Genomic DNA, 425,444 nt, shown 5'->3' with positions numbered 1-425,444 from the left:
GACATGAACACTCCTTTGGCACAGTGTGCCTCTTTTTAGGAATGTCCGCAGTAACGGGGTAGAACCCGATCCTAAGTGATTGCTTTCTGCATAACGGCAGGCGGTCGATTTGCTCGGAGTAAGATATGTGCTCCCATACCTTAAGTTGAACCCGCCACCGGTGACTCGTTGCTCCAACATTGGCCGTACAACGAAAGAGTTTAAGTCCCACCACTCGGTGGAGTTTTGAATATTGTCCAAAGCGCGTGCCAAATTGGCCAAAATCTCCGCGTCAAAAAGCTTCGGGTCACGGAACCCGCCAAGACCATGCTTTCTGATTTGGGCTAAGAAGTAGCTAGACGTACCGTGGTACAGAGGCAATTCCAGTCGCCCCCTCTCATCAATCATAGGGTACCAACCTTTATTGTCTAACGCTTTTGTTCAACTGCGATCTTTTTGCAGTGAAGCAGAGACAAGGGCTTCAGGTGAAGGGCCTTCAGGCCTGTGACGAACTGCAACTATTGATTAGGGTAGTCTAGCTCAGCACAAAATTCTTGATCAAGCGTTTAAAGCGCTTTATTGTGTTTGAAGGCCTTGATGAGGAGAAAAGCCATGCGCACCATAGAAATTGATAACGAGCTGTACATCCACATTGCCAGCCAGACCTTGGAAATCGGTGAATCTGCAAACAGCATACTCCGCCGCATCCTCGGCCTATCCAATGATGCACAAGGGGGTTCAGCCCCCCGACACCATGAACTTGCTCAAGCCCTTGAGCACCCGAGTTTGGAGTTTAAGACTGCTGTAGATCAGTTTCTCTTCATTTTAGGTGAAGCATATAAAATTAAACCCGATACGTTTGATCACATACTGGAGATCCAGGGGCGGGAGCGAAAATACTTTTCACGGAGCAGAGAGGAAATTGAGAAGTCGGGAAACAGTACGCAACCCAAGCAAATCCCAGGCACTGACTATTGGGTAATGACAAACTCTCCGAATCGGCAGAAAAAAAGTATGCTGAGGGAGGCATTGCTGGCAATTGGAATGAGTAAAGGCGCTGCGGGGGCGGCTGCCCAAAGCTTGCCTTTCTAGCCCTCATGCTTGCAGCATGCGCGCCCTTGGAGCTGAGCTGAAAGCGCAATAGAAAGTGCGTCGCCGTGCCTGCATTGGTTAGATGTCTGGTTGAAAATAGTAGCGGCCCTTGCCCAAAAGCTCTTCAACTATGAAATGAACAATGCGCATCTCATCCAATCCATTCGTCACTTTGAACTGCTCTAATTCCCGAGAGAAGTTCGGAATAAGGTTAACAAATTTCCAAATCGCGCTTTTTTTATCCAGCGTTCGCATGGGATTCGAGAAGATGAGATTAAACGACCTCCTCCAATCCCAGTGATCCAGCAGCTTGTCCTTGGTTTTGTAGCCATGATGGCGGTGATAGGTATTTGTCAGCACCACCACGTCAACGTTGTTGTATTCGGATGGAGGATAATATGACTGCGGAGTAAATAACCCTTGTAAGCCATACATATAGAAAAACCACTTTTGTACGTCCATCCGATCAGAGCAGCATACGACCAATACATTCAGCTCCGCTTCGTCTGTGTCTTCTGCAAATTTCCCGCTGGCAGACAACAAAAAATCCTTGAGCTTGTTATCCATATGTTGCTGCTTGATTAGCGGCTTGTGAGGGTCAGCATTTGGGTTGTTCCGAGAATCAAACACCTCGTTCTGAAGTTTCTCAACTATCGAAGCGTAGTCATCGATTCTTCCGAACGCCCCGGCCTGGAAGGCATTCTGACCATCGATGGTATGTTTCATTGAGTAATCTGGACATTTAACTTCCAAATTGAACTTAATGCCACTGTGCGAAAACGCGCAATCGACGTTCTTCGGTGGCTTAGTCTCTTTTTCGTAGACAAACGACTCGGGAAACATTTCCGCCAGTGTTGCGGAGATCGCCGTCTCACAAGCAGCTTGCAAATATTTCGGTTCATCGAATGCGATTCCGGCAGTCTGAAGGTCGGCCTCAAGTGCATGCTGTTGCTTCTTGGTCAAGAAAGGAGCTAACGTATCCAATGCATCCACAAGCCCTGACAAATAGTTTTCTGATTCAGGCCCATTTAAATAATCATTATTGGGGTTGGTTACTGTCACTAGCAATTCCTACTCGCAAAGACGTTTAACGCTTGCAGCGTGCGCACCCACGGACTGGAGCCGAGAATGCAGCGTAGAGGGTGTCGCCCTGCCTGAACCTGTTAAGGTTAGTCTACCCGAAGCCTTGTTTCGTGTTTCTTTATGCACCAGAGGGCTATATATACCATGCCATCTTCGACTACCTTTTCTTGGTGAACGAATTCATGGCCGCATCTCCTTCCATTTAAAAGCTTTTGGCACTTTGATGCTTGACTGGACACCTTCGGATTAAAGTGACTCCATATAGAAAATAAAAGTGCAGCTAGTGCGATGGCTTCTGCAACACCAAACCCCATTGATATGGCTGTGCTATGGATTTGTTCGTATGAAGGCTTTAACCGCGAAGCAGAGCTAGACTTGGAGGCAATAGCACGACCCACCATAAATTCTTGGCTGCCTCTGCCACTTTGCCCTTTCCTCGCTACACGTCGATATCGCCTTCTAACTTGCAGAGCTAGTCTTTCAAGGTCTCTTTGACCTATTTTTATTTGTTCGTGCTTTTTTTCCATATAAGTAAACACTTCCTGAGCCTAACGAGGCTGTAGAAAAACTCCCGCCCCTTTGTCCGATTGTGCTCCTACGTAAAATCTGGAAGCGTTTTCAATCAACGAGTGCTCCAGATTTTAAGAATAGGGCCTGTTTTTAGCTCATTTGTTGATCAATATCGGGTCGAGATAGACCTTCGAGCCAGGCGAAAAAGCATCTATTGGCTGGGTGAAGGCGGTACAATCTGCTAAATCGCTGCCGGGCTTTTTCTCACCAAATTTATGGAAAGACTTATCAAGAGTTAGCTTTAAGTTACGTGCAGACGTACGCCCTGAGTTGTAAATCGTCAGATAGAAAATCGGGTTGTCAGCCTCCAGCTTTGGTGCCACTGTAATCTACGGGCGATTCATGGCTTCATGCTGTTCCTGCATCACATCAACAACAGGCTTATTTGCCTTCAAGATATGATAGGTAGCCCAAGCGTAGAAGCCAGTAATAACTACCAGAGCGGCTGTGAGAATTTCTATAATAGGCAAGTTCTCTAATGATTCCATCATCATGTCCTAACAGGTATTGGGTGTCATTCTCCGGCATGCTAGGGACCTGACCGCCTCGTGACTACGGAAAATTATTGAAACTGTTATCTGCTAAAAATTGCGTAAAACCGTAGCTTAGCTAAGCACCCCCTAAACTGCCATGTAATCATTTTACTTCCATGATCTGCCGGGGTGTGGTTGGCGTTGCTTGGTCCTGCTAATAAACCGCTGAACCTTTTCTCGTTGAAATCCTGGGGAACCGATTTTGAATCTCACCTTAGATTGGTAACTTCGGGTTTAAGCCGTTCCTCATACAGTCATAAAGACATTTAATTCAACAAGTTAAAACTGCCAGACATCATGAGATCGGATATCAGTCTCGAATTGGATTGACAGGTCAAAAGACTCCTCTCGCTGAAAAAACCTTTGACCTGTGAGTAGCTCACAGGTTTTAGGCTACTCTTATAGTTCAATCCATTACTCGTAATTGGGTGCCAATCGTGAATGTCGGGAACGCCGTTCCCGATACTCACTTGATTAACAATTTTGCTGGTCGTCTGAATTATGAAAGTTAAAGAGATCGCTATGGGTGCCGGGGTTAACCCCGATACCGTCCGGTTTTACACCCGGGAAGGGTTGCTGAAACCTGCGAGGAATCCGGACAACAATTACCAGTTGTACGATGCGGAAGATTTGCGCCGGCTTCGGTTTGCCCGCAAGGCACGGCAACTTGGCTTTTCGCTCCCGGAGATCCGGCAGATTCTGGAGCAGGCGGAGGACGATCATTCCCCCTGCCCCATGGTCCGGGACGTTTTCCAGCAGCGGCTGGCCGAGGTGGAGCGTGAAATTGCCGAGCTGCAGCAGCTTCGCAATCGTATGAACGCGGCGCTTTCTGCCTGGCAGGACATGCCGGATGGCACGCCGGACGGACACACGATCTGCCAGCTTATCGAACACTGGGACGAGGCCGTCCCGGAAACAGGCAAAAAGGAGTGATGCGCCATGAATGAGCACACCAGGTTACATCCGGCGCTGTCGATTTCCGGCGCCTCCTGTCAGGGTTGCGTTCGCAAGATTCGTGGCGCTCTGGAGCCGTTGACCGGCAGTGGCGACCGGGTTGAGGTGAATCTGGACGAGCAGACGGTTGCTTTGCCAGACGGCATTGATACCGGCGAAGCGGCCCGTATTGTCACGGAGGCCGGTTACCCCGCTTCGCCTCTGACCGCGTCAGAGTCTTCGGCCAATGGTCCGGTTCCGCAGAGTGACCACTGCCATGACGGTAAAGATCAGGACCAGACCGAAACCCGGGCGAAACAGGAAACGGGTAAAACCGGAGCTGCGAGTGACGGCGACCAGATTCATCTGGCGGTAACCGGTGCCACCTGTGCCTCCTGTGTGAACACAATTGAAAAGGCACTGAAGTCGGTGGATGGCATCACCGGTGCCCATATGAATCTGGCGGACAATACCGCCACGGCCACCGGGCATGCTGATCCGCAGACGCTGATTGCAGCAGTGGAAAGTGCTGGTTACGGCGCCAGCGTGATCCACGACCCCGATGCGGCGGATGATCGCAAGCAGGAAGAGGACCGCAAGCAGTACAAGACTCTGCTGGTGAAGATGGCGATCAGCCTGAGCCTGGGTCTGGGTCTGATGATCTGGGGCATGGGTTTCAACACCATGATGGTTACCCCGGATAACCAGATGACCTGGATTATCCTGGGCCTTGTTACCCTGGGGGTAATGGTTGCCACCGGCGGTCACTTTTACACCGGCGCCTGGAAGGCCTTCCGTCATCATAACGCCAATATGGACACCCTGATTGCCCTGGGCACGGGCACTGCCTGGGCCTACTCCATTGTGGTGGCCAGCGTTCCCGATGCATTGCCGGAAATGGCGCGGCACGTGTATTTTGAGGCCTCGGCGATGATTATCGGCCTGATCAACCTGGGCCAGGCCCTGGAACTTCGTGCCAAGGGCAAAACCTCGGAGGCGGTGAGACGGCTGCTGGATCTGCGGGCAAAAACAGCCCGGGTTATCCGTGACGGCGAGGAGCAGGACCTGCCGGTGGAACAGGTCCAGGCTGGCGATCATATCCGCGTCCGCCCCGGGGAAAAACTCCCGGTGGACGGGGAAATCACCGAGGGTAAAACCCGCATTGATGAAAGCATGCTTACCGGTGAGCCCATGCCCGTTAGCAAGGGCGAGGGCGACGAGGTCTCCGCCGGTACCCTGAATACCCACGGCTCGATCATCTACAGGGCCACCCGCGTGGGCAGCGAAACCGCCCTCGCCCAGATCATCCGTCTGGTCAAGAAAGCCCAGGGCTCCAAGCCCGCTATCGGGCGCCTGGCGGACAAGATTTCTGCGGTGTTCGTCCCCACGGTGATGCTGATTGCCGTGGTGTCTGCCCTGGTCTGGTACAACATCGGGCCGGAGCCGGCGGTGGTTCACATGATGGTGGCCGCCACCACGGTGTTGATCATCGCCTGCCCCTGCGCCCTGGGCCTGGCTACCCCCATGTCGGTCATGGTGGGTGTCGGCAAGGCGGCGGAATACGGCGCGCTTATCCGCCAGGGTGACGCCTTGCAGACCGCCGGCAAGCTTGACCTGGTCATACTCGATAAAACCGGCACGATTACTGAAGGCCACCCCGCCGTCACCCGTTTCCATGCCACCGACGACAACACCGGCAGATTGCTGGCCCTGGCGGCGGGCCTGGAACAGCACTCGGAACACCCCCTGGCCGAAGCCATTATGGCAAAGGCCAAAGATGAAGATGCCAGCCCGGAAAATGTCACCGGATTTGAAGCACTCAACGGCAAGGGTGTGAAGGGCGAGCTTGACGGTCAAGCGGTGCGCCTGGGCAATCGCCGCTGGCTGGAAAGCGAGGGCGTGGATCTGAAAGCACTTCAGCAGGAAGCGGATGCCATCACCTCCGAAGCCGGAACCCCCCTGTTCCTGGCCCTGGGCAGTGAGGCCGTGGGCGTGATCGGTGTTGCCGATGCCGTCAAGCAGGATTCCGAGGACGCCATCCGCCGCCTGCACGATGCCGGCATACGGGTGATGATGGTCACCGGCGACGTGGACGCCACTGCCAGCGCCATTGCCCGAAAAACCGGGATCGACGATTACCGCGCCGAGGTATTGCCGGAAGACAAGGCCACCATCGTCAGTGAAATGCGCGGCAAGGGCTACACCGTGGCAATGGTAGGCGATGGTATCAACGATGCACCTGCGCTGGCTGCTGCTGATGTCGGTTTTGCCATTGGCACCGGGACCGATGTCGCCATCGAAAGCGCCGGCATCACCCTGATGCGCGGCTCACTTCATGGTGTGGCCGATGCCATTGAGATATCCCGGGCTACCGTTCGTAATATCCACCAGAATCTGTTTGGTGCTTTTATATACAACTCCCTGGGTATACCGGTGGCAGCCGGGCTGTTATACCCTGTCTGGGGAATGTTGATGAGCCCGATACTGGCCGGCGCCGCCATGTCGCTGTCCTCGGTTACGGTGGTCACCAATGCCAACCGGCTGCGGTTTTTCAGAACCAGCAATAACGCCGGCAAGAGGGGGAACCAATGAGTACACTTCTGGTCAATGCCGGAGGACTGATCCTGATGGCCGCCATCGTCTGGTGGTTCTGGCTGTCGCCCTCCGACGGTAACAAAGCGGACAACGAGCATAACCAACATCACTGAGGTAACGTCATGAAAAAACACATGCTGGCCCTGGGCCTCGTCGCCACCGTTGGTTTGAACGGCCAATTGCAGGCCGGGGAAGAGCTCAAGGACATCCACGTCTACAAGTCCCCCACCTGCGGCTGTTGCACCGACTGGGTGGACCACCTGGAAGACAATGGTTTCAAGGTAGAAGTCACGGAAACCAACAACCTCAATCCCATCAAGATCGATGCCGGCCTTACATCGTCGCTGGCGAGCTGCCATACCGCGTTTGTCGGTGACTACGTGATCGAGGGCCACGTGCCTGCCAACGATATTCACCGCCTGATCGCCGAGGCCCCGAAGGCGAAGGGCCTGGCGGTACCGGGCATGCCGGTAGGCTCACCGGGAATGGAGATGGGCGACCGCAAGGATCGTTACCAGGTGCTGATGTTTAACGAGAGCGGTCAGACCAGGGTGTTTTCAGAGCACAACTAGACTTTACTTCGCCCCGAGATCATCCCGGCCGAGGAATCGAGCCGGGAGATTAACCACGTGTAACAGGTCTGACTCATACCGCCATAACCGGTATACTCCCCCGCAACATTCAAATTTTATCCAGTCAGGTTCTGTTCATGTTAAACGCCGACGCCCTCACCCAGTTGCGCCAGCTGAAGTCCGATATTGAAGAAAACAAGGTGGTGTTTCCCGGCACTGTCAAAGCCACCAACGGGCGTTTCGGCTTCGTAGCACTGGATGAAGGCAGGGATGTGTTCCTGCCGCCGGAAGAGATGCAGAAAGTCCTGCCCGGAGACCGGGTTACCGTTACCGAGCAGGAAGGCGACAAAGGCAAGACCCAGGGCGTGGTGGACGAACTGCTGGAAACAAGCCTGGACACCTTTGTGGGCCGCTATCTTGTTCGGGGCAAAGGCCACTTTGTAGTACCCGAGACGCCAGGCATCAACCGCTGGATCTTCATTCCACCGAAAGAGCGCCAGAACGCCGAGCCTGACGACTACATCTACTGTCGCATCCACAAACACCCCATCAGCGATGGCAAGGGCCAGGCGAAGATCCTGAAAGTGATTGGCAAGGCCGGGCAGACCGGCATCGAGCGCGCTTTCACAGTTGCCACTTTCGACTTGCCGGATACCTGGCCGGAAGCTGTTAACCAACAGGCCGATGCACTGGACGAGTCCGTGATTGAAGCCAGGGGCGAGGGCCGGGAAGACCGTACTGACCAGCCCTATGTCACCATCGACAGTCCCGGCACCCAGGACATGGACGATGCCCTGCTGGCCGAGCCCAACGTCACTGGCTGGAAACTCTCCATTGCCATCGCTGACCCCACTGCGGTGGTTGAGCCGGGCAGCCCCGCCGAGCAAGAAGCCTTCCGCCGGGCTACCGCCATCTATTTCCCCGGCGAACCGCTGCCCATGCTTCCGGATACCCTCAGCACCCGCCTGTGCTCGCTGATGCCGGACGTCAGACGCCTGGCGCTGGTCTGCGACCTGCAGGTAAACAACGACGGCAGTCTTGGCGAATACAGCTTCCACCGGGCGGTGATCCGCTCTCACGGCAAACTCAGCTACGAACTGGTCTCCAACCTGATCGAAGGCCGGGAAGCCGAGGACGTAAACGCACTGGCGGACGACGTTTCCAACAGCCTCGACCAGCTCCACCAGGCCGCCACCGCGCTTCGAAAGTGGCGCAACGAGCATGCGCTGGTGAACGGCGACCGCCCGGAATTCCGCCTGCGCCTCGATGAAAACCGCCGGGTGCGCCTGATCGAACCGTCCGTGCAGAACGAGGCCCACCGCCTGGTGGAGGAATGCATGATCGCCGCCAACCGCTGTGCCGCCGACTTCCTCGGCCAGCAGGAAAAGGGCCTCTTCATTCAGCACCCAGGCCTGCGGGACGACCGGGCCGACAATGTTCGGGCCCTGCTGGAAGGTTACGCCCCTGATCTCGCCGGAGTGGACGCCACCAGTGCAGAAGGCTTCCGCGACCTGATGAAACAGACGGAAGGCCTGGACTCGGAGGTGCCGGTCAAGGCCATCATTTCGCGCCAGCTTGCCCGTGCTGAGCTGTCGTTTACACCGGCACCCCACCAGGGCATGGGCCTGGCCGCCTACACCACGTTTACCTCACCACTGCGCAAGTTCAGCGACTTCCATGTGCATCGGCTGATCAAATCGATTCTGTGGCAGGAGCCAGTGAGTGAACTGAACGAGGCACAGCTGGCGGAACTGCAGTTGACCCAGTTCCGGGCGCGACAGGCCGCCAACAGCCTGGAAAGCTGGCTGAAGAGCGACTTCGCCCGCACCCTGGGCGAGGAAACCATGACCGGCGTTATCAGCCGCACTACTCCCTCGGGCTTTTTCGTGCGACTGGACGCCAACGGGCTGGAGGGATTTGTCAGCTGCAAGACCCTCGATGGCAAGTTCAGCTTCGATCCGATAACCCTGCGCCTGGTTCACAACAAGAATGGCCGCATGTTCCAGCTTGAGCAGCCCGTGACCGTTACCTTTGCCGGCGTCGATGACGAGCGCAAACAGATCCTGTTCAACCTGACGGAAACGCCGGCTGACGCCCCGGCGGCGGGCAAGGAATCTGACACCAAAGGCGATGCTTGAAAATCCGGCTTCGGAGCACCAACGTATTACCAGGGAACGCCCTGTTACCGTGGAGGTGAATCCGGATGCCTATCAGCCCGACTGAATTCCTCAAGAAGTACGGCTTCGAGGAGGAAGAAGAGGAGCGGGACCACAGCCTGCGCCACAACGCCATGGAGCATGCCAGGCGCTTGAAGCGCCCCCATGCCGGCACGCCTCATGACTGGGAAGAGTGGGAGCGTTACAAGAAAGAACACCCCGATGAGGTTGACGATGAGGAGGAGCAGAGCTGATACAGCTAGCTCTGCTCCAGCATCCTCGACAGGCGTTCATCTTTCGCCCGCCACTGTTCCGCCAGCCAGTTCTTGACGTTTCTGCGATGCTCCGCATCAGTGGCGTAGTCCCGGCCCTTGAGGTGATCCGGAATCGGGAAAGTATCGATCTCGATTTTCACTTCGCTGACCCTGCCACACATGAAATCCCAGAAGCTGGGTGCACCACCCGGATAGGCAATGGTCACATCCACCAGGGTGTCGATGGTGTCTCCCATGGCATCCAGCACAAAGGCTGCACCGCCTGCCTTGGGGGTCAGCAGATGGGTGTATTTTGATTTCTGCTGGTCATGCTTGGCCTGGGTAAACCGGGTGCCCTCCACAAAGTTCATGATGCTCACCGGGGTATAGCGGAACTTTTCGCACGCCTGACGGGTCGCTTTGAGGTCTTCACCGCGCTTTTCCGGGTGCTTGATCAGGTACTCGCGGCTATAGCGTTTCATGAACGGGAAATCCAGCCCCCACCATGCCAGGCCGATCACCGGCACCCAGATCAGCTGTTGCTTGAGAAAGAACTTGAGAAACGGCGCCCGGCGGTTGAATACCCGCTGCATGGCAAAAATGTCGACCCAGCTCTGGTGATTACTGAGCACCAGATACCAGCTTTCCCGTTTGAGTTTTTCAGCACCGTGTACGGTCCATTTGGTGCCATGGGTAAGCTTCATCCAGCCGGTGTTGCAGGCCACCCAGGACTCGGAGATCCAGATAATGGCTTTGGTGCAGAGCACGCGGAAGCCCTGGTGCGGGATGATGAGTTTGAAAATGGCCGGAATATAGAGGAGCAGGCACCAGAACAAGGTGTTGAGTCCCAGCAGGATGGAGCTGAGTACGCCGATGACCGGGGCTGGCAGAAAGCTGAGCATGGTTGTCCTGTTGTTGGTTTTATTGCGATGGCCAAATGATACCAATGGTTGGCGCGTTTGGGCAGTGGCCTGAAGTGACCGGTTTGCCATAGGTGATGGACGTTCTTGCCATAACCACGCGCTACCAGAGGTCAGAGTCCGGCCAGCGTATCAGGCAACTCCGATAAACTGCGAACCACCGCATTCGGCTGAATCCCCCAGTCCTCGAACACCTTACCGGCATCCCTCTGCACCCAGATGGCCATTAGCCCCGCTGCCCGGGCCCCGATCACATCCCAGGCATTGCTGGACACCAGGCACAGCGGCTGATCCATCGCCCCCGTCGCCCTTCGGGCATAGGCATACACCGCCGGATCCGGCTTGAAACTTTTTATGTCATCCACCGACACCAGCCCGTCAAACATCACCAGCAGATCGTTGTGCCCCAACACCTTCTTCAGAGCCGGGTAGGTACCGTTGGAGAACGCATACATCCGATAATGCCCCTCAAGGGACTTCAGCGCCGGCAAAGAATCCTCGAACGCCGGCAGGGACAGATAATCCCCCATCAGCTCATCCTCACGCTCCGCGCTCAGCTCAAGCCCATGACTCGCCATCGCATACCGCAGCGCCTGGCGGGTACAGGCGCCAAAATCCTCATACATCCGCATCAGGCCCTTGCGAAAGGAAAACTCCAGCTGCTTCTCCCGCCATTGGGAGCTCACCGATTCCGCAACCTCTCCCGCGTCCGGGGCCAGCAATTCGGCCATACCCATCGGGTCTACCAGGGTTCCGTACACATCAAACGCCAGTATCGGCTTCATCGGGCTCTCCTTTGTTATCCACTCAGCTTCACTACATCGTAAACCAAGCGACACCATGTTTTGAATGCTCACTCAAACTATTGGGCAAAAGGACCTCATACGCAAACCCCGTCCATACCGGCGCAGGAAAAACCCTGGTTCGTGGAGTACACTGCCATTCATGAACTCCATTGATACGTTTAACCTTGACATCCGCGCCCTCCGCACCTTCATCGCCGTGCTGGACGAAGGCAGTGTATCCCGGGCTGCCATACGCCTAGGCGTGAGCCAGTCGGCCGTCAGCCACACCCTGGACCGCCTGCGCGAGGCCCTGGGGGATGCCCTGTTCGTGAAATCCGGCCGCGGTATTGTGCCCACCCGCTACGCCATCCAGGCCGGGCCCCATATCCGCCAGATACTTGACGACCTCCATTCCCTGTCTTCCGGCCCGCCATTCACCCCGACAAGCGCCGAATTCACCTTCACCATCGCCGCCAACGACTACCAGCGCGATCTGCTGTTACCCGGCCTACTGTCGGTACTCCGGCGGCAGGCCCCCGGCATCCGCCTGCAGGTCATCCCCTCGGGCATACCCACCGCCGACATGCTGCGCAAGGACCTGTGCGACCTGATTGTTTCACCCCATGCCCCGGAAGCTACAGATATCATGCAGCGAGGACTGATGGCCGATCACATGGTGGTTTTTTACGACCCGGCTCACCGGCAGGCACCTGAATCCCTGGCGGATTACCTGAAAGCGGACCATATCGGCATCCTGTTCGGCACCGGTGAGAAAACGGCGTTTGAAGACTCTCTGTCGGCTCGTGGCCTGACCCGCCGAACGGCCGTCACCGTGTCCAACTTCTCTGGCCTGCCGGGCTTCCTGCGCGGAACCGACATGCTGGCGACGGCACCAAAGCGCATGAGTGAGCACTTACTAAAGGACTTTGCCTCGACGCCCCTGCCATTCGACTACAAACCCTTCACGCTGCTAATGCTCTGGCATAAACGCAACCAGAACGACCCCGCCCACCGCTGGATCCGCAACCACGTCAATGGCGTGGCAGCGACAATGAACGATCTCAACAGCTAACTCATCTGTGTTGTTCATACGTTGTATGAAACAGACGGCCGTTATCAGGGCCAGGTTAGTGCGTAGACTTGAACCATTGTTTCAGGAAGCGGCGGCGGATACGTCCTTCTGAAACCGTGCGGAGCCATGGATGGCGGAGCCGAGCGTACAGGGATGTATTCACAGCGTGTTTCAGAAGGACGTATCCGCCGCCGCGTTTCGAAAGTTATGTTCGAGAGCTACGCAGGAAAGAAGATGCTCGCATTAACCAGTGTATGGACAACGATATTATTGGCAGCCGCTGTCGCCCTCGGGCCGCTGGCGATTGATATGTATCTGCCGGCGTTGCCAAGTATGGGAGAGTCCCTGTCAGCCGGTACCGGGCAGGTTCAGCTTACGCTGAGCGTCTACATGGCAGGTTTTGCTCTGGCCCAGCTGGTCTGTGGTCCCCTCGCCGACCGTTTCGGGCGCAAGCCGATCATCATCGGTGGCTTTCTGCTGTTTGCGGTTGCCAGTGTTATCTGTGCCCTGGCCACCAACATTGAAACGCTGATCCTGTCCCGCTTCCTGCAGGCCCTCGGCGGCTCCGCCGGGCCTGTACTGGGCCGGGCGGCAGTGCGGGATATCTACTCCCCAAGGGATGCGGCGAAGATCATGGCCATTCTCGCCAGCATCATGGCCGTGGCACCAGCCATCGCACCCACCCTCGGCGGATTCATGGTGGTCGGACTGGGATGGCAGTCCATTTTCCTGGCGCTGGCTGGCTATGCCCTGGTGATGGCCGTGGTAATCGCGGTGGGCATTCCCGAGCCAATGCGTCCGGAGCACCGGCAGTCCCTGCGCATCGGCAGTCTGTGGAAAAACTACCGGGCAATTGGCTCTGACGTCAGTTTCCTGGGATACACCCTGACCAATTCCCTGACCTTCGCCGGTCTCTTTGCATTCCTTTCCGGATCATCGTTTGTGCTGATCGATTTCCTGGGAGTGAAGCCACAGCACTTTGGCCTGTTCTTCGCCTGTATCGTGGCCGGTTACATCGGCGGTAACCTGACTGCCATTCGCCTTGGCCGCCGCCTGGTGCCAGACCAGATTCTGGTCAGGGGTCTGTTGGTCTCGGTGGCCGGTGGCGGGCTGATGGCCGCCCTGTCGATGACGCAGGTCTACAACGTCTGGGCCGTGATCCTGCCCCAGTCCCTATTCATGATTGGCGTTGGCATGGTGCTGCCCCAGACCATGGCCGGCGCCCTGGCCAATTTCCCCAGCATGGCCGGCTCCGCCTCTGCACTTTTCGGCTTTACCCAGATGCTGGTGGCAGCCACCATCGGCATGCTGGTAGGGCACTTCCACGACGGCACCTCCCTGGTGATGGCGGCTACCATCGCCATTTGTTCCACCGCAGCCCTGGCCAGCTACCTGCTGCTGGTCCAGCGACATCCGGCACCCGGATTCGAGCCGGCCTGACACCGATTAATCGGGCGAATGGATGAAAAAGCATCCAAAATGAACTACACAGAGTAAGTTGTTTTGAAACAAATCCATCCGGCCAGAAACAGGGAGTTCCAAATGAGCAACGTAACACTCGGCGGCGATCCGATTACCGTCAGCGGCACCTTACCGCAAACAGGCGACACCGCCCCCGACTTCACGCTGACCACACAGGGCCTGGAAGACGTCACCCTCGACAAGTGGGCGGGCAAACGCAAGGTTCTGAATATCGTCCCCAGTGTCGACACCCCAACCTGTGCCACCTCCACCCGCAAATTCAACGAAAAAGCCAGCAGCCTGGACAACACCGTGGTGCTGGTTATCTCCGCCGATCTTCCATTCGCTGCCGGCCGTTTCTGTGGCGCCGAGGGCCTCGAGAACGTGATCACACTGTCCAGTTTCCGCAACTACAGCTTCCAGCAGGATTATGGCGTTGCCATTCAGGACGGACCGCTGGCCGGCCTGTGTGCCCGCGCAGTGGTGGTTCTGGATGAGGACAACAAGGTCCTGCACAGCGAACTGGTGGGGGATATCAAGGATGAGCCGGATTACGAGGCGGCACTTTCGGCGCTTTAATTTTCTGATCCGTTGAGGTTTGCTGTCGGATTACGGCCCGCCTGGGCCTGATCCGGCCTTCAAACTCACACCCCCTCCCCACCAGCCAAACCTGCTAGACTCTCGCCCCAGTTAAAACGCCAGGAACCAAAACCCCAACGTGACCAACGCCGACTCCAAAGCCAGCCTGCCGCGCCAGTTGTTTACCATGACCTGGCCCATGCTCTTCGGCGTGCTGTCGTTGATGACTTTTCAACTGGTAGACAGTGCCTTTATCGGCCAGCTCGGTCGGGACCCGCTGGCAGCCCTGGGCTTCACCCTGCCCATGCAACAGCTGATCATCGGACTGCAGGTGGGCCTGGGCATCGCCACCACTGCCATTATTTCCCGCACTCTGGGCGCAGGCGACCAGCTTCGAGCCGAGCGCCTGGGCGGCCTGGTGGTCACCGTGGGCGCAATTCTGGTGATGATTCTTTGCATTGCCATGTGGCTGCTGCAGACCCAGATCATGGCCGCCCTTGGCGCCGAACAGAGCCTGTTGCCGCTGATTCGCACCTACTGGATACCCTGGCTGCTCTCCGCCTGGACCGGGGCAATGCTCTATTTCGGCTACAGCGTGTGTCGTTCCCACGGCGACACCAAACTGCCAGGCTACATGATGGTGGCCACCAGCCTTGCCAATATTGCCCTCGACCCGCTTTACATCTTTGTTTTCGGCTGGGGTCTGCCCGGCGCCGCACTGGCCACGGTTACCGCGTTCGGTATTGGCTGCCTGTTCATCTACCCCAAACTGCTCCGTTGCGGCTGGTTGCGATTTGACCTGAAGCAGCTGGCCCTGGGCAAGGCACTCAGGCAGCTGAACGCCATTATGGCTCCTGCCATGGTCAGCCAGCTGATGCCGCCCGTTTCCGCCATGGTGGCCACTGCCCTGGTGGCCGGATTCGGATCAGCGGCGGTAGCCGCTTGGGGCCTGGGTACGCGCCTGGAGTTTTTCTCCATCGTGGTGGTACTGGCGTTGACCATGTCCATGCCACCCATGGTGGGGCGCATGCTGGGCGCCGGCGAACTGGGGCAGATCCGCAAACTCGTCCGGCTTGCCGTCCGCTTCGTGGTGGTCTGGCAACTGGCCATCGGCCTGATCTGGCTGATGGCCTCGGGGCTGGTATCGGAACTGTTCACCAGCGACCGGGAAGTAAGTGATGTGCTCGGCAGCTACCTCGTTCGCGTACCCCTAAGCTACAGCGGACTGGGCGTCTGCATGTTGATGGTATCGGTTTGCAATGCCCTCGGTCTGGCGATGCGGGCCCTGCTGGTTTCCACTCTTCGCCTGTTTCTGTGTTTTCTGCCTTTTCTCTGGTTCGGTGCACAGATTGGCGGCATCAATGGGCTGATGACCGGTGCCTTAGCTGGTAACCTGTTGGCCGGTGTCATGGCGTATGCTTTTTACCGCCAGGGCATCCGCAAACTGACGGCTCTGCACGCCGATTCTTGACTTATAAGAATGAAAAAATCTCAAAGATTGGCTATAGATGAAAAATGCTAATAAGCTGAATGCTTTGAAGAACTCACTCCTGACCGGCTGAATTCCGTTATGGACATTGGGCTTCTCGTCTTTTTGCCCGTACTGGGAGCGATTGCTTCGTTCCTATCAAGACTGAAGCGGCCCGGCCCGGATCACGTGCAGACCCACGCGCTGGTTGCGCTGATCGCCCCGGCCATCTGCCTGCTGCTTCTGCTCAGCTATCTTCCCCGGATCCAGACCGGCGAAGCCCTCGTCTATTCCCTGTCCTGGGTGCCCGCCATCGGCCTTGAACTGGCCTTCCGGCTGGACGGTCTGAGCTGGCTGTTTGCCACGCTGATTACCGGCATCGGCTGCCTGATCATTGTCTACGCCCGTTACTATTTTGCCGGCAAGGACACGGCAGGCCGCTTCTTCGTACTGATCCAGCTGTTCATGACTGCGATGCTGGGCATTGTGCTGTCGGAGAATCTGCTGTTCATGCTGATCTTCTGGGAGCTGACCAGTCTGGTGTCGTTCCTGTTGATCGGTTTTACCTGGTCCAGCCGCAATGCCCGCCGGGGTGCACGCATGTCGCTGGTAATCACCGGCGGAGGTGGCCTGGCCTTACTAGGCGGCATTCTGCTGCTGGGACAGATTGTTGGCAGCTACCAGATCAGCGATGTGCTGGCCGCGACCGATGTCATCGTCAGCGATGATCGCTACCCACTGACGCTGTCGCTGATTCTGCTGGGAGCCTTCACCAAGTCGGCCCAGGCCCCCTTCCACCTCTGGCTGCCCCACGCCATGGCGGCGCCAACGCCGGTGTCTGCCTACCTGCATTCCGCCACCATGGTGAAAGCCGGCCTGTTCCTGATGGCCCGCCTACATCCGGCCATGGGCGACACTGAACTCTGGTTCGGCCTGATTACCATTACCGGCATGGTCACTCTGATGGTCGGCGCCTTCGTCGCGATGTTCATGCACGACATCAAGGGCCTGCTGGCCTATTCGACCATTTCCCATCTGGGGCTGATCACTCTGCTGATAGGCATGGGCAGCGAGATGGCCATGGCGGCGGCCCTGTTCCACCTGACCACCCACGCCCTGTTCAAAGCCCCCCTGTTCATGATGGCCGGTATCGTTGACCAGGCCACAGGCAGCCGGGATATGCGCAACATCAACGGTTTGTGGCGAACCATGCCGATACTGATGCTGATCACCGCCGTGCCGGCGGCGGCCATGGCGGGCCTGCCACTGATGAGCGGCTACCTCAGCAAAAAGATGCTGTTTTCGGAGAGCCTTCTGGTCACCGCGCCCCACTGGGCCAATACCCTGATTCCGGCGTGGGTCACCGTCGCTGCCCTGTTTTCCGTGGCCTATTCCGTGCGCATTTTCCACAACGTGTTTTTCAACGGCCAACCGGTGGATCTGCCCCACTGGCCTCCCCGCAAGAAGCCATTCGGCATGCTGGTACCACTGTTTATCCTTGCGGCTGCCTCCCTGCTGATGGGTCTGGCACCGCAAGCCACCTACGACAGTGTGATTCACCTGGCGGTGATGGCTACTTCAATGAGCCATCTGCCGCTGTATGACTTTTCCGCCCTGTCGGGTGCCCAGGTGCCTGCCATGATGAGCATGATTGCGATGGTTGGTGGCATCGTGTTCTACCTTGCCCGCGGCCCCCTGGTTGCCATCCACCGCCAGTTACCGGAGGTGGATGCCAAGAATATCTTTGAGCAGATCATGCAGCAGTGCATCCGCTTCGCCCAGTCACTGGTCTACCGCCTGGAAAACGGTTCATTGCAGCGCTACCTGGCCTTTATTCTGGTCGCCGCCATCGCTCCTGCGCTGTGGATGCTCAGCGGTTACAGTGGCTGGCGAGGCCCGTCCGAACTGACCGACCTGAATGCCATGGTGGTGTTCGGTGCGGTTATCCTCTGCCTGTCAGCCATCGGCGTTGCACTGTTCCACCACCAGCGCCTGCCGGCGCTACTTCTGCTGTCGGTCACCGGCCTGTTTGTCACCCTGGCTTTCGCCCAGTTCTCAGCGCCGGACCTGGCACTCACCCAGTTGTCCGTTGAAGTCATGGCGGTGGTGATCATGATGCTGGCGCTGTCTTTCCTGCCCCAGACCTCACCCCGTGAATCCGGCGCCGGCCGAATCGTCCGCGACCTGAGCCTGGCCGGGCTGGCCGGAACCGGCGTGGGACTGCTTGCCTACGCGGTGCTGACCCGGCCGGCGGATACCATCTCGGGGTACTTCCTCGCCAACAGCGTTCCCGGTGGGGGTGGAACCAACGTGGTCAACGTTATTCTGGTGGACTTCCGCGGTTTTGACACGCTGGGGGAAATCACCGTGCTTGGCATTGCCGCTGTTGCCGTATTCGCGTTTACCCGGGACCTGCACCTGAAGGAACGGGTGGCCAGTGCCGGCACCGCAAAAGGCTTCGCCGAGCCCCACCCGATAATCCTGCAGATGGTCTCCCGTATGGCCCTGCCCATCGCCCTGCTGGTGTCCGCCTACATTTTCCTGCGCGGTCACAACATGCCCGGCGGCGGTTTTATCGCCGGGCTGGTGACCGCCGTTGCCCTCACGTTGCAGTACATGGCCGGTGGCCTGGTGTGGGCACAGGAGCGGATGCTCACCCATTTCCGCCCATTGATTGGAGCCGGCCTGCTGATTGCAACCGCTACCGGCCTGGGAAGCTGGGTGGTGGGTTACCCTTTCCTCACCTCGGCCTTCAGCCACATGGACTGGCCACTGATTGGCGAATTCGAACTGGCAACAGCGTTACTGTTTGACCTGGGGGTCTACACCACCGTGGTCGGGGCCACGCTGCTGATCCTGGCAAACCTCGGCAAACTGATGACCGTGGCCGGGCCCGGCCGGGAGGTTGGCTGATGGAACTGGTGATAGCCATTACCCTGGGCGTGCTGACCAGCACCGGCGTGTACCTGATACTCCGGGCACGCACCTTTTCGGTCGTGCTGGGCCTGACGCTGTTATCCCACGGCGTAAACCTGTTCCTGTTCAGCATGGGCCGGCTGACCACAGCCTCCCCGGCGGTGGTTGGACTGGTAAGCGACCCTACCGACCCACTTCCCCAGGCACTGGTACTCACGGCGATTGTCATCAGCTTTTCGATGACGGCCTTTGTGGTGGTACTGGCCCTGAAAGCGGCCGTGGAGCTGCGCAGTGATCACGTGGATGGCGAAGATCCGAACGAGGACCGCCAATGAACCACCTGATGATCCTGCCCGTGGTGATACCTTTGCTGACCGGCGCCTTCCTGCTGGTTATGTACCGCTACAATATCGGCCGCCAGCGCTCACTGGGCATTGGCTCCTGCCTGTTGCTGGTGGTCTTCGGGATCTGGGCGGTGCTCCAGGCCGGTGTCGCGGACTATACGCTGTACCGCCTGGGTAACTGGGCACCGCCCTTCGGGATCGTGCTGGTGCTGGACCGGCTCAGTGCCGTGATGTTGCTGCTGACGGCCCTGCTGAGCCTGTTTTGCGTACTCTATGCCAGTCGCGGCTCTGATCGGGAAGGCTCCCACTTCCACGCCCTGATGCAGTTCCAGCTTATGGGCATCAATGGCGCCTTCCTCACCGGCGATCTGTTCAACCTGTTTGTGTTTTTCGAGGTTTTGCTGATCGCCTCCTACGCGCTGTTACTCCACGGTGGTGGCCGGGCCCGCAGCCGGGCGGGCCTGCACTACGTGATCATCAATCTGGCCGGCTCGGCTCTGTTCCTGCTGGCGCTGGGTATTCTTTACGGTCTCACGGGCACTCTCAACATGGCTGACCTGGCCCACAGGATTGCCAACGCCCCGGAGGCAGACCTGCCGCTGCTGAAAGCGGCCTCGCTCCTGCTGATGGTGGTGTTCGGCATCAAGGCCGCCCTGCTGCCATTGCTGTTCTGGCTACCAAGGGCCTACTCCGCTGCCAGTGCGCCGGTCGCTGCCCTGTTCGCCATCATGACCAAGGTGGGGTTTTACGCCATGGTGCGAGTGTTTCTCGTGGTTTTCGGTCTCGATGACGGGGCGCCCGCCAACGGCACTGTCATGGCATGGCTCTGGCCAACGGCGCTGATCACACTGGCGCTTGGGGCCATAGGCGTACTGGGTGCTGCCAGCCTGCGGACACTGACGGCCTACATGGTGATCGTGTCCGTGGGCATACTGATGGCGACCCTCTCGCGCAACGACGAGCAACTGCTTGCCGCCAGTCTTTTCTACCTGCTGCACAGTACCTGTATGACGGCGGTGTTCTTCCTGCTGGCAGATCTGATCGGGCACTATCGCGACGACGGTTACGACCGTTTCTCGATCATCTCACCCCTGGCCCACCGCTGGGTTCTGGGCACTGTATTTCTGGTGGCCGCCGTCAGCATGGCCAGCCTGCCACCCTTCAGCGGGTTCGTCAGCAAGGCGTGGATTCTGCAGTCATCCCTGCAATTACCAGGGTATCTCTGGCTGTGGGCTGCCATCCTGATTTCCGGCCTGCTGATCATCGCCGCCCTCAGCAGGGCCGGCTCAGGCTGGTTCTGGCGGCCCCAGGAGCACTCGGCCACCCACGCCCGCACCGTCGCCAAAACCCGGGGGCTGGATCATGCCCGCACTGCCACCGTCTGTGTGATGGTTGCCATCAGTTTCTCTCTTGCGCTTTTCGCCCAACCGGTCATGGACTACCTGGAGGCCGCGGCAAAACTTGTTTACCAGCCGTCCGGCTACGTGAATGCGGTGCTGGGCGATTACATCCGCCAGGGCGGGGAGGTGGCTGAATGACCCGTCGCGAATTCTGGCTGCCAAGGCCGCTATTCTCGCTGTTTTTGGCGGTGCTATGGTTATTGATGGTCAACAGTTTTTCGGTGGCGCACATGCTGCTCGGGCTGGCCCTGGGCCTGTTCATCCCCTTTATAACCCGGGCATTCTGGCCGGAGCAGGCGAAAGTGCGCTATCTGCTGCCTCTGCTCAGATACTTTCTGGTGTTGATGGTCGATATAGTGCGCTCAAACCTGATCGTGGCAAAACGTATCCTCTGGTACCCCAATCAACTGACGCCGGGTTTCGTTACCTACCCCCTGGAGCTCGATGACGATTTTGCCATCACCATTCTGGCGAGCACCATCTCCCTGACACCGGGCACGGTGACGGCTCATTACGACAGCGACGCCGGGACCCTGCTGATTCACTCCCTGCATGTTACCGACGAGGATGAACTGGTGTCCCAGATCAAGGAACGCTACGAACGGCCATTAAAGGAGATCTTCCAGTGATTGGTACCGTGATTCCGGTCGTGATCGGCGTGTTCTGTATCGCTGTGCTTCTCAACCTCTACCGGCTGGCCATCGGGCCTGATATTGTCGACCGGATCCTTGCCCTGGATACCCTGATGATCAACAGCATTGCGTTGATCGTACTGGCAGACATCCAGATGTCCCTGGGCATTCTGTTCGAGGCGGCCCTGCTGATTGCGCTGATGGGGTTCGTCGGCACCGTAGCCATGACCAAGTACCTGCTGAGGGGGGATGTGATCGAATGAATGGTTCCGAGATGCCGCTGCTGCTGGAGCTGATAATCACTTTCTTCCTGGTAACCGGTGCCATCGTGGCGCTGATCGGTTCCATTGGTCTGGCGCGCCTGAAGGATGTCTACATGCGCCTGCATGGCCCCACCAAGGCCAGCACCCTTGGCGTGGGCTGTATTCTGGTAGCCTCGTTGCTGTATTTCAGTTTTCTGAAAGGCGGACTGTCGGTGCACGAGGCGCTGGTCGCCCTGTTCCTGTTCGTGACCGCACCGGTCAGCGCCCACATGATGGCCAAGGCGGCGCTGCACCGGAAACTGAAGTGTTCTCCCCGGACCCGCAAGGGACCGCCGGATCAGTGACCGGCAAATCGTGCCCGGAAGCTCTCCGGCATGGGCACAACAGATTTGCGCTGATAGTTGAAGAATACGAAGCCGTATTTGGCCAGGGCCACTGGCTGCCCGCTTTCAGCCTTGGTGACCCGAAACACGAAATCGCCACCATATTTGTTGAAGTCCACTAACCCCACCTCAAACCTCAGCATCTCCGGAAAGAAGGACTCGGATTGGTACATGGTCGCCAGGTCGGTGACGATGATGCCCACGCCGTCTTTATCGGCCTCCTGAACGCCATAGTTCACCAGAAACTGGGCCCTGGCTTCGGACAGCATGGAGATGAGGGCATCGTTGCCCAGGTGGTTGGCACCGTTGATATCGGTGATGCGAACCGGCATCTTGGTTTCAAAATAAAAGGCATCATCCGGAAAAGAGAGCTTGATACGGGCCAAAGTTGGATTCCTGTCTGGAGAAGTTGCAGCTGCAGCCAATGATACTTGGTTGTTATCCTCCCTTCACGCGAGACAGTTTGCCTGACATTGGTTATCTTGGTAGCCAGGCTCCGGCGCTTTCAGGCTTTGGGAGCGGCGGAGATGGGGAGAGGTCTTTCAAAACACGCTCAAGCACATCCCTGTGGCGCTTGAGCTCCGCCATCCATGGCTACGCACAGTTTTGAAAGAACTCTCCCAATCCCCGCTTCAAACTTTAACGCGCACCTGAATCACTAAAATAAATCAACGGACATTCTATGGATATTCGCCCTGCTGCAACGCTGGTTCTGACAAAAGATACTGCCAATGGTCTGAAGGTACTGTTGCTGCAACGAACCTGGGAAGCCGTCTTCATGCCCGGATTCTTTGTCTTTCCCGGTGGCTCTATCGACGAGCAGGATATAAAAGGACGTGCACATGCCATAGGCCGTGGCGATACAGATATCAGTCAGACCATGAGCCTGGACGAAGGCGGAGCTGACTATATGCTGGCGGCGGTCAGGGAGTGTTTTGAAGAAGCCGGCATTCTGGTGGCGCAGGACCAGGATGATCGAGAAGTAACGACCGGGCACCCGGTTCATCAGGACCGGATGGCGTTATTCAGGGGTGAATTGACGCTGTCGGAGGTTTGCCAGCGGCACAAGTTGACGATTCCGCTGGACCGGCTGGCCTATCTGGGGCACTGGATTACCCCTCCGGGGCCGCCCCGCCGGTTTGATACCCGGTTTTTCGTAGCGGTGTCGCCGGAAAATCAGCTGGCCAGCCATGACGGAGTGGAGACCATTGATAATGTCTGGCTGAGCCCTGCAGAAGCACTGGAAGATCATCGCAGCGGGCGGCGTCTATTGGGCCTGCCCACTATCCGTACGCTGCGGGTGCTGAGCGATTTCGACACCACCGGAGAGGTGATGCGTTACGCCCACGCCAATCCGCCCGAGCCGTACCCCAGCAAGTCATGGCCGGCGCTCAAGAAGGGCAGGCCGGTGCTGCTGGAACCGGGAGCACCGGCCTATGACGAAGCCGCCAAGCTGGACCCGGAAGGCGAAGGCTCGACCCATGCCGAGATTGTTCCCGGTGAGCCGGTGGAAGTGGCCGCCGGTGTCGTGCGGCTGACAGCGCCTAATCCGGGGATGATGACCGGCCCGGGCACCAACACCTATGTGCTGGGCCACAAACGTTTTACAGTGCTGGACCCAGGGCCGGACAACCCGGCCCACATTGAACGGATCCTGGAACTCACCGGCGGGGCGATCGATCAGGTGGTGGTTACCCACACCCATCAGGATCATTCACCCGGCACTGTGGCACTGAAAGCCAGAACCGGGTGCCGGGTTTATGGCCAGCCGGCACCGGCCGGTGCCGCCCAGGACCCGACCTTTGCGCCAGACGAGGAACCTGTCCACGGAGATGTGATCAAAACCGACGCAGGCTCGCTGAAAGTGCTTCACACCCCGGGCCATGCCTCCAACCACCTGTGTTACCTCCTCCTGGAACAGGAGCTGCTGTTTTCAGGGGATCATGTCATGCAGGGCTCCACGGTGGTGATCAATCCCCCGGACGGCGACATGAAGGCCTACCTTGAATCGCTCTATGAGCTGCTGGACGAACCAGTACGTTTCATTGCCCCGGCACACGGCTTTCTGATGGGGCACCCGGAAGCGGTTGTTGATTACCTCATTACCCATCGCCTCGCGCGCGAGCACAAGGTGGCCCGGGTTCTGAAAAGCCAGACCAGAACCACTCTGAAGGATCTCACAGCGGAAGCGTACGATGACGTGCCGGGCGCTCTTCACGGGGTGGCTGCACGCTCGGCGCTGGCCCATCTGTTGAAGCTGGAAACGGAGGGAAGGGCGGCCAGGGAGGGCGAGACCTGGCATGCCACATCGCACACCTGAGCCCAGGCCTGCTCTCAATTGTCTCTCATGGCATGGCTCCATCCGGGGCCATGCTATTTCTTGGCGATAATCCACACCGCGTGAACAATGCCGGGAATGTAGCCGAGAAGGGTCAACAGGATGTTGATCCAGAAGTGCTTGCCTATCCCTACCTGTAAAAAAACACCCAACGGCGGTAACAAAATCGCAATCAGAACTCGCAAAAGATCCATAGAGTTAACTCCCTTTCAGACGTATAACAGGTACAGAACCGTAACAGGCGTCCTGTAGACTCCACCAATAGGTCATTTTGCGGAAATACACAAAAACTTCATGAAAACGGCATTAAACCTTTGTCACAGCGGTATTCAGGGAACTTAGCGGCCATTATCCTTGTCCCGTCCTGCCAATACCGGACACCTGGCCCCGAATGGCCGTCAACCTGAGAGAAATTATGCTGTACCGCTGGCTGACACCACTGTTCCGCGCTGGCCTGATACCCGCACTCTGCGGCAGCCTTGTAGCCCTGCCGACTGCCCATGCAGAACAAACTGACAGCTCTGTGAAACAGGACATCCTCATTGCAGAACTTGCCGAGGACGAAAATGTCGAGGACGTCGAGCAGTCCGAACCGCTGCAGTTACTGGAACCGCAAGCGCCTGCAGAACAGCCTGTATCGCAGGAAGAAGCGTCCATCCTGTCGCTACTGGGCTCAGAGGTGCCGCCCGGAACCGCCACACGGCTGTCGTGGTCACCGGCTATCCAGGGAGCCGGCCTGTCCCAGCCAACCCCCGTGCTGGTGGTCAACGGCGCCAAGCCGGGCCCCACCCTGTGCCTGACCGGGGCTGTTCACGGCGATGAGCTTAACGGCATCGAGATCATTCGTCGCACCGTCTATGACCTGGAGCCGGCCAAACTCTCAGGGCGCGTTATCGGAGTTCCCATAGTCAATCTGCCGGGCTTTCAGCAGGGCAGCCGCTACCTGCCCGACCGCCGCGACCTTAACCGGCATTTCCCCGGCAGCGCCGACGGCAGCCTGGCCGACCGGATTGCCCACTCGCTGTTCGAAAACGTGATTCGTCATTGCGACATGCTGGTGGACATCCACACCGGCTCCCTCAAGCGCACCAACCTGCCCCAGCTGCGCGCCGACATGAACAATCCCGATGTGGCGGAGCTGACCCGCGGGTTCGACCGCATGGCGGTGGTTCACAGCACCGGTAGCAGCGGCATGCTCCGGTTTGCCGCCATTGACGCCGGCATCCGCGCTGTCACCATGGAAGCGGGCGAGTCCCTGAGAATCCAGGAGCACCAGATCAAGGCCGGGGTCAACAGCCTGACCAGCCTGATGGACAGGCAGGGCATGATTTCAAGAATGTTTGTCTGGGGGGACCCGGAGCCGGTGTATTACAACTCTGAATGGGTACGGGCCGAACATGGCGGCATCCTGTTCAGTGAGACCAAACTGGGCGACAAGGTCGACGAGGGTGAAATCCTGGGCTACGTGTCCGATCCCATCACCAACGCCCAGCACACGATAAAAGCCAGCAGCAACGGTCGGGTCATCGGAATGGCCGTGGATCAGGTTGTCATGGCGGGTTTCGCCGCCTACCACGTAGGTACGGAGGCAGAAGTGCCCGCAGAGTAGTATCCTGTCGGGCTCCTGAAATACTTCAGGAATCCGACAGGAGTCCGCGTGTCTTCAGAAACCTCGAAACCACCTCTGTGGCTGGCCTATATCGGCCTTGTCCTGACGCCCCTGTTCTGGGCAGGCAATGCGGTTGTTGCCAAGGGCGTGGTGGGCGAGATTCCGCCGCTGTCCATGTCCTTCTGGCGATGGGTTATCGCCCTGGCAATCCTGCTGCCGTTCGGCTTGCCCGGCGTCTGGCGCCAGCGCCAGACCATTCGACAGCACTGGCTGTCAATGCTGGCACTGGCCACTTTCAGCGTCGCCGCCTTCAACTCCCTGCTCTATTTTGCCGCAGTTACCACCACGGCCACCAATATCGCGCTGATAAACGCCACCATTCCCATCATGGTCGCATTACTGGCGTGGCTGCTGTTGGGTGACCGCACCCGTCCGGTGCAGGCACTGGGTATCGCACTGGCAGTGCTGGGCATTGTAGCGGTGGTCGCCCGCGGGGATCTTTCGGTACTTACCGGCCTGCAGGCACAACCGGGCGACCTGATCATGGTACTGGCGGTGTTCAGCTGGGGTCTGTTTTCAGTGCTGCTTCGCCGCCAGGCCGTGCCGCTGCCGCCGCTGACGTTCCTGACCGTCCAGATTGCCTGCGGCACGATGGTGATCCTGCCGTTCTACCTGGCGGACCTGCTGTTTTTCTCCGGCGGGTTCGACCTCAACCGGCAAACCGCATTGCCGATGATGTATTTTGCCATCTTCCCGGGCATTCTGGCGTACGGTTTCTGGAACCACGGCGTGCACCGGGTCGGGCCGGCAAGAGCGGCCATCTTCATGTACCTGACCCCGGTGTTCGCGTCGGTGATGGCAGGGATTTTCCTGGGCGAGCGGCTCGGGCTTTCCCACATTATTGGCGGCCTGCTGATCCTCGCCGGTCTTTTTCTGGCTACCCGCACCACCGGGCTTCGCCGCAAACACCGCTGGACCGGTGGAGAAAATTAACCCGGCAGTGTCGCCATCGCCTGCCGGATCTGTTCAAGGGCGGTCTCCAGCACCCGCCGCGGGCAACCAATATTCATGCGCATGAACCCCCTGCCGGCTTCGCCGAAGGTGATTCCCGGGTTCATTCCGACGCCCGCGCGGTGCACAAAGAACTGTTTCAGTTCCGGGTCAGTCATCCCCAGGGAGCAACAATCCAGCCATAACAGATAGGTGCCCTCAGGCTCTGTTACCCGAATGCCGGGCAGGTGTCGCTGAACATAGTCGATCACGAAATCACGATTACCCTGCAGGTAGGCCATGAGTTGCTCAAGCCAGGCACCACCGTTCCGGTAACCGGCCTCGAAACCGGCGATGCTGAAGGGATTACACTGGTTCATGTGCATGCCATCGAAAACAGTTTGCAGTGCCTTGCGATGGGATTCGTTGGCCACCACCAGCGCCGACAGCCCCAGCCCCGGCATATTGAAGGTTTTGCTGGGTGCCACAGCGGTAACCAGGGCATCATCCGGGCCGGCCAGGCGCGCCAGTACATGATGGCCAGGCCTGTCCGGGTACACCAGGTCACAGTGGATCTCATCCGCCAGCACCATCAGATTATGGCGCCGGGCAATCGCCAGCACCGCCCTGAGCTCGGCTTCGCTCCACACCCGTCCCACCGGATTGTGGGGCGAACACAGCAACAGTACCCGGGCATCGTCCCGCGCCGCGCAAGCCTCAAGGTGTTCCAGGTTCATCCGATAGCGGCCATCCACCCGTTCAAGCGGATTTTCGATCGCTGCGCGGCCGGTTTTCTGAACGGCGCTGAAAAAGGGAGGGTAGACCGGTGGCTGGATAATGACGCCCTCGCCCTCCTCGGCAAACGCCAGTGCCGCGGCGTAGAGTGAAGGCACCACGCCCGGAGCCATCAGGATCCAGTCCCGCTCGATGGTCCAGCCATGATGGATTTCGAACCAGTCGATGATGGCCGCGTACAGGCTCTCCGGAAACAGCGTGTAGCCATAAACCGGATGCCCGGCCCTTTTCTCCAGCGCCTGCGTAACCGCCTCCGGCGCCGGGAAATCCATATCTGCCACCCAGAGGGGGATCACATCCTCGCGGCCGAATACCGCCTTGCGGGCATCGAACTTTACCGAGCAGGTATTTTCCCGCGGAAGGAGCCTGTCAAAGGAATCTGGCACGAAGGGCCTCCATGATGACGTCAACAAAAAGGTAATGAGTGCTGTCGTCATTCTGGGGCAGGAGTGTTAACAGCCGCAACCGCAGGGCCCATCTTTGGTCGCAAGGATGCAGGTTTTGCTTGCCCGTTACCGCCAATAATTGCGAACCTACCGGATTATTTGTGCATCCCGGTGCTTTTTCGGAGCCAATACATGCTTGCCCAGATCCTGTCCACGATGTTGCCGGTTTTCCTGATTGCCGGTTGCGGCGCGCTTTATGGCCGCTACCGCAGTCCCGATATCCAGGGCCTGAACACCCTGAATATGGAGCTGTTCGTACCCATGCTGGTGTTCGCGGTGCTGGCAGACCAGAAGGCGCCGCTGCAGGAATATACCAGCCTGGCGCTCGCGGCGACGGTGGTCGTTCTGGGGTCCGGGATTATTCTCTATCCCCTGGCCAGGGTTCTGAAGCTGAACATCAAGACCTTCCTGCCACCGATGATGTTCAACAATTCAGGCAACATGGGCCTTCCGGTGCTGGTGTTCGCGTTCGGGGACGCGGCCCTGCCGGCTGCCATCGTGCTGTTCATTGTTGAGATGCTGCTGCATTTTTCCGTGGGCCTCTACATGCTGGACCCACACACCTCCATTCTCAGGCGACTGCGCCTGCCCATCGTGTTTGCCAGTATCGCGGGCCTGGTGGTGAACGTCAGCGGGGTTCCCCTGCCCGAATGGTTCCTGGAAACCCTCAACATGCTCGGTGGCGTTTGCATTCCGCTGATGCTGTTTGCCCTGGGCGTACGCATGCTGGATGTGGATTTCAGCGACTGGAAACTGGGCATGCTGGGCGCCATTGCCTGCCCCGTCTCGGGCCTGCTCCTGGCCTGGCCAATGGTCGCGATTCTGGACCTGCCCGGCCTTCAGGTGGCGGCCCTGTGGGTCTTCGCCGCATTACCGCCAGCGGTGCTCAACTACATGGTAGCGGAGCAGTACCGGCAGCAGCCCCACAAGGTGGCGTCGCTGGTGCTGATCGGCAACCTTGGAAGCCTGGTGGTTATGCCCATTGTGCTCGGACTGGTGTTTGCTGCCGGCTATGTCTGAAACCGTTGCGGTCGTACGCGCTTCCCGCCCCAATTTTCTGGTGCTCGCCCCGCTGTGTGCGGGGCTTGGCGTTGCCGTGGCCTGGCAGCAGGGTGAGGCCCCCGCGTTACTGGATACCCTCCTGGTACTGATAGGGGCCGTGCTGGCCCACACGGCGGTGAATCTACTCAATGAATACGAGGACTTTACCTCGGGGCTGGACCTGATCACCCGGCGCACCCCGTTTTCCGGTGGCAGTGGGGCGCTTCCGGAGATACCCTCAGCCGCAAAACGGGTTCTGATCGCCGCTCTGGGCACACTGGCACTGGTGGTCGGCATCGGCCTGTACTTTCTCTGGCTCCGGGGGCTACCGATGCTGGTCCTCGGTGCCGGCGGCGTTGTGCTGGTCTTGACCTACACCCGCTGGATTACCCGCTCGCCTGCCATCTGCCTGGTTGCTCCGGGGCTGGGCTTCGGCCCGGTGATGATTCTGGGCAGCCTGATCGCCCTGGACGCCCGCCTGGATACGGCGGCGCTCGTCGTTTCCCTGATCGTATTGCTGCTGGTGAGCGAACTGCTGCTGATCAACCAGATACCGGATGCCGACGCAGACCGTAAAGTCGGACGCCGGCATCTGGTCATTACCGTGGGGAAACCGACCGCCGCCCGTCTCGCCGGCAGCCTGTTACTGGCCGCTTATGGCGTACTCACAGCGGGGGTGTTGACTGGTGGGTTACCCGGGTGGAGCGCCCTTGCACTGGCACCGCTGCCGGCAGCCCTGTGGATAAATCTCAGGCTGCCGGCCGCGGTCACCCACCCTCAACAACTTAATACCCTTCTGGGGCTAAACGTTGCGGTACTGCTGGCAACCCTGGCGTTACTGGTACTGGGTATCAGCCTTTAAGCCGGAATACGCTGACCCGCCCGCTCAACTGCTCAGCCAGTGTGGCAAGATCGCGGCTGGCGCCGGCGACCTGCTCGGAACCGGCGGACGTTTCCACGGTAGAGTCGTGAATACGGCTGATGTTGCGGTTTACTTCCTCGGCAACACTGCTCTGCTCCTCCGCTGCGCTGGCGATCTGGGCATTCATGTCATTGATCTCACTCACTTCCTGGCGGATCTGCGTCAGTGCCTGTTGGGCGGAACGGGTCTTCTCCACGGTGGTTTTGGCCAGGTCGCGACTGGTCTCCATCACGTCCGCTGCTTCCGCGGCGCCGGTCTGCAGTTTGCCGATCATCTCCTGGATTTCACGGGTGGAGTCCTGGGTACGGGTCGCCAGTGAGCGCACCTCGTCGGCCACTACCGCAAAGCCACGACCATGGGTACCCGCCCGGGCCGCTTCGATGGCCGCGTTCAGGGCCAGCAGATTGGTCTGCTCAGCGATGGCGTTGATCACTTCAATGATCTTTTCAATATTCGCGCTGTCGTCGGATACCCGGTGCACGGTCACCGCCGCTTTCTCGAGGGTGTCTGCCAGCTCTCCGATAGAAGCGGCTGTTTCCTGGACCACCCGGTTACCGGTTTCCACCTCCTGATCCGCCTTGCCAGTCGCTGTTGCCGCACTGGAGGCAAATCCCGCCACTTCGTTTACCGTAGCCGCCATCTGGTTGATGGCGGTTGCCATCTGCTCGGCTTCTTCGGACTGGATGCGAATCTGGCGGTTGTTGTTGTCGGACGTGGACAACAGTTCCGAGGAGCTTCTGGACAGTTCCATTGCCGACTGACGGACCTCGCTGATAATTCCGGCGAGCTGTTCCACCGTATCCCTGAGTGCGCCCATGACGCTGTCGGGATACCTGGTCTGAATATCCTGGTCGAGTATACCGTCCGAGAGCCGGCGGATGGCATCGGCGACCTCTTCAGGCTCCGCACCCAGGGTAGAGCGTATCTTGCGGATAATAAGCACCGCCACGACAATGCTCAGCAACACGGCAAAACCGGTGACCAGGAAAATCACTCTGTTGAAGTTGCCCGCGGCATCCCGCACCGCATCCACGTTGGTGGTAATAAACGCTTCCTGGTGATCGATAAACGCGTTTATGCGGTCGAGCCAGGTGGTGTAGGCGGGCGAAACTTCCTCCAGCAGAAATTCCTGCGCTTCATCAATACGGCCATCCTGGCGGATGTTGAGCAACTTCTCGGTCAGCGCCAGGGTGGTGCGCTCAATGGCCTTGATGTCCGCCAACAGATCCTTTTCACGGTCGGTGGCTCCGGCGGACCGGAACAGCTGGTCCATGGGTCTGGCAGACTCCACGTAGAAATCCTTCAGGCGCTGGATATCCTGGAGGTGTGTCCTGAGGGCACGGTCGTCCCGCACCAGGACCGCATCGCGAATCGCAATGGCCCGGTCGTGAACGCTGCCGCGGAAGTTGATGGCGTAACGCTGCTTTACGGCAGCGTCATCGCCCACTTCAGTGAGAGTCGTGTCGATGAAACCAACCCGGTGATTACCGATAAGACTGACGAGAACCATCAGGGAAAGAATAAGGCCAAAACCCAGGGCGAGTCGTTTGGCGACAGTGAGTCTGTTGAACATGATCTACTCCGGCTGCTCATAACCATAAATCGAATCTTTGTATTCCGAGATCCTGCAAAATCGGATCAATAGATCAGATCGTCAACCGTAATCTTTAACAATTATTTTCATTGCTACATACCGTTACATTCTGCAGCAATTGCCTACCATAACCGGCGGATACGCTTGCAACAGCCCGGGCTTTCGCCGAAGGTAAGGCTATTCAGGTTGAATTTCATTTCGATACGGAGATCCGCCCATGAGTGTTCTGCTTCTCCTCCTCAGTGCGCTGGTACTGATCTACCTCGGCATCGGCGGCACCACCGCCGCCACAGTCCTGGTAATCGCAACGGTTGTCGGTCTTTTCCAGGATGGCTGGCACATCCTCAGTATTCTGTTCGGTGGCGGCCTTCTGGCCCTGAGCCTGGTACTGCTGATACCGGGAGACATACGGCGCGAGAAGTTGAGTGCGCCGCTTCTTGGCTGGGTGCGAGGCAGGCTGCCCAAGCTCTCCGACACCGAGGAGGAGGCCCTCCGTTCGGGCTCTGTGGACTGGGACGGGGAACTGTTTTCCGGCCAGCCCGAGTGGTCAAAGTTACTGGACGCAAAACCCGCTCATCTATCCAGTGAGGAGCAGGCCTTTCTCGACGGGCCGGTGGAAAAACTCTGCGACATGCTGGATGACTGGAAAATCACCCACGAAGACTACGACCTGCCCAACAAGGTCTGGACGTTCATTCGTGAGAACGGTTTCTTTGGTCTGATGATCCCCAAAGAACAGGGCGGCAAAGGCTTCTCACACACCGCGCATTCCGAAATCGTGATGAAGATTTCCACTCGCAGCGTGTCCGCCGCCGTCACTGTCATGGTGCCCAACTCCCTCGGCCCGGGGGAGCTGTTGATGGAGTACGGCACCGATGCCCAGAAAGAACATTACCTGCCGCGACTTTCCAGCGGCGAGGAAATCCCCTGTTTTGCACTGACCTCCCCGGTGGCCGGTTCCGACGCCGGTGCCATTCCGGACAAAGGCATCGTCTGCAAGGGTCAGTGGGATGGCAAGGAAGTGCTGGGGCTGAAAGTTACCTGGAACAAGCGCTACATTACCCTGGCGCCGGTTGCCACACTGATTGGACTGGCCATCAAGGTGTACGACCGGGACAGGCTGCTGGGTGACTCCGATGAGATCGGGGTGACCTGTGTGATGATTCCCCAGGACCTGGAAGGCGTTCACTCCGGTGCCCGTCACCTGCCCATGAATACCGTGTTCATGAATGGCCCCACCTGGGGCAATGACGTCTTCATCCCCATGGACCAGGTTATCGGCGGCCAGGACATGCTTGGCAAGGGCTGGAAGATGCTGCTGGAATGCCTGTCCATCGGCCGTTCCATCTCGCTGCCGGCCCTGGGCACCGGCGCCGGCAAGGTCGCCAGCCTGGCCACCGGCTCCTACGCCCTGACCAGGGAACAGTTTGGCCGTTCCATCAGCCAGTTCGAGGGGGTTCAGGAAGCCCTTGAGCCGATCGCCGGTTACACCTACATGATGGACGCCGCGCGATTACTCACCTCCGGCATGCTGGACCGGGGCGTGCGCCCCTCCGTGCCTTCAGCGGTGCTCAAGTACCGCAATACCGACCTGATGCGGATTGTAATCAACCACGCCATGGACGTGGTGGCCGGCCGGGGCGTGATTACCGGGCCCCGCAACTTCCTCGCCCGTGCCTACCAGGCAGTGCCCATCGGCATCACCGTTGAAGGCGCCAATATCCTCACCCGCAGCCTGATGGTGTTTGGCCAGGGGGCAATTCGCTGCCACCCGTTCATTGTCGAAGAAATCGAAGCGGCAGGCATGGAAGACAAGAAGGCGGCGGTCGAGAAATTCGATGGCATCTTCTACCGCCATATCGCCCACACCACCCGCAATGCCCTGCGATCATTGGTACTCGCCCTGACCGGCGGCTTGCTGGAACCGGTTCCGCGCCAGGGCAACATCCAGTCCAGCTATCGTCAGCTGGCCCGGTTTTCGGCCGCCTTTGCACTGATGACGGATGTCACTCTGCTCACCGTTGGCGGCGGCCTCAAGGCCCGCCAGCGCCTGTCCGGGCGGATGGCAGACTGCCTGGTACACCTGTATTACGCCACCGCGGTCATCAAGCAATGGCACGAGGAAGGCTACCCGGACGACCAGCGCCCTCTGGTGGACTGGTGCCTGCAAACCAGCCTGCGGGATCTCAAGACGTCCATGCGCGAACTGATCATCAACTTCCCGGTGCCTCTGCTGCGCTGGCCGATGCGGATACTGGTGTTCCCACTGGGCGCTACCGGCCTGAACGGACCCAGTGACACGCTGGGCGCGGAAGTTGCCGCCAGTATCGTCAAGGACACGCCCCTGCGCCAGCGCATCAGTCGTGGCAGCTACGTCAATACCGATCCGGAAGACCCGCTGGGTCGCGTGCTGAACGCCTACCGGCTGGCCAACGAAACTCGCGACATGCGCGCGCGCCTCCACGAAGCCCTTCGTAACCGTGATGAAGACGAGCTGGGCGGCATTGATCTGCTGATGGGACATCAGCGCAAGGAACTGGTGGACTGGGCCTGTGATCAGGGTGTTGTGAAGAAGGAAGAATGCGACAAGCTCCTGGAAGCCCTGGAGGCCCTCTACGACGTCATCCGCGTGGACGCGTTTGATGCCGATGGCCTGAAAGCGCTGTCGCGATGCGCCAAGGGCAAGCGTAAAGTCGTGGAGCGTCCCCCCAGAGAAGAAGAGTAATCTCTTTCAGCCGGACCCGGTTCACCGGGTTCGGCTGTCATCCCGCCTCAATCTTAGCCCCACGCCACGCCATTATTGCTTTCACCTTTTACCGCAATTGCCAAATCCTATGAAAACAGCCCCGCAAAGCACTTTTTCTCAAGAACTTTTAGTTATAAAATAGGTTTTAGTTATTTCATTTAAGAATATATAGATATTCCGGCAGGCTATATGAAACTTCAATTCAGCCAGGTCACCAAGTCCTTCGGCGATCTGAATGTGATCAGGCAATTCGATACCACCATCCGCAACGGCGAGATCGTTGCCCTGGTAGGCCCATCCGGTTGCGGAAAATCCACGCTGTTACACATGCTGGCCGGACTTCAGCAGCCTTCTACGGGTGCCCTGACTGCGGACGGCGCCTCGGTAGCCAGGCCCTCACCTGAACGCACGCTGGTGTTCCAGGAACACGCCCTATACCCGTGGATGACCCTGCTGGACAACGTGGCCCTGGCGCTGGAGTTCCAGGACAAACCCCGCGCCACGTCCCTGTCAGAGGCGCGTAAATGGTTGTCACGGGTCAGGCTTGTGGGTTTTGAAGACTATTACCCCCATCAGGTTTCCGGGGGCATGCGGCAGCGTTGTGCCCTGGCCCGGGCCTTTATTGCCCGCCCCAAGGTACTGCTGCTGGACGAGCCTTTCGGTGCCCTGGATGCGCTGACCCGGATGACCCTGCAAAGCGTCCTCAAGGATCTGATCGAGGAAGAGCGACCCACTGTGGTTCTGGTCACCCATGATGTGGATGAAGCCCTCTATCTGGCAGACCGGGTGCTGGTTTTCAGCCAGCGCCCGGCCACCGTCCTCAAGGAAGTTGAACTGGGGCATATTCCCAAAACCCACGACCTGTCCGCTTTTGCCGATGTCCGTCGGGAAGTACTGAACCTGCTGGGCATTGACACTGACGAACACCAACCCAAAGATTCTCAAGGAGAAACAGCATGAAACGCTCTTTAATGGCTCCCCTGCTTGCCTTGCTGCTGGGCCTGGCTGTCGCCGGCCCGACAACGGCAGCAGAAGAATTCCGCGTCGGTTATGTCCGGGTCATGGACGATGCCCAGGCCATGCTGGCCTACGAAGCGGGCCTGTATGAGAAGTATGGCCTGGACGCACAGCTGATCGAATTTACCTCGGGCACTGATCTGATCAAGGGGATTGTCGGCGGCCAGCTGGATATCGGCGTACTCGGCTTCTCCAACGCCTTTACCTGGGCTTCCAAGGGGGCAGATCTGAAAATCGTCGGCGGGGCCCAGCGCGGTTATCACTCCCTGCTGGTGCGCGAGGACTCCGGCATTGAGTCGGTTGAGGATCTCGAGGGCAAGAGCCTGGCGTCCCAGAAACAGGGCAGCACTGCAGACATCGTGCTCAAGGGCGTGATGCTGGCCAATGCCGGACTGGAACCGTCGGATCTGAATATCATGGGCGTTGCCCCTTCCGTGGCCGTGCAGTCACTGGTCGGTGGCCGCGTGGATGCCGCCTTCCTGTTCGAGCCCTATGACCGTATTGCGCAGCTGGTGGCGCCGGTCAAACAGATCTACGAGATTGGTGAAGTCTGGCCTTTCCCCTGCATGGTGGTGATCACCTCCGGCGAAACCCTGAAAAACCGCAAGGAGGTGCTCTGGTCAGCCCTGGATGCTCAGCGCGAAGCCATAGATATGCTTGAGAGCAGCCCCGAGAAGGCAGCGCCCTATATCACCGACTACTTTATCCGCGAGCCGGTCGTAAAGTCCCGCAATCAGGGCGACGTGCCCAGCGAACAGGTGATCACCGAAGCCATCAAGACCAACGATTTCAGTGCCAAGCTGACCGAGGATGATATCGGCCGCATGCGGGAACTGGCGGCCATCATGCAGGAACAGGGCATTCTTCAGGTGGAAGGCGAGTTTGATGTCGATGCCCTGCTGGACCTGTCCTGGCAGCAGGCGCGTGAGCTCTAGGCATGAGTAGCACTCAGCCAACCGGCGTTGCCAGCAAACGGGCCTATGTGGCCGCTATCGCCATCATCCTGTTTTTCTGGCAGGTGGCGGCCTGGTTCCTGCCGGACTTCCTGATGCCGGATGTACCGGTGGCCCTGCAGCGTTTGTGGGAGGAACTGAACAGCGGCGACTTCTACGAGGGACTTGGCAACAGCATGAGCCGCCTCGGTATCGGCTACGGGGCCGCTCTGTTCTTTGGCATTGTTCTGGGGCTGGTAGGGGGCACCCTCGACATGGTGCGTAGCACCCTGAAGGCCGCCATCATTATCCTGCAATCCATCCCGTCCATTGCCTGGGTGCCGCTGTTCCTGATCCTGATGGGCTTCGGCAACCTGCCGATCATTGTGGTGGTGGCCATCGGCGCGTTCTTCCCCACCGCCCTGAGCGTGATGAATGCTACCGAGAGCGTCGAGAAAGTGCATATCTCGGCCGCGCGAGTGATGGGTGCATCAAAGATGCAGATGCTCAGGCGGGTCTACTTTCCGGCGGTGACCCCGGAGCTGATCACCGGCGCCCAGCTGGCCTTCGGCAATGCCTGGCGCGCTCTGATCTCGGCCGAGATGATCGTCGGCTTTAGCGCCGGCCTGGGCAAATCCCTGGCCTATTCCGGCGAGATTGCGGACATGACCGGAGTGATGACCAACATCCTAGTGATTGCGATACTGGCTGCGGTGATTGACCAGGTGATCCTTGAACGCATCAAGCACAGGCTGCTTCGTTACCAGTATCTCTGACACTCACTCCGCCCTGAGACCACCCCGAATGGCCTCATCCACCAGCCAACGGCGCAAAATCTGGATTCCCCGCTCGCGCCGGCGGCTGGTTTTCCAGGCAAAGTAGAACTTGTCACCGGTCATCACCGAGTGGCTGGGCAAGCGGACAAAGTCCCCCGAATCCTTGCGCGTGCTGAGCATGTAATCATTGGTCAGCGCGATCCCCTGATGAAAGCGCGCCGCCTCCAGCGCCAGCAACATATGACTGAAATGCTGGATCCGCGCCGTGCCGGGAATGGCCTGATCCACTCCGCGATACCAGGCCTCCCAGTCACCGGCCGCCTTGTCGAAAATACTGTGGGTGGAAAGCAGCGGAAACCGGGACACTTCCTCCGGTGACAACTCCGGCTCATCCCGCCCCTCGATTTCTGAATCCCGCCCCAGCTCCCGCCGGATCCGCTGCCAGTAATCCTGGCTGCACACCGGAAACAGCCGTTCGATGTACAGCAATTCATAGCTGAACGCCGCCGACGCCGGCTTGATGGTAATAAAACAGTCCGCGACCCGATCCGACAACACCGGATTCTCACTGCTCATTTCCAGCGACAGCTCCAGCTGCGGGTGCTCCCGCTGCAAATCCGGCAACCGCGGCACCAGCCAGCGCACCGCAAACGAACTGAACACTGAAAGCCGCAACCGCGACTCCTCATGCCCCAGCAACTGCTCACTCACCCGCTCAATCTGCAACAACGCCGTACCGATGCCATCCAGATACTGCCGCCCCTCGTCAGTCAGTGCCAGCGTTCGGCCACTGCGCCAGAACAGCTTCTCACCCAGGTAGGTCTCCAACTGCTTGATCTGATGACTGACCGCACTCTGACTCACAGCCAGCTCTTCGGCGGCCAGCGAAAAACTGTTCAACCGGGCAACGGCCTCAAAGACGGGCAGGGATTTCAGGGGTGGAAGCTTCATTATCTATTTTTCTAATACCGATGGATTAAAGATCATTTTATCGGATATTAGCACACCGATAGAATGCCATCACAGCATTCAGGGAGCCGGGTGGGTAGGCCTCTCCGAAACCGTGCGGAGCCATGGATGGCGGAGCCCGAGCCGAACAGGGACGTCTTGAGGCGTGTTTCGGAGAGGCCTACCCGCCCGGCGAATGCACCGAAGCTAGATATCAAAGAGTTCAAGGGGAGTCGTATGTCAGGCAAAACCGTAAACAGTGCAATCCTTCTGCTGGTGATCGGCAACGCCATGGCCATCATATCTGACGTCTTTATCAAACTGATGGAACCCGGCGCCCCCATCTTCCAGTTTGCCTTCCTGCGCTGCGTCATCACCCTGCTGCTGTTGCTGCCCCTGGCCGGACAGCTCAACAGGAAGCACCTGTTCACCGGATTCAGAATCCATGCCGTGCGGGCGCATATCCATCTGGCAGGCCTGCTATGCATGGTGGTTGCCCTGGCCAACCTGCCACTGGCCACTGCCAACGCCGTCTTCTACGCCGCCCCTATCCTGGTCATGGTGCTGTCCACCATTGTATTCCGGGAAAAACTGACACCGTTGAGCGTCATCGCCGTATTCAGCGGCTTCGCCGGCATTGTCGTTATCCTGCGGCCGGTCGAGTTCAACTGGGCGGCCATCGCTGCTCTGGCAGCGGCCCTTACTCTGTCCATCAACGCCGTCATGGTACGCAAGCTGCCCAAAGAGCAGACCACAGTGCATAAACTGCTGCTGAACTACCTGCTGATCATCCCCGCCGCCGGTGCCCTGGCCATCTGGGAAGGCGCCGCCTGGGACAACTCGATACTTGTCAGTGCGCTGGGTTCGGCCCTGTTTATCCTGGGCTACAACATCACCGTATTGCTGGCCTACAAACAGGTCGATGCCAACCAGGTCACCAGCGCCGAATACACCGGGCTGATCTGGGCGGTTGGCATTGGCTGGATCTGGTTCTCGGAAGTGCCGGACCTGTGGTTCCTGGCCGGCAGCACCATGATCGTGGTGCCCCTGATTCTGATCGGCCTGCAGCAACACCGGCGCCGCTCAAGGGCGCCGGCCAGAAACTTTAATCCGGATACTCAGCGGGTCACATCGATGAGCAGCTGAGCACCCTGCTCTGCGGGATGATAGCCACTGTCGTATCCACGATATCACCGGGTGATGTCAGGTGAAGCGGGGGCGCTTTGCACTTCTTTTACTCTGGTAATGAGCGTCTTTACACTTGTCTGCGCCGGTTGACCCTTTCCAGTGGCGTCAACGCAGGTGAGACTCCAGCTCAAAGACATGAGGGTCGTGATCGCCAAGGGCCCTGAGCGCCTCCGCCAGTTTCAGCAGGTATTCGCTATTGGGACCACTGGGGCCTGACGATCGCGCAATCTGGCGGGCAATATCGACGGAAGGGGCTGGCCCCAGAAAGGCGGCGTTTTCCGCAGTAGCGATGTAGACAAGGCCCTCGGCGCTGCTGTCGTCGTGAAAAACCATGGGGGTGCTGAATCGCAGGTAACCGTTCTTTTCCCTTATATCCAGGTGCTCGAACACCTCCGGTGATACCCGATAGGCCATACCCTTGCAAAGGGCACCAGGCTGTTCGATCAGGGTCACCACCCGGCCCGGGGCTTCCGGAGTACCGCGATGATCATGGGAGCCCTGCCAGAAACGCCGCGCCCAGCCCTCAATGGTCGCCGGGCGCTGCTCGATAAACGGGAAATCCACCTTGTAGATCAGCGAGCCGTAACCGAACAGCCAGACCGAAGACAGGCCCTCGAAGTTCTGACGCAGGCGGTTGTGTTCAACGGTTGTTATGGTCATCAGCCTCGATCATCCCCGAAATTACTCAAACAGACGCCATGAATCCGGCTATCCCCGTCAACACGATCTCCGCCGCCATGGCAGACAGAATAAGACCACTGATCTTGGAAAGAATGTTTAACCCGGTCTTGCCCAGGACTTTTTCCAGGTAACCGGACAGGTGAAGCAGTACCGCCAGTATGACCAGCCCTGACACCAGCCCGAGCAGGCCTCCAAGCACCTCCGATACGCTGCTCAACTCGGCACCGTAAACCAGAATAGCACCAATGGTGGCGGGGCCGATCATCACCGGTATCGCCAAGGGCACTACGGCGATATCGTCACGGTCCTCGTCCGGCAGCCCGGTGGCGTGGTTGCGGGTACCACTGGTAACCAGGCTGATGGCCGTCAGGAACAGCAGGCTTCCGGCACCGATCCGGAATGAGTTCAGGGTAATGCCAATGGCACTGAACAGTACCGGGCCGGCAAAGAACAGTATCAGCCCCAGGATCAGCGCCGAGACAGTGGAGCGGCGGATAATCGAGCTCTTTTCGGCCGCCGGCAGGCCCCGGGTCAGAGCCAGGAACATGGTCACCACAAAGAACGGTGCCAGCAGGAACAGGAAACGGATCGTGCTGCTGATATAGGTACTGACAAACGCTTCAAACATTCAGAGTATCCGGCCAGGAGTGAAAAACGGTACAGCATAGCGGCAGCGGCACCCGGGTGCCGTACGGAAGTGAACCTATGCTAACGCTTGACGCTGGGCTTGCGGGGTTTCCGTGGCTTTACCGGTTTAGCGGGTTTTCCCGGCCGCGGGGGCTTGCCGCGTTTGCCGGCCGGTTTTCCCGGGGCTCCCCCCTTTCCATTCCTGCCACCGGCCCCCTGGGGCGGCTTACCCAATTTTTTGCCCGGCTTTTTAGCCGCCGGTTTCTTCGTTTCACTGCGGGTGTCCGGACTGACATCCGATGACGAGTCCCGGATCATCTCAAACAGGCCAGCCAACTCCTTCTCACCCAGGTCACGCCACTCGCCCACCGGCAGGCCCTTCAGGCTGATGTTCATGATGCGCACGCGCTCGAGTCTGGTGACGTCGTAATCGAAGAATTCGCACATGCGGCGGATCTGCCGGTTCAGGCCCTGCACCAGGGTGATTCGGAACACGAAACGGGAGACCTTCTCCACCCTGCAGCGTTTGGTGACCGTGCCCAGGATCGGCACACCGGCGCTCATGCCCTGGACAAACTCTGCCGTCACCGGCTTGTTGACAGTCACCAGGTATTCTTTCTCATGGTTGTTGCCGGCCCGCAGGATCTTGTTGACCAGGTCGCCGTTGCTGGTGAGGAAAATCAGCCCCTGGGAGTCCTTGTCGAGGCGGCCTATGGGGAAGATCCGCTCACCGTGGCCGACGTGATTGACGATGTTCCGGGGTTCCGCCGGGTCGGTGGTGCTGACCACGCCCACGGGCTTGTTCAGGGCGATGAAGATCAGGTCTTCCTCGTCCCGGGGTTCGATCAGCTGGCCGTTAACGGTAACCCTGTCCCCCGGAAGGACCTGATCCCCCACCTGGGCAGCTTTACCATTGATAGCGACGTTGCCGTTCTCGATATAACGGTCCGCCTCCCGCCGGGAACACATGCCACTCTCGCTGATGTATTTGTTGAGGCGGGTAGAGTTTTTACCGGGCATGGGGTTCCTATTCGGTTCGGTGGCTGGCCAGGGTCTATGCTGCATGCGGGGATACATAACTGAAACGCTTGCGATACTGCTCCATGGTACAACCTACCGTGCGTTTGAACAGCCTCCGGAATGAACTGGCGTCTTCGTAACCCACGCTCCAGATAATACGCGCCGTCTGTTCACGGCTGGATTCCAGCAGGTGCTTGGCCGCTTCGATTCGCAAATGCTGAAGATAGCCAATGGGCGTTTCCCCGGTCGCCTCCTTGAAGCGGCGCTTGAAGGTGCGTGTGCCAAGGCCGGCCACCGCAGCCACCTCATCAATGGTGATAGAGTCGGCATAATGCCGTTCAAGCCAGCTTTGTGCCTTGCGGATGGCATCATCCTGGTGGGCTTTCTGGCTGTAGAACGCCATGTAAGGCGTCTGTTCCGTTCGACGGCCGTCCAGTACCAGCATCTTGCTGCAGGCCAGGGCAATGGCCGGCGAAGCAAAACGCTCCACCAGGTAAATGCACAGGTCCACAAACGCCGTAGCGCCGCCGGCACAGATGATCTGGCCGTTGTCCACCAGCAGTTGGTCCTCTTCCAGGCGCAGGTGCGGGTATCGGCGACGGAACATCGGCGCTGCCCGCCAGTGGGTAGTGGCCACCTGATCATCCAGCAGCCCCGCCTCCGCCAGTACAAAACTGCCGGTACAGACACTGGCAATGACTGCCTCTCGGTCCAATGCTTCCCGCAGCCAGCCGTACAGTGGTTTTGCTGGCGCCAGGGTGCGCTCAAGGTGTTCCGCCCCGACGGCTGCCTCCACAGAGGACCCAACCACAATCAGATCGGCCCGAAAGTCGCCCCGGCGTATGGTCGGCGTTACCACAGCGCCGCTGTAACCACGAACGGGTTCGTTGTCTACCGTTACCACCTGGCAATTGAACAGGGGTTCACTGTGCCCGACGGGAGCACGGCCACAGAAATTGGCCACAGTAAAGAAATCCATCACGCCGTGCACGCCTGAGGCATGGCAGTTGGGCAAGGCAACGATCGCAATATTGAACACGGATTTGGCCCTTTTGGCATTTTATATGTCAAATATGCCACTCCTGCTGGCAAGCCGCAAGTCCTAATCTGAACCTGTCATCCACCAATGCAGGAAGAAGGACTTTCACCATGACCTCACAACTGAACACTCAATCAGCAAGCTTTCAACAGCCCGTCGCTCGCGTGGCTCCACGCAGTGGCGGGTTTTCAGCCACCCGGCTGGCGCTCCAGCTGTATGGCAGGGTGTCACCCCGCAAAGCCGGCAGGCTGGTCAATCGCATGGCATTCAGGCCATCCCGCCTGCCCCTGCCGATACGTTATGAATACCTGCTGGACAGCGCCGACAGCTATACCCAGCTCCAGTCTGGTGCCCGCACCATCCCGGTTTACTCCTGGGGCCAGGGACCAGCCATTCTTGGCGTCCATGGCTGGGCCGGAGCCGCCATCCAGTTTGGCGCCTGGGTAAACCCCCTGGTGGAAGCGGGCTATCGCGTGGTGCTGTACGACGCCCCGGCCCACGGCCGCGCCCAGGGCGACAGCACCGACCTGTTTGAAATGGCCGAAGTCACGGCCAGGGTGGCGGCCAGTGTTGGCCGGGTTCACGGAGTTCTCGCGCATTCCATTGGTTCCATTACCATTGCCCGGGCCATCGCGGATGGCCTGCAGGCTGACTACGTGGCGATGCTGGCTCCTCCGTTAAGCCTTCGCGCGGTCATGGACAACCTGGGGCGGCAACTGGGGCTGAGCCGGGACGTTCTGGCGGTCCATCTTGAACTGATGGAAGAGCGTTTTGGCAAATCTGTCTGGGAGCAACTGGACCTGGAAGTCCTATCCCGCTCTCTCACCCAACGGGGTCTGATCGTGATCGATGACGACGACACCTCGATCTCACCCGATGAAAGCGACAAGGTCTACAACAACTGGGAGACCGCCAAGGTGCTGCGCACCCGTGGCCTGGGCCATCATCGACTGCTGTGGAGTCCCATGGTTGTGGCAACCGTGCTGCGGGATCTGGGCCGGCCGGCGAACACTGTCTGATTGCGCCGGCCTTTCCGGACGTTTATGGTTTTGCACCAGTACCACTGACAGACACGGAGTCCCGCAATGCACCTGTCCGACCCGAAACAGCAACAAACGCCCCGGGGCCGATTCGCCTGGCGGGAGGGCGGCAACCCCGAAGGCCAGCCGCTGATAATGATCCACGGCTGGCCGGAAAGCTCCTACTGCTGGGAGCATGTTGCTGCACACCTGAAACCGGGGTTTCGCATCATTGCCCCGGACCTGCGGGGGCTGGGCGACAGTGAACGCACCCCGGAGGTGGAACCTTACCGCAAACAGGAAATGGCGCAGGATGTGATCAGCCTGCTGGACACCCTGGGCATTGGAGACTTCCAGCTCGTGGGCCATGACTGGGGCGGCATTGTCGCCCAGGAAGTGGCCCTGGCCGAACCCCAGCGGGTACGGCGGATGGTGATCATGAACATTGCCATCATCAACAATCTGAAGGGCAATCAGGAAGTAATCGAAAAGGTCCGCTCCGGCAGTGGTGCCGCCTACTGGTACCAGCACTTCATGCAAACGCCGGGGCTGCCCGAGGCGATGATTCCCGGTGCCGAAAAAACCTGGCTGGGGCATTTCCTGCGTACCTGGAGCGACGAGCCCTTCCCACAGGACGCCTTCGACGAATACCTGCGTACCTTCCGAACTCCGGGCACCGCCGGCACCAGCTCCAACTTCTACCGGACCTTTCCCGACGACGCCAGACGCTGGGCGACAACGGCAGCCCATCGCTGGCCAATGCCCTCCATGTACATCTACGGCAACAAAGACAGGGTGATTATTCCGGAGTACCTCAACCACATCGAGGAATGTTTTGAGTCTTTACGTGTAGAACAGGTCGAAGCCGGGCATTTTCTGCAGGAAGAACAGCCGGCACTGGTGGCGGGCTACCTCAACGACTTCCTGAAGGCAGACTGAAGACTAGCGGGATCGGCTGACGTAGACCCAGTTGGTGCCTACATTGTCGCAGACAAGGATGTCGCGATTGATGAATGTGCACAGGGAAAGGTCGTCCGGCACCTCGTCGTGATAGCGGGACTTTACCGCCAGGTGCTTTTTGTCCTGCTTGAGCAGCGTAAAGGTCCGCTCCATGCGCCGGGCGAAGTCGACGCCACCGTCTTCCATGGTGTGGAAGGCGTTATGGAACGCGGTAAAACTCATGGTGTTGGCGCCCAGGCCAATATTCACCATTTTGGGGATGTACCGATCGTAGGCGTCGGACAGGTAACGCCGCACCGCTTCCTCGTCATTGCGGTTGCCCTCGAATGAACTCAACCCAAGGCGGTTATCCGGTTCCAGAACCCCATTCGCCAGCTTATTGTTGGACTGGTTGATCGCCAGCTCAAAACGGCGTCCTGGGCAGGAAATTCTTTGGCCTTCGAGGCGGCAATCCGCCAGCTGACCGCTGTCTGCCGGTGGATTGTCCTCCGGCTCAGCCACCTCGGGCTCTGGGTCAGCTTGCTCAGACTGAGTTCTGGAGTCAGCCGTTGCTGAAGTACCGGGCTGCGGCACTTCCAGGCCCAGACGCCCGGCAGGGCGACGTAACAGCAGCGCCTGGACCTGTGGATCGTTGCGCTTGAAATCCGTTGGCGACGGCAACCCGGCGCCCTGGCCTTCGCTGACGACGGTGCAGTAAAGCGCTTCCAGTTCGGTTTTCGCGTCTTCCACGCAGGCGTCATGGGCGGATGCGGCAAAGGCAGAACCCACGCAAGCGCCCATCACCGCCAGCGCCAGCCGTCTAATTGTCATCACGCTGCCCCAGGGCCAGGCGCGCCATCAGGTCTTCCACCCGGCGGATGGTCTCGGCGTCGCCCTTCTTGCCCGTGAGCACCACCTGGGAGCCGATGGTCGCCACGTACATCAGCAGAGACAGGTCCCGTATCCGCTGGGGGTCACTGCTCAGACGCTCATACAGCTCACAGTTCTGGTTGATACGGGCCTCATCCACCTCGGTGACCAGATCAGCGGCATAGTCGTTGCGGCGGGCAAAGTCCCGTACCGCCAGCTCCACCTGCAGGCGGCGGATGTTACGGGAGGCATCCGTGAGCAGGAGCTCGAGAATCTGCCGCAGCTCGGTTTCCACATCCCCGCCTTTGGGCTTCCAGTACTGCAGTTCATGAAGGCGCCGGTCTCGCCAGCGATCGAGAAAGCTGACCACCAGGTCCTCATGGTCCTTGAAGTGCCAGTAGAAACTGCCACGGGTAACGCCAAGTTTTTTCGACAGCGTCAGCACCCGCAAGTGGCCGAAACCGCCAGCAGCCACTTCCCCGGCGGCGGCGTCCAGCCAGTCGTCACGGGTCAGTTGCGCTTTTACCGGTGTCTTGCGTGGTCTGGTCTGTCGGGCGTCAGTCATTCGGTGGTCGGATCCTGCTGCTGGCGGTTTTGGAAACCTGCGGGTGCATTCTACATGAACAGGAGTCACGAATTTGAAACCGTTGACCCTGCCCAAAACATACATTAGTGTATGGATCAACAATACACCAGTGTATGGAGATTTCAACGCGAGTCTTCATACCGACGATCAACCCGATTCCAGATCAGGGAGCTGCCCAATGAGTACCGCCCACTATGATGTCAACGGCAATATCGCCGTCATCCGACTCGACAATCCGCCCGTCAATGGCCTGGCCCTGGCCCTGCGCCAGGGCATTGTGAACGGCATCCGTACGGCGGAAGCCGATGACGCCGTGAAGGCCGTTGTATTGATCGGTTCCGACCGTGCTTTCTCCGGCGGCGCCGACATCAGCGAGTTCGGCAGCGACAAAGCCTCCGCCGAACCCAACCTGAACACCGTGATCAACTACGTGGAAACCAGCCGCAAGCCGGTAATCGCGGCCATCAGCGGTGCCTGCATGGGTGGGGGCCTGGAACTGGCCCTGGGTTGCCATTACCGCATAGCCAAACCCGATGCCCAGATTGCCCTGCCGGAAGTGAAACTGGGCCTGCTGCCCGGTGCCGGTGGCACCCAGCGCCTGCCCCGGGTGATCGGCGCCGAACACGCCCTGAACATGATTGTGTCCGGCAGTGTCGTACCTGCCAAACAGTTCAAGGGCAGCGCGCTGTTTGACGAGATTGTTGACGGCGAACTGCTGGATGCGGCCATTGCCTTCGCCACCAAGGTGGTCAGCGAAAACCTGCCGCTGAAAAAAGTGCGTGACCTGAAAGCGAAGCACCCCAACCCGGAAGGCTTCTTCATGTTCACCCAGAACACCGTCGGCGCCATGGCCAAGAACTACCCCGCCCCGCTGAAGTGTGTTGAAGCCGTGAAGGCTGCGGTGACCATGCCGTTCGACAAGGGCATGGAAGTGGAGCGCGAAGCCTTCGTAAACCTGATGCAGACACCGGAATCCCGCGCCCTGCGCCACGCCTTCTTCTCCGAGCGCCTGACCAGCAAGATTGCTGATGTGCCCTCCGATACTCCGGTTCGCGACATCAAGTCCGTGGGTGTTATCGGTGGCGGCACCATGGGTACCGGCATCAGCATCAACTTCCTCAACGCTGGCATTCCCGTGACCCTGGTGGAAATGAAGCAGGAAGGCCTGGACCGTGGTGTTGAGGCCATCCGCAAAGTCTACGAAGGCCGCGTGAAGAAAGGCCGCATGAGCGAAGACGACGCCAAGGCCAAAATGGCACTGCTCACGCCGTCACTGAGCTATGACGACCTGAGCAATGCGGACCTGGTGATCGAAGCCGTGTTCGAGGAAATGGGCGTGAAGCAGTCCGTGTTCGAGAAGCTGGATGAGGTCTGCAAGTCAGGCGCTATCCTGGCCTCCAACACCTCCACCCTGGATCTCAACAAGATCGCCAGCTTCACCAAACGCCCGGAAGACGTCATCGGCCTGCACTTCTTCAGCCCGGCCAACATCATGAAGCTGCTGGAAGTGGTTCGCGGCGAAAAAACCGCCAAGGACGTACTGGCCACCGCCATGAAACTGGCCAAGGCAATCAAGAAGACCGCCGTGGTTTCCGGTGTGTGCGACGGCTTTATCGGCAACCGCATGATCAACAAGTACCAGCGCGAAGCCCTGCTTATGCTGGAAGAAGGCGCCAGCGTGCAACAGATCGACAAGGCCATCGAGAAGTTCGGCTTTGCCATGGGCCCGCTGCGTATGGCTGACCTGGCCGGCGGCGACATCGGCTGGGCCATCCGCAAGCGCCAGTATGAAGAAAACCCGGAGATGGTGAAGATGGTCGTCGCAGACCGCCTTTGCGAAATGGGCCGCTACGGCCAGAAAACCGGCGCCGGTTTCTACCGCTACGAGCCGGGCAACCGCAACGCCCTGCATGATCCGGAAGTGGACAAGGTGGTGGACGACGTCCGCGCCGAGCTGGGCATTACTCCGCGCAAGATCAGCAACCAGGAAATCGTCGAGCGTTGTGTTTACGCCCTGGTGAACGAAGGCGCGCAGATTCTCGACGAAGGCATCGCCCAGCGCGCCTCCGACATCGACATGGTGTACCTGACCGGTTACGGCTTCCCCGTGTTCCGCGGCGGCCCCATGCATTACGCCGAAGAAGTCGGACTGCCCAACGTGGTTCGCGCCATGCAGGCCTTTACCGAAGACCGCCACACCCAGCCAGGTTTCTGGGAGCCCGCAGCGCTGCTGGCCAAGCGCGCTGAGGAAGGCAAGGGTTTCGATAGCAAATAACCGGTCCACGAATTTATTCGGAGAATTATTATGTCCAATGATGTTGTCATCGTATCCACCGCCCGCACGCCCCTGGCCAAATCCTGGCGCGGCGGCCTGAACATGACCCACGGCGCTACCTTGGCTGGTCACGCCATCCAACACGCGGTTGAGCGTTCAAAAGTCGATCCCAACGAAATCGAAGACGTGCTGATGGGCTGCGCCCTGCCCGAAGGCTCCACCGGTAACGACGTCGCCCGCATGGGCGCGATCCGCGCGGGCCTGCCAGTCTCCGTTGCTGGCGCCACCATCAACCGCTTCTGTTCTTCCGGCCTGCAGGCCATTGCAATGGCAGCCCACCACATTGCCGTGGACCGGGTGCCGGTGATGGTTGCCGGTGGTGTTGAGTCCATCTCCACCGTCCAGGCCAACGTTAACCAGAACTACTTCATGGAACCCTGGCTGGCGAAGAACAAGCCGGAGCTGTACTGGTCCATGCTGGACACCGCCGAAACCGTGGCCAAGCGCTACGGCATCAAGAAAGAAGACATGGACGAATACGGCGTCCGCAGCCAGAACCTGGCCACCAAGGGCCGTGAAGAAGGCAAGTTCGACGACGAAATCGTGCCCATTACCACCACCATGGGCGTCGCCGACAAGGCCACCGGCCAGCTCAGCAGCCAGGAAGTCACCGTCAGCCAGGACGAAGGCATCCGCCCCGACACCAACCTGGAAGGCGTCAGCAAGATCCGCTCGGCAATGGAAGGCGGCGTAGTCACTGCCGGCAACGCCAGCCAGTTCTCCGACGGTGCTTCTGCATGCGTGCTGATGGACAGCAAAATCGCCGAACAGCGCGGTGCCACCCCGCTGGGCATCTTCCGCGGATTCGCCGTGGCCGGTTGTGAGCCCGACGAAATGGGCATCGGCCCGGTGTTCGCGGTTCCCAAGCTGCTCAAGCGTGCCGGCCTGACCGTCGACGACATCGGCCTGTGGGAACTCAACGAAGCCTTCGCCGTTCAGGTCCTCTACTGCCAGCGCAAACTGGGCATCCCCATGGACCGCCTGAACGTCAACGGCGGCGCCATCGCCGTCGGCCACCCCTACGGCACCACCGGTTCCCGCCTGGTCGGCCACGCCCTCATCGAAGGCAAGCGCCGTGGTGTTAAATACGTCGTCGTTACTATGTGCGTCGGTACCGGTATGGGTGCTGCCGGGTTGTTTGAGGTGGCCTAAAGCTCTGTTTGCCTATTGCTTGGGTGGAGGCACCTGTTGGGTAGGGGGCTCCAAAACGCGCTCCTTCGGCACGTCCATGTGACGCTCGAGCTCCGCCATCCATGGCTCCGCACGGTTTTGGAGCCCCCTACCCAACAGCCGCCCATAGCTTTGTGCAATGGCCAACAGGTGCAACTTTTGAATGCTGTGCCGCGACCGCTTCTTGCAATTCGCAACGGCAGGCACGCTCAGACTCGAAGTGCCGGGCGGGGAAACCCTTTCAAAACTGTACGGAGCCATGGATGGCGGAGTCCAAGCGTCACATGGATGTGCCGAAGGAGCGTGTTTTGAAAGGGTTTCCCCGCCCGGCACAACCAACAAGAGCCGCAGGCCCGGCAGTAATGACCAGCAGGCAGCTCCAAAAACCATTTACCTCAGCCACCAGACAAGAGGTGCAACATGGACCTGAATTACACCCCCGAACAAGAAGCGTTCCGCGCTGAAGTTCGCCAGTTTCTTGATGAAAACCTGCCAGACGACATTCGCGAACGGGTGCAGAAACGTTTGCGCCCGGACAAGGCGATGACCGAACGCTGGCAGAAAATTCTGTTTGATAAGGGCTGGGGCGCTTCCACCTGGCCGAAAGAGTTTGGCGGCACGGGCTGGAGCCCGGTTGAGCAGATCATTTTCGAGGAAGAGTGTGCCCTTGCCGGTGCACCCCGCCAGCTGGATTTCGGGCTGCGTATGGTCGCGCCCGTCATCATGACATTCGGCAACGAAGCGCAGAAAAAACGTTTCCTGCCGGGCATTCTCAGCGGTGAAGACTGGTGGTGCCAAGGCTATTCTGAACCCGGTGCCGGTTCGGATCTGGCCTCACTGCGTACTTCGGCCAAGCTTGAAGGTGACCATTACGTCGTCAACGGCCAGAAAACCTGGACCACCCTGGGACAGCATGCGGACTGGATTTTCTGTCTGGTGCGGACCAGCAATGAAGGCAAGCCGCAACAGGGAATTTCGTTCCTGCTGATTGACATGAACACCCCGGGCATCGAAGTGAAGCCCATCATCATGCTGGACGGGGAGCATGAGATAAACGAGGTTTACTTCGACAATGTGAAGGTGCCTGCCGAGAACCTCGTCGGAGAGGAAAACAAGGGCTGGACCTACGCCAAGTTCCTGCTGGGTCACGAACGTACCGGCCTGGCCAATGTGGGCCAGTGGAAAGCCATGATGAAGCGCCTGAAAGAGGTGGCCTGTCAGGAGCAGGACGGCCAGCGGCCGCTGATTGAGAACACCCGTTTCCGTGACCGGCTGGCGCAGCTGGATGCCGAACTGCGGGCCCTTGAGCTGACGGTATTGCGGGTGCTGACCGACAAGCGTGGCCCCGGGCCCCAGGCGTCGATTCTCAAAATCCGCGGTACCGAAATCGGCCAGCAGCTGTTTGAAATGCTGATGGAGGCGGGCGGCCAGGATTCCATTGCCCATATTCCCGAAGCACTGGAACTGGATTACAACGGCCCACGCACAGGCTCGATAGACGCAACCCCCTCTGCCGGGGATTACTTCAATATGCGCAAGCTGTCGATCTTCGGCGGGTCCAACGAAATCCAGCGCAATATCATTGCCCAACTCGTGCTCGGTCTGTAACGAGCCATCAGCCCCAAGGGTTTGGAGAGACATTTATGAATTTTGATCTGACCGAAGAACAGCAAATGCTCAACGATTCCTTGCGCCGCTTCGTGACCAACGAGTACGGCTTTGAAAAGCGCGGGGAGATTATCAGCTCCGGGGCCGGCATCGACCGGGCCACCTGGGCGAATTTTGCCGAGATGGGCCTGCTCGGGTTCACATTTCCGGAGGACTTTGACGGCCTGGGCGGCAACGCCATCGACACCATGGTGGTCATGGAAAATTTTGGCCGCGGACTGGTGGTGGAACCCTACCTGGCAACGGTGGTACTGGCCGGCGGTCTGATCCGGGATGCCGGTAACGATGCCCAGAAGGCCGACATCCTGCCGGGTATCGCCAGCGGTGAACGGCTGCTGGCTCTGGCACACAGTGAACCCGGCGCCCGCTACAACCTCCGCCATGTGCAGACCACTGCCCGCAAGGACGGCGACCATTTCCTGATCAGCGGCCAGAAAACCGCTGTGCTGCATGGCGCTCAGGCCAATCAGCTGATCGTATCCGCGCGCACCAGTGGCAGCGTGAATGATGAATCCGGCTTGTCGCTGTTCCTGGTGGATCGCGGCGCGAAAGGCGTCAAAGTCGACGACTTTGCCACCCATGACGGCCACCGCACCGCCGAGATCAGCTTTAACAACGTCACGGTCAGTGCCGACAACCTGGTCGGCACCATTGATAACGCTTTCCCGGCCATCGAAAAAGCGGTGGATCTGGGCATCGCAGCCCTGTGTGCGGAAGCGGTTGGGGCCATGGAGGCCATGAACGCCGCCACACTGGAATACATCAAGACCCGCAAGCAGTTCGGGGTTCCCATCGGCAAGTTCCAGGTACTGCAGCACCGCATGGCAGACATGTTCATCCACACCGAACAGGCCAAGACCATGGCCATCCTGGCCGCCAGCGAAGCCGACTCCGATGACCACACCAGCCGCCGAGAAGCCATTTCCATGGCCAAGACCCTGGTCGGCCAGTGGGCCCGTTATGTAGGCCAGCAAGGGGTGCAGCTGCATGGCGGTATGGGCGTAACCGACGAGATGTTCGCCGCCCACCTGTTCAAGCGCCTGACCCTGATCAACCTGCTGTTCGGTGATGCCGATCACCACCTGGCACAGGTCAGTGACGGCCTGCTGGCAAAGACTGCCTGAACCCTCAAGGAGAGCACCATGAGCGTAAAACAACTACTGGATCTGACCGGTAAGGTCGCTTTCATAACCGGCGGCTCACGCGGCCTGGGCCTGCAGATGGCCGAAGCCCTGGGCGAGCTGGGCGCCAGAATTGCCATCAGCGCCCGCAAGCAGCATGAACTGGACGACGCCAAAGCCCACCTCGAAAGCCAGGGGGTTGAGGTGGTAACGATCGCTGCCGACATGTCCGACCTTGAAGGTATTCCTGCCGTGGTGGACCAGGTGGTCAGCCAGCTGGGTGATATCGATATCCTGGTCAACAACGCCGGCGCTACCTGGGGGGCACCGGCGGAAGACTACCCGGCAGAAGGCTGGATGAAGGTGATGAACCTCAACGTGAACGCCGCGTTCTTCCTCACCCAGGCCGTGGGCAAGCGCTGCATGATTCCCCGCAACACCGGCAAGGTGATCAACATCGCCTCCATCGCGGGCCTGTCCGGCAACCCGGAAGGCATGAAAACCATTGCCTACAACACCAGCAAGGGTGCCATGGTGAATTTCACCCGCGCGCTAGCGTCCGAGTGGGGCCATCACAACATCAATGTGAACGCCCTCTGCCCGGGCTTCTTCCCGTCGAAGATGTCCCAGGGCCTGCTGGATGCCCAGGGGGAGAAAATGCTGGAGCGCATTCCACTGAACCGCTTTGGCGGCGAGGAGGATCTCAAGGGCGCGGCGGTGTTGCTGGCCTCGGAAGCCGGCCGGCATATTACCGGGCAGTGCCTGGCTGTGGATGGCGGTACACTGGTTAGTTAAATGCGCTCGCTTCGCCTGCTAGAGACACTGACTCACCTGTTCCAGGTCCAGGTTGCCGCCGGTGATGACCAGCACCGTGGTCTTCTCGGGTTCTGGCGGAACCTGGTTTTCGAGCAATGCCGCAAGGCCGACGCTGGCGCCGGGCTCGACATAGAGCCGGGCCTCGGTGAGCAGGCGCCGCGTGGCTTCCTGGATACCCGTTTCGGAAACCGTGACAATCCGGTCCACCACCTGGCGGGAGGCGGCGTAGGTGCACTCCCCGACCACCGCCGGTGCCAGGCTGGCGGCCCAGGTTTTCACTGAATCCAGGCTCGCGCCGGCATCCTGGTGTTGCCAGGCGTTGAACATGGTGGCGGCACCGTCCGGCTCCACGCCGATCAGCTCGATTTCCGATCGCTGCGCCCTGAGGGCCAATCCCAGACCGGAAATCAGCCCTCCGCCGCCAATGGGGCACAGCACCCGATCCACATCCGGCTGCTGGCGCAGCAACTCCAGACCAACGGTGCCCTGCCCGGCCATGATGCGGACATCGTTGTAGGGGTGTACCAGGGTCAGCTCTTTGTCATCCCGCATTTCATGACACAGGGCCACCGCCTGCTGGATGCTGCCGTGAACAATCACCTCGGCGCCCAGCGCCCGGGTGCGCTCGATCTTCAGCGGGCTGGAGCCCTCGGGCATCACGACCGTGAGCGGCACCTCCTGCATGGCCGCCGCCCAGGCCAGAGCGATGGCGTGATTACCGGCAGACACCGTCACCAGTCCGGCCCTGAGTTCACCTTCACTGGCGGTCAGCAACCAGTTCAGAGCGCCACGGGCCTTGAAACTGCCGGTGCGCTGCAGACTCTCGCACTTCAGCCCCAGCGGCTGGTCCATGGCCGCATCCAGGTCAGGCACCTGTAACAGCGGCGTTTCGCCCAGTTGCGGCCGAATGCGCTGCTCTGCCGCCCGGATCCGGGACGCATCGGGTAGGGTTGGATTGATCATGGTTCGCTCCCTCTCTTCCCTTTATCAAACCATGACGCTATCCGTGCTGACGATCAAGTAGCCCCCGGCGACCTCCACGTAAATAACAGCTGCATGTTGGTCCGACCTTCCATTTTCTGTCATGCCCGGGCAGATCTGGCAACTTGCACTAGTATGTAGTTATCCAGACAACTGGTTCATCTGGCAATCCGGAGGACGCGCCAACCATGAAAATCGGTATCCCCAGAGAAATCTTCACGGATGAGCGGAGGGTTGCGGCAACGCCGCCCTCCGTTCACAAACTCATTGGTCTCGGTTACGAGGTAACGGTTGAAGGCGGCGCCGGTGAGGCGGCCAATTATGCGGACGAGGCCTACGAGAAAGTGGGTGCAACCATCGCCACCGACACCACTTCCCTGTGGCAGGAAGCGGACTTCATTCTCAAGGTGCGCGCGCCCATGGAAAATCCCGCCCTGGGCCACCACGAAGTGGATCTGATGAAGGAGGGGGCGTTTCTGGTCAGCTACATCTGGCCGGCGCAGAATCCGGACTTGCTGGAAAAGCTGGCAGCCAGGAAAATCACCTCCTTCGCCATCGACAGTCTGCCCCGCATCAGTCGAGCCCAGAAGATGGATGCCCTGAGCGCCATGGCCAACATTGCCGGCTATCGGGCGGTGATCGAGGCGGCCAATAACTTCGGGCGTTTCTTTACCGGCCAGGTAACGGCGGCGGGCAAGGTGCCACCGGCAAAGATCATGGTGATCGGTGCCGGCGTGGCGGGCCTGGCTGCGATTGGCGCTGCCAACAGCATGGGCGCCATCGTGCGGGCCTTCGATACCCGGCTGGAGGTCAAGGAACAGGTCGAGAGCATGGGCGCCGAATTTCTGGTGCTTGATTTCGACAACGAGGAAGGCAGCGGCAGCGGTGGCTACGCCAAGCAGATGAGCGATGAGTTCATCAAGGCGGAAATGGCGCTGTTTGCTGAGCAGGCCCGGGAGGTGGATATCATCATCACCACCGCGCTTATTCCCGGCAAGCCGGCTCCGAAACTGATCACCGCCGAGATGGTGAAATCCATGAAGCCCGGCAGCGTGATTGTGGATCTGGCCTCAGAGCGGGGCGGCAACTGCGAACTGACCGAGCCCGGGAAGGTGGCCCATCACCACGGTGTCACGCTGATCGGCTATACCGACCTGCCCAGCCGCATGGCCAAGGTGGCCAGCGATCTCTACGCCACCAACCTGGTGCATCTGCTCACGGAACTGACTCCGGAGAAAGACGGCAAGCCCTTTGTCAATATGGAAGACGATGTGATCCGCGGCCTGACGGTAGTGCAGGACAATAATATTACCTGGCCGCCACCCCAGCCGGAGGCTCCAGTCAGTACCGCACCACCGCCAGGCACCGAGGAACCCTCGGCCGCAGACAAAGCGGCCGCCAAGAAAGTGGCCGACCGTCGCGCCCTGATCGGCAAGGGCGTGCTGTTTGCCGTAACCGCCCTGGCGCTCTACGGCGTCGGTGCCTACGCGCCGGAGAGCTTCCTGCAACACTTTACCGTGTTTGTGCTGGCCTGCTTTATCGGCTGGCAGGTGATCTGGAACGTGACCCCATCCCTGCACACTCCCCTGATGAGCGTGACCAACGCCATAAGCGGCATCATTGTCATCGGTGCCATTCTGCATCTGGCCCAGGCGGAGAACCTTGCCGTCGGCATCATGGCTTTTGTCGCGGTGCTGATTGCCAGTATCAACGTTGGGGGTGGCTTCCGGGTCACCCATCGCATGCTCAAAATGTTCCGCAGGTAGGAGACGCCCGATATGAGTTCAGGACTGGTGAGCGTGGCCTACGTGGTCGCAAGTATCTGTTTTATCCTCAGCCTGGGTGGCCTTAGCCACCAGGAATCCGCACGACGCGGTAACCTCTATGGCGTTGCCGGCATCATTATCGCGGTGGGTGCCACACTCGCCAGCGTGGGTGACGGCGGCACGACAGCCATCGTAATTGCCGTGCTGCTGGGCGCCGGCATCGGTATACCCATCGCCAACAAGGTGGAAATGACCCAGATGCCACAGCTCGTCGCCCTGCTCCACAGCTTTGTGGGCCTGGCGGCGGTGCTGGTGGGCTTCTCCGGCTATATCGAACCGCTGATTGCAACCACCGGCGCGGAACACACCATCAAATTGGTGGAGGTGTTTGTGGGCGTCTTTATCGGTGCGGTGACCTTTACCGGGTCCCTGGTGGCCTGCGGCAAGCTCGATGGCCGCATCGACAGCAAAGCGCTCACGTTGCCGGCGCGCCACGAGATGAACATGCTGGCGGTCATTCTCTGCGTGCTGCTGGGGTACTGGTTCCTGGGCACGGACAGCATGTCATCAGGCGTAACAGCGCTGGTGCTGATGGCCCTCATTGCGGCGATACTGGGCATTCACCTGATCATGGCCATCGGTGGTGCCGACATGCCGGTGGTGGTGTCCATGCTCAACAGCTACTCGGGTTGGGCCGCGGCGTCCATCGGCTTCATGCTGGGCAATGATCTGCTGATTGTCGTTGGTGCCCTGGTCGGCAGCAGCGGTGCCATTCTCAGCTACATCATGTGCAAGGCCATGAACCGCTCTTTCATCAGCGTGATTCTTGGCGGTTTTGGCCAGACTACCAGCAGTGCCAGCGCGGCGGACTCTGACCAGTCCGTCCACGAATCCAGTGTGGATGATGTCTGCGAGGAACTGCGCAACGCCGACTCGGTGATTATTGTGCCGGGTTACGGCATGGCGGTGGCACAGGCCCAGAACGGCGTCAGCGACATGACCAGGATACTGCGTGAGCGGGGCGTGAACGTGCGTTTCGGCATCCACCCGGTGGCGGGCCGCCTGCCCGGGCACATGAACGTGCTGCTGGCGGAAGCCCACGTGCCCTACGACATCGTGCTGGAAATGGACGAGATCAACGCCGATTTTCCGGAAACCGACGTGGTGCTGGTGATTGGCGCCAATGACACTGTGAACCCGGCGGCGGCCGAAGATCCCGGTAGCCCCATTGCCGGCATGCCGGTGCTGGAGGTATGGAAAGCCCGGCAGGTGGTTGTCCTCAAGCGGGGCATGGCCACCGGTTATTCCGGTGTCGAGAACCCGCTGTTCTTCAAGGACAACACCCGCATGCTGTTCGGCGATGCCAGGGAAAGCATCGACAAGCTGGTCGGGGGGTTACGGGCCTGAAGGCTCAGGCCTCCTGGGCGAAGAATCGCTCAATCTGCCGGGCATGGCTCTGGCCATCCCGGTAGCCCAGTTCGATCAGGCCACGGCAGAAACGTTTTTCGAATAGCAGGAAGCTGGCCAGGTTGGCACTGGAAAACGGTGCGGATTCCGACGCGCCGGTGAGCCGTCTTAACACCAGCGGCATGGCATCCACATACTTCATGGCCAGCTCGTTGATAGGCTCGGATGGGGATATTTCCAGAATGTCCACCGGGCTCAGGTCGAGCCCGGATTCCTGCAGCCGCTCCTGCGGTATCAGTTCCAGTAACTGGTTAATCAGCCGCAGACGGTCGATGTCGTAATCCATGGTATCCAGGAACATGCCGTTAAACACGTGAGCCAGCACCTGGGTCAGTGTGGGCATCCCGGCGTTGTCCGGCCGCACCGGCGGACACATGGCGTTGGCACTGACGCCGATCACCAGCACCTTGCGCGCGCCCAGCCGGAGCGCGGGGCTTATGTGCGCCATCTGCCGGGTAATGCCGTCACCGAAGTACTCGTGGTTGATTTTCACCGGTGCAAACAGGGTGGGAATGGCCGCAGACGCCATGATGTGATCCAGCCCCAACTCAGTACGCCTGCCACCGCGCTGACCGACAGACCAGTCCTCCAGCCCTTCAGCTCCCTCAAAGAAGCAGACATTCTGGCCGGTGGCGTAGCCGCAGGCATTCAGGCCGACCGCATCGATATGGCCCTCCTCAATGGTCTTGCGGATGCTCTGCAGGTCAATCTCCTGCTCCAGCAACTCCCGTAATGGTGAGTTATCCAGAAAAGACGATGGCCCATTTGCGATCGGTTGGCTGATGAGCTTGCGGGCGACACTGCTGAAACTGCGCATCAGACTGATGGTGTCGGCCCTGAACACCCGCCCCATGCTCAGTTCAGACCAGACCTTTTCCAGATGATCTATGTTGTGGCGGAACAGCCCGCGGTTACCAGCCACTGCCATGGCATTGATGGCGCCGGAAGAGGTGCCGACGATGACATCAAACGGGTGGCTCCAGTCGGGATACATATCGGCAATGGCCCGCAGCACGCCTACCTGGTAGGCCGCTCGCGCGCCGCCCCCGGTCAGAATTACACCGATCTTTGCCATGACCGGTTTCCGCTTTGTGCAGCGCCCGCCATCACGCCTGCTTTATCCTGTGCTTGCGCCTGCTGGCGAACGGATTATTAAAGCTGGAATCCTGCCCCTGTAATCTGGCTTCGGGGTGATTCTTGGTCATCAGTTCCTTGACTTTGGGGACGTGTTTTTTGGGAGCATCTACCATAATCAGGTACTTGCCCGCCTCGATATCGTCATGGAAGGGTTCAATGCGATAGTTTTCACCCTGAATGCCACCAAAACCACCGACCCAGCCGCCGGCAACAACGATAAAGATGAACAACGCTATCCAGGCAGCGCCGGGCATTGCCACGATGTTCAGCAGGGCCAGCGGAAGTATGAAAGCAAGGGCCAGGATAAATCCGACGATGGCGCCACGTTCCACGTATCGGGGCAGGTCGGTGCGATCCACAATGGAGGCCGTGTGCAGCTGGTGGGTATAGAGCCCGGCCTCATCCTTGCTGACAATATGGAAGCGCCAGTCGGTAACCCCATGCTCATGCAGGTCGTCGGAGATCTCCTTGGCACTGTCAATCGAAGAGACCAGATAGAATAGACGTATCATGGTGTTTCTCCTTTTTGTCGCCCATCGATTGGGGCGTTCCTATTATCACACCCTAGTCCAGAATCTCCGTTTTTACGCAATCTGGGCCAGCATCACCGGGCCCGCCAGTGCAATGCCCCAGGCAAACAGGGCAAGAAACCCGTCCTTGGAAATCATCGCCAGGCCGAAAGCCATCAGCGCCAGGCCGGCAATACTGGCGCTGAAGGGCACAATCTCGGTTGCCGGCATAAACATACCAATGACCAGGCACGCCAGCGCCATCACATAGAGCCCGAAACCCTTGACCAACGGGGCCAGTCGCGGACGTATCAGGCGATCAATGCGCCGGGCCGGCGGCCGCAGCATTTCCAGCCCCTGCACCAGCTTGGCGCGGGGAATCTGGCGCTGGACCAGCCAGCCCGGCAGCCAGAAGTGTTTTCGACCCAACAGAACCTGCCCGAGCGTCAACATGGTCAGCAAGCCCATCAGAGTCGGCATTCCTGGCACACCACTCAGGGGCGTGACGAGGATCAGTCCCACCAGAAGCACGATCGGACCAAAGCTCCTGCGCCCCACTGAGTCCATCATTTCCCCGATGGAAACGACAGACTGGCCTTCAGTGCCCGCTTCAATCCGGTCCAGCAGCTCTTCTATATCGGCCGGATCACGGTCATCGTCCATAGCCACTGGCTCCGGATGCTCCGAATTTTATTCGGTGGTGTTATACACATAGGAAGAAACGGTTCCATCCTGATTGAACCTTACGACCAGATCCGTGGTTTCAGCATCACCAAAGGCGGACCAGCGGTACTTGCCATAAGTCCAGGTGCGTTTGCCGTCTTCAACGCCGGTGCGCCAGGGCTCGCCGAACATCTCCTGAATCTCCGTGCGGGTGGTTTCACCTATCTCAATGGCGTCCACATTGTGGGTTGCGAAGTCCTGGCCCACGGTGGCACAGCCTGCCAGGGCCAATGACAGGGCCAGCAGAGCAATGGCGGATAAAGACGTGACAGTTCGCATGATGTATTCCTTCTATTGTTTATCAGTACAGCAATCATACGGGTTTTGTACAAAGGTTTAATTACAGCACCGACAGACACGACAAAGCCCCGGCGCTGGCCGGGGCTCATTGTCACCGCATCCTCCGCTCAGTAAAGCTTGGTCAGTGACTTTCTGGCAAATGCTTCAACTTCAGCCGTGCGACCTTCCTTTACTTTCACCAGCCATTCCGGGTCCTGCAACAGCGCTCGGCCGACAGCAATCAGTTCGAACTCGTTGTTATTCATGCGCTCGACAAGCTCGTCGATACCCGATTGCTCGACCGCTTCCTTCTTGCTGGCGAAGGTGCCGCTGATAAAATCTTCCGTCAGGCCCACACTCCCCACTGACATGGTCGGCTTGCCGGACAGCTTCTGGGTCCAGCCGGCGAGGTTGAGACTGGAACCCTCAAACTCCGGCTCCCAGAAACGGCGGGTGGAGGCATGGAAGATATCAACGCCGGCTTCCACCAGAGGCGTCAGGAACTGCTCCAGCTCTGCCGGCGTATTGACCAGCCTGGCCTCGTAATCCTGCTGCTTCCATTGTGAGAAGCGCAGCATGATGGGGAAATCCGGGCCCACGCGAAAGCGTACAGCCTCGATGATTTCCACCACGAAGCGCAGACGGTTTTCCATGCTGCCGCCGTACTCGTCGTCGCGCTGGTTGGTGCCTTCCCACAAAAACTGGTCCAGCAGGTAACCGTGGGCACCGTGAATCTCAACGCCGTCAAATCCGAGGGCCCTGGCATCCTGGGCGGCATCGGCAAAGGCATTGACCACGTCGGCAATGTCTTCAACACTCATGGCCTTGCCATTGGGCTTCCCCGGTGCGAAAAGACCGGAGGGGCTGTAACCCGGCACGCTCGGATCCGGCTCTATGCCCTCCTTACGCACCGCGCCCACATGCCACAACTGGGGGAAGATAGCGCCGCCCGCTTCATGAACTGCATCCACCACCTCTTTCCAGCCAGCAAGGGCTTTATCGCCGTGGAAAAAGGGCACGTTCGGGTAGCCGTTGGCAGCCGGGTGATTCACCGTGGTGCCTTCGGTAATCAGGAGCCCGACGCCACCTTCAGCCCGGCGGCGGTAATAGTCGACGACGTCCTGGCCCGGGGCATTGCCCGGGGAGAAATTGCGGGTCATCGGGGCCATGGCCACGCGGTTACGCAGGGTCAGATTGTGGATTTCAAAGGGCTCAAACAGGGGGCCAAGGTTCATACTCATTATAGATCGCAACCTCACTAATCTGGTTTCTTTAAGCAACCTTATTCAATCTGGTTTTACAATGCAACCCTATTAGGTACACTGCCAGGCATGGCCAGAAAACGTTTTGATGATTCAAGCTGCTCCGTCGCCCGTGCCCTGAATGAAGTGGGGGACTGGTGGTCCCTGCTGGTGGTGCTCCACGCCATGTATGGCACCCGCCGCTTCGTGGACTTCCAGCAGGAGCTGGGTATTGCCCGCAATATTCTGTGCGACCGGCTGGCACGGCTGGTGGATAACCAGGTACTGAAGAAGGTGGACGTTGGCGAGCACGGTTCGCGTTTCGAATACCGGCTGACGGAAAAAGGCCGCGACCTCTTCCCCATCGTGATTGCCCTGCGCCAGTGGGGTGACAAATGGAACCCGGCACCGGACCAGGAGCCTCTGGACCTGCGGGACCGCCTGACCGGGCGCACCATCCGCCCGATGGAAGTTCAGGATGCCGACGGCAAACCGCTTACCGTGCGTGATGTGTTTGTACCGGAAGGTGAGACCGCCACTGAGGACAGGTTACCAGGCAACAGAAATAAAGCCGGCTGACAAGCTGTAGAACTACCCCCTTCTCGCATTTTCTTGAGTTGAATCAATCCGCCGGTGAACTCGGTCGTCCGGGCTCGCTGCACTTGCGCTATGTCAAGTTCCCGATCTCCGTAAACATTAACCTGTAGTCATCGATTATTCAGGTTCAAGGAGAAGGATATGTCCCGTACATTCAAGCTTGGCGTTCTCGCTGCCGCTGTTATGGCCGTTGCCCCTGCTGCGCAGGCGTTTGAGGCTGGCGATTTTATTCTGCGTGCTGGTGTGGCGCACGTGGCGCCGGATGATTCCAGTGATGTAATTACAGCCGGAGGTTCACCTCTAGCACCAGATGCTCGGGTAGGCGTGGACTCAAACTCGCAACTGGGGATTCGTGCAACCTACATGTTTACTAGCAATCTCGGCGTTGGTCTGTTGGCAGCTACGCCTTTCAAACACGATATCCGTGGAGAGGGTGACATTGCATCGCTCGGCAAAGTAGCAGAGACCAAGCACTTACCACCGACGCTGACGCTTCAGTATTTCCCAATGAATAGCACTTCCTCCATACAACCATATGTCGGTGTAGGTGTGAATTACACAACCTTCTTCGAGGAAAAAACTGCCGGCGCTCTTGAGGGGCTCGACATTGAACTGGACGACAGTGTCGGCGTTGCAGCTGAGATCGGTCTGGATTACATGCTCAGTGAGCAGTTCGGCTTGAATGCCGCTATCTGGTGGGCGGACATTGATACCGAAGCAGATATCGAAACTCTCGACACGTTTGACGTAGAAATCGATCCCATGGTCTACATGGTAGGCTTCAGCTACAAGTTCTGATCAACGTAAACGCCAAAAACCTCACCTTAGTGAGGTTTTTGGATGGTACGTCCTCCAGTGCGGGGCCTTCGGGCCCCGCTTTTTTATGGAGAAAGCCGGATCAGGCGGTTTCGCGCTGGGGCGAGCGCCTTGCCTGGCCACCGTTGCCGTTCTGGCTACGGCCACCACTGCGGCCAGCGGGCTTGCCGCCAAAGCTGCGACCGTTACCGGCCGGTTTGCCATTACCACCGCCGTTACCATTGCGATTACGGGCGCGGCTTGGATCCGGCTTGCCCTTGGGCTTCAGCGGCAGGTTGTTGGTCGGCTCAAAGCCTTCCACCGATTTACGCGGCAACTGCTTCTTGAGCAGCTTTTCGATACCCGCCAGCATCGAACCCTCATCGGCACTGACCAGCGACAACGCGTGACCACTCTCACCGGCGCGGCCGGTACGGCCGATACGGTGCACATAATCTTCCGGCACGTTGGGCAACTCGAAGTTCACCACCTGGGGCAGCTGCTTGATGTCCAGGCCACGGGCCGCGATATCGGTTGCCACCAGAACACGCACTTCGCCCTGTTTGAAGTCGGCCAGGGCACGGGTGCGGGCACCCTGTGACTTGTTGCCGTGGATCGCCGCTGCGGTAATACCGTCGCGCTCCAGCTTCTGGGTCAGGCGGTTGGCACCGTGCTTGGTACGGGTAAACACCAGTACCTGCTCCCAGGCGTTATCACGCACCAGCTTGCTCAACAGGGCGGTTTTCTGGCTCTGATCCACCGGGTAGACAGACTGTATGATGCTCTCGGCAGCCGTATTGCGGGCCGCTACTTCCACCTGAACCGGGTTATCCAGCAGGCCCTCTGCCAGGGTACGGATTTCCTTGGAGAAGGTGGCGGAGAACAGCAGGTTCTGGCGCTTGGCCGGCAGCAGCGCAAGAATCTTGCGGATGTCGCGGATGAAGCCCATATCCAGCATGCGGTCAGCTTCGTCAAGCACCAGGATTTCCACTTCATTGAAGTGCACGGCGTTCTGCTGGTGAAGATCCATCAGGCGGCCGGGCGTTGCCACCAGCACGTCCAGACCCTTGCGCAGCTTCATCATCTGGGGATTGATTTTCACCCCACCGAAAACCACGGCGGACTTGGTGGGCATGTAACGGCTGTACAGGGCCACACTGTCGTGTACCTGGGCCGCCAGCTCACGGGTAGGTGCCAGTATCAGCACGCGCGGGCCTTTGCCGGTACGGGGGTTTTCGGCCAGGCGCTGCAGCAACGGCAGGGTGAACCCGGCGGTTTTACCGGTGCCGGTCTGGGCAGCAGCCATCACGTCCCTGCCGGAAAGTACCGCGGGAATGGCTTTCGCCTGAATAGGAGACGGGGTTTCATAACCCTGGTCGGTGGTAGCACGGACCAGTTGCTCGGACAGACCGAGTGAAGAAAAACTCATATTGGATAACTCTTGATTGTTCTGCCTCCACGAACACCGTTCTTGGCGAATGCGGGCAGATACCATGAAGATTCATGGAATAAAAAACGACTACGGCCACACACCGTTAACGGGGTGACGTCCTCTGGCAGGTCGTATGGATAATTCGCAAGATGGCCGAAGCCGTGAACTGCGGAGTCCTTAGAGGCAGGATGCAGGCACGGTATCAGAGGGCCCGTGAAATAGCTATAGGTGCTTTTCAGTAGGAAGCTTTTTAATTTTTGGCAACCTTTGCCAGGTCAGGGAACTCTCATCCATGCCGTCGGTCACTAGCCGCCATACAGCCATCAAACATCCACCCGCTAACGGGAGAAACCTTGCTCAGTGTAGGCGTTGGTCCATTCAGTCTTTCCATTGGGCACCTGTTGCTGGTAATGGCTTTTATCGTTGCCCTGGTCGTGGGGGCATTGGCCGGTCGCCGGGAAAATCTCCCGATATCCGGCGCACTGGCGGATATTTTCCTCGCCGCCATGGTGGGCGCCCGCATCGGCTTCGTGGTCCGTTACTTTGAATACTATGAGAACGACTGGCTGGGCATCATCGACATTCGCGATGGCGGCTTCGATGTGGTGTCGGGGCTGGTTGTGGCACTGCTATTCACCGGCTACCTGCTCTGGCGACGCACCAACATCCGCCGGCCCCTGGGAATCGCCGTGGCCGCCGGCCTGATGACCTGGGGGTTCACCGCCGGCGTTATTGCCCTGATCGAGGACCAGACCCAGGGCCTGCCCGAGGTTGCGCTGACCGACCTGAACGAACAACCGGTCAGTCTGGACGCCCTGACCCGGGGCCAGCCGACAGTGGTAAACCTCTGGGCCACCTGGTGCCCTCCCTGCATTCGCGAAATGCCAGTACTGGAAGACGCCCAGGGCCGCTACCCCGGGGTCAACTTTGTCTTTGCCAACCAGGGTGAACATCCGGAAACCATCAACCGGTTCCTGACGGAGCAGAACCTGGCCCTGGAGCATGTGCTCAGCGATCGCCAGGGCGGCTTCGGCCGCGCCGTTGGCAGCCAGGGCCTGCCAACCACACTGTTCTACAGCGCCCAGGGCAAGCTGGTGGACAGTCACATGGGTGAACTCTCCAAAGCCAGCCTGGCCAGTGGCCTTGAACGTTTCGACGCCAGCCATCTCGAACCATCACCATCAAAGGAGGAAACATCACGATGACCCTGCTCCCACTGCAACGCCTGTTCTACGGCACACTGTTGTCCACCACCGTTATTGCCGCCGGTGCTCATGCTGAAGACCGCCCGCAAGCCATCCAGCAACTTGAAGAGCGCGGCGTGGAGGTCATGGAAAGCTTTGCAGCACCCGGCGGCATGACCGGCTACGTGGGCCAGATGCAGGGTCGCTCCCTGGCTTTCTACCTGACGCCGGATGGCAATCATGTGATTGTCGGCACCTTGATGGATGAGGATGGCAACAACCTCAGCCAGGCCAGTATCGACGAGCTGGTCATGGGCCCCAAATTCGAAAACGCGTGGGCCGACATTGAAGACAGCCACTGGGTCCGGGAAGGCGCCAAAGAGGCGGACACCGTCATTTACACCTTTACCGATCCCAACTGCCCCTACTGCAATCGCTTCCATGACCAGGCCCGGCCCTGGATCGAAGCGGGCGAGGTACAGTTACGGCACATCATGGTCGGTATACTTGCCGAAGACAGCCTGACCAAAGCAGCCACCATTCTCGGCAGCGAGGATCCCGAAAAGGCGATGCATGAGCATCAGACGTCTTTCGAACAGGGTGGGATCGAGGTAGACCGCGAGCATGTGAGTGCAGCTCATCTCGAGGTAAAAGCCAATAACAGCCTGATGCAGGAGCTGGGCCTGCAGGCAACGCCCAGCACCCTTTACCGGGAAGAAAACGGGAAGATCACCATGGTACAGGGCCTTCCCAATCCACAGGCACTGGAACGCATGATGGGACCTCGCCCCTGATGGCCCGTTGCTGTCCCGCCAGCAGGAATGGCGGGGCTCACTCGGTGGCCGCTTTGGCAAAGCCGGCCAGCGCACCCTCCACTTTCCCGATGGCCTCGTCACACCCCTCAATATCATGGCGTTGCCTGAGGTACTCGGGGTCGTTATAGCCCAGCCAGACCTGCCCCTCGCTGTCTTCCCATATCAGCGCTTTCTGGGGCAGATCAATGGCGACACTCTGGGCGCACTGCATCAACGGCGTACCCACCCTGGGGTTGCCAAAAATCACCACCTCCGTGGGCCGCAACTCCAGACCGGCCTTGTCGGCCCCCTCGGCATGGTTGATCCGGTTCATTACCGTCATGCCCTTGTCTCTCAGCACGGTTTCCAGTTTGTCCGCCGTCGCCTCGGCACTGTAACTGCTTTTGACAACCACCATGCCTTCTGCTGCTATTAAAGACAGCGGCAGAGTCAGCACTGCTACTGCTACCAGACGCCTGAATCCTGAAAACATGAGTGCCTCTCCCTGATGGATAACCTCCATTCAGCATAGGCCAGTATGACGTGCACTGCCTGTGCGACTGGGGGTATAGTGATACGAATTCGTTACAGGTCCGTAACATAGGACACTAACCCGGGTTACAAGAGGTCCTCAATGACACATAAAATCGGCGGCGTACTGCTTCCATTTTGCTTTGTCATCGTCGGTTGCAGCCAAGGTGATGCCAACTCCATGAACAGTGCCGAAGCTGCAGAATTACTGGCACCGCCGGATGAAACCGGCGTACTGGAGGTTGCTACCCGCAATGGGTCCACCACCTATTATCTCGACCGCCACGAGAACCCCGCAGGCCCCGAACACAGCCTGATTACGCGTTTTGCCAGAAGTAAGGGGTGGGACGTCAATTGGACCATGCACGAGTCGACGTCGGCGGTGCTCCAGGCACTGGAGTCTGGACAGACCCACATTGCCGCAGCCGGGCTCACTCACCTGCCATCCAGAACGGGACAGTTCATCCGTGGCCCGGCCCATACGGAAGTTACTGAGCAGCTGGTCTGTCACCGGGAGATGCGGCCGATGCCACGCAAGCCTGAAAGCATGGCCGGTGTCGGAATTACGGTGACCGCGGACTCCAGCTACGTGGAAACACTCAACCGGCTGGCCGCTGACCACGACGGCATCGAATTCAGCGAGGACGCAGACCGCACCACTGAAATATTGTTGTCTGCCGTGGCTGAAAAGTCGATTGACTGCACGGTGGCCGACTCCAACATCGTCCAGGTGATCCGCCGACATTTTCCTCACCTTGAAGTGGCGATGAACCTGAATACCGGCAATAATCTGGGCTGGTATCTTCCCGCCGGTTACGACGACCTGGCGGGCGCCGCCCGGGAGTGGATGAACAGCAACGCCGGCGACCAGGCCATCGGCGACATGGAAAGCCGATACTACGCTTACATCGGTGAGTTTGATTTCGTCGACCTGAGAGCACTGAACCGTCGTATTGAGGATCGGCTGCCAATTTTTCTCCACCGGTTTTTTGAGGCCGAAGCCACCACCGGCATGCCAGCTGATCTTCTGGCGGCGCTTTCCTACCAGGAATCCCACTGGGACCCGACTGCGGTGTCACCCACCGGCGTGCGCGGTATCATGATGCTGACCCGGAACACGGCGCAGTCTCTGGGCGTGACCAACCGCCTGGATCCGGCAGCTGCCATTGACGGTGGTGCCCGCTATCTGGCCGACCGCCACCGCCGCCTGCCCGACACCATTCCCGAGCCGGATCGCACTTTCCTGGCACTGGCCAGCTACAACATCGGCCGCGGACATTTGCTCGACGCCCGTCAACTGGCGCGGGAGCTGGGCAAGAACCCGGACTCCTGGGATGACATGAAAGAAGTGTTGCCACTGAAGGCCGACAAGCGTTACTACCCGAGCACCCGTTACGGATATGCCCGCGGCTACGAGCCGGTGCACTATGTACAACGCATCCGTAACTACCGCGATGTCATCAGTGCAACGCTGGAGTAACCGTTGCCCTAGTAGATTTTTTCAGCGCCCTCGGGCCGCGTCTTGAAGCGTTTGTGCAACCACAGATACTGATCCGGCTGTTCGCGAATGGTGTCTTCAATGTAGCGACTCCAGGCCTCAGTGTCTTTTTGTTTGTCGGTGCCAAAACCTTCCTGGATGGGTGAGCAGATGACCCGGTAGCGCCCGTCCGGCATCCGCAGGTGGCTCACGAAGATCACCGAGGCACCGGATACCCTGGCAATGTAGCTGGGTGAGGTGATGCAGCCGGCGTCTGTTCCGAAAAACGGCACGAACAGCTCAGTCTTCTTACCAAAATCCTGGTCGCAGGCAAACCAGACTTCACCGCCTTTTTTCAGGAAAGACACCAGCGGGCGCAGCTCACGCTTGGTGAAGGGGCGGATACCGAAATGGCGCCGGCGACCGTTTTCAATCATGCGGTTGATGACCGGGTTATTGTTGGGTCGGTACATGTAGCCCGGCTTTTTCAGGTGGCAGGCAATCAGCGGCAGGGCAAAGTCAAAAATGCTGTAGTGGCCACCAATCAGCAGTACCCCCCTGCCCCGTGCCTGGGCCTCTCGCAAATGCTCCAGCCCGTGGACTTCGGCCTCTTCGCAGTACCGCGACATGTCCCGCCACCAGGCATGGACGCTCTCCAGAAAACCACGGGTACAGGCAACAAAATTGTCCTGCACCAGCTGCTCACGGGCGGCCTGGTCGAGGTCGGGAAAGCAGGTGGCAATGTTGGTGTTGGCCACTTTGGCCCGGGATTTCAGCTTGCCCTCCAGAAAACAGCCGAGCCGACGGCCCAGGCGCTGTTTGGCCGTCATCGGTAGCAGGGAGAGCAAATAAAGCGCAAATACCAGAAGCCAGGAGGGCCAGAACGCCGGGTGCCACAAGGGCCTGCTCTTCCTGTTTTTGCTGCCGGACATACATCATTGCCTATTCAAAACCCAGTGCGGAGCCTGCCACAGAACACTGATAAAGTGTACTTCAAACGTGAGCAAAAACGTTCTGCTCCGCCTCAGGAACCAAACAGGGCCGACTTCAGCGGCTGGAAAAAACCGGTCGGTGGCGCGGTGGTTTCCACCGGGCGAGTGCCGTCAAATTCCAGATACCCGTCTTCAATAGGATCAAACCTGAGGGTTTTCACGTCTGCCAGATAATTCTGGGTGACTTTCCAGGGGCCGTGGGAGCCCTGGCGCGGCAGGCGATCATCCGCTCGGCGTATATACCCGGAATCAAGCCCCCCCATCACTGTGCCCTCTCCCCGGCTGTCGCCGGTATCTCTGGGCACACAGACGCGTTTACCGTGAGCGTCCATATGGTTCAGCAGGCGACACAGGTATTCGGCGGCAATATCCACTTTCAGGGTCCAGGAGATATTGGTGTAACCGAAGAGCATACCGGCGTTCGGCACACCCTCGACCATCACGTTCTTGTAGACAAGCTTGTCCCGCAAAACCACCGGGTGGCCATCAACCACCAGGTCCATGCCGCCAAGCATCTGGATATCCAGCCCGGTGGCCGGAATGATGATATCGGCCTCCAGCTCCTGGCCGGATTTCAGGCGGACACCCTGCTCCGTAAAGCGCTCAATATGATCCGTCACCACCGAGGCCTTGCCGGAGCGGAGCGCTGTGAACAGGTCGCCGTCCTTGACCACGCACAGCCGCTGGTCCCACGGATTGTAGGTGGGTGAGAAGTGGCGCATATCGGCCTTGCCATCGAGTTTCCGGCGCACCAGGCGCAGCATCAGCCGGCGCATGATTCCCGGATTCCTGCGCGAACGGTTGTACAGAAAACGGGCAACCGCCACGTTCCTCGCCCGGGTCAGTCGGTAAGCGGTTGTTGCTGAAAACAGTCTCTGGAACAACATCGCCAGCCTGTCGTTGGACGGCAGGGGTATCAGGTAGGAAGGCGAGCGCTGCAACATGGTTACGTGTTCGGCCTCTTCCGCCATGGTGGGTACCAGGGTTACGGCCGTGGCGCCGCTGCCAATAACCACCACGCGTTTGCCCTCATAGTTCAGGTGTTCCGGCCAGTGCTGGGGATGCACGATCCGGCCCTTGAAGTCACTCTCCGCGGGGAAGTCCGGCTTGTAGCCGGCGTCATAATTGTAATAACCCGTGCAACCAATCATGAAACTGGCGGTAAAGGTCAGGGTTTCACCGGTTGCCTCTTTTTCGGTCGTCAGCGTCCAGCGCTTGTCGGTGCCGGACCATTCCGCCCGCTTGACCGCCACACCATACTGGATATGTTTCTCAACATCGTTTTCCGCGGCGGTTTCACCCAGATAGCGCTTGATGGACGGACCGTCAGCGAGGACCTTGCCACTGGTCCAGGGGCGGAAGCTGTAACCGAAGGTGTACATGTCGGAATCGGAACGGATACCGGGGTAACGGAAAAGATCCCAGGTGCCACCGAGAGAATCCCGGCGCTCAAGAATGGTGAACGACTTGCCCGGGCACTCCCGCTTGAGATGACAGGCCATACCAATGCCGGAAACACCGGCGCCGACGATCAGCACGTCGACATGTTGTTCGCTCATAGATACCCCGATTTACTTTCTACTTATTATTTTGCCAGGGCCATTTCCCAGACATCTCCACTTCCAGGGTCAGGCTCAGGAACGTACGTATCAGTACAACGATGGCCAGAACCCCGATGGTTTCAAAGGTCAACTCCACTGCAACCGTGTAGATAATGTCCGATGCAATGAGAAGTTCAAGCCCAAGCAGAATGCCACGACCCAGTGATTGACGCAGTTCCTGGTAAACGGACTCACTCTCCTCCTTTTTCAGCATCCTGGTTGCAGCGTTGTACAACGCATAGAGCGCAAACAGGGTAATCGTAGCGATGCCGATGGTTTCAATTATCGCGGCGAACCAGGCGGCTACAGGCGCTATAAAGTCAATCACACTGGCCACTTACAGGCCGGCGGCCGGTAGTTTTTCAGGGCCGACACCAGCGCTTGCGGCTGTTGTTCCACGATCAACATGTCTGCGTATTCCGGTTTCAGGAAACCGGCACCGGACATCTTGCTGATGAAGGCCAGCAGTTCATCGTAGTAGCCGTTGACATTATAGAAGGCGCAGGGCTTGTTGTGATAGCCGAGCTGGCCCCAGGTCCAGGCTTCGAAGATCTCATCCATGGTGCCCGGGCCTCCGGGCAGTGCCACGAAGGCATCAGCCATGTCGGCCATCAATGCCTTGCGCTCGTGCATGGAAGCCACCACATCCAGCCGCGTCAGGCCCTGGTGGGCCAGTTCACGGTCACGCAGGGATTCCGGGATGACGCCGTACACCTCGCGACCGCCGGCCAAAACCGCATCAGCGACCACGCCCATCAGCCCTACCTTGCCGCCCCCGAACACCAGGTCGATGTCCTGGCTCGCCATGTATTGGCCGAACACCTCGGCCGCGTCGGCAAAACGTTCATCAATGCCCCGGCTGGAGCCACAGAAGACGGCAATTTTCATGACTGATTCCCATGACTGGATTCGTTGTTTGCTGCTATGGGTCATATACTGTCAGATACCGGCGAGGAAGTGCCAGCGTTACGCACCTCAACAATAAACCAGGAATGACCAAGGGCCATCGCCATCAAGCTATTCAACACCCTCAAGAGCCGGCTGATGCTTCTGTTCGGCGGACTGATTCTGGCAACCACTGCCCTCGGGACCTGGCTGATTTCCAGCCTTGCCGTTGAGGAACTGCGTAAATCCACCAGCCAGAACCTGCAGGAAGTGGCCGTACAGCTGCGCGACAAGATCGAAATAGACCTCCACGAGCGCTACAGCGATCTCAGCATTGCCGCGGCGGTTACCACCCAGACCCTTGAGGGCAACCAGTCAGTCAATGTGACCTCGATCCTGAATGCACTTCAGGACAATTTTCCCAGCTATGCCTGGATCGGGCTGGTATCTGCCGAAGGCACCGTGCTTTCCAGCACCGGCAATCTGCTCGAGGGGGTGGATGTTTCCGAACGCCCCTGGTTCCGTGAAGCCTCAAAGGGCCCTTACCTGGGCGACGCCCACCCCGCGTTACTGCTGGAATCGAAGCTGGACAACCCATCAGCAAGCCCGTTGCGGTTTGTAGATGTTGCCGTGCCGCTTTATCGCAACGATGAAACCTTGATGGGCGTCCTCGGTGCCCATCTCTACCTGCACTGGGTGGCATCCGTGGGCGAGTCACTGCTGGCTCCCCTGCAGGAGCGATTGCAGGTCGAACTGATGGTGGCGGATCGCAATGGCAGGGTCCTGATCGGGCCAAGAGACACCATTGGCACTGAAATATCCGGCCCCCTGGCCGACGCAGCAGCGGGAAAACCCACCTCCGGCTACCTCACGGACACGATGACCGCCAGTAGCGACCCTGATGATCAGGAACGCTATCTGATCGGGTTCAGCCGCCTGCGTGATCGCGACGAGTACACCAGTTTCGACTGGCTGGTGCTGGTCAGGAAGCCGACGGACGAGGCGTTTGCCCCGGCCAATGAATTACGCCTGACACTGGTTGCAACAGGTTTTCTGGTGTCCCTGCTGCTGCTTCTGTCAGCCGCTGTTGCGGCTCGCTGGACAACCCGCCCCCTGCTGCGAATGACCGAAGAAGCCAGAAACCTGGACCCGGAGCAGCCCTCCACGCTGATCAGACAGAGAGACGACTACGAGGAGGTGAGCACGCTGTCTTCCACGCTAAGGAACCTGATCCTCAAACTTACCGCGAAAACCCGGGAGATGAACGAACTCAACACCACCCTCGAGCATCGTGTGGAAGAGCGCACCCGTGAACTGGAGGACGCCAATGCCCTGCTGGAGGACGAGATTGTCCAGCGCGATGCCATGCGGCGGGAGCGGGAAACACTGATCCGCCAGCTGGAAGAAACCGTGCGCACCGATGCTCTTACCGGCCTCAATAACCGCCGGCACTATTTCGAACTGGGAAAAACGGCGGTCAAAAAGGCGGTCCGTTCAGGCAGGCCCCTGTCGGCCATCATGTTCGACGCCGATTATTTCAAGAAAGTGAACGACAGCTATGGCCACGGGGTCGGCGACAAGGCGCTGGTGCATCTCAGCCAACTGGCGGCGGAGGCCCTCAGGGACATTGACGTACTTGCCCGCGTAGGCGGTGAGGAATTTGCCGTTCTGCTGGAAAATACCGATGAGCAGAGTGCGGCCGAGGTGGCCGAACGCCTCAGAAGCACCATCGAAGATCACCCGCTGCCACTGGAGAGGGGCCGGCTGACCTTGACCATCAGCGCGGGCGTTGCCACCTTCCTGCCGGACAACTCCGATGACCTGGATACCCTGCTGCTCTACGCGGACAAGGCGCTTTACCAGGCCAAGACCGGTGGGCGCAACCGGGTTTTCCGGTATTCGGACATCCAGCAGGCAAACAGCAACTGACTTACTGATATCAACACGGGTTACCTATTCATGAAGACTGTGTTTTCACCGTTACACCACCGCCGTACCGCAATGACCGAGCTGGACGGCGGTATCCTGATCGCGCCCCATGAAAAGCCATCACGGGCCGAAACCATACTCGCCCGGGTAAACCAGGAACAACTGGGAGACGTCCTCCCGGCGCAGGAGTTCGGCCTGGGCCCGGTACTGCGCGTCCATACCCGGAACTACGTGGACTTCCTCAACAACAGCTGGGCCGACTGGACCGCCGCGGGCAAACCCGGGGAGGCCATTCCCGCGGTATGGCCCGGCCGTGGCATGAGGCATCGGGTACCGAAGGACATTGACGGCCGCCTGGGCTATTACAGCTTTGCCGCCGAAACCTCCATCACCGAAGGCACCTGGGACGCCGCCCGCGCCTCGGCCAACGTAGCGCTGACCGCCCAGGCGCTGGTGGCCAACGGCGAGCCCGCCGCCTTCGCACTGTGCCGCCCACCCGGTCACCACGCCCATACTGACCTGTTTGGCGGCTACTGCTTCTTCAACAATGCCGCCCTGTCCGCGCAGGCGTTTCGTGACCAGGGCGCCAGACGGGTAGCGGTGCTGGATGTGGACTTTCACCACGGCAATGGCACCCAGAGTATTTTCTACCGGCGTGACGATGTGATGACCATCAGCCTGCACGGCGACCCGGACCTGGTGTTTCCCCACTTCCTGGGGTTCGAAGATGAAAGCGGGGAAGGCCCCGGTGAGGGCTTCAACCTCAACCTGGTATACCCACCCGGCACGCCTTTTTCGGTCTGGCGGGAGGGACTGGAAACCGCCTGTGCCAGGGTCAAAGCCTATCAGCCTGACGCCCTGGTCATTGCCCTGGGCGTGGACACCTTCGAGGACGACCCGATTTCCTTTTTCAAACTGACGTCGGCGGACTACCTGCTGCTTGGAGAGCGCCTGGGAAAACTGAACCTGCCTACCCTGTTTACCATGGAAGGTGGATACGATGTGGACGCCATCGGCGTCAACGTGGTGAACGTGCTGAAGGGATTTGAAGCCACCCGGCTATGAACCGGGCTCTTTCAGGTTTTCAAAAGCTTCCGGATAACGGCGCTTCATCCGGGCAAGCCGGAAGATGGTAATGAAGTTGGTCACCACCACCATGCCCTCCGCCAGGGTGCCACCCACCGAGCCGATAACGATGTTATTCAGCATCCAGGCAATGGCCGCGGCCGCCAGCATCAACCGCATGGGAATGCCCCTGAGCATGAACATGCCCACGGTGCCAAAGATGGCGGCCGCAACGGCGAAGTAATCCACCGGGCTACGCCAGGTCAGTGCGGCCGCCACCAGGTTCACTGCCAACACCGCCAGCATTACCTGCCAGTTGCCGAGATAGCGGCGGGCCAGCAGGATACGGCCGATTACCAGCAGGCTCAGAACGGCCGCCGTCCAGCTGCCAAACAGGGCAAACTGCAGCGCAAAGGCTACGTTCGCGGAAATCAGCAGCACCATCAGGCGGTCATCCCGCTTGCTGGCAAAGCCGACAATGCAGAAACCCAGCGCAATCAGGCTGACCGCCTGGCCCGCCATGTTGGTATAGCTCATTCCCTCAAGCATGGCGAACCATCGGCAACATCAGGGGATGCCCTGGCAGTGCCCGGATCACCGTCTGCGATAATCCGGGTCGGTCCAGCAAAGCGGCAGGGACTCCCCGGACGGGAAGTTCAGGCCGGCTTTTGCAAATTCCTCTGCATCCTGAGCCTCCTCACCAAAGTGCAGGCTGCCCTTCACTGTCGATTCATTGGGATCAAACAGCGCTTTGGTATCCAGCACTTCAATCATGTGTCCGGTCGACTTTTCGGCGAGAAACATAAGTACCTCCCGGATTTCCCTGATGGTGTGTGAAGCGAGCTAGCTCGCGAACTCAATCTTCCTGAAGTCGAGTGTATTCTCTTTGGGCGAGGCTTGAATACCCATAACCTCGGAGCGACGCTTGACGACAATGTAGACGAAGCAGCTGAAATACAACGCTATCACCAGAGCACCTACCCACTGTATGCGAAGGAAATCAAGCTGGAACAGCATGGTCAGACCACACATCGCAATCAGGTTCCCTAACCAGTATCGACCCTGACCGAACCGTTGCGCGGTCAGGTTCAGATTATCGGTGTAAAGCCGGATCAGCGAATCCAGGGAGTTGATCACCATCAGAATGCCCACGGTGATCATCGCAATGTTGATGAACGCTGCGATCTCCAGGCCCTCGGCATGATAGTGATACAACACCGAAAACCAGGTGGCAATGGCAACAGACGGAAATACCAGCATGGCAATCATCAGTTGCCAGGTGCGCAGACCGCTTACGAACCGTGCAGTGAACTGGCCGATCATGATGCTCCAGGAGAACCACCAGAACAGGTAAAACTCGTGGTAGTCGTTCAACGGCAACATGAACTGGTGCAGGTTGGTGAAGTATTCACCAATCAGCCCCGCCGTTCCCAGGAAATCCCCCACACTGCCGCTATCGGTCAGGAATGCACGGCCCCACATCACTGCGATCAGGGCGATAAACAGCCAGCTCGAGCCCACGCTGAGTATCTTTACATATTTGATTTTACTGCTCGAATACACTGCCGCCGCAATCGCCAGAAAGACGATCAGGTAGAAAGTGGGAACCACGGTTTCGCCATCGCCGATCTCCGGCAGGTACCAGGGCAGGTTGACTAGCAACAGGAAGGCAGTGAAGGCACAGGTGCCGATAATCACCGCATTGTTGACCACTCTCACCAGGGGGATATCAAAAAACTTCACCCGTGGCTCAATCACGCAGAAATAGAAGCAGGTGAGGAAGTAAAAGCCCCAGATCAGGAAGGCCCAGAACCCGAACTCGATAGCGAGCGGGTTGGCAAAGCCGTATTCCGGACTTTCCGCCAGATTGCCATAGCCGGCAAATTCCGTCAGCGGGAACATGATCAGGCCCACATCGAGGCCAGAGGTAAACAGAATGGCAATGAAGGTGAACGTTCGCACCGGCGTCACGCCAATAACTTTGAGGTTCCACCATTTGAACAGGATCAGCGCGATGGCTGCGAAGGTGAAAATCAGGCCTGTGGATAGCCAGAGTGTCATACACACCTCCGGCTACAGGATAAGGTGATTACATCGGACAACATGGGTGTTCCTCCTCTACTTTGAAGCAGGTGCTCATTCGAATCGGACACAAACCCCCGCGTTGACGGGTCAACACTTAACTATCGCGCGCTCAGGACGGTGCGTTTTCCGCAGCCGCAGCGACGATAGGTAAGTCCTGATGGTTTGCATAAAAAAACCGGCGGCCATTGCGCCACCGGGATACGGTCAGGCGATCGCGCGTCTGGCCCCTCCGGGGCGCTGGCGATCACGCCAATGCTCGTCCATCTCCACGGGGGCAGTGGACGGATCCAGTGGCGCCAGGCCACGAATAAGGTCAGCGGCACGCTCCGCCACCATGATGGTGGGCGCATTGAGATTGCCGTTGGGAATGGTTGGGAAGATGGACGAGTCCACCACCCGTAGGCCGCTCACGCCATGAACCCGGGTATCCGGGCCCACCACGGCCTGATCGTCCACCCCCATCTTGCAGGTGCAGGAGGGGTGGTAGGCGCTTTCTACCGCCTGTCGGACAAAGGCGTCGATTTCCTGGTCACTCTGCACATCGACACCGGGCTGGATTTCCGGGCCGCGGAAGCGATCCATGGCGGGCTGGCTGATTATTTCGCGGGTCAGGCGCACGCAGTCGCGAAAACCCTCCCGGTCATCTTCATGCTGCAGGTAATTGAACAGGATGCGCGGCGGTTGGCGCGGGTTATCTGACTGCACATAAACCGAGCCCCGGCTGCGGGGCTTGTTATGACCGATATGCAACTGGAAACCGTCGCCGCTGAAAGCTTCCTTGCCGTCGTACCGCATGGCCGCCGGCAGGAAGTGATACTGCAGGTCCGGCCACTCTACGCCGGCCTTGGAGCGGATAAAGCCGCAGGATTCGAAATGGTTAGTGGCTCCCAGGCCATCCTTCTTCAACAGCCAGCGAACACCGATCTTGAGCTTGTTCCACCAGTCAAGCTTGCCATTAAGAGAGACCGGCTCTTTGCAGCGGAACTGGAAGTAGAACTCCAGGTGATCCTGCAGGTTGCCACCAACGCCGGGCAACTCGTGATCGACCGGAATACCCGCCTGCTCCAGCACCTCACGGTTACCAATGCCCGAGAGCTGCAACAGATGGGGCGAACCGATGGAGCCGGCGCTGAGGATCACTTCTTCTGAAGCCTTCACATCCACCAGCTTGCCATCTTTCTCGTAACGCACGCCAGTGGCCTGCTTGCCCTCCAGTAACACCTTGTGAACCAGCGCATGGGTGACCACCGTCAGATTGTCCCGCGCCATGGCGGGCCGAAGGTAGGCATTGGCGGTGGACCAGCGACGGCCATTCTTGACCGTCATGTGCATGGCACCAAAGCCTTCCTGGCGCGCGCCGTTATAATCATCGGTGGCAAAATAACCGGCATCCACACCGGCATCCACAAAGGCCCTGTAGAGCGGGTTCTGCATGTTGTTGCCGTTATTCACGCCCAGCGGACCCTGGTCGCCCCGGTACTCATCACCGCCAAAAGCCCAGGTTTCGGCCTTCTTGAAATAGGGCAGGCAGTGGCGGTAATCCCAGCCATCGGCGCCCTGTTGCTGCCACTCGTCAAAGTCACGGGCATGGCCGCGCACGTAAACCATACCGTTAATGGAAGACGAACCGCCCAGCACCTTGCCCCGGGGGCAGTGCATGCGGCGGTTGTCCAGGTAAGGTTCCGGCTCGGTCTCGAACTGCCAGGCGTATTTTTTGGTGTTCATGGGGATGGACAGCGCGGTGGGCATCTGGATGAAGATGCTCTTGTCGCTGCCCCCGGTCTCAAGCAGCAACACCCGGTGGCGGCCACCCTCGGTAAGCCGGTTGGCCAGCACACAACCGGCAGACCCGGCCCCGACAATGATGTAATCGTAATTTGCTTCTTTCATACGCAGCTCCGAGCAGCCCGGTCAGAACGGGCTGTCTATGTCCTCCATTCCCACGTACACCGCTTTCAGCTGCGTGTAGTGGTCGAGTGTGACGCGGCCGTTTTCACGGCCAATACCCGAGAGTTTGTATCCACCCACCGGCATTTCCGCTGGCGACGCACCGTAGCTGTTGATCCAGCAGATGCCCGCCTGAATGCGGTGAATAACCCGATGGGCGCGACGGATGTCGTTGGTAAACACACCCGCGGCCAGACCGGTGTCCGTGTTATTGGCCCGATCAATAACTTCCTCTTCACCGGAAAAGGTCAGCACCGACATCACCGGGCCGAAGATTTCCTCACGGCAGATGGTCATGTCATCGGTGCAATCGGTGAAGATGGTGGGTTCCACGAAATAACCACCGGGGGCGGATTCCGGCTTTGCAGCCTTGCCACCGTGGCTGAGAGTGGCGCCCTCGGCGATACCTTTCTCGATGTAGTCCAGAACCAGCTGCTGGTGTTTGCCGGAGATCAGTGCCCCGAAGTTGGTGTCAGGATCTGTCGGATCGCCCATGCGGATGTTGTTCAGCGTACGCTTCAGCAGCCGGTCCATGAATTCCGGGTAGATGGCTTCGTGCACGAACACCCGGGTGCCGTTGGTGCATATCTCCCCCTGGGTATAAAAGTTGCCCAGCATGGCGGCGGATACGGCGTTGTCGATATCCGCATCGTCAAAGATAATCAGCGGGGATTTACCGCCCAGCTCCATGGTGACGTCTTTCAGGGTGGAGGCGGCGGCCGTCATGACTTTCCTGCCGGTGCCCACTTCCCCGGTAAACGACACCTTGGCAATGGCCGGATGATGGGTCAGCCAGGCGCCCACCTCACCATCACCCTGAACCACGTTAAACACGCCCGCAGGCACACCGGCTTCGGTGAAAATCTCCGCCAGCTTCAGTGCGCCCATCGGGGTTTCCTCGGAGGGCTTGAAGATCATGCTGTTGCCGGTGGCCAGCGCCGGAGCCGATTTCCAGCAGGCAATCTGCAGCGGGTAGTTCCAGGCACCGATTCCGGCACACACGCCCAGGGGCTCCCGGCGGGTGTAGTAAAAATCACCGCCAAGATCCTGCTGGTTACCCTCAACCGACGCCGCCAGGCCGGCAAAATACTCCAGGGTATCGCAGCCAGTGACCACGTCGACCACCTGGGCTTCCTGCCAGGGTTTGCCGGTATCCTTTACTTCCAGGGCGGCCAACTCATCATTGCGTTCCCGCAGCAATGCCACGGCACGCTGGAGAATGCGTCCACGCTGGGCACCGGTCATTGCCGACCAGATCTTGAAGCCGGCCTGGGCACTGTCGATGGCGGCCTTGCGGATACTGTCATCGGCTATTTCCATTTCATAGATCACCTCGCCCGTGGCGGGATTGACCACCGGGAAGGTTTCGCCGGACTCGTTGGCCATGGGTTGGCCATGGATGAAGTTCTGATAACGGGGCAATGCAGTCATAGGGTTCAGACCTGAGCTGGTGAATTCGTTGTCGGGTTGAGCGCGTTCAATGCAAACCGCTTGCACAGGGTCTCGGCGGCGGCGAAGCCTTCCTGCGGATCCGTGCTCAAGGCACTGCGCAGCCAGAAACCGTCAATCATTGCCGCCACCTGGCGAGCGGCTTCGGTGGCGGCCTGTTGCGGCAACCGTCGGGCAAAGGCGTAACGCAGATTGCTGTAAAGCCTGGCATTGTTTATCTGCTGTAGCCGCTGCAAGCCGGGCTCGTGCATGGAGCGGGACCAGAAGCTGAGCCAGGTTTTTGCGGTCAGTTCGGAGCGCTGGAACTCGGAGAAATTGGCTTCCACAATGCACTGCAGGCGCTGCTCCGGAGAGCCATCGGTGCGGGCCATTCGCTCCCGCAATTCCCTACCGAGCTGGCCCAGCAGATAGCGAAGCGCCGCCTCGATCAGCCCCTGCTTGCCGCCGAAATAATGGCTGATGATGCCGGACGACATGCCAGCGCGGCGGCTGATGGAAATTATCGTGGTGTGCTGCAAACCCAGTTCGGCAATGGATGCCATGGTGGCATCGATCAGTTGCTGCTTTCGGGTGTCCTTTACTCCGACAATCGGCATCGTGGTTTTGACTCAATCTTTATTAATTGAACGTTCAATTAAAATAAAGTGTACAGAATGAAGTAGCCCTGTTCAACCCTGGGGCGTCCACCATAAAAAAAGCCCCGCTATCCGGAAACCGGACAACGGGGCTGAAAACACGAACTGTTGGTTAGGGGTCAGCCGTGTGTGAGCCTGTTTTCAGGCGGTGGTTCAGGCCGCCTTTTCGTCGCTCTCGCTGTCATCAGCCGAGTTGCGGATCAGGAAGTCAAAGGCGCTCAGGGCGGCCTTCGAGCCATCACCCATGGAAATCACGATCTGCTTGTAGGGCACCGTGGTGGCATCGCCGGCGGCAAAAATACCCGGGATGGAGGTTTCACCGCGTTCATCAACAATGATTTCACCGTGCTGGCTCAGCTCGATCGATCCCTTCAGCCATTCGGTGTTGGGGATCAGGCCAATCTGGATGAACACACCTTCCAGGGCAACATGGTGCTCTTCGCTGCTGTTCCGGTCCTTGTAGTTCAGACCACTGACTTTACCGTTCTCGCCCACGACTTCGGTGGTCTGGGCGGAGGTCAGGATTTCCACGTTCTTCAGGCTACGCAGCTTCTTCTGGAGTACCTCATCCGCCTTCAGTTCGGCGGCGAATTCCAGCAGGGTAACGTGGCCGACGATGCCAGCCAGATCGATGGCCGCTTCCACGCCGGAGTTACCACCCCCAACGACCGCTACCCGCTTGCCCTTGAACAACGGCCCGTCACAGTGCGGGCAGTAGGCGACGCCCTTGTTGCGGTATTCTTCTTCGCCCGGCACACCCAGTTGGCGCCAGCGTGCGCCGGTGGACAGAATCAGCGTGCGCGCCTTCAGAGAGGCACCGTTAGCCAGGCTGACCTCGTGCAGACCGCCCCGGCTGGACGCCGGGATCAGTTTCTCGGCGCGCTGCAGGTTCATGATGTCGACGTCGTATTCCTTGACGTGCTGCTCCATGGCCGCCACCAGCTTGGGGCCCTCGGTGTAAGGCACGGAAATCAGGTTTTCGATACCCATGGTGTCCGCCACCTGGCCACCGAAGCGCTCGGCGGCAATACCGGTGGAGATGCCCTTACGCGCTGCGTAGATGGCGGCTGCGGAACCTGCCGGGCCACCACCGATAACCAGCACTTCGAACGGGTCCTTGTGCTTCAGTTTCTCGGCTTCGCGCGCTTCCGCACCGGTATCCACCTTGGCGATAATCTGCTCCAGGGTCATACGGCCCTGGCCGAACGGCTTACCATTCATGTATACGCTGGGCACGGCCATGACCTCGCGCTGCTCTACTTCGTCCTGGAACAGGGCACCATCGATTGCGGTGTGCTTGATCCGCGGATTGAGAACGCTCATCAGGTTCAGGGCCTGAACCACGTCGGGACAGTTCTGGCACGACAGGGAGAAATAGGTTTCAAACTCGAACTCACCATCGAGGTCTTTCACCTGTTCGATCACCTCCTGGCTGACCTTGGGGGGATGACCACCGACCTGCAGAAGCGCCAAAACCAGGGAGGTGAATTCGTGACCCATGGGAATAGCGGCGAATCTGACACCGATATCACTACCTACCCGGTTAATCGCGAAAGACGGACGACGCACGTCTGCGGAGTCTTCCGTGCGCAGGCTGATCTTGTCTGACATTGGCTCGATTTCGTCCAGCAGTTGCTTCAGTTCCTGGGACTTACTGCTGTCGTCATAGGCTGCGACCAGCTCAATCGGCTGTTGCAGCTTTTCCATATAGGCTTTTAATTGCTCCTTGATACCGGCGTCCAACATGCTTTTTCTTCCCCTCAGGATATCGTAAAACTGAATTTACAAACTCAGATAGAGTCGTGAATCGAATATGCCAGCACAATACGGGCAAGCCAGGCAGAGCTCAAATTAATTGATCCAAAGTATTTGATAGGCCTTTGCTATTCGACTCGGAAAATCAACCAGATAGAAATGAAGAAGGCCCGCATCGCGGGCCTTCTTACCGGCTTCACTGTTGCTGAAACCTTAGATCTTGCCGACCAGGTCCAGTGACGGAGTCAGCGTCGCCTCGCCCTCTTTCCATTTGGCCGGGCAGACTTCGCCAGGATGGGCGCGAACGTACTGCGCCGCTTTTACCTTGCGCATCAGATCGTCCGCGTCACGGCCGATACCTTCGGCAGTGATTTCCATGGCCTGGATAACGCCATCCGGATCGATCAGGAAGGTTGCGCGATCTGCAAGACCCTGGCCTTCGCGCATCACACCGAAGTTATTGGTGATGGTGCCGGTCTGGTCGCCAACCATGAAGTAGTTGATCTTGCCGATGGTCTCGGAGCTGCTGTGCCACGCTTTGTGGGTGAAGTGGGTGTCAGTGGACACGGAGAATACTTCCACGCCCAGCTTCTGCAGCTCTTCGTACTTGTCGGCAACATCGCCCAGCTCGGTCGGGCATACAAAGGTGAAGTCGGCCGGATAGAAGAAAAATACAGACCACTTACCTTTTACGTCGGCTTCGGAAATTTCAACAAACTCACCCTGTTTGAAAGCAGTGGCGTTGAACGGCTTAATTTCGCTGTTAACAATACCCATTAAAGATATCTCCAGTTGGTTAGTTGAGGCAATGGCTAACTTGAGTCGGCTAAGATATTGATCCGACCACAAATACGCAAATTGATTGTTTTTAGTTGTGCGATAGGTAACTTCTATTGCGGTTCCAGGTGCGGACTAGAGCCGGCCCCTCCTGTCAGAGCTATCCGGCCATCATAGCCCTATCGTGGCAAAAAACTACCCCGCCAGCGATTCCAGGAAGTAACTGTACAGACCAATACCGATCAATACGTTAAACGGAAACGTCACTCCGAGTGAGGCCAGCATGGCCAGGCCGATATCGGCTTCAGGAATGGCGTGTCGCACCGCCACCGGCGCCGCAATGTAGGAGGCACTGGCCGTGAGCGCCCCCAGAATCACAATGGTGCCAGGTTCAAGCCCGAGCCATAGTCCGGTTGCCAGACCCGGCAGGGAGAGAATCGGCGGCATGCACAGGGCAAAGGCAATCAGCCGCCAGTGTCGGAGCTGAATCTTGCGCAGAGTCTCTGCTGCCACCAGCCCCATCTCCAGCAGGAACAGTGAGAGCACCAGGGAGAAGGCGCCTGTCAGCGGCGCGGTGACGCCATCGCCCTGGTCCGGCCCGTAAAGAATGCCGATCACCACGCCGCCAACCAGCAGAACCACACTGCGGTTGGTCAGGGTTTCCTGCCATAAGGGTGTACCCGTGCTGCTCGTTTGCGCCGCCCCCTGGGTATAACGCCGGTACAGCCACATTCCGGTAAGAATTGCCGGCAGCTCCAGCAGCACCAGGTACAGGGTAACCTGTCCGCCCGTGGCCAGCCCGCGAGATTCCACCCAGGCCAGCGCCACCGCAAAGGTACCCGCACTGACAGAGCCATAATGGGCACAAAAACTGGCAGCATCCGCCACACTCAACCGAACCAGGTGCCGTAGCATCGGAAACAGTACCAGGGGTATGGCAAAGCCCAGCGCCATAATGGCCAGTATTTCGGTAACAAGCCCCCAGTGAAGGTTGCCATACAGGGCCATACCGCCCTTGAGACCAATGGTCAGCATCAGCAGAAGGCTGAGGATATCGTATGCGGCCTTGGGGATTGTCAGATCTGAGCGAAGGGTTCCCGCGATCACTCCAAGCAGGAAGAACATCACGATGATGTCGGGCATGAATCAAAAACTCCGGTACGAAAAAGGGCCCCGCAGGGCCCTTGAACGTACAGTCGAAGCGTCGGTTTCGGCTACGCGGTACCCACCTGTTGTGAGGTAGGCCGGAACAGAATCGGGTTCGCCTGCTGGTTCGATGCAACCGGTTTGCTGACCGGGGCCTCTGCTACTTCAAACACATGATAGGCCTCAGGACCGAAGGGGTCGAGTGCAGTGTCCAGGTGCTGGTAACTGACGGGGACGGGATCGCCCGAATACACCACGACAAATTGCCGTTCCACCATGGGAATGGCGACGTTCAATGGTTGTTCCACCCAAAGGTAAACACCTTTCTGGGACACAAGGTATTCGCAGCGAACCACGCGGTACCCCTCCCGCAACTTCAGCGTATTGGGTTCTTTGCCCATCTCGAGACGGAACTTGTGAATCGTTTTCATGGCCTGCTCTCCTACTGTGGAACACCCTGCCATCATCCACAAATTATAAATCGAAAGGAATGCAGTTTTTTCTGGTTTATTGTTCGGTTTTTTCGATCTTATCGTCAAGCTCCGGTCGCTCCTTCAATAGCTCCGCCACGGCCGAATTATGGCTGCCCCTGGCCCGCGTCACCGCGTACAGGGTGTCCCTGACCTCGTGGATTCTGGCCACATGCACCACCTGGTACTGGCGACAGACTTCATCATGGATCGCAGTCGGTGCTGCAAAATAACCCAGGCCCTCGCGGCCGAATACCTTGATCAGGGCACTGTCATCCACCTCTGCCACCACTTTCACCCGAATGTTCTGGCTGGAAAACCAGTTCATCAACGCGCTGAAGTAGGGGGCATCAAGAGAAGTCGCCAGAAACGGTTGCCGGTCAAGGCTGGCGGGAAAATCCACCGACAAGTGAGCGGCAAGCTCCGGAGCGGCAAACAGCGACATGGAAGAGCTTGCCAGCCGGTAGCTGCGGAAATGGCTGGCCTCGCCCGACGCCGGCTCACGGTCAGTGAGCACAATATCCAGCTCGCGCTGGCCAAGGCGTTTCAACAGTTCGGTGGTGTCACCGGTACGGCAGCTCAGCCGCACTTCGCGGGAAAGGGACAGGGCAGGCGCGGTCAGATGATAGGCAATCAGCTTGTGAATCGAGGCGGCGATGCCGACCGACAGACTCAGGGGCCTGTTCTCCGGTGGTTGCTGAAGCACATCGGTCAGCGCCTGGGCGGTCTGGAACATATCGTCGGCGTAACCGAAAACGGTTCGCCCGAAATCGGTCAGTTGCAGCGCCCGATTGGCGCGCCGGAAAAGGGCATTGCCCAGAACAGACTCGAAGGTAGCAAGCTGGCCGCTGAGGGTCTGCGGTGTCAGCTCAAGACTCTCTGCCGCCCGGACAATGGAGCCCTCACGGGCGATCACCCAGAAATAATAAAGGTGGCGAAGGTTCAGGTTACCCATCTCTGACATCACTCATTGTTTCCGGATATTTATTATCACAGTTGGCGCTTCCCATCCGCGACAGCTTTTTCAAAGCCACCAGGGCTGTTTGCCCGGTTTGCGAGTTACAACAATGGCGTCGAACAACACGGATGCTTCGGCCACCAATTCAGGGATCAGATTGCTGATGCCCTGGACTCAGCCGCCTCGAACAAGCTGTCTACCGTCAACGCCAGCAGGCCAATCAGAATTGCTCCCTGAAGCACATACGCGGTATTACCGTTCACCAGCCCGGCGACCACCGGGTCACCCAGGGTCCGGGCACCGATGGTTGAACCAATGGCAGCCGTTGCAATGTTGATTGTCACCGACGTACGGATGCCCGCCACAATGACCCGGCCTGCCAACGGCAGCTCCACCTGCAAGAGTACTCGCAACGGCGACATCCCCATGCCAAGCGCCGCCTGTTTGACGGTCGCATCTACTCCCTGGAGGCCGGCCAGGGTATTACGCAGGATAGGCAACAGGCCATACAGGATCAGCGCCAAAAGAATAGGCGCTTCACCGAAGCCGAGGACAGGCACGGCCAGTGCCAGAACCGCCACCGGGGGGAAGGTCTGGCCAATGGATGCAATCTGGCTGACCAGGGGCAGAAAATCCCGGCCGGAGGGGCGGGTGGCAAAGATCCCGCCGGCAACGGCGACAAGCGTGCCGATACAGGCAGAAATCAGAACCAGAAGGATGTGGTTCTGGAGCAAAGACAGAAAGCTTTCCCGCTCATAGATCACCTGTTGTTTATCTGGCTGCACCCACTCGTACAGTGGCTCCAGAACCGACATTCCGGCGCTCAGCCCGCACAGCAGAGTTGCCAGCATCAGGGGAGGCAGCCAGGCTCGCATCACGCGCCTGCCTGAAAAATGCGTTCCCGGGTGACCACCCCGGTCTTCGCGCCATCGCCATTGAATACCGGCAATTCGCCGCTGTCCTGCCAGAGCATCACCGACAGGGCCAGACGCAGGCTGTCGTCTTCCTGAACCCCCTCCTCCCCTGGTTCCGGAATGGCTGCCTGTGGATAGCGCTGCATCAGGTCCCCGACCCGGCGCAGGCTCATCAGTTTCAGGCCGCGATCCTGCTTGCCAACCAGGCTCTCAACAAAGTCGGAAGCAGGCCGGCGCAGAATGTTTTCGGGCGTATCGTGCTGAATGATGCGCCCCTGATCCATCACCGCGATCCGGGTCGCCAGCTTCAGGGCTTCGTCGATATCGTGGGTCACAAACACCGTAGTCTTGCGGACCTGCCGCTGGATCCGCAGCATCTCCAGCTGAAGGTTTTCCCGCGTGATCGCATCCAGAGCGCCAAACGGCTCATCCATCAGCAGGATGTTGGGGTCTGCGGCGAGGGCGCGGGCGACCCCCACCCGCTGGGCCTGGCCGCCGGACAGCTGTTGGGGGTATTTTTCCGCGTGAATGGCGGGGTCCAGACCCAGCAGGGTCAGCAACTCCTGAACCCGCTCGTCAATCCTTTGCCGGGGCCATTTCAGCAACTCGGGCACCATGGCGACGTTGCGGGCAACCGTCCAGTGCGGGAAAAGCCCGGTGCCCTGAATGACGTATCCCATGTTCAGCCTGAGCTGCTCCGGGTTCATGGTGGTAATGTTCTCACCATCCACCAGAATCTCGCCGGCGCTGAGGGGCAGCAGGCGGTTGACCATCCTCAGCGTGGTGGACTTGCCACAGCCGGAACTGCCCACCAATACGCACACCTCACCGGTCTCGATGGTCAGGCTAATACGGTCCACAGCCACGGACGTTCCGAAGCGGCAAGTGACATTCTTCAGTTCAATCATCCGGACACATCCTGTTCCCCGTCATGCCGTCGCCGGTGTTGGCCGCAGGCTGGCCGCCAGCATCGAAAGCAAGGCATCCGCCAGCAGTGCCAGTGCAATGGTAGGCAACGCACCGAGCAATACCAGATCCATCGCCGCCTGCCCCAGGCCCTGAAAAATAAAGCTGCCGAACCCACCGGCACCAATCAGCGCCGCCACCGCCGTCAGGCCAATCGCCTGAATCGTGGTGATGCGAACGCCCTCGACAATCACCGGCAGCGCCAGTGGCAGCTTGAGCCTGAAAAACAGCTGGCGCTCATTCATGCCCATGCCCCGCCCGGCATCCGCCAGACTTTCAGGCACTTCTGTCAGCGCCACATATGTGTTGCGCACCATGGGCAACAGGCTGTAGGCCACCAAGGCCAGCATCGCCGGCGCCCAGCCAATGCCACGGATGCCCAGCGCCTGCAGAACCGGATAGGCCTCCACCAGAGCGCTCAACGGCGCGATCAGCAGGCCAAACACCGCCAGGCTGGGAATCGTCTGGAGAAAGCTGACAACGGACAGAACGGGACGGCGCCAGGCCACGCTGCGGATCATCTGCAATGCCAGTACAAAGGCCAGGCCGGCACTGATGGTCACGGCTCCCAATGCAAGAGCGAGGTGCGTCCAGAGAGCCTGCTCAAACTTGTCCGGCCGTGCATTAAACTCCCGCACCAGCGACAGACTCTCCAGGCCATCCCCCTGGAACAGCCATACCCAGCTTCCGCAAATCACCGCCACAACGATTAACTGAAGACCTCGCCCACTTCCCAGGCGCCCAAAAATTTCGATCAGCATGAGCGATAGGAAAAACAGCAGGCACCAGAAGCCTGAACCTATAGACGAGCGCGCATAGGGCGAGTTTTCAGGTAGATGCCGGGCAGCGAACACTTCCAGCAAAAGCGGCAGGGTTGCCAGCGAAGCACTCACCAGTATCAGCAGAGAGACATAGCGGAAACGCAGTGGCAACAGGGCAATAAGCAGACAACCTGAAAGTGCTGCGGTTACCAGCATGGCCCCTGGCCAGCCGATGGCAGACAACAGCCCATGGCCGGTACCCGGGACAATTCGGTTGGGCAGTATCGTGCCCAGATTCAGAACCCAGACCAGCACCAGGGCAGACAGTGCCAGCACTGACACTACACGGTTGGGCGGGGAAAGATCAGACGTGGACCAGGTGCTCGACAAATCTTAATTCCTGGCCAGGGAGTCCAGATAATCACGAGCGACGGTTTCCGCCGGCACGCCGTTCACCGCAACCTGGCCATTCAGACGTTGAAGCGTCTCCAGATCAAGAGTTTCGAACACCGGATCAAGCGCGTCCCGAATTCCGGGGTAGTCTTGCAGGACCTCTGCCCGAACAATCGGCGCAGGCTGGTAGACGGGCTGGACGCCGGCTGTATCTTCCATCACTTTCAGATCCAGCGCGCCAAGGCCACCATCAGTGCCATACGTCATCGCACCGTTAACATCGTTATCGTTCAGAGCGGCTGCCCGCAGCGTCGCCGCCGTGTTGCCACCGGACAGGATCAGCAGCTGATCAGCATCCAGCTTGAAGCCGTAAGCCTCCTGGAAAGCCGGAAGGGCACTGGCGGACTCAACAAACTCGGCACTGGCGGCGAACTTGAAAACTCCGCCGCCATTCAGATAGGCCGCCAGGTCGTTCAGCGTGTTCAGGTTGTGCTCCCGCGCCAGGTCCCCCCGCACGCTCATGGCCCAGGTGTTGTTTGCCTGTGCAGGCTTCAACCAGACAATGTTGTGCGAGTCCTGATCCAGCTTCGCCGCCTGCTCATAGGCTTTGTCCGCGTTTTTCCAGATATCCCGATCAGCCTGATCATGAAAAAAGGCGGCGTTACCGGTGTATTCCGGATAAATGTCGATCTCCCCGGCCTTGATGGCTTTCCTGACGATACTGGTACCGCCCAACTGGAGCCGGTTTTCCACCGGAATGCCTGCGGCTTTCAGAGACTGCAGCACTATCTGGCCAAGCACCGCGCCTTCGGTATCTATCTTGGAAGACACCACCACCGGATCCGCAGCCGCGGCGGGGCCCGACAACGCCAATACACAACATACCGCTAGGCCGCGGAAAAGGGAGCTAATAGACACAGCCATTCCTCTCTGTAATTGTCGATGGGCATTATCCAGTCTATGGCATGGACTCACGAGGGCAAGGAAGAATTGGCCTTTTAAGGTGGTTACCCGGTTAACAGCTGGCGGTCCGTGGCTCTCTGGGCGGGCACCGACCAGACAGCCTGTTTTTTTTCCTGAAGTCACTGTGCAGCCGATTTTTTTGCTGATAACACCTAAGGCGCGTTGCGTTCGGATGGATCCGTCTTGAAAGCCCTTACCAGCTTATACGGATCAACCTGCGCTCGATATTCCTTTGCCGCCAGCTCATTGAGCTCCGGGGGTGCCTCGGCAACGCGAACACCCAGGCGGGCTGGCTTTGGAGGCGTGCTATCACGCACGGTGCCCAGGAAAAGCAAGAATTTCATATAAGGCCTCTTCACATAGTTACCTGCATCATGGCGGCGGACGTAAAGCGTCCCGCCAGGCGTTCATCGCTTCCAGCCTACTGCGCATACGGCGAACATGGCTTCCTTCCCAGTAAAGCTGACGACAGGTGACACAGGCCCATACCGCCTCGTTACTCACCCCGCGCACCCCCGGGCGAAAGAGCTGTTTCTCCCGCTCGCTGGCCGGGTGCAGTGGGGTGTTGCAGTTTTTACAGCGGCTGAAGGGGGCCAGGCACCAATCCAGATCCAGCCGGAGAGTCAGTTCCTTCAGCCGGGCCTCATCATCCCCACCCGGCAGATACAGCACATAGAATGGCGCACAGACAAACTCCCGCAGGTCCGCGTCGGCGGTAACCAGCCATCGCTGCTCCGCGCGGGAGCAGTCCACCAGGTGCCTGTCTGGCGAGCCCGGGGTGGGCAAGGCGGTGTCATATCCGGCAACCCGCAGCCATTGCGCCACGTTGATCAACATTTCATCGCACAAAAAGCGCAACGGCGACAGCGGACACAGGCTCCCTTCGATCAACTTCATACCTTGCTCGCCCGCCACTGACCGGCTACCACTCCAGTTGTGCCCCGGTCTGGTACTCGATCACCCGGGTTTCAAAAAAGTTCTTCTCCTTGCGCATGGTAGCCTGCTCATCCAGCCAGGGCGACACGTTCTTCGCCCCCGGGAACGGCTCTTCCAGGCCCACGGTCCTGGCACGGCGGTTGGCGACAAAACGGAACTGCTCGCTGTGGTAGTCGGCGGAATAGCCAAGGATCGGGTCCCGCAGGATGTAATTGGCGTAGGCGACTTCGGCGGCTTCGGATTCGTCCCACATCTCCCTGACTGCTTTGGGGTCCAGGGTGATGTTTTCCTCTTCCAGGATCTGGTTCACCACCTTCAGGCCGAAGGAGAAGTGCATGGCTTCGTCCCGCAGGATGTATTGCAGCTGTTCGCCGGTCCCGCGCATCAGGCCCCGGCGCTGCAGGGCGAAGATAGGGCTGAAGCCGTTGTAGAACCAGGTACCCTCGAACACCGCCGCAAAGAACAGATAGGACATGATGAATTCCTGCAGGTCGTCCCGGTTGCGCAGGTTCAAGTCGGAGCGCATGGCCGCATCCAGGCGGCGGTTGGCCATCTGGATCTTGCCATTGATGGCCGGCACCACGCGGTAGCGGTTGTAGATTTCACTCTGGTCCAGGTTCAGGGTTTCGATGCAGTGCTGGTAGGCCCAGGTGTGCATGGCTTCCTCATACACCTGCCGCGCCTGGTAGATCTGCAGCTCCGGGGCGCTCATTTTCTCCATCACGGCCAGACCGATGTTGCGCATGGCCAGGATGTCGGAGGTGGTCAGGTACGCCAGCACGTTTTCATAGACGTGCTTTTCCGCCGGGTTCAGGCGGTGGTGATAGTCATGAACGTCCTGAGCCATGTTCACATCCAGTGGCGTCCAGTGATTCTTGTTGGCGTTCATGAAGTACTCCCAGGCCCAGGGGTACTTGAAGGGTGCCAGCTGGTTGATGTCGGTGTCGCCGTTGATCACCCGCTTGTCATCAACTTTGACGGGGGCCGGGCCTGCTGTCGTGGCGGCTTTGGTTTGGATGGTTGGTTCGTCGTTCCAGTTGAGCATGGTTTTATCTCCTCAATTATTGGCAGGCTTCGCAATCCGGCTCGTCGATACTGCACACCTGCGGCTGTGGCGCCGTCACCGGGGCGGATTTCTCGGCGCCCGTGGCACCCAGGGAGCGCAGGTAATAGGTGGTCTTCAGGCCGCGTTCCCAGGCCAGCTGGTACAGACCGTCCAGTTTCCTGCCACTGGGTTCGGCCATGTACAGGTTCAGGCTCTGGGCCTGGTCCAGCCATTTCTGGCGGCGGGCGGCGGCTTCCACCAGCCAGCGGGCGTCGATTTCAAAGGCGGTGGCGTAGCGGGCCTTGAGTTCGGTCGGAATGCGGTCGATCTGCTGCACACTGCCATCAAAGTATTTGAGGTCGTTGACCATGACGTTGTCCCAGAGCCCTGCAGCCTTGAGATCGCGGACCAGCGAAGGATTCACCACGGTGAACTCACCGGACAGGTTCGATTTGACGAACAGGTTCTGGTACGCCGGTTCGATGGACTGGGACACGCCCACAATGTTGGAGATGGTCGCCGTGGGCGCGATGGCCATGACGTTGCTGTTGCGCATGCCATGCTTTGCGATCAGCTCACGCACCGGGGTCCAGTCCAGGTGGCTGTTGGTATTCACCGACAGGTCCCCGTCCCGCCGGTTTTCCTTCAGCAGGCTGATGGAATCGAGCGGCAGGATGCCCTGCTGCCAGAGAGACCCCTCGTAGCTCTCGTAAGCGCCGCGTTCACTGGCCAGCGTGGCGGAGGCGCGGATGGCAAAGTAACTGATCTGTTCCATGGACAGGTCGGCAAACTCCACCGCTTCCGCGCTGGTGTAGGGCAGGTTGAGTTTATAGAGCGCGTCCTGAAAGCCCATCAGGCCGAGGCCCACCGGGCGGTGCTTGACGTTGGAGTTTCTCGCCTGGGGCACCGCGTAATAGTTGATGTCGACCACGTTATCGAGCATGCGCACTGCTGTGTTCACGGTCCGTTCCAGCCGCTGCACGTCCAGTTCACCATCGCGGATATGCGCCGCCAGGTTGATGGAGCCCAGATTGCACACGGCGATTTCATCGACGCTGGTGTTTAGGGTGATTTCGGTACATAGATTGGAGCTGTGCACCACGCCCCGATGCTGCTGTGGTGAGCGCAGGTTACAGGGGTCCTTGAAGGTGATCCAGGGGTGGCCGGTTTCGAACAGCACGGTGAGCATCTTGCGCCAGAGCTGCTTGGCCGGGATTTTCTTGAACAGCTTGATCCTGCCCTGCTCGGCCAGCGCTTCGTAATACCCGTAACGCTCACGGAAGGCGTTGCCGTACAGGTCGTGCAGATCCGGCGCATCGCTGGGGGAGAACAGGGTCCAGTCTTTATCCTCGCGCATGCGCTCGATCAGCAGGTCCGGCACCCAGTTGGCGGTGTTCATGTCATGGGTGCGCCGGCGTTCGTCCCCGGTGTTCTTGCGCAGCTCCAGGAACTCCTCGATGTCCAGGTGCCAGCTTTCCAGGTAGGCGCACACCGCGCCCTTGCGCTTGCCGCCCTGATTCACCGCCACGGCAGTGTCGTTCACCACTTTCAGAAATGGCACGACGCCCTGGCTGCTGCCGTTGGTCCCCTTGATATGGGCGCCCATGGCCCGCACCGGTGTCCAGTCGTTGCCCAGGCCGCCGGCCCACTTCGAAAGCATGGCGTTGTCGCGGATAGCGCCGTAGATGCCTTCCAGATCGTCCTGCACGGTGGTGAGATAACAGGATGAAAGCTGGGAATGCCGGGTGCCACTGTTGAACAGGGTGGGCGTGGACGCCATATAATCGAAGGACGACAACAGGTCATAAAATTCGACGGCGCGGGCATCGGGATCGTCCTCCTTCAGGGCCAGACCCATGGCCACCCGCATGAAAAAGACCTGGGGTAACTCCAGGCGATCGCCCTTCCAGTTGATGAAGTACCGGTCGTACAGGGTCTGCAGGCCAAGGAAACCGAACTGGTAGTCCCTTTCAGGCTTGAGGTGGGCGCCCAGTCGTTCCAGATCGAATGCCGCCATTGCTTCGTCGAGCAGCTCGTGGCGAATACCCTGGTGAATGAGCGCACCCAGGGCCCGGGGATACACCTCCGCCAGCGGCAGGTTGAGGGGCAAGGCCAGGGCGGTCGCGGTTTCCAGCCGCAGCTGTTCCAGCAACAGGCGTGCGGTTACCGCACTGTAGTCCGGCTCCTGCTCGATGCGGCCGCGGGCCGTCATGATCAGGGCGGACAGAACCTCTTCTTCGGCAATACCGTCGTAAAGATTGCGCAACGCGCCTTCTACGAGGGTCTCACCGTTGATGCCCTCAAGTCCCCGGCTGGCGTGTTCCACCTGAGCTTTCATCAGCCCCACGTCCAGTGGCGCCAATTCGCCGCTGGCTTTCTTGACCGTCAGCGTGGGATGGGCTTCCACCGGCGCCTTACTGGCTCTCTCCTGGGCATGAGCTTCCCGGTAGAGCACGTAGGCGCGTGCAACCTTCTGTTCCCCGGCCCGCATCAGCGCCAGCTCCACCTGGTCCTGAATGTCTTCGATGTGAACCTTGCCGCCGGCCTTCAGGCGGCGGCTGATAGCCTGGGTGACCTGCCGGGTGACTCGCTCCACGGCGTCATGAATGCGGGCGGATCCGGCGGCGTCATCGCCTTCGACGGCAAGAAACGCTCTGGTAACCGCAACACTGATCTTGGCGGCATCAAATCCCACCAGGGTGCCGCTGCGTTTGATAACCTGCAGGGAGTCGGTAGCGGTTGGCCGGGAGGCCGGGTGTTGCTGGGGCTCGTCCAGAGTGGCTGTGGACATGTCGGTTCTCCTGAATACGCGTTGTGTTCCATGTCCTTCGCGCAGGCAGAGAGAATCGGAGACACCACCGTAGCGCCAGGTCGGCACCATTGACGGGGTGATGTCATTCCGGTCTGCTCACCTTATACGCGAAGGTGCAGTTGTCATCCCTGGCAGGTCTTCGGACTCAGGGGCGTGAACCATCTGGTTCGGCCTTGCGTGGCGACTTCCCGGTGCTAGCCAGTGTCTTTGTGCCTCGCTTGTTCCCCAATACCGCTGCGCGTCAGCTCCGGAGTCTCACCGGATTCCCGGTACCATTTTCAAAACGTCGTCAAAGGCGTTATCACGCATGATGACCGTTGCTAAGTGATTTACCTTTAATCACCATATCTGGTACCTAACCAAGGATAAAAACACTATATACAGTAAAGCCAATCACAACAAGGCACTTTTTGGCCGGTTGCCGGTCACTAACCGCAACCATGGGAGAGCATCATGAATCACGCACTGAACGGTTTACTGGCATCGCTGATCCTGCCCATTCTGGCTGTACCGGCCCAGGCGGATAATGACGATGACTCACTGGTCCGGGCCTTCTCCGCCATGACCTCCCTGGAAGACGGCTGGGAGCCATTGGAGTTTCCGAAGATCGACCGCCACAGCCGCTACCGGTTGGTGCAGGACAACGGCGAACAGGTCGTCAAGGCTACCACCGATAACAGCGCTTCCGGGCTGATTGCACGGGTGTCAGTGGAGCCCGGGGAATCACTGATTCTGCGATGGCGCTGGAAGGTATCCAATGTGTTCGAACAGGGTGACGCCCGCACAAAGGAGGGTGACGACTACCCCGCCCGGATCTACGTCGCCTTCGAGTTCGAGCCTGAGGAAGCCGGTTTCTTCGAGCGCGCCAAACGCAAGACCGTGGAAGTTCTGTTCGGCGAGGAACTGCCCGGCAACGCCCTGAACTATATCTGGGCCAATCGGTTGCCGGTTGGAGAAATCGTTGTTAATCCTTTTACCGACACCACGATGATGGTGGCGGTGAACTCCGGGGAGAGCAACAGCGGTGAGTGGGTGACCGTGGAGCGGGACATTGTTGCGGACTACAAAGAAGCCTTTGGCCGTACACCCCCGAAGCTGGCGGGCGTTGCCATCATGTCGGATTCCGACAACACCGGGGAATCCGCTACCGCCTGGTACGGCGATATCCAGTTGCTCAAGCCCTAAAGCAGATCGGCCAGTCCCGGAAGCTGAAACCCCTTGCTGAACGTCCGCGGCTCGGGAACCTCACCGCGTTCTGCAAGCCGCAGGTAGGCATCGTCAAAGGCGTCACGCAACTGGCTGCTTCGCGGATTCGCCAGCGAGAAAATCCAGGCCGTGTTCCGGATCCGCACGGGATACTCGCGAACCCCCTGGACGGGAAACTCCTCCAGTACCGCCTTCACCGGCTCCTGATAATCCAACAGGTAGTCGCCCCGGCCGCGGCTCAGCATAGCCACCGCCGCCCGGTGATTGGGGGCTTCGGTTACCGCTATGCCGGCAGTCTGCTCGAGACGCTCGGCCAGGCCGCCATAGGTGTAGCCAGAGATCAGGATCAGGGTTTTGTCCCTGAGATCATTGAAGTGCGAAACCGGCTGCTGCTGCTCCATTCCAAAGGCGCTGAGCTGGATTGGCATCGGGCTTACAAAGGTCTCCAGCACTTCCCCCTCAAGGGCAGGCACATCGGTTAATCCGGGCCAGACGTCGATACCCCCGGTGCGCAGATAGAAATAGGCGCGGGTTACCGGCAGATACTCGAACTCCAGATCAAACCCTGCTTCCTCCGCCACACGGCGGGTCAGCTCGATAAAGACGCCTTCGGCACGACCATTTTCAGCCTGGTAAGTCAGCGGGGCCGCATCCATGTACCCGACTTTTACAGAGTCGCGAATTTGCTGGGCCTGACCGGGGCCGGCAAGCGTGAGGATAACGACAAGGAAAACAGTGAGTCCACGAGCGTTAAAACCATGCTCGCAACACCAAAAAATACGGAACACTCGGGTCAGAACTCTGGGGGTTATAGTCATTGTTGCCATCAGCGCCCAAAACTACCAGTTTACACCAGATAGATAACACTGAGCAGACCCACTGTGCCCATGACAATAGTATAGGGGAACGCCATGATCACCATGCGCCCGTAGGACAAACGCACTAACGGGGCAATGGCAGACGTCAGCAGGAACAGGAATGCTGCCTGGCCATTGGGGGTGGCCACGCTGGGCAGGTTGGTGCCGGTATTGATGGCGATCGCCAGTTCCTGGAAATGCGCGTAGTCGATACTGCCGGCGTCCAGGGCCTGTTTGATCTCACTGATATAGACCGTGGCCACGAACACATTATCACTGATCATCGACAGCAGTCCGTTGGCGATAAAGAACATCCCCGGCTGCTGGTCCTTTGGCAGGCTGAGTACAAAATCAATGATCGGCTTGAACAGGTGCTGTTCGTGAATGACCGCAACGATGGCAAAGAACACCACCAGCAGGGAGGTGAAAGGCAGGGATTCCTGGAACGCCTTGCCAATCTGGTGCTCGTCGGTCACACCGGTGAAGGAGGTGATCAGGATAATCACCAGCAGACCAATCAACCCCACCTCTGCCAGGTGAAACGCCAGGCCGATAACCAGTATCAGGGCAGCCAGCGCCTGCACCCACAGCGCAGCCTGGTCCGCCTTGGTACGCTTGACACGTTCGTTGTCGGCGAACTCTTCCAGCACCCGGCGAACCGGTTTCGGCAGGCGGGCCCCGTAACCGAACCAGCGCAGCTTTTCCAGCAACCAGCAGGTGGTCAGGCCGGCGACCAGCACCGGCAGGCTTACCGGCGCCATATGCAGGAAGAAGCTGGCAAAATCCCAGCCTACTACCTTCGCTATCAGCAGGTTCTGGGGCTCACCCACCATGGTGGCCACGCCGCCAAGGGCGGTACCGATGGCGCCATGCATCAGCAGACTGCGCAGAAAGGCCCGGAATTTATCCAGATCCTCCCGGTGCAGTTCGATCACCTGCTCGTCACTGTTGGCGTTATGATCCGCGTGCTGATAGCCCTTGCCGGATGCCACTTTGTGGTACACCGAGTAGAAGCCCACGGCAACGCTGATAATCACCGCGGTTACCGTCAACGCATCCAGAAACGCTGACAGCAGTGCCGCCGCCGCGCAGAAAAGCAGTGACAGCGCCGACTTGGAGCGCACGCCCACCAGTATCTGGGTGAATGTCACCAGCAGCAGCTCTTTCATGAAATAGATGCCGGCCACCATGAACATCAGCAGCAGGATAACCGGGAAGTTGACCAGTACTTCGTGATACACCGCGTCAGCCGTTGTCATGCCTACCAGCAACGCCTCGATGGCGAGCAGGCCTCCCGGCAGCAGGGGATAGCACTTCAGGGCCATGGCCAGGGTAAAGATGAATTCGCCCACCAGAACCCAGCCGGCTACCGCTGGCCCCAGAGTCCAGACAATCAGCGGATTGGCAATCAGAAAAAGGATAATGACCTGTTTGTACCAACTGGGCGCATTACCCAGGAAGTTGTGGGCAAATCCGGAGAGAACGGTCTTGGGCATTGCGGGAGTCTTCTGAGTTAACGGGCGGACGGCAGTATAATGGAACCGGCCGCTATCTTCCTTGATATTTGCGTACCCGGTAATCCATCGAAGGTACCGGGTACGTTACTATTTGGTGCTACCCGCTACCGGAAGGCGTGGCCCTGAGACTAACTGTCAACGGCGTCAGCCACCATCTCTGCGGTGATCGCCGACAGGGTCCAGCCCAGATGGCCGTGCCCGGTGTTATAGAACACCGTCGGCAGCCGGCCCGGCCCGACCCGAGGCATCATGTTGGGCAGCATCGGGCGCAGCCCTGCCCAGGGCACCACGCGCCGGGTACTGACCCCCGGGAAACACTGCTCCACCCAGCGGGTGAGGGGGCGGATCCGGTCATCCCGGATATCGCGATTATACCCACTGAATTCCGCGGTACCGGCGACACGGAAACGGTCATCGCCCAGCCGGCTGGTCACGATCTTGGTGGCATCGTCCAGCAGGCTGACGGTCGGTGCCGCTCCCCGCGAGGCTTCGTCGTCCAGCTCGACGGTGATGGAATAGCCTTTGACCGGGTAAATGTTGACGCGGTCACCCAGCTTCGCCGCCAAGTCGCGGCTGCCTACCCCGGCGCAGATCACAACGCCATCAAAGGTGTCGCGGGTTTGCTCCTCACCATCATGGGACGTTACCCACGCATGGGTCTCGTCGGCACTGAGCTCGGTCACCGAGTGGCCGTAACAGGTCTTGACGCCAAGGCGCTGGATCGCCTCTGCCAGACCACTGGTGAACTTGTGGATATCGCCGGTTGAATCACTTTCGGTAAAAAAACCACCGTAATAGCTGCCGGCCAGGGTGGGTTCGATAGAACGCATTTCATCGGGGGTAACCGCCCTGCGCTCCAGGCCTCCGGCGGCCAGCAGTTTCGAAACGTTGGCAGCGTGGTCAAAGCCGGCCTTGTCGCGATAGATATGCAGGATGCCCTGTTTTTTCAGGTCGAAGTCGATACCTTCCTCCTGCGCCCACGCAAACAGGTGGTCACGGGCGGCAATCGCCAAACGGGCGGTCTCGGTGGTGTTTTTCTCATACTGGGGAATGGCCGCGATAAATTCCGCGAACCAGCTGAGCTTGTGCCAGGAAGGTTGCGGGTTGACCAGGAGCGGCGCATCGCGCCGGAACATCCACTTCATGCCCTTGGTTATGGTCTGCCAGTTGTTCCAGACCTCGGCGTTGGAGGCGGACAACTGGCCGCCGTTGGCAAATGACGTTTCCATTGCCGCGTAACGGTGCTTTTCGTAAACGGTGACATCAAGGCCGCGTTTGGCCAGAGTATAGGCTGTGGTGATACCGGTGATACCACCGCCGATAACTGCAATTCGCTTCATAGCAATCTCCAGGGAGCGTCCAGGGTTTCCTCTCTACACAACGCGGTAGAAAGCACCCCTTCCGTCACTGGACCTGAGAGATTCACGTGTCGATTTAGGGAAACCGACCGCTTGCTCCTTCGGTGTGCCAACAGACGCGGTCGTCGACAACTCTTCGGAAAGTCTTCGCGCTAGCGGTCCTTTTGCCTGAGAGTTTCCGGGGCAGTTGCTCCTTCGGCGCCGGGTACACAGTTGGGTGACCCGGTCTCTCCCGCTAGCGCGTCTGAATTGCCATTAATGGCATTCTGTTTGAGAACATAGCAAAGCTGTGAGGATTTGAACACTCCCACCCTGGCCTGCTATTCGACAGTAACACTCTTCGCCAGGTTACGGGGCTGGTCCACATCGGTACCTTTCAACACGGCCACGTGATACGACAACAGCTGTAAGGGCACCGTATAGACAATAGGCGAGGTGATAGGATGCACCGACGGCAGCGACATCACGTGAAGGCCTTCCTGTGCCTTCACATCCGCTGCCTGGTCGGCAAAGACAAACAACTCGCCACCCCTGGCGCGGACTTCCTCCAGGTTGGACTTCAGTTTCTCCAGCAGTTCGTTGTTCGGAGCCACCGTGACCACCGGCATGTCACCGTCCACCAGCGCCAGGGGGCCGTGCTTGAGTTCACCGGCCGGGTAGGCTTCGGCATGAATGTAGGAGATTTCCTTCAGTTTCAGTGCACCCTCGAGTGCCACCGGGAACATCGCGCCGCGGCCCAGGAACAGGCTGTGGAACTTGTCCATGAAGGATTTCGACAGTTCGACGATCTCGGCATCCAGTGCCAGTACCTGTTCCACCTGCCCGGGAATCAGGCGAATGGCTTCGACAATTTCCGCCTCCCGTGCTTCTTCCAGGCCATTATGACGGGCCAGCGCCAGGGTGAAAATCAGCAGTGCCGTTAGCTGGGTGGTGAACGCCTTGGTGGACGCCACACCGATCTCGGGGCCGGCCTGGGTCATGATCACAAGATCCGATTCCCGCACCAGGGAACTGCCCGGCACGTTGCAGATGGCCATGGCGGCACGGAAACCGGCCTTCTTGGCCTGACGCAGGGCCGCCAGGGTATCGGCGGTTTCCCCCGACTGGGAGATGCACAGAAACAGGGTATCGGGCTGGATAACGTGTTTGCGGTAGCGGAATTCGGAGGCGACTTCCACGGAACAGGGCACCCCGGCCAGGTCCTCAATCCAGTAGCGCGCCACCATGCCGGCGTGGTAACTGGTACCGCAGGCAATGATCTGGACGTGACGGACATTTTCCAGCAGGTTGCCGGCCTGGGTACCCAGTGCCTGCTCCAGCACGCGGGTGTTGGTTATGCGGCCTTCCGTGGTGGCACGGATAACCCGCGGCTGCTCGTGAATCTCCTTGAGCATGAAATGGCGGTACTCGCCTTTTTCGGCGGCGTCGGAGCTGTGCTCGAAACGGGTGATCGCCCGCTCTACCCGTTGTTTGTCGCGGTCATGAATCTCGATACGGTCGCGGCGGATATCGGCAATATCGCCCTCTTCCAGGAACATGAAGCGGTCAGTCACCGGCAGCAGCGCGAGCTGGTCGGACGCAATAAAATTCTCGCCAATGCCCACACCCACCACCAGCGGGCTGCCTTCACGGCAAACCACCATGTGATCCGGCTCATCGGCATGGATTACAGCCAGGGCAAAAGCGCCCCGCAGGCGCTCGATTGCCGTGCTGACCGCCTGGTACAGGGTCTTGCTTATCCGGTACTGTTTTTCAATGAGGTGGACAACCACTTCGGTGTCCGTCTGGGAGGTGAATTCAAAGCCATCGGCTTTCAGCTCTTCCCGCAGTTCCTGGTAATTCTCGATAATCCCGTTGTGGACAATGGCCAGCTGTTCGCCGGACATATGCGGGTGAGCGTTGACCTGTGAAGGCTCGCCGTGGGTAGCCCAACGGGTATGGGCAATACCGGCTACGCCTTCCAGGCCTTCCCCGGAAATAGCCTCGGCCAGCGCGGCAACCTTACCCACTTCCCGCGCCCGGTTGATGGCATGATTGCGGTCAATGACCGCCATCCCGGCTGAGTCGTAACCCCGGTATTCCAGGCGGCGCAGTCCCTCCAGCAAAATACCCTGAACATCCCTTTCCGACACTGCCCCTACAATTCCACACATATAGCTGTCACCTGTTGCGAATGTATCCAAGCCCGTCCAGGCTTTTGAATCAGTCTTTTTTGACCGGGCGTTCCCAGTTATCGATATTACGCTGGCGCCCACGGGCAACAGCGAGCTCACCGGTCGCCACGTCACGGGTGATGGTGGAGCCGGCACCAACGGTGACATTGTCTGCTAATGACACCGGTGCGACCAGGGAGGTATTGGAACCCACGAACACACCGTCTCCCAACACCGTCTGGTACTTGTTCACCCCATCATAATTGCAGGTAATGGTTCCTGCACCCACATTCACGTTACGTCCCAGTATGGCGTCGCCCACATAACTGAGGTGATTGATCTTGCTACCCTCGCCAACCTCGGCCTTCTTGGTTTCCACAAAGTTGCCCACCTTGGTGCTGTCAGCCAGCCGGGTGCCGGGGCGCAGGCGCGCAAAGGGGCCTACCTGAGCGCCGCTGCCGATAGTCGTGCCATCAACCACTGAATTGGCCTCGATACGGCTGCCGGCGCCAATCGTGGCATCGCGGATCACGCAGTTGGGGCCAATGCTGACGTTATCGGCAAGGGCGACGTTGCCCTCGAATACCGCGTTGATATCGATCAACACATCCTCGCCTATGGTCAGGTTTCCGCGCACGTCGATCCTGGCAGGATCCGCCAGGGTGGCGCCTTCGGTCATCAGGCGATTGGCTTGCTGACGCTGATACCAGCGCTCCAGCTCTGCCAGTTGCAGGCGGTTGTTGACGCCTTGCACCTCGTATTCATTGGCCGGCTGCGCCACGGATATTGCCATACCTCTGTCAGCCGCCATGGCGATGATATCCGTGAGGTAGTATTCACCCTGGGCGTTGCTGTTGGAGAGCTGCGGTAGCCAGTCCTTGAGATGGCGGGCGGAAACCGCAAGGATGCCGGTATTGACCTCGGTAATGGCCTTCTGCTGCTCTGTGGCGTCTTTCTGCTCCACGATTGCCGTCACCTTGCCCGCCTCATCCCGGAGAATGCGGCCGTATCCGTCGGGATTCTCAAGCGTCACGGTCAGTAATCCAAGTGAGTCCTCACTGACCTGCTCCACCAGAGCCTCGAGGGTTTCCGGCCGGGTCAACGGCACGTCACCGTAAAGAATCAGAACCCGGGCATCATCCGGCAGCGCCGGCAACGCCTGAGCCACCGCATGACCGGTACCCAGCTGCTGCTGCTGCAATGCCCATTGCACGTCCGCAGCGGGGGTGATGGCCTTGACCGCTTCCGCCCCATGCCCGATGACCCCGTGAATGCCGGCGGCTCCCAGTTTACGGGCGGTGTCCATGACGTGGTGAAGCATGGGTTTTCCGGCAATGCGGTGAAGGACCTTGGGCAGGGCGGATTTCATGCGTGAGCCCTGGCCGGCGGCCAGAATTACAACGTGCAGGGATGTCATAGGTGTGCCAGGCTCCATGCTGGTGGCGGGTTTGCAGGTATTGAACAAAAAAAGCCGCCTCCCTGGCAAATGGCACGCCGGAAAGCTTTCCGGGGGCCATCTGTTTCAGGATGCGGCTCTTGTCAGGCGAAGATCTGCCGATACGCTGGTTCCGGGGGTAACCGGCCTCAGCGAACGTTCTTGCGCAGCTTCTGTATCGTCCGCAACTGGGCGGCAGCTTCTGCCAGCTCGGCTGCGGCACGGGAGTACTCAAACTCGCCTGTCTTGTTCGCCAGTGCCTTTTCAGCTTCTTTCTGGGCTTCCTGTGCCGCTGCCTCGTCCACATCCTTGGCGCGAATAGCGGTGTCAGCCATCAGGGTCACGAGGTTGGGCTGCACTTCCAGGTAGCCACCTGATACGTACAGGATTTCCTCTTTCCCGTCCTGCTTGATGATCCGTACTGCCCCGGGCTTGAGCTCGGTCAGCAGCGGAGCATGGCCCAGCTGTATACCCATTTCACCCTCGGTGCCGGTAGCGATCAGCATCTCTACCAGCCCGGAGTAAATTTTTTCCTCGGCACTTACGACGTCACAATGTACGGTCATAGCCATATTAGATGCCTCTTGGGTCTGAAAGGGAAGGAAGCCTTACTTCTTGCTTTCCTTCTCTTTCATTGCCTTCGCCTTCTCGATCACTTCCTCGATACCGCCGCACATGTAGAAAGCCTGCTCAGGCATTTCATCATATTCACCGTTGAGGATACCTTCGAAGCTGGCAATGGTCTCTTTCAGAGACACGTATTTACCCGGAGAACCGGTAAATACCTCGGCAACGTGGAACGGCTGGGACAGGAAACGCTCGATCTTACGGGCGCGGGATACGGTCAGCTTGTCTTCTTCCGACAGCTCGTCCATGCCCAGAATCGCAATGATGTCTTTCAGTTCTTTATAGCGCTGCAGTACGTTCTGTACGCCGCGGGCAACGTCATAGTGCTGCTCGCCGATTACCAGGGGATCAAGCTGGCGCGAGGTGGAGTCGAGCGGATCGATCGCCGGGTAAATACCCTTGGAAGCGATGTCACGGCTCAGTACCACGGTAGCGTCAAGGTGCGAGAAGGTGGTCGCTGGCGACGGGTCTGTCAGGTCGTCCGCCGGTACATAGACCGCCTGGATAGACGTGATGGAGCCGGTCTTGGTGGAGGTAATACGCTCCTGCAGCTCACCCATTTCCTGGGCCAGGGTCGGCTGATAACCTACCGCGGAAGGCATACGGCCCAGCAGTGCGGATACCTCGGTACCGGCCAGGGTGTAACGGTAGATGTTGTCCACGAACAACAGTACGTCACGGCCTTCGTCACGGAACTTCTCGGCCATGGTCAGGCCGGTCAGTGCTACACGTAGACGGTTTCCGGGAGGCTCGTTCATCTGCCCGTAAACCATGGCAACCTTGTCCAGTACGTTGGAGTCCTTCATCTCGTAGTAGAAGTCGTTACCCTCACGGGTACGCTCACCTACACCGGCGAATACGGACAGACCGGAGTGCTCTTTGGCGATGTTGTTGATAAGTTCCATCATGTTGACGGTCTTACCAACACCGGCGCCGCCGAACAGGCCAACCTTACCACCCTTGGCGAACGGGCAGATCAGGTCGATAACCTTGATGCCGGTTTCCAGCAGGTCGGCAGAGGCTGCCTGGTCTGCATAGCTCGGTGCCTTGCGGTGGATCGCCCAACGCTCTTCTTCACCAATCTCGCCCTGTTCGTCGATAGGACGACCCAGTACGTCCATGATACGACCCAGAGTCTGGGTGCCCACGGGTACCGAAATCGGCTTGCCGGTGTTGTCTGCTTTCAGGCCACGCTTGAGGCCTTCTGTGCTGCCCATTGCGATGGTACGTACAATGCCGTCGCCCAGCTGTTGCTGAACTTCCAGAGTTGTCTCACCACCTTCAAGCAGCAGTGCGTCGTAAACGCCCGGAACGGAGTCACGTGGAAATTCCACGTCGATAACCGCGCCTATGATCTGAACGATATGTCCGCTACTCATGCTCGGTTCCTCGTTATCTTGATAGTCAATAAAACCAGTAGGATTGTGCGCCGGATCAGACCGAAGCTGCGCCGCTCACAATCTCCGAAATTTCTTGCGTAATGGCTGCCTGACGAGCCTTGTTGTACGCCAGCTGGAGTTCGTTAATGATTTCGCCGGCGTTATCTGTCGCGCTCTTCATGGCAATCATTCGAGCGGCCTGCTCACAGGCAAGATTCTCCACCACGCCCTGATAGACCTGGGACTCGATATAGCGTGGCAACAACCCATCCAGGATGGGCCGGGAATCCGGCTCGTAGATGTAATCCCACTGGTGACCGATTTCTTCATCATTGCCTTCCGGCAGTGGCAGAAGCTGCTCTGCGACAGGCTGCTGGGTCATGGTGTTCACGAACTCGTTATAGATCACGTAAAGGCGATCAATCTTGCCTTCCTCAAACGAATCCAGCATGACCTTGACGTTACCGATCAGCTTCTCAGCACTCGGGCTGTCACCGATATGAGTCAGCGCCGCAACCACGTTTCCGCCGTAGCTGCGGAAAAATGACGCACCCTTTTGCCCGATGGCGCAGATATCAGTCTCTACACCCTTTTCTTTCCATGCACGCATTTCACGGACGAGGAGCTTGAACGCGTTGGTGTTCAGACCACCACAGAGCCCCCGATCCGAGGACACCACGATGTAACCGACACGCTTGACGTCACGCTCTTTCATGAACGGATGCACGTAATCCTTGTTGGATTTGGCAATATGTCCAATTGCCTGACGCATCTTTTCCGCATAGGGCCGGGTGGCCTTCATGCGATCCTGAGCCTTGCGCATTTTACTCGCAGCCACCATTTCCATGGCGCTGGTGATCTTCTGCGTGCTCTTGATGCTTCCGATCTGGTTACGTATTTCTTTTCCGACGGCCATAAGTCACTGCCTTTTCAAGTTAGACACTCATGTGGACCAACGGGGCCCGCCGCAGCAGGCCCCGGGCTTACCAGCTTTGAGTGGTCTTGAATTTCTCCAGAGCAGCTTTCAGGCTGGCGGCAATGTCGTCATTGTACTTGCCTTCTTCACCGATCTTGTCGAGCACGTCTTTCTGTTCGGCACGCATCCAGTCAAGCAGTTGCGCTTCGAATTTAACGACGTTATTGACTTCGACATCATCCAGGAAGCCTTCGTTAGCTGCGAACAGTACGGTGCCCATTTCCGCAACGGTCATGGGGCTGTACTGGTTCTGCTTCATCAGCTCGGTTACGCGCTGACCGTGTTCCAGCTGGTTCCGGGTCGCTTCGTCCAGGTCTGATGCAAACTGCGCGAATGCCGCCAGTTCACGGTACTGGGCGAGGGCCAGACGGATGTTACCGCCGAGCTTCTTCATGATCTTGGTCTGGGCAGAGCCACCAACCCGGGATACGGAGATACCGGCGTTCATCGCCGGACGGATACCGGAGTTGAACAGGTTGGTTTCCAGGAAGATCTGACCGTCGGTGATGGAGATCACGTTGGTCGGTACGAACGCGGAAACGTCACCAGCCTGGGTTTCAATGATCGGCAACGCGGTCAATGAACCGGTCTTGCCCTTCACTTCACCGTTGGTCAGCTTTTCAACTTCGTCGGCGTTAATCCGGGAAGCGCGCTCCAGCAAGCGGGAGTGCAGGTAGAATACATCACCCGGGTAGGCTTCACGGCCTGGCGGACGACGCAGCAGCAGGGAGATCTGGCGGTAGGCCACAGCCTGCTTGGACAGATCGTCATAGATGATCAGCGCGTCTTCGCCACGGTCGCGGAAGTACTCGCCCATGGAGGTACCGGAATACGGAGCCAGGAACTGCATCGCAGCAGGATCGGCAGCGCCGGCAGCCACCACGATGGTGTGGTCCATAGCGCCGTGTTCTTCCAGCTTGCGCACAACGCCGGCGATGGAAGACTGCTTCTGACCAATGGCCACGTAGATACACTTGATGCCGGTGTGCTTCTGATTGATGATCGCGTCGATAGCAACGGCGGTTTTACCAATCTGACGGTCACCGATAATCAGCTCACGCTGGCCACGACCGATCGGCACCATGGTGTCGATGGCTTTGAGGCCGGTCTGTACCGGTTCATCGACGGACTGACGCGCGATAACGCCCGGTGCCACCTTCTCGACCGGAGCGGTGAGGGTGTTACCCAGCTCGCCCTTGCCATCGATGGTGTTACCCAGACCGTCAACAACGCGTCCGAGCAGTTCCGGGCCAACCGGAACTTCCAGGATGCGACCGGTACAACGGACTTTCTGGCCCTCGGCCAGATCTTCGTAATCACCCAGTACCACCGAACCAACGGAGTCCCGCTCCAGGTTCAGTGCCATACCGTAGATGCCGTTGGCGAACTCGATCATCTCGCCGTACATAACATCGGCCAGACCGTGAATCCGCACGATACCGTCGGAAACTGAGAGGATTGTGCCTTCGTTCTTTGCTTCCGAAGAGATATCGAGCTTTTCGATTCTCTTCTTGATGATGTCACTGATCTCGGATGGATTCAGTTGCTGCATGCCTTTGTCCTCAAACCTTGTGCTGAAATCAGGAGCCCACGGCGTTGGCCATTTTTGCCAACTTGCCACGAACCGAAGCGTCGATAACCAGGTCGCCCGTACGTATAACCACCCCGCCAATCAGCGACTGATCAACCGAGGATTCAAGTTCGACCTTGCGCTCCAGTTTCCTGGACAGGGCGTCGATCAATTTCTGCTGCTGCTCGGCTGTCATTTCGAACGCTGTGCTCACCTGCATCTTCACCGTGCGTTCAAGATCAGCTCGGTAGAGGCTGAACAGCTCAGATATGGCTGGCAGCAGGGCAAGACGATTGTTTTCAGCAAGAATAGACAGGAAGTTACTGAGCGCCTCGGGAAGCTGCTCTTCAAAACAGTCAGCGAGAAGCTGTGCCTTGCGTTGCTCAGCCAGGCCGGGTTTGGCCAGGATGACCTTTACCTGTTCGTTGGCCGCAACCTGAGCCGCGAAAGCCAGGGCCTGATCCCACAGATCAATGGCGTCCTGGTCCTTCGCAGCATCAAAAACGGCTTTCGCGTAGGGTCGGGCTAACGTAGTCAGTTCTGCCATGATGACCCTCGCTTAGAGTTCCGCGGCCAGCTTGTCCAGCATCTCGCTGTGAGCTTTGGCGTCTACAGAGGTTTCCAGGATCTTCTCGGCACCGGCAATGGCAATAGCTGCCACTTCTGCCCTGAGTGCATCACGAGCCTGAACACGCTCCTGTTGAATTTCCGCCCGGGCCTGTTCAATGATTTTCTCGCCTTCTTTGCGAGCATCATCCTTGGAGGCCTCAACGATCTGGGCGGCACGCTTGTTAGCCTGGTCAATCAGAGCTGCAGATTCTTCTTTCGCTTTCTGCATTTCCTTGGAGGCTTTTTCCTGCGCAAGTTCCAGATCGAGGGAAGCCCGATCTGCGGCAGAGAGGCCGTCGGCAATTTTCTTCTGGCGCGCACTCATGGCCTCGGTAATCGGAGGCCATACATATTTGACGCAGAACCAGACGAAAATAGCGAAGGCAATCGTTTGCCCTATTAACGTAAGGTTTATATTCACGGCGGTGTACCTCTTGCTATTCGTTGCGTCCCGGTGTCCGTAGAGCGGGGCGCGGTCTCAGTCTTGGAGAACGACACCCGACTCTTTCGGCTGATTAACCAGCTACAACGAAGATCAGGTACATCGCGATACCAACACCGATCATGGGAACGGCGTCGAGCAGACCGGCCATGATGAAAGCCTTGGTTTGAAGCTGGTTGCCAAGTTCTGGCTGGCGAGCAGTAGACTCAAGCAGCTTGCCACCGAGCAGACCGAAACCAATACCAGCGCCCAGGGCACCCAGTCCGATGATCAGTGCTGCTGCAATAAATACCATTTCCATTGAAGACTCCTCAGTTTTCTCAGATAGTTAAGGGTTTATTTTCGGGTATCAGTGATCTTCGTGCGCAGCGCTGAGGTAAACCACAGCCAGCGTTGTAAAGATAAAGGCCTGCAGCGTAATTACCAACAGGTGGAAGATGGCCCAGGGTACGTTCAGGGACCACTGGATCCACAATGGTAACAGTGCAATCAGGATGAATATGACCTCACCGGCGTACATGTTACCGAACAGACGCAGTGCCAGGCTGATCGGCTTGATGATCAGCGCCAGCAGCTCGAGCACGAGGTTGAACGGTACCAGGGACCAGTGATTGAACGGTGTGAATGACAGCTCCTTGGCGAAACCGCCGGCGCCTTTAACCTTGAAGCTGTAGAACAGAATCAGCAGGAATACGCCGAGCGCGATGCCAAAGGTACCGTTGGGATCCGTTGTCGGCACGATCTTGAAGTATTCCAGCCCCATTGCATGGGCGATGGAAGGTATGTAGTCCACCGGGATCAGCTTCAGACTGTTCATCAGGAAGATCCACACGAACAGGGTCAGGGCCAGTGGCGCAATCAGCGGGTTCCTGCCATGGAAAACGTCGCGCACGATGTTCTGTATGAACTCTACCGTCATTTCGACGAAGTTCTGCAGACCCGAGGGTGTGTCGGTTGTCGCTCTTTTGGCCACGAACCGGAACAGGCCCAGGAAAAGCACACCCATGGCGATCGACCAGCCCATGGTGTCTACGTGGACCGCCATGAAACCCATATCCATCGCTTCCTGCCCGGTGCGGGCCATGGTCCAGGTTGCTTCCTCAACGACGGTGCCGTCGGCACGCTCGTAGCCTTCCGGCAACTTGCCGTAGGTCAGGTTCGTTAGGTGGTGTTTTATATACTCTACTGGGGTACCAGCTGCCATACTGTTCTCGTCCAGTCATCGCTGTGGTTGTGGCCGGATGAACCAACGCAGAAGCGGGCTCAGCGCAACCATCACAGCAAAAGTGAATAACAGAGCCGGCACATGTACAGGCTCCATCAAGATGAAAACGGCCGCAAAAAAGACGGCGGTCAGGGCCAGCTTGACGGTTTCAGCCCTGAACATGTTGCCCACCACCAGGTGCGCATTCCGCGCTCCCTCAAACCGGTACATCCGGTGGGCAAAGTACGCGTTTGGTATGACATATATAAGACCGCCGACAAACGCGGAATAACCAGCCAAACGACTTTCTGTATACCAGGCAAGGCTCAATACAACAATGAGCCCCGTTTCAATTGCCAGCCACTGTAGAAACGGCAACCGGTTAATACGCTTTCTGGTCGGGGACATGGAACCAGCCTGAAAAATGGTCATGCGTACGTGAAACCTGCTTCCTGTCACACCCTGCCCGGAGTTTATGCAAGCGCGCGAAATTATATGTGTTAACCGGTGGCTGTTCAACCGGGCGGTCACGAAAATTTGGTGGAAAAATAGCCAGTTTTCCCGGTAGTTCGCATCAATATCACACAGGTTGTGTTTTTAAACAATTCATATCACGACATGTGGTGTTTTTAGGCCAAACCACTACTTTGGCACTATCGACCAATGATACTACTTGATGTGCCCAAGGATGCCATCGAGCTCATCCAGTGAGGTGTACTGGATCACCAACTTGCCTTTTCCGCGCTGGCCGTGATCAATGGATACTCGCGCACCAAGCCGTTCTGCCAGGTCATCCTGCAGTGCCCGTATATTCGGGTCCAGCTCGCCCCGGGTTTTCCGGTCACCCGGGGTTTCCTGCTGCACCCGGCGAACCAGCGCCTCGGTCTGGCGAACGGAGAGGGATTTGGCCACCACCTGTTTCGCCACCTGCATCTGCTGTTCGGGCTGCAATGTGAGCATCGCCCGCCCATGGCCCATTTCCAGGTCTCCGTGTTCCAGCATCAACCTCACATCTTCAGACAGGCTGATCAGGCGCAACAGGTTGGTGATGGTGGTACGGGACTTGCCCACGGCTTCCGCCACCTGTGTCTGGGTCAGGTCGAATTCATCCTGCAGGCGCTGCAGCGCGAAGGCTTCTTCTATAGGGTTGAGGTTTTCGCGCTGGATATTCTCGATCAGCGCCATGGCAATGGCTGCATCATCCGGGACGTCACGGATGATGGCGGGGATGCGGTCAAGTTCCGCCATCTGGGTGGCGCGCCAGCGGCGCTCGCCGGCAATCAGCTCAAAGCGGCCTTCGGCAACCGGGCGCACCACGACCGGCTGCATTACGCCCTGCTGACGAATGGAGTCCGCCAGTTCCTGCAGGGCTGCCGGGTCCATGTCCCGGCGGGGCTGGAACCGGCCACGCTGGATGAGGTCGATGGGAACGTCCCGCAGTTCGCCGTCGTGGTCCTTCAGTTCCTGGTCCAGGTTGACCCTGGAGCCCTGCAACAGAGCGCCCAGTCCGCGCTCACCCAGTCCTCGTTTCTTCGCCGCCATGGTGTTTGTCATTCTTCCCGATGAAAAATCTGTGTGCAAAGGAGAGGTAGTTTACACGGCAACCGCCGCGGATGTCTTTTGTGAACCATGCCGGCGCACCATTTCGCCCGCCAGCGCCAGGTAAGCAATCGCACCCTTGGAAGTCCGATCGTATTTCAGGGCCGGCAGGCCATAACTGGGGGCCTCCGCCAGGCGCACGTTACGGGGAATCACCGCCTTGTAGACCTTGTCGCCGAAGAACTCGTTGAGCTGACCGGAGACATCCAGGGTCAGACTGTTGCGGGGGTCGTACATGGTGCGCAGTATGCCTTCGACCTGCAGGTCCGGATTAACGGTTTCCTGAATCTGCTCAACCGTGTTCATCAATGCCGCCAGACCCTCCAGCGCGTAGTACTCGCACTGCATGGGGATCAGTACCGTATCCGCCGCCGAAAGTGCATTGACGGTCAGCAGGCTGAGTGACGGTGGGCAATCAATGAGGATGTAGTCGTAATTTTCCCGCACCTTGTTGAGCGCCAGCCGCAGCCGATGCTCGCGGCCGATCTCGTTCATCAGCTCCACTTCCGCGGCCGTCAGGTCTCCGTTGGAGGGCAGGATGTCAAAGCCGGACGCTTCTGCCCGGAAGATGACTTCTGCGGCGGTGGCGCGCTTGGTGAGCATGTCATAGCCGGAGCGCTCGAGGGCATTCTTGTCGACCCCGCTGCCCATGGTGGCGTTGCCCTGTGGATCCATGTCCACCAGCAACACACGGCGCTTGGTTGCAGCCAGGGAGGCGGCCAGGTTGACGCAGGTGGTGGTTTTGCCAACACCGCCTTTCTGATTGGTCACTGCAATCACACGCGCCATGACTAGCCTCCTGTGGTGAAATTCTGATGACTGGAATCGCGGGCGATCACCAGCAGATGGCGGTCGCCATCCGAGCCGGGTACCGATAACGAGTGCCGGGACCTTACCTGCCAGCCCGCAGGCAGGGCAGCTACCTCATCATCCGGAAACTGGCCTTTCATGGCAAGGAACTCGCCCTCATCCGCAAGCAGATGTCCACACCAGGTGACCAGATTGTCCAGTGCTGTGAACGCGCGGCTGGTGATCTGCCGATACTGAATGGACGGATCACAGCTTTCGGCCCGACCATGGATCACAGCCACGTTCTGCAGGCCCAGCTCCAGCACGCACTGGGTCAGGAAGCGGGTTTTCTTGCTGTTGCTGTCCAGAAGTGTAAATCGCCTATCGGGCAAGGCAATGGCCAGGGGAATACCTGGCAGTCCACCACCGGCACCCACATCCAGCAGATGATCGGCAGTGACAAACGGCAGGATGCTGAGGCTGTCCAGCAGCTGGCGCGAGACCATTTCCCCCGGCTCCCGCACCGCGGTGAGGTTATAGGCCCGGTTCCACTTGTTAAGCAGGGTCAGAAACGCCAGCAGCTGTTGCTGACTGGCATTATCCAGTTCCAGATCCAGCCCGGCCAGCCCTTCGCAGAGTTGGCGCTGCCACAGTGCGTCGCTCATGAGTCCACTCAGGCAGATTGCTTGCGCAACAGGTCGCGCTTCTTGAGATGCACCAGCACCTGGGAAATCGCCGCCGGAGTCACACCCTGAATGCGTGAGGCCTGGGCCACGGTTTCCGGCCGGACCTCCTTGAGCTTCTGCCTGATCTCGTTGGACAGGCCGCCAATGGCATCGAAATCAATGTCGTCCGGCAGGCGGGTATTCTCGTTCCGGCGCAGGCGTTCTATTTCGTCGGTCTGACGGGAAATATAGCCCTCGTACTTGATCTCGATTTCCACCTGATCCGCAACAATGGGATCGTCGGCGATACCCTCTGCCATCTGTACAATGTGGCTGTAATTGATCTCCGGGCGCCGCAGCAGTTCCGCCAGGGTCTGGTCACGATTCATCGGCTGGCGCAGAAAGCCGTTGGCGGCCTCGCCGCCGGGCGTGCCCGGATGGATACGGGTGGTTTCCAGGCGCTTGCGCTCGGCGGCGATGGCTTCGCGCTTGGTATTGAAGGCCTGCCAGCGCTGGTCATCCACAAGTCCGAGCTTGTGGCCGGTTTCGGTCAGACGCAGGTCGGCGTTGTCTTCCCGCAGGATCAGCCGGTATTCGGCACGGCTGGTAAACATGCGGTAGGGCTCGGAAGTACCAATGGTGATCAGGTCATCGACCAGTACGCCGAGATAGGCCTCGTCACGACGGGGATACCATTCGTCCCGCTCCTGGGCGCGCAGCGCGGCGTTGATACCCGCCAGCAGGCCCTGGGCACCGGCTTCTTCGTAGCCGGTGGTGCCATTGATCTGGCCGGCAAAGTACAGACCCTGGATAAACTTGGTTTCCAGGGTATGACGCAGGTCCTGGGGGTTCAGGAAATCGTATTCGATGGCATAGCCCGGGCGAGTGATGTGAGCATTCTCGAAACCGGGAATGGTGCGCACGGCCGCCAGCTGGATATCAAACGGCAGGCTGGTGGAAATACCATTGGGATACAGCTCGTTGGTAGTCAGCCCCTCCGGCTCCACAAAAATCTGGTGCGAATCCTTGTCCGCAAAGCGGTTGACCTTGTCCTCAATGGACGGGCAGTAACGCGGACCGATGCCCTCGATATTGCCGGCAAACATCGGGGAACGGTCAAAGCCGCTGCGGATAATATCGTGAGTCTGCTCGGTGGTGCGGGTGACATAGCAGCACACCTGCTCGGGATGCTGGTCGCGGGAACCCAGGAACGACATCACCGGGGCCGGGTCATCCCCCCACTGCTCCTGCATCACGGAAAAATCCACGCTGCGGGCATCAATACGGGGCGGGGTACCGGTTTTCAGGCGCCCGACATTGAACGGCAGCTCTCGCAGACGCTGGGCCAGGGCATTGGCGGGTGCGTCGCCGGCACGACCACCGGAGTGCTGCTGCATGCCAATGTGGATTACACCACCAAGGAAGGTGCCTGTGGTCAGCACCACCGTCGGTGCCCGGAAACGGATGCCGGACTGGGTCACCACACCGGTAATGCGCTCGCCTTCCACGATCAGGTCGTCGGCGGCCTGCTGGAACAGGGTCAGGTTGGGCTGGTTTTCCAGAATTTCGCGAATGGCTGCCTTGTACAGCACCCGGTCTGCCTGGGCGCGGGTAGCGCGAACCGCCGGGCCCTTGCGGGAATTGAGCACGCGAAACTGGATACCGGCCTTGTCGGTCGCCATGGCCATGGCACCGCCGAGGGCATCGATTTCCTTCACCAGGTGGCTTTTGCCAATGCCGCCAATCGCCGGATTACAGGACATCTGGCCGAGGGTTTCAATATTGTGGGTCAGCAGCAGGGTCCGGGAACCCATGCGTGCAGCCGCCAGCGCGGCTTCAGTGCCGGCATGGCCACCACCAATGACAATCACATCGAAACGGGTCGGATAATCCACTACATCACCTCGGCAAACGGCCTATCAGAAAAATTCTGGGTATAAAAAAACAGCCTGAAAATCAGGGCGGGGAGTATAACGCCTCAACCGGTAAATTGCAGTCAGAATGTGCAAATTTTAACCAGAATGAATCAACCGGCAAAACCCGGGCGCGCCAGCGGAATGCCAAAAAACGTCTTACGCCGGGTTTCGCAGGTTTTCTCGTCGCTAAATTCGACAGATTTCAGCGGTTTGCGATCTTCTTCTGACAAACTTTTCAAGAAAGTTATCCACATTTTCGGAGCGCTTCAAGAGGCTTGATATAGCTGTTAACAAATTGTTTTTAAATCTTTTTTTTAGTTTTATTCAAAGCTTATCCGAAGGTTATCCCATAATTTATCCACAGCTTTCACCAACTGCGGAGGGTCACTATCAGAACTGATCCATTTCTTTTGATTGCGGCGCGGCGACCACACCGCGGCCACCGGCGGACTGAGCGGCCTGTTTCTCGAGTTCCAGACTCACCGCATTACTGGACTTGGCAAATCGCGCCAGCAGGTTGTAGAGCACGGGAACGATGAACAGGGTCAGGGTGGTGGCAAAGACCAGCCCGCCGAGGATAACAATGCCGATGGAAGCGCGGCTTTCAGCACCGGCACCGGTTGCCAGCACCAGAGGCACTGCCCCGAAAACTGTTGAGATAGTGGTCATCAGAACCGGCCGGAAACGCAGGATCGCCCCTTCCAGGATGGCATCATAGACATCGTAGCCCTTGTCCCGTAGCTGGTTGGCAAACTCCACAATCAATATCCCGTTCTTGGCCATCAATCCCAGCAGCATGATGATGCCTATCTGGCTGTAGATGTTCAGCGTGATACCGGAGAAAAACAGGGCGTAGAGCGCACCGGTCACCGCCAGGGGTACCGAAAGCATGATGATCATCGGGTGAATCCAGCTTTCAAACTGCGCAGCGAGCACCAGGAAAACGATCACGAACGCCAGGCCGAATGTCACATAGATCGCCGCGGAGGAATCCTGGAACTCACGGCTCAGGCCCTTGTAACTGACCCTGGCCTCCGGTGGCAGGTTATCCACAGCAAGGTTATTGAGATAGGTCAGTGCCGAACCCAGATCGTAGCCATCCTCCAGCGACCCGCTGATAACCACTGCCGGCAAGCGGTCGATGCGACGCAGGTCCGGGTTGGCACCCACCTCTTCAATGGTGACCAGGGCTTCCAGGGGAATCAGGTCACCACCCTGTCGTGGCCGCAGGAACACGCGGCCGAGATCGTTGGGCGTGGCCCGGTCAATGTCCGCCGCCTGCACGATGACATCGTACTCTCTGCCGCGGTCCAGATAGGTGGTTACCTGGCGGGACGCCAGCATGGTCTGCAGGGTCAGGCCCACGTCTTCCACCGTCACATCGAGGTCTGCGGCACGTTCCCGATCGATGGTGACGTTCAGCTCCGGGCGGGTCAGCTCAAAGTCGGTTTCCAGGCTGAGGAGGTCGGGGTTTTCTTTGGCCCGTTCGACAATTTCCTCGCTCCAGGCCTGCACCGATTCGTAATCCGGACCACCAATGACAAATTCCACCGGCTGATTGAACCCACGCTGGCCCAGGCCCGGCGGATTCACCGCCACCGATCGCACGCCGGGAACACTCGCCAGTTTGCCACGCAGCTCGCTGGTGATTTCCTGCTGCTTGATGTCCCGCTCCTCCCAGGGCGCCAGGCCCATGATTATGAAGGCACTATCCGCCTCGTTGCGGAAACCGACGATCGAGAGTATGCGGTTGGCACTGCCGTCTTGCAGGTAAGGCAGCAACTGCTCCTCGGCCTTGAGAACATGATGGTCGGTGTACTCCACCGTGGAACCACGAGGGGCACTGGTAGGCATGATGATGACACCGCGGTCTTCGGTAGGGGCGAGCTCCTGGGGCAGTTTCGGGAACACCACCACCGCCATGATCAGCCCCACCACACCAAGACCCAGCAACAGGCCGGGCTGGCGCAGGGAGAATCGCAGCATGCGGGCGTAACCATTGGTGAGCCCGTTGAGGGCCCGTTCGCTGGCTGCCCACAGGCGATGCCCTTCTTCGGTTTCAGGGCTGTGCTTCAGCCATTTGGAACACAGCATGGGCGTCAATGTCAGTGCCACGATGCTGGACACCACCACCGCCGCCGCCAACGTAAAGCCGAACTCCGCAAACAGGCGACCCACATTGCCGCCCATGAAAGAGATTGGCACAAAGACCGCAATCAGCGTCAGGGTGGTGGCGATGACCGCAAACGCCACCTGCCGGGCACCGCGGTAAGCCGCCAACAATGGCGGCTCGCCGTCGTCAATACGCCGCTGGATGTTCTCCAGCATCACGATGGCGTCGTCCACCACCAGACCGATGGCAAGAATCACCGCCAGCAGGGTCAGCACGTTGATGGAAAACCCGAGGGCACCCAGGCCGATGAACGCACCGATTACCGCCACCGGTATGGTCACGGCAGGAATCAGAGTCGCCCGCCAGGAACGCAGGAACATGAAAATAACGAGGATGACCAGTGAAACCGCAATCGCCAGGGTGAAGACGACTTCCTTGATCGACGCACGGATAAAAATCGATTCGTCGTAGCTTTCAGCGATGTTGACTTCCGGGGGCAGGGTCTTGCGGATTTTATCCAGCTCAACCTGAACCAGATCCGAAACGGCAACCGTATTGGATTTGGATTGCCGTATGACACCCAGGCCCACCGCGGTCTGCCCGTTAAAGCGCAGACGGCTGGTGTCGGACTCGACCCCCATCTGCACATTGGCAACTTCGCCAAGCCTGAGCAGATCGTTACCGTCACGACGAATAACCAGCTGGCGGAATTCATCGACACCGCTGAGCCGGCCTTTGGCGCGTACGGTGAAATCCCGGGTGGAGGATTCCACCGAACCCGCTGGAAGCTCTACGTTATTCGACCTGAGGGCCTGTTCCACCTCGGCCACTGTCATGTCCCTGGAAGCCAGTTTTTCACGATCCAGCCAGACGCGAATGGCATAGCGCCGCTCGCCACCGATGCGGACATCCGCTACGCCATCAAGAACCGACAGACGGTCAACCAGAACCCTTTCGGCAAAATCACTAAGCTCGGCGCTGTCCCAGACGTCACTCCGTAACGACAGCCACATCATTGGCCGTGCATCGGAATCGGCTTTTTGCACCACCGGTGAGTCGGCTTCTTCGGGCAACTCGCTGGCAATCCGGGCTACCGCGTCGCGGACGTCATTGGCGGCGATATCCACATTGCGCGAGGTATTGAATTCAATGGAGGTGCGGGATTCGCCCTGTTCCGTGCTGGACTCGATGGAGCGAATACCCTCGATACCGCTGATGGCTCCCTCGATCACCTGGGTAATCTGGGTATCCACCACTTCTGCGGCGGCGCCGGTGTAGTCGGTGGAAATGGAAACCACCGGTGGGTCAATATCCGGGTATTCCCGCACAGGAAGGCCAAGAAGGGCAGCGAGACCGAACACCAGGATCAGCAGACTGATGACGGTGGCGAAAACCGGCCGCTTTATGGAAATGTCCGAGAGGATCACGGATCAGGACTCCCGGGAACTGAGAAAGCGGTTGTCCGGAATTGCCGTGTCGTCATCCACCACATCGATGCGATCGCCACTGCTGAGCCGGTCCTGGCCGGTGACAATCACTCGGTCCTCCAGCGACAGCCCAGCGGAGACCTCCACCCGACCCGGGGACCTGGAACCCAGGGACACGGATATCCGACGGGCGACCCCATCCTCGGCAACGAAAACATACTTGTCGTCACCGCGAATCATGACCGCCTGCTCGGGGATGACCAGCGCCTCCCGCTCCCGCAGGGTCAGGTTTGCGGACATGAACTGCCCCGGCCGCAACTTGCCATCGGGGTTGTCAATAATCGCCCGCACCGGCAGTGTGCGGCTGAGTTCATTGATGCGGGTGCCAAGTTCCGCCAGTTCCCCCTGAAACTCCTCATCGGGATAGGCCGGCGACGCGCCACGCACCCTCTGTCCCATTCCGACCTGGCCCAGGAAACGCTCCGGAATCGAGAAGCCCAGTTCCATACGGTCGGTTGAATCCAGGGTGGTTACGGAGGTTCCGGAGCTCAGGTAGGCACCAAGGCTGATATCACTGAGTCCGATCACGCCTTCAAAAGGCGCTTCAATACGGTGGTTATCGAGACGGGTGCGGGCCGACGCGCGCTGGGCCTCGGCCACATTCACCGCGGTGCGGAGCTCATCGACCTGGGACTGGGAGATACTGTTGTTGGTCTGCAGGCGTCGCGCCCGCTCGTACTGGCGACGGGCGTCAGCCAGTGTGGCCTCCGCAATCTGCAGGTCCGCCCGGGCCTGGCGGTCGTCCAGGCGCAGTAGCAACTCGCCGCGGCTGACCCGCTTGCCACTGACCAGGTTCATCTCTACCACGCGGCCACTCAATTCCGTGGTCAACTCCACCTGGTCGAGTGCCCGCAGGTTACCGACGGCGTTAACGGAGTCGCGTACCACCTCCATGCTCGGGCTGATCGCATTGACCTTGCTCGCCGGGCGCTGCCTCTGCGCGTTCTCTGAGTCCTCCTGGGCAAAGTACTGCCAGGAAAAAGCGCCTCCGGCTGCCAGTGCGACAAGTACCAGTGCAATCAGCCATTGCTTGACCATAATTGACTCAATAAGTTTTTTGGTTGTCTATCGCCACTGGTACCCGGATACCCCGCGGTTACTTCCTGCTGATCACCAGCACGATTTCACCCACTTGTATCCCCCATTTGCTCATGGTGGTCTGGTTGATCAGGGTGTCGGGCGTGATCAGGTACATCCAGTCATCCATGCGCACATCAATGGTGCCATCACCGTATGCCACCCGCAGAACATAGTTCATGTGGATGGCGTTACCCTGCCAGCGCATGGTGCCAGGCTCCACCACATCCCCGGCATCTGCATGAAGGGCGCCGTTGTCTGGTGTCAGTGTCCAGACCCGGGTTTGCACCTCGCCGTCATCAAACCGGAACTCCTCATCCAGCGTGCCGACACCCTCGTCGTCCCAGCTGGCGGAAATATCCGCGTCAAAGGTACGAATGACTTCGCCGGAAAAATCCTTGACCATCCCCCGCGCGGAAAGTTCTCCGGTAAAGAATTCCTGGGGCGTCAATACCGGTTCGCGGTCCTGATAGTCTTCCAGCGCAGGTCCGGCACAACCAGCAAGCAGGGCTGTGGATAACAATAAACAGAGATAGCGGGGCAAACCAGTGATGGTCTTCAATGCGACGGAACTTTGCATGACTTTTACACTCTCAGGACGGTTCAAGAACGGCATTTCGCCCTGAACATACGCCAGAAGCAACGGTACCGATCATTGACGCGTCCGGCCCCGAAACAGGTCAGCTGTTATACAAGCGCCTCCGGCATGCCGAAATAGTCTCCCTGGGAAAAGTCGATGCCCAATTCCCGGACGCGGTCCTGAACGGACTCATTGTGGACGAATTCGGCAACGGTGCGGATGTTGAGGCTGCGGGCAAACTGGACAATGCCGCGGGTAACCAGAAATGCGGTGTGATCCTGGTCGAGGTTTCGGATCAGGCTGCCATCGATTTTAATGTAATCAACATTCAGGCTCAGCAGGTGGGCGAAGTTGGAGTAGCCGGTGCCGAAATCATCTATGGCAATATGACAGCCGAAGGGTTTTACCTGTTCGATAAAATTATGAATTTCTTCGTAATTGGTGATGCCGTCGGATTCCAGAATCTCGAAAATCACCCGGTTGCCAATGTCGTAACGATCCAGCGCCTGCAGAATTCTGGTCACTGTCTCCGGATCAGCGATGTCGCCGTAGGAGAGATTGATCGAAAACTCCTCCTTGCGGCTGGAGAAGCGGGCGAAACACTTATCAATCATCAGCACCGTTATCCTGCGGTTCAGACGCAACCGGTCGGCAATCTTGACGAACTGGCCGGCACTCATCACACGTCCATCCGGCTCCACCATCCGCACCAGACACTCGTACTTGGTAACACGCTGCAACTGATTATCGTAAATCGGCTGGAACCAGGGCATCAGGCGATCATCGTCAATCGCCGCCTTCAGCCGGTTGGCCCAGTAAAGGTTGGCTTCGTAATTTTCCTCAACTCCCACCGACGGGTCATACAGCAGGTGATGACGGTTCTGCTCCCGTGCCTGCAGCACTGCCACCTTGGCCTGGCTGACCAGTTGATCGGCCGACTCCCCGGGTTTGCGGTCTCTCCGCATTGCCATTCCAATGCTGACATCCACCGTCAGTGGCTGCTGCTGCCAATAGATCCGTTCTCCGTTAACGAGGTGGCGTATCTGCACCGCCAACTCCCCGATAGCCTGCTCATCAAACAAGGGGGCAAGGATTGCGAATTCGTCACCGGGTAAGCGGTATACCCCCAGCGACTCCGGCACCTGATCACCGGCAAAGGCGGTCAACCGCTTCGCAACGGCCAGCAAAACATGGTCGCCGCAGACATTGCCGAACAGGCTGTTTATTTCGTTAAAACGGTCCAGATTGATAATCAGCAGCGAGGCATCATCCGGCGTCTGTAAATCCTGCAACAGGCGGATGCGGTTGGGCAATCCGGTGAGGTCATCGGTGTAGGAGGCGCGCAGTTCCCGGATCAGCTGGATAATCCGATACAGCAGATAGAGGCTGAGAAACAGTATCGCAGAGACCGTACCCACCAGGACGCGCTGGTTAGTCTGCTTCATGGGACGCAATCCCGCATTGATTTCATCCACTGGCACGCCCGCACCATAGATCATGCCTCCGGCGGTGGCGGCATAATACAGTTCGTAGTCATCGTCCCCCACCGTGAGCGTGCGGGTGGCAAGTGCGCCGGTTGGGGACCGTCCATCGGTACTACCGGAAAGCTCCAGTGTGAGAATCTCATCCATCAATGCCTGTTCCTTCCCGACATCCTCATCCTTGCCAAAGCTCGACAGGTTGCGGTTGTTGCGGTCGTTAAGGAAGGTGAAACTGTGTTCCGTGACCGTAATATTGCTGACAACATCAATCATCCGGTCCGCTGTCCAGGTGGTGGTTGCCATGCCAAGCAGGTTTTTCCGACGGTCATACATCGGGCTTGCCAGGGTCAGTACTGGCCGTTCGGTGTTGACATCGTAATAGATTGGCGACCAGTAGACTTTATCCGCGGTGTCAGGGCCCGGAGTCCATTCCGGTCCCAGGGTATGGCTGAACCATGGCGCATCCCGGTAGCTACTGAAACGGTTATCGACATCGAGCCGTTCCAGTTCCTGTTCATCCGGGCTGTATATAAAGTAGGGCATATAACTGATAGCGGGCCCGGAAAAAACACCGGGCTGGAACCACAGGCCGCCGCCGAGAGCTCCGTCAAAATTCTGCAAATGGTCTTTGAGGGCGTCCTCCAGAGGAGTGCGGAGATAGGAACTGTCGGGTCCAGAGTCCCTGTTTTCTGTTATTGCGTGAAAGCTTTCTCCCACGTTTGCCAGGGTAGTGGTGTAACCGGCCAGGGTTGAGTGGTGCGCGTTAATACGCATCAAGCCGGCACTGACGACTTCATGAATCTGCTGGCGTCGAAGTTCTGACAGTGCATCCCGGGAGTAATTGATGTTCAGAGTGGACAACAGAAACATACCGGCCACAAACACCAGTACCAGCATGCCCAACAACCACATCACGGACTGCCGTGAAGGCGGAGTTTTGCGGTTGGTCGGAAGGCGGGTCAACTTTCCCGGCATGAATGGCTTTCCTTGGGCGAATCAAACTGAGGTGTTCAAAGGTTTCCCCCCCGGGCTTACTTGCCAATACAGAAGCTGCTGAAGATCTTACCGAGCAACTCGTCCGGTGTCATGGCACCGGTAATCTCCCCCAAGGCATCCTGGGCAGCGCGCAGGTCTTCCGCCAGTAACTCACCGGCGCCAAAGCCCTGTAACTGACCTTCCCCCTGCAGCATGAAATCCCGGGCACGTTCCAGGGCATCCAGATGACGGCGCCGGGCGATAAAGCCCCCCTCGGTGGTGCTGGCAAAACCCATGCACAGCTTCAGGTGATCCCGCAGAACTTCAAGCCCGTCGGCGGATCTGGCGGCAATACGAATGACCGGGGCTGCCTGCGGGTGCTGTTGTTCGATGCCCACGGGCTCACCGGTCAGGTCCACCTTGTTGCGGATAACCGTGAGCGGGGCACCTTGAGGCAGCTGATCTATAAAATCCGGCCATAATCGCTGGGGCTCGGTTTCCGGTGTGGTAGTGGCATCCACCATCAGCAGAATACGGTCCGCCTGACGGATTTCTTCCCAGGCCCGGGCGATACCTATCTGTTCCACTTCATCAGGGCTGTCCCGCAGGCCGGCGGTATCGATAATATGCAGTGGCATCCCGTCAATATGGATGTGTTCCCGCAGAACATCCCGGGTAGTGCCCTCAACAGCGGTCACAATGGCTGCCTCACGCCCTGCCAGGGCATTAAGCAGGCTGGATTTACCGGCATTTGGACGACCGGCAATGACCACCTTCATGCCATCCCGGAGAATCGTCCCTTGCTGGGCCTCGGCAAGGATAATCTGCAGATCCTGAATGATCGCCTGCAGGTCGTTGGCGACCTTACCGTCCGCAAGAAAATCGATTTCCTCTTCGGGAAAGTCAATGGCGGCTTCAACATAGATCCGGAGGTGGGTAACCGATTCCACCAGCGCATCAATCCGGCGGGAAAAAACGCCCTGTAATGAGCGGACCGCACAGCGCGCAGCCTGCTCTGAGCTGCTTTCGATCAGGTCGGCGATGGCCTCCGCCTGGGCCAGATCCAGTTTGTCGTTGAGGAACGCTCTTTCGGAAAATTCTCCCGGTCTGGCAAGACGGGCACCCAGCTCACACACGGTCCTCAACAACAGGTCCAGAATGACAGTACCGCCATGGCCCTGGAGCTCAAAGACGTCTTCGCCGGTAAAAGAGTGGGGGTTGGGGAAAAACAGACCTATGCCTTCATCGATCAGCTCACTGCTGGTATCCACGAACGGGCCATAGTGGGCATAACGGGGTCGGGGCTGGAAACCCAGCATCTGGCGAGCAATGTCAGCTGCAGCGGGGCCGGATACGCGTACGATACCGACACCGGCCTGGCCCGGCGCCGTGGCAATGGCAGCGATGGTGTCGGTAGCATGGAACATGATTGATTCCCCCTGAAACAGCAGAGGCTCCCGGTAGGAGCCTCTGCAACGACTGGTCTGAATTGTACCCGGTCAGCTCTTCTTGTTGGCCATTTCCGCTTCAATCTTGCGGGTGATGTACCACTGCTGACTGATGGACAGAATGTTGTTAACCAGCCAGTACAGTACCAGACCCGCCGGGAACCAGAGGAAGAATACGGTAAACACCAGCGGCATCAGCTTCATTATCTTGGCCTGCATCGGGTCCGGCGGCGTCGGGTTCAGGCTCATCTGCAGCATCATGCTCGCACCCATCAGGATCGGCAGGATGAAGTAGGGGTCCATTACCGACAGGTCGTGGATCCACAGCATGAACGGTGCATGGCGCAGCTGAACGCTCTCGAACAGAACCCAGTACAGGGAAATGAACACCGGCATCTGCACCAGTATGGGCAGGCAGCCACCAAGGGGATTGATCTTTTCCCGCTTGTACAGCGCCATCATCTCCTGGGACATTCGCTGGCGGTCGTCGCCGTAGAGTTCTTTCAGCCGCGTCAACTGTGGTGCAACCGCGCGCATTCTGGCCATGGAACGGTAACTGGTGGCTGAAAGTTTGAAGAACACTGCCTTCACCAGGACCGTCAACAGGATGATCGCGACACCCCAGTTGCCTACCAGTCCGTAGAACCAGTCGAGGATCAGGAACAGCGGTAACGCAATGAAGAACAGGAAGCCGAAATCGACGGTCCGGTCCAGGTTGGGGGCCACGCCTTCCAGGCGTTCAATGATTTTCGGGCCTACGTAGGCACGGGCCGAGACTTCCGCAGTTTCTCCCGGCGCAACCTGAGTGGCGGGATAGACAAACCCCATGACGTGCAGCGGTCCCCGCTGGGTGGACTGGAACTGGGCTGACTGACCCCGTTCCGGTATCCATGCGGAGAGAAAATAATGCTGGAGAAAGGCAAGCCAGCCGTTGGTAACCGACTGGTTGACAGGATCTTCCTTCAGATCATCAAAATCGTATTTTTCGTAAGGGTCCTCAGGGGTACTGACAACCATGCCCAGAAACGCCCTGATACCCAGGCTGTTCTGGGCCGTGGGATCGGGTGCCTCATCCCTGACAATCTTGCCCGTCATGTTGGCCTGCCAGACCTCGTCTGACTGGTTATTGATCAGATAGCGAACATCAATCTCATAGCTGTCGCGGCCAAACTGGTACTGTTTGGTGATCTCAACGTCATTGTCGGTGGTGTAAGTCAGGTTGACAGTGAGTGAGTCCTCACTTTCCTCTAACTCGTACTCTGTTGCGGAGGTGTTGTATACCGGTGCACTGCCGTTGCGCTTGCTGTCAATGCCGTCCCGACCGATGAGACCGCTTTCCATGATGTAGGTGCGTCTGTTGGTATTGGTCAGAATCCGCAGGGATGCCTTGCTGTCCAGCGACCGGTCGTACTTGAGCAGGGCGCTCTCGATCAGGTTGCCGCCCACCCGGTCTATCTTCAGTTCGTAGACGTCGGTGCGCACGGTAATCAGCTGGTCGCTGACATCCGCTGACCTGTTTTGGGTGCTGCCGATAGCCTGGCTCTCGCCTTCCGGTGTGGTGAACTCTTCACTGGCGGACTGGGAGTTGCCCTGGGAGTCTTCGGGCAGCGTCATGTTGTCGCTATCACCGGATGAAGCGGCCGAACGGGTGGTTTGCTCGGCAACCTGCTCTGTTTGGGGCTGGTTATAGTCTTCGTTCCAGGCAAGCACCATCATGTAACTGACAATGGCCAGGCCGGCAAATAATACAACGCGTTGAATATCCATAAACTTACTGTTTGGTCGGGTTAGTGTTATGGGTTTGGCTGGCCGGCCCGCAGCAGGTGGTAGGCCTAACCTCTCTGCAGACTTCAGTGCCCGGAACGGGATCATACCCGCCTTTTGCCCAGGGATGACACCTTAGAAGACGTTTCATCGCAAGAAAAAGGCCTTTAACAGCGCCATGGGTAGTAATGGCGTCGATCGCATACTGGGAACAGGTCGGGTAGTGACGGCAGTGACTGGCCATCATGGGGCTGATGGCGTACTGGTAGACACGGATGGGAAGGAGCAACAGTTTGCGCATTAACCCGTTCCTTTGCCGTTACCGGTGTGTTCCGATGAGGAGGATGTCTGGAGCTGGCGGTTTTTCTTTCTGAGACGTGACCAGAGCTCCGTCAGGGTAGCATTGAGCGTTGGATTATCAAGCTCGGTCAGGCCCCGTCGCCCGAGTACCACAATATCCAGGGCGGGATATTCTGTCTGGTGCCTGAAAGTTTCCCGAACCCTGCGTTTAACGCGATTGCGCTGTACCGCATGCTTGAGATTCTTCTTTGAAAAAACCAGGCCGATCCTGGCGTGTCCCAGAGTATTGGGTGTCGCCAGGATCAGAAAATTCCGGTGTGGAACCCTGATCTGAACGTCATCGAAGACTTTACCGTAATCCGCCGGTTTTAGCAGCCGGGACGATTTTGGAAAGGTCAAAGCCTTCATCAGGCGGTCAATGTCTTACGCAGACAGACGGGCACGGCCCTTGGCACGACGGCGGGAGATAACCTTGCGGCCATTCGCAGTTGCCATGCGGGCACGGAAACCGTGAACGCGCTTACGCTTCAGTACGCTTGGTTGAAACGTTCTTTTCATGGTGTCGATCTCACATTGCAGGTATTTGAAATTCAATGATTGACTGGAAAATGAACAGCCAAAACAGGAGCGGCATTCTATGCAATGTGGCCAAGGAATTCAATGCTTATTGACGGGCTCATTTTCTGAGGGGGACCGGGGCCCGGACGGGCTCATCAGTAATAACTGTAATAGGTCTTTTTTAATCTCTTTAAGGATTACTACTACTGTTATTAGGCAAGGCATTTTCGGGGGATAAGCCAATAATATCGTTATAAATTAGCCAGATAGAAGATTGACAAAGCAGTTGACAAGGGGCCCTGAGGTCTGTGGATAACCGTGGCAGGAAATGTGGGTAAGATGGGTTGCTGGTATGGAGTCCATTTATCCACCAGCCGTCGGGGGTTTGTGCACAGGGTTGGGAGCGGGTTGCTAACAGGGTGTGTGTATAACTGGTATTGATATTGTTTTCTGTACACAAGCCTGTAGGTAAGTCTGTAACAAATTGAAAAAAAAGAATATAAATTTCCACAGCCTGTTTATTAAATGCTTTAGACCCTTTCACTTGGAGGGTGCTCAGGTTAGAATCCTTGGTCATCTCTTTCGTCGGGTCATGGAGATCCGTTACGAGACATTTCTGAGGCATCGGAGGCAAGACTGTCGTGCCGAACAATATCTGGCATCAGTGTCTGGAAGTACTCCGGGACGAGTTTCCCGCCCAGCAATTCAACACCTGGCTGAGGCCCTTGCAGTCCGATCACCGCGAGGGACGGCTGATGCTGTTTGCGCCCAATCGCTTCGTGATGGACTGGGTGAACGAGAAATACCTCAGACGAATTGAAGAAGTACTGAAAGACCTTCACGGTGGCCAGGCCCCGCTGGTGAACATGAAAGTGGGTTCCGCGCCCAAAACCGCGGATCTGGTGATTCGATCAGAAACGGCGGCTAACGGAGCGGCGTCCGAGCAGGAAAATGCCAGTGCGGTGACGGAGGAGGAAAAGGGTATTGCGGCGACGGCAAACCCGCGCCGGGCGAAGCCCGGAAACACCGATAGTCGGCGCGCTGTTCAGGTGGACGGGGATATCAAGCATCAGAGCTTTCTGAACGAGGGCTTTACCTTTGATACCTTTGTGGAGGGTAAATCCAACCAGCTCGCCAGGGCAGCCTCGATGCAGGTCGCGGAAAACCCCGGTGGTGCCTACAACCCGTTGTTTCTTTATGGTGGGGTGGGTCTTGGTAAAACCCACCTGATGCATGCCATCGGCAACGATATTGTCCGTCGCAATCCAAGAGCAAAGGTGGCGTATCTGCGCTCTGAACGTTTTGTTGCGGATATGGTCAAGGCGCTGCAGTTGAACGCCATTAACGAATTTAAACGGTATTACCGGTCGGTAGACGCCCTGTTAATCGATGACATCCAGTTTTTTGCCCGCAAGGAACGCTCCCAGGAAGAGTTCTTTCATACCTTCAACGCGCTGCTGGAAGGCGGTCAGCAGGTTATTGTTACCTGTGACCGGTTCCCGAAAGAAATTGTGGACATGGAAGAGCGGCTCAAGTCACGGTTTGGCTGGGGGCTGCAAGTCATGGTTGAGCCACCGGAGCTGGAAACCCGGGTTGCGATCCTGATGAAAAAGGCTGAACAGGTAAATGTGAAACTCAGTAGTGAGGCCGCCTTTTTTATTGCCCAGAAAATCCGTTCTAATGTGCGAGAGCTGGAAGGGGCGCTGCGTTTGGTGATAGCGAATGCTCACTTTACGGGTTCGGAAATTACCCCGCCGTTTATTCGGGAAAGTCTCAAGGACCTGCTGGCGCTGCATGAAAAGCAGGTCAGTATCGACAATATCCAGCGCACAGTGGCGGAGTACTACAAGATCAAGGTGTCTGATCTGCTGTCAAAGCGACGCACCCGCACGATCACGCGGCCAAGGCAGGTTGCCATGTCTCTTGCCAAGGAACTGACCAATCACAGTCTGCCGGAAATCGGCGATGCGTTTGGTGGCCGGGATCACACCACGGTGCTGCATGCCTGTAAGAAGATTGTGGAGCTTCGGGAAACAGATCCGGGTATCCGCGAGGATTATCAGAACTTTATGCGGTTGCTCACAACCTGAGCGGGTTCTGTGAAAAACCAATAAACATTCACCTTCCAATAAAAGAATGCTGAGTGCCATGAAACTGACGATCAGCCGAGAATCCCTGCTTACCCCGCTGCAATCCATTGCCGGGGTGGTAGAGCGAAAACAGACAATGCCGGTACTGTCCAACGTATTGCTGGTAGCGGAAGACAATACCCTGACCCTGACCGGGACCAACATGGAAGTGGAGCTGGTAGGCCGCGTCTCACCGGTCCACGTTGATCAGCCGGGGCGGATCACCGTACCGGCCAGGAAGCTGTCCGATATCTGCCGGGCGCTCGGCGACCAGGCGCCAATCGAGTTGGCACTGGAAGGTGATCGCCTGCATTTGCGGTGTGGCGCGAGCCATTTCACGCTGTCGACCCTGCCTGCTGAGCATTTTCCGAACGTAGAGGACGAGGCAGAAAGCTTCCGGCTTGAGCTTCCCCAGAAAGAACTCAGCCGCATGTTCGATGCAACGGCCTTTGCCATGGCGCAACAGGATGTCCGTTATTATCTCAACGGCCTGCTGCTGGAAGTGGACAAGGATCATGTCCGCACCGTCGCCACCGACGGCCATCGTCTTGCCATGGCGCATTTCGACCTGCCAACCGGATGTGCCGAGCCCCGTCAGGTGATTGTCCCCCGCAAGGGTGTGCTCGAGTTGTCACGGCTGCTGGATGACGTGGAAACGCCGGTGACCCTGGTGATCGGCGATAACCACCTGCGTGCTACGGTCGGTTCCTACACTTTCACCTCCAAGCTCATAGAGGGCAAGTTCCCGGACTACAACCGGGTGATTCCCCGCGGTGGTGACAAGATTGTACTGGCGGACAGGGCCACGCTTAAAAACACGTTGCAGCGCGCCGGTATCCTGTCCCATGAAAATATCCGGGGCGTTCGCCTGAACCTGGCGCCGAATGAGCTGCAGGTGTTTGCCAACAACCCGGATCAGGAGCAGGCCGAGGATGCATTGCCCGTGGAGTACCAGGGGGAATCACTGCAGATCGGGTTTAACGTGGGCTATCTGGTGGATGTCATGAATGCGCTGGAGGAGGAGCAGGTGAAGATTACCCTTGCCAATCCTAACAGTAGTGCACTGATAGAAGCCCCCAATGACAACCGCTGCCTTTATGTTGTAATGCCCATGCGGCTTTGAACCTGAACGGCAACGTCCACATCGAATTGAAACGAAGGATGGAAACAGAATGGGAAGGGTAACGAACAGTCTCAAGGGTGCCTTTCGAATCGGCCAGACGTTGTCTGTACTGGGGCGCGCTGGCACCAACTGGGTTCGTGGCGACCGTCCGCCGGCACCGCGCCTGCTCAGGCAGACCTTTGAATCTCTGGGAGCCACCTATATCAAGCTCGGCCAGTTCATTGCCAGTTCCCCGACCTTCTTTCCGAAGGAATACGTGGAGGAGTTTCAGTATTGTCTGGACCGGACGCCCAACCTCCCCTTCGGCGTGATCAGGAAGATTATCAGGGATGAGCTCGGTCGCCCCATCGAGGAAGTCTATTCCGACATTGATCCGGTGGCCCTGGCGTCCGCCTCCATTGCACAGGTTCACGCTGCAAAGCTGGTTACCGGAGAGGATGTGGTGATCAAGGTGCAGAAACCCGGAGTGGAAAATATTCTGCTCACGGACCTGAACTTTTTGTATCTGTCCGCGAGAATTCTGGAAGTCCTGGCTCCCAAACTGTCCTGGACATCGTTGTCCGGAATCGTTGAGGAAATCCAGCGCACCATGATGGAAGAGTGCGACTTCATAAAGGAAGCCAATAATCTCAAGGTATTCCGTGAGTTTCTGTTGAACACTCACAATGAAGACGCCACGGTGCCACTGGTGTATGAAAGCTGCAGTACCCGACGGATTCTTACCATGGAACGATTCCACGGGGTTCCGCTTACGGATCTGGAGAGCATTCGTGGTTACGCACGGGACCCGGAGCGAACCCTGATTACCGCCATGAATACCTGGTTTTCCAGCTTGACCCAGTGCGAATTTTTCCACGCCGACGTTCACGCGGGCAACCTGATGGTGCTCAAGGACGGTCGCGTCGGATTCATCGATTTCGGTATTGTCGGACGAATCCGTCCGGATACCTGGCAGGCGGTCAGCGATTTCATATCCGCGGTAATGGTCGGCAACTTTGATGGCATGGCGGATGCGATGATCCGTATCGGTATCACCCATCAGAAGGTTGAGGCCAGCGAACTGGCGAATGACCTTCGCCGCCTGTACCAGCAGATGGATACGATGGTGCCGGACGAGGTGCCGTACCAACCGGAACAGGCGGAGGATGACGTCAATAATATCCTGATGGATATGGTGCGGATTGGTGAAAGTCACGGGCTTCATTTCCCACGGGAGTTCGCATTGTTGCTGAAACAGTTTCTGTACTTTGACCGCTACGTTCACATACTCGCACCCGAGATGGACGTCTTCATGGACGAGCGGCTGAACATGCTGCACTGATCGCGTTCATCCACAGGGTTTTGTACACTGGGGCAGCGTCGCTGATTGGGCACGCTGCCTTTTTTGTTCCCGTCTCCCAAGGCTGTCAACTTATCGTGACTTATGGCGCTCGTTAAACTTCAAACGGAAAATTTCCGCAACCTTGGGCACGGGCCGGTCAGTTTCACTCCCTCCATGAATCTCTTATATGGTGAAAATGGAAGCGGTAAAACCAGCGTATTGGAAGCGATTGGATACCTCGGCCTGGGTCGATCGTTTCGCGTCAGCCGCCACCAGGCGGTTGTCAGTCACGGCGAGAAAAAACTGACGGTGTTTGGTGGGCTGGATGAGGGAATGTCCGCGGCTCCTTCTTCTATGCCTGGTGAACTCCGCCACCGGGTGGGAATTTCCCGTGATGTGGCAGCGAAAGAAACCATATTGCGGGTTGATGGCGAGGCGGTCCGCAACCTGTCATCGTTGGCGCAACACCTTCCCGTGTCCGTTATCGATCCCGGGGTGTTTGATATTGTGGCGGGCAGCCCCGGTAAACGGCGCCAGTTTCTGGACTGGGCAGTGTTCCACGTGGAACCTTCTTTCGCTTCAGTGTGGCAACAGTGCCAAAGAGTCACATCACAGCGGAATCAAATCCTCAGAACTGGTAGAATAGACGACGCTCTGATGAAGGTGTGGGACTCTCAGTACACCGAGTTGGCAGAGCGTCTGACGAGAGCACGTAAAGAGACCTTCGGACTGTTCACGGCCGCCTTTGATAGTCTGCTGGGCGAGATTGAGGCGCCCTGGGTAGACGGGCTCAGGCTCGATTTTTATGCGGGCTGGGATTCCTCGCAATCACTGTTTGATGTGCTGAAAATCCATAGGGAACAGGAACAGAAGATGGGCCATACACTGTATGGTCCGAATCGCGCCGATATAAGGCTGCGGTTCCAGGGACGCCCGGTGTCCGAAACGTTTTCCCGGGGTCAACAGAAAACACTCGTCATATTGATGAAGATTGCTCAGGGCATGGTGCTGAGTGATCTCGGTAAACAGGTCACCTTTCTGCTGGACGATATCAATGCAGAACTGGATGTGGGACATCGGGCCATGCTTGCGCAGAAGCTCCATGAATTACGGTGTCAGGTTTTTCTGACCTCGATCGAGCCTCCCCGACCCACAGAACTTTGGCAGAACACCCTGCCGGACTACAGATTGTTCCACGTGGAACATGGAAAATTGACGGAAGAACAGATTTAGTCGCGGATGAACCATCTTGATTCCTCTCCCGCAGAGGCAATGGTATCAGGCCGGGAAATTACCCCCTTCAGGAGTGTCTAATGAGCGAATCGATTTACAATTCCTCCAGTATCAAGGTATTGAAAGGACTGGACGCGGTGCGGAAACGGCCCGGCATGTACATTGGTGATACCGATGACGGCACCGGCCTGCACCACATGGTCTTTGAGTTGGTGGATAACTCTATTGATGAGGCGCTCGCCGGGCACTGTTCTGAAATCGGCGTGATCATTCACGCGGACGAGTCGGTTACCGTAAAGGACAACGGCCGGGGTATACCGGTGGATCTTCACGAGGAAGAGGGTGTCTCCGCTGCCGAAGTCATCATGACGGTTCTTCATGCCGGTGGTAAGTTTGATGACAATAGCTATAAGGTTTCCGGCGGCCTGCACGGTGTCGGTGTCTCCGTGGTGAACGCCCTGTCCTCTTCCCTTACCCTGACCATTCGTCGTGATGGCAAGGTGTATGAGCAGGTCTACAATGGTGGTGTACCAAAGGCACCGCTGGGAATTGTCGGTGATACCGATGCCAGCGGTACCAAGGTTCATTTCATTCCTTCCCCGGAAACATTCACCAGTATCGAATTTCATTGGGACATTCTTGCCAAGCGGTTGCGGGAACTGGCGTTCCTGAACAGCGGTGTACGCATCCGCCTCCAGGACGAGCGCTCCGGCAAAGAGGAAGTGTTCGAGTATGAGGGTGGGCTGCGGGCCTTTGTTGAACACCTGAATTCCAACAAAACACCCATCAACCGGGTATTTCACTTCATCAAGGAGCGGGAAGACGGCATCGTGGTGGAAGTCGCGATGCAGTGGAACGATGCTTTCCAGGAAAACATCTACACGTTTACCAACAATATCCCCCAGCGGGATGGCGGTACCCATCTGGCAGGCTTCCGCGCCGCCCTGACCCGGTCACTGAATAACTACATCGAGCATGAAGGCCTGGGCAAGAAAGCAAAGGTCAGCACTTCCGGCGACGACGCCCGGGAAGGCCTGACCGCTATCATCAGCGTGAAAGTGCCCGACCCCAAGTTCTCCTCACAGACCAAGGACAAACTGGTTTCTTCCGAGGTGAAAACGGCGGTCGAGCAGGAGCTGTACCAGTCATTCGCCAGTTTCCTGCAGGAGCAGCCCAACGAAGCAAGGCTGATCGTTAACAAGATGATCGACGCTGCCCGCGCTCGTGAGGCGGCCCGCAAGGCAAGGGACATGACCCGCCGCAAGGGCGCCCTGGACATCGCTGGCCTGCCGGGCAAACTGGCAGACTGCCAGGAAAAGGACCCCGCTCTTTCCGAACTGTTCATTGTGGAGGGTGACTCGGCCGGCGGCAGCGCCAAGCAGGGTCGTGACCGTAAAACCCAGGCCATTCTGCCACTCAAGGGTAAAATCCTGAACGTGGAGAAAGCCCGCTTTGACAAGATGCTGTCGTCCGTGGAAGTCGGCACGCTGATCACGGCCCTGGGTTGTGGCATTGGCCGCGAGGAATTCAATCCGGAAAAACTCCGTTACCATTCCCTCATTATCATGACCGACGCGGACGTGGATGGCTCTCACATCCGTACCCTACTGCTGACTTTCCTGTTTCGCCAGATGCGGGAAATTATCGAGCGCGGCCATGTGTTCATCGCCATGCCGCCGCTTTACAAGGTCAAGCGCGGCAAACAGGAACAGTACCTGAAGGATGAAAAAGCCAAGGAAGCGTACCTGACCCAGACAGCCCTGGAGGGTGCCCAGCTCTACGTAAACCCGGAAGCTCCGGCCATCAAGGATTCCGCACTGGAAACCATGGTCAAGGATTACCAGTCGGTGATGGCGATGATCGATCGCCTGTCCCGGGCCTATCCTGCCAAGGTTCTTCAGCAGATGCTGGATAACGTGACCCTCAAGCCGGAAGATCTCAAAGAAGAGGAATCCGTGGCGCGCTGGGTGGCCCGCCTTGGTGATGGCCTGCAGCTGGATACCCGCACAGGCACCAAGTACACCTTCTCGGTGGAAAAGGATACGGAACGTAACCTGTACCTGCCGAAGGTGGTGATTTACGTGCATGGCATTCCCCATAACCACGTTTTCAGCCATGAATTCTTTGAGTCTTCCTCGTACCGCGCCATTGCCCGCATGGGCGAAACCCTCGACGGCCTGGTGGAAGAAGGTGCCTATATCCAGCGCGGTGAGCGCAAGCAGACCATACTGTCCTTCGCCGGAGCCCTAGACTGGTTGATGAAGGAAGCCCAGCGTGGGCTGAACATCCAGCGCTATAAGGGACTGGGTGAGATGAACCCGGACCAGCTCTGGGAAACCACCATGGACCCGGAAACACGTCGCATGATGAAAGTGACGATCGAGGATGCCTTCGCAGCCGACCAGATCTTCACGACATTGATGGGCGACGATGTGGAGCCGCGGCGGTTGTTCATCCAGAACAACGCCCTGCAGGTAACTAACCTGGATATCTGATGCTGTCACCGGGCCGATCTGAAGGCGTGTCCCGGGTATTCAGCCAGATATGAAAAAGGCGACCAGATGGTCGCCTTTTTCATTATAATTCAATAACCTGGTGCGCTTCCGCCAGGCTGTTACTGGTCCTGGCCCCCGGAGGGGGTGTCTGACGACTTGCGTTCCTGCTGGGCTGCCAGATGCGGTGCCATAACCTCTTCCAGGGTATAACCGGTGAGCCGGCGAATTGAGCGCCACAAATAGTAGAAGATGGCGATCATCATGATCATTGAGGGGATGGCTATCATTGGATAACTCACCAGGGTCATTCGCCCCAGTTCCTCGTTGAAGGCCTGGGTGCCGGAGGGACTGGTGACAATCCATTTGGCCAGCACGAAATTCATGATGGAGGAGAACAGGAACGTCAGGCTGAAGAAGTAGCTGGCCTTGAGTAGCCGCTCCTCAAACTCGGCTTCGCTTCCCCGCTCCTTCAGAACCGCCTGGATTTTGTCCACATCCAGTACCGTGGGGTTGTACAGCAGTGTCTTAACCAGCGGATACCGGGTTCTGGTGGATAGAAGAACGGCAATGCCAATCACCGCTGGAACGGCCGCTTCCTTGATGGCAAGCCAGCCGGCGTCCAGCGCCAGCAGCCCGATGCCACCGGTAAGGCCCACACTGATCACCCCAAGCACCGCAATAAAGTTGTACTTGCGGTAGCGCACCAACTCGAACAGGCCCCAACCCAGAGGGAATGCCAGCCCGATGACCAGGGCCATTACATTTCCCAGGTATTCGTCACCGCTGAGCTTCATCAGAATGACGGAGGGGATAATGATACTGACGAGCAGGTCTACCCATGGCCTGGGCTTGTGCGTCGGTCTTGATTGAGCTTCCGGGGGAGTCATAGATCAGCCTGATGGTTCGGGGAAGTGGTATCGGTGATTAATCAGCATACCGAAAAAGTCGTGAACCAGTATACGATGAAACCCTCAGTAACCGAAGGCACGTGGGACTGGTCCGGAAGCCATTTCCGGTTTATTGTCGGTTGAGGTTAGCTGTCATCTAACTGCAACACTTGCCAAACCGGGATCGGTTAAGCTGGCAGCCGGTATTTTGCCAGGGCTTCAGGAGGGAGCATGAAGATCATTGCGTTTTACAGTCTCAAAGGCGGTGTCGGTAAAACCGCGGCGGCTGTGAATATTGCCTATCTGGCCAGCCAGGCCGGAATCCGCACCCTGTTATGGGACCTGGACCCACAGGGGGCTGCGAGCTGGTACCTGGCCGGAACTGACGACATCAAGGGCCGTAAACTGGCCGCACTGATGGACGGCAAAACCCCGATCGGTAAATTCATCCGCGACAGTGGCTACCCCAACCTGGACTTCATACCCGCCCACAACAGCTTCCGTAACCTTGACGTGCGGCTGGACAAGGATGACAGCAACAACACCCTCAAGAACTGGCTGGCACCCCTGTCGGAGGAAACCAGTCTGGTGGTGCTGGACTGCCCGCCGTCCATGTCACGGCTGTCCGAACAGGTGCTGAAAACGGCTGACGGGGTGTTTGTGCCGGTGGTGCCCACCTGGCTCGCGCTCAACAGCTGGCACCAGCTCCAGGCGTTCGCCAAAGACAAGAAGCTCAAGCCCGGCCGCCTGCACCCCTTCTTTTCCATGGTGGACCGACGCAAGAACCTGCACAGGGACATGGTGATCAATCGCAAACAGCATCTTGAAGGGGGGCTGAATGCCATTGTTCCCAATGCCAGCGTTGTCGAGAAAATGGGGGAAAGGGGTCAGCCGGTCGAGTTGATTGACCACGCGTCGGCCGCTGCCGGCGCCTACCGCCGATTATGGAAGGAAATCCGCAAACTGCTTTAATCCGTCTGGGCATAAAAAAACGCTGGTCAGCTTAAAACTGACCAGCGTTTTTGTTGGCGCCGGCAGGCCAATCACTGGCCCTGCCCGCAAGCTTCGTCCTAGCCGAGCTCTTGCAACGCCTGCTCGACGATAGCAAGGCCTTCCTCGAGAACATTGTCCTCGATGGTCACCGGCATCAGGAAGCGAATGGTGTTGCCATACATGCCGCAGCTGAGCAGGATCAGGCCGTTTTCCTTGGCTTTCTTGGTCACTGCCGCCGCGAAATCCGCTCTTGGTTCCTTGCTGGTCTTGTCAGTCACCAGCTCAATGGCAGCCATGGGACCCAGGTTGCGCACGTTGTCCACATGGGGGAACTGCTCCTGCCACTGGTCAAAGCGCTTGCGCAGGGTGTCACCCAGGCGCTGGCTCTTGCCCAGGATATCCTCGTCTTCAAACACCTCCAGAACCGCCAGGGCTGCGGCACAGGCGGTCGGGCTGCCGGTGTAGGTACCACCCAGGGAGTTGGGGCCGGAGGCATCCATGTGCTTGTCGGTACCCACAATGGCAGAGATGGGCATGCCATCGGCCATGCTTTTGGCCATGGTCATCATGTCCGGCTCAACACCGCTGTGCTCAATGGCAAACATTTTGCCGGTACGGCCGAAACCGCTCTGGACTTCGTCAACGATCATCAGGATGCCGTGCTCGTCACAGATTTCGCGAATGGCCTTGAGGAAGCTTGGCGATGCCGCATAGAAACCGCCCTCGCCCAGCACGGCCTCGATTACGATGGCCGCGGTGTCCTTGCCAGGGGAGTCCGCTTTCATGGTCATCTTCAGGCCGCGAATGGCTTCGTCTTCGGTAACACCGTGATACGGCACCGGATAAGGCGCACGGAAAACGGTACCCGGCATCGGGCCGAAGTCCGTCTGGTAGGGAGCTGCCTTGCCGTTCATGGCCATGGTGTAGAGGGTACGGCCATGATAGCCGCCATCAAAACAGATCACGTTGCTGCGGCCGGTAGCGGCACGGGCGATCTTGACGGCGTTCTCGAGCGCCTCAGCACCACTGTTGGCCAGCATGACCTTGGCATGCCCCCGCACCGGTACGATGCCACTGAGCTTCTCAGCGAGCTTCACATAGCCCTCATAGGGCATGACTGTCTGGCAGGTGTGCATCAGCTTGTCCAGCTGCGCTTTCACCGCCTCGACCACTTTCGGGTGACGATGGCCGATATTCAGTACACCGATGCCGCCGGCGAAGTCGATCATCCGCTTGCCATCGGCATCCCAGAGTTCGGCATTGGTCGCGTGGTCGGCAAACTGCTCATTGGGACTGGCCGCACCGGCCGCGACATAACGTTCTTTAAGTGCCTGCAATTCTTTATTCGTCACTTTGCTCTCCTCGAATTCGGTTTCGTCCTGTAAGCATACACGAAATGACGGCCCGGTTTGAGAACCCGGCGCTGATGTTTCTACGTATTCCCGTCCGGGTTGTCTTCCCGGAACTGGAGTTCCGCCAACCGCCGGTACAGCGGATTCCGTGCAACCAGGTCGTCGTGAGTACCAATATCCTGGAGAATGCCGGCCTCCAGTACAATAATACGATCGGCGTGCCTCACGGTCGCCAGACGGTGTGCAATTACCAGCGTGGTGCGGTCAGACATCAGCCCCGGCATTGCCTGCTGTATCAGGTGCTCGCTCTCCGCATCCAGAGCGCTGGTGGCCTCGTCCAATAACAGTATAGGCGCATCCGCGAGCAAAGCCCGGGCAATTGCCAGCCTTTGTTTCTGCCCCCCGGACAGCCCCAACCCCGTGTCACCCAGGGGCGTCTGGTAACCCTGGGGCAGTCGGCGGATGAATTCGTCGGCATGGGCAATGCGGGCCGCTTCCATCATCGCTTCGTCACTGGCCTCGGGGCGCGCATAGCGAATGTTGTCGGCAATGGTGCCATGGAACAGGGCGGGGTTCTGGGGCACCAGGGCAAAGCATTCGCGCAGCGCCTCCAGCGCCACCTGGCGGCTGTCGGTCCCGTCGATCAGAATCTGCCCGGTGTCCGGGTCGTAGAACCTCAGCAGCAGATCAAACAGTGTGGACTTGCCAGCTCCGGAAGGCCCGACCAGCGCCACGGTTTCGCCGGCATGAATGGTCAGTGAAAGATCTTTGAGGACCTTGATGTCCGGCCGCGAGGGGTAGGAAAAGCTCAGGTTGCTGATCTCGATATCGCCACGAATCGCCTCTGGCAGAGTTTGCGTGGCCACAGCTTCCATGCGGATTTCACTGGGGGTCTGCAGTAACTCGAAAATGCGCGCGGCGGCCCCGGCGGCCCGCTGCAACTCCCCGATGACCTCGCTGATGGCGCCGGCCGCAAGCCCGACCAGCAGACTGTAGAACACAAACGCCGCCAGTTCGCCGGGACTGGTGCGCCCGGAAATCACATCCAGCCCCCCAATCCAGATCACCACGCCAATGGCGCCCATCACCAGGGTGATGGCGATGGTGGTCAGCCAGGCCCGCTGACGAATCCGGATCCGCGCAATATCGAACGCGTTTTCCGCCACCCCGGCAAAGAAACGGCGGTCGTGGGGCTGGTGATTGAACGCCTGCACGGTTTTAATCTGGGTGAGGTTCTCGCCTACATAACTGCCCACCTCCGCCACCCGGTCCTGGCTCAACCTGGAAAGTTGTCTGACACGACGCCCGTAGACCAGGATCGGAATGATCACCAGTGGAAAGCCCAGGATGATAATGCTGGCCAGCTTGGCGTTGGTCACGAACAGCAGTACCAGCCCGCCCACCAGCATCAGCGTATTGCGCAGGGCAATGGACACGGTGGAACCGATCACCGACTGCAGCACGGTGGTGTCCGCGGTAAAGCGGGACTGAATCTCCAGGCTGCGGTTTTTCTCATAGAAGCCGGGGTGAAGGTCAATCAGGTGGTTGAACACCTGCTTGCGAATATCGGCGACCACCCTCTCGCCAATCCAGGACACCAGGTAGAAGCGGGCAAAGGAACCGATCGCCAGCCCGAGAACCAGCACAAAAAACAGCCCCACCGCCCGCGACAGCATGGCCGGCGACTGCGTTGCCAGACCCTGATCGACCAGAATTCTCAGGCCCTGCCCAAGTCCAAGTGTGATCCCGGCCGTAAATACCAGAGCCACAAGGGCACCGGCGACGGCCCTACGGTAAGGACTGATGAAATCGACAACCAGCTTCAGAGCCTTGCGGTGACGGGTGTTGATGATGTGCCTCCTGATTGGCGGTGCTGTAAACTCTGGCAACCATACGCTGATAGCCGATGATGAGACCTATCATACATCCGGGCAGAGCACACATGGGTGGCCCCCAACCCAGGAGTTATTCTCGACAGTGAGAGCCTACGCCGACAACGATTATCCCGCGGATCACAAACCCAACTGGAAAGTGATTTCCGGTCTCTGGCCCTATCTGGCGGAATTCCGTGGCCGTGTCGTTCTGGCATTGGCCTTTCTGGTTATTTCCAAACTGGCCACGGTCGCGACACCGGTAGCCCTGAAGTACATCGTCGATTACCTGGACCAGAACCGCGGTGGCGAGGTGCTGCTATGGATTCCGGTGCTGCTGGTCGTTGCCTACGGCCTGCTGCGTTTTGGCAGCACCCTGTTCAGCGAACTGCGGGACGCGGTGTTTGCCAGGGTAGCGGAAAGAGCCATGCGGCGGGTATCGCTGCGGGTTTTCGAGCATCTGCACAACCGCGAGCTGGCGTTTCATCTGGACCGCAAGACCGGTGGCCTGGCGCGGGATATCGAGCGGGGTACCAACGGCATCAGCTTCCTGCTGCGGTTCACCCTGTTCAACATCGTGCCCACGCTGCTGGAAATCCTGTTGGTGGCCGGCATTCTTTTCGTGGTGTTCAACGTCGGTTACGTGCTGGCGATCCTGGTGGCCGTGGTGGTGTACGTGGTGTTTTCCATCAAGGTGACCGAGTGGCGCACCAGGTTCGTACGGGAAGCGAATTCCCGGGACAACCAGTCCAATTCCCGGGCGGTGGACAGTCTGCTGAACTACGAGACGGTGAAGTATTTCAACAACGAGCGTTTCGAAGCGCGGATGTACGACCAGAACCTGGACGACTGGGAGCAGGCCCGGCTGAAGAACCGGTTGTCGCTGGCGGCCCTGAACTCAGGCCAGGCCCTGATCATCGGCCTGGCGATGATTGTCATCATGGCCATGGCGGTGCGGGAAGCGGCGATTGGCGAGATTACCCTGGGTGATTTCACCATGATCAACGCCTACCTGCTGCAGCTGTTCATTCCGTTGAACGCCCTGGGGTTTGTGTACCGGGAAATCCGCCAGGCCCTGGTGAATGTAGAGCGGTTGTTCGGATTGCTGGGGGACGAGCCGGGGATTGAGGATGCGCCCGATGCCAAAGCCCTGGTGGTGAGCAAGGGTGAGGTCTGTTTCGACCATGTGCACTTTGCCTATCGGCAGGATCGCCAGATCCTGCGGGACGTCAGTTTCGCCATCCCCGCCGGGCACACGGTGGCAGTCGTGGGCGCCAGCGGGGCGGGCAAGTCTACCCTCGCCCGCCTGCTGTTCCGCTTCTACGATGTGGATCAGGGCAGCATTACCATTGATGGGCAGGATATTCGCACGGTCACCCAGGACAGCCTGCGCGCTGCCATTGGCGTGGTGCCCCAGGATACGGTGCTGTTCAACGACACCCTGTACCGCAACCTCGCCTATGGCCGGCCCGAGGCTACCGAGGAGGAGGTTTACCGGGCCGCTCGCATGGCGCACCTGGAGGACTTTATCCACAGCCTGCCGGATGGGTACCAGACCCAGGTCGGCGAGCGCGGCCTGAAACTTTCCGGGGGCGAGAAACAGCGGGTAGCGATAGCCCGGGTAATCCTCAAGAACCCACCGGTGCTGATTCTGGATGAGGCAACCTCGTCCCTGGATTCCCTGTCCGAACAGGCAATTCTGGGGGCGTTAAAGGAAGTCAGCCGCCAGCGCACCTCGCTGGTTATCGCCCATCGCCTGTCCACGACCCGGGATGCCGACACCATTCTGGTGATGGACGGGGGACGCATTGTCGAAAGTGGCCATCACACCGAATTGCTGGCGCTTGATGGCCACTACGCTCACCTGTGGGCACAGCAACATCGACGTGGTGACGAGTGATGTCGCCGGTTTTTTTGTTAACGGGAGCAGTCTTATGTGGACGTTGATAACGGGTGCCGGCTCCGGCATCGGAAGGGCACTGGCGCTGGAGCTGTCAAATCAGGGCCATGATCTCATTCTGTCCGGTCGAACGGTGTCAAAACTGGAAGACGTTGCCGGTGAAGTCAGCAAGCATTCGCCCCAGTGCAAGGTGATCACCCTGATTGCGGATTTTTCCGACCCCACCAGTACCCGTAATCTGGCAAATCAGGTGCGCAACGCGGTCGACCAACTTTCGGCTTTCGTCTACTGCGCCGGTGTTGGCGAGCCAGCCGCGGATTTCGCCAGCCTGGATCTGATTGATTTCCAGGAAGCCCTTGCGGTCAACGTCTCCGCGCCGATGCTGCTGACCCAGTCGTTGTTGCCAGTGCTGACGGGGCATGATCCGGCCGCCAGAATCGTGATGATCGGTGCGGGCATGGATACCCAGGCACAGCCGGGCACTGGCAGCTACGGAGTCAGCAAAATGGCCCTGAGGAGGCTGGTACAACAGCTGTCTGTGGAATTCGGGACAATGCCGCAGGGGCCGGTGATCAGTCTGTTCCAGCCGGGTCTGGTTGACACCCCGGGCATCAGGCACCATGTCGACAAGGCCGCCGGGCTGGGGCTGCCACATGCCCAGTGGCTCAGGGACAGGCTTGATAACGGCGAGTGCCTGACAGCCGAGCAGGCAGCCAGCGCTCTGGCGTTCACCCTCAGCCAGCAGACGCCCGAAAGCGACTTTCAGGGAGCGGTGTATAACGGCCGGGATCTGGTGGATTCGCTGTCGTTCGCCGGCAGTTAACGGGGCAGGGTCTTCCCGTTAAAACCGCAAGGGGCTACAGCGGCACCTTCATGGTTTCGGAGCCGCTGTCGGGCATCCCTATCATTTCATCGGTCCCGGTCGGCGGAAGCACCTCGGTGTTGTCCACGTGATAGTCATGGAAAAATTCCTTGACGGCGCTGGCGCCGGTAAACATCACCACCTTGTCGTGGGAATCGGTCAGCACATAGCCCTGGTCGTCGAGATAGAAGCGGGCCATGTAGTAGCGCCCCTCCATGGAAACGATCTCCAGCAGGGAAATGGTGTCGTGTTTGTGGGATTTCAGCTCGCCGGTGGTCATATGCATTGGAAATCTCTCTGTCTTCTGTTGTGTTCGTATTCAAGTCTACGCAACCAGTGTTCAAACAGGTCAATAAACGGACAGATATGAGCAGGCTTGAATTGATCCGATATCTCCACACCCTCCGGAATCAGGCCATTCCCCGATGCATACATGTACAAGGCCATCCTGTTCCCAGATGCAAACCGGCAAGCGTTGATGAAAATGATCTGGCCGGAAAAACACAGTGCTCGGCGCTGAGCAGGAATCTACTACTCGCGGCCGTTCGTATTGTTTAAAATATGATCAGATCGAGGGCGTTGCCATGGGCCAGAACAGTGTAAGCACCGGAATTTTGGGTACCACCAGGAAAAGGGTCACCGCGATTCTTTTGGCTGCTATGGCGCTGTTCGTGCTCTGGTCCTCCCAGCCACTGGCTGGCGATAAGGATGAAGAAATCCGCGATACCATACTCCGCCAGATCGAAGCGTTTGCCAATGACGACCAGGAACAGGCCTGGGCCTACGCTTCCGAGGGTATCAAGCGCCGCTTCGGATCCTCCCAGGTGTTCATTGATATGGTTCGTGAAGCCTACCCTGCCGTGCACAGCGCCACCGCCATCGAGTTTACCGAACGCGTGCCCCACGGCAGCTTTGAAATCCAGGTGGTGAAACTTCAGGGCCCCGAGGGCAAACGCTGGGATGCCTATTACCGCATGGTGATGACGGACGGCGCCTGGAAGATAGCGGGCGTCCGCCTGGAGCCTGCCGAGCTCGGTATCTGAGGCGGATAGAGGGTTCCGAGGCGGTTACGCCAGGTGGCGGCCGCCGTCCAGGGAAAGGGTCCGGCCGGTGATATAGGGATTGTCGAGTATAAACTGGATGGTTTTTACCGCCACCGACTCCCCGGGTTCGATTGCCAGCAACGATTTTTTCAGCGCTTTCTCCCGATAGTCGCCACTGTCCCCCGGGTTGAACATGATCAGCGACGGCGCAACACTGTTGACCTTCACCCGCGGTGCCAGCAATCGTGAGAAAGACAGGGTCAGATTGGCCATGGCAGCCTTACTGGCGGCATAGGCAATATGTTTGGCGCTGCCCTTCTCCACCACGTAATCCGTCATATGAACAATGTCAGCCGGTGAGTCGCCGTTCTCCAGCAGACTACGACACGCCAGATTGATCCGGTAGGGGGTCATGGCGTGAATCTGCATCATCGCGTTCATCACGTCCGCCGGCTCGGAGTCATCGCTTTCCGGCAGCCAGTCCGAGGCGTTGTGGATGATCGCCCTCAGGTCATCGGTTTTTTTCCTGAGCGCCTCGATAAATTCATCGACACCTTCATTGTTGGCAAAATCCGCGTGAATGCAGGTGGCACCGGCTTTCTGTAACGCGTCCACGGCCGGGCGATAGCTGCGGTAGCTGGCGATAACCGGCTGCCCCTGCTCGAGGCAGGCTTTTGCAAAAGCCAGACCGATGCGCTGGCCGGCACCGGTAATCAGAATGGGTGAGTTCATGACGTTCTCCTTTCATCGAAGCTGGTTCCCTCCTGGCGGACGGGACACTGGCAATACGCTGCCGCTGCCCGCGCGGGTCATCGGCAGCGGCGGCACACGTGCAAAAGTTGGGGAGAACGGATCAGGCGGAAGGATGTTTCCGTAACGAGGATTCCAGATTCTTGCTTCCGGTAATATCCACCAGGGTGATCACCACGCCATCGATCACATTGTCCAGCCTGCGGTAGGGTATGATCCTGACCGAGAACCAGCGGCCATCGGTGGTGGTAATCTGCTTTTCGTTGACCGCCAGGGTGTCCAGGGTCTTGCGGGCGTCTTCCTGCAGCTCCGGGTAACGCAGGCTGGTGGTCAGGTCGCTCAACGGGCGGCCGATGTCGCTTTCCCGCAGGCTGATGATGGATGCGGCCCGCTCCGTGTAGCGCCGCACGTTCAGCTCCTGGTCCAGGAACAGAACCGCGATCTCGATGCTGTTGAGCACGTTCTGCATATCGCTCTGGGCCAGCGCAAGGTCATCCAGCTTGGTTTGCAGCTCGGTGTTGATGGTTTGCAGTTCTTCATTCATCGACTGCATTTCTTCTTTCGAGGTTGTCAGTTCCTCATTGGCAGACTGCAGCTCCTCGTTGGTGGACTGCAGCTCCTCGTTGGACGCCTGCAGTTCTTCCCGGGTATGTTTTGCCTGCTTCTGGAGGCTCTCGATTTCCTTCTGGTATCGATGGATTTCCGCAGCGTAGTCCGATTTAGAGGCCGAGGCAGGTTTGCGTTGCGGGGAAGCCTCCTTTTGTGGCGCATCGCGGAATACCACCATGGTCATGCCCTTGAGGGCGTCGGGTTCGCGAAGGGCCTGAATGGTGACATCAACGGCCTGGGTGCCGGAGCCGGTCTGAACCGGAAGACCCGCCAGTTCAACCGATTCTGACTGCTCCGAGGCCTTGCGCAGAGCAGTATACAGGGGCTCACGCAGACCCTTCCGGGCCATGGCATGGATGTTCCAATTGGCTTTGCCCGCTGCCGGTTCCAGGTACTTGCCGGTACGCCCGCTGATATAAACGATATCCGCATCCGCGTTGAGCACCACGGCCGCCGGAGCATAGACTTGCAACAGCACGTTATCCGCGGCGGATTGCAGGCTGTCGGTAGCCTCCGGTGGAGGCATCTGGCTGGATCTCACGGAGTGCTCCTTATGCATGCTGGACATCGTTGGGAAGGATCTTAACAGGAAGTCATAGTGGCGGTCGGATTGGAAGGGTTTGCTTCGGTACAGCCGCAGTTTGGGTTTGAGCGGTGCGAACAGATGATTCAGCCGGCCGATGGTTTCTGAGGTGCCCAGCATCAGTAGTCCGTTGTGCCGAAGGCTGTAATGGAACAGGGGCAGAATCCGCCGCTGCAGTGCCACGTCAAAATAAATCAGCAGGTTGCGGCAGCTGATCATATCCAGCCTGGTGAAGGGAGGATCAAGAATCACATCGTGGGTAGCAAACAGCACCTTGTCCCGTATCAATGGCCGCACCTGGTAATAATGCTCGTGTCTGGTGAAAAACCGCGCCAGCCGGGCCTCCGACACGGTGTCTGCAATGGTCAGGGGGTATTGCCCGCGCCGGGCCACGGTAATGGCTTCCGGGCTGATGTCGGAGGCAAAAATCTGCAGGTTCAGCTCCCGCCCAGGATGGGTGGCCTCCTGCGCCTCTGTATATGCCATGGCCAGCGAATAGGCCTCTTCCCCGGTTGAGCAGCCCACCACCCAGGCTCGCAGCATGTGTTCCGTCGATTGTTCGGTGAGCTGTTCCGGCAGGGCTGTTGCAATCAGGCAGTCCCAGGTGTCGGGGTCGCGGAAAAACTGGGTGACGCCGATCAGCAGTTCCCGGAACAACAGCTGAACTTCCTGCTTGTTGGCCGCCAGATAACGGGTGTAATCGGCCAGATCCGATAGCCCGTGGATGGCCATGCGGCGCTCGATCCGCCGATTGAGGGTCGAGGGTTTGTACAGCGAAAAGTCGTGGCGGGTGTGCTTCTGTAGCAACTGGAGGACCGAGTCCAGCTGTGTCAGAGATCTGAGAGCCTGACGGTCGTGATGGGGGCTTTTACCGGGCTCGGGAACACGGCGGACATACGTCAGGATGCGATTCGGTATTTCACCCGCCGGCGCCACAATATCCGCGCAGCCTGACGCTATGGCGCTTTTGGGCATGGCGTCAAACTGGGCCGAGTCCGGCGTTTCCACAATGGTCAGCCCGCCGGTGGCCTTGATGGCCTGCAGGCCCAAAGTACCATCAGAGCCCATGCCGGAGAGCACGACAGCAATGGCCCGCTCGTTCTGGGCGCTGGCCAGGGATGAAAACAGCACATTGATGGGCAGCCGCAGGCCCCGGGTTTCCGCAGGCTGCTCCAGCTTCAGGATCCCGTCAAGCACTCGCAGCTCACGGTTCGGCGGGATCACATAAACCGAATTCGTGTGGATGGGCATGTTCTGCCCGGCTTCGTGTACCGGCATGTCGGTATAGCGTTGCAGGAGTTCCGGCAGCAGCGCCTTCTGGGTCGGGTCCAGGTGCTGGACCACCAGAAACGCCATACCGGTATCGCAAGGGGTATTGCGGAAAAACTCTTCGAAGGACGCCAGCCCGCCAGCGGAGGCGCCAATGCCCACGATACGCATCAGAAGCTGGCGGAGTGAATCGAGACTTCAGTGAGTATCATCAGCACGCTGTCCCCGGAAGCGGTCGGCCTGGTGCGCACCGTCAGCCAACGCTGATCCGCAAGTTCAACGGAACCGTCTGCTGCCCCGCGCTCCGTGCAGTTCCTGAGCAGTGTGTTTACGGCAGCTTGCTGGCCGGACGCCAGAAGTGTCGTCAGGGTTCTGCCCGCAAGACTCATGACGGACTCATCAAAAAGCACACCCGCGGCTTCGTTGCCCTCGATAATCGCACCGTCATTGGCCAGGATCAGGTAGGCTGCGGGCGCCTGCTCATAGAGCGACCGGTAATGGGCCAGCTCCTCACTGAGTTCCTGTTCGTTGGCCTGAAGCTGTTCATACAGAAGATCAAGCTCGACCTGATAGGTCTGCAGCTCATGAAGCAGTTTGAGGGCGTCGCCAGCAGATTCAGGCCTGGCGGCACGCTCGTACAACAGCTGAAGTGCACTCACGCTGAGGCTGCCGCCGTGGTTGCGCGGTGGCACACCGTGCTCGATCAGGTCCCTGGCGCTTTGACGTAGCCGTTCATGACCCTCGACCGTCGGGTATCCGTGCCTGTTACCCATCCTGCCTCCTTAAAGATGCCTTGCAGAAGCGCCGCTTAAAACAGGCGCACAAATTACGTCAATTGAGTCTACGCCACCTTGGAACACCCGAATAGCAAGATTCTGCCGTTTTTCAAAAGCCTCACCTGTTGTGTGCGTTACCGAACAGAAGGACTGTTGGTTGAAGTCTATTGTCTTTGTAACAGAGTGTTGTCGGGTTGTTGAGGCTCGCACAACGTCAGATTGAAGGTTTTTCTAAAAAAAGGGAATAGAACCTGCTGCGAAATAGCGACTTTTTCCTTGACAGCGGATACCGAAGCCAGCGTGCAGAGGCTCACGGTATCCCGCTGGGTGATGCGTTACCCCTGGGTATTCTGGTGACGGATCGGGATGGCAAGTGCCTCTACAGCAACAAGGCCTACCGCAAACTCTGCGGCTGGGCCGACGACGAGCTGACCGGCTCGCACTGGAGTGCGGTCATTCACCCGGACGACCATGAAAAAACGGTTCAGCACTGGAACGCCGCGTTGCTTGGGCAGGTGTCCTTCATGTGTGAAGCGCGTTTGCAGAGTTCGGATGGCGAGGTGATCTGGACCCGCCGCAACGCGGCGCTGATGACCGATAACCTGCCCAACCTGGGCTATGTGCACACCATCGAGGATATCAGCAGCTACAAGGCCCATGAGAGGGGCCGCAAACAGGCCGAGGACCAGCTGTTTGAGGAAAAGGAGCGGGCACAGGTGACCCTGGACTGTATTGGCGATGCGGTATTGAGCACCGATATTGACGGCCGTATTGTCTATATGAATGGCGTCGCAGAGACACTGACCGGATTCAGCCGCGAGGAGGCCATCGGACGGCCCTTGAACGAGGTTTTCCAGGTGATGGATGCTGATACCCACCAGCCCGTGGCCGATCCCGCCCAGCGTGCCATTCAGTCTGACAGCATTGTGGCTCTGGAAGCTGACGCATTGTTGGTGGCTAAAGACGGCGTGGCGCTGGCGATTGAGGACTCGGCGGCGCCGATACGCAACCGCTATGGGGTGATTACCGGAGCCGTGATTGTATTCCACGATGCCCGCTTCTCCCGGGAAACCACCACCCGCATGGAGTACCTGGCACACCACGATGCGCTGACCGGCCTCCACAACCGCAACGCTTTTTACGAGCGGTTCGAGCAGTCCCGGGCTCTGGCAAGGCGGCATGACAAACAGATGGGCCTGCTGTTCATTGACCTCGACGGTTTCAAGGGTATCAATGACGTGCTCGGCCATGACAGCGGCGACCGGCTGCTGGTTGAACTGGCCCGTAAACTGAAGGCGTGCGTCAGGACAACGGATACCGTCTGCCGCTACGGTGGCGATGAGTTCGTGGTGTTGTTAAGCGAAATCGCCCAGCCAGATCACGCCTTCGCCGTTGCCGACAAAATACGTGAAACCGTTGCAGAGCCGGTGGTTATCGGTGGCCAGGGGATGACTCTTCAGCTCAGCATTGGCGTGAGCGTGTATCCCGATCATGGCGAGACCATCGATGAGTTGCTGAAAAAAGCGGATATGGCCATGTACCGGGCCAAGGAGCTGAATCAGAAGCCTGCCGCAGGGCACTCGGCGCCGCGGCTTGTGAGCCGATAGACAGTCCGTGGTTCAGTAACTGGAATAGCCTGTGGTCAGGCGCTCGGTTTCCCGCCTGACCACGCCGTAGCACTCACAGCTGAGGGCCTCGAGGCCCGGGCGGTCCAGCACGGTAATGTGGCCGCGATGATATTCGATTATCCCCAGCTTCTGCAGTTTGCTGGCAGCTTCGGTAACACCCTCACGACGCACACCCAGCATGTTGGCAATCAGCTCCTGGGTCATGGTCAGCTCGTTGCTCTGCAAGCGGTCGAGGGATAACAGCAGCCACCGGCACAGCTGCTGGTCAATGGAATGATGGCGGTTACACACCGCCGTCTGGGACATCTGGGTGATCAGCGCCTGGGTATAGCGCAGTGTCAGCACCCGCACCTCGGGACTGTTGTCGAATTCGGTCTTGAGTTCCTCGGCCGGCATCCGGTAAGCGAACCCTCTGCTTTGCACGACCGTTCTGCTGGGGGTACTGTCCACCCCCATGAATACCGCGATACCGGCCATACCCTCGTTGCCCACCACGGAAATTTCGGCGGACGAGCCGTTCGTCATGACATAAAGCAGCGACACGATGGAGTTGGTGGGGAAATAGACAAACTCGATGGACTGGTCGGATTCGTAAATCACGTCGCCGAGCTTCATTTCGATCAGTTTGAGGCGCGGGAAAATCCGCGCCTTGGCACTGGCCGGCAATGCGGCCAGAAGACGATTCTGTTCGTAGGAGACTGATGAATCGGTCAAGGCCACCTCCCTGGCGGAGCCACCGTTAATCGGTGCAACACGCTAACATAAAACATGCATCCGGGTTGAGACAATATCAGAATGGCCGAAATCTTCTAATGCCTGAACATTAAGAAGGGGTAATGGGAGTGAACGGCTCGAGACTGTTGGATCGATTGTTCCAGGTAAAATTTTCTGCCCATTCCAGGGCGTTTTCCAGCGGTACTGGCCTGCTGTAGAAAAAGCCCTGCCCCAACTGGCATCCGAGCTCTATCAGTTTAGCTTCCACCGCAGCCGATTCAATGCCCTCCGCGACGAGGCGGCGCTGAAAGCTCTGTGACAGGCTGACAATGGCACTTACGATCATCGAGTTGTCGTTGTTGTCCAGCATGTCCATGACGAAGGACTTGTCGATCTTGATCTCCTGGGCCGGCAGGCGGCGGAAAAGGTCCAGGGAGGAGTAGCCGGTGCCGAAATCATCCAGTGAAATATCCACCCCCAGCTCGCGGCAGGCCCGGAGGTTATCCAGCACCTTGTCGGTATCATCCAGGGCAGTGGTCTCGAGAACTTCCAGAATCAGGCGGGAGCGGATGTCGCGGGGCGCATCGCCCAGGGCACTGGCAAGGTCGTCCCGGAAATCGGGACCGAGAAAGTGGGAAGGGCTGAGGTTCACACTCAGGGTGTAGGGCAGCCGCTTTTCTGCAAACTCCCGCAGGCGCTCTATCGCTTCGCGAATAACAAAGTTTCCGACACTGCGGGCGTACTCCGTGTACTCGATGTGGTCCAGGAAATGGACGGGGCCCAGCAGACCCTTGTCCGGATGGTTCCAGCGGATCAGTGCCTCGAAGCCCTCGAGGCGACGTTGGGTCAGATGAATTTTCGGCTGGTAATGAAGCTCAAGCTGGCCAGAGCTGAGGGCATCGCCGATCTGTTCGATAACCTTTACCCGCTGTTTGCGGGAAAAATGGGAATCCAGGTCAAACAGCGTGTAGCTGTTCTTGCCGCTCTCCTTGGCCGCATACATGGCCTGGTCGGCATGGCGTATCAGCAGGTCGGCATCGGCGTCGTCGTGCGGGTAGACAGTGACGCCCATACTGCCGGATATCTGGAGTATGTGGTGTTTGTAACTGATGGGCTTGCCGATGGACTCCAGCAAGCGCGCGTACACCCGCTCGTCGTCGACATCCCGCAGAATGGCGACGAATTCGTCGCCTCCGAGCCGGGCCACGACATCGTGTAGCCGCACATTCGACAGCAGGCGCTCGGCCACGGACCTGAGCACGGCGTCGCCCACCGCATGGCCGAGCTCGTCGTTGATGTCCTTGAAGCCGTCCAGGTCAATAAAGCAGACAGAAACCAGGCCGTTTCGTGAATTGGCCTCGTGCAGTTCCTGTTCAAACAGCTCTGTCAGCCGGCGCCGGTTGGGCAGGCCGGTGAGGACATCGTAGTTCGCCGCCTGTTCCAGACTTTTCTGATGGTCGCGTTTCTCCTGATAGAGCTGTTTGCGCTCTATCAGGTTGCCCACGGTCTGCAGCAGTGGTTCCAGTTCCTCGGCCAGCCTTGGGGTGAAGCCACCTATCCGATTGGCAAGGCCGATCAGGCCAATTTCCTCGTCGCCGGAAAACACCGGTATACCGATATAGGAGGTGATGGGAGGGTGGCCATCAGGCAGCCCGCCACTGCGGGGGTCGGCGGCGAGGTCGCTGGAGATGATAACATCGCCGGTTACCATGGGCTGGCCCATGAGGTTATCCAGGCGATCGAAAATCAGGCCCCGTCTCTCCACTTCCTGGTAGAGCGCCTGGGTTTCCGGGCTCCAGGCGATATTGGTGATCGCGCCGATCTTGAGGTAGGGCGTCTGATCGTCACGTCGAAGCACTTCACCGATAAATCCGAACTGGCTTCCGGTCAGTGCCAACAGGTCGCTGAGCATCTGCTCGAACGCCTCGCGTTCATTGTCGCTGGTCAGGAAAACGTTCTGTGCCCGGTGTATGGCCCGGCTGAGATGTGACACGCGCACATATTCCTGATCGTCTGCCGCCAGAAAGGAGTGCTCCAGCTCATCCTCGATAATGCTCGACAGACTGCGCAGTATATCCAGGTCAATACCGGTAAATTGCCGGGGTTTATCATCAATAATGCAGAGGGTGCCTATTTTGAAACCACTGGGCTCGCGGACGGGCATGCCGGCGTAGAAGCGGATAAACGGCTTGCCGGTAACCAGGGGATTGGTGTTGAAACGCGGGTCCGCAGTGGCGTCCTCCACCACCAGGGCCTTGTCCTGCTGGATGGCGTAGTCGCAGAAGGCAATGGAACGGGGTGTTTCCGAGACATCCAGGCCCTGGCGGGATTTAAACCATTGGCGGTCTTCATCCAGTACTGAAAACAGGGCGGTCTTTACGCGGTAATGCTGTTTAGCAATTCTCGTCAGCCGTTCGAAGCGCTCCTCCGGCGGGGTGTCGAGAATACCCAGGCGCTCAAGCGCGGCGAGCCTGCGTTTTTCGATGTTCGTGGTGGTCATCTACCAGTCTCCGTCATAGCGCCGCATCACCCTGAAGTGCCGGTGAGTTCTTGAATGTCGCTCACTATCCTCTTGCACTAGACTGAAGGCAAAACAATAACCGGGAAATGTCCATGACAAAACGCAATTTCTGGGGCTGGGGTAACGAAGACAGCGCATTCAATGACCGTCAGATCAGCCAGTTGCGCCAGATGGTCGGCATGCAGTTTGGAAACTTGGAACTGACCTGTCAGGAGCCGCCGGTTCTGGCAGATCTGGCTATGCCGGAACCGCGGTTGCAGGTTCCTCAATCCCTGGCGCCAATGATGTCAACGGACCGGCGGGACCGGGCCAGCCACACCTACGGCAAATCATTCCGGGACATTGTGCGGGGCCTGGATGGGGATTACCGCTGCGCCCCGGACCTGATCGCCCGTCCCTCCACTGAACAGGAACTTCTAGACGTACTGGACTATGCCAGCCGCAGTGGCGCTGCGGTGATTCCCTACGGCGGCGGTTCCAGCGTGGTGGGCGGTACCGAACCGCGCTATGAGGGCGACTGGGCAGGCACGGTTACCGTTGATATGGAGCATTTCAACCGCATTATTGAAGTGGATCAACGCTCCCGCGCGGCCCATATCGAAGGTGGCATCTATGGACCGGCCCTTGAAGATGGCCTGCGGCCCCACGGCTATACCCTGCGGCATTTTCCCCAGTCATTCGAGTTCTCGACCTTGGGCGGGTGGATCGCCACCCGCTCCGGCGGCCATTTTGCCACGCTTTACACCCACATCGATGACCTGGTGGAATCCACCCGGTTGGTGACCCCCAGAGGCGCCCTGGAAACCCGGCGGTTGCCCGGTTCAGGGGCGGGGCCTTCGCCGGACCGGCTGGTCCTGGGCTCCGAGGGTACGCTCGGTTTTGTGACCTCTGCCTGGATGCGCTTGCAGGCGAGGCCGGAATTCCGGGCCACCCGCACCATCCATTTTGGCGATTTCCTTGCCGGCGCGGACGCGGTTTGCAGGCTCTCCCAGTCCGGTCTTTTTCCCACCAATTGCCGGCTCATCGATGCCCGGGAAGCCATGATTAACGGCATTGGAAGTGGAGGTAAGCACTTACTGATAATCGGCTTCGAATCTGCCGATCATCCGCTGGACGCGTGGATGCAGCGGGCCCTGGAAATCGTCGCTGAGGCGGGCGGAGTGGTTCAGGCCAACCGGGAACAGACGCCGGACAAGGACCAGGCCGGCGACTGGCGCCAGCAGTTTATCCGCGCCCCCTACATGCGGGACGCCCTGATCCGCCTGGGACTGGTGGCGGAAACCTTCGAAACCGCCATAACCTGGGACAGGTTCGAAGAGTTCCACCGGGGCGTCATGGAAACCGTAAACAGGGTGACCCGGGAGATCTGCGGCAAGGCGTTGGTCACCTGTCGCTTCACCCATGTCTACCCCGATGGCCCGGCGCCCTACTACACCGTAATCGCGCCGGGCCGGCGCGGCGACCAGGTGAAACAGTGGGACGACATCAAGCTGGCGGTGATGGAAACCCTGATCGACCTGGGCGGCACTGTTACTCATCACCACGCCGTGGGCCGTGATCATCGCCCGGGCTATGACCGCCAGAGGCCGGAGCTGTTTGCGGAGGTGTTGCGAGGGACAAAGCAGACACTGGATCCCGGGGGGATGCTGAATCCGGGAGTGTTGATATAAGGGTGTCTGAAGGACAAAAGATACGGGAAAGACTCAGATAGGATCTGGTCGGCGTGGCAGGATTCGAACCTGCGACCCCTTCGTCCCGAACGAAGTGCGCTACCAAGCTGCGCCACACGCCGATCAACGGCCGGTATTATACGGATTAAGTGGTTATTTACCAGCCCCCTCTCGCATTCCCGTCAGCCGGCGGTCGGCAGTACCGAGATGTCCGCCACCCGCAGGAACAGGTTCCGCAGCAGGTTGAGCATGGCCAGGCGGTTGTTGCGCACGGCCTCGTCGTCGGCCATGACCATCACTTCATCAAAGAAGTTGTCCACCGGTTCCCGCAGGCTGGCCAGGGAGCTCAGCGCCGTGGCGTAGTCGCCCTTCTCGAACAGTGGCAGCACCTTTTCGGCCTGCTGGCGGATCTGTTCTGCCAGGGCGATTTCCGCCTTGTCCTGCAGCAGGTCGGTATCGATGGTTTCACCAATGCTGTCGCCACCCTGCTTGGTGAGGATGTTGGACACCCGCTTGTTGGCTCCGGCCAGGGCCAGGGATTCCGGGAGCTGGCGGAAGGCTTCCACGGCTTTCACGCGGCGGTCGAAGTCCAGCGGGCGTGTGGGACGGCGGGCATGCACGGCCAGGTAGACCTCGGCATTGATCCCCTGCTCTTCATAGTGGGCGCGGAAACGCTCCAGCATGTAGTCCACCACCGTGTCAGCGACGTTGGCCTCGGTCATGCTGTTGTGCTCCGCTTCTGCCCATTCGCACAGGGTCTGCAGGTCCAGCGGCAGTTCCCGTTCGATGATGATGCGCAGAACACCCAGGGACGCGCGACGCAGGCCGAAGGGGTCGCGGGTGCCGGACGGTGGCTGGTCGATGCCGAACAGGCCCACCAGGGAATCAATACGGTCAGCGATAGCCACGGCACAGCCGGTCAGTGTGGCAGGCAGGTCGTCGCCGGCAAAGCGTGGCATGTACTGTTCGTTCAGCGCGCTGGCCACGTCTTCGTGTTCACCGTCATTGGCGGCGTAGTACTGGCCCATGATGCCCTGAAGATCGGTGAACTCCAGCACCATCTCGGTGACCAGGTCGGTCTTGGCCAGCATGGCGGCGCGCTCCGCCAGCAGCGGATTGCTGCCGATGGCGCCGGCGATTTTCCTCGCCAGGGCGGCAACCCGCACGGACTTGTCGTAGAGGCTGCCAAGCTTGTCCTGGAACACGATCGGCTTGAGCTGCTCGATACGGTCTTCCAGCCGGGTCTTGCGATCGGTGTCGTAGAAGAAGGCGGCATCCGCCAGGCGTGGGCGGATAACCTTCTCGTTACCGGAGATCACCTGGCTGGGATCCTTGCTCTCCAGATTGGCCACGGTGATGAACAGCGGGAGCATTTTGCCGTCTGCCGAGACCACGTGGAAATACTTCTGGTGTTCCTTCATCGAGGAAATCAGCGCCTCGGCGGGCACATCGAGGAAGCGTTCCTCGAAGCGCCCCATCAGCGGTACCGGCCATTCGTTGAGGGCGGTGACTTCGTCCAGCAGGTCTTCATCGATCACTGCCTGGCCGCCGGCTTCGTGTCTGGCGATGGTATTGACGCCGTCGCGAATCTGCTCGCGGCGCTCGGCGAAATCGGCAATCACGTAGCCTTCCTGGCGCAATACCACTTCGTAGTCACCGGGAGTGGGCACAATCAGCGACTTGGGGCAGTGGAACCGGTGGCCACGGGTCTTATTGCCCGGCGTCAGCCCCATGATCGGGGATTCGATCACCTTGTTGCCGAACAGCATGATGGCCCAGTGGACCGGCCGCACGAATTCAGTGCGGTGGGCACCCCAGCGCATGCGTTTGGGGATGGGCAGCGCGGCCAGGGACTGGTCCACCAGTTCCGGCATCAGCTCTACGGAGGGGCGGCCCTGCTCAATGGTGCGGTAGATCACCCAGGCACCCTTGTCAGTTTCCAGGGTATCGAGCTGGTCTGGCGTCACCCCCAGGGAGGTGGCGAAGCCGGTCAGGGCCCGGGTAGGGTTGCCGGAGTCGTCGAAGGCGGCTTTTACTGCCGGGCCGCGTTTCTCCACGGGTTTGTCGGGCTGTGCGTCTTCCAGGTTACGAACCCGCACCGCAAGCCGACGTGGCGCGGCAAAGGCCTCAACCTTGCCAAAGCGGATACCGGCCTCTTCCAGGCCTTTGGTAATGCCGCGGGTGAACGCGTCAGACAGCGGCTTGAGTGCCTTGGGGGGCAGCTCTTCGGTGCCCAGTTCGACCAGAAAATCCTGTGTTGCCATGATTATGCGTTTCCCTTTTCCTGCTGAGCTTTTTTCGCTTTCTTGCCCTTGCTGCCTTTCTCATCGGCGGCGTCGGCTGCGGCCAGTACTTCCTTGCGCAACGCTTCCGGTGCGAGCGGAAAGCCAAGCTTGCGGCGGCTGTCGAAATACGCCTGGGCCACGGCACGGGCCAGGGTGCGAACCCGCAGGATGAACCGCTGGCGCTCGGTCACAGAAATGGCGTGCCGCGCATCCAGCAGGTTGAAAGTGTGGGAGGCCTTGAGTACCTGTTCGTAAGCCGGCAGTGCGAGGCCGGCGTCGATCAGCCGGGCGCTCTCACGCTCATGGACATCAAAGCTGTGGAACAGGAATTCGGTATCGGCGTGCTCGAAGTTGTAGGTGGACATCTCCACCTCCTGCTGGTGGAACACGTCACCGTAGGTGACCACGCCATCCGGGCCTTCTGTCCACACCAGGTCATAGACGCTGTCGACACCCTGCAGGTACATGGCAATGCGCTCAAGGCCGTAGGTGAGCTCGCCGGTCACCGGGAAGCATTCCAGGCCTCCGACCTGCTGGAAGTAGGTGAACTGGGTGACTTCCATGCCGTTGAGCCAGATTTCCCAGCCCAGGCCCCAGGCGCCAAGTGTCGGTGACTCCCAGTTGTCTTCCACGAAGCGGATGTCGTGCACCAGTGGATCCAGGCCCAGTGCCTTCAGGGAGTCCAGGTACAGTTCCTGGATGTTGTCCGGAGACGGCTTGAGGACTACCTGGAACTGGTAGTAATGCTGCAGACGGTTGGGGTTCTCGCCGTAGCGGCCATCGGTTGGGCGGCGGCTGGGCTGAACGTAGGCGGCATTCCAGGTTTCCGGGCCGATGGAGCGCAGGAAGGTGGCCGGGTGAAAAGTGCCGGCTCCCACTTCCATGTCCAGGGGCTGGAGTACCACGCAGCCATGCTGCGCCCAGAAATTCTGCAGGGCGAGAATCAGGCCCTGGAAGGTTTTGATATCCGGCGTATTTGCGGAAGTTGCCTTGTCTGTCACGACGTTTGCCTGCTGGTCAGTCTGTGTGTGGCGCCCCGGCATCTGGCCGGGGCACTCTGAAAAAAGGGGCATTATACGCCTGCGAATCGCGTATTTCTAAGTTCGGTTCGAATGCCTGCTGTTGTGCTAGAAGAAGGTCAGCCCCACCTGGAAAAGTTTTTCCACATCCCGTATCCGGGTCTTGTCGACCAGGAACAGGATGACGTGGTCATCAGGCTGTATGCGCAGGTGGTCATGGGCGATGAGAACCTCGTTGTGGCGGACAATGGCGCCGATGGTGGTGCCTTCCGGCAGATTGATCTCATCGAGGCGTTTTCCCACCACCTTGGAGGAGCGGTGGTCGCCGTGAGCGATGGCTTCAATGGCCTCCGCCGCGCCTCTGCGCAGTGAGTGAACGTTTACTACGTCGCCTCGCCGGACGTGTGTGAGCAGGCTGCCGATGGTGGTTTGCTGGGGCGAGATGGCGACATCAATGTCGCCGCCCTGGATCAGATCCACGTAATCGGGGTTGTTGATCAGGGTCAGCACCTTGCGGGCGCCCAGGCGCTTGGCCAGCAGCGAGGCCATGATGTTGGCTTCGTCATCGTTGGTGACGGCGCAGAATACGTCGGTGTTCTCGATATTTTCTTCCAGCAGTATGTCCTTGTTGGCGGCGTTGCCCTCCAGGACCACGGTCTTGCGAAGATTTTCGGACAGCATCACGCAACGTTCGTGGTCGCGCTCCAGCAGCTTGACCTGGAAGCGGGATTCCAGGGTGTGGGCCAGGCGTTGCCCGATGTTGCCGCCGCCACAGATGAAAATGCGCTTGTAAGGCTTCTCCAGGGGCTGCAGTTCACTCATCACCGAACGGATGTGATCCGAGGCGGCAATGAAGAACACTTCGTCGCCGTCTTCGATAACGGTATCGCCCCGGGGCATGATGGCCCGGCCTTTGCGGAAGATCGCGGCAACCCGTGTCTCGATTTTGGGCATGTGTGTGCGCAGGTAGGACAGCTCGTGTCCCACTAATGGCCCGCCCTCTGTTGCGCGAATGGCGACCAGCTGGGTCAGCCCCTTGGAGAATTCCAGCACCTGCAGCGCGCCCGGATACTCGATCAACCGGGTAATGTGTTTGGTGACCAGGTGTTCGGGGCTGATCAGCACGTCGATAGGGAAGCCCCGCAGGCTGTCCAGGTCCTTTTTCTGTTCGCGCTGGTAGAACAGGCCCGGTTTTGCCAGATAGGCATTGGCCCTTACCCGGCAGATCGTGGTGGGTGTTTTGTACAGCAGCTTGGAGACCTGGCAGGCCACCATGTTGACTTCATCACTGTTGGTGACGGCGATTAGCATGTCGGCGTCTTCCGCGCCCGCCTGTCGCAACACGTTTGGAAACGATGCCTTGCCCTGGACGGTACGGATATCGAGGCGGTCCTGAAGCTCCCGCAGGCGGGCGCTGTCGCTGTCGATCACGGTAATGTCGTTGGCCTCGTTGGCCAGGTTTTCTGCGAGGGTTCCGCCGACCTGCCCGGCGCCGAGAATCAGGATTTTCATGGTTCAGGTTTCTCCAGCACGGCGTAAAAGAAGCCATCGTGGCTTTCAGCATCTGGCAGCAGCTGGCGGCCGGTTTCCATGTCACGGCCCCACAGCACCTCCGGCTCCACCAGCACGGCATCGCTCTGCTGCTTGAGGAATCGACGGATTATACGGTGATTTTCCTGTGGGAACACCGAGCACGTGGCATAGACCAGGCGTCCGCCCGGCGCGAGTACCTGCCACATGGCCCCCAGCAGGCCCAGCTGGATGCTGGCCAACGGCACAATGTCCGACTCCCGCCGCAGCAGCTTGATGTCCGGATGCCGGCGTATCACGCCGGTGGCGCTGCAGGGCACATCCAGCAGGATACGGTCGAACGGCCGCTGGTCCCACCACTGGTCAATATCCGCCGCATCCGCCTGTTTCAGGGTGGCGACCAGATCCAGCCGTTCCAGGTTTTCCTCGACCCGGGGCAGGCGGTCAGCGGATTCGTCGATGGCAACCACTTCCTCCAGGTCGGCGCAGCTTTCAAGGATGGCGCAGGTTTTGCCCCCCGGTGCCGCACAGGCATCCAGCACGCGCTGGCCGGGCGCCAGGTCCATGAGGGTGGTACAGAGCTGGGCCGCTTCGTCCTGCACACTGACCGCGCCATCGGCAAACCAGGGCAGGCGGTCCACCGGCACGGGCGATGCCAGCTGGATGCCAAAAGGTGCAAACACCGTGGCGGCAGCGTCGATGCCGGCGTCTGCCAGCAGCTGAAGGTAGTCATCGCGGCTGAAGCGGCGGGCATTTACCCGCAGGGTCATGGGCGCCTGGGCGTTGTTGGCATCAAGAATGGCCTGCCAGTCATCGGGCCAGTTGTGGCGCAATTTTTCCAGTATCCAGCGGGGATGGCTGAAGCGCGCGCTGTCGTCAGGCCAGGCCGGCTCGCCCTCCCGCTCTGCGGCTCTTAAGACGCCGTTAACCAGGCCAGTCAGGTGAGGCTTGTCGAGGCCGCGGCAGGCTTCCACGGTTTCATTCAACACCGCGTAACTGGCCTGTTGGCTGAAGCGAAGCTGGAACAGGGCAACCAGCATCAGGTGGTGCACTATCCGGTCCGGTTTGCGCAGTGGCTTTTTCAGGCGCGCCTGCAGTTCGGCATCGAGCCGGTGAAACCAGCGGCAGGTGCCGTAGCACAGCGCCTGAAGTTGCGGGCGTTCGTTGTCGGCGACGTCATTCAGGGCCGGAGGCAGGCATTGGGTCAGCGACTGGCCATTTTCCACGGATTGCAGAACACGGGCGGCCACGGCCCGCATTGGCTGACCCCGGTCATTCATTCAGTGCAGCTCCTGGCCGGGCATCAGTATCTCCTTGCCACCGTTGATCAGATCGTTGGCCGATTGCGGGCGGGATCCTGACAACTGCAGCCGGGTGATTCTCAGCGACTCAAGACCACAGGCAATGTCGATGCCTTCGCGGCTGCGGCGGATAACGGTGCCGGGGTGCCGGTCACTGGTATCTTCCAGAACCTCGGCCTGGTGGATGCGTATGCGCAGGTCGTCCAGATCGGTGTAGGTCCCTGGCCAGGGATTAAAGGCACGGATCAGCCGGCTGATAGAGGGTGCGTCCAGGGTCCAGTCGATGTGGCCTTCTTCTTTACTCAGCTTGCTGGCGTAGCAGGCCCGGGCGTCATTCTGGGCTTCGCCACGCAGCTCGCCTTTTTCCAGGTGCTCCAGCGCTTTCACGATCGCGTCACCACCGAGATCGGCGAGACGGTCATGGAGGCTGCCGCCGGTATCGTCTTCGGTAATGGGAGTAATGGCCTTCAGCAGCATGTCACCGGTGTCCAGGCCGGCGTCCATCTGCATGATGGTGATGCCGGTCTCATGGTCACCGGCGGCAATAGCCCGCTGGATCGGGGCAGCGCCGCGCCAGCGGGGTAACAGCGAAGCGTGGATGTTCAGGCAGCCGTGGCGGGGAATATCGAGAACCGCCTGGGGCAGGATCAGCCCGTAGGCCGCCACGATCATGACGTCGGCATCCAGCGCCCGCAGCTCTTCCTGCGCCTCATGGGTTTTCAGGGACGGGGGCTGAAACACGGGAATATTGGCGTCCAGGGCCACCTGTTTGACCGGGCCGGGTGTCAGCTTGCGGCCACGGCCGGCGGGGCGGTCAGGCTGGGAGTAGACACCAACGACCTGGTGGCGGGTTGCAAGCAGGGCTTTCAGGGCGCTGGCTGCAAAATCGGGGGTGCCGGCAAAAACAAGTCGCAAGGGTATCGTTCCATGGTCCGTTGAATACGAAAAGACCGGGTTTGCACCCGGTCCCGATTGACGCTGTCCTGGCGGACTCAGGCACTTTTCTTGTGGAGCTTTTCCAGTTTCTTGCGAATCCGGGTGCGCTTCAGTGAACTCAGGTAATCCACAAACAGCTTACCATTGAGGTGGTCCATTTCGTGCTGGATGCACACCGCCAGCAGTCCACGGGCTTCCAGTTCATACGGGTTGCCGTCGCGGTCGATGGCCCTGATCATGCAGTGCTCGATTCGCGAAACGTCCTCGTAAAAGCCCGGCACGGACAGGCAGCCTTCCTGCATCTCTTCAAGCTCGCCATCGAGCACGTCCACCTGCGGGTTAATGAATACCCGCGGATCGCTCCTGTCATCGGACAGGTCCATCACAATGACCTGCTGGTGCACGTTGACCTGGGTGGCCGCGAGGCCAATACCGGGCGCATCGTACATGGTCTCAAACATGTCGTCGATCAGCTTGCGGGTCTCGTCGGTTACCTCATCCACAGGCTTGGCAATGGTGCGCAAGCGGGGGTCAGGGTATTCGAGAATATCTAGTATCATGGCGCTCGTACTTTTGGTCTCTGTGTCTGGTTGCCACCGTTATCTTTTGTAACGGTGTGAATGCTGTCTCCGAAATGCGACAGCGTACTGCGCATTTTTCCATCCCGTGGCTATTATGATCGGGATGAAAGAGCCAGTTTCAACGGGTTACTGCTCTTGAAAACACTATTATCCCTCAATTCGCTCATTGAGTACAAACTGATCAGTTGATAGTTAAAAGCTCTTGACCGTTACGTAGAATTTACTGGAAGAACAAAAGATAACATCACAATTTGCGAGACATCTTCTATAGTAGTGGTATAAAAGGCCCGCTACCGGCTGCATACCAAGAACAGAATCCAACGATTCAAGGCACGCGATCAAGGACTTAAATAATGAGGAAACTGCTGTACGCTCTGGCAGCAAGCATGTTGCTGCTAACCTCCTGGGCCCAGGCCGCCCCGGATCTGAGGTCCGATCATCCCGAGCGTTACACTGTCGTTAAGGGTGACACCCTGTGGGATATTTCCGCACGTTTTCTGAATAACCCCTGGTACTGGCCGGAAATCTGGCATGTGAATCCACAGGTCCAGAACCCTCACCTGATTTACCCCGGCGATGAACTGGCCCTAGTCTATATCGATGGTAAGCCCCGAGTCACCAAGGTTTCCAGTGACCGCGTGGTGAAACTGTCACCCAAGGTTCGCTCCGAGGCAATCGATACGCCGATTCCCGCCATACCGCTGGACGCTATCAGCAGTTTCCTCTCGGATACCCGGATTGTTGACGTGGAGGAGCTGAACGGGGCCCCTTACGTCCTTGAAGGCGAGGATGGCCGCATCATCATGGGTGCCGGTGACCGCATTTACGCCCGTGGTCAGAAGCCTGCCAACAACGTGGGTATTTTCCGGCGCAGCAAGGAGTTCCGCGATCCTCAAACAGGTGAGTTCCTGGGTCTGGAAGCGCGCAGCATTGCCCGTGGAGAGGTCGTTGCGGAAAACAGCGATGTACTGACCCTCAGCCTGAAAAAGTCCAACGAAGAAGTGCGAATCGGCGACCGCCTGCTGGTGGGTGAAGACCGTCGGATCACCACCAGCTTTGTGCCCAGCTCACCGGACAGTGATATCGAAGGCGAGATGATTTCGGTTGAAGGCGGCGTTAGCCAGATTGGCCAGTACGATGTGGTTGCCATCAACCGCGGCGACCGTGAAGGCCTGGAGGCCGGCAACGTCATGGCGGTATTGAAGGCCGGCAACCTGGTGCGGGATCCGGTTACCAATGAAACCATTGAGCTGCCCTCTGAGCGTGCCGGCCTGCTGATGATCTTCCAGACCTATGAAAAGATGAGCTATGGTCTGGTTCTGCAGGCTACGCGCCCGCTGTCGGTTGGTGACAAGGTGACCAACCCCTGATGGCCTGACGGTCGACGCAGTAGGATGCCCGTCAAAGACGATGTTGATTAAAAAGGAGCCGCTTCGCCGGCTCCTTTTTAATGGCATAATTCGAACCGGCTTCGCCAGGAAGGCGAGCCCCGTGACCCGTTTCTGATCCATGGAAGGATGCGCCATGCCCGCAACGACCTCTGCCCGCCCCAAGCCGGACCTGTTCCAGTCGCAAACCGGATTCTGGTTGCTGCTGTCCTGCCTGCCCAAATTCGGCGCCCGCCGCCAGCAGGCCATACTCGAACAGTTTGCGGATTTTCAGGTGTTACTGACCGGTAATTCCGCCACATTGAAATCACTGGGGTTGGCGGCGGAAGCTATCGAAGCCCTGGACGCCTGGCGTCGGCAGAATACCGCCCACCCAGTGGTTGCCGAAGCAGAGACCCTTTATCGGGATTGCGCGAGAACCGGAACCGATATTCTGACCCTGGCAGATGCGGATTACCCTGAGCCGTTGAAGCATATCCAGGATCCACCACTGGTGCTGTATCTGCGTGGTGACCGGACTCTTCTGGGGCGGGAGCAGATCGGTATTGTTGGCAGCCGCAATGCGACCCGGGCCGGACTGGAACATGCCCGCTCCTTCGCTGCCGCACTGGGCAGAAAAGGGCTGCTGGTGACCAGTGGATTGGCTCTGGGTGTGGATGGCGCTGCCCACTCCGGGGCCCTGGATGCCGGCTTTGCAACCGTGGCCGTCATTGGCAACGGCGTTGACCGGCCCTACCCCTATCGCCACCGCACCCTCAGTGCACGCATCGCCGCGGAAGGCGTTATTGTTTCTGAGTACCCGCCGGGCACGGCTGCCAAGGCGGGCCATTTCCCCCGGCGAAACCGGATTATCAGCGGCCTGAGTCGGGGTATCCTGGTGGTGGAAGCAGGGCTGAGGAGCGGCTCGCTGATCACCGCGCGTCTGGCGCTGGAACAGGGACGGGAGGTCTTTGCCATTCCCGGTTCCGTGCATAACCCCCTGGCCCGTGGCTGCCACGAGCTGATCCGCCAGGGGGCAAAACTGGTGGAGACGGTTGACGACATCTGTGAGGAACTGGGCACCTGGTGGAGCGACCAGGGTCCGGGGGAAGCGACCGACACGGCATCGCGGAAGAAACCGGAAAACCCGGGATTGGCGGCACTGGAGCCGCGGGAAATCGCGGTTCTGGAGGCTTTAGGGTATGATCTGCAATCAACCGATGACTTATGTTCAGTGACAGGCCTCCCCGCCGACCAGCTGATGCAGTCGCTGCTGCTTCTGGAGCTCCAGGGGCTGGTGGATGCTGCACCGGGAGGGTTCCAGCGGATTGCCTGAGCTGTATCAGTGACCTGATGATCCCATGAAAACACCACAGCAACCCCTGTCTGACTGGCACCTTCATTGCGCCCGCCGCACCCTGCTTGGTGGCGGCGTTATTGCCTATCCCACCGAAGCGGTCTGGGGCCTGGGCTGCGACCCCTGGAACGCGGAAGCCGTTGACTGCATTCTTGAACTCAAACAGCGGCCGGTCGAAAAAGGGGTGATCCTTGTGGCCGCCTCGGTCGATCAGGTAGGTTTCCTGCTGGAGCCGTTGCCGCGGGAGCTGCAGGACAAGGCCATGGCCTATTGGCCCGGCCCGGTGACCTGCCTGTTACCGGATGTGCGGAAGCAGATCCCGGATCAGGTAAGAGGACGGCACAGCTCCATTGCGGTGCGTGTCAGTGATCACCCGGTGGTGCGTGCTTTGTGCGAAACTGCTGGCTTCCCGCTGGTATCGACCTCCTGCAACCCCGCCGGCCGTCAGCCGGCACGAACCTCCTGGCAGGTGCGCCGGTACTTCGAGGGGCAGCTGGACTGGCTGGTGCCGGGAGCATTGGGCGGTAATCGTCAACCCAGCCGTATCATTGATATTGTCAGCGGAAAACAACTGCGTTAGGAGACCCCATGCCACAGCAACCCGACAGCAACGCGGTCAAACAGTACCTGCTTGCACTGCAGGAAAGTATTTGCCAACGGCTGGCCGCGGTGGATGGCAAGGGCCGTTTTGACACCGACACCTGGGACCGGCCGGAAGGTGGCGGTGGCGTCAGCCGCGTGATTACCGACGGTGACGTTTTCGAGAAAGGTGGGGTCAATTTCTCCCACGTCATGGGCGATACCATGCCGGCTTCGGCCACCGCCCACCGGCCGCATCTGGCGGGCGCGCCCTGGCAGGCCATGGGCGTGTCCCTGGTGCTGCACCCCTTCAATCCCTACGTTCCCACGTCCCATGCCAACGTACGGTTCTTTGTGGCGACCCCGGCAAATGCCGAGCCGGTGTACTGGTTTGGCGGTGGTTATGATCTCACCCCCTACTACGGCTTCGATGAGGACTGCGTGCACTGGCATCGGGTTGCAAAGGCGGCCTGCGACCCTTTCGGTGAGCAGATGTATCGCGATTACAAGCACTGGTGCGATGACTACTTCTACCTCAAGCACCGGGACGAGCCCCGGGGCGTGGGCGGCCTGTTTTTCGATGACCACAACACCGGCGACTTTAACCGGGATTTCGCCCTGATGCAGTCTGTGGGCGACAGTTTCATCGAGGCCTACGAACCGATTGTGCAGCGTCGCAAGGCGCTCCCCTGGGGCGACCGTGAACGTGATTTCCAGCTTTATCGCCGGGGCCGTTACGTGGAATTCAACCTGGTCTACGACCGCGGCACCCTGTTTGGCCTGCAGTCCGGGGGCCGTACCGAATCCATTCTGATGTCATTACCCCCGCTGGTGCGCTGGGAGTACAGTTATGTGCCGCAGCCGGGCTCGGAAGAGGCGCGGCTGACAGAGCATTTTCTTACTGGAAAGGACTGGCTGGAGGTTGCCAATGAACAATGATCTGTACGCGGTGGTGGGCAACCCCATCAGCCACAGTAAATCCCCCCGTATTCACAACCTGTTTGCCAGCCAGACTGGCGAACAGCTGGAATACACCGCGATCCAGGCGCCGGAAGACGATTTTGCCGGCACGGCCACCGGCTTCTTCCAGCGTGGCGGCAAGGGGCTGAACGTGACAGTGCCTTTCAAGCAGGAGGCCTGGGAGCTGGCGGACCGGCGTACCGAACGGGCGCAACTGGCCGGTGCTGCCAACACCCTGTACCAGGACCGTGAGGGGTTACTGATTGCTGATAACACCGATGGCAAGGGCCTGGTGACCGACCTGACGGCCAATCATGGAATCAGCCTGGCGGGCAGGCGTATCCTGGTGCTGGGCGCTGGCGGTGCCGTGCGTGGCGTGCTGGGGCCGATACTGGCGGAGAAGCCCGCGGCCCTGGTCATTGCCAACCGCACGGTCGCGAAAGCCGAAGCACTGGTTACGCTGTTTGCAGCCGTGGCCGGCGATACCTCCCTGGACGCCTGCGGGTTCGAGCAGCCGTGTGAGCCCTTCGATATCATTATCAACGGCACCAGTGCCAGCCTGCAGGGTGACCTGCCACCGGTGTCCGCAAATGTGATCGGTGCCGACACGGTCATCTACGACATGATGTATTCTCTGCAGACCACCACGTTCAATCAGTGGGCGCTGGACCAGGGGGCTACGCGGGTATTTGACGGCCTGGGCATGCTGGTCGAGCAGGCGGCTGAGTCGTTCCGGCTATGGCGTGGCGTCAGCCCGGATACCCGGCCGGTGATCGACGAATTGCGCAACGACTGAGCTCAGGTCGGGCGCATGGACTATGCTCAGCAGGTGTATACGGTTCTCGGAGTCTTTCTGAAGTTCTGGATTAAAGGTCGCTGATGGATATTCTCACCCTTGTCGGGCTGGTGGCAGGCGTATTGATTGTTCTGCTCGCCATGCTGGCCAATGCCTCGATACTCACCTTTTTCAACCTGCCCGGGCTGGCGATCGTGCTGGGCGGCACCTTTGCCGTTACCCTGATCAAGTTTCGCCTCTCGTCCGTGATGAGCGCGTTCCGGCTGGCGTTCGCCGCCGCGTTCACCGACAGGGTGGAGCGGCCGGCGGAACTGATCCGCGAAGTGGGCGCGCTGGCGCAAGTGGTGCGAAAGGAGGGCATTCTGGGCCTGGAGAACCACACCACCAACAACGAATTCCTGCGCAAGGCCATCAACCTGTGCGTGGACGGCCACCCACCGGAGCTGGTCGAGGAGGCGCTGGCCCAGGAAACCCAGCAGACGGCAGAGCGCTACGAAGTGTCGGAGAGGGTGTTCCGGGGTATCGGTGAATCCGCTCCCGCCATCGGCATGCTGGGTACCCTGGTGGGGCTGGTACAGATGCTCAACACACTGGATGATCCGTCGTCCATTGGCCCGGCCATGGCCATTGCCCTGTTGACCACGCTTTACGGTGCCTTTATCGCCCAGCTGATTGCCCTGCCTCTGGCGGACAAGCTCCAGCTCAAGGCCGAAGATGAGTCCCGCAATCAGTTGCTGATAACCACGTCCATACGCAACATCATGCGGGGCGAGAACCCCCGGGTAATGACCGAATTGCTGTCTTCCTTTGTAACGCCTGAGCAGCGCACCGGCCTTGCACCGGAGCGGGAGGCGTAAATCTTGATGGTGCGTCAGCCAGTCAGAAAGAAAAAACACGGCCGGGGCTCCCCGGCCTGGATTGTCACCTTTGCCGACCTGGCCACTCTGCTGCTGACCTTCTTTATTCTGCTGCTGTCGTTCGCCGAGATGGATATTGAGAAATACCGTGCCATGGCCAATTCCATGGCGGTGGCCTTTGGCAGCAACCAGGTCATTGGCGACGATATCGGCGGCTCTCCCCTGACACTGATCGAGTCGGACACGGTGTCGCTACCGGAACCCTCCGAAAGCGCGATCGACGAACCGGAATTCATTGATGAGCGCGCTGCGGGTGAGGCTCCCACCCGGATTCCCCCGGGTGTCATTGACCTGGCCAGCCGCATGATTCAGGAGCTGGAAGCGGAAGTCGCCTCTGAGGCACTGACCATCAATTACGATGAAAACCGGGTAGTCATCCGCTTCTCGGAGGAAGCCACCTTCCGTTCCGGTGACGCCGCCATCAAACCGGAAATGATCCCCATCATCGAGCGTGTAGTGGATGTGCTGTCGGGCTGTACCGGTGACCTTCTTGTGTCCGGCTACAGCGATGATCGCCCCATATCCAGCGGCCGCTACCGTTCCAACTGGGATCTGTCCGCTGCCCGCGCCGTTTCTGTTGTCCACGAGCTGGTGCTGAACCGTCAGGTGCCGGCGGATCGGGTGGTGGCTGCGGGCCGTGCCGAAACCAATCCCCTGGTGCCCAACGACAGCGAGGAAAACCGCGCAAAAAACCGGCGGGTAGAGATTGCCATTCGGGACCCGGAATGTGATGACAGCATTGATACCGACCGGCTGCCGGTGGAAATCATGCCGTAACAGCGCCTTATGCTTGCGGGACAGCTTCTCATAGTCAATTCAACTAACTCCCCCGGGTTCAGATCCCTATACTGTGCAGCCCCAACTGGATACATTTGCTGATTCAATTTGTCGATACAAAAGGGCCAGAGAGATTATGAGCGGACCAGACAAGCCGAAAGTCATTGGTGAGGAATGGAGCGATGAGCGGGTCAAGAGTTTTCTGGCGATTACGCCCTATGACAGCACTATCAACGCTGACTTCAATGCCCTGATCAAAGCCTACCAGGCCATGATTGCCGAGGATTTCGAGCGTTTTGTCGGTTTCTTTGTGGAAGCGGGGCGGGATCTGAATGCGGTGGATGAGAATGGCGAGACCATCCTCGATCTGGTTTCCCGGCACCGCCGGAGCACCGCCTATGCAGACATACTCAGGAAGGCGGGTGCAAAAACAACGGCAGAAACCGGCAGCTGAGCCCGGTTTCTGCCGTTGCCAGGCTGGCCGGTTTACTGAACGTCCACCTCAATGGCCTTGGGTTCAGCCGGCTCGGCCTTGGTCAGGGTCAGTGACAGGACACCATCCTTGAACCTGGCCTGGATGCTGTTTTCATCCACGTTTTCCGGCAGCGTAAACCGACGCAGGAAACTACCGTAGAAACGCTCGATGCGGTGGTGCTTTTTATCGTCGGTTTCCTCCTCCTGCTTGCGCTCGCCGCGGATGCTCAGAACACCGTCCTCCACGGTGACTTTCACGTCGTCCTTGGACATGCCCGGTAGTTCAGCCTCAATATTGAAGGCTTCTGCGGTTTCCTTGATATCCACGGCCGGGGCCCAGTCGCTGCGACTGAACAGGTCCTTGCCTTCCCGTTCTCCGCCGCGGCCCAGGCCAAGCAGCCGGTTGTAACGGTTCATAAGGTCATCCAGTTCATTGACCGGATTCCAGCGGGTTATATTAGCCATACGAAACTCCTCCTACGAATCTGAAATCACACGTTGATATCAGCTTCGCTCCCGGAACAGCTCCATACCGACGGCGCCAGCCGGATGGTTTTCCGTGAACGTCTGCTACTTCCCAATGTAGGATCGTCTGCTCAGTTTTCAATAGTCCCGGTGGCAGAAATTTCCATGGCATCGGGGGGTGCGCCCGCACTAAACTGTTGCTGGAGGAAGGGCCGGAAACGGGCCATGGCCGGGCCGCCCTGATCTTCGTCGGGTTGCGTACCCCAGCTGAACCCGGGCAGGGTGCTGTTGGTCACAAAGGGTTCCAGCAGTTCCCGGTCGCCGCTGATGATGTGCACAACCACATCACGGCTGGCATTGTCGCCGGTGATCAGCGGTGCTGCCTGATGATCACCCAGCAGGACCAGTAGCGTCTTGCGGTCGACGTGGCGGGTTGCGTACCCGGTGGCCACGTTAAGGGCGTAATCCAGCGCCCGGGCGTAGTGCTCACGCACCCGTTCCGGATCACGCCACAGGCTGGCCGGAGCCTCGCCGCTGTCCCGCCACTGGTTGAAGGTCTCGCCGTCGCCGATGCTGTCCCAGTCCGCAAGAACCGGCAGCACCGGTACCCAGGGAGCATGGCTGCTTATCAGTGCCAGTTCGGCAAACAGCGGGCTACGGGCCTGGTCTCGAATCCGGCGCTGAAACCAGGACCAGGTGTACTGATCCGGCATGGTGACCCAGTTCAGAGGCGGGCCCCGGTAGTCCATGGTGTTGGCGTCGTAGATCCGGTCATAGCCAAACGCCCGGCCCTCAGGCCAGGGCTCAGTAATGGCCGGCATCACGGCCACGGTATCGTGGCCGGTGCTATCCAGGTCGTTTATCAGAGTGGGAAAGCCGCTGGCCAGGAAGATCTCGTAGTCCAGCTGGGTATTGATCCATTGACCACTGAGCAGGGTGGTGTGGGCCAGCCAGGACTGACCACCCTGGACCGGCGAGCGCAGCCGACCGGTCACAATGTGCAGGCCGGCAGCCCTGAGGTCTTGCTCCATCTGCTCCAGGCGAGCGCCTATCACCGGCCGGTAGCGCGGATCAGTAAGCGCCGAAATGCCATAGGATTCTATGAAGCCGAGGATCACATCGATATTCGCCAGCTCGGCCAGGGATGCGATCTCACCCGCCTCGGGGTTGTCTTCAAGGTATTGCCGGAAAGCTTGGGTCGCTTGATGGGTATCCGCTGCCAGCTGAACCTGAGTTGCTGTGAGCTGGGAGGCGCTCAATCCCACCGTGGACTGGGGAAACCACGATACCGCCACTGCCAGAGCACCTGCTAGTGCCACCCCCTGGCCTGCCCTGGCGGGCGTACCGGCGCCAAGCCGGGACAGCAGCCTGGCCACAAAGCCACCGAGAGCAAAAAAGACGATTGCCAGTACCAGCAGCACCACCAGTGACAGGCCGATCCCCAGATTGCTTTCCATCAGGTCAAACACCGAGCCGGCAACGCCCAGTTCCAGATAGAGATTGAAAGGCCGCCCGATGCTCTGTCGTACCAGCACATCGCTCAGGGCAAAGAAGGCCAGAATGGCATACAGGGCACCAACGGCCGCGGCAAGCAGCCCCTTGCCCCGCCCGCGCGGCAAAAGGGCAAACAGGCCGGCCAGTAGCAGTGCGTCAGCCGCAATCCACGGTATCCAGGGATAACGGGGAAGCAGCAGCGCCACAAACAGGGCGTTGAGAAGCAGCGTGGTGGCGATCAGTCGTTTCAAGTCGTTCTCCGATGGACAGCCGGGTGTAAGCGGTCAGTGAGGCGATCCGGTCTCCCCAATAGCTGTCCCGGTTAGCTTGCCAGGCAGCGGTGTGAAGGCTCGCAAGTGCCTGGCGGTCCCGGCATAGCAGGTTCAGTTGTCGGTTATCCAGTTGTTCCGGACCATGTTTCAGGCAATGCCCGATAATCGCTGCCGTTGACGGTTTATCCGGGCGGATCCTGGCCATCTGCCGGTGTAACGCATTCATGGGCGGCGACAGTATGGCCTGCTGAATGTTCGACAGGCCCCGGCTGTCCGGTAACAGCGGGATCTCGGCACCGGCGTTCTGAATCACTGGCAGTGGCTTGCGGCTCTCCGGTGTTGTCAGCAAGCCCGCGTTGGCAAAGGCAAGCCCTGAGGCCTGCCTCCCCAGCGCAACCGACGTCGGTGCAGCCATCAGCAGTGGCAGGATTACGGGAAGTGACCAGAGCATCAGCAGCGGCGAGCCGATCCAGACGGCCATGCCACACCAGCACAGTGCCAGTACCACACCGGTGCGGTGCTCACTGAGAGCGGCCGTCCAGCCGCTCTCTCGATGGCGGTTCTGCCCGGCCCAGTGTACCGGGAGATTGAGCAGCGCGCAGACGACCGAGCGGTTGTGGGCCAGCATTTTCACCGGGGCCAGCAGCAGGGAAACAAGGGTTTCGACAACCGCACTGATGATCAGCCTGCCGGTGCCTCCAAACAGCATGGATTGCCGGGTTGCCAGAATATCGGCAATGCCCAGAAGCCGCGGTAGAAACAGCAGGCCCAGAGTGCTCAGGCCGAGCCCGATCGCCAGGGGTGCACCGTCGACAAACGGGAAGGGTGCCGTGGTTTCCGGTTGCGCACCATGGCTGGCTGTGGTCATGGTCAGTAGCACGAACAGCAGCCACAGCGGGGAGGCGAGGTACGACATGATGCCGTTTACCAGCGCCATGCGATGGGCAAAACGGAGACCGGGCGCGGTTATCAGTAGCCAGAAATGCTGCAGGTTGCCCCGAGCCCAGCGGTGATCGCGGATGAGCTCATCTTCCAGGGTCGGGGGCGACTCTTCATAGCTTTGCTGCAAAGACGGCTCCAGCCACACTTCATAGCCGGCCCGGCCCATATAGGCGGCTTCGACGAAATCATGGCTGATGACCGGGCCACCGAAAAGACCTGGCCCGGTAAGCTTGCGCAGTCCGCAGTGTTTCATGAACGCATCCACGCGGACGATGGCATTGTGGCCCCAGTAGGCAGCATCTCCCATCTGGATGGCTGCAAGGCCGGAGGCAAACAGCGGTGAATAAACGCGGCTGGCAAACTGTTGCAGGCGGGCAAACAGGGTCTGGCTCCGCACCACGAGGGGGCTGGTCTGGATAATGCCCACACCTGGTTCCCGTTGCATCAGTTGCACCAGCCTGAGCAGGGTTTTTCCGCCCATGAGGCTGTCAGCATCCAGCACCACCATGTAACGATAGCGACGGCCCCAGCGGCGCAGAAAATCTGCAATATTGCCGCTTTTGTAGTTGAGGTTGACGGTTCGCCTGCGGTAGAACAGCCGGCCGCCGGCGTCCAGTTCCTGGCTCAGGGCGTGCCATGCCGCCTGCTCCGCAAGCCATACCTCGGGGTTGCGGGTATCGGAGAGAATATAGAAATCAAAATGCTGCAACCGCCCCTGGTGTTCCAGCTCCCGATAGACTGCCCGCAACCCTGCCAGGGTGCGCTCCACCGGCTCGTTGCAGACGGGAACAACGACAGCGGTGGGCGCAAGAGCGGTTGCGGCGAGGGATTCTTCGGTATGACGCCTGGCCAGGCTGTACCGGTCGCCGCCCTTCCGGCGGATCACAAAGCCAAAGATGGCGGTCCAGCAACCGACGGCGATCCAGCCGTGGAGCAGGGCAAAAAGACTTATCAGCAGCGCGTTTAAAAGATAACCGCTCTCGAGGGGCATGATCAGTGTCAAGGCAACAGCCGCCGCTGCCGTTTGGCCCAGCACCAGAGCCGCCAGCAGCGACCGTCGGAACCAGGCTGCCGGGCGCCAGCGTAGGGCTGGCAAATCCTCGCCGGCGCCCGATCCCTCCTCTTTTGCAGGCTGGTTATCGAGCATTGGGCCAGTAGCCAATGCTGCCCCGCTCCACCCTGGGTGCAGCTCGGGGGACACTGGAGGCAGGGATGTCGACATAGGCCGGTACCAGTTCCAGGGCGCGACCGATGTCATTACCCCTGCCCTCCGACACGACCGCCGATACCAGCGCCCTTGCCTGCCGCTGAAGCTCTGGAGACGGCGTTAGGCCGCAGGCGGACAGATACGCGAGAACCCTTTCAAACAGTGGTTGATGCTGTTGTGCGTTCATAACGATGCCTCTGATCAAAAGGTGAACAACAAAGGCAGATACGCTGGCACCGGCTGTTTCAGATTAGCCTGCCGGATTAAACCTCCTTCAGGTATTCATCTTTGAGCTTCACGTAGTTACTGGCGGTGTAGCGGAAGAAGGTCTTTTCATTATCCGTAAGCGCCCGCGCCTGACGGCAGGGTGAGCCCACGTACAGATAGCCGGACTCCAGGGTTTTGCCCGGTGGCACTAGACAACCGGCCGCAACAATGACCTCGTCCTCAACCACCGCGCCGTCCATAATGATGCACCCCATGCCCACCAGTACGCGGCTGCCAATGGTGCAGCCATGCAACAGTGCCTTGTGGCCGATGGTGACGTCGTCGCCAATAATCAGCGGCCAGCCGCCGGGGTTGAAGTCGCTGGCGTGGGTGATGTGCAACACCGACCCGTCCTGGACACTGCAGCGGTTGCCGATGCGAATCTTGTGCATGTCACCACGCACCACGGTCATCGGCCAGATAGAAACGTCGTCACCGGCAATTACGTCACCGATGACGACGGCACTGGGATCAATCCAGGCGCGTTCTCCAAATTGTGGCGTGTTACCCTTGTGTGTTCGTACATTCGACATTACATATACCTTATGGCGTTTATCCAGAGACTTGGGGCACCTGTGGGGAGGTCTTTCCAAAACTGTGCGGAGCCATGGATGGCGGAGCTCAAGCGTCACATGGATGTGCTTGAGCGTGTTTTGGAAAGGCCTCCCCACAGGTGCCTTATTCCGAAGTTTAGCACTCGAAGCTACCTCACAAATTAATGGCTGAGAAGAGGACTTATGAATAACCCGTTACTGACCGATGACCTGTTGCCGCGATTTGACCATGTTCGCACCGAACACATGGAGCCGGCAATTGACCAGATTCTCAGCGAAAACCGCATGAAAATCTCCCAGATAGCGCAGCAGGACGAGCCCACCTGGGCCACTCTCGCACAACCGATGCAGGCAACCGAGGATCGTCTTGAAAGAGCCTGGTCGGTGATTTCGCACCTGAACGGCGTGATGAACAATGACGATCTGCGCAAGGTGTACAAGAACTGCCTGGAAAAGCTCACCGAATACAGCACCGAGCTGAGCCAGAACGCCGCACTCTGCGACGCTTACAAGAAACTCGCAGCCAGTGACGAGTTTGAACAACTGAGCGAAGCCCAGCGCAAGTCGGTGGAAAATACCTTGCGGGATTTCCATCTCGGTGGTGTCGACCTGCCGGCGGAGAAGAAAAAGCAGTACGCGGACCTGTCCATGGAACTGTCGGAGTTGTCCAACCGCTTCAGCGATAACGTACTGGATGCTACCCAGCACTGGTTCAAGCACATTACCGACGTGGAAGAGCTGGCGGGTGTCCCCGAATCTGCATTGGACGGTGCCAGGCAGGCAGCGCAGCAGAGAGATCTTGATGGCTACGTCGTCACGCTGGATTTCCCAAGCTTTTATCCGGTCCTGACCTACTGCGAGAACCGGGAACTGCGGCGGGAAGTCTACGAGGCCTTTGTCACCCGTGCCTCCGATATGGGCCCGGATGCCGGGACCTGGGATAACACACCGGTGATGGCAGAGATTCTCAAGCGCCGTCACGCTATGGCAAAACTGCTTGGTTTCAATAACTATGCCGAGCGCTCCCTGGCCACCAAAATGGCGCGCAGCGTCGACGAAGTGCTGGACTTCCTCAACCAGCTGGCGGCCAAGTCGAAGCCCATGGCCGAGCGGGAATTTGCCGAACTGAAGGCGTTCGCCAGCGAAACCCACGCCATCGAAGACCTGCAAGCCTGGGACATTGGCTACTACAGCGAGAAGCTGCGTCACGACCGCTACGACATTTCCCCGGAAACCCTGCGACCATGGTTCCCGGTGGACAAAGTGGTGCCCGGCCTGTTTGCCGTTGCCGAGAAGCTGTTCGACGTGCAGATCGAGGCCAAACCCGAGGTTGAAACCTGGCATCCGGACGCCACTGCCTATTGCATCAGCCGTAACGGTGAGCCGCTGGCCTGGTTCTACCTTGACCTGTTTGCCCGCCAGGGCAAGCGTGGCGGCGCCTGGATGGCGGACTGCCGGGTACGCTGGCGCAACCTGCGCGGCCAGCTTCAGTTACCGGTGGCCTTCCTGACCTGTAACTTCACGCCACCGGTGAATGGCAAGCCGTCGTTGCTGACCCACGACGAAGTGACCACCCTGTTCCACGAATTCGGCCACGGCCTGCATCACATGCTGACCCAGGTGGATGTGCTGGACGTATCCGGTATCAATGGTGTGGCGTGGGACGCGGTGGAGTTGCCTTCCCAGTTCCTGGAAAACTGGTGCTGGAACCCCGATTCCCTGGCCCTGATCGCTTCCCATTATGAAACCGGCGAGCCGTTGGCAGAGGACCTGCTGCAGAAAATGCTGGCGGCCAAGAACTTCCAGTCCGGCATGGCCATGGTGCGGCAGCTGGAATTCTCGCTGTTCGACTTCCGCCTGCACGCGGAATTCACCGACGAAGCTCCCACCAACCCGCTGGAGATGCATCGCAAGGTGCGCAGTGAGATTGCAGTGGTGGAAGCACCGACGTTCAACCGCTTCCCCAACAGCTTCTCCCACATTTTCTCCGGCGGCTACGCGGCGGGTTATTACAGCTACAAGTGGGCGGAAGTACTGGCGGCGGATGCCTTCTCACTGTTCGAGGAGCGCGGCATTTTCGACCCGGAAACCGGCAAGGCGTTTTTGCAGAACATCCTTGAAAAAGGCGGCTCGCAGGAACCCATGGAGCTGTTCAAGGCCTTCCGCGGGCGCGAGCCGGCAGTGGATGCGTTATTGAAGCAGAACGGCATCACGGACGAGGCTGCGTGAGTTGAACGGAAACCGGGTTTGTCGGATTAGGCGAAGCCGACATCCGACAAAAAAAGTCCTACAGGCGGAGTAACCCATGCCTACCCCAAAACGCTTCATCGCCGGCGCTGTCTGCCCCCGCTGTGCGGAGATGGACAAGATCATGATGTTCACCACCGACGACGATGACCAGGTCCGCGAATGCGTGGCCTGCGGTTTCACCGACGCGGTGTCCGATGCGCCGCCATCGCCGGCCAATCCGGAACTGCAAACCCGCGTCAACAAGCGCAGCAACGAGGACGACCATACGGTCAAACAGGTGGTGTTCTTCTCTTCTAAGGACGACTGAGACTTTGGAGTTTGCCCTCCTATGCAGCCTGCGGTTTTTGGGGGCCTGGAGGGCGTCGTGGTGCTTTCTTCTGGGAAAAAGAACTCGCTTGCGCTCAGACACCTTTTTCCCGGCAGAAAGCACCCCAACACCCTCCGGTTTAAACCACAGGGATATCGCTTTGAGGGACAACCAAAAGTTATTTGTCCCTGGCGCTATCTTTGGAGTTAGTTCGTGAGGGGGCAGGGGGATTTTTACTCGCCAGAAATGGGTGTCTGAGCGCAGCGAGTTCCATTTCAAGAGCAAAAACTCCCCCTGCCCCCTCGCAGCCCCCAATCCTGGCAGGCTACAAGAGGGCCAGCTCCGAAGCTTAAAGAACCATAGCCGCCACCCAGCCAAAGCCCAGCAACGGCAGGTTGTAGTGGAGGAACGTCGGCACCACCGTATCCCAGATGTGGTTGTGCTGGCCGTCGACGTTGAGGCCGGCGGTGGGGCCAAGGGTGGAATCGGAGGCCGGGGAGCCGGCATCGCCCAGAGCGCCGGCGGTGCCTACCAGGGCCACGATGGCCAGGGGGCTGAAGCCGAGTTCCAGGGCCAGGGGTACGTACAGGGCTGCGATGATGGGGATGGTGGAAAAGGACGAGCCGATACCCATGGTGATCAGCAGGCCTACCACCAGCATCAACAATGCCGCCAGCGCCTTGTTGTCACCAATGGCAGCGACGGAGCCTTCCACCAGGGTGGTGATCTCGCCGGTTTCGCGCATCACTTCGGCAAAACCGGAAGCGGCGATCATGATGAAGCCGATCATCGCCAGCATTTTCATGCCCTCGGTAAACAGGTCATCGGCCTCTTTCCATTTGACCACGCCGGACAGGTTGAACAGGACAAAGCCTGCCAGTGCACCGAGAATCATCGAACCCAGCCACAGCTGCACCACAAACGCCGCCACGATGGCGACCAGGGCCATGAACAGTGTGCCGCCGTTGTATTTCACATCCACCCTTTCGGTGCGGGCGATGGCATCCATGTTGTAGTGCCGCTCGCCGCGGTAGCTGAAGAACACCGCCACCAGCAGGCCACAGAGCATGCCCAGAGCCGGCAGCGCCATGGCGGACATGACGTTGAGGCCGGTGGCGTCGATGCCGTTGTCACCCACGTTCGCCAGCAGAATCTCGTTCAGGTAGATACCGCCAAAGCCCACGGGCAGGAACATGTAAGGGGTGATCAGGCCGAAGGTGAGGACGCAGGCAACCAGGCGGCGGTCCATGTTCAGTTTTGCCATCACGTAGAGCAGCGGCGGCACCACCAGTGGAATGAAGGCGATATGGATCGGCAGGATATTCTGGGACGACATGGCAATGGCCAGTAACAGACCTATGATCAGCAGGCGGACACCGCCGGCGGCCTTGCCATCATCCTGTCGGCCCACCAGAGCCAGCGCTTTATCCGCCAACGCATGGGCGAGGCCGGATTTACCGATGGCAACGGCGAAGGCGCCAAGCGTGGCGTAGGCCAGGGCGACGGTGGCGCCACCCCCGAGGCCCTCGTTGAACGCGGCTATGGTGGCGTCCAGTGACAGGCCACTGATCAGGCCGCCGGCAACGGCGCCTATGATAAGAGCAACAACAACGTGGATGCGGCACAAGCTCAGGACGAGCATGATCGCTACCGCAGCAACAACGGCATTCATGGCAAACTCCGGGATGTCAGGAATGGCTTTTAGCGCCCTGAAGCAGGGGGCCGTTCAGGAAAGCGCGCTAATGTGCAGGAAACCGGTGCTGCAGTCAAAACTGTGATTACCGTTATTTGTCGCCCACGTAGGCAAACCGGGGTACCAGCTCGCCGGCCATTTCCACGGTTTCACGGAACATTGCCAATGGCCTTACCCACAGACTGTAATCGCCGTACAGGCAGCGGTAGACCACCATCTGCTCTTCAGTTTCACTGTGCCGGGCGACACCAAGGACTTCGTAATCCATGCCCTTGTAATGACGGTATCGGCCAGGGCGGAGTTCCGGTTTCTTGTCGGGCATTGTATGCTTCTCCACGCGTAGCATTTTACTACGTGTTTTTCAGGCGGACCTACTCCCCGTAAACGGATAGACTGACGCCGTTTGACCGCAGGGAGGCATCGCGACGGATTGTTGGCTTTTTCAGTCTAGTTGAGTTTTCCGGTTCCGGGTAAAGCGGCACCCGGACGGTGACCGGTTTTTAGCCTCAGTTTTTAAGCTTGTAACGACCCGGCCCGAGAAATATCAGTGCAACCGCGATAAACAGGAAGAAGCCCTGCAGCTCCAGTGCCCAGCCCCCATTGCTGCCCAGCGCCATCAGTTGCTGGCTGTGTACCAGGGCAATCGCCACCAGCATGTTGAATACAATCAGCAATGCGCCAATGCGGGTCTGGTAACCGAGAATGACCATCAGCGGTGCCAGCAACTCGCCGATAAACACGCCCCAGGCAAAGAATGCCGGTATGCCGTGGCTGACGAGTTGGCCCTCGATAAATCCGACCCCATGGAACAACTTTGCGACACCGTGAAATAGCAGCAGGCCACCCAGGGTAAGGCGGACAATCAGTTTTCCGAGGTCGGCATTTTCCAGCAACGTCTTTCTCCCGTCAGATCAGGTTTGTGGTTAGGCCGGCAAGCTTACCCGGTTTGTCGCCAGGCTCAAAGGTTGCGGATCTGCGGGTATAAAGGCACCAGTTTTTCGATCAGCCGGTTCTGGGCGCCCGTAGGGATGTCGTTTTCTTCCATGGCCAGAATCAGATTCTCGGCCAGGGCGTTGAACTGGGTCGCGGTCACGTTCATCTCCTCGTGGCTTTCACGCATGCCCCGACCGGAATAGGTGCAGGGGCCACCGCTGAGCTCGCACAGCTGATCGGTCAGGTTGGTATGGAACTGCCTGACGTCGATGCCCCGGAACTGCTCGTTAATCCGCGGGTCTTCGACAATCCGGTAGAGGAGGTCTTCCACAATGCTCGCGATGCCGGATCTTTCGCCGAGTTGGTGATAAAGAGAGTCCGGAGGGTCGCTGTTTTTACCCATTGACTGGCAACCGGCAAATGTCAGCATTGTTACCAGCACCATAGCGATGGCGGGATATCTCATGGGTTTCTCCGGGATTCTCAGAAGCTGGCCTGTAGCGAAAGGTAAGCCCCACGCTGGTCTTCCAGGGTGGCAATGTCCCCAAGGTTGACCAGAGCGGCAGTGACGGACAGGCGCCGGTCAGGCACCCAGGCGATGAACACATCCCACCAGTCGTCCTCGCTGGCGAAGCCCAGATTGTCCGGCTTTTGGCGATACTCGGTGCCCACCAGCCATTGCCGCGTGACAAACAGTCCAACACTGCCCTCAAGCAGGGCCTCGTAGCGGTCGTTACGGTCGCCGCCAAAGCCCAGCAGGCCACCCTGGTTGGCCCTGGTGCCACGGACGCTGGCGTTGACCAGCAGATTACGGTCCATTACCGCCGCGAAAAAGAGTTTGCTGCCACCGACATAAACATCGGTGCCGCTGTCGTCCCCGGCACCGATGGCCTCAGGCACGGTGAATGTGTGATTGCGTTTGTGCTGTAGACCGGCGGACCATTGCCCCCAGGGGCTGTAGAGCGCATCGCCAAAGAGCCTGACTTTGAGCCCGAAGACGTCCTGCACCAGCTCGTCTTCCTCAAGACCGAAGCCATCCTTGAGGGTGAAAACCAGGCTGTCCAGGTCCAGTGTCTGGCGTGCCAGGGAAAGTTCGATACGGTTTTTCCAGGTGATGCCGGCACCCGCCACCGCAAGCGTGTAATCATCGGTTTCGGCGCGGGACAGGGTGAGGGTGCCACCCCACTCCTCGTCACTGGCATAGCCGCCAAGCAGGGCCCACGGGGAAAGGCCGCCCCCGGCGGTTCCCTCGATGGAGGTGACGCCACCGGTTGCCCACAGCCGGCTACCGGTTTCTGCTGCCAGGTTGTTGGCTAGCAGCAATACCAGTAAGCCCGTGCTGATGGGTCTGATCATACCTGTCATGGGGTTGCTTCTCCTGGGTCTGTCAACTCATGCTGGCGGCTAGCCAGCGACTGTTCCGTGGCCTTGAGATCGGCTGCCGCGACCGGACGGCTGAGGAAGAAGCCCTGCCCCAGCTCACACCCCCAACGGCGCAGCAGATGCCAGCTTTCAAGGTTTTCGATTCCCTCAGCAACGACCCGTAATCCCAGTCCATGGGCCATATCGATGGTGGAACGGACGATCAGCTGATCCTGAGGTTCGGCGTCGAGTTGCAGGATAAAGGATTTGTCGATCTTCAACTCCTGCACCGGCAAGTTGCGCAGCTGCGAGAGCGAAGAGTAGCCAGTGCCGAAATCATCCACTGACAGTGTCACACCCAGCCGTCGCAGGCGTCGCAAGGTTTCCAGGGCGGTTTGCGGATCCTCCATAACCGCGCTTTCGGTAACTTCCAGGGTAATTCGGGACATCGGCAACTGCCACCGCGAGAAAGCTGCGGCCACATCCTCGGCCAGTTGCGGGCGGGAGAGGTCCAGGGCCGACAGATTGACGGCCACACCGATGTCCATTCCGGCGCTATGCCACTGGCTGGCGTCTTCGGCAACCCGGTGGAGAATGTGGCGGGTCAGGTCGGTGATCTGTCCTGACTGCTCCGCCAGGAAAATGAACTCCTCCGGCGAGATAAAACCCAGTTCCGGGTGAATCCACCGGACCAGGGCTTCAGCCTGATGACAGCGGGCGCCTTGCATGTCCAGTTTGGGCTGATAGTTCATGTGCAGGCCGTTGCTGGTTATGGCGGAATGCAGGTCGGAAATCAGTTGCAGTTCCCGGAGATGATTCTCGTCCCTTCCCGGCTGGTAATGGGTGATGGCCAGGCGGTTTTTGTGGGCCTGCTCAAAGGTGAGGTTGAGCCGCCGGCGAACCTGGTCGGTGTCGATGGCATCATCGGGAAGTTGCAGAGTGACCAGGGTACAGCGCAGGGAGAAAGGGGTATTGTCGATCATCAGCGGCGATTCCACGACATCCCGTAAGCGTGTGGCAAAAACCTCCAGGCTGGCGTCGGACTGATGTTCAGTGATCATCAGGAATTCACCACCGCCGGTTCTGGCCACGAAAGAACGCTCGGGCAGCTGTTCTTCAAGCCTTGCCGCGACGGCTCGCAGCACCTTGTCTCCGAACTCGAGCCCAAGCGTGTCGTTGACGTCCGACAGATCATTGAGGCGCAAGCCCATCAGGCTGCCTTGACGGCCAAGATCAAACTGTTCCCGTAGTCGTTCCAGGAAGGCGTTACGACTGGAGAGGCCGGTGATTTCGTCATGGCTGGCGGCATAACGTATCTGGTCTTCCCGATCCCGGAGTTTGGCGAGCATGTCCCCGAAAGCCTGTCGTAACTGGGCCAGTTCACCGCCGGCGCGAATACGCGGCGGCTTGGGGGTATGACCGTCGCCGATCGCTTTGGCGTAATCTGCCAGTTGCAGCACGGGTTTGCCCATGTTGCGGGCGATAAGCAGTGCAATCAGTGCCGCTAGGGCAAGGACGGTGCTGACCAGCAGCAGGATTTCCACAGCCCGGCGGTAATAGTTGCTGAGACTGGCATCGCGATTGATCAGCAACAGGAGCTGCAGGGACTGGGGCTTGCTCTTGGTAAGATCGATGATGCGGATGAAATAATGGGTACTTTCAACAAACCCTTGATCACCGGAAGCCGTGTTTACGGCGCGGGTCAATTCGTCCCGGCGAGCGGGGGCAGATTTGCCCGGTTCGGAGAGAAACTGTTCGCCACCCCCCGCCCCGGAGGTGGTCCTGAACAGAACCTCGGTTCCGCTGAGCCGTCCGATGATGTCGCTGACCTCCCCGTCAATCTGGAAACCGGCGATCAGCCAGGCTCTTAATCCGGGTGCTTCCACGGGGATGGCAAGCAGTTCAACGCCTTTGTCATCCAGAACGTGCATCTGACTGGCGAAGCCTGATTGCCGCACCCTTGAAAGCAGCTGGTCGGGCAGCGAGCCAGCGATCAGTGCCGGTGGCAGACTACCCGCTTCAGCCAGAACCTTGCCCTGGCGGCCAAGCAGCAGCGCGAAATCCGCCCCGACCCGCATTGCCTGATTCGCCAGGGCACTGTCTGCGGTCGGGCGGTCACCACTGGCGATGGCGGAACGGAAACCGAAGTCCCTGACCACCACGTCCAGCCGCGCCAGAATCAGGCTTGTCCGACGTTCCAGCACTTCCTCTGCAACCCGTTCGCCCAGATTCAGTTGTTCAAGGGCGCGGGCCTTCTCATCCTCGAAGAGGTAGAGCATCAGCAGCGCACCAATGCTCAGGCTGACAACCGCAACCAGGGCAACCATGGCGGTTACCAGGCGCCCGCGGAACCCGATCCGGGAGGCTATAGCCATCAAATCTCCCGGAACCGTTCTTGCAGAGCGTCGAGCCGGTCGCCGCCAGTCGGTTCTGCCGACAGCTCGACGGACAGGCTGAGTGGACCGGACTGGCTTGGATCGATAGCGAATCGCGTCATGCGGGTGTTGTCCGCCAAGCGTGGGTGCCAGACCAGCAGCCGGTCACCGGCCTCCTTGCCTGCTGGTGGCGGGAATTCGACCGTTAGCCGTCCCTGCCCGTCGGTATGTCCTGAGGGTTCGTTGTCGGTCACCAGGATAAAGGCCTGCATGCGGTCGTGTATGTTGCAGCCGATTTCCACGACACCGACCTGGTCGAAGGTAACCGGCTCGGCGGGTCGACCGGCGTAGAGCTCTATATCGAAAGTCTTTGCCGGCGAAAATGAGTAAACATGATGCTGGGTGTTGTCCTGGTTGGGGAAATCCACCTTCGAATTGCGCGGGATAACCAGCGTGTGTGGTCGGAATTCGCGGCCCTTCTGCACAATTTCGGCCTGGAGGGGATCAATCCCCGGTCGGCTTTCCACAATCACCACCGCATCGGCGACCGGCTGCCCTGTGGTTGCGTCGGTGAGTTCCAGGGTCAGCCTCCTGGCCTCGGCGCTTTCGACATTCTCTGACATGGGGCCAAGAATGCCGGCCAGTGCCAGGGATAAAACGACTGTCAGTCTGTACATCGGTTTGAATCGTCCACATCGTTACTGCTGCCGCTATCTGCCGCTAAAGTCCCGCACCCAACGACAAACGAATATGGTTACGCACCAACAGGTTCTCCCAGTAATGTTTCATCCAGTCCCAGGCAGCGTTTCTAGTCTGTTCTACGAACGGATCCAGGTTCAGTTCGTAATAATCCGGCGAGCCGGCAATCTGCAGCACGGTAACGGTGATTGACTGATCCAGCTCATTGGCAAAGGGTTCGCCAATGAGCTGGTGGGCCAGCAGGTTGGCCCGCGTTGCCTCCACATCCACCAGTTCGCTGGCCCGGGTGGAGCGGTTGTTCTCGTACATCTCTTCCATCAGGCGGTGGCAGAGGTAGGCCCGAATCAACAGGCCGTCGAGGCCATCATACCGCACCAGAAGCACGGATGGTCGAGTAAAATAGCCGATGGCAGCTTCCACAAACGGTGCGAACTGCTCGGCTTTGCCGGCTTCCCGGGCACAGGCCTCGACGCATTCTATCAGCCTCGGGGCCATTTCAATGTATTCGACAGCAAACTGGAACAGGCAGGTGGCAGGCTGATAGCCCTCAATGGTGATTTTGGCAGGCAATGACGACGCCCTTTCCCGCATCTGCTCAAGAAAGGTGCCGGAGCGGGCTTCCTGCCTGCGTGCCTGGTCAATGATGTCGAGAACAACCTTTGGTGTCATTTCAGGAGATGCCGGTCTCTGAACGGAATGGGGTCGCAAGGCGCCTCCCGTTATACGCATGAGGGTCGTCAGGGGCACTGGGAAGCGGCTGGCCACCGCAACATGCCTGCCTTTTCCCACAAGTGTAGACGAGTTTTGGCAGGCTGCTGTGGCGTCCATACTAAAACCTGGGGGGGAGGCTGGTTGCCGGGCAGTGTTCTTCCGTTATTGTTCCGAAAACCAGCGATCATGTCGCGAATGGCTGACAAAAAGCAGGCCCATGGTGATGGCGCGGGCCAGCATCAGGCAAATCAGGGAGAACCAGAGGCCGTGGTTGCCCCAGCCCGTGGTCAGCCACCACACCGGCAGAAATACGACCAATGCGGAAAACAGCATGGTGTTCTGCATGTCCCGGGTGCGGGTGGCACCAATGAAAACGCCGTCCAGCAGAAATCCCCAGACTGAAGCCAGGGGCAGCATCCACAGCCAGGGTAAATAGCGCCAGGCAGTGGTGCGCACTTCCTCAATGCCGGTCAGCAGGCTGATCAGGAAGCGTCCGCCGAGCACAAAGGCCACCGTGAACAGTATCGAGCCCCACAGGGACCAGCGAAAGGCAACTTGGAATACTTGGCGGAACTGTTGCCGGCTGCTTTTACCGACGGCCTCCCCGATCAGTGCCTCCGCGGCATTGGCAAAGCCATCCAGGCCATTGGAAATCACCAGCAGAAAAGTGATCAGTACCGCATTGGCGGCCAGGATGGTGTCACCCTGCCTGGCACCCTGGGCGGTAAAGAACGCCAGCACCAGAAGCAGGGCGATTGTGCGCACCATGATGTAACGGTTGACCCGCAGGATCTTCAGGTAGTCGTTCAGGTGGCCGAACAGTGCACGGCTGAAGCCCTGGCCCGCCGGCATCCGCAACAGCACCATGCGGAAACCGATGGCCGCTGCCGAATATTCGGCCAGCACGGTGGCCATGGCAACGCCACGGCTGTTCCAGCCGAAGCCGTTGACGAACAGAATGTCCAGAACAATATTGAGGCCGTTTGCCACGATCAGCATGACCATCGGCCCTTTGGGCAGCTGGGTACCGATGAGCCAGCCCACGAGGGTGTACTGGCAGAGAACGGCCGGGGCACTCCAGATCCGTATGCTGGCGTATTCCTCGGCAAGCGCGGCCACGCGCTCACTGGGGTTCATCAGCTCCAGGCCCAGCCGGATCAGGGGCTGGTGAAACAGGATCAGCAACAGGCCAATACCGATAGCCAGCAAAACCGAGCGCAGCAACAGAGCGATCTGCGCGAATTCATCCCGCTGACCCCAGGCCTGGGCTGCCAGGCCCGTCGTGCCCATGCGCATGAAGCCAAAAGTCCAGTACAGAATGCTGAACAGATTTGCGCCCACGGCAACGGCTCCCAGGTATTCCGGACTCTCCAGATGACCCAGCACCGCGGTATCCACCAGCCCCAGAAGGGGAACGGTGAGATTCGTGAGCATCAGTGGCCAGGCCAGGGCCCATAGCCGGCGATCTGTGGTGGCGAGATGGGGAGGTGAGTTAACGGAAATGAAAAAAGTTCCTTTTCGGCTTCATTAATGTCTACACGGACTTTCGCATTATTTTGATCTGTGTCTATACTTGACCGTGAATTATCCATAGCAGATTTCCACTCTGACCCGAATGGTGTGTGCGAGCACGGTTCGAAAAGAGGGATTGGACGCAAAATCCGACAAGAATAACACTCTGTGGAGACACAGTATTATGCGCGTGCACGCTAAGCGGGCAGGTGTCCTATTGGGCGGACTTATGGCGCCAGCGTTGTCCACAGCGGACTGGACGCTGAACATGAGTCCCGGGGTCACCGGTACCAGTAACGATATTTTCAGCCTTCACATGACCATTCTCTGGATCTGCGTCGTTATTGGCGCTGGGGTCTTCGGGGTCATGTTCTGGTCAATTTTTGCTCACAGGAAGTCTTCGGGTCGAAAACCGGCCAACTTCCACGAGAATACGCTCGTCGAAATTCTTTGGACCATCATTCCGCTGGTCATTCTTGTGGTAATGGCCATTCCTGCTACTGCCACCCTTGTGGATATGTACGATACCAGTGAGGCTGATGTCGATATCAAGGTCACTGGTTATCAGTGGCGCTGGAAATACGACTATATCGACGATGATTTCGGGTATTTCTCCAATATCAGTACCAGCGACGACGAGATCTACAACCGCACCGACAAATCCGAGAACTATCTCCTTGATGTGGACAACCCGATGGTGGTTCCCGTGGGGGCCAAGGTCCGTCTGCTGGTGACTGCCAACGATGTCATCCACTCCTGGTGGGTACCTGCGTTCGGCGTGAAAAAGGACGCCATTCCGGGTTTTGTTAACGAGACCTGGACCCGGGTTGATGAGCCGGGCATCTATCGTGGCCAGTGCACTGAGTTATGTGGTGTAAAACACGGCTTCATGCCGGTTGTGGTCAAAGCGGTTCCCCAGGATGAATACGATGACTGGGTGGCAGAACAAAAGGAAGCCGCCCAGCGTGAACGTGAACTCACCGAGAAAGACTGGACTCTGGAAGAGCTGATGGTTCGCGGTGAGAAGGCCTATGCCAGTGCTTGTGCAGCCTGTCACCAGGCCGATGGCAGCGGCGCGCCTCCCGCGTTTCCGGCCCTCAAGGGGAGCCAGATTGCCCTGGAAGATATGGATGCGCACCTGGATGTGGTTGTTAACGGTGTGTCCGGAACGGCGATGCAGGCCTTCGGGGGCCAGCTTAGCGAGGTAGATCTGGCGGCAGTTATTACCTATGAGCGTAACGCCTGGGGTAACGACACCGGTGAGATGGTGACGCCGAAAGAAGTATTTGAGTACAAGAACCAGGAATGATGGACCGGGCAGGCTAGAACGACTGTTAAGGCTGCCCCGTCCAAGTTCGCCAGACTAATGACATCACCAGCCAGAACAATATGGCGGTAACGGGGGTTTTTCATGAGTGCGGTTGCAGATACCCACGCCCAGGACGATCATCACCACGGCCCCGCGAAGGGCATTACACGGTGGCTGCTGACGACCAATCACAAGGATATCGGGTCCATGTACCTGATATTCAGTTTCACCATGTTCCTGCTTGGCGGGGCCATGGCCATGGTTATCAGGGCCGAGCTGTTCCAGCCGGGCCTGCAGATAGTCGAGCCGGAATTCTTTAACCAGATGACGACCATGCATGGTCTCATCATGGTCTTTGGCGCCGTCATGCCCGCCTTCGTTGGCCTGGCCAACTGGATGATACCACTGATGGTGGGTGCCCCGGACATGGCGCTGCCACGGATGAACAACTGGAGTTTCTGGCTGCTGCCCTGCGCCTTCCTGATCCTGGTCTCCACGTTGTTCATGCAGGGCGGGGCGCCAAACTTCGGCTGGACCTTCTACGCGCCACTGTCGACCACCTACGGTCCACCGAGCACCACCTTCTTCATCTTCGCCGTTCACATCATGGGTGTGTCGTCGATCATGGGTGCCATCAACGTGATTGCCACCATCCTGAACATGCGGGCACCGGGCATGACTCTGATGAAAATGCCCCTGTTCGTATGGACTTGGCTGATCACCGCCTTCCTGCTGATCGCGGTAATGCCGGTTCTGGCTGGCGTGGTCACTATGATGCTGATGGACATCAACTTCGGCACCAGTTTCTTTGATGCCTCCGGCGGCGGCGATCCGGTCCTGTTCCAGCACGTGTTCTGGTTCTTCGGACATCCCGAGGTTTACATCATGATTCTGCCGGCCTTCGGCGCGGTATCCCATATCATTCCGGCGTTCTCCCGTAAGCCGCTGTTTGGCTACGCGTCCATGGTCTATGCGGTGGGCGCTATCGCGTTGCTGTCGTTCGTGGTCTGGGCTCACCACATGTTTACTGTCGGTATTCCCATCGCCGGCCAGTTGTTCTTCATGTACGCAACCATGCTGATTGCCGTGCCCACCGGGGTGAAGGTGTTCAACTGGGTGGCCACCATGTTCCGTGGTTCGCTGACGTTCGAGGCGCCCATGCTTTTTGCGGTTGCCTTCGTCATCCTGTTTACCATCGGCGGCTTCTCCGGCCTGATGCTGGCCATTGCACCGGCCGACTTCCAGTACCATGACACCTACTTCGTGGTCGCCCACTTTCACTATGTGCTGGTGCCAGGTGCCATCTTCGGTATCTTTGCCTCGGCTTACTTCTGGCTGCCCAAGTGGACAGGGCACATGTACGACGAAACCCTGGCCAAGACCCATTTCTGGCTGTCTTTCGTGGGCATGAACCTCGCCTTCTTCCCAATGCACTTCCTCGGCCTGGCGGGTATGCCGCGACGCATTCCTGATTACGCACTGCAGTTTGCCGACTTCAACATGGTATCCAGTATCGGTGCCTTCATGTTCGGTGCTACCCAGATACTATTCCTGGTTATCGTGGTCAAATGCGTGAGAGGTGGCGAGAAGGCCCCTGCCAACCCATGGGATGGTGCAGAGGGCCTGGAGTGGACGGTGCCTTCTCCGGCGCCCTATCACACTTTCTCGACGCCGCCGGAAGTGAAGTGAAGCTGGGCCTGACTGGCAATTACAATAAACGATAACGGATAAGCCATCGGAGATTGTCATGGCGGAAAACCAGACGTACTACGTTCCAGAACAGAGCAAGTGGCCGATTGTGGCCACCGTGGGCCTGGGGGTCACCCTCTATGGAACCGCCTCTATCATGGTGAACAGCAACCAGGGTGAAAGCACCACCGGCGCCTGGCTGATGTTCTTTGTGGGCGCCGCCATCATGACCTATATGCTGTTCGGATGGTTCGGCGCTGTCATCAAGGAGAGCCGGTCGGGATTATACAGCCCACAAATGGATCGCTCTTTTCGGTGGGGAATGAGCTGGTTCATTTTCTCGGAAGTGATGTTTTTTGCAGCCTTTTTCGGGGCCCTGTTTTATACCCGTGTGTTTGCGGTGCCCTGGCTCGGCGGTGAGGGTGATCGCGGTAGCTCGAACATGCTTTGGGAGGGCTTCCAGGCCACATGGCCACTGATCAATACGCCCAACCCCGAGGCCTATCCACCGCCGGAAGGTACGATAGGCCCTTGGGGCCTGCCGCTGATTAACACCATTCTGCTGGTCACGTCGTCCTTCACAGTGACGGTTGCCCATCATGCATTGAAGGAAGACAACCGCAAAAAGGTCAAGACCTGGCTCGCTACCACCATTGCTCTGGCTCTGGTTTTCGTGTGTGTCCAGGGGTACGAATACGTTCACGCCTATCAAGACCTGGGTCTGACACTTCAGTCAGGCATCTATGGCAGTACTTTCTTCATGCTGACGGGCTTTCACGGCGCCCACGTGATCTTGGGCACCTTGATGCTGGTGATCATGCTAGTACGCATACAGAAGGGTCATTTCACGGGTGACAATCACTTCGGGTTTGAAGCCACGTCCTGGTACTGGCATTTTGTGGACGTGGTTTGGCTCGGACTCTTCGTTTTTGTCTATGTAATCTGAATGTAGTGGTCAGCAGTGATCAGGAGTGATCAGGGGGTCGGATTCAGGGTCAGGCCCCCTTGCCACAGTGAAATCAGGATCACGGCCAGCAGCATCACGCTCAGTGCGACCCGCAATGCCAGGGAATTCAGGACACGGTTCGTCTTCCCGCCATCCTTGATCAGGAAAAACAGCCCGCTGAACAGGCTCACCAGAACCGCCAGCATAAGTACGACAATGAGAACCTTCAGCATGAAAAATCCTGTTTACGGGAATATTGGTCAAGAAACCACTATAGCAGAGCATGTCTGATCCGGCTGATCAATCCCGCCGGCGTTGGCACTTTGATTGGCGGCTGTTGCTGTTCGCCGGGCTGTTCCTGCCCCTGCTTGTTGGCCTCGGGGTGTGGCAACTGGACAGGGCCCAGGAAAAGAAGGCGCAACTGGCCCAATGGCAGCAGGAGGCAGGCAGCCTTGACTGGGAACAACTGCAGGCCTCCGGCCTGAGAGCCGGTCAGCCAGTTCGAATTTCCGGCCGTTATGGCAAGACTTCGTGGCTGCTCGACAATCGCACCCGTGATGGTGCACCGGGGTACGAGGTGCTGACGATGTTCCTTCCTGAACAGGGCCGGCCGGTGGTGGTGAACCGTGGCTGGATTCAGGCCCCCAGGAGACGGGACCAACTGCCGCAAATCAGCCGGCCTGAAGGTGAGGTCCGCCTGCAGGGACGCCTGAGCGAGTTTCCTGAGCCGCCGGTGCTGAAGGACGTGTCACCAAACGATGGCGACTGGCCGCGCAGAATACAGTCTCTCGCCCACCAACAGGCGCGGGAGCTTGAGACTGAGGTGGTCGGCCTTGTGCTGAGGCTTGCCGGCCCGGAGCAGCCCGGCGCCTATCGTGCAGACTGGGCGCCGGACAGGATGGGGCCACAGACTCATTACGGATACGCATTGCAATGGTTTTCACTGGCCGCAGCACTGGTTATATTGACGGTGGTAGCGAGTTATCGCAAAACAGGAGCCAACAACGACAATGACAACGGCTGAGAAAATGGATCAGAATGAAAAGGAAGAGTCGATTTCCCCAGAGAAGGTCCGCCGCGGCCGGCGAACAGCACTGCTGCTCTTTGCCATCGGCTTTGGCCCGATGATTTTCGCCACCATCATGTACTACACCGGCTGGATGAACCCGACCGGGCACAGTAACAATGGCGAATTGATACAGCCCCCGGCGCCAGTAAGCCAGATGCAGATGGAAGGCGCGGACGGTCAACCTCTTGCCGATCGTTTCGGCCCCGAGGCGTCCGATCCGGAATGGATGATGATGGTGGTCTCAGGCGACTGCACCGCGAACTGCGAGGAGCTGCTGTATCGTGCCCGTCAGGTCAATATTGCCCTCGGCAAGAATGCCAACCGGGTCAACCGGTCTGCCTGGCTGGGCTCCGTGCCAGAGGACCTGTCTGCGCGCTGGGATGATGAATATCGTTCGATGGAACGCCTGACGGTTTCCGGGGATCGATCTCCCCAATGGCCAGCGGGTATCACGCCCGATCAGGAACCCCGTATTCTGCTGGTAGACCCCTTCGGTAATGTCATTCTGCATTATGGTACCGAGCACACTGGCAAAGACATGCTGAAAGACCTCAAGCATCTGCTGAAACTGTCCCAGATTGGTTAATGGTTATTGCCAGGAGATCCAGCGGTGAACGACATCCGGAACAACTCATCCCGTCATGCCCGCACCCTTGCGCGCTGGTCCCTGCTGGCGAGTCTGCTGGCAGTGGTTGTTATCATGCTCGGTGCCTGGACCCGGCTTGTGGACGCCGGCCTTGGATGCCCTGACTGGCCTGGCTGCTATGGGTTCCTGACCGTGCCCCAGGATGAGGCGCGGATGGCCATTGCCAATGCAAGGTTCCCCGATACCCCGGTAGAAGTAGAGAAAGGCTGGCCGGAGATGATCCACCGTTACGCCGCCGGTATTCTCGGGCTGGTCGTCTTCGGCATGGCCGGATTTGCCTTCCGGCACCGTCGTGAAGGATTACCCTATCGGTTGCCCCTGTTTATCGCCTTTTTCATTGTGCTTCAGGGCGCGTTCGGCATGTGGACAGTTACCCTGAAACTCTGGCCCCAGGTGGTTGCCCTGCACCTGCTGGGGGGCTTTACCACGCTGAGCATGCTTGTCCTGCTGACGCTCCGGCTGCGTGGAACACGACAACAGGCTGATGCGGAGCCCGCGCCTGCCGGACGGAACCGTTTCCGGCCCTGGCTGTATGGTGGCCTCGCGCTGGTGGTCATGCAGATAGCCCTGGGCGCCTGGACCGCCGCCAATTATGCCGCGGTAGCCTGTACTGACCTGCCCACCTGCCAGGGTGAGTGGTGGCCTGCCGACATGGACTTCGCACACGGGTTTGATGTGACCCAACACGTGGGCCCGAACTATCTTGGGGGTCAGCTGACGGCGGACGGACGGGTTGCCATTCATGTTACCCATCGCCTTGGGGCCGTGATTGTACTTGCGTACTTCACGGTGTTTCTGGCATTACTGTGGCGCAGAACCAGACACACACCCATGGTCCGGCATGTGCAGCTGGTAGCCGTGGTGCTGGCAGCGCAGATCGTGCTGGGTCTGGCGAACGTCGTGTTTCACATTCCCCTATCGGTGGCGGTGGCGCACAATGCAATGGGTGCGGGACTGCTGCTGGCAGTAATCAACCTGCTCTGGCGTTTTCACCGGCAGGGTCTGCCGCAGCCAGCGGGCGTAACACATACAACAACAATTGAACGAGAGGTGACGGCATGAGCGAGCGTATTGAGGCGCTGCCGGCGCAGGGCACGACCAGCGGATCCGGTTCCGCAATGATTTCCTGGCGTGACTTTCTGGAGCTGACCAAGCCCACAGTCGTGGCGATGATGATTCTCACCTCGGTCATTGGCATGCTGCTGGCCACTCCGGGCGTGCCGGGCTGGGAGGTGCTGCTCTATGGCAACCTTGGTATTGCCCTGCTGGCGGGCGCAGCTGCCGTGGTGAACCACGTGGTGGACCAGAAAATTGATACGGTGATGGCCCGCACCCGCAAGCGGCCCGTTGCCACCGGAAAGATTTCTCCTCTCGACGCATTGACGTTTGCGACCGTGCTGGCGGTAACCGGCATGGTGGTTCTGCTCTGGCAGGTGAATGCCCTCACCGCCTGGCTTACCCTGGCTTCCCTGGTCGGGTATGCCGGCGTCTATACCCTGTTTCTCAAACGCATGACGCCCCAGAACATCGTGATTGGCGGCCTGGCCGGGGCCATGCCGCCCTTACTGGGCTGGACAGCGGTCACCGGCCAGATTGAAGGGCATGGCCTGTTGCTGGTGCTGATCATCTTTGCCTGGACTCCGCCGCATTTCTGGGCGCTGGCGATCCACCGCAAGGAAGAATACGCCAAGGCAGGTATTCCGATGTTGCCGGTTACCCACGGCAACAAGTACACCGAGCTCCATATCCTGCTGTATACGCTGATGCTGCTTGCGGTAAGCCTGCTGCCGTTTGTTACCGGCATGTCGGGAATGATTTACCTGGTCGGGGCACTGGGGCTTGGTCTGCGGTTCCTGCAATACGCCGTGCGCCTGCTCAGGGGCGATGATCGCCGGGTAGCACTGAACACCTTCAAATACTCCATCACCTACCTGATGGCACTTTTTGTGGTGTTGCTTGTCGATCACTTTGTATATTTCTGATTGCTGATTTACCGGAGATTTCATGGACCGTTCGATTCGCCTGACGCTGATCACCCTGCTGCTGGTTATCATGTTGATCTTCGGTCTGGTGGTCGGTCGTCAGGTGCTGGTGATTGGCAACGAGGAGCCCGCTCCGGCTCCGGAGCTCAGTGAGATCAACGCCTACGTCTACGAGCAGGGCCGTGAGCTTGCCAATTTCGAACTGGTCGACGAACACGGCAAAACGGTGACCCGGGAAAGCTTGCGCGGACAGTGGACGTTTGCCTTTGTAGGCTACACCAACTGCCCGGATATCTGCCCTGCCGCCATGGCAAGCCTGCGCAGAACCAATAACCTGCTGCCTGACCATCTGCCCCAGCCGGAATTTCTGCTTATCACCGCCGATCCTGAGCACGATACGCCAGAAAAACTGCGGGATTACGTGGGTTTTTTCGGGGATGACTTTCACGGCCTGACCGGCGACATAGAAACTCTGAGGGCGCTGGCTCGCAGCATGAATGCGGTGTTCTCGCACCGGCAGGTGGACGGTGAGCTGCTGGTGGACCACAGTGGTCATTTTACCCTGATCAATCCGGAAGGCGAAATGACGGCCGTGCTGCAACCGCCCCACAACCCTGAAAACCTGGTCAAGGCTTACGAAAAGATTTACCAGTGGGCCCGGGCCAATCATCCGCGGGCCTCACAATCCTGATGGGTCGACGGGCTGCGCCTTAAGTCACACTGACTTCCTGCTTTCGATGGCTTAAACTGCACGGTTTTCGCCAGAGGCCCTGTCATGCCGAATTCCAGCCAGTCCTCTACAGCTCCCCGGGAAATCTTCGCGGTGCTGGCCGCAGGGGCCATCCTGTTGTTGGTAACCCACGGCCTGGGCCGCTTTATCTACACGCCTTTGCTGCCCTACCTCGTGGACGATGGCCAGATTACAGCCGCCCAGGGAGCTTCGGTGGCCACCTGGAACTATCTTGGCTATCTGCTGGGCGCCCTGCTGGCCATCCGGTGGCATACCATCAGTCATATCCGAATACTGTTACCGACCGCCCTGGTGGTGCATCTGCTGACGACCCTGGCCATGGCGCAGACCGATCATCTGGCGGTCATGGCCACCGCGCGCCTGTTCAATGGAGTCGCCAACGGCATTGTATTTGTACAGGCGCCAGCCCTGATCCTGGAATGGCTGGTGCGACGCAACCGGGTCACCCTCAGTGGGCATATGTACATCGGCGTGGGCCTGGGCCTGCTGTTGTCCAGTGGTCTCGTCAGCTTCAGTGCAGGCTGGCTGGAAGGCAGTGAGCGCTGGTGGCCTGCATTGATCCTGTCAGTTCCCCTGGCCTGGTGGGCTACCGCGCGCTTGCTCAGACTCGAGGTGCCCGTGCAGGGTGAGGGCAAGAAGGGCGAAGGTAAAAAAGCCCCGGCAAAGTCTCCGTTGTTTGACCGCGCCAGCATACCCCTGTTTCTCTCCTATGCCGGCGCCGGGCTGGGCTACATCCTGCCCATGACCTTCCTGCCCTTGCTTGCCAAGGATCAGTTGCCTGCCGGGCACTGGTTACTGGACGGCGCCTGGTTCGTGGCTGCGGTGGTCACGATATTTTCGCCAGCGCTGTGGAACCGTCTTGGCGCAAAACTGGGTGATTTACCGGCGTTAAGGCTGAACTTCATCATCCAGCTTGCCGGCGTACTGGCAGCCGTGATCCTGCCCGGTGCAATTGGCCTGGTTCTCTGCGCGGTTCTGGTTGGCATTACTTTCGTAGGCACGGTGATGCTTACCCAGCGCATAGGTCGCGCCCTGCATCCCCACCAGGGCCCACGACTGTCGGCGGCGATGGTATCGCTGTATGGGTTCACCCAGATGGCCGGTCCCTGGCTCACCAAGCAATGGCTGGAAGCGGGCGGAACCCTGACCACGGCCTTTGGTATCGGGGTTGCGGCGCTGGCATTTGGTCTGGTGTTTCTGTTTTTTGTTCCGGCACCTGGCACGTGGCAGCCCTCTCAAGACTGACAGTTTCGGGGGCAGGAGCGGGGTGGCGGGATTATTTTCCCTGGGAATGGAACTCGCTGCGCTCAGACACCCATTCCTGGCGGAAAATAATCCCACCACCCCACTCTCAGGTAACTGGCAGTTGTCGCGACGATCAAGATAGGGGCATGATTCCCCCGTGCAACACAGAGCCAGACCGTAGTACGCTCTCTCGAAACCACCGGGTTACCTAAGGGCGTGGGGGCGTTTGTTTTTCAAGTGGAAAATGAACTCGCTTCGCTCAAACACCATTTTCTGTTTGAAAAACAAACGCCCCCACGCCCTTAGGTAACCCGACCAGTCTTGACCAAAGCCAAAAGCAAAAAAAAGCCAAACAATGCTCCCAATCAACCAGATAATTCCGGATCTCCTGCAAACACTGGAGTCCGAAACAACGGTCCTGCTCCAGGCCCCGCCGGGTGCCGGTAAAACCACCAGGGTGCCGCTGGCGTTATTGGAGGCACCGTGGCGGCAGGGTCGCAGGATTCTGATGCTGGAACCGAGACGGCTGGCGGCCCGGTCGGCGGCACGGTATATGGCCGGCCAGATGGGGGAGAAACCGGGCCAGACGGTGGGTTATCGGACGCGGCTGGATACGCGGGTGAGTTCGGCTACTGTGATCGAGGTGGTAACGGAAGGGATTCTGACGCGGTTGATCCAGAACGACCCGGCATTGGAGGCCTACGCTGCGGTTATTTTCGACGAATTTCATGAACGTTCGCTTCAGGCTGACCTTGGCCTGGCGCTGGTGCGGGAATCCCGTCAGGCGTTGCGGGAGGATCTGCGGGTGATCGTGATGTCGGCTACGCTGGATACCGCACCCATTGCCCGTTTGCTGGGTGATGTCCCGGTGCTGACCAGTGAGGGCCGGGCGTTTCCGGTAGAGGTGGCTTACCGGCCGTTGCCGCGCAATGGCCGGGTGGTGGATCAGGTGGTGGCAGTGATTCACGAAGCGCTGGCGGATCAGCGCGGGTCGCTGCTGGTGTTCCTGCCCGGTGCCGGGGAGATCCGCCGGGTGGAGAGGCAGCTTCAGGGGCAGGTGGCTGGTGATGTGATACTGGCACCGCTCTACGGCAACCTGAAGAATGAAGAACAGGACCGGGCCATTTCACCGGCCCCCGCGGGTCATCGCAAGGTGGTATTGGCCACCGCCATTGCCGAATCCAGCCTGACCATCGAGGGCATACGGGTGGTCATCGACAGTGGCCAGCAGCGCCGGGCGCTGTTCGATGCCAATAGTGGCATGACGCGACTGGTGACCGGTTGGGTGTCAAAGGCCTCGGCGGAACAGCGCAAGGGCCGGGCCGGCCGGATTGAGCCCGGTGTCTGTTACCGGCTTTGGAGCGAGGCCGCTCAGTTTGGCCTGGCGGAATTTACCCCGCCGGAAATACAACAGGCGGATCTCGCCCCTCTGGTGCTGGAACTGGCGCAATGGGGTGCCCGGTCCCCGGCGCAGCTGGACTGGATCGATCCGCCTCCGGCAGCGCACTGGCAGCAGGCGGTAGAGTTGCTGCAATGGCTGGACATGCTGAATGCCGACGGTGCTATCACCGGACATGGCAAGACGGTTCGGGATATGGGGGTGCATCCCCGACTGGCCCATATGATCCTCCGGGGCTGTGAGATCGGCCATGGTTACCTTGCGGCAGAGCTTGCGGCTTTGCTGGAGGAGCGGGACCTGGCCGGTCGGTCGGCCGGGGCTGATATGCAGGAACGGGTCCGGATACTGCGGGGCGAGGGCCCCAAACACGGTGTTGATGCCGGCAGGGTGCAGGCCATTGCCAGGGCTGTGTCGCGACTGGCTGGTAATCTGCAGCGGCCGCGCGCGATACCAACGGATGACGAGGTGGGCCGCCTGCTTGCCCTGGCCTACCCGGACCGGGTGGCCCGCAGGCGGCCCGGTGACGCTCCCAGGTATCAGCTCAGTAACGGCAGGGGCGCCGCGCTTCGGGACGGCGACGCACTGGCGCGACACCCATGGCTGGCGACGGCGGAACTGGATGGCAAGGCCAGGGAGGCTACAATCTATCTCGCGGCACCGGTCGATCCTGCGCTGCTGGAACAGGACCTGGCGAATCACATCCATGAAGAGGACGAAGCGGTCTGGGACGACAGGCGTGGCACGGTGGTTGCCCGCCGCGTCAGAAAGCTGGGACAGCTGGTGCTGGAAGAAACCGCCTTGCCGGCGCCATCCCCGGAACTGATGCAACAGGGGCTGCTGGCGGCCGTGCGCAAAAAAGGCCTCAATAGCCTGCCCTGGACGCCAGCCGCGGAACAGTGGGTGGCCAGGGTTGGCCTGCTGTCCCGATGCTTTCCCGAGGACTGGCCGGTTATCCATGAGCGTTGGCTGGCAGACAACCTGGAAACCTGGCTCGGGCCGTTCCTGGCGGGAATGAACCGCTGGACTGACCTGAACAAGCTTAACCTGGCCCAGGCCCTTGCGGGCCTGCTGGATTACCGGCAACAGCAGGCGCTGGAAGATCTGGCGCCGACACGCCTGACCATCCCGGCCGGCCAGTCCGTGACGCTGGATTACACCGCAGACAACGGGCCGGTACTGGCCGCCAAGCTCCAGGCTCTATTCGGCTGGACCAGCACCCCCACTGTTGCCGGCGGCCGGGTGCCGGTGGTTATCCACCTGCTGTCCCCCGCGCAGCGCCCCCTGGCGGTCACCGCGGATCTCGCCAGCTTCTGGCGCAATGCCTACCCGGAGGTGCGCAAGGACATGCGCGGCCGCTACCCGAAACACCCCTGGCCGGAAGATCCGCTTACCGCCGAGGCGAGTCAGCGAACTAAAAAACGCCCTGCTCGTTGATCCTGCCCGTCACCAGGGATGCCGGTATGGTTTCGAAATAGATGTTCCGTGGTGTAATCCAGTCACCCGCTGGCGCGTGTAATTCGCTGACCGGCATTTCTTCAAGAGACACGTCACTGGTGGCCTGATCGCTGTGCCTGAAGCTGTCTCCCAGCACCCAGAAAGGCTTGTGGTGGGCACGGGCAGCCAGGGCGAGCAGGCGGGTTCCACTCTTGTTGACGAAATGCCCATCCGCCAGCCAGGTATCGCAACCGCTGACCACCACATCCGCCCGGGGAACAAACAGCGCCATCTGGGCATCGGTAATGAGGGTGACCGGCACGCCAAGATCGTCAAGCGCCAGTGCCAGCTGGTGTCCCTCCATGCCGGGACTGCTCTGGGTGCAGATGACACAAAACCGGTGCTGCTCCCTGGCGAGCAAACGGAACAGCCCCAACACCGCTGAGCTGGCGCTGTGGGTCATGATCACGGCATTGGCGGGAATCTGCTGACGCGCGTGCTCAGCGATGGCGATACTGGCGTTTTCCAGCTCGCGGGTGACCTGGTCAACCGACGCCAGTGGGGTGTCACCATCCTCCAGCGCCGATTCCACCCTTGCCATGGCGTTGCCAATCACGATCATGCTGGGGCGAGCTTTACGGAGCTCCGCGAGCAGACCCTTAAGTTCCTCCGCGGCGGGATCTGTCGCCTCCACACAGGCCGCCAGCTCCCTGAGTGTATTCAGTGCCAGCTCAGTGGCGCCGGATTGGTGATCGTCCCGGAGCCTGTTCAGGAGTTTCTTTGCACTGTCGTCAAAACCGGCCATTGTCGCCACTCCCTGCCGTTCAAAACCCAAGGGTAGCAGCGAGCGCACCGGTTGTCCGCGGAGCTCAGTCAATCACCGTGCGGCTGGTTTCCAGGTAGCTTTCACCGTAGTTGGTAACCCCCTGGGAATCGGCGCTTTCTGAGGCCAGGTGGACTTCTTCCAGGGTAACCGCGAGCTGATCAAACTCCTTGTTAATGACACCAAGCGCATTTTCCAGGGTATAAGTGAGCTGATGAACTTCGTTCATGGCCTCCGGAGTCAGTTCTCCTTCCAGGATCTTCTCCAGCTTCTTGTTGTACTCCGAGAAATTGGCCACAGCTTCTTGCAGATTGGCTGACTCCTTGCCTTCGAAGTGCTCAACGTCATCGGCAAACGAGGCCAACGGCAAAGCCAGGACAGCACAGGTAAACAGCGCCATGGTTTGTTTTCTCATAACGTTCTCTCCTATTCGATATCACTAATGATAATAGTTCGCGTTCAAGGTTAGGGTAAGTTTGTTCTGGTGGCAATGATTTCTGTCAGTTTTTACTTTGGGCATTTGGCATTTGGCATTGGCTTGGGGCAAGACTGGGGATTTTGGTGGGGATTGGGGTGGTAGGGGTATTTTATTTTTCAATAAAGAAAATGGTGTCTGAGCGAAGCGAGTTCATTTTCATTTGAAAAATTAAACACCCCCATAGCCGTCCCCCAACCCATCAAGTCTTAACAGCCCAATAAATATTGCAACAAAGAAAAACCCGTATAAAATGCGACCAACTCAACCACGCACCGACCCACATGAAACTGGTTTCCTTCGATATTTTCCGCACCCTGGGTTTCCCGGACACCAAAATCCTCAAGCCCGAACAGTTCCTGGCCCACAAGGAACTCCTCAAAGAAGCAGACTGGGTTCTGTTTCCGGAGTACTGGCAGTTGAACGCGCTGGTTTACGGTCTTAAGTGCCGAGTGTTCCCCAGCCTTGCCAGTTACCGCATCGGCCACGACAAGGTCGAGATGACCCGCGCCTTCCAGGTGGTAGCTCCGGAGCACACCCCGTGGACATTGATTGAGGCCAACGGCCCCGAGGAACGACAGGCGGTTTGGGATGCCATGGTGCTGCCGTTCGTGGCCAAGTTACCGAAGGCGAGTATGGGCGAAGGGGTCTGGCTGATCGAGAACCGGGCCGATTGGCAGCGTTACTGTGAGCGGACCAGTGTTCTATATGCCCAGGAATACCTGCCGATTGACCGGGATGTGCGGGTGGTGATTGTCGGGGACCAGGTGGTGTCTGCCTACTGGCGGACGCAGGCGGACCAGGGGTTCTACAATAACGTGTCCCAGGGCGGACGCATTGATAACGGACCGGTGCCGCCGGTGGTAACGGATCTGGCGTTGCGGCTGGCACGGGACCTCGGTGTGGATCATGCCGGTTTCGACATTGCCCTGGTGGAAGGTCACCCCTACGTACTGGAGTTCAACCGGTTGTTCGGAAACCAGGGGCTGGGGAAAGGCAGTGATCTGAAAACGGCGATTCTGGACTACCTGCAGCAACACGCCGAGCCGGAAGATCCTGACGGGCCCACCGGGCCGGCGCCATTATGGCCGATAGCGGTGTGATTCCGGCTTGCGTTTCTGTCTCGCCATAGCGGCTGGGATTTATGGGTAGATATGCTCATATCCGGGCCTGAGGAAAAGCCCGATGATCGCGCAAAATCACCGGGGACCACCATCCATGACCGAGTCTGCCAACGCCATCATCGCTGATTACTACGACGCCGAGACCTTTGCCCGTATCAAGGCGTTTGCCGATACCAGGGAAACGCCCTGCGTAGTCATCGACACCGCCACCATCGACCGTCAGTACGACGAACTGGTGGAAGGCTTTCCCTATGCCAACGTCTACTATGCGGTAAAGGCCAACCCGGCCCCGCAGGTATTGACGATGTTGCGCGACAAGGGGGCCAGCTTTGATATTGCCTCTGTGTATGAACTCGAAAAAGTCATGGGCCTCGGTGTGACCGGTGAGCGCATCAGCTACGGCAACACCATCAAGAAAGCCAGGGACATCCGCACGTTCTATGAAAAGGGCGTGCGCCTGTTTGCTACTGACTCCGAAGCAGACCTGCGCAACATCGCCAAGGCGGCGCCGGGTTCGAGGGTGTATGTGCGTATCCTCACCGAAGGCACCCTGACGGCTGACTGGCCCCTGTCACGCAAGTTCGGCTGCCAGACCGACATGGCCATGGACCTGCTGATCCTGGCCCGCGACCTGGGCCTGGTGCCTTACGGTGTTTCGTTTCACGTGGGTTCCCAGCAACGGGAAATCGGCGCCTGGGATGCGGCTCTGGGCAAGGTCAAGGTGATTTTCGAGCGCCTGAAGGAAGAAGACGGCATCGAGCTGAAGATGATCAACATGGGCGGTGGTTTCCCGGCCAACTACATCACCCGTACCAACGACCTGAAAACCTACGCCGAGGAAATTCACCGTTTCCTGCGTGAGGATTTCGGGGATACCCTGCCTGAAATTATCATCGAGCCCGGCCGTTCCCTGATTTCAAATGCGGGCGTTCTGATCAGCGAAGTGGTACTGATTTCAAGGAAGTCGCGCACGGCATTGCATCGCTGGGTATTCACCGATGTAGGTAAATTCGGTGGCCTGATCGAGACTCTGGACGAGTCCATCAAGTTCCCGATTTACACTGAAAAATCCGGTGAAGGCGAAGACTGTGTGATCGCCGGTCCAACCTGTGACAGTGCAGACATTATGTACGAGCATCACAAGTACCCGCTGCCATTGAACCTGGCCATTGGTGACAGGATGTACTGGCTGTCTACAGGCGCCTACACAACGACCTACAGCGCCATAGAGTTCAACGGCTTCCCCCCGCTAAAGGATTATTATATCTAAGCCGGCGATAAGGACGTGGGGAGGGGGTAAGTTTTCCGCCAGAAATGGGTGTCTGAGCGCAGCGAGTTCCATTTCCAAGGAAAACTTACCCCCTCCCCGCGGCCCGGCAAAGCGTAGATCAATGGCACCAAAAAGGGTCAACCTTGGGCGTCGCTCTTTTGTCGTCTCAGGTCCAGGGTAAAGGTCAGCGGAAGGACCAGTAAGGAGTAGGCAATGATGAAGAATATGGCGTAGCGGGCGTCATTGCCCCAGTCAGCCAGTAATCCTCCGATCATTGGAACCGAAAAAGCCATCGTGTAGCCGACCAGAAAATTGCCCGCTGACAGTCGACCGGTTTCCCGGGATTCCACCAGTACCGGCGGTAATGCCACCAGTAAAATCAGCAGAATACCGGCTGTAAGACTCATAAAGGTCGCACTGGCGATGGCCCACCAGCCGGTAAAAAACAGTGTGCCAACTGTGCCAATAATGCTACAGCTGGCGGTCACGATAATGGGAAATTTCCGGCCCACCCAGTATCTGGCCATTTTCAACATTATCAGGGACGCGATCACCTGGGCAAAGTTGTACCAGAACAGGGCATCCGCCAGCATTTCAAAGTTGCCCTGCTGTTCCAGAAGATTGCCCATATAGGCGTTGAGGCCGAAGAACATGGAGCCGGACAGGCCCAGTAAGAGGCCGATTCTCAGGGTGAGCGGGTTTTTCCAGTCCGGTAACCATGAAGGTTTTCGTACCGGCCGTGACATTTCCCGCCGCGGCAGGAACAGGGCTGCGGCTACCAGTAAGCCGGGCAGGGACCAGGCCAGCAGAGTGGCTCGCCAGCTGTCATCCATTAATGGCATCAGCACCGGCAGGGTGATGCCGGCGCCGATGAATTCGCCCATCAGCATGCCGTTCATGTAGATGGCGGAGCCGATGGCGAGGTGATGCGGTTCCAGCCACCTCGGCAACAGGGCAGGCAGGGAGGGCTGCATCATCGCAATCCCCAGGCCCATGACGGCGCTGGTCAGCATCAGGGTGACGGTGTCCGGGGAGAGCCCGCGACCGGCGGAGCCTGCAACCATGATCACCATCGCCAGCGCCAGGGTATTCCTCGGCCCCATCCGTGCGATTGCCAGGGAGCCGGGCATGGAGCCGACGGCCAGCATCAGGATCGGCAGGGTGGTGAGTGCCCCCGTCAGCGCCTGGGAGAGCCCGAGTTCATCGCTGATAAACGGGGCCAGGGGCGGTGCCACCAGCACCGGTATGCGAAGGTAAACACCCGCCAGCCAAAGCAACACCGCCACCGGGAGCAGTTTGGCTGCCGGTGGCGGTGTTGTGTCCTGTGAAGCGTCAGCCACGGAGGCCGGGCTTAAACGTCGCTGGTGTCCAGAATGTAAGCGCCGTCCTTGTCATGGACTTCACGACCGGTGACGGGTGGGTTGAAGGCGCAGATCAGGCGCATGTCTTCGGTACCGCCGCGGAGCGTGTGGGGGTCGTTCTTGTCCAGAGCGTACAGGGTACCGTCGGAAATCTCGTGGGTTTCCCCCGTCGCCTTATCGAGAATGGTGCCGTTGCCGGCGACGCAGTAAACCGCTTCCAGATGGTTTTTATACCAGAGATTCAGTTCGGCCCCTGCCGGGATAATGGTCTCGTGAAACGAAAAGCCCATACCATCCTTTTTAAGCAGCATGCGGCGGCTGGTCCAGCCCGGCCCGGTTACTTCGCGCTCGGTGCCGATGATGTCCTCAACTCTTACAATCTTCATACTTATCCCTCGTTGTTTATGGAGCAGTTCTACAGTATACACATCCCGGTCAGGTTCGGTTCAACCGCCAATTGTCGTAGGCACTCATGGCCTGCTCAATGGCAGCGGTCAATGCCAGCCGCGTCTTGTCATCCAGGGCGCGCTGTTTACGGCAACGTTCAAAGGCCCGGTGGATGACCTGGCGGTTGGCCCTGTCCAGGTGCTCCAGCCAGTGGTTGTCCGCCGGTGCCAGATCCAGAAGTTCGCGACCGGCGTGATTGCGATGGCTGATATGCCACCAGTGATTTATTGCTCTACCTAATACAACATAGCCGAATTGGCTGTCCTGTACAGGGCCGAAGGTGGCGGTTCGGAGCCCGTTGGCCAGTACCCCGGTGTTGAGCACCGGCAGTGTCAGCCGGTCACCGTAAAAATAGCTGCCCGCGGCGCCAATCAATCCGCCCACCAGTGCACCAGCGCCGAAGGAGTGCCCCAGGGTCAGTGCATCCACCCCGGCTCCGCCTACGGCGCCGGCCCCGAAGCCGGCGGTTGCCAGGTAGCGGCGGTTCACGCCCCAGGCCTTGCGACTGTCTTCGCTGAACAGGTCGTGCTCGCTGTGCCACTCAAGCTCCGCTTCCTGGCGCTCCACCCGGTGGTGCTCATAGAGTCTTTCGATGGCGATCCGCAGGTGCTGTTCGCGCTTTCTCTGGTGGTGGTACCAGCTGGTTCGCAGTTGCCCGGCCAGCTCTTCGTCGGAGAGTTCGCTGGTCTGGAGTGTGGTCAGTGTGCGCTTCTCACGGAACGACATCATGTCTTCCAGGGTACGGCCAATCAGAGCGGCTGCCTGGGCCAGGCGCTGCCGTCGCTGGGCCAAAAGGAAGGCCGTTGCCTGCTCCAGTGGCTGTTCCCAGTCCGGCTCCAGCTGGCCAAAGGCGCGTAAAAGACTGATATGTTGCTCAAACGGAGCACTAACTGCATCGAATTTGCGCACAACCTGGAAGAACTGGCCGAGCGCCCGTACCCAGGTGTCACTGTAATCATCCTCGCCAATGCTGTTGATCAGTGCCAGGCTCGGCCGTCCCGTCCAGCGCAGAATGGTCATTTCGGCCTCATGCTGGGCACTGTAGGGCACAGAGCCGTCAACCACGTAGATGATTCCTGCGCCCTCGGTCAGTGGTGTCAGCAATTCACACTCGTCCGTGAATCCGCCATCGTCACGGTGCTGTACCACGAATGCCCGAACTGTTTCTGCCCTGTCCGAAGCCGATACACTGTGGGCTTCCAGCCATTCCAGAACCCGGCGCGGGCGCTGGAAGCCGGGGGTATCCACCAGGGTGTACAGGGTCTTGCCATCCACCGTCAGCGGGTATTCCTGGCGCTGACGGGTAGTTCCGGGTTCCAGGGCGATGGCGATGGCATCGTTCTGGGACAGGGTGGCCACAATGCTGGATTTTCCCTTGTTGGGATGGCCAACCACGGCAAAAACGGGGGCGGTCATTGGCGGTACTCGTCTTGCAGGGCGCGGTGTATCCGGGTTTCCGGTGAGATCATTTGCGGCGTGCTGACAACGATGCGGCTGTCTGCGGATCTTTCCGCAAAGCGCAGCCATTGGCTGAGCTGGTGGTCCGGTGGTGGCTGGTCCGGCCCTGCGGCCATGGGCACCAGCGCAATAAGGGTGGTTGCCGGCCAGGCTTTGCGGGCCTCGCGCAGGAAGTCCGCCAGTTCACCGGTGGGTGGCTCCCAGCTGCGGGTGATCACCAGGGCAGCAGGATTGCTGGCAGCACCGGCCAGCACCTGTCGGGCTGTCTGGATGACGCCGTTGTCATGGGCCAGGGAGGCGTTGCCGCCTGCAGCAAGAAGGTCCCGGTATCCGGCTGCCAAAGCGTCAGGGAGTTCCGGTTCGCCGACACCTGCCCAGCGGATGAGAACCTGTCCCGCGGGCAGCGGGTGCAGTTGCGCCGAGGTGCTGACGTCTGGCTGGTCTGCGGCGTCATTATGGCGGTTGCCGGTATCCAGTGTCGGGGTTTCCATGCGGTATTGCAGGGCGATCATGCCCGGGTGCCTTGCCAGTTCCCGGCGCGCACGGATGCCGGGATGGATGGCCGCCACCGCCAGCAGTACCACCCGGGGCAGGATGACATAGGTGATCCACACCATGGTCACAAAGGGCCACCAACGGCCCCAGAGCGCGGGATTATCGGTGCCATCCGTCTGGTTGCGGAAAAAACGGGTGGCGTTGACCAGCTCCCTGTCCGGAAACGCTGCCGGCCACAGGTTCTGCCAGGGCGTGGCCAGTGTCGCCAGCAGTTCATAATAGCTGTCTGCGCCGGTGTTGAGGGTGGTGCTCCAGCCAAAGGCAAGATCCTGTATCACCACCAGCACAAGTAAGGTCCCCAGCCCGGCCACGCCAAACATCAGTCCCCCGGTGTGGGCGGCCCGGGCCATCAGCATGGGTTGCAGGGGGCGGAGCGCATCCGGAGGACTGCCGCGGAAAAGTTTCCTCAGCAGCCACTGCCAGGGCTGCCAGCCGGCAAAGGCCTGCACCGTGGTAATCGCAGCCAGCAGGCACTGCAGCAGCACGAACGCCAGAATGACAGTGAGGTTGATTCTCTGGCCGCCGTCGTAAAACAGCAGCCCCAGCATGGCCAGTACGCCAGTGATCAGGCCCGCAAGTGCAAAGCCTGTGGTCAGGTGCCGCCAGCGGCGCAAGGGGTCGTCGGCGGCCACTGGCACGCGCAGTCTGCGAACATGCTGGAGCCACCGATCCGGATCAGGTGTCAGGCTGTTATCACGGCAGTCCAGGGCGAAACGGCGGTCCCGCCGGTGGAGGAACGCCGGCGACTGGTCGCTGTCACGCCGGACCTGTCTGTCGAACTCCAATAATCGTCGAATGGCGCTGTCTGGCATTGATTATCCTGGTGATCCGGGCGGTGAGAGCTTCTCCGGAATGCTAGGATAAGGGTATCCCATAATTCGGTGCCAGACATACCATGACCAACCATCTCATGAACCTCCGTCATGTTCCCGATGACGAGGCCGACGAAATCCGTGAACTGTTTGAAGCACACGATGTGCCCTACTACGAAACCCCACCCAGCCGTTGGGGCATCAGTATGGGCGGTTTTTGGGTTCATGATGACGATGAGGCCCGCCGCGCCAGGGAGTTGCTGGAAAATTATCAGCGCGAGCGATGGCAGCGTCAGCGTGAGATCTACGAGCAGGACCTGGCGGCGGGGCGCACAGGCGGAATCTGGTATCGGTTGCGGCAGAAACCGGTCAAGACCATTGCAGCCTGCCTCGCTATTCTGGTCATTCTGGCGCTGAGCATCGCTCCTTTCCTATCACTCTGATGGTTACTCGCTGACTGTCACCCGCTGATTCCCGCCCTGATCGCTCCCCTGATTGGCCCTGCTGTGCCGAACCAGAAAGTCTGTGGCTTTTTCAACGGCGTTACCGGCAGTGAGGAAGCTGGTGATATGGCCGCGCAGATGCATCAGGTACAGTTCGCTCTCCACGCCATGATCGGTCAGGCTGGCGCGGAACTCCCTGGCCTGGCTGACGGGAACCAGCATGTCCTGTGCGCCGTGGAACAGAAAGAACGGCGGCGCGCCAGCGGTGACGTGGGTAATCGGAGAGGCAGCCCGGTAGATACCGGGAATGTCCTGCTGTTCGCCATCAAGAAACTGGCGGATCAGCTTTCCCGAACCGAAGGCTCGGAGATCGCTGGGCAACCCGCCGGCGACAACCGCCACGGGGCGGGCATGCTTCCCACCGTGGGGCTGGTTTAACGGGTGCCGGGATTCTGCGACCAGGGCCATCAGGCTGGCCAGGTGGGCGCCGGAGGAGAACCCGAACGCACTGATGGCATTCGGGTCCAGGTCGTAGGCGTCGGCATGGTTGTGAAGCCAGTTCATGGCCACCTGCAGATCATACAGCTGCGCCGGGAAGGTATGCTCCGGTGCAAACCGGTAGTCGATGTTCATCACTGCAAAACCGCGGGCTGCAAGGTGCTCGGCAATCCACGTCATATCTTCCCGGGAGCGCCTTTCCCAGCCACCGCCATGCACCAGCAACACAGCCGGCAAGGGCGTGTGGCTTCCGGGCAGGTAAAGATCCGCCTGCAGGGCCTGGGGCCAGCCGTCCGGCGTGAAGGTGATGGCGGTCCGGGTACTGAAGCTGGTTTCGGGCGCTGATACGGCCTGCTCCGGTGCGTTCTGGTGAGACGCGCAGGCGGCCAGCAGGAGCGCTACGACAATCGGGGCCAGCAAACGTGGGGGGCTCATCGGTTCTCCGTCAGATTGAATGTTTTGCCATGTTATTACGACCAGGGCACATCAGCGGATGCCAACGGCAAGTATATGTCCGGAAAGTCAGACGGTGTCCGGATAGCAATACAGATAGCTGAAACATCGCCATTACCCAGCCCGTCGTGCTCCCTACCCCTCTTCTGCAGGCCATTTATTGTCTGGTTATCCGGACCCCAGTCTTTCCGATTTCCGTGGTGCCTTAAAATTAAGCGTATTATCAATGCCTTGTCATTTTGGCACAGGATGCGCATTGACCGGATCGTGTTTATTGAGGATCAGGTGCGGATTCCGGACTGAGCCGTCAACGGGCGGGCCGGTTTAGCTCCCGGTCGGCATTATTTGCCCCCTTTCCGGGGGAACCATATACTTCGTCACTGCCCCCGGTTCGCCGGGCGCCATGGATATTGCCATGTTTAACATCCAACCCGGTGGTACAGGGTACATGACCGAGCTGTTTAGTGAGACCAACAGGAATGGCCTGACCAGGGACCTGATCGAAGCCGTGTTTCCCATGTTTGAGGAGGCCAGCGCCGGTGCAATTGCGGTGGATCGGGAAACCCGCATTACCTGGATCAACAGCAGTTACTCTCACCTGCTTGGCCTGGGAGACCCCAAGTCCGTCATTGGTAAGCTGGTCCGTCAGGTAATCCCCCAGACCCGTATGCCGGAGGTGGTGGAAACGGGCAAACCGCTGTTACTCGATATCATGGAGCACAATAACCAGCAGCTGGTGGTGACCCGGTTACCCTTCTATGACGACGATGGTCACATAATGGGTGCTGTGGCGTTTGTTCTCTACGATGACCTGCAACCGCTGACCCCGCTGGTGGCCAAGTACCGGCGCCTGCACCAGGATCTGGCGGCAGCCCGCAAGGCATTGGCCAAAAAGACGCGGGGAACCCGCTACAACCTTGCCGATTTTGTCGGCGCCAGCCCGGCAGCGCTGGAGGTCAAGCGACGGGCCCGGCTTGCGGCCGGCCGTGACATGCCCGTGTTGTTACTGGGTGAGACCGGCACGGGTAAGGAAGTGCTGGCGCAGGCGATCCATGCCGTATCAACGCGCGCAGAGAAGCCGTTTGTGGGGGTGAACGTTGCCGCCATCCCGGACAACCTGCTGGAAGCCGAGTTTTTTGGCGTTGCGCCAGGCGCTTATACCGGGGCTGACCGCCGCACCCGTGAAGGCAAATTCCAGCTGGCCGATGGCGGAACCCTCTTCCTTGACGAAGTCGGGGACATGCCGCTGCCGCTGCAGGCAAAACTGCTGCGAGCGCTGCAGGAGGGGGAAATCGAACCCCTGGGCTCAAACAAGATCGCGACGGTGGATGTGCGAGTTGTTGCCGCCACCAGCCGCAATCTGGAAACCATGATTGCCACCGGGGAGTTCCGCTCGGACCTGTACTATCGGCTGAACGTGCTGGAGATACCCATACCACCGCTTCGGGACAGACTGGCGGACCTGGGCGTCCTGTGCGAAGCCTTGCTGGGCGAGATATGCGACGGTCAGGAGATGAGAGGGGAGATCACCGATGCCGGTGTGGCTGCATTGGGTGGCTATGATTGGCCGGGCAATATTCGTGAACTGCGCAATGTTCTGGAACGGGCGATGACCATGGGCGAGGATGGCGGTTTACTGGACGCTGACGCCATTTTCAAGGTTTTGCCCCGCAGTGGCACTCGACCGGTTTCTTCGCTGGTTTCGCAGCCAGTCAGGCCCCTTGCAAAAACCCTGGCAGATGCAGAATCCCAGGCCATTGAAGAAGCGCTGGTAGTGAGCCGCGGCAACCGGACCCGCGCCGCCAAGTTACTGGGCATCTCACGCTCAGTGCTTTATGAAAAATTGGCCAGAATGTCCTGAAATCAGGACATGTGTCCAGTTATCAGTACAAACCGCTACGACTGACGTCTATAGTTGTCCGGGAGTCCGCACACTTTTTTGGGTTCTGTCTTTTTAAAAATTTTTATCTTGTTGATAAATATAATAAAAAAATGATTGGCATGGAGTCTGCTGACTCCCGGCCGCAGGACGTCAGAACAACGCAGAAAACAAGGCTGGCGCTTTCGTTGGACCCGAAAATATTTTTTTGTCCGTCTCGTTTCCTGCGATGTCTGACTACACTCAGATCAGGCCTGTCGGGAAAATCCCTGTTGGCCGAATACAACAACAATGCTAGGAGACTTGCAAATGAAACTCTTCAAGGCCCTTACCGGTATCGCCGGTGCGATCGCCCTGACTACCGGATCGGCTGTCGCAGATGACCTGCGCTGGAAAATGCCGGTCGCCTTCGCTACCAATCTGCCCGGCTTGGGTTCACCTGCCGCGTGGGTAGCTGACAACCTCAACACCGCTTCCGATGGCAGCATCCAGGTTCGCGTCTACGAGCCCGGCAAGCTGGTACCAGCTTTCGATATCCTGCAGTCGGTTTCCGATGGCAAGGTCTCGGCCGGTTATACCTGGATCGGTTACGACCAGGGTAAGGTACCTGCGATTCCCCTTTTCGCGGCTGTGCCCTTCGGCATGAAGCCGTGGGCCTATACAGCCTGGTATTACTACGGTGGCGGCCATGAGATGCTGCAGGAAGTCTACGCTAACAAGGGCTTCGATGTGCACGCTCAGCTATGCGGCATTATCGGGCCTGAAACAGCGGGCTGGTATGCGGAGCCGATTGAGACACTGGAAGACTATGAAGGCCTGAAGATTCGCTTCGCGGGACTGGGTGGCAAGGTTCTGGAAAAACTGGGAGCCTCCGTTACCATGATGCCTGGTGGTGAGCTCTACCAGGCGCTGGAGAAAGGCACCATCGATGCCACCGAATTCTCCATGCCGGCCATTGACCAGCTCCTCGGTTTCGACCAGGTGGTCAAGTACAATCTGTTTCCGGGCTGGCACCAGCAGTTCACAGCCCAGTACATGCTGATCAACCAGGAAGAGTGGGACGCAACCACCGACGCACAGAAAGCAATGGTTGAGGCCTCATGTACTGCGGCGACCACGCTTGGCCTGGCCGAGGGTGAATACAAGAACGGCAAGGTGCTGGCGGAATTCCAGGAACAGGGCGTCAATGCTGATCAGATTCCCCGTGATGTTCTCGAAGAGCTGAAAGCGGTCACCGACGAAGTAATGGAAGAAGAAGCCTCCAAGGATGCCGACTTCAAGCGAGTTTACGAAAGCCAGAACGAGTTCATGGAAACCTATAAGATTTGGGACGAGCGCGCCTACGTTCCGTCCGATCTTTAAGGTCTAGGGCTGCCTTCGAGACACCGGTTCTAGTACCGGTGTTTTCTGATCAAGTCTGGATGGCCCTTCGGGGCCATCCTTGTTTTATAAACGGCATTCTGAGCGAGGAACTGCTGTATGACGATGTCAGATAAAGACTTGCCGCAGAGTGAGCGGGCATCGGTTTCCGACGCCCAGGAATTTCTTCATCATCACACGGAATTACCTACCACCCGGGTCAGTCGGGGTGTGGATCTAGTGATTTCCGGGATTGGCAAAACCGCGTCCTGGATGTGGCTGATTGTCACTGGTGTGATCATTTATGCCGTGATTGGCCGCTATGCCTTTGACGTGGGTTCTGTGACGCTGGAAGAAGTCCAGTGGCACCTGGCTGGCACAGGCTGGTTGTTGGGCCTGGCCTATACGCTGGTGGTTGATGGTCACGTAAGAGTGGATGTGCTCCATGAACGCCTGTCCCTCAAGGGCCAGGCCTGGGTTGAGTTGTTTGGCCTGATCTTTCTGTTGCTACCGTTTCTCGGGCTGGCAGTCTGGGAAATGTTCCCCTACGCCTATAGCTCCTGGCAGCAGGGAGAAACCAGTCAGGCACCTGCCGGGCTTCCGTACCGCTGGGTTCTCAAGGGCATCGTGGCATTGTCGTTTTCTCTTCTGATTCTGGCTGCACTATCCCGTTTGCTGAAAGTTACCGCACTGCTTTTCGGCTTTCCGAAGCCAATCCGGGTCGAGTCCGGGAATAACAAGAAAGAGGATGTGTCCTGATGGAGCTTGAAACGCTATTTGTAATCGGCATGTTCCTCACCTTCGGGGCGCTGCTGATGACCGGCTATCCTGTCGCCTGGGTACTGGGTGGTACCGCCGTAATCTGGACTGTGATTGGCGTCATCGCGGTGGAAAACTTCGGTGCTAACCTCTGGTTCGATTATCAGTCTTCAATGGGCCTCGTCCCCGAGCGGATATGGGATGTCGTAAACAGCGAAACCCTTGTTGCTCTGCCCATGTTCATATTCATGGGTATCATGCTTGATCAGTCCGGCGTAGCCGAGCGGCTGATGAACGCCATGGTCAAACTCTTTGGCGCGGTTCGCGGTGGCTATGCGGTCACCGTGATTGTCATCGGCGTACTGCTGGCTGCCACCACCGGTATCATCGGTGCATCTGTTGTGCTTCTGGGCATGCTTTCCCTGCCGGTAATGATGGAGAACAAGTACGACAAGGGATTTGCCGTGGGCACTGCCTGCGCCACCGGCACCCTGGGGATCCTGATTCCCCCGTCCATCATGCTGGTGTTGATGGCAGATCGGCTGGCAGTACCGGAGGCGTCGGTGGGCGATCTGTTTATGGGGGCGTTCTTCCCCGGCCTGATGCTGGGCGCCATGTACGTGGCGTATGCCATTATCCGTCCCATGCTGCAGCCTCACATTGCTCCGGTGCCGGCAGGTACGGAGAAAGTATCCTGGAGTATTGTCTGGGAAGTGGCCAAAGCGGTGGTGCCTACAGCTGCACTGATTCTGGGTGTGCTTGGTTCCATCTTTGCCGGTATAGCCACGCCGACGGAGGCTTCCGGCGTTGGTGCCCTGGGCGCTCTGGTACTGGCCCTGATATCGGGCCGCCTGAACCTGAAAGTGCTCAACTCCTCGATGCAGCAGACAACCCGCACAGCGGCTTTCATTTTTGCCATTTTCCTCGGCGCAACGGCGTTCTCCGTTGTGTTGCGTGGTCTGGGCGGCGACCAGGTCATCGAGGACGCACTGCTGGGGCTGCCGTTCGGTCCCTATGGCGTGATACTGACCATTCTGTTTGCGGTATTCCTGCTTGGTTTCTTCCTGGACTGGGTTGAGATTACCTTGATTATCCTGCCGCTGGTGGCGCCGGTGGTGCAGACCCTGGGGTTTGACCTGGTGTGGTTCACCATCCTCTTCGCCATGTGTCTGCAGACATCGTTCCTGACGCCGCCGGTAGGCTTTGCCCTCTTCTATATCAAAGGTGTCGCGCCGCCGGAAATCAATGTGATGGACATCTACAAGGGTGTTATACCCTTCATCATCATTCAGCTGGTGGGACTGTCGATCGTCTTCCTGGTGCCCGAGATCGCGACCTGGCTGCCCGGTGTGGCTTACGACTAAGGAGATAATGAAATGCGTCTAGAAAACCGAGTAGCCCTGATTACAGGGGCGGGCCGCGGAATCGGCCGAGCTATTGCCGAACATTTCGCCCGCGAGGGGGCCAGAGTTGCCGTTGCTGATCTTGATCTGGCAGGAGCCCAGGAGGTAGCCGACGCCATTGAAGCAAATGGCGGAAGCGCCATGGCCCTGGCGATGGATGTGACCAATGAACAGGCCGTGGATGAGGGTGTCACTGCCATTGTGCAGCGCTGGGGCGGCCTTGATATTGCCCTTGCCAATGCCGGCATCCAGCACATCGACCCCCTGCACAAACTGGCTTTTGCCGACTGGAGCAAGGTGATGAGCGTCCATCTGGACGGTGCCTTCCTGGTGACCCGCGCCGCGCTTAACCAGATGTACGCCGGTGGCGGCGGTACCATCCTGTATATGGGTTCCGTGCATTCGCTGGAAGCCTCGCCGCTGAAGGCGCCCTACGTGGCGGCCAAACACGGCATGCTGGGATTGTGCCGGGCCGTGGCGAAGGAAGGGGCCGAGCACGGTGTTCGCAGTAACATCATCTGCCCAGGCTTCGTCCGCACGCCGCTGGTGGACAAGCAGATTCCCGAGCAGGCGAAGGAACTGGGTATTTCCGAGGAGGAGGTGATCAGCAAGGTGATGCTGAAAAACACGGTGGACGGCAAGTTCACCACCCTGGAGGATGTATCGGAGCTGGCAGTGCATCTGGCGGCCTTTCCCTCGGCGGCCCTGACCGGCCAATCCATTGTGGTCAGCCACGGCTGGCATATGCAGTAAGCAACAGGAGAGACGGATGAGCAACACAGAACAGTCACCGGTAGTCTGGTCTCCCTCGGAAGACACGCTGAAAAATTGCCAGATGGGGCGTTTCCAGACCTGGCTGGAGCAACAGGGGTTGGGCCCGTTTGCCGATTACCATGCCCTGCATCAGTGGTCGATTGATGATCTGGACACGTTCTGGCAGAAGGTCTGGGACTATTGCGGCCTGGTATGCGACACCCCGGCCGAAAAGGTGCTGGGCAAGCGTGAGATGCCCGGCGCCGAGTGGTTTCCGGGTATGAAACTCAATTTTGCCGCGAACCTGCTGCGGCTGGCCGAGGGTGACCACGCTGATCATGAAGCGGTCGTGGCCTATTGCGAAACGCGCCCGGTTTTGCGTCGTACCTATGCGCAACTGAAAGCCGATACCGGGGCGCTGGAAGCCTTCCTGCGCCAAAAGGGCATCAAGCAGGGTGACCGGGTCGCCGGCGTGGTTACCAACGGCTACGAAGCCCTGACCGGCATGCTGGCTGCCACCAGCCTTGGCGCGATCTGGAGTTCCGCGTCCCCGGATTTCGGCGTTGGCGCTATTCTGGACCGTTTTGGCCAGATCGAGCCTGCGGCGCTGATCGTGGTCAATGGCTACGGCTACGGCGGCAAGGTCTTCAGCCGCCAGCACGATTTTGCCAGCCTGATAGACGGGCTGCCAACACTGCGTTGTGTGGTCAGTATCGAACAACTGCCGGGCGAGCCTGCGATCGCCGGTGACAAGGTCACCCACTGGGACGATGCCCTCGCCGAGGGCGCGGGCCAGGCGCCTTCCTTCACCCCGCTGTCGCCGGATCACCCGGTGTATATCCTTTATTCCTCGGGTACCACCGGCAAGCCCAAGTGCATCGTCCACGGCAATGCCGGGCTGTTGGTCAATCACGCCAAGGAACTGATGCTCCATGGTGACGTGGGCCCGGATGACCGCTTCCTCTACTTCACCACCTGCGGCTGGATGATGTGGAACTGGCAGGCTTCGGCCCTGCTCACCGGCGCCGCCGTCATCACTGTCGACGGCTCCCCCGGTTACCCGGACCTCAACTACCTTTGGCAGGTGGTCGCCGACGAAAAAGTCACCCACTACGGCACCAGTGCCCGCTTTATTGCCGGCTGTCGCAAGGCCGAACTGGCCCCGGCGAAAACCCTGGACCTGAGCGCTTTGCGCGTGGTCTTTTCCACCGGTTCACCCTTGTTGCCGGAAGATTACGACTGGGTTTACAGCGATGGTTCCCCTGACGTGTTGCTGGGCTCTATCGCCGGCGGCACCGACATCTGCGGCTGCTTCGTGGGCTCCACCCCGCTGCTACCGGTACGCCGTGGGGAAATCCAGTGCCGTTTCCTGGGCGTTGACGCCGCAGCCTACGGTGATGATGGCAAACCGGTCAGCTCTGGTCGCGGTGAGCTGGTATGCCGACAGCCCCTGCCGTCCATGCCGGTGTGCTTCTGGGACGACCCCGGCAATGAGCGCTACCATGCCGCCTACTTCGATACCTTCCCCGGTGTCTGGGCTCACGGTGACTTCATCGAATTCACCGAACACAGCGGCGCCATTATATACGGCCGCTCCGATGCCACACTCAACCCCGGCGGCGTGAGAATCGGCACCGCTGAGATCTACCGCCAGGTGGAAACCGTGGCCGAGGTAAAAGACAGCCTGGTCGTCGGGCGGCAGATCGAGGGTGATGTGGAAGTGGTTTTGCTGGTAGTGCCGGCTGAGGGCGAGGCCCTTACCGACGAGCTCCAGAAAAACCTCAAAACCCGCATCCGCCAGGGCGCCAGCCCCCGCCACGTGCCGAAGCACATTATCGAGGTGCCGGACATTCCGTATACGCGCAGTGGCAAGAAGGTTGAACTGGCAGTGGCCCGGCTGATCAACGGTTCATCCAAAGCAGATAACCGCGATGCACTGGCGAATCCGGAGGCGTTGGACCGGATTGGCAAGTGCCTTGATGAGGCGGGATTGTTGCCGAAGGGGTGAGTCTGCCGAGCGCTGGAGGTGGGACCCACCTCCAGCGCGATACTCCCGAATCAAGCCGTGGCCTAAATGTCCGAAAGTTTCGTAAATTCCTGCCTTTTCATCGTTCTGTAAAGGGTTTTGGCGCATTTTTAGTCGGTTCTAATACTAAGATCGTAACCGGAAATCGCAAAAAAATGCTATCTTAGTAGCCCTATCAAAAGTTCCCGAATCAGTCATTGCTCAGGTCGGGCGTTCACAAGACACCTGACCCTGCCATGACCGTCCTGAACTCACTCAATAGCCTGAGGACGAAAATGACGTCATCCAAAGCAAAGATCATCTACACCCTGACGGACGAGGCCCCAGCCCTCGCGACCCGGTCACTGCTCCCTATTCTCGAAACCTACGCCAAGCCCGCGGGCATCGAATTTGAGACCAGCGATATTTCCCTCGCGGCGCGTATTCTGGCGTTGTTTCCCGATTACCTTGAGGAAGACCAGCGAGTTCCGGACGACCTCAAGGCACTGGGGGATTACACCAAGGATCCTGAAGCCAATATCATCAAGTTGCCCAACATCAGCGCCTCCATTCCTCAGTTGCGGGCGGCCGTTGAGGAGCTCAGAGAGCAGGGTTACAAGCTTCCCGAGTTCAAGGAAAACCCGCAGACCGACGAAGAAAAGGAAATCCACGCCCGTTACTCCAAAGTCCTGGGCAGTGCCGTTAACCCGGTATTGCGGGAAGGCAACTCAGACCGTCGCGCCCCGACAGCGGTGAAAGCGTTTGCCCGCAAACATCCCCACACCATGGGTGAGTGGAGCCCGGCGTCACGCACCCACGTGGCCCACATGCGCGGTGGCGATTTCTATTCCAACGAGCAGTCAGTAACCCTCGACAAGGCTACCACTGCTCGCATCGTCTTCGAGAATGCCAACGGCGAGCAGACCATACTGAAGAGCGAGTTGCCATTGCAGGATGGTGAAGTGCTGGACGGCATGTTCATGAGCTGCAAGGCCCTGCGCAAGTTCTTCGAAGACTGTATTGAAGACTGTGAGAAAACCGGCGTGATGTTCTCCCTGCACGTCAAGGCGACCATGATGAAGATCTCCCACCCGATCGTATTCGGTCACGCGGTGAAGATTTTCTACAAGGAGCTTTTTGACAAGTACGGCGAGCTTTTTGACGAACTGGGTGTTAACCCCAATAACGGTCTGTCCAGTGTGACCGAGAAGATCAAGCAGCTGCCGGAATCCAAGCAGGAGCAGATCCTGGAAGACCTGCACGCCTGTTACGAGCACCGCCCGGAAATTGCCATGGTGGACTCGGTGAAAGGCATTACCAACCTGCACGTGCCCAGTGATGTGATCGTGGATGCCTCCATGCCGGCGATGATCCGTAACTCCGGTAAGATGTGGGCCCGGGACAACAAGCTCAAGGACACCAAAGCGGTGATGCCGGAGAGCACCTACGCCACTATCTACCAGGAAGTGATCAACTTCTGCAAGACCCACGGCGCCTTTGATCCAACCACCATGGGCACCGTGCCCAACGTTGGTCTGATGGCCCAGAAGGCCGAAGAATACGGCTCCCACGACAAGACCTTTGAAATCAAGGAAGACGGTATCGTTCGTGTCATTGCCGAGGATGGCACCGTGCTGACCGAGCACAAGGTCGAGAAGGGTGATATCTGGCGCGCCTGCCAGACCAAGGACCTGCCGATCCGCGACTGGGTCAAGCTGGCGGTGAATCGTGCCCGTGCCACCGGCATGCCGGCGCTGTTCTGGCTGGACGACGAGCGCCCCCACGATGCTGAGTTGATCAAGAAAGTGGAAATGTACCTGAAGGAGCACGATACCGAAGGGCTGGAAATCCTTATCAAGTCTCCGGTACGCGCCATTCGCTGGACCATGGAGCGGCTGATCCGTGGCCTGGATACCATCTCGGTCACCGGCAACGTGCTGCGGGACTATCTCACCGACCTGTTCCCGATTCTGGAACTGGGCACCAGTGCCAAGATGCTCTCCATCGTGCCGCTGCTCAATGGCGGTGGTCTTTACGAGACCGGTGCCGGCGGTTCCGCACCGAAACATGTTCAGCAACTGCTGCAGGAAAACCACCTGCGCTGGGATTCGCTGGGTGAATTCCTGGCAACCGCGGTTTCCCTGGAAGAGCTGGGCGAAAAGCAAAGCAACGAGCGTGCCCGCTTGCTTGGCCTGACTCTGGACAAGGCCACCGAGCGCCTGCTGGAGAACAACCAGTCACCGTCGCGCAACACCGGTGAGCTGGACAACCGCGGCAGCCATTTTCATCTGGCGCGGTACTGGGCGGAAGAACTGGCAAGCCAGGACGACGACAAGGAACTGAAGGCCTTCTTCGAGAAGTTGTCAAAGCAACTTGAAGATAACAAGGACAAGATCCTGGAAGAAATGAGCGTGATCCAGGGTCATCCGGTCGACATCGGTGGTTACTACCATCCGCCGGCCGAGAAGGTCTGCAAGGTCATGCAGCCGAGCGAGACTTTTAACAAGATCCTGGCCGATGCCAAGGCCTCGGTGAAGTGATCCAGAGTTAGGCTGGCCGGGGGGCTTAACCCGGCTGACTAAAAACCGGACAGCTCGAAAGGGCTGTCCGGTTTTTTTTGGCTGCGCGCGGCGGGAACGTAAGGATTTGCAATGAAACCTCGACGCGTCGTTCCCCAGTGACTAACTTCAGGGTATGTCGTAATCTTTAAAGTTCTTTTGATGTGTGGACCACCAGGGACACAGCTGAAATCCGGGAATATAAGCTTCAATGGACACACTGAAAGGGCGTCACACGCCCCTGCGCCGATCCTTGTGGGCTGTCGGCGTCTATCTGCTGGCGGGCGGGTTATGGATTACCTTTTCGGATTATCTGGCCGGGCAATGGTTTCCCGATCCGGAAACGTTGAATCGGGTTCAGACCTACAAGGGCATACTGTTTGTTCTGGTAACGGCGCTGGTGCTGTTTCTGGCACTGATGCGGCAGTTCAGCAGCGACCGGACCATATTGTCACTGCATCACCATCAGCGTGAAGAAATTCGGGAGCTCAACCAATTCCGCGAAAGCGTGATAGAGCGGGCAAATGTCTGGATCAACGTGCTCGACCCCTCAGGCCGCATTGTGCTCTGGAATACGACCGCTGAGGAGATCACCGGTTACCGCCGTGAAGAGGTTCTCGATTCAGACCGGATCTGGCAGTGGCTGTATCCGGATGCCGATGACCGGGCAAGAAACCGTGCCCGGGCGGAGGAAATACTCCGGGATGAGGGCGAACTGGTCGGTTATGAGAGCTGTATTACCACCAGGGACGGGCGTCAGCGCCGGATATCCTGGAATGCCCGCAGCCTCAGGAATGAAAATGGCGAAAAAGTCGGTGCGATAGCGATTGGCCAGGATGTCACTGATCTTCGCGAGGCGGAAATGACCATCCGCCAGCGCGAACGCCAGCTGTCGACGCTTATGGATAATCTGCCGGGTATGGCATACCGGTGTCGCTACGATGACCATTGGACCATGCTGTTCGTGTCCAGTGGATGTCGTGAACTGACCGGATACGAGCCCGATGAGTTGGTGAACAACCACAGGGTCAGCTACGCCGAACTGATTGCCGATGGCGGTAATGGAGGTGTCCTGCGGGCGGTGGAGTCGGCGATTGGCAACGCCGAGTCGTTTTCCATCGAGTATGCCATTGATCGCAAGGATGGACGGCGTATATGGGTCTGGGAGCGGGGTAGAGCGGTTGAGGATAATGGTGATCTCGTGCTCGAAGGCATTATTCTTGATATTTCCGATCGCAAGAAGCTGGAGAACGAGCTATCGGAGCTGGCGACGCGTGATCCACTGACGGGTCTGTTTAACCGCCGTGAAATGACCCGGCTGCTGGATGAGGAAGTGGCGCGTGCCAAACGCTATGGTCGTGCCTTGTCGCTATTGTGGATCGACTTCGATCACTTCAAGGAGATTAACGATGAGTACGGCCATGCGGCCGGGGACTCGGTGTTGAAAGCCACCAGCGCACTGCTGGCGGACAGTGTCCGCAGCGTTGATGTGATCGGCCGTTTCGGAGGGGAGGAATTTGTTATTCTGCTGCCGGAAATGGATCGGGCGGAGGCATGGGAGACCGCCGAACGCCTCCGCACCCTGATCAGAGAAACCCCGCAGCCCCTGGGAGATGGCAGAACGGTGCCACTGACCATCAGCATCGGTGTGTCGGTGTTTCCGGATCATGGCACTGATTCACACACTCTCTGTGCCGAGGCCGACAGGGCGATGTACCAGGCCAAATCGAGCGGCCGCAACCGGGTGGTTCTGGCGCCCCTGGTCCAAGAAGCCCATAATCCGTAGTTAACTATCACAACCAGAGGTTAGCGATGAACCGACTTGCCCGCCGAGCCCTTCATACCTGTGCCGTCCCCAGTGACCTGGCCTCCGTTACCAGCCGTGATGTGGACGGTGAGCGGCCGGAACGGGTGGGTGTGAGCCCGGAAGTCGTCGAAGACATCTGGCGCAGCGTCGAGAAGCTATACCGCACCGGTGTGCATCCGGGGTTACAGTTGTCAGTCAGGCATCGGGGCGAGCCGATTCTGCATCGTGCTATCGGCCATGCCACGGGTAACGGGCCCGGCGATGGGCCCGGCGCGATAAAAGTGCCCATGACCACAGATACCCCCATCTGCTATTTTTCCGCCTCCAAGGCGGTGACCGCCCTGTTGATGCATATCCTGGCAGAGCAGGGACTGGTTAACCTGATGGACCCGGTGTCCTACTACTGTCCGGAGTTCGCCGGTGGCGGCAAGCGCACCATTACTGTCCACCAGATTCTTTCCCATCGCGGCGGTATTCCCGCGATTCCCCGGGAGACACCGATCGACGTGCTCTGGGACCGGGATGAAATCTGGCGGTTGTTGTGCGAGGCAAAACCGGTGGGAGTCGACGGTGCCAAGGTGGCTTACCATGCCATTACCGGCGGTTTCGTGTTGCAGCGGGTGCTGGAAAAAGTCACCGGCAACACGATCGAAGCCTTTATCGACCGTTATTTGCGCAAGCCCATGGGCATGCGCTGGTTTACCTATGGCATAGCCCCGGAACACGTCTCGGAGCTGGCCACTAACTACGCCACTGGCCCGACGCCGCGCTTTCCGGTGTCCTGGGTTGTCAATCGTGCCCTCGGTGGCGATATCCGCACCGTTGAGCGGGTGGTGAATGATCCTCGCTTCCAGGAGGCGGTGATTCCGGCCGGTAACCTGTGTGGAACGGCGGAGGAGATGGGTCGGTTTTTCCAGATGATGCTCAATGGGGGCGTCTGGAACGGCAAGCGGATCTGCAGCGAAATGACCGTCAGGCGGTGCGTTCAGCAATTTGGTTCATTGCAGATTGACCGTACCATGATGATCCCCATGCGCTTCAGCGCGGGCATGATGCTGGGTGGAAATCCCCTGGGCTTATGGGGGCAGAGCAGCCGTTATGCCTTTGGCCATGTGGGACTGATCAACAAATTATGTTGGGCAGATGCCGCCCGGGATATATCCGTGAGCCTGCTCAACACAGGCATACCGATTGTGGGGCACCATATTCCCGCCCTTGCCCGGTTCATCTACACCGTATGTGATCGTTTCCCCCTGATCCCGGAGAGTCAGAGACCCATGGTAGCCGCCTGAAAGGGACCTACATGGTGGCCAGCTGTGCCTCGAGAATGCCCAGTACTGATGACAGGATATCGCGGAAGTCTGTCAGTGTCTGGGTTCTCTGGATAACGTCTTCCCGGTTTTCGTCGAGCCGCTCCAGCTTGGGCACCACCCGTCGAATACCTTCGGTAATGACTTCGTAGGGGTAGTGGTGGTCCATGATGCTGAGCTTGTTCATCTCCGCCACTTCCTGGCTGAAGATACTGATGATGTCGTACAGCATGTCCTTGTGTTGAATGGAGCTGGCTTCCCAGTAGGCATCATCAAGCAGTTCCAGCAGGGAAAGGTATTCCCGCAGTGTATCGGCGACCGAGGCCTGGCTCATCGTTGTATTCCCCGCTTTTTGAATAGGCTCTGCAGGAAACTATAGCAGGGGTTCGTGCGTAAGGTCTTAGTGCAGTGTTGTGACACAGGGAAAACCTATGAAGTCCGATTCAATTTTATTGAACTTTGTCTGACAATTCTGCAGAATTGTTTCGAACCTCGCTAAAAAGTAAGGAAAAGAGGTTCAGATGTATCGATCATAGCTGCTCAGTGGAAGAGGACGATCATGGACAAACACGCCGATTTTCCGGAAGGGACTTTTCAGCCAAGGTCCGTAAATCTTGATCAGCATGACAGTGTTCGCTCCCATGTATGCCAGCAGATACGCTCGGAAGTGGAGCAGCTAGAACGCCGTATCGAAAGCCTGCGGCTGACCGATGCCCCCCATGCGGCGATCATGATTTCCACCTATGAGCGGATGATCGACCGCAAGAAGGGCTTTCTCAGGCACTGGAACATGCTGGGCAGCGCCAGTTACTGAGGGCGTTCTGTTATGCGACCTGCCGCGCAATCCAGGAGTTGTATTTAGTGGCAAGCGCCCTTACATAGCGGGCCTCAGCGTCGTTCATATCGCCCAGTACGCCTTTGAGGATCCAGCCCCTTTCGTACACGCCCAGTACCCGCTGTTCGTCATCTAGCTTGACCCGTTGATTCAGTTTCTTGCAGATCGCATCCAGCAGCGGCAGCTTTTCGGGGCGCCTGATAGGCCCCATGCGGCTGCTTGCCGGCTGGTTTGCTGCTTTTGTTGGATGTCTCTTCATGATCTTCTCCTTGTCATTTTGCGGCTGCAAAAACAAAACCCCGGAGCCTTGGGCAACCGGGGTTTTTGCGAAGAAGCTCGCCCGGTCGCTGCAATGGCTCCCGGGACTGAACCGAAAGCCGTCAGATAGTTTTCACCATGGTGTCGGTGCACATCCCGCTGTTACGGCGTGCGATGGTTTCAATCACTGGATGTTCCTGGTTCGTCGACATATCGTCTGGCTCTTTGCCGGTGCGACCCACCGGATCTTTGTGCTTCGGTACTTCATTCAGTGTATCTCTTGCGCAAGGCTTTGCAAGAGGCCTAGTGCTTCGGCAAACCCCTACAGACGCGTCCGGAAGAACTGCCTACCATTCGCCTCGTCACGTGTTTTACGTTGTGCAATCCTCCGGTGCCCACCTTTTGTATGTGGCGCACTGTTTGGATCTCTCCTTTATACGCAGCCCAATGGGCTGCGTTTTTTTTGCTATTGTGGAAACTTCGTAGCCACTACTTCGTACAGACGTTGCGGTGATTTCCGGCGATAATTCGCACACTAATCAATAGTTATTATCGCCAAATCCAGAGGTTGAAACCGAAGCAGATGTCCGACGAAAATGGATCAGCACAAGCCAGATTCCAGACCCATGCCATTGTAGAAGTCGTTTTGCTGCTGGTATTGCTTGCCTACATGGGCCTTGCCCAGAGCCGAATGGTGGGAGACGACTTTGCCTTTACCGTTGTTGGCGCCGCGCTGATGGCGCTGGTGACCTACTGGACGCTAAGCACACTGCGGGACGGGCTGGAAGTGATTGCCATCAGAGTCGACCGCTCAAAGCACTGAACCGGACGCCAGCACCTGAATTTTCTCCCAGGTCTTGTGCAGGATCAGGGCATCGTTGGCAGCCCGGTGTACCGGTAGTCCCAGCCGGCTGATCACCTGCTGTCGCGACGATGTCCATAGCCTCACCTGATTGGCGTCCAGCAGCATGGAGATGGACTCCAGCTGGAACTCTGCACGGATATTGGCGGCGCGAAACAGCCGGTGTAACCAGAAACTGTCGAACGTCCAGGCGTCACAGAATACCGGCCCTGAAAGCAGGCGGTTGAGGCTGGCTGCCACCTCGGAAACCGGGATGCCTTCCTGCTCCAGGGTTTGCCGGGTGATACCATGAATTTTTTCCGCACTCTCCGACCAGTCCTGCCACAACACATGAGGCTGAATCAGCCAGCTATGCAAGGCGCCGTCAGGTAAGCAGATACCGACCTCAATGGGGTAACTTGCGATCAGGTCAAGACTGGATGCCTCGAAGTCAATAAACGCTGGGCTGGATTCGGTTATCATTCCGTCAGATTTTTGTTAGTGAGCCGTGTCGTGAGTTTACCCGCCCACTCCCGTAGACGCGAACCCATGATGACATTCCACTGTTACAATATGTCCACGGGTGTTAGCTCACCCACGTTTAAAACCCCTGAAGGCCCCGAGGGCCTCGGGAACTGGACCGGGATTCCCTGATGACCGATACCGTTGTTGTGATTTACTCCGGGGGCATGGACTCCTTCACCCTGCTCCATCTTGCCCGTGCTCGCGGGTACTGGGTTCATGCCCTGTCGTTTGATTATGGGCAGCGCCATGTACGCGAGCTGGAGTGCGCAAGGGACGTGTGCGCCGAGCTGGGTATTCCCCATAAGGTGATCGATATACGCGCCCTTGCCGAGGTTATGTCCGGATCCGCGTTGACCGATAACGTGGCTGTGCCTGAGGGTCACTACGAAGAAGAGAGCATGAAAGCCACTGTTGTACCCAATCGCAACATGATCCTGTTATCGCTGGCCACCGGCTATGCGGTGACTGCGGGGGCTGAGGCGGTCTGGTATGGCGCCCATGGCGGGGATCACGCGATCTATCCTGACTGCCGGCCCGAGTTTGTGCAAAAGATGGACGCGGTTTGCCGGGTCGCCAATTATCAGCCGGTGGGCATCGACGCGCCGTTCATGGGGTCTGACAAGGGCGCCATTCTTGCGGAAGGCGTGAAGCTGGGGCTCGATTACTCCCGGACCTGGACATGCTACAACGGGCGCGACAAGGCCTGTGGCCGTTGCGGCTCCTGTGTGGAGCGTCTCGAGGCCTTTGCTGAAAATGGCCTGACAGACCCGCTCCCTTACGAGGTGGCACGCTGATGTATCGGGTGAAAGAGGCCTTCTACACGCTGCAGGGGGAAGGTGCGCAGGCCGGCCGTGCGGCGGTGTTCTGCCGTTTCAGCAAATGTAATCTCTGGACCGGACGGGAAAAGGACCGGGCCAGTGCGGTATGCAATTTCTGTGATACGGATTTTGTCGGAACCGACGGCCAGAATGGTGGCCGGTTCGAGACCGCGGACGCGCTGGCAGCCCATATCCGCAGCCTTTGGCCGGACGCCCCGGGTCAGCCTTATGTGGTCTGTACGGGCGGCGAGCCGCTGCTGCAACTGGATGAAACGCTGATCGATGCGTTCCACCGGGCCGGCTTCGAAGTGGGCGTGGAGACCAACGGCACGCTTCCAGCGCCCGTCGGCATCGACTGGCTGTGTGTCAGTCCCAAGGCGGACGCGCCGGTGGTGCTGCGTCAGTGCGATGAACTCAAACTGGTCTATCCGCAGCCGTTGGCGATGCCCGACCGTTTCACCGATATTCAGGCCAGCCACTATTTTCTTTCCCCCATGGCTTCACCGACTGTTGCAGAAGCCGACTCCGATCCCGTGAAACAGAGTAATACCCGTAAGGCGACGGATTACTGCCTGGCCCATCCGCAGTGGCGGTTGACCCTGCAGATGCACAAGATTATCGGCATCGACTGATCCCCCGGGAGAGATTACAGGGCCAGGTCGGTAATCACCGGATCGTGATCTGATGAGCGCCAGGGCTGGTTTTCAGGTACCGGGATCGGACCCTGGTAGCCCAGCGCCCGGGGCTCGTCGGCATTGATCGACCAGATGCTGGCGCCGACAACGCTCCCGGCCAGCCCTTCCGACGCCAGGCTGTAATCAAGGGTGCCGCCCCTGCCCTGGTAGCGATAACTGGTCTGTTCGCAGCTGGTTTTGCTGCAGTCATGGAATAGCCGGACGGCATTGGTGTATCCCGCCTCAGCCATCAGCTGCAGGGGGAGTTCCCGGGCATAGCTGTTCAGATCGCCAGTGACCAGCGTACCTGCCAGATTCCCGGGTCGTGGCAGTGTCTCAATCCATCGGAGGATGGCCCGGGTTGCCTGCTCACGGCTGTGGCTGTAGCAGCCCTGGCCATCGTGCCGGTTACGGTCAGGGCCTTTGGCGCCGCGACAGGCTTTGGATTTCAGGTGAGGTGCGACAATTCTCAGGGCGCGCTCACTGCCCGGTTGCCGGAATACCTGGGCAACGGGTGGCCGGCCCCGGTGGCTGAAAGGCACTGAGCTCAGGCGGCTGGCCTTGCCCTGGGCTGTTACCCGATCACGGCGGTACAGCAGGTCGCTGCGAATGGCATCGCTGCCGGTCTGGCTGTCGGCCTTTACGTAACGCCAGTGCTCACCCAGGGCATCGGCCAGGTCTGCTATCGCACTGTCACGGCCGTAGCCATCGTTTTCCACTTCTGTTACCGCAATGATGTCGGGGTCAGGCGCCCTTAGTGCGCTTGCCAGCCGGGCCAGCTGCCGTTCGAACTGTTGGCGGGATTTCGCTCCCCGAGGTGCCGGGAAGCCGCCGCCCTGGCCGTTGCCATTGAACAGGTTACCCAGATTCAGGGTGACCACTCTGAGCGTTGAGCGTTCTTTTGGAGCTGAGGGCTCTTCAGAAGCGGAGGGCTCTGGCCGTTGCGGTGGAGCTGGCCGGGGGTTTGCGCTCTGGAACGCGGGAGGCGACAGGGGTTGCAGGCGCCAGGCGTCGAAGCGGAAATCCAGTACTCCGGACAGCTGGCTTACGCGATCACCGGTGCGAACAGTATGGTTGGCCGAGAGGTTTCCCGTGGGCCAGGGTACTGGCCGCGGATCCCGCGTCCCTTTGCCGTCATCAAGCAGCAGCCGGTTTCGCTGCTGGAACTGGAAAAGTGCCTCGGCAGCCGCCCCGGGCGCCATGAATTCCGTCGGTATGGTCTGGTCGCCGGCGGCCAGTGTCAGTTCGCCGTAGCGCGCCAGGTTGTAGTGATCAATCACCGTCAGGTTACCCGCCATGGTAACCCGCATATTCTCGAGGTGTTCTGGTGGTTGGTTGTCAGGCCAAGGCAGCGTGACGGGGACCGGTGCCGGTGGGTTTCCAGTGCCGCATACCACCAGGGTGGTAATCTCGGTGAGCTCGGTCAGGCCGTGAAATTCTTTCACCCGACCCGACACGCGCACCCGCTCTCCGCGGCTGCCGGTAGCACGGCTGGTGTAGACAAACAGGGCTTCGGAGGTGTTCGGGTTGTCGTCGGTCTCGTGATCGGACTGTTGCAGGTAAAACCCATGGAATCCGTCTTTGTGACGGGCGTCCATGGTAATCACACCTTCTACGGTGACTGCCTGGCCGGCAAGGGGCGAGTCGGTGCCCTCGCCCTGGACCCGGGAAATGGCCGTCGCGGCATCACCGCAGGCCCCTGCGGTGGCCATACCGGGTAGCCAAAGCAGCAAGGCAGAGATGAGGAGCTTTTGAATGGATGCACGGAATCTGGTCACCCGCGCAGTCTAGCAGAGGCCGGCCACCGCTTTAATAGCCCGTTCGCGGGCGGACTCGGCGATGCCGAGCTGCTCTTCGTTGGCCAGCTCCAGTTGTTGCACCATCGGATCGGGATGCTGACTGTCGGCACCGAGCCCAAGGCGCGACAGCAGGTAGGGAGCCAGGGCTGCCCGGGTGGTGAATTCCAGGCGGTCATCCGTCATGCCGTAATCGGCAGCTATGATCTCCTGCTGAGCCTTGTTCAAACGGCTGTCCGGTACCATAACCAGGGCAATCTGGCGGTTCCAGTCGTCATCATGCTGGCTGGTATGGCGGCTGCGCTGGCGGATGGTTTCCGGTTTGCCGCGGAAGCGACTGAGAGCAAAGTCACGGAACTCACGGTTGGAGTCGCACCAGGCGCGCAGATGCCAGCTCTGGCCCACGCAGACAAGCGTGTGGGGCTCAAGGGTGCGTTGTGAAATCCCGGCCGGGCTGAGCGAGGCGTAGTCAGCTTTCATTACCCTGCCATGCCGGGTGGCGGTGACCGCTGCCCGCATGACCTCCGGTTTAACAACCCGCTGCGGGTCCCGGACAATGGTGCTGTCCGGCAGGCTGATGTTCAGTGATTCAAAGGTGTCGCTGAGGCTTTTCTGTCGCGCCAGCAGATCCTGGTATTCGCTGGCATGCCCGGCAGTAACCACGGGGCTGAATTCCGGGGAGGGCACGTAGCCTTTCAGGTGGCGATCGTAAACCAGATTATCTGGCGCCAGTTCTCGCAGGTAAGTGTTGATGTCCTTGGAGGCCTGCTGACGCCCGATGCCAAAGCTGTGGCAAATGTGGTTGGTGGTGAGCCGTCCTTCCCAGAGGGCGATGATTTCAATCAGCCGGTAGCGAAGCAACAGATCCCACCGAATGGGCCAGTCCGTTTTTTTCATAACCAGGCGCTCATGGTTGGCGTGGATTGCATGAGTTGAGAGACTCGCGGGTTAAAATAGGCAGCAAAATAAACGACTTCATGTTAACCCTTCAGCTCGCCTGCGTGTGTTACGTCACCTTAATGTAAAATAATGTTAAATCCGGTAACTGAAGCGTTGCAAGTGGTATTTCAGGTTTCGGCAAATGCCTAGTGGCGTGATTGTCACAGCCCTGCTTTAATTCACGGTTCGGCAATGTTCCGGCGTTGCTGCTATTTTCTGCACACCTGTAACCACCTTTTTCACATTCGCCGGAGCCCGTCTGATGACCCGCATGGTCACCTCACTGTCAGCGCTTATCCTCAGTATAGTCCTGTTGGTCAGTGGCAACGCTTTTTTAATGACGCTGCTGGGTGTCCGCCTGAGTATTGAAGCGGTTTCACCTGATATTATCGGCTGGATCCTGGTGTGCTATTCCATTGGCTTCGTCCTGGGTACGCTCTACGTGCACCACATCATCGGACGCGTCGGGCATATTCGGGCGTTTGCGGTGTTTGCGGCCATGGCAGCGGTGTGTGCGCTGCTGTATCCCATGGCTGTGTCAGAACTTTTCTGGGCACTGCTGCGCGCGCTTTCCGGTTTCAGTGTGGCCGGCGTCCTGGTGGTTATCGAAAGCTGGTTCAGCAGCCGCGCCACCAATGCCAACCGTGGCGCGTTGTTTGCCATCTACCAGATTGTTTTCTACCTGTCCGCAGCCGGTGGTCAGTTGCTGATCAATGTCGGCGAGCCTTCCTCATTCATTCCATTCTCGCTGGCTGCTGTGCTACTGACCCTGGCCCTGGTGCCATTGTCACTGACACGGATGGATGCGCCGGTGATCGAGCAGCATGGGCGCCTGTCATTCTTCACGCTTGCCAGGGAGTCGTTTACCGGGGTGTCCGGGGCGCTTGTCTGTGGTGTGATGATCGGTTCCTTCTATGCGCTGGGCCCGGTATACGCCACGCTGGTTGGCCTGGAGGTCAGCCGGGTGTCCACTTTCATGGCCAGCGCCATCGTTGCAGCGATGATTCTGGCATGGCCCCTGGGGCTGGTTTGTGATCGCTTTGATCGTCGCCGGGTGATGTTCTGGGTTGCCGTGATGGCAGGTCTGTCGGCGGTGACCGTTGGTGTCTTCGGTGCCGAGCGGATGTGGCTATTGACCCTGATGGTCGGACTTTTTACGGGCTTGTCCGCCACGCTTTACCCGATAGCAGTGGCCATTACCAATGATCGGATGGAAAGCAACCGCATTGTCTCCGCCAGTGCCACTTTGTTGCTGAGCTATGGCGTAGGCAGTGTTGTCGGGCCTGTGGTAATGGCGCAGTTGGTAAATGTGCTGGGTCCCCAGGGGCTGTTTTTCGGCAATGCCGGGTTCCTGGCGGTGCTGGCGGTGATTACCAGTTATCGGATTAGCCATACCGATGATGTGCCGGTGGCGGATCAGGAGCACTTTATTCCTGCCATGCCGGAATCCTCTGTTGTACTGACGGAAATGGATCCGCGGAACGAGGAGTTCCAGGAGTCTCCGGAAGTAGTGGAAATGCAGGAAGAGCAGCGCCACACAGGCTGATCATCGCGGGCTCTCGGTTTTCCCCGATTTTGTTCGTCTTGCGCATCTGTTTTTATTTTAATGGTTAGCTTACTATTGGTAACACTATTCATCACAACGATGTTAAACAGTGGTATCCGTTACAACCGTAAGCCGTCGATATCCTTTACTGGAGTTGCAGACCATGAGAGATCAGTTTCCCTTTGCCGTAGCCAGGGTAACCCGGCGCTGGCGCAAGTTGCTGGACGAGCGCCTTAAAGATCTGGGTGTGACCCAGGCCCGCTGGACCACCATGGTCTATCTGCAAAAAGGCGGCGAAGGTTTGACCCAGCGCGAACTCGCCCGCCTGATGGCGATTGAAAACCCGACACTGGTGCGACTGCTCGACAGCCTGGAGCAGCAGGGCCTGATCGAGCGCCGCCCCTGCCCGAACGACCGCCGTGCCCGGCGCCTCCACCTGACACCGGATGGCACTGAATTCATGAATGTGCTGACGGCCCGGGCCGCGAAGCTGCGTGAGGAAATGCTGGAAGGCGTCAGTGATGAGGAAATCGAGAGCGCCGTGAAGGTCTTTCACAAGATCATGGAGAACGCCGAACGCCAGAAATAACCGTGTGCACCCGGTTGGAGGGTTGTTGGTCTGAGTGATAATACGGTTGAGGGGCTGAAAGCCCGGTACGGTGAACGCTGGCGCTGGCTGGCGTTGGCGACGGTGGTACTGGGCACCATGGCCACGGTACTCAGCGCTACAGTTGTCAACGTCGCACTCCACGACATCATGCTGGAATTCGGCATCCGCCAGGGCCAGGTTCACTGGCTGGCCACGGGCTTCATCGCGGCCATGACCACCACCATGCTGGCCTCTTCGTGGCTGCTGGATCATTTCGGTGTGCGCAAGACCCTGGCTACGGCGATGTTTCTCTTCACCCTGATATCCATTCTGGGCGGCTTTGCCACCTCACCGGAACAGCTGATCGCCGCCCGTATCGGGCAGGGCGCCATGGCCGGCCTGATGCAGCCCATGGGGATGTATCTGGTATTCCGGATTTTCCCCCGTAACCGTCGTGGCCAGGCCATGGGAATCTACGGCATGGGCGTCATTCTCGCGCCTGCCCTGGGGCCGGTCCTGGGTGGTTTTCTGGTGGACGAACTGAGTTGGCGTTATGTGATGTTCGCGCCCGTGCCGGTAACCCTGATCGGCGTATTGATGGCGTGGCGCTTCCTGCCCCTGCCGGTATCCCGTCCTGAGCCTTACCGGTTCGATCTGCCCGGCCTGGTATTGCTCGGCATGACCATCGGATTGTCTCTGGATACGCTGAATCGTCTGCAGCGAATAGCCGGGCAGGAGGAGCGGATTGTTATCGAGGGTCTTGTCGCCCTGCTCTTCCTTGTGCTCTTTGTGGTCCGCGAGCGGCGCGCCCGTCACCCGCTGGTGAACATCAACCTGCTTCGCAAACCCTCGTTTGTCTATGCCAACCTGGGGGCCATGGCACTGGGGCTTGCGCTGTTTGGTTCCACCTACCTGGTGCCACTGTTTGTCCAGACGTCCCTCGGCTTTTCCGCAACCGAGGCAGGTCTGCTGATGTTGCCGGCGGGCATTGTCCTGGGTATGACCTTTCCCCTCGCTGGCCGGCTGGCGGACCGGTTGAGCGCCCGTAAACTGGTCATTTTCGGCATTGTCCTGTTCGCCATCTCGGCAGTACTGTTTGCCCTGTCTGACCTGGAACTGGCCTTTGGCTGGCTGGCCCTGTGGACGGTTCTGGGGCGTATCGGTATCGGCTTCATGCTACCGGCGCTGTCCACCGGTGCCCTGAACCCGCTGGCGCCGGAACAGCTCGGTGCCGGTTCCAGCACCATCAACTTTACCCGTCAGCTTGGCGGCGCCTTTGGCGTGAATATTGTGGCGCTGACCATTGAGTTTGGCGACCACAGTGGCGGCATACCCACGATCGACGCTTTTCATTCAGCCTGGTGGCTGGTGGCGGTTTTCGTGGCGGTGGCGGCGATTCCGGTATGGAAAATGAAGGTATAGTTGTCATTACCGCCGCAATTGATTAACATTTTCGCACTCTTCAGGGGAGTAGCCTCCGTGTCGTAGCGTTTCCACGGCGCGGATGATAGTCAACATGCTTGGAGCCCAATCTCCATGGCTATCATGTTTCACCCGGGCAGCGGTGAAACTGGCAAGACCTGAGGCAGCTTCACCTCCATAGGGCGGACGGTGGACTGTCTCATGTCTGGATGTCCGCCCTGGAGCTTTTCATGGACGCTTTTCTCGCATCAACAGTTGCGGTCGCCATTGCGGAAATCGGTGACAAAACCCAGTTACTCTCCCTGTTTCTCGTTGCCCGCTACGCCAGCCGCCTGTCCATCATCCTGGGCATCTTCGTTGCCACAATACTGAATCATGCCCTGTCGGCCCTGTTGGGCGCCTGGATAGCGGAGTGGATACCGGAGGCGTGGTTGCCCTGGATTCTTGCCGTCAGTTTCTTGGCCATTGCCCTGTGGTTGCTGATTCCGGACAAGGATGACAGCGACGATGCCGCTTTCCTGGGTATGGGGGCGTTCATGGCGACAACCGTCATGTTCTTCCTGGCGGAAATCGGTGACAAAACCCAGATAGCGACAGTGGTTCTGGCGGCCCGCTATAGCGAAACCTTCTGGGTCATCGTGGGAACCACCGTCGGTATGCTTTTGGCCAATATACCGGTTATCATGGCTGGTAAATGGCTGATGGACCGTCTTCCACTGGCGATGGCCCGGATCGGGGCAAGCATCCTGTTCCTGATTCTGGCGGCTGTTACCCTGTGGACCGCCCTGATGTCGGTGTAAGCCGGCATATGACTAATCTGAAGTGCCGGATACCGGATTTGAAACTTATGCATCGTAAACAGCTCACCGTTTTTCTTGTCTCCTGGCTGGCGCTGATGCTGGCCGTGCCGCTGCAGGCGGCAACCGAACCACAGGCAACCGGTGACAAGCTCAGTGCCGCGCAGCCGGAAGACGAATCTTCCGATAAACCCCGCGTGCCCACGTTTGCCATTGAGGGTGATCTTGCGGGCGAGCTGTCGGTTATCTCGACCCGCTATGAAGATACCTTCGCAGCCATCGGCAATCGCGACAGCCTCGGCTACCTGGAGCTGGTAAAAGCCAATCCCGGGGTCGATCCATGGCTGCCCGGCGAGGGCACGCGGATTACGGTGCCACGGCATTACGTGCTGCCCGATGTAAAACGCGAGGGCATTGTCATCAACCTGGCGGAATACCGGTTGTATTATTTCACCGGGAGCGGTGTTCAGGTGTATCCGGTGGGTGTGGGCACGGAAGACAATCCCTCGCCACTGACAGACGCAGAAGTGACAATGCCGCTGGAGTCGCCGGCCTGGTATCCGCCCGCGAGCATCCGTGCCGAATATGAGGCGGATGGAGGCTATCTGCCGCGGATGATTCCTCCTGGCCCGGATAACCCGCTGGGCAGCCATGCCTTGATGCTGAGTGAGAAAGGTTACCTGATTCACGGCACTAACAAGCAGTTTGGCGTTGGCATGCAGGTCAGTCATGGCTGCTTTCGCATGTATAACGAGGACATATCCCGCTTCGTTTATGAGGTCAGCAAGGGCACACCGGTGCGGGTGATCAAAGAGCCGGTAAAGATCGGCATGAAAGGCAAGGAAGTCTGGCTGGAAGTCCATCGCCCGGAAGAAGAGTACAGCAAGCAGGACAGGGAGGAACTCTGGCAGGAAGTTGCGGTAGCCGTGGAAGAGTTTCGCGAAAAGGTGCCTGGCGTGGAGGTTCAACGTATGGCCATTGAGCTTGCGGTTGATCAGGCTGACGGATTACCGCGGATGATTGGCGAACAGGTTACCCGGGTTGCGAACGAGAGTGCGGAACCGCAGCGAAGCACCCCCGATGGCGACGAGACCCGGGAGCAGCGTCTCTGGTTCTGACGTTATCTCCTCTGCAAGCAAGGAGAGCCGGTGACCGGCACCATACTGATTACCGGCGCCAGTTCCGGCCTCGGCAAGGGGCAGCCGGTCGCCGATACGTGTGACTAACCTATATCCCGGCTATATTCGTACTGAAATTAATGCGACAGTAAAGCGTGCGCCGTTTGTTCTGATCCTGTAACCGGATCCGGAGGGAGTGATGAACGCGAACCAACCCATCAGATCATCCTCGAAAGGTCGTCTGCACTGGTGGCTGGCCTTCTTCATGCTGGGCCTGGCACTGTCACTGGGCTCCCTGACCCATTCGGTTTTTGCCCAGCAGGAAGACGATACCCCCACCGGACTTGTACTCACCGTCGAAGGCGCTATCGGCCCGGCCACCATGGACTATGTGGTGCGCGGCATTCGCCGTGCCGAATCTGAAGGCGCCGGGCTGCTGATTATCCAGATGGACACCCCGGGGGGGCTGATGAGCTCCATGCGGGAGATGATCAAGGAGATCCTGGCCTCGCGGGTGCCGGTGGTAACCTGGGTATCACCCGCCGGGGCACGTGCCGCCAGCGCTGGTACGTATATACTCTACGGCAGTCACGTGGCGGCCATGGCGCCTGCAACCCATCTGGGCTCTGCCACGCCGGTTCAGATGGGCGGGCTGCCCGGTTCCGAAGAACCCGGCGAGACTTCAGACGAGGATTCCGCCAACGGCACCGAAGGCAGTGAAGGAGAGGAAGCCGGGGAGGAAGCTGGCGATGGTTCTGCGGAGCCGGAAAAGCGCCGCGGGGGCTCCGCCATGGAGCGCAAGGTTCTCGAGGATGCGGTCAGCTATATTCGCGGACTGGCAGAGCGTCACGGGCGTAACGCGGACTGGGCCGAGGAGGCGGTGAGGGAAGCGGTCAATCTCGGCGCCACGGAAGCCCTGGAAAAGAATGTGGTAGATGTCGTGGCCGGCAACATGACCAGCCTGCTGGAGCAGCTGGACGGTCGCACTGTGAAGATGGCAGACGGTGAAAGGACCCTCGCGACCGCCAATATGGAGCTGACCCGGGCGGACCCGGATTGGCGTACCCGCCTGTTGTCGGTGATCACGGATCCGAACATCGCCTATTTCCTGATGATCATCGGGTTTTACGGCATCATCTTCGAGCTGTCCAACCCGGGCGCGGGCTTCCCCGGTGTGATTGGCGCCATCTGTCTTGTCCTTGCGCTGTTTGCCTTCCAGGTACTGTCCGTCAACTATGCGGGCCTGGCGCTGATCCTGCTGGGGCTTGCCTTTATTGTCGGTGAGGCCTTCATGCCCAGCTTTGGCATATTGGGGGTGGGAGGTATCGTTGCTTTCGTGACGGGCTCCATCATCCTGATGGATGGCAGCCACCAGGATATTTCCCTGCCCACCGTAGGGGGAACAGCACTGGTTGTCGCCGGCTTCACGCTCTGGACCGTCATCCGCTTTATTGGCTTGCGCCGGAAACATCCGGTCAGTGGCAGCGAGCAGATCGTTCATGAGCGGGTGAGAGCCCTGGAAGACTTCCAGGAAAAGGATGGCCGGTACAACGGCCACGTCCGCATGAGCGGTGAACGCTGGAACGCTGTGAGCCAGGCGCCGGTCAAAGCGGGTGACCTGCTGCATGTGACAAGAATTGATGGGTTGACGGTCCATGTTGAACCCGAGCCAACCAAGGAGGCGTTATGAATATTACCGACCTGATTCCCTATATCGCACCCATCGTGGTGTTGTTGCTCATTCTCGGATCGGCAATCAAGATCCTGCCGGAATACGAGCGCGGCGTGGTGTTCTTCCTGGGTCGCTTCCAGGGCGTGAAAGGTCCGGGCCTGATCATTGTCATTCCCGGCATCCAACAGATCGTGAGAGTGGACTTGCGTGTCATTACCCTGGACGTCCCCAGCCAGGACGTGATCTCCAAGGACAACGTTACGGTCCGGGTGAACGCGGTGCTGTATTTCCGGGTGGTTGATCCCGAGCGGGCGATTATCCGGGTGGAAGATTTCGGCTCGGCCACCAGCCAGCTGGCACAGACCACGTTGCGTTCAGTGCTGGGTAAACACGATCTGGATGAGATGCTGTCGGAACGGGACAAGCTCAACTCTGACATTCAGGAGATCATTGATTCCCAGACTGAAGAGTGGGGCATCAAGGTTGCCAACGTCGAGATCAAGCACGTGGACCTGAACGAGTCCATGATCCGGGCCATAGCACGACAGGCTGAGGCGGAACGTGAGCGCCGCGCCAAGGTTATTCATGCCGAGGGTGAATTGCAGGCTTCTAAAAAACTGGTGGAGGCGGCGGAAGTCATGTCGACCAACTCCGGAGCCATGCAGCTACGCTATATGCAGACCCTGGCGGACATGAGCACCAACAATAGCTCCACAATCGTGTTCCCGCTGCCGATGGAAATGATGTCCACTTTCATGAACAAACCTTCTCCCAAGGCGCCGAAGGGCAATGATGAGGACGCCTGACAGAGTGGGTTTTCAGGCACAAAAAAGGCCGGGATATCCCGGCCTTTTCATTACGCGGCAGCCTTACTTCTGGCTGGCACGCTCGAGCATGCGCTTGGCGCGCTCGTTGGCTTCGTCAGCCGCTTTCTGGGCAGCTTTGGCAGCAGCCAGTGCTTCGTCAGCTGTACGCTGAGCGGAGCGTGCAGAGCTGGAAGCGCTGTTCGCGGTTTCCATTGCATTTTCAGCAGTCTGTTCCGCGGAAGAAGCAGTTGCATTGGCTTCATCCATTGCGCCCTGGTCTGAAGTGGCACAACCTGCGGTCAGTGCTACGGCAGCTGCAAGCCCTGCGATCGTAAGTTTACGCATTGTAAATCCCCTTATTGGTCGTTTTATTTCCTGCGTTCCAGAAGTCATTGGTGCAGACGTTCTGTTAAATCGGGGCCGATAGCATTAGTAGCTAACGGCGTCGTTAAACAGTGTAAAACACTCTAGACGGAAATGTTAACTAAGGATACGTAAAAGTTCCCGTGTCATGACAACAACGTAATTTTGCAGTAACGGTTTATGCCGGGACACCAGCGCCCGCTGATGGATCAGGGGACTATCCGGATGGGGGTTCCATCGGCAACAAGCTGCCAGATCTCATCCATTTCTTCATTGCTGACGGCGATGCAGCCATCTGTCCAGTCGAGGCCCAGAAAGGCAAACGCCAAGTCGCCGGCGTCGTTGGGCAAGCCATGGATCATGATGCTGCCGCCAGGATCCAGACCCCAGGCTGAAGCCTGCTCCCGGTCCTGCTCGTTCGGATAGGAGATATGGATGGACTTGTAGAAGTCACTGTCGGGATTGCGCCAGTCCAGCACATATTCGCCCTCGGGCGTGCGCTTGTCGCCCTCATAGAGCTTGTGACCGGATGGGTTGTCACCAAGACCGATGCGATAGCTGCGGACCACCTGCTCGCCTGACAGGAGATAAAGCCGGCGTTCCTCCTTGCGAACCAGTACCTCACTGACTTCCGGGGCTTCTGCCATGGCCCCCATGGGCAGCTCTGACGCGGTCGCTGGTTTGCTGGCAAGTGTGAGCAGGCAGAACAGGGCCACCGCGCAGGCGGCTGTCAGGTTTCTGGATCCGGTGGCAGAGATTAACGATAAAGATTTCAGGAGCATGGTGGAGCCAATCATTACTGTTTGTACACTTTATAGCACAGGCATTTCGTTAATCGAAACGGCGTTTCGACATGGTTTTGTAAAAAGGTGTTCATTGATTGTCCATTTTCAGGCCGACCTTGACTACCCGGTCGGCCTCGGTAGCCCTGGCCACCAGCGTGACCGGCCCCAGCTTCACCTTGTCACCGATCACCGGATGACCTTTCGTGCGCTTTGCAAAGCATTCGGCAAGAGACAGTTCCGGAGGCAGTTCGTCAAATTCAATGCCGTAAACCTGTTCTACATCGCCCAGCAGGGCATCACCGTTAAGCACGAAATCACCAAAGAATGCCCGCTCTGCCAGATACCGCGGAGCATGTCGACCGCTGAGGGCCTTGCCCAGCTCCGGTAATGCAGCCGGCGTGGCAAACATGGCCAGGACGTCACCAGCAGACACCTCCATGTCCGGACTGGGCTGGTGGCAAACGCGCTGGCGGAAAACGCCGGCAATCGCGGTGTTGTCCGGAAGCCGTAGCTGGCCCAGGGGTTTGGGCGTTTCCCAGACGTCTCCCTTGAGCGGGAAAAGCATCAACTCATGATCCCCGGCGGCCGGAACGTCCAGAGGCAGACGCCGATAAGGCCCCTCGCCAGCGGGCACCTCAAGGCGCAGCTTTCGCGCCAGCGGCGCCATGGTGGTGCCCTGGACGACCAAAGACACCAGCACGATGAAAAAGGCGACATGGAAAATGAGCTGGGCCTGGGGGATATCAGCGATGATCGGGAACAGCGCCAGTACAATGGGCACGGCGCCCCTCAAACCGACCCAGCTGATAAAGCCCAGTTCCCGGCGATTAAATCCGAAAGGCCAGAGTGTCGCCATGACCGTGAGTGGCCGTATCAGGAAAATCAGTGCAAATGCCAGTATGAGACCACCGCCGGCCAGCGGTAAAAGTTCCGATGGTGTGACCAGCAAACCGAGCATCAGGAACAGGCACAGCTGGGCGAGCCAGGCCAGGCCATCATGAACCTGTAGTATCATCGGCATCATGCGCACCGGTCGGTTGCCGATGACCACCCCGGTCAGATAGATGGCGAGAAAGCCACTGCCCCCTAGGGCATTGGTGCCCGAGAACACCATGATGCCGGCGGCAACCACGAGTAATGGATAAAGCGACGGCGTAAGCCTGATCCGGTTGGCCATTTCCACCACGATGAAACCACCGATCACGCCTATGGCGCCGCCAATGCCGAACTGTTTCACCAGCATCACCAGGGCAATCCAGCCTTCCGAGGCGCCGCCGGCCTCAATCATGGTGACCAGCATCAGGGTCAGGAAAATGGCCATCGGATCGTTGCTGCCCGATTCGATTTCCAGGGTCGCGCTGACCCTCTCATTCAGATGGAGGCCGCGGCCCTGGAGCAGGGAAAACACCGCTGCCGCGTCTGTGGAGGAAATAATGGCGCCGATCAGCAGTGCCGTGAGCCAGTGCAGATCGAACACCCACCAGGCGACCAGGCCGGCACCAGCGGCAGTCAGAAACACGCCAAGGCTGGCCAGCATCAGCGCCGGGCGCAGTCCCACGCGGAAGGTTTCGGCCCTGGTGCGCATGCCGCCATCAAGCAGAATCACACCCAGGGCGAGGTTGGCAATCAGGAAAGCCAGTTCGAAATCGTCAAACAGCAGCCCGCCCGGGCCGTCTTCCCCCATCATCATGCCGACAATAAGAAAAATCAGCAGTACCGGCATGCCCAGCCTGCTGGACAGCGGGCTGAGCATGATGCTGATGACCAGCATCAGTGCGCCGATCAGGGTGAGAATCGGATCCATTCATGCTCCGGTTCGGGGATAAACTCCGATAATAACAGCTTGGGCTTCGGGTCAGTGCAGTTTCAGGCGCGGATGCATGGCGCGGGTAATGCGGTCCATCAGCCAGATGACGCTGGTGCGCAGGAAACCGTGCAGTGCTAACTGGTGCATCCGGTACAGGGAAAGGTAGAACAGGCGCGCCACCTTGCCTTCAATATACATGCTGCGACCGGAGAGGTTGCCCATCAGGTTGCCCACGGTGGTGTAACGGCTGAAGTTGATCAGTGAGCCGTGGTCGTTGTAGACAAAGGGAACAGCTTCCCCGCCCTGCAGGCGGTTGCGCAGTGTCTTGAACAGCACGTCTGCCTGTTGGTGGGCGGCCTGGGCGCGGGGCGGCACCGGGCGCTCCGAGTCCGGCTGGGGGCATTCCGCACAGTCACCAAAGGCAAAAATATCCGGATCGGTGGTGGATTCGAGGGTTTGATGGACCTTTATCTGATTGCCCCGGTTGGTCTCAAGCCCCTCCAGCTCTGCCAGGAAGGCCGGGGCTTTGATGCCCGCCGCCCATATGGTCATTTCGGAGGCGAGCTCGGTGCCGTCCTTCATAACGAGGGTGTCGTCGCGGATTTCATTGACCGGCTGACCGGTCAGCACCCTGACATTCTGATGTTCCAGTTCACGGGTTGCCGCGGCCGAGAGTCGGGCCGGAAGCGCTGGCAAGATACGCTCCGCGGCCTCAATAACGGTAATGGAAACATCTTCCGCGCGCAGGTGGTTCATGCCGTAAACCGGCAGTTCCCGGGAAGCCAGGCGCAGCTCGGCAGCCAGTTCCACACCGGTGGCGCCGGCCCCGATGATGGTGATGGGCAGTTCGTGGCCATTGCCGCAATAGGCGTCATGGTTCTTGCGCAAAAATGCATTGAGCATCAGGTTATGGAAGCGCCGGGCCTGGATGAGGCTGTCCAGAAACAGGCAATGGTCCTGGGCGCCGGGTGTTCCGAAATCATTGGCAGTGCTGCCGACAGCGATCACCAGGGTGTCGTAGTCAATATGACGCTCCGGAACGACTTCTTTTCCCTCTTCATCGTGAAAGGGCGCAATCACGACCGTTTTTTGCTTGCGATCAAGCCCGCTCATCCGGCCCAGCTGGAACTCGTAGTGATGTTTGCGGGCATGGGCCCGGTAGTTGATTTCGTTGGCGTTGGCATCCAGGGAACCGGAGGCCACCTCATGGAGTAGCGGTTTCCAGACATGGGTCAGACCGGCGTCCACCAGGGTAATACGGGCCTTGCGCTTCTTGCCCAGTTTGTTGCCAAGGCGGGTGACCAGTTCAAGACCGCCTGCGCCGCCACCGACGACAACGATATGATGAAGGTTTTCCATAACACGGGGTTCCTGCAAGGCGGTCGGCTTCAGTGGCGGACCCGATAGTGATCCAGAATGCTCGCCATGTCTTCGGCGAGGTCGGTAACCTGTTCCGGCTCGATGTCTCTTTGTGCGAACGACCGCAGGCCGATAAGCTGGGCCTGAAGCAATCTCGCCAGCCGTGCACAGTCGGTGCCGGCATCCAGTTCGCCCCGCATTTTTGCCTGCTCCAGGAGTTCCCTGAGGGACTGCTCTATCGCGTGCAGGATGGTATTGGCCTGATCTGCCACTACTGTGTTGGTATAGCTTGCTTCCAGCAGTGTCTTTACCACCATGCAGGCTCGCGACGGGATGTCCGTGCCGGGACTGGACTGGCGGGCGACGCGGCGAAGATATTCCTGCAGTCCGTCCAGTATCGACTGATACCCGGCGAGATGCTCCCGAAGTTCTGCCCCACCCCTCTCTGCGTACGCGGCGAGGGCCTCACTGAACAGGCCGTCTTTGCTGCCGAAGGTGGCGTAGATACTTCCCGGGCGCATATCCAGCGCCAGCTCTATCTGCTTCATGGAGGCCCCTGCGTAGCCCTTTTCCCAAAACAGGTTCATCGCTTTTTCAAGGGCGATCTGTCGATCATAGCGAGCGTTTCTGGCCATTGATAGCTACCCACTCCCGGTGGTTGAAATATGCCTGATTATAGCTTGAACGAGTGCTCAAAAACAGGTACCGTTGGGCTGTAATTGAGTAACCGCTCAAAAATACATTTTAGAGGAGAACGCTATGTCAGATTTCCCGCTTCACAATGTGGAATCCGCACCGGAAAAATCCAAACCGCTTCTGGAAAAGTCACTGAAGGGGTTTGGCATGATTCCGGGCCTGCACGCCGTTATGGCGGAAGCACCGGGCGTTCTTGAAGCCTATCAGACCCTGCACCAGCTCGTGCTCGACAGCAGCTTCGACAACGACGAAAAAACCGTGGTCTGGCAGACCATCAATGTCGAGAATGCCTGTCACTACTGTGTGCCCGCGCACACCGGTATCGCCAAGATGATGGAAGTATCGGACGACATCATCAACGCATTGCGGGATGAAACGCCCCTGCCCAGCGACAAGCTGGAAGCCCTGAGAGACTTTACCCTTGCGGTGATGAACAAGCATGGCAATGTCAGCAGGGAAGACCTGGATGCCTTCTACAAGGCTGGCTACAAACACCGGCAAGTACTGGAAGTTATTCTGGTGTTGTCCCAGAAGACCATGAGCAACTACATCAACCACATCGCAGAAACCCCTGTTGATGAGCCGTTCCAGAAGTTCGAGTGGCACAAGAACAAGTAACTGGGCTGCATTGCCACGGCGCCACGGATGCGGCTCAGCCTGCATCCGTGGCCAGAATGCCGGCCTGCCGCTGGCGTTTTTTCTGTAGCACTTTGTCCACGCACTGGTCTTCGTCCTTCAGAATCACCACACACTCAAGGCACTGAATACATTCGTTATAATCAATGCGACCATCCTTGCGAATGGCGTTGATGCCGCAGCTGTTCTTGCAGTGCTGGCAGGGTTTGCCGCACAGCTCCACCCGATCCAGCCAGCTGAACAGTCGCAGCTTGCCCAGAACCGCCAGCCCGGCCCCCAGCGGGCAAAGGTAGCGGCAGTAAAACTTGTGAATGAACATGCCGATTACCAGCAACCCGACGGCGTAGACCACGAAGGGCCAGGAGCGCACAAAGAACAGTGTGATGCTGGTTTTGAACGGTTCCACCTCCACAAGCTTCTCCGCCAGTTCCAGGGAATAGAAAGCGGTTCCCACCAGCACCAGTAGAATCGGATATTTCAGAACAATCAGCCGGCGGTGCCATTTGTCCGATACTTTGATCTGGCGGAACTTCAGCTTTTCGCCCAGCCAGGCGGCCATCTCCTGTAATGCACCGAACGGGCAAAGCCAGCCACAGAACAGCCCCCGGCCCCAGATAAACAGCGTGATAAAGGTATAGGTCCACAGAATGAACAGTACCGGATCCATCAGGAAAACGTTCAGGGAAAAGCCGTCCCAGATGGACAGGAAAAGGGTGTAGATATTCACCACCGAAAGCTGGCCCTGGGCGTAGAAGCCAATGAAGAAAAGCGTGAAAAACAGGAAGCCCCAGCGGAAACGGTGAATCAGTTTCGGGTGTCTGCTCAGGGTACGTTGACGGGCAAAAAACACCGTCAGCACGGCCAGTCCGGCCACCAGAACAGCAATCGTCAGCCAGCGGTCCTTCCACAGCCCGATCCACACCGGCGGGCGATTGTCTTCCGGGCGGGCGGCCACCTCGACGGTCTCGAACAGTTCGTCGGCAAAATCCACCGGGATATCGAGCTCGGTATTGTCGGCCACCAGGTGATTTTTGCGCAGCGTGACATTGAGTTTCAGGCTGGCGTCGGCACCGGGGTTGAAACCGGCATTGCCACCGACCCGGAACAGGGTCGCTGCTGCCATGTCAGGCATGCCATCGATGGAGATGGCGATGTTCTGGTGGAACACGTTGATATCGCGTATTTCCAGGGACAGGTTGTTCTGCTGCAGCCCCAGCCGCCCCGGGGAGCTTCCCGGGGTAAAATCGTCTGACACGTGGGGATAAGCGCCGCGGGACATGACGGCCATTATCTGCGCGCCCGGCCCGATGCGTTCTTTCAGCCGCTCAAAGCCTTCATCACCCAGCAGGTTGCGGCCCACCATGGGCGCGTTGATGTAACCAAAAAACAGCTCGGTAAAGGGCTCGCCCGGTTCCGGTTGCGGCCCCTCGGGGTAGGCCGACAGTGGCGCGCCGAGTTTGGCTTCGACGGCTTCGGGGCTGACCTTCCAGTGGCCGAGGTAGCCACGGTCCACCAGTTGCTGCCAGGAGAGGGGTTGGTAAAGGTCGGTTCTGGCCCGGGTAGCGGCTTCCTGGGTAAACCCGTCCAGCTTTTCCCGCGCTACCTTTAGGGCCGAGGACAAAACAGTGTCGTTGATGATCAGCACCGACACCGTTGCCTTGCTTACGCCGTCGAAACGGACGACGTTGCCATCCGCATCCGTGCCAGAACCGGAGCCGGACGTATCAACAATGATCTGTTCCGTCAGTGAGCGGCCTTCATACTGGTCAATGAATTCCAGCAGTGGCTCCTCCCCCAGTCCGTGAAGAAAAACCGGTTCGTGGTGGCTGAGGATGCGCACACCGGTAAAGCGCCCACGTGTATCCAGCCCTATCAGCATACTGATGGGCTTGCCGGCAAAACCCTGGAGCCGGCTCAGATCGAGGGATTCGTAGGCGTAGCCCAGCCGCTCCTGAAGCTGATAAACCGGATAGACCGGATAATCCGGTAGCTTGTCGCGGATTTCCGTGGCCTTGGGAAACAGTTCCTGGATCATCGCCCGCTTTTCATCGTTCAACGCGCCGTGAGCTGCCGGGAAAAGGCAGATAATGACCAACAGCAGCAACAGCCGCCCGGGCATGGCATCTCTCCAGAGTCTTTTTGTTGTTGGTTCTGCTTATGTTAGCGGTTTGCCAGTGCCGCACAATGCTACCTGCGGGCCGGGAGCCTGCTACTTTGTGAGGAGAAAAGGAGGGTTGCTGTCGACGCTGATCCTGCTCAGGTAAGGCGGCTTACCCTCGCCATCAGCCGGCGCCAGTCGATAGGCAGGCTTTTTTCCAGGGCGGTCAGTGCCGGGTCCTTGCCATGCAGCGCCTGAAAAGGGCCTTTGCTGGCAAAAATGACGGTATTGTTGGTTTTACTCCGGAACAGCAGCAGAGCTGCAAACTCTCCCCGGAGATGGCGGAAAAACGGCCCGTTGAGGTCGGGCGCGCGGTGATAGTTGATGGCAAGCCAGCCGTTGTTGCTGAGTGCCCGGCTGGTTTGTCTGATAAACTCCCGCTGGGCCTGCGCGGGGCTCATGCGGTTGGAGCTGTACATGTCCGCCAGGATGAGGTCGGTGCCGTGGTCTGGCACTTTGTTCAGGGCATCCCGGGCGTCGCCAACGGTGACGGTGAAGTTGGCCCGGTGCGGCAGGCTGAAGTATTCGCGGGCCACCTGCAGCACGCTGGGGCGAAGCTCCACGGCGTGGACCTGGCATTCGGGCAGCAGATGCAGCAGTGCACTGGCCATCACGCCGCCCCCGAGCCCCAGCACGGTGGCGTGTGAGGGCTGTACGAAGGCAAGCGGCAGCAGCATGGCACGGCAGTATTCATGGACGGGCAGGTAAGGCCTGCGACGGTCAATCTTGCTCTGTTCAAACACCGAATCAAAGGTCATTACCCGATGTTTGCGATAGTCGATCACCAGAATGCCACCGAGTGCGTCCCGGGTGTAATGGATAATCTCGCCCTTCACGGTGGTTGCCCTCGTCTGATCGGTGCGCCGCTATTCTGGGGATTTGCCCGTCGGTTCTCAACCACATTGAAACGGCAGCAGCGGGCACCCGGATGACTATCGACCCGTTTGATGCACTTGCCTGCCCGCTGGACGGCGAACCTCTGGCCGGCTCAGGGACGTGCTGGCGCTGCCCCGCCGGCCACAGCTTCGACGTTGCCCGCCAGGGCTATCTGCACCTGCTGCCGGTGCAGAAAAAACGCTCCCTTGCCCCGGGTGACAGCAGGGAAATGGTGGCCGCGCGCCGACACTTTCTCAATGCCGGCTACTATCGGCCTGTCGCGGAGGCTGTAAACGCCGCTGTTCTGCAGTGTACAAGCGATGAAGCCGATCGACTGGCCTGTCTGGATGCCGGCTGCGGCGAAGGGTATTACCTGAGACAGCTTGCAGCGGAAAGCGCCAACACGCAGCTATCGGTGATCGGGCTGGATATTTCCAAATGGGCGGCTCTGGCGGCTGCAAAGCAGGACAAACGCCCGCGCTGGGTGGTCGGCAGCAACGCCAATATCCCCGTGCTGCCGGGCACTCTGGACCGGATACTGTGTCTGTTTGGCTTTCCCGTCTATACCGAGTTCGCCCGGGTATTGAAAACCGGTGGACTCCTGATCCGGGCAGACGCCGGCCCCAATCACCTGCGGGAACTGCGGGAAATTATCTACCCCTCATTGAAGCCCGAAAAACTGCCAGCGTCAGAGGCTCCAGAGGGTTTTTCCCTGGTCGATACCGAGACCGTCTGCTATCCACTGACCCTGGAGAGCCCTGAGGTGATCGCTGACCTGCTGGCGATGACGCCGCATCTGTATCGTGCTTCCGTCGAAGGCCGGGAAAGAGCGGCGCAGCTGGACCGGCTCACCGTAACGGTCGAGGTACAGCTGGTGCGCCTACAGCACGTGGGGTGATGACAGATGAGTGCGTCAGGCCGAGTTTCGGTGACGCAAACGCTTTATCAGCCCGCTTATCTGAACAATCTGGTCTTTCAGTGTCTCCATGGCATCCCGCGATTTATGGACAGTGGTCATAGCCTGTTCGCCCAGGTCATTGATGCTGACAATTCTTCCGGATATCTCCTCGGAGGCATTATGCTGTTGCTCTGCTGCGGCGGAGGTGCCATTGCAGGCATCTGAAATGCGGTCGATGTAGGACACCAGTTCCGAGAGGGTGTCATTCGAGCGGGTTGCATTGTCCACGGTTGTCATTGCGTACCCGTTACATTGTTCCATGGTGGCGATGGCGCGGGTGACCGTGGATTCAAAATGATCGAGGGTGTTTTCGATCTGTTCAGTCGATTCCTTGGTGCGCAATGCCAGCTTGCGGACTTCATCAGCCACCACGGCAAAGCCTCTGCCGGCTTCTCCCGCACGGGCTGCCTCAATGGATGCGTTCAGTGCCAGCAGGTTGGTCTGCTCAGTGATCTCGCCGATGGTGCGCAAAGCAGAGGCGACTCCCTTGCTTGCCTCGGCAAGCTGACTGACCGTGGCTGAGGCTTCGCCCAATTCCTGCGAGAGCGTTGCCATGCTGCTGTGTGTATCCCGCGTCAGCTCCTGACCCCGGGCAACGCCCTCATTGGCAAGATGCACCTGCTCCAGCATGCTGACGGCATTGGCTGATACTTCTTTCGACGTGGCTGACATTTCCTCGCTGGCAGCGGCGATCGTTTCGGTCGCCTTGGACTGGTTTTGCACAGCACTGTGGGCGTGGTTGCTGAGGCCAATGGTAGAGTCGGCGCCAGCATCGAGCTGCCCGATGACATCATCAAGGCGCTTGACGACGGCGTCCAGTTCGGCGGCTCTCTGGGTCATGGCCAGCTCTATGCTACCGATGTCGTCAACCCGCCCGCTAAAGATGGCCTCGGCAACGGTGTCATCAATCACCTTTCTGGCCCGACGGACCGAATTCCGCAAAGGTCTTGTCAGCCCGGCAATTACGCCTGCCATCACACCCATGCCTGCTACTGAGACAGCTACTGCCGGGGAATCCAGGCTGCCAACCAGGTACATGACAGCCATCTGGAGAGCGAAAACCGTTAGCATGGCTGCGATGAGTTTTGTCGACAGGCCTGGTCTGCGGCGAATCCTGGCAGGCGATACCGGCCCTTTGGAGGATTCCTTGGCTGATAGTTGGCTGTAAAGAGACTCTGCTCTGGCCTGTGCCTTGGGATCGAGCTGCGAGCGCACGGATTGCAGCTCCACCAAACCGCCCTGGTTGTCGGTAACGGGAATGGCATAGGCCTGAACCCAGTAGTGGTCGCCATTCTTGCAGCGATTCTTGACCGCCCCCATCCAGGACTGGCCAGACTTGAGCCGGCGCCACATTTCCTCGTAGGCGGCGCGGGGCATATCCGGGTGACGGATGATGTTGTGGGGTTGACCAATCAGTTCTTCCCGGGAGAAGCCGCTGATGTCCACAAACTCATCATTGATGTGTGTGATCTGGCCTTTCGGGTTGGTGGTCGAAAGGATATTGGCGTCCCGTGCCACGGGCACGTTGCGGTGGGTAACCGGCTGGTTGTTTCTCATTGCTTTTAACTCCGGCGTGACTGGCTGGCAGCTGCGGTGTTGATGTGCGCCATGAACCAGCTGTCAAAGTCTGCGCTGGTCATTGGCCTGGCGATCAGATAACCCTGAATTTCGTCGCATCCCAGGGAGTGCAGTATCTCCTTCCCTTCCCCGGTCTCCACGCCTTCGCCCACAACGCTGTAACCAAGTTCATGGGCCATGGCGATCATCGAGCGAACCAGGGTCTGGCAGCGTTCGTGGTGGTCGAGGCCACTGATGAACGAGCGGTCTATCTTCACCACATGGGCGGGAATGGTCTGCAGGTAGGCAAGGCTGCTGTAGCCGGTTCCAAAATCATCGATAGCGATTCTTACGCCCAAAGCCATGAGTTTCTCAAGCTGTTGTCTCGCGGCCCGGCCATTACTGATCAGGCCGCTCTCGGTCAGTTCCAGCTCGATGGCACGCAGTGGAAGCGCCTCGCGTCTCAGATAACCCAGCAAGCGTTCGCTGAAGTCCTGCTCTTCAAGATTGGCCGCGGCTATGTTGATGGATATCCGTAATTCCAGTCCCCGCCGGTGCCAGCTGGCAGCCTGCCGGATGGCATTGCGCATGACCCAGTCAGTGAGGGCGCGGGCCATGGAAGTGTTTTCCACCAGCGGAATGAATTCAGCCGGCGAAACGTTGCCCACTTCCGGGTGCTGCCACCGGATAAGTGCCTCGGCACTGACGCAGCGGGCGGAAGCCATGTCGACCCGGGGCTGATACGCCAGGTGCAGCTGGTCGTCGGACTGCAATGCCTGCTGAAAATCAGAAATCAGACTGAATCGGCGCTGATACCGGTTGTCGGAGCTTTCGGAGTAGAAGCCGGCGCCTTTTTCATTGTCCCGGGCGTCACGGCAGGCGGTGTGAGCCAGTCGCAGTACGGCGTCTGGCTGGGTGCGGCCGAGCTGTACCGGTGCCAGGCCAACCACAGGCCGCAACATGAAGGGGGCACTCCCGTTCACCGTGACCTCAAGCAGTGACTGACGAAGGCTTACCGCACGTTCGAATATTTCGCTCTTGTTACCGCTTTCAAGGTGCGCGAACTGACAGGGACCGACGTGATAGATTTTCGCTTGGTCTCCCAGTTTTTCCCGGATTTTCCGGGCTACGGTCTGCGACAGTGAGTCCAGATAGGCCGGGCCCATCACCCGTTGCAGGGCATTGATCTGCGCCAGGTCAACGAGCTCGGTGCCAAGAACATGACACTGATCATTGGGAAAATCCCTCGCCAGGTCATTCAGATCCTCGACAAAACTCAGATAATTGGGCAGCCCGGTTGTTGGCTCAACGCGCCCCACCGCGTGTTGCAGGTCGATCTGTGCCATCACCATGGCTGCCAGATCTCTGAGAATGTTTCTTTCCTGATCGGTGACCTGGCGCGGCTCGGTGCCAAGAACACACATGGCGCCAAGGGTATGGCCATCATGGGTAATCAGTGGTGCGCCGGCATAAAAGCGGATGCCGGAGGCTGCCAGATGGCTGTCATGGTAGTCGCTGGACGCAAGCAGATCGTTTATCACCAGGACGGCACTGCTATCCGTTACGTCACCACAGCAGGCCTTGAAGCGGGGGATTTCCCGGTGATCCACACCTACCCTGGACTTGAACCACTGGCGATCACGGTCTGTCAGCGACACTGCAGCAATGGGCAGGTCGAACAGCAGGCTGGCCAGTCGGGTAATTCGATCAAAGCTCTCGCTGGGGGGCGTGTCCAGCAGGTTCAGCTGTCTGAGTACGGACAGACGAGCTTCTTCATTATTACTCATATATCTTTACGCTTCAGTGCAGCCGGCGACGTGCCTGCTGAATTGCGCAGATAATGAACGAAAGCTGCAAAAGGTATAATTGAAAATTTTCGAATCAGTAATAGAAAATAGTTATTAAAGCGGCAGCCCGCCAGCGCTATGAAAGAGGCTCATTATTGGCGCCGTATGTCAGTAGCAGCGTCACGATTTCGGTGTGACCCCGGGAGTCCGCGCATTCCAGCGGCGTCAACCGTTGATCGTTGCGCAGGTCGGGGGCAGCCCCTTTTTCCAGTAGCAGGCGGGCAGTGTCCAGATGGCCATTGCAGCAGGCCAGCATCAACAGGCTGTCGCCGGTGTTGGTACGGATGTCCACGGGCACGCCGGCGTCGAGCATAACGTTGAGAGGGCCGGTGCCACCATTCCGGGCCAGTTCAAAAAGCCCCTCCCCAAAAGCGATGGCATCTTCATCCTGCTTGTTGTCAGGGCCCTGGGGGCTGGCTGATCTGTCGTCGTTCATGGTAATCCTGTGTTTTTCTGCGAATGGCAGCAAACGATATCATGCCGGCAGCCTTCGACGAATCCGCCGCCGGCAAGCATGGTTCTGGACAGACCCACGATACCACTGTTAAAAACGTGGTATCAGGCAAACGAAACCATCAGAAATACAGGAGAACAGGACAATGAAAATCAGGGTTCGAGGTATTGAAGAAGGCCAGCCGGTGCCGGAAAAGTTCGCTTTCGGCGTATACAGTGAAGAGGACCACATGAGTTTCGGCCCCAACCGCAACCCCGAGGTAAGCTGGGAAGACGCGCCAGAGGGCACCAAAAGCTTTGTGGTCATGATGTTTGACCCTGACGTGCCCAGTGTTGCGAATGATGCCAACCAGGAAGGCAAGACGGTATCGAAGGACATTCCCCGGGTGGATTTTTTTCACTGGTTGCTGGTGGACGTGCCCGCTGCTATTTCCCGCATTCCCGAGGGCGAGGACAGCGACGGCGTGATTCCCAAGGGCAAGGAGCCAGGGCCTGGCCCGATCGGCCTTCGCGGCGTGAACAATTTTACCCAATTTCTGGCGGACAATCCGGACATGGCAGGAACCTACGGTGGTTACGATGGGCCCTGCCCGCCCTGGAATGACGAGATCATTCACCACTACCACTACGAAGTGCATGCACTGGACGTCGAGAGCCTGGACCTGGAAGGTGAGTTTGACGGCGCCGCCGTGCGTGAAGCCATGGCAGGCCATGTGCTTGCCAGTGGGCGGGTAACCGGTACCTATACGCTCAATCCGGATCTGCGTTAATGCCTTCAGCTGAATGAAAATTCCTTCCGGCTGGCCCTTCCGGCTGGGTATTGCAGGGGCTGTGGCTCTGCTCATGCTGGTACTTTGGCTGGTCCTCAGGCAGCTGGGAATGCCTGCAAGCCTGTCGCCGGACGCCCTCTCGGGCTGGCTGAACGGGCAGGGTGTCTGGGGGCCGGTGTTTCTGTTCCTGATGATGGTGCTGGCGGTGGTGGTGGGGCCGATACCGACCCTGCCGGTCAGTGCCGCCTCGGGCCTCGCTTTCGGCGTCCTTGCAGGCACCCTGCTGGCAGCGACCGGAGCCCTGACGGGCGCACTGATCGCGTTTTCCGTGGCGCGGATACTGGGCCGGGAAGCTCTTAGGGAAAAACTGTCGTCAAACCCGGTCTTTGCCTCTGACGGCTCCCAGTGGCTGCTTTTCTGGATGGTTTTTCTGACCCGCCTGATACCACTGTTCTCTTTTGCCCTCATCAGCTACGCCGCCGGAGTGACGGCTATCCATGGTTGGCGGTTTGCCTTGGCGTCCTTTCTGGGGATGCTTCCCATGACGTTTGTGTTCGCCGGCCTGGGCACGACATTCGAGCTGAATCCGTTTGTGACGGTGGCGGCGGCCGTTGTCATTCTACTTGTAATGACGACGCTGCCCTGGTATCTCAGCCGCAGGCCGGGCTCGCGACTGGCCCGTTGGCTGCGCCTGGACCCGAAGCGCTAGCTGCCACTAAGCGGCGCAGGAAAACCATGGATTCATGTATACGAAACGCAGTAGAAGTGTGCCCATGCACGAACTTATTATTATTACGCCTTCCTCTCCCTTATAATGCGTGGCCATAAACGAACCACGAATTCCGTATGGCTAAACACTCGACTCAGCAGGAGGGCGTTCTGCCCAGCATCCAGCTCCATTCATCCGGTAAAGGTTTCCGTGTCAGACGGCCGAGCGTCTGGGCAGTAAGCACCTTTCTCATTGCCCTACTGGTGGCGTTACCGGTAATTGTGATATTCGCCCACGTTTTTTTCCCCTCCGGAGAGGTGTGGGCTCATCTTGCCAGTACCGTTCTGGGGCGGTATCTGAGTAACACTGTGGTGCTGAGCGTTACCGTTGCACTGGGTACCACGTTCATTGGTACGGCATGCGCCTGGCTGGTGGTCATGTGCCGTTTCCCGGGAAAGCGGGTGTTTGAATGGGCACTTTTGCTGCCGCTGGCTGTGCCCACATACGTGATTGCTTACGCCTACACCGATTTCCTGCAATTTGCAGGGCCTCTGCAAAGCACCCTCCGCACCTGGTTTGACTGGCAGCACGGCGACTATTACTTCCCGGATGTCCGGTCACTGGGCGGCGCTTCTCTGCTCATCACCATGGTGCTCTACCCCTATGTTTACCTGCTTGCCCGTGCTTCCTTCATGGAACAGTCGGTCAGTGCCCTTGACGTAGGGCGCACCCTGGGACTGGGGCCGTGGAAGATGTTCAGGCGTGTGGCGTTGCCGCTGGCGCGCCCGGCCATTATTGGAGGCGTCTCTCTGGTACTGATGGAGACACTTAACGAGTTTGGAGCTGTGCAGTTTTTCGGGGTCGACACATTTACAACAGGCATCTACAGAACCTGGTTTGGCCTGGGTGAACAGGTCGCTGCCGCCCAGCTGGCGGCCTGCCTGCTCGTGTTCGTATTCATCGTGGTGCTGCTGGAACGCGCTTCGCGAGGGGGCCGGCAGTATCACGCTTCCGCAAGCTACCAGGCACTGCCACAGTACTCGTTGCGTTCAGGTAGAGCTGTTCTGGCATTTGTTGCCTGTTTCCTGCCCATACTGATCGGTTTCATCGTTCCGGCACTGATATTACTGGAGATGGCGATTACGACCGGGGACCCGCTCTTTGGTACCCGTTTTCTCACCTTTGCGCTCAATAGCCTGTTCCTGGCGTCGGGCGCCGCAGTGGTCGCTGTCGTTCTGGCGGTGCTGCTCAGCTACAGCGCACGGCTGAACAGCAGCACCTGGGTCAGGGGGGCAAACCGCATTGCAGCGATGGGGTACGCCATTCCGGGTTCGGTTGTCGCCGTGGGTATCATGATACCGCTGGCCTGGCTGGATCAGAGGCTGAATCTTTTTCTGCGTGACAATTACGGGTTTCTGGTTGGGCTGGTCTTCAGCGGCTCGGCCTTCGTGCTGATCTATGCCTACACGGTTCGCTTCCTGGCGGTTTCTTTCAACACCGTTGAAGCAAGCCTGGGAAAGGTCACGCCATCCATGGATGCTGCGGCAAGAACCCTGGGACAGACCGCTGGCGGCGCCTTGCGCAAAGTGCATACACCCATTATGCGCGGCAGTCTTCTGGCCGCAGGAATCCTGGTGTTTGTGGACGTTATGAAGGAATTGCCCGCCACTATCATTCTGCGCCCGTTCAATTTCGACACACTTGCGGTGCGCGCCTACAGTCTGGCATCAGACGAGCGACTGGCGGAATCTGCCACCTCCTCGCTGTTCATTGTGGCCGTGGGGATTATCCCGGTTATCATTCTGAGCCTGGCAATGCGCAACTCCCGCCCTGGCAGCGGCAACCGGCGCTAACTTTCCGGCTTACTGCCTGAACATAAAGACTTGTGACATGTCCAGGCCAAGAGACACGGGCTGACCCTCTTTGGGCAGGAATACACCAGGAACCCGGGCATGCAGGTGCATTTCCTGCCCGCCCGCGCCATGTGCGCAGATATGGAGCAGGCTGGTGGAGCCCAGTAACCGTGATACCAGCACATGACTGTTGCGGGTATCGTCCTCATCGCTGTCCAGCGGTTTGACTTGCACAGCCTCCGGGCGGATCAACACCTGCACAGTGCTGCCTTCCGGAAAATCGTGGGCATCCAGGTCGCCAAGCGGTGTTCTGACAGAACCGTTGTGAACTTCGCCAGTGCATTCATTCACCTGACCGAAAAATCTGACGACAAAAGGATCCGCCGGGTTGCAGTAAAGGTCGGTCGGGGTGCCTGTCTGCACAATCTTTCCCTCTCGCATCAGTGCGATACGATCTGCCATGAACATGGCTTCTTCCGGATCATGTGTCACCAGCAAGGTTGCCGTGCCCAATTCCTTGAGCACGTGGAGGGTATCATCACGGATCTGGTCGCGCAGCCGGGCATCAAGACTGGAGAAAGGCTCGTCAAGAAGCATTACGTGCGGCGACGGCGCCAGGGCTCTGGCGAGGGCAACCCTTTGTTGCTGCCCGCCGGAGAGGGTGTGGGGATAGGCCCTGGCAGCCCCGGCCATTCCCAAGCGGCCCAGCAGATCCAGGGCGTGGGATTTGCGCTGATTCCGCGGTAACGAGGTAATACCAAAGCAGACGTTCTCAAGCACCGTCAAATGGGGAAACAGGGCGGATTCCTGAAAGGCAAGGCCCAGGTTGCGCCTTTCGGGTGGCCAGTGGAGTCCGTCCGCCGCTGAAACCAGATTACCGCCGAGAAACACTTTGCCCGCAGACGGTACCTGCAGGCCCGCCGCTATGCGCAGCAGTGTGGTCTTTCCACACCCGGAAGGCCCCAGCAGGCATACGACTTCGCCGGCCTTGATCTCCAGGCTGATGTCGGTTACCGCTGTGTGCCTGTCAAACTGACAATGCACATGATCCAGCATGAGTGTTGGATCAGTCGGCCTTCCGCTTTGCGCAAGGGTGTCGACAGACTTTTTTTGGTAAACGCCCATAAAGGTAATCCAAATCTCCAGACGAAAGCGGGCAGCGTACTGGAATTATCGGTTCGCTGGTTCTGTGTCTGTACTGTAAACGTAAAAAAGATTGATTTCCATTCGTTGACATTACATCAGGCCCAGTTTAACTTATCTCTGAATACAAATCGTTATCAATAACATATTGAATGACTCAGGGAGATCAGAACTGTGATAACTTTCAAAGGCAAGCTGGCGGTTACGGCACTAGCTGCAACAATGGCGGCTACCAGCGTAGCGGCCAACGAGGTCAACCTCTATTCTGCCCGTCACTACGATTCTGACCAGGCAATCTATGAGGCGTTTACCAAAGAGACCGGAATCGAGGTCAATCTTATCGAGGGTAAGTCGGACGCGTTGATTGAACGAATCAAGCGTGAGGGCGTTGCCAGCCCCGCCGATATCCTGGTGACCGTGGACGCGGGCAACCTGTGGCGCGCTGATCAGGAAGGTGTCTTCCAGCCGGTCAATTCTGAAACGCTCAATAGCCGTCTACCTGATTCCCTGCGTCATCCGGACGGCCACTGGTTCGGTTTCAGCCAGCGCCTGCGGGTTATCTACTACGACCGCTCAGAGTTCGACCCGACACAGATCAGCGAGTACGAGGACCTGGCCAAGCCTGAATTTGAGGGCGAGGTATGTATCCGCTCTTCCAGCAACATCTACAACCAGTCGTTGCTGGCAAGTATGATCGAGTATCATGGCGAGGATGGCGCCGAGGAGTGGGCGCAAGGCGTTGTCAATAACATGGCGCGGGATCCGCAGGGTGGAGATACCGACCAGATCCGTGCGGTAGCCGCCGGTGAGTGCAATCTGGCTGTGGGTAATCATTATTACTATGCCCGCTTGCTGAACTCTGACGATGAAGCCGATCGTGAAGTTGCCCGCAAAGTTGGCATTATTTTCCCCAATCAGTCCGGACGTGGTGTTCACGCCAACATCGGTGGCGCTGGTGTTGTCGCAACAGCGCCTAACCGCGAAAATGCCGTGCGCTTCCTTGAGTTTCTGGCGTCCGATACCGCACAGGAAGTCTTTGCCCGCAGCAATCACGAGTTCCCTGCTGTGGACGGTGTGCTCAAGAACCCGGTTCTGGACTCCTGGGGAAATCTGAACATCGATGACATCAATGTCAGCGTGTTGGGAGAGAATAATCCGGAAGCGGTTCGCATCTTTGACCGGGTTGGATGGCGCTGATTGCAGCGCTGCTGCATTGATTCGGAATAATACCGGATCAGTGTAAACAGACTGATGAGGCGGTTGCTGCAGATGTGGCCCCCGCCTTTTTTTATAGTGTTATGTTGGCCCTGAAGCACGTCGGTTGAAGGCGGACTATGCTTTTAACCTGCTCGTAAGCAAATCTTACCGGGTTCTTGGTAAGCGACGGGGGACAATTTATGAACAAGGTATGCGTGGTAATGGGTGTCGGTCCGGGCAATGGTGAAGCCTTTGTGCGGCGATTCAGCGATGAAGGTTTTCAGGTAGCGATGCTGGCCCGCAGCGAAGATTATCTCAAGCAGCTGGAGCAGTCGATCAGCGGGGCCCGCGCCTTTGTCTGTGACATGATGGAACCGGAGCAGATCGCTGCAGTGCTGGCGGACATCGAGAGCGAGCTCGGGCCGGTGTCGGTGGTGCTGTATAATGCCGGTGGCGGTGTGTTCAAGAACGTGGAAGAGGCCAGCCTGGAGGAGTTCGAGGCCAACTGGCGCCTCAATGTTCGGGGTCTTGTGGCGGCCACCAAAGCTGCACTACCACAACTGCGTCAGCATGATACCGCTAGCATTATCGTCACCAGCGCGTCGGCGGCGACACGGGGCCGGGCCAGCACCGCGCCCTTTGCGTCGGCCAAGGCGGCCCAGCGCAGCCTGGCCCAGTCACTGGCCCGCCAGCTGGGCCCGGAGAAAATCCACGTGGCGAATGTGGTGATTGATGGCGTGGTGGATCTGCCGCGCACGCGGGAGATGCTTCCGGACAAGCCGGACGACTTTTTTGTTCAGCCCTCGGCCGTCGCCGATGCAGTCTGGGCACTAAGCCAGCAGGACCCGTCTGCCTGGACTTTCGAGCTGGATATCCGTCCGTTCGGGGAAAGCTGGTAACCGTCTAAAGCGTCAGGTGGCCATCTTCCCTTGCGGCGATGGCGGCGAACTGGCGGATTTCCTCCGCCAGTGCCTGGTGATCTTTAAGCCCGGTTTTCCATTGTTGCGGGACGTCATCACTGCCCGCTGCCAGTAACAGCCCCAGCACGATGCCCCAGTGCCATGCCAGTGGCCAGATAGGGGTTGTCTGCATTCAGCAATGCCAGCACCAGTGGCCTTACCAGCCCGCCAACACTGCCAATGGACCAGGCCCGGCGCTGCTGTTCGGCGCAGTTTTCGGGGGCTTTCCCCCGCCTCAAGGCCGTGGTGATAATGCATGCGTTCATCCAGAGCGGCGGTTGCATTACCATGCTCTCCCTCCCGGTCTTCAAGTGAGAAGCCGAAGTCGCTATAGGTGGTGCGGTAAAAGCGGGCGTGCTTATGGAGGATATCGTAATCCCGCCCGTGGGCTCTTGCCCTCTCTACGTCCGGTTGATAGGTCATACCGAGCATGAAAGCATCCGGATGGGGATGGGGGCCGGGTGGTACCGGTCTATGCCCCCCAGAGGGCATTTTCAATACGCCGGACAACGGAGTGGCCCATGTGAATATCTCCTTTGTCGATGTGTGCGCTTTTACACAGGATTAGTGGCGAGGATCTTCTTCAGAAAATCCTTCGTGCGGGGATCCTGTGGGTTGTAGAAGATCTCGCTGGGCGGGCCCTGCTCTACTATGCGGCCGCCATCGATAAAGATCACCCGGTCAGCTACGTCCCTGGCAAAAGACATTTCGTGGGTGACCACCATCATGGTCTGGCGCTCTGATGCCAGCTGTTTCATCAACCCCAATACTTCCTCCACCCACTCGGGGTCCAGTGACGATGTAGGCTCATCAAACAGGATGACCTCGGCACCGGCGGCCATGGCGCGGCCGATACCCACCCGCTGCTGCTGGCCACCGGACATGGACGCGGGAAAGGCATCTGCTTTCTCGCCCAGGCCGATCTGATCGAGAATCTCGCGCGCTCGTCGATAAGCCTTTTCTTTGGGCCATTTATCCACCACCAGTAAGCGCTCGGCGATATTCTGCAGTGCTGTCTTGTTGGCAAACAGCGCATAGTTCTGAAACACGAAGGCGGTTCGCCGCCGCATGGAGAGAATCTCTGCCCGGCTGGCTTTTTTCACATCCACGGTGAGGTCGCCGACGGTCATGGTGCCGGCGGTGGGCTGTTCCAGGAAATTGATGCAGCGCAGCAGAGTGGATTTACCGGTGCCCGAAGGCCCGATGATGACGACGATTTCGCCCTTATCAATGGTGAGGTCGATACCGTCGAGTACCACCGTCGAGCCGAAATGCTTGCTCAGTGAGTCCAGTTTGATCATCGGCTATAGGCCTTGTTCAGGCGGATTTCCAGGTGGTTCTGCAGTTTTGAAAGCAGTTCAACCACAATCCAGTACATGATGGCGGCCACAATGAACGCCTCGAAGTACAGGAAGCTGCCGGCGGCTTCCTTCTGGGTTGCTCCCATCAGTTCCGTGACCCCCAGCGTAAACGCCAGGGAGGTCGCCTTGATCATGTCGATGAAGTAATTCATCAGTGTGGGCAACGCCACCCGTGTGGCCTGGGGCAGCACGATCCGCCGCATCATCTGGCCGTTGGTCATGCCGATGGAGAGGGCTGCTTCGGTCTGGCTGCGGTCAACACCCACGATGGCAGCCCGGATCGATTCGGCCATGTAGGCGGAGAAGTGCATGGTCAGGCCCATGATGGTCGCCGTAACACCGTCGATCACCGTTAACGCACTGACCAGTTGTGGCAATCCGTAGTAGAATAGGAACAGTTGCACCAGCAGGGGTGTGCCCCTGAAGAAAGAGATGAACACGATGGTCAACTGGTTGAGCACCGGGATACGAAGCACCCGGATGACGGCAAACAGGCAGGCGAGAATCAGTGCAAGCACCATCCCGATACCGGCCAGTTGCAGCGTTAGGGGCAGGTACCTGAGCAGGACAGGTACCAGCCCGATCATATACTCGACGTTCAACACGTCCATAGGGAATCAGGCCTTGGTGTGCCCTTCAGGGCTCGGTGATGTTCGTGCCGAACCACTTCTCTGAAATGGAGGCCAGGGTGCCATCGTCACGCAGGGCCGCCAGGGCTTTGTTGACCTCGTCTCGCAGGGCTCTGCCGGCTTCGGTGTCGCGGAACGGATAGGCGTTGGTGATTTGTGAGAAAGTGGGGCCGGCCAACTCCAGTGGCAGAGGCTTCTCCTTGATGATCTGGCTGGCACTGACCCGGTCCATCACGAAGGCATCCACGCGGCCCAGGGCGGTGTCCCGCTCCAGGTTGCTCTCATAGGTCTTGATATTGATCTGGTCTGCGTAGGGCAGCTCGCGCAGCAGTGCTTCGAAGTTGGAGCCCAGGTTCACGGCAACGGTTTTCCCCTTGAGGTCTTCCACGCCCTCGACTTCGGTGTTGCCTTTCTTGGTCACCACCTGAGCACCATCATAGACGTAAGGGTCGCTGAAAACATACGCCTTCTGCCGCTCTTCGGTGATGGTGATCTGGTTGGCAACCGTGTCGATACGCCCGGATTCCAGCATGCCAAACAGGCCCGAGAAGTTGGCGGTTTCGTACTTGATGTCACGCCCCATCTCCTCACCAATGGCGTTCATGACATCAACGTCAAAACCTTTGAGCTCATCCTGCTCTACAAAGGTAAACGGGAAATACTGGCCGGACATGCCGACCCTCAACGGATCATCCTGTGCAAGCAAAGGTGCGCTTGCCAGTAGTGAAATCATCAGTAACGTATTGATCAGTAGTGTTTTCATAAAACCTCCTTCTGCATCGCATCGTAACTGAAGCATAGTCGGGAGTGAAAATTGGGCAATGATGCACATCACCGTGTGTTAACCAGACGCTCAATATCCCTGAGAATATCAGGGGCATCGGTAACGCGAGCCAGCCAGCTCAGAGGGATGCCGCGCTCGCCGCCCACCCCATGCAGTGCCGCCATGGCTGGCCCGATGATCCAGGCCCGGCCACAGGAATCGCCGCCGCAATGAATGTTGGCGCGGACAGCTTCGATATAGCTGGTGGCATGGCTGAGAATATGAAAAATCACCGGCATGGCTTCGTGCAGATAGCAGGTACGGCCAAAGGTGTCGCCGGCTTTTACAGCATCCAGTGATGAACCGGTTTGCGCGTTGTTCAGGCTCTCCTGGTCCGGCGCCTCGGCTTTGGCGGCCTCCAGGGCTGCCGATAGGGGGTTACCCTGGAAAAGCTGGTCCAGAAGTATCGCGGCGCACTTTGCCCAGGCCACGGCTTCATCACTGTGATTGGTTACTCTGACAGCAGCCTCGGTGATCTCCATGAGCTCATCGCTGCCGGAATAGCAGGCCACCAGGGGCGGCAACTTGGAGACCGCCGGCAATTGCATGTCGTCGGCGCCGCTTTCCGGCAAAAGGTGACTGTCTATGGTTTCGGCAAGGTGAACGCCCGCATCCTGTACCCTTGTTTCATGATAGGTCAGGTTGATGCCCCGACGAACCGGCTCCGCCAGCTGGTCACCACTCAGGTACCGGGTATAGGGCAAAACCTTCTGCACCAGTATCCGTTTCTGTTCGTCGCTCAGGTCAGCAGTGGTGGTCGCCAGCGCCTGCTTGATGGCGTTCTGTTCAATGGCATCCAGATTGTTCAGGGTGACCCGTGTGGGGTTGTCGATATAACCCTGCCAACGGCCGCCAGGTCCGAAAAACGTTCGAAAGCGCCGCTGGTAATCGCGGATATCCAGTTGGCCATCACTGGCCAGAAGACTGTCGCTCAGTACACCCGTGGCAGCGCCGTAGTGGCTGATATCGCCAGGCTGTTTGCCCTCGTGCGCAAAGTAACCGAATCCGCCTTTGAAATAATCGGCCTTCGGAGGCAGGAACTCCGGCGCCTGGCCGCCCACCTCATGGATTCGCTGGCTGTCGTACAGCCAGTGCAGGCCCAGGCTGGCCGCATCGGCAACCCAGCCACCAGCGAGGGCGGCGATTATGGCGGGTTTTCTGTTATGTGGCAGGTTGCTGGTCATTGGAAATCCTCATCGGTCGTGTTCAGAATTCGGGATCGGAAAAATGCACATCTAACGCCAACTGTACGCAGTCGCCTGATGCCACTCACTGGCCCAGTCTTCGGGGGCACAGTCGCTATGCAGAAGGCATCCCTTTTCAATACGTGGATAAAGCTGAGCATAGTTCATAACGTTGCCCTGGTTGACCCTCCGGTTGATATCCGCAGGGTCGAGATCCTCGATACTGTCCTTGCCCAGGATACTGAGCAGTTCCGCCAGGGTTTCCATGGAAGAATGGTGGTAGTTGGCAACCCGCATGCCCTTGTCAGTGACGTCCAGCTGTTTGTAGCGGGCGGGGTTCTGGGTAGTGATACCGGTGGGGCATTTGTCCGTATTGCAGCTGCGGGACTGGATGCAGCCCAGTGCCAGCATCATGCCGCGGGCTGAATTCACGGTGTCGGCCCCGAGCACCATCATTCGCAGCATGTGAAACGCTGAGAATGCCTTGCCGGACGCGATAATGCGGACCTTGTCGCGAACACCGATACCTCGTAGCGCGTTGTGGACAAAATGCAGACCGTCGCGCAGTGGCATACCCACCGAGTTGGTCAATTCCACCGGTGCTGCCCCGGTGCCCCCTTCACCGCCGTCCACGGTAATGAAATCCGGCCGCAGACCGGTTTTCAGCATGGCTTTACAGATGCCCAGGAATTCCCGCCGGTTACCGGGGCAGAATTTGAATCCCACCGGCTTGCCACCAGAAAGTTTGCGCAGCCGCGCAATGAATTGCAGCAGTTCCACGGGATTGGTGAAGGCGGAGTGGCCAGGCGGTGACAAGACGTCTTCACCCATGGGCACCATGCGGATACGGGCGATTTCTTCGGTAAGCTTGGCAGCTGGCAATACGCCGCCATGCCCGGGTTTGGCACCCTGGGACAGCTTGATCTCGATCATCCTGACCACATCGCGGCCCGCCTGCTCTGCGAACAGGTTGGCGTCAAAGTCGCCCTGGGGCGTACGGCATCCAAAATAACCGGTTCCGATTTGCCAGATCAGGTCACCGCCATACTCAAGATGCCAATCACTGATTCCACCTTCGCCAGTGTTATGGGCGAAATTTCCCAGTTTTGCGCCCCGGTTGAGTGCCATGACAGCGTTACGGCTGAGGGCGCCGTAACTCATGGCGGAGATGTTCAATGGGGAGGCCTCATAGGGCCTGGCGCATTCTGGTCCGCCAAAAGTAACCCGAAGGTCAATCGGGCGGCATTCCTTGGGCGCCAGCGAGTGGTTTACCCATTCGTAACCGTCGCGATAGACATCGAAGATGGTGCCGAAAGCACGGGTGTCGTTATCTTTTTTAGCGCGTTGATAGATCAGGCTGCGGAACTCACGGTTGACCGGGGCGCCATCCAGGTCGGATTCCACGAAATACTGCTGCAACTCCCGCCGAACGGACTCGAACAGGTAACGGAAATGGCCAACAACCGGATAGATCTTGAGCAATGTGTGCTTGTTCTGGAAGAGGTCACGAATACCCAGGGCAATGAACGGCCCGACGACCAGCCAGGCCCAGTTAACGCCCGGCCATGCGACGCCGGCAGCAATCAACACGGCGCTCAGCGCCACACTTGAGAATATGAAGGCTTGACGGAAGACCATTTGGCGACCCTGTTTTCCAGCACTGGTGGTTCGTTATTTATCTGGATTAAGGGGCACGCCTGCATAAGGGTTGTTACAGAAAGCTCTGGGGAGTCTGGTCGTGGGGGCTGGAGATCTTGTTGCGGGCAACTTGGATGACCCGCGCCGACGCCTGCTCTGGATCAGATCCGAATCTGAACCTTGCCGTCCCGCACCCGCACTTCAAGCACCCGCATTGCCCGCGTCGCGGGCGCGGCGATGGGTTGTCCGTCGCGAACGTCAAAAGCCCCCTGATGCAGCGGGCATTCAATGACGTGATCGTCGAAATAGCCATCGCACAGATCCGCACCACCATGAGTGCAAAGCGCGAGCGAGGCATGGATCCCGGTGGGCGTATCATAGACAGCGATGGTGCGCCGCCCGACCTCGACCCGCGTGACCCAGTCTTTTTCCAGCTCGTCCACCGCGATCACGTTGCGCCAGGGCTTGTCGCTCATGCCTGCGCCTCCTGGATCTGACGTATGATGTCCCTATGCGCGCCGAGATAGCCGCCCGGCTCGACATGAATATGGTCACGCAGCTTTTTGTGCAGGCGCGGCAGGGTGTGGTAGGGAACCAGGGGCACATAGTGGTGTTCGGCGTGGTAGTTCATGTTCCAGCACAGGAACCGCCACGGGGCCGAGACCAGGTTGGTGCGGGTGTTCTTGCTCATCTGCGCCACGGTCGGACGACCCACATGTTCCGTCATCCGGATGAAACGCATCACCGGTTCGCCGAGAAACAGCGGAATGATCCAGTACCAGATCAGCCCCCACCACCCGGTGACTGCCATGCCTGCAAAGATCAGCGCGTATATTCCGAGGATGATTCGTGCGTCGCGAAACATGGCGGCATGTTCCTCCTTCGGGATGAAGCGTTTTTCGGCGTCTGAAAGCCGCCCCATGGCGTGGCGCGAAACCTCGTTGAACTTGGTTTTCCAGTAAGGGATCGCAGACAGGTAGAGCAGGTATTCACCATAGCTCTTCGGCATCGGGATCAGCTCCGGGTCCTTGCCGTCCAGCTGCGTATAGGTGTGGTGATCGCAATGCTCATAGCGGAAGAAGCGATGCGGCAGCAGAATAATTAGCCCGCAGATCTGCCCGACGATATTGTTCAGTTTGCGGGTACGGAACACGGTGTAATGCACGCATTCATGTTGTAGCGAGAAATGATGCACCAACACGATTCCCTGCAGGAACATGGCAGGCCAGATCAGCCAGCTGTTCCACGCAAGGGTAATCAGCGTTGTGGTTCCGGCCAGTACCAGCACCCACAGCGCCAGGTGCCGCAGGGCGGGCCCGTCGGAGCGTTGCATCAGGGCTTTCAGTTCCTCGCGGCTCAGCTTGCCCTCTGCAAGCGCCTGGGTCTGGGGTGTAACAATGCCTTGCGTCATCGTTGCTAATCCACGAGTTCTGCCGGTACCGGGAGCTATATGCAGGAGGCGACAATAGCTTCGACCATAGCACGCCCGAATTCGGCCCTGCAAAAAGGTCCACCAGAAAAACAAGGTGGCCGGTTAACCAGGTTGTGGGTATCCAATGCCGATCACCTGCTCTCAAGGGCTGTGGACGCTGAGTATGTGGCGGATATGCTGGTAGCCTGGTCGAGCCGGTATCTATAGGCCTGCAGAGTCAATGACGCGCCATACGGTGTTGCCAACGTCATCAGCCACCAGCAGACCCCCGTGCCCATCCAATGCTACCCCCACAGGCCGCCCGCGGGCATTGTCGTCTGCGTCGACGAAGCCGGACAGCACAACCTCCATCGAGCCGGCCGGTCGGCCGCCGGTGAATGGTATGAAGACGACTTCATAGCCATTCAGTGGCCGTCGGTTCCAGGAGCCGTGCAGGCCCACAAACGCGCCTTCGCCATAACCGGCCATGCCGTTGGAATTGAAAGCCAGGCCCAAGGGTGCCACGTGCGCGCCGAGGGCGAAATCTGGCGAAATTGCGCTGGCCACCAGCTCTGGCTGCTGGGGGCTAACCCGGTGATCAACATGTTGGCCAAAGTAGCTGTAGGGCCAGCCGTAGAAACCGTCCCGGCGGACCGAAGTGAGGTAATCGGGAACCAGATCGCTGCCGAGTTCGTCACGCTCATTGACAACTGCCCATAGCTCGCCCGTATGCGGCTCCCAGTCAAGGCCCACCGGATTGCGCAGGCCTGAGGCGAACACCCGTGTAGCGCCGGTGGCGACATCGATTTCGAGTATCGCTGCACGCATCTGCTCGACATGCATGCCGTTTTCGGCGACGTTGCTGTTGGATCCGACGCCCACATACAGGTGGGCACCATCGGCACTGGCGAGCAGACTCTTGGTCCAGTGGTGATTCAACTCGTCACCTTTGCCGGGAAGGTCAGTAACCTTGACGGGAGCGGCGGTTATGGTTGTCTCACCACTCTGATAGGGCACTTTCACTAAGGCATTGGCGTTGGCCACGTACAGGGTGTCCCCGACCAGCGCCATGCCGAACGGCGAGTGCAGGTCCTCGAGAAACACACTGCGGAAGTCGGCCTTTCCGTCCCTGTCGGTATCGCGCAACAGGGTGATGCGGTTGGCGCTCGGCACGGCAGCCCCGGCGCGCTTCATCAGCTGCTTCATCACCCAGCCCTTGATCCCGCCGATTCCGCTTTTCCCCGCTGGCGCGTTGGTCTCGGCGACCAGCACATCACCATTTGGCAAGACGTACAGCCAGCGCGGGTGGTCGAGGCCCCCGGCAAAAGCTGTCACCTCCATGTTCGCGGCCGGGGTCGGAGTGGCGCCGTCTGTCCACCCGACCGCCGGCGCGATCTTGACGGTAGGAAGCAGGCTCCGCGGCGGCTGGGGCAGCTCTGGATCAGTCCCGGTGCCGGCTTGCGCGGGTAACCGCGCATGTCCTCCGCAGCCTGACAGAAGGACAATGAGAGCCAGAAGTGCCAATATCAAGGCGGACTTGTTCATGGTCGCATCCTTCAGGTTGGCGAACATTATCCATAACACCATCTTTCCAGGCAGGCAGCCTCAGAGATCATAATATACGCGTCGGTACGTCTGCGCACTGACCCGGTAGCGAGGGGAAAAGACGTCAGGGAATTTATTTATCCCACTGATGTAACATTTCCAGCATACGAAGTATTGGTGAAAATGTTTCTCGCCGGTCAGATTGATATGTGTCACCCACCTTCGCAGTTTATGGGCGCACACTGTAAGGATACTCATCTCACAGGAAAGGAGATCCTTCAATGGCCCGCTCAGATATCCCCGGAACAGAGCCCTCGAAACTCAAAGCCCATATCGACGCGCTGGAGGCCCAGGGCGTCGGTGTCACCCCCGACGCTTCCTCCCGGCACTTGCACAACGGTACCGATACGCCGCTGCCACCGGCGGATCTCCATGGTGCCTACGTCAACCATCGCCCGCTTCCCACTGAAGGTATCGCAGACCGGCGCGCCTGGATTGTGGGTAGTGGTATCGCCGGCCTGTCCGCCGCTTTCTTTCTGATCCGCGACGGCCATATGCCGGCTGGCAATATCACCTTCCTGGAAGAGCAGGCCATTGAGGGCGGCTCCCTTGATGGCGCCGGCAACGCCGAAGACGGTTACATCGTGCGCGGTGGTCGGGAAATGGAAATGACCTACCAGAATTTCTGGGATGTGTTCTCGGAAATACCGGCTCTGGAGTTGCCGGAACCTTTTACCGTGCTGGATGAATACCGCATCGTAAATGATGCCGACAAGAACTGGTCAAAGGCACGGCTGCTGGAGAAGCAGGGCCAGATCAGGGACTTTTCGACCATGGAATTGACCAAGCGACAGCAACTGGAAGTGGTCAGGCTTCTGTTGGCGCGTAAGGAGGATCTGGACGACATCACCGTTGAGCAATGGTTCAGTGAAGGGTTTCTGAACAGCAACTTCTACACCTTCTGGCGTACGATGTTTGCCTTCCAGAACTGGCATTCCGTGCTTGAAATGAAACTCTACATGCACCGTTTCCTGCACCTGATGGACGGGCTTAACGACATGACCTCGCTGGTCTTTCCCAAATACAATCAATACGATGCCTTTGTGCGCCCGCTGATGGACTGGCTGAAGGATCAGGGTGTTAACATCCAGTACGACACCATTGTCGAGAACCTGGAGATGGAAACCTCTGGTGACACCCGAACCGTCACGGCCATCCAGTGCCATGGCAGTGAAGGAGACAAGACCTTTAACGTCGGCGAGCGTGACCTGGTGTTCATCACCACCGGTTCGATGACCGAAGACACCGCCTACGGTGATGACGACACGGCGCCGGAACTGAAAGAAAACCAAGAGGCAGGCCCGGGTTCCGGCTGGCAGCTGTGGAAAAACCTGGCGCAGAAATCGGACGTGTTTGGCCGGCCGGAGAAGTTTTGCGGCAACATACCCGGATCAACCTGGGAGTCCGTCACCCTGACCTGCAGGCCCTCCCCTTTGATGGATAAGCTCAGAGAGCTGTCGGTCAACGACCCCTATTCCGGATTCACGGCAACGGGGGGCATCATTACCTTTACCGATTCAGCCTGGCTGATGAGCTTCACCTGCAACCGTCAGCCACACTTCCCGGATCAGCCTGATGATGTGATTGTGCTGTGGACCTACGCACTGATGATGGACAGGCCCGGCGATTATGTGAAAAAGCCGATGCCGGAATGCACCGGCAAAGAGGTGCTGGCGGAGATGTGCCATCACCTGGGCCTGATTGATCAGCTCGACGAGGTGATGGCCGCCACTAAAACCCGGATTGCGCTGATGCCCTACATCACCGCCCAGTTCATGCCGCGCGCCAAAGGTGACCGGCCATGGGTCGTGCCGCAAGGCTGCAGCAACCTGGCCTGCATGGGCCAGTTTGTGGAGACCCACAACGATGTGGTGTTCACCCTGGAGAGCTCGGTGCGCACAGCCCGGGTTGGCGTCTACAGCCTGCTAGGTATCAATAAACAGGTGCCGGACATCTATCCGGGCCAGTACGATATACGCCGGCTGCTGCGGGCCACCCGTACCCTGAACAACGATGAAGCGTTTCTGGGCGAAGGCTTCCTGCGTAGGATTCTCGGCGGCACCTATTTCGAACATATCCTGCCGCTGGGCCCGGATGAGAAGGCTGAAGAGCTGAGCCGGCCGGGATTGTTCGAGCAGCAGGTCCAGGCTGTTCGGGGCCTTGTCGAAGACAATCACAAACTGGAAGAAGCCAGGGACTGGGTTCAGGGTGTATTGAGCAAGTTGCGAGGGCGCCGCTGACCCCAGTCGTTCGAAACCGCCAGCCATGCCCCTGAGCTGGCGGATCCATTATCCCACCAGAATGACTCCATTATACCTACCCCTCCAGATCTCCCATTTGTAACAACGCCGGCTTCTATGTGTCTTGTCTGTTAGTGGCAATAAATTGTCTGGTTTCTGTAACACCCGTTTAGCTGGCGTGTCCATGCAGGTGAGCAACAGACAATAAAGACAAGACCAGGTCGCAAGGGAGAACACTTCGACATGACTCGACACTACTGGATGGGCGGCAACCGCACCTACGAGCAGGACCGCTTTTTTGAAGCATCACTTGATCAGGACCGCTGGCAGAAGGGCGACAGCCCGGATGACTGGGATGCCTGCTGGTACACGGGCATGCCCGATCCGGAGTTTTTCAGGCACGTCGGGCCCGAGCGCAAGATCAATCACATTCCCGGGAATAACGCCCTGACGGTGAAAAGCCGGCTTTACCAGAGCCTGCTGACGCTTCACGACCGGGTGAGCCTCCAGGATAACGGACAGAACGGTCAGGTTGATCGCCTGCAGTTTTTCCCGCGCGTCTATTCCATGCCCGGGGACTACCATGCCTTCCAGCAGGAGGCCCTTGATGAACCTTCCAAACGCTGGATTCTGAAGCCCAAGAATGCGGCACGTGGCAAGGGCATTCAACTGGTTAAAGACCCGGCCAATGTGCCCATGGATTCGTCGTGGATGGTGCAGGAATACATCGAGAACCCCCACACCATGCACGGGCGCAAGTATGTGTTGCGGTTGTACGTTGCAGTCACCTCGGTTGCACCTTTGCGGGTGTATCTCTATCGCCAGGGCTTTGCCAAGCTTGCATCCGCGCCTTATGACGAGGAAAACGCAGACAATCCCTACAGTTACCTCACCAATCCCGATGTTAACGCGCTGAATCTCGACGCTGACGTGCCGGTGGAGTTTGTTGACCTGGACCGCTACCGCGTCTGGTTGAGGGAGCAGGGCCATGATGATGAGGCCCTGTTTGCCAGGGTTGAGGACATGGTCGCCTTGACCGGCCTGTCGGCTGTTGAATCCATGCGCGAGCGCTCCAGGGTGGTGGGAGCCGATACCCGTGGCTGTTATGAGCTGCTCGGCATTGACTGCCTGGTGGACGACAAGCTCAAACCCTGGGTGCTGGAATGCAATCTCAGCCCTTCCTTGGAAGTATGCGCCGGTGCTGAGAGCGGCGGTGATATTGAAGAAGGCGTCAAGGGATCGCTGGTGGCGGACCTGGTAAGCCTGGTGGGGCTGAATGGCAAGCCCGAAACGGTTCCCGGCGCGTCTGTGGAACAACAGCTGATCCTGGAAACAGAAAACGAGCAGGCCCGGGCGGGTAACTTCAAGCGCCTGTTGCCCTCGGAAAACTCCGCGGCTTATCTGCCCTTTTATACGCTGCCACGGCTGGAGGACTGGGTCGTCGCGAAAGCCCTTGCCGGCAACGGCTTAACCCAGCCAATCCTGCAACGGCGCCGTGCCGAGGATATGATCAGTGAGGACCGGGTTTATGTCTACGATACCCGGCTTGGGCATCTCAGTGTCCTGAACGAGACCGCATCGCTGATCTGGCTCATGGCCACCGATGGTATCCCGCCGGACGATATTGCCGATGCCCTGACCCAGTCAGCCAGGCAGAACGCTGCCACAGAGCCTGATACCTGGTCCATTCGGCGGGATGTCTGGAATTCCCTGGCGGACTGGGTCAACAAAGGTTTTCTGGTCCAGGCGAACGCCGATGTCTCCGCCACTGATTTTTCCCCCGCAGGGAATATTCCACTCCCACAGGTGTCCGAGCCCTATTCGTGTGTTCTCGAATGTGGCGGATTCCACGTGGAGCTGTTTACCGACAGCCCGGCGGTTGTGAGCCGGATCGGCTCGTTACTTTTCCCGCTTGAATCGAAAAGCCGGCCCGGCTCCCGTTCAAGGCTTGAGGTTGTGCGTGATACCCCGGGCTACACACTGATCCTCGACGGCAAGGTTGTGCAATCCCGGCTCGCCCTTTCCCGCGTGGCGCCTGCAGTCATGGTCTGTCTGACCGGCCACGCAGCAGACGAAGGCGACATCATCATTGACGCCGGCGTGGTTACCCGGCCGGATGAGCCGGCAAGCGCAGTGCTGGTTGCCAACAGCGACCCCGAGCTCGGTGATGGGCCAGCGCTGGCGCTGGCCTGCCGTCTCGATGCGAACTTTGGCCGGGCCCTGAGAATTTCTGCGGAGCCGGCTGCGGCCCTGTTTGCGCTAGGCCTGCCGGCACAGGTGCCTCCGGCCAGGATTGATGACCCTATGATCTCGGGCCATTTTTCCGTGCATTCACCAAAAGATGGCCATGAGGTTGCGCTGCAACCCGCGTCGCTGGGGATCGCCGGCAAGGGGTGCCAGGTTACGACAGTTCTGATACCCGCCCGGTCACCGCTTCAGCACGGAGGTGGTCTGCAGACGGTGTCAGTGAATGAAGCCTTACGTCATCTCATTCCCGGTTGCTGTGGCCCAGACGGACACCCCTTGGATACGGCAGGGTTTTCGCGACTTGCAGAATGGCTCGAGACAGCAGACCGATATCTGGTGAACCCAGACAACCTCGATGCCATTGCGGCGCAGCTATCAGATGCGGATCGGCCAGAGATAGAGCAAGCATTCGGGCAGTAGCCTGAAGATCCGGGCACACACATGCCCGGTGTTAACCAGAGAAACGGATAAGGAGAGCAATACCATGTCCAGAGATACTCAGAAAAGACAGTTGTTGCGAAAGCTTGCCAGGGGTATCACCTACACCGGGCCAATGCTGGCAGTTGTCGTTGGCGCCTCAGCCATTGGTACGGCTACCGCTGCAGAAGTAAATGCCGAAAGCGAGTACATGATGCTTGCAGCCGGTGAAGCGGAAGCCGAGGGCGAGGCCAAGGGTGAAGCGGAAGGCGAAGCTAAAGGTGAAGCCGAAGGTGAAGGAGAAGGCGAAGGAGAAGGCGAGGGCGAAGGCGAAGCAGAGGGTGAAGCCGAAGCCTGAGTAGGAATCTGCAGCACCTGAACAAGGCAGTGGCCCGGCCAGGGGTGAAGCGGATTCGTCCGTAACCCTGGCGCCGGGGCCAGTCTGCCACTGCTTTGCTGCTTTTAGTGAACGAATCAACCCAGACGATACGGGTGAAAAAAATGCCAAATTCAAGTTCCGGGTCTGTTAGTTGTGAAGAGCTTGTTGCCGAAAATGCCCATGCCATCAACCAGCTTGCAGAGCTGCTTGTTGTGTTGCCTGGAAAGCTGTATCGGCAAACGTTCGGGGCGAAAAAACAGCATGTAATCGGTAAGCATGTGCGCCATATCATCGACCATTACATGGCTTTTCTGAGAGCCGTCAACGGGCGATCCACGGTGCCACTGGATTACGAGAAAAGAGAGCGCGAGGAAAGGCTGGAGCTGGATAGTCACGCGGCCTGCAACAGGCTTCTCGCCATCATCAATCTGCTGGATGGTCTCGCTGATTTCCCGCAGAACGCACCACTGACGATGGAACATCTCAGTGATGGGCAGAGGAATGATGTCACCACCAGCATTGATCGGGAACTGGTGTTTCTGGCCAGCCATACGGTTCATCACATGGCGATTATCGCGATGCTGGCGGAACAGGGTGGGATTGAAGTCCGTGATGGATTCGGAGTTCATCCTTCGACCCTGCGCCATCAAAGGCAGTTGAAAAACCAGATGGCAAAGATCGCGTGAACCCAGGGTTCATGCCAAAAATCCAATAAACAATGACGATCGGAGAGTGCTCAAATGAATACTGACAGTCATCGCAAAGAACTCCTGCGTAAGCTTTCCCGAAACCTTATGGTGTCGGTACCCGTGATGACGGTAGTCGCTATGGCGGGAATGTCGGCAGTGTCTGAAAACGGACTGGGACTGATTCCTTCAGCGGAAGCTGCCCAGGGGGAAGCAGAAGGTGAAGCAAAGGGAGAAGCGGAAGGCGAAGCAAAGGGAGAGGCTGAAGGTGAAGCTGAGGGCGAAGGTGAGGCTGAAGGAGAAGGCGAGGCCGAAGGGACTTCCGAAGCCATGAAAGAGGCAGTCCAGCGCCCTGAAGGGTACGAACCCTACGACGGCGATACCGAGTCCCTGGCCAGGAAAGGGGAGGCCCTGTTCAGCGATACATCGCTTTCTTCCAATGGTTTGTCCTGTGCGACCTGCCATACCAACGGCGCCGGTTACGCCGATACCTTCTCCAAGGAATACCCGCATTTCGTCGCCATGGGCAAAAGCGATTTCGGGATGGACAAGGTCCATCTGGATGAGATGGTCCAGATCTGCATGGTTGCTCCCATGGCAGCGGAGCCACTGGAGTGGGATTCCGAAGAGCTGGCCGCTCTGACGGAGTACATGCGCATTGAACAGGAAAAGTTCCAGAAACGTTAAGGTCTGGCCCGCCGATAAAGGGAATTATTGCGCCGGATCCGGGTGACGCTCTGCATCGTCGGTTGTCTCGACGGCTTGGGTGGGGCTTGCGTCCACCCTTTTTTTAGCCGCCAGCCAGACCTTTTTTGGCCCCGAATCATGGAGGCCGGCGCCGGTCGATTACCGGTCACTCCAGTCAATGGCCCGGTAATTAAAATTGACTTCCAGCGTTGGCTTGATGATCCGGAAATAAGGCGAAGCGTCAAAATCTCTTGGCGTGAACAGGGAATGGTGTCGAACCCGGAACTGCTCGTAAACGCAGTCCTCACAGTCAGGATCGTCACTGGGCAACGTTCTGACAACCGGCAGGATTGGATACCGCAACTGCTGGAAACCCTCTGCAATGAACGTTGAACAGATTGCCCGTGTCGGGTCGCCACTTCCAAACGCCAGCAATTTGTGCCGGTATCGCAGAGGAACCGGAGGTGTCGGAAACAGGTAGCGAGCCAGGTCAAACACGTTTTTCATGTCGTATTGATGCCCCAGCCGGCTTTTTGAATAGTCGCTAAGCTGACGGATATCCTCTTCACTGAGCCCGACCGGACGGCAGATCCGGGTATGGGTGTGCCGATAGCACGATAGCGGGAGGGTTCGAATACCTTCTTCAAGATCCGCCTCTACCAGCACATTCAGTGCGCCGTTCCCGGCTGCTCCCAGCCCGGTTTCTGGCCCCAGGTACAGCGCAGCATGGGACCAGGTAGACTGGGTCAGAAACTTGATGGCTGCACTGATTCGTGTATTGCCTTCCACCAGCAAAACATCTCCCGGCTGAAGCGACTTCTCCAGGGCTTCCCAGGTGGAAGTGCGCACGGAATGCCGAGTGACCTGTTTCGAGAGGTAGGCGGCAAGCCGCCGCGATAGCCAGTTCAGCAACATCGTTTATCCCGGTTGTTTCTGGAGTTCTGTTGATAGCAGAGACAAACTTCCCAGGACACTGTTACAGCGCTCAACGGGTTGCTTGCAAGCGTTTCATCGGAAAATCGGGAATTACAGTTTCAGAGGTCCGCGCTGTAACAGTCGTTGCGCTTGGGTGTCAGTGTCTTCACAGGTAACAGGTCGAGGGGGAGGAAAACTGATGAAGATGCGGGCTCGAAACCTTCTGTCGTTGGGAGCAGCGCTTCTGATGTTCGCCCAATCGGGAATGACCCAGGAGAAAAATGGTTTTGATCTGAGCAATGCGCTGATACCGGTGGATGAGATTCTCAGTGGCGGGCCGCCCCGGGATGGCATTCCCTCCATCAATAACCCGAAATTTGAACATGCGGGGGATTCCCTGCCGTGGCGGGGAGACGATCTGGTTATGACCTATGATCAGGACCAGGCAAGGTATGCTTTCCCGATTGGTATCCTGAACTGGCACGAGATTGTCAATCACGAATCAGACGGTGGGCCTGTGCTCATTACTTTTTGTCCGTTATGCGGCACCGGTATGGCGTTTTACCCCGTCGTGGACGGCCGTGATCTGACCTTTGGAGTTTCCGGGCTGCTCTATAGCAGTGACCTGCTGATGTACGATCACCAGACGGAGTCCCTGTGGTCTCAGATTGAAGGGCGTGCCATTTCCGGCCCCCTGGCGGGCACGGAACTGAAGCCGGTCGCGGTTCGTCATGAGCTCTGGCAGAAGTGGCGGGACCGGGTTGGTGATAACGGACAGGTACTTTCAACCGATACCGGCCATCGCAGGAATTACCGTCAGTCTCCCTATGGCGATTATGACCATTCGGAGCGGCTGTACTTCCCGGTATCCAGTACCAGCAGGAAATACCATCCAAAAACCTGGGTGCTGGGCTGGACCCATAACGGTGAGAGTAAGGCGTGGCCTTTTCCGGAGCTTGCCGATCACGGTGCCGGGGTGCTTGAGGACCAGATAGGCGGGAAAAACGTCAGCGTCCATTACGATGCCGACGTTCCCTCGGCCGAGCTGCGGGACGAATCAGGCAAGCTGATGCCCGCTACTCGGGCCTTCTGGTTCGCCTGGTATACTTTCCATCCGGAGACGCAGGTTTTCGAGGCAGACTAATCGCTGGATTCAAGTCGGGATAGGGTGATCAATCGGAATTGCCGTTTCCCGAGTTTCGCGCATTCAGCGACTCGGTAACGCGTTCGTCGATCCGACGGACAAGCTCTTCGTCCAACTGCTGGCTGGAATGGGCGTTTATCAGGTCCACGCTGGCACGCAGGTTGCCAATGAATGTCCGGCAGTGGCCGCACATCATCAGATGCATCTTCACGGACACTGTATCCATGGGGCCCAGCTCGCCATCGATGTAATCGCTGGCGATTCTGGCCAGATCCCGGCACATTAACATTCACCTGTCTCCTGAAACGTCTCGACCATCAGAAAGATTTTTTGCCGCGCCCTATGCACAAGCACCCGCAGGTTAGAGGCACTGACATCCAGAATGTTACACACATCGTCGGATTTATGCTGGTGCGCCTCATAGAGCAACAGCGCAGACCGTTGTGTTTCTGGCAGTGAGGCCAGGTGTTTGTCAAGACAGTCACTGAGTGCGCCGTTTTCCAGCAGTGCCTGGGCGGACTCGTTGGTTTTCAGGCTTGGGGGGGTGGCCCAGCGGCCGTTGGGGGCAAAGCGATCGGCCAGCTCCGGGTCCAGGGTCTCGGAAAAATCCGCGCTGACTTCGCGCTTTGCTTTTCGGAGGTGATTCTTGGCACGGTTGGCAACAATCCGGTGAAGCCAGGTTTTCAGGCCGGACCGGCCTTCAAATTTCTGGATGGCATCGATCACCGTCACCCAGCAGTCCTGGACAGTTTCTTCCGCGGCCGAGTGGTCCAGGTAAAAGCGGGCAACGGCCAGCATGCCCGGTGTGTATAAACGAACGGCTTTGTGAAAGGCAGACTGATTGCCGGATTTCAGGCCATGAATGAGGATATCCTCGTCAGACTGATGTGTCGCGGTGTCCATTCCGTATACCTCCGGATGTCTGCGCTAGTGCGCTGCCAAAAAGATGTTGTTGGACTTCGAGAACTGACTGGAGAATGGTATGTCCATGCTGGTGGCTCTAAGTTCCTGGATTGATGAGTAAGCGTTCAAAAAAGTTTAGACTGAGCCCGCTGTAACATCCAGCGCTGCTCCGTGTCTTTCTGGGCAACCCGTTTTCATTCTTAACCAATGGATTTAGTTATGAACCCCAAAAAGCTCATTCTGCTGCTGATCATCGGTGCCGTGGTTGCGCTGTTTATCGGTTTAGGCGGCCCGGAGATACTGACCCTGGAAAACCTGCAGAGGCACCAGTCGTCGATTGAGCAGTGGATCAGTCAGAACCTGCTGGTGGCTGTGCTTGGCTTTGCAGCCATTTACGTGGTTGTCACCGCGTTGTCGCTGCCCGGGGCAGCCATTATGACGCTGGCTGGCGGTGCCTTCTTTGGCAATATCTATGGTTTGATTGCCGTCTCGGTGGCTTCGACCATCGGCGCGTCGCTCGCTTTTCTGGTAGCAAGATTCCTGATGAGGGATACGCTGCGAAAGAAGTACGCGGAAACCGTCGCCAAAATGGACCGTGGTATCAGGAAAGACGGGGCATTTTATCTGGCAACACTGCGGCTGGTGCCGGTGTTCCCCTTCTTCCTGATCAACCTGGCCATGGGCCTGACCGCCATGAAGCTGAGCACCTACGCGCTGGTGAGCTGGGTGGCGATGTTGCCGGGAACCTTTGTTTACGTGAACGCGGGCACCCAGCTTGCCCAGATTGACTCCACTGGCGACATTCTCTCCGCCGACCTGCTGCTGTCCTTCGCACTGTTGGGCCTGTTCCCGCTGATTGCCAAATTCATCGTCGGCTTTATTCGCAAGCGCCGGGTGTATGCCGGTTGGCAGAAGCCGGAGTCCTTTGATTACAACCTGCTGGTGATTGGTGGCGGTTCTGCAGGCCTGGTGTCGGCGTACATTGCGGCGGCGGTCAAGGCGAAAGTGGCGCTGATCGAGAAGGACAAAATGGGCGGTGATTGCCTCAACACCGGCTGCGTGCCGTCCAAGGCACTGATTCGCAGTGCCAAGGCCGCGGACACCATGCGCCATGCCAACCGTTATGGCCTGGAGTCTGTGCCGGTGAAAGGCTCCTTCAGCAACATCATGAACCGGGTCAAAGATGTGATTGCCAAAGTCGAGCCCCATGACTCGCCAGAGCGTTATCGCAAGCTGGGCGTGGACTGCATCTCCGGTACTGCCAGCTTTGTATCACCCTGGGAACTGGAAGTTGTTCATAATGACGGCCGTACCGAGCGCCTGACTGCCCGCAGTATTGTGGTTGCCACTGGCGGCAAACCAGCGGTTCCCCCGATCCCGGGGCTGGCGGAAATGGCGCCCTTGACCTCCGACAATCTCTGGTCGCTGGACACCCAGCCGGAGCGGCTGCTGGTGCTGGGTGGCGGCCCCATCGGGTCCGAACTGGCCCACGCCTTTGCAAGACTTGGCAGTAAGGTGACCCAGGTGGAAATGGGCGACCGCCTGTTGGCAAAAGAAGACAGCGATGTCGCTGACGTGATCATGAAGCAGTTTGAGCAGGATGGTATCGATCTGAGGCTGAACCACGCCGCCAAGGAGTTTGCGGTCGAGGACGGGGAGAAAGTGGCTTACTGTGAGCACAACGGCGAACGTGTCAGGATCCCGTTTGATCAGGTTCTGGTTGCCGTGGGCCGAGCCGCCAACACCAAAGGTTTGGGTCTGGAAAAGATCGGCATCGAGCCTCTGCCCAACGGCACGGTACCGGTGGAAGAAGACATGAGCATGCGCTTCCCCAACGTATTCGCCTGCGGCGATGTGGCTGGTCCCTATCAGTTTACCCACGCGGCCGCCCATCAGGCCTGGTACGCGGCGGTAAATGGTCTGTTCGGGCAGTTCAAACGCTTCCGGGTGGATTACCGGGTGATGCCCTGGGTAACCTTCACCTCGCCGGAAGTGGCCCGGGTGGGTCTCAGTGAAGCAGAAGCCAGGGAAAAGGGCGTGGCCTACGAGGTGACCCGTTACGGCCTGGATGACCTGGACCGCGCCATTGCCGAGAGCGAGGATTACGGCTTCATCAAGATCCTCACTCCGCCGGGCAAAGACAAGATACTGGGCGCCGTAGTGGTCGGTATGCATGCGGGTGAAATCCTGGCGGAGTTTACCCTGGCCATGAAGCACGGCCTGGGCCTCAACAAGATTCTGGGTACCATCCACCCCTATCCGACCTGGAACGAATCGGCCAAGTACGCTGCCGGCGAATGGAAGCGAGAACACGCGCCTCAGGGCATTCTCAGGCTGCTTGAGAAGCTCCATGGCTGGCGCCGTGGCAAACAGCCACAGGACAAGGCCGCAAAACAAGCGACGACGTAGAACAGATAAATGGCACCGGTAACGTAACGCCGGTGCCATTGGTTTGTCCGTACAGAGAGATTCACCGTAAACACGGAGCAGCTATGCCCCTGACACAAACCACCGAAAGACGTATCCCCGCCGTGGAAGTGCTGGAACCCCGGGCCCGCGACAGCTGGACCCACACCCGCAACGGCGATCCGCGCGGCTACATTGACTCGGATAGACTCAAGGAACTGTGGATTCACACCGGCACCGCCTGCAACCTGGCCTGCCCGTTCTGCCTTGAGGGGTCTCACCCCGGCGACGGCCGCATTCCCGGCATGAAGCTCAGTGACGTAAAACCGTTTATTCACGAAGCTCTGGATATGGGGGTGGAACAGTTTTCCTTCACCGGCGGCGAGCCATTTGTGATCCGGGATTTTATTAATATCCTGGATTATGCCAGCCACCACCGGCCGTGCTTCGTGCTCACCAACGCCACTGATCCGCTGCTGAAACGCCGCCATCAGGTCTTGCCGTTGCTGGACAATCCCTACCCGATCCATTTCCGCGTCAGCCTGGACTTCCCGGACCGCGCCCGCCACGACGTCGACCGCGGCGAAGGCAGCTTCGACAAGGCACTGGAGGGTATTCGCTGGATGGTGGACCAGGGATTCCAGGTGTCCATCGCCCGCCAGACCGACCCGGATGAAATCCCGGCCAATGTGGAATCGGCTTTTCGCGGTATCTTCCGCGAATGCGGCATTCCGCAAACCCTGGCGTTCACGGCCTTTCCGGACCTGGGTACGCCAGGTTCCGAGGACGGCAGCCCGGAGATTACTGAAACCTGCATGGAGAAGTATCCCACCAAAGAGGCCCGTTCCCATTTCATGTGTACCTATACCCGCATGCTGGTGAAGCGGGATGATCGGGTGCGGGTGTATGCCTGCACTCTGGTGGATGATGACCCTGAGTATGATCTGGGGGGGACGCTGGCCGAGAGCATGGATGAGCGCATTATGTTGCGGCATCACCGGTGTTTTTCCTGTTACAGGTTTGGGGCTAGTTGTTCGGCGCCTGGGTGAGGTTTTGGGCTTTTTTTAGGACTGGTTGATGGATATTGGCGGCCTGGGGGTGGTGTTTTATTTCCTTGGGAAAAAGAACTCGCTTCGCTCAGACACCTTTTTCTTAGCGGAAATAAAACACCACCCCCAGACCGCGGTTGAACCACTGCAATTCGTTGGATTAAAGACAAAGAGTTTTCCGATTGGTTGCTTTCAACGCAAAGTCGGGGACGGCATGGCGACGTTGATGACAGAGGCAGTGGTGGCGGGGGTTCAAAAAATGTGGAGCGCCAGGGATGGCGCGACCAAGCCCCCCATGGATGGGTTCACGGGCGTTTTTTTGAACCCCCGCCACCACTGACTCAGACACCTAAAGCCAGAAGTAACCGAACCAGCCCCGGATAGTGAATAAAGAACGAGGACAGAACAGACAATGAATTTCACGGAAGCCTCCCTGTTTTGGGGATTTTTGGTGGTTTATGGGGTGGTGATGTATGTGTTGTCCCCCAAAAGCAGGAACGCCAATTCTTTCTACAAGGGAGCGGATGACGAAGGCAATCCGGTGGGGCAGTGGTCGCTGACGGCGAGTATTTTTATCAGCTGGATCTTTGCCAAGTCGGTGACCAATGCTGCCAACCTGGGTGCCGCCTATGGTGTGACCGGGGGGCTTGCTTATGCCAGCTACTGGTTGTCGATTCCGGTGGCCGGGTACATTATTTACCTGATTCGTACCCAGACCGGTGCCCGCAGTCTGCAGGAATTCCTGACATCCCGTTTTGGCCGGCTTGCCAGTCTGGCGTTTGCGGCGGCGATTCTGATCCGGCTGTATAACGAGGTCTGGAGCAATACCGCGGTGGTCGGAGGTTATTTCGGGTTGCCGGGGGAATGGGAATACTATGGCGCAGCCATGCTGTTTACGGTGTTTACCCTGGCCTACAGCCTCAAGGGCGGTTTGCGGTCTTCGATATTTACCGATGTGATCCAGACGTTTGTGTTTGTGTTTTTTGTCGGTGCGGTGCTGTTTCTGATTGTACCGGCCAACGATACCAGTGCCCTGCTGACCAGTGGCGAATTCAAGCTTAACGCCGGTTTTGACCTGTTGCTGGTGGCTCTGCTGCAGATGTTCAGCTACCCCTTCCACGACCCCGTACTGACGGACAGGGGCTTCGTGAACAAAGAGAAGACCATGCTCAAAAGCTTCGTGGTGGCGGGGCTGCTTGGGTTTGTGGCGGTGTTTATCTTCAGTCTGGTCGGCGTGCATGCCCGCCTGAACGGTATCGAGGCCATGGGCAATGCGCCCGCAGCGGTAGGGCAGTCTTTGGGCCTGGCGGCACTGTTCTTTATGAGTGTGGTGATGATGACATCTGCCGGCTCGACGCTGGATTCCACCTTCAGCTCGCTGGCCAAGTCGCTGGCGGTGGACCTGCCGCGGCTGGCGAAGCGGGCGAAAGACCGGTTGCCCAGTGTGCGCGTGGGCGCAGTGATCATGATCGTGTTTGCGTTCCTGGGTAACCTGCCTATGTTTGCCGGCACCGACATCCTCAAGGCCACGACCATTTCCGGAACCATGGTGATGGGGCTGGCGCCGGTATTCCTGTTCTACGGCTTCACCCGCTGGTCGCCCTGGAGTTTCCACCTGAGTTTCTGGACCGGCCTGGGATTGGGCCTGTTGCTGGCGATAGGTCTGATTCCGTCGAGCTGGGCCATTGGCGATGGTGCCTACAACATGTTGCTGGGCGTCAACGCCTACGGATTTCTGATCTGTACAGCCGGCTTCTTTGCGCCTCTGGTGGTTCGCCGGCTTGCCGGACGCACACTCGCAACCGGTGAGGCATAGGTACCGTCATGAGCGAAGGTCGAAGCTGCCCCCTGGCCTATCGTTACAGGCCTTCCGACTTGTGCCTGGACCCCCGCCCGGTATCCGAAGACGTGCTCTACGTTGTTGGGGGCCTTTACGGAAACCCTTATGCGCTTGATGAAATCGAGCGGATGGCGCGCGCGGAGGAACAGCAGGGGCGCAGGGTGAGGCTGGTCTTCAATGGCGATTTTAACTGGTTCAACGCCAGCGACAGTCTGTTCCGGGAGATTAACAGCCGCGTGCTGGAGCACACCGTCAGCCTGGGTAATGTGGACTACGAACTGGCCACGCCCAACGATGGTGCCGGTTGTGGCTGTGCCTATCCGGATTTCGTGGACGAGCGTGTGGTAGCGCGCTCCAACGCCATGATGGAACGGCTTCAGGCTGTCGCGGGTAACCATCCGGATCTTCAGCAACGGCTCCGCCTTCTGCCCCGCTATCGTTGTCTGTTGCTTGGAGGCCTAAAGGTTTTGGTGCTTCATGGTGATCCCGGATCCCTGGCCGGATGGGGGCTGGCTCACGAGTCCTTTGTGGCAGGTAACGGGCACGAGCTTACCGAATGGTTCAGGCGTACCGGCGCTGATGTGATTGCTTCCACCCATACCTGTCTGCCGGTGCTCTGGTCAGGTACCGTGGACGGGCGCAGTCGCACGGTGGTCAACAACGGCTCCGCCGGCATGGGTAACCTGGCGCAGGACCCGCGGGGGCTGATTACCCGCATTGCCCTGACCGCTCCGCTGCATGAGCCTGTTGCGGGTTTTGACAGCAAAGGGCTGAGCGTATCCCTGCTGCCGGTAGCCTATGACCTGGCTGCCTGGCTGTCCCGGTTTGACCAGCTATGGCCCGCCGGGTCGGCAGCGGCGGACTCCTACCGTGATCGCATAAGCGGCGGAACGTCCCTGACACCCGGTCGCGTTGTTTTTCCGCCCAGTGTTTGATCGATTTGTCACTGGCCAGGGCGATAATCCGTTCTATTATTAAAGCATGGGGCACGCTGTTGGCAGTGCTCCCTGGAAAGGCTGACTTGAAATATATTTTGTGGTCTATATAATTTAGCGCTAACTTTTTGAGGCGGATCGATCACGTTATGACATCAGAAGGCTCGAATATCACCGCCATCAACCTTCGCACACCGGTCAAGGATGATGGCTACAGGCTTCACCAGCTCGTGGCAGAGTGCCCACCTCTGGACCCCAACTCGATCTACTGCAACCTCCTGCAGTGCAGCCACTTTGCCGAAACCGGCGTGGCGGCGGAGATAGACGGCGATCTGGTCGGCTTTATTTCCGGGTACATTCCCCCCCAGCAGCCCGAAACCGTGTTTGTCTGGCAGGTCGCGGTTCACGAAAAAGGTCGTGGGCAGGGTCTGGCCAAGCGGATGCTGAAGGCGATCGTGGCCCGGGACGCGTGCAAAGACGTGACCCATATGGAAACCACCATCACCGAAGACAACGAGGCTTCCTGGGCGCTGTTCCGGTCTTTTGCCCGGGACATGGGTGCTGAACTCACCTATCACGAGCACTTTGAGAAAGACATCCACTTTGGCGGCAAGCACGACTCGGAATTCCTGCTCCGCATCGGGCCCTTTACAAAGCCGGCTTAACAGCCTTGACGAAGTGACCAACTGCCTGATGCCGCAGACGACCAGCGGGGGAATATGCACAAAGGTGCTAAACTTCCAGCTCAAAGCGTGGATGAAATCATGCAGGAAGGAATGAGCAAGGCCTCCTGAGGCATCTGCCATTCTCCCAAATTCATTCTGCAGGATAACGACGGTAACACTATGACTAGCGAACTCCATACCGTAGAGAAAATTGGCGGCACCTCAATGAGTAACTACGAGGCTGTGCGCGATAACATCATTCTTGGCGGGCGCGAAAAAGAAGACTACTACCAGCGCATATTTGTGGTCTCCGCCTACGGCGGTGTCACCGATGAACTGCTGGAACACAAGAAAACCGGCGAACCAGGCGTTTATGCCCTGTTTGCGGATGCGGAATCGGACTGGGCCTGGGGCGACGACCTGACCAAGCTGATCAAATTCCTCACCGACATCAACGGCGAACTGTTCAAGGACCCCATGCTCAAGCAGCAGGCGGACCAGTTTATTACCGACCGGATTGAAGGGGTTCGTGGTTGCCTGATTGATCTGCAGCGGCTGTGCTCCTATGGCCAGTTCCAGCTGGAGGAACATCTGCTGACGGTCCGGGAAATGCTGGCCGGCATCGGCGAGGCGCACAGCGCCTTCAACACCGCCCTGAAGCTTCAGCAGGAAGGCATCAATGCCCGCTTCGTGGACCTGACGGGCTGGCGTGATAACGAGTTGCTGCCCCTGGATGAAAAGCTCAAGCAGGCTTTTGATGCGGTGGACCTGACCCGCGAACTGCCGATCGTCACCGGCTACGCTCAGTGCAGCGAAGGCCTGATGCGTACTTTCGATCGCGGCTACAGCGAGATGACCTTCAGCCGGGTGGCGGTCATCACCAACGCCCGTGAGGCCATTATCCACAAGGAATACCATCTCAGCTCCGCCGACCCCAACATTGTAGGCGCGGACAAGGTGGTACCCCTGGGCCGTACCAACTACGATGTGGCGGATCAGCTGGCCAATCTGGGAATGGAAGCGATCCACCCCCGGGCCGGCAAGGGTATGCGCCAGAACGAGATTCCGCTGCGGGTCATGAACACCTTCGAGCCGGAGCACACCGGTACCCTGATCACCGGTGATTACGTCAGTGAGAAACCCCAGGTAGAGATCATCGCCGGCAACAAGGGCGTGTTTGCCATCGAGGTGTTTGACCAGGACATGCAGGGGGAGCCCGGCTCTGATCGCCGGATTCTTGAGGTGCTTGGCCGCTTCAAGGTGCGTTTCGTGTCCAAGGATACCAACGCCAACACCATCACCCATTACGTTGATAGCACTCTCAAGCACGTCAAGCGGGTAGTCCGGGCACTGAAAGACGAGTTCCCCAATGCCGAAGTGAACACCCGCAAGGTCGCGATCGTTTCTGCCATCGGCAGTGACATCAAGATCCCCGGTATCCTGGCGCGATCGGTCAAGGCGCTGGCGGATGAGGAGATCAGTGTTCTGGCCCTGCATCAGTGCATGCGCCAGGTGGATATCCAGTTTGTGGTGGATGAAGACGCCTACAAGAAGACGATCGTGGCGCTTCACGCCGTACTGATCGAGCCCTATAACCACGAGTACGCCATCGTCGCAGCATAAGCCGGGCAGGGTTCGCCCTGTCCGTAATTGCCGCAACGGGCCCTCGTGGCCCCGGTAGCCGGGAATCCATGGCACTGTTCCGCGCGTATCTTTTATAAATTTACGACCGGAACCTGAGCCATGAGTGAACTTCTGAGCCCGGGGCCGTCTCCGACCATAGCCCACTCCGGCGAAACGGAATCCCTTGTAGGGCTGTACTTCAGGGATGCGTCCCGTTATGAACTGCTGACCAATGAAGGCGAGCGCCGTCTGTCCCGCAGATTGTCTTTCTGTTACCGGATCATTTCCAGGGAATTGGACCTGCCGGAAGACACGCCCCAAACCTTTCGTGAAGTTGTCGGGAGCCTGGGGGATGCCTGCGCGTTTTCCACCCGCTGCCGCCGTGCCTACCAGCTTGCCACTGACAGCCGCCAGCGGCTGATTCGTAGCAATCTGCGGCTGGCGGTCCATATCGCACGGCGCTATGCCAATCGCGGTATTCCTATGTCGGATGTGATCCAGGACGCCAACGTTGGCCTGATCAAGGCGGTGGAACGGTTTGACCCCACCAAGGGATTCCGTTTCTCCACCTATGCCTACTGGTGGATCAGCGAGGAGGTGAAACGCTGCATGAAGCGGGGTTCCCGTCTGGTGCATACGCCTGAAAACGTGGTGGATGAAATTCGCCTGCTGCAGAAAAAATCCCTGATGCTTCACCAGACCCTCGGCCGCACGCCATCCCAAAGCGAGCTGGCACAGGAAATTGAGGTGTCGCCATCGCGCATCGGAGAGCTGCGGGCGCTGGCAAACATGGAAGTGTCCGTGGATACGCCGGTGACCACAGAGGGAAGCGTCACCCTGGGTGACAGCCTGAGCGCCGGAGAACAGTCGGCGCCGGATCATGAGATGGTGCACCGGGACCGCAAGCGCACCCTGGCAGCGCTGTTGGCTGACCTGAGTTCCCGGGAAAAAGATGTACTGGCCAGACGCTTCGGCCTGGGCTTGCCCGAGCCGGAAACGCTGCAGGTGATTTCCGACCATCTGGGCATCAGCCGTGAACGGGTCAGGCAGATTGAAAAAGGCGCCCTGAAGAAACTGAGGACCCGGGTTGAAAGCCCGGAGGATGTATTCCGGAGCTACTAGGCTCCGGAAGTTTTGAATAATGGCCGATTCATAGTGACCGCTTCTATAGAAATGGGTTTTTGTAAAAAAAGAGGCGTGTTCAAATTTCGAAAGTCAGCCGTGCGCCATGAAAAACCAGGTGCCGGCTACGACCTGACAGAGCAGCACAACGGCTGTCAGCACCAACCTTAGCTTCAGATACCAGGCCGGCCAGTACACCCGCATCCAGCGTGCATCGACCACGTAAAGTCCCAAATAGGCAAGTGTATACAATACAATCTGTGCGGTAACGGGCAGCAACAGGCCGATGCCGGCGGTAATGAAGAAAACCTGGCTGAGCAGCATGGTGACCAGTGGGGAAATCGGATAGCACCGGTTTTCAAGCTGCATGGCCAGGGGCCAGTAGATACCGGCCATGAAGGCCAGGATGCCGGCACTGTAAAGGTAAAAATAACCGATAATGGCGACACTTTTGGCCGGCATCATGAACAGGCCTAGTATTGCCGCAAGAAACGGCAGTAGTCCGGCGATACCTACGACAATCGCCAGTCTGGCGACCGCAATCACGAGTCGCGCCCCTGGACCCGTATTCTCATGGGTTCAATCTCAGCAGGCTCCATGCCGACCATTTCATGGTATGCCGAGGGATGAACCACGTCTGTGGAAATAACGTTGAATACCGCGAAGGTGTCCTGTATCTCCCAGCTGCTGCGGAATAATCGTGTGTTGCCTTTGGCATCGGACAGCAGGAAATAGTCTCCGTCGATAACCAGCCTCGCCATGTACTGCTGGCCTTCCAGCGAAATGATTTCCAGAAGGTCGATGGTCAGATCTGGCTTTTGCCTGAGTTCGTCCAGGGTTAGTCTCACCGTTTTGCTCTCGTAGTAGGACTCGGGAATGATTTATTACCCACGGACTTACGAGCGGAGGGGCGTTTGGGATCATCCCGGGGCCTGAAACCGTCAGGCAAACAGGGTTTCAGACCTTGCCAGCGAGTGCGCGGCAGACAGTATGCTGGGGGCAGGTCGTCAGGTGGTCATTTACCATTCCCACCGCCTGCATGAACGCGTAAACAATGGTGGGCCCGACAAAGTTGAAACCGCTTTTTTTGAGCGCCCTGGACATGGCCTCCGCTTCCGGGGTGTAGACAGGCACGTCTTCAATGCGGTGCCAGTTGTTCTGTACCGGCTCGCCATTTACGAACGACCAGAGGAACTCACTGAACGAGTGGCCCTGCGCCTGCAGGTCGAGATATCCCCGGGCGTTGCGGATAATGGATTCAACTTTCAGGCGGTTGCGCACGATGCCCCGATTCTGCAGCAGGGATTCAACCCTGCTTTCATCGTACTGGGCGATGCATTCCGGATCGAAGTGATCGTAGGCTGCCCGGTAATTTTGCTGTTTTTTCAGGATGGTAAGCCAGCTTAACCCCGCCTGCTGGCCATCCAGGCACAGCTTCTCGAACAGCGCCAGATCGTCGTGTTCGGGGCGGCCCCAGACATTATCGTGGTACTCGATGTAAACAGGGTCATCGCCACACCAGGGGCAGCGTTGATGATCATCCATAGATACTCCTGCTCGCTTTAAAGCCTGTGGCGCGGTATCAGGGCTGAAGCCGGTCGATGGCCCAGCCGTTGTCCTGTTTCACGTACTCGAACCGGTCGTGAAGCCGGCTTGGCCGGCCCTGCCAGAATTCGATCCGCTCCGGGACCACCCGATAACCGCCCCAGAAATCCGGCAGTGGAATCTCGCCCTCGCTGAACCGTCGCTTCATCTCCGCAACTTTCTGCTCGAGCAGCCCCCGGGAGGTAATGGCCCGGCTCTGCTCCGATACCCAGGCACCAATCTGGCTGCCCCGGGGGCGGGAAGCGAAGTACCGCAGTGACTCGGATTTACTGACCTTCTCCACCCTGCCTTGTATCCGCACCTGGCGGTTAAGGGTGAGCCAGGGAAACAGCAGGGCCGCTTGCGGATTCTCGGCCAGTTCCCGGGCCTTACGGCTGCCATAATTGGTGTAGAACACGAAACCCGACTCATCAAAGTATTTCAGCAGCACCGTCCGTATGTCCGGCATGCCGTCGCCGCCGGTGGTGGCCAATGACATTGCATTGGGCTCGAGAATACCGGCTTCACGGGCATCGCCGAACCACGTCTGGAACTGCATGACCGGGTTGTTATCGAGAGCATCGCGGTCAAGGCCTTCGCTCTCGAAGTCGCGGCGCATATCGCTAATGTCCATCAGGGTTACCTGTTTGTTGAATTCGTCGTTCAATACGTTGACGACAGAATATCGGGTTCACCGGGGCTTGTCAGTCCACAGGTATTTCTGGCTGACAAAACCGTTACTTGCGGACTATCCTTGTTTATCAGACAGGGGCCCTTTTGTGCCCGTCACCGCTGATTAACAAGGAGAACATGGTGGTCGCAAACCGCACACGACGATTGTCTGTCAGAAATATCTCGATCGTTGTTCTGGTCCTGGTCGTGATTTACGCCCTCCTCGGGTTTCTGGCGCTGCCCTGGTGGCTGGAGCGGGCCCTGCCGGAAAGGCTGGAGCAGCACATGGGATGGCAGGCGGAAGTCGGAGACGTCCGCGTGAACCCGTTTGTCATGAGCGTCGAGATTGTGGATCTCGATGCCGATGACAGCAATGGTGACGCGGTTCTTGCCTTTGACCGCCTCTATACCAACCTCGGGGTCTGGCGACTGGTTACCGGTGTTGTTGCGTTACAGAACATCGAGCTGGAAGAACCCTACATCCGGCTGGACCTGCTTGACGACTACAGCGTGAACTTTGCAGAGGACTGGCAGGCGAACAACGCTGCGGCAGAGGCCCCGGCCGAGGATGAGGGCGCATCGGAAGAGCCCATCCGTCTGCAATTCGATCGTGTCAGGGTAGCCGGTGGCGAACTGTTATTCCGCGACTTCAGCCAGCAGGAGCAGGAAAACTTCCGCGTGACTCCTCTGGATCTGGCGTTGAATGATCTGGCCACCTGGCCGCGGGAGGAGTCCGACAGCAACTATTACCTGTTGGCGGCGGTCGGCAGCCAGACCATAGAATGGGAAGGTGATCTCAGTATTGCGCCCCTGTATTCAAGAGGCTTCATCAAAATGGGCGGGGTGACTCATACCACGCTCCAGCACTTTTTGAAATCCTACCTTCCCTACCGGCTCAGCGATGGTCGCGTAACCCTGAGCACCGATTACGAGTTACGGGCCGACAATGAGCTGTCGCTGACCACCTCCGGCGGCCAGCTGAGCGTGGAAAACCTTGGCCTGGGCCTGGCGGATAGTGACGACGAGCTGCTCACGACCGACAGCATCCGGGTTGATGATATCCGCTTTGGCCTGAACAGCCGCGAGGCGTCGACCGGAACCGTTACTATTGACGCTGTGAACCTGTCGCTGCGTCGCGACCCGGACGGTTCGATCAATCTGCTTGCGCCATTTCAGGCAGGCACTGACGATAGCGGCGAGGAACAGGCCGACGATTCAGCAGGCAGCGATATGCCGTTCCGCTGGTCAGTAGCTGGCGTGGAGCTTGGCAACAGTTCCGTAAACTGGCAGGACCAGCAGTTGCGGACCAAAGCCGAGCTGGCGTTAAAAGACCTCAACATCGAGATCGGGAAGCTTTCCCATCAACTGGAAGATCCGGTCAACTACAGTGCCGATGCCACCCTGGGCGGTGGCGGCCGGCTGGTGTTCAACGGCCAGACGACACCCTCGCCGTTTACCCTGGAGGCGGGAATCGCCGGTTCCGACATCATTCTTGCCCAGTTTTCCGCCTATATCAATGAAGCAGCCAATCTGGATGTCCGGAATGGTCGCCTGAATGTGGACGGCAATCTTGATCTGGATCAGCAGCAGGATCCTCTTACCGGAACCTTCAGCGGCACCGGTGAAGTGTCGGAGCTGGACGTGCGTCTGGGGAACAGTGATCAGCGCCTGATTGGCTGGCAGACTCTGCGCCTGGAACCGGTGGAATACAATGTGGCGCCGGCGCGTCTGGAAATCGGAACCGTTACCCTGGCGGGTCCGACGGTGAATGTGGTTCGTGAACAGGATGGTGGCAACAACCTGCAGCGAATTGTGCGGTCGACACCACCGGAGGACTCCGCCGGAGATTCAGCGGCGGATGACAGTGAGCCGGAGTTTATTTTCCGCATCGGGCAGTTGATGCTGGAAGAAGGAACTGTTTCCTTCACCGACCGCACCCTCGACCCCACTTTTGCTACCCGTTTTGACCAGCTCCGTGGTTCAGTAACCGGGCTAAGCAACGTTGCCCCGCAGCAGGGTAAGGTGTCTGTCCAGGGGCGGGTTGGCGACGTTGGCAGCATGACGCTTGATGGTTCCGTGGGCGCCCTGGGAACAGACGATACCAGTGAGTTCGAGCTGAGCATGGAAAGTGTCTCTCTGCCCATATTGTCGCCCTACTTTGGCCGCTATCTGGGCTATGGTGTCGACAGTGGCAAACTGAACCTGGATCTGGATTACAAATTTTCCGGTACCACCATCGATGCCGGCAACAGTGTGGTCCTGAACCGTCTCGAACTCGGGCAATCGGTGCCCAGCGACCAGGCGATCAGTGCCCCGGTCAAGCTCGGCCTGGCGCTGCTGAGTGACAGCGACGGGGTTATCGATATTAACATCCCTATCAGTGGTGATCTGGAAAGCCCGGACTTCAGCATCGGACAGGTGGTCATGAGCGCCTTCGTCAACCTCGTAGCCAAAGCCGCCACGTCGCCGTTCAGCATGCTGGGTTCGATCGTGGATATGGCGGGCCTGTCGGGAGAGGATCTGGGCAGAATCAGTTTTGAGCCCGGACGGGTTGAGCCGGCCGAGGGCGAAACTGCCAAGCTGGAAGCGCTGGGGAAAGCGCTCAATGATCGCCCGTCGTTGGTGCTGAACATCCGTGGTGCAGTTTCACCGGAGGCCGATGCCAGCGGGCTGAGACAGCAGCGGCTGTTCGAGCGAGTGGGCATCGCCGGGAATACCCCGCCAGCTGAGCGTATCGCCCGGCTGGAGCAGGCTTACAGCAACTCTGATAACCTCGCCTCTCTGGATGCTTTCCGGGAGGAGGTCGCCGGCGAAGATGGCGAGATCGGCCAGTCGGAGTGGGAGCAGGCACTGGTAGACAGGCTGATGACCGATATTGAGTTGCCACCGGAGGCCCTGGGCAACCTGGCCTCGGCCCGGGGGGTCTGGTTACGCCGACAGATGCAGGAGAACTACAACGTACCGGAAAGCCAGCTCTTCCTGCGCGACCCGGTGCGGGATGCGAGTGCCGGTGAAGACGGCACGGTGACCATCAGCTTTGAGCTGGACGCCCGCTGACTCCCGGAGTCAGCGCCGGTCCAGGTCAGGCGGTAACTGAAGCCCGTAGCGGTCAACCATTTGCTGGTAACGGCCACTTTCGATCAGCGGCAATAGCATTTGCTCCAGGGATTCGGCACTGATCGGACCATTTTCACGAGCGAGGATATGGAGCAGATATCTCTGGTCGGCCACGTCGGATACCAGAAACCTGTCCCTGTCTCCGGGGTTTTGCTCCATGTACATCTGGAGGTAGGAACGACTGACGATGGCCACTTCCGCCACCGATGGCCGGTCGGCCTTGATCAAATTCAGGTTGCGACCATGGCTGTGCGAGAATTCGATTGCGAAGCGTTCCTGCAGTGCTGCATTGTCCGTCGACAGCCCGGCAAAGCCGTAATGGTAGCCGGAAATGGCGACAATATTCCGGTCAGCAATATTATCGAAAAAACGCTGGTCCCGCCCGGGCTTGTCGAGAGCCACATAGACTTCCTCATCGGCAAGCACCGGGCGGGTGGCGGTGACCGGTTGGGAATCCCATCCCCAGTCCAGGCTCTGGAAGAAGATGACGTCGTATAATCCGGCTTCAAAATCCAGGTACCGGCGTTGGGGAGAGGTGTGCACTACGCGGAAGGAGATGGCCTGCTCGTTGGTTTCAAGCTCGGTCAGAAGCTCTCCCAGCAAGCCGTCAGCCCTGCCCTGGTCGCGCACGGTAGCCACGGGTGGGAAATGATAGACACCGACGGCAATTTCGGTTTCTGATACTGCGCTGACAGGAAAGCCCAGGACCACGGACATGCAGGGAAACAGGAAGGCGGTTTTCAGCAGGCGTCTGACTTTCAAAATTGCGATTCCGCGCTGTTAAACATTGAACGTGAGTTCACATTAGCATCGTTGTTTCATTGCCAGAAGAGGTCAACTATAAACTCATGCAAAACGGGAAATTCTTGTGAGCCGTCCTCTCAGCCATTTTTTTGCCTATGTCAGCCGACTCCGATGGATCAGGCGCTGGGGGCTGATGCGTAACGCCATCGAAGAAAACGTCGCCACCCATTCCTGGGAGGTGGCCACCCTGGCCCACGCCCTGGCCATTATTCGCAACAGGCACTTTGGCGGGCAGGTGAACGTTGACCGGATCGCAGCCGCAGCGCTGTACCACGATGCCACTGAGGTTATTACGGGGGATATGCCGACGCCGGTCAAATATCACTCCAAAGTCATGCGGGAGGCTTTCGGGGATATAGAGCACAAGGCTGAGGCGGAGCTACTGGCCTTGCTTCCAGACGACCTTCGGGATGAATTTGCTCCATACATCCGTGAGTCACGCTGGGCGCCGGAAGAAAAAGAGCTGATCAAGGCAGCGGACCGGCTGTCAGCATTGCTGAAATGCCAGGCGGAAATGCAGGCGGGTAACAAGGAATTCGAGTCGGCAGCGGGGCACATCCTCAAAAAGCTGGAGGAAGATGCCCTGCCGGAAGTCATGTACTTTCTGGAAGTGTTTGCACCGGGGTACCAGCGACCGCTCGACAACCTTCTGGGATAAGGCTGGCGGCGGCCATCAATAGCCGGTCAGTTGGGCCTAGCTGTTGCCCGCTGAGGCCACCATGCCACCACGCAGGCCGTCCTGCTTCACGCTCTGGCGTACAATGTCCTCGGGGCTGCCGGCCAGTTCCCGGAACATGCCCATGGAACCCAGCAGGGCGGAGGACTCGTAGGGTACAAACACCCGCTCACCGTCCTTGGCCATGTTGGGCAGTACCTTGATATAGCTCTGGCCGAGCAGGTAACCGATAACCGTCTGCTTGTTGTCCTCGGTATCCCCGATGGCGCTCAACACCAGGCGGATGGATTCCTGCTCACCCTGGGCGCGCAGAATCGCAGATTCCTTGTCGCCCTCGGCATTGAGAATCGCGGATTCCCGCTGGCCCTGGGCCATGGCAATGGCTGCGGACTTCTCACCTTCCGCCTCGGTCACGGTGGCTCGGCGCTTCCGTTCAGCGGCCATCTGCAGGCGCATGGCCTCTTCCACTTCCTCGGGCATGCTGATGTCCTGAACCTCAACGCGGGTCAGCTTCACGCCCCATTTCGAAGCGGCTTCTTCCATTTCCGCCTGGATGGCGTTGTTCACTTCGCTACGGGATTCAAACAGCTTGTCCAGTTCCATCTTGCCGACCACCGAGCGCAGGGTGGTTTTCGCCAGCACCTCCACCGCCTGACTCATGTTGGCGACTTCATAGACGGCGCGGCGCGGATCAATGATCTGGTAATACAGGGCGCCATTGATGTTCACGGTCACGTTGTCGGTGGTCACCACCGGCTGGCCCGGAAAGTCCATCACTGTCTCGCGGCGGTCGATGCGGGTCTCGAAGCTGCTGCTGGGGTGGTATTCGTCGCCCATGCGGACATAGCGGGTCATGATGATGGCGCGGGGGCGTTCGATGAAGGGAATAATGATGTTTACGCCACTCTCGAGCACCCGGTTGAACGAACCCAGCCGCTCGATAACCATGACCTCGGACTGGCGTACGATGACCAGGCCCTTGGCGATAATGAAAATACCAATGACAACTAGAACGAGGCTGATAACCAGCCCGGGGGAAATAACCGATTCCATGTCTACTGCTCCTTGTGATTGATCGTGTGAACAACGGCGGTGGTGCCGTCAAAACGTTCGAAAATGACCTCGGTGCCTGCCGGCAAGTCGGTCATGCCGGTATCGCTGGTGCGCAGGCGGTAAAAGTCGCCATTGACCTTGATGCCGCTGGCGTTGTCAAAATCCCGTTTCAGCGTGCGGTAGGATCTGCCCTGCTCGACGCCGGTGCCGGTTGTTCCGTAAGCAACGCCTTTGGGGGAAAACCTGGGCCTGATCCAGCGGACGGCAAGTGGCACCAGAATGCCTGAAAATACACCCATGCCGACCAGCTGCCATTCCAAGGGCGCGCCCAGAAATGTCAGCAGGGCTGTCAGCGCAGCCGCCATGCCCAGTGCCAGCAGGACCAGCACCCCGGACGTCAGTTCGGCAAGGCTCAGCGCGAGGGCGAGAATCAGCCAGAAATGCGTGAGGCTCCACTCCATACAGACGAACACCCGTTAGTGACAGATAAATGATGAGAGCGGCGGATTGTACCCTGTTAGAGTGTGCAACACATCGCATAACAAGAGGTCATCGACGATGAAGGATCTGGACAACAGGGTAGCTGTGATCACCGGCGCGGGTTCCGGCATTGGCCGGGCACTGGCCGTGGCGCTGGCGGCAAAGGGGTGTCGTCTGGCGCTGTCAGATGTGAATGACAAGGGTCTTGCCGGAACAGCGGCCCAGTGCAGCACCACGGAGGTCAGAACCTACCGCCTGGACGTCGCCGACCGTGATGCCATCTATGCCCATGCGGATCAGGTTGTGGGCGATTTCGGACAGGTTAACCTGGTAATCAACAATGCCGGTGTGGCCCTGTCGTCCAGTGTTCGCGAAATGACCGACGAAGATTTCCGGTGGATCATGGATATCGACTTCTGGGGTGTAATCCATGGTACCCGGGCGCTCCTGCCGCACCTGATTGCTTCCGGGGACGGTCACGTGGTGAACGTATCCAGCGTGTTCGGGTTGATTGGCGTGCCCAAGCAAAGCGCCTACAACGCCGCGAAATTTGCGGTTCGCGGTTTTACCGAATCCCTGCGCCAGGAAATGAAGCTGGAAAAGCAGCCAGTAGCCGTGAGCTGTGTGCATCCCGGCGGTATTCGCACCAACATTGCCAATTCGGCCCGCATGGGCAAATCCGAAAACGCCGATGCCCAGCGCAAGGGCTTCGACAAGATCGCCATGACCACACCGGAAAAAGCGGCCAACATCATTATCAGGGGTATACTGAAAGATGAGTCCCGTATTCTGGTGGGGCCGGATGCCTGGGGTATCGATGCCCTGAACCGGGTCCTCGGATCCGCTTACCAGCCGCTGGTAGAGCGGTTGTCCCGCAAGAATCTCTACCGCTGATCCGCAGCCCGGCTGCGGGAGTGATTGATGCCCGGTGACTGGCGCTGTATATTTTGCGTACAGCGCTGGTGTGCCGGGGAGGCTGGGCACCAGCATCACGTTCGCTGTATGTCAGGGAAAGAGGCAGCATGAAAGCACCACTGCACCCGGATCTTGGTGCATCCCTTGAGCAGAGCCGCTCCGGGCTCCGGGACACACATCGCCGTTCACTGATGAGGACACTGTTTCTGGTGACCGGCTCTGCACTGGTGGTTTTTGGCTGCCTGCAGGTTCTGAACGGCTATCTCTGGATCGCTGCCGGCGAATTTTTTGCCAGTGTCATGCTGTTTCTTGGCGTTATCCGGGTCAGTAAGACGCCTTACCTGCAAGTCTGGATCTACAGTTACCTGGTCACCGGGTTCTCGTTCGCCCTGTTGATCCTGCTCGTGCCTGACGCTTCCGTCACCGCGTTCGTCTGGGTGCTGATGATGCCGGTCCTGGCCTATCTCCTGCTGGGAAAGAAGGAGGGCTTCTGGCTCAGTGCACCGTTCATGTTGGCCGGGTGCGTGGCCTATTACTTTCACCTGGAATTCATCGTCGACGCAGGAAGCATGATCGACCTCCTGAACATGGTGCTTTGCGCCGTGCTGATGCTGAGCTTTATCCACCTCTACGAAACCCGGCGCGAGGAAGCTGAACAGAAGCTGTTTACCCTGGCGCAGACGGACGCACTCACCGGTCTGTCCAACCGCGCCAGCTTCCAGAGCACCCTCAGCCGTACCCTCGCGGAGTGCGCTCGCAGTGGTTCGGGTTTTGCCCTGGTCATCATGGATATCGACCATTTCAAGGTGGTCAACGACACCATGGGCCATGACGCCGGCGATCACGTGCTGCGAAACATCGGCCAGCGACTGACCGAACGCCTGCGCACCACCGACTCTGTCGGCCGCCTTGGCGGAGAGGAATTCGGCCTGATACTGCGGGACGTCAAGCCGGAGGATTCGTTCGAATTAATGGACGAACTGCGCCAGCGTATTGCCGACAGCGAACTGTCCTACGGCGAAGCCGTCATCAACGTGACCGCGTCTTTCGGCATTGCCCACTACCCTGATCACGGTACCGAGGCGGAAACCCTCTTCCGGACCGCCGACCGCTGCCTGTTCAGCGGCAAACGCGCCGGCCGCAACACGGTAGCCCGGGCCGGCATATCACCGGTCAGCGGCTCGCGTCTTGCCGGCGGCCCCGGTTAGCTCGCCAACCTCCACTTCATACCCAGGGACCATGGGCTAGGCCGTCTGTCGTTTCATTCACTTGCTTTCCGTTTGTAATCCCGGACTATGCCCTAATAGTCTGACGGATGGGGGGAGGGATTATTTTCCGCCAGGAAAAAGGTGTCTGAGCGCAGCGAGTTCTTTTTCCCAAGGAAAAATAATCCCTCCCCCCGGCCAGGCACCACAACTAACAGGCTGGCGCCAAAGAATCAGACAACCACCAAAATCAGAAGGAAACCCAACTGAATGCCAATCAACCAGGATACTCACAGCAAACTCATAGGTTACCTGCTCTGGATCTTCGGATTCCTCGGGGCACACCGGTTCTATTACGGCAAGCCGATTACCGGCACCATCTGGTTCTTTACGCTGGGGCTGCTGTTTATCGGCTGGTTTATCGACCTGTTCCTGATTCCCGCCATGGACCGGGAAGCCGACATACGCTACGAGGCCGGTGAGGTGAGCTACAACATCAGCTGGATTCTGCTGACGTTCCTCGGGATATTTGGTCTTCACCGGATGTACATGGGCAAGTGGATCACCGGGATCATTTACCTGCTGACCGGCGGTCTGTTCCTGATAGGTGTGCTCTATGACTTCTGGACCCTGAATGACCAGATTTCCCAGCGCAATCGAGAGGCAAGGTTCGGTTAATCCTCAAATCCCGGCTGCGCTCTCCAGCTCCGCCAGGCCCTCTTCCAGGTAATCCAGCATTCGCTGCAGGCTGGGCAGGGTGCGGCGACAGCCGATCAGGCCGAACTCTATGTGGTCGCAGTAGCTGGTCAGGGTCATGTTCAGGGCGATCCGGTCCATGGCGATCGACACCGGGTACATCCCCTCAAGCCTGGCGCCATTCCAGTAACTGGGTTCCTTCGGGCCCGGAACGTTGGAAATGACCACGTTGAAAGTCTGCCATTTTGGCGCCAGACCGGTCAGCAGGTTGAAGCCAGCCGGTGCCAGCAGCAACGCCGTGTAATTCAGTATCCCCTCCGGTGACATGTTGGCATAGCGCTCTTTGGAGGCTTTCACGTCTTCATGGATATAGCGCAGTCGTTCGGCCGCATCGTTCAGATGGGTGCCCAGGGAGGCCAGGATGATACCAACCTGGTTGCCTCCCGAGCTTTCGTCCTTGCGCAGGGAGACGGGCACCATCGCCACCAGTGGTTTTTCCGGCAGCGCATCCCGATTCATCAGGTAGGTTCGCAGCGCCGTGGCGCACATGGCCATGACCACGTCGTTGACTGTCGTACCATAAGCCCTGCAGACCGCCTTGATACGCTTCAGACAGTAGGACTGGGCCGCGAAACGGCGGGATCCGGTAATATTGCCGTTCAGGACACACTGGGGCGCGTGGAAAATGGAGTCGTAGGCGGGGTCTTTTCTTGCCCGGTTGACGGTGCTCAGCAAGGCTTTGGTCACCGCCGGCACGGTGCCGAGCTGTCTTCCGGACTCCCCCAGCAGATGGGCGACGTTGCGCCACATGGACGGGCCGCTGTCGTCAGTATTTCGGCGGCTGCGTGGTGGCAGAGCCCATATTGGCGGCATGTCCCGCTGTTGGGGGTCGCCGGACAGCATGCGCTGGAACAGGCGCATGGCAGAGACGCCATCCACCAGGGAGTGGTGTATCTTGGTATAAACGGCGAATTGCCGGTCTTTCAGGCCTTCGATGAGGTGGAATTCCCACATTGGCCGGTCCCGGTCCATCAGATGGCTGTGCTCTGCAGAGACAAATGCCAGCAGTTCACGGATCCGGCCCGGAGTCGGCAGGGCCTCGAACCGGAAATGGTGCTCAAGATCCAGGTGCTCGTCCTCTACCCAGAATGGTTGGCCGAAACGGTTGATCAGGCGCTGGTCGAAGGGTGGCGTAACCCTGGTCTGTTCCCGTAACTGGTCCGCCAGCTGTGCCACATAGTCGTCCGGTGCACCCTCGGGGAAGGAGAACAGCTGCAGGCCGCCAACGTGCATGGGCTGCTGGCGTTTTTCCAGCCACAGAAATACCTGGTCTAGCGGGCTCAGTGGTTTCACGTTATGAATCTCGCATTGTTCTGGTTGTTGTATAACCGCCAGTGTTGCAGCATTTCAGGTTCGGTGGAAGTGCGCGTTGCTGGCGTGCCACGCCCGAAACACGCACTTTGACAGGTCCGCCGGGGTATTGTGGGCGTAGGTTAAAGGTAACTTCAGGAGACAGAATTCAGCGCCGCAGCCGCGCAAGAACAAAGAGGTAACGCAGTGAAACCAATCGTCTGGCAGTTGGCCGCCATGGCCGGCCTGTGGTGTTTGTCGCTATCACAGGCCCAGGCGCAGGACCGTCCCGGCGTTGAACTGGAGCAGGTTGAAACCTCCGATATCATCAGCGAAGTCAGCCTGAACGGCACCGTCAACGCTCTGCGCACATCCCGGCTGTCCACCGCTGTGGCCGGGCTTGTGGAGGAGGTGCGGGTGGAAACCGGTACCAGGGTTACCAGGGGTGATCTGCTGGTTGCTCTGGACGACGAGCAGGCGGAGTTTGAGCTGGACAGCGCCCGCGCCGAAGCTGCAGAAGCCAGAGCCCGCCTCCAGGAAGCGCAGCGGCGGCTGGCCGAAGCCCGCTCGGTAGGTGCGGGGCGAAATATTGCTGCCACTGAAGTCAGCGCCCGCGAGAGCGAAGTCGCTGCTACGGAAGCGGCGCTCGCCCGCCTGCGAGCGGAAGAAAAGCGACACCAGGTTGTGCTTGACCGTCATCGCATTGAGGCGCCGTTTGATGGCGTGGTGAGTGAGCGCATCAGCGATCTCGGCGAGTGGATTACCCCCGGAGACGAGCTGTTGACCCTGGTGGACATAACCAACCTGCGCCTGGACTTCCGGGTGTCCCAGGATTATTACCAGCGCATAACCGATGACTCCGAGTTGTTGGTGCAGGCCAGGGGGATGGACCAGAAACCGGTACCAGTCACCATCGAGTCCCTGGTGCCGGTCAGTGATCCCCAGGCCAGAACCTTCCTGATCAGGGCGACGGGGCCGGAAGAGCTGAATGTGCTGCCCGGTATGGCGGTGCAGGCAACGTTGAGGGTCTCCACCGGTGAGCGGGGGCTGACCGTCTCCCGGGATGCCATCAACCGCTACCCCGACGGCCGCGTTACGGTGTGGATTGCCGAGCCTGCCGATGAAGAGCTCTACGAAGTGCGGGAAAAGCGGGTAGAGGTGGGCTCCAGCTTTGATAACCGAATGGAAATCCTCAGCGGTCTGGAGGGTGATGAAGACGTGGTGATCCGCGGCAATGAATCCCTGGAAGAGGGCGCCAGGGTAAGGCTGGCCGGGCGGGGATCGCGCTGATGTTTGCGGGAGTGATACGCCACGGCACGCTTGTTACCGTCGTTACGCTGATCATTGCCATCATCGGAGCCGCCGCAGCGTTGCGTATTCCGGTGCAGATGATTCCGGACCTGGAAGTCCGGACCATCACCGTGGAAACCCGCTGGCCCGGCGCCACGCCACAGGATATCGAGAAGGAAATCCTGATCGAACAGGAGCGTTACCTTCGAAATGTGCCGAACCTGAGCGAAATGGCCTCAACCGCATCCAGCGGTTCCGCCGAGATCGAGCTCGAGTTCCCTTTCGGTGTTGATATCACCGAAACACTGATCCAGGTAAACAACGCCCTCAGCCAGGTTTCCAATTACCCCACCAACGTCGATGAGCCGCGTATTGTGGCGGCCTCCTTCTCCTCCAATGCATTCATGTATTTCCGCGTTTCTACCCTGCCGGACAACCCGCGGGAACTCGACATCGACCTGATGCGGGATTTCGTGGAGGATCGGGTCCGCCCCCGCATGGAAAGCGTGGCAGGGGTTTCCGAAGTGACCGTAAGTGGCGGTGCGGACCGCCAGATGCAGATTGTCGTGGATGAAGCAAAGCTGTCCCAGCGCGGCCTCAGCCTGCTGGATCTCCGGGATGCCATCACCAGCCGTAACCAGGATGTATCCGGCGGCGAGGTGGACGCAGGCAAGCGCCGCTACCTGCTGCGCACCGTGGGACGATTCCGTGACCTCGATGAGCTTCGCAACCTGGTGGTCTCCCGCACCGGCGACAGCGTGGTCCGGCTGTCTGATATTGCCACCGTGCGACAGGACCATTCCCGCATCCGCCAACTGTCCTTTATCAATGGGCAGCGGGTTCTGGGCCTGCAGGTGCGTCGTGAGAGTGGCTCCAACGTTATCGATATCAAGCGGGCGATGCTCACGGAAGTCGATGCCATCAACCGGGAGGTGCTGGAGCCGGAGGGCATGGAATTGGCGCTGACCGCGGACGACGCCCGCTATGTGGAGGCTTCGGTTGCCAATGTCTGGACCAACCTGGGTATTGGTGCCGTGTTCGCCACCCTGGTGATGTTCCTGTTCCTGCGCTCCTCCCGGGCCACCTTCGTGGGCGTGGTGGGTATTCCCCTGTGCGCTATCGCGGCCTTCTTGGGGCTGATGATCACCGGCCGCACCATCAACGTGATCTCCCTGGCCGGCGTCGCCTTCGCCATCGGCATGACGGTGGACAACAGCATCGTGGTACTGGAGAACATCGAACGCCACCGTCGTCTGGGGCTGGACAAGTTCGAGTCGGCCCTAAAAGGGGTGCAGGAAGTCTGGCCGGCAGTGCTGGCTTCCACCATGACCACCATCCTGGTGTTCTTGCCGATCCTGTTCATCGAGGAAGAAGCCGGGCAACTGTATTCCGATGTGGCCATTGCCATTTCGGCGGCCATTTTTGCGTCGATGCTGGTGGCGGTCACGGTGATTCCCACCCTCAGCGCACGACTGGATTTCGGAAACGGCACGGGCGAGATCGACCAGTATGGCAACACCGTATCACCGGGCTGGGCCAGTCGGGTGGTGGCAGCCGTGCGCTGGATGGTCAGCGGCACAATCAGGCGGCTCGTGGTGATTGTCGGAACAGTGGCCGTGAGTTTCTGGATTATCGTTTTCCTGACCCCGCCTGCAGAATATCTCCCGGAGGGCGAGGAGCCAAAGACCTTCGCCTCGATGAACGCCCCGCCAGGTTACAACCTGACCGAGATGGAAAGCATCGCCAAACAGGTGGAGGACCGTTTTCTGCCCCATGTGCAGGCAGACCCGCAAGCTTATGAAAGCGGCGATACCCCGATACCGCCGCTGGCCTACCTCAATATGCAGGTGAGTCCCACCAACGTGCGGATCATCGCCGAGACGGTCAAAGCGCGTCATATCGAAGTGCTGATGGATGAGATCACCGGCTTCTATGAGCAGTTTCCGGGGATGCGGGCGTTCGCCGCCAAGGGCTCCATCATCTCCAGCAACGACGGTGGCACCCGCAGTATCAACCTGGATATCTCCGGGCCGGACCTGGTCTCCATTTACGAAGTCGCCAACACCGCCTACGGCCGCGCCCGGGAAATTTTCGACAACCCCCGCATCCAGACCCGGCCCGCCACCCTCTCCCTGGCCCAGCCGCTGATTCAGGTACGGCCGCACTGGGACCGGGCCGCGGAGCTGGGCCTCGATACGGAAGCCATCGGTTTCACCGTGGCGTCCCTGACCGAAGGCTCCTATGTGGATGACTTCTTCCTGGATGACGACAAGATCGATATTTACATCTATGGCAGCGAAGGCAGGAACCCGAGCCTGGACGCGTTGCCGGATGTAATGGTGCATACCCCCCAGGGCGCCACCCTGCCCCTGTCGAGCCTGGCATCCATCGAGGAGACCGTGGACACCAGTACCGTGCGTCGTCTGGACGGTCGCCGTACTGTGACCCTCAATGTGATTCCGCCGGACGATGTGCCCCTGGAGGCAGGCGTTGAACGGGTGCGCACGGAATTACTGGGCGCCATGCGCGACAGCGGCGAGCTGCCCACCGGAGTTTCCATCGATATCTCCGGCGCCAGCGACCAGCTCAACGCCACCCGTGACGCCCTGAGTGGCAACTTCATGATTGCGGTGGTGATTGTCTACCTGCTGCTGGTGGCCATCTTCGCCCACTGGGGCTTTCCCCTGCTGATCCTGACGGCCATTCCCCTGGGCATCGCCGGCGGTATCGTGGGTCTGGCACTGATGAACCTGGTGGGCGGCCTGCTGCCAAAAATCGGTTTGCTGCCCCTGAGCCAGCCTTTCGACATGATTACCATGCTGGGCTTTCTGATTCTGATGGGGACGGTTGTGAACAACCCGATTCTGGTCGTGGAACAGGCAAGGCAGAATCTGCGCCACCGGGACGTATCGGTCGTGGATGCGGTTATCGGCGCGGTGGAAACCCGCCTGCGGCCCATTGCCATGACCACCCTGACGACGATCTGCGGCCTGTCACCACTGGTCTTTCTGCCCGGCGAGGGTACGGAACTCTACCGCGGCGTCGGCGCCATCGTTCTCTTCGGCCTCGCCGGAGCGGCGACGGTGACCGTTACCTTCTTGCCGGCGCTGACGGTGCTGGTGCTTGGGTGGCGTCGTCGGCGGGCACCCGGACAGAGGCCAGCAGCTCCGGCGCCGTAAAAATAAAAAAACCGGAGCATCTATTCCCGGGGGAGGGAGTTCGATGCTCCGGCGCCAATGCCAACAACAATGATCTGATGGTCCGGCCGGTCCCTGGCCGGGAGGTTCTTCCCTGTTAAATACCAAGCGAACACCATGCCAGAATTGGTGTTCGTTTATTTACAGAGAGTTACCGTTATCCTGCTGTAAAAGATCAGCCGCAGAGTGCGCCCGGACAGTGCGATGCGCACCGGACCGGTGCTTGGGGGTCAATTCGGTGGGCATCAGTCCGTGAGCGCCCGTAACAGAACCACGGGTACCCGGTATCTCAATCCACTGCAGGGGCCTGTGCCTTCCACGGTGCAGGTTTTCCGGTTCACCCGGATGACCCTGCCTTCGACTTGTCGCTTGCCGGCACCAAAACCCACCGCATCCCCCACAGACCATTTTGCCATTAACTGACGGTTGTCCGGGGCCACGATGGGTTGCTCGGGTACGGTCATTCCGCCACCTGCTGCCTGTTCTGCCAGATGTCGCCTGGCTGCATCGGCGCCACCGCTGGCGTGAAGTTCATCCAGTATCCGGTAGAAATGCTGGTTATGGACAGAACCTCGATAGCGCTGGCCGGAAACGTGCTGGAGCAGGTGTGCAAACTCGTGACAGCAGGTGTGCGCCAGAAGATTCAGTGTGGTGACTTCACCGTCAAAATACTTGCGCTGGCGTATCTCGCGCCCGGAAAGCCAGCCAGCGACCGCGTCAGGCTGGTGCTTGGACATGATCATGCGTTTGCCATAGGTAATCTGATGTTGCTTCAGGCGTGGATCAAAACGGTGATAGGTCGCCTGACCAGAGCCGACCCGGCACAACAGGGTCGTGGCCGGAGTCTGTTTGCGGACCCAGGCTTGCGCGGGGTGCCAGAGAATCATGGTGGTGGTGTCGCACATGATCTGGCCCAAACGATGGGCAATCAGCGGTTCAATCGTCATGGGTCAAACGCACGCAGAAGGATGGGAAATCAGGCATGGTTTGATCATACCCTGTGCAGCTCATTCCGTAAAAGCAACGACGGCGCAGTCACCGCAGACGGAATCTCACCGGCAGGGCGTAGGTAAAGGTCCGACCTTCCATGGAGTCCGGCACTTCTGGCAGTGGCTCGGCATCCTTGAGCATATCAAGGGCGGCGTCGTCCAGCAGTGAGTGATCCGAGGATTTGCGCAGGGAGTGTCGCACCAGGGTGCCATCGCGGCTGAATTCGAACACCACCACCGGTGCCCCTTCCTGTCCGAGGCGGCGGGCGCGGCGCGGGTATTTGTAGAACCGGCTCAGATGCCGGCTCAGTTCGGTGAGATAGCTGTCCACATCCGGGGAGTCACCGGCGGTGAGTTCGACCTGCTGATTGGGGCTCTCTTCTTCGGCACGATTTTGCGTGGTTTCCTCTGAGCCGGGCTCGCTTTCTGTTGCATTGGCCTCGGTAACCTGCTCGACTGGCTCAGGCTCAGGCTCAGGCTCAGGCTCAGGCTCAGGCTCAGGCTCAGGCTCAGGCTCAGGCTCAGGTTTTGGCTCGGGCTCGGGTTTTGGCTCAGATTGAGTCTCAGGTTCTTTCGGTTTCCGGGCGCCAGCCAGGGATATCCGGACCGCCGGGGCGGAATTGACAGCGGAGTCCCCCAGTGGTTTCAGTTCGGGGACCCGCTCAGGGCCAGCGATCACCAGGGCTACGGCGGTAATGGCAATGGCAATGATCAGCAGCAGCCCGCGGACGGTTTTACTGGCACCCATCAGCTGGCCGGCTCCGTCAGCAGGATGACTTCCTCGTACCCGCTGTTCTCAAGTACCCGAAGCAGGGATTCCAGCTCCGCCATGGCAATGTCCTGTTCCGCCGCGATTTTGAGGGCGGCCTCCTTATCGGGAGCCGGCAGGACGCTCGTAAGGTCTTCGGCGCCAACGGTTTGCCCGTCCACCTGCCAGTCTCCGGCGGCGGTAATGATCAGATCGGCCCGGGGCAGCTCATTGGCCGCCTGATCGCCTGTGCCGGGAAGATCTGGAAGCGGGGTATCCGATATCTGGCCCGCCACGATAAAAAACATCAACAGCAGGAACACCAGGTTTATGAGGGGCAGCAGGGCATCTTCCAGACGTTCCATGAGAGGTTTGCCGGAGGTGATCGGAGGTGGTGCCAGGTCACTCATGGTTCCTCTGCGGCCTGCGATGAACGTTTCCAGTGGGTGGTAATGCCGCTGTCCGAAAGCCGGCTGTAAGCAGTGGTGAAATCGGTAAGCCGCGTGGTGGCAGCGGTTGCCAGGTTGATTTCCTCGATGCCGCTGACTTTCAGCCGGCTCACCAGCGCTTCAATATCGTAGGTTTCGCCTTTCCAGCTGGTCTCGCCATTCCGCACTACCGTTACTTCCGGCACGGGTTCCCCAGTGACAGAGCTGGTATCCCCGGTACTGTTGCTCAACTCCATAAAACTCACGGGCAGCAAGCGGCTGGTGAGCATGAAGAACACCAGCAGGATAAAAACCACATCGATCAGGGGGGTGATGCGGATTGGAATCGGCCGTGCCGGCCTTGGATCAACCAGTTGCATTGGCCAGGCGGCCCTGCCGTGAGGTTCCGGAGACATTGACGAAACGACGGGGCTGATCTTCTGTTCCGGGCTCGTCCTCGACCGCAGTGTCACGGCTTGCAGTAACCGGCACCGCCAGCACCGTGACAAGGGCGCTGTTAATGGTTTTCTGGATTCTCCGAAGCCGGAATTCAATCCAGGCTGCCAGCGCGGCAAATGGGATGGCAATCACCAGGCCTGCGGCGGTGGTGGTCAGCGCTTCGTAGATGCCGCCACTCAGCTGTGACGCATTGGCACGGCCTTCGGTGGCGGCCATCGCGCTGAAGGCTTCCATCATGCCCATAACCGTCCCCAGAAGGCCCAGTAACGGCGCCAGTGCGGCGATCACTTCGATGATTTTCAGCGGTGCCTCAAAAGGTTCCAGGGCGTGATGGGCATCCCTGGCGACGGTTTCCCGGATCTGTTGGGGGTCCGCTCCCTTCAGGCGCGCATTCATGGTATTGACGACCAGATGATGCAGCGGATTCAGGCGGCTATAGCGGCCGGCGTTGCGCTTTAGTTGGGCTGGTGTTTCGCTGTCGGGGTTTTGTTGCCAGACGGTAATGGCATTTTTAAGTTTCGTCGTGAGTCGGGGGGCAAAAAAAGCACCGAATAACATGAGGTAAACGAAGGTGACGATGCCCACCATTGCAATTGCCAGCAGCACCAACATGACAGGGCCACCCATCTCCATCAGCTGGCTGACCGGCCCGGTACTGATTCCGGCGGCATCGGTGAGCAGTGAATCTGACATCTGAAACCTCTAGCAGTAAAATAGATCTAAATAATAACGATTATCATTGAATTTGCAAGCTCCGTAACGCTTCGGCCCGGCGCTGTCTGTTAAACTACCGCCACGACCAATTATAAAAATCGGTGTCTTGCCCAGTGAGTCATACTTCCGGTATTTCCTGCAGAAAATCAGTGCACCTCCCCAGTCTCTCTTCATCGCCGGGAGCGCCGTGCCTGTGTTGATGAAGCGTTGGTTTGCCAGTCTCGTGAATCGGGCCGTTGCTTTCGTTGTTGCTGCTATCGTGCTCTCCGCATTGGCAGTGGCGCTGATCAGTTCGATGGTCACTCGCTCCGAACTTGAGGCTCAGGCCCGGGAGCAGGTGGAAACCATTGCCAGCCTGGTAGCCAGTGACCTCGACACCCGCCTCGCGCAGCGTCGGGATACCCTTGCCCATGTCGCCGAGGGGCTGGCAATGGAGGAAAATGTACTGAGCGCCCGCGCCCGCGTGCTTATCAGGCGTGAGATAGCGCTCCAGCATCTGTTTGATGGCATCTACCTGTTCGATACCAGTGGCAATGTCATTGCCGAGCATCCGCAGCAATACCAGCAGACCGGGCTGAATGTCAGTGGGCGTGAGTATTTCCAGCAAACGTCGAATCAGCTGACTCCGATGATCAGTGCCCCCTACGTATCCAATTATGAGGACCGGCCAGCCATCATGATGACCGCCCCTATTTTTGACCACCGTCAGCGGTTTATCGGCGTTCTTGGCGGGGCACTCATGCTTGCCGGGGACAATTTCATGGAGGAAATAAGCACGGTTCGCATCGGCAAGAGCGGTTACGTGGGGGTTGCTACACGCAGTGGTGTGACCCTCTCCCATGGCCGCACCGGAGAGACCATGACGCCGCTGCGGCTGGAGAATCCGGTACTGCGCGACGCCATGGGGGGGTACGAAGGCACCCAAAGAACCCGCAATCAGGAGGGTACCGAGACCATCATGTCGGTACGACAGATGTCCCAGGTGCCCTGGTTTGTGGCGGCGGTCTGGCCGGCGCGGGAAGCTTATGCACCAGCCAGCCGGTTAACGGACAGTTTTGTGCAGGTGTTGCTGATTGTCATCCTGGTGGTGGCACCGCTGGCGCTGATCGTATTCAGGCGCTTGATGGCCCCGTTGCGCAACCTCGGGTTCCAGATCAGTGAGCGCCACCTGGGTATTCGCGCGGAACCGGTGGATGTCGCCGGCGGCTCGGAAATCCGCCAGGTGGCAGAAACCTTCAATACGGTCATGGAGGAGCGGGACGAAGTGATGGCATCACTGGCTGAGCGCGAGGCATTCTTCCGCTCCCTCACGCAAAGCGCTCCGATCGGTATTATCCAGACCGATGTGCTGGGCCGGATCGAATTTGTAAACCCGGCTTTCGAGCAGATTGTGGGCATTGACTCCAACGATCTTCTGCACAGCCCGCTGATTGACGGGGTCTATGAAGACGACCTTCCCGGCGCTGTCGACAAGTGGCGGGCAGCGCTGAAAAACAATGCTGTTTTCCGCGGCCGTTTCCGTCTCAAGACCCCTGAGGATCGGCCCCTGGTGTGGGCAGATGTGATGACGGCGGTCATCGGCACCGAGGAGCGAACCCTGGGTACCATTACCGTAGTGCGGGATATCACCCATGAACTGGAAATCGAAGCGGAACTGGCGGAGGAGCAGGAGCGGGCCGACAGCATTCTTGGTGTGCTTCAGGAAGGTGTGCTGATGCTGGATGTTGACGGTGTCATCCGCTACGCCAATGACGCCGCCTGTGGCTTCCTGGGGCTGCCGGAGGGTTGTGAACAGGCCAGTTTCTTTGAGTGCGTTGCCATAGAGAGCGAAAACCGCTGCTGGGGACCAGAGGATCTGCTGTTCAGTGCGGATATAGACAGCCTCTACGGGACGATGAGAAACAGCCTTGGGCGCACCTTCGACGTGGATCTGGCCATGTTGCATCTGCACAGGGACAGTGACCACCATCAACTGATCGTGGTGATTAGGGATGACAGCGAACGACGCCGGGAGGAGGAGCGGCTGTCCTGGGAAGCAACCCACGACAGTCTCACCGGCCTGCTCAATCGACGAGCCTTCAATTCATCCCTGGTGAAATGTCTGGGGGAAGCCGGCACCAAGGCGGCTGACAGCGTATTGATGCTGATTGACCTGGACTATTTCAAACCCGTCAATGACGAAGGTGGGCATCTGATGGGGGACGATCTGCTGGGGCGTCTTTCGGATCTGCTGAGGGTATCCGTGCGGCAATCCGATACCGTGGCACGTCTCGGGGGCGATGAATTCGGCATTATCCTGCCCGCCTGCGGTCTGGCGCGGGCGGCGGAACTGGCGGAAACCATTCGCCGGGGGGTTGAATCCATTCGTATCGAGCAGAACGGTAAATCCTTCGGTGTTACCGCGAGCATCGGTCTCACGGCGATGTCCGCGGCCGATGGCGGGCCGCTTGAGGTGATGGCGAGGGCAGACGAAGGTGCCTATGCGGCGAAGGCCGGTGGGCGCAACCGGGTGGTTACCATGCCACCGCCGCCACGGGATCGGCCCGGCTGATCAGCAGTGGGCAGGCGAGGTTACCACCAGCCTGCGGATCCTCCTGCCTGCCAGAGCAGCCGCAGGGCCAGGAGTGTCAGCAGAATGTTGAATACACGGCTGAAGTGCCGGTTACTCATGGACCTGAGCACGTGCAGCCCCAGCCAGGTACCGGCAAAACCGAATGCGATCATTGCCAGGATAAACAGAATCCAGTCACGGAACATAAAACCGGCAAGGCCGAAAACCAGGGCTTTCGGGGCATGCTGGAGGGTCATGGCGGTGGCAAACGTGGCGACAGTGGTGAAGCGGTCGGTGTGCATCTGTTTGATGAAGGATGCCACCAGCGGGCCGGTGGCCCCCACAAACAGGGTAATAAAACTGGTAAGGCCGGAGGCCAGAAATATCCCGGTACTGCCAAAGACGCCCCGGGGCAATGCCGGCCCCCAGCAAAGGAAAAGCACGAACAGGCCAATGGTCAGTTGCCAGAGGTAAGTCGGCAGATCCACCAGTATCCATGCGCCCAAAGTGGCTCCCACCAGCACACCGGGTGCGAAGGCGGCGATGGCTTTCCAGTCGGTATGGCGCCATGTCAGCGTCGCCCGCCCGGCATTGGAGCCCAACTGGATCATGCCATGTACCGGGATGATCGCCGCCGGTGGAATCCAGAACGCCATCAGAACCAGCAGAAGAATACCGCCGCCGGCTCCAAGACTCGCGGTAATCATGGAGGTCAACACCGAGCACAGCAGCAGGAAGCCTGCGGTTGTTGCGTTCAAGCCTTCCGGAATCAGGGTTAGTTCCAACGCCGGCTCCCGGAATTATTCACAGAAGGCGGTATTGGCAAGGCGCGGTGTCCTACACAGTGCCTCGGTGGCAAGTTGCACATCCGCCACATAATACAGCGAGGCCAGTCCGAACCGATCCCGGCCGAGATTGTGAAACACCATGCCAAACGCAATATCGCCGGCACTGAAGTTTTCGTGTTCACTGGCGAAGTAGGCGGCGGGCCGGGACAGGGTTTCATCATCCAGCAAGCTTTCTACACGGCTGGCACCACCGTGGTAAGCCTGCACCAGCAGTAGCGTAAACAGCTGATCGCGTTTACCCTCCGGCAAATGACCAAAACGCTGGTCAAAGGGTTCCCTCAGGTTGCGGGCATTCTGATTCATCAACCTGAGGGCGCAATCGATCTGGGCCAGCCGGTGCCAGTGGTTGGCGGGTTTGATCCTGCAATCACCCAGGGCCGATGGTGACAGTTGCAGTATGCCCTTGGCATTGGCTGCGGAGTGGGCTCGTTGCTGGCCGCTGCTTTCAATCAGCACCTGTCCGGCGAGGTATTTTGGCAGCGTTGCCGGCAGGCTGTTTCGTTGCTGCTGCTGGCGGGTGCCATAAACGTACATCAGGGCATCATGGAGAGGCTCGGGCTTATCCTGTGTGGCAAACGACAGATCGTCCCAGGCGCCCCAGATCAACTCGGTAGGCAGGGTGCCGAGGTAACGGGCGACGGCGTCATCGAGGTTGACATGGGGCTGATCACAGGCGAGTGCAAAGGGGTAACCCGTTGTGCCTGGGCCGCCGGCCGCCCAGCTGTCCGCGCGACCACTGGCGACCAGGGAGCGCCTGGTATCATTCAACCGCTTCTGAGTCGCCTCGCGGGTGTTTTCATCGTCAATATAGCCAAGAAACCGGCCGCGCATATTGAACAGAATATGACGTTCGATATCAGCGCAGTACCCGGATTCCTTCAGCACCCACCGCCGGATGGTAGTGATGTTGTTGTAAACCCCCTGGCTCACCCAGTAGGGCGAGTTACGGACGACACTGGTCCAGCTGTCCACTGGCTCCGGGGCCTGTTCACTGGCACCCGGGGTTGGTGCGATAATGAACATGACCATGAATGCGACAGCGAGTGAGCGACGTCTGGGACTCTTGTTCATAGCCGATAGTTCCCCCAATCTCCGGAATTCAGAATAACAAACGGAATCGATCATGAAGCAATCCGAATACCTCCGCTACGATGCCGTAGCGCTTGCCGACCTTATACGCCGCAACGAAGTATCAGCCCGCCAAGTCTGTGAGGCTGCCATTGAGCGGGCAGAGGCGGTGAATGGCAGGCTGAATGCCATCTGCCACCCCCAGTTTTCTGAAGCGCTGGGCCAGGCCTGTCCGCCCGATGGTACCTTTTCCGGCGTTCCCATGCTGCTTAAAGATCTTGCCCAGGAACAACAGGGTCATCCCTGCACGTTTGGCAGTCATGGCCTGAAAAACAACATTGCACCACAGGATTCGGAATTTGTCCGGCGCGCCCGTGCCGCTGGCCTGGTGTTCCTGGGTCGCACGGCGACCCCGGAGTTTGGTCTGAAAGCGGTAACAGAATCAAAGCTCTGGGGGGCGTCCCGCAATCCCTGGAATGCCGACCTTACTCCTGGCGGGTCCAGCGGTGGTTCTGCTGCCGCTGTGGCCGCGGGGATCGTACCCGTGGCAGGTGCCAATGATGGTGGCGGCTCCATCCGTATTCCCGCGGCCTACAACGGGTTATTCGGCCTCAAGCCGTCCCGCGGCCTGATTTCCTCCGGCCCCTTCGTGGGAGAGGCCTGGACCGGTGCCTCAACCGACCACGTGGTAACCCGCACCGTTCGCGACAGTGCGGCCATGCTTGATGTTCTGTCCGGCCCCGCCGTGGGGGACCCGTTCGTCATCGCGCCGCCCTCGGCCCCTTATGCAGAACTGATGCAGCAGGCACCGCGTCGTCTCAGAATCGGGGTGTTTACAGCGTCACCCTATGACACCGACGTGGCACCGGAGTGCGTGGAGGCGGTCGAAACCACCGCACGGCTACTGGAGTCGCTCGGGCATGATGTGGAGTACGCCCGCCCGGAGTTCGATGGCATGGCCCTGGCGCGCTGTTATCTGGGCATTTACTTTGGCGAAGTATCGACCCTGATGGACAGGGCTAAAAACGAATTTGGTGCCCGGGATGGAGATTTTGAGCTGGATACCCGTCTGCTTGCCATGCTGGGCCGGTCCATGCCGCTGCCGGACTATGTGCGACGCCGCCAGCAGTGGAACGATTTCGCCCGGGCCCTGGGCGCCTTTTTTCAGGGTTACGATATGTACCTCTGCCCCACCGCGGGGCAACTGCCGGCAAAAATCGGTGAGCTGGATACCCCCGGTCACCTGCAGCTGGCGGCTCGCCTGATGCTGATGCTCAGGGCGGGTAACCTGGTACATCGCAGTGGCCAGGTGGATCAGATGGCGCTGGAGAGTCTGGCCCGCACCCCATTCACCCAGCTGGCGAACCTGACAGGCACCCCGGCCATGTCGGTGCCGATGGCCTGGACGAACTCGGGGCTGCCGGTGGGCATTCAGTTCGGGGCGCCCCACGGTGACGAAGCCACCCTGCTGCAACTGGCGGCGCAACTGGAAGAGGCCAGCCCCTGGTTTGGTCGCTACGAGCAGCTGGAGACGAAGATCTGACGCTACGTGCTGAAACAATAAATGACGTATTGTGATCCGTGATCACCGCATCCACGTTTATCTTTATGGCAGGAACAGGCTATGCTGTGAATCAGGGAGAATCCCTTTTCCCTGAATTACCCTGATGGCATCGAGGAGGCGAGCGTATTATGAACCAACCGATGGCAATCGATGAACTGGTGTCTGTAGCACAGGCCGAGGCCATGGGGGAGCTTGATGCCCCGATGATGGCTATCGTTCTGTCCAGTGAACAAAGCTACGACTTGCCCATTAACTCTCTTGAAACCGATGCCGACAAGGCCCGCTGGGGACTGATCCTCCGCGCCGCCCGCGAGCATGTAGAAGCCGATGCGGTGGCCGTGCTCTATCCGGCGTGGACCACCATCCGCCACAAGAAACCGGCGAAAGCCGATTCAGTGTCCGCAGAAACCGTGGCGGCGGAAGACAGTGACGATGAACCGGTACGGGGGGAGGATCCCGCGGAGCCTATCGATACGCTGTTTGTCCAGCTGCACACCCGCGACCGGATCTACTGGCGCGGCTTTGAGCAAATCCGGGATCCGAAGCACCAGCGGATCATCGGATTCAAACGTATCAAGGCCCTGTCGACGGATTATGGCCGCGACGAGGCGCCCTCCGTTACCTCATGGCTCAACACCCTGTTTGAGCCCCTGCCGGACGAAGGCCAGGAAACCGACGTGGATATGGAGCTGGCCGACCTGCTTGAGGAACCGGAAGTCAGCGCGGCGCTCTATCCGCGGCAGCTCCGGGCCCTCCACTGACACGATGGCAATGGGCGGAGCGCTCAGTTTTTTGTCGCCAGCAGGGTGATGCAAAGCTGGGCGTTCTGGACCAGGTGATTGAATGCGCTCAGTTGTTCTTCTGAGGGCTGATAGTCATTGGCTGCATTGTCCGCATAGAACAATCCCACCAGGCGACCGTTGGCCTTCAGGGAACCGACCAGAGCCGGCACCCGTGTCAGCCAGCGGTCATAGGGGACCGCTTCAGGCCGTTTGTCAGGAAGGTATACGGCACTGGCGGAATGAGGCAGAAGTTTGCCCAGGACTCCTGTGCCGTCGCGGTTGATGGCCAGGTGATCGCGCCAGCCGTCGGTGCCTTTGCCGCCCAGTTTGCGGGGCACCAGGCGGGTTCCGGAGCGGTCCCCCATTAACAACACGACCCGTTGCATTCCCACAGCCCTGTGAATGCCCTCCACCACCAGTTGGCAGACTTCGTTGATATCGGGTTTTTCAGTCAGGCTGCGAGTCAGATCCTGGAGGATGGCCAGTTGAAGCCGGGCGTCCACAGCCGGCGCGTCAACCTTCGCCGCCTTCCCCCCACTCTGGTTCCCGGGCATTAATTCCGTAACCTGGGGAATGCCCAGAGACACCGCCACCTTGGCAGCTTCTCCCGCGTTAACTTTGAGCTGGTCCCGCACCGTGGCGGGATTCTCGCCGATATCCCTGGCAATCTTTTCCAGCACCTCGTCCATTTCCCTGCCGCTCCAGCCGTTCTCGGACAGCCGGGCCATCTCCACGGAATGGCGCACCAGGCTGGAGGCTACGGAGTTGGCTTTGCCCGATGACACTACCTCCCTGATAAACGGTCCCAGTGACCAGGCGTCCACCAGCCCCCGGGTAATTTCGGTAAAGGTCGTGTGAAGGACTTTCTTCTGCGCCTCCAGCGCTGGCTCATCCTGCTGGAGCAGCGCCTCGAGTTCGATGGCCTGGTCGGTTTCACAGGACCAGAACGCCAGCTCTCCGATGTTCATCAGCAGCGCACCGATGAAAACCTCCTCCAGCGCCTGCTCGTTCCGTTTCGGCAGCAGGCAGCGAGCCTGTACCGCCGCGTGAATGGCCCGGGCCAGGCAGCGAAGCAGGTGCGGCCGGTCATTCTTCTCCAGCAACGTATCCACCAGCAGGGACGAGATAGCCATGGACTTGACCGAATCGAAACCGATCAGAGTGATGGCGCGGCTCACCGTGCTGACCTGCGTGCGTGTCTGGTTGTAGAACACGGTATTGGAAAGCCGCAGAACCTGGGATGTAAGCTGGGCGTCATTGAGAATGACGTTGGCCAGTTCGTTGACGGTGCTGTTGCTGCTGTCGGTCAGCTCGTCAATTCTGCGGAGGGTAGTGGCCAGCACCGGCAGTTCAATTTTGCTGAGATAGGAGACCCATGCCTGGGTGGAGTTCATCCTTGAGGGCGGAGTGTCGGTTCTGGTGCTCAAAATGGCGCGCGCCTCGGGCTCGGGGTGGTCTTGATTACCTGCTTTTGATTTACCAGTTTAGTCCAGTAGCCATGGCCGTGTCAGGTGGTCTGATGGTGTAAGGGGATATACCAAGACCGCGGATTCGGGTTTGACGCCGGATTGGTTTATAATCGCCGGCTTTATTGCTGCACCCACAAGGCGCGGACAAGGCGCTCACAAGGCAGAGCTGTGATTGTATTTGACCAGGTACAGAAGTCCTACCAGGTAGGGGGGCGGGCGATCCCCGCGTTGCACCCCACCAGTATGACCATCGAAACCGGCGAGGTGTTTGGCATCGTCGGGCACTCCGGCGCCGGAAAATCGACCCTCGTGCGCCTGATCAACCTGCTGGAGCCGCCCACCGGTGGCCGTATCCTGATTGATGATGAAAACATCACCGGATACAACGCCAGTGAGCTGCGTGCCTTCCGCCGCAAGGTTGGCATGATTTTCCAGCATTTCAATCTGCTGTCCTCGAAAACCGTGGCCGACAACATCGCCTTTCCCATGAAACTGGCGGGTATCTATTCCCGTTCTGAAATCCGTGAGCGGGTAGACGAGCTGCTCAAGCGGGTCAGCCTGGCAGACCAGGCCAACAAATACCCCTCGCAGCTTTCCGGCGGACAGAAACAGCGCGTGGGCATCGCCCGGGCCCTAGCCTGCCGCCCGACGATTTTGCTGTGTGATGAAGCCACCAGCGCCCTGGACCCACAGACCACCCAGTCGGTCCTGAAACTGCTGGCGGACATCAACCGCGAGCTGGGACTGACCATTGTGCTGATTACCCACGAGATGGACGTGGTACGCCGGGTCTGCGACCGTGTTGCGGTGATGGATGCCGGTGAAGTGGTTGAAATGGGGGCGGTCAGCGACGTATTCCTGCACCCGAAACACCCCACCACCCGGGATTTCGTCTTCGAGAGCGAGAGTATCGACCGGGAAGAGATGCAGCGGGATCTGGAACATGCTCCGGGACGTATCCTGCGCCTGACCTTCCGTGGCCAGTCCACCTACACACCATTACTGGGCAGCGTCGCGCGCGAATCCGGCGTTGATTTCAGTATCCTCTCGGGCCGCATTGATCATATCAAGGACACACCCTACGGCCAGCTGACCCTGTCGCTGGTGGGCGGCGACCTCGATATTGCCATGAACGCATTCGAAGCCGCGGATGTCCACGTGGAGGTGTTGCGCTGATGGAAGCCTTGATGGAAAACCTGCTGACCAACGTAGACTGGACCGAAATCGGCTGGGCCAGCTGGGATACCCTGGTAATGGTGGGCATGTCACTGCTGTTCAGCGTGCTCATTGGCTTGCCGGTGGGCGTATTGCTGTTCCTGTTCGGAAAGCGACAGCTGCTTGAGCAGCCGATAGCTTATGCGGTGCTGTCGTTCGTAGTAAATGTGCTGCGATCAGTGCCCTTTATCATTCTTCTGATCGTAATGATTCCATTCACGGTAATGCTGATTGGCACTTCACTGGGCGTAGCTGGTGCTATCCCCCCGTTGGTGGCAGGTGGCGCACCGTTCTTTGCACGTTTGGTGGAAACTTCCCTTCGAGAGGTAGACCGTGGAATTATCGAGGCCACGCAGGCCATGGGTGCGACAGTGAAGCAGGTCGTGTTCGGCGCCTTGCTGCCCGAGGCGCTGCCGGGCATTATCGCTGGTATTACAGTGACCGCCATCACCCTGGTTTCCTACGCGGCCATGTCCGGCGTCGTAGGCGGCGGCGGTCTTGGTGATCTCGCCATTCGCTTCGGCTATCAGCGATTCCAGACAGATGTCATGGTGATTACCGTTGCTCTACTGGTCATTTTCGTACAGCTGCTGCAAATGGCCGGCGATCGTCTCGTGCTGTATTTCAGCCGAAAATAGAAACAGTTCGACATAGGTATTCGGTTGGAATCCCCTTCCGAAAACGTGGAGCGCCAGGGATGGCGCGACCGAGCCCTACATGGACGTATTCACTGGCGTTTTTCGGAAGGGGACTGCAATCGAATGCCGTACTCCCAGACTGAATACATTGTTTTGCAGTATCCAACAGGAGAAAAGATTTATGAATCTCAAGAAAACCTTAGTAGGACTGGCTGCAGCAGCCACTTTCGCTGGCGCCGTATCCGCTGAAGAGCTGTCGGTAGCAGCTACCCCCGTACCCCATGCCGAGATCCTGGAATTCGTAAAGCCGAAGCTGGCGGAACAGGGCGTGGAACTGGATGTGAAGGTATTCACCGATTACGTTCAGCCCAACGTGCAGGTAGACCAGAAGCGGATGGACGCGAACTTTTTCCAACATCAGCCGTACCTGGACGAATTCAACGTTGGCCGTGGTACCAACCTGGTCAGTGTTGTTGGCGTGCACGTTGAGCCATTCGGCGCCTACTCCAGCAGGATCGACTCGCTGGACGAGCTCGAGGATGGCGCGACCATTGCCATCCCCAACGACCCTACCAACGGCGGTCGCGCACTGTTGTTGTTGCAGAAAGCTGGACTGATTACCCTGGAAGATGACAGCAAAATCACCGCCACACCCCGTGATATTGCCGACAATCCCAGGAACCTGGACTTCAAGGAACTGGAAGCGGCGACCCTGCCTCGTATCCTCAACCAGGTAGACCTGGCCTTGATCAATACCAACTACGCGCTGGAAGCGGGTCTGAATCCGACCGAGGATGCGCTGGTGATCGAGGGTGCCGAGTCGCCCTACGTGAACATTCTGGTGGCCCATGAAGACCGTGCGGACGAAGAAGCCATCCAAAAGCTGGCCGAAGCACTGACCTCCGAGGACGTGAAGCAGTTCATCGAGGAGAATTACCAGGGCGCCGTGGTTCCGGCATTCTGAACAGAGGCAGAAAACAGAACGAAAAAAGCCGGGCACTCGCCCGGCTTTTGCGTTTTAGCGGATCAGCATTCCAGCTTCACTGATCAGTCGCCACTCCAGTTGGAGCGTGGGTCCGGCGTCATCCTCAGGTAGGACTTCACCGCCTTGTAGCCTTTCGGGAAACGCTGCTTGATCTCGTCCTCATCCTGCAGCGAGGGTACGATGACGACATCGCCACCGGCTTCCCAGTTGCCCGGGGTAGCGACCTTGTGTTCGTCGGTCATCTGCAGAGAGTCAATGACCCGCAACACTTCGTTGAAGTTACGGCCCGTGCTCGCCGGATAGGTGATGGTCAGGCGGATTTTCTTGTTCGGATCAATCACGAACAGGGAGCGAACCGTAAGACTGCTGTCAGCATTGGGGTGGATCATGTCATACAGTTCGGACACCTTGCGATCCTGATCGGCAATGATCGGAAAGTTGACAGAGCAGCCCTGGGTCTCGTTGATATCATTGATCCACTCCTTGTGAGAGTCCACCGGATCGACGCTCAGGGCAATGGCCTTGACGTTACGCTTGGCGAATTCGTCCTTGAGCTTGGCCGTCAGCCCCAGTTCGGTGGTGCAGACAGGAGTAAAGTCTGCCGGGTGGGAAAACAGTACGCCCCAGCCGTCACCGAGCCACTCATGGAAGCGAATCGGACCCTCACTGGAGTCTTGTTCGAAATCAGGGGCAGTATCTCCTAGACGTAAACTCATGATCTTTCCTCCTTTGGTATTACCAGATTCCGGCCCGGAAAAATGCCGGCGAATATAATCGGTGTATGAACTTACTATGGTGACGGATGGAGGAAAAACCAAGGGTGGTTGGTCCGGGTCATCCGTCACCAGGCCGGGGTCAGTTCGCGCCGACCGAGCGCTCCTTCTCGAAATGCTCCCGGGTCAGCTTGAAGACAACGGGACTGAGCAGCAGCAAGGCCACCAGGTTTGGCAGTGCCATCATGGCGTTAAGCGTGTCGGCGATCAGCCAGATCAGGCCGAGGTTGATGGTGGCCCCGACCGGGATCGCGAGGATCCAGACAACGCGGTAAGGCACGATGGCTTTAACGCCGAACAGGAATTCAATACAGCGCTCACCATAGAAGGACCAGCCGATTATGGTGGTAAAGGCAAAAATGGCCAGGGAAATGGCGACAACGTAATTACCGACTCCGGGCAGGCCTGACTCGAAAGCCAGTGAGGTCAGGGCGGCGCCGGTCTCGCCAGAGGTCCAGGCTCCGGAGCTGATGATCACAAGCCCGGTGATGGTGCACACGATAATGGTGTCGATAAAGGTGCCCAGCATGGCGACCATGCCCTGGTTGATTGGATTCTTGGTTTGCGCGGCCGCGTGGGCAATGGGGGCGGAGCCCAGGCCGGCCTCGTTGGAGAAGATACCCCTGGCCACACCGAAACGGATGGCGGCCCAGACGGCGGCACCTGCGAAGCCACCCTCGGCAGCCACCGGGCTGAAGGCGTGGGTGAACACCATGGCGATGGCGCTGGGGATCTGGTTGGCATTAATCGCCAGTACCACCAGGCCCACCAGAACATAGGCGATGGCCATAAACGGTACCAGGGCGCTGGCAACGTGGCCAATGCGCTTGATGCCGCCGATGAGTACCAGGCCCACAAGAACCATCAGAACAAGACCGGTTACCCAGTGTGGCAGGTTGAAGCTGGTCTGCAGCACATCGGCCACGGAGTTGGCCTGAACGGTATTGCCTATACCGAAGGCGGCCACTGCGGCGAATATGGCAAACAGCACACCCAGCCAGGCCCATTTTTTACCCAGGCCGTTGCGGATGTAATACATCGGGCCACCCACGTAGGCGCCGCGTTCGTCCACTTCCCGGAAACGTACCGCCAGCACTGCTTCCGAGTATTTTGTGGCCATCCCCACCAGCGCCGTCAGCCACATCCAGAACAGAGCGCCGGGGCCACCGAGGAAAACAGCCGTCGCCACACCGGCAATATTACCGGTTCCCACGGTGGCGGAAAGCGCTGTCATCAGCGCCTGGAAGGGTGGTATTTCACCATCGGATTCAGCACCGGTGCGGCCCTTCCACATCAGCCGGAAACCGGCACCGAGTTTCAGTACCGGCATCAGTTTCAGTCCCAGACTCAGGAACAGACCGACACCAAGTATCATCACCAGCATGGGCGGTCCCCATACCAGTCCGTTAATGCTGCTTACAAAAGATTCAAAGGCTTCCATGGGAGTCTCCCTGTGTTTCTGCCATGGTTTGAAGGTACCCGGCCGCGAAAATCCCCGCGTTGCACAAGCGTATAACCCATTGAGTTTATACGCTTATCCCCATCTGTAAATGTTAACGGCGAAGAATTCTTGGTTCTGGTGACCTGTTGGCCTGCAAAACTGTTGGATCCGGTGGTTCCCGGGTTAAGCTGTAGGCTGGTTTTATCAGGAGCTCCATTCATGCCCGACAGCTTTCATGTAGAGGCCGGCAACCTGTCTTTCTGCGTCGAAACCCGTGGTAATCCCGCCGGTGAGCCGGTGATATTTGTCATGGGTCTGGGAGCGCAGATGACCCTCTGGCCAGAGGCCTTTCTGGACTATTACGCCAATGAAGGTTTCCGGGTCATACGATTCGACAATCGTGACATCGGCCTGTCCTCCCATTTGCAGGATCGCCTGCAGGGGCACCCGGTTGCGGTAATGGCAAGGCACCGGATGGGGCTGCCAATAGCTGCACCCTACACCCTTCACGATATGGCTGACGATGTCTGTCAGGTGATGGACGCACTTGGCCTGGCCAGTGCCCACCTGGTGGGTGTCTCCATGGGCGGCATGATCAGCCAGCTGGTGGCAGCGAACCACCCCGAGCGCGTGCGCTCCGCCACCCTGATCATGACGTCCACCAACAGTCCTCGCCTGCCAATGCCCAAATCCCAGCTGATCTGGCGCCTGGCGGGCGTGGGTGCCAAAGGCCACGACGAAGCATCGGTCGTGGCCCGTTCCCTGGATTTCTGGAAGGCCATCCAGAGCCCCGGTTTCCCGCCGCGGGAGCAGGAGGTGCGGGACCGCATCCGGCGGGATTACCGCCGCAGCTATCACCCTGCGGGTATTCTGCGGCAGACCCGTGCCATCCTGGCAACAGGCAGCCTGTCATCGGCAACGCGCCGTATCCGGGTTCCGGTATCGGTGATCCACGGCAGGGCCGACCCGTTAGTGCGGCCGGTGGCGGCGGAGCAGTTGGGTTACCTGATGCCCCATGCCCGTGTCGAGATGATCGAGGGGATGGGGCACGACCTTCCTGAACCGCTACTGCCGCAATTTGCGGCCATTGGTTTTGAAACCATGGCCCAGTGGTCTGCAAACCGGAATTGATCATTGCCTCCGGAACGGGGAACAGACCCCGGCTGTAGGGTTTATACTTCCAGTTTTCGCCCCCATTGCCTATTGTTATAGAGGGACGAATCCGGAAAATCACTGCTCAGGGAGCCTGCCGATGCAATCGTTGAAAGTATCCGATGTCATGTGGAATCACATCGAGCCTATTCGTTGTGGTACGCCCTTAACCAAAGTGGTTAAAACGTTGCTCCACAACCACGTCACGGGCTTGCCGGTGGTGGATGATCACCGCCGGGTGATAGGTTTTATCTCCGAGCAGGATTGTATCCACGCCCTGCTGGTAAGCAACTACCATCGCGAAGGCGACCCGACCGTGGACGATGTGATGTTCCGCAACCCGGTGACCATATCGGCGGAAATGGCCGTGGTGGATCTGGCCCAGAATCTGGGAGCCGGCAAGCCGAAGGTCTATCCGGTGGTTGATCACGGGCGCCTGATCGGCATCGTTACCCGCACGGCGATCCTTGCGCAGCTGGCAAAAGTGGGATTCGGTATAGACGTCCCGAAGTACGCATTGTGAAACATCCATAGACCCAGAGGTGACCATGGAACTGCTCTCCACCAACGTCTGTTTTGACGGGGAACACCGTCGCTACCGGCACCATTCGGCGGCACTGGACTGTGACATGGAGTTCGCGGTTTATCTGCCCCCTGCTGCGCTCGGCGCTTCCGCGCGCAAGGTGCCTGCACTTTACTGGCTGTCCGGGCTGACCTGCACCGACCAGAATTTCATGCAGAAGGCGGGCGCCCAGAAGAAGGCAGCCCGGCTGGGCATGGCCCTGGTCTGCCCGGATACCAGCCCAAGGGGCCTTGACCTGCCCGGCGAGCATGACAGCTATGATTTTGGCAGTGGTGCGGGGTTTTATGTGAACGCCATCCGTCAGCCCTGGGCCCCCCACTACCGCATGTACGATTACGTGGTCAAAGAGCTGCCGCAGCTGGTGGAAAGCCACCTGCCCATCACCGAGGATCGCAGTATCAGCGGCCACTCCATGGGCGGTCACGGAGCGCTGATTGCGGCACTGAAGAATCCGGGGCACTACAGGTCAGTGTCTGCGTTTGCTCCCATCGCCAACCCCAGCGAATGCCCCTGGGGCCAGAAAGCGTTCAGCGGGTATCTCAGTGACGACAGAAGAGCCTGGGAAGAATGGGATGCCACGCTGCTGATTCCCACCGCCAGGGAGCGCTTACCATTGCTGGTTGACCAGGGCACCGCCGACGAGTTCCTAGACAGCCAGCTGAATCCGGATGCGCTGGCAGACGCCTGCGAGAAAGTGCATCACCACATCAACCTGCGGATGCACCGGGGCTACGACCACAGCTATTTCTTCATTGCCTCGTTCATCGACGATCATCTGGAGCATCACGCCGAAGCGCTGGGCCTGAAATAGCGGCCTATGCCTGGCGAAATCCCCAAAGCAGTCCGAAGTCCATGGAGGGCATCACTTCGGGCTGCTCCACGCCCCTGACGTTGAAGTCCAGCAGGCTGCAATCCCGCTCAACCGGTGCCCGGTAACGGTTACCCCGAGGGTCGATGATCGCTTTGGCGAACGGGCCCCGATGCCGGTGTGGGCGCCTTACAATCACCGCTACCTCATTGTTGGCCAGCCTGACCAGTGTGCCTGGGGGGTATTCTGTAAGCACGGTCAGCAGGGCCCGGGGAATTGCCGGGCGAAATTTGCCATCCGCCAGAGAGGTGATCAGTTTGCGTGCCTCGACAACGTTCATACGCTCGCGGTAGGCGCGCCGTGTAATCATCGCGACGTAACGTTCGGCCAATGCGAGAATTTCCGCCTCACCGCGGATATCAGTCCCGCTGAGCCCGCGGGGATAGCCCGAGCCGTCTGCCTGCTCGTGATGCTGGGCGATGATTTTCAGCCATAGTGGGCTGGTTATGTCGGCGTCTCTGAGTGCCTGGATACTCCGCTCCGGGTGCTTGCGGATGACCGCCCGCTGGTCGTCATTCAGCACCCGGTTCGAGGCATTCAGCTTGTCGGCCACCGGCACCAGCGCCAGATTGGCAGTCAGCGCGGCGCTGATCAGCACGGCGGTGCGCTTGTCATCAAGCCCGAACCGGCGCGCGGTAAACTGGCAGAGAATCCCGTAGAACAGGATCTGTTCGTGGATCGTGGGTTCGATGGAGTAGAGGTGCACCAGCGCCAGGCTGGCCTCCGTTGACTGCTGACACATCTGGTCGATGATCCGGGACAGCCCCAGCACCTGTTTCAGCGCGGTTTCGTCCCGCTGGGTAATGGCAGTGATCGTCGATTCCAGTGTCTGCAGCAGCGCCGGGTATTCCGCGAACGGATTGCCCAGGGCGGTATCCTCGGGTACGTCATCCTGCGGCCGCTCGATCTTGCGGGGCTTGAACCGGCCGCGCTCGAACAACTGCTCCAGTTGGGTATCGTTGTGTATGACATAACCCTGGCGCAACAGCACATTGCCGTCGGCATCGTAGACTGTCCAGGGTAAAGGCTTGCCAATGGTCAATGCGCCGGGTGCGATACGGACTAGATTCGGCACTCTGTCGCTTCCTAACTTGTAGTCGTAATCGGCAAGTCTAACCCTGAATCCGTGGTTAACTCCAGAGGGCTGTCATTTCTTCCCGGCGCGGATCAGCTCACGGTTGCCCGGTAATAGAGAAACGCCTGCTGGATGTGGTCCCGAATCTGCTGGTCATCCCAGGGCTTGGTCAGGAATTTGTAAATGGCGCCCTCATTGATGGCGTCGGTGACAGACTTCAGGTCGGTGTACCCGGACAGTACAATGCGGACGGTTTCCGGGTGAATGGCTTTTACTGCACTCAAAAAATCGGTGCCGGACATCTCCGGCATGCGTTGGTCGGAGACGATTACCTGCACCTGGTGTGAGGCCAGCAGACTGAATGCCTCCTTTACGTTCGTGGTGGCCAGGATGCGATAGCCGTCACGGCGCAGCACACGGGTCAGTGCCCGCAGTATATTTTCCTCGTCATCCAGCAGCAGCAGGGTGAGCTCCTGCTCGCTGTCGCCCTCGCCAGCCGATGCCGGCGTATTGGCCGAAGCCTGCTCATTCAGGAATGTCAGCAGCTCATCAAACGGCATGGGCCGGGCAAACACGAAGCCCTGAAGCAGGTCGCAATGATTCTTTCGCAGGTAAGTGGCATGGGCTTCGGTCTCGACGCCCTCCGCGACCACTTCCAGGCCCAGGTGATGGGCCATGGAGATGACACCCTGGGTGATGGCAGCATCACTGCGGTTCTCGATGACATCCTTGATAAAGGACCGGTCAATCTTGATCTTGTTGGCGGGCAACAGCTTGATGTAGGAGAGACTGGAAAACCCGGTTCCGAAATCGTCAATGGCAATGTGTACCCCGAGTTCGCGAATGGCGTGGAGGACGTTGATAACGAGGTCTGTGTCCAGAAGGATGGCGGATTCCACCACCTCAAGCTCCAGACTTTCCGGAGGAAGACCGGAGGCCTTGAGGGCATTGATAACCGTCTGGGTGAAGCCCTCTTTACGAAGCTGGATCGGCGAGACATTGACCGAGATCGAACAGTGGCGGAAGCCCCGGGAGTGGAGATGGACCATGTCGCGACAGGCCTTTCTCAGAACCCATTCACCCAGCGCGATGATCTGTCCGGTTTCTTCCGCCAGGGGCACGAAGTCGCCGGGGGAAATCAGCCCCCGGGTGGGGTGCTGCCAGCGAACCAGTGCCTCGACGTTGCGGATTTGTCCGGTGCGGGCATCAACCAGCGGCTGGTAATAGACCGAAAGCTGCTCCTGGTCGATGGCATCCTGCAGTTCGTTGCGCAAGGCAACCCGGTAGCTGGCTTCGTCATTGAATTCCTGCGAGTACCACTGGTAGGTGTTGCGCCCCAGCTGTTTGGCGCGGTACATGGCCAGGTCTGCCTGCTGCAGCAGTGCCATGGGCTTTTCGATACTGCCGTCGGTGGTGGAGATACCGGCGCTGGCGGTGAGATGAATGGTTTCGTTGCCCAGCAGATAGGGCCTGGCGATCTCATGAATGGCATTCTCCACCACGAGAATGGCGTCCTCGGCCTGGGCCAGGTCGGGCAGTAGAAGGATGAACTCATCCCCGCTGATTCGGGCAACGGTATCACCGGAGCGTATCAGCGCTTCCAGGCGCTGGCCCACTTCGATCAGCAACTGGTCACCAAGGCGATGGCCCAGGGAGTCATTGATAAGCTTGAAGCCATCCAGGTCGATAAACAGCAGTGCGACGGTCCGGCCGTAGCGCTGCGACAACCGGCACGCCTGGCTCAGGCGGTCTTCCAGCAGGGTGCGGTTTGGCAGCCCGGTGAGCACATCGTGGCTGATATTGAACGCCAGTTCGTGTTCGGCGGATTTGCGCTCCGAAATGTCGTTCTGAACACCGATATAGTGGGTAATCTCTCCCTCTTCGTCGCGCATGGGCGAGATGTACAGATCGTTCCAGAACGGCGAGCCATCCTTGCGGTAGTTCCTCAGCACCGCCGAGATGTCGACTCCCTTTTTCAGGCCACGCCTGATTTCCGCGAGCCCCTGTTCATTGCTCAGGTCAAAGTCATCACCCTGCAGAAAACGACAGTTCTTGCCAATGGCTTCCCCGGAGTTGTAACCGGTGATCTTTTCAAAGGCTCCGTTGACATAGATGATAGGCAGATCCTCCTGCCGGGCATCGGTAATGACGATGCCGTTGGAACTCGATTCGATACTGCGTTTGAACAGCCGCAGCTGCCGGCTGTTATCCAGCTGGGTGGTCACGTCGGTAATCATCAGGACCTTCAGCGCCCGGCGGTTGATGGTCATGCTGGTACTGACCACTTCCACAATCATTTCGCGACCGTCACGGCGCTGGTGTCGTCTCAGTACACCGCCTTCTCTCAGCAGAATGCCCTCGGAAGAAAGCCTGGGTAATGCATGATCAGCGGCCCGAAGCCGGCACAGGGTCAGTCCCTCGATCTGGTCATTGCTGTATCCATAGAGCCCCCGGGCAGCCTCGTTCATGGACACCAGGGCCTGGGAATCCGGATCCACCAGGCACATGGGGGCGGGGTTGCTCTCGAACAGCAACCGGTAGTGGCTCTCGCTGCTCGCCAGGCTTTCGGTTGCCATGGCCCGGTCAATGGCGTAGCGGATGCTGCGAATCAGCGTATGCCCGTCGACAGCCCCCTTGATCAGATAGTCTGCGGCTCCCAGCTCTACAGCGTGGGCATCCAGTTCATCATCTCCCTGGCCGGTCAGCAGGATGAAGGGAGTGGTGAGACTGCGTTCCCGGGCTTCCTGAATCAGGTCAATCCCGGAATCCGGGCCCAGGCGAAGATCCACCAGGGCCACGGCATAGTCTCCCGTCTCCAATGCCGCCATGCCCTCGCGGTAGGAATCCACCCAGTCCAGCCGGGTGGTCACCGGGCTGCTGTCCTGTAGCAGGTCACGGGTGATCAGGTAATCGTCTTCGTCGTCTTCGATCAGCAGAATTCGTAGAAGGAGATCATTCTCGGTCATAACGTTCCGGTCTTCGTGGCAGGGTTACCGTCGTTGCCCAGTAGCTCGTCAGCGACGAAACAACGTCCAGCAACCCGGAATAGCTTGATGGTTTGATAATGTAGGAATTGGCGCCCATGTCGTAGCAATAGCGAATGTCCTCCTCGTCGTCCGAGGTTGTCATGACAATCGTCGGTATCTGTCGCAGTCGGGGGTCGGACTTGATCTCCCGCAGTGCCTCGCGGCCGTCTTTCAGTGGCATATTGAGATCCAGCAGTATCAGGTCCGGGCATCCGGAGGGTACATCGAGTTCCCCCGGCAGTCCCTCCTCTCCATTGAGGATGCGCATCAGCTGCACGCCATCGTGAGCGAAGCACATTCGGCATTCGATACAGCGGTCCGCAAACGCCTCTCTCAGCATCAGTTGATCGTCCGGATCATCCTCGGCAATCAGGAGGATCGGCACTGGCTTCGGATCAGTCATTGTTGCTTCCTTTCATCTCAATACTGGTTGGAAAGCGGATACGGAAAGTCGTTCCATGATCGACTTCGCTTTCAACGGTTACGGTGGCGTTGTGGCGGTCCAGTATTTTTTTCACGATGGCCATGCCGATGCCGGTTCCCGGGAAATTCTGGTTGTGCAGCCGCTGGAACGGCTGAAACAGTTTTTCCGCGTAGCGCTGGTCAAACCCCACACCCTTGTCCCTGATCACCAGGGTCCAGTAATCCTCCGTGTGATCTTCAGGGTATACCTCCACCTGCGGACTCCGTCCGGGTTTATGAAACTTGACGGCATTGCTCAGCAGGTTCTGGAGCACCTGGCGAATCTGGGTGGCATCACCGATTATGGTTGGCAGAGGGCGAACGTTGATGATCGCGTGCTCACGGGAGATAACCGTCTCCATATCCTGCAGCACCTCCGCCAGAATGCGATTGGTATCGCAAACGGTTAAAGGTTGGGCCCGGGTTGTCACCCTGGAATAGGTGAGCAGATCCTGAATCAGGGACTGCATGCGCCTGGCGGCAGACTGCATTCGCCGCAAATAATCCTGTTCCTGGTCGTCAAACCGCTCTGGTCGGGTGAGCAGCCGGTCCGAGAATGCCTGGATCTTGCGCAGGGGTTCCTGAAGGTCGTGGGAGGCGACAAAAGCAAAGTCCTGGAGTTCGCGATTGCTGCGCTCCAGTTCAGCCATGGTCTGTTCCAGTTTCAGCTGCGCCTGTTTCCGCTCGTTGATACTGCGGTAGTAGACGGCCAGGCCTTCATCTGAGGGGTAGGCGCTGACCTCAAACCAGTCCTCCAGTGGCGCGTAGTAGACTTCAAACGACACCGATTCACCGGTTTCCATGGCAAGTCGGTATTGCGTTTCAATAGCGCTGTCCTGCGCTGCCGGGAACATCTCCCAGAGGGTGTTGCCCAGAAGCACATCACGGCTTTCTCTCAGTAAGTCCTCTGAGCGCCGGTTGACATAGGTGAATCGCCATTCACTGTCCAGAGTGTAAAAAGCATCGGTGATGCTCTCGAAGATGATGGCCTGCCGTTCGGAACATCGCCTGATCTGCTCCATGGCGTGATGGGAGGCGGTGATATCCTGCAGGCCGCCCTGTATTTCCACGATGCGGCCATCTTCATCCTTCACCGCCTGTCCGATCGCCCGGACCCATCGTATCTGGCCAAGTCGGGTGCGGATCTGCAGTTCTTCATCGAAGGGTATACCCGTCTGCATGCACACCTTCATGGCGTCGGTTATGGTTTCCCTGCTGTCGGGAGTATAAAAACCGAGAGCCTCATCAAGGGCCGGCACTTCGCCAACCGGCATTTCGAAAATATCAAATATGGCACGGGACCAGCGGGTTTGACCGGTGTCCACATCCACCACCCAGCCCCCGATACGGGCTGCCTTTTCGGCAATCTTCAGCAGTGTTTCACTTTCCCGGAGCTTTTCCTGGGTGTGTCGCATTTCGGTGGTATCGCGGCCTACCACGTAAATGAGATCGTCCGAGCTGAGGATGGCGCTGAACTCAACCCAATGCTGAGCGGTGTTCCTGTTGATTAATCGCACCAAAAGGCCTCTGATTGTTTGTCCCGTGATGAGCGCGGCTACGGCCTCCTCGACCTTGGGCTGATCGTCCTCGTGGATCAGTTGCATATAGGAGGTGCCCAGTAATTCCTCGCGTTGATAGCCGAGTACCTCGACAAAGGCGTTGTTGAGCTCAAAGAAATGGCTGTTGAGGTCAACAATGCAGAACATATCCGGCGACAGCGAGAAGAACTGTTCCCGCTCACGCATCAGGGTTTCCACTACCAGCTGGTCGGTCATATCCCGGCCCACACAGAACAGCGCCTGGTCTTCCTCAGACCATTCCGCCGTCCATGACAGGGTTACGATATGGCCGTCCCGGTGAAGCATGTGGTTGCGAAAGCCATCACTGACCCGGCGTTCGCCGGTAATAAGCTTGCGGAACTCTTCTGCTGTGGTCTCTCGGTCCACGTCCGGGATCAGATGGTGGTAGGACTCATCGATGAGCTGGTCCGGCCGGTAACCCAGGATGTCTTCTGCGGCACGGTTGATCGATGTAAACCGGCCTTTTGTATTGATTGAACACAGGATGTCCCGCGAGAACGTCATGATGCGCTCGTTGGTATGCCTCAGGGACCGCTCCCGGGACAGGTGGGCATTCACCATGCCGTTAAGCTTCCGCAGGCTGCGGGAACGGCGCTCCGATTCCTGCCAGAACAGATGGCTGAGCATCATCAGAAAGCTGAGGATCAGGCCACTGAACAGCACCAGCGGGGGCAGGAACAACGCGTTGGCCGCAAGCCCGCCCTCGTGGGTATAGACTTCAATGCGCCAATGGCTGTCATGGTGAGCACCGTTATTGCGGGTCGCCAGCGGAATCCTTTGGCCCCGGAATGTTTCGGGGGAAAGATCGAAGATCAGTGTGTTGCTGTAATAGACCCTCAGGCTCAGATCCCCGTCGTAGTGCTTGAGCAGGCTGCTGTAGGCATCCTCCAGGTTAATGACGGCGAAGATGATCCAGGGCTGTCCCACAACAGCCCTTACCGGAGATGCAATCAGCGCATGCATGCGGCCCGCGTCGTCCGGCTCAGGCGGGCTGAGGTGCGGCAGTCCCGTTGCGCCCACATGATCCAGCCAGCGCCGGTTGTCCGGTGTGTGCAGAAAATTTTCCAGCCAGCGTTCATATTGCCCCGCGCGGGCATGGACGCTGACAGCCTGCTGGTCGGGGTCAAGAATGCCGAGGAGGCGGAGTTCCGGGAAGTCGTTCAGATAACTCTGGACCTCCTGTGTCCAGCCGGTGCTCGCCGGCACACCTGTCAACAATTGCTGGCGGTCTGCGAGTCGGCGAATGAGCGCCAGGTCTTCGTTGAAGGCCGCTGTGCTGGAAGCCTCCAGCTGATCGGCCAGAACTTCGGCCCGGTCTTGCAGGCTATTACTGTTCTGGACCCGCATGGCGTGCCAGGTGATGGTGGTCAGCGCTATGCCAAACAACCCGACCAGCATCAGGCCCGATGAAAAATCCGGTATGTCACGGCGGCGCATGGTCTGCAGAAAGGGCAAAATCAGGCCCGACAGGATTGCCAGCGGGCTGACAATGATGGTGGATTGCGGAATGCTGCCAAGCCCGAAGCCGCCAAGTGACGGATACCAGTAGGACAATAACGAAAGTATACCCAGTGCCACCACCATCGGGCCGGTTACCAGCCCCACCAGCCCTGGCCGGGGAAGATGAATGGCGGCCAGCAGCGTCAGTTCCGTGAGCAGTACCACCAGCAGGAGGGGCAAGCTGATGGCTACTGTCTCCAGAGCCTCAGCGGCGGGAATCCGGGATACGGCAAACTGGCACAGAGCAATGATGCAGGTAAGGCCAGCCACAACAGTGGCGGTCTGTAGACGACGAAAAAGCAGTGCCAGCAGTGACAGCCCGATCATTATCGAGACCAGCCCGCCACCCGGGGTCAGGGAGATGCGCCCATTGGCACTGCCACTCAGGGACAGATAATCAAAAAAAATCACCAGCCCGATGGCAATGAGGGCAATGGCCAGGGACAGTATCAGGCAGAAGCGGAAAATCACCGGATTGCGCTGCTCGCTCATTCGTTCAGCACCTGTGGTCCCAGCAGTCTGAGGATTTCATCAGCGGTGGTCAGCCCATCCCGGAGTTTCTCCAGGGCATCGTCCAGCAGTACCCGCATACCCTGCTCCCGGGCGATGGATTCAATCTGCATGGCGCTGGCGCCTTCGGTAATGGCAATCCGCAATTGCTGGTTCATGGTAAGCACTTCGTGGATCGCCACCCGGCCCTTGTAACCCTTGTGGCACTTGTCGCAGCCCTTGCCCCGGAAAAAGCTCAGCTCGGGCGTCATGAACTGCGGCCCAAGCTGTTCCAGAGTTTCTGTCGGGGTGTCTGTCTGCTCGCGACAGTGAGAACAGATCCGCCGTACCAGGCGCTGGGCGATGATGGCCTCCAGGGTCGAGGCCAGCACGAATGGCTTCAGGTTGAGATCCAGCAGGCGGGCCACCGTGGCGGCGGCGGAGCTGGTGTGCAGGGTGGAGTACACCAGGTGGCCGGTCATGGCAGCATGGAAGGCCACATCCGCGGTTTCCTCGTCGCGGATTTCACCCAGCAGGATTACATCCGGGTCCTGCCGCAGGATCGCTCGCAGCACACTGGCAAAACTCAGGCCGATGCGATCCTTGACCGGCACCTGGCCGGCCATGTCCACATGAAATTCCACCGGGTCTTCGATAGTCACGTAATTGCGCTCCGGCGAGGCATTATGCTGGAGCAGGGCGTACAGGGTGGTGGTCTTGCCGCTGCCGGTAGGGCCGGTGGCGAGGATAATGCCCTGGGGCTTGGCAACCACGTGCAGCAGGCGTTTGAGGTTGTGCTCCGACAGGCCCATGTCCTCCAGGGACTGGGCGGAGGACTGTCGCTCCAGCACCCGCATGACCACCTTTTCGCCGTTGATGGTGGGCAGGGTGGAAATCCGCAGGTCGACGATTTTCATCGGTGTCTTGACGGTAATGCGCCCGTCCTGGGGCTTGCGGCGCTCGGTAATATCCAGTTCCGCCATCACCTTGATGCGGGACACCACCGACATTAGCAGGTTGGTGGGGATATGGATCTTGTCCTGCAGCACGCCGTCAATGCGGTAGCGGACCACCAGCGACTTGGTGCGGGGGTGAACGTGGATGTCGCTGGCCCCGAGGCGCAGGGCTTCGAGGATGATGGCATTGACCAGACGTATGGCAGGCGGCTCCTCGGAGCTTCCCAGCAGCTGCTCCAGGGATTCCTTGTCGCTGTCCTCATCGAGAACGATTTCAATGCCTTCGTAGGGGTCATCGGTGCCCACCTTGGTGGCAATATCGTCCAGCTCGCTGGTTTCGCCAAAAACTTCGGTCAGCTTGGCCTGCATCTGGGTGGTTTCGCACAGCAGCGGATGAATGGTGTACCCGGTCATGAATCCCAGTTCGTCGATCAGGTTCACGTCCATGGGGTCCACCATGGCCAGCCTTAAACGTTGGCCTTGCACGCGTAAGGGCAGCACCAGCTGACGGGTGCAGATTTTCTTGGGCACCAGGGACATCAGCGCGGGGTCTGGCTGAAACTCACGCAGGTCGATTTCCTCGAACAGCATGTCATCCCGCAGCATTTCGAAGACTTTGCGGAAATCCACCCACTCGTGTTTCAGCAACTGCCGAACCACGGGGGTTTTCTGGCTCTGCATTTCCCGGTGCAGCTGCTGGATCTGCTGCGGGTTCAGCCAGCCCTTCTTGTGGAGCAGTATGGCCAGCTGGCTGCGGTTGGTGGCCGTCAGCTTGCTGATGGTCTCCAGGTCCTTGTGCTGTTTTTTGGTCTGTTGCTCCAGTGCCCGTGTGCGCTGGATGAGCTCGTACTGTTCCAGGGCCAGGGCGATGGTCAGGCGAATGTCGTCATCGTTCCAGGGCTTGAGGATGAAGCGGTAAACGGCGCCTTCCTTGATGGAGCCCATAACCGCATCGGTATTGGCGTGACCGGTCAGCATGATACGGATGGTATTGGGCCAGCGCTCCCGCACTTCCCGCAGCAATTCGCTGCCGTTCATGCCCGGCATCATGAAGTCGGTCATGACCAGCTCGACCGGCTGTTTCTCCATGATGCGCAGGGCTTCGCTGCCATTGCCGGCAAACAGCAGCTCGTAGTTCTCACGCTGGAAAACCCGGCGCAGGGACGCCAGGATGTTGGGTTCGTCATCCACCAGCAGCAGGCGGTAAGGCGCTTTTTTTTCTTCGGTTACCGGCCGGGAGTTGTCATCCGGGTCCTGGTTGAAGAACAGCGACGCGTAGCGTTTAGCCATGATCAATCCTTAACGGATCGGCAGGAAAAGGGTGACACGGCAGCCCATGTCTTCCCTGCTGTCGATCTGAATGGTGCCCTGGTGAGCGCGCGCGGTGTCGCGGGCGACGGTCAGGCCAAGGCCGGTGCCGGATCCCACTGGCCGGCTGGTAAAAAACGCGTCGAAGACCTGTTCGCGAATGTCTTCGGCGATACCGCAGCCGTTATCCTGAATGACCACCCGGATGCCACCATCGTCGACACTGGTTTTTGCCAGGATGCGCCCGCTCCAGCCTTCGGCGCCGGCACCCTGTTGCCGGCATTTCAGCGCCTGCACGGCATTGTCGAGCAGGTTGTAAAAAGTCTGGGACAGGCGTGACGGATGGCCGGAAATTTTTGGCAGTTCGCCCGGTTTCTCCAGTATGTCCACCCCATGGCCATATTCGGTCTGGAGCAGATGCACGGCACTGGACAGCAGATCGTTGACATCACACAGGGTATGATCGGCCTGGTCAATGCTGGAGAAGGTTTTCAGGTCCGAAACGATGCTGGCGATACGGCGGGCGCCATCGGAGGACTCCGCGATCAGGTCGGCGAAGTCATCCAGCAAATCCCGGTTGAGCTCGCTATCCGGAACCCGCTCCCGCAAATCGTTGACGTAGTCACCGGCCACCTTGAGGTTGCTGGACATGAAGCCGATCGGGTTGTTGATTTCATGGGCGACTCCCGCTGCCAGTTGCCCCACCGAACGCAGCCGGGCACTTTCATAAAGATCCATCTGCGCCTGTTTGATTACCGCTACCTGCTCGTCCACTTTCTCCTGCAACTGGTCGGACAGCGCACGGTAGCGGGCTTCCGAGGCCTTCAGTGCGGCATTCTGTTTCTGCAATTCGGCGTAACTGGCCTCGGTGGTGTCGTGGTGCAGGTTGGCGGCCAGCCGGTACTTGGCGATAAACATCATCAGAAACGACACCAGATCAGCCACGGCAAGGCGTTCCTGTTCGCAACTGCCACCGGACAGCCAGCCCACGGTTTCCAGGTTGAACTCCAGCGCGACGGAACCGTTACTCCGGTCTTTGCCGATGCTGACGGGCTTGCGGCACAGGGCGCTCAGCATCTGGTTCAGGCGCTGCCGCTGGTCACTGGTGAGCAGGTCCTCGAGTGTGGGGTCGTCCTCGAAATTACGCACGGTTTTCCTCGCTGGCGGCGCTCAATTGCCGGATAAAGGTGTCGCGATCAATGCCGTGCCCGGTGGCCAGGGCGAACTCCCTGTCTACCTCGGTGTAGAGCCGGCCCAGCAGCACCCGGAAGGTCTCCAGGACACCCTTGCCATGCAGGGCGGATGCCATTTGCAGTGGTGCCCAGGGGGTGTCGGCCCAGCGTTGCTGGAGCTCGGTGTCACCAACCACACCGGGCAGATCGCGCTTGTTGAACTGCACTGCCATGGGCAGGGTGTCGATATCCAGCCCCACTTTTTCCAGGTTTTCCTCCAGGTTTCCGAACGCCGTAGCGTTATTGTCCTGCTGGCCGGTCTGGGAGTCCGCCACAAACACCACGGCATCCGCCCGGGACAGCACTGCCTTGCGGGTGCTGTCGTGCTGGACCTGGCCGGGCACGGTGTACAGCTTTAACCGCAGATCCAGCCCGGATTCCCCTTTCAGACCGATAGGCAGCATGTCGAAGAACAGGGTGCGGTCGTCGCGGGTTTCCAGCACCATCAGCTCGCCCTTGCGTTGGGGATTCAGCAGCGAGTGCAGCTGCATCAGGTTGGTCGTTTTGCCACTCAGGGCGGGGCCGTAAAACACGACTTTCAACGCGAGCTTGTTGTCTTCAGGGCTATGATCCGCCATCAGAACCTCTTCACTGGTCGCCGATCAGCACGGAGCCGTCAGCATCGCGTTGGACTCGGCTAATGCCCGGGTTGTCTTTTTCCAGGCGCAGCAGTTCCTGTTCCCGGGCCCTGATCATCTGGCGCTGGGCGTTGACTTCATCCAACAGGCGCTCGTTTTCGGATTTCAACTCATAGATATCAATGGCGGATTTGATGGCAGCGACCACTTCGTAGTCATCCCAGGGCTTGGACAGGTAGCGATAGACTTCCGCCTGGTTGATGGCCTTGATCATGGAGCTCCGGTCGCCGTAGGCACTCAGTACCAGACGCATGGCGTTGGGCTGGCGCTGCTTGGCAAACTGCAGATAGGTTACGCCATCGGCCGTGGGCATCTGATAGTCGGAGATGATGACCGCGTAGTTGTGTTCCAGCAGCCCACCCAGTGCGGCTTCCACGTTGTCGTAGGCATGGACGTCCCAGCCGTGGGGGCGCAGTAGCCGCTTGAGGGCATTGAGAATGTTGGGTTCGTCATCCACCAGCTGAATCTTGATCATGAAGCTCTCTCCGTTTCTTCTTCATCCGGGCGGTGCACGTACACCGTGTAGCGGGAACCATCCGGTTCGCCTTTCTCGAATGCAACCAGTTTGTCGATGAGCATGGAGGTCAGTTCCTTGCCTTCGTTCAGCAACAGCATGCCGGAAGCGGCATAAAGGTTGCGGGCCAGTACCATGCCCGCTGTCAGCCGCAGGGTGTCGAGGGCGACGATGTCCGGATCTTCATGCTCTACGTCGGGGGCGACCTCGATACACATTTCCAGGAAACCGTCTGCAATTTCCGGGTCGTAGAGCCGGTCCCGGTAGCGTTTGATCAGTTTCAGGGCGTTGTCACGGGATACCCTGCGCTCCAGGACCAGGCCGTACTGCAGTTCGATGAAATCCACTGCCAGTCGCAGGATGCGGGATCCGAGAGGAATCTCCCTGCCTTCCAGTCTTTCGGGAACGCCGTAGCCGTTCCACTTCTCCTGATGGTGGCGGATGATCCGTGCGGTTTCCCTGAGAGGCTCCAGGGCCATCAGTAGCTGTTCGCTGTTGACCGGATATTTCAGATATTCCAGGCGCTGCTCTTTGGAGAGCAGATCAGAGGATGCCATGAACAGGTCATCAGGCCAGCTCAGCTTGCCCAGGTTGTAGAGCGCGGCCGCCATATACAGGTCCCGCGAGAGGTCTTCATCAAGCTGGTGGTATTCGGCATAGGCCTTCACCAGGGCAATTACCTTGGCGTTGGGCTGGCGGTTGGCCGGCAGCCGCTTGTTGATCAGCGTGGAGAAAACTTCGGTCGCGGTGACATAACTGTGCTTCAGCTCTGTGTAGGCGGCATCCAGCATGTCTGCGGTTTCCTTCAGCTCCTCGGTGCGGGCCTGAACCTTGTCTTCAAGGCTGGCATTGAGCGCCTGCAGCTCTTTGTTCTGTTTGCGGGTCAGCTTCTCCAGGGCCAGCCGGCGACGTTCCGAATACTGGAACGCAAGGGCCTGGCGAATCACCAGTTTCAGCTCTTCATCGTCCCAGGGTTTGCTGATATAGCGGTAGATCTGGCCATCGTTGATGGCCTTGATGGTGGAATTGATGTCCGCATAACCGGTGAGGAGTATGCGGATGCACCAGGGCCACTTCTTCTTGATCTCGGACAGCAGGGTAGGGCCGTCTATACCGGGCATGCGGGCGTCTGAGATCACCAGGTCAAATCTCTGGTCATTGAGCAGCGACAGGGCCTCATCCCCGGATGTGGCCGTACAGATGTCGTAGGACTCCTTGCGGAGTGTCCTTTTCAGGCTACGGAGGATGTTTTCCTCGTCATCGACCAGTAGCAGCCGGGGGTTCGGGGGAAGAGACTCTGCCATGATCAGCCCCGCTGGTTGTCCGCTGTGATCCCTGGCTGTTTCAGTGGCAGTGATATGCGGAAACAAGTGCCCTTGCCGGTAGACGCTTGGTCAGCGGTAATGCTGCCGTTGTGCTTTTCGATGATGTTGAAAGACAGGGACAGCCCCAGCCCGGTGCCCTTACCCACCGGTTTTGTGGTGAAAAAGGGCTCGAAAATCCGGTGCAGGTTTTCCCGGGCAATGCCTTTGCCGTTGTCCTCGACTTCGATGGTTGCCCAGTCGCTGTCGCAGCGGGTACGAACGACGATTTCACCGAAATCCTCGATGGCATGGGCGGCGTTGACCAGCAGGTTCATGACCACCTGGTTGATCTGGGAGCTGATGCATTCCACTTCCGGCAGCTCGCCGAAATCTCTGATCACAGTCGCTTTGTATTTGAGTTCGTTGTTGACCACGTTCAGGGTGGTTTCAATACCACGGTGCAGATCTGATGGCTTGAACTCCTCGTCCTCGATATGGGAGAAATCCTTCATCGCTGAAATGATGGTTTTGACCCGCTCGATTCCCTCCCGCGATTCCGCCAGCAGGTCTTTGAGGTCATCCTTCAGAAAGCTGTAATCGATATTCTTTTTAATAGCGCTCAGGTCTTCCAGGGATGACCCGGCGTCCACGGCATCGGTGAGCCTGAAAATGTCATCAAGGTAAGTACCCAGGCTTTGCAGATTGGAATAGACATAACCCACGGGATTATTGATTTCATGGGCAACCCCTGCCGCCAGCTGGCCAATAGCCGCGAGCTTCTCCGACTGAAGCAACTGCCGGTTTGCCTGCTCGAGCCTGGCATTCAGCTGATCCTTCTCAAGTGATCTGTTGTTGATGTCCGACATAATGATAACCCGTTCGGCAGATTGCTCCAGAGGTCCGGTAAAGCCAGCTTGAAGTGGGTATTCAATACCTTTAAATGAGATATAAGTTACTTATTTTATTTGCGGTCCGAGTATAGTGGTTTTAATCACCTTTAAAGGTAACTTTTAGTATCCATGTTATTTGGTTTCTGTAAGGTGCAACTGATCGGGCGATGGGTCAGGGATCTTTTTCCGGGGCAAGCACCCGGTCAGCGCGGGGCTCCGGTGACTGGGGGTTTGTTAAATCTCGTTGAACGCACCTTCAACGCCGGGATGTTGGGCTATGATAGTTAGCTAACAAGACATTGGTCGGAATATGGTCTTCCTGGTGCTGTCACCCGAGTCCATAGCCCAGACGTTCCCTGCTCCGGTGATCAAAATGCTCTATCGGCTAAAAACGGATTTTCGATTATCCATTATCACCTTTCTGGCAATCAGCGGGCTTGTTGGTATCAGCCCGTTTGCGGTGATGCGCTTTGTGCAGGGCGACGTGCTGGCAGGGGCGGTCGACCTGACCATCATGTTCTCGGTCACGATGTGCATGGTGTATGCCTGGGTGACCGGGGATACCGCCCGCAGTGGCCTTTTCATGGCGGTGGTTGCCTGTGTCGGAGCGGTGACCTCGGGTGCCGTCGTGGGGGAGGCCGGCCTGTTCTGGCTCTATCCCTGTCTTGTCACCAGCTTCTTTCTCACGGAGCCCCGTTACGCCGTATTCATCAACCTGGCCGCTGTAATCGCACTGATGGCGCATGGGGTTGCCTTCAGCTCCCCGGTTCAGATGTGGTCTTTTGCCGCCACGGCTTTGGTAGTGAGCTGTTGCGCCTATGCGTTTGCCCATCGTAATGAAAGCCAGCGGGAACGGCTGGAGCACCTGGCGACCATTGACCCCCTGACCGGTGTAAAGAACCGTCGCTCCATGGATGAAGAATTGGCGATGGCAGTTGCCAGTGCTGCCAGAACCGGTGTTTCCTATGGCCTGGTGCTCCTGGATATTGACCATTTCAAAAAAGTTAACGATCAATATGGCCACGGTGTGGGGGATGAAGTGCTGAGGGACCTGGTGGCACTGATCGAGAAAAACATCCGCAGGTCCGACCAGCTGTTCCGGTTCGGTGGCGAGGAGTTCGTAGTGTTGATGACCGGGGTGGATCAGACCGGGCTCAGGACAGTGATGCATAACCTGCAGCAGATCATGGACAGGTTTCTGAAGCATCCGGGCGGGAAGGTGACCGCTTCGTTTGGTGTCGCCGTACTGAAAACCGGTGAGGACCCTGAAAGCTGGCTGGCGAGAGCCGATGAGGCGCTTTACAGGGCCAAGGCCAGCGGTCGGGACCAGATTGTGTATGCAGACGATGGGGTTGCCGGGGAGACAGCGGCAGAGATCGCCTGACGGGGTTATTTTGCCGGGTCCGGTGAAAACAGGAACAGCCGCAAACCAAGCAGGATACTGGCGGATGCCAGGCCACCTGTAAGCCCCACCCAGAAACCGGCAGCCCCCATGGCGGGTAGCAGCCAGTCGGTAAAGGTCAGCACCCACCCCAGCGGCAACCCGACACCCCAGAATGAAAACAGCATGATGAACATGGGGACGCTGGTGTCCTTGTAGCCCCGCAGCGCGCTGATGCAGGTGACCTGGATAACATCAGCGATCTGGAAAAAGGCCGCATATACCAGCAACGTCACGGTTACGGCGCGCACTTCGGTATCACCGGTGTATAACGCCGCAATGCCATCGGCGAACACAAACAGCAGAATGGCAAACACCAGCGCCACGGCAGAAGCCAGGATCAGCGAACTGCGGGCAATAAGCCGGGCAGTGTCCGGGGCCCTGGCCCCCACCAGGAAGCTGACCCGCAGGGTGAGCGCCATACCGATGCTCAGCGGCAACATGAACAATAGTGACACCACGTTTAGGGCAATCTGGTGCCCGGCGACGATCACCGGCCCCAAGGGCGCGAGAAACAGCGCAATCACCGAGAACATGCTGGCTTCCACGAAGATGGTGAAGCCAATGGGTACGCCCAGGCGCAGAATGTAGCGGATGCCGTCGGCATTGGGCCGGGCCCAGTCAGCAAGCAGGTGAAAGCGGCGGTAGACAGTGCTGCGGTTCAGGTAGACCAGCAGGGCGATAGCCGCAATGCCATTGGAGATCGAGGTGGCCCACCCGCAGCCAATACCGCCCATGGCCGGGAGCCCGAACTTGCCATAGATGAACATGTAGTTGAGGGGCAGGTTGATCAGGGTGCCCAGCACCGAAAACGCCATGATCACCCGGGTGTGCCCCAGCCCGTCGGTCAGCCCCCGCAATGCCATCATCAACAGCATGGCCGGTATGCCCCAGGCAAAGGCATCCAGGTAGCCCTGGCTGATCCGGGCAGTGTTGGCTTCCAGGTTCAGGGCGCTCAGCACCGGGTGTACGTTGGTCAGCAGCAGAATCATGATCACCGAGCCGGCCGCAGCAATGTACAGTCCCTGCCAGGTGGCGGGCATGATTTTCTCGGTGGTGCGGGCGCCGTTGTAGCCGGAGATGATCGGCTGGAGTGCCCCTAGCAGCCCCATGAAGAACAGGAAAACCGGCATCCACAGGCTGCTGCCGATACCCACCGCGGCCAGGTCTTCCGCGCTGGCGTGGCCGGCCATTACCGTATCGATAACACCGTTAGCCATTTGGGCTACCTGGGCGATCAGAATCGGGCCGCCGAGGATCGCCAGCGTGCGCCATTCGGTCAGCGTGCGGCTGACCAGGGGCTGGCGGGCTTCGGGTAACGGCTGATGGACTTCATCCATGGAATCGCCTGCCTGGCGTGAGAGTGAAAAGGATCACCTTGGAAAGGCGGGATGGTACCTTATTCCCGGGGGCAGATGGCATAGGGTGTTTCCGGGGCGCGGTGTACATGGCAACAGGGTACGGGTAAAGTGCCGCTCCTGTTGATTCCAATCTCGATTTCAATACCAATATCACTCTTTATTTCAGGTGCGGTGGGCATGGGTCTTCTGGTTGTTGTAACCGTTCTGTGGGCATTTTCGTTCAGCCTGATTGGCGAATTCCTGGCCGGCCAGGTGGACAGTGACTTTGCCGTCCTGACCCGGGTGGTGCTTGCGGCGCTGGTATTTCTGCCGCTGACCCGCTGGCGGGGCGTGCCCGGCGGTTTGAAGCTGGGAGTTCTGGTGACCGGCATGCTGCAGTTCGGCATTACCTATCTCTGCCTCTATCGTTCCTTCAGTTACCTGACGGTGCCGGAAGTCCTGCTGTTTACCATTTTCACACCCCTCTACGTCACCCTGATTGACGATGCGCTCTACCGGCGCTTTTCTCCGGTCGCACTGATTGCCGCCGCCGTCGCCACCCTGGGCGCGGGCATTATCCGTTACGACGGCCTCAGCCAGGGCTTTATCACCGGTTTCCTGTTGTTGCAGGTGGCCAATTTTACCTTTGCGGCGGGCCAGGTGGGGTACAAGCACACGATGATGCGGTTCCCGACCAATGTGCCGGCTTATCGCACCTTCGGCTATTTCTTTTTCGGCGCGCTGATTATTGCGCTGCCATCCTTCCTGATATTCGGCGATGCCAGCCGCCTGCCAGCGACCTCTCTGCAGTGGGGTGTCCTGGCCTGGCTGGGCCTTGCGGCATCAGGTGTGGGGCTCTTCCTCTGGAACCGGGGCGCCTGCCATGTGGACGCCGGCACGCTGGCGGTCATGAACAATATGCTGGTACCCGCCGGCCTGCTGGTGAACCTGTTGATCTGGAACCGGGATGCGGACCTGTTGCGGCTGGCACTCGGCGGTGGCGTTATCGCGATTTCACTCTGGGTGAACGCACGTTTTCATCCCCGCGCAAAACTGGCAATTTGACTACAGTTTTGTTGGCGTGTGCCGATAGCAATAGTCAACGTTGCAATATTCGTCATACCCCCGATGGTAATGACCCGTCCAGGAATGCAGGAATCTATGCGTAAGAACCTCCCCGTAACCCAGCGTGAAGTCAGGATGTCCGAGGGTGGCCGGCTGATCACCACCACCGACACAAGGGGCATCATCACCTACTGCAACGACGAGTTCGTGGCCATCAGCGGCTATGCCAGGGAAGAACTCGTCGGCCAGCCCCATAATGTGATCCGTCATCCGGATATGCCGCCGGCGGTGTACCAGGGGATGTGGGAATACCTCAAGGCTGGCAAGCCCTGGATGGGTGTGGTCAAGAATCGCACCAAAACCGGTGACCACTACTGGGTCAGCGCCTATGTAACCCCGATTCTCGAGAACGGCAAGATGGTCGGTTACGAGTCTGTGCGGGTCGCACCCACCCGTGAGCAGGTGGCCAGGGCCGAAAAGCTGTACCGGAAAATCTCCAGGGGAGACAGTGCGGTTGGTCTGCGGAGCCGGCTGGTTTCCATGGCGAGATCAGGCTGGCCCTTTGCGCTCTCGCTGATTCTGAGTCTGGGCGCGTTAACGGGTCTGGGTAACACCTCGCTGGCGATGCTGGTCATTGTGGTGGCGCATCTGCTGGCCGCCGGGTTGACTCTGAGATCGGTAACCAGCCGCCTGCAGCGTATTCTCGACCTGCGCCCTGATGCCTTCAGTGACGCCGTTGTGGCCCGGACCTACAGCGACGAAAGCGGCCTGTTTTCGCAACTGGCGATGATGATCATGAGTGAGAAGGCACGAATTCGTACCGCTCTGGCCCGCATCGACGACCAGGCAGAGCTGCTCTACGAGCAGGCCAGGATCAGCCACGGCTACATCAGCGAAGGCGCCGAGGCCATTGCCAGGCAGCGGGCTGAAACCGATCAGACTGCGTCGGCTGTGAATGAGATGACGGCGTCCATCCAGGAAGTGACGGAAACCGTCAATGCCAATGCCAGGGTGGCGGAAGAAGCCAACCGCATCGCGGCCACGGGCAGCAATCGCAGTGGTGAAGCCCTGACCGCCATTGAACAACTGGTTACCCGGGTAAACGGCATCGGTTCGGCGATTGAAAAGCTCGGGGCTTCCACGGAAAGCATCGGTGAGGCCGCCAGCCTGATATCAGACATTGCAGATCAGACTAACCTGCTGGCGCTGAATGCGGCTATCGAGGCAGCCCGTGCCGGTGAGCAGGGGCGTGGCTTTGCCGTGGTCGCTGATGAGGTCAGGTCGCTGGCCCGCCGTACGCGGGACTCCACGGTGCGCATCCAGCATGTGATTGATGACTTCCGCAACCAGGTCGAAGAGGCGGTCCAGGCTACCCGTGAAGGCGAGCAGGATGCCGGCAAGGGCCTGACCAGGGTGCGGGAAGCGGAGACGTCACTGCAGGAAATCGTGTCGTCGATCCAGGACATCTCCGACAGCTTTATCAGTATGTCTGCGGCTTTTGAGGAACAGAGCCAGGTGTCCGAGGAAATCAATCACCAGATCGTCAATATTGCCGATCTGGCTGATCACAGTAACCAGAAAGCGGAATCCGCCAAGGAAAGCAGCGACCACCTGAGTGGCATGTCCCGGGGTCTGAAGGACCTGGTTTCCCGCTTTGTCAGTAAAAACGGCTAGTTAAATGCACAAGCACCGGCTGCAGGGTTGCGCCGGTGCTGCTATCGACTGGCATCCTGAGCCCACTGCTGGCAAAATCCCGCCCCAATAGCTGAAGCAAGTCTTCGGCATACTTCTTGTAATCGATTCATCAGCTACAAGCACAGGATGAAACAATGACTTCGTCAAAATCGAACCCGATCCATCGTGGCCTGTGGTCCTCCCGGATGGCCTTTATCCTGGCTGCAACCGGTTCGGCGGTCGGCCTGGGCAATATCTGGAAATTCCCCTATGTAACTGGCGAGAATGGCGGCGGTGCCTTCGTGCTGGTTTATCTGCTGTGTATCGCCATCGTGGGTATTCCCATCATGATGGCGGAAGTGTTCATCGGCCGTAACGGCCGGCACAACCCCATTACCAGTTTCCGCCTGGTGGCTGAGCGCAACCTGGCATCACCGGCGTGGCGGATTTCCGCTATCGTAGGCGTGCTGGCCGCATTCATTATCCTGTCATTCTATTCGGTGATCGGTGGTTGGGCCGCTTCCTATGTGGGTCACGCCGCAATGGGCGATTTTACCGGCCAGAGCGCTGATGCCATTGGCGAGTTGTTTGGTGGCCTGTTGGCCAGCCCGATCACCCTCCTGATATGGCACAGCATCTTTATGGCACTGGTCATTTTCGTTGTGGCCCGTGGCCTCAAGTCCGGTCTGGAGCGGGCGGTGACCATCCTGATGCCGGCACTTTTTGTGCTGCTGCTTATCGCGGTTGGCTACGCCACCACCACCGGGCATTTCGGCGAAGCGGTCGCCTTTCTCTTCACCCCGGACTTCAGCGCCCTGACAATCCAGGGGGTGCTGGTTGCCCTGGGCCACGCGTTCTTCACCCTGAGCCTCGGCATGGCCATCATGATGGCGTATGGCTCCTATCTGAGTGACGATGTATCCATCGGACGCACCGCGATTACGGTTTCCATTATGGATACGGTCGTGGCACTGATGGCCGGCCTGGCGATCTTCCCCGTGGTATTCGCCAATGGCCTTGAAGCCGGCGCCGGCCCCGGCCTGATCTTCCAGACGTTGCCGCTAGCCTTTGGCCAGATGCCCATGGGTAGCGTGTTTGGCGCCCTGTTCTTTGTGCTGCTGCTGTTCGCCGCCTGGACCTCCGCCATTTCCCTGCTGGAGCCGGTGGTGGAGTGGCTGGAAGACAAACTGATCCTTGGCCGCGTTGGCAGCACGGTTGTGGTGGGGCTTGCCTGCTGGCTGTTGGGAATCGCGTCGATCCTGTCCCTGAACGAATGGTCTGGCTTTGCGCCGCTGGGCATGTTCGAGCGCTTCGAAGGCAATACCATTTTCGACCTGCTCGACTTCTTTACCGCCAACGTTATGCTGCCGTTGTCCGGTCTGCTGACCGCCCTGTTCGTGGGCTGGTTCGTGGCGAAAGAGTCGTTGCAGAGTAATCTTGCCCTGCAGGGAAAAAGCTTTACCCTCTGGTACAACCTGGTGCGCTTCGTGACTCCGGTTGCCGTAGCCATCGTGTTTGTTTACAACCTGATGGCGTAAGCACCACAGCGAAGATCAGCAATGCAGGAGAAGCCCGGCCCGGAAACGGCCGGGCTTCTCTGTTCTATTCGCCCTGATTGCCGGCAACGCGCAAAGCCTCCATGCTCAGGCTTTCCCTCCGAGCAGAATCTGCACCGCCGTACAGGCATCTTCCAGCTCCTCGTCCCGCGGCTCACGACCGCAGATGATGTCGCTGTACAGGCAGGACTCTGCCAGCCGCACCATAAAATACGACAAGCTTCCCAGATTCATCGGCGGGTGGATAAACCCGGCGTCTACCTGTTGCTGCAGTATCCGGGTGTTGGCCTCAACCGTGCGGCTGTGCAGTGTGGACTGGGACGAGGTCAATATTTTCAGGGCATACTCCGGATCGTCATGGACGAAACGCCGCAAGGGTTCCGAGTGCAGCAGCACCGAGTTGATATAACGGAACACGCCGACTACATAATCCACACCCTGGCCGGAAGTCCGGTTGATGGCATCCTGGCGCAGCGCATCATAGAGCGACCAGAAAACCTCACCCATAAGCAGATCCTTGCTGCCGACCCAGCGGAAAAGGGTGGCGCGGCCGATGTTGAGTTCTTCAGACAGCGATGCCAGGTGGATGCGCTCACCTTTCAGCCAGAGCCGGCGGGCACGGCGGATAACGTCTGCAGGTGTTGCTCTGGTTATGAGTGCGTCTGCCGTCATTCGATCCACCCGTGACAGATTTGTGAACTTTCCACTATACACTGCTATCAACAAGCTGTGGTTGCTGCGAGTTATCCAGAGTCGCAAATCAGTGACACGAAACCTGCTGATTGGCATGAATAATTCGCCTTTCCGGCCGGCCTGTGCTGCAGTCTGTGGCCTGCTTTCGGATAATCAATCTGAACTTCCTGCGTTCACAATGATCTCTAGGGCGTTAGGCAAGCGTAAATAATGTTAGAAGCTGCTGTGATCAATCCCGTTTACACCGGTCACAGTATTCAAAGGGCAAGAGGTTAATATTATGAAACGGTATCTGTTACTGGTGTCCATGGCGGCGGCCATCGCGCTGACCGGGTTTCAGGTTGGCGCCTCCGATGGAGCGGAGTCGAAGTATGCGCCGGACGACCCGGACCTGGCGGTTGCGACCTTCGCCGGTGGCTGCTTCTGGTGCGTTGAAGAAGCCTATGAGGAAAAAGTACCGGGGGTCGTCGAGGCGGTGTCCGGTTACAGTGGTGGTGATGAGAAAGACCCGACCTATGAGCAGGTCGCCGGTGGGCGTACCGGCCACACCGAGGCGGTGCAGGTGTATTACGACCCTGACAAGATCACCTACGAAGGTCTGCTCCAGGCCCTGTGGCGCACCGCGAATCCGACCGATGTAGAAGGCCAGTATGTGGACCGGGGCAGGCAGTATCGGCCAGCCATTTTCTATCACGACGAAGAGCAGAAACGTGCAGCGGAAGCTTCGGTCAGGGCGCTGGAAGAATCGGGCCGCTACGACAATCCGGTGAAGATTGAGGTTGTGCCTTTCGAAACTTTCTACGCTGCCGAGGAATACCATCAGGATTATTACAGGAAGAATCCGGTCCGGTACAAGATCTATACCTTCAACTCCGGCCGCTATCAGTTCATCGAGGACGTCTGGGGCGAGGATCAGGAAGTGGATTATTCTCAATACCGGCCAGAAGAAAACAGTACAGACGGGAGCGGTTCCGGGAACGGCAGTGATTCTGCGCACTCCGGAAGCGTCGACGCGGGCATGAATCTCAGTCAGGTTGAAGCATTCAACCCGGAGACCTTTGAGAAGCCGGACGACAAAACGCTCAAGGCGCGGCTGACCAGAGAACAGTACAAGGTCACCCAGGAAGATGGCACCGAGCCCGCTTTCCAGAACGAATACTATGACGAGAAACGCCCGGGCATATACGTGGATATTGTCTCCGGTGAGCCTCTGTTCTCCTCTCGCGACAAGTACAAATCCGGCACCGGCTGGCCCAGCTTCACCAGGCCGATCAGTCCGGATATGGTGGTGGAAAAAGAGGACCGTGCTTTCTTCATGACCCGTACCGAGATCCGTAGCCGATATGCGGACTCCCATCTGGGGCATGTGTTCAACGACGGGCCTGATCCCACGGGTCTGCGTTACTGCATGAACTCGGCGGCACTTGAATTCATACCGCTGGAGGATATGGAAAAAGAAGGGTATGGCGCACTGGTCAGTGAGGTGAAAGAAACCAGTCGCACCGCTTCCAACTAGGCCCCGGAGCGTCTATAGCCAGAGATCTCCGATGGGGGTCTCGGGCGAAAAATGGTGCTGGATCTGGGCCATCAGCAGTTCGGCACTGGCCAGCGCATCCACGAGGGCATTGTGGGGCGGATAGTGCGGCAGGCCGTACCTTGCGCGGCTATCTGCCAGGCGAATGGAGATCGGCTGTTGGCCCTTCAGCTTCTGCCACCAGTTGGGTTGACGGTGGGGATGCAGATGGGCCTCGATGGCCATGGTGTCGATAACCGGAAAGCGTATTTCCTGACCGATTCGCCACTTCAGAGCGACGTTCAGGAAGGGCCGCTCAATATTACGATAATGGACCACCGGAATGCGACCGGCCATGCTGGCGAGGATCTCATCAAGCACCTCGGCCAGATCCGGCGCCTGGTCGATGTCCGTGTGAGTGATGCCGTGTATGGTGATGGACGTCTGGTGCAGCGGCAGCTGCGGCTTCACCAGCCAGTGCCGGGAGCCTCCCAGCTGTATCCGGTCGATGGTGAATGGCACCACGCCAATGCTGACAATGGAGTGCTGGTTCGGGTCCAGCCCGGTGGTTTCGAAATCCAGGCCGATGAAAGGAACGTCCTTCATGGGCGTTTTCGGGCCAACGCAGCCCGCCTCATAAAACGCCCTCAGCCGTTCATCCTCTGCCTGCTCTGCGAGCTCGCGGAAGCGTTCCGGCCACGACAATATCTTGGCCGGCTCCTCGGTCGTTGTTGATCCGCGGTTATCAGACATTGCGGCCCACCTGCGCGTTATAGCGGAACTTGAGGAACTTCTGGGCCTGGCTGACCACCTGGAAGGCGTCCTTGAGATGGCTGCGTTCGAAGGGCGACAGGTCCTCCGGGCGCACGTTGTTGTCCGGTTCGCGGCCGGCTTCGATGGCAAGGGCCTGGTGGCGAATCCGCACAATGGCGATGAATTCGAAGGCGTCCCGCAGGTTATCCACGCCGTCTTCCGGAATCAGCTTGGTTTGTCCGATGGCCTTGAGGCGGTTGAAGGTGTTCTGGGCCTTTGAGCCACACGCCAGGGAATGCACCCGGATCAGGTCCGAGACCGGCGCCGTGCCGCGACGCTTCAGATTGAAGGTTTTGACTTGCTTGCCGCTTTCCTCCATCACGAAGGTGCGGAAAAAGCCCAGCGGTGGCGTCCGGTTAAGGGCGTTACGTGCCAGCATTGCCAGGAAGCGCTGGCTGTTGCTGGCCCTGTCGGCGATGAACCCTTTGAGCTCCTCGGTGTACTCGGTGCGGCCGTGGATGCCGTCCAGATCGAAGAAGATATTGCTGTTGAGCAGGGCCTCAGCCTTGGGGTTGTCGGTCCAGTCGGCGAAGTACTCTTTCCACACCCGTAGCGGCTGGCGCCATTTCTGGTTGGTGGCCATGATGTCCCCGGTGCAGTAGCTGTAACCGCACTCTGCCAGGCCATCACTGACAAATTTCGCCAGTGCCAGGAAGTAATCGTCGTGCTGGGCCGGATCGAAGCTGTCGTCCAGCACCATGGCGTTATCCTGGTCGGTCACCACCAGCTGCTCGTCCCGGGCCATGGAACCGAGTGCCATGAAGCAGTAGGGCACCGGTGGTGGCCCCAGCTTTTCCTCTCCCAGCTCCAGCAGCCGCTGGCTGAAGCTGCGGCCGATACCGGCCATGGCACTGCCGATCATGTGGGAGTTGGCGTCTTCCCGGACCATACGCACAAAGGTGTTGGGCACCTCCTTGCTCAGGCGTTTCAGACCTTTTACATCCTGTTGCTGATATATGTTGCTGACCAGGTAGAGGCTGCTCTGGGACTCGTGCTTGACGATATCCGACAGCGCAATTACCCCCCGGATCCTGTCGCCGTCCATCACCGGCAGGTGATGGACGTTGTTGTGAAGCATGGTGAGCATGGCTTCAAAAATAAACGAATTGGAGCTGGTGGTGATCAGGCGATTGGTCATGATGTCACTGATCGGCGTTTCCGAGGGCAGAGCCTCGCAGAGTGCCCGGGTGCGCAGGTCACGGTCCGTTATGATCCCGCACAGCGTCGGCCTGTCGCCGCTTTCGTCCAGCAGGAGCAAGGCCGAAACACCGTGTTCGGTCATGATGCGGGCAGCCTCCTGCAGGCGAACCGTGTTGGGTGCGGTGACCGGCTCCCGGGAAATCAGCCGGGTTACCCGGGCCGTCATCGGCTGATTGGACTTCTCCCGGCGCGACAATGCTGAACGCAGGCGGGAGCGGTCTTCAACTTCCACAAAATCGGTAAAATTGTCGTCGTTCTGCCAGAGATACTGGAAAATCTCGTCGGGAATCAGGTAGATCAGGGAGTCTTCAATGGCCTTGACGGGAAATCGCACCGTTTTGCTCATCAACAGGCCGTACTGGCCGTAAATCTCACCTTCACCAAGACGGTTGTAGAGTTCTCCCGAACGCCGATACATCTCTACGGCGCCACTGCGAATGTAATGCAGGTGGGCGTTGCGCTCACCGAATTTGAGGATGTCGCTGCCTGCGCGGTAATAGGCAACTTCAATGCTCGAGACGACTTTGTCGAGAGTTTCTTCAGGCATCTCGTCGAACGGAGGATGCTGGGCCAGGTGGTTGCGTATTTCGATCAGCTCTGCCTGCATGAAGTCTCCCTGATTGGCCGGCGGGTGGATCAATCTAAGGTAGCAATATAGCAGTGGCAGCCAGGGACGGCTACGAAACCAAGGTGGCAAACCGCCAGGGACGGGGTTGCTGATTTGATGCTTGTTATTGACCACTTACCCGGGTGTTGCTAGCCTTGCCTCACTTTTATCAGGTGTCCGTCGCAACGCGCGACGGGTGAAACGGGAAATCGGTGCGTTCCGGTCCATGACAGGAACCATTCCGATGCTGCCCCCGCAACGGTAAGCAAGTAAACGGCAATCTGATGCGCCACTGTGCTCATGGCATGGGAAGGTGATTGCCCTGGAGTTAGCTACTCCGCTTGCAAGCCCGGAGACCGGCCTGGAAAAACAACCGGAGTTGCGGTGGGCGGCTCAGGTGGGCGAATCCTTGCGCTTTCCGGCTCTGCCGCTTGCCTGCCTGAGTTCTTCTCTCCGCGACCATAACCATAAACCTCGTGCGGGTGCGCGCGGTGTGCGGAGTCATCAAAATGTATAACCATCCATTATCTGCTGTCCTTTCAGGCATTTCTCTTGCAGTCCTTCCCCTGGCAATCGCGGCCCAGCCCGCTTCAGACGCCGATGCCCTTGATCCGATTGTGGTTACAGCCACACCGGGGCCAAAAACCGTTGGCGAAAGCCTGTCTTCGGTCACCGAGATTGATCAACAGGAAATTCAAAAAAAACAGCCAAAGGAATTCAGTGAGCTGCTCAGATCAGAGCCTGGTATCTCAGTCCAAACCAGCGGTGGCATTGGGCAGCAAACGTCGGTTTTTATTCGTGGTCATGAGTCTGACGGCACAGTGCTTTTGATCAATGGAATTCGTATCCGTTCTGCGACAGCAGGTATACCGGCCTGGGAGTTTTTGCCTCCCCAGCTGATCAATCGCGTTGAAGTGGTGCGAGGTGGTCGAAGCAGTCTCTACGGTTCTGACGCCATGGGTGGCGTTGCCCAGGTTTTCACCACACCCCAGGAAGAAGGCACACAAGGTTGGGCTGAGTCAGGCGCGGGCAATCTCGACACCCAGCAATACGGAGTGGGTCTGTCGACAGTTGACGAGAAAAGCTCCCTGAACGTTGGTGTGACCCGGTTTCGCACGGATGGCTCTCCGGTAATCGAGGGTGGTGAGGACAAAAGCTACGAAAATACAGCAGGGACCTTCAACGCCAGCCGTGAATTTGATAATGGCATTCTGGTTAACCTTACCTATCTTGGCGCAGAAGGTGACGTCGAGTATGAGGGCGGGAGCAAGGATTTTGTCTTCCAGACTGCCGGTATCGGCGCCGTGGTGCCGATAAATGATTACTGGCGTGCCTCGTTACAATTTTCCGATGCCCGTGATGAACAAACCTTTTTCAGCCAATTCGAACCATTTGACCTGGATACCACTACTCGCACGTCGAGATTGGAAAACTGGTTTGTGGCCGGAGTTCATGAATTTGTGATCGGCGCAGAGACCATGACGGACAGGGTCTCTGGCTCCTCTGCCCTGAGCGAAAATAGTCGGAGAAATGATGCGTTTTTTGGGCAAGCGCTGTTGAATTATGGGCCCACCGAACTGCATCTGAGCTTAAGGTCTGATGACAACGAGGCCTTTGGCACCCATGAAACCTGGGGCGCTGCTTTTGGGTATCGTTTTGGTGATGGTTATCGCTTGAGATTAAACGCTGGTACGTCTTTCAAAGCCCCGACATTCAATGATCTGTATTCTTCCTTTGGTGGTGCGAACCCTAATCTGGATCCTGAGGAAGCGGTCAGTTACGAGGTAGGCCTGGAAAAGAATACTGGCAATTGGTTCTGGGGCGTTACGGTGTATAGAAGCGATGTTGAAGACCTGATCGTGTCGTTTTTCCCGGAGCCGAGCCAGAACACCGATGAAGCAGAGTTGCAGGGTGTTGAGGTTGAAGGTGGCTGGAAAGACAATGGCTGGTCAATCGTGGCTGCTGTTAGCGCCGGTGATTTTGAGGATAAGCAGACAGGCAAGTCGTTGACCAATCGGTCTGAGCAAACGGCGAAACTGGATATCGACAAGGATTTTGATCGCTTCTACGTCGGTACCACGGTTCGGGCGGAAAACCACAAACTTGACCGCGATGGTGTTAGTCGAATTCCCGGATACGGTGCCTGGGATCTTCGCACCGGCACTACTATTGGGAAAAATCTGGATGCAAGATTGACCGTGAATAATGTGCTGGATAAGGAAAGAACGCTTGCCGCGTTCAACAACACGACCGATTACGTTAGCCCGGGGCGAACCTTCATGGCGTCGCTGCGTTATAACTTCCAGCTCTGAATGACTCGAAAACCAGGGGTGGAGCCATGAAGACCTTGCGGTCCGGTATATTTCTGGCGCTCATGTTGGCGTTGGGTTTGCCAGCACCGGCAGCGGCACGCTGCGTCCATGATGCACTTGACCGCAAGGTCTGTATCGCGGACTCGGTTGAACGGGTTGTTTCGCTCTCTCCCGGCGCAACCGAACTGCTGTTCTCCGCCGGCGCCGGAGAAAAACTGGTTGCCGTCAGCGCCTGGAGTGATTACCCGCCGGAAGCCGGCGAGCTGCCGCAGGTGGGCAACAGCAACCGGCTGGATCTGGAGGCCATCGTTGCGCTGGAGCCAGACCTGGTGGTGGCCTGGGTGGACGGTAATTCCGCCTCGCAACTGGCAAAAATTGAAGCCCTGGGAATTCCGGTGTTCTGGCTGAAGCCGCGTACGTTCGAGCATATCGCAAGCGCTGTGGAACGGCTGGCCCTGCTCAGTGGCGATGAAACAGCCGGGGCGGGCCGTGCTGCTGCTTTCCTGGCAGGCATTGCGCAGTTGCGGGAGCGCTATCAGAAAGCTCCGCCGGTGCGGGTGTTCTACCAGGTCTGGCACGAACCGTTGATGACCATCAATGATGAGGAACTGATTGGCCGCGCCATTCGGCTGTGTGGCGGGGACAATGTGTTTGGGCATCTGCCGCGTCTTGTTCCCCGCATCAGCACCGAAGCGGTTCTGGAGGCCAACCCGGACGCCATACTCAGTGGCGGGGAAGACAGTGACGACCGCCGCTGGCTGGACCAGTGGCGGCGGTATCCGGAGCTGACTGCGGTGTCGAGGGATAATCTGTACCTGATTCCGCCGTCGCTGATCCAGCGCCCCACCTTGCGCATGCTCGAAGGCAGCGAGCAGTTGTGCCAGACCCTGGAGCGGGCCCGTGCTCGGTTATAGTCGCCCTCTGGCCATCCTTGTGCTGATCAGTCTGCTGTGCATGGTTCTCTCGATCAGTATTGGTAGTGCGGCGCTCTCCCCCGGGGACACCTGGGCGGTACTGACCGGGAGCGGCACCTCCCTGCAACAGACGCTGATACTGGAGCTTCGTCTGCCCCGCACCCTGAGCGCTTTTGCTACCGGCGGTCTGTTGGCGGTTGCCGGCGCATTGATGCAGGTGCTGCTTCGCAATCCGCTGGCGGACCCCTATATCCTCGGTCTGTCTGGTGGCGCGGCGGTGGGTGCCTTGCTGGCCATGCTGGCCGGAGTAGCCGGGGCGCTGGTGTCGGGTTCGGCGTTTGCCGGCGCGATGCTGGCGACCTTGCTGGTATTTGGCCTTGCCCACGGAACCGGAAGCTGGACGCCGTCCCGGTTGTTGTTGACCGGCGTGGTGGTGGCTGCGGGGTGGGGTGCGATCATCACCCTGATCCTTGCCATGAGCCCCGCCCGCCAGTTGCCCGGTATGCTTTACTGGTTGATGGGGGATCTTTCCCATGCCGGCAATCCCGCACCGGCACTGGTCATGCTGGCATTGGTTTGCGCGCTGGTGTTTCCCCTCGGCCGCAGCCTGAATGTGCTGGCCCGTGGCCCGCTGCAGGCTGCCGCGCTGGGGGTGTCGGTAAGGCCTCTGGAGTGGCTGATCTACGTGCTTGCCAGCGTGCTCACCGCGGCCGCGGTGTCGATGGCCGGCAGCATCGGCTTTGTAGGCCTTGTGGTGCCGCACATGCTGAGACTGGTGCTGGGCAACGACCAGCGCCTGATCCTGCCGGCCTGCGCTCTCGGTGGCGGCAGCCTGCTGGTGCTGGCAGATAGCCTGGCGCGGGTGGTGATTGCACCGGAACAGTTGCCGGTGGGCGTGATCACGGCCCTGCTGGGGGTGCCCACCTTTCTTTATCTGTTGCACCGGAGCCGCTGATGCCGGACTTGAACACGGAACAGCTGATCATCGACATCCCCGGGCGGGCGGACAGCACCGCGTTGAGTCTCCAGGTGGGCGCGGGGGAGACCTGGGGTGTGCTGGGACCGAACGGCGTCGGCAAGACCACGTTGTTGCATACTCTTGCCGGTTTACGGAAGCCGAGAAAGGGCAGGGTGAAGCTGGGTACGGCTGCTCTTGCCAGCCTCGGCCGGCGAACCATTGCCCGCAGGCTGGGCGTGGTATTTCAGGATCAGCAGGACGGCTTTCCGGCTACCGTGCTGGAGACCGCGCTGGTCGGCCGCCATCCCTGGCTGTCGCCCTGGCAGATGGAAACCGCGGAGGACGAGCGCCTTGCCCGGCAGGCGCTGGAGACGCTGGGGGTTGACCACCTGAGTGGTCGGCTGGTGAACACGCTCTCCGGCGGCGAACGCCAGCGTGTGGCTATCGCCACCGTGCTGGCACAGTCCCCGGACACCTGGTTGCTGGATGAGCCCACCAACCACCTGGACCTGCACCATCAGGTAGCCGTGCTGCAATTACTCAGTGAACAGGCGCGCTCCGGCCGGTCGGTTTTCATGTGTCTGCACGACCTCAATCTGGCCGCCCGCTGGTGTGATCATCTGCTGCTACTCTATCCCAATGGCGAGGCCTGCTGGGGCCCAACGGAAACCATGCTGATACCGTCCGCACTGGAGCGGCTCTACGATCAGAAACTGATCACCGTGGAAGCGGACGGCGCGCCGGTGTTTGTGCCGGTCAGGGGCTGATCGGCCGAGCTTTCCCTGCGGTATTATTCGCGAGGCAACCAATCGATGACCGAGTCCCTTCGAGAATACGTTCGAGACTACCTCCGCCAGAATTTCGGTCAGAGTTTTCGGACGTCACCTTTCCGGGCCCCGCTGAAAGCCTGGGCGCTGGTGCCCCTATTCACGGCCGTAGCACTACTGGTCGGTTTTAAAGGCGGACTGTTGAAGGTCGAATTGCTGGATTCGAAGATCGCGCCCCTGTTGCCCATCCTGTTGTTTGTTTTTCCCTCGTTACTTGAGGAAGCCTTGTTCAGGGGCGTGCTCATCCCGCGAGAGGTATTGAAGTCTGGCGCGGCCAAGGCTACCGGGGCCGTGGTCATCAGCACGGCAGCCTACGTTGCATGGCATCCGGTCAATGCGCTGGCGTTCAATCACACTGCCATTCCTCTTTTCCTGGATCCCTGGTTTCTGATGATCGTTTGTGCCCTCGGCATAACATGCGGCTACAGTTATGTGCTCTCGCGGTCGATCTGGGTGCCAGTCATCATTCATTGGGCGACGGTGACGGTCTGGGTGCTTTTCTTTGGCGGCAGAAACCTTGTCCTGGAGTTGTGACTGTGAAAGTCACCTCAGTCATGGCGGGGGCGACCACTGAAAGCATGGAAGTAGAGTAGCGGAATCAGCAGCAGGGTGAGGAAGGTGGACACAAGAACGCCACTGGCCAGGGTAAGGCCGAGTGGTTCCAGTGACGGTTCGAAGATCAGCACACCGCTGCCAAACATCACGGTGGCTGCGGTGAGGATAATCGGGCGGGTACGCTGGGCTCCGGCCTGGACCACCGCTTCTTTGATCTCCATGCCCTCGTCCAGCCTTTTCTCGATGAAATCCACCAGCAGGATGGCATTGCGGGTGACGATGCCTCCCAATGCGATCACGCCCAACACACCCGTACCGGCAATGTTGATGCCCCAGGCCCAGTGGGCGGGAATCACGCCGATAAAGATCAGCGGGATAGGTAACATGATTAACAGGGGCAGCCGGTAGGAGCCAAACCAGCCGGCCAGCAACACGTAGATCAGCACCATGACGACAAGCCCTGCCACGCCCAGGTCCCTGTAGACATCCCGGGTCATTTCCCACTCTCCTGACCAGTAGATCACTGGTTCGGTAGCGTCAGCCGGCGGCCTCAGCCAGCTCACCCCGGTATCTTCTATGCGGGTTGGCGATTCAAGCTGAACAGTCAGTGGCTGCGCCAGGGAGCGGTCCAGGTCTGCGAACACGGTTGTTACCGGCAGCAGTCCGCGGCGAAAGAGCGCGTGCTCGCCATCCTGGTAGTTAAACGCCAGAACGGATTCCAGGGATACCGGCTGACCATCGGCATTGATGACGTAGAGACTTTTGATGGCCTGCTCCGTTTCCCGGTCCGATTTCGCCAGCCTGAGTATGATGGGAATTGGCTCGCGGGAATGGCTTTTGCCGGACCAGTCTGCCAGGGTTTCTCCTTCCAGGGCGAGGTAGAGGGTGCGCGTGACCTCTGCCGGAATAACACCAAATGTTGCTGCCCGCTCCGGATCCACATTCAGGCTGAGGCGAGGTAGAGGTTGCGAGGGGCTCTGATCCGTCGATATCACCCCTTCCTGTTCGCCCAGCCACTGCGCCACCTGATGCGCGACCGCTCGGCGGGTTTCCGGATCGGGCCCGTAGATTTCAGCGGTGATAGCCCGATCACTGCTGGGGCCGGATGGTATGCGGCTGATATGGCCTTTGCCGTCATAGGGTTCCAGCCAGCCATTCAGGTCCTGTGCAACTTCCCGGCTGACCTGGTAACTCTGGCGGTCCCGTTGTTCTTCGGGAACCAGAATCACGTGCAGCGTCAGGTCCCGGGGAGCCTTTGGCGCGGGCGACGAGAGTGTTTCCGGGGGATAGATCAGCGGTGCTGACAGGCCAGAATAAATAGTGACGCCACCCACCTCCGGAACCTCTCTCAGGTGCCGGTTGATCTCTGAGGCCGCTGTGAGGGATTCGGTCAGGGTCGAGGCCGGTGGCAGCTCGATATTAACGGCAAAGACATTGCGGTCCAGCAGGGGCGTCAGGCCAATCTGGACGGTCCGCAAGGCAACCAGTGAAAAGCTGCCGACAAGCAGAATGACAAGTACCAGATAGAACAGCCAGCGTAGCCAGGCTGCAGCCAGAAAAGGGGCAAGGACACGGCGATAGTAGCCTACGAAAGGTGTGTCCCGGGCGTCCTGGCTCGTGGAAGCGCTGGCGTTGACTTTCAGCAGGCGAAAACCGAAGTAGGGCGTGATGGTGAGCGCTATCAGCAGGGAAAACAGGACAGCGGCTGAGGCACCAATAGGAATGGCACGGACATATTGGCCCATTTCTCCGGTGATATAAGCGGTGGGAAGCAGGGTCGCCACCACCAGCAAATCTGCCAGTATCGTGGGATTGCCCACTTCGTTGACCGCTTTGACCGTCAGCTCGCGGGTTTTTTCCCCGGCCCGCTCAAAGTGCCGGGATACGTTTTCCAGCATGACCACGGCATCGTCGGAGAGAATGCCGATAGCCAGGATCATCGCCGCTATGGATACCGGGTTGAGGGTAAAACCCAGATGGTGATAGAGATAGGGAACAATCGACAGCGATGCCGGCATCATGATGGCGATGATCACGGCAGCGCGCCAGCCAAGACCCAGCCAGATGATTCCGACAACGACCAGTGTTCCCGACAGCAGCTGGAACAGAACGTTATAGACCCGTGCTGTGGCATCTGTACCCGCATCGTGGGTAATCTCCATCTGCACGTCGTCGGGTAGCGACCGCTCTGAAAATTCCGTCAGCCGTTGCTGAACCTGCCGCGTAATGTCACTGACATTCATGCCCTTGAGTGTGGTTACCGCCAGGGTGACGGCGGGGAAGGGGGCTGACTGGCCCTTTTGCCAGTGCAGGACAGCATGATTCTGTTGCACGCTGCCAAGTCTTATGTCTGCCACCTCGTCGAGGTACACGGGCCCACTGCCGTCGTTGCCTACCGGAATGCGGCCAAGCTGTGCTGGGCTGGTGAAATCCATGCCTACCTGAAGGTCGGTCACCGGCATGCCTTCCAGCCGGCCTGTTGGCACGCGCCGGTTTGCCCCGGCAATGGCCTCGGCCAGCTGGTTCAGGGGGATTTTCCGGGCCGCCAGATCCGCTGGCCTGGGCATGATTTCGATCGCAGACCGGTTTCCACCAAAGCGCCCGACATCTCTCACGCCGGGAAGAGTGAGAAGGTCTGCCGAGAGCTCGCCCGCGATGTTTTCGAGGCCTTCGGGGCCCACGGTTTTGCTGGTAATGGTGGCCAGAAGGACCACCAGCCTTGACTCGCCATAGGTTTCGATACGGGGAGGACCGGCCATTTCCGGTAGTTCGCTGGCGCGGGCCCCGAACAGTTCGTCAAGTTTTGAGAATGCGGTGGCCTTGTCGGTGCCGGCCTCAAACTCAATAGACAGCAACGCAGCATGATTGGAGCTGCTGCTTCGCACCTCGCTGACAGAAGCAATTTCACGTACCCAACTGGCAGTGCGACGGGCAAGCTGCTCATCGACCCGCTCTACACCGCCCCCGGGCCAGGGCAGGAGTACCAGAGCCGTCGGCACGTCGATGTCCGGTCGATCTTCCCGGGGCGTGATCAGCAGGGCATAACCGCCCAGCAGCAGGCAGGCGATGATAAACAGCGGCACAACAGGTGAGTCCAGTAACCGGTTGGCAATATGCCCTGCCAGCCCCAGACGCATCTTATCCTTTGCCATGGTCTGCACCGGTAGTTTCAACAATCACCGATTGACCATCCTGAAGATCCGGGGAAGGGTTCAGCACCACCCGGTCGCCCACCTCGAGCCCCTGGGTAACGGGGATCAGGTCCGTTGCGCTCGCCGGTGTGGCAGAGGTCTTGATCCACCGCAAAGTAACAACGGCGGAGTCCCCGGAGGACGCTTCATCCGGCTCTCGCACCACCAGTGCGCCGGTCAGCTGTCCTCTGCGAATAAGCGCTTCTCGGGGCAGAGCCACCGAACCCGGGTTGCGGACCTTTGCCTCTGCGACAGGAACCACCACCGAAACCACCTGGCCCGGTGACAGGTTGGGGGTTTCTGTGTCGATGGCGAGCCGCAATCGCTGGCCGGTTCCCGTGTCGTTGAGAGCGGGTATTACACTGACCAGTTGAGCCTGGTAAAGATCGTCTTCCGGTCCCGCAATAACGGAAAGTGTCTGGCCCTGGACCAGGGAGGCGGCCTGGTCGCCGGAAACCGGCACATCAATCCTCATACTCTGACGCTCCTCCAGAACCAGCAGCGGCTGGCCGGGACCGACAAAACTGCCACTGTCCACGAGGGTTTCGACAACCAGGCCGTCGAAGGGCGATGTCAGACGTGTGTAGCTGAGGTTGGTTCGCTGCGCTTTGAGCTCGGATTGCGCCGCCTGCAGCTGCGCCTCCAGCTCCTTGAGCTTGACCCTGGCGCGCTCTGTACGAACACGAGCAATCAGATCCTCCTGATAAAGCCTCTGAAGACGGTCACTGTCCAGCCTGGCCTGTGCCACTGCCGCCTCGGCGGCGGCAATTTTTTCCCGGGCAGCGGTGATGGCGGCCTTTATGTTTCTGGCGTCGATGGTGGCAAGCAACTCGCCGGTTGCTACCTCATCGCCCGGTGTCCTGGTAACGGAGATCAGGGTGCCGGCAACCCGGGTGCTCAGAATGGCACGCTTTCCGGGCCTTACGATGCCCGGCAGCTGCCGGGTCGATGGATAGTCCCACTCAGTGATTGCAGCCACGGTGACGGCAACAGGTTCCGCTTTTTCAGAGGTTTTTGAGGGTGTCGGGTCAGAACACCCCGCCAGAGCCAGGAACAGGGTCGAGAACACCAGTGCGAGTCTGGTCATGGGAGTTGCTCCCGAACAGCCAGAATCGGATCATGGCCGTTCTGGAGGTGGTAGTTCATACCGGCAAGAACAGCCTGGTATCTTGCGTCAACAAGGTTGGTGCGCTGGCGGTCAAGCCGCGCCTGAGCCGCAAGCAGATCGGTCATGGAGCCGATACCCTCCTCGTAGCGTCTCAGGGCGAGCTGCTCTGCCCGTCGTGCAGCTTCCGTTGCCTTCCGGGCCGCGTGCCAGCCTGCCCAACTGGCCTGCCAGCCACTCATGGCGATGGTCTGCTCCCGCTGAATGCGGCGCTCGAGACCCTCCAGCTCAATATGGGCCTGTTGTTCCTTCGCCCTGGATTCGGCGATTCTGCCCTGACGCGACAGGCCATCAAAAATGGTCCATTGGATATTGATGGCGACCAGCCATCCATCCGTGTCTCCATTCAGAGGCTCATTGCCGTCAATCCACTGTTGCCTTGCCAGAAGATTCACCCTGGGCATCCACTCTGCCCTGGATGCGCTGGTATCGGCGCTGGCCGCCTCAGCTGCTAGCTGTCGAGCCTGCAGGTCTTTCCGTGCGCGGGCATCATCGATGCGGACAGGGGGTGAAGGTTGCGGTAAGGGGGTGGTGAGATCAGGCGCCTGACCAGGAGACATGCCCAGAAAGGTTTCCAGCTCAACCTGCGTTTGCAGCTTTTTTGCCCGGGCGTGGGCGATGCGGGCCTCAATCGCCGCCAGTTCGGCATCCGCCTGCTCAGTGTCCAGGCGCGAGGCGAGACCTTCCCGGTAGCTGGCATGCGCCAGCGTTGCAGCCTGTCGGGCTGCCTGATGGGACACCAGTATGGCCTCCAGCCGCTCACGCTGCCGCAGAACGTTGAAGTAAAGGCGGGAGACTTCCAGACGAATCGCCTGGCGCCCCCATTGCTCCGCATAACGGCGGGCATCAAGCTTCAGGGAAGCCGCCTGTCTCAGTTTGATGGCATCTGCATTAAACAGTGGCTGCACCACCTGAACTCCGGTCACGGTGCCTTCCACCGGGCCAAAATCGGTGCGCTGAATGGTGGGGGGAATGCCAAACTCCGGAACCGGTACACCGCTGATCAGGGAGGAGTCCGCACGCAGCCAGGAAGCGTCGGCGCTGACGGAGGGGAGATAGGCCTGTGAAGACTGTTGATGGACAGCTTCTGCCTGCCGGGTCTCAGCCGAAAGCGCCTGCAGGGTGATTGATTCCTGTCTGATGATGTCCAGAGCTTCGGTCAGTGACAGCGCCTGGATCGTGGCTGGCGTCAGTAGCATAGCGAGTGATATGGCCCACCTGTATTGCAATGGAGCTCCCGGTTTCTGGTTTGCCTTGGTCAGGGTCTGTTCCTGTGCGACAAGCGCTGGTACAACATCGGAATTGCCACAAAGTATATCAATTTTAGATTGAGACCGGCTTGTCCCGAGGAGAATTATTCAGCCTCTCCCTGAGTCCCGGCGGCCGCTGGTACTTTTTTCTTGCGGACTTCAGTCGCCGGCACCTTGAGCATCAGCAGGAAACCGATCACCAGGAACACCAGTATGGTGCTCATGCCCCAGCGCTGACTGTCGGTCACCGAGGTGACCCAGCCCACCAGCAGCGGGCCGGCGAACGCTGTGGCCTTGCCCGAAAAGGCAAACAGGCCGAACATCTGGGTCTGCAGGTGCGGTGGCGCGACACGTGCCAGATGGGAACGGCTTGCAGACTGCAGCGGTCCGACGAATATCCCCAGTATCATGCCCCATATCCAGAAGGCCGTGGCCCCGTCCACCAGCAGGATGCCCAGGGCACTGCTGCCCAGGCCGACCAGTGACAGCAGTATGGTGTTGCGCCCGCCCAGGGCATCGTCAATCCAGGCAAATCCCAGGGCGCCCAGCCCGGCCGTCACGTTCAGGGCAATGGCAAACTGCAGGACCTCCGTGGAGCCCATGTTGAAGGTGCCGGCGGCGTACACGCCTCCGAAGGTAAAGATGGTCGCCAGGCCATCGGTATAGAGCATACGGGCAATCAGGAAGCGCACGATGTCCTTGTATTGACGGACGTGAATAATGGACTCTTTCAACTGCACAAAACCGGCGCGGGTAGCCGCTGCCAGCCTCAGGCCAGTTGATGGCCGGTCGGGGATGAAGAAAAAGGCCGGCAGCGCGAACACCAGGTACCACACTGCAACCAGTATGAAAGTGGCGCGAACGTGCTCGGCTTGGTCCCGGTCCAGGTTGAACAGGTTGGCATCCACTTCGATAAAGCCGTACAGCGCCACCACCAGGCTAAGAACACCGCCTACATAACCCAGGCCCCAGGCCCAGCCGGACCAGCGTCCGGTGCGGTCCTGGCTGGCCAGATCCGGCAGCATGGAATTATAGAAGATGAAGGCGAATTCGGCACCGAGTGTGGCCAGGCCTACCCATAGGGCGGCATTCCAGAACTGGCTCTGGTCGGGCGTCACCGTCCACAGCATGGCGCAGGAGATTACGCACAGCAGCGTGAAGCCGATAAACCAGGGCTTGCGCCTGCCGGACTGATCGGCAATGGCGCCCAGAATGGGCGCAAGAATGGCGATAAGCACGCCGGAAATGCCGACAATATAGCCCCAGGCCTCGGTGCCTTTCACCTCGTTCTGCATCACTGATACGCTGAAGTACTGGGCAAAGACAAACGTGAGGATAATGGTGAAAAAGGCGCTGTTGGCCCAGTCGTAGAGGGCCCAGGACCAGAGTGCGCGCTTGTCTTCCTGCTTGCCTGGCGGCTCGGTGAGTGGCGTTTTCGGTGGCATGGCCGTCGGCGGCTCCTGTTCCTTGAAAGGTCGTCCCTGTGGTGATTGTCGCCGTTATCAGGGGTAATGCCCAGCCCTGCAGCATGTTACCCCGCAATCCGGACTTAAAAGCCATCGCACCTATAGCAAAACTTCATTTCCCATGATATTTCATTTTAGTATATGCTTAGAACTAAATACGAATCACGGGAGATGAGGACTATGGCCAATCCACTCGTCCAGCACTTTTTCGACGAACCTACCAACACATTCAGCTATGCGGTCAGCGATCCTGACAGCAATGCCTGCGCGATCATCGATTCCGTTCTCGATTTCGACTATGCGGCGGGCAAGACCGATGTGCGCTCGGCGAACGAGATCATCGACTATATACGCGGAAAAAAACTCAAGGTGGAGTGGATCATCGAGACCCATGTTCACGCGGACCACCTGTCGGCAGCGCCCTACCTGCACAATGAGCTCGGCGGTAAAACCGGCATTGGCGCCCACATCGTCGAGGTTCAGGAGATTTTTGGCAAGGCATTCAATGCCGGTACCGAATTTGCCCGGGATGGCAGCCAGTTTGATGCTCTGTTTGAAGAGGGCGACCGCTTCCAGATCGGCAATCTTGAGGGTCGGGTACTGCACACGCCGGGCCATACCCCGGCCTGCCTGACCTACGTGATCGGAGATGCCGCTTTTGTCGGGGATACCCTGTTCATGCCGGACTACGGCACCGCCCGTTGCGATTTCCCCGGCGGTAATGCCCGCACCCTTTACCAGTCCATCCAGAAGGTTCTGTCGCTGCCGCAGGAGACCCGTATTTTCCTGTGCCATGATTACCAGGCGCCGGGGCGCGATGAATACCAGCACATGACCACTGTTGCGGAGCAGCGCAAAGCCAATATTCATGTCCACGAGGGCATTTCCGAAGAAGAGTTTGTGAAGATGCGGACCGAACGGGATGCCACTCTGGACATGCCCCGGCTGATTCTGCCTTCAGTGCAGGTGAACATGCGGGCAGGGCATCTGCCGCCTGCCGAGGACAACGGACAGGTTTACCTGAAAGTGCCGGTCAACCTGTTCTGAGATTCCCGATGAATCTTAAACGCTATCTGCCCATCTTCCAGTGGGCGCCACAATACGGCCGTGGTGAGGCCACCAGCGATCTGGTGGCCGCGGTCATTGTGACGGTAATGCTTATCCCGCAGTCGCTGGCCTACGCCCTGCTTGCCGGCCTGCCGGCCCACGTTGGCTTATACGCCAGTATCCTGCCACTGATGATCTACGCGGTGTTTGGCACCAGCCGGACATTGTCCGTGGGACCGGTGGCAGTGGCTTCGCTGATGACGGCGGCTGCCCTGGCACCACTGGCAGAGTCAGGTACCCCGGAGTACATTGCCGGTGCGGTGCTTCTGGCTGTCATGTCAGGGCTGATGCTGACGCTGATGGGGATTCTCAGGCTCGGCTTCCTGGCCAATTTTCTCAGCCACCCGGTGATATCCGGTTTCATCACCGCCTCCGGTATTGTCATTGCGGCCAGCCAGCTCAAGCACATTTTCGGAATCGAGGCCTCCGGGCATAACCTGCTGAGCATTGGCCAGTCGCTGATCCTGTCGCTGGGGGAAACCAACCTGGCTACCCTGGCGGTTGGCGCCGGAGCGTTGCTGTTCCTGGTGCTCGCCCGCAAGCGCCTGAAGCCGTTGCTTATGGCTACGGGGATGGCGCCCAGAACAGCCGATATCATGACCAAGACCGCCCCCATTCTGGCGGTTCTGGTTACCACCCTGCTGGCCTGGCAGTTCCAGCTTGATGCTCAGGGGGTGCGCCTGGTGGGTGATGTGCCCCGTGGCTTGCCGGATTTCACCATGCCCAGCCTCGATGTGGAGTTGTGGCAGCAGCTGGCGGTCAGTGCCCTGTTGATCAGCGTGGTCGGCTTTGTTGAGTCGGTGTCCGTGGGTCAGACCCTGGCCGCCAAGCGCCGCCAGAGGATCGATCCCGATCAGGAACTGATTGGCCTCGGCACCGCCAATCTGGGCGCCGGCTTTTCCGGTGGCATGCCGGTTACGGGGGGATTCTCCCGCTCCGTGGTTAACTTTGATGCCGGTGCTGAAACACCGGCAGCGGGCGCCTATGCGGCAGTGGGCATTGCCCTGGCAACCCTGTTCCTGACGCCGGCGATTGCGTACCTGCCCCAGGCAACGCTGGCGGCGACCATCATTGTGGCTGTCACCACCCTGATCGATCTTCCGGCCCTGGGCCGGACATGGCGTTATTCCCGACCGGATTTCGGTGCCATGCTCGCCACCATTGTGCTGACATTGGTGCACAGTGTTGAGGCCGGCATCGTCGCGGGAGTGGCCCTGTCCATCGGGCTTTTCCTGTATCGCACAAGTCGCCCGCACTGCGCCGTGATTGGCCGGGTTCCGGGCACCGAGCATTTTCGCAACATACTTCGGCATGAGGTGGAGCTGTGCCCCAAGGTGACCTTCCTGCGGGTGGATGAAAGCCTGTATTTTGCCAACGCCCGCTTTCTGGAGGAGACCGTGATGGACCTGGTAACCCGGCAACCGGAGCTGCAGGATCTGGTGCTGGTATGCACGGCAGTCAATCTTGTTGACGCGTCAGCACTGGAGAGCCTGGAAGCCATCAATGAGCGATTGACAGATGCGGGCGTCCGCCTGCATCTTTCGGACGTAAAAGGACCTGTAATGGACCGTCTCGGGGACACAGAGCTGCTGGCGAACCTTGGAGGTCAGGTCTTTCTGAGTGCCTATAAAGCCTGGCAAACACTGACCAGGCCTTGTGCGTTGGCGGCTCGACGCTCTGAATCGGAGTATCCAAACGATGGGGATGACAGAGAACCTGCTCTCTGGCAGCCAGTTGATCATTACCGGGCTGATATTCCTGGCGATACTGGTTAACGCGGTTCGCGGCATTGACTGGTCGGAGTTCCGCCGCGACCAGGCCCTGCAACATTCCTTTTTCGGCGCTGCGGTTGTGCTGGGGTTTGTCTGGCAGTTGCGTGCGGGGATTTCTCCGGGCCTGTTCATCCACGTGTTTGGTATGACCCTCGTTACCCTGATGATGGGGTGGCGGCTGGCAGTGCTGGCGGGATTGATGGCCCTGGTGATTACAGTCATTACCGGGCGTGAACCGCTGATCGCTTTCGCTGCCAACGGACTGGTCACGGTAATGGTGCCGGCCCTGGTCAGTTACGGCATCATGCTGTGGGAGCGGAAGCGCAATTTCCGCAACTTCTTTGCGTACATCTTCTTCTGCGGTTTTTTTGGGGCCGGTATCTCTGTTGCGGTGGCGGGCGTGGTGATGTGCCTGATGCTGTGGTCTGCCGGGGTGTATAGCTTCGACGAGCTGGTTCACGAATACCTGCGCTATCTCCCCCTGTTCATGATTCCCGAGGGATTTGTAAATGGCGCCTTTGTCACCGGGCTGATGGTTTTCCACCCTGACCGGCTGACAACATTAAACCAGAAGCGCTATCGCTAGCAGTCTCTGTCCACCGCCTGGTCCATTCAAGAACCTGGTCGGCCGGCATGGGGCGGGCGAAGCCATAGCCCTGGACGAAGTCGCAGCCAAGCTGCCGCAGCGCCCGGGCGTGCTCCATGGTTTCCACCCCCTCGGCCAGTACCGGATGGTCAAACCGCTGTGCCAGGAATATCACACTTTCCACAATGGCGTGATCACTGGCATCGACCAGCATGTTCCGCACGAAACTCTGGTCAATCTTGATGATGTCCACGGGCAGTTTGCGCAGGTAGGTGAGCGACGAGAAGCCGGTGCCAAAGTCGTCCAGTGCCACCTGAAGGCCCAGGGCCTGGCACCGGGCCAGCACATTGCTGGCCCGCTTGGTGTCTTCAAGGGCGGTTGATTCCAGCACCTCCAGGGTGATTTGTCCCGGATTCACCTCCGGATGGCTGCAAAGATAGCTCTCAAGGTAGTCGGCAAAACTCTGGTCCATCAGATGCGGCGCGCTGATATTGATGCTGACGGCCATGTCTTCGCCCGTTTCTTTCCAGGCGTTCATCTGGTAAATGGCTTCTTTCAGCACCCATTGCCCCAGCGGGACTTCCAGGTGACTGTTCGCGACAATGGGCAGGAATTCCCCGGGCGAGATCAGGCCCCTGTCGGGATGGCGCCAGCGGATCAGCGCTTCAAAACCCAGCACCTGACAATCGGCGAGCCGGATCTGGGGCTGGAAAAACAGCTCGAATTCGTCATTCTCCAGTGCCCGCGTGATGGCCATCAACTGGTTGCGACGGTTTCGACGATGCTCATCAAGCCCGGGGTCGAAAAAGTGATACTGGTTGCGGCCTTTCTCTTTTGCCGAGTACATCGCCTGGTCGGCGTGGCGAATCAGGCTTTCGGCATCTGCGCCATCCTCAGGGTAGCGGGTAATGCCAAGGCTGGCAGTGAGGGTGACGCTCTGCCCGCACACCGCAACGGGCTCGCCAATGGTGGCAAGAATGCGCTGGTAGACGGCGTCATGGTTATCCTCACTCTGTAACAGAAGGACAAACTCGTCGCCGCCGATCCGCGCCACGGTATCGCCACTGCGCAATGTTCTTGTCAGCCGCTCTGACAGGGCCCGCAGTGTCTGATCCCCCGCCGCATTGCCCAGCCGGTCGTTGATGACCTTGAAGCCGTCGATATCCAGGTAGCAGACCGACAGGCAACGACGTTGCCGGTCGGCGTGATGGCGGGCGGTGCGCAGGCGCTCTTCCAGCAGTTGCCGGTTGGGCAGGCCGGTCAGGTCATCGTAATTGGCGGCACGGTCCAGTTCCCTGGCGTGGTTCTTGATGGTGGTGATATCGGAAAACGCGGCAACGTGGTAGTACTGGCCGGGCTCTTCAAGATGAACGCGGCTGATGGAGAGCAGCTCAATGTACTCTTCACCGTTTTTCCGGCGGTTCCAGATTTCACCCCGCCAGTGGTCGGTTTTTTCGATCGAATGCCACATGGACTGGTAATAGGCCCCGGAATGGCGGCCGGAACTGAGAATGGCCGGGTTGAGCCCCAGAACCTCTTCCCGACCGTAGCCGGTGATTCTTGAAAATGCCGGATTCACATCGAGAATCCGGTTCGCCTGGTCGGAAATCATGATCGCTTCATGGCTGCGGTCAAATACGCTGGCGGCGATGCGCAGGCCACGTTCGCTGTTCTTCCGGTCGGCAATATTGTTCTGGATAGCGATGAACCCGGGCGCGATTTCCCCCTCACCACCAATCGGGACGCAATAGGTGTGAACCCAGTAGGGAGTCCCTGACCTGGTGTAGTGGAGAATGTCCTCGTCGATCACTTCGCCGCTGTGAAGCTTCTGGTTAATGCGCTGTGTGGTCTCGGGATCGGTGTTGGGCCCATAAAGGACATCCCGCGGGAAGCATCCCCGGATTTCGGCCAAAGAATAACCGGTCTGTTGTTCAAAACTGGGATTCACCCACTCAATGCGTCCGACCTCATCGAGCATGACCAGCAGGTTTGGTGTTGCCGCGGCAACCAGGGCAAGGCGGTGCGGATCCATGTCTGAGGGAGGCTGTGTTGTAGTCGGGGATCTGGACATGAGAGTCAACCAGCCTTTGTCCGGATTCGGCAATGGGTTTCGCGGGAGACGCATGCTACCGGAATGGCGCTGGAAAACCATGGGAGAATGGTCCCATGCAATTGATGGATGTCAGTTTTTTGTGAAATTTCAGGAGCGTTCACTATCGCCAGCGGGAATGCTTCTGCAGTTTCCGTTGCAGGGTCCGGCGGTGCATGTTCAGGTCCCGGGCCGTGGCTGACACGTTGCCATCGTTTTCGTTGAGAATGCGCTGGATGTGCTCCCACTCCATTTCTTCCACCGAGGGTGGCTCATTGCGCAGATCCGGCAGGCCATCGAGCGGCTCGAAACCCGTCAGCAGCTGGTTGACCGTCACCGGTTTGCACAGGTAGTTCACGGCACCGCGGCGCATGGCCTCAACAGCCGTGGCGATGCTGCCATAACCGGTCAACACCAGGATCTCGAGATCCGGGCGCATGGCCAGAAGTTCGGGCAGCAGTTGCAGGCCGCTTTCACCGGCGAGGTTCAGGTCCAGAACACAGCGGTGGACGTCATGAGCGGTGGCCAGTACCTCTTTCGCCTCCCGCTGGCTCCGCGCCAGTCGCGATGCTGTGCCCTGGCGGGCGAGGGAGCGTTGAAGCACCTGCAGAAACGCATCGTCGTCGTCAACAAGCAGCCAGGCTCTGCTTTCGTTCACGGGGTTTCTCCCTCCCGGCGATTACCATGGATTGCGATTGGCAAGTCAATAATCATGGTAGTGCCGTCGCTGGTAACCCGCGCTTTCAGGATGCCTCCGAGTCGCTGGATGGTGGCGTTGGACAGAAACAGACCAACCCCGAGGCCATTTTCCGAACTCACAACCTGTTCGCCGAGGGTGCCCTCAAGGGCAGACTCCAGGCCATCACCATGGTCCTCCACAATGATCTCCAGCCGTTCCCCGGCTTCCTCGTGGGCGCTGATAGCGACCCAGGACGGACTTGCGGTTATGGCGTTGGCAAGCAGATTCAGGATTGCCTGATCAAGTGTGGCATCCACCGCCACCAGGCAATCCGGAAACGGCTGTTGCCATTTGATGGTCGCCGCGGGCCAGAGCAAAGTAGCGGATTCCCGCAGCCGCATTATCCACTCCCTGGCCGTGAGCATTTCGAGCTGCGACGTTCTGGCCTGCATGGCGGCGGTGGACAGTTGCTGCAGGTGCCCGCTGCAGAGGCCGAGCTGCTTTTCCAACAGCACCAGGTCCTCTGCCACGGGTTCACCGTCAGCGGCAGCGGCCTTCATCTCTTCCACCAGCAGCGTCATGGTGTTCAGCGGTGTGCCCAGCCGGTGAGCCACGGCTGCGGCCGAGAGTCCCATCGCAATGACCTGCTCATCCCGCAGCCGGGTTTCACGTACCTGTGCCAGCAGGGACTGTTGTAGGCGGAGACGGCGGGAAAGCGCACCAACCACAAGCAGCAGAATCGCGGCGGTAATGGCAAAGGTCACCCACATGCCCACCAGGTGTAACTGCGCCAGATCGCCGCCGTGATGATCTTGGGTGACCGGTGTATGCCAGAGCACCAGTGAGGTATACACCGCCACCCCGGCAACGGTTACCACGATGCTCTGGCCCAGGGGCAGCAGAATGATGGCAACGGCAATCGGCAGCAGCAACAGCGACACCAGGGGGTTGGTATAGCCGCCGGTGAGGTACAGCCAGGCGCCGATCAGCAACAGGTCGAGGGTCAGAACCAGGCCCACAGTCGCGGTGGCGCGTGGAGGTCGTCGTGTGAACCAGAGCCAGCCCAGTGCGGCCGCGACTGCGTAAACCACGCATACAATCAGGGCCTCGGCCCGGTGCGCCAGGTTCACCATGGTTTCGGCGGCGGCTATCGCGATCAGCTGGAGCGCAACAAGCGTCAGCCGCATTCCGAGTAAATAACGGGCAGCCTGTTGAAAACCGGTCTGTGATTGGGTGAGCCATTCCATGGAGCGGATTCTAGCAGCAGACGCCGGTGATCGGTGGGAAATTCCGCGCCGGATTGCGGGGCGTCAATCGGGAAAGAAACAGATCAGTTGCTGGCGGATAATATCCCCCCGCAGATGGAGTGGCCGGTGGCTGAGGTCATGCACCCTGACAGCGGCGTCCGGCGAGGGCGTGCCTGCCGTAGATGAAGGGGTTTCGCCCAGAATCTCCGGAAAATAACGGCACTGGTCGGTTTCCGGGAACAGGGCCGCATAGGCAATGCCTGTTTCCACCAAGTCCTGGAAGAAGTGTGAGCCGTAGGACAGGTCCGGCACCATCTGGCCCGCTTTCTCCGCCACCTCCACCAGAGCCGCTATGCCGGCAATGTCCGAAAAACCCACGGGAACACCCAGTTCGGGGCTGCTGGTGCCCCAGCGGCCGGGGCCGATCAGCAGGGTCCGGATATTGTCGGAGCGAACCTGTTCACCAATCAACCGCGCTACCTCGTAGCGCTGGCTGCCGGTGAGCTTAGCGTAAACCGGCGCATCCACACGGATAACCCGCTCAATAGCCAGGCTGATGTTGCCCCCCATGAAGTGACCGTTGGTGTGGAACAGAATCCGTTCCTCCGGTATCCGGTCCGGGATGCTGACCGGGCCGTTTTCGCCCACGGTAGCCAGGGGCCGGCACTGCACCAGGTTGAAGGACGGGTCCCCGTGTTCGTCGAGGTGAAGGGTGAACTCCACATCCACCGGGTGTCGGTAACCGGCCTCCAGGGTCTGTAGCAGGTTCGAGAGCCGGGAAATGAACGGCCCCTGTCGCACCAGTGGTCGAAAAGTCAGACGCCAGACAGGGCCTGTCATGCCGAGCTGCTCGGCGCGCGTGGTGGCCGCCCGGTCGATTTCCGCCAGGTGGGCCATGGGAAGATGGCTGGTGTTTTCCAGCAGCTGGCTCAGGGGCCTCGTGTCCAAGGTGCCGTCCTGGAGATCCAGCACGTCCACCAGGTGCTGGGAGAAACGGTAGCATTCGTCCTGGTTACGGAAGGGCTGCCGGGTGGGCTGATCCAGGGCCATGACACAGGCATGATCGCCTTCAATCCGGTCCACTGCCCGGGTACCCAGGCCCATGACCATCCGCACCATGCCGGCTTTCGGGTCCATGGTACTGTCCCAGGCAAAGGTATTCTGCGAGACCCCGACTCCCGCTGCATCCGGCAGGTAGTAACGGCCGTGGAAGCGGCCATTGACCCGCTGGATCAGTAGCGCCATGGGCTCTTCGCGCTGATCCAGCCCGCGCTGCTGCCGGTAGCGCAGCGCATCTTCACTCATGGACGACGCGTAGACCTGTCTGATGGCGTTTTTCAGAGCCGTCAGCCGTTGTTCCGGCGCGCCCTGGTTAACCAGAAACACGCTTTCGTACTTGCCGGCGAAGGCATTGCCAAAACCGTCTTCCTGCAGGCTCGATGAGCGTACGAGGATGGGATACTGGCCGTAATGGTCCAGCAGCCGTTCCAGTTCAGTGCGGATTTCACCGGGGAACTGGCCAGCCAGTATGCCTTCCCGCAAGGCGAGCGCCTCGGTCAGGTAGCCCGCCTCGGACCGTTGCCGCATGATTGCCGGCCACAGTCCGTTGTGCACCAGAAAGGCGTAGTAGGCGTCGGTGCCGAGGTAACTGGAGTCGTGGGGCTCCAGATATTGCTGCCACAGTTCTGGCGATTCTCTCAGCAGAATATTACGGGCAATCAGCATCCCGGTGGCCTTGCCGCCGATGTAGCCGCTGCCCACCAAGCGGCTGCGGATGCCCAGCAGGTCCTCCAGTGACAGATAGCGCCGTGCCAGTTCCAGAATCTGCGGGTCACGGCTGATCAGCACCTGCAGCACCTGCTCCTGGAGGTCGGCCATGCCGTTTTCATCCTGTTCTGCCAGCGCGCAGCTGGCCTCCTGGAACAGGCGGTCCCAGTAATCCAGTAGCGGCTGACGGTGCAGGTGTTCCAGTTCAAGGCTGGCCTGAAGCCGGGTTGCATCGCTGCTGTCGGTGATGGGCTGGAACTGGCCGTCCTGCTCCCGATGGGGCAGGAACATGGTCGGAGATTGCCGGCGCCAGGCCTTGATGGGTTGAATCTGGACATTGTCGCCGTGGCGTTGCACGTCAATCATTACCTGGGTGGTTTCGCGGATGCGATCCAGGGTCATGCGGGAGTGCCGGTCCGGATGCAGAGCAAACCAGGCCACCGTGTCCAGTTCAAACAGGAGCGGACACACCACGCGGAAGAAATTCCCCACCATGGCATCGGTTGCCCAGGCGTTGAGCAGTTCGCTGAGGCTGTCGCACACGTAAAAAGCGCCACGGCCATGCTGTTCGATCAGATGCCATACCCGGCTGGTAAAGCTCTCGAAGCCGCCAAGGGCGTTGATCTCGATGGTGCGTACGGCAGCGTGTTGTTCGATGATGGGCGGGTGTTCGCCAAAGCGGAGATAGATGATTTGCCGGCCGGAAGCGGCGGCTGCGTCCAGGAAGGGGAGTACGAAGCGGCAATAATCGTTGAGGTCCGACACACGCCAGACCACATTGTCGCCGATGCGCAGGCCATCAAGAACCTCGTCCAGCCCATCCAGGCCGGTAGAGACCCGGTCTGAGGGCTGGAGAGGTTCCTTGCTGGTCATGGCCGGATCAGATGACGCCCATGGCGGTCATCGCCCTGGCCACCCGGAGGAAGCCGCTGACGTTGGCGCCCAGCACGTAGTTACCTTCCGAGCCGAACTCTGCGGCGGTTTCATAAGAGTTCTTGTGGATATCGATCATGATTTCCTCAAGCCGCTTCTGGGTATGGTCAAAGGTCCAGCGGTCGCGGCTGGCGTTCTGCTGCATTTCCAGCGCGGAGGTGGCAACACCTCCGGCGTTGGCTGCCTTGCCGGGGCCGTAAGCCGTTCTGGCGCTCTGGAAGATGTCGATGCCTTCCGGCGTGGTGGGCATGTTGGCGCCCTCGGCGACCGCGATACAGCCATTCTCGACAAGCATTTTGGCGTCTTTGCCGTTGAGTTCATTCTGGGTGGCGCAGGGCAGGGCCACGTCGCAGGGCACGCTCCAGATGTTGCCACCTTCGACATACCTCGCGTCCTTGTGGAACTCAGTGTAGGCACTGATGCGGCGCCGTTCCACCTCCTTGATGCGCTTGAGCGTCTGAAGGTCAATGCCCTTTTCGTGCACGATCATGCCCTGGGAGTCGGAGCAGGCAATAACCTTTGCGCCCAGTTCGTGAGCTTTTTCGATGGCGTAGATCGCTACGTTGCCGGAGCCGGAAACCACCATGGTTTTACCGTCCAGGGAATCGCCCCGGGCCTTCAGCATTTCCTGTGTGAAGAACACCGTGCCGTAGCCGGTGGCTTCGGTGCGGGCGCAGCTGCCGCCCCACTCCAGCCCCTTGCCGGTGAGCACACCGGACTCGTAACGGTTGGTGATGCGCTTGTACTGGCCGAAGAGATAACCGATCTCCCGACCGCCGACGCCGATATCTCCGGCGGGAACGTCTGTGTACTGGCCCAGGTGACGATACAGCTCGGTCATCAGGCTCTGGCAGAAACGCATGATCTCATCATCTGACCGCCCTTTGGGGTCAAAGTCACTGCCGCCCTTGCCGCCACCGATGGGCAGGCCGGTCAGGGCGTTCTTGAAGATCTGCTCGAAGCCCAGAAACTTGATGATTCCCAGGTAAACCGATGGGTGAAAACGCATGCCGCCCTTGTAGGGGCCCAGGGCACTGTTGAATTCGACACGAAAGCCGCGGTTGATGTGGATTTCGCCGCTGTCGTCCTGCCAGGGCACCCGGAAAATAATCTGGCGCTCGGGCTCACAGATGCGCTGGATGATTTTCTTGTCCGCAAATTCCGGGTACTTCACCAGAACGGGGCCAAGAGTCTCAAGAACTTCGTGAACAGCCTGGTGGAATTCGCTTTCGCCCGGATTGCGGTGCAGTACTTCGCGAAAGATCGGTTCCAGCTTTTCGTCGAGTTTTACGGTCATGGATAGCCTTCGGAATACGTCTGTTGAAGACTGCTGAAAGCGCAGCCGGCCAAAAAAGGGAAATGATTGCACCACAATGAAGCGCATTTTGGCAAGTTGGGCCTGGGGGTATCTGCTGCCGGTTGCCGGAGTATCCCGAAAGGGGTGCGGCATTCTGTCTCAAGCCACCGTGTGAAAGGCATCTTACAATTTGCCATTCATTTGCACTGGCACAACACGACTCACGCAATAGACTCACACAATAACAGGACCCGCCCATGGCAAAGAACTATCTGGCTCGTTGTATCAGTCTGGCCCTGGCTGGCTGCGCCATAACACCCATTGCCCATGCCCAGGCCGACGCTGGGGATGCGTTGCTGATCCGGGTAACCGAAGGCCGTTCTGCAGAAACAGCGCGGCTATCCGAGGCTGCGGTTCAGTCCGAGCCGGTAGAGCGTCTGTCTTCCAACCCGTCGGTATCGCTTTCCCGCATGGGTGGGCGTGGCCTGGACCCGGTCATCCGGGGCCAGAATGAAGAACGGGTGGATGTCCTGCTTGATGGCATGCGTGTTGAAGGTGCCTGCCCGAGCCGTATGGACCCTCCCACCAGTCGCCTGAGTACCTCCCTGGCACCGGTGCTGGAGGTACGCACAGACAACCGCACGTTGCGTTGGGGTCCTGTCGCCGGTGGCCAGATAGTCGCTACCACAGCAGCGCCGGCGTTTGCCGACGGTAATCTGACCGCGGGCCACCTGACCCTCGGCGCTTCAGACAATGGCGAGGGCAGGCTGGTGAACGGCAGCGCAGCCGTTGGCAACGACAGAGCCTATCTCAGAATGGCCGGCGGCCATGACGAGGCGGACGACTATGAGGACGGTGATGGCAGGGAAGTCCGTAGCTCCTATGAGAATGCCGAGGGCCGGGTGGATACCGCATGGACAGCCGCCAGTGGCCTGTTTATCAAAGCCATGGCCAGTCGCCAGCAAGAGCGGGACGTGAAATTTCCGGGCCGGGGTATGGACGCACCGGAAACCGATACCGACCTGTATCGCCTCGAGGTTGGCGCGCCCGTGGCTGACGGCGGCTGGAACCTGATGACCTGGCAGGCCGACGTCGACCATGTGATGGATAACTTCAGTCTGCGTGAGCCCCCGGTGAAAATGGGCATGCCCATGAAAATGCTGACGGACTCGGAAACCCGCACCCGTGGCGTTCGGCTGACATTGGATCAGAGCGCTGGCCAATACAGCGACTGGGCTGTTGGTGTTGATTACGAGAGCAATGATTGGGATGCCGCCCTCAACAACGTGGGGCAGGGCGTTGTCGTCTCATACATGTGGCCGGGGGTTGAGCGGGATCGTGTCGGTGTGTTTTTTGAGCAGTTCACCCGCGTTCGTCCGGGCCTGCAGCTGGGCGGCGGACTCAGGTACGACCGGGTGGACATGGACGCCACCAGGGCAGACCTTCCGGGAATGGGCGGTTTTACCGCCCTGGACCGCTATGAAAGTGAGTACCAGACCAGCAATACCGAGGCCATCGATGACAACATCAGCGGTTTTGTAAGCGGCGAGTGGCGGTATGCCCCGAGCAGAAGCCTGGATGTTGTAGCCAGCCACAGTGTTCGCAGTCCGGGTGTGACTGAACGCTATGTCAACAAAACGGATGCCTGGGTTGGTAATCCCGGTCTGGATACCGAAAAGCACAACAAACTGGAAATCAGTCTGTCTGGCCGCGAAGGCAGCTGGAACTGGCGCCCGGCCCTCTGGGTAGACCAGGTGGACGACTACGTGCTGCGCTCCCAGGACCGTTATACCAACATTGATGCCCGTCTTCTCGGTGTCGAAGGCGAACTGGGATGGAGTAATGGCACCTGGAACGCCAGCAGCAAACTGGCCTCCGTGCGGGGTGAGAACCGGGATGCCGACAAGCCTCTGCCCCGGATTCCTCCGGTCCAGTTCATCCAGACGGTGGCGTGGACGCACCAGGGGCACACTCTGGAAGCCGAGTGGGCACTGGCGCGCCGGCAGGACCGGATCGATGAAGAGTCGGGTCTGGACCCGGGCACGTCTCCCGGCTACGGCGTGCTCAACCTGTCCGGTACTCACCCGCTGATGGCGAACCTGAACCTGACCTGGGCCCTGGATAATGTTTTTGACAAAACATGGGCACCGCATGTGAGCAAATCCGACGCGCTGGGGCAGGAGTTTTTCAAGGTCAACGAGCCGGGCCGCACCGTTCGCGCGGCTCTGACTGCCCGCTGGTAAACAGCGCAATGGCGATTACCCGCTTCTCATAGCCGGCGGGTAACATTGTGCCCCGGGTGGAACCAACTCCGCCATCCGGGGCTTTTTTTGTCCGTGCTCAATGTAAGGGCGCCGAGCCCCTGTTAAACTTCGATCAGCAATTGGAATATTCTTATAACCACTATGCGAGGTCGGCATGGGTCATCCCGGTCAGCTTGTCATCGTTATGTTTTTGCTCCTGGTGCCGGCACTTGTCGCTGCGCAGCCTGCCTCTGAAACCGTCGAGCGACGTTCATTCCAGGAAACCGTTCACCTTGATGGTGTCATTGAGGCCGTTCAGCAGAGCACCGTCTCTGCCCAGACCAGTGGTACTGTGCAGAAATTGCCCTACGATGTTGATGATTCGGTTGTCGCCGGTGACCTGATCGTTCAGCTCGAGGACAGTGAACAGCGCTCCCGCCTGCGTCAGGCCCGGGCCGGCCTGGAAGAGGCGGAAGCGGCACTGGTGGATGCGCGGCAGCAATTCGAACGTGTCGAGGCCGTTCACGAGCAGGGGCTGGTATCCCGCCAGGAGTTTGATCAGGCCCGCAACAATCTGGCTGCCGCCCGGGCGCGGGTAGATCGCGCCAGCGGCGCGGTCGCCGAAGCAAAGGAACAGTTATCCTATACCCGGGTGGAAGCGCCTTATGGGGGCATCCTGACCGAGCGCCATGTGGAAGTGGGCGAGTCCGTAAGTCCGGGGCAGCCGCTTCTCAGCGGACTGTCCCTGGAACAGCTGCGGGTGGTGGTTGATCTGCCGCAGAAGTATGCAGAGATGGCCCGCTCCGAGCGCCAGGCCCGGGTTACCCTGGCAGACGGCCGGGTGCTGGAAACCGGTGAGATGACGTTCTACCCCTACGCCAACCCGCAAACCCATACCTTCCGGTTACGTATGCGCCTGAACGAACCCAATGGGTCCCTGTTTCCCGGCATGCTGGTGAAAGTCGGCGTCCCGGTTGCCAGCCGCGAGGCTCTCTGGGTGCCGGCTCGCAGCCTGATCCACCGCGGTGAACTGAGGGCGGTGTTTGTGCTGGATGACCAGGACCGGCCGCGGCTGCGTCAGGTGCGCGCCGGGGTGCGCGACAACGGCCGGCTTGAGATCCTGGCGGGCCTGAGCGAGGGCGAGCGGGTGGTTGTCAATCCCTCTGAGCTGGTTGGCAGTGACCGTCTCAATATCGTGACGGACACGGAGGCGAAGCCGTGAGCCGGGATCTGCCGCCTGTGGGGCCATCCGGGGCCATTGCCCGGGTTTTCCAGAACAACCACCTCACGCCGTTGCTTGCCATTCTCGCGATTATCCTCGGCGTTCTGGCGGTGGTGGTCACGCCGAAAGAGGAAGAGCCCCAGATTGATGTCACCATGGCCGATATCATGGTGGCGTTTCCCGGTGCCAGCACCCGTGAGGTGGAAAGTGCCATCGCCACGCCCGCCGAACAGGTGATGAGCGAGATCGAGGGGGTAGAGCACGTCTATTCGGTGTCGCGCCAGGGCCAGGCGGTGATCACAGTCCAGTTCGAAGTGGGCATTCCCCGCCAGGAAGCACTGGTACGGCTCTATAACCAGGTCTATTCAAACCAGGATTGGTTGCCAGCCAACCTGGGCGCTACCCAGCCGGTGATCAAGCCCAAGGGGATTGATGATGTTCCGGTAATGACCCTGACGCTTTTTGATCCGGTCAACGGTCACACCGGGGAGGAGCTTACGCGCCTGGCCCACATGCTGGAAGTCGCCCTGAAGCGGGTGCCGGGCACCCGGGATGTGTACACCACTGGCGGCATCCCTGACCGGGTCGACATCCGTTTCGACCCTGCGTTGCTGGCGGGCTATGACCTTACCGTCGATGACATTCGCAATGCGCTGGCTGCTGCCAATACCAGCAGCCAGGAAGCCCGGGTCACCAGGGACAATCTTTCCATCCCGGTGCAGGCCGGAACCCTGCTGGAGTCGGTCGGTGATGTGCGCCGCCTGGTGGTGGGCATGGACAATGGCGCGGCGGTTTATCTGGAAGATGTGGCCGAGATCAGTCGCGGCGGTACCGTGGCTGACCAGAGCGTCATGACCGGATTCGGGCCTGCACGGGAGGCGGATAAGGTCGGCCAGGCCGGTGAGGTTTACCCCGCAGTCACTCTCGCTATTGCCAAGAAGCCGGGTGAAAATGCCGTCAATATCACCACGGCTATTGAAGAGCGGTTACAGCAGCTGCGCAACCGGGCTCTGCCGGCGGATGTGGAGGTGCTGGTTACCCGTGACTACGGCGACACTGCCTCCCAGAAAGCCCGCAAGCTGATTACGGACCTGATTTCAGCGACCCTGTGCGTGGTCTTGCTGGTGCTGGCGGCCATGGGCTGGCGCCAGGCCCTGATTGTCGGCCTGGCGGTTCTGATTACCCTGTTGCTGACCCTGGTGTTTTCCTGGGCCTGGGGTTTTACTCTCAACCGCGTGTCCCTGTTCGCACTGATTTTCTCCATCGGCATCCTGGTGGATGACGGCATCGTGATCACCGAAAACATCAATCGGCGGATCCAGAACTCCCGGCGGGCGGTGAAAGAGATCATTCCGGTGGCGGTAGACGAGGTGGGCACGCCCACGATCATGGCGAGCCTCACCATTATGGCGGCATTGATTCCCATGGCGTTCGTCAGCGGCCTGATGGGGCCCTACATGAGCCCGATTCCGATCAACGCCTCGGCAGGGATGGTGCTGTCCCAGATTGTTGCCTTTGTTGTGGTGCCCTGGCTGGCCTTTCGTCTGCTCAGGCACAAACAGGGTGAGCTGGCTGCCGAGGCGGATGAGGCGTCCAGCTCCGCCGATGGCGTCAGCCCGCTGTCCCTGCGTATTTTCCGGGCGGTTCTGGGCCCGTTCCTCGGTGATCACCCCTGGCGCCGTCGTCTGCTTGGGCTCGGTGTAGTTGGGCTGACCGTCGCGGCGGCATCGCTGCCGGTGTTTCTGGCGGTGATCCTGAAAATGCTGCCGTTTGATAACAAATCCGAGCTGCAGGTGGTGGTGGATATGCCTGAGCGCACCCCGATGGAGCAGACCCAGCGGGTGCTGGTGGAGATGGGGCGGTACCTGGAGACGGTGGAGGAAGTGACCAGCTGGCAGACCTACTCCGGCACGGCAGCCCCCATCAATTTCAACGGCCTGGTGCGCCAGTATTACCTGCGCAGTGATCCCTACCAGGGTGACATCCAGGTCAACCTCAGCCATGAGGAAAACCGGGAGCGCCAGTCCCACGACATCGCCCAGTCCCTGCGGGCGCCGCTGACCGAGATTGGCGACCGCTACGGGGCCAGCGTGAAGATTGTGGAGGTGCCCCCGGGACCACCGGTGCTGTCGCCGGTAGTGGCCGAAGTCTATGCCGTGGATGAATCCCGCCGGGCAGAGCTCGCCCGCAATATCGCCGGGGGCATGGCCGAAGTTGATGGTCTGGTGGATATCGATACCACTCTGGAGTCGCCAACAAGACAATGGGAGGTGGTAGTAGACCGGGACCGCGCTGCGCGGCTGGGAGTTTCCCAGTCCCAGGTCGTCAGTGCCCTGCAGACCGCTCTCGTTGGAACCAGCGTCAGCTTCCTGCACGATGAGCACGCCAAGTATCCCGTGCCGATCCGGGTGATCCTGGGAGAGGGCGACAAGGCCCAGCCATCGGTGCTGCTGTCGCTGAAGGTGCGCAGCCGCTCCGGAAAGCTGGTTCCGCTGGCGAGCATTGCGGAGGTGCGGGAAGCGGACTGGATGGGCGCGATCTACCACAAGGACCTGCTGCCGGTGACCTATGTGACCGCAGACATGGCCGGAGATATCGATTCGCCCCTGTATGGCATGTTTGACATGGTGGATCGCCTCAAGCAGCAGGAAGGGGCGCCGGAGCAATACTTTATTGATCAGCCTCCGCTGCCGGAAAAAGGCACTCTCAAATGGGACGGTGAGTGGCAGATTACTTACGAGACGTTCCGGGATATGGGTATGGCCTACAGCGTGGGTATATTCATGATTTTTGTGCTGCTGGTGGCGCAGTTCCGCTCCTATATCCTGCCCCTGGTCATTATGGCGCCCATCCCGCTGACGCTGATCGGCATCATGCCCGGCCATGCCCTGCTTGGCCGCGAATTCACCGCAACCAGCATGATCGGGATGATCGCCCTGGCCGGCATTATCGTGCGCAATTCCATCCTGCTGGTGGTGTTTATCCGGCAGCTGATCGAGGAGGGTGTCGAGCTGGACGAAGCTGTAACCCTGGCGGGGGCCGTGCGGATCAAACCTATAGCCCTGACCGCCATTTCAGCGATGGTGGGTGCTTACTTCATCCTGAATGATCCGATTTTCAACGGCCTGGCGATATCGCTGATTTTTGGTCTGGCCATGTCTACCCTGCTGACGGTTGTGGTGGTGCCATTGCTTTACTACACCCTGGCGCGTTGCCGGTGGGTGTGATCGGGATCGGGCCGACGCATCTTGCGGGGCCCGGATCCAAAACCGGGTTTGGGCTGTATAGTAGGAAGCCTGATTTCATGCAGGTTTACATACCCCGATCGGCCAGAGAAACATGACAAAACGAATAATTCCCCTTTTCATACTTGCCCTCGGTATTGGTGGCTTCATTCTGCTCAAAGCAACCCGCCCTGATCCGGAAACGGCCAGCGCCCGCGAGCGCAGCTGGCTGGTTGAGGTGATGACCGTGGAACCCGGCATCCACACACCGGTGCTGCCCCTGTATGGTCAGATTGTGGCACCGGAACAGACCACCATCGCCTCGCCTCTGGCAGGGCGGATTGGTAGCCGGCCGGTGCGGGAGGGGCAGCGCGTAAACGAGGGGCAGCTGCTGGTGGCCCTGGATGAGGCGGATGTGCAACCGTTGGTTGCCCAGGCCGAGGCAGATGTTGAGGACCTGCAGGCCCAATTGGCCGCGGAGCAGGTGCGCTATGCCAATGATCGCCAGGCGCTGGAAGGGGAGAAGGCGATTCTGGAAAACGCCCGGCGGCAGTTTGAAAGAACACAATCCCTGGTCAGCAGGGACCTGACCTCACAGGAAGCATTGGAGGCTGCCTCGGACGCGCTGGCACGTGCCCGCCTGACAGTCACCGCCCGCCAGCGGGCCGTGGACGAGCACCCTTCCCGGGTGCAAAGCCTTGAGGCCCGGCTCGCCAGGGCCCGGGCAGCACTGGCGTCGGTTCGTCGGGATGCCGAGAGAGCGACGGTTGCGGCGCCCTTCGATGGTATTGTGACAGACATTCAGGTCGCCGAAGGCGACCGGGTGTCCCAGAATGCCCGGCTGCTGTCGGTTTACCCGGACCAGGGGCTGGAACTACGGGCGCGGGTGCCCAGTGTGTTCCGCCAGGAGCTGCTGGATGCCCTGGGCTCCGGTGAGGAACTGCAAGCGATCGCCACCGATGGTCAGCACACTCTCAGCCTGACCCGCTTCGCAGGCACCAGTGATCCCGCGGGCACCGAAGCGATTCTGACTCTCCAGGGCGGTGCCGGGGGGCTGCGGCCGGGCGGTTTGCTTCCGGTTACACTGGAAAGGCCGCAACAGGCCAATGCCATTGCCATTCCCTACAGTGCCCTCTACGGCAGCGACAGCGTGTACCGGATGACCGATGATTCGCGTATGCAGCGGGTCACGGTCAAGCGCCTGGGAGAGGCAAGGGCTGCCAACGGTGAGCGCCATGTACTGGTGTCAGCTGAGGGCCTGGAAGCCGGTGATGCCCTGATTACGACCCATCTGCCCAATGCCATGAGCGGTCTGAAGGTGGAACTGGCAGGCGCCAGGGCGGAGGCCGGCGAATGAAGCGTCGCAAGGGTGTCATCGGTTTTTTTGTTCATCACCGGGTTGCGGCCAATCTGGTGATGCTGATGATGCTGCTCGGTGGCACTCTGGCGCTGACGCGGATGAACATCCAGTTCTTTCCCAACTTTGCCCTGGATATTGTCAGCGTGCGGGTGGTCTGGAGCGGGGCTTCGGCTGAGGACGTGGAGCAGGGCATCACCAACCCGCTGGAGCAGCGGTTGCGCAGTGTTCAGGGTCTGAAGAAAATGACCTCCACGTCTGCCCAGGGGGTTTCCTCGATCACCCTGGAATTCACCGAGAATACCAACCCCATCCAGGCACTGGACGATGTGCGCCAACAGGTGGACGAATTCACCAACCTGCCCGCCGAGGCGGAAGAGCCCCAGGTAACCCGGTTTGAGCGGTACGAACCTGTTGGCCGGTTGCTGGTGTACGGTGATATGGACCGTACGGAGCTGCGCCAGCTGGCCTACCGCTTCGAGGATGAGCTGCTTTCAAGGGGCATTGACCGGGTGTCCATTCGGGGGCTGCCGGAGCAACAGATCAGTATTGATGTGCCCGTTGAGCGCCTGGAAGCCTTGGGGTTGTCCCTGGACCAGATTGCCGAACGGGTAGGCTCGATCTCCCGGGACCTGCCGGCAGGCATGATGGGTCAGCAGGACGCCACCCGCGAGCTGAGGTCGGTGGAACAGCGTCGCAGCCCCCAGGCCTTTGAAACCATACCGGTGCTGAGTGGCGAGCGTATCCAGTTGCGACTGGGCGATATTGCCATTATTCGCCAGGAGGCACGGGAAAGTCAGGTAACGCTGACCCGCTCCGGTCATCCGGCGGTGGAGCTCCAGCTCCAGCGTGCCGAGGATGGCAACTCCCTGGATGCTGCGGGTGTGCTGGAGGCATGGCTGGCGGATACCCGGCCGGTGCTGCCACCGTCTGTCGAGCTGGAAGTCTACGATGAAACCTGGCAACTGCTGGACGACCGCATCTCCCTGTTGATCAAGAACGGCCTGGGCGGCCTGGTTCTGGTGATGATTCTGCTTTACCTCTTCCTGCCGGGACGGGTCGCGCTGTGGGTGGCCATTGGTATCCCTACGGCTTTTCTGGCGGCGCTGGCGGTGCTCTGGGGTATCGGTGGCTCCATCAACATGATCTCCCTGTTTGCACTCATCATGGCATTGGGGGTGATCGTGGACGATGCCATTGTGGTGGGGGAGGACGCCGACGCTCACGCGCGTATGGGAGAGGAGTCCATCTATGCCTCGGAAGGCGCGGCCAAACGCATGGTCTGGCCGGTGCTGGCGTCCTCACTCACCACGGTGGCTGCCTTCATGCCGCTGCTGGTGGTGGGAGGCGTGATCGGCAATATCCTGGGGGACATTCCCCTGGTCATGATCTGCGTGCTGATCGCCTCACTGCTGGAATGCTTTATCGTGCTGCCGGCTCACCTGCGCCATGCCTTCACCCCCGGTAAGCTGAAGAAATCAGCGCCGGGGCCGGTAGAGCGTGTGCGCAACCGGTTTGAAGCAGGTTTCGATCGTTTCCGCGAGGGGCCTTTCCGCAGGATTTCGCGTTATACCCTGCAGCACCGCGGCCTTACCCTGGCTACGGCGCTGGCGGTGGCTTTTCTGACGGTCGGACTGCTGGCCGGTGGCCGGCTGGGATTCAATTTCTTCCCCACCCCCGAGCCCTCGGTGCTCTATGCCAACGCCAGTTTTGTGGCGGGCACCAACCGGCAGACGGTATACGACTTTGTCGCTGAAATGCAGCAGGCCCTGAACGAAACCGAAGAGGATCTGGGCGGTGACCTTATCCTCCATGCGGTTGCCAACCATGGCACGACACAGGGTGCGGAGGGAACCACCAGAACCGGGGACGAGCTGGGTTCCATCATGGTGGAGCTGGTGCCCTCGGACCGCCGCCCGGTTCGCAATCCGGAATTCATCACCGCCTGGCGGGATCGCCTGAGTCGCCCCGCCGGCCTGGATAATCTCACTATTTCAGAGCGTCAGTCCGGCCCTCCCGGCAAGGATGTGAACGTGCGCCTGACTGGAGAGAGCGCCCTTGACCTCAAGAAAGCCGCGGAAACCCTCAACGAGTCCCTGCGTACCCTGCCCGGTGTACTGGACACCGAAGACGACATGCCCTGGGGTCGTGAGCAGCTGATCTACGAGGTCAGCGCCCACGGTGAAGCGCTGGGTCTGACCACGGAGGACCTCGGCCGCCAGTTGCGGGCTGCATTTGATGGCCGCATCGCCCAGATCTATCAGGACGGTCGCGATGAGGTGGAAGTGCGGGTGCAACTGCCCCGTGACCAGCGGGAAAGCATGGCGACCCTGTCGCGGCTGACCGTGCGGGTGCCGGACGGGCGCTTTGTACCACTTGCACAGGTGATGAATCTGGATCATCGCCAGGGCTTTCAGGCGTTGCGGCATGCGGAGGGGGATCTGGCAGTCGAGGTGACGGCCTCCCTGAATACCCGCATCAGCACCGCCGACCAGATCATTGCCAGCCTGCAGGAAAACGTACTGCCGGAACTGACCAGCCAGTATGGTTTGCGCTACAGTTTCGAGGGGCGGGCGGCCGACCAGCGGGAAACCATGGATGACATGAGAACCGGTCTGATCATTGGCCTGGGCCTGATGTATGTGGTGCTGGCCTGGGTGTTCGCTTCCTGGAGCATGCCGGTGATCGTGATGGCCATTATTCCCTTTGCGCTTGTAGGCGGGTTGATCGGCCACTGGTTAATGGGGCTGCAGCTCACCATACTTTCCCTGTTCGGCTTGTTCGGGCTGTCCGGCATTGTGGTAAACAACGCCATTATTCTGGTGGCCTTCTACAACCAGCAGCGGAAAAAGGGGCTGGGCATTACCGATGCCCTTAATGAAGCCGCGGTCCAGCGGGTGCGTGCGGTGTTGCTTACCTCCCTGACTACCATTGGTGGCCTGCTGCCGCTGCTGTTTGAAACGTCGCTGCAGGCCCAGTTCCTGATTCCCATGGCTACGTCCATTGCCTTTGGTCTGGGGCTGTCCACCCTGCTGGTACTGGCGGTAATCCCGGCGTTGCTGTCCTATCTGGAGCAGTTCCGCGAGTGGCGGGCCTACAGGCGTGGCGAGCAGCCTGAGCCCACGATTCAACGGAGCGTGTGATGTCGAGTGCAGTGTTGGTTGCCAGGGGATTAAGCAAGGATTTTACCAGCGGAGGGCAACGGGTGCCGGTGCTCAGTGGCCTGTCACTGTGTGTCCGCCCAGGCGAGTCCCTGGCCGTTGTCGGACGCTCCGGGTCTGGCAAGAGCACCCTGCTGAATCTGCTGTGTGGTCTGCAGGCGCCGAAGGAAGGACTCATCACGGTAGCCGGTGAGTCATTCAGGCGTCCGCGCAAATCGTCAGAGCGGTCTGACGACGATGCTCGCTGGGCGGAGCTGCGGCGACGTTCGATTGGTGTGGTTTTTCAGGAAGCGAACCTGATGCCGGCGCTGTCGCTGGTGGATAATGTTCGCCTGCGGGCACATCTGGCCGGCCACGCCACCGGTGGCGAACGGGGCTGGCTCGAACGCCTGGGCGTGGGCGCTGAAGCCGATCGCTACCCGGACCAGGTTTCCGGGGGCCAGGCCCAGCGCGCAGCCCTGGCGATGGTGTTTGCCATGGCGCCGGCGCTGATACTGGCGGATGAGCCCACCGGCAGCCTCGATCGCCATACCGCCGACGCCGTGGCGGACTGCCTGTTTGCCATGCAAGGGGACAGCGGCTGTGCCCTGGTACTTGCGACCCACGACAGCGAGCTGGCCGCCCGCTGCGATCATCTGCTCGACCTGAGTGCCCTGGACCCGGCCGGGACAGAATAGCCGATGATGCTGGTCCGCGCATTTATCAGCCATTACCGTCGCCATCCGCTGCAGCTGGCCGCGCTGGCGTTGATGATTGTGCTGGCCACCATGCTGTGGACGGGGGTCACGGTGCTGACCGACCAGGCCCGCACCAGCCTGTTCCAGAGTGAGCAGGCGGTGGCGACCCGTGTCCATGTGGTGCGCACTGACGCACAGCCGGTCGGTGTGGATGACTTTGCACAGTTGCGGATGGCCGGAGTGTGTGTCGCGCCCTGGCTGGAGATACAGCGCCCGCCCCCCGAAGGGCGGGTTATCGGTATCGATCCCCTGGCCATGGGTTGCTTCGGTGAGGCGGCTCCCGGCGGCAATGCGGGGGAACTCGACGGCGCTCCGTTTCTTGATATCAGCGAAGCGGCAAAGCTTGCCGATGATGGTTACGACAGCCGGCTCTATCTGCTGACCGCGAACGGCAGCGTGGTATTGCCCGAAGGCTACGCCCTGCGGGATTTTTCCCTGGGCCCGTCGACGGGAGAGCTGGCGGACAGTTTCCTGCTGAATCTGGATGCCCTCAGCCTGCTGGTGCTGCTGATCACCGGTCTTCTGGTGCGCAGTGTGCACCGCTTGGGCATTGCCCAGCGCCAGCAAAGCTTTGATCTGTTGTACCGTTTCGGAGTGCCGCGCGAGCGGGTGCGACAGTTTCTGGCGCTGGAGCTGGTAGTGCTTACCGGGATTTGCGTGCTGCCCGGACTGTGGCTGGGAGCGCAGCTTGCCGGGATGCTGGGTGGTGGGTTCGGGCAGGCTCTCGACAGCCTGTTTGATGTAACCGTCTACGCCGGCTCCGCAGAATCCCTGCCCTGGCAGGCTGCCGGCGTGATGGTGGTGCTCGTGCTGGCGGTTTGCCTGGTGGACTGGTTACTGCCGCGGCGCTGGCAGACTGCTGCGGTGTCCGCCAGGGGACGATTGCTCGCTGTTGCGGTTCTGCTTTTCGGGCTGGTGGGCGTGGCCCTTGCCCCCGGCCTGGGCTGGGTTTTTGTGGGCACAGCGCTGGTGTTCGCAGGCACCGGTTGGCTCACCCCGGGATTACTGGCGCTATTGGCGCGGTGGCTGTCCGATCGTACCGATGGAAAGGCCTCTGACCCGCTAACACGCTGGCGCCGCCGTGAACTGGCGGTGATGTTCAGTCATCTGGCGCTTCCGGTGGTTGCGCTGCAGTTTGCCATGGCAACCGTGCTGGCGGTACAGGCACTGGTGACAACGTTCGAGCAGACTTTCGACGAATGGCTGGCCCAGCGCCTGGAGGCGGAGTTCTATGTGGAGGTGCCCCGTGGGGCAGATGCCGGGCTGGCTGCGGAACATTTGCAGTCACTTGCAGGCATCGGAGCCTGGCACCGGGTCATCCGTGGCGAGGCACGGATGACAGTTGATAAAGGCGAAAGTGTGCCGGTGGACCTGTTTGCCCTGACACCCGTCAGTGATCTGGTTGCCGGCTGGACCCTCCTGGCCAGTATTGACCAGCCCTGGCGAGGCCTTGAACAGGGCGGTGTGATGCTCAACGAGCAGCTGGCCCGCCGCCGCCAGCTTGACGTCGGCGACAATCTGACAGTCACCATCGCAGACAGCGTTATCAGTGCTGATATTGTGGCCATCTATGCGGACTACGGACGCCCGGCGGGAGAGATTCTGGTTGCCGGGGGCGCACTGCCGGAAAGTTTCAGGGCCCGTTTCGAGAGCTTTTCGGTCAATCCCGGCGACCTGGATATGGCGGACATCCGCGAACAGCTGGCGGATGTCTGGAGCGTTCCGGAAGTGACCGTGAGGGATAACGCCAGCATTCGCGCCCTGGCCTCGCAGGTGTTTGGCCAGACCTTTCTGCTTACCCGCGCCATAAGCCTGCTGACACTGGTGCTGGCGGCAATCGCTTTGCTGATCATGGGGTGGGTGTTTTTTACAACCCGGGTCTGGTACTTCCGCTTGCTGGGCATCTGGGGCCTGCCAGCCAGAGCCATTCAGCGCCAGCTTCGCCGCCTGTCCGTTACTCTGACGTTGGCGGTCACCATGGCCGCCCTGCCGCTGGGTATCTGGCTCACCTGGGTGCTGGTCAGCCGCATTAATCCCCTGGCCTTCGGCTGGTCACTGCCCATGGATCTGTATCCCCTGTTCTGGATCGAGCTTGGCCTGGTGGCAGCCGTTACAGGGCTGGTGGTTGCGCACCTTATGCGCAGACAACTTGTGCAGCGTGCAGGGGAGGCGCAAGGGGAAACATGAGGATGCGTTTCGGCGTTATCGTACTGTTCGTGGCGGCTGCACTGGCCGGATGTTCGGATTCATCAACCCAGGGGGGCTTCGCCGGTCTGGCCCAGCAGGTAGGAGAGGTGGACGAGCGCACGTTTCTGCAGCCGCAGCCCGGCGACCGTCTGGTGTTCCCGAGAGACTGGGGCCCTCATCCGCAACACCGCATTGAATGGTGGTATCTGACTGCCAATCTGGAAACCCCGGACGGAAAGCTCCTGGGTTTGCAATGGACCCAGTTCCGCCAGGCCCTGCAACCCCGACCTCTTGACAGGGAACCACCCGATCCGGAAACCTGGCCCCTGGAGGCAGCCTGGATGGCCCATGGTGCGGTGTCGTTCGAGGGCGAGCACTGGTTTACCGAGAAACTGGCCCGGGGCGATATGGGCCACGCCGGCGCCACCGCAGAACCCTTCCGGGTATGGCTGGACGACTGGCGGCTGCAAGCGGTGCCGGGTTCGGACGAGTGGCGACTGCAGGTGGCCGGGGAGGACTGGCGCTATGATCTGCGGCTGGCTAACACCGGGGGTATAGTCGCGCACGGGGATGAGGGTTTCAGTGCCAAGTCTGCCAGTGGTGAGGGCTCCATGTATTTCAGTCTGGTGGACCTGAAGATTGAAGGAACGGTAACCCTCGGGGATAAAACCCTGGAGGTGTCTGGCACGGGCTGGTTCGACCGCGAGTGGAGCAGCCAGTTTCTCAAGGCCGGCCAGCAGGGCTGGGACTGGTTTGCCCTGCATCTGGAGACTGGTGACAAGCTGATGGCGTTTCAACTGCGGGAAGATGACAGCGCTTTCCTGTCTGGCAGCTGGATCAACCCGCAGAGGGACGTCGAATCAGTGACGGGTGATGAGTTAACCCTGACTCCGGCCAGGTGGCGCGAGACGCAGGACGGTCGGGTGCCGGAGGAATGGCGCCTGAAGATTCCGGCGCAGGACGTGGATCTGACCATCAAGGCGCCGCCAGGGGATTACTGGAACAGCGGGCTCTACCCGTATTGGGAAAGCCCGGTATCCGTCACGGGCTCACACGAGGGTGTGGGCTATATGGAACTGACCGGCTACGGCCCTTAGGAGGCGGCGCGGATTTATCAGCGGATGACCGGCGGCTTTAGACCGCTGACCAGCTCCTGGATGCCCTGGTGCCATTGCTGGCGGAGTTGGTGAAAGTAATCATTGTGCTCTTCCACCCGATCAATGAAACAGGGCTTCAGTTCATTATTGCGGTAGATGGCCACATCCAGCGGCATGCCGACCGACAGATTGCTCTTCATGGTGGAATCGAAGGAAATCAGGGCGCACTGGTAAGCCCGCTCCAGGGAAGACTGGTAGTTCACCACCCGGTCCAGGATGGGCTTGCCGTACTTGGATTCGCCAATCTGGAAGTAGGGGGTTTCCGGGGTGGCCTCGATGAAGTTGCCTTCCGGATAGATGTTGAACAACCGCGCCTCTTCGCCGCGGATCTGGCCGCCCAGGATCAGCGAACAGCTGAAGTCCACGTGGTTGACCTTGCCTTCCGGGTTGTCACGATGGATGACTTCGCGAATGGTCTTGCCGACGATCTCCGCGGTCTCGAACATGGAAGCCGTGGAGAAAACGTTGGGTACCTCGGAACCGGCGCGCTTTTCCAGCAGACTGATCACGCTCTGGCTGGTGGCCAGGTTGCCGGCAGACAGAATCACCAGTTCCCGCTCTCCCGGCTGCTCAAACACATGCATCTTGCGGAAGGTCGAGATCTGATCAAAGCCCGCGTTGGTGCGGGAATCGGACGCGAACACCATGCCATCGGCCAGCCGCATCGCCACACAATAAGTCATCGGGCTACCCTCGGGTGATTCAGAATTCGCCCAGTTTAAACCTTTCACCGCAGAAAACATGGTGTGATGTGTCGATTTTGCAAAGCTTTTTGTTACTGGCCTTCACCCGCCATGGTGACCCAGGCGCGGGTGTGCAGGCTCTCCATACCGCCGCCACTGCGGATGCCCCTTACCGGCGCAGCATCCCGGTAATCGAGCCCGGTCGCCAGTTTGATGTGGCTTTCCGCTACATTGAGCAGGTTCACCACATCAAAGGTATGCCAGTTACGGCCCAGCCAAGCCTCTGCCCAGGCATGGGTGGCCAGGTGGTCGTCGCTGAAGGTATGGATATAGCCGCTGACATATCGCACCGGAACCCCGATGTGGCGGCAGCAGGAGATGAAAACATGGGTATGGTCCTGACACACGCCGGCTTTCTGCTGAAAGGCTTCAGCGGCGGTATGGGTCACGGTGGTGACGCCGGGGAGGAACTGAATGTGCTCCAGGATGCGGTTCATCATCCGCACCAGGCTGCGTTTGTTGGGAGAGAACTGGCTGGCAAACGTCTTGATGGCCTTGTCGGCTTCAGTCAGTGGGGTGTGGCGCAGAAACACCTCCGGAGGAAAAGGTGAATCATCCCTTGTCAGCGGTTTGCCAGTGAGGTCAACCACGCCTTCCGCGGTCAGGGTGATTTTCGAGACCGTCTTGTCCATGGTCATTACCGTGACCTGGTTGCCGAAACCGTCAATCATCTGGCTGGTCTCTCCCGGTGCACTCAGGTGCCATTCCAGTATTCGCTGTTGTGGCGTGTTACGGGGCGTCAGGCGCAGGTACTGGATGCTGTTGTGCATCGGCGCATCGTAGGTATAGGTCGTGTCATGGCGGATGTTCAGCTTCATTGTTTCCACCCCATGTAGTCTTTCTGGATCTGGCCGGAAATGCGCTGAATGCGATCGAGGAAGTCGGTCAGATATTCATGCAGGCCGCGCTCTTCAATGTATTCCCGGTCGCCGTAGTGGATGTTCGCGTACAGGCTGGAGGCCAGGCGCCTGGCTCTGCGGGCATCACCGCTTTCAATCTGCTCCAGCAGGCTGGCGATTTCCTGCAGGCAGGCACGGAGTGAGCGCGGAACATCCGGCTTCAGAATCAGCAGTTCCGCTACGTTCATGGGCTCGATGTTGTGGCCGTAGGTATGCTGGTAGGCCTCGAAGGCGGCCAGTGAGTGCAGCAGCGCGGTCCACTCAAAGAACGATTGCGTGGGGTGGCCTTCCAGGGATTTGGTGGCCATGTGATGGCGGATATCCAGAACCCTTGCGGTGGTATCGGCGCGTTCAATAAAAGTGCCCAGCCGCAGGAAGTGAAAGGCATCGTTACGCAGCAGCGTGCCGTAGGCGGCGCCACGAAACACGTGGGAGCGTTCCCGGGTCCAGTCAAACACCCGGCTGGCGTTGGATTCGGTAACGCCGGTATGGCGCAGTTCCTTCAGCTCCATCCAGGCCAGGTTGATGCTTTCCCACACGTCCGCGGACAGGTTGCCCCGAACGTGCAGGGCATTGTCCCGTGCGCTGCGTATGACGCTGAAGACGCTGGCGGGGTGACGGTCGTCCAGGACCAGAAAGTCGATCAGGTTCTGGGGGGTGATGTCATTGTAGAGTTCGTCGAACACTTCCCGGGTGCCGGTTACCAGCAGAGGCACGGACAGCTGCTCTTCCCGGTCTTCCGGCACATCGATCAGTGCCATGGTGAGGCTGACGTCCAGCAGACGGGCCTGGGTCTCGGCGCGCTCCAGGTAGCGTGCCATCCAGAACAGACTTGATGCGGCGCGGCTCAGCATGCGTCGCCCTCCAGTACCCAGGTGTCCTTGGTGCCACCGCCCTGTGACGAGTTCACCACCAGTGATCCTGCTTTCAAAGCGACCCGTGTCAGGCCACCGGGCACCATCTGTACCTTTTTGCCGGAAAGCACAAAAGGCCGCAGGTCCAGGTGCCGGGGTGCCACGCCCTCATCCACAAAGGTGGGGCAGGTGGAGAGGCTCAGTGTGGGCTGGGCGATGTAGTTGTCGGGGCGGGCTTTCAGCAGAGTGCGGAAGTGGCTGAGCTCCTTCTTGCTGGCCTTGGGGCCAATCAGCATGCCGTATCCGCCGGCGCCCTGGGTTTCCTTGACCACCAGTTCCGGCAAATGGTCGAGCACGTACTGCAGGTCCCTGGGTTTGCGGCACTGCCAGGTGGGCACGTTTTTCAGAATGGGTTCCTCGCCGAGGTAGAAACGGATCATGTCGGGGACGTAGGGGTAGATGGATTTGTCATCCGCCACCCCGGTGCCCATGGCATTGGCCAGCACCACGTTACCGCTGCGGTAGGCCGCATAAAGCCCGGGTACGCCCAGCATGGAATCCGGGTTGCCGGCGAGGGGATCGAGGAAGTCATCGTCAATCCGCCGGTAAATCACGTCTACCTGCTGGGGGCCGATGGTGGTCTTCATGAAGACCTTGTTCTGGCGAATGAACAGGTCGGCGCCCTCCACCAGTTCAATGCCCATCTGGCGTGCCAGGAAGGCATGCTCGAAATAGGCACTGTTGAAGCGTCCGGGGGTAAGCACCACCACCGTGGGGTTGGGCTTCAGTGAAGCGGCGCGGAGGGTCTCTCCCAGCAGGGCCGGGTAGTGCTCCACCGGCGCCACCGGCGCCTGGGCAAACAGTTCTGGGAACAGGCGCATCATCATGCGGCGGTTTTCCAGCATGTAGGACACGCCGCTGGGGCAGCGCAGGTTGTCTTCGAGAACGTAGAAATCGCCGTCGTTATGGCGGATCAGGTCGATGCCGGCAATGTGGGAATATAGGTTCCGGGGCAGTTTCAGGTTCTGCATGCCGGGCTGGTACTGGGGGTTGGCGAATACCTGCTCGGCATTGATCACCCCCGCGCGGATAATATCGAAGTCGTGGTAGATATCGAACAGGAAGCGGTTCAGGGCCTGAACCCGCTGCCGCAGCCCGGCCTGCATCCGTTGCCAGTCGGAGGCGGAAATCACGCGGGGAATCAGGTCAAATGGAATCAGGCGGTCGGCGCCCTGGTCTTCGCCATACACGTTAAAGGTGATGCCCAGGCGCTGGAACAGAACGTCTGCCTCGCGGCGTTTCTCCGCCAGCAGGTCCTCGTCGGACTTGATCAGCCAGTCTTCCAGCATCCGGCAACTGGGCCGTACCCGGTTATCTTCGTCGAACAGCTCGTCGTAAATACCCTCGGGCGGGGTTTGTATCAGCATAACCATGACCCTCTCCTGAACACGCCCTCCACCGGATGTGAAAAGTCGATATCCAGCCATTCCCAGTGGAAAGGAATAGCAAAAGCCAGGCCACTCTGGCGGTGGGAGCCATGTCTGTTGTCAGAGCGGGCTTTTTAAGCAAAGGTCAGGAGTGGGAAAGTGTCAACACATCCCGTTCGTGCTGCTAAATGGTGCATTTTTTCTATGCGCACCACGGTAGTGCAACTACCACTGCAGGTCGCTACCGGCAGGTTCGATGGGTCTCGGGGATTCTGGCGAGGCGGAAAGTCCGGGACCCGGGCTGATAAGCTCCCGTAAGCGGATTTCCTGTTCCTGGATGGGGCCGGACAGATCAATGATGATTTCCACCCGGCGGTTCTTGGCGCGGTTTTCCGGTGAGGTGTTTGGCACCCGCGGGTCGGTGGATGCCAGGCCGGTAACAGCAAGCCGCCCTGCATCGAGCTGGCCCTCAGCCAACAGCACATTGGCAACCGACGCCGCACGGGCCGCAGACAGGTCCCAGTTGCTGTAGAACCTCTGGGTACGTATGGGAACATCGTCGGTGTGACCTTCGATGGTGAGGTCCCCGGGTATCCCCGCCAGGATGGCGGCCATTTCCAGTAACAGGCCTTCAAATTCCCAGGTCAGCTCGGCGGAACCCGAGGGGAAAGCGCCTTTCTCCTCTATACGGATCACGATCCGTTGCTGGTCCTCACGGACATTCACCCGCCCGTCGGCGATGGCCGGTTCCAGGACCGACCGGACCTGCTCAAGGGTATTCTGCATTTGCTCCTGAACAGCCGTTTCCACGGCGACATCGGTTGGGCTGTTCAGGGTCTCCAGTTCCGGCTGTGTGTCCGTGGTGCTCTGCCTGACTTCGTTGACGACTGTCGGTTCCGGTGGGGCCGGGGAGAACTTGTCAAATATCGGGCTGGTGCCCTGGGGAATTTCAAGAGCCGGGACGTCCCGCTGAACACCAAAGGCTTTCGACATTTCACCGGCGATCTGCTTGAACTTCTGTGCGTCGATCTCGGAAAAGGACAGCAGCAGAACGAAAAAACACATCAGCAGTGACATCAGGTCAGCGAAAGTGACCACCCAGCCCGGTATACCCGGCTTCTCCTCTTCCGGCAATTCGTCCATGGCCTAGCCGCCTGCCATTTCGGCTTCGGCGTTTTTTTCCCGTTCCTTCGGTGTCAGGTAGCTCGACAGCATCTGCTCAATGATCCGCGGGTTGGTGCCTTCCTGAACAGCCACCAGAGCATCGATGTAAAGCGACTGCAGGCGGGCTTCTTCGGTCATTCGCAGGGACAGCTTATCGGCGATGGGCGTTGCAATCATGGTGGCGATCATGGCGCCGTAGAGTGTGGTGAGCAGTGCCACCGCCATGGCGGGCCCGATGGATTTCGGGTCCTCCATGTTGGACAGCATCTGCACCAGGCCGATGAGCGTGCCAATCATGCCCATGGCCGGGGCGACGTCTGCCATTGCGGTAAACACCTTGGCCCCAGAGCGGTTATGGTCCAGGGTCAGCAACCGCTCCTTGGACAGCAACTGTTTGATGGTGGTCGCGTTCTGGCCGTCGACCAGCATCTGTATCCCCTTGGCAAGAAACGGGGAACCCACTTCCCGGTCTTCCAGGCCAAGCACTCCCTCCTTGCGCGCGATATTGGCCACATCGATCAGTTCTTCAATGCTTTTACGGGTATCTGGCAGGCGAAACTTGAAGGCCCGGGCCGCCACCCTGAAAGCACCGAAAAACTGGTTGAAGCTGAACTTCGCCAGCACCACAAGCAGCGTGCCTCCGACAACAATCAGGATCGAGGGCGGGTTGATGAATACATCAGGGGAAACGCCGAGGATGACAGCAGAAGCAATAAGAAGAATGGCCCCTACGAGACCAATCAGGGTGGCAAAATCCACGCGAACTCCAAATGGTATAGACGGTATTGAGGGCGCCGAAAGATTAACGGCAGTCCACAATTTAATCAATCACCATTGGTAAGCGTTTGTGACTCTGTTCGATAATCTTTCCAGGCGGCGTAGCGGAGCAGGTCAGATTCCACAAAGGCCAGGCAGGCGGCGACCACGCCGGCATCGTCGAGAAAGCCAACACCCAGCAGAATGTCCGGAATCAGGTCCAGCGGGTTGAGCACATAGATCAGGGCGCCGGCAATGGCCGCGATACTCCTCCAGGGCACTTCCCGGTAGTTGCCCTGCCAATAATCCTGCAGCATGGAAAACATCAGGCGGATGTCGGTGCTGAAACGCTTCAGTTTGCCGCTTTTCCTGACCCTGTCCTCGATGACCTGCTGACGGTCGAGCAGGTCGGCCACATCATCGCGCTGGACCCTGTCGGCCTCGGTATTCAACTGTTCGTTTGCCTTGCGATCGCTGAACGTTGCCATTGGCTATTACCTGTAGTGAAGTTCCTTACTCCTGCCATGATCCATCAAGCCTCCGCCAAAGCCAAGGGGTTTGCGTGGGGTTTCCGGATCGTGGTTATACTGAGAGCATGGCTGATTTCATCAAACACAATTCCACGTCTTTTCCAGAAGCCCTGTTGTGCGAAGCCAGGGGCCTTGAGGTGTTGGCAGATACTCTCAAAACCGCCGGTGTCACGGAGCTGCGTGTTCCACCTGTGAATGCCGTTTCCGAGCAGGAACTCGTTATGCCTCGCATCGAGGCCGGACCCGCAAGCAAGGCGGCCATGGCAATGCTGGGTGAAGGGCTCGCCCGCATGCATGCTGTTCGTCAGCCCCACTACGGCTTTGATGGCAATAACATGATCGGGCTGTCACCCCAGAAGAATCGACTGTCGGACAACTGGGGCGCCTTTTTCCTCGAAGACCGCCTAAGTGTGCAGGTTGGCATGATACGGAACCGACAGGTCCGGGCGGAGTTTGACGCTGTGCTAGGAGGCAAGGGCACGGCTCTGACAGGTTTCCTGAACGAGCACTGCGACCACCCCAGCCTGCTTCATGGTGATCTCTGGTCGGGCAATGTGCTGTTCGATAACGCCGGCCCCTGGCTGATTGACCCTGCCGTCTACTTTGGTGACCGAGAGGCAGATATCGCCATGACCGAGCTGTTCGGGGGCTTTTCAGGGGAGTTCTACGCAGCCTATGATCGGGTTTATCCGCGGACCGACGCCTACGTCACCAAGCGGGCTATCTATAACCTCTATCATACCCTCAACCATTACAACCTGTTTGGCGCAGGCTATCTCGATGCCTGTAGGCGCAACCTCAGCGTGATCGAGGGGCTGTGATTTACTGATGTTTATACTGGGTGGGGCAGTAACCCCGGGAAACCCCGGCGGGGCGAAGTGCCCGGTGTTTGGTCCGGCGACCGCTGACCCGTTTGCGCCAGAGCCTGAAACTGCGCGGTTTCAGTTCCCGGCGCATCAGCTGAATCACGTCTTTCTCCGGCAAACCGTAGAGGGCCTCGATGGCTTCGAATGGCGTGCGGTCTTCCCAGGCCATTTCGATGATGCGGGAGCGATCCGGTTCCGTGAAGTTCACCACCACGCCTTACCCCACATTTCCGGGTTGGCCCAGTTGTCGGGGTTGTTCCAGGCGCGTTTGTGGTTGTAGCTGTCGATGTTATAGGTGTAGAGGGTTAGCGGGCTGTTTTCGTCTCCCAGCTCCGCCTGGCGACGGAAACCCAGCCCGATGAAGTCGGTAAATGCCCACTGCGGACTGGCGGGCACGACCACGGCAATCTGATGGGTACCGTAATTGCGAAGCTGGCCCAGCAGGATTTCCCCTTGCTCATGGCTCAGGTGCTCCAGGGTGTCGGTGATCAGCGCAAGATCCTGGGTCTGAGGCAGCGGAAAGGCGTCGTTGGGGGAATCGCTGTCCAGTGTTGTCATGGCAGAATCGCCGTGGTGCTGGCACCAGTGATCACCCACCTCGCCGGCCACCTGGCCGCAGACCACCAGAGTGCCGGGCTGGCAGGTATCGATAATGCGGGCAAGGGCTTGCTGGGGTGTGGGCATGGTCAAGGGTATCCTCACGGGATTGAATAGCCAGTATCACACTGGCCAGTCGGCGGCATCAACCAGGTGCAGACCAACCGGCTGGGCCGCATTACCCCGCCAGCGTTGTATGAACTCGCCATCCGGGTCGAATTGTCGGGCCTGCTTTTCCAGATTGAAATGCCGCGGGCCTTTGGGGTCGGCGCCAACACCGGCCTGGTACTGCCAGTTGCCATAGTTACTGGCGACATCGTAGTCCACCAGTTGCTCTTCGAACCAGGCAGCGCCGTAACGCCAGTCCAGCTCCAGTTCGTTCACCAGGCAGCTGGCGACAATCTGCCGGCTGCGGTTGCTGATGTACCCGGTTTCCCGCAACTGGTTCATGGCTGCGTTCACCAGCGGGTACTCCGTGCTGCCGGCGCACCACGCCTTGAACCGGTGAGGGTAGAAGGAGGCTGAGCGCTTTTTCTGCTGAACTCCGTCGCGGCGAAACAGATCGGGGCCATGCTTCAGGGCATACCAGTAGAAATACTCCCGCCACAGCAGTTCGAACCACAGCCAGTAGGTGGATTCGTTTTTAACATGCTTCCCCTCGTACTCGCTGATGGACTCGGCCACTTCGCGGGCAGACAGGGAGCCGTTTGCCAGCCAGGGGGAAAGACGGGAAGACGCCTCGGGCTCATCCAGGGCGTTGCGGGTTTCCTTATAGGAATCGATGCGGTGATTCACAAACAGGTAATCGTTGAGACGAGCCAGTCCGGCGGACTCGCCGCCCCTGAACCAGACCGGCTGCCGCGGCTCCGGAATCGCCGGGCATTCCCCGCGATTGTCTTCCGGGTAGCCGGGGGCCGGCGGTAGCGCTGTGAGCGTGCGAATACGCAGGCGCTCGGCGTTTCGCTCACCGTATGATTCAACCACTTTACGGAAGCGGGAGAAGGTATCCGGCAGTTCCTCCAGCGGCATCGGAAGCGAGCCTTCGGTGAACAGGCTCAGGGTCTCGAACTGCTGGAAAACCGTCTTTGGCAACTTCTCTTTTATGGCATTCCACTGCTCGCCTTCCCGGGTGCCCGGCTGGCGCGATCGAATGATACGACCGATCCGGTGACTATGCACCAGTTCCGGAATCACCGTTTCCGGCTCGCCAAAGGCAATATGCAACCGCTGCCCCAGTGGCCTCAGGCTGCGCTCAAGGGCCATCAGGCTTTGCCAGAGAAAGCGCCAGCGATGGTCTCCCATGGTTTTGCACTGGAATGGACCCGGCGAAAACCAGCGTGGATCCACCACGTACACGCACAGCAACATGTCTGACTTTGAGGCGGCTAACAGGGCGGGGTTGTCGTGCAGCCGTAGATCACGGGTAAACCAGTAAAGTGTATGCAACCTGAAACTCCGTTGTTTTGACGACCATGTAAAACTTACGTTTTATAGCGGATATAGTTTTGCATGGCCGTCAGAAACTGACACTTTCACCCGGTAAGCCGCAACCGGCTCAGTACTACAGCTCCTGGGCAGTCGGCCGCAGGATGATTTCGTTGATATCAACGTCCGCAGGCTGTTCGATGGCGTAAACGATAGCCCTGGCCACGGCGTCCGAGTCAATTGCCACCTCGTAGAGATCGTCCGCCGCCTTCTTGGCGTCGGGATCGGTGATGGTACTGGTCAGTTCGGTAGCGATCGCGCCAGGCGAAATGTTGGTGCTGCGGATTTCATCACCGGCTTCCATGCGCAGGCCTTCGGAGAGTGCTTTCACCGCGTATTTGGTTGCGCAGTAGACGGCGGCCCCCGGAAACACCTTGTGGCCGGCAACGGATGACAGGTTGATCACGTGCCCGCTGTGCTGCTCGCGCATGGTGGGTAGCACAGCGGCGATGCCGTACATGACGCCCTTGATGTTGACGTCCACCATCTGTTCCCACTCATCGACTTTCAGTGCGTCCAGCGGTGCCAGTGGCATAAGGCCGGCATTGTTGATCAGCACATCAATCCTGCCGAAGGTGTCTTTTGCGACAGCGGCCAGAGCTTCCACCTGTTTGCGCTCGGTGACATCAGTTGTTTGCCACGTCACCTCGGCTCCTTGGGCTTTCAGCTCCTCGGTGAGGGCTTTCAGGCGGTCCTCACGGCGGGCGCCGAGTACCAGCTTTGCGCCCCTGCCTGCCAGGCGGCGTGCGGTGGCTTCACCGAGGCCACTGCTGGCGCCGGTGATGATCACAACTTTCTGGTTAATCGGATCGTTGGTGTTGCTCATGGAATTACTCCTGGTTGAGTGCATTGGTTGAATCAGGCGCTGGTTTCGAGCTCTTTCAGCGTCGGGTAATCGGTATAGCCACGCTCATCGCCGCCATAGAAGGTGCTGTCATCCCATTCGTTCAGTTCGGCATGCTGGCGGAAGCGCTCCGGCAGGTCCGGGTTGGCGATAAACGGACGGCCAAAGGTCACCAGGTCGCAACGTCCACGACTGATGCGCTTGCGGGCTTCTTCCGCGGTATAGGCGCCATTGCCGATATAGGTGCCCTTGAATCCGGCCTGGATGGCATCGATGACTTCTTCGGGACGGCCATTGGCGTGGTTGCCCTGGAAAGAATCCTCAACCACCTCGATATAGGCAATGCCCAGATCGTTCAGGTGTTTGGCGAATTCGCCAAAGGTTGCCACGGGATCTTCGTCATACATGGCGTTGAAGCTGCCTGTCGGGCTGACTCGGACGCCAACTTTGTCCTTGCCCCAGACATCGACTACCGCCTCTATCACCATCAAAGGAAGACGCATCCGGTTTTCCAGCGAACCGCCAAACTCATCGTTACGCTGGTTGCTGCCACTCTTGAGAAACTGGTCCAGTAGATAGCCATTGGCGGCGTGGACTTCAACGCCATCGAACCCTGCCTCTCTGGCATTGAGCGCACCCTGACGGAACTGCTCGACAATATCCGTCATCTCCTCCGTTTCCAGCGCTCGTGGTTCGGGTATATCCACCATGCCTGAATCGGCGCTGATGAACGTCTTGGCACCTTCAGGCCTGATGGCGGACGGTGCCACCGGCTTCTTGCCGTCCGGTTGCAGGGCGGTGTGGGAAATACGACCCACATGCCACAGCTGGGCATGGATTCGCCCACCGGCCATGTGCACGGCACCCGTGACTTTGCGCCAGCCTTCAACCTGCTCCGGTGAATGGATCCCGGGTGTGAATGCATAGCCCTTGCCCTGCGGTGACACCTGGGTGGCTTCGCTGATAATCAGGCCGGCACTGGCACGCTGCTGGTAATACTGCGCATTCATGTCAGTGGGTACATCGCCGGGCTGGCCGGCACGGGCACGGGTCAACGGTGACATAAGCACGCGATTGGGCAGTGTCAGTGAGCCGAGTTCGTGGGGTTGAAACAGTGCATCGTTTACGTTGTTCATTAATTGCTCTCCTTGAGAATTAAATTGATTTAATTAGACCAGTCTACTAGACGGTAACGAAAAAAATAGTCGGCGATACTTATTGGGTACCAAGACACTGGTGGAAGAAAACTCGCACGAACCGCTCCATGGGCTCGGTGGATTTCAGCACTTTGGCCCTCAGGATAGCGCCTTCCCACCCGGACAGAAGGAAACTTGCAACATCAGCAGGGTTGACGGACTCATCCACATCCCCCGCCTGTCGCGCTTCCTCGATACAGCGTTCAAAACGCTTTTCCCAGCCCTTGAATACCGTATCCAGGCGTTGGCGAAAGGTTTCATTCTGGCCAGCCAGTTCCTGGCCGAGGTTGCCGATTAGGCAACCGCGGGTAAACTCGCAGCTGGCCATGGTTTCCAGTCCGCTATTGAAATAGGCGTGAAGACGATCCACGCAGGGGCGGCTGGTGTCGTTGAGAATCTGATCAAGCCTGGCATCGTACTCCTGGGTGAAGGCGTCGATGACAGCCAACCCGAAGTCGTTCTTACTGCTAAAGTAATGGTAGAACGACCCTTTGGGAACGCCGGCAGTTGTCAGCACGGCGTTGATACCGGTGGCACCAAAGCCTTTCTGGCCGATCAGATCCGCCCCGGTGTTGATGATGTGATTGCGTGTGTCGTTCGATGTCATGGTTGTTATATTAGACCGGTCGTCTACAATGCGTCAAACACGTAAAACCCGAGACATTAAATCCAGAACTGTTTTCAAGGAGTCTGCCAGTGATTAAATCCCGTGCTGCGGTCGCATTTGCCCCCAATAAACCGCTGGAGATCGTCGAAGTAGACGTTGCTCCGCCCCAGAAAGGGGAGGTGCTGGTGCGGATCGTCGCCACCGGTGTGTGTCATACCGATGCCTATACCCTTTCCGGTGCCGATTCCGAAGGTAATTTCCCCGCCATCCTGGGCCACGAGGGCGGCGGTATAGTCGAAGCTGTTGGCGAGGGCGTGAACTCCCTGGAAGTTGGCGACCACGTGATTCCCCTTTACACGGCCGAATGCGGCAAATGCAAATTCTGCACCTCCGGCAAGACCAATCTGTGTGGTGCCGTGCGTGAAACCCAAGGCAGGGGGGTGATGCCGGATGGAACCTCCCGCTTCTCCTACAAGGGTGAGCCCATTTACCACTACATGGGCTGCTCCACTTTCTCGGAATATACGGTTCTGCCGGAAGTGTCCCTGGCAAAAATTCCCAAAGAAGCACCTCTGGAAAAAGTGTGCCTGCTGGGCTGTGGCGTTACTACCGGCATTGGCGCGGTATTGAATACCGCACAAGTGGAAGAGGGTGCGACCGTAGCTGTCTTCGGCCTCGGAGGAATCGGCCTGGCCGCGATTATCGGTGCCACCATGGCCAAGGCCAGCCGCATTATCGCCATCGACATCAACCCCGGAAAATTCGACATCGCCAAGCAGCTGGGTGCCACCGATGTCGTCAATCCCAAGGATTACGACAAGCCGATCCAGGAAGTCATCATTGAAATGACCGATGGCGGTGTCGACTATTCCTTCGAGTGCATCGGCAACGTGGACGTGATGCGCTCAGCCCTCGAGTGCTGCCACAAGGGCTGGGGCGAATCCATCATCATCGGTGTTGCCGGCGCAGGCGAGGAAATCCGCACCCGTCCGTTCCAGCTGGTGACCGGACGGGTCTGGAAGGGATCTGCCTTCGGCGGCGTCAAGGGCAGGACGGAACTGCCGGGTTACGTGGAAAAGGCCGAGAAAGGGGATATCCCGCTGGATGTGTTCATCACCCACAATATGCCGCTGGAGGATATCAACGAGGCTTTCGAGCTGATGCATGAGGGCAAGAGTATCCGCTCGGTCATTCACTTCTAGCTGTCTGAACGGGCCCCTGCCGGCAGGGGCCCGGGAGAAAATGATCATGTCCGCCGACCGTTCCTTTCGCTTCCGTTTCCGCGTCCGCTACGGCGAATGCGACGCCCAGAGTGTTGTCTTCAATGCCCGCTATGCGGACTACGTGGATATTTCCGTCAACGAATACATCCGTACCCTGTTCGGGGACTACCAGAACCTGCTCGACCAGGACCTGGACATCCAGGTAGTGAGTCTGGCCATGAATTACCGGGCGCCGGCGCGCTTTGATGATGTGCTGGAGGCGAGGGTAAAGGCGGGACGCATTGGCAATACCTCGTTCACCGTTCACCTGGAATTCTACCGCTATGGAGATGGTCAGCTGGTGGCGGAGGCGGATATCACTTACGTGCTGATCCGGCCATCGGAAATGGCGAAGACCGCAATACCGGCTTCTTTACGGGAAATACTGGAAGCAGGAGCACCCGGCGTGCTGCTTAGCCACGCCGGGGAATAACGGCAGCAGTCAGGAAGGCATTCAGCCTTCCTGAAGCGTCTGCACCACTGCCTTGGCCGCGCCTTCGGAGGAGGCGGGGTTCTGACCCGTAATCAGTTTGCCGTCCACCACGATGTGGGGAGCCCAGTCGTCACCCTTGGAGTAGGTGGCGGTGTTTTGCTTCAGCATGTCTTCCAGCAGGAAGGGCACAACATTGGTCAGGCCTGCGGCTTCCTCTTCGCTGTTGCTGAAACCGGTCACTTCGCGGCCGCCGACAAGGTTCTGTCCCGGCTTGATTTCCACATTCTTGAAGACGGCCGGCGCATGGCAGACGGCCCCGATAACCTTGTCCTGTTCATAGGCTGTCTTGATCAGGGCAACGGACTTGTCATCGTTGACCAGATCCCACAGGGGCCCGTGGCCACCGGGATAGAACAGGGCGTCGTAATCGTTCATGTCCACATCCGCCAGTTTTTTGGTACTGGCAAGGGATTCCCTGGCGTGGGCGTCCTGCTCGAAGCGGCGAGTGGATTCGGTCAGTGCATCGTCTGTTTCACTGTTGGGATCAACCGGTGGCTGGCCGCCTTTCGGCGAGGCGATGGTGATGTCGGCACCAGCGTCCTTGAACACATAATAGGGAGCGGTGAATTCCTCAAGCCAGAAGCCGGTTTTATGGCCGGTGTCTCCCATCTGATCGTGCGAGGTAAGAACCATCAGTACTTTCATGCAATCTATCCTTTTACGTTCTGAATGGATTCGATGTCACTGCCTGTTACTTTGTTTATTGCGGTGGATCTCTGGTAAATCAACCGCTGGTACCGAATGATGATCGCCGATGAAGAGCCAGATCCTGTGGATCCGACCTGCTGCCTGTTACCGGTACTTCCTGCAACGATCAACGTACTATTATCGAGTCCACTTCAAGTCCGACTTAGTCAGTCGGGATAAGGCTTTACAATGACACCGGATCACAATGATTTGTGGTTCCTGCCTCTGGGGGGAACCGGCGAGATCGGCATGAATCTCAACCTTTATGGTCACGATGGTCGCTGGCTGATGGTGGACTGCGGCGTGACCTTCCCCAGGCCGGGGCGGATTGCGGCCGATGGTTCGGTTCATCATCCTGGCGAACCGCCCGTGCAGATGGCAGACCCTGCTTTCATTGCCGACCGCCGTGACCAGCTGGCCGGCCTGGTGATAACCCACGCCCACGAAGATCATATTGGTGCCGTGCCTTACCTCTGGCCGTTACTGCAATGCCCGGTTTATACCAGCCGTTTCACCGCCGAAATCCTGCGCCGCAAACTGGCGGAGTTTGACCTGCTCCACCGGGTGCCGATCCACGTTGTTGACGTCGGGAATCGCCGGATGATCGGGCCGTTCGAGGTGGAATGGTTGGCGCTCACCCACTCCATCCCCGATCCGAACGCACTGATGATTCGCACGGGCATTGGCAATATCTTTCACAGTGGTGACTGGAAACTGGATGACCGACCGCTGGTTGGCCATGGCTATTCAAAAAAGACGTTCACCGATCTGGCCGACGAAGGCGTGGATGCCATGGTATGCGATTCCACCAATGCGACGGTGCCGGGCCATTCGGTGTCCGAGGCTGCGCTGCATCACGGGTTGCTGAAAACGGTTGCGGCTGCCAAGGGCCGTGTTGTGGTCACTTGCTTTGGCAGTAATATTGCCCGTTTGCACACCCTGGCCGCGATCGCCAGGGAGACCGGGCGTTACATGGGCCTGCTTGGCCGTTCCCTGATCAACATGAGTGGCGCGGCAAAATCCGCGGGATTATGGGATGCCGCCGATCAGTTGATTAATCCTTCCCATATTGGCTATCTGCCCCGGAGTGAAGTGCTGGCGGTGGCAACGGGAAGCCAGGGCGAACCCCGCACCGCGCTGCGTCGCCTGGCTAGTGGCAACCACCCGGACTTCGAGCTGGAGGCCGGGGATACGGTTATCTTCAGCGCAAGGGCCATCCCCGGAAACGAAGAGGCCATTGGCGCTCTGATCAGCAGCCTCCAAACCCTGGGGGTCGCGGTGATCACCGCCGAGGATGCGGAGTTACCGATACACGCCTCCGGCCATCCGGCGCAGGAAGAGCTTGCATTAATGTATCGCTGGGTAAGGCCTTCGGTTGCCATACCTGTTCACGGTGAAGCCGAACATATGAAAACCCAGGGGACCATTGCCAAGGCAAACGGAGTGCCCCGCACTCTGGTTGGCCGCAATGGCGATCTTTTCATGATCCGGCCGGTGCCGGGGATTCGCCGCCAGATTACGGAAACCGGACGCCTGGGTTGGGACAAACAGGCGCTTGTGCGGGTTGAGTAACCGGGCGCTGGCTGCAGCGAAATCCTAGGATTTCGTGGTCACCGGTCGCTCGGAACCCTGTCCCGCTCTTCCCTGTGCGGGCGCAGCCGTCGATGATTTCAGGGCCCGCCAGGCATTGAAAATGTGGCTGGGTGAACCGGCTATTTGAATGGCATTTTTGCTCATCATCAATCCTCTTCCTGCCGGGCAGAACTCTGCCGGGGACGCTTTTGGAGTCAACGTTACTGAGCATAGCAATGCAGATTTCAAATGCAAATGAATCTCATTAAAATTTGAGAAAGGTCAACAAAATCCGATAGTCGTTCGCAGACTAACTGTATAAACTCGTTCTGATTCAAGCCTATTGACAGACATCAGGAGACAGTCACCCCATGGCAATCTGGACCCGCAATATCCCTTCCCTTGAACAAATGGCCGAGGCCAGCAGGAACACAGCCGTCGCCACGATGGGTATCGAATACGTGGAAGTCGGTGATGACTATCTGATTGGCCGCATCCCGGTGGACGAGCGTACTGTTCAGCCGTTTGGCATTCTTCATGGCGGGTCATCGGTGGTGCTGGCGGAAACGCTGGGCAGCATGGCAGCCAACTACTGCCTGCGTGAGGAAGGCCAGATTGCGGTAGGGCTGGATATCAACGCCAACCACATTCGTTCAGTGACCAAGGGCTGGGTGTATGGTACGGCGCGCCCCGTTCATATTGGTGGCACCACACAGGTGTGGGAGATACGGCTGGAAAACGAGGAAGGCAAGCTGACCTGTATTTCAAGGCTTACCATGGCCGTGATCAACCGGGGCTGATATCTCGGGGGCCTGGCGATTGAAAAATCCCATTGGCATCGGCACAGCTCATCCGTGCCGTAGACGTTTCACGGCTGGTTCACCTTGTTGATCAAGTAGGTGACTTTCCGTTTTGCAATGGAGGAGGAAGCCCTCGATCAGGAAGTCGGTGTCTTCCCACGGTCGATGAGACGAATCACATGCATCCCGATCTGCAAGTGGGATAGGGGAATGTCAGTCTCTACAATATCTTCGTGGGCCAGTGGCATAATACAGGGTCTCTAAACCGGGAATTTCATGCTGAACAGGTTGTGATCTGATCAGGCTTTGATCATCAGGACTGAAGCATGGTGTTAATGGTTTTAGCGTAGCAAAGGCATCGCAGCCATGTCGCATCTGGCTCCGTATTCCTGAGTATTGAGGGCGTCGCTATGAACAAAGCGAATGTTGGCATCCCCCTCTGGTGGCTGGCCATGGCCGCCGCACTGATACCGATGGTTACCATTCACGTTACCTTTACGGTGTCAGTGCTGGAGGGTCATATCTCCTGGTGTATTCCCTACTGGGACAGCTGTACCAGTATCAGCCGCACCGGCCGCTACGGCACCAGTTACTTTATTTTTAAAGGCACCATGCTGCCAGCGGCGCTATTGGGGATCCTGTTCTGGTTCCTTAACAGCCGCTGGTTACTGCAACTGGGCGCTACCAGCCGCGGCCGGCCCTGGATACCATGGCTGGGGTTGGTGGCCTGTGTATCCCTGGCGGCCTACACCCTCGCGCTTGGCCATGAGGGAGACGGTTTCAACCTGACCCGTCGCATCGGTGTGGTGCTGTATTTCTCACTCACTTACATAGCGCAGTTGCTGATCAGCTCGGCTCTGCGGGAACACCCACGATGGCATAGCAGTGGCAAGCGCCTGTTATGGCTATGTGAGCTGGCACTGGCGGTGGGCATACTCTCGGTCATCCTGACGGCGGTGGTGCCGGATATCTACAGCCAGATGGACGATGCCTTCGAGTGGGTGCTGGCATTTCTGATCAACCTGCATGCCATCTGGATCGCCGTATTGTGGAAGCAGAGCCGCTTCCGCGCGCGTTTATGGGCGGAATAGCAGGGTTTACAGTGACATCATCACAGGGGCAGGGCTCCTAAAACTGTTAAACTGAAAGTTTTATGGCCCGGATAATCTCAGCAAGGACCCTCAGATGGTTTCAGATGTCACCCCGGAACTTTGTCCCTGCGGTAGCGGCAAATCGTTCAGTGCCTGCTGCCAGCCTTACCATCACGGCCAGCCGGCACCCACTCCCGAACATCTCATGCGCTCGCGTTTCAGCGCCTTCGTTCTGGGCCTGTCTGATTACCTGATCACCACATGGCATTCCAGCACCCGACCCCGAACGCTGGATCTGAATGGCTCACCTGACTGGACCTCGCTACACATAGTATCGTCTGGTGAGGCGGTCAACGACGGCACCGTTCACTTCCGCGCCCTTTATCGCGTAGCCGGCGGCTGGGGCTATCTGGAAGAACAATCCACGTTCCTCAGGGAGGACGGTCGCTGGTACTATCTCAGCGGTGATACCCGTGAAGGCGTCCTTAAACCGGGCAGGAATGACTCCTGCCCCTGTGGCAGCGGTAAAAAATACAAAGCCTGCTGCCGCTGACCCGTGGGTGGTTACTCGAAAGACGGCAGGTCCGGCTGCACAACGGCTTTGCCCGCTTCTTGCCAGGCATCGAAACCACCGGCGATGGATGTCACGTGCAGGTAACCCATTTCTTTGAGTGCTTTTGCACTGAGTGCCGCACGGCCTGATGTTTTGCAGTAACACACGATGTTCAGGTCACGGTTTTCCAGGGCAGGATCGTTGGTAAACTTGAACTCCAGCATGCCCCGGGAAATATTGACCGCTCCGGGTATGTGGCCGGCGCGGTATTCGTCCGGGTCACGGACATCGACCAGCATATCGGCTTTGTTAATCGCATCGTCTGCCTGCTCCAGCGGAACTTCGCGGATATCCTGCTTTGCCTGTTCAACAAGATCATGAGCGGTTTTCATGGTGTGTCTCCAGAGCGTTGAAGTAATACACCGAGAGTAAGGCATTTGGCGGGCAGGCGTCACCAGCGGTGTGCTAAATTGACGCATCAGACAATGAGGAAGCTATGAAAACCGCCGCACCCGAAGCCACCAGAGGCGTTCTATACGGTCTGTCCGCCTACACCATCTGGGGCTGTTTCCCCTTGTACTTTGCCCTGTTCGCGGGGGTGCCCTCCTATGAAGTGCTGATTCATCGGGTGATCTGGTCCTGCGTTTTCCTGGCTATCGTGGTGACTGTTCTAAAGCGCTGGCGTCCGATCAAAGCAGCCTTGGCACGCCCCGGAAAGCTCGGCTTCGTATTGGGATGCGCGGTGTTTATTGCCCTGAACTGGGGTGTCTACATCTACGCCGTGGAAACACGCCACGTGCTCCAGGCCAGCCTGGGCTATTTCCTCACCCCCCTGGTGAATGTGGGCCTGGGTATGCTGGTGTTGCGGGAGACTATTTCGCGTCTGCAGGTTGTGGCGGTTGCGCTGGCAACCATCGCAATTCTCTACCAGTTTTTCCTGCTGGGCCTGGTACCCTGGATTACCCTGGTGCTGGCCTTCAGCTTTGGCACCTACGGACTGCTGCGCAAGCAGGTTGAGCTGGACGGTCTCTCGGGCCTGTTCGTGGAAACTCTGCTGCTGTTACCGGTGGGGCTGTTGGCTCTGGGATGGCTGGGATCTGCCGGCCAGTCCCACTTCAGCGATAGCGCAACCATCACCGTATTGCTGATCTCCAGCGGCATTGTCACCGCCATCCCGCTGCTGTTTTTTGCCGGTGCCGCCCGCCGTTTACGCCTGGCCACCGTGGGTTTTCTGATGTACATCAACCCCACGCTCCAGTTCTTTATTGCGCTGTTTGTATTTGATGAAGCGATGAGCGGGCAAAAGCTGCTCAGCTTTGTGATGATCTGGATAGCGCTGGCGCTTTATTCCTGGTCCGCCTGGGCCGGGCGGGAACGCTCCGTGTAGTCAAGACCCCGGCGGTGTCAGATCCCGCAGGTGCCACAGGCATACTTCCTGTCATAGCGTTTGTCTGCCCAGTTGCCGTAAATACGCGCTGCCAGGGGATAAATGACCGGCCAGAGCAGTGGCCTGAAAAAGAAACCCAGGCGGGTGTGGGACCAGGCGCGGACATTGGCGGGCAGTCCCACCACCCAGTCGCCGTCGCCGGTCAGCAGATGCAGCCTGCGTAGCAGTGCCTCCCGGTCGGGCAGCGTTTCATTGCGGTTTTCCTCGGCATGGATATCGGCAAAGGTGAGGTTGCCACGCTGAAGTTTTCTCAGGGTAGTGATTTCCTTTGCACACAAAGGGCACTTGCCGTCATAGAACAGGGTGTCCATCAATATCTCCAATAGTCAGGATTTCGTCCCGGACGCTGGACTTTTCTGATTCGAGGTCCTGTATCAGGCTGTTCAGGCCGGCCACGGATTCCAGCATATCGGGCTCGGTGGCAATGCTGTCGCGGAACCTTGCCAGCATACTCAACTGCACGTGCAAGTCCTGGAAATCACCGAACTTCTGTTGCCGATATTTCAGTTGCCTGAGCATTTCACCAAATGCCGGCTTGTCCAGCTCGGCCAGGTAACGTATGCGTTTCAGCCGTTTCCTCAGGCGGTGGAAGTCTTCGTCCGGCGCCTGCTCGCTGAGCTGCTGAGCCAGGATGTCGTACTGCTTTATACGCTTGTCCAGCGCCTTACGGATGTCTCCGCTGGTCAGTTTGCGGGTTATTTTTTTGAAGTGACGGGAAGATATGAGCTGGTGCCAACGCTCCATATCCCTGCGGTATTTTTTACCGGTCAGTCGCTTGGCCAGTGCCTGTTGCTCTGCGTCCGCCAGGTTGGCGAAATAGCTTCTGGCGCCGGAGCTGACCAGCGCTACCCCGGCGCCTTCCCGTAACTGCCACTGCTCAAGATCCGCCAGGAAAACATGAAGGTCTCTCAGCTCGCTGGTGGCCTGGGCGTGTTTCTTCAGGGTTTTCGACGCCTTGCGCAGCTCCGTGTCACTGTGGATCTCACTGATGGATTCGGCGATAGCGCGGCTGCGCCGGATGGCAATGCGATACTGGTGCAGGAACTCATCGTCAAAGCCGCGGATTACGCCGGTCTCAAGATCGCGCATGCGCTGGTACTGGTGCTGGAGTGCCTCGGGAATGTGACGGGTAAGGGGCGTGTCTTTGCTGCCGGGGACCTTTTTACGGTTGCGGTTGAACTGTTCATAGCTGACATCTCTGGGTGTGAGGAACTGCTCCAGCCGGCCCTTGTGCCGTGCCAGCTTGTGCCAGTGTTTCACCGGCAGCGCAATCTGCATGACAGCGGCGGTGGGGAAGCTTTCCGGTCCCTGTTTTAACAGATAGTCCGCCAGTTCCTCCAGGGCAGGGTTGTGGCCAATCAGAGTGATACTGTCCTCATCCTCCCTGGCTCGCAGCCAGTCGATCAATGTCCTGTAGTTGAAGGTATAGAGAGCAGGGTCCACCTGCGTGTTCTGGCGCAGGTCCTCTGGTATCAGGCCATCCAGGGTCTGTCGCGCCCGGGCGGCATCGCTGCAGAATATCGGGCCGTTGAGCACTCCTGCAGCGCGCACCACCTTGCTCATGGGGGCAAGCTGTTTCAGCCCGCGATGGTTCAGTGGGCGCGCGTGGTCACGGAGGCTGTCGTCGGCCCAGCTGGATTTGCCATGTCGGATCAGATACAGGTATTTCATCAGCGCTTTCGCCTTCAGTTCAAGTCCGGTTCAAGTCATTCCACGACCGGCCGATAGCAGTGTAAATGATATTCGCCAGGAGTATGGCAGGTTGGAGTGGGCCTGTTTCCAGGATGCTTTTTGCCTGTTTACCTGCGTTTTACAAACTGGAACACAACCTTGCGCGCCAATGTGGATAATTGCGCCGGGTATCCAATATTTCATGGAGTAATCACAGATGACATTACTGAGCCGGCTAAGCATACGTTCCCGTCTTTTGCTGGGTGTACTGATCCCGGTAGTCATTACGGCGGTAGCCCTTGCCTGGACTACAGTCGCTCAGATTAAAAGTGGCGGTGAAGCTGAGCTCGAGCGCCTGGAAGCCAGCTTGCTTGAGGCGCGCAAAGAAGGCTTGAGGAACCTGGTGGATGCCGCCCGTTCCGTGGTCCTCGAAGCCAAGAACAATCCGCAGCTATCCGACGCCGAAGCCCGTGAACAGGCAAGGAACCGTTTGCGCGCCATCAGCTTTGAGGGCGGCAACTATGTGTTTGCCTATGCCCGCGATCTGCAGAACCTGGCCTACGCACCGGATCCTTCCCGGGAAGGCCCCACAACCAATCCCGACGTGCAAAAGCTGGTTCGCTCGCTGTTCGATGCGGCAGAGAGTGCGGGGTTCTTTGGTTACGACTGGCCCAATCCCGAATCCGGCGAGCTGGAGCCAAAAGTGTCTTACTCAACCCTCATTCCGGGCTGGGACTGGATGATCGGCGCCGGTGTCTATGTCACCGACATCGAGAGGGTAGTGGCTGCGGCCCGGGCTGACATTGAAGAGGAGACTGCTCAGGCTCTGGGCTATATGGTTCTTGAAGCCGCAGTGATTGTGATAATAGCGGTGCTTATCGGTATTTTTGTCGGTCGTACCGTCACCAACCCGCTGAACCGGGTTAGCGCACTGATGAAAGACATCGCCGAGGGTGAGGGCGACCTTCGCAAGCGCCTGCCTGACGAGGGCAACGATGAACTGGCGGAACTGGGTCGTCGCTTCAACGCCTTTGTGGTGAAAATCCAGGACACCATCCGGGAAGTTGGCGCCACGACCGATCAGGTGGCCTCCGCTGCTGAAGAGCTGAGTCGCGTTGCCACGGAAACCCGGGCATCGGTCCAGGAGCAGGGCTCCGAGACCGACCAGATTGCCTCGGCCATTAATGAAATGGCTGCGACCATCCAGCAGATTTCCGGTAATGCCAACTCGGTGGAGAGTGCGGCATCGGATGCCGACAAGTTGGCGCGGGATGGCGGTGAGACCATTGCCAATGCCCAGTCTTCCGTCAACCAGTTGTCGGAAGAAATTGACGCAAGTTCTACCCGCATCAGTAATCTGGCCGAGAAAACCGATGAGATCACCCAGGTGCTGGACGTAATCCACGCGGTGACGGATCAGACCAACCTGCTGGCATTGAACGCCGCGATCGAGGCAGCCCGGGCCGGCGAGCACGGTCGTGGCTTCTCGGTGGTTGCAGACGAAGTGCGCCAGCTGGCGAAACGCAGTGCCGAATCCGCTGACCAGATTCGTGGCATGATTGATGGCTTCGTGACCGAGTCCCGGGCCGCCGTTGAGCGGATGGATGCCTCCCGTACCCGGTCCACCGAGACCGTCGAGCGCATCAACCACGCCACGGATGCCCTGCGCACTATTGAGAAGTCCGTGGGCCACATTCACGATCAGGTTACCCAGATAGCGACTGCCGCTGAGCAGCAAAGCCAGGTGGCTGAGGAAATCAACCAGAACGTGGTGCGCATCGTGGACGCGGCGCAGCGAAGCGATACCGGTGTCACCCAGACCAACGAAGCCAGCCATGAGCTCGCAAGACTGGGTGAGAGCCTGCGTGATCTGGTAGGGCAGTTCAAGGTATAGATCCGTTACCGCCGGCCGGTTGACGATTGGCGTCAGCCGGCCGGCACGCTATGATGTGGGCCTTCTGATCCAACTCCAATAACAATGGAAACGGGCTCGCTTATGAACATTCTCAAAACCTTCCTGTTCACGCTGGTTCTGTCGCTGGCAAGCACCTCGCTGGCTGCGCAGGAAACCTATACCATCCGCCTGGCCGAAACCTGGGGGCCTAACTCCCCGATTCTGGGTGAAACGCCCCGCAACATGGCCGCCATGGCAGAGAAAATGTCCGGTGGGCGCCTGAAGTTCCGCATCGATTCGTCCAACAAGCACAAGGCGCCATTCGGCATCTTCGACATGGTGAAAGCGGGCCAGTACGACATGGGGCACACCGCGTCCTATTACTACAAAGGCTCGATTCCCAACGCCATGTACTTCACCACCGTGCCTTTCGGAATGATTGCGCCGGAGCAGTACGCCTGGTTTTACTACGGCGACGGCATGGAGCTGATGCAAAAGGTCTACCGGCCCCATGGCCTGCTGTCATTCCCGGGCGGCAACACCGGTAACCAGATGGGCGGCTGGTTCCGCGAAGAAATCGAGAGCGTGGAGGATCTTCAGGGTCTGAAAATGCGCACGCCTGGCTTTGCGGGTGAAGTCATGGCCGAGGTCGGTGTCGCTGTGACCAATATCCCGCCGGGCGAGCTCTACAGCGCGCTGGAAAGGGGCACGATCGACGCTCTGGAATGGGTAGGTCCCGCGCTTGACTTCCAGATGGGCTTTCACCAGATTGCGAAATACTACTATTCCGGCTGGCAGGAACCGGGTGCGGAAGTACAGTTCCTGATCAACGAGAAAACCTGGAACAAGCTGCCCGCCGAGTTGCAGGAAATCCTGCGGGTTGCCATGCGCACCGCCGCCTACGACATGTATATCCAGAGCACCCACGCAAGTGGCGTGGCCTGGGATCGCATGAAGGAAGACTATCCGGATGTTACCCACAAGACGTTCCCGCCGGAGGTAATCGAAGCGCTGCGCGAGGCGACGGAAAAGCTGCTGGCGGAAGAGGCGCAGAGGGATGAACTGGCCAGGGAGATCATCACCTCCCAGCAGGACTACCTGAAACAGGTTCGCCAGTGGACCAACATTTCTGACAAGGCCTATCTCAACAGCGTTTCGAGTGAATGAAAAAGACCCTGCTTTCCCTGAAGAACGTCTCCAAGGCGTTCGCCGGCAAGACCGTGCTGGACTCGCTGGACCTGGATATCCTCGACGGCGAGTTCATCACCCTGCTGGGCCCCTCGGGTTGCGGTAAAACCACCCTGTTGCGCCTGATGGCGGGTTTCGAGCAGCCTGACGTCGGGTCGGTGACCCTCTCCGGCCACGACATTACCCACACGCCCCCTGAGTACCGTCCCCTCAATACCGTGTTCCAGAACTACGCCCTGTTTCCCCATATGTCGGTGTACGATAACGTCGCCTATGGCCTGAAAATGGAAAAGCGGCCCAAAGGAGAGATTCGCCAGCGGGTGGATGAGGTGCTGGCGATGGTCCAGCTACAGGACTTTGCCCGGCGCAAGCCTCACCAGCTGTCGGGCGGCCAGCAGCAACGGGTGGCCATCGCCCGGGCAGTGGTCAAGCGGCCGCAGCTGCTTTTGCTGGACGAGCCCCTGTCTGCCCTCGACTACAAGTTGCGCCGTACCATGCAGGTGGAGCTGAAGCGCCTGCAGCGGGAATTGGGTATCACCTTCGTGTTTGTCACCCACGACCAGGAAGAAGCCCTGTCAATGTCGGACCGGGTGGTGGTGCTGAAAGAGGGTGAGGTCCAGCAGCTGGGCACGCCCCGGGAAATCTACGAGCGGCCTGCCAATCTCTTCACCGCGCGCTTCGTGGGCGAAACCAACCTGTTTCCCGGTTATCTGGATTCCGTGGCCGCGGATACCATCACCGTGGACATTCTGGGCGTAAGCCGCAAGCTGCAGAAACCGGCATTCGCTGTGCGTAACGGAGAACAGGTCAATGTGTTGCTGCGCCCGGAAGACATTCGCGTGCTTGCTCCCGAGGATGAACACGGTCTGCCCGGGAAAATTGTGGAGCGCAACTACAAGGGCAGCACACTGGACTCGGTGATTCACCTGGAGGATGGCACCGAGGTGCTGGCCAGTGAGTTCTTTGACGAGGACGATCCCACCTTCGACTACAAACTGGGAGAACCGGTGCGGGTCAGCTGGGTGGATGGCTGGGAGTGGCTATTGCCGGTAGAGCTGGAGCCGGTGGCTGAAGAGGCGGAAGGGCTGGTCGCGGATGCATAGAGTGTTACAGCAGCCCTTCAAAACCGCGGTACTGGTGCTGGTCTGGGGCTGGCTGCTATTTCTGGTGCTCACCCCCAATCTGCTGGTGGTGGGCGCCAGCGTGATGACCCGGGATCCGGGCACCTTTATCTCGCTACCGCTGAACCTCGATGCCTACCGGCAACTGTTCGACCCCCTGTACCTTGATGTGTTTCTCCATTCGCTCTATATGGCGGCGATGACGACGCTGGTGTGCCTGCTGATTGGCTATCCCTTTGCCTGGTCGCTGTCAAAGGTCGGCAAGCAACGGCAGCTGTTGCTGATCTTCCTGCTGATCGTACCTTTCTGGACCAATTCCCTGGTGCGCACCTACGCGCTCAAGCTGATCCTGGCCACCAACGGTTTGCTCAACAGTGCCCTGATGCCGCTCGGGCTGATCGATGAGCCCCTGAAGCTGCTTTACACCGAAGGTGCCGTGATCATCGGGCTGGTTTACCTGTTGCTGCCTTTCATGATCCTGCCGCTGTATTCGGTGTTCGAGGACCTCCGTCAGGAGTTGCTGCTGGCCTCCCACGATCTTGGCGCGGGGCGGCTGTCGACGTTCATCCATGTCATCGTGCCACTGACCCTTCCCGGAGTTCTTGCCGGCGTGATGCTGGTGCTGCTGCCGGCCATGGGGCTGTTTTTTGTGCCGGATATTCTCGGCGGCTCCAGAAACCTGCTGGTGGGCAACGTCATCAAGAACCAGTTCCTGGATGCCCGCAACTGGCCCTTTGGTGCTGCCGCCAGCATTGTGCTGACCGTGACCATGGCGTTTCTGATGTTCGCCCACCGGCTCAGTAAACGGCGTCTTGGTGAGGAGGGCGGTTGATGACCCGCTGGTTGCCCCGTACTTATCTGGCTCTGGTTTACCTGCTGGTCTACCTGCCCATTCTGGTGCTGGTGGTGTTCTCGTTCAATGAATCCCGCACGGGATACAGCTGGGAAGGGTTGAGCCTGCGCTGGTATGAGTCACTGTTCAATAACCGGGCCATGGTGGGCGCTATGTGGAACTCCCTCTGGCTGGCGCTTTCGGCGGCTACGGTCTCCACTGTGATTGGCGGGCTGACGGCCCTGGCCCTGCACCGCTATCGGTTTCGTGGCAAGAAACTGCTCAATGGCATGCTGTTCGTGGTAATGATGTCGCCGGAGATTGTGCTGGCCATCTCCCTTCTTGCGCTGTTCCTGCTGGTGGGTTTGCAGCTGGGCTATGTGTCCCTGTTACTGGCCCATGTGACCTTTTGCCTGCCGTTCGTGGTGATTACGGTGATGGCACGGCTGAGCGGCTTTGATGATAGCCTGCCGGAAGCCGCGCGGGATCTTGGCGCCTCCGATTTCACCATGACCCGCACGGTACTGATTCCGGTGATCATGCCGGCGTTACTGGCAGGCTGGCTGTTAGGGTTTACACTGTCCCTCGATGATGTGGTGGTCAGTACGTTTGTCAGTGGCCCCAGTTACGAGATCCTGCCCCTGCGTATCTATTCCATGGTACGGGTGGGCCTGAAACCCGAGGTGAATGCCCTGGGCACACTGTTGCTGGTGTTCTCACTGGTTATGCTGATGTTGTCTCAATGGATTCTGATAAGGAGCAAACGATGAAGAAGCTGGTACTGGCCGGTCTGCTGGCCGTGGGATTGACAGGCTGCAGTTCCGAGGAACCGCAGGTTCTCAATCTCTATAACTGGTCTGAATACATGCCCCAGACTGTCCTCGACCGATTTACCGAGGAAACCGGCATAGCGGTGGTCTACACCACTTATGATAGCAACGAATCCATGTATGCCAAGCTGAAACTGCTGGACGAAAGCGCCGCCTACGATCTGGCGGTGCCCTCAACCTATTACGTCAGCAAGATGCGCCAGGAAGATCTGCTGATGCCCATTGACCGTGGCGAGATCGAGGGTTTCGACGAGCTGGATCCGGAGCTCACCAACCTGGACATTGATCCTGACAACCAGTACAGCATCCCCTATCTCTGGGGTACTACCGGCCTCGCCGTGGATACCTCCGACGTTGAGGGCGAGCCGGTGAAAGCCTGGAGCAATCTCTGGGACGAGCGCTTCGAGGGCCGGGTGATGCTGACCAACGACATGCGTGAAGTCTTCCACGTGGGTCTGCTGGTTCTGGGCTATTCCGGCAACAGCACCGACCCCGAGGAGATTGAGGCGGCGTACGAAAAGCTGGCTGAACTGATGCCGTCGGTTCGTACCTTCAATTCCGATGCACCCCGCATGCCCTATCTGGAAGGGGAAACCGACGTGGGTATGATCTGGAACGGCGAAGCCGTCATGGGAAAAGAGATCATGCCCAGCCTGGAATACGTCTATCCGGAGGAAGGTATCATCGCCTGGCTGGACAGCTTCGTGATTCCGAAGAATGCCAAGAATCCGGAAGCCGCGCACAAGTTCATCAGCTTTGTGCTGCAGCCTGAGATTTCGGCACTGATCAGCGAAGAGATTGGCTACGCGACACCGAATCTGGCGGCGCGCGAACTTCTGCCGGAGGAGGTGGCGAACAACCGGGCCAGCTATCCGACAGCCACGGACATGATCAATGCCGAATTCCAGGCCGACATCGGCGACGAGGCCCTGCAGGTCTATGCGAAATATTGGGAAATGCTCAAGTCCGGGCAGTAACCTCCTGTTGCCGGCAACTTGCCCCGGTATCAGATCCCCGGGGCGATAAAATCCGGTGCAATGCCGGACTGTGCAATGCAGTCCGGAGTAACAGTCTTAAGATCCAAACGTCAAAGCTTGTGTCTATCACCTTTTTGCAAGAGTTTAATGGTAACGGTGTTCTATAATGTGGACTGTATCCCAAAGCGACAGGCACCACACTGTATGCAGATGCTGCCCCTCTTGAAGGTTGGAAGCCTGACTTTCCTCATCACCATCCTGAGCTTTTGTCTGTCGCAAGCGGCTTTTGCAGCGGTTGATATCGATGAGGGCTGGGAGTACCGATGGGGAGACTCACCGTTTTCAGAGGATGATGTTCCCCAATGGACCCGGGCCGACGATCCGGAGCAGTGGCAGGCCATCGGATTTCCCTCCAACCCGCCAGATAGGGAGGGGCGGGACCAGATCTGGTACCGGGTTACCCTGCCCGACGGCCAATGGCAGGAACCGGTCCTCTACATCTTCAGCGTGGACCTCATAGTTCAGGTATGGCTGGACGGCGAGAACATCTACCAGTACGGCACTTTTGACGACCAGGGCAGGGGCCGGTTCGAAGGCTGGCCATGGCATGCCGTTCCCTTGCCAGAGGATTTCGGCGGCAAGCAGGTCTACTTCCGCATCTTCTCGGATTACACGGACATCGGTTTGTGGGGGGAAGTGTCCATCATGAACCGGCCTGATCTCACCCTGTTTATCCTGGAAAACTCCCTGGAAGCGCTGGTTATCGCAGGGTTTTCCGCACTGATTGCGTTGCTGTCACTGATATTTGCCCTGCTCCAGAACGAGAAAAAGAGCTTTGGCAGCATCGCACTGTTTTCCCTGTCGTCGGCGGTGCTGTTGCTCTCTGAGAGCCAGGCAAGCCAGCTGCTTTGGGACGCTCCGTTAGTCTGGGATTATCTGGCGGCTGGTTCCTACTACCTGTTGCCGGTGGCCATGGCGCTGCTGCTGGAACAGTGGTTCAGTAATCACCACCCCTGGCTGATCAATCTGGTCTGGAAAATACACCTGGTCTATGCGGTCGGGGCCATCGGCTTGGCGTTAACGGGGGTTGTCGACCTGTCTTCCACATTCCCCCCGTTCGACGCCCTGCTTCTGGTCTCTCTGGTTACCATCGCCATGGTTGTGATCCGGCGGTTCCGCCAGTTGCTCATTGAGCAACAGGTTATACTCGGCGCTTATGGCATCTTCTGCAGCCTGCTGGTGGCGGATATGGCCGTGGCCCACGGGTTTCTGCCGTGGTGGCGGGTGCCTGTCAGCTGGGGTACGCTGGTCTTTTCACTGGCCGTGGTGCTGATCTCACTGTGGCACTACGCTCGCACCCAGCAGGCGCTACACCAGCTGAACCTGTCACTTGAGCAGCAGGTTGGCGAACGAACCGAAAAGGCGGAGGCGCTGGCCCGTCTTGAGCAGGCGCGGGTTCGTCTGCTCACCTTCGAGAATGAAAAAACCCGTGTTCTCAATGACATCATCGCGGAATTGCAGGATTGCATTACCCTGAACCAGACATTTTCTGTGCTGGCACGACGGCTTCCTGACTTGTGTAGTCCGCTTAAAGGAAAGCTCTACCAGAGAGTGGATGATGGCAGGGCCTTTGCGCTACTGACCCGCTGGGGCTACGCCGGAGAGCCGGAAGCACCCGCCCGGATTGAAACTCCCGATGGCCCGCCTCCACAGAATCTTATTCCGACCCTCCATAGCGCCGGCGGTGGTGAATCCGGTCAGTGGGACGGGGGCATCGATAACTCTCTGTGCCTGTGGATCAGCATCCAGTCGGCCAGCGAGGGGCAGATAGTCATGGCGGTGCTGTTCGTTGAGGTGCCGGAAGAGTTCGCCCGGGAAAGCACAGATTACGGCGCGGCGAGGCTTTTTCAGGCACTGAGCCAAGGTGTCCAGAAAATCGGTATCGCACTTTCAAACATCGGTCTGCGGGAGGAACTTCACAAATATTCCTATGAAGACGGGCTTACCGGCCTGAAGAACCGCCGTTATTTTGACCAGCTGCTTGAGCACGAATCCGCCGTGGCCCTGCGCAGTGATCAGCCATTGTCCCTGCTGATCGTGGATATCGATCACTTCAAACAGTTCAATGACAGCCATGGCCACGAGGCCGGCGACTCGGCGCTTAAAGCTGTGGCCGGCATGCTGGCCAGGCACTTCCGCGATAGCGATGTGGTGTGCCGCTTTGGTGGTGAGGAGTTTGTCATCATCATGGCAGGCTCCAGCGCCAACGCCGCCTATGACAAGGCCATGGAGCTGGCCAGAGCCATTCGGTCAATGCCGATAGAACACGGCGCCACCAATCTGGGCCGGGTTACCATTTCGGTTGGGGTGGCAAGCTGGCCCGAGTGCAGCGAATCCCCGGAAAACCTGCTGGGGCTCGCCGACCGGGCCCTATACCGGGCCAAGGAGGCCGGTCGGGATCGGGTGGAGATAGCCTAGGGCCAGTTCCAGATAGCGCTGTCGAAATCCGGTGAAAGAAGACACCAACGCCGAGCAGGCCACAAGCCAGAATATAACCTCAGAGACTGAAGTTCAGAAAATGGTCGACAGCGGTTGCGGTTCATCCTTAAATCAATCGGTTGTCCTTACACGATAAGAACCGGGCATTTCGCCTTCGAAGCGACACGGTGCGAGACGCTGCCAAGCAACATCCCATCTTTGTCACTGTGGGTCCCCCGGGTGCCAACGACAATCAGGTCTACGCCCTTTTCCTCGGCAAACTTGACGAGCACACTTGAAGGGCGCCCAGCCTTGACGAACCCGCGGACTTTCACTGCCCCCTTTTCTTCCGCCACTCCCTTGGCGTGATTAACGACATCTTTTGCGTATTCCGACAATGCCTTGTCAGGAATATCCATGCCTTCGGGACGCTCGATCGACATGGATGCCTCGAACAGGCTGTGGTGCTTGTAGACGCAGATCAGATAGATCTCCGCCTCCATTAGCTTCTGCAACTCGATGGCCTTGTCCATGGCCTTGAAGGAGGACTTGGAACCGTCAACGGCCACCAGGATTTTTTTGAACATGTTCTTCTCCCTGAAATTGGTCTCTGCAGCCCTCAGCGGAATGCCATGTCACGCAGGAACAGCGCAATTTGCGGGAAGGCGATGAGCAGCCCCGCAGAGGCTACCAGCATAAATATAAATGGCGGGGTACCACGAATGACTTCCCAGTATGGGCGCTTGAATATGGCGATGGCGGTAAATATGTCACAGCCGAAGGGAGGCGTTGCGGACCCGATGGCCACCTGCAGGGTGATCAGTACGCCTACCAGCACGGGGTCCAGACCCGTGGACTCGATGGCGGGCGCGAAAATGGGCGTCAGCACCAGAATGACCACGATAGGGTCAACAAACATACAGGCAACGAAGAAGGCGATACAGATGGTGATCATTACCCCAACCGGACCCATATCAGCGATCCCGACCGATTCAAGTATGGCCTGAGGAATCTGGGCAAAGGAAATAATCCATGAGAAACCAGTACCGACCGCTACCAGAATGAACACCACCGCGGTAATGAGGCCGGTGGATTTTGCGATTCGGTAAATGTCCGGCAGCTTGAGTGACCGGAACACCACGAACTCCAGTAGGAAGGCGTACAACACGCAGACAGCCGCCGCCTCTGTGGGGCTGAAAATGCCGCCATAGATGCCGCCGACAATGATGACCGGGAAGAAAAGTGGCCATAGGGCTTCGCGCATGGCTACGCCTCGTTGACCCCAGGTGGACTTTTCCTCGGTGGGTAGATTGTTGATGCGAGCATAGATCAGGCAATAAATCGAAAACATGGCCAGAATCATAAGCCCCGGGCCTATACCGGCAATGAACAGCTCGGCAATGGAAGTTTCAGAGATAACCCCGTAAATAATGAAACCGATACTGGGAGGGATCAGAAAAGCAATGTCACTGGCGTTGATGATCAGCGCCAGTGAAAACGAGTCGGAATAACCTGCTTTGAGCAGTTTTGGCCGCAGGGGAGAACCTACAGCCACAACCGTGGCCTGAGTGGATCCGGATACAGCACCAAACAACGTACAGGACGTGGCTGTACTGATGGCCAGCCCGCCTTTCACATGGCCAATGAACGCCATCACCATGTTGATAAGCCTGTCAGCGGACTGACCGCGGGTCATGATGTCTGCCGCCAGAATAAACATCGGTACCGCGATCAGTGATGCCGGGCGAATACCCGCCATCATCTGCTGTACGAAGGTTCCCATCTGTCCGAAGCCATCGAACATCATTACGAATCCAACAACAGCACCGGCGATCAAAGGCACCATCATCGGGAAGCCCAACAGAAGCAGCCCGATCATGATCACCATCATTATAGTTGCCATGAATTTTTCCTTTATTAATGCAGCTTCAGAGGGTCAGACCTCGGACTCGGAATCTGTGTAGCCATCAACCACACCAGTGGAGAGGTAAACATCCTTGCTGGTGAAGTTCTTGATAGCGGTAAGTAAATATTGAATGCCGGTAATGGCAAAGCCGACTGGCGCCCAGATGTATATCCACCAGATTTCGATCCCGAGCGCCGGGAGAATCCGTCCACGGCTGGCGAGAGTTTCGATATAGAAATAGGAGTGGTAACAGAGGAAAAACATCAGCACCGAGGTGACTAGAGCAATGAAGATCATGAGTACTTTCCGCCCTTTGGGGGGAATAGCATCGTAGATCGCAGACATGCGGATATGCCGACCATGACGGGCCGCATAACCAATACCGGCAAAGGTGATGAGGATAATCAGTATCCGGTTAACCTCACCTGAAAAGAACATGCCCTCGCCCAACACATACCGCGCAATTACATTGGCGCAGGTGTTAACTGCCATGAGGATCACGCCCATAGCGAGCATGAAAGCCTCTACTTTACTGATAAAGACGTCGATGGTTCCCAGGAACCCGGGCAGGCCGGACTCAAAGGTGCCGGTGTCGTCTTCTAGATCCGGGGAATTTTCGGACATGGGCACGCTCCAAGGCATTCCGCTCCCTACCGGTGGAGAGGGCCGCGGCGGGGCGGAGTTAAAACTGATTCCCGCCGACCCATGCCGGCGGGAATGGTTCCTTCAGGTTCAGTCTTTCTGAACTTCCTTGAGATCTTCCTTGAACTGGTTGAGCAGTTCTTCACCGGATTCACCGGTCATCTCAATGAACTTTTCTTCGACCTGCGGTGCGCGGGCCTTGAACGCTTCGATCTGCTCATCGTCCAGACGAGTAACGGTCACTTCGTCGCTGGCCGCCTTGATTTTTTCAAGGGCTTCATCAGCGAGGCCATCAATGTGAACAATGATCTTCTCGAATGCGTAGTCAGCTGCGTCCTGGATGAGCTTCTGATCTTCGTCAGACAGACCTTCGTAAAAATCCAGGTTGGCCATCATCGCGGTTGTGAACCAGCCGTGGCTGGTGAAGGTCAGGTGCGGAGATACTTCGTACAGACCGCCGGACTCGATCCAGAAAATCGGGTTTTCCTGACCCTGAATCATGTTGGTCTGCAGTGCGCCGTAAACCTCGCCCCACGGTAAGGGTGTTGCCGTCGCGCCAAAGGCGTTGTAGGTCTCTGCCAGTAGCGGATTGGTCATTACCCGGATCTTCTTGTTTTTGAAGTCCGCGGGCTCAGTAATCGGCTCGTTAGCGGTTACGACCATCTCGCCTTCCGGGTACATCTGCAGAAGCTTAAGGCCGTTCTCGGCGTAAAGCTCCGGAAACATCTTGTTGATGGCCTCGCTTTCGCGGAAGAACTCAATCACCGTGTCCATGTCGGTCGGCATCAGATAAGGAATGAAGAAGATCTGGGCTTCCGGAATCAGAGATCCGGTGAAGCCCGGGGACTGGTTCACGAACTGGAGAATGCCCGCCTGGGTCTGCCCCATGATGTCGTCGGATTCGCCCAGCTCACCGAAGCGGTAGACCTGAACGGTGTGGTCGGAGTTGTCTTCAATATGCTCCTTGAAGTCATAAGCGAATACGTCCTGTACATCACCTTCATATTCTTCGTGCGCATAACGCCAAGTTGCGGCGTTAACCGAATTGGCTGCCGTCATTGCGGCAAATGCAAACGCAGAAAATCCTGCCACTTTCTTGAACTTGCTCAAGCTACTCATCGTGTCATCTCCGTTATTTTTCACTGCAAATTATTGTTACATTCATAAAGACTGGCAAAACAATGCTGTTTTCGCAAGAAATTGAACGAATAGATTTCGGAGCGCACCAACGTGGGGCGGAACAATATAAATATTCGGAATAAAAGAACAAATCGAAAGGCGGACGCCCTGTGACAGTGCGGTAGGTCGTGAAAAAGCCCCGGAATGATGCTTTTCCGGGGCCTGAAATCCGGTTACAGAGTTAGCCTCCTGGCACCCAGGTACTGCACCAGCCATTGGCGTTTACCAGTACATCGCTGAACTGTGGGTGGCGGCATTTACCCCAGCCGTCAGACTCCTCACCGGCCCAAAACGCACATCCGTCACACTGACGGCCTTCCTGGTATTTCTCATGATTGGAGTCGGCGGCATTGTTGACATAATCAAGAGCGTGACCGTCCTCGGCCTTGGGCATTGCGGCCCGGGCCTGGGGCGAGTGGGTAGCGAACTTTGCCAGGGGGATAGCGGCAACACCCAGGGCGGCGGTGCGCAGAAATACGCGGCGGCTTTCGTTGACTTTACTCATGGTCGTTTCCTCTCTCTCATCTCATTGCAATTCTGATTATAGGACACTTTATTTTTTGGTGTTTTTTTCACCATACAAAGTTGTTCGGGTGGCGGGCAAGATTGGATGACTCCGAAATGACATGGGTCAAGCCCGCAGGACCGGGCCAGAATTTTTCCAGAGTTGTGGTAGGCTTTCTTTTCTTCTCCCCCTGGAACCACACAGAGCAGGTATGCCAGCAGCATCCATCCAGCCAGGCTTTCACGCCATCCATGCCAACCACCTCGAAGACCTGCGCCGGGCTGTGGTCTGGATTTGCCAGCAAAGCCCGCTGCCGCCCCTGGAAAGCGAGACCTTTCTGGTGCAAAGTAACGGCATTGCCCAGTGGCTGAAGCTTGCCCTGGCGGAGGATCCCTCCGGCGCGGAAAGCGGCGATGACAACGGGGGCATGGGTATCGCCGCCGGTATGGATTTCCTGTTTCCTGCCCGCTTTATCTGGCAGGCCTACCGCGCCGTATTGACACCCGCCGGGGTGCCGGAGCAGTCGCCCTTCGACAAGTCCCGCCTGGTCTGGCGTCTGTTCCGGTTGCTTCCGCATCTGATCGCAGAGGACGGGGTGTTTGCGCCCCTGCAACGGTTCATGGCGGGGGCCGATACCGAAACCCGCCGTTATCAGCTGGCTGGCAAGATTGCCGACCTGTTCGACCAGTACCAGGTGTTCCGTGCTGACTGGCTGGCGGACTGGGAGGCCGGCCATGACCGCCTGCAGATGGCGCGAGGCGAATACCGCGAACTGGGTGAGGAATTGCGCTGGCAGCCGGTGCTTTGGCGAAAACTGGTGGAAGACGTCAGTGAGCTTGCCGCCACCAGCCGCTCACGCATCCACACCCGTTTCATGGAGGAAGGGCAGAAACTGAAAACCGGGGACCGGCCTGCGGATCTGCCCCGGCGTATTGTGGTATTCGGCGTGTCCTCGCTGCCAAAGCAGGCGCTGGAGGCGCTATCGATCCTCAGCCGGGTCAGCCAGGTGGTGCTCTGTGTCCACAACCCGAGTGAGTTCTACTGGGCCGATATCATCAGTGATCGCGACCTGCTCAATGCCGATCGCAAGCGGGGGCAGGCCCATCCGAAACTGGCAGCGCTGACCGACCCTGACGATCTCCACCAGCACGCCAACCCCCTGCTGGCGGCCTGGGGCAAACAGGGCCGGGACTACATCCGCCTGCTGGATGAATTCGACAACCCGGAGGAATACCGGGGCCGTGTCAGCACGCCAGATGGCCGCATTGATATTTTTACACCCCATGGGGACCCGCAGCAGCCTGTGCTGCTGCACCAGATCCAGGACGATATCCGTACGCTCACATCGCAACCGGAGATGTTGGGCCAGGGGCGCAGCCTGGACCCGTTCCGGGACGGTTCCGTGGTATTCCACAATGCCCACAGCCCCCAGCGGGAGGTGGAGATTCTTCACGACCAGTTGCTGGCAGCGTTCAACGCTAATCCGGAACTGCGCCCGCGGGATGTGATTGTCATGGTGCCGGATGTGGATACCTACGCCCCCCACATCCAGGCCGTGTTCGGGCGATACCCGCCGTCTTCCCGCCGGTATATTCCGTTTACCATTTCCGACCAGGGTCAGCGCCATCGTCAGCCGGTGCTGATTGCCCTGGATACCCTGATGGCACTGCCGGAAAGCCGCTTTGGCGTCAGCGAAATCGTCAGCCTGCTGGAAGTGCCGGCGGTGCGGAACCGTTTTGGAATTGCCGAAGGCGACCTGCCCCTGGTGCGCCAGTGGGTGGAGGGCGCCAATATCCGCTGGGGCCTGCACAGTGATCACCGCGGCAGTCTCGACCTGCCCGATGGTCTGGAGCGCAACACCTGGCAGGCCGGCCTGCGGCGGATGTTGCTGGGTTACGGCACCGGCCGCGACGAACCCTGGCAGGGCATCGAGCCCTATGACGAAATCGGCGGGTTACAGGCCAGCGTGGCAGGCAATCTCTGCCGTTTCATCGATCGTCTGGAAGATCTCTGGCACGAATTGCGGGGCAGTGCCACACCGGCAGGCTGGCTGGAACTGCTGCAGTCAATACTGGAGCGTTTCTTTGCTGACCTTTCGGATGACGAGCTGCTGCTGGTGAATCGGCTGCGGCGGCAGGCGGAGCAGTGGCTTCAGGACTGTGACAGTGCCGGCATGGAACAGGTGGAACTGCCCCTGAACATCGTTCGCGAGATCCTGCTGGAAGGGTTGGAAGAGGGTGGCCTTAACCAGCGCTTCCTGGCCGGCAAGGTCAATTTTGCCACCCTGATGCCGATGCGGGCCATTCCGTTTCGCCGCGTGTGTCTGCTGGGGATGAACGACGGCGACTACCCGCGCTCGCGGCCACCGGTGGATTTCGACCTGATGGCCCTGGATTACCGTCCCGGGGACCGCTCCCGCCGGGAAGACGACCGCTACCTGTTTCTGGAGGCTCTGCTGTCGGCGCGCGAACAGCTGTATATCAGCTGGGTAGGGCGCAGTATTCGGGATGACTCGGAGCGGCCGCCGTCGGTGCTGGTGAGCCAGTTACGGGATCATCTGGATGCGGTATGGCAGGTGTCGGGTTCAGAGCAGAGAGCCTCGGCCGCCGTGACCATTGAACACCCACTGCAGCCGTTCAGCCGTGAGTACTTTCCGGCAGGAAATCGCGGTGACACGGCGGATGCCCCGGCTAACGTGCACGACGT

Annotated in this window: 373 protein-coding genes, 1 tRNA gene and 3 riboswitches (1 of these 377 only partly in view); of the genes, 171 read left to right on the top strand and 203 right to left on the bottom strand. The window is 58.8% G+C overall.

Annotation, left to right across the window (positions count from 1 at the left end; all coding sequences use genetic code 11):
* Nucleotides 1-591: 591 nt before the first annotated feature.
* Nucleotides 592-1,071: a replication initiation regulator SeqA gene (locus DIT71_RS06200; RefSeq protein WP_114612316.1), complete on the top strand. Its 480-nt coding sequence runs from the start codon at nucleotides 592-594 to the stop codon at nucleotides 1,069-1,071.
* A gap of 78 nt (nucleotides 1,072-1,149) precedes the next feature.
* Here the strand turns inward: DIT71_RS06200 and DIT71_RS06195 are convergent, their stop codons facing one another.
* Nucleotides 1,150-2,133, bottom strand: coding sequence for a hypothetical protein (locus DIT71_RS06195; protein ID WP_114612315.1), 984 nt, complete (start codon nucleotides 2,131-2,133; stop codon nucleotides 1,150-1,152).
* 686 nt (nucleotides 2,134-2,819) lie between these two features.
* Nucleotides 2,820-3,047: a hypothetical protein gene (locus DIT71_RS06190; protein ID WP_114612314.1), complete on the bottom strand. Its 228-nt coding sequence runs from the start codon at nucleotides 3,045-3,047 to the stop codon at nucleotides 2,820-2,822.
* Nucleotides 3,048-3,758: 711 nt separating this feature from the next.
* Here DIT71_RS06190 and DIT71_RS06185 point away from each other — a divergent pair.
* From DIT71_RS06185 to DIT71_RS06165, 5 genes are all read left to right on the top strand, one after another.
* The gene (locus DIT71_RS06185) at nucleotides 3,759-4,190 is read left to right on the top strand and encodes a MerR family transcriptional regulator (protein ID WP_114612313.1); all 432 of its coding nucleotides are present in this window, start codon (nucleotides 3,759-3,761) and stop codon (nucleotides 4,188-4,190) included.
* 6 nt (nucleotides 4,191-4,196) lie between these two features.
* The gene (locus DIT71_RS06180; protein WP_114612312.1) at nucleotides 4,197-6,782 is read left to right on the top strand and encodes a heavy metal translocating P-type ATPase; all 2,586 of its coding nucleotides are present in this window, start codon (nucleotides 4,197-4,199) and stop codon (nucleotides 6,780-6,782) included.
* A 125-nt stretch (nucleotides 6,783-6,907) separates the two neighbouring features.
* Nucleotides 6,908-7,357 carry a DUF411 domain-containing protein gene (locus DIT71_RS06175; protein ID WP_114612311.1) on the top strand — a complete coding sequence of 150 codons (450 nt, stop codon included), beginning with the start codon at nucleotides 6,908-6,910 and terminating at the stop codon, nucleotides 7,355-7,357.
* Between the two features lie 137 nt (nucleotides 7,358-7,494).
* Entirely contained in the window at nucleotides 7,495-9,495 is a 2,001-nt protein-coding gene (locus DIT71_RS06170) for a ribonuclease R family protein (protein WP_114612310.1), read from the top strand.
* Nucleotides 9,496-9,560: 65 nt separating this feature from the next.
* Complete coding sequence (locus DIT71_RS06165) at nucleotides 9,561-9,767, top strand: hypothetical protein (protein WP_114612309.1); 207 nt, start codon at nucleotides 9,561-9,563, stop codon at nucleotides 9,765-9,767.
* 5 nt (nucleotides 9,768-9,772) lie between these two features.
* Here DIT71_RS06165 and DIT71_RS06160 read toward each other — a convergent pair whose 3' ends face one another.
* Together DIT71_RS06160 and DIT71_RS06155 are read right to left on the bottom strand one after the other, a co-directional pair.
* Entirely contained in the window at nucleotides 9,773-10,669 is an 897-nt protein-coding gene (locus DIT71_RS06160; RefSeq protein WP_114612367.1) for an acyltransferase, read from the bottom strand.
* Nucleotides 10,670-10,800: 131 nt separating this feature from the next.
* Complete coding sequence (locus tag DIT71_RS06155) at nucleotides 10,801-11,472, bottom strand: haloacid dehalogenase type II (RefSeq protein ID WP_114612308.1); 672 nt, start codon at nucleotides 11,470-11,472, stop codon at nucleotides 10,801-10,803.
* 160 nt (nucleotides 11,473-11,632) lie between these two features.
* On the opposite strand from DIT71_RS06155, the gene DIT71_RS06150 reads away from it, so the two are divergent.
* The 10 genes from DIT71_RS06150 to DIT71_RS06105 all read left to right on the top strand — a co-directional run bounded on the left by DIT71_RS06150 (nucleotide 11,633) and on the right by DIT71_RS06105 (nucleotide 21,951).
* Nucleotides 11,633-12,544, top strand: coding sequence for a LysR family transcriptional regulator (locus DIT71_RS06150; RefSeq protein ID WP_114612307.1), 912 nt, complete (start codon nucleotides 11,633-11,635; stop codon nucleotides 12,542-12,544).
* Between the two features lie 234 nt (nucleotides 12,545-12,778).
* Nucleotides 12,779-13,984 carry a Bcr/CflA family multidrug efflux MFS transporter gene (locus tag DIT71_RS06145; RefSeq protein WP_114612306.1) on the top strand — a complete coding sequence of 402 codons (1,206 nt, stop codon included), beginning with the start codon at nucleotides 12,779-12,781 and terminating at the stop codon, nucleotides 13,982-13,984.
* Nucleotides 13,985-14,086: 102 nt separating this feature from the next.
* Nucleotides 14,087-14,584: a thiol peroxidase gene (tpx, locus tag DIT71_RS06140; protein WP_114612305.1), complete on the top strand. Its 498-nt coding sequence runs from the start codon at nucleotides 14,087-14,089 to the stop codon at nucleotides 14,582-14,584.
* A 187-nt stretch (nucleotides 14,585-14,771) separates the two neighbouring features.
* Nucleotides 14,772-16,055 (top strand): MATE family efflux transporter, encoded by a 1,284-nt coding sequence (locus DIT71_RS06135; RefSeq protein WP_114612366.1) that lies wholly within the window; start codon nucleotides 14,772-14,774, stop codon nucleotides 16,053-16,055.
* Nucleotides 16,056-16,154: 99 nt separating this feature from the next.
* Nucleotides 16,155-18,965: a monovalent cation/H+ antiporter subunit A gene (locus DIT71_RS06130; protein ID WP_114612304.1), complete on the top strand. Its 2,811-nt coding sequence runs from the start codon at nucleotides 16,155-16,157 to the stop codon at nucleotides 18,963-18,965.
* Nucleotides 18,965-19,303, top strand: coding sequence for a Na+/H+ antiporter subunit C (locus DIT71_RS06125; protein ID WP_114612303.1), 339 nt, complete (start codon nucleotides 18,965-18,967; stop codon nucleotides 19,301-19,303). The genes DIT71_RS06130 and DIT71_RS06125 overlap by 1 nt, the downstream gene beginning before the upstream one ends.
* Complete coding sequence (locus DIT71_RS06120) at nucleotides 19,300-20,850, top strand: monovalent cation/H+ antiporter subunit D (protein ID WP_114612302.1); 1,551 nt, start codon at nucleotides 19,300-19,302, stop codon at nucleotides 20,848-20,850. The genes DIT71_RS06125 and DIT71_RS06120 overlap by 4 nt, the downstream gene beginning before the upstream one ends.
* The gene (locus DIT71_RS06115) at nucleotides 20,847-21,341 is read left to right on the top strand and encodes a Na+/H+ antiporter subunit E (RefSeq protein ID WP_114612301.1); all 495 of its coding nucleotides are present in this window, start codon (nucleotides 20,847-20,849) and stop codon (nucleotides 21,339-21,341) included. Before DIT71_RS06120 ends, DIT71_RS06115 begins: the two co-directional genes overlap by 4 nt.
* On the top strand, nucleotides 21,338-21,607 hold the full coding sequence (locus tag DIT71_RS06110) for a K+/H+ antiporter subunit F (RefSeq protein ID WP_114612300.1): 270 nt from the start codon (nucleotides 21,338-21,340) through the stop codon (nucleotides 21,605-21,607). Before DIT71_RS06115 ends, DIT71_RS06110 begins: the two co-directional genes overlap by 4 nt.
* Nucleotides 21,604-21,951, top strand: coding sequence for a Na+/H+ antiporter subunit G (locus DIT71_RS06105; protein ID WP_227537970.1), 348 nt, complete (start codon nucleotides 21,604-21,606; stop codon nucleotides 21,949-21,951). The genes DIT71_RS06110 and DIT71_RS06105 overlap by 4 nt, the downstream gene beginning before the upstream one ends.
* Here the strand turns inward: DIT71_RS06105 and DIT71_RS06100 are convergent.
* Nucleotides 21,945-22,376 carry a thioesterase family protein gene (locus DIT71_RS06100; protein WP_114612299.1) on the bottom strand — a complete coding sequence of 144 codons (432 nt, stop codon included), beginning with the start codon at nucleotides 22,374-22,376 and terminating at the stop codon, nucleotides 21,945-21,947. The two genes, DIT71_RS06105 and DIT71_RS06100, sit on opposite strands and share 7 nt — an antisense overlap.
* 296 nt (nucleotides 22,377-22,672) lie before the next feature.
* On the opposite strand from DIT71_RS06100, the gene DIT71_RS06095 reads away from it, so the two are divergent.
* Complete coding sequence (locus DIT71_RS06095; protein WP_114612298.1) at nucleotides 22,673-24,310, top strand: MBL fold metallo-hydrolase; 1,638 nt, start codon at nucleotides 22,673-22,675, stop codon at nucleotides 24,308-24,310.
* A gap of 53 nt (nucleotides 24,311-24,363) precedes the next feature.
* On the opposite strand, the gene DIT71_RS06090 is transcribed toward DIT71_RS06095, so the two are convergent.
* A complete protein-coding gene (locus DIT71_RS06090; protein ID WP_114612297.1) occupies nucleotides 24,364-24,522 on the bottom strand; it encodes a YqaE/Pmp3 family membrane protein in 159 nt (52 codons plus the stop codon).
* Between the two features lie 197 nt (nucleotides 24,523-24,719).
* Between DIT71_RS06090 and DIT71_RS06085 the strand changes: the two genes are divergently transcribed.
* A complete protein-coding gene (locus DIT71_RS06085) occupies nucleotides 24,720-25,937 on the top strand; it encodes a succinylglutamate desuccinylase/aspartoacylase family protein (protein ID WP_227537969.1) in 1,218 nt (405 codons plus the stop codon).
* Between the two features lie 48 nt (nucleotides 25,938-25,985).
* Complete coding sequence (locus DIT71_RS06080) at nucleotides 25,986-26,930, top strand: DMT family transporter (protein ID WP_114612296.1); 945 nt, start codon at nucleotides 25,986-25,988, stop codon at nucleotides 26,928-26,930.
* Here DIT71_RS06080 and DIT71_RS06075 read toward each other — a convergent pair.
* Nucleotides 26,927-28,108 carry a MalY/PatB family protein gene (locus DIT71_RS06075; protein ID WP_227537968.1) on the bottom strand — a complete coding sequence of 394 codons (1,182 nt, stop codon included), beginning with the start codon at nucleotides 28,106-28,108 and terminating at the stop codon, nucleotides 26,927-26,929. The genes DIT71_RS06080 and DIT71_RS06075 overlap by 4 nt on opposite strands.
* 192 nt (nucleotides 28,109-28,300) lie before the next feature.
* Here DIT71_RS06075 and DIT71_RS06070 point away from each other — a divergent pair, with 192 nt between their 5' ends.
* Both DIT71_RS06070 and DIT71_RS06065 read left to right on the top strand, forming a co-directional pair.
* Nucleotides 28,301-29,188, top strand: coding sequence for an AEC family transporter (locus DIT71_RS06070; RefSeq protein WP_114612294.1), 888 nt, complete (start codon nucleotides 28,301-28,303; stop codon nucleotides 29,186-29,188).
* Nucleotides 29,181-30,071 (top strand): prenyltransferase, encoded by an 891-nt coding sequence (locus DIT71_RS06065; protein ID WP_114612293.1) that lies wholly within the window; start codon nucleotides 29,181-29,183, stop codon nucleotides 30,069-30,071. Before DIT71_RS06070 ends, DIT71_RS06065 begins: the two co-directional genes overlap by 8 nt.
* Here DIT71_RS06065 and DIT71_RS06060 read toward each other — a convergent pair.
* Nucleotides 30,061-31,704, bottom strand: coding sequence for a methyl-accepting chemotaxis protein (locus DIT71_RS06060; protein ID WP_114612292.1), 1,644 nt, complete (start codon nucleotides 31,702-31,704; stop codon nucleotides 30,061-30,063). The two genes, DIT71_RS06065 and DIT71_RS06060, sit on opposite strands and share 11 nt — an antisense overlap.
* 238 nt (nucleotides 31,705-31,942) lie before the next feature.
* Here DIT71_RS06060 and DIT71_RS06055 point away from each other — a divergent pair, with 238 nt between their 5' ends.
* The 4 genes from DIT71_RS06055 (at nucleotide 31,943) to DIT71_RS06040 (ending at nucleotide 37,196) form a co-directional block, all read left to right on the top strand.
* Nucleotides 31,943-34,450: an acyl-CoA dehydrogenase gene (locus tag DIT71_RS06055; RefSeq protein ID WP_114612291.1), complete on the top strand. Its 2,508-nt coding sequence runs from the start codon at nucleotides 31,943-31,945 to the stop codon at nucleotides 34,448-34,450.
* Nucleotides 34,451-34,660: 210 nt separating this feature from the next.
* Nucleotides 34,661-35,431 (top strand): ABC transporter ATP-binding protein, encoded by a 771-nt coding sequence (locus DIT71_RS06050; protein WP_114612290.1) that lies wholly within the window; start codon nucleotides 34,661-34,663, stop codon nucleotides 35,429-35,431.
* The gene (locus tag DIT71_RS06045; protein ID WP_114612289.1) at nucleotides 35,428-36,423 is read left to right on the top strand and encodes an ABC transporter substrate-binding protein; all 996 of its coding nucleotides are present in this window, start codon (nucleotides 35,428-35,430) and stop codon (nucleotides 36,421-36,423) included. Before DIT71_RS06050 ends, DIT71_RS06045 begins: the two co-directional genes overlap by 4 nt.
* A gap of 2 nt (nucleotides 36,424-36,425) precedes the next feature.
* Nucleotides 36,426-37,196, top strand: coding sequence for an ABC transporter permease (locus DIT71_RS06040; RefSeq protein ID WP_114612288.1), 771 nt, complete (start codon nucleotides 36,426-36,428; stop codon nucleotides 37,194-37,196).
* 3 nt (nucleotides 37,197-37,199) lie between these two features.
* Here the strand turns inward: DIT71_RS06040 and DIT71_RS06035 are convergent, their stop codons facing one another.
* Nucleotides 37,200-38,147, bottom strand: a complete 948-nt coding sequence (locus tag DIT71_RS06035) for a LysR family transcriptional regulator (protein WP_114612287.1) — start codon at nucleotides 38,145-38,147, stop codon at nucleotides 37,200-37,202.
* Between the two features lie 234 nt (nucleotides 38,148-38,381).
* On the opposite strand from DIT71_RS06035, the gene DIT71_RS06030 reads away from it, so the two are divergent.
* Nucleotides 38,382-39,290: a DMT family transporter gene (locus DIT71_RS06030; RefSeq protein ID WP_114612286.1), complete on the top strand. Its 909-nt coding sequence runs from the start codon at nucleotides 38,382-38,384 to the stop codon at nucleotides 39,288-39,290.
* Between the two features lie 147 nt (nucleotides 39,291-39,437).
* On the opposite strand, the gene DIT71_RS06025 is transcribed toward DIT71_RS06030, so the two are convergent.
* The 4 genes from DIT71_RS06025 to DIT71_RS06010 all read right to left on the bottom strand — a co-directional run bounded on the left by DIT71_RS06025 (nucleotide 39,438) and on the right by DIT71_RS06010 (nucleotide 42,699).
* A complete protein-coding gene (locus tag DIT71_RS06025; protein ID WP_114612285.1) occupies nucleotides 39,438-39,992 on the bottom strand; it encodes a gamma-glutamylcyclotransferase in 555 nt (184 codons plus the stop codon).
* A gap of 25 nt (nucleotides 39,993-40,017) precedes the next feature.
* Complete coding sequence (locus DIT71_RS06020) at nucleotides 40,018-40,641, bottom strand: MarC family protein (RefSeq protein ID WP_114612284.1); 624 nt, start codon at nucleotides 40,639-40,641, stop codon at nucleotides 40,018-40,020.
* Between the two features lie 80 nt (nucleotides 40,642-40,721).
* On the bottom strand, nucleotides 40,722-41,660 hold the full coding sequence (gene rluF, locus DIT71_RS06015) for a 23S rRNA pseudouridine(2604) synthase RluF (protein WP_114612283.1): 939 nt from the start codon (nucleotides 41,658-41,660) through the stop codon (nucleotides 40,722-40,724).
* Between the two features lie 34 nt (nucleotides 41,661-41,694).
* Complete coding sequence (locus tag DIT71_RS06010; protein ID WP_114612282.1) at nucleotides 41,695-42,699, bottom strand: GlxA family transcriptional regulator; 1,005 nt, start codon at nucleotides 42,697-42,699, stop codon at nucleotides 41,695-41,697.
* A 110-nt stretch (nucleotides 42,700-42,809) separates the two neighbouring features.
* Here DIT71_RS06010 and DIT71_RS06005 point away from each other — a divergent pair, with 110 nt between their 5' ends.
* Both DIT71_RS06005 and DIT71_RS06000 read left to right on the top strand, forming a co-directional pair.
* Nucleotides 42,810-43,718, top strand: coding sequence for an alpha/beta hydrolase (locus DIT71_RS06005; protein ID WP_114612281.1), 909 nt, complete (start codon nucleotides 42,810-42,812; stop codon nucleotides 43,716-43,718).
* 66 nt (nucleotides 43,719-43,784) lie between these two features.
* Nucleotides 43,785-44,657: an alpha/beta fold hydrolase gene (locus tag DIT71_RS06000; protein WP_114612280.1), complete on the top strand. Its 873-nt coding sequence runs from the start codon at nucleotides 43,785-43,787 to the stop codon at nucleotides 44,655-44,657.
* A gap of 3 nt (nucleotides 44,658-44,660) precedes the next feature.
* Here the strand turns inward: DIT71_RS06000 and DIT71_RS05995 are convergent, their stop codons facing one another.
* Together DIT71_RS05995 and DIT71_RS05990 are read right to left on the bottom strand one after the other, a co-directional pair.
* Nucleotides 44,661-45,488 carry a hypothetical protein gene (locus DIT71_RS05995; protein WP_227537967.1) on the bottom strand — a complete coding sequence of 276 codons (828 nt, stop codon included), beginning with the start codon at nucleotides 45,486-45,488 and terminating at the stop codon, nucleotides 44,661-44,663.
* Nucleotides 45,478-46,092 carry a TetR/AcrR family transcriptional regulator gene (locus tag DIT71_RS05990; protein ID WP_114612279.1) on the bottom strand — a complete coding sequence of 205 codons (615 nt, stop codon included), beginning with the start codon at nucleotides 46,090-46,092 and terminating at the stop codon, nucleotides 45,478-45,480. Before DIT71_RS05990 ends, DIT71_RS05995 begins: the two co-directional genes overlap by 11 nt.
* A gap of 199 nt (nucleotides 46,093-46,291) precedes the next feature.
* On the opposite strand from DIT71_RS05990, the gene DIT71_RS05985 reads away from it, so the two are divergent.
* The 5 genes from DIT71_RS05985 (at nucleotide 46,292) to DIT71_RS05965 (ending at nucleotide 53,202) form a co-directional block, all read left to right on the top strand.
* Nucleotides 46,292-48,388: a 3-hydroxyacyl-CoA dehydrogenase NAD-binding domain-containing protein gene (locus tag DIT71_RS05985; RefSeq protein ID WP_114612278.1), complete on the top strand. Its 2,097-nt coding sequence runs from the start codon at nucleotides 46,292-46,294 to the stop codon at nucleotides 48,386-48,388.
* Between the two features lie 30 nt (nucleotides 48,389-48,418).
* Nucleotides 48,419-49,600: an acetyl-CoA C-acyltransferase gene (locus tag DIT71_RS05980; protein ID WP_114612277.1), complete on the top strand. Its 1,182-nt coding sequence runs from the start codon at nucleotides 48,419-48,421 to the stop codon at nucleotides 49,598-49,600.
* A gap of 438 nt (nucleotides 49,601-50,038) precedes the next feature.
* A complete protein-coding gene (locus DIT71_RS05975) occupies nucleotides 50,039-51,226 on the top strand; it encodes an acyl-CoA dehydrogenase family protein (protein WP_114612276.1) in 1,188 nt (395 codons plus the stop codon).
* 35 nt (nucleotides 51,227-51,261) lie between these two features.
* Nucleotides 51,262-52,410 carry an acyl-CoA dehydrogenase family protein gene (locus DIT71_RS05970; RefSeq protein ID WP_114612275.1) on the top strand — a complete coding sequence of 383 codons (1,149 nt, stop codon included), beginning with the start codon at nucleotides 51,262-51,264 and terminating at the stop codon, nucleotides 52,408-52,410.
* Between the two features lie 18 nt (nucleotides 52,411-52,428).
* Nucleotides 52,429-53,202, top strand: a complete 774-nt coding sequence (locus tag DIT71_RS05965; RefSeq protein ID WP_114612274.1) for an SDR family oxidoreductase — start codon at nucleotides 52,429-52,431, stop codon at nucleotides 53,200-53,202.
* 18 nt (nucleotides 53,203-53,220) lie between these two features.
* Here the strand turns inward: DIT71_RS05965 and DIT71_RS05960 are convergent, their stop codons facing one another.
* Nucleotides 53,221-54,186, bottom strand: a complete 966-nt coding sequence (locus DIT71_RS05960) for a threonine ammonia-lyase (protein ID WP_114612273.1) — start codon at nucleotides 54,184-54,186, stop codon at nucleotides 53,221-53,223.
* A 206-nt stretch (nucleotides 54,187-54,392) separates the two neighbouring features.
* Here DIT71_RS05960 and DIT71_RS05955 point away from each other — a divergent pair, with 206 nt between their 5' ends.
* Entirely contained in the window at nucleotides 54,393-55,970 is a 1,578-nt protein-coding gene (locus tag DIT71_RS05955; protein WP_114612272.1) for a Re/Si-specific NAD(P)(+) transhydrogenase subunit alpha, read from the top strand.
* 12 nt (nucleotides 55,971-55,982) lie between these two features.
* A complete protein-coding gene (pntB, locus tag DIT71_RS05950; protein WP_114612271.1) occupies nucleotides 55,983-57,377 on the top strand; it encodes a Re/Si-specific NAD(P)(+) transhydrogenase subunit beta in 1,395 nt (464 codons plus the stop codon).
* 4 nt (nucleotides 57,378-57,381) lie between these two features.
* Here the strand turns inward: pntB and DIT71_RS05945 are convergent, their stop codons facing one another.
* From DIT71_RS05945 to DIT71_RS05925, 5 genes are all read right to left on the bottom strand, one after another.
* Nucleotides 57,382-58,512, bottom strand: coding sequence for a patatin-like phospholipase family protein (locus tag DIT71_RS05945; RefSeq protein ID WP_114612270.1), 1,131 nt, complete (start codon nucleotides 58,510-58,512; stop codon nucleotides 57,382-57,384).
* 31 nt (nucleotides 58,513-58,543) lie between these two features.
* On the bottom strand, nucleotides 58,544-59,086 hold the full coding sequence (locus DIT71_RS05940) for a hypothetical protein (protein ID WP_114612269.1): 543 nt from the start codon (nucleotides 59,084-59,086) through the stop codon (nucleotides 58,544-58,546).
* Between the two features lie 72 nt (nucleotides 59,087-59,158).
* Complete coding sequence (locus DIT71_RS05935) at nucleotides 59,159-59,746, bottom strand: exopolysaccharide biosynthesis protein (protein WP_114612268.1); 588 nt, start codon at nucleotides 59,744-59,746, stop codon at nucleotides 59,159-59,161.
* A gap of 27 nt (nucleotides 59,747-59,773) precedes the next feature.
* On the bottom strand, nucleotides 59,774-60,085 hold the full coding sequence (gene bamE / locus DIT71_RS05930; RefSeq protein ID WP_114612267.1) for an outer membrane protein assembly factor BamE domain-containing protein: 312 nt from the start codon (nucleotides 60,083-60,085) through the stop codon (nucleotides 59,774-59,776).
* Between the two features lie 128 nt (nucleotides 60,086-60,213).
* Nucleotides 60,214-61,326 (bottom strand): NADH:flavin oxidoreductase, encoded by a 1,113-nt coding sequence (locus tag DIT71_RS05925; RefSeq protein ID WP_114612266.1) that lies wholly within the window; start codon nucleotides 61,324-61,326, stop codon nucleotides 60,214-60,216.
* A gap of 90 nt (nucleotides 61,327-61,416) precedes the next feature.
* Here DIT71_RS05925 and DIT71_RS05920 point away from each other — a divergent pair, with 90 nt between their 5' ends.
* Nucleotides 61,417-61,905, top strand: coding sequence for a winged helix-turn-helix transcriptional regulator (locus DIT71_RS05920; RefSeq protein ID WP_114612265.1), 489 nt, complete (start codon nucleotides 61,417-61,419; stop codon nucleotides 61,903-61,905).
* A 159-nt stretch (nucleotides 61,906-62,064) separates the two neighbouring features.
* A complete protein-coding gene (locus tag DIT71_RS05915; protein WP_114612264.1) occupies nucleotides 62,065-62,721 on the top strand; it encodes an OmpW/AlkL family protein in 657 nt (218 codons plus the stop codon).
* A 100-nt stretch (nucleotides 62,722-62,821) separates the two neighbouring features.
* Here the strand turns inward: DIT71_RS05915 and DIT71_RS05910 are convergent, their stop codons facing one another.
* Nucleotides 62,822-64,147 carry a DEAD/DEAH box helicase gene (locus DIT71_RS05910; RefSeq protein WP_114612263.1) on the bottom strand — a complete coding sequence of 442 codons (1,326 nt, stop codon included), beginning with the start codon at nucleotides 64,145-64,147 and terminating at the stop codon, nucleotides 62,822-62,824.
* A 356-nt stretch (nucleotides 64,148-64,503) separates the two neighbouring features.
* On the opposite strand from DIT71_RS05910, the gene DIT71_RS05905 reads away from it, so the two are divergent.
* Nucleotides 64,504-65,355 carry a TlpA disulfide reductase family protein gene (locus DIT71_RS05905; protein WP_114612262.1) on the top strand — a complete coding sequence of 284 codons (852 nt, stop codon included), beginning with the start codon at nucleotides 64,504-64,506 and terminating at the stop codon, nucleotides 65,353-65,355.
* The gene (gene dsbG / locus DIT71_RS05900; protein ID WP_114612261.1) at nucleotides 65,352-66,128 is read left to right on the top strand and encodes a thiol:disulfide interchange protein DsbG; all 777 of its coding nucleotides are present in this window, start codon (nucleotides 65,352-65,354) and stop codon (nucleotides 66,126-66,128) included. The genes DIT71_RS05905 and dsbG overlap by 4 nt, the downstream gene beginning before the upstream one ends.
* Before the next feature lie 37 nt (nucleotides 66,129-66,165).
* Here the strand turns inward: dsbG and DIT71_RS05895 are convergent, their stop codons facing one another.
* Nucleotides 66,166-66,621 carry a DUF302 domain-containing protein gene (locus tag DIT71_RS05895; protein WP_114612260.1) on the bottom strand — a complete coding sequence of 152 codons (456 nt, stop codon included), beginning with the start codon at nucleotides 66,619-66,621 and terminating at the stop codon, nucleotides 66,166-66,168.
* Nucleotides 66,622-66,762: 141 nt separating this feature from the next.
* On the opposite strand from DIT71_RS05895, the gene mltF reads away from it, so the two are divergent.
* The gene (mltF, locus tag DIT71_RS05890) at nucleotides 66,763-68,139 is read left to right on the top strand and encodes a membrane-bound lytic murein transglycosylase MltF (protein ID WP_114612259.1); all 1,377 of its coding nucleotides are present in this window, start codon (nucleotides 66,763-66,765) and stop codon (nucleotides 68,137-68,139) included.
* Nucleotides 68,140-68,147: 8 nt separating this feature from the next.
* On the opposite strand, the gene DIT71_RS05885 is transcribed toward mltF, so the two are convergent.
* The 4 genes from DIT71_RS05885 to DIT71_RS05870 form a co-directional block, all read right to left on the bottom strand.
* The gene (locus DIT71_RS05885; RefSeq protein ID WP_114612258.1) at nucleotides 68,148-69,068 is read right to left on the bottom strand and encodes a lysophospholipid acyltransferase family protein; all 921 of its coding nucleotides are present in this window, start codon (nucleotides 69,066-69,068) and stop codon (nucleotides 68,148-68,150) included.
* A 92-nt stretch (nucleotides 69,069-69,160) separates the two neighbouring features.
* Nucleotides 69,161-70,687 (bottom strand): flavin-containing monooxygenase, encoded by a 1,527-nt coding sequence (locus DIT71_RS05880; RefSeq protein WP_114612257.1) that lies wholly within the window; start codon nucleotides 70,685-70,687, stop codon nucleotides 69,161-69,163.
* A gap of 19 nt (nucleotides 70,688-70,706) precedes the next feature.
* Entirely contained in the window at nucleotides 70,707-71,057 is a 351-nt protein-coding gene (locus DIT71_RS05875) for a DUF1622 domain-containing protein (RefSeq protein ID WP_114612362.1), read from the bottom strand.
* Nucleotides 71,054-71,617 carry an LOG family protein gene (locus tag DIT71_RS05870; protein WP_114612256.1) on the bottom strand — a complete coding sequence of 188 codons (564 nt, stop codon included), beginning with the start codon at nucleotides 71,615-71,617 and terminating at the stop codon, nucleotides 71,054-71,056. Before DIT71_RS05870 ends, DIT71_RS05875 begins: the two co-directional genes overlap by 4 nt.
* A gap of 156 nt (nucleotides 71,618-71,773) precedes the next feature.
* Between DIT71_RS05870 and DIT71_RS05865 the strand changes: the two genes are divergently transcribed.
* Both DIT71_RS05865 and DIT71_RS05860 read left to right on the top strand, forming a co-directional pair.
* Nucleotides 71,774-73,543 (top strand): sensor domain-containing diguanylate cyclase, encoded by a 1,770-nt coding sequence (locus DIT71_RS05865; protein ID WP_114612255.1) that lies wholly within the window; start codon nucleotides 71,774-71,776, stop codon nucleotides 73,541-73,543.
* Between the two features lie 30 nt (nucleotides 73,544-73,573).
* Nucleotides 73,574-74,608 carry a histone deacetylase family protein gene (locus DIT71_RS05860; RefSeq protein ID WP_114612254.1) on the top strand — a complete coding sequence of 345 codons (1,035 nt, stop codon included), beginning with the start codon at nucleotides 73,574-73,576 and terminating at the stop codon, nucleotides 74,606-74,608.
* On the opposite strand, the gene DIT71_RS05855 is transcribed toward DIT71_RS05860, so the two are convergent.
* From DIT71_RS05855 to DIT71_RS05765, 19 genes are all read right to left on the bottom strand, one after another.
* Nucleotides 74,603-75,157 carry a YgjV family protein gene (locus DIT71_RS05855; protein WP_114612253.1) on the bottom strand — a complete coding sequence of 185 codons (555 nt, stop codon included), beginning with the start codon at nucleotides 75,155-75,157 and terminating at the stop codon, nucleotides 74,603-74,605. The genes DIT71_RS05860 and DIT71_RS05855 overlap by 6 nt on opposite strands.
* Before the next feature lie 45 nt (nucleotides 75,158-75,202).
* Entirely contained in the window at nucleotides 75,203-75,412 is a 210-nt protein-coding gene (locus DIT71_RS05850; protein ID WP_114612252.1) for an acetyltransferase, read from the bottom strand.
* Between the two features lie 39 nt (nucleotides 75,413-75,451).
* Nucleotides 75,452-76,669 (bottom strand): BCCT family transporter, encoded by a 1,218-nt coding sequence (locus DIT71_RS05845; protein ID WP_114612251.1) that lies wholly within the window; start codon nucleotides 76,667-76,669, stop codon nucleotides 75,452-75,454.
* A gap of 228 nt (nucleotides 76,670-76,897) precedes the next feature.
* Nucleotides 76,898-78,583 carry a choline dehydrogenase gene (gene betA, locus DIT71_RS05840; protein WP_114612250.1) on the bottom strand — a complete coding sequence of 562 codons (1,686 nt, stop codon included), beginning with the start codon at nucleotides 78,581-78,583 and terminating at the stop codon, nucleotides 76,898-76,900.
* Between the two features lie 21 nt (nucleotides 78,584-78,604).
* Nucleotides 78,605-80,071, bottom strand: a complete 1,467-nt coding sequence (betB, locus tag DIT71_RS05835) for a betaine-aldehyde dehydrogenase (RefSeq protein ID WP_114612249.1) — start codon at nucleotides 80,069-80,071, stop codon at nucleotides 78,605-78,607.
* A gap of 5 nt (nucleotides 80,072-80,076) precedes the next feature.
* Nucleotides 80,077-80,685, bottom strand: a complete 609-nt coding sequence (gene betI, locus DIT71_RS05830) for a transcriptional regulator BetI (RefSeq protein WP_114612248.1) — start codon at nucleotides 80,683-80,685, stop codon at nucleotides 80,077-80,079.
* A gap of 192 nt (nucleotides 80,686-80,877) precedes the next feature.
* Nucleotides 80,878-82,470, bottom strand: a complete 1,593-nt coding sequence (gene ahpF, locus DIT71_RS05825) for an alkyl hydroperoxide reductase subunit F (protein ID WP_114612247.1) — start codon at nucleotides 82,468-82,470, stop codon at nucleotides 80,878-80,880.
* Between the two features lie 222 nt (nucleotides 82,471-82,692).
* Complete coding sequence (gene ahpC / locus DIT71_RS05820; RefSeq protein ID WP_114612246.1) at nucleotides 82,693-83,256, bottom strand: alkyl hydroperoxide reductase subunit C; 564 nt, start codon at nucleotides 83,254-83,256, stop codon at nucleotides 82,693-82,695.
* Nucleotides 83,257-83,451: 195 nt separating this feature from the next.
* Complete coding sequence (locus DIT71_RS05815) at nucleotides 83,452-84,399, bottom strand: sodium-dependent bicarbonate transport family permease (RefSeq protein ID WP_114612245.1); 948 nt, start codon at nucleotides 84,397-84,399, stop codon at nucleotides 83,452-83,454.
* Nucleotides 84,400-84,470: 71 nt separating this feature from the next.
* Nucleotides 84,471-84,833, bottom strand: a complete 363-nt coding sequence (locus tag DIT71_RS05810; protein ID WP_114612244.1) for a DUF7352 domain-containing protein — start codon at nucleotides 84,831-84,833, stop codon at nucleotides 84,471-84,473.
* 76 nt (nucleotides 84,834-84,909) lie between these two features.
* Complete coding sequence (locus DIT71_RS05805; protein WP_227537981.1) at nucleotides 84,910-85,836, bottom strand: LysR family transcriptional regulator; 927 nt, start codon at nucleotides 85,834-85,836, stop codon at nucleotides 84,910-84,912.
* Nucleotides 85,837-85,982: 146 nt separating this feature from the next.
* Nucleotides 85,983-86,705, bottom strand: coding sequence for an ABC transporter permease (locus tag DIT71_RS05800; protein WP_114612243.1), 723 nt, complete (start codon nucleotides 86,703-86,705; stop codon nucleotides 85,983-85,985).
* Nucleotides 86,705-87,652, bottom strand: a complete 948-nt coding sequence (locus tag DIT71_RS05795) for an ABC transporter ATP-binding protein (RefSeq protein ID WP_114612242.1) — start codon at nucleotides 87,650-87,652, stop codon at nucleotides 86,705-86,707. The genes DIT71_RS05800 and DIT71_RS05795 overlap by 1 nt, the downstream gene beginning before the upstream one ends.
* 21 nt (nucleotides 87,653-87,673) lie before the next feature.
* Complete coding sequence (locus DIT71_RS05790) at nucleotides 87,674-88,861, bottom strand: ABC transporter permease (protein ID WP_114612241.1); 1,188 nt, start codon at nucleotides 88,859-88,861, stop codon at nucleotides 87,674-87,676.
* Nucleotides 88,862-88,864: 3 nt separating this feature from the next.
* Nucleotides 88,865-89,788, bottom strand: a complete 924-nt coding sequence (gene osmF, locus DIT71_RS05785) for a glycine betaine ABC transporter substrate-binding protein OsmF (RefSeq protein WP_114612240.1) — start codon at nucleotides 89,786-89,788, stop codon at nucleotides 88,865-88,867.
* 191 nt (nucleotides 89,789-89,979) lie between these two features.
* Nucleotides 89,980-90,171: a hypothetical protein gene (locus DIT71_RS18105; RefSeq protein WP_227537965.1), complete on the bottom strand. Its 192-nt coding sequence runs from the start codon at nucleotides 90,169-90,171 to the stop codon at nucleotides 89,980-89,982.
* 28 nt (nucleotides 90,172-90,199) lie between these two features.
* Nucleotides 90,200-90,724 carry a Mut7-C RNAse domain-containing protein gene (locus tag DIT71_RS05775; RefSeq protein ID WP_114612239.1) on the bottom strand — a complete coding sequence of 175 codons (525 nt, stop codon included), beginning with the start codon at nucleotides 90,722-90,724 and terminating at the stop codon, nucleotides 90,200-90,202.
* A 25-nt stretch (nucleotides 90,725-90,749) separates the two neighbouring features.
* Nucleotides 90,750-91,808 carry a ribonucleotide-diphosphate reductase subunit beta gene (locus DIT71_RS05770; protein WP_114612238.1) on the bottom strand — a complete coding sequence of 353 codons (1,059 nt, stop codon included), beginning with the start codon at nucleotides 91,806-91,808 and terminating at the stop codon, nucleotides 90,750-90,752.
* A 16-nt stretch (nucleotides 91,809-91,824) separates the two neighbouring features.
* Nucleotides 91,825-94,599 carry a ribonucleoside-diphosphate reductase subunit alpha gene (locus DIT71_RS05765; protein ID WP_114612237.1) on the bottom strand — a complete coding sequence of 925 codons (2,775 nt, stop codon included), beginning with the start codon at nucleotides 94,597-94,599 and terminating at the stop codon, nucleotides 91,825-91,827.
* Between the two features lie 134 nt (nucleotides 94,600-94,733).
* Nucleotides 94,734-94,929, bottom strand: a riboswitch (cobalamin riboswitch).
* Nucleotides 94,930-95,073: 144 nt separating this feature from the next.
* On the opposite strand from DIT71_RS05765, the gene DIT71_RS05760 reads away from it, so the two are divergent.
* Complete coding sequence (locus DIT71_RS05760) at nucleotides 95,074-95,805, top strand: DUF3047 domain-containing protein (protein ID WP_114612236.1); 732 nt, start codon at nucleotides 95,074-95,076, stop codon at nucleotides 95,803-95,805.
* On the opposite strand, the gene DIT71_RS05755 is transcribed toward DIT71_RS05760, so the two are convergent.
* The 28 genes from DIT71_RS05755 to rpmH form a co-directional block, all read right to left on the bottom strand.
* Nucleotides 95,802-96,614, bottom strand: a complete 813-nt coding sequence (locus DIT71_RS05755; protein ID WP_227537964.1) for a substrate-binding periplasmic protein — start codon at nucleotides 96,612-96,614, stop codon at nucleotides 95,802-95,804. The two genes, DIT71_RS05760 and DIT71_RS05755, sit on opposite strands and share 4 nt — an antisense overlap.
* A 59-nt stretch (nucleotides 96,615-96,673) precedes the next feature.
* Nucleotides 96,674-98,179 carry a sodium/proton antiporter NhaB gene (nhaB, locus tag DIT71_RS05750; protein ID WP_114612234.1) on the bottom strand — a complete coding sequence of 502 codons (1,506 nt, stop codon included), beginning with the start codon at nucleotides 98,177-98,179 and terminating at the stop codon, nucleotides 96,674-96,676.
* 149 nt (nucleotides 98,180-98,328) lie between these two features.
* Nucleotides 98,329-99,540 carry a D-amino acid dehydrogenase gene (locus DIT71_RS05745; RefSeq protein WP_114612233.1) on the bottom strand — a complete coding sequence of 404 codons (1,212 nt, stop codon included), beginning with the start codon at nucleotides 99,538-99,540 and terminating at the stop codon, nucleotides 98,329-98,331.
* Nucleotides 99,541-99,704: 164 nt separating this feature from the next.
* Nucleotides 99,705-99,803: riboswitch (glycine riboswitch) on the bottom strand.
* 75 nt (nucleotides 99,804-99,878) lie between these two features.
* Nucleotides 99,879-101,711 carry a glutamine--fructose-6-phosphate transaminase (isomerizing) gene (gene glmS, locus DIT71_RS05740; protein WP_114612232.1) on the bottom strand — a complete coding sequence of 611 codons (1,833 nt, stop codon included), beginning with the start codon at nucleotides 101,709-101,711 and terminating at the stop codon, nucleotides 99,879-99,881.
* 49 nt (nucleotides 101,712-101,760) lie between these two features.
* Nucleotides 101,761-103,128: a bifunctional UDP-N-acetylglucosamine diphosphorylase/glucosamine-1-phosphate N-acetyltransferase GlmU gene (gene glmU / locus DIT71_RS05735; protein WP_114612360.1), complete on the bottom strand. Its 1,368-nt coding sequence runs from the start codon at nucleotides 103,126-103,128 to the stop codon at nucleotides 101,761-101,763.
* Nucleotides 103,129-103,295: 167 nt separating this feature from the next.
* Nucleotides 103,296-103,718 (bottom strand): F0F1 ATP synthase subunit epsilon, encoded by a 423-nt coding sequence (locus DIT71_RS05730; RefSeq protein ID WP_114612231.1) that lies wholly within the window; start codon nucleotides 103,716-103,718, stop codon nucleotides 103,296-103,298.
* A gap of 36 nt (nucleotides 103,719-103,754) precedes the next feature.
* The gene (gene atpD, locus DIT71_RS05725) at nucleotides 103,755-105,152 is read right to left on the bottom strand and encodes a F0F1 ATP synthase subunit beta (protein ID WP_114612230.1); all 1,398 of its coding nucleotides are present in this window, start codon (nucleotides 105,150-105,152) and stop codon (nucleotides 103,755-103,757) included.
* Nucleotides 105,153-105,207: 55 nt separating this feature from the next.
* On the bottom strand, nucleotides 105,208-106,068 hold the full coding sequence (gene atpG / locus DIT71_RS05720; protein WP_114612229.1) for a F0F1 ATP synthase subunit gamma: 861 nt from the start codon (nucleotides 106,066-106,068) through the stop codon (nucleotides 105,208-105,210).
* Between the two features lie 67 nt (nucleotides 106,069-106,135).
* The gene (gene atpA, locus DIT71_RS05715; RefSeq protein ID WP_114612228.1) at nucleotides 106,136-107,680 is read right to left on the bottom strand and encodes a F0F1 ATP synthase subunit alpha; all 1,545 of its coding nucleotides are present in this window, start codon (nucleotides 107,678-107,680) and stop codon (nucleotides 106,136-106,138) included.
* A 28-nt stretch (nucleotides 107,681-107,708) separates the two neighbouring features.
* A complete protein-coding gene (locus DIT71_RS05710) occupies nucleotides 107,709-108,245 on the bottom strand; it encodes a F0F1 ATP synthase subunit delta (RefSeq protein WP_114612227.1) in 537 nt (178 codons plus the stop codon).
* A gap of 12 nt (nucleotides 108,246-108,257) precedes the next feature.
* Nucleotides 108,258-108,728 carry a F0F1 ATP synthase subunit B gene (locus tag DIT71_RS05705; RefSeq protein ID WP_114612226.1) on the bottom strand — a complete coding sequence of 157 codons (471 nt, stop codon included), beginning with the start codon at nucleotides 108,726-108,728 and terminating at the stop codon, nucleotides 108,258-108,260.
* 94 nt (nucleotides 108,729-108,822) lie between these two features.
* Nucleotides 108,823-109,050 carry a F0F1 ATP synthase subunit C gene (atpE, locus tag DIT71_RS05700; RefSeq protein WP_027830230.1) on the bottom strand — a complete coding sequence of 76 codons (228 nt, stop codon included), beginning with the start codon at nucleotides 109,048-109,050 and terminating at the stop codon, nucleotides 108,823-108,825.
* A gap of 48 nt (nucleotides 109,051-109,098) precedes the next feature.
* Nucleotides 109,099-109,953, bottom strand: a complete 855-nt coding sequence (gene atpB, locus DIT71_RS05695; protein WP_114612225.1) for a F0F1 ATP synthase subunit A — start codon at nucleotides 109,951-109,953, stop codon at nucleotides 109,099-109,101.
* Between the two features lie 15 nt (nucleotides 109,954-109,968).
* Nucleotides 109,969-110,385, bottom strand: a complete 417-nt coding sequence (locus DIT71_RS05690) for an ATP synthase subunit I (RefSeq protein WP_227537963.1) — start codon at nucleotides 110,383-110,385, stop codon at nucleotides 109,969-109,971.
* Nucleotides 110,386-110,622: 237 nt separating this feature from the next.
* A complete protein-coding gene (locus DIT71_RS05685) occupies nucleotides 110,623-111,495 on the bottom strand; it encodes a ParB/RepB/Spo0J family partition protein (protein WP_114612358.1) in 873 nt (290 codons plus the stop codon).
* Nucleotides 111,496-111,546: 51 nt separating this feature from the next.
* On the bottom strand, nucleotides 111,547-112,341 hold the full coding sequence (locus tag DIT71_RS05680) for a ParA family protein (protein ID WP_114612224.1): 795 nt from the start codon (nucleotides 112,339-112,341) through the stop codon (nucleotides 111,547-111,549).
* Nucleotides 112,342-112,343: 2 nt separating this feature from the next.
* Nucleotides 112,344-113,006 carry a 16S rRNA (guanine(527)-N(7))-methyltransferase RsmG gene (rsmG, locus tag DIT71_RS05675; RefSeq protein ID WP_114612223.1) on the bottom strand — a complete coding sequence of 221 codons (663 nt, stop codon included), beginning with the start codon at nucleotides 113,004-113,006 and terminating at the stop codon, nucleotides 112,344-112,346.
* An 8-nt stretch (nucleotides 113,007-113,014) separates the two neighbouring features.
* A complete protein-coding gene (mnmG, locus tag DIT71_RS05670) occupies nucleotides 113,015-114,901 on the bottom strand; it encodes a tRNA uridine-5-carboxymethylaminomethyl(34) synthesis enzyme MnmG (RefSeq protein ID WP_114612222.1) in 1,887 nt (628 codons plus the stop codon).
* 131 nt (nucleotides 114,902-115,032) lie between these two features.
* Nucleotides 115,033-115,161 (bottom strand): hypothetical protein, encoded by a 129-nt coding sequence (locus DIT71_RS18375; protein ID WP_264756323.1) that lies wholly within the window; start codon nucleotides 115,159-115,161, stop codon nucleotides 115,033-115,035.
* A 151-nt stretch (nucleotides 115,162-115,312) separates the two neighbouring features.
* The gene (locus DIT71_RS05665; RefSeq protein WP_114612221.1) at nucleotides 115,313-118,462 is read right to left on the bottom strand and encodes an efflux RND transporter permease subunit; all 3,150 of its coding nucleotides are present in this window, start codon (nucleotides 118,460-118,462) and stop codon (nucleotides 115,313-115,315) included.
* 3 nt (nucleotides 118,463-118,465) lie between these two features.
* Nucleotides 118,466-119,560, bottom strand: coding sequence for an efflux RND transporter periplasmic adaptor subunit (locus tag DIT71_RS05660; protein WP_114612220.1), 1,095 nt, complete (start codon nucleotides 119,558-119,560; stop codon nucleotides 118,466-118,468).
* Nucleotides 119,561-119,618: 58 nt separating this feature from the next.
* On the bottom strand, nucleotides 119,619-120,179 hold the full coding sequence (locus DIT71_RS05655; RefSeq protein WP_114612357.1) for a DUF3833 domain-containing protein: 561 nt from the start codon (nucleotides 120,177-120,179) through the stop codon (nucleotides 119,619-119,621).
* Nucleotides 120,180-120,286: 107 nt separating this feature from the next.
* The gene (locus DIT71_RS05650) at nucleotides 120,287-122,635 is read right to left on the bottom strand and encodes an EAL domain-containing protein (protein ID WP_227537962.1); all 2,349 of its coding nucleotides are present in this window, start codon (nucleotides 122,633-122,635) and stop codon (nucleotides 120,287-120,289) included.
* Between the two features lie 56 nt (nucleotides 122,636-122,691).
* Nucleotides 122,692-124,062 (bottom strand): tRNA uridine-5-carboxymethylaminomethyl(34) synthesis GTPase MnmE, encoded by a 1,371-nt coding sequence (gene mnmE, locus DIT71_RS05645; protein ID WP_114612219.1) that lies wholly within the window; start codon nucleotides 124,060-124,062, stop codon nucleotides 122,692-122,694.
* 72 nt (nucleotides 124,063-124,134) lie between these two features.
* Entirely contained in the window at nucleotides 124,135-125,850 is a 1,716-nt protein-coding gene (gene yidC / locus DIT71_RS05640; protein WP_114612218.1) for a membrane protein insertase YidC, read from the bottom strand.
* 4 nt (nucleotides 125,851-125,854) lie between these two features.
* Nucleotides 125,855-126,148, bottom strand: coding sequence for a membrane protein insertion efficiency factor YidD (yidD, locus tag DIT71_RS05635; protein WP_114612217.1), 294 nt, complete (start codon nucleotides 126,146-126,148; stop codon nucleotides 125,855-125,857).
* Complete coding sequence (gene rnpA, locus DIT71_RS05630; RefSeq protein ID WP_114612216.1) at nucleotides 126,148-126,555, bottom strand: ribonuclease P protein component; 408 nt, start codon at nucleotides 126,553-126,555, stop codon at nucleotides 126,148-126,150. The genes yidD and rnpA overlap by 1 nt, the downstream gene beginning before the upstream one ends.
* 15 nt (nucleotides 126,556-126,570) lie before the next feature.
* Nucleotides 126,571-126,705, bottom strand: coding sequence for a 50S ribosomal protein L34 (gene rpmH / locus DIT71_RS05625; protein WP_008172542.1), 135 nt, complete (start codon nucleotides 126,703-126,705; stop codon nucleotides 126,571-126,573).
* Nucleotides 126,706-127,346: 641 nt separating this feature from the next.
* Here rpmH and dnaA point away from each other — a divergent pair.
* From dnaA to gyrB, 5 genes are all read left to right on the top strand, one after another.
* Nucleotides 127,347-128,795, top strand: coding sequence for a chromosomal replication initiator protein DnaA (gene dnaA / locus DIT71_RS05620; protein WP_114612215.1), 1,449 nt, complete (start codon nucleotides 127,347-127,349; stop codon nucleotides 128,793-128,795).
* Between the two features lie 58 nt (nucleotides 128,796-128,853).
* Nucleotides 128,854-129,957 (top strand): DNA polymerase III subunit beta, encoded by a 1,104-nt coding sequence (gene dnaN / locus DIT71_RS05615; protein ID WP_114612214.1) that lies wholly within the window; start codon nucleotides 128,854-128,856, stop codon nucleotides 129,955-129,957.
* A 49-nt stretch (nucleotides 129,958-130,006) separates the two neighbouring features.
* A complete protein-coding gene (locus DIT71_RS05610) occupies nucleotides 130,007-131,278 on the top strand; it encodes an ABC1 kinase family protein (RefSeq protein ID WP_114612213.1) in 1,272 nt (423 codons plus the stop codon).
* 102 nt (nucleotides 131,279-131,380) lie between these two features.
* Nucleotides 131,381-132,511, top strand: a complete 1,131-nt coding sequence (gene recF, locus DIT71_RS05605; RefSeq protein WP_114612212.1) for a DNA replication/repair protein RecF — start codon at nucleotides 131,381-131,383, stop codon at nucleotides 132,509-132,511.
* An 80-nt stretch (nucleotides 132,512-132,591) separates the two neighbouring features.
* Nucleotides 132,592-135,006, top strand: a complete 2,415-nt coding sequence (gene gyrB, locus DIT71_RS05600) for a DNA topoisomerase (ATP-hydrolyzing) subunit B (protein ID WP_114612211.1) — start codon at nucleotides 132,592-132,594, stop codon at nucleotides 135,004-135,006.
* A 119-nt stretch (nucleotides 135,007-135,125) separates the two neighbouring features.
* Here gyrB and DIT71_RS05595 read toward each other — a convergent pair whose 3' ends face one another.
* A complete protein-coding gene (locus DIT71_RS05595) occupies nucleotides 135,126-135,893 on the bottom strand; it encodes a VC0807 family protein (RefSeq protein WP_114612210.1) in 768 nt (255 codons plus the stop codon).
* A gap of 231 nt (nucleotides 135,894-136,124) precedes the next feature.
* Between DIT71_RS05595 and DIT71_RS05590 the strand changes: the two genes are divergently transcribed.
* A complete protein-coding gene (locus DIT71_RS05590) occupies nucleotides 136,125-136,865 on the top strand; it encodes a ParA family protein (protein WP_114612209.1) in 741 nt (246 codons plus the stop codon).
* A gap of 98 nt (nucleotides 136,866-136,963) precedes the next feature.
* Here DIT71_RS05590 and gabT read toward each other — a convergent pair whose 3' ends face one another.
* Nucleotides 136,964-138,238 carry a 4-aminobutyrate--2-oxoglutarate transaminase gene (gene gabT, locus DIT71_RS05585; RefSeq protein WP_114612208.1) on the bottom strand — a complete coding sequence of 425 codons (1,275 nt, stop codon included), beginning with the start codon at nucleotides 138,236-138,238 and terminating at the stop codon, nucleotides 136,964-136,966.
* A gap of 80 nt (nucleotides 138,239-138,318) precedes the next feature.
* Entirely contained in the window at nucleotides 138,319-140,064 is a 1,746-nt protein-coding gene (locus DIT71_RS05580) for an ABC transporter transmembrane domain-containing protein (RefSeq protein WP_114612355.1), read from the bottom strand.
* 151 nt (nucleotides 140,065-140,215) lie between these two features.
* Here DIT71_RS05580 and DIT71_RS05575 point away from each other — a divergent pair, with 151 nt between their 5' ends.
* Nucleotides 140,216-142,009, top strand: coding sequence for an ABCB family ABC transporter ATP-binding protein/permease (locus DIT71_RS05575; RefSeq protein ID WP_114612207.1), 1,794 nt, complete (start codon nucleotides 140,216-140,218; stop codon nucleotides 142,007-142,009).
* Between the two features lie 34 nt (nucleotides 142,010-142,043).
* Nucleotides 142,044-142,832 (top strand): SDR family NAD(P)-dependent oxidoreductase, encoded by a 789-nt coding sequence (locus DIT71_RS05570; RefSeq protein ID WP_114612206.1) that lies wholly within the window; start codon nucleotides 142,044-142,046, stop codon nucleotides 142,830-142,832.
* A 34-nt stretch (nucleotides 142,833-142,866) separates the two neighbouring features.
* On the opposite strand, the gene DIT71_RS05565 is transcribed toward DIT71_RS05570, so the two are convergent.
* Nucleotides 142,867-143,157 carry a DUF6482 family protein gene (locus DIT71_RS05565; protein ID WP_114612205.1) on the bottom strand — a complete coding sequence of 97 codons (291 nt, stop codon included), beginning with the start codon at nucleotides 143,155-143,157 and terminating at the stop codon, nucleotides 142,867-142,869.
* A gap of 298 nt (nucleotides 143,158-143,455) precedes the next feature.
* Between DIT71_RS05565 and DIT71_RS05560 the strand changes: the two genes are divergently transcribed.
* Nucleotides 143,456-143,914, top strand: a complete 459-nt coding sequence (locus tag DIT71_RS05560; RefSeq protein ID WP_114612354.1) for a DUF4864 domain-containing protein — start codon at nucleotides 143,456-143,458, stop codon at nucleotides 143,912-143,914.
* A 24-nt stretch (nucleotides 143,915-143,938) separates the two neighbouring features.
* Here the strand turns inward: DIT71_RS05560 and folM are convergent, their stop codons facing one another.
* The 3 genes from folM to DIT71_RS05545 all read right to left on the bottom strand — a co-directional run bounded on the left by folM (nucleotide 143,939) and on the right by DIT71_RS05545 (nucleotide 147,898).
* Entirely contained in the window at nucleotides 143,939-144,646 is a 708-nt protein-coding gene (gene folM / locus DIT71_RS05555) for a dihydromonapterin reductase (RefSeq protein WP_114612204.1), read from the bottom strand.
* A gap of 121 nt (nucleotides 144,647-144,767) precedes the next feature.
* Nucleotides 144,768-147,287: a chemotaxis protein CheB gene (locus tag DIT71_RS05550; RefSeq protein WP_227537961.1), complete on the bottom strand. Its 2,520-nt coding sequence runs from the start codon at nucleotides 147,285-147,287 to the stop codon at nucleotides 144,768-144,770.
* Nucleotides 147,288-147,295: 8 nt separating this feature from the next.
* Nucleotides 147,296-147,898 (bottom strand): PAS domain S-box protein, encoded by a 603-nt coding sequence (locus DIT71_RS05545; RefSeq protein WP_114612202.1) that lies wholly within the window; start codon nucleotides 147,896-147,898, stop codon nucleotides 147,296-147,298.
* A gap of 254 nt (nucleotides 147,899-148,152) precedes the next feature.
* Between DIT71_RS05545 and DIT71_RS05540 the strand changes: the two genes are divergently transcribed.
* Nucleotides 148,153-149,508 carry a diguanylate cyclase domain-containing protein gene (locus DIT71_RS05540; RefSeq protein WP_319921917.1) on the top strand — a complete coding sequence of 452 codons (1,356 nt, stop codon included), beginning with the start codon at nucleotides 148,153-148,155 and terminating at the stop codon, nucleotides 149,506-149,508.
* A 12-nt stretch (nucleotides 149,509-149,520) separates the two neighbouring features.
* On the opposite strand, the gene DIT71_RS05535 is transcribed toward DIT71_RS05540, so the two are convergent.
* Together DIT71_RS05535 and DIT71_RS05530 are read right to left on the bottom strand one after the other, a co-directional pair.
* On the bottom strand, nucleotides 149,521-150,249 hold the full coding sequence (locus DIT71_RS05535) for a Crp/Fnr family transcriptional regulator (RefSeq protein ID WP_227537960.1): 729 nt from the start codon (nucleotides 150,247-150,249) through the stop codon (nucleotides 149,521-149,523).
* A gap of 103 nt (nucleotides 150,250-150,352) precedes the next feature.
* Nucleotides 150,353-152,743, bottom strand: coding sequence for a sensor domain-containing phosphodiesterase (locus tag DIT71_RS05530; RefSeq protein ID WP_114612200.1), 2,391 nt, complete (start codon nucleotides 152,741-152,743; stop codon nucleotides 150,353-150,355).
* 113 nt (nucleotides 152,744-152,856) lie between these two features.
* Here DIT71_RS05530 and DIT71_RS05525 point away from each other — a divergent pair, with 113 nt between their 5' ends.
* Complete coding sequence (locus tag DIT71_RS05525; RefSeq protein ID WP_114612199.1) at nucleotides 152,857-154,434, top strand: FAD-binding oxidoreductase; 1,578 nt, start codon at nucleotides 152,857-152,859, stop codon at nucleotides 154,432-154,434.
* Nucleotides 154,435-154,479: 45 nt separating this feature from the next.
* On the opposite strand, the gene DIT71_RS05520 is transcribed toward DIT71_RS05525, so the two are convergent.
* The 7 genes from DIT71_RS05520 to def form a co-directional block, all read right to left on the bottom strand.
* Nucleotides 154,480-154,556 (bottom strand) — tRNA-Pro (locus DIT71_RS05520).
* Nucleotides 154,557-154,616: 60 nt separating this feature from the next.
* A complete protein-coding gene (gene glyS / locus DIT71_RS05515) occupies nucleotides 154,617-156,698 on the bottom strand; it encodes a glycine--tRNA ligase subunit beta (protein ID WP_114612198.1) in 2,082 nt (693 codons plus the stop codon).
* A gap of 2 nt (nucleotides 156,699-156,700) precedes the next feature.
* On the bottom strand, nucleotides 156,701-157,720 hold the full coding sequence (glyQ, locus tag DIT71_RS05510) for a glycine--tRNA ligase subunit alpha (RefSeq protein ID WP_114612352.1): 1,020 nt from the start codon (nucleotides 157,718-157,720) through the stop codon (nucleotides 156,701-156,703).
* Between the two features lie 126 nt (nucleotides 157,721-157,846).
* Nucleotides 157,847-159,250, bottom strand: a complete 1,404-nt coding sequence (trkA, locus tag DIT71_RS05505) for a Trk system potassium transporter TrkA (protein WP_114612197.1) — start codon at nucleotides 159,248-159,250, stop codon at nucleotides 157,847-157,849.
* Nucleotides 159,247-160,548, bottom strand: a complete 1,302-nt coding sequence (rsmB, locus tag DIT71_RS05500; protein ID WP_114612196.1) for a 16S rRNA (cytosine(967)-C(5))-methyltransferase RsmB — start codon at nucleotides 160,546-160,548, stop codon at nucleotides 159,247-159,249. Before rsmB ends, trkA begins: the two co-directional genes overlap by 4 nt.
* Nucleotides 160,549-161,484, bottom strand: a complete 936-nt coding sequence (gene fmt / locus DIT71_RS05495; RefSeq protein WP_114612195.1) for a methionyl-tRNA formyltransferase — start codon at nucleotides 161,482-161,484, stop codon at nucleotides 160,549-160,551. It abuts the gene before it with no gap.
* A gap of 77 nt (nucleotides 161,485-161,561) precedes the next feature.
* On the bottom strand, nucleotides 161,562-162,065 hold the full coding sequence (gene def / locus DIT71_RS05490; RefSeq protein WP_114612194.1) for a peptide deformylase: 504 nt from the start codon (nucleotides 162,063-162,065) through the stop codon (nucleotides 161,562-161,564).
* Between the two features lie 374 nt (nucleotides 162,066-162,439).
* Here def and DIT71_RS05485 point away from each other — a divergent pair, with 374 nt between their 5' ends.
* From DIT71_RS05485 to DIT71_RS05450, 8 genes are all read left to right on the top strand, one after another.
* Entirely contained in the window at nucleotides 162,440-163,456 is a 1,017-nt protein-coding gene (locus DIT71_RS05485) for a LysM peptidoglycan-binding domain-containing protein (protein WP_114612193.1), read from the top strand.
* A gap of 154 nt (nucleotides 163,457-163,610) precedes the next feature.
* Nucleotides 163,611-164,789: a DNA-processing protein DprA gene (dprA, locus tag DIT71_RS05480; RefSeq protein WP_199490954.1), complete on the top strand. Its 1,179-nt coding sequence runs from the start codon at nucleotides 163,611-163,613 to the stop codon at nucleotides 164,787-164,789.
* 25 nt (nucleotides 164,790-164,814) lie between these two features.
* Nucleotides 164,815-165,390: an L-threonylcarbamoyladenylate synthase gene (locus DIT71_RS05475; protein WP_114612192.1), complete on the top strand. Its 576-nt coding sequence runs from the start codon at nucleotides 164,815-164,817 to the stop codon at nucleotides 165,388-165,390.
* Between the two features lie 8 nt (nucleotides 165,391-165,398).
* Nucleotides 165,399-166,328, top strand: coding sequence for an oxygen-dependent coproporphyrinogen oxidase (gene hemF, locus DIT71_RS05470; RefSeq protein ID WP_114612191.1), 930 nt, complete (start codon nucleotides 165,399-165,401; stop codon nucleotides 166,326-166,328).
* On the top strand, nucleotides 166,318-167,145 hold the full coding sequence (gene aroE / locus DIT71_RS05465; RefSeq protein ID WP_114612190.1) for a shikimate dehydrogenase: 828 nt from the start codon (nucleotides 166,318-166,320) through the stop codon (nucleotides 167,143-167,145). The genes hemF and aroE overlap by 11 nt, the downstream gene beginning before the upstream one ends.
* 83 nt (nucleotides 167,146-167,228) lie before the next feature.
* The gene (locus DIT71_RS05460; protein WP_114612189.1) at nucleotides 167,229-168,002 is read left to right on the top strand and encodes a motility protein A; all 774 of its coding nucleotides are present in this window, start codon (nucleotides 167,229-167,231) and stop codon (nucleotides 168,000-168,002) included.
* 6 nt (nucleotides 168,003-168,008) lie between these two features.
* Nucleotides 168,009-168,839, top strand: coding sequence for a flagellar motor protein MotB (locus DIT71_RS05455; RefSeq protein WP_199490953.1), 831 nt, complete (start codon nucleotides 168,009-168,011; stop codon nucleotides 168,837-168,839).
* A 136-nt stretch (nucleotides 168,840-168,975) separates the two neighbouring features.
* Nucleotides 168,976-169,293, top strand: coding sequence for a PA4642 family protein (locus tag DIT71_RS05450; protein WP_114612187.1), 318 nt, complete (start codon nucleotides 168,976-168,978; stop codon nucleotides 169,291-169,293).
* A 32-nt stretch (nucleotides 169,294-169,325) separates the two neighbouring features.
* Here the strand turns inward: DIT71_RS05450 and DIT71_RS05445 are convergent, their stop codons facing one another.
* The 5 genes from DIT71_RS05445 to DIT71_RS05425 form a co-directional block, all read right to left on the bottom strand.
* Nucleotides 169,326-169,778, bottom strand: coding sequence for an Hsp20/alpha crystallin family protein (locus DIT71_RS05445; protein ID WP_114612186.1), 453 nt, complete (start codon nucleotides 169,776-169,778; stop codon nucleotides 169,326-169,328).
* A 131-nt stretch (nucleotides 169,779-169,909) separates the two neighbouring features.
* Complete coding sequence (locus tag DIT71_RS05440) at nucleotides 169,910-171,523, bottom strand: alkaline phosphatase family protein (protein WP_114612185.1); 1,614 nt, start codon at nucleotides 171,521-171,523, stop codon at nucleotides 169,910-169,912.
* On the bottom strand, nucleotides 171,429-173,648 hold the full coding sequence (mdoH, locus tag DIT71_RS05435) for a glucans biosynthesis glucosyltransferase MdoH (RefSeq protein ID WP_227537959.1): 2,220 nt from the start codon (nucleotides 173,646-173,648) through the stop codon (nucleotides 171,429-171,431). Before mdoH ends, DIT71_RS05440 begins: the two co-directional genes overlap by 95 nt.
* Entirely contained in the window at nucleotides 173,623-173,880 is a 258-nt protein-coding gene (locus DIT71_RS05430; protein ID WP_114612183.1) for a hypothetical protein, read from the bottom strand. The genes mdoH and DIT71_RS05430 overlap by 26 nt, the downstream gene beginning before the upstream one ends.
* A 76-nt stretch (nucleotides 173,881-173,956) precedes the next feature.
* On the bottom strand, nucleotides 173,957-174,493 hold the full coding sequence (locus tag DIT71_RS05425) for a gamma carbonic anhydrase family protein (protein ID WP_114612182.1): 537 nt from the start codon (nucleotides 174,491-174,493) through the stop codon (nucleotides 173,957-173,959).
* Nucleotides 174,494-174,697: 204 nt separating this feature from the next.
* Between DIT71_RS05425 and prlC the strand changes: the two genes are divergently transcribed.
* Together prlC and DIT71_RS05415 are read left to right on the top strand one after the other, a co-directional pair.
* The gene (gene prlC / locus DIT71_RS05420) at nucleotides 174,698-176,743 is read left to right on the top strand and encodes an oligopeptidase A (protein WP_114612181.1); all 2,046 of its coding nucleotides are present in this window, start codon (nucleotides 174,698-174,700) and stop codon (nucleotides 176,741-176,743) included.
* Nucleotides 176,744-176,819: 76 nt separating this feature from the next.
* A complete protein-coding gene (locus DIT71_RS05415) occupies nucleotides 176,820-177,071 on the top strand; it encodes a YheV family putative zinc ribbon protein (RefSeq protein WP_114612180.1) in 252 nt (83 codons plus the stop codon).
* A 349-nt stretch (nucleotides 177,072-177,420) separates the two neighbouring features.
* Here DIT71_RS05415 and DIT71_RS05410 read toward each other — a convergent pair whose 3' ends face one another.
* The 9 genes from DIT71_RS05410 to DIT71_RS05370 all read right to left on the bottom strand — a co-directional run bounded on the left by DIT71_RS05410 (nucleotide 177,421) and on the right by DIT71_RS05370 (nucleotide 186,278).
* Nucleotides 177,421-178,743: a Na+/H+ antiporter family protein gene (locus DIT71_RS05410; protein WP_114612179.1), complete on the bottom strand. Its 1,323-nt coding sequence runs from the start codon at nucleotides 178,741-178,743 to the stop codon at nucleotides 177,421-177,423.
* Between the two features lie 112 nt (nucleotides 178,744-178,855).
* Nucleotides 178,856-179,086: a DUF1653 domain-containing protein gene (locus DIT71_RS05405; RefSeq protein ID WP_114612178.1), complete on the bottom strand. Its 231-nt coding sequence runs from the start codon at nucleotides 179,084-179,086 to the stop codon at nucleotides 178,856-178,858.
* A gap of 184 nt (nucleotides 179,087-179,270) precedes the next feature.
* Nucleotides 179,271-179,657: a DoxX family protein gene (locus DIT71_RS05400; RefSeq protein ID WP_114612177.1), complete on the bottom strand. Its 387-nt coding sequence runs from the start codon at nucleotides 179,655-179,657 to the stop codon at nucleotides 179,271-179,273.
* 65 nt (nucleotides 179,658-179,722) lie between these two features.
* Entirely contained in the window at nucleotides 179,723-180,163 is a 441-nt protein-coding gene (locus DIT71_RS05395; protein ID WP_114612176.1) for a group I truncated hemoglobin, read from the bottom strand.
* A gap of 17 nt (nucleotides 180,164-180,180) precedes the next feature.
* On the bottom strand, nucleotides 180,181-181,053 hold the full coding sequence (locus DIT71_RS05390) for a DUF3034 family protein (RefSeq protein WP_114612350.1): 873 nt from the start codon (nucleotides 181,051-181,053) through the stop codon (nucleotides 180,181-180,183).
* Between the two features lie 5 nt (nucleotides 181,054-181,058).
* A complete protein-coding gene (locus tag DIT71_RS05385) occupies nucleotides 181,059-183,434 on the bottom strand; it encodes a putative bifunctional diguanylate cyclase/phosphodiesterase (RefSeq protein WP_114612175.1) in 2,376 nt (791 codons plus the stop codon).
* Nucleotides 183,434-184,111 (bottom strand): methylamine utilization protein, encoded by a 678-nt coding sequence (locus DIT71_RS05380; RefSeq protein ID WP_114612174.1) that lies wholly within the window; start codon nucleotides 184,109-184,111, stop codon nucleotides 183,434-183,436. Before DIT71_RS05380 ends, DIT71_RS05385 begins: the two co-directional genes overlap by 1 nt.
* Nucleotides 184,112-184,154: 43 nt before the next feature.
* Nucleotides 184,155-184,802: a hypothetical protein gene (locus DIT71_RS05375; protein ID WP_114612173.1), complete on the bottom strand. Its 648-nt coding sequence runs from the start codon at nucleotides 184,800-184,802 to the stop codon at nucleotides 184,155-184,157.
* Between the two features lie 204 nt (nucleotides 184,803-185,006).
* Nucleotides 185,007-186,278: an MATE family efflux transporter gene (locus DIT71_RS05370; protein ID WP_199490952.1), complete on the bottom strand. Its 1,272-nt coding sequence runs from the start codon at nucleotides 186,276-186,278 to the stop codon at nucleotides 185,007-185,009.
* A gap of 262 nt (nucleotides 186,279-186,540) precedes the next feature.
* Between DIT71_RS05370 and coxB the strand changes: the two genes are divergently transcribed.
* The 3 genes from coxB (at nucleotide 186,541) to DIT71_RS05355 (ending at nucleotide 190,300) form a co-directional block, all read left to right on the top strand.
* Nucleotides 186,541-187,665, top strand: coding sequence for a cytochrome c oxidase subunit II (gene coxB, locus DIT71_RS05365; protein WP_114612171.1), 1,125 nt, complete (start codon nucleotides 186,541-186,543; stop codon nucleotides 187,663-187,665).
* Between the two features lie 102 nt (nucleotides 187,666-187,767).
* Nucleotides 187,768-189,354, top strand: a complete 1,587-nt coding sequence (ctaD, locus tag DIT71_RS05360; protein WP_114612170.1) for a cytochrome c oxidase subunit I — start codon at nucleotides 187,768-187,770, stop codon at nucleotides 189,352-189,354.
* Nucleotides 189,355-189,412: 58 nt separating this feature from the next.
* Nucleotides 189,413-190,300 carry a cytochrome c oxidase subunit 3 gene (locus DIT71_RS05355; protein ID WP_114612169.1) on the top strand — a complete coding sequence of 296 codons (888 nt, stop codon included), beginning with the start codon at nucleotides 189,413-189,415 and terminating at the stop codon, nucleotides 190,298-190,300.
* Nucleotides 190,301-190,329: 29 nt separating this feature from the next.
* Here the strand turns inward: DIT71_RS05355 and DIT71_RS05350 are convergent, their stop codons facing one another.
* Complete coding sequence (locus DIT71_RS05350) at nucleotides 190,330-190,533, bottom strand: twin transmembrane helix small protein (RefSeq protein ID WP_114612168.1); 204 nt, start codon at nucleotides 190,531-190,533, stop codon at nucleotides 190,330-190,332.
* Nucleotides 190,534-190,583: 50 nt separating this feature from the next.
* Between DIT71_RS05350 and DIT71_RS05345 the strand changes: the two genes are divergently transcribed.
* From DIT71_RS05345 to hrpB, 7 genes are all read left to right on the top strand, one after another.
* Nucleotides 190,584-191,324, top strand: a complete 741-nt coding sequence (locus DIT71_RS05345) for an SURF1 family protein (protein WP_114612167.1) — start codon at nucleotides 190,584-190,586, stop codon at nucleotides 191,322-191,324.
* Nucleotides 191,311-191,955, top strand: a complete 645-nt coding sequence (locus tag DIT71_RS05340; RefSeq protein WP_199490951.1) for a hypothetical protein — start codon at nucleotides 191,311-191,313, stop codon at nucleotides 191,953-191,955. The genes DIT71_RS05345 and DIT71_RS05340 overlap by 14 nt, the downstream gene beginning before the upstream one ends.
* 24 nt (nucleotides 191,956-191,979) lie before the next feature.
* Nucleotides 191,980-193,077 (top strand): COX15/CtaA family protein, encoded by a 1,098-nt coding sequence (locus DIT71_RS05330; protein WP_227537957.1) that lies wholly within the window; start codon nucleotides 191,980-191,982, stop codon nucleotides 193,075-193,077.
* Nucleotides 193,074-193,997: a heme o synthase gene (cyoE, locus tag DIT71_RS05325; protein WP_114612165.1), complete on the top strand. Its 924-nt coding sequence runs from the start codon at nucleotides 193,074-193,076 to the stop codon at nucleotides 193,995-193,997. The genes DIT71_RS05330 and cyoE overlap by 4 nt, the downstream gene beginning before the upstream one ends.
* A gap of 22 nt (nucleotides 193,998-194,019) precedes the next feature.
* Nucleotides 194,020-194,688, top strand: coding sequence for an SCO family protein (locus DIT71_RS05320; RefSeq protein WP_114612164.1), 669 nt, complete (start codon nucleotides 194,020-194,022; stop codon nucleotides 194,686-194,688).
* A gap of 84 nt (nucleotides 194,689-194,772) precedes the next feature.
* The gene (locus DIT71_RS05315) at nucleotides 194,773-195,993 is read left to right on the top strand and encodes a YbfB/YjiJ family MFS transporter (protein ID WP_114612163.1); all 1,221 of its coding nucleotides are present in this window, start codon (nucleotides 194,773-194,775) and stop codon (nucleotides 195,991-195,993) included.
* A gap of 355 nt (nucleotides 195,994-196,348) precedes the next feature.
* Nucleotides 196,349-198,826 (top strand): ATP-dependent helicase HrpB, encoded by a 2,478-nt coding sequence (gene hrpB / locus DIT71_RS05310; RefSeq protein ID WP_114612162.1) that lies wholly within the window; start codon nucleotides 196,349-196,351, stop codon nucleotides 198,824-198,826.
* On the opposite strand, the gene DIT71_RS05305 is transcribed toward hrpB, so the two are convergent.
* The gene (locus DIT71_RS05305; protein ID WP_114612161.1) at nucleotides 198,804-199,631 is read right to left on the bottom strand and encodes a translation initiation factor eIF-2B; all 828 of its coding nucleotides are present in this window, start codon (nucleotides 199,629-199,631) and stop codon (nucleotides 198,804-198,806) included. The two genes, hrpB and DIT71_RS05305, sit on opposite strands and share 23 nt — an antisense overlap.
* A gap of 64 nt (nucleotides 199,632-199,695) precedes the next feature.
* Nucleotides 199,696-200,064, bottom strand: a complete 369-nt coding sequence (locus DIT71_RS05300; protein WP_227537956.1) for a DUF6746 family protein — start codon at nucleotides 200,062-200,064, stop codon at nucleotides 199,696-199,698.
* Nucleotides 200,065-200,408: 344 nt separating this feature from the next.
* On the opposite strand from DIT71_RS05300, the gene DIT71_RS05295 reads away from it, so the two are divergent.
* Nucleotides 200,409-201,227 (top strand): ATP-grasp domain-containing protein, encoded by an 819-nt coding sequence (locus DIT71_RS05295; protein ID WP_114612160.1) that lies wholly within the window; start codon nucleotides 200,409-200,411, stop codon nucleotides 201,225-201,227.
* Nucleotides 201,228-201,342: 115 nt separating this feature from the next.
* Nucleotides 201,343-202,518 carry a type III PLP-dependent enzyme gene (locus DIT71_RS05290; RefSeq protein WP_114612159.1) on the top strand — a complete coding sequence of 392 codons (1,176 nt, stop codon included), beginning with the start codon at nucleotides 201,343-201,345 and terminating at the stop codon, nucleotides 202,516-202,518.
* Nucleotides 202,519-202,655: 137 nt separating this feature from the next.
* Here the strand turns inward: DIT71_RS05290 and DIT71_RS05285 are convergent, their stop codons facing one another.
* From DIT71_RS05285 to DIT71_RS05270, 4 genes are read right to left on the bottom strand one after another with little or no spacing between them, the layout of a single operon-like run.
* A complete protein-coding gene (locus DIT71_RS05285) occupies nucleotides 202,656-203,858 on the bottom strand; it encodes an MFS transporter (protein ID WP_114612158.1) in 1,203 nt (400 codons plus the stop codon).
* 11 nt (nucleotides 203,859-203,869) lie between these two features.
* The gene (locus DIT71_RS05280) at nucleotides 203,870-204,265 is read right to left on the bottom strand and encodes an ectoine synthase (RefSeq protein ID WP_114612157.1); all 396 of its coding nucleotides are present in this window, start codon (nucleotides 204,263-204,265) and stop codon (nucleotides 203,870-203,872) included.
* 49 nt (nucleotides 204,266-204,314) lie between these two features.
* Nucleotides 204,315-205,742 (bottom strand): GTPase/DUF3482 domain-containing protein, encoded by a 1,428-nt coding sequence (locus DIT71_RS05275; RefSeq protein ID WP_114612156.1) that lies wholly within the window; start codon nucleotides 205,740-205,742, stop codon nucleotides 204,315-204,317.
* Complete coding sequence (locus DIT71_RS05270) at nucleotides 205,739-207,151, bottom strand: DUF2868 domain-containing protein (RefSeq protein ID WP_114612155.1); 1,413 nt, start codon at nucleotides 207,149-207,151, stop codon at nucleotides 205,739-205,741. The genes DIT71_RS05275 and DIT71_RS05270 overlap by 4 nt, the downstream gene beginning before the upstream one ends.
* Before the next feature lie 83 nt (nucleotides 207,152-207,234).
* Between DIT71_RS05270 and DIT71_RS05265 the strand changes: the two genes are divergently transcribed.
* Nucleotides 207,235-207,594 (top strand): DUF6164 family protein, encoded by a 360-nt coding sequence (locus DIT71_RS05265; RefSeq protein ID WP_114612154.1) that lies wholly within the window; start codon nucleotides 207,235-207,237, stop codon nucleotides 207,592-207,594.
* A gap of 3 nt (nucleotides 207,595-207,597) precedes the next feature.
* Here DIT71_RS05265 and DIT71_RS05260 read toward each other — a convergent pair whose 3' ends face one another.
* On the bottom strand, nucleotides 207,598-208,527 hold the full coding sequence (locus DIT71_RS05260; protein WP_114612153.1) for an alpha/beta hydrolase: 930 nt from the start codon (nucleotides 208,525-208,527) through the stop codon (nucleotides 207,598-207,600).
* 466 nt (nucleotides 208,528-208,993) lie between these two features.
* On the opposite strand from DIT71_RS05260, the gene DIT71_RS05255 reads away from it, so the two are divergent.
* From DIT71_RS05255 to DIT71_RS05215, 9 genes are all read left to right on the top strand, one after another.
* Complete coding sequence (locus DIT71_RS05255) at nucleotides 208,994-210,406, top strand: sigma-54 interaction domain-containing protein (RefSeq protein ID WP_114612346.1); 1,413 nt, start codon at nucleotides 208,994-208,996, stop codon at nucleotides 210,404-210,406.
* Nucleotides 210,407-210,733: 327 nt separating this feature from the next.
* Entirely contained in the window at nucleotides 210,734-211,786 is a 1,053-nt protein-coding gene (locus tag DIT71_RS05250; RefSeq protein ID WP_114612152.1) for a TRAP transporter substrate-binding protein, read from the top strand.
* Between the two features lie 117 nt (nucleotides 211,787-211,903).
* On the top strand, nucleotides 211,904-212,542 hold the full coding sequence (locus tag DIT71_RS05245) for a TRAP transporter small permease subunit (protein ID WP_114612151.1): 639 nt from the start codon (nucleotides 211,904-211,906) through the stop codon (nucleotides 212,540-212,542).
* Entirely contained in the window at nucleotides 212,542-213,906 is a 1,365-nt protein-coding gene (locus DIT71_RS05240; protein WP_114612150.1) for a TRAP transporter large permease, read from the top strand. The genes DIT71_RS05245 and DIT71_RS05240 overlap by 1 nt, the downstream gene beginning before the upstream one ends.
* A 12-nt stretch (nucleotides 213,907-213,918) precedes the next feature.
* Nucleotides 213,919-214,698: a 3-hydroxybutyrate dehydrogenase gene (locus DIT71_RS05235; protein WP_114612149.1), complete on the top strand. Its 780-nt coding sequence runs from the start codon at nucleotides 213,919-213,921 to the stop codon at nucleotides 214,696-214,698.
* Between the two features lie 16 nt (nucleotides 214,699-214,714).
* A complete protein-coding gene (locus DIT71_RS05230; RefSeq protein WP_114612148.1) occupies nucleotides 214,715-216,706 on the top strand; it encodes an acetoacetate--CoA ligase in 1,992 nt (663 codons plus the stop codon).
* A gap of 293 nt (nucleotides 216,707-216,999) precedes the next feature.
* Nucleotides 217,000-219,243 carry an NADP-dependent isocitrate dehydrogenase gene (locus tag DIT71_RS05225; RefSeq protein ID WP_114612147.1) on the top strand — a complete coding sequence of 748 codons (2,244 nt, stop codon included), beginning with the start codon at nucleotides 217,000-217,002 and terminating at the stop codon, nucleotides 219,241-219,243.
* 229 nt (nucleotides 219,244-219,472) lie between these two features.
* The gene (locus DIT71_RS05220) at nucleotides 219,473-221,047 is read left to right on the top strand and encodes a sensor domain-containing diguanylate cyclase (protein WP_114612146.1); all 1,575 of its coding nucleotides are present in this window, start codon (nucleotides 219,473-219,475) and stop codon (nucleotides 221,045-221,047) included.
* 26 nt (nucleotides 221,048-221,073) lie between these two features.
* The gene (locus DIT71_RS05215) at nucleotides 221,074-222,360 is read left to right on the top strand and encodes a serine hydrolase domain-containing protein (RefSeq protein WP_114612145.1); all 1,287 of its coding nucleotides are present in this window, start codon (nucleotides 221,074-221,076) and stop codon (nucleotides 222,358-222,360) included.
* A 7-nt stretch (nucleotides 222,361-222,367) separates the two neighbouring features.
* On the opposite strand, the gene DIT71_RS05210 is transcribed toward DIT71_RS05215, so the two are convergent.
* The gene (locus DIT71_RS05210; RefSeq protein ID WP_114612144.1) at nucleotides 222,368-222,712 is read right to left on the bottom strand and encodes a hypothetical protein; all 345 of its coding nucleotides are present in this window, start codon (nucleotides 222,710-222,712) and stop codon (nucleotides 222,368-222,370) included.
* A gap of 225 nt (nucleotides 222,713-222,937) precedes the next feature.
* Between DIT71_RS05210 and DIT71_RS05205 the strand changes: the two genes are divergently transcribed.
* The gene (locus DIT71_RS05205) at nucleotides 222,938-223,192 is read left to right on the top strand and encodes a hypothetical protein (RefSeq protein ID WP_114612143.1); all 255 of its coding nucleotides are present in this window, start codon (nucleotides 222,938-222,940) and stop codon (nucleotides 223,190-223,192) included.
* Between the two features lie 10 nt (nucleotides 223,193-223,202).
* Here the strand turns inward: DIT71_RS05205 and DIT71_RS05200 are convergent, their stop codons facing one another.
* A complete protein-coding gene (locus tag DIT71_RS05200; RefSeq protein ID WP_114612142.1) occupies nucleotides 223,203-223,472 on the bottom strand; it encodes a hypothetical protein in 270 nt (89 codons plus the stop codon).
* A 582-nt stretch (nucleotides 223,473-224,054) separates the two neighbouring features.
* Between DIT71_RS05200 and DIT71_RS05195 the strand changes: the two genes are divergently transcribed.
* On the top strand, nucleotides 224,055-224,294 hold the full coding sequence (locus DIT71_RS05195; RefSeq protein WP_114612141.1) for a hypothetical protein: 240 nt from the start codon (nucleotides 224,055-224,057) through the stop codon (nucleotides 224,292-224,294).
* On the opposite strand, the gene DIT71_RS05190 is transcribed toward DIT71_RS05195, so the two are convergent.
* Nucleotides 224,283-224,795, bottom strand: coding sequence for a 3'-5' exonuclease (locus tag DIT71_RS05190; protein ID WP_114612140.1), 513 nt, complete (start codon nucleotides 224,793-224,795; stop codon nucleotides 224,283-224,285). The genes DIT71_RS05195 and DIT71_RS05190 overlap by 12 nt on opposite strands.
* Nucleotides 224,796-224,965: 170 nt before the next feature.
* Between DIT71_RS05190 and queC the strand changes: the two genes are divergently transcribed.
* Nucleotides 224,966-225,631, top strand: coding sequence for a 7-cyano-7-deazaguanine synthase QueC (gene queC / locus DIT71_RS05185; RefSeq protein WP_114612139.1), 666 nt, complete (start codon nucleotides 224,966-224,968; stop codon nucleotides 225,629-225,631).
* Nucleotides 225,631-226,287, top strand: a complete 657-nt coding sequence (gene queE, locus DIT71_RS05180) for a 7-carboxy-7-deazaguanine synthase (protein ID WP_114612138.1) — start codon at nucleotides 225,631-225,633, stop codon at nucleotides 226,285-226,287. Before queC ends, queE begins: the two co-directional genes overlap by 1 nt.
* 14 nt (nucleotides 226,288-226,301) lie before the next feature.
* On the opposite strand, the gene DIT71_RS05175 is transcribed toward queE, so the two are convergent.
* The gene (locus DIT71_RS05175) at nucleotides 226,302-228,041 is read right to left on the bottom strand and encodes an ExeM/NucH family extracellular endonuclease (protein WP_114612137.1); all 1,740 of its coding nucleotides are present in this window, start codon (nucleotides 228,039-228,041) and stop codon (nucleotides 226,302-226,304) included.
* 75 nt (nucleotides 228,042-228,116) lie between these two features.
* Nucleotides 228,117-229,022, bottom strand: coding sequence for a helix-turn-helix transcriptional regulator (locus tag DIT71_RS05170; RefSeq protein ID WP_114612136.1), 906 nt, complete (start codon nucleotides 229,020-229,022; stop codon nucleotides 228,117-228,119).
* Between the two features lie 304 nt (nucleotides 229,023-229,326).
* Here DIT71_RS05170 and DIT71_RS05165 point away from each other — a divergent pair, with 304 nt between their 5' ends.
* The 7 genes from DIT71_RS05165 (at nucleotide 229,327) to DIT71_RS05130 (ending at nucleotide 237,014) form a co-directional block, all read left to right on the top strand.
* A complete protein-coding gene (locus DIT71_RS05165; protein ID WP_114612135.1) occupies nucleotides 229,327-230,610 on the top strand; it encodes an MFS transporter in 1,284 nt (427 codons plus the stop codon).
* Nucleotides 230,611-230,773: 163 nt separating this feature from the next.
* On the top strand, nucleotides 230,774-231,199 hold the full coding sequence (gene slyA / locus DIT71_RS05160) for a transcriptional regulator SlyA (protein WP_114612134.1): 426 nt from the start codon (nucleotides 230,774-230,776) through the stop codon (nucleotides 231,197-231,199).
* A gap of 30 nt (nucleotides 231,200-231,229) precedes the next feature.
* Complete coding sequence (locus DIT71_RS05155; protein ID WP_114612133.1) at nucleotides 231,230-232,621, top strand: MDR family MFS transporter; 1,392 nt, start codon at nucleotides 231,230-231,232, stop codon at nucleotides 232,619-232,621.
* A gap of 230 nt (nucleotides 232,622-232,851) precedes the next feature.
* Nucleotides 232,852-233,421: a TMEM165/GDT1 family protein gene (locus DIT71_RS05150; protein ID WP_114612345.1), complete on the top strand. Its 570-nt coding sequence runs from the start codon at nucleotides 232,852-232,854 to the stop codon at nucleotides 233,419-233,421.
* A gap of 47 nt (nucleotides 233,422-233,468) precedes the next feature.
* Entirely contained in the window at nucleotides 233,469-234,536 is a 1,068-nt protein-coding gene (locus DIT71_RS05145) for a L,D-transpeptidase family protein (RefSeq protein ID WP_114612132.1), read from the top strand.
* Nucleotides 234,537-234,735: 199 nt separating this feature from the next.
* Entirely contained in the window at nucleotides 234,736-236,226 is a 1,491-nt protein-coding gene (locus tag DIT71_RS05135; protein ID WP_114612131.1) for an NfeD family protein, read from the top strand.
* Complete coding sequence (locus tag DIT71_RS05130; protein WP_114612130.1) at nucleotides 236,223-237,014, top strand: slipin family protein; 792 nt, start codon at nucleotides 236,223-236,225, stop codon at nucleotides 237,012-237,014. Before DIT71_RS05135 ends, DIT71_RS05130 begins: the two co-directional genes overlap by 4 nt.
* Before the next feature lie 63 nt (nucleotides 237,015-237,077).
* On the opposite strand, the gene DIT71_RS05125 is transcribed toward DIT71_RS05130, so the two are convergent.
* The 5 genes from DIT71_RS05125 to DIT71_RS05105 all read right to left on the bottom strand — a co-directional run bounded on the left by DIT71_RS05125 (nucleotide 237,078) and on the right by DIT71_RS05105 (nucleotide 241,963).
* Nucleotides 237,078-237,359, bottom strand: a complete 282-nt coding sequence (locus DIT71_RS05125; RefSeq protein WP_114612129.1) for an Lpp/OprI family alanine-zipper lipoprotein — start codon at nucleotides 237,357-237,359, stop codon at nucleotides 237,078-237,080.
* A gap of 227 nt (nucleotides 237,360-237,586) precedes the next feature.
* Complete coding sequence (locus DIT71_RS05120; protein WP_227537955.1) at nucleotides 237,587-238,159, bottom strand: L,D-transpeptidase family protein; 573 nt, start codon at nucleotides 238,157-238,159, stop codon at nucleotides 237,587-237,589.
* A 91-nt stretch (nucleotides 238,160-238,250) separates the two neighbouring features.
* Nucleotides 238,251-239,966, bottom strand: a complete 1,716-nt coding sequence (locus DIT71_RS05115; RefSeq protein WP_114612128.1) for a potassium/proton antiporter — start codon at nucleotides 239,964-239,966, stop codon at nucleotides 238,251-238,253.
* A gap of 51 nt (nucleotides 239,967-240,017) precedes the next feature.
* The gene (locus DIT71_RS05110) at nucleotides 240,018-241,328 is read right to left on the bottom strand and encodes an NAD(P)/FAD-dependent oxidoreductase (protein WP_114612127.1); all 1,311 of its coding nucleotides are present in this window, start codon (nucleotides 241,326-241,328) and stop codon (nucleotides 240,018-240,020) included.
* Nucleotides 241,329-241,357: 29 nt separating this feature from the next.
* Nucleotides 241,358-241,963: a TetR/AcrR family transcriptional regulator gene (locus tag DIT71_RS05105; protein WP_114612126.1), complete on the bottom strand. Its 606-nt coding sequence runs from the start codon at nucleotides 241,961-241,963 to the stop codon at nucleotides 241,358-241,360.
* Between the two features lie 124 nt (nucleotides 241,964-242,087).
* Between DIT71_RS05105 and DIT71_RS05100 the strand changes: the two genes are divergently transcribed.
* A complete protein-coding gene (locus DIT71_RS05100; protein WP_114612125.1) occupies nucleotides 242,088-242,642 on the top strand; it encodes a carboxymuconolactone decarboxylase family protein in 555 nt (184 codons plus the stop codon).
* Nucleotides 242,643-242,676: 34 nt separating this feature from the next.
* On the opposite strand, the gene DIT71_RS05095 is transcribed toward DIT71_RS05100, so the two are convergent.
* Nucleotides 242,677-244,779, bottom strand: coding sequence for a NosR/NirI family protein (locus DIT71_RS05095; RefSeq protein WP_114612124.1), 2,103 nt, complete (start codon nucleotides 244,777-244,779; stop codon nucleotides 242,677-242,679).
* A gap of 137 nt (nucleotides 244,780-244,916) precedes the next feature.
* Nucleotides 244,917-245,654: a spermidine synthase gene (locus DIT71_RS05090; protein WP_114612123.1), complete on the bottom strand. Its 738-nt coding sequence runs from the start codon at nucleotides 245,652-245,654 to the stop codon at nucleotides 244,917-244,919.
* 92 nt (nucleotides 245,655-245,746) lie between these two features.
* Between DIT71_RS05090 and DIT71_RS05085 the strand changes: the two genes are divergently transcribed.
* A complete protein-coding gene (locus DIT71_RS05085; protein WP_114612122.1) occupies nucleotides 245,747-246,592 on the top strand; it encodes a putative RNA methyltransferase in 846 nt (281 codons plus the stop codon).
* Nucleotides 246,593-246,607: 15 nt separating this feature from the next.
* Here the strand turns inward: DIT71_RS05085 and DIT71_RS05080 are convergent, their stop codons facing one another.
* From DIT71_RS05080 to DIT71_RS05070, 3 genes are all read right to left on the bottom strand, one after another.
* Nucleotides 246,608-248,209, bottom strand: coding sequence for a methyl-accepting chemotaxis protein (locus DIT71_RS05080; protein WP_114612121.1), 1,602 nt, complete (start codon nucleotides 248,207-248,209; stop codon nucleotides 246,608-246,610).
* A gap of 5 nt (nucleotides 248,210-248,214) precedes the next feature.
* The gene (locus DIT71_RS05075; protein WP_114612120.1) at nucleotides 248,215-249,996 is read right to left on the bottom strand and encodes a sensor domain-containing phosphodiesterase; all 1,782 of its coding nucleotides are present in this window, start codon (nucleotides 249,994-249,996) and stop codon (nucleotides 248,215-248,217) included.
* 136 nt (nucleotides 249,997-250,132) lie between these two features.
* Nucleotides 250,133-250,492, bottom strand: a complete 360-nt coding sequence (locus DIT71_RS05070) for an ankyrin repeat domain-containing protein (protein WP_114612119.1) — start codon at nucleotides 250,490-250,492, stop codon at nucleotides 250,133-250,135.
* Between the two features lie 163 nt (nucleotides 250,493-250,655).
* Between DIT71_RS05070 and DIT71_RS05065 the strand changes: the two genes are divergently transcribed.
* The 3 genes from DIT71_RS05065 to DIT71_RS05055 all read left to right on the top strand — a co-directional run bounded on the left by DIT71_RS05065 (nucleotide 250,656) and on the right by DIT71_RS05055 (nucleotide 253,841).
* Nucleotides 250,656-251,279: a YbhB/YbcL family Raf kinase inhibitor-like protein gene (locus tag DIT71_RS05065; protein ID WP_114612118.1), complete on the top strand. Its 624-nt coding sequence runs from the start codon at nucleotides 250,656-250,658 to the stop codon at nucleotides 251,277-251,279.
* Nucleotides 251,280-251,292: 13 nt separating this feature from the next.
* Complete coding sequence (locus DIT71_RS05060) at nucleotides 251,293-251,988, top strand: TVP38/TMEM64 family protein (protein WP_114612117.1); 696 nt, start codon at nucleotides 251,293-251,295, stop codon at nucleotides 251,986-251,988.
* A gap of 137 nt (nucleotides 251,989-252,125) precedes the next feature.
* Nucleotides 252,126-253,841: an ABC transporter permease gene (locus tag DIT71_RS05055; protein WP_114612116.1), complete on the top strand. Its 1,716-nt coding sequence runs from the start codon at nucleotides 252,126-252,128 to the stop codon at nucleotides 253,839-253,841.
* Between the two features lie 9 nt (nucleotides 253,842-253,850).
* On the opposite strand, the gene DIT71_RS05050 is transcribed toward DIT71_RS05055, so the two are convergent.
* Nucleotides 253,851-254,966, bottom strand: coding sequence for an ABC transporter ATP-binding protein (locus DIT71_RS05050; protein ID WP_199490950.1), 1,116 nt, complete (start codon nucleotides 254,964-254,966; stop codon nucleotides 253,851-253,853).
* A 192-nt stretch (nucleotides 254,967-255,158) separates the two neighbouring features.
* Between DIT71_RS05050 and DIT71_RS05045 the strand changes: the two genes are divergently transcribed.
* Together DIT71_RS05045 and DIT71_RS05040 are read left to right on the top strand one after the other, a co-directional pair.
* On the top strand, nucleotides 255,159-256,181 hold the full coding sequence (locus tag DIT71_RS05045) for a Fe(3+) ABC transporter substrate-binding protein (protein ID WP_114612114.1): 1,023 nt from the start codon (nucleotides 255,159-255,161) through the stop codon (nucleotides 256,179-256,181).
* A 200-nt stretch (nucleotides 256,182-256,381) separates the two neighbouring features.
* On the top strand, nucleotides 256,382-257,080 hold the full coding sequence (locus tag DIT71_RS05040; protein WP_114612113.1) for an SDR family NAD(P)-dependent oxidoreductase: 699 nt from the start codon (nucleotides 256,382-256,384) through the stop codon (nucleotides 257,078-257,080).
* Nucleotides 257,081-257,084: 4 nt separating this feature from the next.
* Here DIT71_RS05040 and DIT71_RS17845 read toward each other — a convergent pair whose 3' ends face one another.
* The 9 genes from DIT71_RS17845 to DIT71_RS04995 all read right to left on the bottom strand — a co-directional run bounded on the left by DIT71_RS17845 (nucleotide 257,085) and on the right by DIT71_RS04995 (nucleotide 265,731).
* Nucleotides 257,085-257,273, bottom strand: a complete 189-nt coding sequence (locus DIT71_RS17845) for a hypothetical protein (RefSeq protein WP_144114473.1) — start codon at nucleotides 257,271-257,273, stop codon at nucleotides 257,085-257,087.
* Between the two features lie 421 nt (nucleotides 257,274-257,694).
* The gene (locus DIT71_RS05030; RefSeq protein WP_114612111.1) at nucleotides 257,695-258,441 is read right to left on the bottom strand and encodes an amino acid ABC transporter ATP-binding protein; all 747 of its coding nucleotides are present in this window, start codon (nucleotides 258,439-258,441) and stop codon (nucleotides 257,695-257,697) included.
* Nucleotides 258,438-259,112, bottom strand: coding sequence for an amino acid ABC transporter permease (locus DIT71_RS05025; RefSeq protein WP_114612110.1), 675 nt, complete (start codon nucleotides 259,110-259,112; stop codon nucleotides 258,438-258,440). The genes DIT71_RS05030 and DIT71_RS05025 overlap by 4 nt, the downstream gene beginning before the upstream one ends.
* 25 nt (nucleotides 259,113-259,137) lie before the next feature.
* Nucleotides 259,138-259,893: an amino acid ABC transporter substrate-binding protein gene (locus DIT71_RS05020; protein ID WP_114612109.1), complete on the bottom strand. Its 756-nt coding sequence runs from the start codon at nucleotides 259,891-259,893 to the stop codon at nucleotides 259,138-259,140.
* Nucleotides 259,894-259,961: 68 nt separating this feature from the next.
* Nucleotides 259,962-261,137, bottom strand: coding sequence for an ADP-ribosylglycohydrolase family protein (locus tag DIT71_RS05015; RefSeq protein WP_114612108.1), 1,176 nt, complete (start codon nucleotides 261,135-261,137; stop codon nucleotides 259,962-259,964).
* A 51-nt stretch (nucleotides 261,138-261,188) separates the two neighbouring features.
* Nucleotides 261,189-262,775: an FMN-binding glutamate synthase family protein gene (locus tag DIT71_RS05010; protein ID WP_114612107.1), complete on the bottom strand. Its 1,587-nt coding sequence runs from the start codon at nucleotides 262,773-262,775 to the stop codon at nucleotides 261,189-261,191.
* 161 nt (nucleotides 262,776-262,936) lie between these two features.
* Nucleotides 262,937-263,251 carry a non-heme iron oxygenase ferredoxin subunit gene (locus DIT71_RS05005; protein WP_114612106.1) on the bottom strand — a complete coding sequence of 105 codons (315 nt, stop codon included), beginning with the start codon at nucleotides 263,249-263,251 and terminating at the stop codon, nucleotides 262,937-262,939.
* Entirely contained in the window at nucleotides 263,248-264,186 is a 939-nt protein-coding gene (locus DIT71_RS05000; RefSeq protein WP_114612105.1) for a fatty acid desaturase family protein, read from the bottom strand. Before DIT71_RS05000 ends, DIT71_RS05005 begins: the two co-directional genes overlap by 4 nt.
* 222 nt (nucleotides 264,187-264,408) lie before the next feature.
* Nucleotides 264,409-265,731, bottom strand: coding sequence for a PQQ-dependent sugar dehydrogenase (locus DIT71_RS04995; RefSeq protein WP_199490962.1), 1,323 nt, complete (start codon nucleotides 265,729-265,731; stop codon nucleotides 264,409-264,411).
* 281 nt (nucleotides 265,732-266,012) lie between these two features.
* On the opposite strand from DIT71_RS04995, the gene DIT71_RS04990 reads away from it, so the two are divergent.
* From DIT71_RS04990 to DIT71_RS04970, 5 genes are all read left to right on the top strand, one after another.
* Nucleotides 266,013-268,031, top strand: a complete 2,019-nt coding sequence (locus DIT71_RS04990) for an oleate hydratase (RefSeq protein ID WP_114612103.1) — start codon at nucleotides 266,013-266,015, stop codon at nucleotides 268,029-268,031.
* A gap of 243 nt (nucleotides 268,032-268,274) precedes the next feature.
* Complete coding sequence (locus DIT71_RS04985; protein ID WP_227537954.1) at nucleotides 268,275-270,698, top strand: PqqD family peptide modification chaperone; 2,424 nt, start codon at nucleotides 268,275-268,277, stop codon at nucleotides 270,696-270,698.
* Nucleotides 270,699-270,762: 64 nt separating this feature from the next.
* The gene (locus DIT71_RS17920) at nucleotides 270,763-271,053 is read left to right on the top strand and encodes a hypothetical protein (protein WP_158538951.1); all 291 of its coding nucleotides are present in this window, start codon (nucleotides 270,763-270,765) and stop codon (nucleotides 271,051-271,053) included.
* A 143-nt stretch (nucleotides 271,054-271,196) separates the two neighbouring features.
* Nucleotides 271,197-271,760 (top strand): DinB family protein, encoded by a 564-nt coding sequence (locus tag DIT71_RS04975; RefSeq protein WP_114612100.1) that lies wholly within the window; start codon nucleotides 271,197-271,199, stop codon nucleotides 271,758-271,760.
* A gap of 54 nt (nucleotides 271,761-271,814) precedes the next feature.
* Nucleotides 271,815-272,447, top strand: a complete 633-nt coding sequence (locus DIT71_RS04970) for a c-type cytochrome (RefSeq protein ID WP_114612099.1) — start codon at nucleotides 271,815-271,817, stop codon at nucleotides 272,445-272,447.
* Between the two features lie 159 nt (nucleotides 272,448-272,606).
* Here the strand turns inward: DIT71_RS04970 and DIT71_RS04965 are convergent, their stop codons facing one another.
* Nucleotides 272,607-273,362 carry a YiiX/YebB-like N1pC/P60 family cysteine hydrolase gene (locus DIT71_RS04965; RefSeq protein ID WP_114612098.1) on the bottom strand — a complete coding sequence of 252 codons (756 nt, stop codon included), beginning with the start codon at nucleotides 273,360-273,362 and terminating at the stop codon, nucleotides 272,607-272,609.
* A gap of 199 nt (nucleotides 273,363-273,561) precedes the next feature.
* On the opposite strand from DIT71_RS04965, the gene DIT71_RS04960 reads away from it, so the two are divergent.
* Nucleotides 273,562-274,506 carry a DUF3179 domain-containing protein gene (locus DIT71_RS04960; RefSeq protein WP_227537953.1) on the top strand — a complete coding sequence of 315 codons (945 nt, stop codon included), beginning with the start codon at nucleotides 273,562-273,564 and terminating at the stop codon, nucleotides 274,504-274,506.
* Between the two features lie 28 nt (nucleotides 274,507-274,534).
* Here DIT71_RS04960 and DIT71_RS04955 read toward each other — a convergent pair whose 3' ends face one another.
* Both DIT71_RS04955 and DIT71_RS04950 read right to left on the bottom strand, forming a co-directional pair.
* Nucleotides 274,535-274,795, bottom strand: coding sequence for a zf-HC2 domain-containing protein (locus DIT71_RS04955; protein ID WP_114612097.1), 261 nt, complete (start codon nucleotides 274,793-274,795; stop codon nucleotides 274,535-274,537).
* A complete protein-coding gene (locus tag DIT71_RS04950) occupies nucleotides 274,789-275,409 on the bottom strand; it encodes an RNA polymerase sigma factor (protein WP_114612096.1) in 621 nt (206 codons plus the stop codon). Before DIT71_RS04950 ends, DIT71_RS04955 begins: the two co-directional genes overlap by 7 nt.
* Before the next feature lie 219 nt (nucleotides 275,410-275,628).
* Between DIT71_RS04950 and DIT71_RS04945 the strand changes: the two genes are divergently transcribed.
* The 8 genes from DIT71_RS04945 to DIT71_RS04910 all read left to right on the top strand — a co-directional run bounded on the left by DIT71_RS04945 (nucleotide 275,629) and on the right by DIT71_RS04910 (nucleotide 285,049).
* Nucleotides 275,629-277,818: an FAD-dependent oxidoreductase gene (locus tag DIT71_RS04945; RefSeq protein WP_114612095.1), complete on the top strand. Its 2,190-nt coding sequence runs from the start codon at nucleotides 275,629-275,631 to the stop codon at nucleotides 277,816-277,818.
* 83 nt (nucleotides 277,819-277,901) lie between these two features.
* Entirely contained in the window at nucleotides 277,902-278,864 is a 963-nt protein-coding gene (locus DIT71_RS04940; RefSeq protein WP_114612094.1) for a radical SAM protein, read from the top strand.
* 28 nt (nucleotides 278,865-278,892) lie between these two features.
* Entirely contained in the window at nucleotides 278,893-279,204 is a 312-nt protein-coding gene (locus DIT71_RS04935) for a hypothetical protein (protein WP_114612093.1), read from the top strand.
* Between the two features lie 72 nt (nucleotides 279,205-279,276).
* A complete protein-coding gene (locus tag DIT71_RS04930) occupies nucleotides 279,277-280,680 on the top strand; it encodes a sodium:solute symporter family transporter (RefSeq protein WP_114612092.1) in 1,404 nt (467 codons plus the stop codon).
* Nucleotides 280,681-280,688: 8 nt separating this feature from the next.
* Complete coding sequence (locus DIT71_RS04925; RefSeq protein WP_114612091.1) at nucleotides 280,689-281,639, top strand: hypothetical protein; 951 nt, start codon at nucleotides 280,689-280,691, stop codon at nucleotides 281,637-281,639.
* 149 nt (nucleotides 281,640-281,788) lie between these two features.
* Nucleotides 281,789-282,304 carry a diaminobutyrate acetyltransferase gene (gene ectA / locus DIT71_RS04920; RefSeq protein WP_114612090.1) on the top strand — a complete coding sequence of 172 codons (516 nt, stop codon included), beginning with the start codon at nucleotides 281,789-281,791 and terminating at the stop codon, nucleotides 282,302-282,304.
* 180 nt (nucleotides 282,305-282,484) lie between these two features.
* Entirely contained in the window at nucleotides 282,485-283,927 is a 1,443-nt protein-coding gene (locus tag DIT71_RS04915) for an aspartate kinase (protein WP_114612089.1), read from the top strand.
* Nucleotides 283,928-284,047: 120 nt separating this feature from the next.
* Nucleotides 284,048-285,049: a sigma-70 family RNA polymerase sigma factor gene (locus DIT71_RS04910; protein ID WP_114612088.1), complete on the top strand. Its 1,002-nt coding sequence runs from the start codon at nucleotides 284,048-284,050 to the stop codon at nucleotides 285,047-285,049.
* Nucleotides 285,050-285,142: 93 nt separating this feature from the next.
* On the opposite strand, the gene DIT71_RS04905 is transcribed toward DIT71_RS04910, so the two are convergent.
* The 4 genes from DIT71_RS04905 to pdxH form a co-directional block, all read right to left on the bottom strand.
* Nucleotides 285,143-285,595, bottom strand: coding sequence for a DUF3429 domain-containing protein (locus tag DIT71_RS04905; protein ID WP_114612087.1), 453 nt, complete (start codon nucleotides 285,593-285,595; stop codon nucleotides 285,143-285,145).
* The gene (locus DIT71_RS04900) at nucleotides 285,592-285,897 is read right to left on the bottom strand and encodes a DUF6482 family protein (RefSeq protein ID WP_114612086.1); all 306 of its coding nucleotides are present in this window, start codon (nucleotides 285,895-285,897) and stop codon (nucleotides 285,592-285,594) included. Before DIT71_RS04900 ends, DIT71_RS04905 begins: the two co-directional genes overlap by 4 nt.
* A 109-nt stretch (nucleotides 285,898-286,006) precedes the next feature.
* On the bottom strand, nucleotides 286,007-286,594 hold the full coding sequence (locus tag DIT71_RS04895; protein ID WP_114612085.1) for a DNA-3-methyladenine glycosylase I: 588 nt from the start codon (nucleotides 286,592-286,594) through the stop codon (nucleotides 286,007-286,009).
* A gap of 37 nt (nucleotides 286,595-286,631) precedes the next feature.
* On the bottom strand, nucleotides 286,632-287,267 hold the full coding sequence (pdxH, locus tag DIT71_RS04890; RefSeq protein WP_114612342.1) for a pyridoxamine 5'-phosphate oxidase: 636 nt from the start codon (nucleotides 287,265-287,267) through the stop codon (nucleotides 286,632-286,634).
* A 176-nt stretch (nucleotides 287,268-287,443) separates the two neighbouring features.
* Here pdxH and DIT71_RS04885 point away from each other — a divergent pair, with 176 nt between their 5' ends.
* A complete protein-coding gene (locus DIT71_RS04885; RefSeq protein ID WP_114612084.1) occupies nucleotides 287,444-290,362 on the top strand; it encodes a DUF748 domain-containing protein in 2,919 nt (972 codons plus the stop codon).
* 9 nt (nucleotides 290,363-290,371) lie between these two features.
* On the opposite strand, the gene DIT71_RS04880 is transcribed toward DIT71_RS04885, so the two are convergent.
* Nucleotides 290,372-291,184 carry a hypothetical protein gene (locus tag DIT71_RS04880; RefSeq protein ID WP_227537951.1) on the bottom strand — a complete coding sequence of 271 codons (813 nt, stop codon included), beginning with the start codon at nucleotides 291,182-291,184 and terminating at the stop codon, nucleotides 290,372-290,374.
* 106 nt (nucleotides 291,185-291,290) lie between these two features.
* Between DIT71_RS04880 and yfbR the strand changes: the two genes are divergently transcribed.
* On the top strand, nucleotides 291,291-291,884 hold the full coding sequence (gene yfbR, locus DIT71_RS04875) for a 5'-deoxynucleotidase (RefSeq protein ID WP_114612083.1): 594 nt from the start codon (nucleotides 291,291-291,293) through the stop codon (nucleotides 291,882-291,884).
* Between the two features lie 36 nt (nucleotides 291,885-291,920).
* Here yfbR and DIT71_RS04870 read toward each other — a convergent pair whose 3' ends face one another.
* Nucleotides 291,921-292,955: an SPFH domain-containing protein gene (locus DIT71_RS04870; RefSeq protein ID WP_114612082.1), complete on the bottom strand. Its 1,035-nt coding sequence runs from the start codon at nucleotides 292,953-292,955 to the stop codon at nucleotides 291,921-291,923.
* Nucleotides 292,956-292,957: 2 nt separating this feature from the next.
* The gene (locus DIT71_RS04865) at nucleotides 292,958-293,416 is read right to left on the bottom strand and encodes an NfeD family protein (protein ID WP_114612081.1); all 459 of its coding nucleotides are present in this window, start codon (nucleotides 293,414-293,416) and stop codon (nucleotides 292,958-292,960) included.
* Nucleotides 293,417-293,513: 97 nt separating this feature from the next.
* Between DIT71_RS04865 and DIT71_RS04860 the strand changes: the two genes are divergently transcribed.
* From DIT71_RS04860 to DIT71_RS04850, 3 genes are all read left to right on the top strand, one after another.
* A complete protein-coding gene (locus DIT71_RS04860; protein ID WP_114612080.1) occupies nucleotides 293,514-294,329 on the top strand; it encodes an SDR family NAD(P)-dependent oxidoreductase in 816 nt (271 codons plus the stop codon).
* Between the two features lie 128 nt (nucleotides 294,330-294,457).
* Nucleotides 294,458-295,558 carry a GGDEF domain-containing protein gene (locus tag DIT71_RS04855; RefSeq protein WP_114612079.1) on the top strand — a complete coding sequence of 367 codons (1,101 nt, stop codon included), beginning with the start codon at nucleotides 294,458-294,460 and terminating at the stop codon, nucleotides 295,556-295,558.
* 267 nt (nucleotides 295,559-295,825) lie between these two features.
* The gene (locus DIT71_RS04850; RefSeq protein WP_114612078.1) at nucleotides 295,826-296,233 is read left to right on the top strand and encodes an NINE protein; all 408 of its coding nucleotides are present in this window, start codon (nucleotides 295,826-295,828) and stop codon (nucleotides 296,231-296,233) included.
* 3 nt (nucleotides 296,234-296,236) lie between these two features.
* Here the strand turns inward: DIT71_RS04850 and DIT71_RS04845 are convergent, their stop codons facing one another.
* Complete coding sequence (locus tag DIT71_RS04845) at nucleotides 296,237-297,604, bottom strand: WS/DGAT/MGAT family O-acyltransferase (protein ID WP_114612077.1); 1,368 nt, start codon at nucleotides 297,602-297,604, stop codon at nucleotides 296,237-296,239.
* Between the two features lie 204 nt (nucleotides 297,605-297,808).
* Between DIT71_RS04845 and DIT71_RS04840 the strand changes: the two genes are divergently transcribed.
* Together DIT71_RS04840 and DIT71_RS04835 are read left to right on the top strand one after the other, a co-directional pair.
* A complete protein-coding gene (locus DIT71_RS04840; RefSeq protein WP_227537950.1) occupies nucleotides 297,809-298,891 on the top strand; it encodes an efflux RND transporter periplasmic adaptor subunit in 1,083 nt (360 codons plus the stop codon).
* Nucleotides 298,891-302,070 (top strand): efflux RND transporter permease subunit, encoded by a 3,180-nt coding sequence (locus DIT71_RS04835; protein ID WP_114612076.1) that lies wholly within the window; start codon nucleotides 298,891-298,893, stop codon nucleotides 302,068-302,070. Before DIT71_RS04840 ends, DIT71_RS04835 begins: the two co-directional genes overlap by 1 nt.
* A 263-nt stretch (nucleotides 302,071-302,333) precedes the next feature.
* Here the strand turns inward: DIT71_RS04835 and DIT71_RS04830 are convergent, their stop codons facing one another.
* The 5 genes from DIT71_RS04830 to DIT71_RS04810 all read right to left on the bottom strand — a co-directional run bounded on the left by DIT71_RS04830 (nucleotide 302,334) and on the right by DIT71_RS04810 (nucleotide 305,405).
* The gene (locus DIT71_RS04830; protein ID WP_227537949.1) at nucleotides 302,334-303,035 is read right to left on the bottom strand and encodes a hypothetical protein; all 702 of its coding nucleotides are present in this window, start codon (nucleotides 303,033-303,035) and stop codon (nucleotides 302,334-302,336) included.
* Nucleotides 303,036-303,123: 88 nt separating this feature from the next.
* Nucleotides 303,124-303,825, bottom strand: a complete 702-nt coding sequence (locus DIT71_RS04825) for an energy transducer TonB (RefSeq protein WP_114612075.1) — start codon at nucleotides 303,823-303,825, stop codon at nucleotides 303,124-303,126.
* A complete protein-coding gene (locus DIT71_RS04820; protein WP_114612074.1) occupies nucleotides 303,825-304,235 on the bottom strand; it encodes an ExbD/TolR family protein in 411 nt (136 codons plus the stop codon). The genes DIT71_RS04825 and DIT71_RS04820 overlap by 1 nt, the downstream gene beginning before the upstream one ends.
* Entirely contained in the window at nucleotides 304,232-304,633 is a 402-nt protein-coding gene (locus DIT71_RS04815; protein WP_114612073.1) for an ExbD/TolR family protein, read from the bottom strand. Before DIT71_RS04815 ends, DIT71_RS04820 begins: the two co-directional genes overlap by 4 nt.
* Nucleotides 304,620-305,405, bottom strand: coding sequence for a MotA/TolQ/ExbB proton channel family protein (locus DIT71_RS04810; protein ID WP_114612072.1), 786 nt, complete (start codon nucleotides 305,403-305,405; stop codon nucleotides 304,620-304,622). The genes DIT71_RS04815 and DIT71_RS04810 overlap by 14 nt, the downstream gene beginning before the upstream one ends.
* 220 nt (nucleotides 305,406-305,625) lie before the next feature.
* Between DIT71_RS04810 and DIT71_RS04805 the strand changes: the two genes are divergently transcribed.
* Nucleotides 305,626-307,977 carry a sensor domain-containing diguanylate cyclase gene (locus DIT71_RS04805; protein WP_227537975.1) on the top strand — a complete coding sequence of 784 codons (2,352 nt, stop codon included), beginning with the start codon at nucleotides 305,626-305,628 and terminating at the stop codon, nucleotides 307,975-307,977.
* A gap of 20 nt (nucleotides 307,978-307,997) precedes the next feature.
* Here the strand turns inward: DIT71_RS04805 and DIT71_RS04800 are convergent, their stop codons facing one another.
* Both DIT71_RS04800 and DIT71_RS04795 read right to left on the bottom strand, forming a co-directional pair.
* Nucleotides 307,998-308,762, bottom strand: a complete 765-nt coding sequence (locus tag DIT71_RS04800; protein WP_114612071.1) for a sulfite exporter TauE/SafE family protein — start codon at nucleotides 308,760-308,762, stop codon at nucleotides 307,998-308,000.
* Between the two features lie 15 nt (nucleotides 308,763-308,777).
* Nucleotides 308,778-309,896 (bottom strand): lysozyme family protein, encoded by a 1,119-nt coding sequence (locus tag DIT71_RS04795; protein ID WP_227537948.1) that lies wholly within the window; start codon nucleotides 309,894-309,896, stop codon nucleotides 308,778-308,780.
* A 52-nt stretch (nucleotides 309,897-309,948) separates the two neighbouring features.
* Between DIT71_RS04795 and DIT71_RS04790 the strand changes: the two genes are divergently transcribed.
* A complete protein-coding gene (locus DIT71_RS04790) occupies nucleotides 309,949-311,436 on the top strand; it encodes an amidase (protein ID WP_114612070.1) in 1,488 nt (495 codons plus the stop codon).
* Between the two features lie 149 nt (nucleotides 311,437-311,585).
* Nucleotides 311,586-312,218 carry a hypothetical protein gene (locus DIT71_RS04785; RefSeq protein WP_114612069.1) on the top strand — a complete coding sequence of 211 codons (633 nt, stop codon included), beginning with the start codon at nucleotides 311,586-311,588 and terminating at the stop codon, nucleotides 312,216-312,218.
* A gap of 23 nt (nucleotides 312,219-312,241) precedes the next feature.
* Here DIT71_RS04785 and DIT71_RS04780 read toward each other — a convergent pair whose 3' ends face one another.
* On the bottom strand, nucleotides 312,242-313,666 hold the full coding sequence (locus DIT71_RS04780) for an HDOD domain-containing protein (protein ID WP_227537947.1): 1,425 nt from the start codon (nucleotides 313,664-313,666) through the stop codon (nucleotides 312,242-312,244).
* A 210-nt stretch (nucleotides 313,667-313,876) separates the two neighbouring features.
* Between DIT71_RS04780 and DIT71_RS04775 the strand changes: the two genes are divergently transcribed.
* From DIT71_RS04775 to DIT71_RS04765, 3 genes are all read left to right on the top strand, one after another.
* A complete protein-coding gene (locus tag DIT71_RS04775; RefSeq protein WP_114612067.1) occupies nucleotides 313,877-314,884 on the top strand; it encodes a methionine ABC transporter ATP-binding protein in 1,008 nt (335 codons plus the stop codon).
* Nucleotides 314,884-315,561, top strand: a complete 678-nt coding sequence (locus DIT71_RS04770) for a methionine ABC transporter permease (RefSeq protein WP_114612066.1) — start codon at nucleotides 314,884-314,886, stop codon at nucleotides 315,559-315,561. Before DIT71_RS04775 ends, DIT71_RS04770 begins: the two co-directional genes overlap by 1 nt.
* Nucleotides 315,562-315,742: 181 nt before the next feature.
* Nucleotides 315,743-316,525 (top strand): MetQ/NlpA family ABC transporter substrate-binding protein, encoded by a 783-nt coding sequence (locus DIT71_RS04765; protein WP_114612065.1) that lies wholly within the window; start codon nucleotides 315,743-315,745, stop codon nucleotides 316,523-316,525.
* 83 nt (nucleotides 316,526-316,608) lie between these two features.
* Here DIT71_RS04765 and DIT71_RS04760 read toward each other — a convergent pair whose 3' ends face one another.
* Together DIT71_RS04760 and DIT71_RS04755 are read right to left on the bottom strand one after the other, a co-directional pair.
* Nucleotides 316,609-317,262, bottom strand: coding sequence for a peroxiredoxin (locus DIT71_RS04760; protein WP_114612064.1), 654 nt, complete (start codon nucleotides 317,260-317,262; stop codon nucleotides 316,609-316,611).
* A 139-nt stretch (nucleotides 317,263-317,401) separates the two neighbouring features.
* On the bottom strand, nucleotides 317,402-318,760 hold the full coding sequence (locus tag DIT71_RS04755; RefSeq protein ID WP_114612063.1) for an alanine/glycine:cation symporter family protein: 1,359 nt from the start codon (nucleotides 318,758-318,760) through the stop codon (nucleotides 317,402-317,404).
* 219 nt (nucleotides 318,761-318,979) lie between these two features.
* On the opposite strand from DIT71_RS04755, the gene DIT71_RS04750 reads away from it, so the two are divergent.
* From DIT71_RS04750 to fghA, 3 genes are all read left to right on the top strand, one after another.
* Entirely contained in the window at nucleotides 318,980-319,891 is a 912-nt protein-coding gene (locus DIT71_RS04750; RefSeq protein ID WP_114612062.1) for an alpha/beta fold hydrolase, read from the top strand.
* Nucleotides 319,892-320,012: 121 nt separating this feature from the next.
* Nucleotides 320,013-320,435, top strand: coding sequence for a CBS domain-containing protein (locus tag DIT71_RS04745; protein ID WP_114612061.1), 423 nt, complete (start codon nucleotides 320,013-320,015; stop codon nucleotides 320,433-320,435).
* Between the two features lie 25 nt (nucleotides 320,436-320,460).
* Nucleotides 320,461-321,306, top strand: a complete 846-nt coding sequence (fghA, locus tag DIT71_RS04740; protein ID WP_114612060.1) for an S-formylglutathione hydrolase — start codon at nucleotides 320,461-320,463, stop codon at nucleotides 321,304-321,306.
* 4 nt (nucleotides 321,307-321,310) lie between these two features.
* Here the strand turns inward: fghA and DIT71_RS04735 are convergent, their stop codons facing one another.
* From DIT71_RS04735 to DIT71_RS04690, 10 genes are all read right to left on the bottom strand, one after another.
* Nucleotides 321,311-322,438, bottom strand: coding sequence for an HD-GYP domain-containing protein (locus tag DIT71_RS04735; RefSeq protein WP_114612059.1), 1,128 nt, complete (start codon nucleotides 322,436-322,438; stop codon nucleotides 321,311-321,313).
* A 92-nt stretch (nucleotides 322,439-322,530) separates the two neighbouring features.
* Entirely contained in the window at nucleotides 322,531-325,404 is a 2,874-nt protein-coding gene (locus tag DIT71_RS04730) for an EAL domain-containing protein (RefSeq protein WP_114612058.1), read from the bottom strand.
* Nucleotides 325,391-325,867, bottom strand: coding sequence for a response regulator (locus tag DIT71_RS04725; protein WP_114612057.1), 477 nt, complete (start codon nucleotides 325,865-325,867; stop codon nucleotides 325,391-325,393). Before DIT71_RS04725 ends, DIT71_RS04730 begins: the two co-directional genes overlap by 14 nt.
* On the bottom strand, nucleotides 325,860-329,498 hold the full coding sequence (locus DIT71_RS04720; RefSeq protein ID WP_114612056.1) for a PAS domain S-box protein: 3,639 nt from the start codon (nucleotides 329,496-329,498) through the stop codon (nucleotides 325,860-325,862). Before DIT71_RS04720 ends, DIT71_RS04725 begins: the two co-directional genes overlap by 8 nt.
* Nucleotides 329,495-331,741: an ATPase, T2SS/T4P/T4SS family gene (locus DIT71_RS04715; protein ID WP_114612055.1), complete on the bottom strand. Its 2,247-nt coding sequence runs from the start codon at nucleotides 331,739-331,741 to the stop codon at nucleotides 329,495-329,497. The genes DIT71_RS04720 and DIT71_RS04715 overlap by 4 nt, the downstream gene beginning before the upstream one ends.
* Before the next feature lie 9 nt (nucleotides 331,742-331,750).
* Nucleotides 331,751-332,908: a sensor histidine kinase gene (locus DIT71_RS04710; protein ID WP_114612054.1), complete on the bottom strand. Its 1,158-nt coding sequence runs from the start codon at nucleotides 332,906-332,908 to the stop codon at nucleotides 331,751-331,753.
* Nucleotides 332,901-333,569: a GTP-binding protein gene (locus DIT71_RS04705; RefSeq protein WP_114612053.1), complete on the bottom strand. Its 669-nt coding sequence runs from the start codon at nucleotides 333,567-333,569 to the stop codon at nucleotides 332,901-332,903. Before DIT71_RS04705 ends, DIT71_RS04710 begins: the two co-directional genes overlap by 8 nt.
* A 10-nt stretch (nucleotides 333,570-333,579) precedes the next feature.
* Nucleotides 333,580-334,104: a response regulator gene (locus tag DIT71_RS04700; RefSeq protein ID WP_114612052.1), complete on the bottom strand. Its 525-nt coding sequence runs from the start codon at nucleotides 334,102-334,104 to the stop codon at nucleotides 333,580-333,582.
* A complete protein-coding gene (locus DIT71_RS04695; protein WP_114612051.1) occupies nucleotides 334,101-335,447 on the bottom strand; it encodes an HD domain-containing phosphohydrolase in 1,347 nt (448 codons plus the stop codon). Before DIT71_RS04695 ends, DIT71_RS04700 begins: the two co-directional genes overlap by 4 nt.
* 2 nt (nucleotides 335,448-335,449) lie before the next feature.
* Nucleotides 335,450-336,313 (bottom strand): sensor histidine kinase, encoded by an 864-nt coding sequence (locus DIT71_RS04690; protein ID WP_114612050.1) that lies wholly within the window; start codon nucleotides 336,311-336,313, stop codon nucleotides 335,450-335,452.
* A gap of 397 nt (nucleotides 336,314-336,710) precedes the next feature.
* Between DIT71_RS04690 and DIT71_RS04685 the strand changes: the two genes are divergently transcribed.
* The gene (locus DIT71_RS04685; RefSeq protein ID WP_114612336.1) at nucleotides 336,711-337,721 is read left to right on the top strand and encodes a GGDEF domain-containing protein; all 1,011 of its coding nucleotides are present in this window, start codon (nucleotides 336,711-336,713) and stop codon (nucleotides 337,719-337,721) included.
* Between the two features lie 5 nt (nucleotides 337,722-337,726).
* Here the strand turns inward: DIT71_RS04685 and DIT71_RS04680 are convergent, their stop codons facing one another.
* Entirely contained in the window at nucleotides 337,727-339,118 is a 1,392-nt protein-coding gene (locus DIT71_RS04680; protein ID WP_114612049.1) for an MATE family efflux transporter, read from the bottom strand.
* Between the two features lie 198 nt (nucleotides 339,119-339,316).
* On the opposite strand from DIT71_RS04680, the gene DIT71_RS04675 reads away from it, so the two are divergent.
* The 3 genes from DIT71_RS04675 (at nucleotide 339,317) to DIT71_RS04665 (ending at nucleotide 343,395) form a co-directional block, all read left to right on the top strand.
* Nucleotides 339,317-340,183 carry a DMT family transporter gene (locus DIT71_RS04675; protein WP_114612048.1) on the top strand — a complete coding sequence of 289 codons (867 nt, stop codon included), beginning with the start codon at nucleotides 339,317-339,319 and terminating at the stop codon, nucleotides 340,181-340,183.
* A 96-nt stretch (nucleotides 340,184-340,279) separates the two neighbouring features.
* Nucleotides 340,280-341,857, top strand: coding sequence for a methyl-accepting chemotaxis protein (locus DIT71_RS04670; protein WP_114612047.1), 1,578 nt, complete (start codon nucleotides 340,280-340,282; stop codon nucleotides 341,855-341,857).
* A gap of 155 nt (nucleotides 341,858-342,012) precedes the next feature.
* Nucleotides 342,013-343,395 (top strand): sodium-dependent transporter, encoded by a 1,383-nt coding sequence (locus tag DIT71_RS04665; RefSeq protein ID WP_114612046.1) that lies wholly within the window; start codon nucleotides 342,013-342,015, stop codon nucleotides 343,393-343,395.
* Nucleotides 343,396-343,500: 105 nt separating this feature from the next.
* Here DIT71_RS04665 and DIT71_RS04660 read toward each other — a convergent pair whose 3' ends face one another.
* On the bottom strand, nucleotides 343,501-344,085 hold the full coding sequence (locus DIT71_RS04660) for a QsdR family transcriptional regulator (protein ID WP_114612045.1): 585 nt from the start codon (nucleotides 344,083-344,085) through the stop codon (nucleotides 343,501-343,503).
* Nucleotides 344,086-344,386: 301 nt separating this feature from the next.
* Between DIT71_RS04660 and msrB the strand changes: the two genes are divergently transcribed.
* Nucleotides 344,387-345,622, top strand: coding sequence for a peptide-methionine (R)-S-oxide reductase MsrB (gene msrB / locus DIT71_RS04655; RefSeq protein ID WP_114612044.1), 1,236 nt, complete (start codon nucleotides 344,387-344,389; stop codon nucleotides 345,620-345,622).
* A gap of 12 nt (nucleotides 345,623-345,634) precedes the next feature.
* Here msrB and DIT71_RS04650 read toward each other — a convergent pair whose 3' ends face one another.
* Both DIT71_RS04650 and DIT71_RS04645 read right to left on the bottom strand, forming a co-directional pair.
* Nucleotides 345,635-346,372 (bottom strand): 3'-5' exonuclease, encoded by a 738-nt coding sequence (locus tag DIT71_RS04650; protein WP_114612043.1) that lies wholly within the window; start codon nucleotides 346,370-346,372, stop codon nucleotides 345,635-345,637.
* Nucleotides 346,365-348,239 (bottom strand): putative nucleotidyltransferase substrate binding domain-containing protein, encoded by a 1,875-nt coding sequence (locus DIT71_RS04645; protein ID WP_114612042.1) that lies wholly within the window; start codon nucleotides 348,237-348,239, stop codon nucleotides 346,365-346,367. Before DIT71_RS04645 ends, DIT71_RS04650 begins: the two co-directional genes overlap by 8 nt.
* A gap of 154 nt (nucleotides 348,240-348,393) precedes the next feature.
* Nucleotides 348,394-348,618: riboswitch (cobalamin riboswitch) on the top strand.
* A gap of 130 nt (nucleotides 348,619-348,748) precedes the next feature.
* On the opposite strand from DIT71_RS04645, the gene DIT71_RS04640 reads away from it, so the two are divergent.
* Genes DIT71_RS04640 through DIT71_RS04620 form a run of 5 tightly spaced genes read left to right on the top strand, consistent with a single transcriptional unit; the run spans nucleotide 348,749 to nucleotide 353,784 of the window.
* Nucleotides 348,749-350,551, top strand: a complete 1,803-nt coding sequence (locus DIT71_RS04640) for a TonB-dependent receptor domain-containing protein (protein ID WP_114612041.1) — start codon at nucleotides 348,749-348,751, stop codon at nucleotides 350,549-350,551.
* Nucleotides 350,552-350,577: 26 nt separating this feature from the next.
* Complete coding sequence (locus DIT71_RS04635; RefSeq protein ID WP_114612040.1) at nucleotides 350,578-351,465, top strand: cobalamin-binding protein; 888 nt, start codon at nucleotides 350,578-350,580, stop codon at nucleotides 351,463-351,465.
* Between the two features lie 40 nt (nucleotides 351,466-351,505).
* Nucleotides 351,506-352,420, top strand: a complete 915-nt coding sequence (locus DIT71_RS04630) for a FecCD family ABC transporter permease (protein WP_114612335.1) — start codon at nucleotides 351,506-351,508, stop codon at nucleotides 352,418-352,420.
* A complete protein-coding gene (locus DIT71_RS04625) occupies nucleotides 352,420-353,190 on the top strand; it encodes an ABC transporter ATP-binding protein (RefSeq protein WP_114612039.1) in 771 nt (256 codons plus the stop codon). The genes DIT71_RS04630 and DIT71_RS04625 overlap by 1 nt, the downstream gene beginning before the upstream one ends.
* Nucleotides 353,191-353,235: 45 nt before the next feature.
* Nucleotides 353,236-353,784: a CPBP family glutamic-type intramembrane protease gene (locus DIT71_RS04620; RefSeq protein WP_114612038.1), complete on the top strand. Its 549-nt coding sequence runs from the start codon at nucleotides 353,236-353,238 to the stop codon at nucleotides 353,782-353,784.
* 14 nt (nucleotides 353,785-353,798) lie between these two features.
* On the opposite strand, the gene DIT71_RS04615 is transcribed toward DIT71_RS04620, so the two are convergent.
* From DIT71_RS04615 to DIT71_RS04600, 4 genes are all read right to left on the bottom strand, one after another.
* Nucleotides 353,799-356,957: an efflux RND transporter permease subunit gene (locus tag DIT71_RS04615; protein WP_114612037.1), complete on the bottom strand. Its 3,159-nt coding sequence runs from the start codon at nucleotides 356,955-356,957 to the stop codon at nucleotides 353,799-353,801.
* Nucleotides 356,944-358,083, bottom strand: a complete 1,140-nt coding sequence (locus DIT71_RS04610) for an efflux RND transporter periplasmic adaptor subunit (protein WP_114612036.1) — start codon at nucleotides 358,081-358,083, stop codon at nucleotides 356,944-356,946. The genes DIT71_RS04615 and DIT71_RS04610 overlap by 14 nt, the downstream gene beginning before the upstream one ends.
* Nucleotides 358,080-359,390 carry a TolC family protein gene (locus tag DIT71_RS04605; protein ID WP_144114475.1) on the bottom strand — a complete coding sequence of 437 codons (1,311 nt, stop codon included), beginning with the start codon at nucleotides 359,388-359,390 and terminating at the stop codon, nucleotides 358,080-358,082. The genes DIT71_RS04610 and DIT71_RS04605 overlap by 4 nt, the downstream gene beginning before the upstream one ends.
* 125 nt (nucleotides 359,391-359,515) lie before the next feature.
* Nucleotides 359,516-360,856, bottom strand: coding sequence for an MFS transporter (locus tag DIT71_RS04600; protein WP_114612034.1), 1,341 nt, complete (start codon nucleotides 360,854-360,856; stop codon nucleotides 359,516-359,518).
* 201 nt (nucleotides 360,857-361,057) lie between these two features.
* Here DIT71_RS04600 and DIT71_RS04595 point away from each other — a divergent pair, with 201 nt between their 5' ends.
* From DIT71_RS04595 to DIT71_RS04585, 3 genes are read left to right on the top strand one after another with little or no spacing between them, the layout of a single operon-like run.
* Nucleotides 361,058-361,924 carry an MBL fold metallo-hydrolase gene (locus tag DIT71_RS04595; protein ID WP_114612033.1) on the top strand — a complete coding sequence of 289 codons (867 nt, stop codon included), beginning with the start codon at nucleotides 361,058-361,060 and terminating at the stop codon, nucleotides 361,922-361,924.
* 8 nt (nucleotides 361,925-361,932) lie between these two features.
* Nucleotides 361,933-363,759: a SulP family inorganic anion transporter gene (locus DIT71_RS04590; RefSeq protein WP_114612032.1), complete on the top strand. Its 1,827-nt coding sequence runs from the start codon at nucleotides 361,933-361,935 to the stop codon at nucleotides 363,757-363,759.
* Nucleotides 363,683-364,342: an energy-coupling factor ABC transporter permease gene (locus tag DIT71_RS04585; protein ID WP_114612031.1), complete on the top strand. Its 660-nt coding sequence runs from the start codon at nucleotides 363,683-363,685 to the stop codon at nucleotides 364,340-364,342. Before DIT71_RS04590 ends, DIT71_RS04585 begins: the two co-directional genes overlap by 77 nt.
* Here the strand turns inward: DIT71_RS04585 and DIT71_RS04580 are convergent.
* The 5 genes from DIT71_RS04580 to gdhA form a co-directional block, all read right to left on the bottom strand.
* The gene (locus tag DIT71_RS04580) at nucleotides 364,278-366,413 is read right to left on the bottom strand and encodes a sensor domain-containing protein (RefSeq protein ID WP_114612030.1); all 2,136 of its coding nucleotides are present in this window, start codon (nucleotides 366,411-366,413) and stop codon (nucleotides 364,278-364,280) included. The genes DIT71_RS04585 and DIT71_RS04580 overlap by 65 nt on opposite strands.
* A 142-nt stretch (nucleotides 366,414-366,555) precedes the next feature.
* Nucleotides 366,556-367,089, bottom strand: coding sequence for a response regulator transcription factor (locus DIT71_RS04575; protein ID WP_114612029.1), 534 nt, complete (start codon nucleotides 367,087-367,089; stop codon nucleotides 366,556-366,558).
* Complete coding sequence (locus tag DIT71_RS04570; RefSeq protein ID WP_114612028.1) at nucleotides 367,086-368,357, bottom strand: sensor histidine kinase; 1,272 nt, start codon at nucleotides 368,355-368,357, stop codon at nucleotides 367,086-367,088. Before DIT71_RS04570 ends, DIT71_RS04575 begins: the two co-directional genes overlap by 4 nt.
* A 63-nt stretch (nucleotides 368,358-368,420) precedes the next feature.
* On the bottom strand, nucleotides 368,421-370,997 hold the full coding sequence (locus tag DIT71_RS04565) for a PEP/pyruvate-binding domain-containing protein (RefSeq protein WP_114612027.1): 2,577 nt from the start codon (nucleotides 370,995-370,997) through the stop codon (nucleotides 368,421-368,423).
* A gap of 7 nt (nucleotides 370,998-371,004) precedes the next feature.
* The gene (gene gdhA, locus DIT71_RS04560; RefSeq protein WP_114612334.1) at nucleotides 371,005-372,354 is read right to left on the bottom strand and encodes an NADP-specific glutamate dehydrogenase; all 1,350 of its coding nucleotides are present in this window, start codon (nucleotides 372,352-372,354) and stop codon (nucleotides 371,005-371,007) included.
* A gap of 257 nt (nucleotides 372,355-372,611) precedes the next feature.
* Here gdhA and DIT71_RS04555 point away from each other — a divergent pair, with 257 nt between their 5' ends.
* From DIT71_RS04555 to DIT71_RS04520, 8 genes are all read left to right on the top strand, one after another.
* Nucleotides 372,612-374,597 (top strand): TonB-dependent receptor domain-containing protein, encoded by a 1,986-nt coding sequence (locus DIT71_RS04555; protein ID WP_114612026.1) that lies wholly within the window; start codon nucleotides 372,612-372,614, stop codon nucleotides 374,595-374,597.
* Nucleotides 374,598-374,772: 175 nt separating this feature from the next.
* Nucleotides 374,773-375,819, top strand: coding sequence for an efflux RND transporter periplasmic adaptor subunit (locus tag DIT71_RS04550; RefSeq protein ID WP_114612025.1), 1,047 nt, complete (start codon nucleotides 374,773-374,775; stop codon nucleotides 375,817-375,819).
* On the top strand, nucleotides 375,816-379,046 hold the full coding sequence (locus DIT71_RS04545) for an efflux RND transporter permease subunit (RefSeq protein ID WP_114612024.1): 3,231 nt from the start codon (nucleotides 375,816-375,818) through the stop codon (nucleotides 379,044-379,046). The genes DIT71_RS04550 and DIT71_RS04545 overlap by 4 nt, the downstream gene beginning before the upstream one ends.
* Before the next feature lie 112 nt (nucleotides 379,047-379,158).
* On the top strand, nucleotides 379,159-380,400 hold the full coding sequence (locus DIT71_RS04540) for an efflux RND transporter periplasmic adaptor subunit (RefSeq protein WP_114612023.1): 1,242 nt from the start codon (nucleotides 379,159-379,161) through the stop codon (nucleotides 380,398-380,400).
* On the top strand, nucleotides 380,397-383,543 hold the full coding sequence (locus DIT71_RS04535; RefSeq protein WP_114612022.1) for an efflux RND transporter permease subunit: 3,147 nt from the start codon (nucleotides 380,397-380,399) through the stop codon (nucleotides 383,541-383,543). The genes DIT71_RS04540 and DIT71_RS04535 overlap by 4 nt, the downstream gene beginning before the upstream one ends.
* A complete protein-coding gene (locus DIT71_RS04530) occupies nucleotides 383,543-384,238 on the top strand; it encodes an ABC transporter ATP-binding protein (protein ID WP_114612021.1) in 696 nt (231 codons plus the stop codon). The genes DIT71_RS04535 and DIT71_RS04530 overlap by 1 nt, the downstream gene beginning before the upstream one ends.
* A gap of 3 nt (nucleotides 384,239-384,241) precedes the next feature.
* Nucleotides 384,242-386,485, top strand: a complete 2,244-nt coding sequence (locus tag DIT71_RS04525; RefSeq protein WP_227537945.1) for an FtsX-like permease family protein — start codon at nucleotides 384,242-384,244, stop codon at nucleotides 386,483-386,485.
* Nucleotides 386,482-387,582, top strand: a complete 1,101-nt coding sequence (locus tag DIT71_RS04520) for a lipocalin-like domain-containing protein (RefSeq protein ID WP_227537944.1) — start codon at nucleotides 386,482-386,484, stop codon at nucleotides 387,580-387,582. The genes DIT71_RS04525 and DIT71_RS04520 overlap by 4 nt, the downstream gene beginning before the upstream one ends.
* Nucleotides 387,583-387,599: 17 nt before the next feature.
* Here the strand turns inward: DIT71_RS04520 and DIT71_RS04515 are convergent, their stop codons facing one another.
* The 7 genes from DIT71_RS04515 to DIT71_RS04485 form a co-directional block, all read right to left on the bottom strand.
* Nucleotides 387,600-388,325 carry a proteasome-type protease gene (locus DIT71_RS04515; protein ID WP_114612019.1) on the bottom strand — a complete coding sequence of 242 codons (726 nt, stop codon included), beginning with the start codon at nucleotides 388,323-388,325 and terminating at the stop codon, nucleotides 387,600-387,602.
* A 92-nt stretch (nucleotides 388,326-388,417) separates the two neighbouring features.
* Entirely contained in the window at nucleotides 388,418-389,203 is a 786-nt protein-coding gene (locus DIT71_RS04510) for a transglutaminase family protein (protein WP_114612018.1), read from the bottom strand.
* A complete protein-coding gene (locus DIT71_RS04505) occupies nucleotides 389,200-390,138 on the bottom strand; it encodes an alpha-E domain-containing protein (RefSeq protein ID WP_114612017.1) in 939 nt (312 codons plus the stop codon). The genes DIT71_RS04510 and DIT71_RS04505 overlap by 4 nt, the downstream gene beginning before the upstream one ends.
* Nucleotides 390,132-391,565, bottom strand: a complete 1,434-nt coding sequence (locus tag DIT71_RS04500) for a circularly permuted type 2 ATP-grasp protein (protein WP_208727687.1) — start codon at nucleotides 391,563-391,565, stop codon at nucleotides 390,132-390,134. The genes DIT71_RS04505 and DIT71_RS04500 overlap by 7 nt, the downstream gene beginning before the upstream one ends.
* Before the next feature lie 225 nt (nucleotides 391,566-391,790).
* Nucleotides 391,791-392,708 (bottom strand): flagellar motor protein MotB, encoded by a 918-nt coding sequence (locus tag DIT71_RS04495; protein ID WP_114612015.1) that lies wholly within the window; start codon nucleotides 392,706-392,708, stop codon nucleotides 391,791-391,793.
* A 3-nt stretch (nucleotides 392,709-392,711) separates the two neighbouring features.
* A complete protein-coding gene (gene pomA, locus DIT71_RS04490) occupies nucleotides 392,712-393,488 on the bottom strand; it encodes a flagellar motor protein PomA (RefSeq protein ID WP_114612014.1) in 777 nt (258 codons plus the stop codon).
* A 65-nt stretch (nucleotides 393,489-393,553) separates the two neighbouring features.
* Complete coding sequence (locus DIT71_RS04485; protein WP_114612013.1) at nucleotides 393,554-393,973, bottom strand: YkvA family protein; 420 nt, start codon at nucleotides 393,971-393,973, stop codon at nucleotides 393,554-393,556.
* A 107-nt stretch (nucleotides 393,974-394,080) separates the two neighbouring features.
* Here DIT71_RS04485 and DIT71_RS04480 point away from each other — a divergent pair, with 107 nt between their 5' ends.
* Nucleotides 394,081-394,836 (top strand): fructosamine kinase family protein, encoded by a 756-nt coding sequence (locus tag DIT71_RS04480; protein ID WP_114612012.1) that lies wholly within the window; start codon nucleotides 394,081-394,083, stop codon nucleotides 394,834-394,836.
* A 1-nt stretch (nucleotide 394,837) separates the two neighbouring features.
* Here the strand turns inward: DIT71_RS04480 and DIT71_RS04475 are convergent, their stop codons facing one another.
* From DIT71_RS04475 to DIT71_RS04450, 6 genes are all read right to left on the bottom strand, one after another.
* Nucleotides 394,838-395,089: a TIGR03643 family protein gene (locus tag DIT71_RS04475; RefSeq protein ID WP_114612332.1), complete on the bottom strand. Its 252-nt coding sequence runs from the start codon at nucleotides 395,087-395,089 to the stop codon at nucleotides 394,838-394,840.
* On the bottom strand, nucleotides 395,086-395,565 hold the full coding sequence (locus DIT71_RS04470; RefSeq protein ID WP_114612011.1) for a DUF6231 family protein: 480 nt from the start codon (nucleotides 395,563-395,565) through the stop codon (nucleotides 395,086-395,088). Before DIT71_RS04470 ends, DIT71_RS04475 begins: the two co-directional genes overlap by 4 nt.
* Nucleotides 395,566-395,601: 36 nt before the next feature.
* Complete coding sequence (locus DIT71_RS04465; RefSeq protein ID WP_114612010.1) at nucleotides 395,602-396,924, bottom strand: DASH family cryptochrome; 1,323 nt, start codon at nucleotides 396,922-396,924, stop codon at nucleotides 395,602-395,604.
* Nucleotides 396,925-397,039: 115 nt separating this feature from the next.
* The gene (locus tag DIT71_RS04460) at nucleotides 397,040-397,789 is read right to left on the bottom strand and encodes an SDR family oxidoreductase (RefSeq protein ID WP_114612009.1); all 750 of its coding nucleotides are present in this window, start codon (nucleotides 397,787-397,789) and stop codon (nucleotides 397,040-397,042) included.
* Nucleotides 397,790-397,821: 32 nt separating this feature from the next.
* A complete protein-coding gene (locus tag DIT71_RS04455) occupies nucleotides 397,822-398,943 on the bottom strand; it encodes an alkene reductase (protein ID WP_114612008.1) in 1,122 nt (373 codons plus the stop codon).
* Nucleotides 398,944-399,022: 79 nt separating this feature from the next.
* Nucleotides 399,023-399,610, bottom strand: coding sequence for a TetR/AcrR family transcriptional regulator (locus DIT71_RS04450; protein ID WP_114612007.1), 588 nt, complete (start codon nucleotides 399,608-399,610; stop codon nucleotides 399,023-399,025).
* Between the two features lie 89 nt (nucleotides 399,611-399,699).
* Here DIT71_RS04450 and DIT71_RS04445 point away from each other — a divergent pair, with 89 nt between their 5' ends.
* Both DIT71_RS04445 and DIT71_RS04440 read left to right on the top strand, forming a co-directional pair.
* Nucleotides 399,700-400,812: an S-(hydroxymethyl)glutathione dehydrogenase/class III alcohol dehydrogenase gene (locus tag DIT71_RS04445; protein ID WP_114612006.1), complete on the top strand. Its 1,113-nt coding sequence runs from the start codon at nucleotides 399,700-399,702 to the stop codon at nucleotides 400,810-400,812.
* Nucleotides 400,813-400,858: 46 nt separating this feature from the next.
* Entirely contained in the window at nucleotides 400,859-401,305 is a 447-nt protein-coding gene (locus DIT71_RS04440; protein WP_114612331.1) for an acyl-CoA thioesterase, read from the top strand.
* Between the two features lie 21 nt (nucleotides 401,306-401,326).
* Here the strand turns inward: DIT71_RS04440 and DIT71_RS04435 are convergent, their stop codons facing one another.
* Entirely contained in the window at nucleotides 401,327-402,010 is a 684-nt protein-coding gene (locus tag DIT71_RS04435; protein WP_114612005.1) for a type 1 glutamine amidotransferase domain-containing protein, read from the bottom strand.
* A 231-nt stretch (nucleotides 402,011-402,241) separates the two neighbouring features.
* Between DIT71_RS04435 and DIT71_RS04430 the strand changes: the two genes are divergently transcribed.
* The 4 genes from DIT71_RS04430 to DIT71_RS04415 all read left to right on the top strand — a co-directional run bounded on the left by DIT71_RS04430 (nucleotide 402,242) and on the right by DIT71_RS04415 (nucleotide 406,068).
* On the top strand, nucleotides 402,242-403,624 hold the full coding sequence (locus DIT71_RS04430; protein ID WP_114612004.1) for a ribonuclease J: 1,383 nt from the start codon (nucleotides 402,242-402,244) through the stop codon (nucleotides 403,622-403,624).
* Nucleotides 403,625-403,995: 371 nt separating this feature from the next.
* Nucleotides 403,996-404,424, top strand: coding sequence for a hotdog fold thioesterase (locus DIT71_RS04425; RefSeq protein WP_114612003.1), 429 nt, complete (start codon nucleotides 403,996-403,998; stop codon nucleotides 404,422-404,424).
* Between the two features lie 410 nt (nucleotides 404,425-404,834).
* Complete coding sequence (locus tag DIT71_RS04420; RefSeq protein ID WP_114612002.1) at nucleotides 404,835-405,515, top strand: hypothetical protein; 681 nt, start codon at nucleotides 404,835-404,837, stop codon at nucleotides 405,513-405,515.
* Nucleotides 405,516-405,609: 94 nt separating this feature from the next.
* On the top strand, nucleotides 405,610-406,068 hold the full coding sequence (locus tag DIT71_RS04415; protein WP_114612001.1) for a YchJ family protein: 459 nt from the start codon (nucleotides 405,610-405,612) through the stop codon (nucleotides 406,066-406,068).
* 11 nt (nucleotides 406,069-406,079) lie between these two features.
* Here DIT71_RS04415 and DIT71_RS04410 read toward each other — a convergent pair whose 3' ends face one another.
* On the bottom strand, nucleotides 406,080-406,460 hold the full coding sequence (locus DIT71_RS04410) for a rhodanese-like domain-containing protein (RefSeq protein ID WP_114612000.1): 381 nt from the start codon (nucleotides 406,458-406,460) through the stop codon (nucleotides 406,080-406,082).
* A gap of 104 nt (nucleotides 406,461-406,564) precedes the next feature.
* Between DIT71_RS04410 and rarD the strand changes: the two genes are divergently transcribed.
* Complete coding sequence (gene rarD / locus DIT71_RS04405; RefSeq protein WP_114611999.1) at nucleotides 406,565-407,455, top strand: EamA family transporter RarD; 891 nt, start codon at nucleotides 406,565-406,567, stop codon at nucleotides 407,453-407,455.
* 17 nt (nucleotides 407,456-407,472) lie between these two features.
* Here rarD and DIT71_RS04400 read toward each other — a convergent pair whose 3' ends face one another.
* The gene (locus DIT71_RS04400) at nucleotides 407,473-407,826 is read right to left on the bottom strand and encodes a thiol-disulfide oxidoreductase DCC family protein (RefSeq protein WP_199490949.1); all 354 of its coding nucleotides are present in this window, start codon (nucleotides 407,824-407,826) and stop codon (nucleotides 407,473-407,475) included.
* A complete protein-coding gene (locus tag DIT71_RS04395; protein ID WP_114611997.1) occupies nucleotides 407,807-409,186 on the bottom strand; it encodes a CHAD domain-containing protein in 1,380 nt (459 codons plus the stop codon). The genes DIT71_RS04400 and DIT71_RS04395 overlap by 20 nt, the downstream gene beginning before the upstream one ends.
* Nucleotides 409,187-409,403: 217 nt before the next feature.
* Here DIT71_RS04395 and DIT71_RS04390 point away from each other — a divergent pair, with 217 nt between their 5' ends.
* From DIT71_RS04390 to DIT71_RS04360, 7 genes are all read left to right on the top strand, one after another.
* A complete protein-coding gene (locus DIT71_RS04390; RefSeq protein ID WP_114611996.1) occupies nucleotides 409,404-411,080 on the top strand; it encodes a methyl-accepting chemotaxis protein in 1,677 nt (558 codons plus the stop codon).
* 102 nt (nucleotides 411,081-411,182) lie between these two features.
* Nucleotides 411,183-412,247 carry a TRAP transporter substrate-binding protein gene (locus DIT71_RS04385; protein ID WP_199490948.1) on the top strand — a complete coding sequence of 355 codons (1,065 nt, stop codon included), beginning with the start codon at nucleotides 411,183-411,185 and terminating at the stop codon, nucleotides 412,245-412,247.
* Nucleotides 412,244-413,371, top strand: coding sequence for a spermidine/putrescine ABC transporter ATP-binding protein PotA (potA, locus tag DIT71_RS04380; protein ID WP_114611995.1), 1,128 nt, complete (start codon nucleotides 412,244-412,246; stop codon nucleotides 413,369-413,371). Before DIT71_RS04385 ends, potA begins: the two co-directional genes overlap by 4 nt.
* Nucleotides 413,364-414,221: a spermidine/putrescine ABC transporter permease PotB gene (gene potB / locus DIT71_RS04375; RefSeq protein ID WP_114611994.1), complete on the top strand. Its 858-nt coding sequence runs from the start codon at nucleotides 413,364-413,366 to the stop codon at nucleotides 414,219-414,221. The genes potA and potB overlap by 8 nt, the downstream gene beginning before the upstream one ends.
* A complete protein-coding gene (potC, locus tag DIT71_RS04370) occupies nucleotides 414,221-414,991 on the top strand; it encodes a spermidine/putrescine ABC transporter permease PotC (RefSeq protein WP_114611993.1) in 771 nt (256 codons plus the stop codon). Before potB ends, potC begins: the two co-directional genes overlap by 1 nt.
* Nucleotides 414,988-416,028 carry an extracellular solute-binding protein gene (locus tag DIT71_RS04365; RefSeq protein WP_114611992.1) on the top strand — a complete coding sequence of 347 codons (1,041 nt, stop codon included), beginning with the start codon at nucleotides 414,988-414,990 and terminating at the stop codon, nucleotides 416,026-416,028. Before potC ends, DIT71_RS04365 begins: the two co-directional genes overlap by 4 nt.
* A 204-nt stretch (nucleotides 416,029-416,232) precedes the next feature.
* Entirely contained in the window at nucleotides 416,233-418,506 is a 2,274-nt protein-coding gene (locus tag DIT71_RS04360) for a GGDEF domain-containing protein (protein ID WP_114611991.1), read from the top strand.
* A gap of 146 nt (nucleotides 418,507-418,652) precedes the next feature.
* Here the strand turns inward: DIT71_RS04360 and DIT71_RS04355 are convergent, their stop codons facing one another.
* The 5 genes from DIT71_RS04355 to DIT71_RS04335 all read right to left on the bottom strand — a co-directional run bounded on the left by DIT71_RS04355 (nucleotide 418,653) and on the right by DIT71_RS04335 (nucleotide 422,738).
* Nucleotides 418,653-419,093, bottom strand: coding sequence for a universal stress protein (locus DIT71_RS04355; protein ID WP_114611990.1), 441 nt, complete (start codon nucleotides 419,091-419,093; stop codon nucleotides 418,653-418,655).
* Nucleotides 419,094-419,125: 32 nt separating this feature from the next.
* Nucleotides 419,126-420,409: a TRAP transporter large permease gene (locus DIT71_RS04350; protein ID WP_114611989.1), complete on the bottom strand. Its 1,284-nt coding sequence runs from the start codon at nucleotides 420,407-420,409 to the stop codon at nucleotides 419,126-419,128.
* 33 nt (nucleotides 420,410-420,442) lie between these two features.
* Nucleotides 420,443-421,036: a TRAP transporter small permease gene (locus tag DIT71_RS04345; protein ID WP_114611988.1), complete on the bottom strand. Its 594-nt coding sequence runs from the start codon at nucleotides 421,034-421,036 to the stop codon at nucleotides 420,443-420,445.
* A gap of 108 nt (nucleotides 421,037-421,144) precedes the next feature.
* Nucleotides 421,145-422,173, bottom strand: coding sequence for a TRAP transporter substrate-binding protein (locus DIT71_RS04340; protein ID WP_114611987.1), 1,029 nt, complete (start codon nucleotides 422,171-422,173; stop codon nucleotides 421,145-421,147).
* 241 nt (nucleotides 422,174-422,414) lie between these two features.
* Nucleotides 422,415-422,738 carry a high-potential iron-sulfur protein gene (locus tag DIT71_RS04335; RefSeq protein ID WP_114611986.1) on the bottom strand — a complete coding sequence of 108 codons (324 nt, stop codon included), beginning with the start codon at nucleotides 422,736-422,738 and terminating at the stop codon, nucleotides 422,415-422,417.
* 211 nt (nucleotides 422,739-422,949) lie between these two features.
* On the opposite strand from DIT71_RS04335, the gene recC reads away from it, so the two are divergent.
* On the top strand, nucleotides 422,950-425,444 hold the 5' portion of the coding sequence (gene recC, locus DIT71_RS04330; RefSeq protein WP_114611985.1) for an exodeoxyribonuclease V subunit gamma. It continues 1,099 nt past the right edge of the window; 2,495 of the gene's 3,594 nt are visible here — the first part of the coding sequence; the start codon lies at nucleotides 422,950-422,952; its stop codon lies off the right edge, out of view.

The sequence above is a fragment of the Marinobacter vulgaris genome, assembly GCF_003344045.1.
GTDB classification, from domain to species: Bacteria; Pseudomonadota; Gammaproteobacteria; order Pseudomonadales; family Oleiphilaceae; genus Marinobacter; species Marinobacter vulgaris.
This window is presented reverse-complemented; position numbering and strand designations above follow the sequence as displayed.

Excerpts from the sequence above, each read along its gene's own strand:
- DIT71_RS06200 (WP_114612316.1), top strand. The coding sequence starts at position 592 with ATGCGCACCATAGAAATTGATAACGAGCTGTACATCCACATTGCCAGC.
- DIT71_RS06185 (WP_114612313.1), top strand. The coding sequence starts at position 3,759 with ATGAAAGTTAAAGAGATCGCTATGGGTGCCGGGGTTAACCCCGATACC.
- DIT71_RS06180 (WP_114612312.1), top strand. The coding sequence starts at position 4,197 with ATGAATGAGCACACCAGGTTACATCCGGCGCTGTCGATTTCCGGCGCC.
- DIT71_RS06175 (WP_114612311.1), top strand. The coding sequence starts at position 6,908 with ATGAAAAAACACATGCTGGCCCTGGGCCTCGTCGCCACCGTTGGTTTG.
- DIT71_RS06170 (WP_114612310.1), top strand. The coding sequence starts at position 7,495 with ATGTTAAACGCCGACGCCCTCACCCAGTTGCGCCAGCTGAAGTCCGAT.
- DIT71_RS06165 (WP_114612309.1), top strand. The coding sequence starts at position 9,561 with ATGCCTATCAGCCCGACTGAATTCCTCAAGAAGTACGGCTTCGAGGAG.
- DIT71_RS06160 (WP_114612367.1), bottom strand. The coding sequence starts at position 10,669 with ATGCTCAGCTTTCTGCCAGCCCCGGTCATCGGCGTACTCAGCTCCATC.
- DIT71_RS06155 (WP_114612308.1), bottom strand. The coding sequence starts at position 11,472 with ATGAAGCCGATACTGGCGTTTGATGTGTACGGAACCCTGGTAGACCCG.
- DIT71_RS06150 (WP_114612307.1), top strand. The coding sequence starts at position 11,633 with ATGAACTCCATTGATACGTTTAACCTTGACATCCGCGCCCTCCGCACC.
- DIT71_RS06145 (WP_114612306.1), top strand. The coding sequence starts at position 12,779 with ATGCTCGCATTAACCAGTGTATGGACAACGATATTATTGGCAGCCGCT.
- tpx (WP_114612305.1), top strand. The coding sequence starts at position 14,087 with ATGAGCAACGTAACACTCGGCGGCGATCCGATTACCGTCAGCGGCACC.
- DIT71_RS06135 (WP_114612366.1), top strand. The coding sequence starts at position 14,772 with ATGACCTGGCCCATGCTCTTCGGCGTGCTGTCGTTGATGACTTTTCAA.
- DIT71_RS06130 (WP_114612304.1), top strand. The coding sequence starts at position 16,155 with ATGGACATTGGGCTTCTCGTCTTTTTGCCCGTACTGGGAGCGATTGCT.
- DIT71_RS06125 (WP_114612303.1), top strand. The coding sequence starts at position 18,965 with ATGGAACTGGTGATAGCCATTACCCTGGGCGTGCTGACCAGCACCGGC.
- DIT71_RS06120 (WP_114612302.1), top strand. The coding sequence starts at position 19,300 with ATGAACCACCTGATGATCCTGCCCGTGGTGATACCTTTGCTGACCGGC.
- DIT71_RS06115 (WP_114612301.1), top strand. The coding sequence starts at position 20,847 with ATGACCCGTCGCGAATTCTGGCTGCCAAGGCCGCTATTCTCGCTGTTT.
- DIT71_RS06105 (WP_227537970.1), top strand. The coding sequence starts at position 21,604 with ATGAATGGTTCCGAGATGCCGCTGCTGCTGGAGCTGATAATCACTTTC.
- DIT71_RS06095 (WP_114612298.1), top strand. The coding sequence starts at position 22,673 with ATGGATATTCGCCCTGCTGCAACGCTGGTTCTGACAAAAGATACTGCC.
- DIT71_RS06090 (WP_114612297.1), bottom strand. The coding sequence starts at position 24,522 with ATGGATCTTTTGCGAGTTCTGATTGCGATTTTGTTACCGCCGTTGGGT.
- DIT71_RS06085 (WP_227537969.1), top strand. The coding sequence starts at position 24,720 with ATGGCCGTCAACCTGAGAGAAATTATGCTGTACCGCTGGCTGACACCA.
- DIT71_RS06070 (WP_114612294.1), top strand. The coding sequence starts at position 28,301 with ATGCTTGCCCAGATCCTGTCCACGATGTTGCCGGTTTTCCTGATTGCC.
- DIT71_RS06065 (WP_114612293.1), top strand. The coding sequence starts at position 29,181 with ATGTCTGAAACCGTTGCGGTCGTACGCGCTTCCCGCCCCAATTTTCTG.
- DIT71_RS06060 (WP_114612292.1), bottom strand. The coding sequence starts at position 31,704 with ATGTTCAACAGACTCACTGTCGCCAAACGACTCGCCCTGGGTTTTGGC.
- DIT71_RS06055 (WP_114612291.1), top strand. The coding sequence starts at position 31,943 with ATGAGTGTTCTGCTTCTCCTCCTCAGTGCGCTGGTACTGATCTACCTC.
- DIT71_RS06050 (WP_114612290.1), top strand. The coding sequence starts at position 34,661 with ATGAAACTTCAATTCAGCCAGGTCACCAAGTCCTTCGGCGATCTGAAT.
- DIT71_RS06045 (WP_114612289.1), top strand. The coding sequence starts at position 35,428 with ATGAAACGCTCTTTAATGGCTCCCCTGCTTGCCTTGCTGCTGGGCCTG.
- DIT71_RS06040 (WP_114612288.1), top strand. The coding sequence starts at position 36,426 with ATGAGTAGCACTCAGCCAACCGGCGTTGCCAGCAAACGGGCCTATGTG.
- DIT71_RS06035 (WP_114612287.1), bottom strand. The coding sequence starts at position 38,147 with ATGAAGCTTCCACCCCTGAAATCCCTGCCCGTCTTTGAGGCCGTTGCC.
- DIT71_RS06030 (WP_114612286.1), top strand. The coding sequence starts at position 38,382 with ATGTCAGGCAAAACCGTAAACAGTGCAATCCTTCTGCTGGTGATCGGC.
- DIT71_RS06025 (WP_114612285.1), bottom strand. The coding sequence starts at position 39,992 with ATGACCATAACAACCGTTGAACACAACCGCCTGCGTCAGAACTTCGAG.
- DIT71_RS06020 (WP_114612284.1), bottom strand. The coding sequence starts at position 40,641 with ATGTTTGAAGCGTTTGTCAGTACCTATATCAGCAGCACGATCCGTTTC.
- rluF (WP_114612283.1), bottom strand. The coding sequence starts at position 41,660 with ATGCCCGGTAAAAACTCTACCCGCCTCAACAAATACATCAGCGAGAGT.
- DIT71_RS06005 (WP_114612281.1), top strand. The coding sequence starts at position 42,810 with ATGACCTCACAACTGAACACTCAATCAGCAAGCTTTCAACAGCCCGTC.
- DIT71_RS06000 (WP_114612280.1), top strand. The coding sequence starts at position 43,785 with ATGCACCTGTCCGACCCGAAACAGCAACAAACGCCCCGGGGCCGATTC.
- DIT71_RS05995 (WP_227537967.1), bottom strand. The coding sequence starts at position 45,488 with ATGACAATTAGACGGCTGGCGCTGGCGGTGATGGGCGCTTGCGTGGGT.
- DIT71_RS05990 (WP_114612279.1), bottom strand. The coding sequence starts at position 46,092 with ATGACTGACGCCCGACAGACCAGACCACGCAAGACACCGGTAAAAGCG.
- DIT71_RS05985 (WP_114612278.1), top strand. The coding sequence starts at position 46,292 with ATGAGTACCGCCCACTATGATGTCAACGGCAATATCGCCGTCATCCGA.
- DIT71_RS05980 (WP_114612277.1), top strand. The coding sequence starts at position 48,419 with ATGTCCAATGATGTTGTCATCGTATCCACCGCCCGCACGCCCCTGGCC.
- DIT71_RS05975 (WP_114612276.1), top strand. The coding sequence starts at position 50,039 with ATGGACCTGAATTACACCCCCGAACAAGAAGCGTTCCGCGCTGAAGTT.
- DIT71_RS05970 (WP_114612275.1), top strand. The coding sequence starts at position 51,262 with ATGAATTTTGATCTGACCGAAGAACAGCAAATGCTCAACGATTCCTTG.
- DIT71_RS05965 (WP_114612274.1), top strand. The coding sequence starts at position 52,429 with ATGAGCGTAAAACAACTACTGGATCTGACCGGTAAGGTCGCTTTCATA.
- DIT71_RS05960 (WP_114612273.1), bottom strand. The coding sequence starts at position 54,186 with ATGATCAATCCAACCCTACCCGATGCGTCCCGGATCCGGGCGGCAGAG.
- DIT71_RS05955 (WP_114612272.1), top strand. The coding sequence starts at position 54,393 with ATGAAAATCGGTATCCCCAGAGAAATCTTCACGGATGAGCGGAGGGTT.
- pntB (WP_114612271.1), top strand. The coding sequence starts at position 55,983 with ATGAGTTCAGGACTGGTGAGCGTGGCCTACGTGGTCGCAAGTATCTGT.
- DIT71_RS05945 (WP_114612270.1), bottom strand. The coding sequence starts at position 58,512 with ATGGCAAAGATCGGTGTAATTCTGACCGGGGGCGGCGCGCGAGCGGCC.
- DIT71_RS05940 (WP_114612269.1), bottom strand. The coding sequence starts at position 59,086 with ATGATACGTCTATTCTATCTGGTCTCTTCGATTGACAGTGCCAAGGAG.
- DIT71_RS05935 (WP_114612268.1), bottom strand. The coding sequence starts at position 59,746 with ATGGACGATGACCGTGATCCGGCCGATATAGAAGAGCTGCTGGACCGG.
- bamE (WP_114612267.1), bottom strand. The coding sequence starts at position 60,085 with ATGCGAACTGTCACGTCTTTATCCGCCATTGCTCTGCTGGCCCTGTCA.
- DIT71_RS05925 (WP_114612266.1), bottom strand. The coding sequence starts at position 61,326 with ATGAGTATGAACCTTGGCCCCCTGTTTGAGCCCTTTGAAATCCACAAT.
- DIT71_RS05920 (WP_114612265.1), top strand. The coding sequence starts at position 61,417 with ATGGCCAGAAAACGTTTTGATGATTCAAGCTGCTCCGTCGCCCGTGCC.
- DIT71_RS05915 (WP_114612264.1), top strand. The coding sequence starts at position 62,065 with ATGTCCCGTACATTCAAGCTTGGCGTTCTCGCTGCCGCTGTTATGGCC.
- DIT71_RS05910 (WP_114612263.1), bottom strand. The coding sequence starts at position 64,147 with ATGAGTTTTTCTTCACTCGGTCTGTCCGAGCAACTGGTCCGTGCTACC.
- dsbG (WP_114612261.1), top strand. The coding sequence starts at position 65,352 with ATGACCCTGCTCCCACTGCAACGCCTGTTCTACGGCACACTGTTGTCC.
- DIT71_RS05895 (WP_114612260.1), bottom strand. The coding sequence starts at position 66,621 with ATGTTTTCAGGATTCAGGCGTCTGGTAGCAGTAGCAGTGCTGACTCTG.
- mltF (WP_114612259.1), top strand. The coding sequence starts at position 66,763 with ATGACACATAAAATCGGCGGCGTACTGCTTCCATTTTGCTTTGTCATC.
- DIT71_RS05885 (WP_114612258.1), bottom strand. The coding sequence starts at position 69,068 with ATGTCCGGCAGCAAAAACAGGAAGAGCAGGCCCTTGTGGCACCCGGCG.
- DIT71_RS05880 (WP_114612257.1), bottom strand. The coding sequence starts at position 70,687 with ATGAGCGAACAACATGTCGACGTGCTGATCGTCGGCGCCGGTGTTTCC.
- DIT71_RS05870 (WP_114612256.1), bottom strand. The coding sequence starts at position 71,617 with ATGAAAATTGCCGTCTTCTGTGGCTCCAGCCGGGGCATTGATGAACGT.
- DIT71_RS05865 (WP_114612255.1), top strand. The coding sequence starts at position 71,774 with ATGCTTCTGTTCGGCGGACTGATTCTGGCAACCACTGCCCTCGGGACC.
- DIT71_RS05860 (WP_114612254.1), top strand. The coding sequence starts at position 73,574 with ATGAAGACTGTGTTTTCACCGTTACACCACCGCCGTACCGCAATGACC.
- DIT71_RS05855 (WP_114612253.1), bottom strand. The coding sequence starts at position 75,157 with ATGCTTGAGGGAATGAGCTATACCAACATGGCGGGCCAGGCGGTCAGC.
- DIT71_RS05850 (WP_114612252.1), bottom strand. The coding sequence starts at position 75,412 with ATGTTTCTCGCCGAAAAGTCGACCGGACACATGATTGAAGTGCTGGAT.
- DIT71_RS05845 (WP_114612251.1), bottom strand. The coding sequence starts at position 76,669 with ATGACACTCTGGCTATCCACAGGCCTGATTTTCACCTTCGCAGCCATC.
- betA (WP_114612250.1), bottom strand. The coding sequence starts at position 78,583 with ATGAAAGAAGCAAATTACGATTACATCATTGTCGGGGCCGGGTCTGCC.
- betB (WP_114612249.1), bottom strand. The coding sequence starts at position 80,071 with ATGACTGCATTGCCCCGTTATCAGAACTTCATCCATGGCCAACCCATG.
- betI (WP_114612248.1), bottom strand. The coding sequence starts at position 80,685 with ATGCCGATTGTCGGAGTAAAGGACACCCGAAAGCAGCAACTGATCGAT.
- ahpF (WP_114612247.1), bottom strand. The coding sequence starts at position 82,470 with ATGTTGGACGCCGGTATCAAGGAGCAATTAAAAGCCTATATGGAAAAG.
- ahpC (WP_114612246.1), bottom strand. The coding sequence starts at position 83,256 with ATGGGTATTGTTAACAGCGAAATTAAGCCGTTCAACGCCACTGCTTTC.
- DIT71_RS05815 (WP_114612245.1), bottom strand. The coding sequence starts at position 84,399 with ATGCCCGACATCATCGTGATGTTCTTCCTGCTTGGAGTGATCGCGGGA.
- DIT71_RS05810 (WP_114612244.1), bottom strand. The coding sequence starts at position 84,833 with ATGAAAACGATTCACAAGTTCCGTCTCGAGATGGGCAAAGAACCCAAT.
- DIT71_RS05805 (WP_227537981.1), bottom strand. The coding sequence starts at position 85,836 with ATGTCAGAGATGGGTAACCTGAACCTTCGCCACCTTTATTATTTCTGG.
- DIT71_RS05800 (WP_114612243.1), bottom strand. The coding sequence starts at position 86,705 with ATGCGAGCCTGGCTGCCTCCCCTGATGCTGGCAACTCTGCTGTGCGGG.
- DIT71_RS05795 (WP_114612242.1), bottom strand. The coding sequence starts at position 87,652 with ATGATTGAACTGAAGAATGTCACTTGCCGCTTCGGAACGTCCGTGGCT.
- osmF (WP_114612240.1), bottom strand. The coding sequence starts at position 89,788 with ATGGCTGTGTCTATTAGCTCCCTTTTCCGCGGCCTAGCGGTATGTTGT.
- DIT71_RS18105 (WP_227537965.1), bottom strand. The coding sequence starts at position 90,171 with ATGAAATTCTTGCTTTTCCTGGGCACCGTGCGTGATAGCACGCCTCCA.
- DIT71_RS05775 (WP_114612239.1), bottom strand. The coding sequence starts at position 90,724 with ATGAAGTTGATCGAAGGGAGCCTGTGTCCGCTGTCGCCGTTGCGCTTT.
- DIT71_RS05770 (WP_114612238.1), bottom strand. The coding sequence starts at position 91,808 with ATGCTCAACTGGAACGACGAACCAACCATCCAAACCAAAGCCGCCACG.
- DIT71_RS05765 (WP_114612237.1), bottom strand. The coding sequence starts at position 94,599 with ATGTCCACAGCCACTCTGGACGAGCCCCAGCAACACCCGGCCTCCCGG.
- DIT71_RS05760 (WP_114612236.1), top strand. The coding sequence starts at position 95,074 with ATGAATCACGCACTGAACGGTTTACTGGCATCGCTGATCCTGCCCATT.
- nhaB (WP_114612234.1), bottom strand. The coding sequence starts at position 98,179 with ATGCCCAAGACCGTTCTCTCCGGATTTGCCCACAACTTCCTGGGTAAT.
- DIT71_RS05745 (WP_114612233.1), bottom strand. The coding sequence starts at position 99,540 with ATGAAGCGAATTGCAGTTATCGGCGGTGGTATCACCGGTATCACCACA.
- glmS (WP_114612232.1), bottom strand. The coding sequence starts at position 101,711 with ATGTGTGGAATTGTAGGGGCAGTGTCGGAAAGGGATGTTCAGGGTATT.
- glmU (WP_114612360.1), bottom strand. The coding sequence starts at position 103,128 with ATGACATCCCTGCACGTTGTAATTCTGGCCGCCGGCCAGGGCTCACGC.
- DIT71_RS05730 (WP_114612231.1), bottom strand. The coding sequence starts at position 103,718 with ATGGCTATGACCGTACATTGTGACGTCGTAAGTGCCGAGGAAAAAATT.
- atpD (WP_114612230.1), bottom strand. The coding sequence starts at position 105,152 with ATGAGTAGCGGACATATCGTTCAGATCATAGGCGCGGTTATCGACGTG.
- atpG (WP_114612229.1), bottom strand. The coding sequence starts at position 106,068 with ATGGCCGTCGGAAAAGAAATACGTAACCAGATCGGAAGCATCAAGAGC.
- atpA (WP_114612228.1), bottom strand. The coding sequence starts at position 107,680 with ATGCAGCAACTGAATCCATCCGAGATCAGTGACATCATCAAGAAGAGA.
- DIT71_RS05710 (WP_114612227.1), bottom strand. The coding sequence starts at position 108,245 with ATGGCAGAACTGACTACGTTAGCCCGACCCTACGCGAAAGCCGTTTTT.
- atpE (WP_027830230.1), bottom strand. The coding sequence starts at position 109,050 with ATGGAAATGGTATTTATTGCAGCAGCACTGATCATCGGACTGGGTGCC.
- atpB (WP_114612225.1), bottom strand. The coding sequence starts at position 109,953 with ATGGCAGCTGGTACCCCAGTAGAGTATATAAAACACCACCTAACGAAC.
- DIT71_RS05690 (WP_227537963.1), bottom strand. The coding sequence starts at position 110,385 with ATGACCATTTTTCAGGCTGGTTCCATGTCCCCGACCAGAAAGCGTATT.
- DIT71_RS05685 (WP_114612358.1), bottom strand. The coding sequence starts at position 111,495 with ATGGCGGCGAAGAAACGAGGACTGGGTGAGCGCGGACTGGGCGCTCTG.
- DIT71_RS05680 (WP_114612224.1), bottom strand. The coding sequence starts at position 112,341 with ATGGCGCGTGTGATTGCAGTGACCAATCAGAAAGGCGGTGTTGGCAAA.
- rsmG (WP_114612223.1), bottom strand. The coding sequence starts at position 113,006 with ATGAGCGACGCACTGTGGCAGCGCCAACTCTGCGAAGGGCTGGCCGGG.
- DIT71_RS05660 (WP_114612220.1), bottom strand. The coding sequence starts at position 119,560 with ATGGTCAAGCAATGGCTGATTGCACTGGTACTTGTCGCACTGGCAGCC.
- DIT71_RS05655 (WP_114612357.1), bottom strand. The coding sequence starts at position 120,179 with ATGCAAAGTTCCGTCGCATTGAAGACCATCACTGGTTTGCCCCGCTAT.
- DIT71_RS05650 (WP_227537962.1), bottom strand. The coding sequence starts at position 122,635 with ATGCCGGGAAAGTTGACCCGCCTTCCGACCAACCGCAAAACTCCGCCT.
- mnmE (WP_114612219.1), bottom strand. The coding sequence starts at position 124,062 with ATGTTCCATGCTACCGACACCATCGCTGCCATTGCCACGGCGCCGGGC.
- yidC (WP_114612218.1), bottom strand. The coding sequence starts at position 125,850 with ATGGATATTCAACGCGTTGTATTATTTGCCGGCCTGGCCATTGTCAGT.
- yidD (WP_114612217.1), bottom strand. The coding sequence starts at position 126,148 with ATGCGCAAACTGTTGCTCCTTCCCATCCGTGTCTACCAGTACGCCATC.
- rnpA (WP_114612216.1), bottom strand. The coding sequence starts at position 126,555 with ATGAAGGCTTTGACCTTTCCAAAATCGTCCCGGCTGCTAAAACCGGCG.
- rpmH (WP_008172542.1), bottom strand. The coding sequence starts at position 126,705 with ATGAAAAGAACGTTTCAACCAAGCGTACTGAAGCGTAAGCGCGTTCAC.
- dnaN (WP_114612214.1), top strand. The coding sequence starts at position 128,854 with ATGAAACTGACGATCAGCCGAGAATCCCTGCTTACCCCGCTGCAATCC.
- DIT71_RS05610 (WP_114612213.1), top strand. The coding sequence starts at position 130,007 with ATGGGAAGGGTAACGAACAGTCTCAAGGGTGCCTTTCGAATCGGCCAG.
- recF (WP_114612212.1), top strand. The coding sequence starts at position 131,381 with ATGGCGCTCGTTAAACTTCAAACGGAAAATTTCCGCAACCTTGGGCAC.
- gyrB (WP_114612211.1), top strand. The coding sequence starts at position 132,592 with ATGAGCGAATCGATTTACAATTCCTCCAGTATCAAGGTATTGAAAGGA.
- DIT71_RS05595 (WP_114612210.1), bottom strand. The coding sequence starts at position 135,893 with ATGACTCCCCCGGAAGCTCAATCAAGACCGACGCACAAGCCCAGGCCA.
- DIT71_RS05590 (WP_114612209.1), top strand. The coding sequence starts at position 136,125 with ATGAAGATCATTGCGTTTTACAGTCTCAAAGGCGGTGTCGGTAAAACC.
- DIT71_RS05570 (WP_114612206.1), top strand. The coding sequence starts at position 142,044 with ATGTGGACGTTGATAACGGGTGCCGGCTCCGGCATCGGAAGGGCACTG.
- DIT71_RS05565 (WP_114612205.1), bottom strand. The coding sequence starts at position 143,157 with ATGCATATGACCACCGGCGAGCTGAAATCCCACAAACACGACACCATT.
- DIT71_RS05560 (WP_114612354.1), top strand. The coding sequence starts at position 143,456 with ATGGGCCAGAACAGTGTAAGCACCGGAATTTTGGGTACCACCAGGAAA.
- folM (WP_114612204.1), bottom strand. The coding sequence starts at position 144,646 with ATGAACTCACCCATTCTGATTACCGGTGCCGGCCAGCGCATCGGTCTG.
- DIT71_RS05545 (WP_114612202.1), bottom strand. The coding sequence starts at position 147,898 with ATGGGTAACAGGCACGGATACCCGACGGTCGAGGGTCATGAACGGCTA.
- DIT71_RS05530 (WP_114612200.1), bottom strand. The coding sequence starts at position 152,743 with ATGACCACCACGAACATCGAAAAACGCAGGCTCGCCGCGCTTGAGCGC.
- DIT71_RS05525 (WP_114612199.1), top strand. The coding sequence starts at position 152,857 with ATGACAAAACGCAATTTCTGGGGCTGGGGTAACGAAGACAGCGCATTC.
- glyS (WP_114612198.1), bottom strand. The coding sequence starts at position 156,698 with ATGGCAACACAGGATTTTCTGGTCGAACTGGGCACCGAAGAGCTGCCC.
- trkA (WP_114612197.1), bottom strand. The coding sequence starts at position 159,250 with ATGAAAATCCTGATTCTCGGCGCCGGGCAGGTCGGCGGAACCCTCGCA.
- rsmB (WP_114612196.1), bottom strand. The coding sequence starts at position 160,548 with ATGAATGACCGGGGTCAGCCAATGCGGGCCGTGGCCGCCCGTGTTCTG.
- def (WP_114612194.1), bottom strand. The coding sequence starts at position 162,065 with ATGATACTAGATATTCTCGAATACCCTGACCCCCGCTTGCGCACCATT.
- DIT71_RS05485 (WP_114612193.1), top strand. The coding sequence starts at position 162,440 with ATGAGGAAACTGCTGTACGCTCTGGCAGCAAGCATGTTGCTGCTAACC.
- dprA (WP_199490954.1), top strand. The coding sequence starts at position 163,611 with ATGCCCGCAACGACCTCTGCCCGCCCCAAGCCGGACCTGTTCCAGTCG.
- DIT71_RS05475 (WP_114612192.1), top strand. The coding sequence starts at position 164,815 with ATGAAAACACCACAGCAACCCCTGTCTGACTGGCACCTTCATTGCGCC.
- hemF (WP_114612191.1), top strand. The coding sequence starts at position 165,399 with ATGCCACAGCAACCCGACAGCAACGCGGTCAAACAGTACCTGCTTGCA.
- aroE (WP_114612190.1), top strand. The coding sequence starts at position 166,318 with ATGAACAATGATCTGTACGCGGTGGTGGGCAACCCCATCAGCCACAGT.
- DIT71_RS05460 (WP_114612189.1), top strand. The coding sequence starts at position 167,229 with ATGGATATTCTCACCCTTGTCGGGCTGGTGGCAGGCGTATTGATTGTT.
- DIT71_RS05455 (WP_199490953.1), top strand. The coding sequence starts at position 168,009 with ATGGTGCGTCAGCCAGTCAGAAAGAAAAAACACGGCCGGGGCTCCCCG.
- DIT71_RS05450 (WP_114612187.1), top strand. The coding sequence starts at position 168,976 with ATGAGCGGACCAGACAAGCCGAAAGTCATTGGTGAGGAATGGAGCGAT.
- DIT71_RS05445 (WP_114612186.1), bottom strand. The coding sequence starts at position 169,778 with ATGGCTAATATAACCCGCTGGAATCCGGTCAATGAACTGGATGACCTT.
- DIT71_RS05430 (WP_114612183.1), bottom strand. The coding sequence starts at position 173,880 with ATGAACGCACAACAGCATCAACCACTGTTTGAAAGGGTTCTCGCGTAT.
- DIT71_RS05425 (WP_114612182.1), bottom strand. The coding sequence starts at position 174,493 with ATGTCGAATGTACGAACACACAAGGGTAACACGCCACAATTTGGAGAA.
- prlC (WP_114612181.1), top strand. The coding sequence starts at position 174,698 with ATGAATAACCCGTTACTGACCGATGACCTGTTGCCGCGATTTGACCAT.
- DIT71_RS05415 (WP_114612180.1), top strand. The coding sequence starts at position 176,820 with ATGCCTACCCCAAAACGCTTCATCGCCGGCGCTGTCTGCCCCCGCTGT.
- DIT71_RS05410 (WP_114612179.1), bottom strand. The coding sequence starts at position 178,743 with ATGAATGCCGTTGTTGCTGCGGTAGCGATCATGCTCGTCCTGAGCTTG.
- DIT71_RS05405 (WP_114612178.1), bottom strand. The coding sequence starts at position 179,086 with ATGCCCGACAAGAAACCGGAACTCCGCCCTGGCCGATACCGTCATTAC.
- DIT71_RS05395 (WP_114612176.1), bottom strand. The coding sequence starts at position 180,163 with ATGAGATATCCCGCCATCGCTATGGTGCTGGTAACAATGCTGACATTT.
- DIT71_RS05390 (WP_114612350.1), bottom strand. The coding sequence starts at position 181,053 with ATGATCAGACCCATCAGCACGGGCTTACTGGTATTGCTGCTAGCCAAC.
- DIT71_RS05385 (WP_114612175.1), bottom strand. The coding sequence starts at position 183,434 with ATGGCTATAGCCTCCCGGATCGGGTTCCGCGGGCGCCTGGTAACCGCC.
- DIT71_RS05380 (WP_114612174.1), bottom strand. The coding sequence starts at position 184,111 with ATGTACAGACTGACAGTCGTTTTATCCCTGGCACTGGCCGGCATTCTT.
- DIT71_RS05375 (WP_114612173.1), bottom strand. The coding sequence starts at position 184,802 with ATGACACCAAAGGTTGTTCTCGACATCATTGACCAGGCACGCAGGCAG.
- DIT71_RS05370 (WP_199490952.1), bottom strand. The coding sequence starts at position 186,278 with ATGCTCACGAATCTCACCGTTCCCCTTCTGGGGCTGGTGGATACCGCG.
- coxB (WP_114612171.1), top strand. The coding sequence starts at position 186,541 with ATGCGCGTGCACGCTAAGCGGGCAGGTGTCCTATTGGGCGGACTTATG.
- ctaD (WP_114612170.1), top strand. The coding sequence starts at position 187,768 with ATGAGTGCGGTTGCAGATACCCACGCCCAGGACGATCATCACCACGGC.
- DIT71_RS05355 (WP_114612169.1), top strand. The coding sequence starts at position 189,413 with ATGGCGGAAAACCAGACGTACTACGTTCCAGAACAGAGCAAGTGGCCG.
- DIT71_RS05350 (WP_114612168.1), bottom strand. The coding sequence starts at position 190,533 with ATGCTGAAGGTTCTCATTGTCGTACTTATGCTGGCGGTTCTGGTGAGC.
- DIT71_RS05345 (WP_114612167.1), top strand. The coding sequence starts at position 190,584 with ATGTCTGATCCGGCTGATCAATCCCGCCGGCGTTGGCACTTTGATTGG.
- DIT71_RS05340 (WP_199490951.1), top strand. The coding sequence starts at position 191,311 with ATGACAACGGCTGAGAAAATGGATCAGAATGAAAAGGAAGAGTCGATT.
- cyoE (WP_114612165.1), top strand. The coding sequence starts at position 193,074 with ATGAGCGAGCGTATTGAGGCGCTGCCGGCGCAGGGCACGACCAGCGGA.
- DIT71_RS05320 (WP_114612164.1), top strand. The coding sequence starts at position 194,020 with ATGGACCGTTCGATTCGCCTGACGCTGATCACCCTGCTGCTGGTTATC.
- DIT71_RS05315 (WP_114612163.1), top strand. The coding sequence starts at position 194,773 with ATGCCGAATTCCAGCCAGTCCTCTACAGCTCCCCGGGAAATCTTCGCG.
- hrpB (WP_114612162.1), top strand. The coding sequence starts at position 196,349 with ATGCTCCCAATCAACCAGATAATTCCGGATCTCCTGCAAACACTGGAG.
- DIT71_RS05305 (WP_114612161.1), bottom strand. The coding sequence starts at position 199,631 with ATGGCCGGTTTTGACGACAGTGCAAAGAAACTCCTGAACAGGCTCCGG.
- DIT71_RS05300 (WP_227537956.1), bottom strand. The coding sequence starts at position 200,064 with ATGAGAAAACAAACCATGGCGCTGTTTACCTGTGCTGTCCTGGCTTTG.
- DIT71_RS05295 (WP_114612160.1), top strand. The coding sequence starts at position 200,409 with ATGAAACTGGTTTCCTTCGATATTTTCCGCACCCTGGGTTTCCCGGAC.
- DIT71_RS05290 (WP_114612159.1), top strand. The coding sequence starts at position 201,343 with ATGACCGAGTCTGCCAACGCCATCATCGCTGATTACTACGACGCCGAG.
- DIT71_RS05280 (WP_114612157.1), bottom strand. The coding sequence starts at position 204,265 with ATGAAGATTGTAAGAGTTGAGGACATCATCGGCACCGAGCGCGAAGTA.
- DIT71_RS05275 (WP_114612156.1), bottom strand. The coding sequence starts at position 205,742 with ATGACCGCCCCCGTTTTTGCCGTGGTTGGCCATCCCAACAAGGGAAAA.
- DIT71_RS05270 (WP_114612155.1), bottom strand. The coding sequence starts at position 207,151 with ATGCCAGACAGCGCCATTCGACGATTATTGGAGTTCGACAGACAGGTC.
- DIT71_RS05265 (WP_114612154.1), top strand. The coding sequence starts at position 207,235 with ATGACCAACCATCTCATGAACCTCCGTCATGTTCCCGATGACGAGGCC.
- DIT71_RS05260 (WP_114612153.1), bottom strand. The coding sequence starts at position 208,527 with ATGAGCCCCCCACGTTTGCTGGCCCCGATTGTCGTAGCGCTCCTGCTG.
- DIT71_RS05255 (WP_114612346.1), top strand. The coding sequence starts at position 208,994 with ATGACCGAGCTGTTTAGTGAGACCAACAGGAATGGCCTGACCAGGGAC.
- DIT71_RS05250 (WP_114612152.1), top strand. The coding sequence starts at position 210,734 with ATGAAACTCTTCAAGGCCCTTACCGGTATCGCCGGTGCGATCGCCCTG.
- DIT71_RS05245 (WP_114612151.1), top strand. The coding sequence starts at position 211,904 with ATGACGATGTCAGATAAAGACTTGCCGCAGAGTGAGCGGGCATCGGTT.
- DIT71_RS05240 (WP_114612150.1), top strand. The coding sequence starts at position 212,542 with ATGGAGCTTGAAACGCTATTTGTAATCGGCATGTTCCTCACCTTCGGG.
- DIT71_RS05235 (WP_114612149.1), top strand. The coding sequence starts at position 213,919 with ATGCGTCTAGAAAACCGAGTAGCCCTGATTACAGGGGCGGGCCGCGGA.
- DIT71_RS05230 (WP_114612148.1), top strand. The coding sequence starts at position 214,715 with ATGAGCAACACAGAACAGTCACCGGTAGTCTGGTCTCCCTCGGAAGAC.
- DIT71_RS05225 (WP_114612147.1), top strand. The coding sequence starts at position 217,000 with ATGACGTCATCCAAAGCAAAGATCATCTACACCCTGACGGACGAGGCC.
- DIT71_RS05220 (WP_114612146.1), top strand. The coding sequence starts at position 219,473 with ATGGACACACTGAAAGGGCGTCACACGCCCCTGCGCCGATCCTTGTGG.
- DIT71_RS05215 (WP_114612145.1), top strand. The coding sequence starts at position 221,074 with ATGAACCGACTTGCCCGCCGAGCCCTTCATACCTGTGCCGTCCCCAGT.
- DIT71_RS05210 (WP_114612144.1), bottom strand. The coding sequence starts at position 222,712 with ATGAGCCAGGCCTCGGTCGCCGATACACTGCGGGAATACCTTTCCCTG.
- DIT71_RS05205 (WP_114612143.1), top strand. The coding sequence starts at position 222,938 with ATGGACAAACACGCCGATTTTCCGGAAGGGACTTTTCAGCCAAGGTCC.
- DIT71_RS05200 (WP_114612142.1), bottom strand. The coding sequence starts at position 223,472 with ATGAAGAGACATCCAACAAAAGCAGCAAACCAGCCGGCAAGCAGCCGC.
- DIT71_RS05195 (WP_114612141.1), top strand. The coding sequence starts at position 224,055 with ATGTCCGACGAAAATGGATCAGCACAAGCCAGATTCCAGACCCATGCC.
- DIT71_RS05190 (WP_114612140.1), bottom strand. The coding sequence starts at position 224,795 with ATGATAACCGAATCCAGCCCAGCGTTTATTGACTTCGAGGCATCCAGT.
- queC (WP_114612139.1), top strand. The coding sequence starts at position 224,966 with ATGACCGATACCGTTGTTGTGATTTACTCCGGGGGCATGGACTCCTTC.
- queE (WP_114612138.1), top strand. The coding sequence starts at position 225,631 with ATGTATCGGGTGAAAGAGGCCTTCTACACGCTGCAGGGGGAAGGTGCG.
- DIT71_RS05175 (WP_114612137.1), bottom strand. The coding sequence starts at position 228,041 with ATGGCCACCGCAGGGGCCTGCGGTGATGCCGCGACGGCCATTTCCCGG.
- DIT71_RS05170 (WP_114612136.1), bottom strand. The coding sequence starts at position 229,022 with ATGAAAAAAACGGACTGGCCCATTCGGTGGGATCTGTTGCTTCGCTAC.
- DIT71_RS05165 (WP_114612135.1), top strand. The coding sequence starts at position 229,327 with ATGACCCGCATGGTCACCTCACTGTCAGCGCTTATCCTCAGTATAGTC.
- slyA (WP_114612134.1), top strand. The coding sequence starts at position 230,774 with ATGAGAGATCAGTTTCCCTTTGCCGTAGCCAGGGTAACCCGGCGCTGG.
- DIT71_RS05150 (WP_114612345.1), top strand. The coding sequence starts at position 232,852 with ATGGACGCTTTTCTCGCATCAACAGTTGCGGTCGCCATTGCGGAAATC.
- DIT71_RS05145 (WP_114612132.1), top strand. The coding sequence starts at position 233,469 with ATGCATCGTAAACAGCTCACCGTTTTTCTTGTCTCCTGGCTGGCGCTG.
- DIT71_RS05135 (WP_114612131.1), top strand. The coding sequence starts at position 234,736 with ATGAACGCGAACCAACCCATCAGATCATCCTCGAAAGGTCGTCTGCAC.
- DIT71_RS05130 (WP_114612130.1), top strand. The coding sequence starts at position 236,223 with ATGAATATTACCGACCTGATTCCCTATATCGCACCCATCGTGGTGTTG.
- DIT71_RS05125 (WP_114612129.1), bottom strand. The coding sequence starts at position 237,359 with ATGCGTAAACTTACGATCGCAGGGCTTGCAGCTGCCGTAGCACTGACC.
- DIT71_RS05120 (WP_227537955.1), bottom strand. The coding sequence starts at position 238,159 with ATGCTCCTGAAATCTTTATCGTTAATCTCTGCCACCGGATCCAGAAAC.
- DIT71_RS05115 (WP_114612128.1), bottom strand. The coding sequence starts at position 239,966 with ATGGATCCGATTCTCACCCTGATCGGCGCACTGATGCTGGTCATCAGC.
- DIT71_RS05110 (WP_114612127.1), bottom strand. The coding sequence starts at position 241,328 with ATGGAAAACCTTCATCATATCGTTGTCGTCGGTGGCGGCGCAGGCGGT.
- DIT71_RS05105 (WP_114612126.1), bottom strand. The coding sequence starts at position 241,963 with ATGGCCAGAAACGCTCGCTATGATCGACAGATCGCCCTTGAAAAAGCG.
- DIT71_RS05100 (WP_114612125.1), top strand. The coding sequence starts at position 242,088 with ATGTCAGATTTCCCGCTTCACAATGTGGAATCCGCACCGGAAAAATCC.
- DIT71_RS05095 (WP_114612124.1), bottom strand. The coding sequence starts at position 244,779 with ATGCCCGGGCGGCTGTTGCTGCTGTTGGTCATTATCTGCCTTTTCCCG.
- DIT71_RS05085 (WP_114612122.1), top strand. The coding sequence starts at position 245,747 with ATGACTATCGACCCGTTTGATGCACTTGCCTGCCCGCTGGACGGCGAA.
- DIT71_RS05080 (WP_114612121.1), bottom strand. The coding sequence starts at position 248,209 with ATGAGAAACAACCAGCCGGTTACCCACCGCAACGTGCCCGTGGCACGG.
- DIT71_RS05075 (WP_114612120.1), bottom strand. The coding sequence starts at position 249,996 with ATGAGTAATAATGAAGAAGCTCGTCTGTCCGTACTCAGACAGCTGAAC.
- DIT71_RS05070 (WP_114612119.1), bottom strand. The coding sequence starts at position 250,492 with ATGAACGACGACAGATCAGCCAGCCCCCAGGGCCCTGACAACAAGCAG.
- DIT71_RS05065 (WP_114612118.1), top strand. The coding sequence starts at position 250,656 with ATGAAAATCAGGGTTCGAGGTATTGAAGAAGGCCAGCCGGTGCCGGAA.
- DIT71_RS05060 (WP_114612117.1), top strand. The coding sequence starts at position 251,293 with ATGAAAATTCCTTCCGGCTGGCCCTTCCGGCTGGGTATTGCAGGGGCT.
- DIT71_RS05055 (WP_114612116.1), top strand. The coding sequence starts at position 252,126 with ATGGCTAAACACTCGACTCAGCAGGAGGGCGTTCTGCCCAGCATCCAG.
- DIT71_RS05050 (WP_199490950.1), bottom strand. The coding sequence starts at position 254,966 with ATGGGCGTTTACCAAAAAAAGTCTGTCGACACCCTTGCGCAAAGCGGA.
- DIT71_RS05040 (WP_114612113.1), top strand. The coding sequence starts at position 256,382 with ATGAACAAGGTATGCGTGGTAATGGGTGTCGGTCCGGGCAATGGTGAA.
- DIT71_RS17845 (WP_144114473.1), bottom strand. The coding sequence starts at position 257,273 with ATGCAGACAACCCCTATCTGGCCACTGGCATGGCACTGGGGCATCGTG.
- DIT71_RS05030 (WP_114612111.1), bottom strand. The coding sequence starts at position 258,441 with ATGATCAAACTGGACTCACTGAGCAAGCATTTCGGCTCGACGGTGGTA.
- DIT71_RS05025 (WP_114612110.1), bottom strand. The coding sequence starts at position 259,112 with ATGGACGTGTTGAACGTCGAGTATATGATCGGGCTGGTACCTGTCCTG.
- DIT71_RS05020 (WP_114612109.1), bottom strand. The coding sequence starts at position 259,893 with ATGAAAACACTACTGATCAATACGTTACTGATGATTTCACTACTGGCA.
- DIT71_RS05015 (WP_114612108.1), bottom strand. The coding sequence starts at position 261,137 with ATGACCAGCAACCTGCCACATAACAGAAAACCCGCCATAATCGCCGCC.
- DIT71_RS05010 (WP_114612107.1), bottom strand. The coding sequence starts at position 262,775 with ATGGTCTTCCGTCAAGCCTTCATATTCTCAAGTGTGGCGCTGAGCGCC.
- DIT71_RS05005 (WP_114612106.1), bottom strand. The coding sequence starts at position 263,251 with ATGAGCGACAAGCCCTGGCGCAACGTGATCGCGGTGGACGAGCTGGAA.
- DIT71_RS05000 (WP_114612105.1), bottom strand. The coding sequence starts at position 264,186 with ATGACGCAAGGCATTGTTACACCCCAGACCCAGGCGCTTGCAGAGGGC.
- DIT71_RS04995 (WP_199490962.1), bottom strand. The coding sequence starts at position 265,731 with ATGAACAAGTCCGCCTTGATATTGGCACTTCTGGCTCTCATTGTCCTT.
- DIT71_RS04990 (WP_114612103.1), top strand. The coding sequence starts at position 266,013 with ATGGCCCGCTCAGATATCCCCGGAACAGAGCCCTCGAAACTCAAAGCC.
- DIT71_RS04985 (WP_227537954.1), top strand. The coding sequence starts at position 268,275 with ATGACTCGACACTACTGGATGGGCGGCAACCGCACCTACGAGCAGGAC.
- DIT71_RS17920 (WP_158538951.1), top strand. The coding sequence starts at position 270,763 with ATGTCCAGAGATACTCAGAAAAGACAGTTGTTGCGAAAGCTTGCCAGG.
- DIT71_RS04975 (WP_114612100.1), top strand. The coding sequence starts at position 271,197 with ATGCCAAATTCAAGTTCCGGGTCTGTTAGTTGTGAAGAGCTTGTTGCC.
- DIT71_RS04970 (WP_114612099.1), top strand. The coding sequence starts at position 271,815 with ATGAATACTGACAGTCATCGCAAAGAACTCCTGCGTAAGCTTTCCCGA.
- DIT71_RS04965 (WP_114612098.1), bottom strand. The coding sequence starts at position 273,362 with ATGTTGCTGAACTGGCTATCGCGGCGGCTTGCCGCCTACCTCTCGAAA.
- DIT71_RS04960 (WP_227537953.1), top strand. The coding sequence starts at position 273,562 with ATGAAGATGCGGGCTCGAAACCTTCTGTCGTTGGGAGCAGCGCTTCTG.
- DIT71_RS04955 (WP_114612097.1), bottom strand. The coding sequence starts at position 274,795 with ATGTTAATGTGCCGGGATCTGGCCAGAATCGCCAGCGATTACATCGAT.
- DIT71_RS04950 (WP_114612096.1), bottom strand. The coding sequence starts at position 275,409 with ATGGACACCGCGACACATCAGTCTGACGAGGATATCCTCATTCATGGC.
- DIT71_RS04945 (WP_114612095.1), top strand. The coding sequence starts at position 275,629 with ATGAACCCCAAAAAGCTCATTCTGCTGCTGATCATCGGTGCCGTGGTT.
- DIT71_RS04940 (WP_114612094.1), top strand. The coding sequence starts at position 277,902 with ATGCCCCTGACACAAACCACCGAAAGACGTATCCCCGCCGTGGAAGTG.
- DIT71_RS04935 (WP_114612093.1), top strand. The coding sequence starts at position 278,893 with ATGGATATTGGCGGCCTGGGGGTGGTGTTTTATTTCCTTGGGAAAAAG.
- DIT71_RS04930 (WP_114612092.1), top strand. The coding sequence starts at position 279,277 with ATGAATTTCACGGAAGCCTCCCTGTTTTGGGGATTTTTGGTGGTTTAT.
- DIT71_RS04925 (WP_114612091.1), top strand. The coding sequence starts at position 280,689 with ATGAGCGAAGGTCGAAGCTGCCCCCTGGCCTATCGTTACAGGCCTTCC.
- ectA (WP_114612090.1), top strand. The coding sequence starts at position 281,789 with ATGACATCAGAAGGCTCGAATATCACCGCCATCAACCTTCGCACACCG.
- DIT71_RS04915 (WP_114612089.1), top strand. The coding sequence starts at position 282,485 with ATGACTAGCGAACTCCATACCGTAGAGAAAATTGGCGGCACCTCAATG.
- DIT71_RS04910 (WP_114612088.1), top strand. The coding sequence starts at position 284,048 with ATGAGTGAACTTCTGAGCCCGGGGCCGTCTCCGACCATAGCCCACTCC.
- DIT71_RS04895 (WP_114612085.1), bottom strand. The coding sequence starts at position 286,594 with ATGGATGATCATCAACGCTGCCCCTGGTGTGGCGATGACCCTGTTTAC.
- pdxH (WP_114612342.1), bottom strand. The coding sequence starts at position 287,267 with ATGGACATTAGCGATATGCGCCGCGACTTCGAGAGCGAAGGCCTTGAC.
- DIT71_RS04885 (WP_114612084.1), top strand. The coding sequence starts at position 287,444 with ATGGTGGTCGCAAACCGCACACGACGATTGTCTGTCAGAAATATCTCG.
- DIT71_RS04870 (WP_114612082.1), bottom strand. The coding sequence starts at position 292,955 with ATGGAATCGGTTATTTCCCCCGGGCTGGTTATCAGCCTCGTTCTAGTT.
- DIT71_RS04865 (WP_114612081.1), bottom strand. The coding sequence starts at position 293,416 with ATGGAGTGGAGCCTCACGCATTTCTGGCTGATTCTCGCCCTCGCGCTG.
- DIT71_RS04860 (WP_114612080.1), top strand. The coding sequence starts at position 293,514 with ATGAAGGATCTGGACAACAGGGTAGCTGTGATCACCGGCGCGGGTTCC.
- DIT71_RS04855 (WP_114612079.1), top strand. The coding sequence starts at position 294,458 with ATGAAAGCACCACTGCACCCGGATCTTGGTGCATCCCTTGAGCAGAGC.
- DIT71_RS04850 (WP_114612078.1), top strand. The coding sequence starts at position 295,826 with ATGCCAATCAACCAGGATACTCACAGCAAACTCATAGGTTACCTGCTC.
- DIT71_RS04835 (WP_114612076.1), top strand. The coding sequence starts at position 298,891 with ATGTTTGCGGGAGTGATACGCCACGGCACGCTTGTTACCGTCGTTACG.
- DIT71_RS04830 (WP_227537949.1), bottom strand. The coding sequence starts at position 303,035 with ATGACGATTGAACCGCTGATTGCCCATCGTTTGGGCCAGATCATGTGC.
- DIT71_RS04825 (WP_114612075.1), bottom strand. The coding sequence starts at position 303,825 with ATGGGTGCCAGTAAAACCGTCCGCGGGCTGCTGCTGATCATTGCCATT.
- DIT71_RS04820 (WP_114612074.1), bottom strand. The coding sequence starts at position 304,235 with ATGAGTGACCTGGCACCACCTCCGATCACCTCCGGCAAACCTCTCATG.
- DIT71_RS04815 (WP_114612073.1), bottom strand. The coding sequence starts at position 304,633 with ATGCAACTGGTTGATCCAAGGCCGGCACGGCCGATTCCAATCCGCATC.
- DIT71_RS04810 (WP_114612072.1), bottom strand. The coding sequence starts at position 305,405 with ATGTCAGATTCACTGCTCACCGATGCCGCCGGAATCAGTACCGGGCCG.
- DIT71_RS04805 (WP_227537975.1), top strand. The coding sequence starts at position 305,626 with ATGAAGCGTTGGTTTGCCAGTCTCGTGAATCGGGCCGTTGCTTTCGTT.
- DIT71_RS04795 (WP_227537948.1), bottom strand. The coding sequence starts at position 309,896 with ATGAACAAGAGTCCCAGACGTCGCTCACTCGCTGTCGCATTCATGGTC.
- DIT71_RS04790 (WP_114612070.1), top strand. The coding sequence starts at position 309,949 with ATGAAGCAATCCGAATACCTCCGCTACGATGCCGTAGCGCTTGCCGAC.
- DIT71_RS04785 (WP_114612069.1), top strand. The coding sequence starts at position 311,586 with ATGAACCAACCGATGGCAATCGATGAACTGGTGTCTGTAGCACAGGCC.
- DIT71_RS04770 (WP_114612066.1), top strand. The coding sequence starts at position 314,884 with ATGGAAGCCTTGATGGAAAACCTGCTGACCAACGTAGACTGGACCGAA.
- DIT71_RS04765 (WP_114612065.1), top strand. The coding sequence starts at position 315,743 with ATGAATCTCAAGAAAACCTTAGTAGGACTGGCTGCAGCAGCCACTTTC.
- DIT71_RS04760 (WP_114612064.1), bottom strand. The coding sequence starts at position 317,262 with ATGAGTTTACGTCTAGGAGATACTGCCCCTGATTTCGAACAAGACTCC.
- DIT71_RS04755 (WP_114612063.1), bottom strand. The coding sequence starts at position 318,760 with ATGGAAGCCTTTGAATCTTTTGTAAGCAGCATTAACGGACTGGTATGG.
- DIT71_RS04750 (WP_114612062.1), top strand. The coding sequence starts at position 318,980 with ATGCCCGACAGCTTTCATGTAGAGGCCGGCAACCTGTCTTTCTGCGTC.
- DIT71_RS04745 (WP_114612061.1), top strand. The coding sequence starts at position 320,013 with ATGCAATCGTTGAAAGTATCCGATGTCATGTGGAATCACATCGAGCCT.
- fghA (WP_114612060.1), top strand. The coding sequence starts at position 320,461 with ATGGAACTGCTCTCCACCAACGTCTGTTTTGACGGGGAACACCGTCGC.
- DIT71_RS04730 (WP_114612058.1), bottom strand. The coding sequence starts at position 325,404 with ATGACCGAGAATGATCTCCTTCTACGAATTCTGCTGATCGAAGACGAC.
- DIT71_RS04725 (WP_114612057.1), bottom strand. The coding sequence starts at position 325,867 with ATGACTGATCCGAAGCCAGTGCCGATCCTCCTGATTGCCGAGGATGAT.
- DIT71_RS04720 (WP_114612056.1), bottom strand. The coding sequence starts at position 329,498 with ATGAGCGAGCAGCGCAATCCGGTGATTTTCCGCTTCTGCCTGATACTG.
- DIT71_RS04715 (WP_114612055.1), bottom strand. The coding sequence starts at position 331,741 with ATGGCTAAACGCTACGCGTCGCTGTTCTTCAACCAGGACCCGGATGAC.
- DIT71_RS04705 (WP_114612053.1), bottom strand. The coding sequence starts at position 333,569 with ATGGCGGATCATAGCCCTGAAGACAACAAGCTCGCGTTGAAAGTCGTG.
- DIT71_RS04700 (WP_114612052.1), bottom strand. The coding sequence starts at position 334,104 with ATGATCAAGATTCAGCTGGTGGATGACGAACCCAACATTCTCAATGCC.
- DIT71_RS04695 (WP_114612051.1), bottom strand. The coding sequence starts at position 335,447 with ATGGCAGAGTCTCTTCCCCCGAACCCCCGGCTGCTACTGGTCGATGAC.
- DIT71_RS04690 (WP_114612050.1), bottom strand. The coding sequence starts at position 336,313 with ATGTCGGACATCAACAACAGATCACTTGAGAAGGATCAGCTGAATGCC.
- DIT71_RS04685 (WP_114612336.1), top strand. The coding sequence starts at position 336,711 with ATGCTCTATCGGCTAAAAACGGATTTTCGATTATCCATTATCACCTTT.
- DIT71_RS04680 (WP_114612049.1), bottom strand. The coding sequence starts at position 339,118 with ATGGATGAAGTCCATCAGCCGTTACCCGAAGCCCGCCAGCCCCTGGTC.
- DIT71_RS04675 (WP_114612048.1), top strand. The coding sequence starts at position 339,317 with ATGGGTCTTCTGGTTGTTGTAACCGTTCTGTGGGCATTTTCGTTCAGC.
- DIT71_RS04670 (WP_114612047.1), top strand. The coding sequence starts at position 340,280 with ATGCGTAAGAACCTCCCCGTAACCCAGCGTGAAGTCAGGATGTCCGAG.
- DIT71_RS04665 (WP_114612046.1), top strand. The coding sequence starts at position 342,013 with ATGACTTCGTCAAAATCGAACCCGATCCATCGTGGCCTGTGGTCCTCC.
- DIT71_RS04660 (WP_114612045.1), bottom strand. The coding sequence starts at position 344,085 with ATGACGGCAGACGCACTCATAACCAGAGCAACACCTGCAGACGTTATC.
- msrB (WP_114612044.1), top strand. The coding sequence starts at position 344,387 with ATGAAACGGTATCTGTTACTGGTGTCCATGGCGGCGGCCATCGCGCTG.
- DIT71_RS04650 (WP_114612043.1), bottom strand. The coding sequence starts at position 346,372 with ATGTCTGATAACCGCGGATCAACAACGACCGAGGAGCCGGCCAAGATA.
- DIT71_RS04645 (WP_114612042.1), bottom strand. The coding sequence starts at position 348,239 with ATGCAGGCAGAGCTGATCGAAATACGCAACCACCTGGCCCAGCATCCT.
- DIT71_RS04640 (WP_114612041.1), top strand. The coding sequence starts at position 348,749 with ATGTATAACCATCCATTATCTGCTGTCCTTTCAGGCATTTCTCTTGCA.
- DIT71_RS04635 (WP_114612040.1), top strand. The coding sequence starts at position 350,578 with ATGAAGACCTTGCGGTCCGGTATATTTCTGGCGCTCATGTTGGCGTTG.
- DIT71_RS04630 (WP_114612335.1), top strand. The coding sequence starts at position 351,506 with ATGGTTCTCTCGATCAGTATTGGTAGTGCGGCGCTCTCCCCCGGGGAC.
- DIT71_RS04625 (WP_114612039.1), top strand. The coding sequence starts at position 352,420 with ATGCCGGACTTGAACACGGAACAGCTGATCATCGACATCCCCGGGCGG.
- DIT71_RS04620 (WP_114612038.1), top strand. The coding sequence starts at position 353,236 with ATGACCGAGTCCCTTCGAGAATACGTTCGAGACTACCTCCGCCAGAAT.
- DIT71_RS04615 (WP_114612037.1), bottom strand. The coding sequence starts at position 356,957 with ATGGCAAAGGATAAGATGCGTCTGGGGCTGGCAGGGCATATTGCCAAC.
- DIT71_RS04610 (WP_114612036.1), bottom strand. The coding sequence starts at position 358,083 with ATGACCAGACTCGCACTGGTGTTCTCGACCCTGTTCCTGGCTCTGGCG.
- DIT71_RS04600 (WP_114612034.1), bottom strand. The coding sequence starts at position 360,856 with ATGCCACCGAAAACGCCACTCACCGAGCCGCCAGGCAAGCAGGAAGAC.
- DIT71_RS04595 (WP_114612033.1), top strand. The coding sequence starts at position 361,058 with ATGGCCAATCCACTCGTCCAGCACTTTTTCGACGAACCTACCAACACA.
- DIT71_RS04590 (WP_114612032.1), top strand. The coding sequence starts at position 361,933 with ATGAATCTTAAACGCTATCTGCCCATCTTCCAGTGGGCGCCACAATAC.
- DIT71_RS04585 (WP_114612031.1), top strand. The coding sequence starts at position 363,683 with ATGGGGATGACAGAGAACCTGCTCTCTGGCAGCCAGTTGATCATTACC.
- DIT71_RS04580 (WP_114612030.1), bottom strand. The coding sequence starts at position 366,413 with ATGTCCAGATCCCCGACTACAACACAGCCTCCCTCAGACATGGATCCG.
- DIT71_RS04570 (WP_114612028.1), bottom strand. The coding sequence starts at position 368,357 with ATGGAATGGCTCACCCAATCACAGACCGGTTTTCAACAGGCTGCCCGT.
- DIT71_RS04565 (WP_114612027.1), bottom strand. The coding sequence starts at position 370,997 with ATGACCAGCAAGGAACCTCTCCAGCCCTCAGACCGGGTCTCTACCGGC.
- gdhA (WP_114612334.1), bottom strand. The coding sequence starts at position 372,354 with ATGACCGTAAAACTCGACGAAAAGCTGGAACCGATCTTTCGCGAAGTA.
- DIT71_RS04555 (WP_114612026.1), top strand. The coding sequence starts at position 372,612 with ATGGCAAAGAACTATCTGGCTCGTTGTATCAGTCTGGCCCTGGCTGGC.
- DIT71_RS04550 (WP_114612025.1), top strand. The coding sequence starts at position 374,773 with ATGGGTCATCCCGGTCAGCTTGTCATCGTTATGTTTTTGCTCCTGGTG.
- DIT71_RS04540 (WP_114612023.1), top strand. The coding sequence starts at position 379,159 with ATGACAAAACGAATAATTCCCCTTTTCATACTTGCCCTCGGTATTGGT.
- DIT71_RS04535 (WP_114612022.1), top strand. The coding sequence starts at position 380,397 with ATGAAGCGTCGCAAGGGTGTCATCGGTTTTTTTGTTCATCACCGGGTT.
- DIT71_RS04530 (WP_114612021.1), top strand. The coding sequence starts at position 383,543 with ATGTCGAGTGCAGTGTTGGTTGCCAGGGGATTAAGCAAGGATTTTACC.
- DIT71_RS04525 (WP_227537945.1), top strand. The coding sequence starts at position 384,242 with ATGATGCTGGTCCGCGCATTTATCAGCCATTACCGTCGCCATCCGCTG.
- DIT71_RS04520 (WP_227537944.1), top strand. The coding sequence starts at position 386,482 with ATGAGGATGCGTTTCGGCGTTATCGTACTGTTCGTGGCGGCTGCACTG.
- DIT71_RS04515 (WP_114612019.1), bottom strand. The coding sequence starts at position 388,325 with ATGACTTATTGTGTGGCGATGCGGCTGGCCGATGGCATGGTGTTCGCG.
- DIT71_RS04510 (WP_114612018.1), bottom strand. The coding sequence starts at position 389,203 with ATGAAGCTGAACATCCGCCATGACACGACCTATACCTACGATGCGCCG.
- DIT71_RS04505 (WP_114612017.1), bottom strand. The coding sequence starts at position 390,138 with ATGCTGAGCCGCGCCGCATCAAGTCTGTTCTGGATGGCACGCTACCTG.
- DIT71_RS04500 (WP_208727687.1), bottom strand. The coding sequence starts at position 391,565 with ATGCTGATACAAACCCCGCCCGAGGGTATTTACGACGAGCTGTTCGAC.
- DIT71_RS04495 (WP_114612015.1), bottom strand. The coding sequence starts at position 392,708 with ATGGACGAATTGCCGGAAGAGGAGAAGCCGGGTATACCGGGCTGGGTG.
- DIT71_RS04485 (WP_114612013.1), bottom strand. The coding sequence starts at position 393,973 with ATGGCAACGTTCAGCGATCGCAAGGCAAACGAACAGTTGAATACCGAG.
- DIT71_RS04480 (WP_114612012.1), top strand. The coding sequence starts at position 394,081 with ATGGCTGATTTCATCAAACACAATTCCACGTCTTTTCCAGAAGCCCTG.
- DIT71_RS04470 (WP_114612011.1), bottom strand. The coding sequence starts at position 395,565 with ATGCCCACACCCCAGCAAGCCCTTGCCCGCATTATCGATACCTGCCAG.
- DIT71_RS04460 (WP_114612009.1), bottom strand. The coding sequence starts at position 397,789 with ATGAGCAACACCAACGATCCGATTAACCAGAAAGTTGTGATCATCACC.
- DIT71_RS04455 (WP_114612008.1), bottom strand. The coding sequence starts at position 398,943 with ATGAACAACGTAAACGATGCACTGTTTCAACCCCACGAACTCGGCTCA.
- DIT71_RS04450 (WP_114612007.1), bottom strand. The coding sequence starts at position 399,610 with ATGACATCGAACGACACACGCAATCACATCATCAACACCGGGGCGGAT.
- DIT71_RS04440 (WP_114612331.1), top strand. The coding sequence starts at position 400,859 with ATGTCCGCCGACCGTTCCTTTCGCTTCCGTTTCCGCGTCCGCTACGGC.
- DIT71_RS04435 (WP_114612005.1), bottom strand. The coding sequence starts at position 402,010 with ATGAAAGTACTGATGGTTCTTACCTCGCACGATCAGATGGGAGACACC.
- DIT71_RS04430 (WP_114612004.1), top strand. The coding sequence starts at position 402,242 with ATGACACCGGATCACAATGATTTGTGGTTCCTGCCTCTGGGGGGAACC.
- DIT71_RS04425 (WP_114612003.1), top strand. The coding sequence starts at position 403,996 with ATGGCAATCTGGACCCGCAATATCCCTTCCCTTGAACAAATGGCCGAG.
- DIT71_RS04420 (WP_114612002.1), top strand. The coding sequence starts at position 404,835 with ATGAACAAAGCGAATGTTGGCATCCCCCTCTGGTGGCTGGCCATGGCC.
- DIT71_RS04415 (WP_114612001.1), top strand. The coding sequence starts at position 405,610 with ATGGTTTCAGATGTCACCCCGGAACTTTGTCCCTGCGGTAGCGGCAAA.
- DIT71_RS04410 (WP_114612000.1), bottom strand. The coding sequence starts at position 406,460 with ATGAAAACCGCTCATGATCTTGTTGAACAGGCAAAGCAGGATATCCGC.
- rarD (WP_114611999.1), top strand. The coding sequence starts at position 406,565 with ATGAAAACCGCCGCACCCGAAGCCACCAGAGGCGTTCTATACGGTCTG.
- DIT71_RS04400 (WP_199490949.1), bottom strand. The coding sequence starts at position 407,826 with ATGGACACCCTGTTCTATGACGGCAAGTGCCCTTTGTGTGCAAAGGAA.
- DIT71_RS04395 (WP_114611997.1), bottom strand. The coding sequence starts at position 409,186 with ATGAAATACCTGTATCTGATCCGACATGGCAAATCCAGCTGGGCCGAC.
- DIT71_RS04390 (WP_114611996.1), top strand. The coding sequence starts at position 409,404 with ATGACATTACTGAGCCGGCTAAGCATACGTTCCCGTCTTTTGCTGGGT.
- DIT71_RS04385 (WP_199490948.1), top strand. The coding sequence starts at position 411,183 with ATGAACATTCTCAAAACCTTCCTGTTCACGCTGGTTCTGTCGCTGGCA.
- potA (WP_114611995.1), top strand. The coding sequence starts at position 412,244 with ATGAAAAAGACCCTGCTTTCCCTGAAGAACGTCTCCAAGGCGTTCGCC.
- potB (WP_114611994.1), top strand. The coding sequence starts at position 413,364 with ATGCATAGAGTGTTACAGCAGCCCTTCAAAACCGCGGTACTGGTGCTG.
- potC (WP_114611993.1), top strand. The coding sequence starts at position 414,221 with ATGACCCGCTGGTTGCCCCGTACTTATCTGGCTCTGGTTTACCTGCTG.
- DIT71_RS04365 (WP_114611992.1), top strand. The coding sequence starts at position 414,988 with ATGAAGAAGCTGGTACTGGCCGGTCTGCTGGCCGTGGGATTGACAGGC.
- DIT71_RS04360 (WP_114611991.1), top strand. The coding sequence starts at position 416,233 with ATGCAGATGCTGCCCCTCTTGAAGGTTGGAAGCCTGACTTTCCTCATC.
- DIT71_RS04355 (WP_114611990.1), bottom strand. The coding sequence starts at position 419,093 with ATGTTCAAAAAAATCCTGGTGGCCGTTGACGGTTCCAAGTCCTCCTTC.
- DIT71_RS04350 (WP_114611989.1), bottom strand. The coding sequence starts at position 420,409 with ATGGCAACTATAATGATGGTGATCATGATCGGGCTGCTTCTGTTGGGC.
- DIT71_RS04345 (WP_114611988.1), bottom strand. The coding sequence starts at position 421,036 with ATGTCCGAAAATTCCCCGGATCTAGAAGACGACACCGGCACCTTTGAG.
- DIT71_RS04340 (WP_114611987.1), bottom strand. The coding sequence starts at position 422,173 with ATGAGTAGCTTGAGCAAGTTCAAGAAAGTGGCAGGATTTTCTGCGTTT.
- DIT71_RS04335 (WP_114611986.1), bottom strand. The coding sequence starts at position 422,738 with ATGAGTAAAGTCAACGAAAGCCGCCGCGTATTTCTGCGCACCGCCGCC.